Source organism: Bradyrhizobium sp. USDA 3311, assembly GCF_054062495.1.
Genome location: NZ_JBSSFI010000001.1, coordinates 5,590,464 through 6,038,243, shown reverse-complemented (window position 1 = coordinate 6,038,243; position 447,780 = coordinate 5,590,464). Strand labels below are relative to the sequence as shown.

Below are 447,780 nucleotides of genomic sequence, written 5' to 3'. Positions count from 1 at the left end.
GGGAATGCCGACGAGATCGAGCAGCCGTCGCGCTTCGGCTTTCACCGCTTCTCCAGAGAGATCGCGATGCAGCGCCAGGGCCTCGCAGAGCTGCTTGCGGATGGTCAGCACCGGGTTGAGCGCGCTCGCCGGATCCTGGAAGATCATGGCGACCCGCCCGCCCCGGACCCGATCGAGTTCAACCGCGGGCGCGCCCAGGAGCTCGTGCCCGTCGAGCCGCACCGAGCCCAGGACCCGCGCATGCCGCGGCAGCAGGCCCAGCGCGGCAAGCCACGTCACCGACTTGCCGGAGCCGGATTCCCCGACGAGGCCGAGGGCCTCGCCCTTGCGCAGGGTGAGATCGACGCCACGCAGCACCGGCACGCCGTTGAAGGCGACGCTCAGGCCTTCAATGCTGACCAGCGGCGACACCTCAGGCCTCGAAATTGCCGGCGCGGAAATCCATCGCGAAGGCGGGCGATGCCTTCCACTTGATCGATTTCGGCTTGGCCGTGAAGGTCGCATTCTGATGCAGCACCGTGTAGGCGGGGTCCTCGCGCTCGGCGATCTCCAGCATGCGGCGGAACGCCTTCTTGCGCGCGGCGCGGTCGGTCGATGTCTCCAGGAACTCCGAGAGCGTGTTCAGCTCGGCGTTGGTCCATTCGCCGATCTGCTGCTGCTGGCCGTTGGGCCCGTGCTGGGCCACCAGCGACGAGACGGGATCGTTGAAGGCGGCCGAGTTCGACCAGTCGCGCACGGCGCGCGTCGGTGCCCTCTCCATGATCTGCGACCAGTTCTCCTTGGTCTCGATCTGCACGTTGAGGCCGACGGACTTCCACATCTCGACCAGCACCTGCGCGGTCGCGACCTGATTGGTGTAGTAGTTGTTGAGCAGGCGATACGGGATCGGATCGCCCTTGTAATTGGCCTGCTTCAACAGGTCCTGCGCGAGCTTCGGATCATAGGCAGGCACGTTCCAGTCGGCGTTGAACATGTCGCCGTAGAATTCCCACTGCAGGCCCTTCGGCACCCGGGTGCGGCCGGCCCACAGGCTGTCGACGATAGCCTGGCGGTCGATCGCGTGGGTGAAGGCACGGCGCACCAGCGGATTGGCGAGCACGGCGTGGTTCTTGTCGAACACGGTCAGGCGGTGATTGAGGATGGTGCCGCCCTGCACTTCGAACGCCGCATTCTTCTCGATGCCGGCGATCTGGTCCGGCGGGATGTCGCAAGCGAACTGGTACTCGCCCGAGAGCAGCCCGTTGATGCGGCTCGCGACTTCAGGGACTTCGAGGAAGCGGATGCGCTTGAGCGGCGGACGGCCGCCCCAATATTCATCGTGTGCTTCCAGCGTCAGCGAGACGTCGGGCTTGAGCTCGACGACCCGGTAGGGCCCGGTGGTAACAGGCTTGCGCGCCCAGTCGAGATAGCTTGCGGACTCGTCCCAGGCCCGGCGGTTCATGATGTCGGAGCCGTAGCGCGACAGTCGGCCTTCGATGGTGACGTCGGGCGTCGCGTTGTAGAAGCGCACGGTGTATTTGTCGACGGCGTCGACGCGCACGAGGTCCGGCCAGATCCGGCGCGCGACGGCGGGCACATCGGGCGGCAGTTCCTTGCCCGGACGCGGCGTCGGGATCTTCTCGAAGGCCTGGATGGTGGAGCGGCTCTTGGCCTCGGTCTCGCCGAACATGCGTTCGCGGCTGAAGGAGAAGACCACGTCCTCCGCCGTCAGCTCGTCGCCATTGTGGAACTTGACGCCCTGGCGCAGCTTCACCTCGACGGTCTGGTCGTCGATGCGGCGCCACTCGGTCGCAAGGCCCGGCACGGCCTCGAGGCTGCCGCGCCAGTTCTTGGAAATCAGGCCCTCCCAGATCGAGGAGAAGAACACGCGCTCGCCGACATTGGACTGCTCGCGCAGCACGTCCAGCACGTTCGCGTTGGTCACCTTCTGCACGGCGATCGTCACCGACGGACGATTGTCGCCTTGCGCGATAGCAAAGCGCGGCAGCAGCAGCGTGCCCGCAGCCGCGGTGCCGGATTTCAGGATGGTGCGACGGGTGAGTTTGCTCATGACGATAGGCCCTGCCCTTGATGAGGTCGGTTATTCTGCGAGGCCAAGCGCGGCGAGATGGGCTGCGCCGGCGCGGACGTCGTCGTGGTTGCGGAGTTCGAGGATCAGCCGCGGGTTCGAGGTCAGCCGGCCCAGCGCGCGGAACACCGCGACCCACGGGATGTTGCCCTCGCCCGGCGCCCAGTGCCGGTCGGCAAAGCCGTCGGTGTCCTGGAGATGCACATGCGTCAGCATGTCGCCGGCGGCCTCGACATAGTAGTCGACCGGCGGCGCGCCGGTGGAGATGTGCGCGTAATTGGCGTGGCCGGTGTCGAGCGAGACGCGGACCTTGCCGCTCTCCAGCGCCTTGGCGAGGCGCACGCGGTCGCGCGGATCCTTGTCCTCGATGTTCTCGATGACGATCTCGCAGCCGGTCGTCTCGGCACGCGCGATCACTTCGGCGAGGGTCGCCCTGACCCGTTCGACCAGACTGCCGCGATTGTCCGGATCGAGATCGAGATTGTTGTGGTCCCAGGTCGTGAACGGCGAATGGATCACCATCTGCGTCGCACCGAGAAACTCTGCGGCCTCCAACCCCTGGAGCAGACGCTTGGTCACCGCCTGCCGGATCATGGGATCGTGGCTGTCGATCTTGAAGCCCCAGAACGGTCCGTGAATGCCGAGACGGCCCGTATAGCCCGCGAGCATCTGCTTGATGTCGCCGGCGGTCGCACGCCAGTCGCTATCGAGGAGATCGGCGCGGAAGAAATCCTGGATCTCGAGATCGCGCTGCCGTTCCAGAAGCCAGTCGCGATGCGCGGGGATCGATTTGATGGACAGTGCGGCGCCCAACACCGGCTTCGACATGGCTTGCTCCTTTGACCGTCAGCAATGACGGGAGCAGCGCTAGACCAGTTCAATGACAGGCCCGTGAAACCGATGTTCCGCAGCGTCGAGCAGATGTGGACATCCCGCGCGTCGCCAGCATCGATGTTGTGCAGCGGCGCTGGCGTCGATGCAGGCACGTGCAGTCTGCCGCAGAAGCAAGCTGAATCGTGTCCGTAGTGCTCCGGAATGGAATCCTATTCCGATGTCGCGTACATCGCGCGACATCGATCGGCGGCCACTTCCAAGGGCATCACCCTCTGATCGCGCACCACGGGGTTGGGGGACCACATGGGGCGGGGGATCGAAGGCTGGGGCAAGGTGACGAGGTCCGGACTCCTAGGCACTCCGGACCTCGTGCTTTCCTTCAGCGCGAGCCTGCCAGCATATCGCTAGGCCCACATAGACCCACTCCACAGCAGCTCCGGCTGGCGCCCTCGGCTCACATCGCATCCTTCAGCGTCAGCCGCGCCGTGAACGTCACGCTGATCTTGCCGACCAGCGCCATTCCCTCGACTTCCGCGCCACCGGGGAAATAATCGCCGGAAAAGCCGCAGGTGACCTCCCTGCCTCCGAACACGAGAGACCGGCCGACCGCTTCGGTGTGCTGGTTGACGATCATGTCGCCACGCCATTTCCCGTTCCGGAACGTGTAGCTGCCGGTGTAGTAGAAATAGCTGTCACCACCCATGATACGTCCGTCGCAGAGCACGACCACGCCCCGCGCCTGCCCGCGCTTGCCGTCACGCATTTCGATGTCGAAGATGTAAAGGCCGTTGACGACGCTGGCCTCTTCACCCGTTTCTGAGCCTTCCCCGGCCGACATCAGATCGTCTCCCCAGCAATGTCGATCCGCCGCGTCATTCAGTTCGGTACGTTCCGGTCGAGATCCTCGAGCCATGCCGCTGCGCTCGAATCCGACGGTGCACGCCAGTCGCCGCGCGGCGACAGCGAGCCGCCGGCCGAAACCTTCGGGCCGTTCGGCATGGCCGAGCGCTTGAACTGGCTGAAGGCGAAGAAGCGGCGCAGGAACACTTCGAGCCAGCGGCGGATCTCGGGAAGCTCGTAGGCCTTGCGCCGATCGTTCGGGAACGCTGGCGGCCATTCGCCCTTGGCGACATCCTTCCACGCCTGGAGCGCCATGAAAGCGATCTTGGACGGCCGCATGCCGAAGCGGAGCGTATAGAACAGGTTGAAATCCTGGAGCTCGTAGGGGCCGACGGAGGCTTCGGTGCTTTGCGGTTTCTCGCCGGGCTTGACCGGAACCAGCTCGGGCGAGATTTCGGCCGACAGGATCGAGGCAAGCGTCCGGTTGACGTCATCGCTGAACTGCTGCGAGGCGATCACCCAGCGGATCAGATGCTGGATCAGCGTCTTCGGCACGCCGGCATTGACATTGTAGTGCGCCATCTGGTCGCCGACGCCATAGGTGCACCAGCCCAGTGCAAGCTCCGAGAGATCGCCGGTTCCGATGACGATGCCGCCGTGATGGTTGGCCAGGCGGAACAGATAGTCCGTGCGCAGACCCGCCTGCACGTTCTCGAAGGTGACGTCGTAAACCTTCTCGCCCTTGCCGAAGGGATGGCCGATATCCTTCAGCATCTGGGTTGCCGTGGTGCGGATGTCGAGTTCCTGCCAATTCGTCTGCAACGCCTTCATCAGCGCCAGCGCATTGGTCTTGCTCTCGCTGCCGGTGGCAAATCCCGGCATCGTGTAGGCGAGGATGTTCTCGCGCGGAAGGCCGAGCAGGTCGACGGCCTTGGCGGCGACAATCAGCGCGTGGGTGGAATCGAGCCCGCCCGAGACGCCGATGACGACGCGCTTGGTGCCGGTCGCGCGCATGCGCTGCACGAGGCCGGCGACCTGGATATTGTAGGCCTCGTAGCAATCCTGCTCGAGCAGGCTCTCGTCGCTCGGCACGAACGGAAAGCGCTCGACCTTGCGCAGGAAGCCGATGTCGGAGGCCGGCGGCTTCAGCGCGAACGTCACCTTGCGGAAGAACGCCTCACGCTGCCGGCGGTTGTCGTCGAACGTCCCCATCAAGGCGCGTTCCTGCCTGAGCAGGTCGAGATCGACGTCGGCGAACGTGATCTGGCCGCCCTGGCGGAACCGCTCGCCCTCGGCCAGCAGCACGCCGTTCTCGTAGATCGAGGTCTGGCCATCCCAGGCCAGATCAGTGGTCGATTCCCCTGCCCCTGCGGCGGAATAGACGTAGGCCGCGAGGCAGCGCGCCGAGGTCGATTGGCACAGCAGTGCGCGCGAGCGCGCCCGGCCGATCGTGATCGGGCTGCCCGAGAGGTTTATCAGCACGCTGGCGCCTGCGAGCGCGAGCTCCGAGGCCGGGGTCACGGGGATCCACATGTCCTCGCAGATCTCGACGCCGATGGTGAGGCCCGGCACGTCCTCGGCCGCGAACAGCAGATCGACGCCGAACGGTGCATGCAGCCCGCCGAAGGCGATCGTCTCTCCGGCGATGCCGGCGCCGGAGGCGAAATGCCGCCCCTCGTAGAACTCACGGTAGGTCGGCAGGTAACTCTTCGGCACCACGCCGAGGACGTTGCCGCGATGAATGACGACGGCGCAATTGTAGATGCGATGACCAAAGCGCAGCGGCGCGCCGACGATCAGGACGGTCATCAATGCATCGGAGGCCTCGACGATGGCCGCGAGACCGCGCTCGACGGCGTCGAGCAGCGGATCCTGCTTGACCAGGTCTTCGATCGCATAGCCGGACAGGCACAGCTCGGGAAACACGGCAACCGCCGCCGACTGTTCGTGGCAGGCATTGGCGGCCGCCAGGATGGCCTTGGCATTGGCCGAGGGATCGGCGACGTGGGAGGTGGTCACGCAGGCCGCCACGCGCGCAAATCCGTGGGCGTAGATCGAGTGGAAAGTCATCGAGCGCAGTACCTTTAATCTCTTTCCGGCCGGCCGCAGCCGTCAGCTCCAGCCTATGTAGCTCATCGATCCGGCTCCGTGCAGGCCATTCGCCATCATGCATAACGGATTTGCGCCTCGCTCCGGCCGGCGAGCTCAGGCGCTGCGGGCCAGGACGCCGGTCAGATCGTCGCGCAGCCACTGGGCGATCCGGGGCCAGGCATGCGCGTGGGTCCGCGCACCCATGAACAGGCCGAGGTGATTGCTCGGCTCGGAGGCCGCCGCAATGAAGGCTGGCGGCGTGCCGACAAGGCCGGCGGTGGCGAGCGCCTGCGTCACCGGCACCACTTCGTCGTCGAGCCCGGCCAGCAGGAAGATCGGCGCCTTGACGTCCTTCAGATCAATCGCGCGGCCGAGCGCCACGAAGTTGCCGCCGGCAATCTGGTTCTCCCGGAAAATCCGGTTGACGATCTCGAGATAGTAAGTGCCCGGCAGATCGAGCGTCTCCACGTTCCACTGGTCGAAACGCGCGAGCAGTGCCCCGCCTTCCTCGTCGGATAGGCCCACTTGCAAGGCGGCTGCGATATCCTCGCGGCTTGGCGTCCTGGACCAGAAGCGCAACATCTCCTCGCCACTGACATTGCCTCCGCCACGCGCGACGAGTTGGTCGTAGACCATCTCCGGCGCGTTGCGGGCGAGCCTGGATAGCGAGGAATCGATCGACAGGTCGACCGGAGCGCCGACCAGGACCAACCGCCGCACCTTGGCCGGAAAGCGCGCCGCATAGAGCAGCGACAGCCAGCCACCCTGGCACAGGCCGACGAGATCGACCGGGACGCCGATCTCGTCGATGGCGACGTTGAGATCGGCAAGATAGCTGTCGATCGAGAGATAGCGCATGTCAGGGGTGGCTGAGCGCCAGTCGGTGAGATAGACCCGGTCGATGCCGCCGTCTTGCAGCGACTGCACCACGCTGTGGCCGGGTGCGAAGTCGGCGATCAGGGCCCGATGCAGCGCATAGGGTGCACAGACCAGCGCCGGCTGGCCGGATCGCGTCCGCGTGCAATCGCGCAGGCGCATGGTCGCAAGCTCCAGCGCGACTGTGTTGGGCGTCGTCCACGGCAGGCTGCTGTCGGCAGGCTCGTCCGGCCCGCGCTCCATCCATCCGAACCAGGCGTCCATGGCGAGCCGCGCCGCCGCAAACGGCCACAGCAGCGGATCACCAGGGACATGGTCCGGCCCGCCCGGCTGTTTGCCTGTCTTCTCCGCCATGGCTATCTCGCGATTCTCACAGGAATGCCTCGAAGCTGATCACGGAAATGCCGAGCTCGACAAAACTCCGATGGGCTGCAGCCACAGAGCCGTCGAGGTCGATGCCGCGGCAGGCATCCTCGATCACTACGACCTCGCACCCGGCCTTGCGGGCGTCCTCTGCCGAAAAGCGGACGCAGAAGTCGAGCGCGAGCCCCGCGACGAAGACGGTCTTCAACTCGCGCTCGCGCAAATACCCGAGCAGGCCCGTCGGCGTCCTGTGGTCGTTCTCGAACAGCGCAGAATAGGAATCGATGCCGCGCCGAAAACCCTTGCGCACCACCAGGCTCGCCCGGGTGACGTCCAGCTCCCCATGGAATTCGGCGCCCGCCGTGCCCTGCACGCAATGCGTCGGCCAGAGCACCTGGCTGCCGTAGTCCAGCTCGATGGTCTGGAACGGCTGCTTGCCCGCATGATTCACCGCGAAGGAGACGTGGTCGCTCGGATGCCAGTCCTGGGTCAGCACCACATTGGCGAATTTTTGGGCGATACGGTTGATGGCTGGCACGACTTTCTCGCCGCCGGGCACGGCCAGTGCCCCGCCGGTGCAGAAGTCGTTCTGCACGTCGATCACCAGCAGCACGTCGCGGTCGGAAATCTTCATCGCAAGGCCCCATTCCATTTGCCGGCTCCGCCGGCGCCGAACGCTCCCTCCAATGTCGATCTTCCGGTGCGGCTTCGCAACCGCCGATCGCGTGTGGCCATATCGCGCTGGCGGCCGAGGATCGTCTCCAGGATGCAACGGTTTGGCCTCGTCCGTGTTGACTAGGCACAATCAAGCGAGGATTCTCAAACCGTCCGCAAACTGCGGATCGGATCAGGAGCGGAGGCAAAGGTTCCCGAAGGCCGGCAAGGCCGCGGCGACCAAAGGGTCATGAGTATCGGCAAGACAGGAAAAATTCTTCTCGCCGATATCGGCGGCACCAATGCGCGCTTTGCGCTGAGCCAAAGCGAACCGGGCAACAGCGACCAGACCGGATCGATCGACTATGTGAAGGTCGCCGACTTCCCGACCGTCCAGGAAGCCATTGTCGACGTGCTGGCGCGCCGGGCCGGCGGCGAACCGCCCCAACGAGCCGTGCTGGCCGTCGCAGGCCCCGTCACCAACAACCGCTGCGTCATGACCAACAGCCCCTGGGTCATCGACGGCAACGAGCTCCAGCCAACGCTCGGCTTCGACAGCGTCCATGTGCTCAACGATTTCGAGGTGGTCGCCTGGTCCCTGCCCGCCTTGCGGCCCGCCGATCTGATCCCGCTCGGCGGACAAGATGGCCTCCCCGGAGAACCGTTGCTGGTGGTCGGGCCCGGAACCGGCTTTGGCGTCTCCTGTCTGGTTGAGCGCCATGGGGCGCGGCTGGCCGTCGTCACCGAGGCTGGCCACGCGACGTTGCCGGCAGAGAACGAGCGCGAGGAACGCGTGATCGCGTCCTTGCGCCGACGTTTCGGCCATGTCTCCATCGAGCGCGGCGCGCTGTCGGGCTCCGGCTTGCAAAGCCTCTACGAGGCACTCGCGGAGATCGACGGCGTCCAGGTGCCGCACCGCGACGCGGCCGCCATCACCAAGGCCGCCCTGGATGGCAGCTGCCCGGTCAGCCGCGCGACGCTGGAGATGTTCTGCGCCACCCTGGGCTCGGTCGCGGGCAACCTCGCGGTGACCTTCGGTGCCCGCGGCGGCGTCTATATCGCCGGCGGGATCGTGCCGCGCTTCCCGGAGTTCCTTGCGGCCTCCGCGTTCCGCGCGCGCTTCGAAGCCAAGGGGCGCTTCCAGGACTATTTGCGCAACATCCCGACCCGGCTGGTCACGAAGCCCGATGCCAGCTTCGTCGGGCTGAAGATGTTCGCCGACCACAATCCTGATTGAAGTGCGGCCGGCCGAGACCGTCCGGTCCGTTAACTAATTCACAGCTGATTGCATCCAAAGCGGGGTTCCACGCAGGATCGTGCTTGCCCGATTGTTTCCCATGGGAAACAATCCCGCGGAGTGCGCGGCGTAGTTGCGGGGGCGTGACATGCGTAAACCGGATCTGGGCTTCGACTATCACCGTTATCACCGCCTGCTGACCGAGGCGGACGACGAGGACAAACGGCTGGCGCTGATCGAGCTCCTGATCGAGGAAAAGGCGCGAGACCGGCTGGCCGCCCAGCGCGCCTCGGATCGGGCCGCCATGACCGCCCATACGATCGCCACGGTGCTGAGGAACGGTCGCGGCTGAGACCTGCAATCCCGCGCCGGGAGGCGCGAATCCGCGAGCCGATTGCGATTCCGTTAACGATCCCTCGCAATCTCGCGTCAAACTTTTTGCTCTAAGAGTTCCCTCACCTGATGCAATTCAGGGGTCAACACAGGGGGGAATGAACATGAGCATGATTTCGCTCGCCGCGATGCCGGCCGCCGTCGAAACGCGTTTCGCCGATTCTTCGTTCAAGACCATCTTGCTGTTCTGCTGCACGGGCCTCGTCGCCTCGTTCGGCCTGATGGCGCACGGCATCGACCTCACCGCCGGCCTGATCTGAGAACCCGACGAATTCCTTCGTTGCATGGCCGCCCCCGACGGGCGGCCATTTTCGTTGGCGATCCCAGCGCGGCGCCGTCGCTCAGCGCGGTGCCCTCACCGTCGCTCAGTGCGGCGCCTTCGTCGTGGTTTCCGGAAACATCGAATCGATCATCGCCTTGAGCTGGTCGATCGAAATCGGCTTGCGCAGGATGGGCCTGCGGCGGAGCAGCGACGGCAGGAGTTCCGGCCCGTAGCCGGTGGCGAACAGAAACGGCTTGCCGCGGCGCTCGATCAGGTCGGCGACGGGATCGACGTAGAGCCCCATGAGGTTGATGTCGAGGATCGCGAGATCGTATTGCGCGGTCATCGCAAAGGCGCTCGCGTCCCGGACATTGTCCGCTTCCGCGACGACATGGTGGCCGAGCTCCTCCACCATGTCGGCCATCATCATCCGGATCAACGCCTCGTCTTCGACCAGGAAAACGGAGAGTCCGTCCGCCATATCAACCCCGCAGTCAGCTTGCGAAGCTAATCATACCCGAATTGCGGAAAGGATTCACGAATTCGTGGCGAGCGCCGTTAATTCGTACGCCGGCGATCCGATTCAACTTGATCAATCCAGCCCGCGCTCGTGGCTGAGGCGTACCATCTCCTGGATGAAGACCTGCTTCTGCTTGTCGTCGAGGCTCGAATAGAGCGGTTCGGCGGCGTCGGCGACATTGCGCTGGTCGGCCGCCCGGTCGATCAGGAACTGCGCCTCGTTGCGCATCTGCTCGATGATGTCGTCGGGCGGATCCCGCTTGGCGCGCGCAACCCGAAGGTTGAGCCGCTCCGCACCATTATGCCCCAGGTAGTGCATGGCGCTGGAGAACCCGTACCAATGCTTCTCCTGATCAGGAGTGAGATTCAGTTCGGTCTTGATCCGCTCGATGTAGGAATCGCTGTTGGCGACGATCTGTTCGGCCGACTGTTGCGGCGCGCCGCTCTGGGTGAGGACCGTGACATCCTTGTTGTCCTTGGTGTCCTGCGGCGCGTTCTTTGCTTCCTTGCTCGCCTTGGCCCCCTTGCCCGCCTTGGCGCTCTTGGCATCCTTGTCCTTGCCGGCGCCTTGCTGCTGCTTGGCATCCTTGGTCGCGTCCTTGTTAGCGTCCTTGGCGGCCGGCGCCTGGTTGCCATTGTTGCCGACGCCGAGCACGCCGGTGAAAACGCCAACCACGCCGCCGATCGCACCGCCGAGCACGCCACCGACCGGACCGGCCGCCTTGTTCCCGGCTGCCGCCCCCTCCTGAACGCCTTTGACCAATCCTTGAGCGTTCGCGACTGCGGCTGCGCCGAGCAGCAGCGCGAGCACGGACCCCAGCGCGAGCCATCGTCGCAGGTAAAGCCGCGCTGGCGGCGCCGGGTTGATCATTCTCGTCTCCATCGTCGAACTGATTGGCCTATCCGGGTGGAAGCCGCCCGCTGGTTGCAACACTATCGTTTCCGCCGCTTCAAGGTCCAGACGCAGCCAATTGCTGTCCACGCCCGAAAAGTCTTTCGCGCGAAGCGGTTATGCAGGCTTATTCGAAACTGCGGCGTAATTGCGCACGGATCGTTCCAGGCCGGTTCGCGCACCGTGTGCGTCGCAAAAGGAGCAGCCACGGCGCAGGTCCGGCTCACCGCACCGCGGGCGCCGCCGCGCCGTCGGGCACAACGTTAGTTCTAGACGATCGCCGTTCGGCCTTTCTCGACAGACGCGATCAATCATGATCTGATCGCGCTACCAATTTGCCGCGCCTCGCGTGATTGCAATCGGAGCTGACGGCACCAACAAGAAACGTTCAACGAGAATTCCAACAAGAAACGCCAACAAGAAAATCAAGAGCAAAACTCGGAAGAGTTAAGAGGAAACGCCAGAACAATAAAACATCCAAGCGAGGAAACGAGATGTCACGCAAGACACTGACGCGACGTCAATTTGTGGCTGCCACTGCAATGTCCTCCGCGGCGCTGATCACGGCGCCCTATGTCAGAGGCGCTTATGCCGCCGGCAAGCTCTCGATCGGCTTCTGGGACCATTGGGTACCCGGCGCCAACGACGCCTCCACGGCTCTCGTCAATGAATGGGCCGCGAAGGAGAAGGTCGAGGTCTCGATCGACTACATCACCAGCAACAACAAGAAGATCGAGCTGACTGCGGCGGCCGAAGCCCAGGCCAAGTCCGGTCACGACATACTTCAGATGCCGAGCTGGTGGCCGCACGCCTATTCGGAGAATCTCGAGCCGCTCAACGACGTCATGGAGCCGCTCATCAAGCAGAATGGCGAGGTGAACGGCACCGTCAAATATCTGGGCCAGTCGGGCGGCAAATGGCTCGCGATCCCAGCGACACCGGGCAGCCAGATCAAGGGCCCTTGCTCGCGCATCGACCTGATGAAGAAGCATGCGGGCATCGACGTGCAGGAGATGTACCCGGCAGGCAGTCCGCCGAAGGCCGACAACTGGACGATGGAGACGTTCTTGAAGGCTGCGGAAGCTTGCCAGAAGGCCGGCTTCCCGTTCGGCATCGGTCTCGGCGAGACCACCGACAGCGTCGATACAGCCGGCGCGATCTTCCAGTCCTTTGGCGCCGAGCTCGTCAATGCCAAGGGCGATGTCACGGTCAAGACCGACGCGGTGCGGCAGGCGCTCGAATTCTACAAGAAGCTGATCGCCGTGCTGCCGACGGACGCGCCCTCCTGGGATGATGCGTCCAACAACAAATGGCTGATCTCGGGCCGCGGGGCGATGATCCTGAACCCGCCGAGCGCCTGGGCGGTCGCCAAGCGCGACGCACCGCAAGTCGCCGAGCAGTGCTGGACGCACGGCTTCCCGGCGGGTCCGAAAGGACGCTTTGCCCCGTACCTGCCCTATTTCTGGGGCGTCTGGAGCTTCGGCAAGAACAAGGAGGCGGCCAAGAGTCTGCTTACCCACCTGTCCTCGCCCGCGGCGATCGAAAAGTTCGTCGTGGCGAGCGGCGGCTATGACCTGCCGGCCTATGCCAACATGACGACGTTCAAGACCTGGGCCGAGGTCGGACCGCCGAAGGGCACGCTCTATCACTACCCGAACCCGTACAACCACCAGACGCTGTCAATCGCCGCATCGCCGGCGCCGCCGAAGATCGCGCAGCAGATCTACTTCCAGGCCACGCTGACCAAGATGGCGCTGCGCTTTGCGCAAGGAGAGAAGTTGGAAACGGCGCTCGCCTGGGCCGAGGGCGAGTGCGAGGGCTTCATGCGGACCTGAGCCGGGTGTGTGCCGTGGCGGTTCATGCCTTCGGGTGTGAGCCGCCGGGGCGCGCTCTCGCTACCTCCGCAAGCCAATGAAGCCGACCGGTCGCCGGCTTCACCGTTGAATCTTTCGCAAGAAAGCCTGACCAGAAAGTTTGACCCATGGCCGATGTCGTCGTTGAGCAAGGTCGCCTCGCTCGTGCCGGGAGCCCGCGCAAAAAGAACGCGAGCCTGCGCAATGTAATGGGTCGGAAATCGACCGTGGCGTTCTTCCTGACGCTGCCGCTGATCCTTCTGATCGCACTGTTCGTGCTCTACCCCGCCTTCTATTCGCTCTACCTGGCGACGCTGAACAAGGCGATGACGAAATTCGTGGGCCTCAGCAATTTCACCTTCCTGTTCAAACGCGAGACGTTCTGGATGGTGGTGAAGCAGTCCTGCATATTTGCGATCACCGCCGTGATCTTCAAGGCGCTGATCGGCTTCATCGTCGCGCATTTCGTCCACAACATTCCGGGCAAGAAGCAGCGCAAATGGCGCGGCATGCTGCTGGTGCCCTGGGTCATCCCGCCGGCAATGAGCACGCTGGCCTGGCTCTGGCTGTTCGATCCCTCCTACAGCGCCTTCAACTACACACTGTCCTTCTTCGGCGTCGGTCCGATCCCCTGGCTCGGTGACGCCTTCTGGGCGCGCTTCTCCGTCATCCTCGTCAACGTCTGGTACGGCGCGCCGTTCTTCCTGATCATGTACCTCGCCGCGCTGAAATCGGTCCCCGACCAGCTCTATGAGGCTGCGGCCATCGACGGCGCGAACTGGTGGCAGCGCATCTGGTTCATCACGCTGCCGATGATGCGCAACATCATCGCGATCACGACGCTGTTCTCGCTGATCGTCACCTTCGCCAATTTCGACATCGTGCGCATCCTCACCTCCGGCGGCCCGCTCGATCAGACGCATCTGTTCGCCACCTGGGCGTTCCAGGTCGGCATCCAGAGCAGCGACATTCCACTCGGCGCCTGCGTCTCGTTGTTCATGGTGCCGATCCTCGCCGTCGCAGCGGTCTTCATCCTGCGCGATGTCTCCAAACGCGGGAACGAAGCCTGATGAGCACACTGGCAATCGACAAGGCCGGACCAAGCCGCAAGGTCAAACTCGGAAGCATGAGCCGGGACCGCACCTGGGCGCTACGCTGGTCCTACTTCTTCCTGGTGCTGTTTGCGATCTTCTTCCTGACGCCGCCGGTCTACATGCTGATCACCTCCCTCAAGAGCAGCGCGGAGATCTCGGCGGCAACCAATCCCTGGTGGGTCTTTCACCCGACATTGGCGAACTATGTCGAGCTCCTGACCTCGAACCAGTTCCTGCGCTTCTTCTGGAACTCGTCGATCATCTCGATCGTGGTCGTGATCGTCACGATGCTGATCAGCATCCCGGCGGCGTTCGCGCTCGCGCGGATGAAGTTCTGGGGCTCGGCGACACTCGCGACCGGTGTGTTCCTCACCTATCTCATCCCGGACAGCCTTCTGTTCATTCCGCTGTTCAAGATGCTCGCAGTGGTCCAGGATTTCACCGGCATCACCTTGCTCAACCGATGGTACGTGCTGGTGTTCATCTATCCGACGCTGACCGTGCCGTTCTGCACCTGGATCATGATCGGCTATTTCGCCTCGATCCCGAAGGAGCTCGATGAGGCCGCCCTCATCGACGGCGCCTCCTGGCTGCAGACCCTGACGCGGATCTTCATTCCGGTGGCGCTGCCCGGGCTGATCGCCGCCACGATCTTCGCCTTCACGGTGTCCTGGGCGCAGTTTCTCTATCCCCTGGTGTTCACGACGTCGATCGATCAGCTCGTGCTGCCGGTCGGCATCACCACCACGCTGATCAAGGGCGACGTCTTCAACTGGGGGCAGATCATGACCGGCGCGCTGCTCGGTGCAGCGCCGCCGCTGGTCATCTACGCCTTCCTGATGGACTACTACATTGCCGGCCTGACCGCCGGCGCGACAAAGGGTTGATGTCTCATGGCTGACGTTGCATTGCGTAAGGTCGTCAAGCGTTACGATGATGTCGAAGCCGTGCGCGGCATCGACCTCGATATCGCCGACCATGAGTTCATCGTGCTGGTGGGCCCCTCGGGCTGCGGCAAGTCGACGACGCTGCGCATGATCGCAGGTCTCGAGGACATCAGCGACGGCGACATCATGATCGGCGGCGACGTCGTCAACGACGTGCCGCCGAAGGACCGCGACATCGCGATGGTGTTCCAGAACTATGCGCTCTACCCGCACATGACGGTCGCCGAGAACATGTCGTTCGGACTGCGCCTGAAGCACTATCCCAAGGCCGAGATCAAGGCGCGGGTGACGGAAGCCGCACGGCTCCTCGACATCACCGACCTGATCGACCGCAAGCCGAAGCAGCTCTCCGGCGGCCAGCGCCAGCGCGTCGCGATGGGGCGCGCCATCGTGCGCAATCCAAAGGTCTTCCTGTTCGACGAGCCGCTGTCCAACCTCGATGCCAAGCTGCGCGTGCAGATGCGGATCGAGATCAAGAAGGTGCACCAGAAGGTGCGCACCACCACGGTCTACGTCACCCACGACCAGGTCGAGGCGATGACGCTGGCCGATCGCGTGGTGGTGATGAACAAGGGACGCATCGAGCAGATCGGCACGCCGAACGAGCTCTACCACAAGCCGGCGACACGCTTCGTCGCGGGCTTCATCGGCTCGCCGGCGATGAACTTCATCCCGTGCCGGCTGGAGGACGTCGGCGGCACGCTCCAGATCCGCCTCACCGATCGCATCGCCTTTGCGCTGCCGCCGGCCCGCGCCGCGCGCTACAACGCGCTGCCGCGCACCGACAAGCTGCTGCTCGGTCTCCGGCCCGAGCACCTCACCGAGGCGCATGCGCATCTGGGGCCGGGCGTTGAGAGCTTCGACACCGTGCTCGACGTCACCGAGCCGATGGGGATGGAGACCCTGGTCTATTTCGGCCTCGAGGGCACGCCGGTCTGCGGCCGCGTCGATCCCAATGCCGGCGCCAAGGACGGGGCACCCATGCGTTTGGCGATGGACCTCAACAATATGCACCTGCTAAACGAGGACACCGGCGTCGTGTTGTGACGCAGGTCCAAGAAATGCGAGCAGGCGGGGAGCGATGGCGACCAACAAGAAGAAGATTTTCGTTACACAAACTTTGTCGCAAGGGGCCCGCGCCCTCCTCACTCAGCGAGACGATATCGAGCTCGTCGAATTTGCGAACCTGATCTCAGCGAAGGATTTTGAGGCCCTGTTGAAGAGCCATGCCCCGGTCCATGGCGTGGCGCTCGGCGCCACCGCGTTCGGCGAGACCGAGCTTGAGGCCTCGAAGGACATGAAGGTGGTGACACGGATCGGCGTCGGCTACGACGCGGTTGACGTGCCCGCCCTCTCCCGCCGCAAGGTGCCGCTGATGGTCGCCGGCAGCGCGAATTCGCCCTCGGTCGCCGAGCAGGCGCTGTTCATGATGCTGACACTGGCAAAACGCGCGCAGGAGATGCATTCCTGCGTCAAGGACGGCAAATGGGCCGACCGTCTCGGCATGCTGCCGTTCGATCTCTACGGCAAGACCGTCCTGGTGATCGGCTTCGGCCGCATCGGCACCCGCACCGCCAAGCGCTGCCTCGCGATGGAAATGAAGGTCCAGGTCTACGATCCCTACAAGCCCGCCGCCGAGATCAAGGCCGCCGGCTACGAGCCCGTCGCCGATCTCGACGCTGCGTTGCCCCATGCCGACTTCGTCACCATCCATTGTCCGAAGACGCCGGAAACGGTCGGCCTGTTTGACGCGGCCCGGATCGGCCGGATGAAGCCGAAATCCTATCTCATCAATACCGCACGCGGCGGCATCGTGAAGGAAGCGGCGCTGTACGACGCGCTCACGTCCGGAAAGCTCGCCGGCGCCGGCATCGACGTGTTCGAGGTGGAGCCGCCGCCGGTCAGCAACGCGCTGTTCGCGCTGCCCAACGTCATCATGGCCCCGCATGTCGCGGGCGTCACGGTCGAGGCGGTGAGCCGCATGAGCGAACAGACCGCGCGCAACATCCTGAGCGTGCTGGACGGCGATCCTATCCGGCAGAACATCATCAATCAGGACGTGCTGGGCTGACCAAACCGCAAGGCGGGCGGCCCATCCGCCCGCCTTCGGAACGCCAGAATGCGTCCCATTTTGGTGCAGATCGAGCCCCAACTCAGCCTTAATCAAACCCGCGTAATATGCCGAGCCGCGGCGGCAGTGGGACAGACTTGCCGGCCACGTCGAGCTGGAGGATGGACCCTTGGCAGAAATCGACCCGACCGACCACGCGCTGGCGACCATCGCCAGCATCCTGGAGCACCCCGAGCCCGTCCTCGTCGTCCGCGACGCCGAAACGGAAACGGCGGCTGCCGATGAGCATTCGGTCGTCGACGAGCATGCGGTCGTCGACGAGCATCCGGTTGCCGATGAGCATCCGGTGGTCGAGGAGCAGCCGCTGGTGCCGGAGCACACCGATGCCGACGGCTACAGCAAGGTCGGTCCCGGGCCGATGGTTGCGATCCGCCTCAAATGGACGGTCCATCGCGGCGATGACGACCAGTACTACGTCCACGAGACCATCGGCGAGCAGTCCGCGCCGGTCATCAGCGGCCCCATGACGAGCGACGCCGCCGTGCATTTCGTCGACACGCACGAGGACGAGGCGCACAGGCGTTTCGAGCTGCTGCGCAGCGAGATCGCCGGCCGCAGCTCGCTCGCCGAGTTCGAACGCAAGGGCGAAGCCTAAAGCGCGATCTAGCGCTCGCGGGGCCCGAGAAAATCCCGCTTCACGAGCTCGACGCCTGCGTGCCGCAACAGGTCGTAGGCCGTCGTGACGTGAAAGAAAAACTGCGGGACGCTGAACGTCAGCAGCAGCGTCCGTCCAGTGAAGGGCAGCTCGGTTCCGTTCTTCAGCCTGAAGAAGACATTCAGCTCCGCCGCCGCGTCGATCTCGGCCCGCGGCAGGCCCTCGATGAACTCGATTGACGTTGCGATACGCGCCTGAAGCCCGGCCATGTCGTGCTCCAGCGCCGGCAGCGTCACCGGCTCGCGCTGCGCCAGCAAGGCCGGAGCGACCGTTGCATGGCGGCAGGCCTCACCGACCTGCTGCGCCAGGTCGTACATGTTGGGTGCGAGGCGCATGCCGAGCAGGACCGCCGGGTTGAATTTGCGGGTCTCGGCGTAGGCCACGCCCTTGTCGAGCAGCGCGGACAGGTTGCGTAAGTACGGCACAAAGAGGCCGACCGAGGCCTCGTACATCGAGATCGTCACCTCAGGATTCCTTTCAATTCTGCCTCGCCAGCGGCGGGCATCTGGTCTAAATCCACGTCTGAAGAGCTGCACAATGACAGCTTGGGCTTGGGTGGAGAAGAGATGACCGTTCGATTCCTGTCGGCTTTGGCCGTGGCGCTGCTGATGAACCTTTCGGCCCACGCACAGCAGGCGGCGCCGTCGCGCCTCGACGAGATCATGAAGCGCGGCACATTACGTGTCGGGATGACCGGCGACTACAAGCCCTTCACCTATCTGGACAAGGCCACGCAGCAGTTCAGCGGCTTCGACGTCGACATGGCGGAGGCGCTCGGCAAGGCGCTGGGCGTCAAGGTCGAGTTCGTGCCGACGGCCTGGCCGAAGCTGATGAAGGATTTCGAGGCCGACCAGTTCGACATCGCCATGGGCGGCGTCTCGGTGACGCTCGACCGGCAGAGGAAAGGCTTCTTCTCGATGCCGATCATGCGCGAAGGCAAGACGCCGATCGCGCGCTGCGCCGATGTCGGCAAGTACCAGACGCTCCCTGATATCGACAAGAAGGGCACCCGCGTCATCGTCAATCCCGGCGGCACCAACGAGCGTTTCGCCCGCGCCAACATCAAGGACGCCGACATCACCGTCTTCGCCGACAATACCGTGATCTTCGACGAGATCGCCAAGGGCAATGCCGATTTGATGATGACGGACGCTTCCGAGACGCGCTACCAGCAGAAGCAGCATCAAGGCGTGCTGTGCGCGGTGCATCCGGAAAAACCGTTCGACTTCTCCGAGAAGGCCTATTGGCTCCAGCGAGACATGGCGCTGAAGGCCTTCGTCGACCAGTGGCTGCACATTTCCATGGAGGACGGCAGCTACAGGAAGATCTACGCCGCCTGGTTCGACTAGAGCGTCTTCGAGCGAAATGGGTATCGGTTCGCGCGTTCCGATTCCATCGGAACGGGACTGTGGACCGCGTCCTCCTGTCGCTTGCTTCGGCCAAATTGTGGACGGGTTCCGGGCGCATTGAACCCGAACCCGCCGGAGCACGACTCATACGGATGAAAGTGATCTAGATCACTTTTTGCGATCGCGCCGGGGCGTATGCGTCGGTCCGGGGACCATCTGTTCAGGAGATGCGAAATGAGGAAGCTGTTGGCCACGGCCGCATTCCTTTTGGCGAGCACCGCTGCGCAAGCGCAGTACACCTTCGAATATGGCGGGCGCACCATCCGCATCGATCCCGACCGGGGCACGGTGTCGATCCCCGGCGTCTATGACAACACCGGCCAGGGCAAGGCCAAGAAGGCCAAGAAGAACGAGACAAGTCCGGGCCAGCAGGCGCCGCAAGAGGCCAAGGCCGATCCGCAAGCCCCGGCTGCTCCGGCGCCTCCACCGGCCGCTGCCACAGCGCCGCCCGCAGCCGTGCAGGCTCCCGCGCCCGTCGTGGCCGCACCGCCTCCCGCGCCACCTGCTCCGCCGTCGGCGACCGCCAATGCTGCACCGGCTGATACGGCCGTCGTGCCTCCGCCCGCACCGCCTCCGGCCCCTGCTCCCGTCGAGCAGCAGGCGGCTCCCGTGGCGCCGCCCCCGCCGGCTCCGACCGTGGCTGCCGCACCCCCGGCGCCACCTGCGCCGCCCGCGCCGGCGCCTGCCCCCGCACCCGTTCAGTCGGCCGCTGTCGCGCCGCCGGCTCCCGCTGCTGCACCGACGCGCGACCTCAATTCGCCGCTCGGCATCTGGCTCACCGAGGAGAAGGAAGGCAAGGTCCGCATCGAGCAATGCGGCAACAACCTCTGTGGCTATTCGGTCGACAGCAAGTCGAACCAGAACGGCGAGCAGGTCCTGATCAACATGAAGCCCGGCAAGGACCAGAAATGGTCCGGCCGCATCCTCGATCCCAACACCGGCTCGACCTACGATTCGACGATCGCCATGAAGGGTACGGATCGCCTGCGCGTGCAGGGCTGCGCCTTCGGCGGCATGTTCTGCGGCGGCCAGACCTGGACGCGGGTGAACTAAGCTCGGCTTCGACACTTTGACGGAGACAAGGGGCCCGTGATCCGGGCCCCTTTGCTTTTGCCCGCGGTGTCATCGCGAGGTGCGCCACCTCACAGAGCCTGCTGCGCGCGTGACAGCCCTCACATCGCCGGTTGCGCAACCCATGCCACGATCGCCGCATGGTCAACCCCAGGGGCGTGTCATGAACGGTTTTCGCAAAGGTCTCTTCGCCACGATTGTCGCCATCGCCTTCCCGCTCACGCAGGCAGGCGCAACGACAAGCACTTTCGACGGGACATGGAACGTCCGCATCTCGTCATCGAGCGAGACCTGCGGCAACGGCGCGACCGTCGCGATCGGCATCAACAACGGTCAGATCGCCTCGAGCAGCGCCGCGGTGTCCGCATCCGGCCGCGTCGCCGATGCCGGCAGCATCAACGTCACCTTGAGCACCGGCATCAAGCGTGCAGTCGGCTTCGGCCGGCTGAGCGGCACGTCCGGCTCCGGCACATGGCGCGGGGCCCTTTGCACCGGCACGTGGACGGCGGAGCGGATTTAGGCTCTGGATCGCCGACGCATCGCCATGGGGCGATGCGTCTTGTCCGGGGCGCGAGCGCTAACCCAGCGCTGCGCCATACTCCGCGTCGGTGACCGGCTCCAGCCAAGTCGAGTAGACGCCGTCGAGCGCTTCCTGCATGGCGATGTGGCACATGCCGTTGGTCGGCGATGCTCCGTGCCAGTGCAGCTCGCCCGGCGGAATCCAGACGGTGTCGCCGGGGCGGATCTCACGGACCGGTCCGCCCTTGGTCTGAACGCGCCCGACGCCGGAGATGACGTAGAGCGTCTGCCCGAGCGGATGGTGATGCCAGTTGGTGCGCGCGCCGGGCTCGAATGCGACGCGCGAGCAGTTCAGCCGTGCTGGCGCGGGCGCCATGATCACGGGATCCTGCCACACGGTGCCGGTGAAGTTTTCCTTGGGCGCGCGGCGGGTCGGCCGCGTGCCTGCGACAGTGATATCCATGGTGTCCTCGCTTCTGTTACTTCTTGCTGGCGGCGTAACGCGCCTTGGTCTCGGCGTTCATGGGATAGAGCCCCGGCAACACCGCGCCGTTGTTCACCTCGTTGACGATCCAGGCTTCCATCCGCTCCTGCTCGACGCCCTCGTTGAGCACGTGATCGAGCATCGCCTGCGGGATCAGCACGCAGCCGTCCTGGTCGGCGACGACGATGTCGTTCGGGAACACGGCGACGCCGCCGCAGCCGATCGGCTCGCCCCAGCCAACGAAGGTCAGGCCCGCCACCGACGGCGGCGCGGCGTTGCCGTCGCACCAGACCGGAAGATTGGTGCCGAGCACGCCCTCGACGTCACGCACGACGCCGTCGGTGACGAGCGCGGTGACGCCGCGCTTCATCATGCGCGCGCAGAGGATGTCGCCGAAGATGCCGGCATCGGTGATGCCCATGGCATCGACCACGGCGATGCAGCCCTCCGGCATCGCCTCGATCGCGGTGCGGGTCGAGATCGGCGACGACCAGGATTCCGGCGTCGCCAGATCCTCGCGCGCCGGCACGAAGCGCAGCGTGAAGGCAGGTCCCACCAGCCGCGGCAGGCCCGGGCGCAGCGGGCGCGCACCGCGCATCCACACGTTACGCAGGCCCTTCTTCAGCAGGACCGTGGTGATGGTGGCAGTGGTGATGCCGGCGAGGGTCTTGCGGGCTTCGGGGGACAGCGACATGGAAACAGACGAGCTCCGGATGGGCGGGAAAGAACGCGCGCATCTTGCGAGCCGGGCGCTTTCCGTCAAGGGCCAAGAACGCAGGGCCGTAGAGCGGTTATGCGACGCGATAACAAGGCTTTATCGCTTCCCCTTGCATTAATTTATTGGACTTGCGGGCGCATTTACGCGAAGCAGGGATCAGCGGAACTCAAGGCTGAGCCCGCGTTTCCTGAGAAGCCCGATTTCGACAGCGCTTTGACAGTTCAATGGCCGCGACGCTTCCCCCGCCCCGCCTTCTGCCCAGTGGCGACAGCGCCGTCACGGTCGAGTTCAGCCGCACCATCGACGATGCCGCCAACCAGCGCGTGCTGGCACTCGACAAGGCGCTCGCGGCAAGCCCCATCGACGGCATCACCGAGACCGTGCCGACCTATCGCTCGCTGCTGGTGCATTACGATCCCGGCAAGATCGGCTTCGACGCGCTCGGCGAAAAGCTCCTCCCGATCGCGACCCAGCCGCTGCCGCCGGCCACCAGGACGCGCCGCTGGCGCATCCCCGTCGCCTATGGCGGCGAGCATGGCATCGACCTCGAGGATGTCGCCAAGGCGCTGAACACAACGCCTGACGACATCGTCGCCCGGCATGTCGCCGGCGACTACAAGGTTGCCATGATCGGCTTCACGCCGGGCTGGTCCTATCTCAGCGGCCTGGACAAATCCCTGCACATGTCGCGGCGGCAGAACCCGCGGCTGCTGACGCCGGCCGGCACGATCTCGATCGGCGGCATCCAGGCCGGAATCCAGTGCCTGGCCGCCCCGAGCGGCTGGCACCTGCTCGGCCGCACGCCGGTGCGGACCTATCAGCTCCACCGCAATCCGACCTTCCTGACCGAACCCGGTGATCGCGTGACGTTTTTCGCCATCGACCACAAGACGTTCGAGGAACAGGACCGCGCCGCCGAGGCCGGCGAGATCATCGCCGAGCAGGTGGTCGCATGAGCCGGCTCATCGTCGCCAGCATCGGCCCTGCAAGCTCCGTCCAGGATGGCGGACGGCACGGTGCGCAGCGCTACGGCTTGACCGTGAGCGGGGCGATGGACCGTCTGTCGCTCGCGGCCGCGAATACGCTGGTCGGCAACGAGCCGTTCGCGGCCAGTGTCGAGATCGGCCCGTTCGGCGCCACCTTCACCGCCCGTGACGGCGCCGTGCGCGTGGCGATTGCCGGCGCGCCGCGCAATGCCGACGTCGCGGGGCGACCGGTCGCCATGGACACATCGGTGACGCTAAAGGACGGCGAAACCCTGACGCTCGGTTTCGCCCGCGGTGGCGCCTTCACCTATCTGGCGATCGAAGGCGGGATCAAGGGCGAGCCGGTGTTCGGCAGCCTCGCGGTCAATGCCCGCGCCGGCCTCGGCAGCCCCTACCCGCGCCCGCTCCAGGCCGGTGATGAGTTCAGCGTCGATGCCGCGAGCGGCGCGGCGGAGCTGCGCATCGAGCTGCCGAAGCCCGTGAGCGGTCCGATCCGCGTCGTGCTGGGCCCGCAGGACGACGAGTTCGACGACGCCAACAAGGCACTGTTCCTGGACAGCGAGTGGAAGATCTCGGCGACATCAGACCGCATGGGCTACCGGCTCGAAGGCCCCGCGATCAAGCACCTGCACGGCCACAACATCGTCTCCGACGGCACCGTCAACGGCAGCATCCAGGTGCCCGGCAACGGCTCGCCGATCGCGCTGATGATGGACCGCGGCACCTCCGGCGGCTATCCGAAGATCGCAACCGTGATCACGGCCGATGTCGGCCGTCTGGCGCAGACCTCGGCGGGGACCGCGTTCCGCTTCAAGGCTGTCAGCATGGCGGAGGCCCAGGACGAGGCGCGCAAATTCGCGCAAGCCATCCGCAGCCTGCCCGATCGCCTCCGCTCCGCCGACACCGTCGCGCTCAACATCGAGGCGCTCAGCGATGCTAACGTCGCGGGCTATGCGGTCAGCGCGGTGGATGCCGGAACGTGGCAGGTCACGGCGGAGCCGTAACGACAAGACGACCAGAGGCGGAGAGCAACCATGAAGACGATCGATCTCAATTGCGACCTCGGCGAAGGTTTTGGCGCGTGGGAGATGGGCAACGACGCCGCGATGATCGAGCTGGCAAGCTCGGTCAACGTCGCCTGCGGCTTCCATGCCGGCGATCCCGACATCATGCGCAGGACGGTCGAGCTAGCGAAAGCACGCGGCGTTTCGGTCGGCGCGCACCCCGGATATCGCGACCTCCACGGCTTCGGCCGGCATCCGATCGCGGGCCTGAAGGCCTCCGAGATCGAGAACCTCGTCGCCTACCAGATCGGCGCTTTGCAGGCGATCGCGACCGCGGCCGGCCACAAGGTCACGCATGTGAAGGCGCATGGTGCGCTGTCCAACGTCGCCTGCGAGGACGACATGACGGCGAAGGCGATCGCCGCCGGCATCAAGGCGGTCGATCCAAGCCTGATCTTCGTCGTGCTCGCCAATTCGAAGCTGGTGAAGGCCGGCGAAGCGGCCAATCTGCCGATGGTGCACGAGGTGTTCGCCGACCGCGCCTATGAGGACGACGGCAATCTCGTCTCGCGCAAGAAGCCCGGCGCGGTGCTGCACGATGCCAAGGCGATTGCCGATCGCGTGGTGCGCATGGTGCAGGACGGCGCGGTGGTGTCCGTGACGGGCAAGGTGATCAAGATGCGGACGGATACGGTCTGCATCCACGGCGATACGCATGGCGCGGTCGAGATCGCGCGGACCTTGCGTCAGGCGTTGAAGGATGCGGCGATCGAAGTCGCGCCGTTCAAGCGCGGGGCGTGATCAGAACGGGTGCACCGACAGCGTGCCGAACACGATCGCGGCGATGACCGCGAAGGCGCTGTAGAGCCCGACGTGGTGCATGCTCGCCCCGGTCCGACGCGAGAGCGAGCGCGCGTAGAAGTGCAGCCTGGCTTCCGCCGATAGTTCGCGCATGGTCGATCTCCAACGCCCCATTTGCGCGAGTATGAAGGATCAACCCTGGCGGGAGGCAAGATGGCGGCGAAAATAGCGATGGTGGTTCTCTGAAGGCGCCCCGTCGCAGGTGCAAATTCTCTTCACACGCGGGTTCCGAGAATCTTATTCGTTAAGATCCGAGCCAGTTGGAACCGGCCCGGATGACGGCGGGATGACAGCCGGATTTTAGGCCCTGGACCCGGTCCAAACAAAAATGGCGAAAACAACCCCATGCACAGTAGAAACGCGCGCTCGGCGTGACGCCCGGCGCTTGCTCCGCCGGGACGATTCACGCTGATCTTGTCGCGCCTTAGTAGACGTCAGCCTGGAAGCGGCCGGTCTTCTTGAGCTCGGCGACAAAACTGACGGCTTCGTCTGTCGAGCGCGCCCCGAACTGGGCGACGATGTCGACCAGCGCGCGCTCGACATCCTTGGCCATGCGCTTGGCATCGCCGCAGATGTAGAGATGCGCGCCCTCGGCGAGCCAGGTCCACAATTCGCGGCCGACCTCGCGCATGCGGTCCTGCACGTAGAACTTCTTCTCGCCGTCGCGCGACCAGGCCAGCGACATGCGCGTGAGCAGGCCCGAGGTCTTCATCGCGTTGAGCTCTTCCTGGTAGAAGAAGTCGCAATCGCTGCGCTGGTGGCCGAAGAACAGCCAGTTCTTGCCCGGCGCACCGGTCGCCTTGCGGTCGAGCAGGAAGGCGCGGAACGGCGCGATGCCGGTGCCGGGGCCGATCATGATAACCGGCGTCTTCGGGTCCTGCGGCAGGCCGAAACCATGCGCCTTCTGCACATAGACCTTGAGCTTCTCGCCCTCAGCGATGCGCTCGCCGAGGAAGGTCGAGGCAACGCCGATGCGTTTGCGCTTGCCGATCACATAGCGCACGGAATCGACCGTCAGCGACAGTTTTCCCGGCGTCGCATTGTGCGAGGACGAGATCGAATAGAGCCGCGGCTGGAGCGGCTCCAGCGCCTCGACGAAGGCTTCGGGATGCGGCCGTATGCCGGAAAACTTTTGGAGCGCCGCCATCACGTCCAGCGTGGCGGCGTCGCCATCGGGATCCTCGCCCTGCGCCAGCGCCCGCGCCTTCTCGCGCTGCGCACCCCCGGTGATGAAGGAGATCAGTTCGAACAGCGAGTCCGGCGCCGGCGACAGCGAGACGTCGTCGATCAGCACCTCGCGCAGTGTCTTGCCGTTCACCTTGGTGGTGTGGGAAGCGCCGAGCAGTGCGATGATCTGGTCGACGAGGCCGACATCGTTGCGCGCGAACACACCAAAGCTGTCGCCGACGATGTAGTCGAGCTTGCTCGCGGAGAGATCGAACTCGACGTGATAGGTCTCCTTCTCCGACTTCCCCTTGTTGAGGAGGCGCCGCGACAGGAACGTCGCCTCGGTCGGATTGTCGCGCGAGCGGCCGGGCTCTGCGATCGTCACGGTCACGGCCGGCGCTGCCACCGCATCCGCCTTGTCGGCCCCCTTGTCACCCGCCTTGGCCGCCGGCGCCTTGTCCAGTTCCTCGTACAGCGACTTCAGCATCCGCGCGGTTTCCTTGCCGCCGGGAACACACAGGTTGAGCCGCGCTTCGCTGCGGGTGGCGATCGCCTCCGAATAGTCGTGGCAATTATAGCCGCACTGGCCGCAATCCTGCTGCGCCATCGCCGCCATCATCTTGCGGCGAACGGGACGCCCCTCTGCAAGCTTCATCCGGTCGGCGATCGGCATGGTCTGGTCGTGCCATGGCGCTTCGCCATCGTCGCCGTCGCCGGCTTGCATGACGGCGGCGCCCTGCTCCGCCGACAAGGGCGTAGCCACATCAGGCGACAGCAACCCGGCAAAGAATCCGTTCAGCCAGGAGCGCTGCGCGTCGGAGAACGGGGCGCTGGCGGGAATGATATCGAGTTTCGGCGGAGGGGTGATCTGGTTCATGCGGACACCTGTGCATCGGCAAGCTTGCGCAGCGTCTCGCCGTCATGGCGGCGCGCAAAGGAGAGGAAGGTTTCGTCGGGCGAGGCGCGATGGGCGATATAGGCCTTGAGCAGCGCTTCGACCGTCTTCGGAGCGTCCTCGGCCTTGAGGTCGTGATAGACCTCCTGCCCGACGTCGGCATCGGGGCCGAACCCGCCGCCGGTGAAGAGGTGATAGCCCTCGACCGTGTCGTCCTCGTTCACCGGCACCCGCGCTCCGATCAGGCCGATGTCGCTGATGTAGTGCTGCGCGCAGGAATGGTGACAGCCGGTGACGTGGATGTTGACCGGCTTGTCCATCTCGACGCGCGGCTCGCACCAGTCGCCGATCTCGGCGGCGTGGCGTTTGGTGTTGGAGGCGGCGAAGCGGCAGCCGGCATTGCCGGTGCAGGCGATCAGGCCGGCGCGGATATGCGAGGCCTCGACCGCGAGCCCGATCTGCTTGATCGCGGCAATCGCAAGCTCGACGTTCTCGTCGCGCACGCCCGGGATCAGCAGGTTCTGCCAGACCGTCAGGCGGATCTCCCCGTCGCCGAGGTCACGCGCGACCTTGGCAAGGCCCCGCATCTGATCACAGGTGAGCTTGCCGAGCGTCAGCGAAACGCCGATCCAGTTGAGGCCGTCCTGCTTCTGCTTGTGCACGCCGATATGAGCCATGCGGTCAGCCGCAGGCCGCGGCGCAAACGCCTCTTCCGGCACGCGCGTGAATGGCGTCTTCAGCCGTTCCTCGACGAGCTTCAGGAAGCCGTCATGGCCCATCGCGTCGAGCACGTATTTCAGCCGCGCCTTGTTGCGATTGGTGCGGTCGCCGTGGTCGATGAACACGCGCACGATGGCATCGGCGACAGCGGTCGCCTGCTCCGGCTTGACGATGATGCCGGAATACTTTGCAAAATCCTTGTGGCCGGTGATGCCGCCGAGGCCGAGCCGGAACCAGACCCCGGGCTCGACGCCGAACCCGTCCTTCACCTCGAACGCCGTGAAGGCGATGTCGTTGGTCTCTTCCAGCACCGCGATCCTGCCGGCGCCGTCGAAGGCGACGTTGAACTTGCGCGGCAGGCCGTAGAGCGAGCGGTCGTTGAGGATGTGGTAGTGCCACTCGCGCGCAAACGGCCGCGTGTTGATGATTTCCTGCGGATCGATGCCGGCGGTCGGCGTCCCGGTCACGTTGCGGATGTTGTCGGCGCCGGAGCCGCGCGAGCACAGGCCGAGATCCTGGATGCCCTCGATCAGCTTCACGGCGTGCTTCGGCGGGATCTCGCGAAGCTGGAGGTTGGCGCGCGTCGTGACATGGCTGTACGGCCCGCAGAGATCGTCGGCGAGATCGGCAAGGCCCGACAACTGCCAGTGCTTCATGATGCCGTTCGGGATGCGCAGGCGGCACATGTAGGAGTCCTGCGTCGGCGCGACATAGAAGATGCCGTAGTAGCGCCAGCGGAAATTGTCCGCCGGGCTCGGCGGCGCATTGTCGAGCGCCTGCTGGCGCAGCCGCGGATAGGCGTCGAAGGGATGCTCGTCGCGCTTGAACTTCTCCTGGTCGGCGAGCTTCTTGCCCGAGGCGATGACCTTGTCCTGCGCCTTGATGTGCACGGCATCCGGACCGGTCGGCTCGGCATTCGCCTTGCCGGAGCCGCCACCAAGGCCGCGACCGACCCGGCTGATCTGCAGACCGGTCGTGAAGCCTTCGAGATAGCGCTTCTGCTCGTCGGTAAAGTCGACTGAGACTGTTTCGAGTTTCATGGTCAGTAACGAAGCTCCTGCGGCCACCGGGGTGGTATCGACGGAAAATTGCGCGACCCGCGAGGCACTCGGCTGGCTCAAGAGCCTGCTCTGCACCCAACGGTCCGATCAGCTTCGTTGCTGCGGGACTCGGCTCAGCAGGCGTCTGTGACAAGCTGGCCGCAGTGCAACATACAAGTTGCGTGCCAGCTTCATCGAAATGAGAATTGCTGCAATTTCAGATCATTAGGAGTGCCCCCGGGAACTCCCGGGCGGGGAACTCTCACGAAATTCGAGCAGCCAGCCCAAAATTTAGACGAAGAGCCCAGGCGCCTAAAAACGATGCAGGATCGAATCAGGCCTTCCAGCGACCGACTTCGAAGGCCTCGAGATGCCCCCTGATATTGTCGGGATCGAAGACGGGGCCGGCGAACGCCCCGAACGCCGCGGGAGCCTCACTGGGCGCCGCTCGGCTGCCCAGGGCGGCATCATAAAGATCCGGCCTGAACACGGCCATCGCCGTCTTGACGCCATCCGGCGCCAGCGCCGTCTGTCCCCAGCGCACCATCTGGGCGTAGAGCCAGGCGGCCTGGACCGGATCCGGGCGCCCCGCCCCTTCGCGTCCGACCAGGAGGTAACGGCCGCTTTCGCGGAAGGTGCCGTCGGGCGAGATCTTCAGGCGTCCCGTGAGCGTGCGCTGGATCACCTCGGCATCGACGCCGATCCGCTCCGGCTGCGCCAGGATGCGCGCGGCCTCGATGCGGTTCTCCGGATGCTCAATGAACTCGGCGGCCTTCACGGCCGCGCGCACGAGGCTGGCGACCACGTCCGGATTCTTGTCGGCCCAGGTCTGGCGGACCGCCAGCACCTTCTCCGCCGCCCGGACGAGGATGTCGGAGGCGAAATGCAGGATGTGGCCGATGCCGAGATCGACCGCGACCGAATTCCAGGGCGCGCCGACGCAGAACGCATCGACATGGCCGCTCCTGAGGCTGTCCACCATGTAGGGCGGCGGCAGCACCACCAGCCGCACGTCCTCGTCGGGATCGACGCCGGCCGCCGCCATCCAGAACCGCAATTGGTAATTGTGGGTCGAGAAAGGAAAGGTCATGCCGAAGGTCAGCGGATCGGCACCTAGCTTGCGCCGCCTGGCGACCACCCGCGCCAGCGCTTTCGCCGTGACGAGCGGATCGAAGCGGTCGCCGTCGATCTCCTCCATCAGCGCGGCATGGAGCGTCGGCGACACCGTGATCGCGTTGCCGTTGATGCCGAGATTGAACGGCGCGGCGATCGGCACCTTGACGTGGCCGAGCCCGAGCGAGGACGCGATCGCCACGGGCGCCAGCAGATGAGCGGCGTCGAACAGGCCGATATTGAGCTTGTCGCGGACGTTGGACCAGGAGACCTCGCGCACCAGCTCGACGTCGAGGCCTTCGGCGGCAGTAAAGCCCTTGTCGACGGCGACGATCAGCGCGGCGGCATCGACCAGCGGAATGAACCCGATGCGAAGCGGTCCGGTCATTTCAGCATCTCCGACGCGGTGATGATCGACTGGGCGATCTCGCCGATTTTCTTCTTCTCGCGCATCGCAGTCGAGCGCAGCAGCACATAGGCCTCGTCCTCGGTGAGGCCCTTCACCTTCATCAAGATGCCCTTGGCGCGCTCGATGATCTTGCGGTCCTCGAGCTGCGACTTGGTGCGCTCGAGTTCCTCCTGAAGCTTGGCGAAGGCGTTGAAGCGGGACACGCAGAGGTCGAGGATCGGCTTGATGCGCTCCTTCTTCAGCCCGTCGACGATGTAGGCGGATACGCCCGCCTCGACCGAGGCCTGGATCGAGGCTGAATCGCTCTGGTCGACGAACATCGCGATCGGCCGGCGCACGGCGCGGCTGACCTGGAACATCGCCTCCAGCACGTCGCGGCTGGGGTTTTCCAGATCGATCAGGATGATGTCGGGATCCACCGCATAAATACGGGCCAGCAGGCTCTGCATCTCGCGGATATGGGCGACCTGCGTGAATCCGGCCTCCCGCAACCCCTCCTCGAGGATCGCGGCCCGGATCGGGCTTTCGTCGACGATCACGATTTTGGGCGACTGCTCGGCGCTCATGGCTCACTCACGTCAGGTGATTCATCCATAGCACGCCGGAACGCCCTGCAAAGGGTTGTAATTGACCGCATTTAGGACTAGCTCCTGCCGATCAATCAGGCAGATCAAGAGATATGCAAGAGACGGCTGCGCCCAAGGTCAGCTTCGTGTCGCTCGGATGCTCCTGAGACAACGAATGTAAACTTTCAAAGCCGCCCACTCCCGCCCGACGGCAGCTGCCATCTGGTGGGCTTACGCTCTTACGGAATCCTCGCGCCAGCGATCATTTTATCGAGGAGTGGCACGGCGGCCAACACCGCACCTTCGTTCTTGCCGGAGACCGCCAGCCGCACGACATAGGAGTTGCCGTCCTTGTCGACATCAACGTAATGCGCGATCACTTCGACCGGTTGGTCCTTCAGGGACGGATTGTCGTACCGGTTGATGATGACACCGGGGCTGGCCGAGGGAAGCGAGGTGATCTTGGCATTCTTGCCGGACGTCGCCGCCCAATCCTGATCGCTCGTTGCCACCCATTGAACCAGTTCGGTTCGATCCTTGTTGTAGCGGCCTTCGGCATAGATGATTGCTTCGGCGTTACCGAATCCCTTCCCCCTGGGCACGAACATTGAGGCGCCGTATTTGAGGCTTGCGGCCTCGTCCTTCGCCCACCCATCGGGCGCCTTCACGCGCGGCCTGAATTCCGGACACAGGCCTTTTTGTCCGTCGCAAACACGTAAGATCTTGTCGACTTCAGCCCGCGCCGGAAACATCGCACTCCAGGAAATGACGGCGAAAACCATGCCGAGGATGAAATGGCGCATCGCAGTTTAGCTCCGTGGAAATACGCAAGAACAGAATAACAACGGGAACGTGCACGTTGGAGGATTCATCTCGGCCCCTCCAGTCACACAATCGGAACCGGTCCATAGGTTAGTTATTGAATTTCGCCATCGGTTCAATTACTTGGATCGCTAAATCCGGACAATTCAGATCTAGGCTCCAGGCGATACAATGGACAGAGCGCCCCGCATTTCATTCACGTCACTCGGTTGTCCCAAGGCATTGGTGGATTCCGAGCGCATCATCACGCGCCTGCGCGCCGAGGGCTACGAGCTCGCCCGCAAGCATGACGGGGCCGACATCGTCATCGTCAACACCTGCGGCTTCCTCGACAGCGCCAAGCAGGAATCGCTATCGGCGATCGGCGAGGCCATGGCCGAGAACGGCAAGGTGATCGTGACGGGTTGCATGGGCGCCGAGCCCGAGCAGATCGAGCAGGCCTATCCCGGCGTGCTGTCGATCACTGGTCCGCAGCAATATGAGAGCGTGCTGGATGCCGTGCACCGCGCGCTGCCGCCGGCGCACAATCCGCATCTCGACCTGGTGCCGCCGCAGGGCATCAAGCTGACGCCGCGGCACTACGCCTATTTGAAGATCTCCGAAGGCTGCAACAACCGCTGCACCTTCTGCATCATCCCGAAGCTGCGCGGCGATCTGGTCTCGCGCCCGGCCAATGACGTGCTGCGCGAGGCCGAGCGGCTGGTCGGCGCCGGCGTCAAGGAGCTGCTGGTGATCTCGCAGGACACCTCGGCCTATGGCGTCGACCTGAAATACGCCGAGAGCCCGTGGAAGGACCGCCAGGTCCGCGCCAAATTCCTCGACCTCGCGCGCGAGCTCGGCGAGCTCGGGGCCTGGGTCCGGCTGCAATATGTCTACCCCTACCCGCATGTCGACGAGGTCATCGCGCTGATGACGCAAGGTACGGTGCTGCCCTATCTCGACATCCCGTTCCAGCATGCGAGCCCCGAGGTGCTGAAGGCGATGAAGCGCCCGGCGGCGCAGGACAAGACGCTGGCGCGGATCAAGCGCTGGCGCGAGGAATGCCCTGATCTTGCCCTGCGCTCGACCTTCATCGTCGGCTTCCCCGGCGAGACCGACGCGGACTTTGCCTATCTGCTCGACTGGCTCGACGAAGCCGAGATCGACCGCCTCGGCTGCTTCAAATACGAGCCGGTTGCCGGTGCGACGTCGAATGCGATCGCCAATCCCGTGCCGGAAGAGGTCAAGCAGGAGCGCTACAACGCGCTGATGGCGCGCCAGCAGAAGATCTCGGCGCGCAGGCTGAAGCGCAAGGTCGGCACGCGCCAGCAGATCATCATCGACGAGGTCGGCCCGACCGTTGCCCGGGGTCGGTCGAAGGCCGATGCGCCCGAGATCGACGGCGCGGTCTACCTGTCGAGCCGCCGCCCCTTGCGCGTCGGCGAGATCGTCACGGCAAAGATCGAGCGCGCCGACCAATACGACCTGCACGGCAGCGTCGCGGGGTTCTGAGAGCACTCCGTCAACGGGCTCAACCCAGCGTCGCCCGGTAAATCCCGTCCTCGCCGAAGTGATAGAGATGCCTGCCGCGGCCCTGCAAACGGCCGCGCGGTCGCGCTGAGCCGTCGGGCATGAACAGGTATGCCCGCCTCACAAGAATCATGCCCTCTCGATCCGATCGTCCGATGTAGGCCACATTGGGTGGATCGTCGTATTGGCCCGAGAACAGAATCTCCGTCTCGGACATTGCGAACGCGTGGCAGCCTCGAAGCTTCGTTTGCTTCCAGGTCAATTCGAAGTCTGCGCCAATCCGATAGAGCGGGAAATCCGAGTAGAAGAAAATGGCGGCCTCTGGGCCCGCCACATTGAGCGCGTAGCAGTCGTCAATCGTGTGGTCTGCATCTGCTGGAAATTCCCAGACCTTCTCTCCCAAAGTCGAGAAGCAAACCAAGCCGGCCTGCCCGACCGAACTGCCAAAAACACCCTCGTCGAAATACCCAATCCAGATCCGTCCGAGGTCATCGATCTGGAGATCGCTGATGGCATCGCCGAGGCCGACGCGGTCTGCTCGTCCGGTCCGGGGATCAAAGATGACTCCGTTCAGGTCGTGGTCGGTCTCGGCCCGCCAGTTGTGTCTGCGGCTCGCCAGCAAGACCCGCCCGTCGGGAAAGAGGTCGACATGAGAATGGCCGAGCTCAAGCGGAGGCAGATCGATCCATAGCTCCGATCCGGCAGCCGACTTGTGCAGACCGTAACGCTTCAACCTTTCCATCTTCGGATGCGGCAATACGCCAGAAGCGCGCAACGCGGCTGCAGTCGATGCGCTGTCTCCCGAGGACTCGAACAGGAAAAGTAGCGACTGATCGCCCGCAACCCCGCTCGCAACGAGCGAAAATCCGAGACGCGTCGGCTCCGTGCCAATCTTTTCGAACTGTATCGATCTAATCAAACGAGCCCCCGATGCTGCCTGAGGCAGCATCACCAAGCGCGCGCCGGGCGCAAGCGCGAAGTCGCGATCAGGCTTCGGCCAGCCATTTCGGCACCCAGCGCTCCGGACGCGGCGCGCCGGCGAGGTCGGCCTGTGCCTCGGCTAATTTTGCCGGCTCGCCCCCGATCGTCGGGCGCACATCGTGTTCGAAGTTCGTCATGTCGCTTCTCCCGACCCCTGCTGTCCGTCATGCGCGGAAAACACCTCCTTGGCTGCGAACAGCCCGTTCACCGCCGCCGGGAAGCCCGCATAGACGGCCATCTGCATGATGATCTCCACGATCTCGTCGCGAGACAGCCCGACGTTCAGACCCGCCTCGATATGCACTTTGAGCTGAGGCGCGGCATTTCCGAGCGCCGTCAGCGCGGCGATCGTCGCGATCTCTCGATCGCGCAGGCCGAGATCCGGGCGGCTGTAAATGTCGCCGAAGGGAAACTCGATCACGTATCGTGCGAAATCCGGAGCGATGTCGGCGAGTGAGGCGACGACCTCTTCGCCGGCTCTGCCGTCAATGCGTGACAGGGCCCGCTGGCCGCGATCGAAGCGGCTTTCGGCTTGTGTTTGGGCGTGCGTCATTTTCCTTCGTCCTCTGTTCGCCGCCGGCATAGCCGGCGATCTTGGTATCAAGGACGAGCAGGCATTCCCGGAGTTCGGCAATCTCCGTGCGAACCTGTTCCCGGTGGATTTCCAGCATCTGCCGCCGGGCTGGCCCAGTGGCTTCGCCTTCATCACGAAGCGCCGCATAACGCAACATGTCCCGGATCGGCATTCCCGTGGTCTTGAGCCGACCGAGGAATTCGATCCATGTGAGGATCGATGCGTCAAAGTCACGCTGGCCGGAACGATCCCGGTCTGCGTATGGCAGCAGCCCGATGCGCTCATAATAACGCAACGTGTGAGTCGACAAGCCGGTTCGTTTTGCGAGGTCGCCGATCTTCATGTGTGCCCGTTCTCGTACTGACGCACGTACAGATACCCCTTCGAGCGCACTCTAAGTCAAGGGGGATCGAAGGTGCCGTTCCCGCGAGGTCAAGATGGCACGACAGCAGAAGATTTCGGCGCGCCGGCTGGGCGGCAGCATCGCGGGATTCCGAGCTTCAGGATGCCGCCAGCCATTTCGGCACCCAGCGCTCCGGGCGCGGAGCGCGGACGAGATCGGCCTTCGCCTCGGATAGCAGCGCAGGCTCGCCGTCGATGGTCGGGCGCAGATCGTATTCGAAGTTCGGCATGACGCGGCCGTCGGCGTAGAGCCCGAAACTCATCGCGTACCACAACCCGAGCTCGGGCTGTGCGCGGCGCATCTCTTCGCGCAGGTCGCGTAGCAGGGATTCGATCGAAGAAGCTTCCTCGAACGGCTGCGGTCCACGCGTGAGGACGCGCGCCTGATACTGCGCGCCCGATATCGCGACCTCGAAGCTCGTCTTGTCCCAGGGCTTCTTCCCCTTCGGCAGATGCGCCGCCAGCCGCCAGCCGAGCTCGGCCATCAGGCGGTGATTGGCCCAATAATCCTCGCGATCCCGGCTCCATTTTTCCACGAAGCCGCGAAAGTCGGGAAGCTCCGACGATGCGTCGTCCGGCGTCATCGGCTCGCCAGCCGGCCGCCCGGCGAGCCACCGCGCAAGCTCGACCGTCTGACACTCGACCTCGTCATGCGGCAGCAGGTCGCTCCAGGCGTTACCGAATTGCTGCGACGTCAGTTTTGCGAGCAGACCGTCAAGGCTCGGCGCCAGCAGCTCGTAGTCGCCCTCCGACCCCAGACCGACGATCGGCGGATTGTCCCGGTCGAGACCGGCACCGTACCACCCGCCGACGGCCGAGCCGTCCGGAAGTCGCATGAACAACGAAAACCTGTCGCGCAGGGGACTACCGTCGACGATCGGCGCATGATCGGAGAACTGGCCTTGCAGGGAGAAGCAGCCGACGCTGCCCCAGGGGCGCCCGTTCAGCCAATCGGCGAAATCGACAAGCAGGGGTGGCGCTTCGATGCCCGGCGGAAATGCGCCGCGAATGCTGTCGAGGTCGATCGGGTAAGGCGTATCGGACAAGGCTGAATACTGTCTGTTGGTCACGCCAGTGTTGGTCTCAACGGACCAGCGTCCGGTTCGAACCAATTCGCATCCTTCGATCACAAACGCGCCAGAGGCTCAATGGTTTCTGCGCGGCTATCGATGAAATACAATCACGAGGTTGGTATCCGGGCCGGGCTGTGCGCGATTGGCACAGTATTGATCCTGCTTGCACTTCCCGCCGCTGCGCAATCGCCATCACCCGCCCAGGCGCGGCAATGGTGTTTCGGCACCGACAAGGTCGGCGACGACCGGCGCCTCGCCGGCTGCTCGGCGGTGCTGCAAGCCAATCCCTCCAATGCGCTGGCGCTTGCCAACCGCGGTGAGATCTTCCGGCGCAAGGGCGACGCCGAGCGTGCGCTCGCCGATCTCAACCGCGCCATCGATCTCGAGCCGAACGACGCCATCGCCTGGTACAATCGCGGCATTGCCTATGACGATCTCGGCAATCGCGACCACGCCATCGCCGACTATACGCGCGCGATCCGGCTCAAGCCAAATGACGCGCTCTACTACAACAACCGCGGCAATTCCTACATCGGCAAGAACGACTACGCCCATGCGCTCGCCGACTACGATCAGGCCATCAAGCTCGATCGGACATTCGCGCTCGCCTATTTCAACCGCGGCACGGCCTATCGTGAGCACGGCGAGGCCGATCGCGCGCTCGCCGATCTCGACATGGCCATCAAGCTCGATCCCAACTACGGCCCGGCCTACGGCAACCGTGCACGCATCTTCCGCGACAAGGGGGAGCGAGCCCGGGCGCTGGCCGATTTCGGCAAGTCGCTTCAACTCATGCCGAACAACGACCGCGACGCCTATGCGCGCGCGAACATGTATTTCGACGACCACGATTACCCGCGGGCGCTGGAAGACTACGATCGCGCGATCAAGGCCAATGCGAGCTATGCCGGCGTGTTCAATGCCCGCTGCGTGACGCGCGCGATCCTGGGGCAATTGCAGGAGGCGCTGGCCGATTGCGAGCAGTCGCTCCGGATGCGCCCGGGCGATCCCTACACGCTGGACAGCCGCGCCCTCACCTACCTCAAGCTCGGCAATCTCGACGCGGCGATTGCGGACTACGACGCGGCGCTGAGCGCAAAGCCGGAACTCGACAGCGCGCTCTATGGCCGCGGGCTTGCGAAACGGAAAAAGGGCGATGCTGACGGCGCCGAGCGCGACATCGCGGCGGCCAAGGCGGTCAATGCCGGCATCGCCGATCTGTTCGCCCGTTACGGCGTGCAGTAGTTTCCCTGTCGCAACGCCATCGTGCCGCGCACGACCGCACGCCGGAATGTGACACTATAGTGCATTCACGCGGAGGTCACGTACTCGTCCTAACTCTGCCGCGCTTTCAACGCGAGCGAGGATTGATGATGAGCTGCCTCTCGGACATGCTGCGCACGCAGCGCTTCGACGATTACCGCTTCTACCACCAGAGCACCGTCAACCAGACGCTGCACCTCTTCAGCGCCGTGATCTTCCTCGCCTGCTATGCGCTGCTGTTCAAAGATCCGGCGCTCGCGGGACTCGTCGGCTGGCTCGCGATGCTGACACGGCAGACCGGGCATTTCTTCTTCGAGCCGAGCGGCTATGACGCAGTCAACGACGTCAGCAACGCGTACAAGGAAGCGGTCAAGGTCGGTTACAACCAGACCCGCAAGATCATCCTGCTCCTGGTCTGGGGCAGCGCGCCGCTCGCGCTGTACGTGTTCCCCACCCTGTTCGGACTGTTCGATCTACCCGCCACGCGTCTCGACTTCATCCGCCATGTCGGCGCGCTCTGGCTCGCGATCGGCATTGGTGGCGGACTTGCGCGCATGATCCAACTCTTCGTCGCGCGCGATGTCACAACCGGACTGGTATGGGTGTTCAAGGTGCTGACCGATCCCTTGCACAACATCGCACTGTACTGGACATCCCCGCTCAAGCTGATGCGCGGCGAGCTCATCGACAGCGCGATTGCGGCTGCGGATTGGGGGGCGGAGGACGCCGAAGAAGCTGCGCATCCGACCTGACCGATGCACGCTCGGCGGGCATCTCGCGAAACGCCCGCTTGACAAGTCCTGCCCTTCGGCTGTAGGGACGCGGCCCATGATCAATTCTCGGACCAACCGCCGCGCAGCTTTCCGTCGTCGCACCCGCGACGATGATGGGTTGCGCCATGTCCGACGACGCCGCTGAAGCACTGAATTCAGCCAGTTTTCGAGAAGGCCGCACCCGCAAAGTGCGGCCTTCTTGCTTTTTGCGTCCATTTTCCACCCGCCCCTCCAGAGGAGTTCGACATGATCACCGCCACCCATCCGTATGATGCGCTGATGGACATCACCGCACGGCCCAAGGCCGTGTTCGTCCGCGGCGCCGGCTCCTACCTCTGGGACGACAGCCGCAAGCGCTATCTTGATTTCGTACAGGGCTGGGCCGTGAACTGCCTCGGCCACTCGCCATCGGCGATCGCCGACGCGCTTGCCGCGCAGGCCAAGCGGCTGCTGACGCCAAGCCCGGCCTTCTACAACGAGCCGAGCCTCAAGCTCGCGCAGGCGCTGGTCGCAAACAGTGCCTTCGACCAGGTGTTCTTCGCCAACTCCGGCGCGGAGGCCAATGAGGGCGCGATCAAGCTCGCGCGCAAACACGGCAGCCTGCACAAGGGCGGCGCATTCGAGATCATCAGCTTCGAGGGCGGCTTCCACGGCCGGACACTGGCGACGATGTCGGCCTCGGGCAAGAAGGCGTTCGAGCCCTTGTTCGAGCCGAAGGTCGCCGGCTTCAAGAAGGCGAAGCTCAACGACATCGCCTCGGTCGAGAAGCTGATCAACGACAACACCGTCGCGGTCATGCTCGAGCCGATCCAGGGCGAGTCCGGCGTATGGCCCGCGACCGATCAGTTCCTGCAGGAGCTGCGCGCGCTGACAAAGGCGCACGGTCTGCTGCTCATTCTTGACGAGATCCAGACCGGCATGGGCCGGACCGGAAAGCTCTTTCACTACGAGCACGCCGGGATTTCGCCCGACATCATGACGCTCGGCAAGGGCATCGGCGGCGGCGTGCCGCTCGCCGCCCTGCTTGCGACCGAACGGGCGGCCTGCTTCGAGCACGGCGACCAGGGCGGCACCTTCAACGGCAACCCGATCATGTGCGCGGCGGGCCTTGCGGTGCTGGACGAGGTCGGCAAGCCGGACTTCCTGAAGTCGGTCACCGAGACCGGCCTGTTGCTCGAAAGCGAGTTGCAGAAGGTCTCGGCCCGGCATGGCCTCGGCGGCGTGCGCGGCCGCGGCCTGCTGCTCGCGCTCGACCTCAAGCTGCCGATCGCGCCCGGCATCGTCGCGCAGGCGTTCGAAGCCGGCGTGCTGCTGAATGCACCGCAGGTCGACACGCTGCGCTTCATGCCGGCGCTGAACGTGACGCGGGCGGAGATCGCCGAGATGATCGATTGCCTCGACGCGATCTTGACCAAGGCCGGCGCGGCGAGGCGCGTGGCGTAGCGGCGCATACACAAGCTCGTCATTCCGGGGCGATGCGAAGCATCGAACTACGGTGCGCAATTGCGCGCCTGAGAATCTCGAGATTCCGGGTTCGGCTCTTCGAGCCGCCCCGGAACGACGGTTAGCTACGGCTTCAAGATCGACGCGCCCGTGGTCTTGCGGCTTTCGAGATCGATATGCGCCTTGGCGGCATCCTTCAGCGCGTAGGCGTGGTTGATCGGCACGTGCAGCTTGCCGTTGATGACGGCGGAAAACAGCGTGTCGGCGCCTTCCAGCAATTCCTTGCGCGTGCCGACGTAATCGTTGAGCTTCGGCCGGGTCGCGAACAGCGAGCCGTGGTTGTTGAGCTCGGCGATCGAGAACGGCGGCACCGGACCCGAGGCATTGCCGAACGAGACGAACATGCCGCGCGGCTTCAGGCAGGACAGCGAGCCCGGGAAGGTCGCCTTGCCGACGCCGTCATAGACGACATCGCAGCCCTCGTTGCGGCTGATTTGTTTGACGCGCGCGACGAAGTCCTCCTCGTTGTAGAGGATGACGTGGTCGCAGCCATTGGCTTCCGCAAGCTCGGCCTTCTCGCGCGAGCCGACCGTGCCGATGACGTGGGCGCCGAGCGCCCTCGCCCATTGGCAGGCGAGCAGGCCAATGCCGCCGGCGGCGGCGTGGATCAGCACGCGATGGTGCGGCTCGACCTTGAAGGTCTTGTGCAGAAGATACCAGACCGTGAGCCCCTTGAGCATCAGCACGGCGCCCTGCTCGTGGGTGATGTGGTCGGGCAGCTTGACCAGCTTCTCCCAGGGGATATTGCGCTCGCCAGTATAGGCGCCGAGATTGTGGTAGTAGGCGACGCGGTCGCCGGGATGGAAATTCGTGACACCCGGCCCGACCGCGATGACCTCGCCCGAGGCCTCGTTGCCGGCGATGAAAGGCAGCTCCGGCGCCTTGTAGAGGCCGGTGCGATAATAGACGTCGATGAAGTTCAGCCCCACCGCATGCTGGCGGATGCGCACCTCGCCGGGGCCGGGCGCCGGCACGTCGACGCTCTCATAGACCAAGGCTTCGGGGCCTCCGACCTTGTGCACACGGACGGCTTTGGTCATTGACTGACCTCCTCTCGGTCGTCGTGGCGGCAAGCCAAAGACATCACGACCACCTTGTCAACTCGACTTGGAATGGAACGGACCAAACGCGACTATTTGCCGGCTTTCCTGCGGTTGCGCTTGGCCAGCACGTTGAAGAACTCCACCGCCGCCGAGAACGCAATTGCGAAATAGATGTAGCCGCGCGGGATGTGGAATTGGAATCCATCCGCAACCAGCGCGACGCCGATCAGCACCAGGAAGGCCAGCGCCAGCATCTTCGTGGTCGGATGCTCCGCGACGAATCGCGACACCGGCCCCGACGAAAGGTACATGATCAGGCAGGCGATCACGACGGCCGCGATCATGATCTCGATGTCCTGCGCCATGCCGATCGCGGTGATGATCGAGTCCAGCGAGAACACGATGTCGATGACGATGATCTGGACGATCACCCAGAAGAAGGCGTTGCGGCCGGAGGCCCTGTCGCCCTCCCCCTCATCGGCTTCGACCTCGGCGTGGATCTCGTGCGTCGCCTTCGCGATCAGGAACAGGCCGCCGCCGATCAGGATGAGGTCGCGCCAGGAGAAATCGTAACCCGCAAACGAGAACACCGGCGCGGTCAGGCCGATCAGCCAGACCAGAACGCTGAGCAGGATGATGCGGAACACCAGCGCCAGCGCGAGCCCGATCTGGCGGGCGCGGTGCGCCTGCTTCTCCGGGATGCGCGAGACGATCACCGACAGGAAGATCACGTTGTCGATGCCGAGCACGATCTCGAGCGACGTCAAGGTGAGCAGCGCGGCCCAGGCTTCGGGGCTGGCGAGGAGATGCATCATGCGAAGGATCTTGCGAAGCGGATCAATGCGTCGCTGAAGCTGATCCAGAGCGCGATGGCGCACAGCGCGAGCGTCACGCCGGGACCGACGCGAAAATCCATGTCCAGCGTGTAAAGGGAGAGCACCGCCCAGATCCCGATCAGCGACATCGTCAGCCAGCGCAGCCGCACGACGCGGACCGGATGCAACACATGGAACGGCACGAAGGTCAGCACCACGAGGGCCGCGACCAGCAGCGTCGACCACAGCGGCGGCCAGTGCAGCAGGAACAGGTAGAACGCAGCCGCGTTCCACAGCGCCGGGAAGCCGCGGAAATGATTGTCATCGGCCTTCATGCGCAGATCGGCGAAATATAATGCGCTGGTGACGATGATGGCGACGCCGAGCAAGGGAGCCGCGACCGGCAGCAGCAGGCCGCTCGCTACGATCGCGTAGGCCGGCACGAACACATAGGTGACGAAGTCGACCACGAGATCGAGCACGTCGCCCGACCAGTTCGGCTGCACGTTCTTGACGTCAAGCCGGCGCGCGATCGGACCGTCGATCGCGTCGATGATCAGAGCGACGCCCAGCCATTGAAACATCGCCGCCCAGTGCTCGCGCACGGCCTCCAGCATCGCCAGCAGCGCAATGGCCGCGCCGAAGGCGGTGAAGACGTGCACCGAGAAGGCCGCGGCGCGCATCGCCGGTCTCGGCTTCAGGGAATCCTGCTGGGTATCCATGGCTTCTGCTATCAGAACGAGGCCGGTTTGCACATAAGCCATTGCGGCGCCCGGTCGCACAATTCGCCACAAAATCACGGAAAAATAGGTGGGCTTGAATTTGCCGCCGGGCGTGTCAAATGTCGTTCCATGACAGACGCATCGACACTCTTTGACGCAGCCGTGATCGGCGGCGGACCGGCGGGACTTAGCGCGGCCACCGCGCTGGCGCAGGCGGGTGCACGGACCGCGCTGGTGGCGCGCCGCCTGCCCTATGCCGACAACCGCACCACGGCGCTGCTAGGCGCCTCCGTCGAGCTGCTGGAGAGCCTCGACGTCTGGCCGCGCTGCAAGGACAAGGCGGCCGCGCTCGAAATCATGCGCCTCGTCGACGACACCGGCCGGCTGTTCCGGGCGCCGGAGGTCCGCTTCTCCTGTCACGAGATCGGGCTCGACGCCTTCGGCTACAACATCGACAACCGCTCGCTGATGCTGGCGCTGGAAGAGCGCGCGGCCGAACTGCCCGGGATCGTCCGTTTCGACGACGAGGCCGAAAGCGTCGTCATTGAAGCCGACGATGTCGCGATCCGCACGGCCTCCGCGCAATTCCTCGCAGCCCGCCTCGTGGTCGGCGCCGACGGCCGGCATTCGCTGTGCCGGGAGGCTGCCGGCATCGCGGTGACGCGGCGCGACCTGACGCAGACCGCGCTCACCTTCAACGTCGGCCATGCGCGGCCGCATCGCAATGTCTCGACCGAGTTCCACACGCCCCACGGGCCCTGCGTGTTCGTGCCCCTGCCCGGCAACCGCTCCAGCATCGTCTGGGTCGCAGCTCCCGCGGAAGCGGAACGCCTCCGCGGCTTAAGCGACGACGAGCTGTCCGCCGCGATCGAGAAGCAGTCGCATTCCATCCTGGGACGCATGACGGTCGAGCCCGGCCGCAACCTGTTTCCGCTCGCGATCGAACGTCCGAAATCCTTCGGCCGCGACCGCATCGCGCTGGTCGGCGAAGCCGCCCATGTGGTCCCCCCGATCGGCGCCCAGGGGCTCAACCTTGGCCTGCGCGACGCCGCCGACATTGCCAGGCTTGCGGGCGATGCCATCGCCTCGGCCGAGGATCCCGGCGCGCCCGACGTGCTCAAGCGCTACGACCGCGCCCGGCGGCCCGACATCCTGAGCCGGACCTTTGCGATCGACATCGCCAACCGCTCCTTGCTCAACGATTTCCTGCCGCTCCAGCCGGTCCGCGCCGTCGGCATGCACCTGCTCGGCGCCATCGGCCCGCTCCGGCGCTTCGCCATGCGGGAGGGGCTGACGCCGACCTGGCGGCGGTAAGCTCGCTCACGGAAACGCCAGCCGGCCGGTCTGGATCGCCCACATCACGCTGGTCAGCGTGACCACGGACGCAAACGTCCCGAGCAGCACGGCGACGGAGGCGGATTCGATCCAGGCGTCATTCTGCCGGGCGATCACGAACACGTTGAGCGCCGGCGGCAGCGAGGCCATCAGCACGGCGGTCGCGGCCCAAGGCTGCGCGAACGGGCCGAACGCCAGCATCAGGCCGAACGCTGCGAGCGGATGGATCAGCAGCTTCACCGCGACCACGCCCGGCACCTCCCACGGCACCCGATCGAACGGGCGGAGCGCCACGGTCACGCCGAGCACGAACAGCGCGGTCGGGGCTGCAGCGTTCTGGAGGAATGTGATGGTGCGGTCGAGCGCGACCGGCAGCTCGATATGCAGCGCTGCCACCGCCGCGCCAAAACAGGCCGACATGATCAGCGGGTTGAGCACGATCTGCTTCAGCACCACGCCGAAGGCATGGACGATCGAGGGATGATCGCGGTCGGACAGCTCGATCAGGAGCGGCACGATCGTGAACAGGAAGATGCTGTCGCAGCAAAAGATCAGCGCGGTCGGCGCCGAAGCCTTCGCCCCGAGCACGGCGAGCGCCAGCCCCGGCCCCATATAGCCGATGTTGCCGTAGCCGCCGGAGAGCCCTGCGAGCGTCGCCTCGCGCAGGGTCAGGCGGCCGAGAACCTTGCCGACGACGAGCGCCAGCGTGAACGCCGTAACCGTCGACAGCGTGGTTGCGACCAGGAACGGCGGGTTGTTCAGCTCCGCAAACGGCGTCTTCGACATGATCGCGAACAGCAGCGCCGGCAGCGACACGTAGAGCAGGAAGAAGTTCATCCAGGCCAAGCCCGATTCCGGCAGGGATTTGATCTTGCCGCAGGCAAATCCGACGAAGATCAAGCCGAAATACGGTAGCGCCAGATTGAGGATATCGACCATTTCTCAAGTTTCTTCTGAAGACTTGGGAGCTATCTGCCCCTTAAGCGGACGTTAATTCGAAGTTAGGCCACTAGCATCGGCCACAATCCTGGTCTATCGACGGGGAATGATAAAAGCGCGGACCGCGAAATTTCAGATCGGACAGGTCGTTCGCCACCGGATCTTCTCGTTCCGGGGCGTGATCTTCGACATCGATCCGGAATTCAACAACACCGAGGAGTGGTGGCTGTCGATCCCCGAGGAGGTGCGGCCCCACAAGGACCAGCCGTTCTACCATCTGCTCGCGGAGAACGCGGAATCCGAATACGTCGCCTACGTGTCCGAGCAGAACCTGTTGCCCGACGAATCCGGCGAGCCGATCCGCCATTCGCAGGTCGCCGAGATCTTCATCAAGGACAAGGGCGGCGGCTACCGCCCGCGCAATCCGTCGCTGAACTGAGTTAAGCCGCCGGCAAGCGGCCAATAAAAAAGGCGCTCGGAGTGAGCGCCTTTTTCATGTCAGGGATCTGGTCCCGATTATTTCTGGCCGGCCGGAGCCGCGCCGGGCGCAGCACCGCTCTGCTCGAGCTTCTTGCGCTGCTCGTCCGCCTTCTTCTGAAGCTCTTCCTGAAGCTTCTTCTGGGTTTCCTCGAACACCTTCGGATCGGTCGGCGGACCGTCATAGGCCTTCTGGAATTCGCCGGCGAGCGGCAGCGGCAGCGTCAGCGGCGCGCCGTTGGCGTTGATCGCCTGGACAACGAGATTCTGGCCCTTCTTCATGTTGGCGATGAGCTCGGGCGTCGCTTCGTAGTCCGACATGCAGCCGTTCTGGAAGCAGATCACGTACGGGCTCTGCAACGGCGCATTGCTGTCCACGATGATGCGGGTGCCGTGCACGAGCTGCATGCCGAGCGGCAGCGTCACGCGCAGGATCTTCTTCGGCTCGCCTTCCGGCTCGATGATGACGGCGGCGATGACCGGCTGGCCCGACTCGATGCGGCCGTCCTTGCCGGTGAAGCAGACCTGCTTGGCGTTGGCGTCCTGGCCCTTGAGGCAGAACTTGGTCCAGGGGGCGTAGATCAGCTGGATCTGCTGGTCTGCCGGCTGGGCTGCGCCCTGCTGCGCCGGCGCGCCCGCGGCGGGAGGAGCCTGCTGGGCGGGCGCCTGAGCGGCCGGTGCCGGAGCCTTCGGCGCAGCCTTGGGAGCAGCTTTCGGGGCCGCCTTGGGCGCGGCGGGCGCACCAGGGGCCGGCGCCGGGGTCTGGGCCTCGGCGGCAAACGGAACGGCCAACGCCGTCGCCGTCAACAAGGCGAGAAGTCGCCCGCGCGGCCGGACGGACGCGGCCAAGTAACGGAAATTCATTGCAGAAAACCCTTTCTGAACGGGAAGTGCCCGAACCGCTCCGAAGCGCCGAACCAAGCCGCCTTGGGCGCGGCTCTCTCCCCGTCAAATGAGGCGGATAAGTGACGGGCTCGGCGCTCTTGCGCGATTGCCCGCCTTCTTAACGTGGCCGACGAAAAGATCAATGCCGACAAGCGTCTTTGGTCACTCTGGCGCCAGCGCCCCACCAAATTCCCTGTGATAGGATTCAGGTCCGCCGGTCCTCGAATCAACGTGTGCCGATGTTCATGTTCCAACGCCTTCTCGAGGGCCCCGGCATCCGCCATTGCATCATCCTCGCCTCGGCCCTCGTTATGGCCCTCGCCGCCGGGTTGCCGGCCAGCGCACGGGCCGAGGAGGCCCATGCCATCGCCATGCACGGTAAGCCGGCGATGCCCGCCGATTTCACCCACATGCCCTACGCCAATCCCGATGCGCCCAAGGGCGGCCGGCTGACCTGGGGCATGCTCGGCACCTTCGACAGCCTCAATCCGTTCGTCGTGAAGGGATTGGCGGTGCAGCCGATCCGCGGCTACGTGGTCGAAAGCCTGCTTGCGCGTGGCCAAGATGAGTCGTTCACGCTCTACGGCCTGCTCGCCAGATCGGTCGAGACCGATGACGAGCGGAGCTACGTCACGTTCCGCCTCGATCCCCGCGCCCGGTTCTCCGACGGCAAACCGGTGCTCGCGGAGGACGTGCTGTTCTCCTGGCAGCTCTTGCGCGACCACGGCCGACCGAACCTTCGGCAATACTATGCCAAGGTTGCCAGGGCCGAGGCGCCCGATCCTCTCACCGTCCGCTTCGACCTCACCGGCGCCAACGACCGGGAATTGCCGCTGATCCTCGGCCTGATGCCGATCCTGCCCAAGCACGCGGTCGATGTCGCGACCTTCGAGGAGACGACGCTGACCGGGCCGGTCGGCTCCGGCCCGTATCGCGTCACCGCGGTGCGGCCCGGCGCCAGCGTGACGCTCAAGCGCAATCCCGACTATTGGGGCCGCGACCTCGCCATCAATCGCGGCCTCTACAATTTCGACGAGATCAGGCTCGACTTTTTCCGCGAGGCCAACGGCCAGTTCGAGGCCTTCAAGCGCGGCCTCTACGATTTCCGCGTCGAGAACGAGCCGCTGCGCTGGCACGACGGCTATGATTTTCCGGCCGTCAAAAGCGGCGAGGTGATCCGCGACAGCGTCAAGCCCGGCGTGCCGCAGCCCTCGGAATTCCTGGTCTTCAACACCCGCCGTCCGATGTTCGCCGACATCCGCGTGCGAAAGGCGCTGACGCTGCTGTTCGATTTCGAGCTGGTCAACCGCAACTACTTCTTCTCGCTCTACTCGCGCGTCGCCGGCTATTTCGCCGGCTCGGACCTGTCGGCCTATGGCAGGCCTGCGGACGCGCGCGAGCGCGAGCTGCTCAAGCCGTTCGCCGCACAGATTCCGCCCGATGTCATGGACGGCAGCTACCGCCTGCCGGTGACCGACGGCTCCGGCCGCGACCGGGCCACGCTGCGCGCCGCGCTGAAACTGTTGTCGGAGGCCGGCTACGATCTCGACGGCACCGCGCTGCGCAACCGGACGACCAAGGCGCCCTTCACGTTCGAGATCCTGGTCACGACCCGCGACCAGGAGCGCATCGCGCTCGCCTTCCAGCGCGACCTCAGGCGCGCCGGCATCGAGCCGAGCGTACGGTCGGTCGATCCCGTGCAATTCGACCAGCGCCGGCTCGCTTACGAGTTCGACATGATCCAGAACCGCTGGGACCAGTCGCTGTCGCCCGGCAACGAGCAGTATTTCTATTGGGGCAGCGCTGCCGCCGACAATCCAGGCACCCGCAACTACATGGGCGCCAGGGATCCGGCGGTCGACGCCATGATCGCCGCCCTGCTGGAGGCCCGTGAACATACGGCCTTCGTCTCGGCGGTGCGCGCGTTGGACCGCGCCCTGATCGCGGGCTTCTACACAATCCCCCTGTTTAACGTATCCGAGCAATGGATCGCGCGCTGGAATCGGATAGAACGGCCAAAGGCCACTGCGCTGTCCGGCTACCTGCCGGAGACCTGGTGGTCGAAGGGTGAGCCTTAGGGCCAGTCAAGCGAAGTGACGCCGTGAACCAGCAAGCCGTATCGCCGACGCTCGACACGCTGTTCCAGCGCACGCTGATGCGGCAGCCGCACGCGACCGCCCTGCTCGACCCCCTCAACAAGGCGCGCGTGACCGGGCACCAGCCGCGGCGGCTGAGCTATGCCGAGGCCGATACCGCCATCGAGGCGCTGTCGGCCTATTTCGTCGAATCGGGCCTGCCGGCCAATTCCGTCATCGCAATCCAGCTGCCGAACACGGTCGAGTTCGTGCTGACGGTGCTCGCCGCCCATCGCGCCGGTCTCGTCGTCGCCGTGCTGCCGCTGCTCTGGCGCCACGCGGAACTGACCGCTGCGCTCAACCGCACCGCCGCGCGCGCCATCGTCACCATGAGCAGGGTCGACGGCGTCAGCTATTCCGACCTCGCGATGCACGCTGCGGCCGAGGCGTTCTCGATCCGCCATGTCTGCGGCTTCGGCACCGACCTGCCCGAAGGCATGGCCTCGCTCGACGAGGTCCTGGCCCGCCCGCCCGGCACCACGCGCGCCGTGATCCAGGACGGCCGCAAGGCGGCGATGATCTCCTTCGACGTCACGGCGGAAGGCTTTCGCCCGGTGCCGCGGCCGCATTTCAGCCTGATCGCCGGGGGCCTTGCGATGTCGCTGGAGGCCGACATCAAGCAGGGCGCGACCGTGATGGCGGCGTTCACGCCGATGTCGTTCGCCGGCCTCGCCTCCTCGCTCGCAGTGTGGCTGCTCTCGGGCGGCGCGCTGGCGCTGCATCATCCGTTCGAGAACGACGTGCTGGAGCAGCAGATCAACGAGCATGAATGCGAGGTGCTGATCGCGCCCGCGCAGCTCGCGCTGCGGCTCGGCGATTCCGACCTGGCGGCGCGGATGCCTACCTTACGCAACGTTATCGGCCTGTGGCGCGCGCCGGAACAGGTGGCGGCAAGCGATGCCTGGATCGCGCCGCATGCGCCGCTGACCGACGTCTATCTGTTCGGCGAGGCCGGATTGTTTGGCGCCCGCCGCGGCGAGGACGGCATGCCTGTTGCGGTAATGCCGGGGCCGCACGGCGCCCCGCGCGAACAGTCCGGCTCCTCCATCGCCGGCGAGATCCTGCTGACGCCGAAGGGCACGCTCGGCCTCCGCGGGGCGATGGTGCCGATCGCGGCCTATGCCCCGCCGCAGCCGGTCGGCGAGACGCTGATCGCGCAGCCGCCGCGCGACTATGTCGACACCGGCTATGCGGCGCGGCTCGACCGTCCGAGCGGTGCGATCTGCATCACCGCGCCGCCCTCGGGCATCATGGCCGTCGGCGGCTACCGCTTCCTCTCCAACGATCTCCAGGAATGGGCGCGCCGGCTCGGCCAGGGCGCCCTGCTCACCGCGCTGCCCGACCGCCTCTCCGGTCACCGGCTGGCGGGCCGGGCCCAGGACAACGCCCGCGCCCGCGAGGCGCTCAACGAGCTTGGGCTTAACCCCCTGATGGTTGAGGCATTTCGCGACCGCTCCGGGGCGGCCTAGGCGCACTTTTGACCCATTCGTTGACGCTGCATTAAGGCGGCCAAACTAGATTGCGCAGCATCTGTCGCGTGATCAGAGTTTGCGATGTCCCAGGCGGGCCCGATCCTTTTTGTGTCCAATGCCGAGCGCCCCGCCTTCGTTGCGGCGCTGGACGAGGCCCGTCTCTTCCCCGTGGTCGACACCGACTGGGCCAGCGCGGTGCGCGCGGTCGAGCAGGTGCAGCCGGCCGCGGTTCTCGCCGCAATGAACAGCGGATATGAGCCGTATCTGGCGCTGCTCGCCAGGAAGATCGCCGACCAATCGCTTTACCTGCCCTTCGTGGCCCTGGACGCGGCGGGCACGCTGCCTCACAACGCCCTGCCCTTCTCCTCGCGCGGCAATCCCGACCGCCTGAGCGCGCGGCTGCGCGCCGCTCTGCGCGTGCGCACCCTTCATGCCACCGTGCTGCGCCGGCTGCCGGAGGCGAAGGTCGCGCTGCCGGAGAGCGACCCGTCGCGCGATGCCACCGTGCTCCTGATCGGCCGCGGCGCGGCCTATCCCGCACTCTCCGTCGCGCTCGGTGAGCGCGTCGGTGTCATCGGCGCGCTCTCGATCGAGGCCGCAGCCAAGCATCTCAACACTCGCGATATCGATGGCGTCGTGCTCGCGGAAGGTTTTACCGCGCGCGTCATCGACGCCTTCCTCACGGTGCTCGCCGAAGACACCCGCTTCCGCAGCCTGCCCGTGGTCGTCACCGCACACCAGCTCGTGCAGACCTACGACCTGCCTAATCTCGAGCTTATTCCGGGCGAGCCGGCGAAGGTCGCCGCCAACGCGCTGCCGCTGATCCGCCAGCACGCGATGGAAGCGCAACTGAGCCGCACGCTGCGCTCGATCGACGCCGGCGGCTGGCTCGATCCGCGCAGCGGCCTGCTTACGACGGAAGCCTTTGCCCGCGACTTCTCCAGGGCGGTCGAGCAGACGCTCGCCCGCGGCGGCGGCCTGTCGGTGGCGCGCTTCGCCTTCGATCCTTCAAATCCCCGCGCGCAACTGGATGCTGCGCGCATCCTGAGCCGCCTGATGCGGCAGATGGATTTCGGCGCGGCGCAGAAGGACGGCTCGGTCATCGTCGTGTTCGCCGAGACCGACTTCCGCACCGCCCACATGATCGCCCGCCGTCTCTCCGCGGTGATGCGGCACACCTCCAACGGCAAGCACGAGATGCGCAGCGATCCCGTGGTCAGCGTGGACTCGCTGTCGTCGTCGGATACGGCCAGGTCGTTGCTGGCGCGGCTGTCCGCCGACGCCTCGCGCGCGGCGTCGTAGTCATTTGCCAGCGTTCAATAATCCAATACGCGTCTTGATGTCCGCCGTCGGGCCTCGGACGCTCACGTCATCATGAGCTTGATCTGGCCGTCCTCAACGGCTCCCATCGCGAGAGCGTCGCGAGCCATCTTTTCGACGGCCGGCCAATTCGCGAGAAGGTATTTTTGCGCCTGCGCCTTGGTTGGGAGCGTTGTCTGCAGAATACAGGTCTGCCGCGCGTTCCCGTTCGCGATCTGAAAGGACACGGCTTGGGGCCCTTCTTTGAGCTCTTGCTCGGTGGGCTTGGGAAACTTGCGCATGCGGCTCCTTCTCGGGGCTCAGCGAACGGGTGCGGTGACCCCGGACGCTTGATCGGCGCGGACCATCCCGGCCGCGATCTTCCTGGCTTTCGCTGGGCGATTCGACTCGCGGCTGGGCTGCGTGTTGCGGACTGCCTCAGTCAGCATCTCGCGAAGCTCAGCCTTCGTCTTGGGTGGTTGCCGTGGACTCGACTTCTGCCAATTGGTCATACCCCTATATGGGGATGCTCGCGCTAAATGCCACTCTTCGCGTTCGTGTTGGCCGATAGAGCGGGCGTGGCCAGGAGAAAACCGACAGAATCGTGCAGGAGTTCGTAGGCGCGGTCGACGATATCGTCGAGGGATATGGTCTTGGCGAACATGCGTTGCGCCTCAGCCAGCAACTGCTCGCGGGTCGGCATGCTGGACAGGCGCAAGTCGGCACGGTGCTGCAGCAGACTGAGCGCGTCCCGGACCGACAATTCAGTCTCGTGGATCGACGTTCTGATCGCCAGCGCGATGTGCTCGGGATCAAAGCGAGCGGCGAGCTGCTCGGCCGCCTGCTTGACCACGCGTGACCCCAACCGATGCTCGTTGCGCAGAACCTGCCGGGGCGGCAACTTCAGATCCCAGACGATCCCGAGCCAGGACAAGGCGACCAGGGCATAGTAGGTCAGATCAACCTCATACCAGTAGAATCCCTGCCGGGCGCTGGCCTGGTAGGCGTGATGGTTGTTGTGCCACCCCTCGCCCATTGTCAGCAGAGCGAGCAGCCAGTTGTTGCGGGAATCGTCACCGGTCACATACCGCCTGCGTCCGTGAACATGTGCGAGGGAGTTGATGCAGAACGTGGCGTGATACAGAACCACGGTGCTCCACATAAATCCGACCACGAGCCCCGACCACCCGGCAATCAGGAAGCACAGACCCGCGAGCACGACCGCCGGCAACAGCTCCAGCCGGTGCAGCCACATCAACTCGGGATACGACGCCAGATCCGATACCTTCACGAGGTCGGTCGCATCGTGCTGCCGGTAAAAGATCCAGCCGAGATGACTGTACACGAAGCCCTTGTGCCGGGGTGAATGGATATCTTGCGCCGTATCCGAGTGAAGATGATGATGGCGGTGCTTGGCAGCCCACCAAAGCACGCTTTTCTGGGCGCTGCTCTGGGCAAGGAAGGCAAGGATGAACTGGAACGCCCGGCTTGTGGCGTAAGCCCGATGCGAGAAGTACCGGTGATATCCGGCAGTGATGCCGAACATGCGCAGCCAATACAGGGCAACGCAGATTGCAACGGCTTGCCACGAGACGCCCGACCAGATCGCCGCGAGGCATCCCGCGTGGATCAATACAAACGGCAGGACCTGCGGATACATGACGTCGTCGTGTTCCTGATCTGAGTCCTGGCCTGAATCGATATTGATAGACACGCTCGCGACCTCAGCTGTTTCGATGGGCGGGCCGACCCGCAACCGATGCAAAAAAACCCGCGGCCGGTAAACCAGTCGCGGGTCGAGAGAACCAGAAGCTCTGCCAGTACATCCGTGGTCAAAGCAACATAGTACCGATTGCGGCAGCCTAGACGGCGCGCAGATTTTCCGCGGCAGACTTGCCGGTCCGGCGGTCCGCGACGATTTCGAAGGAAACCTTCTGGCCCTCGTTGAGGGTGCTCATGCCGGCGCGTTCAACTGCGCTGATATGAACGAAAACATCCTGGCCGCCCTGGTCCGGCTGAATGAAGCCGAAACCCTTTTGGCCGTTAAACCACTTCACAGTTCCCGTATTCATGGGGTCGTCCTTTAACATAGATAAGTCTTTGGAACCGCGCTCAAGAGCACAGTTAGCGAATTCGAGATCTGGAGGGAGGGTCGTCAGTCAGGCACGCTTATCAGCGGCGAGGCCAAGTCGTTCGGCCGAAACTCGATGGCCTGAGTATGGCTATTGTTCGGGCATTCCGCAAGGGGCCATATGTCGCTGTTTTCGGACCTATATGTCCGGTTGGCGGCCTCCGGGTTCGCTCTATTCACCGCATGATGAACCCGCCGTCGACCGAGATGGACTGGCCGGTCACATAGCTGGCGGCGTCGCTGCACAGCCATAACACCGCGCTCGCAATTTCCTCGGGGCGGCCGACCCGTCCCATGGGCACGCTCTTCTCCAAGGCCTTGAGCGCATCGCCCTGGCCTGCGGCAACCATCTGGTCGGCCATCGGTGTCCAGATCAGCCCGGGGCAGATGGCGTTGATACGGATGCCGCGTGCCGCATATTCGAGCGCCGCGCTCTTGGTGAAGCCAAGGACGCCGTGCTTGGCGGCGTGATAGATGCCGCGCTCGGCGCCTCCCACAAGTCCCCCGAGAGACGAGCAATTGACGATCGCGCCGCTGCCCTGCTTGCGCATCTGTTGCAGCTCGAATTTCATGCAGCTCCATTCACCGCGGAGATTGATCCCCATGACGCGGTCGTAATCCTCGCGGGTGGTGTCGGCGGTCTCCGCGAGAACATTCTGGACGCCGGCGTTGTTGTAGGCGGCATCAAGCCTGCCGAAGACCGCAACGGTCTGCGCCACCATGGCCTCGACCTGCGCGTCATTGGAGACATCGCAGCGGATGGCGACGGCCTTGTGCCCCCGGGTGGCCAGCTCGCCTGCCGCGGCCCGCACCGCGTCCTCGTTCCAGTCCGCCAGTGCAACGGACGCTCCGGATTCAGCGAAAGCCTTTGCCGTGGCGAGGCCCAGCCCGGACGCGGCACCGGTCACCAGCGCAACCTGTCCCTCGAATGAAATGTTCATGGATATCTCTCCTGTCGGGTCGTCGTACGTGCCGTCAGCGCTGCGTACGTGCAGCTTCCGCCTGCGGGTAACGGTCGCCTGTGATGGTGATCTGCGCGACCGCGGCGTCGATGTGCCTGATATCGTCGGGTGTCAGCGCGACCGCGGCCGCAGCGATGTTTTCGTCGAGACGGCCGAGCTTGGTCGTGCCGGGGATCGGGACGATCCACGGCTTCTGCGCCAGCAGCCAGGCCAATGCGATCTGCGCCGGCGTGGCACGTTTCCGGGCGCCGATCTGAGCCAGCAGGTCGACGACCGGCCGGTTCGCCTTGCGGGCCTCGGGCGTAAAGCGCGGCAAGCCGGCGCGGTTGTCATTGCCGCCGAAGCTGGTGGTCTCGTCGATCTTGCCGGTGAGGAAGCCCCTGCCCAGTGGGCTGAAGGGGACGAAGCCGATCCCCAACTCCTCGCAAGCCGGCAACACCTCCGTCTCGGGCTGACGCCACCAGAGGGAATATTCGCTCTGGATCGCCGCGACCGGCTGGACCGCGTGCGCACGGCGGATGGTAGAGGCGCCGGCCTCGCTGAGGCCGAAATGCCTGACCTTGCCCTCGGCGATCAGATCCTTCACCGCGCCGGCGACGTCCTCGATCGGGACGTTGGGATCGACGCGGTGCTGATAGTACAGGTCGATGGTCTCGATCCGCAGCCGCTTCAACGAGCCTTCGGCCGCCTGCCGGATTCGTTCGGGGCGGCTGTCCAGCCCGCCGGAACGCCGCGCGTCGGCGGGACCGAGATCGTGGCCGAACTTGGTCGCGATGACGACGTCTTTCCGGACCGGCTGCAGCGCCTCGCCCACCAACTCCTCGTTGGTGAACGGGCCGTAGACTTCGGCGGTGTCGAAGAAGGTGACACCGCGCTCCACCGCCGCCCGGACCAGCGCGATCATCTCGTGCCGTTCCGGCGCCGGGCCGCGATGATAGTTCAGGCCCATGCAGCCGAGGCCAATGGCCGAGACCGCGAGGCCGCTGTCGCCAAGCTTGCGCATCTGCATGTTCGGTCTCCTGGTCATGTCGCCAACCGAGGGCGCGACATCACTTGCGATACTGTTCGTCGCTGACCTTCTCCATCCAGTCGACATTCTTGCCGTTGAGCGATTCCGTGATGGCGATATGCGTCATCGCGGTTGTCGCGGTGGCGCCGTGCCAGTGTTTCTCGCCGGGCGGAAACCAGACGACGTCGCCGGGGCGGATTTCCTCGATTGGTCCCCCCTCGCTTTGCACCCAGCCCAGGCCGGACGCGACGATCAGGGTTTGGCCGAGCGGATGGGTGTGCCACATGGTTCGGGCACCGGGTTCGAAAGTTACTTGACCGCCGCTCAGACGTATCGGGTCACCCAGCTGAAAGAGCGGATCGACACGGACCGTGCCGGAGAACCATGCTTCGGGGCCCTTGCCGGAGGGGCGTGAGCCGTTGGGTTTGATATCCATAGTTGCTTGCCTTCCCGTTGTCGGGCCAGTCTCGTCCGAGGCCCTCGCAAAGCCCGCGTGCGACGATGCCAGCATGGCCAATCCGGCAGCGCCTGACAGCATGCTCCGTCGCGTCAGCGCGCTCGGGGCGTCCGCAGCGCTGCTCTCGCATTGCCGGAAGGGAATGTCCGATCGATCCATATGCCGAACTCGCCTCACCTCGCGGGACTGCGCCATATCTAATGCGTGCGGCTATGCGGACTAGCCACTATGATCGGCATGGACTTATAAGGAGGATCGATAAATGCAGCGCGGAAATCTCGACGACCTCGCGGCCTTCCTGATCGTCGCCCGCGAAGGCAGCTTTACGAGAGCCGCCGCGAAGCTTGGCATTTCGCAGTCCGCGCTCAGCTACACCATCAAGGAGCTCGAGGCGCGGCTGAAACTGCGCCTGTTGACGCGCACCACGCGCAGCGTGTCGCCGACGGCCGCGGGTGAACGTCTGTTGCGCAACGTGGGGCCACGGATCGCGGAGATCGAGACCGAACTCGTCGCCTTGACCGAGCTCCGGGAAAAGCCCTCCGGTACCATTCGCATTACGGCGACCGAATATGCCACCGACGCCGTCCTTCTGCCGAAGCTTGCGAAGCTGTTACGCGAATATCCCGACATCAAGCTCGAGATCGTCAGCGACTACGGACTGACGGATATCGTCGCGCAGCGTTTCGATGCCGGCGTGCGGGATGGCGAGCAAGTCGCGAGGGACATGATTGCGGTACGAATCGGCCCCGATGCGCGCATAGCCGTCGTCGGCGCTCCGTCCTATTTCCGGAGCCGGTCGGACCCGAAGAAGCCTTCGCAACTGGTCGAGCACAATTGCATCAATCTGCGCTTGCCGACCCATGGCGGATTGTACTCTTGGGAGTTCGAAAAGGGCTCTCGCGAGTTGAAGGTTCGGGTCGACGGCCAATTGGTCTTCAACACCACCACCCAGATGCTCCAGGCGGCGCTTGCGGGCCTGGGGCTGGCTTATCTGCCGGAGGGCCTGGTGCGGTCCCACATCAACAAGGGGCGCCTCAAGAGGGTGCTGGAGGACTGGTGCCCTCCCTATCCCGGCTACCACCTCTACTACCCAAGCCGGCGCCAGCCCTCAGCCGCCTTTGCACTCCTTGTCGAGGCGCTCCGCCACCGGGACTGAGATGTCACCTCGGCCAAGCGCCAATGGCGGTGAGATACGGCTAATGTGGCCGCTTCGCGAACACATCCTTGGCGACGGGCATCGCCGAAAACACGTTGGGCCACCCGACATAGAACGCCAGCTGCGTGATGGCTTCCGAAGCCTCCGTCTGGGTCAGGCCGTTGTCCATCGCCCTGTTGAGATGCGGCGTGAGCTGCGCCATCTGCCCGTTGGCGATCAGCGCGCTGACGGTGACGAGACTGCGGTCCCTGGGCGCGAGGTCCGGACGCAGCCAAAGATCACGAAACAACACGTCGGTGGTGTACTGCACGACGCCCGGAAAGGACGCGCCGAACTGGTCCTGGACGAACGCAGCACGCTGCGCCTCGGCAGCCTCGTCGAGCGGCAACGGCGTCACCGAGACGACCGGAAGCTGCGCGGCGCCGATGTCGCGGGCGGTAAAGACGTCCTTGGCAACGGCGACGGCCGACATCGCATTGGCCCAGCCGGCGTAGAAGGCGAGATGCGTGATGATCTCCGAAATCTCGCGCGGCTTGACACCGTTATCGAGCGCAAGATTGAAATGATATGGCATCTCGATCGTCTGATTTCGCGCGATCAGTGCAGCCAACGTGACGATGCTGCGGTCGCGCGGCGCGAGGCCGGGCCGTTTCCAGACATCGCCGAGGAGACGGTTCTGCGTGTACGCCTCCAGTGCCGGGGCGACTTTCCGAACATCCTCATACGTTAGCACGGGGCTTGATCCGGTCATGGCGGCAGTCTCCTCCGTGCGGGCCGATGGCATGGCCGTCAGCGCAAGCAATGCGACGACCGCGGCTTGCAGTTTCATGATGGATTTCCTGTACACCGCAGTTGCTTCCCGGGCGCACGCGCGCCGGCGGGCGTGATCGCCCTTCGCAAGCTTGTTATAGGCGATGGTCCGCAGTGCGATTAGATGACGCAATTCGCATGGACTTATCGACCAGGCTTATGAATTGGTCCGTGCCCCGCGCCAAACTTGAATGATGGCCGGCCAGGAAAGAACTGGGTCCCGGCTCTGCGCTCCGCTTCGCTGCGCTTGTCCGGGACACGATGACCGCTAGGCCGCCTTCTTGGCCTGCGCGAGTTGTGCGAGCTGCCGCATGATCTCGGTGGTGCCGGCGAGCCGATCTTCCGGCGTTTCCCAGTCTTGCAGGAACACCACCTTCATGTCGGGCCGCACCTTCGCAGCCTGGCCGTGGCTGCGGATGAACGTCACCAGGCGATCGGGATAGGCGAACGAATTGTCGCGGAAGGCGATGACGGCGCCCTTCGGGCCGGCGTCGATCTTCTCGACATTGGCCCTGCGGCAGAACGCCTTGATCGCGGCGACCTTGAAGAGATAGCGCACCTCGTCGGGCAACACGCCAAAGCGGTCGCGCATCTCGGCACCAAAATTCTCGATCTCCTCCTCGGTGTCGAGATCGGCCAGGCGCCGGTAGAGCGACAGACGGACCGAGAGATCGCTGACGTAATCCTCCGGGATGAGCACGGGCATGCCGATCGTGATCGACGGCGACCAGCGGTCGGCGGCGGGCTCGGAGACGCCGGCCTTGAGGTTGACGATCGCCTCCTCCAGCATCGATTGATAGAGCTCGAAGCCGACCTCCTTGATGTGACCGGACTGCTCCTCGCCGAGGAGATTGCCGGCGCCGCGGATGTCGAGGTCGTGCGAGGCGAGCTGGAAGCCCGCGCCCAGCGTCTCCAGCGATTGCAGCACGATGAGCCGGCGTTCGGCCTGCGTCGTGATCTTCTGCTGCGCCGGCAGCGTGAACAGCGCGTAGGCCCGGAGCTTGGAGCGGCCGACGCGGCCGCGGAGCTGATAGAGCTGGGCAAGGCCGAACATGTCGGCGCGGTGCACGATCAGCGTGTTGGCGTTGGGAATGTCGAGGCCGGATTCGACGATCGTGGTCGACAGCAGGATGTCGAACTTGCCGTCGTAGAACGCGGTCATGATGTCCTCGATCACCGCGGGCGGCATCTGCCCGTGCGCGACCGCGACCTTCATCTCCGGCACGTTCTTGTCGAGGAAGTCCTTGACCTCGGCGAGGTCGTCGATGCGCGGCACGACGTAGAACGCCTGGCCGCCGCGATAGCGCTCGCGCAAGAGCGCCTCGCGGATCATCAAGGGATCGTGCGGGGCGACGAAGGTGCGCACCGCAAGGCGGTCGACCGGAGGCGAGGCAATGATCGAGAGTTCGCGGACGCCGGTGAGCGCGAGCTGCAGCGTGCGCGGGATCGGCGTTGCCGACAGCGTCAGCACGTGCACCTCGGAGCGAAGCGCCTTCAGCCGTTCCTTGTGAGTGACGCCAAAATGCTGCTCCTCGTCGACGATGACGAGGCCGAGATCGCGGAACTTGATCGCCTTGCCGAGCAACGCGTGGGTGCCGACGACGATGTCGACGGAGCCGTCCGCAATGCCCTTTTTGACCTGGTTCAGCTCCTTGGTCGGGATCAGGCGCGAGGCCTGGGCCACGTTCACCGGAAAGCCCTTGAAACGCTCGGTGAAGGTTCTTGCGTGCTGGCGCGCCAGCAGCGTGGTCGGCACCACGACAGCGACCTGCTTGCCTTCGAGCGCCACGGCAAAGGCCGCGCGCAAGGCCACCTCGGTCTTGCCAAAGCCGACGTCGCCGCAGATCAACCGGTCCATGGGACGGCCGAGTTCGAGATCCTTCAGGGTCGATTCGATCGCCCCTAGCTGGTCCTCGGTCTCGTCATAGGGGAAGCGCGCACAGAACTCGTCATAGAGGCCCGGCTGCACCGGCAGCTTGGGCGCCTCGTGCAGATGGCGCGCGGCGGCGATCTTGATCAGCTCGCCCGCGATCTCGCGGATGCGGTTCTTGAGTTTCGCCTTGCGGGTCTGCCAGCCGCTGCCGCCAAGACGATCGAGCTCGACCGTGGTCTGGTCGGAGCCGTAGCGCGACAGCAGCTCGATGTTCTCGACGGGGAGGAACAGTTTCGTTTCGGCGGCATAGTGCAGCTCGAGACAATCATGCGGCGCGCCGGCGACGTCCAGCGTTTGCAGGCCGACGAACCGGCCGATGCCGTGATCGACATGGACAACGATGTCGCCCGCGGCAAGGCTCGTCACCTCCGAGATGAAATTGTCGAGCTTGCGGCTCGCCCTGCGCGGCCGCACCAGGCGGTCGCCGAGAATGTCCTGCTCGCTGATGAGCGCAATCTCGTCGGTCTCGAAGCCGCTGTCGAGGCCGAGCACGGCGAGCATGGTCTCGTTGCGCGGGGTCGCCTGCACCGTGCGCCAGCTGTTGACGCTGGTGGTGTGGGCCAGCTTGTGGTCGCGCAGCATCGAGGTCATGCGGTCGCGCGAGCCTTCGCTCCACAGCGTGATCACGACCTTCTTGCGCTGCGCCTGCAAGGCCATCACGTGGCTGACCACGGATTCGAACACGTTGACGGTGGTGTCGTTGCGTTCGGGTGCGAAGTCGCGGCCCTTGCGCGCGCCGGCATCGACGACACCAGTGCCATCCGCCGGCACGGAGAATTGAGTCAGGCGCGCCAGCGGGACGTCGCCGAGGCGCCTGGTCCACTCCTCTTCGGTGAAATACAGCCGGTCCGGCGGCAGCGGCTTGTAGATGGCGCCGCCGCCGGGATGCTCCATGGCCTCGCGGCGGGCCTGGTAATAGTCGAGGATCTGCTTGAAGCGCTCGCGGACGGCGTCCTCGGCCTGCGGCTCGATCGCGATCGCTGCGCCTTGCAGATAGTCGAACAGCGTATCCATCCGGTCCTGGAACAGCGGCAGCCAGTGCTCCATGCCGGGATGGCGGCGGCCTTCGCTGACGGCCTCGTACAGCGCATCGTCGCGCTCGGGCGCGCCGAACTCGGCGACATAGCCCATGCGGAAGCGGCGGATGGTGTCGGTGACGAGCTGGAATTCCGAGACCGGCACGAGGTCGAGCGAGCGCATGTCGAGCAGCGTGCGCTGGGTCTCGGCGTCGAAGGAGCGGATCGATTCCAGGCTGTCGCCGAAGAAGTCGAAGCGCACGGGCTGGTCGAGACCGGCCGGAAACAGGTCCAGAATGCCGCCGCGCACGGCGTATTCGCCGGGCTCGCGCACGGTCGAGGAGCGGTTGTAGCCGTTGTGCTCGAGCCAGGCGATGATGGTGTCCATCGGCACGACATTGCCGGGGGCGACCGACAGCGCCTGCGCCGCGACGAGCTCGCGCGCGGGCACGCGCTGCACGATTGCGTTGACCGTGGTCAGCACGATCAACGGCTTGTCGCTGCCGGTCAGCGGCGCAAGCCGCGCCAGCGTGGTCAGGCGCTGGGCCAAAATGCCACCATGCGGCGAGACGCGGTCATAGGGCTGGCAGTCCCAGGCCGGGAAGGTCAGCACCGGCAGATCGGGCGCGAAGAATTGCAGCGCGCGTTCGAGCTGCTGCATCCGCGCGCCGTCGCGGCAGACCACCGCAAGGCTGACGGCCGGCTTCTTCGGCCGCGCCGCGATGGCGCGCGCCAGATCCGAGATGACGAGGCCTTCGGCACCTTCCGCGACATTGGCAAGCGTCAGGGCGCGGCCGGGCGTGAGCAGCTCGGCCGGCGACTTCATCCCCTGCTTCATAAATCGCCGTCCGTAATCGGGAATGCCTTGATACGGGCAAACAGCGCGCCGGTGACATCGGCCGGCAGCACCTTGTCGCCGGTGATGGCGGCATAGAGGTCGGGATCGTTGACCTCGAGCAGGTGCTCGAGCTCGTCGAGCTCGGCATCGGACAGATTGCCGATCTCGGCGTCCGCGAAGCGGCCGAGGATCAGGTCCATCTCGCGCGTGCCGCGGTGCCAGCAGCGGAACAGCAGCCGCTTGCGGCGGTCGTCCAGCCCGTTGCTCGATCGTGTCGTTCCCGTCATGTCTCAATTCCAGTCAAACGCCGAAAGCCCGGACGTGCCGGGCGGGCGTGATATAGCTACTTGGGGGGCCGGTGTCAGCTCTTTGTTGTGGCACTGCCGTCTGCCAATTCGTCATGGCCGGGCTTTATCCCGGCCATCCCCGCAGAGCCGTGAAAAAAGACGTGGATGCACGGCATAAAGCCGGGCATGACGGGCCGAAACGATCCTAGATTCCCCCGATGCGCCCCAGCCTGCTCAATCCGCTGTTTGCTCCCGTGACCAGCCTGCCCGGCGTCGGTCCGAAGCAGGACAAGCTGCTGCAGTACCTGCTCAGCCGCAACGAGACGCCGCGGCTGGTCGATCTGTTGCTGCACCTGCCGAGCCAGGTCATCGACCGCCGCGCCCGGCCGAAGATTCGCGACGCCGTGCAGGGAACCATGGTGACGCTGGAGGTGACCGTCGACCGCCACCGCCCGCCCCCGCCGCGCAACGCGCGGGCGCCGTATCTGGTCTACGCCAGCGACGAGACCGGCGACGTCGTGCTGACCTTCTTCCGCGCCAAGCCCGGCTATGTCGAAAAGCTGCTGCCTGTGGGCGAGAAGCGCTACGTCTCCGGCACGCTCCAGATGTATGACGGCATCCCCCAGATCGTGCATCCCGACCGCGTGCTGGACGAGGAGGCGATTTCAAAACTCTCAGGGATCGACCCGGTCTATCCGCTGACGGAGGGCCTCGCGCTCGGCTCACTGCGCCGCGCAATCGCGCAAGCGCTTCAGAAATTGCCCGCCTTGCCGGAATGGATCAGCCCGGAGGTGATGCGCCGCTGCCACTTCCCGCCAATCGCGGAAGCCCTCACCCGCGTGCATCAGCCGGTCGAGCTCACGGACATTTTGCCCGATCGGCCGTTCTGGTCGCGCCTCGCCTTCGACGAACTGCTGGCCGGCCAGCTCGCGCTGGCCCTGATCCGCGCGCAATTGCGCCGCCCGGCAGGCATACGCAATGCCGGCGACGGGCATCTGCGCAACAAGATCATCGACGCCCTGCCCTATGCGTTGACGCTGTCCCAGCGCGACGCCGCCGCGGCGATCGCGAGCGATCTGCAACAGCCGGTGCGCATGCTGCGGCTGCTCCAGGGCGACGTCGGCTCCGGCAAGACCGTGGTCGCGCTGCTGGCGGCCGCAGCGGTGGCCGAAGTCGGCAAGCAGGCCGCGCTGATGGCGCCGACGGAAATTTTGGCGCGCCAGCACATCAAGACCATCGCGCCGCTCGCCGAGCGCGCGGGCTTGCGGGTCGCGATCCTCACCGGCCGAGAAAAAGGCAAAGAACGGCGCGAGATCATCGCCCAGCTTGCCGAGGGCGAGATCGACCTGCTCGTCGGCACCCATGCGCTGATCCAGGACGACGTGATCTTCCGGGACCTCGCGCTCGCCGTGGTCGACGAGCAGCACCGCTTTGGCGTGCGCGAACGGCTCGCGCTGACCTCGAAGGGCGAAGCCGTTGACGTGCTGGTGCTGAGCGCAACCCCGATCCCGCGCACGCTGGTGCTGACTTATTTCGGCGACATGGACATCAGCGAGCTCCGCGAAAAACCCGCCGGCCGCCAGCCGATCGAGACCCGCACCATCTCGATGAGCCGCCTCAACGAGGTCACGGATAGCATCGGCCGCGCGCTCCAGGCTGGCAAGCTGGTCTACTGGATCTGCCCGCTGGTCGAGGAATCCGAGGCCGAGGGCACCGAGCACCTCACCAATGCGACCAAACGTTTCGAGAATTTGCAGAAGCGTTTCGGCGACCGGGTCGGCCTCGTCCACGGCCAGATGAAGGGAACCGAGAAAGACCGCGTCATGGGCCAGTTCGCCGCCCACGAGATCGGGCTGCTGGTCGCGACCACCGTGGTCGAGGTCGGCGTCGACGTGCCGGCCGCCACCATCATGGTGATCGAGAACGCCGAACGCTTCGGCCTCGCCCAGCTCCACCAGCTGCGCGGCCGCATCGGACGCGGCTCGGAGGCCTCGACCTGCCTGCTGCTCTACTCCGAGCCACTCGGCGAGATGTCGAAGGCGCGGCTGAAGGTGATCCGCGAGACCACCGACGGTTTTCGTATCGCCGAGGAGGACCTCAAGCTGCGCGGCGAAGGCGACGTGCTGGGCGTGCGTCAGAGCGGCCTCCCCGGCTACCGCATCGCGCGCTCGGAGGTGCACGGCCAGCTCATCACCCAGGCCCGCGACGAGGCGCTACGCATCCTCAAGGACGATCCGAAGCTGAAGGGCGAGCGCGGCGAAGCGCTCAGGTGCCTGCTCTACCTCTATGAGCGCGATGAGGCGATCCCGCTGATCGGGGCGGGCTAGCCTGCTGCTCTTCGGCGCCCCACTTCGTAGGCCGCCACATGCGCGCGGGCGAGATCCAGCAGCGGTGTGTCGATGCCCAGCGCACGGGCACGATTGGCCATATCGCCGAGGATGTGCTCCGCCTCGGTGATCGAGCCGCGCTCGATATCGCGCAGCATCGAGGCCTTGAGCGGCGAGTCCAGGGTCGTGAAGAGTTTTCGGTCAAACTCGATGAACGGGGCGCGCGGCTCGAACCCCGAAGCCGTCGCAACGGTGCAGCATTCCGCGAATAACCGAAAGATAGACTGTTCGCCGTTCGGCACGGCCAGGATGTCTCCGATGCTTGCGCGCATCAGGCAGGTGATGCCGGCCAGCGTGCTGAGCTGGACGAATTTCTCCCACATGTCCTGCATGATCGCTTCGCTGGCGCGCACGTCGATACCGGGGACCTGGAGCAGTGCCTCCAACGCGAGCGCACGCTCGCTCAACGAACCCTTGATCTCACCAAACACAATCGTCTGATTGGCCATGAACTGAACGACACGACCATCCGCATCGAGGCCGGCACTGACGTTCGCGAGCCCGCCGAGGACGCGCGCCGCGCCGAACCGCGCGGTCAGAGCGTCGATATGTTTCAACCCGTTGAGTATCGGCAAAATCATCGTGTTGGCGCCAACTGCCGGCGCAAACTGGGCCATCGCATCGTCGAGCGAGTAGGATTTCACTCCGACGAGCACGACGTCGAACAGCTCCTTGAGATCGCCTGCCAGGATGATCTTCGGCTGCACGGCAAAGTCGCCGTGCGGGCTCACGACCTGCAATCCATCCCGCCGCAACTGCTCGGCCCGCGCGGGCCGCACCAGAAAGGTCACGTCGCCGCCGGCCCGGGCCAGGCAAGCTCCGTAATAACCTCCGAGCGCTCCTGCGCCGATCACCAGCACGCTCATTCGAACTCCCGTTGCAGAAGAACTGCTTCCGCAGAGACAATAACAGATGAGCCTCGCAATGACGACGTGGATAGAGCCGTTTCAGAAGACTTGCCCTTTCGCCGCGGCCGACTTCATGCAACCTTCCCGCCATGCGCTGACGTCCCGGTCGTGCGCCTGAAACGCGACCGGGACGTCCAGGAATTTTTGGATTCCGCGCCAATGGACGGCAAGTCAACGACGTGAGACCGGACGACTAGGCCTTCTTCTGCGCGATGCTCGCGGCGAACGCCTTCATCAGCCCGGCATCCACCGCCTCGCCTTTCGCGTCCTCGGCGAGGTGCTCGAACCAGCGCGCAAAGCCCTCGTAGATCTGGCTGGCCGGATGATCGGCGCCGAGGAAGCCGGAAATCTCCCGCATCTCCGCGACCCAGCGATAGGCCTTCGGGATCATGTCCGGCAGCGCGACTTCGAGCCGGGCCAGGACCGCGGGCTGGCTCAGCGCGAGCTCGTCGCGCAGCGCATCCGCGGCGCCCGCTTTCGTTGCCGCGATCACCATGGCCGAGCCGATGCCGGCCAGGCCCTTGACGATGCCGGCGTAGGACATCTTGAGCGCGGAAGCAGCGCCGACCGGGCCTTCGACGATCCTCACGTCGAGGCCGAGGTCCTTCAGAACAGCCACCTCGCCGGCGTGCTCGCCGGACATGTAGAAGGCCGGGCTCTTGCCGCCGGGCTGCGGCGGGAAGCCGATGATGCCGGCATCGACGAACGGCGCCTGCGCCGAGCCGATGATCTCCTCGATCCTGAGCACGGTGTCGACATTGACGGCGTTGCAATCGACAACGACCGGCTTCTTCGCGCGCCGGACGATCAGCGCGGCGAGGCGCTCGGCGAGTGCAACAGCCTCGCCCGGCGGCACGATCGAGAGGATGATGTCGGCCTCGGCGATCGCCTCGTCGTCCGCGCCGATCATGCCGGCATCCGCCGCACGTTTTTGCGTCGCTTCGCTTCGCCCCTTCAACGACGTCAGCACGCGCGCTCCGTTTTCGCTGAGGCGGCGGGCCACGGCGCTGCCCATGGCACCGGGCGCGAGGATCGCAATGGTTTTTGACGTCGTCTTGGACATCGTGCACTCCAGGTCGAACACCGAGCGATGCGCCCGATTCAACCGGAAGACTAGCAGACGACGCGAGGCCTGGCGTGATCGCGGCCATCCCGCAGGGGAATGGCCCTACTCCACCTTCGCAGGCTGGGGCTGGAGTGCCGACGCATTGGCGATGCGCGCGGCATTCGCCATGCCCGCGAGCGCCGCGGCCTTCTTCGGGTCGGGTGCCGCGCCCGGCTGCACCACGCCGGCCGACATGATCAGGGTCGCGGCATCCTCGGTGCTCATGTCGACCTCGACGATCTTGCTCTTGGGCACGTAGAAGAAGAAGCCCGTGGTCGGGTTCGGCGAGCACGGCAGGAACACCGAGACGTGCTCCTCCTGCCCGGGCAGGCTGCGCGCGACCTCTTCATTCGGCGACTGCGAGATCAGCACGATCGACCACATGCCCGGCGACGGAAACTCGACCAGGCCGACTTTGCGGAAGCTCGAGCCCTTGCCCGAGAACAGCGTCTCGAACACCTGCTTCAGACCGCGGTAGATGGCGCGCACCGCCGGGATGCGGCCGAGGAAGGTCTCGCCGACATCGACCAGCGTCCGGCCGATCAGGTTGGCCGCGAGGAAGCCGACCAGCGTCAGCGTGAAGAATGCGACAATCAGTCCCCAGCCGGGGACGACATACGGCAGATAGGTTTCCGGACGATAGGCCAGCGGCACGAACGGCCGCACCACGCCGTCGACCCAGGTGACGAACCACCAGACCAGATAGAGAGTGATTGCGATCGGCCCCGTCACCACGAGGCCGGTCAGGAAGTAGTTGCGGATGCGGCCCATCAGGCCGGTATGCGGTTCCGGGATGGGATCAAGCGGCGCAGGCGCGTCGTCGCGGGTGGTCATTCGGGTTCCAGGTCAGTCGCTGCACTCAAGCTAGGGTCTTCTAGCAGGTTTTGGAAGAGCGCAGCCTGATCCCTTCTGCCTATTCCACGGTCACCGATTTCGCGAGATTGCGCGGCTGGTCGACGTCGGTGCCCATGATGACGGCCGTATGATAGGCGAGCAGCTGCACCGGGACGGCATAGACCATCGGCGTGAACGCCGCCGCCATGTCGGGCATGACGATGGTGACGAGCGACTCGACGGTCGCCTCCTCCGCGCCCTTCGCGTCGGTCATCAGGATGATCTTGCCGCCGCGGGCGGCGACCTCCTGCATGTTCGACACCGTCTTCTCGAACACCCGGTCGTAGGGCGCGATGACGACGACCGGCATGGTCTCGTCGATCAGCGCGATCGGGCCGTGCTTCAGCTCGCCGGCGGCGTAGCCCTCGGCATGGATGTAGGAGATCTCCTTCAGCTTCAGCGCGCCTTCGAGCGCGAGCGGGAAGCTGGTGCCGCGGCCGAGATAGAGCACGTCGCGCGATTTCGCGATCTCGCGCGCCAGCTTCTCGATCTGAAGCTCCGTGGTGAGCGCATCCGACATCAGGCGCGGGATCTCGACGAGGCCGTGGACGAGCTTGGTCTCGTCCTCGTCGGACAATTCGCCTCTAGCCTTGCCGGCCGCGATCGCAAGGTTCGCGAGCACCATGAGCTGGCAGGTGAAGGCCTTGGTCGAGGCGACCCCGATCTCGGGTCCGGCCAGCGTCGGCAGCACCGTCTCGCTCTCGCGCGCAATCGTGGAGGTCGGCACGTTGACGACGGCCACCGTGTGCACGCCCTCGGCCTTGGCATAGCGCAGTGCGGCCAGCGTATCGGCGGTCTCGCCCGATTGCGAGATGAAGATGGCGAGATCGCCCTTGCGCAAGGGCGCCTCGCGGTAGCGGAATTCGGAGGCGACGTCGACCTCGACCGGCAGGCGCGCGAAGCGCTCGAACCAGTATTTGGCGACGAAGCCGGCATAGCTCGCGGTGCCGCAGGCGGTGATGTTGATGCGCTGGATGTTCTTGAAGTCGAACGGCAGCTTGACCGGCAGCGAGACGCGCTCGGTCGCCATGTCGACGTAGCGCGCCAGCGTATGGCCGACCACTTCCGGCTGCTCGTGGATCTCCTTGGCCATGAAGTGGCGGTAATTGGCCTTGTCCACCAGCGAGGTCGAGGCGGCGTGCTTGATCTTCTCGCGCTGGACCGCGTGGCCGTCCTTGTCGAAAATCGTGGCGCTCTTGCGGGTCAGCACCACCCAGTCGCCGTCCTCGAGATAGCTGATCGTGTCGGTGAACGGGCCGAGCGCGATGGCGTCGGAGCCGAGATACATCTCGCCGTCGCCATAGCCGATCGCGAGCGGCGGGCCGTTGCGGGCGCCGATCATCAGATCGTTGTCGCCGGCGAAGATGAAGCCGAGCGCAAACGCGCCGCGCAGCCGCGCCAGCGCCAGCTTCACCGCCTCGACCGGCTTGTTGCCGCGCGTGAGCAGGTCGTCGACGAGATGCAGCACGATCTCGGTGTCGGTCTCGGTGTGAAACACCGTGCCGTTCTTCTCGAGCTCCTCGCGCAGCTCGCGGAAATTCTCGATGATGCCGTTGTGGACCACGGCGACGCGCTCGGTCGCATGCGGATGGGCGTTGTTGACGGTCGGTTTGCCGTGGGTGGCCCAGCGGGTGTGACCGATGCCGGTCGTGCCCTTCAGCGGCTCGGCTTCCAGCCGCTTCTCCAGATTCTTCAGCTTGCCCTCGGCGCGGCGGCGCTCGAGATGCCTGCCTTCGAGCGTGGCGACGCCCGCGGAATCGTAGCCGCGATATTCAAGACGTTTGAGCGAATCCACCAATTGCTCTGCAACCGGTTCGCGCCCGAGAATGCCGACAATCCCGCACATGCGGATCAATATCCCCCAAATCGTCGAAAAATCGCCAAAACGACGCGCTCAGTTTTTAGCGAAGTTCCTAAGGTACCAGATACTCAATAATTATTGCTGATTGAGACAGCATTCGACGGCGCCATTGCCCGGCCTGCGTCGATGTGGCCGGCCTTTAACCCCGCGCGTTAACTTGTTGTCAACAAGTTTGACCAACGATTCCGGTCAGGAGAACAAGGCCATGAAAGGCTCATCCGACCGCAAAGGTCTGTCGTCGTTGTATCTGCGTGCCAGCGAGACCACGGGCACGCACCTCGCCCATTGGCCGCCGCCCCAGCGCGGCAAGGAAAGCAAGCCCGTCTTCACCAAGCACCCGCAGGGCGAGCCGGCCAAGCGCGCCAAGCCGCGCGGCTGGCGCCTGACCCGCGCGATCTTCTCCGAATTCGCCGACGACGAATAGCGCTCACTTCTCCTGCTTCTTGCCGCGCGTCTTCATCTCGCGATAGCGCGCCGCGCCACCTTCCCTGATGGTCTGCTGGTTGCGCTCGAGCGCCATCGCGTCGTCGGGCACGTCGCGCGTGATCACCGAGCCGGAGCCGATATAGGCGCCGTTGCCGATCTTCACCGGCGCCACCAGCGAGGAGTTGGTGCCGACGAAGGCGCCTTGCCCAATGATGGTCTTGTGCTTCTTGAAGCCGTCGTAGTTGCAGGTGATGGTGCCGGCGCCGATGTTGGAATTGGCGCCGACGGTGGCGTCCCCAATGTATGAGAGATGGTTGACCTTGACGCCGGCCTCCAGCGTCGCCGCCTTGGTCTCCACGAAATTGCCGATCCGCGCACCGTCGCCGAGCGAGGTGCCGGGCCTGAGCCGCGCATAGGGTCCGATCGAGACGTTCCTGCCGAGCGTGGTCTCGACGATGTGCGAGAAGGAGTGGATCACCGTGCCGTCGGCGATCGAGACGCCCGGGCCGATCACCACGAACGGCTCGATGGTGACGTCCTTGCCGAACACGGTGTCGGCGGACAGATAAACGGTCTCGGGCGCAATCAGCGTCACGCCGGCCTCCATCGCCGCCTTGCGCAAGCGCGCCTGCATCACGCTTTCGGCTTCCGCGAGCTGCGCCTTGGTGTTGATGCCGCGCACCTCGTCCTCGCTGGTCTCGATCACCACGGACTCCCATCCCTGTTCGCGGACGATCTCGACCGCATCCGTCAGATAATATTCGCCCTTGGAATTCGCATTGCCGATTTTATCCAGGATCGCGAGCGCGCGGCGCCCGTCGATCGCCATCACGCCGGCGTTGCACAGATCGATCTTGCGCTCGTCCGCGCTGGCATCGGCCTGCTCGCGGATCGCGACCAGGCGGTCGCCCTCGACGATGAAGCGGCCATAGCCGGCGGGGTCCGCGGCGCGGAAGCCGAGCGCGGCGAGCGCGGCGCCGTTCGCCAGCGGCGCGCGCAGACGCGCAAAGGTCGCGGCCGAAATCAGCGGCGTGTCACCGAAGGCGATCAAGAGGTCGTCCACGCCGCGCGCGATCGCCTCGCGCGCTGCCAGCACCGCATGCGCGGTGCCGAGCCGTTCGGCTTGCACGAAAGTGAGCGCATCGGGGCGGATGCGCCTCGCCTCATCGGCAACCGCCTGATGATCCGGGCCGATCACGACGGCGAGCGAGGTGCCGGTTCCATTGGGAGCGGCGGTGAGCACATGGGCGAGCAGCGTCTGGTGAGCGACGGGATGCAGCACTTTCGGCAGGTGTGAGCGCATGCGCGTGCCTTCGCCGGCGGCAAGCACGATCGTGAGGCTGGAGCGGGCGGTCATCGAGATCCTGTCAGATACGGCCGAATCAACTGGCGCGGCAGGCGGCAGGCCGCCCTCATGCTGCCCGCCTTGCTACCCCCGCAAACGCCCGGAATTCAAGTGCGACACGCTTTTCCTGTTAATGTTCCCTGATTGATTCGGGGAAGCTGAACGGGGCTGGGCACTTAACGTTCATGGCAAAGGATTCCGACCCACTGGCGGATGCCTTCGGCACCAAGGAGACTGGCGGGCTGTTCTCCGGACTTCTGGCCGAGGAAAGCGCGTTCGACCGCCGCATGATGTGGCGGCTGGGCTCCTGGGGCGTTGCGGCCGTCGGCGCCGTCGTCATCGCGGTGATGGCCAACCAGGCCCAGCTCGGCTGGCGGCGCGACCAGGTGGCGTCCGCCGATCTCGTGCGCCAGGCCGACCGGCTCCAGCTACTGACCAGGGAAAGCCAGAACGAGGCGCGCCGCCTCGCCGCCGCCGTCGAGACACTGAACGCTGATCGCGACCGGCTCTATTCGCGCGTCACCGTGCTCGAGCAGGGGCTCGATTCCGTCACCGGCGCCATCGCCAGGCAGACCGCGAAGCCGCAGGACACGCCGGCGCCCGACGCGCAGCCTGCGGCGCCCAGCGTCGCGCCGGTCGCCTCGATGCCATCTCCATCCAGCGACAAGCCGCGCGCGGCAGCCGCAAAGGAGCAGGCGAAGGAGCCGACCAAAGACACAGTGAAGGAGACTGCGAAGGAGCCGTCGAGCCAGCCGCCGCAGAGCGCGGCCGCGGCCTCCCTCGTGCAGCAGTCGCCGGCGACGACATCGGCGCTGCCGATGCTTCCGCTGGTGCCCTCCAAGTCGATCATGGCACCGCCTGATCCCGCCGCGTCGAAATTGACTCAGCCCGAGACGACTGAAAAGACAACCGAGAAGACCGCCGAGAAGAAGCCCGAGCCGACACCCGCCCCGACCGAAATCGCAGCCGCATCAGCCAAGCCGCCGGAGGCAACCGAAAGCGAGGCTCCCGCGATCGCGGTTCAGCAAACGCGCTTTGCGATCGATCTCGGCGGCGCCAACTCGATCGATGGCCTGCGCGCGCTCTGGCGCGGCGTGACCAAATCGAATCCGGAAGTTGCCACGCTGCGGCCGATCATCATGATCAAGGAAGGCACCACCGGCCTCGGCATGCAGCTGCGACTGGGCGCCGGCCCGCTGATCAACGCGGCCGCCGCAGCAAAGCTCTGCGCGGGTCTCGCCGAGAACGACCGTCACTGCGAGACCACCGTGTTCGACGGCCAGCGGCTATCGATGCGCGGCGGTTCGGAGAAGGGACAAGAAAAGTCTCAGGACCGGATTCAGGAAAAGAACGCCGAGAAGAATCCGGATGCGGCGCCGCAAGCCGAGACCGCACCTGCGCCCGCCCCCACAGCCAAGCCGGACAAGCGCCGCCGCAGCTATTCCTCAAAGCGCTCGTCGAAGCGCGAGGAGCCCGCGCCTGCACCTGCGGCGCAGCCGGCAGCACCGGCCAAGCCGGAGACGGCCTCGGCGGGATCGACGTTGTCGTCGTTCTTCAGGCGGTAGGGAATGGTCGTGCCGATTGGATCGGCTGGCTAACCAGTAACGGCTTGCGAGCGACGGACAGAAAAGTTGGTCGCCCCTGTTGCCCCCTCCCGTCATCCCGACCATATTGCGCGCATGACAAAAAAGCCCTTCCGCCTCACGCCCTACCAGGTGCAGTTCCTGATCGTTGTCGGCTTCGTAGCCGTCGGTTATGCGATCTATCTGCGCTATCTCGGCATCGAGAACTCGAACGTCGGACTTGCCTGCGACGCCGGCTTGCAGACCCTAATGTGCAAGGCTCGTTCGGTCTCGACCGTACTGTTCAAGAATTCGGTGTTCGGCATCGTCGCGCTGGTGGTGGCGACGCTGAACCTGATGCGGCCGTCGATCGTGCTGCTCACCGTCGGCGTTGTCGCCGCCGGCCTCGGCATCGTGCTCTACAATGTCGTGCTGTCGGGCCTCGCGATCGGCCTGCTCATTCTTGGCTTTGCTCGGCCCGCGCCCGCCACAGCGTGAGCGCGAACAAGAGATACATCGCGCAGGTCCACAGCGACTGCCAGTTGTCGCGGCCTTCGTTGAAGAGCACATAGGCGGCCGACAGCGCGAGCACGCCTGCGAACACCGCTTCCGCGATCGGACGCACGCCGATCTGCGGCCGGTTCAGCATCAGGATCGCGAACGGCACCACCGCCATCGTCAGCGCGGCGTAGGGGAAGTCGTGGTAGCGCGGGTCGAACACGAAGGCGAGCGCGGTCTGTGCCGCGATCACCGCCGTCACCGCCAGCGTGAGGCCGAGCACGGCGGTGAGCTTTGACCATTTCCGCCCCTCGCTCGGGCCGAGCAGATCAAGGAAGGTCGGCAGGCTGCGGCCGATCACCAGCGCCTGCGCGCAGAAGATCGGCGACAGGATGCCGGCGGCGAGCAGCGCACCCCAGTGCAGCCAGCCGCCCCAGCCGTAGCTCTCATAGTACACCTTGTCGGCGCCGACCCCGAGCAGGACGCCTGCCGTGGTCGCCGAGATGGCGACGCCGAGCCAGGTCGAGAAGCGCGGCGTCCAGGGCCGCCGGCGCAGCGTGATGATAGCGACCGCGAACACCAGCGCGCAAAGGCCCATACCCGCGCCCATGTACCATTTCCAGTACGGGAAATTGCTGATCGGCTCGCCCGGCGGATATTTCAGGTTCCGGCGCACGGAGTCATAGAGACCCCAATAGCCGCCCGCGGTACCTTCCAGCTTGCGCTTCCACGGCTGGTCGTAGGACTCGATCAGGTTGACGCGGAACTTCTGCGCCTTCGCAAGGCTCAGGATTTCAGAGACCACGCGCGCCTGGTTGGTGCGCGACGGCAGCGCGCCCTCGCGCATGCGCCCTTCGCTCGGCCAGCCGGTTTCGCCGATCAGGATTTCCTTGCCCGGAAACGCCACCGCCATGCGCTCGCGGATCTGTTCGACATGGGCAGCCGCGAATTTCGCGCGCACCGGAACGTCTTCCCAATAGGGCAGGATGTGGATCGTCACGAAGTCGACGGCCTCGTAGACTTCGCGATTCCTCAGCCAGAACTCCCAGACATCGGCATAGGTGACGGGCACGCGAACCTGCACCTTCACCGCGCGGATGAAGGAGACGAGGTCGGCCGTCGTCATCTCGCCGCGCAGCAGCACCTCGTTGCCAACGATGACCGAGGTGATGATGTCGGGGTATTCCTTCGTGAGGCGAACGGCGAGCGCGACCTGCTCAAAATTCTTGGCGCGGTTGCTGGAGAGCCAGATCCCCTGGAGCACCTTGAGCCCGCCGACCTTGGCGGCGATCGCCGGAACCTGGTCGAGCCCGTTCTCCATCGAATAGGTGCGGACGCAGTCGGTGATCTCCTTGAGCTGGCGCAGGTCCTGCTCGATCTGGTCGGCCTCGATATGGGTCCATGCGTTCAGCGGCGACTGCTCGCCGCGGAACGGCGCGTAGGAGACGCACTGAACCTTGTCGGCGGGGTCGATCGGGGCGCGCGCGAGCGTGATTGGCGTGGCCAGCCACCACCACACGGCAGCAATCGCACCCAGTGAAACGAGCAGAAGCGCCAGTGGCGTACGAAGTGAAATCGGTTCCGTCCTCCGCGAAGCGCCGTCGATTACCTGCTCGCGCGCCATCTGCCAAGGGGGTGGTTCGGAGCGGATCCCTCCCTCCCCCAAGGAATTTACCTGCGGCCGTTCGACAGAGGCCTAGGATCGTGACTTTGCTGGACAAAATTCGAAATACAGGTCATGCAACTGGCCGGGAATTTTCCGCCGCATTGGAGACCCATTTGGACGCCATCACCGACGCGTCCGCGGGATCCTGACGCGGGCGGTCAGCGGAGAAGTTGGGGAATTCATGCGGCAACGGGTGCGTCAGTCACGAAATGCGGTCCTGCGGCAGTTCGCCGCCACCTTGGCCGTCTCCTCTCTTCTGGCCTTGGCTGGTCTCGCTGGCGCCTCCGCCCAGAGCGGCACGCCCGCCCCCGATCAGGGCAAAGCCGCCGCCCAGCCCGCCGACGCCGCCGCCAAGGATGCCGCCCAGAACCAGCGCCGCACCGACGAGTTCGCCGAAGCCGCCCAGGTCATCAACGGCCCGGCCGGCAACCCCGAGTGCGTCTGGCTCGGCCGGCGCGTGGTGCGGCTAATGTGGCGGGATGACCTCGATACCGCGTTCCGCCATCTCGACCTCTACGACCGCTTCGGCTGCCCCGGCGGCCACATCCAGGCCGCCTTCCGCTGCCTGACCCGCTTCGGCGGCCAGATCGATCCCAAGGTCGCCGAGACCCTGGACAGCCGTGTGCACGCCTGCTGGATCAATCCGGCCTCCCAGCCGCAGCAGGCGGCGGCCGCGGCATCCCAGCCGGCAGCGCCGACATCAGGCAACGCGCAGGCCCCGCAGCCCGCCGCGAGCCCCGCGCCTGCGGCAAGCCCGACACCGGCGCCCCAGAAATAGCAGCGGGTCGCTTCAGCCTCCGTTCATGAACGACCGGCCATAGAAACGATTGGCACTGCGACGCGTTCTTCGAAAAAGGACATGCCCTCATAAGGACATGAGGCCATGACAGTTGTGAAACCGCGCGGCAGAGATATGCTCCATTTGCCGCGGACTCGGTCGGATCTCGGGGTCAGATCCGCTTCCCTGCCACCCCAGCCCCTTTTGGTTTAGCCGCGATGCGCGTTGTCGCCGCCGTTCTGTTGCTTGTGTCCGCACTTCACGCTGGGCTGTGGGGAGTCTTGCGCGACAAGGAACCCGCGCCCGACTTCAGGAGTCTGCTCCCCAGCGTCTCCTACGCGCCGTTCGAAGGCTCGGCCCATCCCGACATCGACAACATCCCGACCGTCGAGAAAATCCGCGCCGACCTGAAGACGCTGTCGACGATGACGCGCGCGATCCGCCTCTATTCGTCCACCGGCGGCGTGGAGCTGGTGCCGGCGATCGCGGCCGAGTTCGGTCTCAAGGTCACCGTCGGCGCCTGGATCGACAAGGACAAGGATCGCAACGAGCGCGAGATCAAGGCCGCCATCGAGCTTGCCCGCAAGAACAGCAACGTCGTCGGCGTCGTTGTCGGCAACGAGGTGATCTACCGCGGCGAGCAGAAGGTCGAAGACCTCATCGACATGATCAAGAAGGTCAAGGGCTCGGTCCGCGTGCCGGTCACGACCGGCGAGATCTGGAACATCTGGCGCGACAATCCGGACCTTGCCTCCAACGTCGATTTCATCGCCGCGCACGTGCTGCCCTATTGGGAAAACTTCCGCTCGGACCAGGCGGTCGACCAGGCCGTCGACCGCTACAACCTGTTGCGGAACCTGTTCCCCGGCAAACGCATCGTGATCGCCGAGTTCGGCTGGCCGAGCCAGGGCTACAACTTGCGCAACGCCGACCCCGGTCCGTTCCAGCAGGCGCTGACCTTGCGCAACTTCGTCAGCCGCGCCGAAGCCATCGGCATGGAATACAACATCGTCGAAGCGATCGATCAGCCCTGGAAGTTCTTCGAAGGCGGCGTCGGTCCGTACTGGGGCATCCTCAACGCCAGCCGCGAGCCGAAATTCGCCTGGACCGGCCCGGTGGAGAACCCTGATTACTGGAAGCTGATGACGATCGCGCTGCTGGTCGGCGTCCTCTTGTCGCTTCCGATCCTGCGGCTGCAGCAGCCGACCGCCAGGCAGGCGTTCCTGCTGTCGGCGACCGCCAACGGCGTCGGCGCCTGGGCCGCCACCGTGTTCGCGTTCTGGAACGGGCACTATTTCATCTTCGGCTCGGCCTTCGCGCTGACGCTCGGCATGATCCTGCTTGTTCCGCTGGTGCTGATCGCGATGGCGCGCATCGACGAGATCGCGGCCGTCGCCTTCGGCCGGCCGCCGCAGCGGCTGCTCGCCAAGAGCAAGCCGGTCGAGAACGTTCCCGAAAATTACTACCCGAAGGTCTCGATCCACATCCCGGCCTACTTCGAGCCGGTCGAGATGCTCAAGCAGACGCTCGATGCGCTGTCGCGGCTGAACTACCCGAACTACGAATGCGTGGTCATCATCAACAACACGCCGGATCCCGCCTTCTGGCAGCCGATCCAGGACCACTGCCGCGCGCTCGGCGAACGCTTCAAGTTCATCAACGCCGAGAAGGTGCAGGGCTTCAAGGCCGGCGCGCTGCGCATCGCGATGGACCGCACCGCCGTCGATGCCGAGATCATCGGCATCCTCGATGCCGACTATGTCGTCGATCCCGACTGGCTGAAGGACCTCGTGCCGGCTTTCGCCGACCCGCGCGTCGGCCTGGTGCAGGCTCCGCAGGAACATCGCGACGGCGACCTGTCGATCATGCACTACATCATGAACGGCGAATATGCCGGCTTCTTCGACATCGGCATGGTCCAGCGCAACGAGGCCAACGCCATCATCGTGCACGGCACGATGTGCCTGATCCGCCGCGCCGCGATGGACATGGCCGGCGGCTGGTCGAGCGACACGATCTGCGAGGATAGCGATCTCGGCCTTGCGATCCAGGAGCTCGGTTGGGTCACGCATTACACCAACCACCGCTACGGCCAGGGCCTCTTGCCCGACACCTACGAGGCCTTCAAGAAGCAGCGTCACCGCTGGGCCTATGGCGGCCTCCAGATCGTGAAGAAGCACTGGCGGCACTTCCTGCCCGGCCGGAGCCGGCTGACGCCGGACCAGAAGCGCGAATACGGCCTCGGCTGGCTGAACTGGCTGGGAGCCGAAAGCCTCGGCGTGGTCGTGGCGCTGCTCAACCTCGTCTGGGTGCCGATCGTTGCCTTTGCCGACATCGCCATCCCCGACAAGATCCTGACGCTGCCGATCATCGGCGCCTTCGTCGTCTCGCTGGCGCATTTCCTATCGATGTACCGGGCGCGCGTCGCGATCAAACCCGGCCAGATGCTGGGCGCGATGATCGCCGCGATGAGCGTGCAGTGGACGGTGTCGCGCGCGGTCGCGCAGGGACTGATCACCGAGCACATCGCCTTCGCGCGCACCTCCAAGGGCGGCCTGTCCAGGATGTCGATCGAGTTCCAGGCGTTCTGGGAGGCCGTGATCGGCGCCCTGCTCCTGATCGGCGCCGGCGTGCTGATCGCCTCCAACAGTTTCCGGCAGATCACCGAGATCTACATCTTCGCCGGCGTGCTGGTGCTGCAAAGCCTGCCGTTCCTGGCCGCGGTCGCCATCGCGATCCTCGAGCTCAGCCGCATCAACTCGTTCCAGTTCTGGCGCGACAGCGCGATCCGCACCGCCGAGCTGATTGGCCTGCGCCCGGTCGCGCTGCCGACCCCCGCCGGCACGCCGCAAGCCGTGCCGAACGAGGTCAGGCGCGAGGCGAACTGACGGCCGGATGGCTTCTCGGCGCGGGCGCAACCTCCGCGCCGCCAAGCCACAGGCAGCGTTCGGAGTGGATAGCGGGCCGCCAATCGGGTTGAAAATTCCGGCTTAAGCTGCGGACACCGCGAGCAAATCCCCGCTCCTGCCAAGAGTTGCGGCAGCCACCCGCGCTATTGACCTCAGCAGCCACTCACCCTACACAGCGCGGGCCGAAAGCATGATCCGGAAACAGCCGGTTTTTCCCCGCGACGCGAGCTTCAGCGCAGCGGCAAGACATGCTTCTCGAATGTCCGAAGACGATGGCGATCGATCTTGAAAGCCATCCGCGGCCATGGGAGCGCGTAGCTCAGCCGGTAGAGCACGTGACTTTTAATCACGGGGTCCTGGGTTCGAGCCCCAGCGCGCTCACCAAATAACAGAAGTCTTATCAACGTCTTAGATTATACCCGAAACGTTCGGCGACCCCGACGGTTGACAATTTTTGATAGCGAGTTGGCAAACCCGGTTCGTGGCCTGTTCTCAATGTCGGGACGTCTGTCAAACACGAGCAGACACGTCGCTGGACATCCAATTTCGCGTAATGAACCTTATGCGAAGGACCCTCCGTTTTCATCTCAAGCGGCGTGTGGCTGTCGTACGCGTTTAACTTTGGCACTGGCGCATTTTGATTTTGGCACGGGCTTCCTTTGGCAACATTGCCCCTTTCCGTTTGGGCGGCCCCGAGAGCTGTCCTGGTGGCGTTGGAAGCCGAGACTGAAGTTTGACACTGACGTCAGACCGGCCCGTTACTGAACTCTGGCACCGCGCGAAGCGGGCGGTCATCGCGCAGCCAGTGCTTGGAGCCGAGCCGGTCCGTCGCGTGCGATGCCCACGCCGCGATGGCAATCGTGCGGTATCTCGCGGCGAGCGACCGCGTGGCCCGAGTAGGTGTTGACCCGAACCCTGCTCTTCTATCCCTGTTCGACTTTGAAGCGCCGGCGTTCGCCCCCGGAGAGATCTGGGGAGGCTATGGGAAGCTAAGTCCGCTGGATCGCACGGTCAGTTACCGTGCGATCGGAGCTTCGGATCCTTCACGGCACGGGAGGCGACGAGAACGATCTTCTGCGGCTCGGCGCCATGATCTCGCCTGGCTCCCCTCTCCTCTCGCCCCGCGGTCGCGTTCTGGAGAACGGAATGCCGCGGTTTTTGCGCCGCCTGGCGGAGGGCGTCTTCGACGAGGAGGACGTACGGGATCGTGCGCTCGAGCTCGGCGACTTCATTCAGCAGGCCCGTGAACAGTACGGCATCAGCGCACCTATTGCGGTCGGGTACCGATTTGTCGACGCCGTCGTGATCCGCGGTCTTGACGAACAATGGCGTGACGCAGCTCAGCAGCACGAACTTCGAGACGCGAGCGGAGCCGTGTCGGGCAACGTAGCGGGCGATGTCTCCGCCGCCCATCGACGGCGATGACGCCGAGCTTGACCGCGCGGAAGCGGCATTGCGTGCGGCACAGGACCGTAGCGCCACCTTGAAGGCTGCCCTCACCGAAGTCGATCAGCAGCTGGAGGCCCTTGAGCGTACTAAGGCCGAGATCGCGGACCGCAAGGTGCGTGCTGAGACCGCCGCCGAGATCGAACTGCTCGTTCGCGAGCTGACCCAGGTCGGCGCGGAATTCAATAGCATCGCCGCGCGCCTCTCCGAGCACACGGCTCGTGCGGTCCCGCTGGTGTTCGACGCGCTCGGGCTCGACAAGTTCATGGCGATCTGTCGCGCGGAGGTCCCTGCGGCGTTGGAACTGGTCAGCAAACTGTTGCGTGCGCATGCCGATGCCGTGGTTGCTGGTACGGCATCGGCCGAGCTGCCGCGTCCCGACGACGGATCGGCCCAGGTGCCTGCGCCTGCTCAGCCGCCGAAGGAGCCACACTTCAAATATTCTCCCGTGAAGCAGTCCCTCAAGGGCCTCATCGCGCGATGAGCACGTTGGAGCCCACTCACGAGCGGGAGGTGACCTCATGAAATTTGCGCCCCCCGGCGGCGAGCCGTACAAGATCATGAACCGGCTCGATGGCTGGATTGGCCGCGATCCGTCTCGCATCCCGAACTCGGTGGCGGCGGAGATGGGGGCAGCGCTGCCCCATTGGGCCGCTCTGAGATCGACCGCATTCGGACCCGAGACCGTGCGCCAGCTGGCTTACGAGCGAAAGAAGAAGGTTCGCATTGCGTGGCGGCGGCGGTTCGGGCTGTTGACGCGATGATTGTCATTCTCGGCGAACAAGAGGCAACGTCACAAACGGCGTAAGATCCCGCTGCGAAGCAGCCAGCTCGTCCGGTTCAGCGAGCTGGCCGCAGAACTGGCGGCCATCAGCCTTCAGGCCGAATGTGATCACCCCGATGAAGCAGCCTTGTCATAGTCTGCACCAAGATCGGATGGTGTAATCGGCGATATCAATGATCGGAAGGCCCGGCGGAGGTACCCGTGCCTGACGATCTTGAAAGGCCCCGACGTGCAACATCGTCGGGGCCTTTCTGCTTTGCGGGCTGACTGGGTTCGTAGCGCTGCGCTAGATTTAAAAGCCGCTTTTTGATGAAAGGGTCAGCTTGCTCTGCGAGTTCACGCAATACTTTCGCACGTTGCCTATTGAATTCGTCATCCAACATAGTCGGCCCCATAAATAATATGAGATCGCGGGAAAGCCCGAATATTCTCCTGCGTGACTAAATACGAACGGCCGGGCGTTACAGAAAGACCATCTACAGACGGTCTTTCTGTAGGCGCCGGATAAATGCGCGCGGCTTCTTCCCCGCCGATCAGCCAATTTGCGCGCAGATTATCTACGCAGGTCAGGCTTATCGTGTGAAGCCGAAACCACGGCGCAAATCATGGAACAAGAGAAGAGTTGCTTGCGTGCAACATGCTGGTGCTGCCAACTTGTTTGTTCGCGACCTCACAGCTCCCGTTCCATCGCGGGGTGACTGCGGTTTTTTACCTTTACCCAATGCTTGCTCCGGCCCGCCTATAAGGCCGGTCGCGACGCTTCGATACCAATCCTTCAAGACCCATGTCGCACGCGGCGCGGAATAGGTCAGGTCCAAGCTCGCCACGCTCAAAGGGATTAACGAGAACGCCTTCAGGATGCCGCGCCAGCAGGCGCTCCAAGTTCGTCTTCCGCATCGACAACGGGAGCATGCGGAGATCGTCACCACCTTCAGCAAGAATATCAAAGGCGCAGAACTGCACCTCATGATCGTACTTGCGCGAGTGAAGCGCATTAAAATCTGAGATTCCATCGACGCCGAGCACGACCGCTTCGCCATCGAGCACGAATTGCTTCTGGCGGACCTTGCGAGCGGCCTCGACGATCCAAGGATAGCGAGTGGCCCAGTTGTACCCGCCGCGCGTGATCAGGCGCACGCGGTCGCCATCGCGCTCCAGACGGAGGCGATAGCCGTCGTACTTTACTTCATGAAGCCAATCGGGGCCGTCCGGGACCGAAATGCCCTTGCTCGGCAGGCAAAACTCAAATGAACGCATGCGGGAAAAATAGGCATTCGATGCCTGATTGCGAGATGGAGCTTAGGGCAACCCGCTCAAGCGGCGCCACACATTATTACGGCCTGGGCGGCAGATCAGGAACGATGTCGCTGCCCGCGCTCTCACCGATAGCCTGCTCCACTGCGGATGCGAGCACTGCAAGGTGTTCAGCCAGTTTGGCAAACAGTTCGCGCTTTTTTGGGTCAGTCGCTAAGTCGCGAATAAGGGCGCACTCAGCGGTATCTCGCTGTAGCTTCTCCAGTTGGGCCTGCATGTCTTTCATTTGCGGCCTCGATGTTCCAGTGAGGGAACATTACAAATACCTGTTCCGGCTCACAAGTGAACAGAGCGCGCTATCGCCGACTGGGACTAGCCTCCAATTGCATGGCACCTCATCAGGCGCCAGCCGTCGGACCGCTTGGCCCCGCACTTGTCCCCTCCAGCCCCAAGGGGTCAGGCTGGCCCGATGGAGCTTTGCGCAGCATCAGAGTGAGAGCATCCCATCTCGGACAGACTGGACGCGTAGCCGAACAACCTGTTGTCAGGCTGCTGAGGTTATGAGGCCCGGGCTCCTAGACACACCGGGCCTTGCCTTACCTCAATCGCAACGCCCAAGATGCGGACAGGGAGGCCCGACATGTCCGTTGAAGATTATGCCGACGATCTCAGCGCAACTGTGCACTACGCGCTGGAGACAACCCGTGCCGTCGCCGTCTGCCCCTTCCACTCTGAAGTCACCATCCGCGTCGGCGACGATGCAGCCGAAAGCCACGCCTTCGAGCGCGCCAAGAGGATCGTTAGGAGCGATGGCACGAATTGGGAGACGCAAGACCTCAGACAAGAATTCGCGCGGCAGCTCAGCAAGGCAGCAGATGGGGAGTGCCCACGCTGCGCTCAACATTGAACGGCCCGGGCAGCGCATTTTCGACACTTCCTTCGCCTCAGCCACAGTTCCAGAATTAACTTGCAGCACGAACATCAAGCTTAATTCCAGACCGTGATTGCGGCCGCGCGCTAGAGGACTAGGTTTGCGCACACCGGATATTGCCCTTTCCGGTACACCCCATCGAAGTCGCCGCACCATTATACTCGGTGCAGCGACTTCGAACTGGATAGTCGCGCGAGCGTCACTTGAGAGAGCAGCCGGACTACGAAACGCTTGATCTCGTAGAGATGCGTCGCCAGCTTACGGCGCTCCGTTCAAAATACTCGGACAATCTTTTGATTACTTCGCTGTTGAACCGCTTCTTCGTGAAAGTCGCGTTTCTGGTGAAGCCGACTGACCTGGCGCACGAGCAGTATCTCAAATCGCAATTCGAGCGAACGTTGACAAAGGTCAAAGAGATTGCTGCACGGAGGAAATCTGACTGAAGCCACCTCAACACGTGGCTCTGGACCCCGGTTGACTTCCTGCTCGATCTGAGAGGTGTCCTAATCTGCGGAACCGTTGACTTGGCTCAATGGCGATCTTCAATTCGGCCGAAGCATCGTCCCATGCGCAGGCCCTGCCCCCAAAAGCCGGTCAAGAAGCCCAAGCCGTCCCGGTTAGAGGAAGCGCGGCGGATCGTCGAGGAGTACACAAAGGACCTGCGCGAGGTCATCAAGAAACTAGCTCGGAAGCTGCACTGAGGGTTTCGTCTCTCAGGTAGCTCCCCTGGCGCCATTAAAATGTGCCCCCAGCGGAGCGGGGGGCAAGAAACTGGGCCGTCAGTCCCGACTGCCAAGCCGAGACGGGTTCGCACGTGACAGTGGCTGACCTCACCCGGTTTGCGGCCACCTGAGTAGTCGCCATAGGAACAGAATCCGCCGTAGCGCATTACCGCGCATGCCGAGATACTTCTTTCACATCACGCACGAGCGCACCGAGATCGACCGCGAGGGCGAGGAGCTTCCTGACAAGCATGCAGCGTGGAAGGAGGCCACAGTCACGGCCGGGCAGATGCTCCAAGGCATTGACGGGAAACTGGTGCCGGGCCGAGACTGGCGGATGGAAGTGACCGACGAGTTTCAGAACATGCTTTACGTTCTGCACATTCGAGCAGAGAAGCCAAAGTGATCTGACCGGTGAGACGTTAAACCTTTGCCGACCGAAATTTTAGGTGGATGTGCACGTTCGCGCTCGGCGTGACTTCCCCACCGGCGGTTTAGTCGGGGCTCCGCCCGCGTGTTACACTGCGAAGCGCGGGCGCCGCGACATCAAAGCGCTTTCTTCCGAATTTCGGTCGTTCGAGACAATTCATTAGCATTAGCGTGGCTTGCTGTGAGCGTGCCGATTACCGCTGATTACGGCACACGGAATGGGAATGTCGGCCCCGGCTGTTTCTCCCAACCTGCGGCTGGGGCCGATTTGAACTTGCGCTGCATCGTTCAACCCGGTCCACAACCATGTTTAGAGGCATTGCTATCGCGCTATTTGGGCTGACCATTCTTTCGCAGATCGATCAGGCGCTCTTTTACGGCCGAAATACAGACGCTGCGTTCAGGCTTGTGCGGGAGATTAGTCGCAGTTTCGGGCTGTAGGGCCGCCGCCCTGCTCTCAACGGATCAGCGCCTACGCGCGTCGAGCGACGGCTACTTCCTCAACAGTATTCCCATCGTTCGCGCCATTCGCCTCACCGACCCGGCATGGCGGCCCAGCTCGGTGGCTATCTTCGATACGCCAACGCCCTGCCGGGCGAGCCTGACCAAACGTCGGACTTCCTGCTCGGCCCATTGCTTTGGCTTCGGTGCTTTCATGGCGCGGCGCTCAGAACCTGCCGACCACTTAACCAGCGCGCCCAGTTGCCAACGCTTGGGAAATTTACGGGTGGTGCCTGCCACCACGCGGCTCAACGGTACGGCGGATTTGGCGCTCGCGAGAGGGGCGTATGCGGCGTCCCGATTATTGCGTGAACTCTATTGGGGGGTCGGATCGGCGCACGGACAGTTGGCGTCGCGGGCGTAAGTAGGTCCGCTATGAAGGGTAGATCGGACCTGCCGCATGCTAACGCCCGACCGCCGCTTTTGACCCATAGCGGGCGTCGCCGACCCCGACAGCTTTTCGTCACGCCGACGTGACAATTCCTGCAGGAAATATATTTCCAGACGTCCGGTCCAGGTGCAGAATGGCATCGTGGGGAGTGGGATTAAGGGGGCCGATGCAACAGTTCGTCGCTAAAGCCAACGTAGATCACTACATCGGGCTCCTGACCGGCAGTGATCTGACGTTTAACAGCCAAATGGCCATAACCAGGCTATTGATCGCCGAACTGGATAAGCTCGCGCACGATCAGGAACATCTCGAATTTGCGGAGAAAAGAGCCGCAGATGGACGTGATCGGGTTAAGCGCATGACGGAGATGCGCGATGGTCATCCCTTCGGCACAACGGAGCGCGAACAAGCGGAGCGGCTACTCGTAAACTGCGAAAACTTGCAGACTGTGCTGGAAGATTTCTGTAATCGCTTGCGCGAGAGGGGCAGCCGTTAAGCGTATTCCGACCCCCGTTTTTAATGCAGATCAACATGTAATCATTTCCTGGCGGCTTTCTTGCTGCGCGAGCAAATACCGCCGAGACCCCTATTGGCCCGCATGGGAGCACCACCTCATGAGGTTGAGCAGGTGCTCCAAAGGGGTCAGACATGAGAGAAAAAGGAACCACCCAAGAAGCCTCCTGCCCAAGAGGAGCACGAGTGGGCTGAAGGACCTTCGAGAGATGGTCCGCGAGGACATCGAGGAGCAGCGCGAGTTCATCCGGAAGATTCGGAAGAAGATGCATTGAAGCCGTCTGGAGTCCGTATCTTGCCCGTGTGAGACATGCCAGGGCGATCTGACGATGTCCGCACACCGAGACAGACCGGAAGAGAACGGCACGCGATCAAAGCGACGCGATTGACCCATACCGAAAGGTCGACCGGTCAAGTGCGAAGATACTTGATCAGGGCAGCGATCCCGAGCACCAGAAAAACAAGGAGAAGAACCCAGCCGATTGCCATCCCGCCCATCATTGCGAACGACATATAATCCATCATGTTGTTCATCGTGACACGTGGAAGGCGTGCGGAGACGCAGCTGTCCGCTTAGAGGAATTGGCGCACGATCAAATCGACGCAAATAATCCGAAGCGACGTTCTCTCAACGACCATGCGGAACGACAGTCTTCGGGCCACCGCGATAGGCGTGGGGCTTGTTGGCTTTAACTCTAGGCGCGTAGATATCGACTCCCTGCGCGTAGATATCGCCTCCGCTGCTCATTTGCTGCGTCGGGGGCGGAACAGACGATTTCGGGCCGCCTTGGTATTGCTGTGCCATGGCGGACACAGTCAGGAATGGCGTTATGAGTGCGACGGCAAGGATGTATTTGGTAGCCATGATTTTTCTCCCGCTTTTACTCGAAAGTGCCTCTGGTAGGTTACAGCTCTTGTTGCATTGATCTTCATCAAAGCGGCGTGAGACTGCCGCGTTTTTAGGCTTCAGCGAAATTGCTTTCCCGTTACACAAGGGTAAGCCGCGTCACCCATTTCAAGAAAACTTATTTAAATCAGCTCTTTAGCTGGTCACCTCGGCTGGTGGCACGCGATTTGCGATGCGTGCCGTAGGATTGATCCGATGCTGCCGGGGAAATGGACATGCGAGCGTGCCTGATTGCTGTCGTTGTATCGACGGCACTAAGCGTTACATCGGCTTCCGCGACCGTAATTATCAGCGCCGACATCGGCGGAAAGATGCGGGACTACACGACGCGCTTCCAGCAGGTTCGCGACTCCGGCGAGTCCGTCGTCATTGCCGGCACATGCGTTTCCGCCTGCACGATGGTGCTCGGATTGGTGCCGAGCGACCGAATCTGCGTCACCCCTGACGCGGTGCTTGGTTTCCATGCGGCATGGATGTTCGATAGCTCCGGCAAACGTGTCGTCAGCGCATCCGGGACACAGGACCTGATGCAGACCTATCCAGCTGCTGTGCGCGCCTGGATTGCACGGCACGGCGGGTTGACCCCAAAAATGATGTACCTACGCGGTCGTGATCTCGCCGCCATTGTTGCGCCCTGCAATAGCTCGCGCATGGCATCTGTTTCACGCGCGAAGCGCTTCGGCGAACTTCACCAACTTGATGATACAAATACGCCTCGCGCCAGTTTTGACGGGCACTGAGTAACTATCCATCGCACTGGCTTGCTCATTAGTCCTTGCGTCCTCGGTCAAGGGACGTGAGCGAGAGCCGAGGATATCACGCGGGCATCGGGTTCATGTCCGGTTGTGGCCCGAATGCGAAGTCCGGACCCGCTTTTGTGTTGTCCGGTTATCGGGATAGACCGGACGCGGTTGGCCGGGCGCCCGACCGACGCGAATGACCCGCAACGGACATTGCAGCTGCCTAGCCCGTGGTTTGTCGTGCTTTGATTGGAAAGCGTCTAGCGGTAGTTCTGACGGCGGACGTCGCCGGCTGCAGCCGCATGATGGCAAACCATCCTTTGATCTAGGTCAACGTCAGCGATCCCTTGGCGCTCACGCTATTTTTAGCCGCACCTGATGAGGCGGCTTCCGTCACCTTCAGTGACGCAAGCGCGAAGAGGAGGTCCGCCATGCGGAGGCGTCTTTCGATCAAGTCAGCGACTGTTACCGGGATTGCTGCCAGCGCCTTGTTAGGGCTTGCAGGTCTCACTCTCAATCCAGCCCCAGCCAAGGCGGTCGTGTACTGCCAGTACGTTGAATATCCGAGCGGCTGCGTTGCCCGGGCAGGCGTCGTGCTCAGGCCTCGTCCGGTGGCGCGCGCTGCGGTCCGTCATAACGCCGGTGGCAATTTAAATGGTGGCGTCAATCGCGTAGGGGTGCGGCGGTAAGGCACTTTTTGCGGGGCACGACCTTGGCGCGGCACACGGCAAGCCAGGTTCGTATCCGTTTACGTTTTTATCATCAGCAATTCGCCTGTTCGCAGAGGACGGAAGCCACAAAAGGGACGAGCCGAGCCCGTCTAACGATGCTCGTTGTTCGGGGGAGACGGACGTGGCTGGCGGAAGGTAAAACCGGCCCGATTGACCGGCCGTGCGTAGCAAGAGGTTCGTCGATCAGGTGGTGTGGTCTTGCATCAATGTATCCGGCCTTTGGTTGGAGCATTTTCTCCGGGCCATCATGGATATCAGCGCGCGTGCGTTCTCATTAGCGGACAGGCCTCGATTGGGCCATTTGGGTCACCAGTGTTCGCATGCGCCGGGAAGACCGAACCTCCATCTCGTCTCATCCTCTCGCAGACCTCGGCTGGAACCTGTTGATGGGGTTACGTCATCGCTTGCTCCTCCTACCTCGCAGTTCCTGTGTTCGAGCCAGGGGCCGTTCCTTCGTCCCGGCCCGCAGGACGTGCGTCGCGTCGCGCGCACGGGCGGTCAAGGCCGGCCGTTGCGCTTGGCTTGCGGCTGGCTCCGGCGTTGCCAGGCCGCGCCTTGACCGCGCCGAGCACGGCGCGACGATCAAGCGGGTCGGACGCCTGCATCGTTGGTCCTTGTCAGCTCGAAGGCGCGTCCTTTAGCCAGCACCGCCCAGGCGATGCGGGCAAGCTTGTTGGCGAGTGCGATCGCCAGCACGTTGTGGTGCAATCGCTTCTTGGCGGCTTCGATCCAGGATCTGAGTCCGTAACGTTCCCAGTTCTTGATCCTGACCAGCACCACCCATGCCGCCTGGACGAACAGAACGCGGAGGTAGCGATTGCCGCGCCTTGAGATTTTGCCGAGGATCGTGCGGTCTCCCGTCGAGATCTGCTTGGGCACCAGCCCGAGCCAGGCGCCGAAGTCACGGCCTTTGGAGAAGACGTCTCCAGTGCCGATCGCGGCCACCATGGCGCTCGAAATGATCGGCCCGATGCCAGGCACCGTCATCAGGCGCGAACATGCCTGATCTTGACGGGCCAGTGCTTCGATCTCGCCGGAGAGCCTATCGATGCGCTGATCCAGCCGACGCCAGTCGCCTGCCAACTCCTCGATGACACACAACATGCGTGGCGACAGGGCATCGGTGCGCGTCGCAAGGATGGTGGGCAGTTCTGTGCGCAGGAAGCCGATACCCTGGCGCACCGCGATCCCGCGTTCCAGCATGAAGGCGCGAATCTGGTTGATGATGCCGGTGCGTTGCGACACCAGCCGCTCGCGCACCCGATGCAGCGCCTGCAGATCCAGTTGCTCCGCGGTCTTGGTCGCCACGAACTTCATCGTCGGGCGCTGCACGGCTTCGGCAATCGCTTCGGCGTCATTGAAGTCGTTCTTCGGTCCTTTGCTATAAGGGCGGACATATTTGGCCGGCATCAACCTGGCATCGTGACCTAACGATGCGAGTTTGCGGCTCAAATGATGTGCGCCGACGCAGGCTTCCATGCCGATCAGGCAAGGCGGCATATTGGCGAGCCGCGCCTCGACCTGGCCACGCGACCACTTTTGCCGCAGCACGACGGTGCCGCGCGTATCGTGGCCCACGACGTGGAACGAGTTTTTGCCGATATCGATGCCGATCACGGCGATCGCGGTACTGGGTGTCTGGGACATGGCGTGCTCCTTGTCTTGGCGCCCCTGGCCAGCTTATCGCTGGCGGGGCAGGAGCACGGCCGGACCATCCCATTAGCGGACGTCTCCCGGCCGGGCCGTGCGTTCGAGTGGATCTTGTAACCGAGTCAACATCTGCGAGCTTTGCCGACGATACCGGCTATACCGCGCATTCGGCTTGCGTTCATGAATCGTATTTCAGGCGCTTTGGGACTTGTTGTTTTTCTCCTCGCTGTATCGCCTGAAGCGGTCGTTTCGGCGAGCGATAATAAACAAGTCATGTTGCTGCATTCGTTCGGCACCGAGATGAGGCCTTGGAGCGACTATTATCAAGGCATTCGGGAAGAGCTGAAAAGGCAATCGCCTTGGCTTCTTGATATTACGGACCATTCCCTCATTTCAGCTCGCCACAATAATAGTAATCCGGACATTCCGTTCGTTGACTACCTCACCGCTCTATTTGCCGAAAAACCTCCCGACGTGATTGTAAGCATCGGCGCGCCAGCGGCGAACTTTGTGCAGCAATACCGCGACCGGCTATTCACTTCTACCCCGATGGTGCTTACCACCCTCGAGCAACGTCGCGTCCAATACGTCACACTTACGCAGAACGACGCTGTCGTACCTATTCGGATAAACTACAAGGCCCTTTTGGAGAACATCCTGAGGGTGCTGCCTGACACCAAAAACGTCGCAATCGTGAACGGCACGTCTCCCAACGAGCGCTTCTGGTCGGACGCAATTCGTAAGGAAGCGACGCCCTTAGCTGACCGCGTCGAACTAACATTCTGGGACAATCTGTCATTCGAAGACATACTGAAAGAGGCTGCTCGTCTCGCACCACACTCCGCAATCTTGTGGGAGGGAATGAATGTCGATGCGCAAGGAGTTGTGCACGAAGGCGATGAAGCTTTCAGGAGACTTCATGCGATCTCGAATGCACCCATTTTTGGTTACACTGAACCACTCATCGGACAAGGCGCTGTTGGCGGCCCCTTCAACGCAGTGCATGATACGAGCCTCGCCACAGCCGCCGCTGTGATTCGCATCCTCAGAGGTGACAGGGCTGGCGATATCAGGATCCCTCCCCTGGAGTTTTCGACGCCACGATTTGACTGGCGTGAGATGCAGCGCTGGCGGATTGCTGAAGACCGCTTGCCTCCAGGAAGCGAGATTTACTTTCGTGATCGGACCTCGTGGGAGCGATATCGTGGGCAAATCGCACTCGTCTGCGCGATCATACTGTTTCAGAGCGCAACGATTTGGGCTCTACTGTTGGAGCGCCGCCGCCGTCAGTATTTTCAAATTGAGGCGAGCCGTCGTTCAGCAGAACTTGCTCATCTTAACCGCTATTCGACGGCCGGCGAACTTACTGCGTCGATAGCGCACGGAATTAATCAGCCGCTTGGGGCTATTCTAACCAACGCCGAGACGCTGCAACTGATGCTCAAATCACCAGCGCCAGACCTAAGAGATATCAGCGAAGTCGTCGATGACATACACCGCGATAACAAGCGGGCGTCTGAAGTAATCCTGCGCCTGCGCAACTTGCTCAAGAAGGCGCCGTCCAAAGTCACCAGTGCTGACTTGAACGACATTGTACGCGATACGGTCCAAATGCTTTCTCCATACGCAGCTATGAGGAAATGTGATCTTAATAGCGTGAATTGTTCCGAGCTGTTGCCGTTCAAGGGCGATCAAGTCCAAATTCAGCAGATCCTCGTAAACCTAATCGTAAACGCAGCTGACGCAATGGAAAACGTTCCTCGCGCGGATCGAAAGGTAACAATCTCGACGGCGCGTGACGGCAATTTTGGCGAGGTTTCAGTGTCAGATGTCGGTGCAGGCATCGACCCTGACCAACTCAAGGAGATATTCAACCCGTTTTTTTTCGACAAAGCCTCACGGCATGGGAATGGGTTTGGCCATTGCCCGCACAATTGTTGAAGCTCATAACGGGCGCATCGGGGCGGAGAACAAAATTGACGGCGGTGCGACTTTTCGTTTGAGATTACCTCTCTCGGGACGGTGAACAGCGAATTGCGGATGCTCGGCATCGGCCCCGACCGAATTCTAGCTCGAAACGATGCAACTTCCGCAGGTGGCCCGTCGCTTCCGTTGTCGTGGTGCAGCGGTATGTCTGAAGTTGAGGGTAGATCGGACGTGGCTGGCCAACTGCAAGAATGGCGAGATTGACCCATCTGCGACACGGGCAGGTTCAGCCGACCAGCTGGCAGTGCCCGCTGATGACAGTACCGTCGCGTTTATGCGCCTTAAGCGTGCCGTCGACGCGGTTGATGAAACCTTGCCAGACAGCGGTCGGGTCGAACAGATGTTGCCAAATGTTGCCGAGCGTAAGCGCCGTCTCAAAGAACAAGTGCGTATCCGTGACGTGGACGGCCAAATTGCTTCCGAATGTCCGAGAGTGCATCGTCCCCTCGTCCAGATTAACGGTGACCTGTTCCCCGTTATGTAGACCGAGTTGCGCTCGCTACCCGTAAGGCCCCGCGCCCAGCATTTCAGATCGATCGTCTCGGCATGTGCAGCCGTTGCAGCTAGCAGCGCTGCGACGATGATGGTTGCTTTCGGCTTCACAGTTATCTCGTCGCTTTGTAGCGGCCCTGCCGGGGGTTCGGACACGGCAGGACATTCGATGACTTTGCCGAAATTTCGGTGTCGCCTTCGAAGGATGTGCAGAGGACTCAGTCGTTCAGAGGTGAGCACGCGGCAATAGCCATCCCATGATCTTCTCATGCGGATCGCGACGACTGCGGACGAATGCTTTCTCGTTCTGCTGAGCGGCGGTCCTGGCGAATTCAGAAATCCCCTCCATAGACTGCCGTTTATCCTTCGGAAGCTTCGCCCATTGGCGAATGATCTTCCGGCGGGCTTCGCGTTGCTTTTCCCTTACGTCATGCATCGGTACGCTCCTTGAAGTGGATTGTTCCGGTTCGGCCTACTATGGTTTGGGCTCACTAGAACTTCAACGTCCAATCAAGAACTCTTAGCCCCTCTGGTCGTGCAGCGCTATACACGGGAGCTAGTCTCATATTGGCTTTGCAGGCCGGCCGCCCTAGAATTGCGGCGATCGCAGGACGGGCGAAATGCAGTACGTTTGCGACGCGCCGAAGGGTAAGACCTGGTTCCGTATCGAGACGGAAGGTGAAGCGGCGCATGAGTCGCGCCTGATGAGCCACACAGTCGAGAAATATTTCTGCCGCGAGCGGGAGAAGGCAGTCCAGTCCTGGCGTCCGGAGCGGCCCAACGCGATCGAGCGCGACATCGGCCTCGAGGCCCATGTACAGCGAGAGATGCCGCTTTTCCTCACGTTGCGCGACAGGGACGGCAATGCACTGACTACAGCGATGCTGCCACCGGGTGGCAAGGATCGCGGCGGGTTCCGGATCATCATCGTTGCCGCATCCAATGCCGATCCTTATCCTCAGCAGGAAGCGGCCATCGCTGCGCTGGGAGCGCATTTCGGTCTCACACTCGATCGCAACCGCTGCTTCCCCTACGGCCGCTAAGGAGCCTGACAAGTACCGCCGCTTGATTGGAGCGATGTCGGCTCATGGCCCTTTGCTGCCCACCACCTCAAACGCCGTGATGTCGGCTTTAGGACTGAGAGCGGCCCAAGGTAAGACAGCGCCGCGATGCCCGTTGTTGACCCGAACCGGATGTCAGGAGGAGCGAGGCTTGAGTTGATCCAGATCAACACAGCCAGTGACGTTCTGCGTGATCGAATATTGTTTGCAGTACCGAATTGGCCGAGTGGCTCTTTGTTTTTGCGCCGTTCATTTTGATCACTGGTGCTTACGCTGGTCTCTCCAACCTCTGTCCGGTGCACGTGTGATGAACAGCATCCAACCAGCCTTCAGCGAAGGCTCTGCGAGCGAAACTGCGCGGAGAATCGACTCTGTCGCGTGGGCCGCGTTCTTCATTTGGGTAGGCATCGCCATGCTAATGGGGGTGCCGTGGGACTGGTTTCTTGTGGGCGTCGGCGTCCTCACTCTAGCGGCGCAGTTTTTCCACTGGAGCATGGACAATAAGGTTGACCTGTTCTGGATTGCCTGCGGCGTAGCTTTTCTCGCAGGAGGCGTGTGGATGCTTCTGCAGTTTCCCTGGCCGTTGGCACCGATATTGATCATCCTGCTCGGAATAGTGTTGCTCAGCAAAGCCCTTCGCTGAGCCAGAGCGACGATAGATGATGGCATTTCTGCGAAGTGGCGCGCTACGTCGAAGATGTCCGACGACGGCTTGCGCTTCGTACCACCGCAACGAGGCAGCCGCATATCCGCCTATACCGGCGACTTGAGGAGGAGAAGAATGAGGACAAGCGGGCCCTCATCCGAACGCTCCTAGCCGAAGAAGAAGCCAGAGACGTCCCCGCAACTCCGCGTGGGACACTCACGACAATCCAAAAGCAACAATAACCTTCGCGGCTAGATGGGAGTCACCTTTCCCTGTCCGCACAGAACCTCGCCGCGCGGCCCCTCCGGGCGGAGTTTGCTTCTGAGAGGTTGCTTACGTCGGCCGAGACGTACACCGAGTTTTGCCCCCATGCGGAATACCGAGATTGAGCCAGCCGTGCGGTCGGGGACGGCCCCGGCGCGCAGTTACAACTCGAATTTCGACTCGGCAGAGATGCTGAGCGGCGGCGCGAAACGCCGCCCCATCTTGATTACATGCGTTCGGACTCTACCTCGCTCGCTGTGCTCGCGCGAACACTTCGGAGGGAAGCTCCCCGAACATTTGCCGGAAATCACCGGCGAAATGGCCCAGATTGCCGAAACCGCATTTGAAAGCGATTTGGGAAACGGAAGTTTTCGGATTCCCTTCCAGGAGCATCTGCCTTGCACGTCGCAAGCGCACGGTTTTTGCAAATCTCATCGGCGAGTATGCCCGCGAAATCGAGGTGCATGTAAACATCGGCGCCCAAAGACCGTTCCAGGATCGTTGAAGCCTCCGGGAATAGCGCAACCTCCGAAGCCCCCTCCACGACCAGCACGCCACGGCCAAGGATCGCCTCGGCGAATTGCCGGCGTTCGGTCTTGAAACTCTTCGTCTTGAAGTCCCCCAGGTCGATGGGCGCGCCTTCCAGCACGCCGTTCGGCTGACGGGAAAGGATCACGATGTCCTGGAGCTCAAACTGCTCGATCACATAAGGCGAATGCGAGGCCGATCGTCGCGGCAGCCGCGATGGCGCTCTCTTCGGTCAGCGTGGTGGGCAACGCGCTGCGGCTCCGGACGTTGCCGGTCTGATGCTGATGCGGCGCGAGGGGCTGGTCATGAACCACAAGAAGTTCCGACGTCTCTATCGCGAAGAACGACTGCAAGTCCGCCGGCGTGGCGGACGCAAACGGGCACTCGGCACCAGGGCGCCGCTGGCAATCCCGCAAGGCGCCAACCAGCGCTGGAGCCTCGACTTCCTGTCGGATGCGTTCGCCGACGGTTCCGCATTCTGGCTGTGGTCGACGACTTCACCCGCGAAATGCCTGGCGCTCGTCGCCGATACCTCGCTGCCGGGCCTGCGGGTCGTACGTGAGCTCGATGTCATCATCGCCTGGCGTGGCCGGCCGGCGTTGTGCCTGTCCGACAACGGCACCGAGCTGACCGGCATGGCCGTGCTGCGCTTTCAGCCAGGAAAGGCAGATCGACTGGCACTACATCGCGCCCCGCAAACCGACTCAGAATGCCTTCATCGAGAGTTTCAACGCGCGCCTGCGCGACGAACTTCTCAATGAGACACTGTTCACTTCGCTCGCACAGGCTTGAGCCGTGCTGGCGGCCTGGAAAGATGACTACAACAACGCCAGACCGCACAGCGCCTTGGGCAATCTCACTCCGACTGAATACGCCAAACGCAACGCTCCCCGGCCGCAACGGGGCGGGACGCTGCGCTATGCCGAGGGCTCCGCGCCCCACCCCGTTGCTTCACCGAGCCCCATGGGCTCATATTCAAGCAGGACTCCTCCCATTGCTGGATGAAGCGAGGGGCTCAGACCAACGGGGAGAATGGCAACGTGCTGCCTGACATTTCGTTTCGAAGTCTTTCCTGCTTCGAATTGCCGACGCCGAGGGAGCAAGCCTCCGGCAGTCAGGCGTCCGGACGCCCGATGTGCCCTATACGGCCTCGGTAGAGCACCTGACAAAGATTTATTTGAATAGCGACGCAAAAACGCGTCCAGGAGCTAGAATGGCAAAAATCAAACGGTCCCAGCGGGTGAACGTACTGGGTCCGTTCCGAGGTAAGCGCCCAACTGAAGCTTGGAGCCGAAGATCAGGCGCGCAGATTTTCCGCGCTGCTCTTACCACGCTTCGCATCGACTTTGACTTCATAAGAAATTTTCTGCCCCTCACGCAAGTCTGAGAGCCCGGCGCGCTCGACTGCGCTTATGTGGACAAAAACATCTTGGCCGCCGTCGTCCGGCTGAATGAATCCAAATCCCTTTGTCGCATTGAACCACTTCACAACACCTGTCGCCAAGTTCGTCTCCTCCTATTTAAGCAATAACGTAAGATCAGTGCAACTCAGCGCTACCTGCCTCGCTGATGGATGTCGAAAATGTCTCCGTTATCGACATTGTCTCTTATTTCTTCGAACTCTGCCGAATAACCTCGTCTGTTTCAGTCGTGAAGGATTCCACGGCCGCTCGGCGCCGCGTTGACAGAGATCAAGCTGAACTCGTGGCCAGCCAGCGGTCGGCCTACACTTTCCGCTGCGCGAATTTCTCAGCTAGTGCATCTTCCCGTAGCCTTGGCTGGCTGGTGGCTACTCTGGTCGCCAATGTGTTCCTACAACTGCTAACACAATATGGACCTTGCGCGGGCCAGCCATTTGGTATCGCTACGCCTGGCCTGGTCTCAGCTGCCGCTGCTGCTCTGTTAGCTTTTAGGAGAGGTACTTTTCTCGGCCGGCGCCGTGATGCCCGTACATACTTCAGATTCGTACCCCGGGCACCATGAAACGAACTTCGCCGTCCATCGGCCGCCGGCGCGGATTCAATGTGACATCAGTAGGCAGAATGGCGCTTCGGTAAGGAGACCACGCGTCATACCTCCGAACATCCATTCGCCTAAACGGCTGTGGCCGTACCCTCCAGTTACGATCAGATCCGCCCCCCCATCGCTTGCTAGCCGGATAAGCTGATGTGCGTGAGTCTCCGCCATTTGAACGCGAACCTCGGTTCGGCATTTCACTCCGTGGGCCTGCAAATATTTGGCGACATCGCGAAGTCTCCGGTGGGCCGCATCCTGCTCATCCGACGTGCAGATTTCGATGATCGTTACTTCTGCAGCCTCGGTGAGGAACGGAAGCGCATCCCGAACTGCGATGCGAGCTTCTCGGGTATCCTTCCAGCCAACGACGACGTGGTCGGCCCGCAGCTCCGAGACATGTTCCGGAACAAAGAGTGTCGGACGCCCCATTTGAAGCATCGCCTCGGCGGGATCAACATGATGGTATGGGTCCATCCCGTCTTGGTCACGCTTCACGACCACTAGGTCCGCCGACCTTGCCTCTTCCGCCAGAAACACGGTCGGGTACTGGACTGTCCAGCGCCACTCGACTCTCTCCTGCTGAAGGCCAACGATGCTCCGAAACCACTGTTCCTTGTCAACCAGAATGGACTTCATCCGCTCCAGATCGGCTGCGGTCGTTTGTTGGATGACGACGCCTTCCGCAACAAAGGTCGGCTCAACCTCAAGGGCGGAGACCCCGACGAGGGATGCTCCGAACTTGTTTGCCACGCCACGCGCCACGCGCACCTGGCCCTCTGCTTGCTGGGTGGGATCAACGTAAACCATCACTGTGGCGATGGACATCAACCTTCTCCACTCGATGATGTAACCTCGCACCAGCCTCGCAGAATGCGGTTGACACAGATCAAGTTCGGATCACCGCAGCTGGATATGAAATCCGAGGTGTTTTGCGGGCCCAAAGGAAGGCATCTCCAACGTGCCAGAGAGTTCGCTCGAACTTCCAGCCGGCCTGCAACGCAGCCTCGGACTTCCGTTTCTCGTGCTCTACGGCACCGAACGTCCTGATGGGTCAAACGAGCGGCCGCGCACATACGATTAGTTGTCGAGAGGCCCACCTGCTACCTCATTGCGAAGCCGGTCCAGCTGAACCTAGACTTCAGTGCCGCACCACCAACACCGAGCATTTAGCGTAGCGCACCACATGGCTCGCGTTAGAGCCAAGGAGATAGGTACGCATCGCGGGTCGATGCGACGTCATCGCGATCAGGTCGGCGCGGATGGCTGCGGCTTCCTCAAGAATTTCGTGGTAAATGCCGCCCTGCCGTACAACAATCGAAATCCGCGACGGCTCGATGCCGGATTCACGCGCCACGATAGCGAGGGCTTCTTCGGAAGTCTGGCGCTGCTGGGCGTCGAAATCGGTCGGCACATATTCGGCAAGCGTCGCCGACGTCATCGGCAGCACATAGAGCAGGCGCACCGTGCTCTTCCAGGTATTAACGAGCGTTGCCGCAACAGAAATTGCAGGCTTCGCCAGATGATCTGTGTCGGCGAGATCGATTGGCACCAGGATGGACTTGAACATCGCGCCTCACCGGGGACCATCAAATCCAAATCACGCCATGCGAACTGGCGTGGTGGTCAGGGTTGGATCACGTTTGCTGCGGGTGGGTGCCTTTCCTCGAGCGGCGAACGACAAGCACTCCAGTGTCAGTGGCGCCGCTTCAAGCGTGCATCTTTCCGCGCACACACCTGCTGCTCAAGGTTTGCCGCCCAAGCCTCGTCTACAGATTGTCGAAATTGGAGCGGTACAATTTCCTGCATGAAGATTTCAATCGATGGGACGAGCATCTCGTTACAGCTTGCCCCGATGCTATGGCTCACCGCCGTCGGTCTTTATTCGTCGTCGAAAAGCGTCTGCCGGCTACCCGCACCACGACCGGTCTTACGTCTTGATAGAGGTCCCAAACATGAGCGCCGAAAAGACCGACACTCGCCAAAGCCAGCGAAATCACGATCATCACTGCCTCCTCCTGTTGCTAACCGAATGAGTAGCAGAGGAGGTCGGCTCTCGAAATTTCGGTCATTTGCTTAAGTGGTTTCCCGGAGGAGAGGCCCCTCAAGCCGGCTGCAGAAGCGAAGTCCCGCTCATCTCCACCGGCTTCGGCAAGCCCATCAATTCCAGCAACGTAGGCGCGACATCCGCAAGCCGTCCTTGCGCTAGCGACGTATCGCCAGCGCCGGCCAGCAGGACTGGCACGGGATTTGTCGTGTGGGAGGTGTGGGGACCACCAGTTTCCGGGTCCCTCATCAGCTCGCAATTGCCATGGTCAGCGGTGACAAGCAAAACGCCGCCGGCCTTTCGTATTGCTTCTGCGAGGCGGCCCAATCCCGTATCGACAGTCTCGACAGCCTTGATCGCTGCCGGCAGGTTGCCGGTGTGACCGACCATGTCGGGGTTGGCATAATTCAGCACGATCAGGTCGTACCTGCCGGAGCCAATCGCATCCACTGCCTTGTCAGTTAGTTCGGCAGCAGACATTTCCGGTTGCAGATCATAGGTGTCAACTTTAGGAGACGGAACCATGATACGGTCCTCGCCCGGATACTGGACCTCTCTACCGCCGTTAAAGAAGTAGGTGACGTGTGCATACTTCTCAGTCTCAGCCATACGCAACTGCGTGCGGCCCGCGTCGGCCACCACCTGACCCAAGACGTTTGGAAGGCTCTGGGGCGGAAAGATTGTCTGCATGAACGCATCCAGTTCCTCACTATATTGCGTCATGCCAACTGCGGCGGCGAGCTGCACGGTTTGCCCGCGCGGGAAACTTGAGAACCTGGAATCGAGGAAAGCTGAAAGAATCTCGCGCACGCGGTCGGCGCGAAAGTTGAAGCAAAGCACGCCGTCTCCGTCCCGCATGCCACGATAGTCGCCGACGACCGCAGGCAACACGAACTCATCGCCGGTATCGTTCGCATAAGCAGCGGTGATCACCGCGAGAGGATCGGGAAAGCGTGGCCCTTCCGCTTTCACGATCGCGTCATAGGCTTTGACTACGCGCTCCCAGCGATGGTCGCGATCCATGGCATAGTATCGCCCAGAAACCGTCACGCTCGGGACGGAGGGCGGCAGCGCCGCGCTCAGGTGCGAAATATCCCCAATTGCGGACCGCGGCGGGGTGTCACGGCCGTCGGTAATCAGATGCAAGACTGCAGACACACCGGCCTCGGTGAGTATCTTCGCAAGCGCTACTGCGTGATCCTGATGCGAGTGCACGCCCCCTGCGGAGATCAAGCCCAGGAGGTGACAGGTGCCGCCGGTCTGCCGCAGCCGGTCGATCAGGCCGATGAGCGCGGCCGCATGTTTGATCTCGCCGTCGGCAATCGCCGCGCTGATGCGCGGCAGGTCCTGCATCACGACGCGCCCGGCGCCAATGTTGAGATGCCCGACCTCAGAATTACCCATTTGCCCTTGCGGCAGCCCGACATCCCGGCCCGACGTTCGCAGGAGGGCATGCGGGCAGCTACCCCATAGAAGGTCGAAATTGGGAGTTCGCGCCTGACGAACGGCATTGTCAGCGACCTCGTCTCGCCAACCCCAGCCGTCCAAAACGACCAGCATCACGGATCGGCGCTTGTGCATCTCTTAAGCCCTCTCGCTTACCCGACGTGACCGATCGAAAGGGGATGAGATGCTATCTGTCGGCGTGTCGCGAACTTGCGACACCGTCTCGGTCCCCTGTGAGCATGCCCCGATCTCATTTCATGACCGCGAGAGCGTAAAGGTAGGCAAGGATCGCGTGGACGTCTTCATCGGAAAATTCGATCTGTGGCATTTCCCTGTGCCTGGAAACCATGCCTTCCGAGAGCTCTGCTTGCAACTCACGTGGATTGAACCGAGCGTAGATATCGCGCATCGGCGGAGCTTCCTTGAGCGGGCTTTCGCCAACGGCTTCCATCGCGTGGCAGCGGCCGCATTTCTCTTGAAGGACCATCTTGCCTTGTTTAGCTGCCTTGCCGAGGTCGGCGGCCTCGATGTCCACCGGCAAGCCCAGGAGCAATCCGATGCCGAGGCTGAGAGCCTGAGCCACGAAACGCGCTGCCACTTGTCTATACTTTACCAGGACCGGGTTCGCGGACCGCGCGGACAAGACACCGACTGGGCGATCAAATAGCCGTGGCTTCATCGGCATCCCCTGCGTGCCCATTCCGGTCGCCCAGGCGAACATAGTCGACAGGCCTCCGTAAGACGTCCCGGACCTCATCGTCTTCTAGTGCATCCTGAATCCAGCGCACCGACTTGCACTGATTGATCTCCTTCGGGATAGCCTTCTCAGGTCGCTCGTCCTGAGGTTGCTTGGAAGGTGGCTGGCCGTGCTTCATCGTCTTCCTCGTTCTGGCGGCCGGTTCCAGCGGCGACACGAAATTTGTCACCCGCCTCACCCAGCTTTGCTTAAGTGCAATGTCAACTTCGGTCGCATTGTCGACGATGACCACACCTTCGGCCACAAACGGAGGGATGACCGCAAGTGCCGACAACGGATCCGCCTTGCCGCGAATTTATCCGCCAGCCCGGCCGCGACGCTGACAAGCGGCTTCAAAACGTGGTCGGCATTGACGTATGTCAGCATTATTGCATAGGACATTGTGGCTTCCTTACTGCGGATGACAAGGCGTTGGCGGGCCAAGTTCTTGAGGCTCGGGTGCGCAAAATCGCACTGTCGCGCAGCCGGCAATCGTCGCGCGGGTCCTGGCGATCAATGCTTCATCGCATGACAGAGCCCCTGTGCTGCTCAATAAGCGTATGTCGCTGTTCTTTGGCATCAAACACGGTCACCTGAAGTTTCGGATAACGCTTTTTGATTCCGCGCGCCGCTTTCTCGGCGGCGTCGTACGTTTCGTGTCCGGACTTCAGCTGCCGATCGACTGCAACGTGGAATGGTTCGATAAGGGGTGGTTTGCTGACTGTTCGAACTCGGGCTGTCGTCCCATTGGCAATGGAAGGCCCTGTCTGTCCCGTCCAATTTGAGGGCCTGCTGCTACCCCTCGAGACCCTCCCCTGCTTGCGTATGGCCATTGTTTGGTTTCCTTCGAGGAAGTCATTCTTCGATGAAAATGTGAAGTAGGGCTGGCTTCGGGCCTTTGACCCACCTCAATGTGCCTATGCATTTCTTCATTGGTTGGTAGCAATGGAGCGCATAAACTCGCGCCGACACGTCAACAGGAATTGATCTCGCTCAAAGCACCTTGAAATATCTTAGACATGATCGTTTTGGGGCTATCGGAGGATACATTATTCATCACGCAGGGTCGCTTTGCGCCAGACGCTATCAAGGGAAAGCCGGAGGATCGATCTGAGACGGCGGGTCAATTGTTCGCGAAATCAGGCGGCAAGCTTCTCGCCTACTACATGACCTTCGGCGAATATGAATTCTTGATCGTTTGTGAAGGTCCATATGAGGGCGTGGCGATATCCGTCATTGTCGCCGCCGCCGGCGGTGGCGTAACGGACCTGAAAACGACGCTCGCCATGACGTCTGATGATATGAAGAATGCGTTCGCCAAGGCGGGTTCCGTTGCGGCAAGCTTCAGACCGGCTAGCGCGAAGACGTAGGACGCAACTCATCGATCGCGGACGGCAGAAGTGTCTTTCTGCTCTGCTCTCGGGGTGGCTCGCACAACAGACGATCTCTTATGCGAGCATCCTTTGCGCACACGCCGCGGATGCGAGTACAATCTTCATATAGATACACGAGCATTGCGCTGCACGTGAGTATTACATTTGGTTCAGATAACTGATTGATTCATCTCAACTGACCGCGCAACCTGCTGAATAGAGTGCCTCTCCTACAGCCGAGGACTTTCAACCCTCTCATGGGAGGCCAGAGATGCGGCGTATCATGGTGGCCACGGACGGATCCAGTGGAGCAGATCGCGCGGTTGACGTGGCGGCGGAGATCGCCAAAGCTTTGTCGGCCAACCTGCTAATTGTCACAGTTGCGGATAGCCTGGCATTCGAGCAAGCGCAGCAGATGGTGCGAGCCGAGGGAAGCACGGGCGACGTGCTGGAAGCAATGACAACTCAGATGCTGAAGACGGCCGAGGCGCGCGCGCGCGATCTTGGCGCATCCCAGATCGAACTACAGGTGGGCTGGGGTGACATCACCCGATCATTGATCGATATTGCCAGGGGCGGCTCGGTCGAGATGATAGTGGTAGGCCGGCGCGGTCGCGGCCAATTGGCCGGGCTGTTGCTTGGCAGTGTCTCCCAGAAGCTTGTGAGCCTCGCACCCTGTGCAGTCATCGTCGTTCCCTAAATGCAAGATCGGTGCGTTGCAACCAGCTTCCGGGACAAATTCTAGAATTTGAGTCGCAGGCGCGTCACCTTCCGAGCGAGACCTGAATGCTCCACCACGACCGAGCTCAAATCGGCACCAAGGGGCTTCCTCAGCCGCACCGGATGTCGACGGCGAGCGCATCAGAGACCCCTGTGAGGCGAACCATCGGCGATCTTGCGCCCGCTCCATTGCTTGAGCGCGGTACGGCTCCACGGTGCTGGGCTTGCCCCGCAGATGAATGGCGGACACGCCGTCGCGATGGCCAACAGGCGATAATTCACGAGGCCCCAACTCAGGCCTTGACGTCGTTTTTCGGGGGACGCAATTCGCTTTTGGCCCAAGCTTGAAAGTCTGGGACCTGCATTGGGTCGATGTCGTCACACTTGACGCAGCGAAACTTGCGGCCGCCTGTCTTAACGATCACGAAGTGCATTGGCTTGCCGCATTTCGCGCAGATCGGGCGGGGGGAGTTTTTGGGCATGGGGGCTCACGCTGACTTGAGGCGCGAGTCTTCCGCTCACAGTCATCGGACAAGTTGCCGGGTGGGCCGATGATGCAAATACGCTAATTCACCACTGTGACGGCCGCATCAAAAAAGAACTGGCCTACGTATTGTTGCGGAGCTGCACTTGGGTTCAACAGTTTCCGGTTACCTTCGGTCTTACCCAGTTGGCGACCTCTGTTTAGGGACAGAGGGCACCCGACCCAATGAAAGAGGCCGCCAACTGCGGCGGCCCCTTCGGTCAAGCTGCTAGTAAGGGCCGAGGGCCTCAACAGCCTTCCTAGTCGCGCACTCCAAATCGGGATTGAGACGGTCTCAATCCGCTCCGCAACTGAAGGTATTCGCACATATCTGAGCAACAGCTACTTTGATGTGGGTCAATGTCAAGCGTCAGCAATTTCGGACACGAAAAATCAGCGAGTCTCTGCGAGAAATGATCTCCTCCAGAGCAAGCGACCGCGAACAATTACCGCGCGTCTCTCGCTTGGCGGCAGCGCGTGTCCCACTATGAACGACAGTGCTATTTACGAGATGACGCGATCCCAGCGCGCAATCGGTCGCAGATGTGTTCAAGCTGAGTTTGCGTATTCTCGACGTTCACAAGCGTCCGGTCCGCTTGCTCACGTTCCGGAGCGCCGAAGACACTAACATCGCGGGACTGCTTTGAGCGCGTCAGCCTTTCGCGACCACTTGCAGCTCTGAGCTCGGCAAATTCTAAATCCCCAAGATCGATACTGAGCTTTTCACCCTCGGCCACGAGCAACATCGTGACAACGCTACGATCGTGAGGACTGAGATCATGGTTGTAGAGGACACCGAGATAATGATCTATGTTTGAGCGCGTTTGAAATCGGTGCATGGCGCCAATCCCCGAAAGGCAACAAGATACCAGCAGTTGAACGTTGCGGCGAGGATAAACTCGCGACGAACTTTGCCATCAGAAGATCGTGTCGGGCCAACAACGCCGGTTGCTTCGGCGGTTGGCTTCCGTTCTGCCCCGCGCTTCGAACATGACATGTCGCGGCGCTCACCCCATACATGGGGTCAATTGTGCACCGCACCGCCCGATTGCCAGCTTTGCCGTCTTGCACCCTGTCGCCACTTGTTCCTGATCAGGCACTCAATACTTTCCCTTACGCCTCATTATCACGACCGAGCCAACTGCAAATCGAGTGGCGTGTGCACAACGATACAACGTATTCAATCAAGGATAGGGATAGGCTTGGACGTCTCTACGCAAATTTGCACGACTAGCTAGTACGTGGAGGATATGGCCATGACGATTGATGGCACCCGGTTCGGCGAGATAACCATTGACGGAAGGACATATGACCACGACGTGGTCATTCGGCTTTCAGGTGAAATCGTGAAACGCAAGAAGAAGCTATCGAGGAAGCTTTATGGTACCTCGCACACACTCTCAAAAGACGAAGAAGGGCTGTGAGCAGATCATCATCGGCTCCGGCCAAATGGGCAATGTGCATCTGTCGCCGGAAGCCGAAGCCTATTTCAAGAAGCATAGCTGCAAGGTCCTGCTTGAACCGACAGCCGAGGCAATCGGAGCGTTCAACCGATCGGGTGGAAAGAAGATCGGGCTCTTTCATGTGACCTGCTAAAGGTCTCCTCGCAAGCTTTGCTGCCCGATCGTTCGCGGCCGGAACAGTCAGCTGTCTTTCCCTGGTCCGGTGACCACGAGCTGCGCCTCGGAATCAATCGCAAGCCTTGTCCCAAACCTCTGACATTCCCGATCGAGAGTCTGTGCGATCCATTCGATATCTCGCCGTTCCGGAACAGATAAACGAAATTTCTTGATCTGCAGGGGAATCAGCCTGAGCGCGTGAAAGTCTCCGTTGGCAAGATCGAAGTCCGCGAAATACATTAGGGTCAAATCGTCACGGTAGCGCTCGTAACCGCGGATTCCCTCGTAGTCGTTCAGGAAGTCACCGCAGCCATAGAGGATGAGACGATCACGATAGACCTCGATTGGTCTCGGGTGATGCGACGAATGCCCGTGAACGATCGAAACGTCGGCCTTGTCGATAAGCGTCCGCGCAAACATCTGCTGCTGATCCCGGACATGATATCCCCAATTGGATCCCCAGTGGATCGAAACGACGACCAGATCGCTCGGCTTCCTGAGTGCCGCGATCTGGTCAACGACGCGCTCGGTGCTCGGCTCGGACAGGTCAGGCAGCAGATTGATACCTGGAGCATCGCTCGTCGCTGCCCAATCAACCGGAACGCCGCTCGAAGGCGAGCCAAAAGAGAAGACCAGGAGCCGCGCCTTCGAAAGGTTGAGGACGGCCGGTGCACAGGCCTCCTCAACATTGCGCCCCGCACCGGCTACTTTGATATCGAGTTTTTGCAGAGTCTTTAGTGTCTCGAGCAGACCGGCACGGCCCCAATCGAGCACATGGTTGTTGGCCAATGTGCAGCAGTTGATCCTGGCGGCGTCAAGACATTCAGCATTTTCGGGACTCATGCGGTAGTTGATACCCTTTTGCACGTAATCGTTGCTGCGGGTCACCGCCGTTTCGAGATTGACGATGCGCGCATCCGGCTGCATGCGCTCGAATTCGTCCAGTGCAGCACCCCAGATGTAAGACGGGCCATTGCATCGCGGAATCGGTCCGTTCGCCTGCTCGGCAAGCAGAACGTAATCCTCCGCCGATCGCATATGGTCCTCGTAAATCTCAGGGCTGCAGGGGTGCGCCAGCACCTGGTCGATGCCGCGTCCGCACATAACATCTCCGCACAGGAAGAGTCGCACCATCCCTGATCTATCGGTCATGGCAAGTCACCGTGGTTCGAAGGGAGATGTTGCGGGCGAAGTGGCGTGTCGGCATTCATGATGACGACCCAGGCTTGGCCAAAGCCATGACGATCGGGATGATTGGAAAGTATCGCTCCAAATGGTCTGGTTTCTTGACCTAGGTCAGAGCCTTCGCCAGCCGGCTTTCACCCGTGTTGACCTTAGTCAATGCCATCTAAGTGGCGCGATCTAAGTAGATTCTATGGATGCTGCATCGGGCAATGACGAGCTGCGCCGCAACCTGACCGCGCTGGTGCGCGATCTCGTCCGCGAGCTCCATCCCCAGCGCAGCCGCTTGATCGAGATCGAGCCCTCCAGCCGCATCGAACGCGATCTGGGGATCGACAGCCTCGCCCGCACCGAATTGATCCTGCGCATCGAGCGGGCTTTTCATGTGCACCTTCCCGCACAGGCGATCGGAGAAGCCGAGACAGTCGAGGATCTGGTCCGCTCCCTCGAACAGGCGGGTCCCGCACTCGAGCACGCTGCTTTGGCCGTACCGCCGTCTCCCGTGCTTCCGGCCGTACCGGCAGCGAGCGCGGCGCAGACCCTGATCGAAGTGCTGAACTGGCACGCTGCGCGACACGCCGATCGCTTGCATTTGACGGTGTTGCGGGACGAGGCCACGGTTCTCGGGGCCCTCACGTATGGGGAACTTGCGGCCAGGGCCAAGCGCGTGGCGATGGGTCTGATCGGCCGCGACGTCTCGCAGGGAGACCGGGTCGGCCTCATGCTCCCGACCAGTGTGGAATTTTTTGTGGCGTTCTTCGGCATTCTCTATGCTGGAGCAATCCCGGTGCCGATCTACCCGCCAATGCGGCTTTCGCAGCTCGAAGATCACTTGCGGCGGCAAACCGGGATACTGCGCAATGCCGGTGCCTGCATGCTCATCACAATGCCGGAAGGGCGGCAATTGGCGGGTTTGTTGGGCAATCTGGTGGAGAGCCTGACAACGGTAGCCAGCGTTGCCGATATCGAAGTATCGGCATCGACGGTCACGTTACCTCAGCTCACGGATGCGAGCGCAATAGCATTGATTCAGTATACGTCGGGTAGCACTGGTGACCCGAAAGGCGTTGTGCTGACTCACGCCAATCTGCTTGCCAACATCCGGGCTATGGGGGCAACCATGGACGCAAGTTCAGCTGATGTCTTCGTTAGCTGGCTGCCGCTTTACCACGATATGGGGCTGATCGGCGCCTGGCTCGGATGCCTGCATTATGCGGCAAGACTCTACGTGATGTCGCCGTTGAGCTTTTTGATCCGCCCTCAAAACTGGCTTTGGGCGATGCACAGGTATCGCGCAACGTTTTCGGCATCGCCCAACTTTGGCTTCGAACTTTGCCTTGCCAAGATCACCGACGACGATCTGAAGGGACTCGATCTTTCTTCGCTGCGCATGGTCGCCAACGGCGCCGAGCCTGTCAGCATCCAGACGTTGCGCAAATTTACCGAACGGTTCGGCCGCTACGGTTTCCCCGGGCGGGCAATGGCGCCGGTCTATGGGCTGGCCGAGTCCTCAGTTGGCCTGGCCTTCCCGCCCCTCGGCCGCGGACCGTTGATAGATCGCGTCGACCGCGACCAGCTCAGCATTCACGGCATTGCTGCACCGGTAGGGCCCGACGGTACGGTGGCTCTGGAGGTCCCGGCTTGCGGCCAGCCGCTTCCGGGACATGAAATCCGGGTGGTTGACGAGGCAGGTTACGAGCTTGGCGAGCGGCGAGAGGGACGGGTGGAGTTCCGTGGTCCATCGGCCACGCGCGGCTATTTTCGCAACGAGATCAAGACCCGTGAACTGTTTCGCGGCGACTGGCTCGACACCAGCGACCGCGGCTACATGGCCGGAGGCGATATCTTCGTCACCGGCCGCATCAAGGACATCATCATACGTGCCGGAAGGCATCTCTATCCCCAGGAGATCGAGGAAGCGGTTGCCAATGTGCCCGGCGTTCACAGGGGCGGTGTAGCGGTGTTTGGAGTCGCCGATCGCGGTTCCGGCACAGAAAGAGTCGTTGTGCTGGTCGAGACTCGGGAGACCGATCAGGCGGCCCGCGCTAGCCTGCAAGCCCAGGCGCATGCGGTGGTAACCGATGTTGCAGGCACACCGCCTGACGAAATTGTGCTTGCGCCACCACGCACCGTGCCGAAGACCTCCAGCGGAAAGATCCGCCGCAGTGCAGCCAGGGACCTCTATGAGAGTGGCCATGTCGGCCCAAGCCGGCGTGCGCTGTGGTGGCAGCTGTTGCGTCTTGCTGCAGGAGGCGCAGGTCCACAGCTCAGGCGGCTCGGCCGATTGCTCAGTGAAAGCCTCTATGCAGCGTGGTGGTGGATCGTGCTTGGCTGCGCGTTCGTCGCCGGATGCCTCGCAGTGCTCGTTCTGCCTACGCCTAAAGCGCGCTGGGCGGCGGTTCGGCATATCGGGCGCGTTTCGCTGGCCACTATGGGGATACCTCTTACAATCCGCGGCATTGAAACAATTCCGGCGCGCGGAGCTGTGCTGGCGTTCAACCACTCCAGCTATATGGATGCCCTGGTCCTCGCCGCCACGCTTCCCGGCGAACCGGCTATCGTCGCGAAGCGCGAATTGGCGCAGCAGCGGATTGCCGGACCGATTCTACGCCGACTCGAGATCCCTTTTGTCGAACGTTATGACGTCTCGGCAAGCTGGGCGGACGCCACGACAGTCGCCGCACTTGCCCGCGCGGGGCGTCTCCTTGTCTTCTTTCCTGAAGGGACGTTTACCCGCAGGGCCGGACTGTCCAGCTTTTACCTCGGCGCGTTCAAGATTGCCGCTGAATCCAACCTTCCCATCCTGCCCGGCATCATAAAGGGAACGCGAACAGTCTTGCGTAGTGACCAGTGGTTTCCGCGCCGCAGCGCGATCAGTATCGAGTTCGGCGCCCCGGTCCTGCCTGCAGGCACCGACTTCCAATCAATCGTTCGGCTGCGCGACCAGGTCCGGCAATTGATACTCGCGCGCTGCGGCGAGCCTAATCTGGAGGAACTCATCAAACCTGAGCCGGCGCCTCGTCTGACTTGACAGGGACAGTCATGATGATTCCTCCGAGGCTTCGCAAAGCACAATTCCCACAACCGTCTTTGTGTGGGGAGAGAGCCTTCAGCCGTACTAATTATGTCGCCTTCGCCCCCTCCTCGGTTCGGCTCAAACAGTGCTCCAAAGCAGTGATCAATTCGAACCGGCTGATCGTCCCGATCACCTCGTCGGCACAGACTACTGGTATCTGCGAGACCCGACGCCGGTCCATCTCGGCAACAGCGTCATCGATCGTGGCGTCCTCATCCACGAAAACCGGATTCGGCGTCATGATTGCGGCGACACGAACCGCGCGCATTCTCTCTCGCGCCGGGCCGCCCTCCTCGATCCCCAGCAAGGACTCTAGAACCTATCTCAAAATTGTCGAAACAGGATCAGCAGGCAAGCGAGCTGGACGAAGCCGAGGAAGTTTTGCGGATAGAACTCCCAGCGGACCAGCAGGCGCCGCCGCCACTGTATCCAGGCGAAGAAGCGTTCGACCAGCCAACGCCGAGTATAACGACGGAGCCTGCGGCCGTCCTGGGTGAGCGACCTCACTCGGTTTGAACGATGTGGCGCGATCATCTCGATGCCTTGTGACCGCAGTTCATCGTCGAGCGCATCGCTGTCATAGGCGCGGTCGCCGATCAGGTTCTCTGGCTTGGCCTCGATCATGTAGAAGTCGAAGCAGAGCTGTACCAAGCGCACTTCGTGATGGTTCGCGGCATGCGTGCTCACTGAAAGCGGCAAACCGTGGCGATCCACAATCGCCATGATTTTTAAGCCTTTTCCGCGCCTCGTTGGGCCGATCTCTGCACCGCCGCCTTTGGCCATCGCAAAGGTCGCGTCGATGAAACACTCCTCTTCGTCGAGCAAGCCTTTCTCGCGAAGTTCGTTGGCGATATCGGTCAGAACGCGTCGCAACACTTCATTGCGACACCAGTTCTGAAAGCGACGATGTACGGTCTTATAGTTCGGATAGCACTGCGGCAGCATGTGCCACTGCGCACCCGTGTTCAAAATCCAAAGAGCGGCTTCGAGAACTTGACGCGTCGCAATCGGCTTCCGGCCCGGCCGGCCGTCGGCAAGGTGCTCTTCCGGAAAGTGTTTCCGGATGCGCTCCCATTGCTCGTCCGTCAGCCGAATCATCTTTCCTTTATAGCCGATCGACGCTGATCTTCAATTTTGAGATAGGTTCTAGCCAATTTCCCGCCGGCGGACTGACGCCCAATTCATCGCGATGCAACAAATCCCCCTCTGAAACAATCCCGACCAGATGCCCGCTATCATCCAAAACAGGAAGCCCGCGTTGATTTGTCTCCAGCAAGAGGCGTGCGGCGTCGATGAGTAGCGTGGTCGGCTTGACGGTTGCAAACGAACTACGCATGATTTCGGTCACGAGCATGCTTTTTAGTCCTCCCTTCCTGGTCGCTTGCTTGGGAGCGAGAGCCGCGCACCGAGATTTCCGCTTGAGCTGGAAACTGGTCCATCACTCGGCGAACCTGCTGTTGGGTGATTCCTCGAGGACCTAGATCTGTCGCGATGTGCTCAAGCGCCATATCAGGATTTGGAGATGCAAGATCGACAGCGCCAAGATCGCGGGCATAAGCCTCGCTGTCCTGGCTTGTTTTTCCGAGCCACTGTGCGGCCCAAAGCGCGAGCGACTTGACAGCGCGCTCTCGCGCCTTGAACTTCACCTCCTCGCGATGGGCAAATTCCGCTTCATATGCATTTTCGCGCTCGTCGAACGAGGTCATTCGTTCGTCTCATTCTGTCGGGCTCGCGTGAAAAACAAGGTTAGTCGAGGCGCGCATTCCAGTTGTTGATTCATGTCAACGCTGACGAGCGCAAACCCACTTCTGCTGCTAGCGAAGCGCGTGCACCGGAGACTGAAGCAAACTTGTCAACAGCCTGAGGAACCGCGCTTGGGACTGCCACGAAATGAAAGGCGCCGCAACTTCAATTGGAGATCACGTCGATGGCCCGGTGCCAGCGCACGCCTCTGCGCCCTCGCCGTGCGACTGCCAGACAGCTTTTCAAAAGATCGCCACGGCCTGCGTCCGTCAGATCAGGCGTAGTCGCAGGTCGGCCATTGCCGCAGATCCTGACGCCATCCATACCATGAGGATAGAACTCACACGGCTTCGTGCCGCAGTTCGCTTCTTTTCTCCCATGGTCAAGGACGAGGCGTGGTCGCCAATCCGCAAGGAGCTGCGCTGGTTGAACTCGGCGCTTGGTAATGCACGCGACCACGATGTTACCGCAAATTATACGCGGCGAAAACGCTATCGCAGCTGGGCAAAAGGTTCTCGGCGCGCTGTAGTGCGAGCACAGGACAAAGCTCATCGCAGCCTGACGCGAGAGCTCACCTCGGCTCGATACGACCAATTGATGGCGGCGCTCAATCATTGGCTGGCGAAGGGCTCCTGGCTGGAGCATGATCAGCGGCTCCGGTCCGAGCCCGTCGATGTCTACTGCCAAGCGATCTTGCGTGATTGGAGGACCGAAATTCGGCAAAAAGGCCAACGGCTGCGAACTCTCCGGCGCAAACAACTACATCGGCTGCGAATCCGGTGCAAACGCTACCGCTATATGTTAGCGGCACTGCAGTCTTTGCAAGTAAACATGCCTCAGCAAGATTTGGCATTCGGAGAGATCGCCACACGAGCCCATCGCGCGTTAGGCGACCTCCGAGACCTTAAGCGCCTGCGGAAGACAGCACAGCGTCTGCCTCCCCATTATCGCAAGAGCACACGAAAACTACTCGGACAGACTGAACAAGCGTTTCGACGGCGGCACTGCTAGGCTCTTGAATCGACATCAATACGCGCAACTCTTATTGGCTGCAGGCAAAGATCGGTCACGATCACAAGAGCGATCGTCGAACATTTAAAGTAGGCTCCTTGCCAAGAACTTAGGGGTGCGGATCTCGTTGTCCGGCAATCAGTTCGGTGTTCCCCTGGTAATCCGCATGGCCACGGGCGCCGGCCGTCAGCTTGCGGCCCAGCACTCCCATAGCCTCGAAGGCTGGTACGCGCATATTCCCGGCATCCGGGTGCTTGCACCGGCAACCCTTGAAGACGCCCGCGGCATGCTGTGGACCGCGTTGCAGGAACCCGACCCGGTGCTGATTTTCGAGAATGTCATGCTCTACAACATGTCGGGCAAGCTTGCCGTCGATGCCGGCGCGGTGAACATCGACAAGGCCGCGGTCCGCCGCCAGGGCCGCGACATCACGCTCGTCACCTATGGCGGTTCGCTCTGGAAGACGCTCGAAGCGGCCACGACGCTCGCCACCGAGGGCATCGAGGCCGAGGTTATCGATCTGCGCAGCTTGCGGCCGCTCGATGACGCCACCATCATGGCCTCGGTGACCAAGACACGGCGCGCGGTGATCGTGGATGAAGGCTGGCGTTCTGGAAGCCTGGCAGCGGAAGTCGGCATGCGCATCGTCGAGCAGGCCTTCTGGTCGCTGGATGCGCCGGTCGGCCGCGTCTGCAGCGAGGAGGTACCGATCCCCTACCCCCGCCATCTCGAATACGCCGCACTCCCCGCAAGCACCGAAGATCGTGGCCGCCGCCAAGACGGCGCTCGGCCGGACATGAGGCTGCGTCGTGGTTGAATTCCGCATGCCCTCCCTCGGTGCCGATATGGAAGCGGGCACTCTGGTGGAATGGCTGGTGAAGCCGGGCGACCGGGTCAAGCGCGGCGACATCGTCGCGGTGGTCGAGACCCAGAAGGGCGCGATCGAGATTGAGACCTTTCAAGCCGGCCGGATCGAGAAATTTCTGGTTGAGCTTCATAGCAAGGTCCCGGTCGGAACGCCGCTGGCGCTGATCCGGGCCGAAGGCGTGGCAGCGGCCGTGGCAGCGCCAGCGCCAACCGCGGCGCCCATCGCCCCCATGCCATTGCCACAGCCTGCGCCTCCACCAATGCCGGCCCCCGCGCCGATGCCGCCAGTGGGACGCGCCGCTAAGGCCTGGGCTCCGGCTTCGCCCGCCGCCCGGAGGCTTGCAGAAGAGCACGACATCGACCTCTCAGCGATCGCCGGCACCGGCCCGGGCGGTGCAATCACCTATGCAGACGTCGAGCGCCGTCTCGGCGTGGCCGCGCCGCCGGCCGAAGCGAAACGCGGAACCTGGCTCGACCTCGCCGCGATGCGCGCGGCCATTGCAGCCGCGATGGCTCGGTCGAAGCGGGAAATCCCGCATTACTATCTCGCGCATCAGATCGACGTGACGCCATGCGAACGTTGGCTGGCCAATAAGAACGCGACGCTCCCGCCAGACCATCGCCTCTTGATTGGCGCGCTCGCCCTCAAGGCTGTCGCCAAGGCTCTTCGCCGCTTCCCTGCCTTCAACGGCTTCTATCGCGACAACCGGTTCGAACCGTCAAACGCCATCCACGTGGGGGTCGCAATTGCGATCCGCGGCGGCGGCTTGGCGGCCCCCGCACTCCACGACACGGATCAACTGCCGCTCGACGAGCTCATGAACGGTATGCGCGACCTCGTGCAGAGGACGCGGGCCGGACGCATCCGCAGTTCGGAAATGTCCGATCCCACGATCACGGTCTCTAGCCTCGGCGAGCGAGGCGTCGAAGCCCTTTACGGTATCATCTATCCACCCCAAGTCGCCATCGTCGGGTTCGGCAAGGCCGTCACGCGGCCCTGGGTGGTCGACGGAGCGATCGGACCACGGTCCGTAGTCACCATGACGCTGGCAGGCGACCATCGGGCGACCGACGGGCACGCGGGGGCGTTGTTCCTTGCCGAGATCGGCAAACTCTTGCAGGAGCCTGAGAACCTATGAGCGAGATCGAGATCCACAAAGTCCTGCAGCAGGAGCTCAGCACGATCGTGAAGGAGGAACTCAACAACATCGCCCCAGAAGTCGACCTCGCAACCGTCGATCCTGCAGCCGATCTGCGCGAGGCAATCGATATCGACTCGATGGATTTCCTGAACTTTGTGACCGCACTGCATCACCGGACCGGGATCGATATTCCGGAATCGACTACCCGAAACTTGTGACATTGTCGGGAATGGTGACCTATCTCGAAGCCAAGCTGAAGTCCGGCAAGATCTAATATCGACGTTTTGCCCGCGCTGCGGTCTCCAGCGCACCACGGCACGGCGAAGGCAGCCGAGCGATCCACGGCGATGGACGCGCACATGAAACGAACGCCCAGCTAGCTTCGGAAGCAATCCAAGCACGAGAGACTCTGCACCATTCGTTAAGCGCTCCGACGATTCAAATTCGAACGTGAATGCGGTCGGCGCGACCGGGCGATCGCATCGTAAAGCGCCGGTCGTTCCTCTGTCAGAGGTTCGATGGCTTCGAAGGCGAACCTTGTCACCTTCGATCGCCTTCTGCCGACTGGCATCGGCCTTGATCAAGCTCGCGTCGACGGCAAATCCTTCACCGCCGACCAATCGCTCCTCGACGCAGCGGCGCAAGACGCTCTCGAAATTGAGGTGAACCTCGTCGCAAAGGCGCCGCTCCGATCGGATGCCGAAGGCGCCAGGTCCCGCCTGATCTCTTGAAGGTCGACGAGCCTGTCGATCGACCTGAGCAGGTGGTCGGCGGGAACATGCTTCTCGAGCGAGAACTCATAGTACAACGCAGCCTGGTCGACTTACCGATGCCCCATCATGAACTTCAGTCCTGCCAATCAGACAGACTGAATCACTGATCCCTCTGCGTCGCAACAGCGGCCTTTTTCAACAGAATCGGCCCTAACTCGAAGTTCAGACATCAACCTGCTCTGCTAATGCGGTCGCATCGTCGACCTCGATTCTGAGTTATCGGACTGCACTCTCGATTTTCGTGTGACTCAATAAGAGCTGCACAGCGCGCAAGTTGATATCACAATCACTTGGAGCACGGCGCGTTCTGCCCAACCTCGAGATCGATCTGTTCCCGCGATTTCCGGAAGCGTTTGGCGAAGGCAAGGTCGCCGACAGCCGTTGACGCATATCAAGCGCGACGGCCTGCAGGTAAGCCGCGAACTCGCTTGTTTGATCTTGGTCAAGATGAACTCATGAGGACCCGCTATTCGAGGAACATGGTTAAACGCCACGAGACATGGAGAATGCGCTCTCCCTTCAGCAGGTTTGCCCATGTTGTGGAGCGAACGGGACTTGCCTTGACCGGAGGCGCGTGCGGGCTGTACGTGGCAGCACACATCGCAAGGTCCCACTTCAGTCTGATTGGCTCCGGCATCGCGATCCTCGGCATGATGATTTATGGTGCGAGCGGCTTCTATCTCGGCATCGATCTACCTCCTGCTCCGCAGAAGCTGCAAGAGCTCTCGCTGCGCGGTCTTGGGTCCAGGGCGGATGCCGTGGAGCTACTCAGTGCGGCCGGCACCTTTCTCACCGCAGTTGTGGCGATTACTGCGGTGAGCAGTATCATCCTCGACGATGTTGCGCGCCCTCACGGCGCGATGGCTGTGTTCTTGGGCTGGGCTCTTGGCGCATCTATGCAAATCGCCGCGGGCATCGTCGCACGAACCCGCGCGCATATTTCCTGACGCAGATCGTTCGCCGAACCGCTTAATCCGTAACCGATGGGGGCCTTTTGCAAAGGCACGCCTCAGAAAGACCTTGTCGCCGCCGACAAGGGCATCGCCAGATCCGATCCGGGAGCCGGATCCGCTGGCATTTGTACGCCGAACTGGCGGAAGAACCGATCCAGGAAAGATCCCAGCGGCAACGGTTGCCTCCGCTCGCCTGCGCTGATCATCCGAGGGACGCTCCTTCGCACGGGATATTGTGGGCTCCGGCGCATTCCTGCTGCGCATCGAAGCGGTATCCAGGTTTGGCGAGCACTTCCGGGAGGCTGCGTCTGTCGACCCTATCTTCAGTCTAAAATTCGCGCCGACCCTGGATAGGCGACCGGAGAAGGAAACTCAGAGGGCGCATATGCCAGCAAAGCCGGGAGGGTCATGAGTCGGCGTCGTAAGCGCTACCGGCGCTCACACAACCTTGCCAACAACTGCGCCAATTCCGGCCGTCAGTGCCATCGCACAGGCGCCCCAGAATGCCACTCGTATGGTTGGCTTTAACAGGCCGGCGCCTCCTGCCTTGGCACCGATCGCGCCGAGCAGTGACAGGAAGAGCAACGAACCTGCAGCGACGACCGGGATCAGCACATTGGACGGCGAGATCAGGACAAGCGCAAGCGGCGCTACCGCTCCGACGGAGAAGGTTGCGGCTGATGCCAACGCTGCCTGCACCGGACGGGCGGTGCTTATTTCCGAAATGCCAAGCTCGTCCCGCGCGTGGGCGCTCAAGGCGTCCTTTGCCATCAATTGCTTCGAAACATCGCGAGCGAGGCCGGCCTCGACGCCCCGCGCTACATAAATCTGGGCGAGTTCTTCCCTCTCAAACAGCGGCTCGTCTGCCAGTTCGCGCTTCTCACGCGCGAGGTCTGCATGCTCCGTATCGGACTGCGAACTGACGGAAACATATTCGCCAGCCGCCATGGACATTGCGCCGGCAACCAGCCCAGCGATCCCGGTCAAGAGAACATCGCTTCGGGAGACGGCAGCTGACGCCACTCCCAGGATGAGACTTGCGGTTGATATGATCCCATCATTGGCGCCGAGCACAGCCGCTCTCAACCAGCCGATGCGCGCAACGAGGTGGGTCTCTTTGTGGAGGCGGCTCATCCTTCAATCACTCTCTCAACCGCCCTTTCCTGCCCTGCGGAGGCCGGTTGAAGAGCTTGCTAACGGTAAACAGCTGACGTGATACTTTCTTTCACACTTCGTGATTTTCGATCACGACCACCCCTCAGGTACATCACGATCGATTCCTTGATCTTAATCTCTGGAACCGGGAGCCACCCGTAATGATCTAAATCAACAAGGTACTGCATAACGGCGGTTCTGAGCGAACTAGGCGCTCAAGAGATCACCCGTCGGGTGCGGCATATTTTCTGACAACTGGTCTTCCAGACGAAAGCACGAACGGCAGAAGCCGCTGAGAGCCGTGCTCAGCTGCTAAGACCTGCAATTCCCTGATGGCAGCATTCCGTCTAAGCCTCGATCAGGCCGCGCTCATGACAGGCCTTATCGTAGGGAAACACCACCGCCGGATCCGGCCTGTGGAGGCGACGGTGCTTTCCCGGATAATTCAGCCGCCACAGCACATCGCGAATAACGTTGAGTCGCGCATGTTCCTTGTCATCGGCTCGGACCAAGGTCCAGGGTGAGGTGACGGTGTGCGTCCGGTCCAGCATCTTGTCCCGTGCTTCGGAATAGGCCTTCCAATACTTCTGCGCCTTGGCATCGATGGGGCTCAACTTCCATTGCTTCAGGGGATCCCTTTGGCGGTCAGCGAGCCGTCGCTTCTGTTCCTGTTTCGAAATATCCAGGTAGTACTTGAGCAGGGTGATACCGGAACGCTCGATCATTGCCTCGAACGCCGGCACGATCTCGAGGAATTCCTCGGTTTCCTCCTTGGTGCAAAAGCTCATGACGCGCTCAACTCCCGCCCGGTTGTACCAACTGCGATTGAACAGCACGATCTCTCCTGCCGCGGGCAAGTGCGAAACGTGACGCTGGAAGTACCATGAACACTGTTCCCGATTGCTTGGCGGCCCCAGCGCGACGACGCGGGTATCGCGCGGGCTTAGATGTTCGACCATCGACTTGATGGTGCCATCCTTGCCGGCGGCGTCACGACCTTCGACAATGACAAGTATACGCTGGCCGCGCTCAATCACACTGCGCTGCAACTTGACGAGTTCGATCTGCAGACGGACCAGTAGCGTGTGATATCTATGGCGGCTCAAATGTTTCGGAAGCGGTGGCCGGTTCTTCATGGTCTGTTCCTCCTGGGCGCCTCAGGTTTCAGTCATCTGGAGCGACATTTGCATGGGCTCGTCAACTCGGCCACACTTCCCGAAGGGGACTACCGGATAAGGGCATGGCCAGAGGCTGACCGATCGGAGCTTTCGTTGATTACGCTGAAGGTTCTTCACACGACGACTTATCGATTCAACGAACACGTGCACCTTTTGCCGCACCGCTTGATGCTTCGTCCGCGCGAAAGCCGCGAGCTTCGTTTGATTTCGTGCAACGTCACGGTGACGCCCCCTGCGGCGTTGACCTGGGCGCACGATGTGTTTGGCAATGCGATCGCGACGGCCATGTTTCAGATGACGGCCTCCAACCTGGTGATCGCCAGCGTCACGGAGCTTCAGCTCGACGCGGTTGCATGGCCGGTGTTCGACATCGCTGTTTCGGCCATATCTTACCCATTCCGCTATTCCGATGACGATTGGACCGATCTCGGCGCCCTGGCCGTCCCCCAGTTCTCGGACACGGCGGGGGTCCTACGAAACTGGGCACAAATGTTCGTTCGAGGAAGTCGGACCGACACATTGTCGCTGCTAAAGGACCTCAGCGTTGGCGTTTCCGAAGCTATCCGGTATCAGAGCCGTGAGGATGAGGGCACCCAAACGCCGGTAGAGACCCTGAATCGTGGCTGGGGGTCATGCCGGGATTTCGCGGTGCTGTTCACCGAAGCAGCGCGCATGCTCGGGTTCGGAGCCAGAATCGTCTCCGGCTATCTCTACAATCCGGAACAACGGAGCGTCGGATCGAGCGGTGCAGGTTCAACCCATGCGTGGGCGGAGGTCTTCGTACCGGGCGCCGGCTGGATCACCTTCGACCCGACGAATCGCAGCCTCGGCGGCTTCAATCTGATCCCGGTAGCGGTTGCGCGCGACATCCGGCAGACGATCCCGGTGTCCGGCAGCTTCGTCGGCAGCACCGGCGCTTTCGCCGGGATGTCCGTAGAAGTTCTTGTCACGTCTTAGAGAGTGCCGCATCCCTTCCTCACGCGGCAGATTGGTAGCGAGTTGCGGGTCGGCTATAGCCAATTGATTCCCGCCAGCGGCAACAGCCGTTGAAGGACACCGGTTCAAAGCGTTCGCCGGCTTTCTCGAGGGCTATCCCGCGTACCGCAACCACGTGCGTTTGCTGCAGATCGCCACCGCAACGCGCAGCGACGTTCCTGAATACCGTGCACTACGGCAGAGGCTCGGTGCACTGGCAGGCGACGTGGCCGGTCGCTTCGCGGAACTCGATTGGGCACCGATCCAGTATTTGAACAGGAGCTTTTCCCAGCGCTCGCTCGCGGGCTTCTTTCGGCTCAGCCACGTCGCTCTTGTCACTCCGTTGCGCGACGGAATGAACCTGGTTGCCAAGGAGTACGTCGCTGCACAAAACCCCGATGACCCCGGCGTGCTCGTTCTCTCGCCCTTTGCAGGCGCGGCCTACGAACTCGACGCAGCCGTGATCGCCAACCCGTATGACCCCGACGCCGTCGCCGAAGCATTGCAGACAGCACTGGGGATGCCACTTAAGGAGCGACGCGAGCGTTGGCAGGCCATGATGGTGGTGCTGCGCCGCAATAGCATTACGGCATGGCGTGAGAATTTCCTCGAGGCACTTGGCCGCTAAATGGGGATGCCGTTTGGAACGTGCATCAGTGCAGCAGGTTGCGATAATCTCTTTCGTCAACCAGGTTGCCCCAGTCCTCCGATGGGTGTTCATCGGCTTCGCTTTATTTTATGAACATGATACCCGGCTGTGAGATCTCGAACATGCGCAATCAATACAAGACGCGCACATAGCAATCACTGGAAGCGGGTAGATGATGCCGTCGTATTCCTGACCTCGGTCAACGTCGGCGGACGCTCTTGCGACCGCATTGCTCTGGTCCGCGGACTGTCGCACTCAAGCGCCAGTTGGGCCGCGTTTATAGAGGGGCAGCAAAAACAACCCCGCGGCCGGTGACCGGTCGCGGGGTTTCGAAACCAGAAGCTCTGCCAGTACATCCGTGGTCAAAGCATCAAAGGCATTGATTGCAAGTTTAGGCGGCGCGCAGATTCTCTGCTGCAGACTTGCCGGTCCGGCGGTCAGCAACGATGTCGAAAGAGACCTTCTGTCCCTCATCGAGGCTGCTCATGCCGGCGCGTTCAACCGCGCTGATATGAACGAACACATCTTGGCTTCCTTGGTCTGGTTGAATGACGCCAAAGCCTTTTTGGCCGTTAAACCACTTCACAGTTCCCGTATTCATGGGTGATCGTCCTTTAGGATATAGTGTTTGAAGCCGCGCTCGGCGCAGCATGCGAATTCGAGATCTGGAGGGAGGGTCGTCAGTCAGGCGCGCTCTTTGAGCGGCGAGGCCAATTCGTTCCACTACCTGCCAAAAGGCGCGGTGCCCGCCGGATAAGGCCACCTGGAGTATATTTGATGATTGCCGTTCGTACGACCGGCTCTGCGGAGTTGCCCGCAATCGGCCTCGTCGCAATTCAACCAGCACCCGCCTTGTCTATCCCGTCTATCCCGCGACCGGCTTCCTTGGTTCAGCAGGTTGACAAGCGAGACAAACCCCTTCCAAGTCCAATGTCTGCATCCCGCGATCTAATGCTGGCTGCCGTCCCAAGTCTTCGCGCTTTCGCAATTTCATTGTGCCGAAATGCCGACCGCGCCGATGATTTGGTGCAGGAGACCCTGCTGCGCGCGCTATCTAACATTGACTCGTTTCAGCCAGGCACCAACATGTCGGCGTGGCTGTTCACGATTCTAAGAAACCATTTCAGGTCAGAGTACCGTAAAGGACAGCGCGAGGTGGAAGACGTGGACGGCCGCGCTGCGGAAAAGCTGGAGTCGCAACCCGATCAAATCAGTCATCTGGAATTCCAGGAACTCCGTGAGGCGCTCGCAAAGCTCCCGATTGATCAGCGTGAAGCACTCACTCTGGTTGGTGTATCCGGATTTTCGTATCAAGACGCAGCAAAAGTTTGTCACTGCGCCGTCGGGACGATAAAGAGTCGCGTGAACCGGGCCCGCTCCCGGCTTTCGCAGCTCTTGTTACTCGACAATACTCCACTTCGCACCCGCGAAAGAGCGGAAGAAATAGTCGCGTTCGGTCACGCAAAGTCGTCGCCGAATTATCGCGGCGGCCTTAACTCGCCTGCCAGCCAGCCGACAGCATCTGTTTTCATTGGATCCACCGCGAAAGACACAATTTCCGTACGTTCGCAGGTCGAGCATTCAAATGTACGCTCCTCAAAACCACGCTTGCCGGGAGAGACGCGTGCCAAGGCCATCCGGTGCTTATACACCGGACACATCGGCCGTGTGTTAAGAGAAGCAGGCATCCGTTGACCGCCCATGCCAGATAGTACGCTTTTCGGGGCAGCACTCTCTGCAATAGAATCGGATCGCTTATCGAGCGTGAACCGAACCGTGAAACGCGCGCCTCGCCCGGAAGGATTTGCGCCGAAGATTGTCTCCCCACCGATTTGATTGACCAAGGATGAAACGATCTTCATCCCGAGACCTTTCGACTTCGTTGGATCGAATCCTTTTGGAAAGCCGGGGCCGTCGTCAGAGACCGAGAGTTCGTAGCCTCCCGCACGCCACCTGGAGCAACGATGCGGCTGCACCAATTGCCGAAGCCGTCACGGTAAGGGGCGATCGCAACCGAGGGGTTCGTCGTCAGATAATCGGGCACAATCACATCTGAAGCCCGAGTGAAATGAACGCCAAGCACCATGATCATGGGCGTAGGCTGCGGAACGTCGTAAATCATATCATAGCCGACGCGTATCTTCACCCTCAGAGTCCTCCAAGTTGGTCGGCTTGGCTGCTTCCGTCTGTGATGCTCACGCTATGCTGAAGCGTAAAGTTGCATGCAACACGCGGGCTACGGGCGCTTGCCCCGGTGATGCGTTTGAGTGCCTCTCTCACCTCATCGTCCCGCTTGGCACTCTTGGGGATGCTCGCGCCATCGAGTGTCACCCGCTCTCTCATCCGATCCAGATTCTGCGCGCGAACAGCACGGTATCCATGAAGAGTGCAGCACCGGACAAGCCGACGATGCCGATCATGACCGGTTTCATCCGCAACCCGAATTGCGCCAGGATGATAAAGATGGGAAATGAGAGCAGATTGAAGCGACCCATCGAGACAAATCCTGACGGACCGCCACTGAGGGAGAAATATGGCAGCAACAGAACTCCCAAGGCGAACAGCGTCAGTGAGGTGGGCAATCGAAAAGAGCCCGCAATGATGGCTGTGATGAACAGAAGCGTGAACCAGCTATCCCACCCCCACGGATTCCAATCATCCAGGATCATTCGAGAGAATGGCTCCAACGCCAACGCCGAAATGAATCGCGCACCCATGGTCGTTCCGAGGTGATAGCCGCTCTGAGCAGTGAACAACAGCAGCGGATCGCCAAAGGCATACCAGAGATAGGCCATGAACAGGCAGAGGCCGGAGATGGCAAGCAATGCATAGACGATAGCGGCGCGAAGCCGCAGCGGCTGCCCGCGGTTCGTCCAAATCTCCCACATCAAGACCGCCAACAGGATAGTGCCCGTTGCTCGGGTTGCCGAGGCTAGAGCCGACAACAGGGCCGCCCACACAAAATGCTTGCTCTTCAATGCAAGGAAGAACGAGACGATCAGTAAGAGCGCGAGCGGTTCGGTGTACCCGGCCGAGAATACCACCGAGGTCGGAAAGAAGCTCAACAGCGCAACGGTCGCGTGACCGACCTCGTCGCCAAAATCCTCGCGAACGAACTTGAACAAGACAACGATCGCGCAAAGACCGGCAATGTTGGACATGAGCAGCATGGAGTCGGCAATGTCAATTCCGGACACCGTCGCGATCGCGCGAGAGAGCAGTGGGTAGAGCGGGTAGAAGACCACGGTTTGAGGTACGGTCGGATCGCCATTGTAGCCATATCCTGCTGTCGCGATCCTGAAATACCATTGTGAGTCCCATTGCAGGAGCTGATGATACCAGGATGGCCCCGCCGACCAGACGTCCGGCGCGATCGGCAGATACTTCCCGGAGAAGAGCAACCCCAGCGCGATCACGAGCCGCGAAAGCAGAAAAATCAGGATCGCGCAGCCATAGGAGTAATATAAACCTTTGCGGCCCGAAACGCGGTCGAGATGATCAGCGCAAAGAATCGTTTGTCGATCATAGGTGAGCATTCGAGACCCTGGCCCCGTGGGGCCTTGCCTGTCAGAGGCCGATTGAATTGTCAGCCCTGGGTTTTCGAACGTGTTGACTTGGATCAAGCTCTGAACGGAGCGACCACATCAACGCTGCCGTCAGCCAAGAGCTTCGCGCGATGTCGAAAGCGAGACCTATCCTCTCGTGCCAAGGGAACGTCTGGATCACATTCGCCAGATCCTGAAATTGTACGAGAAAAATAGCTTGCTGTTGAACGCGCCGGCGGTTCACGACGACGTCAGACATCAAGGGCTCGGTACGAGACCCCTGTTATGGGCGCAGTCACGAGCGCAGTTGCTTGGCCTAGCTCGACTAGGCCTGCATGTATTGGCCGACAACATGCTGGCGCGGCACTTCTATCGGACTCACGGTGTCATCGAGCGCGGTGTTGCGGAGGTCCCTTCACATCCGCGACTTCGGCATTCCGGGGGAAGTATTCTTATGAGCCGAGCTGTCTGCGCCGAAGGGGCAGCGAAGCGAAGCTTGATGAAATGTAGAGAGAAATCGGATCCATCCACGTTGGAGTCCCCAGTCAGCACGCACGTCAGTCACTGGCCCGAATGAAAGGTCGTGGCGATGTCCCCGTATTGCAGGCTGGATCGACAGGCTCTTTGAAGGCGCGCCACCTGCTACCGAGAACCGCCAGCGTTTCTGTGACGGCTCGCCGAGACCGTCTCACGGGCGTGATTGCGCCGCCGCTTTTGATCAAAGTCAACGGAGGCGCTCCAATTGGACATATCTTTCGGCGGTATCGAGCTAATACGCGGAGACTGTTTGATGCCCCATAAGCAGGTTCTGTTTCATTCGGCCGCACGCGAGAAGGTCTTGCGCGGCGCCACTTTGCTCGCCGACGCGGTACGGGTGACGTTGGGCCCCAAGTCGAAGTCCGTCCTGATCCAGAAGAGTTGGGGCGCGCCTATCGTCTGCAATGACGGCGTCACCATAGCCAAGGAATTCGATCTCAAGGACGCCGAGGAGAACCTCGGCGCACAGGTATTGAGGCAGGCGGCAGAAAAGACCGGCGATGTGGTCGGCGATGGCACCAGCACGTCGACGATCCTCGCCCATGCCATCCTCGCCGATGGCGTCCGCAACGTCGTCGCCGGCGCGAGCGCCATTGATCTAAAACGCGGTCTGGATCGCGCTGCACGGGTGACGATCGACGCATTGCATGCGATGGCACGCCCGGTCAACACGAAAGCGGAAAAGGCGCAGGTCGCTACCATCTCGGCCCACAACGATCCTACCATCGGCGCACTCGTCGCCGACGCGCTCGAAAAGGTCGGCGGCGAAGGCGTCATTTCAGTCGAGGAATCCAAGACTATCGAGACCACGCTCGACGTCGTGGAAGGCATGAAATTCGACCGCGGCTTCTTGTCGCCCTATTTCGTCACTGATGCGGACCGCATGGAGGCGGTTCTCGAAGATCCCTACATTCTGCTCTGCGACCACAAGATCGGCGCATTGCGGGACTTGGTGCCACTCCTGGAACAGGTCGCCAAGAGCGGCCGGCCCCTCGTGATCATCGCGGAAGACATCGAGGGCGAGGCGCTCGCAACACTGATCGTCAATAGGCTCCAGGGCGTGCTCAAGGCCTGCGCTGTCAAGGCGCCAGGCTTTGGCGATCGACGCAAGGCTATGCTGGAGGACATCGCCATCCTGACCGGCGCCCAGGTCATTTCCGAAGAGCTCGGACTGAAAATGGAGAGGGCGACGCTAGAGCAGCTCGGTCGGGCTGCCCGCGTGGTTGCCGACAAAGAGAATACCACGCTTATCGGCAGCGGCGGCGATCGTGCCAGGATCGACGCGCGGATGGTCCAGATCCGGCACGAAATTGAGAAGACCACGAGCGATTATGACCGTGATAAGCTCGAGGAGCGGCTTGGGAAGCTGTCAGGTGGCGTCGCGGTGATTCGCGTCGGCGCGCCGACCGAAGCCGAGATGAAATCCAAAAAAGAAGCCCTTGACGACGCTATCAGCTCGACCAAGGCGGCGGTGGCCGAAGGCATTGTGCCCGGTGGCGGGCTCGCATTGCTGCGCTGCATCGAAGCGGTGAACAAGGAAGAAGCGACTTGCGAAGGTGACGAGAGGACTGGCGTTCAGATCCTCAAGCGAGCACTTGAGGCCCCTGCCCGCCAAATCGCCGAAAATTCGGCCGCCGACGGCGGCGTCGTTGTGGCACGGATGCTCGGCGGCCAAGGCAATTTCGGCTTTGACGCATCCCGGAAAGTCTATGTCGACCTGGTCGAAGCCGGCATTGTCGATCCTGCAAAGGTCGTGCGAACCGCGCTGGAGAATGCCGTATCCGTGGCAAGCGTGCTGCTTTTGACAGAGGCGACCATGACCGAAATCCCGGAGCCGAAACGGGAGCGGCGACAGGAACCGGATATGACAATGTAGTCCATCGGCTCATGGTCGATGTCCAGCGGACCTCTGCAGCTCTGAAGCAACTCACCCCGACGGAGCTACACATTTCCAATCAGATGCTTCTCGATTTCCGCTACCGGATGCTTGGTCAGGTCTTTATGTAATTCCGCAACGATGCAGCTCCTCACATCCTGATGGAAAGCCTTGCGAAGATCCGCCAACGTTCGAGGTGGCGCGATGACGATGATGGCTCTCGTTTTTTGCTGGCGAACCAATTTCTCGAGAGCTGCCGCCACCATGCGTGCGAACCGGTGTTCTTCCAGATCGTGCCAGTCGACAGCCTCGACTGCGCTTCGCTGGCCAGAATGAGCCGCCTTGCTGATCCGCCCGGGACCTTCGCTACCCTGCAAATGGGTCGGCGGGTTGTCATCCTCGAAGACCCGTTCGGTTTTCAAGTTCGGGAATTCCGCGTCGCCCTCGTTGCGCAAGAACAGCGCCTTTCGGCCGTCGCCGACAAAAACGATCGCGTTGTGCGGGATCATCGCTATACTCATGAGCAGAGGCTCCGTGTCGCCGTTCCACCAGGTATTTACGTCAGAGCCAGTGACGCATGCCAAGGAGACGTGTCAGTTTTTGACGTTTTTGACCGAGGTCAAGCAGTGGTTTCCCAGGTTCGTACTTCATCTCATTGGTCGCAGATGCAGCGATGGTGGTTGATTCATATCAACACAGCTTTGCCCGGCGATTGGTTGGGAGTTCGGGAACATCATGATCAAAGACATTCTTGTTCATATTCCTACTGAGCGACCACCGCAGCCGGTGATCGATGCATCTACTTCACTCGCGGGGGCGCTGCACGCTCATCTCGACGCGATAGCCGCCGGATACATACAGCCTGGCATAGCGTTCGCAGCAGATGGGGTTGTGACTGGCGTGGCTACCGTCTTCGAGATGGAGCAGGAGCGAGCTACGGAGCGTAGCGCTGCCGCGCTTGCCGTCTTCGAGACGGAGGCGCGTAAGGCGGAGATCCCGTACGGATGTCGCTCCATCCAGGATTTGCCGGCCGAGGCGGCCTCCGCCGTCGGGGCTGCCGCAAGGCTTTATGACCTCACCGTCGTATTGCAGCCGGACACGGCGCAGGACAGCTTTGACAATGCGACGTCAACGCAAATTCTACTTCAGGCTGGCGGCCCCGTCCTCGTGATCCCCCACATTTTCAAGGGCGCCTTCAGGCCCCGGCGCATCGGCATTTGCTGGGACGGAAGTCGCTCCGCGGCCCGCGCAGTCAAGGATGCGAAGCCGCTTCTGTCAGGTGCGGAGGCGGTGGTGGTGATTTCGATCAATGAAGTCCAGGTTGCTCCGGCGGAAGCATCCGCGCAGAACTTGATGAAACACATGGGCCGGTCCGAAATCGCGACGACCCTGATCGAGCTGACGGCTGAACGGTCCGAGGTCCAGCCTTCGATCCTATCCTTGGCAGCGGATGAAGGCCTCGACATGCTGGTCATGGGAGCTTACGGCCATTCCCGGATCCGGGAGGGCCTTTTCGGCGGCGTCACCCGCGAGATGCTGAACACGATGACGGTGCCGGCGCTGATGTCGCACTAGCGATAACTCTCCGGTCAGATCAGAGGACGAGAAGGCTGCTTTGGAGATTGCCATGAAAGCGCGAGATGTAATGGCGTCCCCGGTCATCACGGCCGAAGAGAATGCAACCGTGCAGGACGTGGCGAAGACAATGGTTGCCAGGCGCATCAGCGCAGTCCCCATCGTCGACAAAACAGGAAAGCTCGTCGGCATCGTCACCGAGGCCGACTTGATGCATCGCATCGAAACCGAGACGGAGCGTCGCTACTCGTGGTGGCTGCACATGCTGTCCGGAGATGGAGCGATGGCGGCGGACTATGCCAAGTCTCATGCCAGAAAGATTGTGGACGTCATGACACGGGAGGTCAAGATCGCCGAACCCGAAACGCCCCTGGCTGAGATTGCCGAATTGTTCGAAACGAACGGCATCAAGCGAGTGCCCATTGTCGACCAAGCGGGCGACCTGGTCGGCATCGTCAGCCGCGCGAACATTATTCAGGCCGTCGCGAGTGCCCGGCCAAAGCTCGAGATTGCACTGTCGGATGCCACGATCCGTCGGAAACTGATGGAAGAATTGAAGAAGCAGCCCTGGGCGCACTCCCACAAGATCAACGTCATCGTCACGCGCGGAATCGTGGATTTATGGGGGACCGTCGAGTCCGAGCAGGCGAGAAAGGGGATCAACGCCGTGGCCATAAACGTGCCCGGCGTGGACGTGGTCAACGACCACCTCATTCACGAGCCAGTTTTTGTCTACTGAATTGTCGGCCGGGGTCTGAGTGCGGTCGGCAAATCGTTAGCTGTTAGATCTTTCCTTCGCCGAGATGGTGCGTTTGCGAACCACAACGGCAGTGTCGGCAAAACTCGCGACGCAGTGATGGCCGCGAGCGAAATTGCGCAGACGACCAACAGCGGCGTCATTCAGGCCGAATAGCCGTTCATAGTCGCGATGGCCGATCTGGAGAACCGCCCAGCCAGAGTAAATTCTCTGCGCTTCATGTCGGAGCCCTTCTGCTACCGCCTTAGGAGCTTTCGCAATCTGGGTAGCGGCTGCGTGTTGATCACATCGGCTGGCTCTAGCCAGCCGCGACGTGCCTGATCGACGCCAAATCGCATGTTGGAAAAGCCAGCCGTTGCATGCGCGTCTGTCGAGATCGCGAGCTTGACGCCCGCTGACTTCGCCGCATGGGCGTGAATGTCCGTGAGGTCCAGCCGGTCTGGATCCGCATTCAGCTCAAGACAACAGCCGCGATCGGCGGCGGCCACGACGATAGCCTCGATGTCCACCTCATAGGGCTCTCTCTCGCCGATAAGCCTTCCCGTCGGATGGGCAATGATGCACACGTGGCGGTTATCCATCGCACGGACGATGCGCTCCGTCTGGAGCTTGCGGGACAGATCGAACTTGTAGTGCACGGCCGCGACCACGATATCGAGCCGCGACAATATCTTGTCGGGCAGGTCGAGGCGCCCATCAGCGAGGATATCGACCTCCGCCCCTTTGAGCACGGTGAAACCGTTCAGTTTCTCGTTCAACCGGTGGATTTCATCAATCTGGCGGCTCAGCCTGGCTTCATCCAGACCATGTGCCACCGTGACATGCTGGCTGTGGTCGGTGATGGCGATGTAGTCATAACCTTTCGCTTTTGCCGCGGCTGCCATGTCTGCAACCGGGGCCGTCCCATCGCTCCAGCTGGAATGGACATGCAGGTCGCCCCTGATATCTCCAAGCGCAATCAGCCTGGGAAGCTTACCGGCCTTTGCAAGAGCAATCTCGCCGCGATCCTCGCGCATTTCCGGCGGGATCGCGGCCAGATCGAGTTTGCGGTAGATTTCCTCTTCAGTCACCCCGGCGATGCGTCGCTGGCCCTCGAACAGGCCGTATTCGTTGAGCTTCCAGCCGCGGTCATTGGCCAGACCACGCAGCGCGATGTTGTGCGCCTTGGAACCCGTGAAGTACATCAGGGCTGCCCCATAGCTCGCCTTCGGAACGACCCGCAGATCGACTTGAAGGCGGGAGCGGAGGACGACCGTCGTTCTGGTTGGACCGTGTGCCAGCACGTTGGCAACATTCTCGTACTTGCTGAGCTTGTCGCCAACCGCCGCGCCGTTGTGTGCGGCCACGACGATGTCGAGATCGCCCACCGTATCGCGCCTACGGCGATAGCTTCCGGCAACCGCCATCAGATCCCGCTTGGTGTCGCGCAGATAGTTCAGCAACGCCTCCGCTTCGGCCTCAGCTTCGGACAATTTGAAGCGCTTTTCCACCTGTGGCTTGGCCAGCGCCGCCGCAAGCTTCTGCTCGCTCTTGGCCCCGAACCCCTTCAACTCCCGCAATCGTCCCGACCTGATCGCGCGCCGCAAATCCTCAAGCGAGCGGACACCCAGCCTGTCGTAGAGCAGTTTGACCCGTTTTGGCCCCAACCCAGGAAGGGCAGCGATCTCGCCGAGATCACCTGGCAGCTGGCGCTTGAGCCGGTCAAGTACATCGAATTTGTGGGTCGCGACGATTGTCTCGATCTTACCCGCGAGGTCCTTGCCGATGCCAGGTAACTCGGAGAGATCCTCTCCTGCTTTAAGCAGGCTTGTGATGCTCTTTGGCAGGCGCTCGATCAATCGGGCCGCATTACGGTAGGCGCGCGAGCGGAAGGGGTTATCGCCCTTGATCTCCAAGAGCTCAGCAGTCTGGTCGAACATTTCGGCGATTTCGGCATTCTGGACCGGCATGGGCGCCTCCCTGCCCTGGCAAGCTAGGCGCACACCGGGCGATCGCTTTGATGCAGATCAGGAGGAACAAGCAGAGCGACCTACGTCATTCTCAAGTCTACAGCGGCTGCCAGTTGTTGAAGCCGGGCCGCCACGTGGACGGGATAGATCGAGCCAGTCTGGAGGCGTTCAAAACCCCTCGGCAATCGCTCCACCTGTGTCCGGGCGTGGGCACGGATATCCTGGAGCGATGGCTGATGCGCGACCGGACGCCCTTCTTGCAAGACAGGGCCGATCAAGGCTTCCCCTTCTTGAGAATCGTCCTCCGTCGAGAGCACGTCCGACGCCATAAGGCCTTCCGCATCGTAGCGACGCCACACCTGCTTGCGGCCCGGCCAAGTCGCCTTTCCGGCCGAACGCTTACGCCGCGCAACGCCCGCGTATTCCTGGAGCTTATAGGCGCAGTCGAGGGCCGGCGCATCGGACGACGTGGCCAGACTGGTCCCGATCCCGATGCCGTCGATAGGCGCCGCCTCGCGAATGAAGGACGATAATGTCTCTTCCTCGATGCCACCGCTGACAAAGATGGTCACGTCTTTGAGACCACCCTCGTCGAGAATCCGCCGCACGCGTCTCGAGAGCGCCACCAGGTCACCGCTGTCGATCCGCACCCCACGGACGGAAATTCCGAGCGTACGCAGCCGGGGAGCCAAGGCCACGACCTTTCTGGCCGCCATTTCCGTGTCGTAGGTATCAATCAACAGCACTAGGTCCTTCGGCCTTGCGCGCGCGAAGGATTCGAACGCTGCCGTTTCGTCGTCGAACGACTGGATGAACGAATGCGCCATCGTGCCGCAGGCCGGAATCCCGAAGCATTTTTCAGCGAGAACAGTCGCAGTGCCGGCAATACCTCCGATATAGCTGGCGCGGGCGGCAAGAAGACCGGCTTCGGCGCCATGAGCTCTACGCAGTCCGAAATCGACCAGCAGCTTGTCCGGCGCAAGCAGCGCCATGCGTGCTGCTTTGGACGCGATCAGCGATTGGAAATGCAAGACATTGATCAACCTGGTTTCGACCAGCTGAGCTTCGGGAAGGGGCGCCGTGACTCGGAGGATCGGCTCATTGGCGAAGAACACGGCGCCCTCTGGCATCGCGTGAACGTCGCCGCTGAAGCGGAAATCGGAGAGATAGTCGATCAGGCGCGCGCTGAACCTGCCGCCGCGGATGAGCCAGCTCAGTTCATCGTCGGAAAAACGCAAATCTTGAAGGAATTCCAGCGCCTGCTCCAGGCCGGCCGCCACCAGGAAATTGCGCTGGGGCGGGAGCTTTCGGACGAAAAACTCGAATACGGCGGTCTCGGTCTGGCCCGTTTCCAGATAGGCCTGCACCATATTCAATTGGTACAGATCGGTAAGGAGCGCGCTTGGTGACCTGTCCATGGGAACCCTCGGGATTCAGGGGGCCGGCGCCGCCATCTTCCTCGCGGGGAACCGCTCCAAGATTGCGATGACCTCGTCATCGTCAACCTGACGAAAATCACGGTAGTAGTAACCGATCGCGCCAAAATCCCGCGGCGTATCCAGACAGACGATCGCATCAACCTCCGTGTGGAGCCGCTGCAACGTCTCGAGCGGCGCGACCGGTACAGCAAGGATCAATTCCTTCGGCTCCCGCTTTCGCAGCGCCCGGATTGCCGCGAGTGTCGTCGCGCCGGTCGCAATGCCATCATCGACGATGATCGCGACCTGCCCTTTGACGTCAGACCGGGCACGATCGCCGAGGTAACGGACGCGCCGCCGCTCGATCTCGGCAAGCTCCTCCCGGCAGACCACGTCGAACGTCTCCTCACTCACGCCCGCCAATTCGACGACGTCCTGGTTGCGGACGATTAGCGACTGCTCCCCGTCCACCACCGCCCCCATCGCCAGCTCCGGCTGCATGGGCACGCCGATCTTGCGCACCAGAACCAGGTCGAGAGGTGCCTCCAACTGTGCAGCGATCTCCGCCGCCACGGGAACGCCGCCGCGCGGCAGCGCCAGGATCACGGGATGGCGACTCCTGTACTTCACCAAGGCTCTGGCCAGCTGGCGGCCGGCGTCTTCTCTGTCCTGAAACAGCATATCGGCAGATCCGCTTGAGTTTTGGCCAGACTATTGCTCCGGTGCCCCGGATCGTTGATCGGTGTCAAACCGTCTCCCTCTTCGTTTGGCAATAGATTGCCATGCTGGACCGTCAGAACGAACTTGCGATCGACGATGCTGAGAACGACAGCATCTCTGCCCTTGCCCGGAAGGTCGCCTTGCTCAGCCAACCCGAGAGCTACACCCCCGCCCCTGATCGCATTCAGGCACGCGAGACCCATATGTCCTGGGTCTTCATGAACGGCGCGCGGGTCTACAAGCTCAAGAAGCCGGTTCGCTTTTCCTATCTCGACTTCTCGACGCTGGCTCGGCGCAAGACCGCGTGCCTGGCGGAAGCCGGCCTCAACCGCCGGCTTGCGCCCGACGTTTATCTAGGCGTCGTCCCGCTGACGGAAAGCGCTTCAGGGTACGCAATCGGCGGCTCCGGTCCGGTGGCCGACTGGCTCGTCGTGATGCGCAGGCTGAACGAGGACGAAACCCTCGACGCCATGCTGCGCAACGGCAATGCTCGCCGGGCCGACGCCGAACGGCTCGCAACAGTTTTGGCTGGCTTCTATTCGCATGCCGCGCGGTTCCTGATCGCACCAGAGGCCTATCTGGCCTCGCTCTATGAAGCCGCCGTCCTCGATTGGCGCGTACTGTTGAATCGCCGTTTCGACCTGCCGTGTGGCAAGATTTCACATATTTCTGCCGTCCAGCGCGGATTTCTCGAACGCAATGCTCGACTGCTCGTTGACCGGGTTTCTCGGAGACTCATCGTCGATGGTCACGGCGACCTGAGGCCGGAGCACATCTGGCTCAGGCCTCCTTTCCCGATCATCGACTGCCTCGAGTTCAATTCCCGCCTGCGGGCCAACGATGCTTTGGACGAGATCGCCTTCCTGCACCTGGAATGCGAGCGGCTCGATGCTCGCTGGTTCGGCGATGCGATCCGACGGCGGTTGGCACGCACGCTGCATGATGACCCCGCAAGCGGCGTATTTCTGTTTTATCGACTTAGTCGCGCGATGCTACGGGCGCGCTTGTCCATCGCGCATTTGCTCGACGCGCGACCGCGCACGCCGGAGAAATGGCCTCGCCTGGCGCGTGCCTATCTTGCCCTCGCCGAAGCCGATGCCAAGCAACTCGAACGGCAGCTCGCCCAATGAATCGAGCAGAACTCCGTCAAGCCTGGTACATCAACAGATCGGCCAGCGACTCATTCTGATGCAGCCGTTTGATGGCTTCGGCCAGCAGCGGAGCTGCCGGGATCATCTCGAGCTTGGCAAGCACTGGCCCAGGAGGAAGCCGGAATGGGGGAACGGTGTCCGTGGCGATGATGCGGTCGATCGATACGTCCGCAAGTGCCGTTTCAGCCCCTGGCATGAACAGCCCATGAGCAACGCACGCGATGACGTTTCTTGCACCATGAGCGCGCGCCGCTTTTGCCGCACGAACCAAAGTTCCGCCGCTGCTGATGAGATCATCGACGACGACACAGAGCGCGTCGGACACCTCACCGGCGAAGAGGTCGCCGGACACGCGGCCCGAACTCCGATGCTTCTCGACGAACGCCTTGCCGATCGGTCTCTGCAACGCCTTCTCAAGCGCCTCCCGCAGGAGATCGGCACGCTTTCCACCCCCCAAGTCGGGAGAGACGACGCTGATCGGTTGGTCGCCTGCGATCGACTTGATCTTTTCGATCAGCAGCGGCGCTGTGGTGAGTGCGACGGAGGGACAGCGAAACGCGTTCTCAAACGCAGCTTCGTTGTGCACATCCAGTGTGACGATCCTGCTCGTACCGACCGCCTCGAACAGAGACGCCAGGTAGCGGATGGTCACGGGATCGTTCTCCTTCGTTCGGCGATCCTTCCTCGCATAGCAAAGATAAGGCGTGACTGCGGTCACGTTCGCAGCACCTGCGTCTCTTAGGGCTCCTATGAAGAAGAGCAGACGACAAAGCTTGTCGTTCGGGCTCTCGACGGGCCCGCCGTGAAGGCTATGAACGACATAGACGTCGTGACCGGCAACCGTATCGAGCGGACGGATCTTGTGCTCGCCGTCTTCAAAGCTGCGCTCTTCATGAGTTGCAAGCGTGCCGCTCAACGAGGTCGCGATTTGCTCGCCCAGCTCGGTGCTTCCGTTCAGAGCGAACAGGCGGAATCGATCACTCCGCGTCAATGCCGTGCGAGGCATCCAGCTGCTATCCATCATGGCGCGCCATTGAGCCACCTATGTCCGCATGCTGTGTTTGCTCAAGACCTTCACGGTGCTGGCCTGCGGCCCCTTTTCCCCGAGTTCCTCGGCATAGCTGACATGCGCGCCGACAGCGATATTCGCGCGCCCTTCCAGAACACTGTTGCAATTGAAATAGATCTCGTGACCATCAGCGGCCTCGAGGAAGCCGAACTCGCCGCTTGGATCGATTCGCAGCACGGTGCCAACCGGCTCTCCTTCATGGAGTTTGGTCTGTCCGTGCATCACGCGGACCTGGTCTTGCAATTGCCGCCGCGCGCGCTTGAATGCATCATCCAGCGCAAAGGTCAGATCGGCGTACCGTTCATCTTCCTTGGGCGTCCGTCCGACATCGACCTCGCGTCCTTCGGGAAGAGCGAGTCGAATGCTCACCTGGTATTGACCGCCCGTCTTGTGGCGATCACCGGGGCCTCGCACGACGACGCGCCCTGCTGTTGCTCGACCGTAGCGCTTCTCAAGTTCGGAGATGTGCTGATCAATTGCAGCTTGCAGGTCTGGCGACGGCATCAGATTTTCGAATTCGATTCGAGCCGGAGTTTGCATGATCTTGCTCCTCAGATTGGCCAATTAATTTGATCACGCCGCACGCCTACGGCTTTGCGCAAAATCAATCCGACCCGATGCATCCCTCAAGCTGGACTTGATCTCCATCAACAAGCCCCAACAACCCACCACGCGACCTCAGCCGCCGGGGCGCCCCCAACGCCCGGCGGCTTTCCCTTTTGTGCATCCCGCACGGAACTTTGCGGTACGTCAAAACGGGCCGGCCCAAGGCTGAAACTAATGGACAATCTGTCTCTGACCGGGAGCGTCGCTATGAGCACGTCCACAGGTGTGACTGCATTGGACCATTCGGTTCAAGAAACCAATGTTTGGCTCAAGGCGATTGACGAGCAGCTGGCCCTGGAGGACCGTCATCAGGCCTACAGTGCATTGCGGGCGGTCCTGCATGCGCTGCGCGATCGCCTGCCGCCGGAGGTCGCCGTCAAGCTCGGAGCACAGCTACCGATCATGGTGCGCGGCATCTACTATGAAGGCTGGCATATGGCCGCAACGCCGACCAAGGAAAGGCACATCGACGAATTTGCAGCGCATATCGCCAGAGAGCTTCCTCCGCAGTTTCCCATAAATCCGCTCAGGACGGCTCGCGCGGTTTACGAGATCCTCTGGGAAAAACTGGATCCGGGCGAATTCGAAAAGCTCATGGCTCACCTGCCGGCCTCGCTGCGAAATTTGCAGGGTTAGCCAGAGGAGACAATCCGTGCACCCCCATGACGTTCTCATTCCGCCTTTTGGGCTGCCTGGAAGACTGTCTGTTCCAGGTAACCCGCGGGGCCTGATCGCATTTGCGCATGGTAGCGGCTCGAGCCGGTTCAGTCCGCGGAATACCGCAGTTGCAAATGCTTTGAACGAACGCCGTTTTGCGACGCTTCTGTTCGACCTTCTCACGCCTGAAGAGGAGCAGAACCGCTCGAATGTGTTCGATGTCGTGTTACTCGCAGAACGGCTGATGACGGCAGTCAACTGGCTCGAAGGCCAGACCCGGGCCATCGCCAGCCTTCCTGTCGGATTGTTCGGAGCCAGCACCGGGGCAGCCGCCGCGCTTGTTGCTGCAGCACGGCTCCCCGATCGCATTGCGGCCGTGGTCTCGCGCGGCGGACGTCCGGATTTGGCCGGCGAGGCCCTTCCCCTTGTCCGCGCGCCGACCCTGTTGATTGTAGGGGGCGCCGACTTCGGCGTTATCGAACTCAATGAGGACGCGCTGACCCGGCTTCATGCACCCAAGGCGATCGAGATCATTTCCGGCGCGACGCACTTGTTTGCCGAGCCCGGCGCCATGGAAGCCGTCATAGAGCATGCTGGCCAATGGTTTGAACGATATCTGCAGGCGCCGGGATCAGTCCAGGCCGCCAGCAAGGAGGACACATGAAACTCCTCTCAGATGCCTTCGCCGATGGGGCAGCCATCCCGCGACGCTTCACTTGTGACGGGGACAATCTCTCCCCACCCCTCAAATGGTCAGATCCGCCACCGGGAACGCGCAGTTACGTCCTGCTCTGCGATGACCCGGATGCTCCAGGCGGTATCTGGCATCACTGGGCGGTCTACGATATCCCGGCGCCCCAAGCCGGATTTCCCGACAGTGCGGCGCAGAAAACGAAGCTAAAGCAGGCTGTCAACGACTTCCGAAAAGTCGGCTATGGCGGCCCGTGTCCGCCACCCGGGCACGGCACCCATCACTACCATTTTCGTCTGCTTGCACTCTCGGTCGATCATGTACGGGTTCAGCCAACTCCGTCATGCCGAGAGGTTGAACGCGAGGCCCGCAGGTTTACGCTTTCCGAGGCTGTTCTCGTCGGCTGGTATCAGAGGTAGTCCAAACATTCGGTCACGACGGCTGATCCGGAGGCCGTCGTGTCAGAACAGAACGGTTTAGTCCGGGCAATATGATTAACGTGATCCAATCCTTGATCGACCTCGCCAGCAGCCGCTCAACTAGATTGCTCGCCGTGGGCCGGCGCGGACGCGGCCAGTTGGCGTGCTTGTTGCTCGGCAGCGTCTTCCAAAAGCTTGTCAGCCTCGCTCCTTGTGCAGTGGTCGTCGTTCCCTAGCGCTGGATCTACAGCGAAGCCGCACCAGAGTTTCGAGCCCAATCGGAAGGTCGCAATTGAGATGGTTCTTTCGACAACGTGCACTTTCAAAAGTTTACCAGCTGATCGAGCCCGGCCCCGTCGTTCTGCTAACGACCGCCAGCCGCGGATGTCCAAATGTCATGACGATGTCATGGCATATGATGGTGGAATTTGAACCGCCGCTCATCGCCTGTGTCGTCAGCGAAGCCAATTTTAGCTTCGCTGCTCTCCGCTCAACCGGAGAGGCCGTAATCGCAATTCCCTCACGCAGCCTTGCTGACACGGTCGTCAAAGTCGGCAACTGCTCCGGCCGCGACAACGATAAGTTCAAGCGTTTCGGACTGACCCCGCTCCCGGCAAACCAGGTCTGCGCACCCTTAATCGAGGAGTGCTTCTGCAATCTCGAATGCCGCGTGGCGGATACCCCCATGGTATATCGCCATAATCTGTTCATTCTGGAGGTCGTGCGCGCCCCTGCCCAGAAGAACCCCAAGACGCTTCACCACCGTGGCTACGGGTCCTTCACCATCGACGGCGCTACACTAAAGGTGAAGTCAAAGATGAGATAGTCGCGCACGATGACGATTGCCTAACATATCATACTGCAGCAGCGGCGCTCAGCGGTACCAGCAATGGCCGTGCCGACAGACGCGTTGATGAGGATAGATCCAGTGCGGACCCCAGCAGGAACGATACCAGTGATAGCCGGTCTCGCCCAAACGGTAGCAGCCCGCCACCGCGCTCGTGGGCGCAGCTATGATCGCCGCGACGGCGGCGAGCATGACAAATTTTCGCATGTTTATTCGCCTCGAAGGGTCCAGAGGCACACATTTGTGTCCATGAACGATGTCCTGCGCGTTGACGTAAATCAACGCACGGCACGCGGCGTCGGGCCTACTTTCATCGCTTCTTTATACATCACCAGCAGCCGGCGAATTCCGCGGTGAGGGAACTATCCACTCATCGCGCAGCGCCGCCAAGTAAAGGGGCTCTAACAACAGAGGAGACTGATCATGGCGACTGAAACGACACTGCCCGTTACAAAGAAGCCCAGCGTGCCGACGCTCGTTGAGGACACGTGGCGCCCGTTCGGGGCGCTGATACAAAGGTAAAAGGCGCGCGGGTCGTAAAGCTAAGCCGCCTGGGCCGCTACGGCTTCGTAAATATCCTCCTCCTGGGCTGTGTGCATGCGCACCAGTGTTTCGATCGCCTCGATCACCCGCTGGGCGTCTCGGACAAGGTAGCGGTCGACCTTCTCTGACGGCAGATCCTCCACGATCCGAGCAAGAAGGCGAGCAAGGTGCAGTATCTCCCGATGGGCACGGCTCATCGCAGAGAGGCCGTGGCGGTCGCGCAGCACCTCCGCAAGCTTCGGGTAGACGCTGTCCTCATCCTTGCGCTCGTGCATCACCACGCTACTCTGAACGATGCGCTGAGCTGCCCTGATCAACACTGCGGCGGACTCGGGCGTCGCATCGTCCAACGCATCGACGATCTTACGCAAGCGGTCGAGGTCCTTGAACAGGGTCTGATGATCGTGATGCAAGATTAGCCCCTGCTCTGCGGTGATGTGCGGGCCAGCCCTGCCGAGGGCCGGAGTGAGCGCGCGCAGCGCGTTCAGGATGACGGCAACATCGATCACTTCCTGCACGATCGCTGCCGGTACCGGATCAAGCCAACCGAGGGCGGCAGCTACCATTGCCACCAGCGACAAACCCATCCCGACAACTATGCTTTGCAAGGCGATCAGCCGTGCCCGCTGCGCAATAATGATCGCCTCGCCCACCCGGTCGAGACGGTCGGCTAAGATGACCACGTCAGCGGCCTCGGACGAGGCGCTGGCGCCACGCGCCCCAAGCGCGACCCCGATATCGGCCACGGCCAACGCGGGGGCATCGTTGATACCATCCCCGACCATGATGGTCGGATGCATCCGCTGTTCGGTGCGCACCGCCTCGACCTTGTCAGAAGGAACGCGGTCAGCCAGCACCGCATCGAGGTCTAGCGCTGCTCCGATCGACTGGGCCGCTGCGGCGCGATCGCCCGTGACCATCACTATTCGAGCGATGCCCGCATCTCGCAGGAGCCGGATCGCTCGCGGCGTATCCGCCCGCAACTCGTCGGCAAGCAGCAGCGCACCGATCGGACGCCCGTTCACAGCAACAAAGACGATCAGCGCCGAGCGCCACGAAGCGCGTCGGATCGCCCGCAGCTCCCACGACGACAACTCGGCATGTGAGAGAAGCATCTCTCGCGAGCCCGCGGTGACCTTGCGTCCGTCAATTATGCCGCTCAGGCCAGAACCCATGGCCTCTTTGACATGTTTCGGCAGTTTCAGCTTGAGGCCGCGATCGACGGCCGCAGCAACGACTGCCTTCGCAAGGACGTGATGCGAGGCCTGCTCAAGCGATGCCCCAAGCGTGAGGACCTCGTCCGGATCCTCCCCCGGCGCAACCTCAACCGAAAGCAACCGCGCCCCTCCCACCGTCAGGGTGCCGGTCTTGTCGAACAACACCGTGTGCGCGCGAGCCAGCGCCTCCAGCGCCCCTCCGCCTTTGGCCAGGATGCCGCGGCGGGCCGCCTGCGCCACTCCGGCGATAAATGCGACTGGCGCGGCCAGAATCAGGGGACAAGGCGTCGCTGCCACCAGCACAGCGAGGCTACGGGTCAGATCACCGGAGATCCGCCACGCCACGAAGGCGACGACGAGCGTCACCGGCAGGAGGATCAGCGCAAAGCGATCGGCCAGCCGCACGAAGGGAGCCTTCGCCGTTTGCGCCGCCGTCACCATGCGCACGATGCCGGCGTAGGTGCTCTCGCCGGCCGGCGCGGTCACGGTCAGCTCGAAGGTCTCACCCGCATTCAGAGAACCGGAAAGAACTGCGCTGCCGCGTGTCTTCTCGATCGGAATGGGTTCGCCGGTCACCGCGGACTCGTCGATGGTGGCCGAGGCCGAACCAACGATACCATCGACCGGGATGATCTCGCCGGCCCTGACCAGGAGTTCCTCGCCGACCGAGACTGACTCGATCGGAACTTCCTCGATCTGCTCGCCAGTCTTGCGATGGGCCTGCCGCGGCGCCCGATCAACCAGGGATCGCAAGTCGCGTTCCGCCCGGGCGATCGCGATATCCTCCAGGACGTTGCCGCCGGAATACATCAGCGCGACCACGGCGCCGGCCAACGGCTGGCCCAGTGCCAGCGCCGCGCTCATCGACAGCAGCGCAATCGCGTCCACTCCCAGGCGGCCGCTCAAAAAATCCCTGACGATCGAGACCGCCAGTCCTCCGATCACGGGCGCCGTGCCCAGCTCCCATGCGAGATCGGCCAGATCCGGTCGCCCAGCGGCTCGCGCCAAAATGCCCGTAGTCAATCCGGCGATCGCAATCACGACCAGGGTCCATCGCAGGATCCGCTCAAACGGCATGATTTGGTTCCACAGCTAAACGAGCGTCACTGTCCTCCGAAACCAGCTTTGTTGTTTGAGCAAAATCAACGCCGGCATGATGAACACCAAAGGGTTCCTTCACAGCCAGCCATGACCTGGATCAACGCCTCTCGGAGCCTCAGGCAGATACTTGCTCTATCATGCGTGCTCTAGCTCAAGCCCTAGCGGTGATTGTGCTGCTGTCATCTGGCGTGCCATGCTTCGCCAAGGAGATGGGGAAGACCGAACGTTCCTCGTCAGCTCCGACCACGCGGTCGCAGGAGCCTGGCGAGAGTCAGCTAAAGCCGACGAACCAAAGGCTAAAGGATACTCACCGTCTGGACCAAATGTGGACCAGCGAGACTGGGATCACTGCAAAGCAGGCCGCGACTGGCGGATGCGAGGCAACAGCGAGAATCTAGCTCAGTGAAGGACCGCAACGCTCAATTGGCATAGCGCAATGAACGAAACATCGTGTGGTCTCAACGCGATCGTTGCGGTGCAACTCGGTCGCTGGGATAGACAATCACCTCTTCCCCGGGAGGCCGGAAGTGATGGCTGCAAGGCGGCCGGACCGGCGTAGGAGCTCGATCTGGCGCAATTCGGCGCGTCCGTTTTTCGCGACATAAACGTTCCAGGCCTCTCCGCGGCGAAACAGCGCCCCGGACGGGACGATCGTCGCATCGTCGCGCGTGCGAAGACCGTGATCTGCACGTCCACCAGGCGGGCGCTGAAAGGCTTGCTCAACTGCATTTGCGTCGCCGGTACAAGGGCGGGCTTGCTGTCTCTAGTTTCGCCTCGGCATTTGTGTCCAGTACAGCCACTATCGGCGCGATGGGAGCGCGGGCTTGCAGGACGCCGGAGCTGCTCGGAGCAGCTACCGCCGGCGCGACGCTGTCAACCGTCGCAACTATCGTTCAGCTCTCCGCCGTGCTCGAAGCAACGAACCTGTCTACGATGCAAAGTTTGCTAGTTCCGCTACTCTGCGCCGGTGGCGCGGCGACGATCTATAGCGCGACCTTCACGATCAAGGGCATGCGGGAAACGGCGGCAGTCGATCTGCAACTCGGACGGGCTTTAACCTGCCCGCGGCTTTGTTGCTGGCGTTGACGCGCTCCGGAGTTATCGTGCTCTCAGCCAGTTTGCGGGAGGCGTTTGGAGAAATCGGGCTGGTGGTCAGCGCGTCTGCAGCCGGCCTCGCTGATACGCATTCGCCCGCCGTGGCCGCTACCACGCTCGTCGCCTCAGGCAAGATCAACTCTGACGACGCCATCGCTCCGGTGCTTGCGGCGCTGTCGACAAATACTCTCAGCAAGATCATCGTTGGCTGGGTCAGTGGCGGCCCTTCCCTTCGGTCTGCGGCTGATTCCCGACCTTATTCTCGTCATCGCGGCCGCGTGGGCCGGCGCATTCTCGGCCCTGTGATCGTCGAGGGCCAATTTTGACCAGATGGCCACAACTAGGCAGCCGCGTTCGTCAACAGTCGAGAAGCAACGGGCGATCCGCTCGCGCCGTTAGTCCTCGGCGCCTGCTCAGGGCCTTCAGTCCGCTATTGCTGCGGCACCGGGTTCGTTGTCCCACGCATGAACGCCAGCATCTCCTCCGGAGTGAGCTTCCCATCCTTGTTGCTGTCCATTGCCTTGAAGATTCGTTCGTGCGCAACTTGAAACTCCGGCAATGAGACGGTCCCGTCGCCATCAGCATCCATCAGCGCGAAAATCATGCGGAACATGATTGGTGGCCCCATCCCGTCCCCGCCCATCATGCCATGCCCTTTCATGCCGCGCCCCATCATTCCCATCATGTCTCCGCCTCGCATCGTCCTCTGCCGCTCTGCGGATTGTCCTGCGGGAGATTCCGTCTGCGTGGACGACGGAACCTGGTCCGGTCCCGGGTGGTGGGCGTTGTGATCAGTCGGCGATTGAGCGAGCGCTGGATAGCTCAGGGTCGCAAACAGAAGCGCTGCAGCAATGGTTCGGCGTGGCATGGGCCTTCTCCGGTGTTGGTGTCGCGTAACAACCGTGTCGTAATTCACCGAAGTCTTATTGAGCCAAGTCAACACGACGAGAGGGAGAAGCATGAGCACCTTCAGCGTATCGTAGGCGAAGAAGCTCACGGAGCCGCCAAAAGGTCGCGCGCGCGGTATCCCTCCGGAACTCTTTTGCCGTGGGCACATCCGAACGGGAAGATGCGGAAAGACATTTGGTTCACCTCAACTATGTTCACACGGCGTTAAATGATTTCTGCCGTCGCCTTCGTAACAGGATCGGCTTGCGCCCTGCTCGAAAATGAGACGGCAGTTCGCCGCTGGCCTGCATAATAGCAAGCTGCGAAGCATCGAACCAGTAATGGTCGGTTTGGATCCGATCACGCGGCAATGGGTTCGTTCTTTCCGGTGCTCTTGGCGAGCAGCGGCGTAAACTGCTCCGCAGTCACCGTTTCATTTGCGATCAACAGTTCAACCCCGGCATCAAGGTCGGCACGACGCCGCTGCAGAACATCGCGGGCACGACGATCGCCCTCCTCGATCAGGTTTCGCACCGCAACATCGATCTCGCGGCCGGTGGCTTCAGCGGCGGTGACGACCGCATCCTGAGCCGCGAGAAATGCCTGAGGCTTCGGCGCGTAGGTGCGCTGCCCTACCGTCTCGTCCATGCCGTATTTAGTCACCATCTCGATGGCGACTTCGGTCGCACGTTGAAGATCGTCGGCGGCGCCGGTCGAAATGGCCCCGTCAAAAATCAGCCGCTCCGACGCCCGTCCACCCATCAACACGGCAATGCGGTTCTTCAGCTCCTCGATCGTAAGCAGAAACCTGTCCTCGGTCGGGCGCTGAATGGTGTAGCCGAGCGCGCCGATCCCACGCGGTATGATCGAAACCTTCTGCATCGGATCGACGCCGGACAGGCTCGCTGCCACGAGGGCATGCCCCATCTCGTGATAGGCGACCCTGCGCCGCTCGTCTTTGCCGAGCACCCTGCTCTTCTTCTCGACGCCGGCGACGATCCGCTCTATCGCGGTGACGAAATCAGCGAACGAGACCTCGTCTCCGCCCCGGCGGGTTGCGGCAATCGCAGCCTCGTTGACGAGATTGGCGATATCAGCTCCTGTGAAACCGGTCGTGAGGCCTGCCACCTTGTCGAGATCGACCTCCTTGCCCAGCCGGATCTTGCGGACGTGCACCTTGAGAATGGCAGTGCGCCCGGTCTTGTCCGGCCGGTCGACGAGGACCTGCCGGTCGAACCTCCCCGCCCGGAGCAGCGCGGGATCCAGGATTTCGGGGCGATTGGTAGCCGCCAGCAGGATGACGCCGGCGCTCGGGTCGAAGCCGTCAAGCTCCGACAGGAGCTGATTGAGGGTCTGCTCCTTCTCGTCGTGGCTTGATAACGACAGCGGCCCGCGGCTGCGTCCGAGTGCATCGAGCTCGTCGACGAAAATGATGCAGGGAGCGGCCTTGCGGGCCTGCTCGAACAAATCTCGCACGCGCGCAGCGCCAACCCCGACGAACATTTCGACGAATTCGGAGCCCGAAATCGAGAAGAATGGAACACCGGCCTCCCCGGCTACGGCGCGCGCGAGCAAGGTCTTTCCCGTTCCGGGCGGCCCAACCAGCAAAATCCCCTTCGGTACATGGGCGCCCAGGCGTCCGTAGCTCTTGGGGTCCTTCAGAAACGAAACCACCTCCTGGAGTTCGAACTTGGCCTCATCAACGCCAGCGACGTCGGCGAAAGTGACTTTGATGTCTTTCTCGACATAGACTTTGGCACGGGACTTCCCGATCGCCATCAGCCCTCCGAATCCCTGGCGGCCGGTCACGCTGCGCCCGATCCAGAACCAGATGATAAAGAAGACGACAACCGGGAAGATCCAAGACAGCAAGCTTTGAAGCAGGCCGCTTCCCGGAACGCCGGTCACGATCGCGCCTTTGGCCGCAAGCTTTTCGGCCAGGGCCATGTCAACCCGCGCGGTGACAAATGCCGATTTGCCGCTTGGGAGTTGCTCCTTCAACTTTCCTTGAATGGTGTCCTGACCAACGGCGACTTCGGCCACCTTTTCCTGGCTGAGCAACTGCTCGAATTGACTATAGGGAATCGTCTCGACGGTTTCGTAGGTTTTGAAAATGAATTGCAAGACGACGAGCAGCATACCGCCCGCGAAAATGACGGCCATCGTTATCGCCTGATTTCGCGAAACCTGATTGGGCTCCACCTGCGCCTCCTCGTCCACGTCAAGTGATCGAGATGGTAGTTCGGGAGAGTGAGGTGCGCTTGATTCAGGTCAACGCGGCTATCCCAAAGCTGGCCTGATGCTCTTCAAGACAAGCTGTTTTGCTGGGCGATTTGCGCGACTTGAGACGGTTCAAGGACACGGGGCATGGGCGAGCGCCCGGCTATCGGCCCAGGAAAATGAAATGCTTCAGGCGGCGGCAACTGCGTTCGGTACCCCCGCGTTGAGCGCGCTACCAGCCCGGGCTTTCGACGGTTCTGTGGTCGGCAATGCGCCCGTCAACCACCTGGATGATCCGATCGCATTGCCGTGCCAGGTCCAGATTATGGGTGACCAGCAGAAAACTCGTGCCGCTCTCCCGATTGACCCGCCGCATCAGCTCAAAGACGGAATCCGCCGATTTCGTGTCGAGATTTCCGGTCGGCTCGTCGGCCAGCACCAGATCCGGGTTCATGGCAAGAGCCCTGGCAACTGCCACCCGCTGCTGCTGGCCACCAGACATGTTGTTGGCAAGGTTGCCCGCGAACTTCTCCAGACCGACTTGGCGCAAGAGATCGTCGGCCCGATCTTCGATCTCCGCGCTTGCAAAGCCGCGATCCGCCAGCATCGGCATCATGACATTTTCGCGGGCGGTGAAGGCCGAAATCAACAGATGGTACTGAAAGACGAAGCCTATGGTATGACCTCGCAGATGCGTGAGCTCGTCGTCGCCGAGCAGCGCCGTGTCGCGCCCCTTGATCAGAAGACGACCGCGCGTTGGCCGATCCAGCAGGCCGACGATATTGAGCAGCGTGCTCTTGCCTGAGCCGGACGGGCCGATCAAGGCCAGGAACTCGCCACGGTCGAGCTTGAGATCAATGTCGTGCAGGACTTCAACCTCAGTAGGCAGACCAAGGTTGTAGCCCTTGCAAACTCGTTCGAGCTTGAGGATCTCGTCAGCCACGGATCGCCACCACTGGATCAAGCTTTGCGGCGCTCACCGCCGGCGCCATCGCAGCCAGCAGCCCTGTCGCTGTGGCGAGGAGCGCGGTGTAGACGAAGAGGCTCTGTTGCAGAACAAGCGGAAACAGTTCGGTGCCGTCCGCCTGCCGGGCCACGGCGTGCCAATACACCAGCGCGACCGCGCCCAAGGTCGCACCGAACAGCGAGCCGACAAAGCCCAGCAGCCCGCCCTGGAGCAAGAACACGCGCAGGATCTGACCACGCGACGTGCCCATTGCCCGCAGGATCCCTATTTCCTTCGAGCGCTGGATCACAGAAACGATGAGAACAGCGGCGATGCCGAAGGCCACCGACAAACCGACAAAGATACGGATCAGGGTATTCGTATAGATCTGCGCCTGGACCGCGGTGAAGAACTGGGCATTCGTGGCGATCCAGCTGTCCGCCTCCACGGGCGTCGCAGCCTGGATCCGCCGGGCGATGATTTCCGCCGCATAGATGTCCTTGACCGTCATGTCGATGGTCGTAACGCCGCCGATCATGCCGAGAAGCGACTGTCCCGTCCGCAGCGCGACGAAGCTGGCACGCTGATTGACACCCTTGTTGCCGAAATCGATCAGACCGGAAATCGTCAGCACTCGATTGGCGCCGGCCGTGGCTTGCAAGTTCAGCTTGTCGCCGACGGTAGCTCCGAGATTCTTGGCGAGTTCGGTGCCGATGATGACGTCCTCACTGGTCAAACGCGCCTCGCCGGCCGCGATGTAGTCCGGCACCTTGACGATGTCGAAATACGTTTCCGGTTCGATCCCTGTCAGCGTCACCGCCCGGCTGGCGTCGCCACGTATGGCCAGAACAGATCCGGTGATGGTCGGCGAGACCGCGGTGACTTCGGGCATGGCGAGCATCTGGCCGCGGATCTTCGGCCACTGGTCGATCGAGATCACCCGCTGGCTCGGACGCTGCACTGCAGCATCCTCGATCTCCCCGGCGGCATTGCGCAAGGGACGCGCCACCTGATCCGGCGTGAGGAGCTGGATCTGGGGCTGGGAGGTCAGCACGCGCTTGATAAAATTCGCCTCGAGGCCGGCGAGCATCGCAGACATGAAGACGATCACACCGACGCCGATCGAGATGCCGCCGACGATGAAGATGGTTTGCAACCTCCCCTCTCGCAGGAATCGTACGGCGGCAATCCACTCGAATGGGAGCCAGTGGTTCATGGCAGGACGGGGCGCACGCGCTGCCCGGTAAGGACGCCGGAACTCTGCGGGATCGCAATGTCGCCGGGCTGCATCCCCTCGACAATTTCGATCTGGCTGTTGCCGCGCAAGCCGACCTTCACCGGATGCTTTGCGGCCCGGCCGTTCTTTACGGTCATCACCCATGCTTGCCCCGACAGGATCTCACGCACCGAGCGCACAGGAAGGACCTCGGCATTGTCCTTCGCTGCGACCTCAATGTCGACCGAGACCGTCATATCCTGACGTAAATAGTCCGGCGGCTCCTTTACCGTCAGTTTCACCTCCACGGTCGCGCGGGAAATGTCGACGCCGGGATTGATGTAGGTGACGGTCGCAGAAAAGTGCCGATCCGGATAGGCATCGGCAGATGCGAGCGCCGTCTGCCCGAGCGCGAGCCTGCCGAGGTTCCGCTCATCGATCTGGAGCACCAGTTGCAGTTCACCCGAGGGGGCCAGAACCAACAAGGCCTTCCCCGCCTGCACCACGGTGCCGCGTTCCACGCTACGGGTGATGAGAACGCCGTCGCGGGGGGCAACGATCGTGGCATAGCCCAGGCGAGATTCTGCGGTGTCGAGGTTGGCGCGTGCCTGATTGAGCTGTGTCTGCGCCATGACGTGATCGCTGCCGCCGGGGCTCGCGGTATAGACCTGAAATTCCGTCGCGCGCTTTGCGGCACGCGCGACATCGAGCGTCTTCTGCGCGTCGTCGAGGGCGGCTCGCGTCGCATAGCCGTTGCGTTCGAGCTGCGCGGTACGGTCATAAGTCTGCTGGGCGTTCCGAAGCGTCGCCTCGGCCTGGGTCTGCGCTTCCTTCGCCGAAGGAAGCGTGAGCTCCTCGAGCTGCCTGATGCGCGCTTCGGCCTGCGCGACCGCGCCCTGCGCTTGCACCACGCTCGCCTTCGACTCACGCGCCTCAAGGGCAATCAGCGGCTGGCCCTTGGTGACCCTCTCGCCCTCCTGGACCAGCACATCCTCCACGGTCCCGGTAATCTGGCTGCCGATCTCCACCCGGTATGGCGTCTCGACATGCCCGCTCGCCACTACGGTTTCAACCAATCGTCCACGTGCGACCCGATCGACCACGACGGCAGGTCCGAGCAGGACCCGGATGCCCTGCCATGCGCCAAGGCCGAGCAGGACAACAACCGTCAGGAGGAACCATTTATGAGTGATGATGCCCGACCAGGCCGACGCGACGGAAATCGGGTCGATGCGTCTTTGATTTGGTAATGGTAGACTTTGTTCGGCCATGGCTACGCTACACGGATCGCACCGGTTCATCTGGCGATCCCCTCCTCTCAACTATTGGGTTCAGAAATACCGCCGCGATGCCTTTGGCGGATTGCGCTAGGTCAAGTCCCGATCAGCCACTTCTTCACCGGCCGGCTCAATAACCTCCGCCTCTGGTTGACCAAGATCAAACTGAGCCGGACGCAGTCGTACAAAAGTGGCGCGCAGGGTAACGCCAACTACGACACCTTGAGGCATTGAAATGGCACACAAACAAGTCCTGTTCCATTCAGCAGCCCGCGAGAAGATCTTGCGCGGCGCGTCTCTCCTTGCAGACGCGGTGCGCGTGACGCTCGGCCCGAAGTCGAAATCAGTCCTGATCCAGAAGGGATGGGGAGCGCCGATCGTCTGCAACGACGGGGTCACCATTGCCAAGGAATTCGACTTGAAGGATGCCGAAGAGAACCTTGGCGCTCAGGTGTTGCGTCAGGCCGCGGAGAAAACCGGCGACGTCGTCGGCGACGGCACCAGCACGTCTACCATCCTTGCACATGCCATCCTGTCGGACGGGGTTCGCAATGTTGTGGCTGGCGCGAGCGCGATCGACCTCAAACGTGGCCTCGATCGCGGAACGCAGGCCGCCATCGCCGCATTGCGCGCTATGGCAACGCCCGTAAAATCCAGGGCGGAGAAGGTGCAAGTCGCCACGATTTCGGCCCACAACGATGCGTCGATCGGCGAACTCGTAGCCGATGCGATCGAGAAGGTCGGCGGCGACGGCGTGATATCGGTCGAGGAGTCCAAGACGACCGAAACGCTTCTGGACGTCGTCGAGGGAATGAAATTCGACCGGGGTTTTCTTTCACCCTATTTCATCACCGATGCCGACCGGATGGAATCGGTGTTGCAGGATCCCTACGTCCTGCTCTGCGACCACAAGATCGGCGCATTGCGCGATCTGGTTCCCCTTCTCGAGCAGGTCGCCAAGAGCGGTCAGCCGCTTCTGATCATTGCCGAGGACATCGAGGGCGAAGCGCTGGCCACTCTCATCGTCAATCAATTGCGGGGCGTGCTCAAGGCTTGCGCCGTCAAGGCCCCCGGGTTTGGTGACCGGCGCAAGGCCATGCTCGAGGATATCGCGATATTGACCGGCGCTCAGGTGATCTCGGAAGAGATCGGCTTGAACTTGGAGAACGCCACCCTGCAACAACTCGGTCGTGCCGCGCGCGTGGTCGCCGACAAGGAGAATACAACGTTGATCGGCAGCGGTGGCGATCGCACCCGCATCGATGCACGACTGGGCCAGATCCGGGTCGAAATCGAAAAGACGACTAGCGATTACGATCGCGAGAAGCTCGAAGAGCGCCTCGCCAAGCTGTCGGGAGGCGTCGCGGTGATCCGGGTGGGAGCGCCGACCGAGGCCGAAATGAAGGCGAAGAAGGAAGCTTTGGACGATGCAATCAGTTCGACGAAAGCGGCGGTCGCGGAAGGCATTGTGCCCGGTGGCGGGCTGGCTCTGCTCCGTGCAGTCGCGGCCGTGGCCAAGGAGGAAGCGGCCTGTGAGGGCGACGAGCGGACCGGCGTACAGATCCTGAGACGCGCTCTTGAGGCTCCGGCGCGCCAGATTGCCGAGAATTCCGCGGCCGACGGAGGCGTCGTGGTTGCGCGGATGCTCGAAGGTGAAGGCAGCATTGGCTTCGATGCCTCCCGCAAGGTCTATGTCGATCTCGTCGCGGCTGGCATCGTCGATCCGGTCAAGGTCGTACGGACAGCCCTCGAAAACGCGGTCTCGGTCGCGAGCGTGCTCCTTCTGACCGAAGCGACGATGACGGAAATCCCGGAGCCGAAACGCGAGAGACTGCCCGAACCGGACTTGGCGGTGCAGTAGCGGTCCTTATCACGCAGAGAGTTCCCGCATTCGGCCACCGCCGTTCGATTCAATCGAGGACCGCGCTTGGCGGGAGCCAGGAACGATGCCTTATCGATCAAACGATGATCTTCCCGCGAGATTGCGACGTCACCTGCCGCCTCACGCCCTGGACATCTACAGGGAGGCGTTCAACCACTCCTTTGCCTCGCATGTCGGAGACATTCGCCAGGAAGAGATAGCACATCGAACGGCTTGGTCCGCCGTCAAGCGCTCATACATGAAACTCGCGGATCGCTGGGTGCCGAAATCGGCACATAGCGATTGAGCGTTGCGGTTGTTCGTAAATTGAAATACGTCTGCCTCCTTGCCGCATTTTCGCGCGGACACGTGCAGGGCAACGATTTCGCGGCACACCTTTCTTGGAACTCTGACAGCGCGTTTCTGGAGAAATGTCGCAGTCTGTCGATTCAACGAAATTCGCCGGCTCAATTTCCGGCTTGAGCAAAATCAAATTTCAAACCGACGACCGTGGCTAATCTCCTTTCGCGACCGAGATGGTCAAACCTCGGAAGGAGATATCATCATGGCAACCGAAACCAAGCTGCCCGTCACAAAATCCCCCACAGCCCCCGCTGTCGCCGGAGAGACTTGGCGACCCTTTCAGGCATTGAGAAACGAAATCGACCAGATCTTTGACGATTTCGGTAACGGCTTCTGGAACCGACCGTTCCGTTCGCTGGCACGGCTCGAGCGCGACTTCTCGAAGTCGATCTCTGCGCCGGCCGTAGACGTCGCCGAGAGTGACAAAGCGTATGAGATTACGGCCGAGCTTCCGGGTCTCGACGAGAAGAACATCGACATCAAGGTCGCCAACGGCGGTCTTACGATCAAGGGCGAGAAGCGCGAGGAGACCGAGGAAAAGAAGAAGGACTACTACGTCTCCGAGCGCCGCTACGGCACCTTCGAGCGCTATTTCACCCTGCCGGAGAGCGTCAACGCCGACAAGATCGAGGCTACCTTCAAGAACGGCGTGCTGAAGGTCGTGCTTCCGAAAACCGAGGAGGCGCAGAAACCGGCCAAGACGATCAACGTGAAGGCGGCTTGAGCCTGCCAAGGCGGGGCTGCATCGAGCGCAGCCTCGCCCCACATTTGCAACACTATCGATATTGAGGGCACGTCATGCACGCACTTCACGTGATGACCAGAGACGTTGTTGCCGTGACGCCTCATACGACGATCGAAGAAGCCGCCAAGATCATGCTCCGGATGCACATTAGCGGCCTACCTGTCATCGACGATGCCGGCAATCTCGTTGGCATTGTCTCGGAAAGCGACTTCCTCCGTCGCAGCGAAATTGGCACCGGTCGCAAGCACGCGGCCTGGCTCAAATTCTTCATGGGACCTCGACGGGCAGCGGCCGAGTTTGTTCACGAAAGCGGCCGAAAGGTGGAAGATGTCATGACGCGGCAGGTTGTCTCGGCCCGGGAAGAGACATCCCTGGTCGACGTGGTCGACTTGATGGAGAAGCACGACATTAAACGCGTCCCGGTGATGCGCGGCGAGGCGACGATCGGGATCGTTACGAGAAGTAATCTGCTGCAGGCGATGGCAAGCCTCGCACACGAGATTCCGGACCCGACCGCCGATGACGAGCACATTCGCGAGCGTATCACGCGAGCGGTCAACGCCGCCGACTGGCGTCCGATCGGCTCCAGGGTCGATGTCCGCAAGGGCGTCGTCCATCTGCACGGCCTGATTACGACCGACGAAGCGCGGCGGGCGACGATCGTCGCCGCCGAAAACACCAGCGGTGTCAAGGAAGTCCATGACCACCTTTGCTTAGTTGATTCATACACCGGCTACTACGTGGAATCGCCGGAAGACTTGAGGGCCGCGGGCTGAACGCCGGCGAATTGGAAGCCGCTATGCTTGGATGGATCGTCCGGGTTCTCTTTACGATAGCAGCGCCGATCACGGCGCTGTTCGTTTCGCGAGACGCGTTGAACTTCGGCCTCATTCAAACCATTGTAACGATGCTCCTCGTCACGGCTCTTGTCGGCTTGATCGCCGCCTACTCCGGGCGTGACCGAGGCGTCCCCCACTAAGCAGATACGCCCCGAGGGCTGGTGAAGCCGCGCGGATTTCCGGGCGCTCGCGGTTTCGCCATTGATGCGCAGATCCGCGCAGGAGGGACCCTACTGGGCAGCCGCAAAAAGCCTCCTGACCGCGTCTGCTGGCGCTGCAAAAGCAAAGCCACTCTTTCGCGCAACGACGACGCCGATTAGCTTACCCTTCAGATTCACCAGCGCGCCGCCCGAACTGCCCTGGCTGACCAGGACGTCTGATTGGATCAGATCGCTGCTCGCAATGCCTGGGCAGGAACGATGCAAAGCTGACACGATGCCAAACGTCACGCTCTGTCCCCAATCTTGCGGATTTCCAATCGTGATCACCGGCTCCCCCACGTCGGGCGTACCCAGGTTCTCCAGAGTCAACGCCTGAAGGTTGCCGGGTTCGACCCGGAGTAGCGCAACGTCATCTCGCTCGGATCTTACCAGCACAACGGCATCAAGCGCTCGTCCGTCCTGGGGACGTGCCTGTACGACGGTCGCGTTTGCAACCAAGTGATTTGCAGTGACAATCAAGCCTGCCAGGGCGTCGACCACGACGCCCGCTCCCTGCCACTCTCGAGGCGAAGGAGGGTCTGGAAAGCTGGCTTCGGGATCAAATACTCGCGGCTCTGATGCCACGCCCCAGCCTCGTATTCCAACCACAGCAGGCGAGACGCGCTTCACAAGAGCGGTAAAGTCCGTCGTCGGAAACATCTCTCCTGGATCTTTATAGTCCTTGGCCCAACAACCGGCGACACCGAAAACCAGCGCCAGACTGCATACGACGACGGCGATCCAATCTCGGCGCAAGATATTGCGTAGCATGGCCACCTCTCAGGCAATCCAAGTGAAGTTACCTGAACAGCAGCCTAGTGATCTGAGGCAGGCGCGATTTGAGGATTCGCAAACTCTGCCTCGCCCTTCTCGCGAAACCAGGCCTACGGATACCTACTTAGGTGAAGCTCCCGAATTTAGGCCCGTCGCCTGATGCGGTACGAAGGGTTCTCCAGTACAGCGTTCGGCTTGCCAGTGGAGCCCGCAATGAATCACTCGATTTACACCGCGGACAGGGCAACCCACCTGAAGGTGGTGGTCTCTGTGCTACTCGTCGGCATTGCAATCGTGGCGGCAACACTGACCGTGCGGCTAACTCATCCAGCAACAAGTGCGCAGATCACGGCGACGCACACCGTCTACAAGCCCCACCGAAGCCACGCCCTCACCGAAATGGCACAAATTGGGAAGGACTCGATCTAGCTCGATCGGCCGAGGACATCAAATGAGCAACGAACTAGTCAAGGTCTTGATACTATTTGCCCTCTACGCGGCTCTTGAAATCGCGCTCTATTCCTCATCGGTCGGGAGACTGGTCTCCCGCGCTGTCCGCGCGGCGAGACTAACCCTAAGCGAACAGGACGCCCGGACGGCCGAATGAAGCGCATCTGCGCTCAGCTTGACCCTTGCGCCCCCCCGATTTGGCGGCTTTGGAGCACCATCGGTCATCACTGCGTGAGGGCGACTGATACCATAGGGGTAAGATCAGTCCCGACTGCGTGTCGTCATCGAACAGTATGGAGATCTACCAGCGATTATGAAACGAGACCGCGAGCTCGACTGACGCCGCCCGCTCCTCTCGGCGCTACAGCGGTTCGTCATCCAGCGTGGAGGGCTCCATCTGGAGCGAAACGAAATCGCCTCCACCGTAATCGTCCTCCGGGTCCGGACGGGAAGGCTGAACACAGAGGCGGTCATCTACTCGAAGAACGCCAGGAACGTTCTCGCAAGCTACGATGGCAGCGCGGTGTGCGCTCTCGCCCCTGATAACACCACGGAGCGAGACCGCGCCGTCCCTTACCCTGACGTTCAAGCCGATCGGCTGCCACGGTGTCTTGGCCAGCGCGGCGAGAACCGCCCGACGGAGCTGATTGTCGCTCCCGGAATAGCCCGAAGCGCCTGTCAGTGGTCCAGCAACGGCGGACAGGAAGTCGGAACGTGTGATGATTCCGACGATACGATCAGCGCGCATGACCGGAATGTGATTCAGGTGCCGACGCTCCATCACGTCCGCCACCTCATCGAGAGGTGCCTGCTCGTTGGTGGTCACAGGCTGACGGGTCATCACCTGCTCGACCTTGCGACCGTGCTCCTTCACGAACTCGCTGGCGACTCGCTCAGCCCCGAGCAGGAGCGAAAGCAATCGATTGCGCTCATGCTCGGTTCCGATCTCGCTCCGCCTGAGAAAATCGCTCTCGCATATAATGCCGACGAGATTATCGGCCGAATCCACGACAGGCAGCCCGCTGATATGATGCGCAAGCATCACTTTGATTGCGTCCGTGATCGGAGCCTCAGGCCGTATCGACACTACCTGCCGTGACATTATCTGATACGCCCGCACGACCTTCACTCCGGAGACAAAGAGGTATTTGCTGCGTCAACTAACGTCTTGATCGAGATCAACGCCGGGACGGGCGGAGATGGCAACTTGACAACCAATATCGGAAGTCTTCGATCATGCGCCTGAAAACGCTTCTCTCGGTCGCGATTCTTGTAACGCTGTCGGCGCCCAGCGTCGGGACGCCGGCCGACCCGTCTGCAACACTGTCCGATCTCATGACCAGACTTCAGCTTCAGCACGCAAAGCTATGGTTTGCGGGCAAGCTGAGCAATTGGGGCCTGGCCGACTACGAGCTTCAACAAATCGACGCCAATCTTGAAGCCACGGGCAAGTTGCAGGCTGACCCGTCGCAAGCCAATCGTGCCAAGCGACAACTTGATGCAGTACGCCAGGCAATCCATTCGAAGGACTTGCCCGGGTTCATGTCGTCGTATGCCACCATGACAAACGAATGCAACTCCTGTCACCGCGGTAGTGGGTATCCCTCGGTCGCGATCCAGATTCCGCTCACCTTGCCGGTGCCCAACCAATTGTTCGTCGACCAGGTGACTGAGGGGCGATCGCTAGCCCATTCATCTTGCGGGACATGCCATGTCGTTTCCGACGGGGTAAGGGAAGCGCCTGCATTCCGCCCATCGCCACCTGGCTTCCTGGAGATAGTCAACCGGCCGTCGTTCTCCGCTGACGAACTTCGACGATTTTTGGCATCAAGCCATCGTCGTCTTGGACCAGAACAGTTAATGCCAAATCCGAGGCTCTCGGAATACCAGATTGAGGCTATCGTGGCCTACCTCGAGACGTTGAGAGCGGGCCAATCTCGCTGAGACAAGCCTACCGGGCAGGCGGTCACCGTCGCACTTTTGATTTATAAGATCTACGCTGAACCAGGAGCAGTGACAAAGAGCGTCGCTAAGCGTCCATCTTGGGCAAAACGGGCCCTTCGCCGGCTCCACTGCGCGCCTGTTCTAAATGTCCCTATTTTCTCAGGCGCGGCTCGAGCGCCACGAGCATCTCCGTGCGCCCCACTATACCCGCAAGCTTTTTGTCCCGAAGGACTAGCACCTGGGAGATCTGATAAATGTCCATCTGCTTGACGACCTCCTCGATTGTGGCGCTTTCATCGACGCAGACGGGATGTCGGCTCATGACGGCATCCACGCGCAAGCCACTGGTTCTCTCACGAGCGAGCTGCCCCTCGTCTTTACCTAGCGGCCACTCGAGCCAAAACCCTTCAGGATAGTCTACGCCTAATTTGCGCCTGTGAAGAAAATCACCTTCCGAAATGATGCCGACCAGCACCCCTTCACCGTCAACGACCGGGAGGCCGCGCTGATTGGTCTCGAGCAGCAGATGGATGGCATCGAGCAGTGATGCGCTCGGCTTCACCGTTGCAAACCAGGTTCGCATGATATCTGCTGCCTTCATTGCTGCCTCTATCGAACCCGCCCTGCCAGCAATGCGCTCTGCTCTGCGCTAGTGAGACATCAGCACGCACACTTTGGCCTCCTGCAGGAGGCTGCGTGTCATGCCGCCGAAGATCCATTCTCCCAACCGGCTATGTCCATAACCGCCAGTAACAATGAGATCCGCGCCGAGCTCGGACGCCAGCCGAATAAGGTAGCCTCCGTCCGGTTCCGCCGTATGGACACGTACCTCGTGCTGGCACTGCACCCCATGCCGCTGAAGATAGCCGGCCACGTCGCGAAGCCGCTTGCGAGCCGCATCCTGTTCGCTCGACGCGCAGATTTCCGCGATTGTGACCTGCGAGGCTCTGGTCAGAAACGGCATCGCATCGCGAACGGCGAGGCGCGCCTCCCTTGTGTCCTTCCAACCGACCACGATGCGGTCACCAGACAACTCCGTCACGCGCTCCGGCACAGATAGCGTGGGGCGCCCCATCCGCAGCATGGCTCCGGCCGGATCGAGGAAGTGGGAGTGACTGGCCGCCTGCGACCTGCGCTTGACGATTACAAGGTCTGCCGCGCGGGCCTGCTCGACCAGAAAGTCGGTCGGATCATCGAGTGCCCAGCGCCATTCGACCGTCTCGCTTGGCAGGCCGACCACCCGCTTGAACCAAGCCTCTTTCGCCGAAAGCGTTGCTTTTATGCGCTTGATGTCTTCCTCGGTGGTCTGCTCGATGATGACACCTTCGGCGACAAAGGGAGGCTCCACCGCCACCGCAGAAACACCCAGGATGGCCGCTCCGAACGTCCTCGCAATACCCTCCGCAACGGCGACTTGCCCTGCTTCCTGCTGCTCGGAATCGACGTAGACCATGACGCTCGCGACAGACATGACGATGCTCCGAAAAAGTGTGCGATGGCCGTTTATCGTCTTGCGGTCAGCCAGACGCTTGACCGAAATCAAACCTGCCGGCCATGCCTCCCGATGTGACCAGTGACGGGGTCTGGCGGTGCCCCGAAGGCGATCCTCTCCTTAAACCGCGTCCCGCAGATGCTTTTCGATTTCGGCTACGGGGTGCTTGGTGAGGTCCTTGTCGAGTTCGCCGACGATCCGACACCTCACGTCGGCGTGAAAGGCCGAGCGAAGCTCCGCCAGCGTGCGGGGTGGCGCGACGACAATGAGGGAGGTCGCATGCTCGCTGCGAAGGAGACGCTCCGCCGCAGCTGCGACCTGCCTCGCAAAGCGCTTCTCCTCGAACTCATGCCAATCGGTCATTTCCACCGCACTGCGCTGCTCCGAATGCGAGCCTTTGCTGATCCGACCGGGGCGATCGCTACCTTGGGAATGGGCGGGCGGATTCTCTTCCTCGAACACCGCCTCCGTCTTCAGATTGGGGAACTTCTCGTCGCCCTCGTTGCGAAGGAACAGCGCCTTCCTTCCGTCACCGACGAACACGATTGCACGATGTGGTATCCTGATCATTTTCGGCCTCCTCGCTGCATGCGTCAAATTCCTATTCCCCAGCAGGCTGCGCTGCTTGATCCCGATCAAACCAGTCAGCCTACAATCGGGCAGGATTACCTAAACTCGGAAAACGATATGGAGGTTCATCATGCATGCACGAGACGTGATGGTGTCGCCAGTGGTTACGGTCGGACCAAACGCAACCGTCCGCCAGGTCGCGCAGATCCTGCTGGAACGGCGGATCAGCGCCGTGCCGGTCGTCGATGCCGACAACAAGGTGCTCGGCATCGTGAGCGAAGGCGATCTGCTGCACAGGGCCGAGAGCGGGACCGAACGCTCCCCCTCCTGGTGGTTGCGCCTGCTAACCGGCGATGCCCAGCTCGCGACTGACTACGTCAAGTCGCACTCAATCAAGGTGCAGGACGTCATGACGCAGGAGGTCGCGACCGCTGCACCCGAGACGCCCTTGCACGAGATCGCCATGCTTCTCGAAGAGCGCCAGATCAAACGCGTTCCCATCGTCAACAAGGAAGGTCAGCTCGTCGGGATCGTCAGCCGGGCCAACCTGCTCCAGACCATCGCGAGCGCCAGACCAAAGCTCGAGATTTCGCTTCCCGATTCAGTCATCAGGAAGAGGTTCTTCGAGGAGCTCAGGAAGCAGCCCTGGGCTCATACATTCAATGTGAACGCGACTGTGCAGAATGGCGTGGTCGATATCTGGGGTTTCGCGCCGTCCGTGGCCGAACGCACGGCCATTCGCGTAGCCGCCGAGGCAATTCCGGGCGTGGCGACCGTGAATGATCACCTGCTCGAAACACCGGCCTTTGTCTACTGACCCGGGCGGAGATTCCAAATCGCCGTTCCGCTACCGTCGAGACGCTCATGTCCCATTTCATTGTCCGCTTTCTCAAGAATGTGGTTGGCGACCGGGGCCAACCTTGCGAGGCTTGCCAACTCGCGATTGACGTTGAGGCGGACGACGGCGCGGAAGCGGCCCTAATGGCCAAGCAGGAGTTCTGCGAACTCCGCGCAATTCGCGACTGGACACTTCACGCCGACCGCGTCGAGGTGAAGTCGGCCGATTTTCCATCCTGACCGGGGTCGGAGGAGCACTATAACGTTTATTGCCGCCTTGCGGTTCTTGCGGATGCGCAAGCTTAATCCAGCGCCACCAAGGCGATCATCAGCCGAAAGAGCTCATATCCCATGGTGACGAGCAGCGCTCCGACAATCAAGATCTTGCCGTACCACGACACGGTCGGGCTGACGCGGACTTTCCGCGAGACATGCTCTTGTTTTTGCGACCGCTCATATTGAGTCCTGAGTGCACGCTCTGCCCTGCTGCAGGGGTCAATCGCCGCGCGGTCTGACGCTATCCTTTCCATGATCAACATGCCATTGCCGCTCTGGCACGACTCTGATGCTCATCAAGAAATATCTTCAATACGAACGCGGGCACCGGAAGCGACACGCCATACGTTTGCTGCCGTCGACCCTTCCAAGTCTTTCCAGCAGCCTGTCCAGAAAGATCGTCTGGCCCTTGAGAATCTTCGAGCGAGCCTCTGCGATCTCGAACCAGTCAACCCGATCGATTTCGGGGAATCTTTGTTGCCGACCCGACCGCGGAGGCCATTCCATCTCGAATGTATTGCTGCGAAAGTCAGCGAGATCCCAATCGTCCGACGCGGCCCACACGTGGACCACCTTGCCGCTCGGATGGCTTGCTTTGCCAAGCTCGATGACCTCCGCTGTCACCGCGTGGCCAGTTTCCTCTGCGAATTCGCGACGTGCGGCCGAAAGCAGCGTTTCGCCATCGGAAACGAGGCCCTTTGGAATAGTCCAGGCCCCGCGATCCCGGCGCCGCCAAAAGGGACCGCCGGGATGACCGAGCAAGACCTGAAGCGTACCGCCGCCTCTGCGAAACAACAGAATCCCCGCACTCTGCCGCTTGCTGGAACCTGCCGTCGGCATGGAGCGAAAGCGCAAATGTCGGGTGCTCACGTGATCAGTGCAACTCAGCGCCAGCTGCCTCGTTGATGGGCTTGATGCCGACAATGTCTCCATTGTTGACATGGTCTCGGATTGCTTCGAACTCTGCCGAATTGATCTCGAGAAGCCATGTTTTCCATTCCCGGGGACGTCCTTCGGGAGCAACGGGCTCGCCCTCCGACCTGTAGCGATACTTCGCCAGAGCTCCCATCGCCCGTTCCATCGCACTACCGTCCTTCAACTCTACGATGCACCTCATCATAAACCTCATCCGATTAAATTAGCGAAGGATTCCACCGGCACTCGGCGCCGCGTTGACAAAGATCAAGCTGAACTTGTGGCCGGCCAGCGGCTTCATACGCGTCGGTCCAAAATGACGCGCCTAGCTCCGAGGATTTCCCGGGATGCCCGAGCAGACGGGCTTGCGCTAGATCAGGACACACCCCTCGCTTATTGGTGGCAGAAGGGATCATCGATACCAGCAGTAGCCGTGTCGACAAACGCGTTGATGAGGGTAGATCCAGCGAGGTCCCCAGCAGGAGCGATACCAGTGGTAGCCGGTTTCGCCGAGACGATAGCATCCGGCTTCGGCGCTGCTCGGAAATACAGTTGCGATTGAAAGGATCGCCGCGGCAGCAGCGAGCAGGACGATGTTTCGCATGTCGACCTCTCCTCAGTGGTAGAAACAGTTGTGATGCGGCCTGAGTGCTTCTCTCACCTCATCGTCCTCAAGAGCATCCTTGATCGCCCGATCGGCCTTCCTCGTCTCCAGGACGCCTGCGCCCCGGTCCGGTACGGGCACCCCCGGCTCATGCTTCACCAGGCGCGTCTGCTCCCTCTGATCATTCTTGCTCATGTCGCATTCACTCGTCGAACTGCTCCATTGGCCGGAACGACTCCGCTTTCTCTATCGCCCTCCGACTGCTCATAGCGAGATCACACCCCGAACGGATACATGTCGGGAAGCCCGGCGATTTCGGCGGTCTCCAGCGGAGTTACCGCCCTGGTGTCGTCAAACCAGATATATTCGTCGAACTGCTGCGGCAAACTGGCCTGAAAATAGTGGCTCGCAAGTTCGGTTTCAGGCCTGTAGATTACGCCGATGGCCCGCTCGAGCCGTTCCCTGCCGAGACCCTCCGGACCGCAGAGATCGCCGGGACCGCGCAGACCGAGCATGAAGCGCGGAAGGCCCGTTGCGTGACACAGCCGTTCATAGCTGTTGGGAAGCGATGGGCGGACGGTCTTGACCTCCATCGGGCCGCCCCAATCGGACGCCGCGGCAACCGTGCCACTGTGGGTGCCGAAGCCGACCAGATACGCCTGGGCGCCAAAAGCCTTGCGGCAGTGCTGCCCGATATTGTGCTCGCCGCGGGCGACCATCTCGGTCGCCGCGGCGTTGCCGACATGCGAGTTGTGCGCCCACACCACCGCCTTGCTGTCCGGCCCGTGAAATGCCAGCAGGTTCTTGAGGGTGTCGAACATGTGACTGTCGCGCAGGTTCCACGACGCGCGCGAGCCGTAGTACATGATGCGGTAATAGCGCTCGGCGTTGGCCACCAGGCGCGCATTCTGCTCGGCATCAAGGAAGCGCTCGCCATCGTGCTCGGCATACGCCCGGCGCTTCGCCAGGAGATCAGTGAGTGCGTGCGCCACGTCGGATTCGCAGGTCGGATAGGATCCGGTCAGCGCCGCATGGCCGTACGTGGCGGGATCGCGCTGCCACGGCGTCAGGCAACCATAACGCTCGCGGGCTACACGCGCCGAGGCTGGATCGACTTCGTCGAGATAGTTCAGGACCGACCGGATTGAATCGTAGAGGCTGTAGAGATCGAGACCGTGAAACGCGACGCGCGTGGTGTTCTCCACCGTACCGTTGTGTTTGCGCAACCAGCTGACGAAATCGCGTACCTCGGTGTTTCGCCACATCCAGGTCGGAAACCGTGCAAACGCGGTCCACTCCGACGGCGGATACTGGAAATGCCGCACATAGTGATCGACCCGGGCGGCATCCGGCCAGTCCGCCTCGATCGCCACGAAGCGAAATCCCTTCTTGACGATCAGGTCGCGGGTAATGCGTTCGCGCATCCGGTAGAACTCGGAGGTGCCATGGGTCGCCTCGCCGAGCAGCACGACGCGCGCCGACCCGATACGCTCCATCAGCGGGCTGAGATCGGCCGCCTCGATGGATGGAAATGATTCGGCGGCGTCGGCGATATTGCGGACCAGCGTTTCCTCGTCCGGAGCAACAGGCCGCAGCGCCCGGCGCGCGGGCGCGGTCTCGCCTTTTGCGGCCGCCCACCCTTCCTCTCCGATCAATGGAACGAAGCGGACGTCTGCAATGTCTTCGCTGCGAAATTCGTCCTTCGAAAGGCGGACGACCCGCACCAATTCCTGGGTACGCTGATCGGCGCCGACAGGAATTACCAGCCTGCCGCCGATCTTCAGCTGCTCCTTGAGCGCCTCCGGAACCTGCGGACCGCCGGCGGCTACGACGATGGCATCGTAGGGCGCATGTTCGGGCCAGCCTTTGGTGCCGTCACCATGCAGCACGTGGACGTTATCGTAACCGAGCTCGGTAAGTGTGGCCGCCGCCTCTTCCGCAAGCGGACCGAGGCGTTCGACCGTGTACACATCGGCCGCGATCTCCGACAGCACCGCGGCGGCGTAACCGGAGCCGGCTCCGATCTCCAGCACCTTCTCGCCGCCCTTGAGCATCAGCGCCTCCGCCATGAAAGCGACGATGTAGGGCTGAGAAATGGTCTGCTCCCCGGCGATCGGGAGCGGCGAATCTTCGTAGGCAAATTCGCGAAGCTTCGCTGGCAGGAACAGCTCACGCGGCACCTTGCCCATTGCCTCGAGCACGAGTTCGTCACGCACACCGCGCGCGGCGATATGGCGCTTGACCATCTCTGCCCGGAGCGCGGGAAACGACTTAACTTCACCAGGGCGATCTGGATTCAGCGCTACCGATCCCATGATGGCCTCTCCTGCATCTCAGCTAGGTTGAGTCATGCACGATCAATCTCCAAGAAAACTTAGGACCATTGCGCCCCCATCGATTTGATCGACATCAAACCGCGAAATGGCGAGCGCGTCAGGATCCATTGAATGCAAATGGAGACGGCCATGGATCTCAAGGAAGCCATCTATAGTCGGCACGCCGTACGCGAATTCACCTCGCAACCGGTTGACGAGGACGTATTGAGGAAACTCATTGATGCTGCCATCCAGGCGCCCAGCGCCGTCAACCACCAGCCATGGCTGTTTACAGTCGTGCGGGACAAAACGTTGCTCGCGCGCATTTCCCGCGAGGCAAAGGCCCATATGCTCAAAACCTCGGCGGCGGCGCTGGCATCGCATCACTTCCAAAGCATCCTCGAAAATCCGGATTTCGACATATTCTATCACGCTCCGGCATTGGTCGTGATCTCGGCACCCGAGGGCCCATGGGTCGTTGAGGATTGCGCCCTGGCGGCTGAGAACTTGATGCTGGCTGCCTGCGCCGCCGGATTGGGAACATGCTGGATCGGGTTTGCGCAGGGCTGGCTTGGAACCTCGGAGGGGAAATCGTCGCTCAGGCTTTCCGGCACGACCGTGCCAGTCGCACCCATTATCGTAGGGCATCCCAAAACAGCGGCGGCGCCCGTTCCCAGAAAGGCCCCGAAGATTGACTGGATTTCGTAAACCTTCGGGGATCAGGTGAAATGAAAGACCCTTACGAGACCCTTGGCGTAACCCGATCCGCGACCGACAAGGAAATCAAGAGCGCCTTCAAAAAACTCGCGCGCAAATTTCATCCTGACCTCCATCCGGGCGACAAGGAGGCGGAGGCCAAGTTCAAGGCAATCTCGGCTGCCAACGATCTGCTCAAGGACAAGGAGAAGCGGCGGCGGTTTGACGCGGGTGAGATCGACGCCAGCGGCGCAGAGCGACAGCAGGAGCGATTCTATCGCGACTTCGCCGACCGGCCTGCCTACACCTCGCACGCCGCACAGGATGGATTTGACAGCAACGAGGATCTGGAAGAGTTCCTGGCAAAAGCGTTTGCCGGCAAAGGGCGACGATCAGAGAGGGCATTCCGGGCGCGCGGTCAGGATGGGAGCTATGTGCTGCCAGTGGCCTTCGTGGACGCCGCCAGCGGCGCCACCCTCACCATCACACTGCCGGACGGCAAGACCCTGGAGGTGATTGTCCCCGAGGGCGCCGAGGACCGACAGATGCTGCGGCTGAAAGGCCAGGGAATGCCTGGCTATGGCGGCGGGGCGCCAGGCGATGCCTATGTCGAGTTGCACATCCAGCCGCATCCGTTCTTTCACCGCAAGGACGACAACATCCATGTCGAAATACCCGTAACCCTGCGCGAGGCGGTGCTGGGAGGCAAGATCGAGGTGCCGACAATCACTCAACCGGTAACGGTGACAGTCCCGAAGGGTTCGAATTCCGGCACCACACTGCGGCTGCGCGAAAGAGGTATCCGCAACCGAAAAACCGGGCAGCGCGGACATCAATTGATCACGCTGAAGGTGATCCTCCCTACGGCCGAAGAACCCGAACTGGTAGAATTTCTGGAAGCATGGCGGCCGAAAAACCCTCAGGATCCACGCAAGGATATGTTGCCATGATGGACGTCGATGATCTTTTGGCCACCATCTCCGCGCTCCAGCGCAGCGATCTCGAACGTTGGATCAGCGAAGAACTGGTCGCGCCGCAACAGAACGGAGGGTCGCTGATGTTCTCGGACATGGAATGCGCGCGAATCCGTCTCATTTGTACGCTGACCTATGAGCTCGATGTTGATGACAACGCGCTACCGGTGGTGCTGTCGCTGCTTGATCAGCTTTATGACACCCGCCAACGGCTGCTTTCCCTGACCCGGGCCATCAAGACGCAGGACGAAACCGTTCAACTCGCTATCGCAGCCGCGACATCGCAGCAGCAGAGCGGGCTCAAATCCTGACCTCAAGGCGTCGGCTGAGCGTGTCCAGACTTTGCTCCGGAACGTGATCGACGGCTTGTAGGGAGACACGTAAATCCATCGAAAGGTTGACCTGCCTCAAGGCCGGACAGGCCCGGCGTGATCTGTTGCTTGCATGTCTGGATATATCAGATCCTTCCTCGAAATCGGATTGGGCGATGTCGGGCTGGTCGGCGGCAAGACCGCTTCGCTCGGCGAATTGTATTCGGCTCTCGCATCCCAAGGGGTTGCCGTCCCAGATGGCTTCGCCGTCACGGCGGACGCCTATCGCGAAGCGCTATCGCGAGACGGGGTCGCGGACAAGCTGCACCGTCTTCTGGACGGGATCGACAAGAGCAAGATCAGACAGCTCGCCGGCAAGGCCGCCAAGGCCCGCGAGGTCATATACAAGGCGATGGACACGCCGCTGCTGCGCGAGCAGATCGTAGAAGCCTATCGGCATCTTGAACGCGAGGCCGGGATCGGGGTCGCTGTCGCCGTACGAAGCTCCGCGACGGCGGAGGATCTGCCGACGGCGAGCTTTGCCGGCCAGCACGAAAGCTTTCTCAATGTGCGCGGGCCCAAGGATTTGTTCGAAGCTTGCCGGCGCTGCTTTGCTTCCATTTTCACCGATCGCGCGATCTCTTATCGCATCGACAACGGCTTCGATCATTTCAAGGTCGCGCTCTCCGTCGCCGTGATGAAAATGATCCGTTCCGATCTGGCGGCGAGCGGAGTCGTTTTCACGCTCGATACCGAAACGGGTTTTCGTGACGTGGTCTTTGTCACCGGCTGCTACGGTCTCGGCGAAACCATCGTGCAGGGCCAGGTCGATCCAGATGAATTTTACGTCCACAAGCCGACGCTGAGCCAAGGTTTTCGCCGAGTGCTGCGGCGCCGACTCGGAGCCAAGCAGATCCGTATGATTTATGGCAAGCTCGGGAGCAGTCATGCGACGTCCACCCGCAATGTGCCTGACGCCGAACGACAGAAATTCTGCATTTCCGACCCCGAAGTGCTGAGCCTTGCCGAGATCGCGGTCCGGATCGAAGCCCACTACTCCAAACATGCCGGCGTTTCGATGCCGATGGACATCGAATGGGCCAAGGACGGTGTCGACGGGAAGCTATACATCATTCAGGCCCGGCCCGAGACCGTTGCCTCGCAGCGCTCGTCGGACTTCTATGAGACGTATAACCTGAAGGGACACGGCCCGGTCATCGTCAACGGTCGCGCGGTGGGAGAGAAGATCGCTTCAGGGCGCACGCGCCGCATTTCGACCGCGCGCGATCTGGCGGCCTTCAGGCCGGGTGAAATCCTGGTGGCGCCGGCGACCAGCCCGGATTGGGAGCCGGTCATGAAGATCGCGGCCGGCATCATCACCGACAAGGGCGGTCGCACCTGCCATGCCGCGATCGTGGCGCGAGAGCTGGGTATCCCCGCCGTGGTGGGCGCCACACACGCGACCGAGAAGATCAAGAGCGGAACCGACGTCACGATCTGCTGTGCGGAAGGCGATATCGGCAGCGTCTATCAGGGGGCGGTTGCCTTCGACGTTACCAGGACGCCAGTGAGCGAACTGCGGCAGCCGCGCACGGCCATCATGGTCAATGTCGGAACCCCGGAAATGGCGTTCCGCACGGCGATGCAGCCGCAGGCCGGAGTTGGCCTCGCCCGCATGGAGTTCATCATCAGTGAACATATCGGCGTTCACCCGATGGCGCTGCTCAAGCCGGAGAAGGTCACGTCAACCAAGGCGCGGACCGCAATCGCCCGCCTGACGAAGGGCTTCAAGAGCCCGGCCGATTTCTTTATTCAACGACTGGCGGAAGGCGTCGGCACCATCGCCGCGGCATTCTATCCGAAGCCGGTGATCGTACGGCTTTCCGATTTCAAGACCAACGAATATGCCAGCCTGATTGGCGGGGAAGGCTTCGAGCCCAGGGAAGAGAATCCGATGCTGGGATTCCGGGGCGCCTCCCGCTACAGTCATCCCGCCTACACCGAAGGGTTTGCCTTGGAGTGCGCCGCGCTCCGCCTGGTGCGAAAGGAGATGGGTCTCTCCAATCTGCGCGTCATGGTGCCGTTCTGCCGAACCGTCGAGGAGGGCCGCCGCGTGATCGCGACGATGGCTGCCAATGGACTGCGGCGCGGCGAAGACGGTCTCGAGATTTACGTCATGTGCGAGATCCCGAATAACGTCATCCAGATCGACGCGTTTTCTCGGTTGTTCGATGGCTTTTCGATTGGGTCCAACGATCTTACCCAGCTCACGCTGGGGGTCGACCGGGATTCCGATATCGTGGCCTTCGACTTCGACGAACGCGACCCAGGAATTCTGGAGATGTTCCGGCAGGCGGTGGTCGGCGCAAAGCGGAACGGTCGCCATATCGGCATCTGCGGCGAGGCGCCTGCGAACTATCCGGAGATCGCGCGATACTTGACAGGGCTTGGCATCGATTCGATCAGCGTCAATCCTTCAAGCGTGTTTCGCACCATGGCCGTGGTGTCCGACGCCGAAACAAATCAGCCAGAATCCGAGACGCGAGGCCTCCTCTCGCTGTAACGATCAGATCACAGCCGGGACGGCAGCGGCATGAATGCGTTCTGCCGCGGCGTTGACCCTGGTCATCGTCTTCGTAAGCTCGTCATAGACCCGGTCGTCGACGGTCACTGTGCCGAAATTCGAATCTTCGCCGTCAAAGCGCCCCTGCACCGGCTGATCGGCATGCTCGAACCAGTGATAACCGACCACATTCGGCTTGCCGAGGGCCGCCACAACGTAGCCCTGGAAGGCACGGGCGCGCTCGGTCTGAGTGGCCACACGCGGCCCCGCCCCTTTGGAATTTGGCAGGCCCGCGTCGTCGCCGCGGAAGGAGAATTCGGAGATCAGGCATGGCTTGCCGGTAGCGGCATAAGCATCGATGACCGGACCGGGGTCGAACTCGTAGCAATTGAAGGAGATCACATCGAGGTGTCGACCGGCCGCGGCGATCACTCCCCGCGGCGGCTGCCAGCCGAACCGGGATCCGATCACGAGATGATGGGGATCAGCCGTCTTGATGGCCGAGACGCACACTTCAAAATACTTGTCGGCTACGACGGCTACAAAGGCATCGCAATCTGCTGAAAACGCCTCGCGCGCGCGGTCGGCGAGGTTGGCTTTGGTCTCGAGTGCATCGTTCAAGCCTCCGGGCGGCATTCTGACGAACGGCGCCACAACGTGTCCGATCCTGCCAAGCTCCTCCCATGATCGCGCCGGTGTGCGCCATACCGCATTGAACTCGGAGATATCCCGATAATGCGCTTGCAGCCTCGATATGGCAGCAACCCGACCAGGACGATGAGACGGCAGATTCAGGAACAGCGTAAGCAATTCGTCGGGTCCGCGCGCGTCAGTCGACCAGTAGAGCTCGTTATCGATAAAAGTGCCGAGCAAGCCGGGATCATTGCGACGAAGCGTGCAGCGCTCCTTGGCACTTGCGCAGATATGCGCCGCGAATTCGGGATCGAAGACATCGGGAAATATCTGATCGCGTCGGTGCAGGCGAAAGGATGCGCCAAGTTCCCTGATCGGCGTGATCGCCAACAATTGCGATCCCGCACTGGCGACGCCTTCGTCCGACCAGCAGCCGACCGTGTTGAAATTCCAGCTTGCCAGTCGAGTAGACGCAGCGGCACGCCAGCTTTGCAGGCTGCCGTACTTGGCTCGGCAAGTCTCGGCGTATGGCACGCGCTCGGTCCGGCCGATGCGGTCTTGATCGAAGCGGACCGTGTTGACACCCTTCGAGAGAAAGCGGCCACCATCGGGATCGATGAGCCAGAATACGCCATTGCGCTCGGAAACGCGGAAGAAGCCGCTTCCTCTGAGGTCGTCGTCGACGACCCCTCCCCATTTCGTTCTTTGCAAGCGCGGACCCCGGCAACGTTCTAAGGATATCAATTCATTGCACGGCCGGCTCGGGGCCTCTTGACCTATCTCAATACCATTCGGAACCGGCATGACTACCAATGTCGCAGTGAGACAACGTGCCTGAGATCAGCGGCTGACCGCGCAACAGCATGCCGGTCGCCGATGAGCAGGACCAAGCAGGACCAAGCAGGTCGTCCATGCCGACAACGCAACTGCCAAACACCGCCAGCCTGCGCCCCGGTTTCATCTGGGGCGTTTCCACCTCCAGCTTCCAGATCGAAGGGGCAACGAAGGAGGACGGGCGCGGACTCAGCATCTGGGACATCTATTGTCGGTCCGGTGAAATCAAAAATCACGATACCGGCGACGTCGCGTGTGACCATTATCATCGCTACCGCGAAGATGTCGGCCTCATGAAGACGTTGGGCGTACAGGCGTACCGGTTCTCGGTTGCCTGGCCGCGCGTCCTGCCGCAGGGACTCGGATCCGCCAACGAGGCCGGCGTTTCATTCTATGACCGGCTGATCGACGAGCTCGTGGCCGCCGGTATCGAACCGTGGCTGTGCCTGTATCATTGGGACCTGCCGCAGGCCCTGGAGGAGCGCGGCGGCTGGCTGAACCGTGAGTCGGCGGCGTGGTTCGCCGACTATGTGACGTTGATCGCCGCGCGATTTGGCGACCGGGTCAAGCGCTTTGCGACATTCAACGAGCCGTCGATCTTCAGCCTGTTCAGCCGTTCGCTCGGCAAGCGGGAGCATAGCAGCGAGGACAAGTTCCACCGCATGATCCACAACGTCAATCTCGCCCACGGGGCGGCGGTGGATGTGCTTCGCGCCAACGTGATCGGCGCCTCGATCGGCTGTATCCATAATCGACAGCCATGCCGGCCTTCCAGTGCAAGCGAGGCCGATGAAGCGGCTGCGGCACGGCTGGATGTGTACTGGAACGCGGCCTTTCCGGATCCGCAATGCCGCGGCGAATATCCGCCATCGATGCGCGCGGCAATCGAACCGCATATGCAGCCAGGCGACCTGACGCGGATTTGCCGTCCGCTGGATTGGTTCGGGCTGAACCACTATAGCCCGGTCTATGTGAAGGCACGGGCGGATTCGATGCTGGGCTACGACTTCGGCGACAAGCCCGCCAGCGTCCCCTTGACCCCGATCGGATGGCCGATCGATCCCGAGGCCTTCAGCGAGACGTTGCAGGCGGTCCGCACACGGTACGGCCTGCCGATTTACGTGCTCGAGAATGGCTACGGCGATTCCGGCCAGCCCGACCAGACCGGTGCGGTGATCGACCCGGGCCGGATAGAGTTCCTGAAGGCCTATATCAACGCGATGAATAACGCCGCGGCCCACGGCGTCGATGTTCGTGGCTATTTCGTCTGGTCTCTGCTCGACAATTTCGAGTGGGCCTCCGGTTACAGCATCAGGTTCGGCCTGACCTATGTCGATTATGCTTCGCTGCGGCGAATCCCGAAATCGTCTTTCGGCTGGTATGCCGGGCTGATCAGGGCGGTGCAGCCATGATCAAGGCGACGCTGGAAGGACGAGCCGCGTTGCTTGCAGATGTTGGAGGGACCAACGCCCGCTTCGCACTGCTGACTGACGGCGAGCTCGGCGCGATCACACATATGGCGGTCAAGGACTACGCTACCTTTCAGGAGGCCCTCGCTGCCTATCTCGGCGCTTCGGCCAGGGCCGAGAGGCCTGCTCATGCAATCCTTGCCGCCTCTGGCGCGGTTCAGAATGCCCGCTGCGCACTCACGAACAATTCCTGGATCGTCGACGCAGAGGAATTGCGCGGGGCCTATGGGTTTTCGGCCGTCCGTTTGATCAACGACTTTGAAGCGGTCGCATGGGCCCTGCCCCGGCTTGGCCCCGACAGTTTGCTGCAGCTCGGCGGGCGGCAGCAGGTGCCGGGGGCACCCCTTGCCGCGATCGGCCCCGGCACCGGCCTGGGAATGGCGGTGAGCATACCACACCCCGGCGGACAGATCGTTCTCGCCAGCGAGGGAGGCCATGCCACGCTGGCAGGCGGTTCGTTGCGCGAGGATGCGGTGATTGAGCATTTGCGGCAACGCTTCGGACATGTGTCGGCCGAACGCATTCTGTCGGGCGCGGGGCTCGAGAACCTGTATGACGCTCTCGCCTGCATCGACGGCGCGACGCCGCCAAAGCGCCGCGCGTCCGACATTACGCGGGCCGGAATTGAGGGAACGTGTCCGATCAGCCGCTCCGCCGTTGACATGTTCTGCGCGATGCTGGGGTCCGTCGCGGGCAACCTCGCGCTCGCGCTGACCGCGAGAGGCGGGATATTCATCGGCGGCGGCATCTTGCGCCACCTGCCGGACTATCTTGCCGCGTCCCAGTTTCGCCAGCGCTTCGAGGAGAAGGGGCGGCTCCGAAAATTCCTCGAGCCGATACCGGCCTATCTGATCCTGGACGACGACGTCGCATTCGTCGGCCTCCGTAACCTGATGGAGGTCGAAGGCATTGGCTGAGGTACCGCAACGCGACATCGTCACCCTGACCATCAACCCGGCTGTCGATATCTCGACCTCGGTCAGCAAGATGGTGCCCTACACGAAAATGCGCTGCGCCGCGCCTCAGCGCGATCCCGGCGGTGGCGGAATCAATGTGGCCCGTGTCCTGAAACGGCTGGGCTTTGAGGCGACCGCAGTCTATCCAGCCGGCGGCGCAACCGGGCAAACCCTGACGGCGCTGGTTGAACGTGAGGCCGTGCGCAGCATCGTCATCCCGATATCGAACGATACCCGCGAAGACATCACCATCTTCGACGAGACGAGCAAGGAGCAGTTCCGGCTGGTATTTCCGGGCGCCTGCCTCAACGAATTCGAATGGCAGCAGTGTCTCGACGCAATTGCGCGTCTCAGTCCGCAGGCTGCCTTTGTCATCGCAAGCGGCAGCCTGCCGCCGGGAGCCCCGGCCGATTTCTACGGCAGGGTGGTCAGGGCATCGACGGGAGCGGCCAAGGTCGTCGTTGATACGTCCGGCGCCTCGCTCAAAGCCGCGCTGGAAGCGGGCGTCTATCTCATCAAGCCCAACCTTCGGGAGTTTCAGGAGCTGGCTGGGATCAGTGGCGCCGACGAGTCCTCGCTCCTGGAGGCGGGGCGCCGCCTGATCGATCGTTATCGCATCGAGATCATTGCTCTCTCGATGGGCCCCGGCGGGGCCCTGCTCCTGACGCGCGACATCGCCTTGCGTGCGAATGGCCTTCCTTTGGAGCCTGTCAGCGTTTCCGGCGCAGGCGACAGCTTCCTGGGGGCGATGGTGTCGCGCCTCGCCAATGGCGACAAGCTCGATAGCGCCCTGCGTTATGGTGTTGCCGGCGGTTCGGCGGCGCTGCTCAGTCCCGGAACGGGGCTTTGCCTCGGTGCGGACGTTCATCGCCTCGCATCCAACGTGAACGTCACAATCATAGCCGGCTATCATGCTTAGCAACGAGACATACCACTCGCCCGGCGAACGGCAGTTGCTGCTGCGCTTCTGGAAAAGTGCTCGCGGCTTCTGGAAAGGCAAGTCGGCGGGCTGGGCCTGGCTTCTCACCGTGTTGCTCGTCGCGACAGTTCTTCTGCAACTGCTGACCCAGTATTCGCTGAACTTCTGGAATCGCGACTTCTTCAACGCGGTCGAGCGCAAGGACGGGAAAGAGCTCCTCAGCCAGGCGCTGCGATTCATGCCGCTCGCTGCGGCCAGTCTGTCGCTCGCCGTCTTCTCGGTCTGGGGGCGGATGACGCTCCAGCGAAAGTGGAGAGCCTGGCTCAGCGATGAGCTTTACCGCTACTGGCTGGAGCGGGATCGCTTTGTGCGACTGAACTTCGTGGCGGGAGACTATCAGGCCCCTGAATATCGAATCGCCGAGGACTGCAGACTGGCAACGGACCTCCCGGTCGACCTCGTTCTCGGGCTCGTCGCTTCTCTCCTGACAGCGGCCACCTTTATCGGCATCCTCGGGGTGGTCGGAGGCAATCTCACGATCGATGCAGCGGGTCTCACTCTGACCATTCCCGGCTATCTGGTCGTCGCCGTCGTCGTCTATTCGATCGCCGTGGCAGCCGTGACGATGTTGATCGGCCGCCGACTGACGGACGTTCTGGAGGAAAACAAGCGGGCCGAGGCACAGTTGAGGGCCGTTGGAACCCATGTGCGTGAAAGCGGAGAAAGCATGGCGCCCGGTATGAAAGGCGACGATGGAATTCGCGCGATCCACCCTGCCCTCAAGGCGGTGATTGCTTCGTGGCTGAACTATTGCTGGCAACTCGTGCGCCTCACAATCATAACCCACACGAACTCGCTGCTGACGCCCGTGATCGGCGTGCTGCTCTGCATGCCAAAATATGTTGCCGGCACAATGCTCCTCGGCGAGGTCGTACAGGCTGCGGCGGCGTTCGTTGTGGTCCAAAGTGCCTGCAGCTGGTTTACGGACAACTATCCTCGTCTTGCGGAATGGGCCGCTTCGGCCAACCGTGTTGCGTCGCTGCTTTTTGCGTTGGATAAGCTCGATCGTCCCGCCGTGGACAACGAGCCGGGACGGATACACAAGTACGCGGGAACGAACAGGCAAACATAGGCGCGCCGCCTTCAAGTCGAGAGCAGCGCTCACAGTAAATGCGCCCTTGGCGGACGCCGGAACGAAGGTCGCCGCGGCCCTCACTCAGGTAAACACGATCGCGCCGGCAAGTACTTCTGGCCGTGGTCTGCGCCAAGCCTGCCGCGTTTGAGCCCGCCGCATTGTCGCGCGCTGGTTGATTGCTGTTCGGAAGAAAGGACCGTTTGAAAAATCACATGCTCAAACGGTCCGTATTAAATCACTGCAGTGGTGGGCGCACCAGGGCTCGAATGGGACCCGCTGATTAGGAGTCCTCTTCCCTTCCAAGCGAAATCAACAACTTAGCTTCTAAAGATAGGGAAATCCCCAGAAGTAATATCAATGAGTTACGAGGCGATTTCTAAATAAAGCGACGATTACCTGGGTCACAAACGCGGTCAAACTCAGTCGCCTCCGCAGTTGCGGAGGCCTTTGGTGATTCCGCACGAGTAACTGCAGTCTTGCCTTATTGCTCTTGCCTGTTGCTGAATTCGCGAGGCGAACCTGCTTCCGTCGGCGATCCGGTCGCTCGGGGGCAGCACTATCCGGTCGCCCGCCGCTAACCCAGCGATCACCTCGACGGACCTGTTATTCCGGTGGCCTATCTGCACCGAAGTACTCCGAGCGCGGCCGTTCTCGTGGGCAAAAACCGTCCATTGGTCGCCTTTCCTGAACAGGGCGCTTACCGGGACGGTCAGGGCGTCCGGAGCGCTCCAGGTGGTCACGTGAACGATGACCCGGGGCCCCAACCGTCAATCCGAACGGGCGAACCGGACTTGATCTGGACGGCGTCGGTCGAGAGCAGGTCGGCCACGACCTCCAGATCGAGGGGATTCCCGATGTCGACGAGGGGCGTCCCGGGAAGGACGGTCGCCTCGCTGACCTGGACGATCTTCAGCACCCGTCCGCTCGCCGGCGCGAGCACCCGGACGCAGCAGGTCGGCTCCGTCGACGGAGCTGCGTTGGCCGGGTCCATCAACCGGGCTGCCAGACTGGTACGCACCGCGCGACGCATGTCGACTTGGGCCTTCGCGCTCGCTAGAGCGGCTTCGTTGGTGGCCACCTCGAATTTCGCCTTGTCGAAGGCCTGGGCGGAAATGGTCTGCGTCCGCGAGAGCGTCTGCGCCCGCTGGAATTCGGTCCGCGAGAAGTCCAACGCGGCTTCGATCCGTTTCACCTCGGCCTCCTGCTGCTGGATGGCGGCATCCGCCGCAAGAACCTCGGCCTGAAGCTGGTCGCGCGAACGCACGTCGATGAAGCCCGGCAGTGTCGGCTGCATCAAGGCGATGACGGTCTGGTTGGCGACGACCTCGTCGCCGACGTGAAGCGATGGCCCCTGCTCGCCGAACGGATGCGAAATCCTCAGGACCTTGCCTGCGATGGGCGCCGAGACGGTGTAGACGTGGCGGACGCGCGTCTTGCCGTCGTCATCCGCTGTGACTTCGATGGGGCCTTTCGCGACGGTCGCGAGATCGACCAGAACCGGCCGGGGCCATGCAAACCACGCCAGTCCGCCCGCGATCCCGGCCAGGGCCGCAGCACCGATGATACGTTTGGTCCAGTTTGCAGGCGGCTCGGCGTTGACGCTGACTTGAAAGCAGAAGCGCCCGCTTGAGCTGATTCCTGCAAAAGAGCCCGACATTTCTGCCGGGCCTTCGCTATTGTTGAGCTTTGAACGAGTTGGACTAAAAATCCATGCCACCCATACCGCCGCCTTGAGGCATGCCGCCACCGCCGGCGTTCTTCTTTGGCAATTCGGCCACCATGGCTTCGGTAGTGATCAGCAGCGCCGCAACAGAAGCCGCATTCTGAATCGCCACACGAACGACCTTGGTCGGGTCGATGATGCCCTTGGTGACCAGGTTGCCGTACTCGCCGGACTGGGAGTCAAAGCCGTAGCCATACTGATCCTTCTCCAGGATCTTGCCGACGATCACCGAGCCGTCTTCACCGGCGTTGATCGCGATTTGGCGCGCCGGATAGGACAGCGCCTTGCGCACGATCTCGACGCCGGTCTTCTGGTCGTCGTTCTTGGTACGCAGCCCCTTGAGATGCTCGGAAGCACGCAGCAGGGCGACGCCGCCGCCCGGCAGGATGCCTTCTTCCACAGCCGCGCGGGTCGCATGCATCGCGTCATCAACGCGATCCTTGCGCTCCTTCACCTCGACCTCGGTCGCGCCGCCGACGCGGATCACCGCGACGCCGCCAGCGAGCTTGGCGAGACGCTCCTGGAGCTTCTCACGATCGTAGTCCGAGGTGGTTTCCTCGATCTGCGCCTTGATCTGGTGGACGCGTGCCTCGATGTCGGCCTTCTTGCCGGCGCCGCTGACGATGGTGGTGTTCTCCTTGTCGATCATCACCTTCTTGGCGCGACCGAGCATGGCGAGCGTAACGTTCTCCAGCTTAATGCCGAGATCTTCCGAGATCGCCTGGCCGCCGGTCAGGATCGCGATGTCCTGGAGCATGGCCTTGCGGCGATCGCCGAAGCCCGGAGCCTTGACGGCCGCGACCTTCAGACCGCCGCGGAGGCGGTTCACGACCAGGGTCGCGAGCGCTTCGCCCTCGATGTCTTCTGCAATAATCACAAGCGGCTTGCCACTCTGGACGACGGCTTCCAGCAGCGGAAGCAGTTCATTCAGCTGAGATAGCTTCTTTTCGTTGATGAGGACGTAGGCGTCTTCCATTTCGGCGCGCATTTTGTCGGCGTTGGTGACGAAGTACGGCGAGATGTAGCCGCGGTCGAATTGCATCCCTTCGACGACCTCGAGTTCGGTCTCGAGCGACTTGGCTTCTTCAACCGTGATGACGCCCTCGTTGCCGACCTTCTTCATGGCGTCGGAGAGGAACTTGCCGATCTCCGCGTCGCCGTTGGCCGAGATGGTGCCGACCTGGGCGATCTCGTCGTTCGAGGTGACCTTCTTGGAGTTCTTCACGAGATCGGCGACCACGGCTTCGACCGCGAGGTCGATGCCGCGCTTGAGGTCCATCGGGTTCATGCCGGCGGCAACCGCCTTCGCACCTTCACGGACGATCGCAGCCGCGAGCACGGTCGCGGTGGTGGTGCCGTCGCCGGCCGCGTCAGCGGACTTGGAGGCGACTTCGCGCACCATCTGCGCGCCCATGTTCTCGAACTTGTCCTCGAGCTCGATCTCCTTGGCGACGGTGACGCCGTCCTTGGTGATACGGGGAGCGCCGAACGACTTGTCGAGCACGACGTTCCGGCCCTTGGGACCGAGCGTGACCTTGACCGCGTTGTTGAGAATTTCGACACCGCGCAACATCCTGTCGCGGGCATCGACGCCGAATTTGACTTCTTTGGCCGACATAATGATCTCCGTTTTCGACTGGTCAGATCCCAAGGACCGCGCGACTGGGCGGGCTCTTAAGTGGCGAGATTTGAACTTACAGGCCTCATCCTTCAAGATGCCGGCTGCGCCGACTGCTCAGGATAAAGAAAACTGACTGGCGCTTACGCGACCTTCTTCTTGGCGGCGGGCAGCTCAACGAGAACGCCCATAATGTCGCTTTCCTTCATGATCAGAAGTTCCTGACCATCAAGCTTGACCTCGGTGCCTGACCACTTGCCGAACAGAACGCGGTCGCCAACCTTGAGATCGATGGGAATCAGCTTGCCGGCTTCGTCGCGACCACCAGGACCGACCGCCGTGATTTCGCCCTGCGAGGGTTTTTCCTTGGCGCTGTCCGGAATGATGATTCCGCCAGTGGTCTTCTCTTCGGCTTCAATACGCTTGACCACAACGCGGTCGTGAAGCGGACGGAATTTCATGCTGTCCTCCTATTTTCAGATTGTTGTTGTTTTGGACGAAATAGCAGTCGTGGCCAACGAGTGCCAATCAGCACATAAGCGGCCGCAGGAGGACGAACAAGACCGTCCCGAAATGATATTCTGCTCGGAACGTCACGAAATACCTGCCAAGGCAGCGGCGGCTAAGGATCCGGTCAAGACCAGCTGTGTGGCGCTAAGTCGTTGGACGCAGGGTCATCAAATTTAAGAAAGCCACCCAGCGCGCAAGGCTTTTGCGTTGTTCTCGACGTGCGCCAGAATAGGCCGAACATCGGTCGCTTCTTGTGCAGCCATTCAGCGGTGCTTGTCGAGATCGAGTGGCTCGTCACTCGTGAGGCGCGTCGGCATCAATGCGCTGCGCGTCAGCCAAATCAACCGGGCTGATGGAAATCATCTCCATCGTTGAAGTGCGCTGCGGCGCCGCCGGCACCATGATCATAGTGGCAACGCGGCGAAACGACGCAAATACAGATGGCTGCGAAGTCACCAAACACAAGGCAATACACATCCCGGATTAGTTGTTGATGCCGGCGACGAGATGCTTGCTGATGCTAAATGGAAAAATGCGTTGGCGATCGGCGGGCATTGGGAAGCAGAAATGTTATCTCGCAAATCTACCAACCGGGAGGACTGCGGCGGTTGGCAGCAAGGCGCGATTGATCTGCGAGCAAGCGCATCAACAGCTAAAAGAGGAATTCGGTCTCGATCACTTCGAGGGATGATTGACACAGTCTTTATCGTCACGCTCTTGTGATGATGATTGCTACGCCTTCTCGCCGCATTGCCAAAACGGAGCGCAAAAATGAATCGACGGGCCACCACCTCGGCCCAGCCTGCCGGCCGTGCGTCCCGCCATCGTCGCGCTCATTGTTCGGGCATCAGATCCGCGATACCTATACTGCAGAAGACGGGTCAGCGAAAAGCAACGGCGTGGACAATCTGCCAAGGTCGTGTCAGCGCACACGCGAGGCGCCTTTATGATCGTGCAGGAAACGGGCGATCCGCGTCTTCAATACGATGGCGTCGTGCGATTTTCCCGAGGCCGCGCACTCGAAGAGCCTGCGTTGGACGTCAGTAGGCAGATCATTCCATTCGCTGACAAGGGCGGCACCCAGACATTCCAGGACTCTGCGCTCCACATCCCGCAAATCGCTCGCTTTGTAGGGTAAAGGCCACGCCAGCTCCTGCGCTCCGCCTTCCTCGTCCCACCGGTCGAGAGCGGTTGCCATTTCTTCTTCCGGCGCTGTCCTTCGGCCTTTCTTTTTGACCATGCTATATAATCGCACATATCGCAGGTAAGCGCCATTCGGTCGATCGCGGGTCGATCCCCGGCGCCAATCCTTCCAGTACCGAGAATGCCGCGACTGCGAAGATCGGTTTTAGACGGCGCCCAACAGCTGATCGGCAGAGTATCCTGTATTTACTGCGAGAAGATCTATATGTTTTACAGGTAACGCCTTGATCTCGCCGCTCGATATCCATGCGTCGCGCCCGACCTCAAGCGCGAGATTGCCTGATGACGGAACCATCGGTTCGGTGGAAGGACTTGTGGGTCTTCGCGTGGGGAGCGAGGTGAATGTGGGCGCCGGCGGATGTGTCACCGGTCGATCGTTTGCGTTGCCGTGTTCGCAGAGATCTTTTGGCGGCCTCGGCTTGACGCAGCCCTGACAGCGCGGAGAGGACCCGCTTGAACCGTTTGGTCATCGTCTCCAACCGTGTCGCCTTGCCGGGAGAAGCTGCGCAGCGCAGCGGCGGGCTTGTGACCGGCCTCGTCAACGCTCTGAATCAGGCTGGAGGGTTGTGGTTCGGATGGAGTGGCAAGCTTGGAGAAACAACACCAGAGCCGAACGTTTTTGAGACCGAGGGAGTGACGTACGCTACCGTCGATCTTACCCGCGCGGACCATGACGGATACTACAGCGGCTTCTCCAACGCGGCACTGTGGCCCTTATTCCACTATCGTCTTGACCTCATTAACTTTACCCGCCGGGACTTGGCCGCCTATCGACGGGTGAACGCCCTACTCGCCGACGCCCTCGCGCCCCTGCTCAGGCCGAGTGACCTCGTCTGGGTCCATGACTATCATCTGATCCCGACCGGTTAGCGGTTGGCAAACCCCCTATTTTTCGATCCCGTTAGGGCCTTTCAGCTCTCAGAGATTGTCAACCGCGATCGTTGAAATTCCTATAGAAAATGCTTTGAACATCTTTCTTTTAATCACGGGGTCCTGGGTTCGAGCCCCAGCGCGCTCACCAAGCAAATTCAATAGCTTACGGCAGACCATCAACCGATTGAAAAAGCCCCGTGTGGGCACTTGTGTTGGCAAATCGACTGCTGCTCTCACGGTCGGAGATCTCGGCCCTGCAATTGTTTGCCGTAACAAGCAGGCCGGCGCGCTCCTCAGCCGTGGTCGCCTGCCCTGCCAATTCCAGGCAGATGCGCTCCATGCGCGCGAGTTCGTCGATGTCGTGTTGATATTGCCCCATGCGGCTGATCAGACTCCGGCACCCCGCTCAGGTCAAGGACGGGCCGCGTAAGGAGCCTTCGACCGCGACACGCGTTAAGGACCAGAGCAGGAGGACGGAGGCGGGTTATGAGTACCATCCCCCTAGACCTTCAACGAAGGTTCGAACAGCGCTGGGCCGCCCGATTTCCGCCGTCGGGGGGAGCGGTTGCAACTCGATGGGATCGGCCTGAAAAGCATGATCGGCAGCTGGCCACGCCCAGAAAGGGCAAAAGAAAAAATCGCCAAGCGAACCTAGCTCGTTCAAGTTCAGCGCCGACGGCGTGAGCGCGGGACCGAAGCCCCCACGACGCGCAGAAGCTCGCGCGCGTTCCGAGACCCAAGGGATTGATAATTTGACTCTGGCCTGCGCCGCGTTTCGATGGCGGCATGCCCCGCCCTGCCCGCCGCCACACGCCCACGCACGTTGACGGCCGCCCCGTCAAGATCACCTTCGGCGAGATGCGGGAGATGGGCTTGCGCGGCGTCCTCGTCTATTGCCATTGCGGCCATCATATCGCTCTGAGCGCCGATCGCTGGCCTGACGATGTTCGCCTCTCTGGTATCGAGCCGCGCTTCGTCTGTGCCGGTTGCGGCCGCCGCGGAGCTGAGGTCAGGCCAGATTTCGAGAGCGGCATGCCGCCGCAGTTCGCGAGCTCGAACGCACGTGAGACCGCTGCAAAAAGGCCATATTTCGCGTGCGAGTTGATGAAGCGGGAACTTTCGGCAATTGGATACATTGCCGGTCTCGCCGCTTATCGTGTCCCTCGGGCCTGAGGAGCTGTCGTTGAACCGGGAATTAAAGGAATTCCGCAGGCTCGAACGCGCTTGCAGAGAGCACGCAGCCATCGCTTCCCTCGATCTTGAGCGTGAGGGTCTTCTCAAGGTGGCGGAGTATTATCGGAAAGCTATCGAAGCTTGCAACGCCACCCCACAGCGGACAGCCACCCGCAAATTTCCCAAGGAAGGCCCGCCAGCGTGAACCGTGGCGCTGCCTTTCCACGTCCCCACACGCAGCGACCCCGCCTCGCTGATAGCGTGGTAGGGCCGCCTGCCTTTCCTTGCTGGGGCTGGAAGGGGTAAAGCCAGCACGGTCGGCAAGTTCAATTTACGCCGGTGAAGTGCCGAAATGAACTGCCCAAAAGGGGCACTCCGTCGGAGGCGGAAGGTCTGCGAAAACCACACGGACCCGATGAACAGACATTACGTCCCGGAGCTCAATCCCAAGGGCAAGGAACCGCATTGGGGACGACGCAAGCTGAAACGGGATCAATGATCGTCTTCTCTCGGGAGACGCCACACGATTTTCATTTTTAGTCGGAATCAAATTGAGCCGTTGCTTCAATTATAAGGACGTCATTCATGACCAAGGAAAATTGCCTGATCGTCCACGTTGCTGGAAGACAGTTGGATCTGCTGCGAGGAGAAGCCTCGCGCATTGCAAAGGACAGTAAACTTGATTGGTGGATCGATCATGCCGATGTCGGCACGCGCTTCTGCTTTGAAGATGCGAAGGCGAAAGAAACCTTCGCTCTCACCTGCGACAACTTCGGCGTTCCGTGCCGCGACGGCTAGGAACTAAGCCAAACGGGAAAAGCCGCAGGGTGGTTCCAGCCCCCACTGCGGCATTCCCGGACAACTAGAAATTGGCTGGTACTCAAATCTCGCCGGTGTTCTCACAGTAGAACACCCCGTTCCGAAAATGGACTCCGTACAACTACCGGAGTTCGACGTCTCACGGATTGCAGCTTAAGAGCGAGCGTGGCACGGCTTGCATTCCAGCCCCCAAGGCTCCCGGCTGCCGATTCAATTGCGGATCAGAGCGCCGGGAGCGCCGAGGCCCGCCAGCGTAAACCAGCGGGCCAGTTCAGTGCGGGCACAGTCCCAAGCGTTTCGTTCGACCTATCTTCAGCTTTCCGGCGCCGCAACTGCAGCCGGCATGCTCAGCGGCGCTCCTCCAACCGAAACAGGCCCCACCGACTTCGACTGCCGGACCATCCGTTTGCGCATCGCCGCGGACAGTCCATAGCGAGCATTCGCTCTTCGAATGGAGGACGTGACGTCCGACATCATTGCGCCTTGCAGCGAGTCCACCTTCGCGATGAGCGTGGACAGCTGCGAAGATATCTTCCTCATGTCGAACCGTTCGTCCGTGATGCTCTGGCGCAGAGACAGGAGCACCATTGTGTCCTGCTGCAGCAGGGCGGCATTTTGCTGCAATGCTTGGTTGTTCTCCTGCAGCGAAGCCGTGTGCTGCTGCTGGGCCGACTGGATATCCTTCAAGGCGGCGACAACCGGATCCGGTTTCGCTGCGGATGCGTCCCGGCGCGGAAGCAGTTCGGCCAGACTGCCGACACTCAGCGACGAAAAATCGGCCGGCGACGTATAGATGGCCGCCGAGCCGTTGATGGCCAGGGCACACACCGACAGCGCCAGGACCGATTTCCGGCTGGAGCGCTTGATCGGAACTGGAGCTTCCGGGGCGGCGGGTTCGGGCGCTGCGGCTGCGAGCGCGAGCGCTGCGGGGTCGAGTTGTTCGACGAGGCCTTGCGCTTCCAAAGTCGTGGTCATCTGCATTGACCTCATGAGCGAGCAAAAGGAAGCCGACGCCGGAACGTCCTCGCGACGGCTCCTCTACGCAGCACCCACCTACAACTGTCTAAAATTGTAGGTTTTTCGGCTTAATTTCACGTTAGCGGCCGGGCCGCCCGGCAGGCCCGGCCACCCCGGCCGATTGCGGGGTCCAGGCGATGGAATGAGCAATGGGGCAGCCTGCTCCGAAGCGCGACAAAGCCGCGAGACAACGCCCTCAAAAGGTGTAAGATTCAGCAAAACAGGAGGGAGCGGCATGTTTGAAATCAACGGTTTCGACACGGCAGGCGTCGTCAGCCTCAAGCGGCTGTCACTCGAGGCCGCCCTCAAGAAGGCCAGAGAGCTCGTCGCGGACGGGTGCTGGGACGTTCAGATCGTTGATCCAACCGGCCGGATATACACCTCGTTCGAGGAGCAGGCCGCCTAGCCACCCCGCCTTCCCTCTTCTGAAATCACCCAGCCATCGGATCGCGCTTCGCGAATTCCGGGCGTTGCCGTGATCCAAATGAAAACCCCAGCGCCTGGTGGGAAGCGCTGGGGCGTTTTCAAAATATCAATCGGTAAGGCAATGCGGCCTTCATAGCAGCGGCCGCGGAGACCGACCGTGAACCGGTTCACAGCACGTCGCCGATTTTTCCTTGTCTACGACGGTCGCCGGCGCTGGCCTACAACGTAACCGACCCGCTATCCGCCTCGGCCGACATTGGACGAGGCGCTGTTCAGCCATCGCTGCGTTGCTTCATCGCTCCAGCCGGGGACCGCGAAGCGCGCCCGGGGATTCACTTCAGCGCCGGAACGATCGACCGCGGGAGAGCGCGGATGATGCGCGCGGAAGCGTTGCGCCGTCGCCACGTTTGCGGCGGTGCACAGGACGATCAACAGACCCATGGCCAGAACAGAGCGCATCGTATCGGTTCCAATCGAGCAACCTCTCGGGCTGATGTGATGCGCCAACCGTCCCGCCGCAATCTGACGCGGCATCACAGCTAAGCGATAGACACGCGAGCGCAACGCCCTTGCGATGGCACGAACCGGCGCTCAACGCCCGAGCGCCGCGCCGTTGCCAATCAACTCAATTGGGAGCACGCTCTCTCCAGGCGCTCAAGACGCCACACAGGGAGAGACACATGAAGGAATCGGGCCTGGATGGCCGCCATCGGGACAAGGATGGCGGGATCAGCAAGAAGCACGGCAACACGCTGGTTGGCACGTTGCGCAAGATCTACGGAAAGGGTTTTGCGGCCGGCTATCCCGATTCGACCCAGCTCAGCGAGGTCCTGGCTCAGCTGAACGAGACGTCGCTGAGCCAGTTGCGCCGCGATCACGACACCGGGCATTTGGGGCACAAGATCGACCACGCCTCAAAGTGACTGATGTCACCTGTCTGATTGACCCGGCTGGATGAAGACGGCGCCAGACCGGCGCATCCGTCCTCACCCCTCGTCCAGCACCTCGAACAACTCTTCAACCCGCTCGAACGGCGCGTCGCGCATCTGGCTGTGATAGACGACGCGATCGCCGTCGCGCTGCAGTGACTTCCCTCTCGACTTCCGCAACCGTCCGGGCAGGAACGTTGCGGCCACCGCCCCGAGGCCGACGTCGAGCCGGATGATGCCCCTTCGCTTGCATTCGAGCCTGAGCTTCGCGGCGGCAAAGAAGTCGCGCGCGACTTTCGGCAGCGGGCCGAAGCGGCGGGAGGTTTCCTCCTCGAGGTCGACGAGGTCGTCCTCGCTGCTGCATCTTGCGGCGCGCGCATAGAGTTCGAGCCGCACGGGCTCGGAATGCACATAAGTCTCGGGCAGCATGTCCGCGACCGGCAGGTTCAGGTCGGGCACCCACACCGCGGCCCGCTCCTCATCGACCTTCTCCGAGGCCATTTTCAGCAGGTGGCTGTAGAGCACGGGTCCGAACACCTGGACATGGCCGGATTGCTGCTCCGAAAACAGGTCGCCCGCACCTCTGAGATCGAGATCGCGTTCGCTGATGGCAAAGCCGGCGCCCGGCCGGCTGAACTCCTCGAGCACGGCCAGCCGCTTCTCGGACTGGCCGGAATTCGTCTCGGTCAGCAGATGGGCGAACGCGCGGATGCCGCTACGGCCGACCCGTCCGCGCAGCTGATGCAGCTGGGCGAGGCCGAACTTCTCGGGCCAGCAGACCACGATGGTGTTCGCACGCGGAATGTCGAGGCCGCTCTCCACGATGTTGGTCGCGAGCAGGACGTCGGCCCTGCCCTCGACGAAGCTCATCATCCGGTCGTCGATCTCGTCGGCAGCCAATCTGCCGTGCAGGCACACGATGCGAAGATCGCCGGCCACCGCCTGCACCCGCGCCAGCATCGGATCCAGATCCTGGATGCGCGGACAGATCAGAAAACTCTGGCCATGGCGCCGCTGCTCGCGCAGCAACGCCGACGCAATGGCCGCATCCGACAGCGGCGCAATCCTGGTTGCGACCGGAAGCCGGTGAACCGGCGGCGAGGCGATCACGCTGAGGTCGCGGAATCCGGCAAGGCCGGCGGCGAGCGTGCGCGGGATCGGCGTGGCGCTCATCATCAGCACATGGACATTTTTGGCGAGGCTGGAAAGCCTGGCCTTCTCCGCCGCGCCAAAATGCTGCTCCTCGTCGATGATGACGAGGCCGAGATCGTCGAACTTCACGTCCTTGCCGCCGAGCGCCTGCGTTCCGACCACGACCTTGATCCGGCCGCTGCGCAGTCCCTCCCTGGTCGCCCGCAGGTCGGCGCCGGATGTCGCCCGCGACAGGTTCCCCACCTCGATGTCGAACGGGGCGAAGCGCTTCTGGAACGTTGCGACATGCTGCCGTGCCAGCACCGTCGTCGGCACCGCGATCGCCACCTGCTTGCCCGACAGCACCACAGCGGCAGCCGCCCGCAGCGCCACCTCGGTCTTGCCAAATCCCACGTCGCCACAGATCACCCGGTCCATCGGATGGCCGGATGCGAGATCCTCCAGCACGTCGCGGATCGCCTTCGCCTGGTCGACCGTCGTGAAATAAGGAAAGCGCGCGACGAATTTCTCATAGGCCGATCCCGGCGGAACCAGCTTGTCGGCGCGCCGCCTGCGGCGCTGGCTGATGTGCTTGGCCAGCACCTTGCCGGCGATCTGGATTTCGCGCTCGGCCTCGGTGCGGCGGGCCCACCATGAGCTGCCGTCCGCCTTGTCGAGCGCAAGCTTGCCGGGCTCGGTTGCGTAAGGCCACATCAGCGCCAGATCGGGCGGCGGCACGAGAACCGCATTGTCGCCTGCGAACACCAGGCGGATCATCTCGCGCAGTGCGCCGCCGCCCGTGTTCACGGTCTGCAGGCCATCGAGCACGGCAAGGCCGCGCTGGAGATGCACGACCACCGTGCCCTGCTCGGGCACGTCGGCATGGTCGAAGGCCGCGCTCCAGGCCCGCGCCATCGGCTGCGGATGATGCGCCCGGCTGCCGAGCACGTCGGACGCCGTCACGACAACGAGCGACTTTTTCCCCGGCACGACGAAGCCCGCATCGAGATCGGCCAGAAGCGCCGCCTCGCCGCTCCGCCCGCGCACCGCCTCGTCCCAATTCTCGCAGCGCTGCGCCTTGACGCCGCCCATCCGCTCCATCACGCGCAGGTCGTCCTCCTGCGCCGCGACCAGGATCAGCCGCGAGCCGGCCCGGCGCGTCTCCTCGACAAAGGCACGCAGCGCCTTCCTGGAGGAGGTCAGCTTCGAAAACTCCGGGATGGGCTGGAAGGACGCCGTCCGCGGCAATACCTTCATGCCCCTGGAGAGCTGCTTCCAGTCGCGCCGTCCAATGTATTCGCGTTCCCTCTCCGCGCGAGGCGCGGCCTCCTCGATCGTGCTCAGCCAGCCGTCGACGTGCAACGGCACCCCTGCATCGGCGATCCATTTGGCGCGCCCGCAATAGTCGAACAGCGTCGCGCGCTTGCCGCGTTTGCCGGCGAAGGCCAGCCGCTCCGACATGGGATCGACGAGAAGCTCGCTGGTCTCGAAGATGATGTCGTGCTCTTTCGGATCGAACGCCACGATCCGGCTGATGGCGCGGCCTGAATGCTCGATCCGGAACGGCCCCAGCGCGCCCGCGGGAAATATCTCGAACGTCTGCCCGTGAAACAGGGCTCCGCCCGGATAATCCGGCTCGTCCTCGAGATCATATCCCAGCTCTTCGAGGCGCCCGCGCAGGTCCCGCTCGGAAAACGCGCCGCCCACCTTCAGGCTCACGCTCAGGCGCGACAGGCTCGCAGGCGGCGGCAGGCGCTCCATCACGGCTTCCGCCGTCGAGACCAGAAAGAGCGGCTTCCTGGATTTCGCGAGGCGTCGCAGCACCGAGGCTCTGCGCCCTGCCAGTTCGTGCGACGGCTCGAGCTGATCGAACGGCAAAGTGTTCAATCGCGGAAACACCAGGACCTCGCAGGCGGGATCGAGCGCGTGAATGACGCTACCGAGCCGCTCCGCCCTGTTCTCGCTCTCGGCGAGAAAAACGATGCCGCTGCGTCCGGACTGCTTCCATTGTGCAAGCAGATGCAGAGCCATCGAACCGAGGGGCGATGAAGACGAGATCGTGGCGCGCTGCGATCCTTTGCCCTTCTTTGGCGATGTCTTGGTCGCCTTCGCCTTTTTGGAAAGCCTCACTTGAATCCGTCTCTGGTCGTAAACTGTCACCCACCGAACGCGAGCCGCCTCATTGTCGATTCGGCGGTTCGCCGCCATCCATATGGGATTTGCCCTGCCAACGCACGCCTCGTGGCAACGTTCGGAGCGCCATCGCGCTCCCGAAATCTTTGGCTGTGGATCGGAACTCGCCGCTTCCGAAGCATTCAACGCGGCGTGGGACCTGCTTCTCTGGATGCACGGGCTGCTGCGATCGAGGACGCGCTGCTCGCATGTCCAGCACGAAAAACCCCAGCGCTTGGACGCTGGGGCGTTTCGTTCAAAATGAAATGGTCAAGCAATACGCTTTCATAGCAGTGAATGTGTCGCGTGCTTGTGAACTGGTTCACACGCGCTGTTGGTTGTTGGCGCGGATCGATCATGCCGGAACGGGGTACCGCACCTCCGGTTTGAGCCTGCGCGCGCCGCGGGCTAGGATGCCTTCTTTTACGGAGGCTCATTTGAAACCATTCATTTTCATCGCCGCCATTGCACTCCTTGCGGCGTCCCCCGCCCGCTCGCAGCCGCTGGTCGATCCCAACAAGGTTGCTCCCGAATTCCGCGAGGCGGCCGAGAAGCGCCGGGCCGAGCAGTTGCGGCAGCGTGAATGCGCGCTGAAGGCCGATCTCGACAAGGTGCTGCCCAGGGATCGCACCGCGTATCTGAACCATTGCCTCGACACGCTCGCAGCCAGGCAATAGCGGCTGGTCGGGCAGCTCTAACGACCTGAGCCTGTTGACGACCTCTGCCTGCCGCCTGTCGCGGCGGGCCGATGACGCCCGCCGCGTCTTGCGAGCATCGCCGTCGTGCGCACGACATCGGCTGCGACGAGAACTGCGGTGAATTCACCAAAGCCTTCAGGCTTCCTTCAGACATTTGGGATCACCTGACGATCCATTCCCATCGGTCATTGTCGGTCGCGCATGAGTTTCGTCCAGATTCAGTGCACGCGCTGCAAGTCCGTGTTCCGCGATCGCGCCGGGCGGTTGCAGGACGGCTATTCCAGGCAATGTCCGAGTTGCGAGGTGGTGCTGTTCTTCGCCGAGGATTCGCAGCACCCCTTCGTCAAGCGCGCGATGCGCAATGCGCGCAAGGCGCGCAAGGAGCAGCGCGAGGCCGAGGCGGCAAGGCGCGTCGCGCCGGAGCCGCGCGCGGCGCGCTCGAGGTCATTCGCCGGGCGGGACCGTTCGGTGGATCGGGAAGACTAGAGCCGTTGTCCGTTCCGATAGAATCGGAGCGGGGCCCTGGATTCCTATTTTGACGCGTTGTCTTGACGCCAACCGGTATCCACTTTGCGGGAACGCGAACTCAGCCGCGCCGCCGCGGCTTCCTCGGAAACAGGCGGTCGCGGATATAGCGCGAGGTCGGGGTCAGGCGGATGCCGCGCGGCTTCTGCCAGGCGGCGCGATCGATCTCCTTCTTGTCGCCGATCGCGAGCCTGCCCTTGGCGCCCTTGGCGATGAAGATCGCATCGCTCATCTTGCGGCCGGAGCGCTTGTTCCTGGCCTTCACTTCCTTCCAGAGGCTGATCCGGCCGAGCTTCAGCTTGGGCAGTTCCTCCTTGATCTCGCGCCGCAGGCAGTCCTTCTCGGACTCGCGCGCGCGCTTGCGGCCGCCCGGGAACATCCACAGGCCGTCCGACCGGCGTCTGACCAACAATACCTTGCCGCGCTTGGCGGCAACCAGCTTGGAAGACTTCGCCATTGCTGCCGTAATCGAAAATAGAATCGTCCCAATCGTAACTTGTCTAGTCGGATAGACAAGTTCGGGACGCGCCTTGATCACAGGCCGCGGGCCTTCGGGCCAGCTGCGACACGGCGTTCAGATCGCGCCGTTCGAGGACGCAAGATCAGCCTTCGCTCGCCTTCGCGCCCGCCCGGTCCTCCGTCCTGATCCAGGCCATCATCATCTCCCAGGCCACCGACAGGATGATCGGCCCGATGAACAGGCCGACGATGCCATGGGCGAGCGTGCCGCCGATCACGCCGACGAAGATCACGATGGTCGGCGTGGTCAGGCCGCGCCCCATCACGAGCGGCTTCAGCATGGTGTCGATGAAACCGACCAGGACGAGAAACACCGTGAGCAGCAGCGCCGTGGTGACGTCCTTGGCGGTCCAGATCCAGATGATCACCGGCAGCAGCACGAGGAAGGCGCCGATCTGCACGATCGAGAGCAGCAGCACGATGAAGGCGAGAAGGCCGGCGCTCGGAACGGCTGCGAGCTTGAAGCCGATGCCGGCGAGCAGTGCCTGCACGATCGCGACGCCGATCACCCCTTGCGCCACGGCGCGGATGGTCGCGCCGGCGAGCCCCAGGAAATGCTCGCTCTGCTCGGGCACGATGCGAAACAGGAAGCCGCGGCTGGCCGCAACCAACCGCGGCCCATGCGGGAACAGGAAGCCGGCGACGAACACCGAGACCAGAAACTGGAGCGTGCCGACGCCGGCATCGCCCGCGAACGACAGCAGCGGTCCTGCCAGCGGCTGGAGATAGGGCGCCACTTCGCGCAGCACCGCGCGGATGTTGGTGTAGGCCTGGTCCCAGAGGTCGTAGAGCCACGGGCCGACGAGCGGCCACGACTTGAGCTGCTCCGGCGCCGACTGGAGCGCGAGATCGCCGGTGCCGAGCTGGTGCGCCAGCTCGCGCACGCCGTCCACCGCGCTGATACCGAGCCAGGTTGCAGGGCCGATGACGATGCCGAGCGTGATCAAGGTGAGGATCGCCGCGGCGGTCTTGGGCCGACCGCCGAGGATCTTGGCGACCCAGCTGAAGGCCGGATAGAACGCGACCGCGAGCACGCCGCTCCAGGCCAGGATCGGCACGAACGGACGGATGATCAGGAAGGTCCAGATGATCAGCAGGGCGAGCAGGCCGAGCCGGATCACGAGCTGGATGATGTCCTCTCCCGTCAGGAGCTGACGGAGGCTTTTCACGGGCACGACTTTCTTTGCGGCATCGACGCTGGTTCCGGCACATGCACGGGCAAGCCGTTATTGCCAGCCCCGCATCCGGCGTCAAGACGAGGCGGGCTCCCGCTCCGGCTTGACCGGACCGAGGGCTGATCCTGCGGCAACGCCTGCGCGGCTAGAAGTGGTAGTTCACGCCGACCGTTCCGGTCTGGATGTTCAGCTTCACATTGGCCGGCGTGGCCGCCAGGTTGCCTGATGTCACCGGCTGCTCGGTGATCGCGGCGAAGCCCATGTAGTTGTACTCGGCCCTCACCGACCAGTTCGGCATGAACATCCATTCGACGCCGCCGCCGGCGAGCCAGCCGGTGCGGTTGAAGCTGCCCGAGGCAGAACCGGCGAGCGCGCCGGCAAGGCCATTATTGGCATTGTACTTGTCGCGGGTGAAGGCCGCACCGCCCTTGGCGTAGAGCAGCACGCGGTCGAAGGCGACGCCGAACCGGCCGGCGACCGTGGCGATGTAGTCGTTCTTGAGCGACAAGGTGAAGCCGGCGCCGCCGCCGAACGGACCGCCGGCGTTCTGCGCGACGCTGGACCAGGCGCCGGTGCCCTCGAGCCCCACCACGACATTGCCGATCTGGTAGTTGCCGCCGATCTGGCCGCCGACGATGCCGCCGCTGGCGGTGACGGAGGTCCAGACCGCGGTCGGATCGGTCGGGTCGATGCCTGTCCACTTGCTCCAGGCGCCGCCGCCGTGGGCGCCGATATAGAAGCCGGTCCAGGTGAAGATCGCAGCCGGCACCGGCGCCTTCACCGGCGCAGGCGCGATGATATCCGCAGCGAATGCCGGCGTTGCCAGCGACAGCAGCGCGGCCGTCAAAACGAGCTTTGTCCCCATCATCTCACCCCCGCTTGCGCGCCTCCCGACCGAGGCGACTGGGTGAAATCTAGCTGCCGGACCAGGCGCGCGCTTGGACCTGTCGGCGGCGCGATTTGGACTGACCGGCGCTCCGAACACCCGGAACATCCTGCACTGGCTCGGAGCGGAGCCCGGTTTGGCTAACGGCGATTAACCGGATTTCGTTGCCCCAGTTTACGCCGATGCAAAGACCCGCTCCTACCGTGCACCGAGGTCCCAAGAAAACATTCCGTGCAAATGGCCAACAGCATCTGGACGATCGAAGAATTCACCTGCACCGGTTGCAGCATGAACTACACCGCGACCAGGGAAGAGCACAGCGAAGCGCATTCCGGCAGCTTCAAATGCAAAATCTGCAGCGGCGTGGTGCACGCATGGTCCGGCAAGCATCACTTCTTCGGCTGGCAAGCCGTGAAGACGAAGCCGCCGGTATTCGGCCGGCGCTGGGCGGGCGTGGGTTGGTAGACGGACGCTGACGAGCGAGCGGGCCGCGCGGCGGGTTTGGCCGCGATACCGGTCATCGATTGCGTATGGTTGGCGCAGAGAGAAGCATCGTCAGTCGATAGTCGGGCCAGCCCGCAAGAGACAGCGACACCTGCTGATAGCGCAGCAGTCCCATGGTCGGATGATCGAACGCACGTTCGCCCCCTTCGCGTGCCAAAACCCCCTGCGTCTCCCAGCAGCGCTCGAAGTCCGAGCTTCCAATTCTCAGTTCGTCTACGAGCCGGCGAATATCCGGATCGTCGGCGTAGCCCGTCACCGCGGCGCGGAACTCTGCGACGACGCGATGCGCACGGGACGTCCAGTCCAGGATCAGAGTTCGCGCCTCAGGCCGGAGGAAGATGTAGCGCAGAAGGTTTTTTTCGCCGTCAGCATCGAGCCATCCCGCAAACAGTCGGGACGCTTTCGCGTTCCAACGGCGCGCGCTCCATGTGCGATCGAGGATGTAGGCGGGACCATCGATCGCATCGACGCAGGCCAGTACCCCCTCAGGTGGATCATCCCTGTTGCCCGGCCGCTCCGGATCGCGCTTGCCCGCAAGCTCAAACAGATAGCCGCGCTCGGCTCGTGACAGGCGCAATCCGCGTGCGAGGCGCGCAAGTGTCGAAGCAGAGACGGACACATCGCGCCCCTGCTCGATCCATGTGTACCAGGTGGCGCTCAATCCGCAGAGCTGAGCGACCTCCTCGCGCCGGAGGCCGGGCGTGCGCCGTCGTGGTCCGGCGGCGAGACCGAATTCCGCCGGAGACTGGCGCTCCCGGAGCGCCCGCAAGAACGCGCTGAGCGAGAGTGCCGGAGCAATCGGATCCTGTCCTTTCATGGTGGTCTTTATACCAGGATAACGTGTATCCTTAAACCGGTACATTTGACATGTTAGTTTCGGCCTCGGCTTCGTCGCTACGCAAAGGACGGACGGAAATGGGCAAGCAATTCGCAAGGATCGAGCCAGAGCACAGGGCTTTCATCGAGCGGCAGAAGATCTTCTTCGTCGCCAGCGCCCCGCCGAAGGGACGCATCAACGTCTCGCCCAAGGGCCTGTCCTCATTCCGGGTGCTCGGAGAAACTGACGTCGCCTACCTCGATTGCACTGGCAGCGGCAGCGAGACCCGCGCGCATCTGGTCGCCTCGAACGACAAGCGGCTGACCATCATGTTTTGCGCCTTCGATGGCGATCCGATGATCCTGCGGCTCTATGGTCAGGGTCGATCGCTGATGCGCGGCACGCCGGAGTACGCCGATCTCGTTCCGAAGTTCGAGGAAGTTGCAGGCGCCCGCCAAATCGTACGCCTCTCGATTGACCTCGTGCAGACGTCGTGCGGTCTGGGCGTGCCGCTGTTCGACTACAAGCAAGAGCGTGGCAACCTCGTGCGCTACTGGACGGCGCAGGGCGTCAACAATCTGCGAAAATACTGGGGTCTGAAGAACATGAAGAGCATCGACGGCCTGCCGACCGACTTTGCACCCGACAGCATGGCTCCGCCACGCTGACAGACCAAGATTGCGTTCCCCCACACCTCCGTCATTGCGAGCGCAGCGAAGCAATCCAGAATCGTTCCGCGCGTGACAGCCTGGATTGTTTCGCTGCGCTCGCAATGACGAGTCTGTTGAAGCGATGGTTGCGATCTCTGCCACGTCGCCCTGGCGAAGGCCGGACCCGTTAGCCCGGTCAAGGCCGCCTGCTAGTACCGCGGCTTCTGCTAAGCTGCGAGACGGCTTAAACTCCCCTTCCCCGCAACTGAAGCCGACACGCAATGACCGCACCTTTCGTTCCCCAGATCGCCCTCTATCGCAACTGGCTCGCCGAGCAGCGTGGCCTCACCTTCGGCAGCTACGAAGACATGCGGCAATGGTCGGTGCGCGATCTCGACGGCTTCTGGCGCAGCATCTGGGACTATTATGATCTGCAATCGCCGACGCCGTTCGCGGCCGTGATCACCGAGCGCAAGATGCCCGGCGCGGTCTGGTTTCCAGGCGCGCAGGTGAACTACGCGCGTCAGGTATTCCGGCATGTCGAAGCCGCCGACGCCGCCGGCCTGCCCGCGATCGTCAGCGGCGGCGAGGACGGCAAGCTGAGGGAAACGAGCTGGCCGGAGCTGCGGCGCAAGGCGGCCGCGCTCGCGCTGCATCTGAAGGATAACGGTATCAAGCCCGGCGACCGCGTCGCGGCCTATCTGCCCAACATTCCCGAGACCATCATCGCGTTCCTCGCGACCGCCAGCATCGGCGCGGTCTGGAGCGTCTGCGCACCCGACATGGCCGCGCCCGCCGTGATCGACCGCTTCAAGCAGATCGAACCCAAAGTGCTGATCGCCTGCGACGCCGTCACCTATGCCGGCCGGCGGCACGACCGGCGCGACGTCGTCGCCGAACTGCGGCGATCGCTGCCCACGGTCGCGCATGTCATCCTGCACAGCGAGGCCGGTGCGCCTGCCGCGCCGGATGCCCTGCTCTCCGATATTGTCGCCAGGACAAGCGCCGCGATTGACACGTTCGAGCCGGCCTGGCTGCCGTTCGATCATCCGCTCTGGATCGTCTATTCCAGCGGCACCACCGGCCTGCCCAAGCCGATCGTGCACGGCCATGGCGGCATCGTCATCGTGGTGCTGGCGCTGCTCGGCCTGCACAACGACATCGGCTGCTCCTATCACCAAAACTCTTTCGGCGAGCGCTATCACTGGTACTCTTCGACCGGCTGGATCATGTGGAATTCGCAAGTCGGCGGCCTGCTCGGCGGCGCCACCTGCTGCATCTTCGACGGCAGCCCCGGCGGCGCCAAGGACAAGCCGGACTGGACCACGCTGTGGCGCTTCGTGGCGCAATCGAAAGCGACCTTCTTCGGCGCGGGCGCGGCGTTCTTCGCCAACTGCGCCAAGGCCGAAATCGATCTTGCCGCCGCGGGCGATCTGTCGCGGCTGCGCTGCCTCGGCTCGACCGGATCGCCGCTCAGCGCCGACACGCAAGCCTGGTTCAACGACCGCTTCGCCGCACTGTCGAAGACCAATGGCAGCAAGGCGCAGGCCGACATCTGGTGGGCGAACATTTCCGGCGGCACCGATTTCGCCGGCGCCTTCATCGGCGGCAACCGCGAATTGCCACAAACGCCCGGCGCGATGCAGTGTCGCCTGCTCGGCGCCGCCGTCGAAGCCTTCAGCGAACAGGGCCGCGCCGTCACGGACGAGGTCGGCGAGCTCGTCTGCACCGAGCCGATGCCGTCGATGCCGCTCTACTTCTGGAACGACAAGGACGGCGTGCGTTACCGCTCCAGCTATTTCGAGACCTATCCGGACAATTTCGACGGCAGCGGCCGCGGCCCCGTGTGGCGGCACGGCGACTGGCTCAAGGTCAATCCGGACGGCTCCTGCATCATCTACGGCCGCAGCGATGCCACCATCAACCGGCACGGCCTGCGCATGGGCACGAGCGAACTCTATTCCGCGATCGAAGCCTTGCCGGAGGTGCTGGACTCCCTCGTCGTCGACCTCGAATATCTCGGCCGCGACAGCTACATGCCGCTGTTCGTGGTGCTGCGCGAAGGCGTCGCGCTCGACGCCGCGATGCAGGCGAAGATCAACAAGGCGATCGAGGCCGGTCTCTCCCGGCGCTTCCTGCCGAACGAAATCTTCGCCGTCGCCGAGATCCCGCGCACGCTGTCGGGCAAGAAGCAGGAGCTGCCGATCAAGAAGCTGCTGCTCGGCCAGCCCGTCGAGAAGGTCATCAACAAGGAGGCGATGGCTAATCCCGGCTGCCTCGACTGGTATCTCGCCTTCGCGCGCGACTACCTGGCGCGAAGCGCTGCGTAGCTGCGATCAGCCTCCGCCGAAATTGGAGGGATCGAGATTCCTGTTCTCCGACGGCGGGATCGGCGGCCACCCGGGAAATTTGTACCAGCCGGGCGGCACCGGCGCGTCCTCGGCCGGACGGACGACAACGGGGTGGTGCGGGCGGGCGTGGCGCGCCGGCGCGGCGGCGACAGCCGAACATGCCGACATCAAGAGGATCACAACCGCGATAAACCGCATCGCACGGGCTCCAAACGTCCACCCGGGCTGACATGTGGTGCGGGAACCATGCTGTGCCCACGCATACGCGACGTCACGACCGGTCACAACGGCGGCACCGCGACATGCGGACGATCGGCCCAATTGCGCCGATGCCGTTTGCACTCCGTTCACCGATCGCCGCTAGATCAGGACGAATCCACAGCGACGAACCGCGGAAATGGCCGACCTCAACGCCGTCCTCACCAGGCTCAACGATCGTCTGCTCCGCCTCGAGGGCGAGCTGTTCGTGCTGCGCTCGCTGGCGCGCGCAACCCTGACGGCCGGCGACGACCATGCGGCGCGGATGCGCAAACTGGTCGAGGCGGCCAAGGTCGCGCTCGACGACGAGGCGAAGCGAGAGCTCGACAAGCCGACGCGAAAATATGTCGATGCGGCCACCGCACTCGTGGAGGAATTGCTGGTGGAGCCGACCCCGGCGCGGCCATTGTTCACCGTCATCGACGGCGGCCGGCGCGACTGAGCGCGTCAGATCAAACGTGTCGTATCGGCATCGTTGGAGCCAGCCTTCAGCCGGCTGAGACCTGCCTCGATGATCGCGATCTCCTCGTCGATCTGACCGATCGGCAGGCTGAAATCATAGCCCGACCTGCTCTTCAGGTCGACCGCGAGGCGCTGCCTGTGCATCATCAGCTCGTCGAGGCCGCGCCTGTTCTTCAGTCGGACATAGATGTCGACGATCTGCTCAATCGCGCTCGGCATGAAATCGGTCCCGGCGAAAAAGCCCGCGCGGCGCACCCACGCCGGCGGGACATTTTCGGTGTCGCGGTACGCATTACAAATCCGCGACGGATTCGTCGATACGCCAGGCAGGTTGAGAACGCGTTACCGTCAGATGATTTTGCGACGCGCGGCATGAAAAGGCCGCTGGCGATCAGGCCAGCGGCCAAAGCCGGGTTCGAAAATGGATCCGGATCAAATGTCGCCAGCCCCGGTATCGCCATTCTAACGGCGGGATGGATTCCTTCTGTTCGAAATGAAACACAGGAACCGTCACATCATCATTTGCCGCTCGACCGTGGCCGTGCGGCAACGCTAGTCGGCGACGCAGAAGTACGTCCGCGGCAGTCGGCGATAGGCGCTGTAGCGATAATGCGGCCGGTAGGCGTAGCCGCGATAGAGCGCCGGCGGCTCCTCGCCGTAATAGGCGCCATCATAGAAATTATAGACCGGTCCCCCCGCGCAACGATAAGCGTCCCAGGTCGGCCCGATGAACGGCGCGACGCCGATCTCGGGCGGGACCGCCGGGTACGGCCCGCCGGCATGGCCCGGGGTGGCCGCAATCAGTGTCGCAAGAAGGATGAACCAGGCGCTGCGCATGCGCTCGCTCCGAACCGGTGCAATGCGCGCATGCAAGCACCGGAACGGTCGGCCGCGCAATCGCGGAATTCACCGTCTCCTGCGCCCGGCGCATTGTTGATAACCGGCAGAAACGGCCCGCAGATGGTGACACGGCGCCCGGACGTGTTATCGGGGGTATGACGCAGTTGCGAGACGGATCGGACACACATGCGCATTACCCTCGTCGGCTCCCGCCATTTCGGCGTGACCACCCTGAACATGCTCCGGGAGCACAGCGTGTCGATCGCGCGGGTCGTGGTGGCCGATGCCGAGGACCGCCTTGCTGCGACCGCCAGGGCGGCCGGCATCGAGGTGGTGGTGCAGGCCAATCCGAAGCTGGTGGTCGCCTCCGAGATCGCGCCCGACACCGATTTGATCATCACCGCGCACAGCCATGCCCGGATCGGAAAGGACGCGCTCGCCGCGGCCCGGTTCGGCGGGATCGGCTATCACCCCTCGCTGCTGCCGCGCCACCGTGGCAAGGCCGCCGTGGAATGGACCATCAAGGAAGGCGATCCGATCGCCGGTGGCACGATCTATCATCTCGCCGATCGCATGGATGCCGGCGCCATCGCCGCGCAGGACTGGTGCTTCGTCAAGAAGGGCGAGACCGCCCGCGAACTCTGGGAGCGCGCGCTCGCCCCGCTCGGGCTCAAATTGCTGGCCGACGTGATCGATTACGTCAAAGTCCACAAGGCACTGCCGGCCAAGGTTCAGGACGAGCAGTTCGCGACTTCCGCGCCGAGTCTGTCCTGACGTTTACCCTTAACGTGAAGCCGCATTGATTCTGCTTGAAAAATCGGAGCCAAAAACACAAATAAACCATTGTTTCCACAGGAACAATTTTCGATTTGGCATTGCAACAAATTTCCGTCACATTTCGTCCGAATAAGCGTCAGGATATCAGACAAATTCAAGGACGGAATTCATGCGTTTTGGTCGCATCGCGGCGTTCTGTGCCGCTTCAGTTTTCGCCGGCACCCTCGCCGCCACCGCCTTCGCCCAGACCCCCTATGACGGCAACTGGCAGGTCACCATCGTGACCAAGTCCGGTTCCTGCGAGCCGACCGCAAGCTCCATGCTGACAGTCGCCGACGGCAGGATCACCGCGCCCGGCGCTAACGTTTCCGGCACCATCGGCAGCGGGGGACTTGTGAAAGTTTCGATCAATGGTGCATATGCCAACGGTCAACTCAGCGGCAACGCCGGATCGGGGAAGTGGAATGGAGCATCTGCAGGCATACCGTGCAGCGGGCGGTGGGAAGCATCGCGCCAATAAACCAATCGAGACTCGCGCCGGAGGCCGGCGGCTGCTGATCGCGGCCGCCGTTTTGCTTGCGGCAGCGTTCGCGAACACTGAAAGCAAGGCCCAGTCCGGCCCGTTTGCCCCGCTCGCGGGCAGCTGGAGCGGCGGCGGGATCGTCACCCTGGATGACGGCTCCACCGAACGCATCCGTTGCCGGGCCAAATATGCTCCGATCGGGCCCACCATGGAGATGTCGCTGACCTGTGCCAGCGACGCCTACAAGTTCAACCTCGCCGCCAACGTCCGGTCCGAAGGCAGCGCCATTACCGGCGGTTGGAGCGAGGCCAGCCGTAACATCAGCGGCTCGCTCCAGGGCCGCGGTGGCGGTGGAAGTTTCGAGGTGGTCGCCAGCGCCGCTGGTTTCAACGCAAACATCTCGCTGCGGACCTCCGGCAACAAGCAGACGGTCACGATGCGCGCGGACAGCCAGTTCCGCGGCGCCAACATCTCGATGTCGCGCTAAGCCAGTACGACGACACGACAATCGATCCGGCGCGCGCGCCGGATCGATTTTTTTATGCACTGGGAACGAACGCCGTCACCTCGATCTCGACCTTGGCCCGGTCGTCGACGAGGCCTCCGATGTAGAGCAGCGTCGAAGGCGGGAAATTGCGGCCCAGCGTCTCCTTCCAGGCCGCGCCGATGCCGGCGCCTGCGGCCTCATATTCGCTGCGGCTGGTCAGGTACCAGGTTAGGCGGACGATGTGCTCGGGGCCGGCGCCGGCCTCGCCCAGCAGCTTGATGATCCGCTTCAGCGCGGTTGCGACCTGGCCCGCCATGTCAGGGGCGTATTCGCCCGCCTCGTCGCCGCCGGTCTGCCCGGCAAGCACCACCCAGCGGCCCGGCCCCTCGGCCACGACGCCATGGGAAAAGCCGCGCGGTTTTTTCCATTCGTCCGGCTGCAGGATACGCATGAGCTGTTTCTCCGATTTCGCTCGTTGGCCCTCCCTTAGCACGCACCCGTGCATCGCTGCATCCGCAGTTTTGGCCGTTGCAAACCGTATTGATGTCGCGGATACCAGCCTGCCCTCCAACGCCCTTTCCTTCCGCATCGCGCGCCAATGACCACTCCTCCGTCCAAAACGATGGCTGCATTGTGGATGGCCGGGTGGCTGTCGCTGACCCTGGTGATGGCGGTCGCGGGACGCGAGGCCGTGCGCGAGATGAACGTCTTCCAGGTGATGGAGGTTCGCTCGCTGCTCGGCCTCTGCATGCTGTATCCGATGATCCGGCGCGCCGGCGGATTCGGGACGCTCAGGACGAGGCGCCTGCCGCAGCACATCGCGCGCAATCTGATCCACTACGTCTCACAGCTCGGCTGGTTCTTCGCGCTGACGCTGATTCCGATCGGCCAGGTGGTGGCAATCGAGTTCACGATGCCGATCTGGACGGCGATCCTCGCCGCGAGCTTTCTGTCGGAGCGCATGACCTCGTGGAAGATCGCTGCGATCGTGCTCGGCCTCGTCGGCGTGATCGTCATCGTGCGGCCCGCGACCGGCGAGATCAATCAGGGCCAGTTGATCGCGCTCGGCGCCGCGGTCGGGTTCGGCGTGTCCATGGCGTTGGTGAAATCGCTCACCCGGACCGAGAGCGCGCTGGCGGTCCTGTTCTGGATGCTGGTCGTGCAGTCGGTCGCAGGCTTCCTGCCGACGCTCTATGTCTGGGCCTGGCCGCCCACTTATGTCTGGGGTTGGGTGGCGGTGATCTCGGTCTGCGGCACGTTCGCGCATTATTGCCTCGCCAGCGCCATGCGCTACGCGGACGCGACGGTGGTGGTTCCGATGGACTTCCTGCGGGTTCCTCTCACCGCGACGGCCGGCTGGCTGCTGTATTCAGAACGGCTCGACGGCTGGACCGTGCTCGGGGCGGCGCTGATCCTGTTCGGCAACCTCCTGAATCTGAAGCCGGCGGCCCCGATTCCGGCCCGCGCGCAGTGAACCGGCGCGCGGCCTCGCGCGACAAAAACAAAGTGGTCGAACGTGATCTGGATCACGTTAGAAGGGGCATTCCATCGTGCACATTCGGCCGCGAAGCAGTGGGTTGGGCGAACCGTCGTTTCGCTAGCGCGAAGCCGGGCATTTTCGTGTAGGTTCGTCGCCAATTTGTTGCTGCCTGCAATTCGATTCTGGGGATTTCAGATGCGCTATCTCACCCTCATCGCCTCGCTGATGTGCATGGCACTGTCGGTCAGTGCCGCGAAGGCGGACCGCCGTGTTGCTTTCGTCGTCGGCAACGGTTCCTACAAGAACGTCGCGCAATTGCCGAACCCGCCGATCGACGCCAAGGCGATGGCGGCGACGCTGCGCAATGTCGGCTTCGACGTGATCGAAGGGTCCAATCTCAGCCGCGACCAGATGACGGAAAAGCTGCTCGACTTCGGCCGCAAGGCGCAGGGCTCCGACATCGCATTGTTCTACTATGCCGGTCACGGCATCGCCGTCGGCGGCACCAACTACCTGCTGCCGGTTGACGCCGACATCAAGTCGGAGATGGACGTCAAGCTGGGCGCTGCGATCAACATCGACCTGACACTCGAGCAGACCATGGGCGATGCCAAGGTCAAGCTCGTCTTCCTCGATGCCTGCCGCGACAATCCGTTCGCCGCCAAGATCAAGTCGAACTCCGCGACCCGCAGCGTCAACGTGCAGAGCGGCCTTGCCGAGATGAAGTCCGGCGAAGGCACGCTGATCGCGTTCGCAACCGGCCCCGGCCAGACCGCGCTCGACGGCCAGGAGGGCAACAACAGCCCGTTCACCCGCGCGCTGATCGACAACATCACCAAGCCCGGCATCGAGATCCAGCAGGCGATGACGTCGGTGCGCGCCCAGGTCAACGAAGAGACCCACAAGGGCCAGCTTCCCTGGGGCCACACCAACCTGATCGGCGCCGTCTATCTCAACCAGGCCCCGACCACCCAGGTTGCCAACGCGGCGCCGACGGCGGCTGGCAGCGTGCCGGCGGCGACTGGCGGCTCGGACGGCGTCGAACTCGAATACTGGCGCTCGGTGAAGGAGTCCAACAAGCCGGAAGAGCTCAACGCCTACCTCTCGGCCTATCCGAACGGCCAGTTCAAGGCCCTGGCGTTGGCGCGGCTTGCCGCGATCAAGAGTGGCCCCTCGACCGCGACGCGCACCCTCAACGCCGGCGTCGATCCTGCGACCTTCACCGATGAGGCCACTCAGATTACCGAGGACCAGATCGGCCTCGACAAGAACCAGCGCCGCGACGTGCAGCGTCGCCTCACCGGCCTCGGCTTCGACACCAAGCAGACTGGCGTGTTCAGCGACGAGACCCGGACCGTGCTCAAACGCTGGCAGGCCGCGCGCGGCTATCCTTCGTCAGGTTACCTCAACAAGCTCCAGCACAAGGCGCTGCTCTCGGAGGTCGTGGCCGCTCCGCCGACTGCGAGCGACAACAGCCAGAAGGCGGCCCGGCGCGCCAGCGCCCCCGCGGCCAGCAGCGCACCGGCGCCGGCTCCCCAACGCAGCAACCCCGGCGATGCGGCCGGCGCGGCCTTCGTCGGCGGCGTCGTCGGCGGCATGATGGGCGGCATGTTCCGCCGCTGAGGCCAGATCAAACCCCAAATACAAAAGCCCGGCTCGCGCCGGGCTTTTTCGTTGGGCGACCTGGAAAGACCGGGCGCTACTTCCCCGCCGCCTTCCGCAGCGCCTCGTTGATGCGATCTTGCCAGCCGGGACCGCCCTCCTGGAAGAACTCCAACACGTCCTGGTCGATGCGCAGCGTAACCTGCTCCTTGATCCCAGGCGCCGTGTTCTGCTTCGGCGGCGCCGCGGCGACCTTGGCCGTCACCTTCTTGAACGCCGCCTCGGCCTCGGTCCTGGCATCGCCAAGCGTGCGCGGCCGCCTCGGTAGATCCGCCATGTCCTAGATTCCCTCAAACAGAGCCGTCGAAAGATACCGCTCGGAGAAGGACGGTACCACCGCCAGGATGGTTTTTCCCGCAGCTTCCGGCCGCTTGCCGATCTGGAGCGCCGCGGCAATCGCAGCACCCGAGGAGATACCGCCCGGAATGCCCTCGTGCCGCGCCAATGCGCGCGAGGTCTCGATCGCCGTGGTCGAGTTGATTTTGACGATCTCGTCGATCACGGAGCGATCGAGGATATCAGGGACGAAGCCCGCGCCGATGCCCTGGATCTTGTGCGGCGTATGCTGTCCCCCTGATAGCACCGGGCTCTCCTCCGGCTCGACCGCCACCACCCGCAACGAGGCCTTGCGCGGCTTGAGCACCTGGCCGACGCCGGTGATCGTGCCGCCGGTGCCGACGCCTGCTACGAAGAAATCGATGTTGCCGTCGGTGTCGTTCCAGATCTCCTCCGCGGTGGTGCGGCGGTGCACCTCGGGATTGGCGAGGTTCTTGAACTGCTGCGGCATCACCGAGTTCGGCGTCGTCTTCACCAGCTCCTCGGCGGCGGCGATCGCGCCCTTCATGCCTTGTGCGGCCGGCGTCAGCACCAGCTCCGCGCCGAGAAAGGCCAGCATCTTGCGCCGTTCGATCGACATCGATTCCGGCATCACGAGCTTGAGCCGGTAGCCGCGCGAGGCGGCGACGAAGGCGAGTGCGATGCCGGTATTGCCGGAGGTCGGTTCGATCAGCACGGTATCCGGCTTGACGATACCGGCCTTCTCCATGGCGATGATCATGGCCGCGCCGATGCGGTCCTTCACGCTCGCGGCCGGATTGAAATATTCAAGTTTTGCCAAAATCGTCGCGTTCACACCGTGCATGCCCGGCAGCCGTCGCAATCGCACGATCGGCGTGTCGCCAAAAGCTTCGACAATCGAGTCATAGATCCGGCCGCGGCCGGGTTGATGCGCTGCACGCGTGGCGGACGATGCGTCCATGATGAACTCCCTGTAGCGACAATTTGCGCTTCTGCCGTGGCTCTTGCGCAGTTACAGACAGCTTGCGGCGACACGCAAGCGACAATGCGGCACATGTTAAATACGCTGCATCGCAAAATCACGTGAGCTACAAATATCAGAAAACCAACGCTTTTGTGTTGCGACCTCGTCAAGTGATTCTGCTTATGTTAGACTTACGTCTCAAAGCAGGGAGGTCACCACGATGTCAGCAGTTGCTGAAGTGTTGTCGACCGTCGCGCTGAACCGCGATCCGCGTTGTAGCGAGTTGCCCACCTGTCCGGTCTGCGCCGACTCCATGGTCGCCGCCGAAGCATCCGCCTACGTCTCGGACCACATGATCAGCTATCTCTGGACCTGCGACAATTGCGGTTACGGCTTCGTGACCAAGCATGCCGTCAGGCAGCGGATCGTGTGCAACTGACCCTCAGTCGCCCTGGCGCGGGGCGATATCGCCCCTCGCCCAGTCCTCGCGTGTACGCTGGTAGAACTCGTCGAACGTTCCGTGTGCGATCGCGTCCCTGATGCCCTGCATCAGGGACTGATAGTATGCGACATTGATCTCGGACAGCAGCATTGCCCCCAGCGTCTCGCCCGCCTTGACGAGATGATGCAGGTAGGCGCGCGCGTAGCTGCGCGTCGACGGCCATGTGCTTTCTTCGTCGAGCGGACGCGGATCGTCCGCATGACGCGCGTTGCGCAGATTCACCTGACCGAAGCGGGTGAACGCGACGCCGTGGCGGCCATTGCGTGTCGGCATCACGCAATCGAACATGTCGATGCCGCGCTTCACGGCTTCGAGGATGTCGTCGGGCGTGCCGACACCCATCAGATAGCGCGGCCGCTCTTTCGGCAGCATCGGTGCGGTCTCGTCGATCATCGCCAGCATCACCGCCTGCGGTTCGCCGACCGCGAGGCCGCCGATCGCATAGCCGTGGAAGCCGATCGCGACGAGCCCTTCCGCGCTCGCATGACGAAGCTGGGGCACATCGCCGCCCTGCACGATGCCGAACAGCATGTAACCGTCCGGCGCGCTCTCGAAGGCGCGCTTGCTGCGCTCGGCCCAGCGCAGCGACAATTGCATCGCGCGCTCGATATCGGCGTGCTCGGCGGGCAGCCGCACGCATTCGTCCATCTGCATGGCGATGTCGGAGCCGAGGAAACGCTGCACCTCGATCGAGCGCTCCGGCGACAGCTCGACCTTGGCGCCGTCGATATGCGAACGGAAGGTGACGGCGTGCTCGCTGACCTTGCGCAGGTCAGCAAGCGACATCACCTGGAAGCCGCCGGAATCCGTCAGCATCGGCCCATTCCAGCCGGTGAACCGCTGCAAGCCGCCGAGCGCCGCAATCCGCTCGGCGCCGGGGCGCAGCATCAGATGATAGGTGTTGCCGAGCACGATGTCGGCGCCGGCATCGCGCACCTCGCGCCAGTGCATGCCCTTCATGGCCCCGGCGGTTCCGACCGGCATGAAGGCCGGCGTCCGCACCACGCCATGCGGGGTGGTCAGGCGCCCGGTGCGCGCGGCGCCATCGGTGGCGAGCAGTTCGAAATGATTGGGGAGAGCTGCGTCAGGACGATTCATGGCGGTGCTTATTGCGTGTCGGAGAAGGCCGATCAACCCGCGGGACCGCACTTCGGCCGGCCTGTGCCTCAGGCTGGGACACAAGTGGCCCCCGGATAGGGTCTCCGCCACCCTTGTTAAACAAAACGATACCGTGTAGTTTTATCGTGGGGGCCGGACGAGATGCCGCGGCGAGTTTGCCGGCGGCGGTAGATGCGTGATCGCCAGCCACCGACGATGCCCTTCCCTTCATATTCGACTGACGTGTCCGTCCCTTCATATGGCCGGGGCAGGCAGACAGGCGCCCGCCTGATCGGGTTCCTGGTCCTGGCGTGCAGCCTGGCGCTTGGCGCCTGCACCTCGCTGCCCCGCGCGCCCTACACCGCCGCCGAGGCCAGCACGTCGCGCGTGCTCGATATCGATGGCCTCCGGCGCTACGCCGACGACCCCGTCACGAAGTTCAGCTTCGAGAAGGACAACAGCAACGCGTCAAAGTCCTATCTGGCGCTCTCCGGGGGCGGTGCGGACGGTGCCTATGGCGTCGGCGTGCTCAACGGCTGGACCGCGGCCAGAACCCGCCCCACCTTCTCGGTCGTCTCCGGCGTGAGCACCGGCGGACTGATCGCGCCCTTTGCGTTTCTCGGCCCGCAATACGACGACACGTTGAAGGAGGTCTACACCAGCGGCATCGCGGAAAGCCTCCTGAACGACCCCAGCATCATCCGCGTGCTGTTCGGATCCGGCCTGTTCGGCAACACAAGGCTGCGCGAACTGGTCGCCCGCTATGTCGGGCCCGAGATCATGGCGCAAGTCGCGCGCGAGAATGCCAAGGGCCGAAGGCTATTGGTGGTGACGACCGATCTCGACACCCAGCGCACCGCGATCTGGAACATGGGCAAGATCGCCGAGATCGGCACGCCCGAGGCGCTCAAACTGTTTCGCGACGTGATGGCGGCCTCCGCCAGCATTCCCCTGGTGTTTCCACCGATCATGATCGACGCCGAAGGCCAGGGCCGCAGGTTTCAGGAGATGCACGTCGACGGCGGCGTGACGGCCCCGGTGCTGACGCTGCCGGAAGCCTTGCTCTTCCAGGGCAGCCGCCTGCCGGGCAGTGCGAAGATGGACATCTACATCCTCGTCAACAAGAAGATCGAACGCAACTTCGAGCTCGTGTCCAACAGCACCGTCGATGTCGCCTCACGCAGCCTGTCGTCGATCACCCAGTCGCAGACGCGCTCGATCATCTTCTCGACCTACGATTTCGCCAGGCGCAACCATTTGGGCTTCCATCTCTCCTACATCGCGCGCGACTACCCCGCAGCGCCTTCGGAAGGATTCGACACCGCCTATATGCGGGCGCTGTATCAGTACGGATATGAGAAGGCGGCCGCGGGCCAGGCCTGGACGTCGGCGCTGCCATGAGACCCCGGTGCCGGAACGAGGTCGTATCGAGACCGTTGACGATAAGGCCAATTCGGCCAGATTCGCGATGACGCCCCGGTTGCTGCGCGTTATAGAGGCAGTGACGACCGCGCAGGAATCATTGGGCATGGGATTGACTGCGACAAAGACAAGACCGGCAGCAGCACGGCGCGAGGTGCCGAAATCACGCGGCGGCCGGCCGACCAAGACCGCCGCGATCGAGCGCGATCAGCGGCTGATCGAGGTCGCCACCCGCCTGTTCCTGGATCGCGGCTTCGACGCCACCTCGCTCGATGCGGTTGCGGAAGCGGCACGGGTGAGCAAGCCGACCGTCTATTCCCGTTACGGCGACAAGCGTGGCCTGTTCGCCGCCGTGCTGAGGCGCGAGATCGCGCGCTGGCTTGCGCCGCTGTCGGCGGCCGCCGAGACGCAGCTCAGCAGCGCCTCGGACATCCCCGTCGAGCAGCGGCTGGTCGAGATCGGGCGCGAGATGCTGAGCTTCACCTGCGGGCCCGATGCCGTCGCCTTCAGCCGCATGATGACGTCACAGGCCATCAACTTCCCCGATGTCGCCAAGCTCGGCATGGAGGAAGGCTGGCTCAAGGCTGTCGCCACGACGGCACGCTTCTTCGACCATCTGGTGGCGCAAGGCGCGCTCGACCTCGACGACACCACCATCGCAGCGGAAGTGTTTCTCGACGTCGTCGTCGGTCATACCCACCGCATGGCGACATTCGGAACGGCACTGGAGTTGAAGTCCGCGGAAAAGCGGATGCGTACCGCGATCAAGCTGTTCCTGGCCGGCGCGCTGGGTCCGGCCGACCGCGTCCAGGAAACTTCAAGAGACGCCACCAAGGGCACGCCGCGGCGACGCCCATCCCGCTGACAATTCCGTGAGGTTGCGATCTATCCCCTGGGGGAACACGCCCTCGCCATTGACCAAAATAAAACGATACGGTATGGTTTAGTTAAGTCGGTACGGGCCGCTTTTTTCACCAGCCCCAAAAGAGGTCGGTACCGCTTCGATCGCCGCGGCGGGTACAGCCCGCCGCGGCGCTCCGCGGCCGGCCGATGCCCAAGGCCGGCCGCGAATTCTTTACGATCATCCGGCACACTCGCTGGCCGAGGGTTTCGAGCATGACGACAGCCAAACGATGGACCTCACGACTGCTTGCGATCGCCCTGCCCGCGCTGCTCCTCGCAGCGCCCGCGCGGGCAATCGTGACCGCAGGCACACCGACCGCGCTTCACAGCGACACAGATGGTGACGCTGAGGCGGACCGCCAAGCGGTCAGCCGCGAGATCGAGCGCTTCCGCGGTTCGTCGATCTCGATCAGCCAGGCCATGGCTCTCGCAGAGTCCCGCCACGCCGGCGCCACCACGGCGGACGTGAGTTTCGACGGCGCCTCCGGCGTGCCGGCGGTCTACCGGGTGAAGACGCTGCACAACGACCGGATCTGGCGCCACACCATCAATGCCGCGACCGGCGAGTTCGTCGGCGGAGAGGCCGCCCTGCCCCTTGCCGAGCTCGACCGCGACGATCGCAGCAACCTCGCAGCACTCGGCGCGATCCGGCACCGCCTTGCGGATGCCGTGCGCGTCGCCGAGCAGGCAGCGTCGGGCAAGGCGATCAGCGGCGGCCTCGTGCGCGAACGTGGCCGGCTCAATTTCGCGATCGTCGTGATCAGCGGCGACGACCTCAAGGAGGTCATCCTCGAGCCGCCGGGCGCCCGAACGAAGTAGAGACGGCTCCCGGCCGGCGGCCACAATCCCGCCGAAAAGCCATTGACGGACGCAAGACTCTCCCCCATAAGTCGCCGCCATGTTCACGACCACCAAACGCACGACCAAAACCACCACGGCCTTCGGGGCCCGGGGAGGCGTGCGCGCGTAGTCGTCGACTGAAACGCATCAGCTCTACCGAAGCCCCGCCCTCGATGGTCCGGGGCTTTTTTGTTGTCTAAAGCTCACAGCATGATCCGGAAAAGTGGAATCCGGTTTTCCGACGAGATCATGCTCAACTTGAATGGAGGAGAATGTGAGTAACGATCCCGTCGTCGCGATTGTCGGCGTCACCGGTGCGGTGGGCGCCGAATTCATCGCCACCATGGACAAGCGTGGTTTCCGCGTCGGCAAGCTCAAGGCGCTGGCCAGCGCCCGCTCCGCCGGCAAGACGGTGTCGTTCCGCGGGCAAAACGTGGTCATCGAGGAACTGACCGAGCGCGCCTTCGAGGGTGTCGATATCGCCCTGTTCTCCGCCGGCGGCAGCATCTCGAAGAAGTATGCGCCGCTCGCGGTCAAGGCCGGCGCGGTCGTGGTCGACAACTCCTCCGCCTTCCGGATGGATCCGAACGTGCCGCTGGTGATCCCCGAGATCAACGCGAACCGCATCCGCGACCACAAGGGCATCATCGCCAACCCGAACTGCGCCGCGATCACCGCGCTGGTGCCGCTCTGGCCGATCCACCAGAAGAACCGCATCAAGCGCGTGATCATCTCGACCTACCAGGCGGCCTCCGGCGCCGGCGCCGCCGCGATGGAGGAGCTCGTCGAGTCCACCCGCGCCAATCTCAACGGGCAGGTCTATACGCCCAAGGTGATGCCGCACCCCTACGCCTTCAATCTCTTCAACCACAACACCGCGGTTGACCCTGAGACCGGGTACAACGACGAAGAGACCAAGGTCATCAAGGAAACCCGCAAGATCTTCGAGGATGAGACCATCGCCGTCGGCGTCACCTGCGTCCGCGTGCCGGTGCTGCGCGCCCATTGCGAGGCCATCACGTTCGAATGCGAGAAGCCGATCAGCGAGGATCAGGTCCGCGCCATCATGGCGCAGGCGCCCGGCGTGAAGATCGTCGACGACCGCGTGAAGAACCACTTCCCGATGCCGATCGACGCCTCGGGCCAGGATGACGTCCTGGTCGGCCGCATCCGCAAGGATCTCAGCGATCCCACGGGGCATTCGATCTCGATGTTCGTCGCGGCGGATCAGCTGCTCAAGGGTGCCGCGCTGAACGCGGTGCAGATCGCGGAGCTTTTGCCGCAGCGCGTGATGGCGTAAGCCGACCAGCGGGACAGGCGGCGTCAAGCGTCCGCCTGTCTCGCGTCTCCTACGCCAGCCCCTTCAACGCCTGTTTCATCGTAAGCCTGACAGGAACATCGACGAAGACGGTGGCCGCGTACGCCACCGCTGCAACAACCGGTATCGCGACAAGCCCGACAAGGGCGGATTGAACCTCAATATGTCGCGCGCAGGCCTCCACGGCGTGGAACGTCACGACCTGGAGAACATAGATCCCGTAGGAAAGCAGTCCGAGGGTCTGCATCGTGTTTGCCAATGCGCCCCGCGGCGGATCGAAACGCGCGCAGATCGTGATGGCCAGCGGAAATACGACGATGACGGAGAACAGGCTCAGCGCGAGATCGAGACTGCTCGGAAAATCCATCGCAAGGATGGCGGTGACGAGAGCAAACGCGCTGATCGCGAATCCGGGGCGCGCCGCCGGCAATCGGGCCGTTTCGTAGAAGCGGTAGACCAGGACGCCCGCAAAGAACGAGAACCCGACCCGGATCACGCCGGCGCCGAAAGTTTCCCAAGTCGGTCCGCCCCCCAGGACACCTCGCTTGTCGGCTTCGATGCCGAACCCAAGCCACCCCATCGTGGCGCAGACCACGAGCGCGAGCGCGAAGCCGCCGACGAGCCAGATCACGGATTTCGTATCGAGCCGCTTTCCGAGAGCCGCAAATAGCAGATTTGCCGCAACTTCAAAGAACAGCGACCAGGCGGCGAAGTTGAACGGGTACAGATCGGCATCGAGATGGGCGGGATTAGGGGTCGGCAGCATCAGCGCGCTGCAAAGGAGGCCGAGGATCGTTTGCGCCCGGTCCGGCGCTCCAGCTGCAAGCTGCCCGAGGAGAAACGGCAATGAGAGGATGAATGCCAGGGCGTACAACGGGTATAGCCGCTGGAGTCTCGCGAGCATGAAGGAGCGAACCGACAATCCCTGGCGGAAGCGTCTTCGATAGGCGTGCTCCAGCACGAAGCCCGACAGAACGAAGAACAGGTCGACAGCCAGGTAGCTATTCCCCATCCACCCGGTCGACGCAGCCGGGCCTTCCCAGAGGAAAGGAGCATGTCGCAGCGCAACCATGATCGCCGCGACACCGCGCAATCCGTCAAGCGCAACGAACGTTCGTTCCGTGAACAGTGCCGTATCGGTGCGCGCTGCCGGGGTCGGCAAGTTTACGGTTCCTCAACTGATCGACGCCGTCGATTGGCGGGCCCTCCCCGCGCAGCAAAACGCCCGCATCAGCCGGGCAGGCGTCTCCACCGCTCATCAAACGGCATGACGGTAGGCTCAATTGCTTGCGAAACAGCAAAGATGGATCGAGATTCCCGGGGGGAAACGGTGTGCAATCGCCGTGCCGACCAATGGGCCCGCCTCGCTTTGTCCGCGCTACAGCGACGACGGGTTGCGGACTTCGGTCTCCCCTGCGCGAAACAGCAGGCAGGCGTCGCCGTATGAATAGAACCGATAGCCCTGCGCAATCGCGTGCGCATAGGCCCGCCGCATCGTCTCCAGCCCTGAGAATGCCGACACCAGCATGAACAGCGTCGACTTCGGCAAGTGGAAATTGGTCAGCAGGATATCGACGGCGCGGAAGCGATAGCCGGGCGTGATGAAGATCGACGTCTCGGCCGCAAACGGCTGGATGGTGCCGTCCTCGCTCGCGGCGCTTTCAAGCAGCCGCAGCGACGTGGTGCCGACCGCGATGATGCGCCCGCCGTTGTGCCGCGCAATGTTCAGCCGCTCCGCCGTCTCGGCCGAGATCGTGCCCCACTCGGCATGCATCTTGTGGCCTGCGGTGTCCTCCACCTTCACCGGCAGGAACGTCCCTGCTCCGACATGCAGCGTGACGCGGTTGAGGCCGATGCCGCGCTCGCGCAGCGCCTGCTCCAGCGCGGGCGTGAAATGCAGCCCTGCGGTGGGCGCTGCGACCGCGCCCTCGTTGGCCGCGAACATCGTCTGGTAGTCGGCGAGGTCCTGATCGTCAGGCGTGCGCTTGGAGGCGATGTAGGGCGGCAGCGGCGGGCTGCCGAGATCGGCGATCGCCTGGTCCAGCGCCGGGCCGTGGAACGAGAACGACAGCGTCACCTCGCCTTCGCTGCCCTTGGCCTCGACCTCGGCGTCGAGATGACCGAGCAGGCAGACCTTGCCCTCGTTGCCGAAACGGATGCGATCGCCGGCAATGAGCTTCTTGGCGGGCTTCACCAGCGCCTGCCAGCGTGAGCCGTCGAGCCGCTTGATCAGCGTCGCCTCGATCTTCGGCTCGGTCTCGCGGCCGATGCGGCGACCCTTGAGCTGCGCCGCGATCACCTTGGTGTCGTTGACGACGAGTTGGTCGCCGCGCTTCAGCCATTGCGGCAGCTCGGAGATGGTCCGGTCGCGCAGCGCGCCGCCCTCCACGACCAGCATCTTGGCGGAGTCGCGCGGGGTCGCCGGGCGCAACGCGATGCGCTCGGCGGGCAGGTCGAAATCGAAGAGGTCGGTGCGCATGAGCGCCGTTGCGCCTTAGTTCGTGTCATTCCGGGGCGATGCGCAGCATCGAACCCGGAATCTCGAGATTCCGGGTTCGCGCTAACGCGCGCCCCGGAATGACCGCTACGCGGTCATTCCGCGTCCGCCGCCATCCGCGCCTTGACGATCTTGTCGGGGTTCTGCACCGGCTCGCCGCGCTTGATCTTGTCGACGTTCTCCATGCCCTCGGTGACCTTGCCCCACACCGTGTACTGGTTGTCGAGGAAGCGGGCGTCGTCGAAGCAGATGAAGAACTGGCTGTCGCCAGAATCGGGGCTCGCTGCGCGCGCCATCGAGGTGGTGCCGCGCACATGCGGCTCCTTGTTGAACTCGGCCTTCAGCTTCTTGCCGGAGCCGCCGGTGCCGGTGCCATGCGGGCAGCCGGTCTGGGCCATGAAGCCCTCGATCACGCGGTGGAACACGATGCCGTCGTAAAAGCCTTCGCGGACCAGCTCCTTGATCCGCGCGACATGGCCGGGTGCGAGGTCGGGCCGCATCTCGATGGTGACGGGCCCCTGCGTGGTTTCGAGGATCAATGTGTTTTCGGTGACGCTCATGCTCGTCTCTCTTGCGTTGGAGGTGAAGTCTTCCGGCTGCGGAACTGGATCGCGAATGGACGCCCCGCGGCGGCGCCGGCCATTGCATCGGTAAATGGCATCGGCGTGCAGCGTTGCAACGCCTCCATCACCGCGATCCGGTATTGCAGCCGGTCATCGTCGGAGGCATCCGCGGATTCATAGGTAATCCTCGGATGGCCCAAAATGTTTCCGGACCGGTTAAAGCTCACGACGACGGTGATGTCGATAGGGCGAGCCTTGGCGGCCGGAGGTGGTTTCCAGCAGGTGCGCAGATGCCGGAAGACGTCCTGGATGGTGTTGACCTGCGCGTCCTCGGCGGCCGCGCCGGAGATGCCGACAAGCAGCACTGCGGCAGCCAGCAGAAGCCTGTTGCCGCAGCGCGCCATCGCCTTCTCCCATTATTTGATGTCGGAGGCGACCTGCACCTTCACCATCTTGTCGGGATCGGTGACGGTGCCGCTCGGCGAACCGGCCGGTGCCTTCTTCAGCTTGTCGACCACGTCCATGCCCTGCACGACCTCGCCGATCACGGTGTAATTGTTGTCGAGGCTGCCACCGTCGGCGAACATGATGAAGAACTGCGAGTTGGCGGTATCGACGCTGTCGCCGCGCCGGGCCATGCCGACGATGCCGCGTGCGAAGTGCACCTTGGAGAATTCCTGCTTCAGGTTCGGATATTTCGAGCCGCCCGTGCCGTTGAAGTTCTGGCCGTCGCCGGTCTGCGCCATGAAGCCGTCCATGACGCGGTGGAACGGCACGTTGTTGTAGAAGCCCTCGCGCGCGAGCTGCTTGATGCGCTCGGCGTGCTGGGGCGCAAGATCGGTCCGCAGCTTGATGACGATGCGGCCCTTCGTGGTGTCGATGACGACCGCGTTGGCCTTGTCGAGGCCGGCCGGCAGGGTCTGTGCGCCCGCCGGGACCGCGCCAACGAGCGCGGCAAAGATCGTGGCAAGAATTGCGAGACGACGGATCATGAAAACTCCGGATCAGGTGAGATGAAGAAGCGCGCCGTTATCCGGCGAATTTGGCCTTGAGCAGACTGGCTACGAGCGGCGGCACGAAGGTCGAAACATCTCCGCCCATGCCCGCGATCTGGCGCACCAAAGTGGCGGTGATCGGGCGGACCATGGGAGAGGCCGGCAGAAACACCGTATGGACCTCCGGCGCCATGGCCTCGTTCATCCCGGCAAGCTGCATTTCGTAGTCGAGGTCGGTGCCGTCGCGCAGACCGCGAATCATGATGGTCGCGCCGTGCTTGCGCGCGGCGGTCACCGACAGATCGTCAAACGTCACGGCTTCGAGCACACAGCCGGCCTGGGTTGCCACCGGCCCGCAGACGTCCTCGAGCATCCTCAGACGCTCCTCAGTGGAGAACAGCGGCTTCTTGCCGGGATGGACGCCGATCGCGACCACCAGCCGGTCGCACAGCGGAACGGCATGCCGGACCACGTCCAGATGGCCGTTGGTGATGGGGTCGAAGGAACCTGGGTAGAAGGCAATGCGCGGCATGGCCCCGTCCTACCGCGCCCGGCCCGGCCCGGCAAGCCGGGCTGGTTCCCCGCTGTTTCCCGGAAAATGTCCCCCTTTCGTGTCGGCGACGGCCGCTTTGTTTCGTCCTCGGGACGGCCACGAAACAAAACGGAGCGCGAACGAAACCATTTCCCGCCTCCGCGAAGACGTCCGGAAACTGGCCATGGTTACTAATCAGCCAACGAATGACGGGCCGCACACTGGGCGTAGGCGGCCGCATCACAGGGGACAGTCAATGATCAAGGCTCTTTCAGCGATCGCTATCTCTGCGTGTGTTGCCGCGGCCCTCACCCTCCTGCCCGGCTTTGCCCCGACCGTCGAAGCCAGCGTGCCGCAGCCGCTGGCCAAGAGCGACCGCCTCGATATCCGCAGCATCGGCCGCGACTGCTCGCAGCAGGCCTGGCCGAACTTTGAGGCGTCGTGCCTGCGCCGTGCCGGCACCAAGGCCGACGTCCGCGTCGCTCGCCTCGTGACGGCCGACCGCACCCCGTAGCCCGGTCTGTCAGCTTCGCGTCAGGTAAGCCTCCAACATCGACGACAACATAAACCCCAAAGATAAACCCCATGGATATTTGCGACGTCTCGTCGCAGACTGCGTGATGCTCGCGCCCGTCGGAATGCCCCGCCGGGCGCGAACCCATCGAGGGGTCGCCATTGTCCAGTACGCCCGCAGTCGCTTCCGGCCATCATCCTGATCCACTGCCGCTTGCAATGACCATGGGCGCCCTCGGGGTGGTCTATGGCGATATCGGCACCAGCCCGCTCTACGCCCTGAAGGAAGCCGCCAAGGCGGCCGCTCACGGCGCGACAGTGACCCCCGACGCTGTCCTGGGGGTTGCCTCGCTGATCCTCTGGGCGCTGCTGCTGATCATCTCGCTGAAATATGCGCTCTTGATCCTGCGCGCGGACAACCGCGGCGAAGGCGGCATCGTCGCCCTGTTGGCCCTGCTCCACGCCCGCAACGCCCAGCCCGGCACCTGGCGCTCGCATCTGCTGGTGGTCGGCCTCGTCGGCGCCGCCCTGCTCTACGGTGACGGCGCGATCACGCCGGCGATCTCCGTGCTGAGCGCCATCGAAGGCCTCAAGGTCGACGCGCCCTCGCTCGCGCCAGCCGTCGTGCCAGTCACCGTCGTCATCCTGGTCGGCCTGTTCATGATGCAGAAACAGGGCACCGGCTTCATCGGCCGCATCTTCGGACCGGTGATGCTGGCCTGGTTCGCCGTGCTCGCCGCGCTCGGCATCCACGGCATCGTCAAGGCGCCGGCCGTGCTGGCGGCGCTCAGCCCGCTCTACGCCGTCGAATTCCTGATCCACCAGGATTTTCACGTCTCCTTCGCGATCCTCGGCGCAGCCTTCCTCGCGGTCACCGGCGGCGAAGCCATGTATGCCGACATGGGCCATTTCGGCCGCCTGCCGATCCGGCTCGCCTGGTTCGCCATCTGCCTGCCCGCGCTGGTGCTGAACTATTTCGGCCAGGCCGCGCTGCTGATCACCGATCCCGCGATGATCGAGAACCCGTTCTTTCAGCTCTGCCCCGACGCCCTGCACTATCCGCTGGTCGCCTTCTCGGCGGTCGCGACCGTGATCGCCTCCCAGGCGATCATCTCCGGCGTGTTCTCGCTGACCCAGCAGTCGATCCAGCTCGGCTTTTTGCCGCGCATGCAGATCCGCCACACCACCAGCGACGCGATCGGCCAGATCTATGTGCCGCTGGTGAACTGGCTGCTCGCCGCCGCAACGCTCGGGGCGGTCCTGAGCTTCGGCAGCTCGGATGCACTCGCCGGCGCCTACGGCATCGCGGTCTCGCTGCTGATGGCGATCACGACGCTGCTGGCTGCGCTGGTTGCGATCCAGTGGGGTTATTCGCCCTGGCTCGTGGTCGCCGTGAACGGCGCCTTCTTCGTCATCGACGTGATCTTCTTCTCGGCCAATTCGATCAAGCTGTTCGAGGGCGGCTGGTTTCCGCTGCTGCTCGCGGCCCTCGTCGCCTTCATGATGCTGACGTGGCGCAGCGGCGTGAAGCTGGTCGAGGCGGCGCGCGCGAAGCTGCGCCAGCCCGAGGAGGACCTGATCGAGACCGCCGTCAACAAGTGCAGCGCCAGACTGCCCGGGACCGCCGTGTTCCTGGCGTCCGCTCCGCGCGGAGTGCCGCTCGCGCTGACCCAGTTCGTCAAGCACAACCGCGTGCTGCACGAACGCGTGCTGCTGGTCACCGTGCTGATCGAGGAATCCCCGCACATTCCCGACGAGGAACGCGCGGAGGTGATCGAGATCATTCCCGGCATCACCCGCGTGATCCTGCATTACGGCTTCATGCAGAACCCGACGATCTTTGACGGGCTGACGCTGACCTGCCGGCAGGGCAAGCTGCCCGGCATCGACCTCTCCGACATCACCTATTACGTCGGCCGCGAGACCATCATCCCGCGCGAGGACGTCCCGGGCATGTGGGTCTGGCGCGAAGGCCTGTTCGCCTTCCTCCAGCGCAACGCCGAACGCTCCGCCGCATTCTTCGGCGTGCCGACCAAGCAGGTGGTGGAGTTCGGGACGGAGCTGGAGATCTAGGGAAGTTCGTAGCCCGGATGGAGCGCAAGCGTAATCCGGGATTCTTGCCAGGCGCACAGAGGTCCCGGATTGCGCCGTCGGTCGGCGCTTCGCACCGACCTCCTGCGCCATCCGGGCTACGCGTCACTCCCCGTTCGCGCCATTCCCGCTCTCGGCCTCTTCCGTGATGTGCTCGACCGAGACGACGTGCTCGTCCTCGGCGGTGTCGAACACGATCACGCCCTGCGTCGAGCGGCCGGCGATGCGGATGCCTTCGACCGGACAGCGGATCAGCTGGCCCTTGTCGGTGACCAGCATGATTTGATCCGCGTCTTCCACCGGGAAGGACGCAACCAGATTGCCGTTGCGGTTGTTGACGCTCATGGCGACGATGCCTTTGCCGCCGCGCCCCGTGGTGCGGTACTCGTAGGACGAGGTCCGCTTGCCATAGCCGTTGACGGAGACGGTGAGCACGACCTGCTCGGCCGCCGACATCTCGACATAGCGTTCCTGGGCGAGCTGGAAGCTGCCGGAAGTCTCCTCGGCTTCGGCGTCCACTGCCGGCTCCTCGGTCGTGGCTTCGCCGGCCACGGCGCGGCGCATCTTCAAATAGGCCGAGCGTTCGTCGGACGTGGTCTCGACGTGGCGCAGGATCGCGAGCGAGATCACCTTGTCGCCCTCACCAAGCGCAATGCCGCGCACGCCCATCGAAGTACGCCCGGTGAACACGCGCACATCGGTGACGGGGAAGCGGATGCACTGGCCGCCGGCGCCGGTCAGCAGCACGTCGTCGCGCTCGGTGCAGATCTGCACGTCGACGATCGCTTCATTCTCGTCGAGCTTCATGGCGATGATGCCGGAGCGGCGGACATCGACGAAGTCGGACAGCTTGTTGCGCCGGACGTTGCCGCCTGTGGTCGCGAACATCACGTCGAGGTTGCCCCAGGTCGATTCATCCTCGGGCAGCGGCATGATGGTGGTGATGCGCTCGCCCTGCTCCAGCGGCAGGATGTTGATCAGCGCCTTGCCGCGCGCGTTCGGCGCGGCCATGGGCAGGCGCCAGACCTTCTCCTTGTAGACCTGGCCGCGTGACGAGAAGAACAGCACCGGCGTGTGCGTGGAGGCGACGAACAGGCGCGAGACAAAATCCTCGTCGCGGGTCTGCATGCCGGCGCGGCCCTTGCCGCCGCGGCGCTGCGCCCGGTAGGCCGACAGCGGCACCCGCTTGACATAGCCGGCGTGCGAGACGGTGACGACCATGTCCTCGCGCTGAATCAGGTCCTCGTCCTCGACCTCGCCCTCCTGCTCCATGATCACGGTGCGGCGCGGGGTAGCGAACTCGGCCTTCACCTCGGCGAGCTCGGTCTTGATGATGCCCAGCACGCGCTCGCGCGAGCGCAGGATGTCGAGATAATCGGCAATCTCGCCGGCGAGCTTGTCGAGCTCGTCGCGGATTTCGTCGCGGCCGAGCGCGGTGAGGCGTTGCAGGCGCAGGTCGAGAATCGCCCTCGCCTGTTCCATCGACAGCCGGATCGTGCCGTCCGGGCTGATGCGGTGACGCGGATCGTCGATCAGCGTCAGCATGTCCTCGACGTCCCGGGCCGGCCAGTCGCGCGACATCAGGGTGTCGCGGGCGGTGGTCGGGTCGGGCGAGGTCCGGATGACGCGGATCATCTCGTCGATGTTGGCGACCGCGATCGCGAGACCAACCAGGATATGCGCGCGATCGCGTGCCTTGGCGAGCAGGAACTTGGTGCGCCGCGTGACGACCCGCTCACGGAAGTCGACGAAGATGGCCAGCAGGTCCTTCAGATGCATGATCCGCGGACGGCCGCTGTCGAGCGCCACCATGTTGACGCCGAAGCTCGTCTGCAGCGGCGTGAATCTGTAGAGCTGATTCAGCACCACGTCCGCCACGGCGTCGCGCTTCAATTCGATGACGACGCGGTAGCCGTCGCGGTCGGATTCATCGCGCAGGTCGCCGATGCCCTCGATCTTCTTTTCCTTGACCAGCTCGGCGATGCGCTCGACCATCGTCGCCTTGTTCACCTGGTAGGGGATCTCGGTGATGATGAGCGCCTCGCGCTCCTTGCGGATGGTCTCGATCGCGACCTTGCCGCGCATGACGATCGAGCCGCGGCCGAGATGATAGGCGGCGCGGATGCCCGCGCGTCCGAGAATGACGCCGCCGGTCGGGAAATCAGGTCCCGGCACGATGTTGATGAGTTCGTCGATGGTGAGCGCAGGGTTGTCGATCAGCGCGACGCAGGCGTCGATGACCTCGCCGAGATTGTGCGGCGGGATGTTGGTCGCCATGCCGACCGCGATGCCGCCGGCGCCGTTGACGAGAAGGTTCGGGAACTTGGCCGGCAGGACCGACGGTTCGGTCTCGTTGTTGTCGTAGTTCGGCTGGAAGTCGACGGTGTCCTTGTCGATGTCGGCCAGCAGAGCCAGCGCCGCCTTCGTCAGGCGCGCTTCGGTGTAACGATAGGCGGCCGGGGGATCGCCGTCGACCGAGCCGAAATTGCCCTGGCCGTCGATCAGCGGCACGCGCATCGAGAAGTCCTGCGCCATGCGGACCATGGCGTCGTAGATCGACTGGTCGCCGTGCGGATGATACTTACCGATGACGTCACCGACCACGCGGGCGGACTTGACGTATTTCTTGTCGGGTGTGTGCCCCTGCTCGTTCATCGAGTACAGGATGCGGCGATGCACCGGCTTCAGACCGTCGCGCGCATCGGGCAGCGCCCGCGCCACGATCACGCTCATGGCGTAGTCAAGATAGGACTTCTTCATCTCCTCGAAGATGGAGACGGGGCGAATATCCGAGGGTTGCGCCGGCTGGTCGCCGGGCTTGTCGTCGTCGTCAGCCAAGGGGAAATCCGGTGAGGTTTATCTGGGAATCATATAGCGCATCGAGCCCCTGATAACCACCCTTGCCGGGGTAAAGGAAGCGCTTTTTCCGACTGTTTTTCCAGAGACTTACGCCCTCCTCGGCACCGCCCTGGGCGGGGCCCGGACGAGCCGCCCGAAACCGCCCCTTAGGCCCCGAAAACCACGCGGTGCATGATGCGCCCGGGCAGCAGCGTGAACAGGCCCGCCACCACCAGCGCGCCGGCGAAGATGAAGATCATCATCAGCCGGTGATCGGCGACGCGATGGGCGTGCGCCCGCCATACCGCGAGCGGCAGCACCACCAGCGTGAAGATCGACAGGACATGGATCGGGCTGAACGGCCCGATCAGGCGGCTCTGGTGGATCCAGAACGAGGAGGCGGCCACGACCGCCATCAGCACCACCCAGATCCAGCCGATCGTCCGGTGTGGCAGCGTGCCTTTGGGAGCGGCAAACTGGACCAGCCCGAGCACGAAGGCGGCCATGGCGGCAAAGGCATGCAGCGGGATCGCCGGAGCAGCCGTAAGCAGCGGCGCGAGGCTCATGCGGGGCTTCCTCCGATCGGCGGGTGATCCATGTGAATAGGATTAACATCAAGTTAATACCATTCACATGATGCCCCGTCAAAGGCTTGAAGCAGCACATGAGGCAAGCTCGGAAAAACCGAGCCCTGCCCGCCAATTGGTAAGAATTCCTGCGGCTCTACGCGAGCACGACAACATTCGGGGCGAAGCGCCCGCCCGCCTCAGAACGGGATGTCGTCATCCATATCGCTGTTGCGGCCACCGCCACCGGCGGCGACGGCGCGGCGCGGCGCGCTGCTGACGGGACCGGAGGAGCCGAAATCGCCGCCCGGCTCCTCGCCGAAGCTGCCGCCTCCCCCGCCGCCACGGCCGTCGAGCATCGTGAGCGTCGAGTTGAAGCCCTGGAGCACGACTTCGGTGGAGTACTTCTCAACGCCGCTCTGGTCGGTCCATTTGCGGGTCTGGAGCGCGCCCTCGATATAAACCTTGGCGCCCTTCTTCAGGTACTGCTCGGCGACCTTGCAGAGGCCTTCATTGAAGATCACCACGCGATGCCACTCGGTCTTTTCCTTGCGCTCGCCGCTGTTCTTGTCGCGCCAGGTCTCCGAGGTCGCGATGCTCAAATTCGCGATCGGCCGCCCGTCCTGGGTACGGCGGATTTCAGGATCCTTGCCGAGATTTCCAACCAGAATGACCTTGTTGACGCTTCCCGCCATCGCCGCTCTCCACTCCGAATGCCACTGAATTGATAAGGCCCGACCGCGCCCCGCGGTCTTCTGCAACCTATTGAGGCGACCCTATACGCTTGCGCGGACCGATCAGCCCACCAGCCCTCGGGTTATCCCCATATATAGCATCGGCCGTCGGCTCGTTCCAGATTTGTTCCCGTTCGAGCGAGTACGAAATGTATGGCCCGGGCGGTGCCCGCGTACTGCTCAAATGGCCAGCGCCGGATGGAACCTTTTCAGGTTCCGGTGAACGACGAAAAGCACTTAACATTCATTAAGTTACATACGCCGCACTTATCGCGCGACTGTTGTATTTCGGCGACGGACTCTGCTCACCCGTTAGGCTACGTTTGCCTCGGAATTAATTTCATATGGGCGTCGCGCCTGCTTGGCCGCTTCGGGGATTTCAAGAAGCGGCGGAATTGGGGAGACTGCAATGAATAAGATTTTGATTGGTGCAATCGGTGCAGTGGCGTTGAGCCTGTCGGCTCCTGCAAGCGCGGCGGATCTGGCGGCGCGTCCCTACACGAAGGCTCCGCCGCCAATGGTCGCGGCCATCTACGACTGGAGCGGCTTCTACATCGGCATCAACGGCGGCGGCGGCTCGGCCCACAAATGCTGGGATTTTGTAACTCCCGTCACCGGCGTTCTGATTGGCGAAGGTTGTCACAACGCGACCGGTGGCACGGTCGGCGGCCAGGTCGGCTATCGCTGGCAGTCGGCCAATTGGGTGTTCGGGCTCGAAGGCCAGGGCAACTGGGCCGACTTCTCCGGAGACAACGTCAGCACGACGTTCATCGGCACGGGTCTTCGCGACCGCTCCAAGATCAACGCGTTCGGTTTGTTCACAGGCCAAGTCGGCTATGCCTGGAATAACGTGCTGTTCTACGTGAAGGGCGGCGGCGCCGTCGTCAGCGATCGCTACCGCGGCTACGATGTCATCACCGGCCTCGAATTCGATCGGGCCAACGAGACCCGCTGGGGCGGCACCGTGGGTGCCGGCCTCGAGTTCGGATTCGCGCCAAACTGGACGGTCGGCGTCGAGTACGATCACATCTTCATGGGCAATCGCACCATCGGCTTCGCCGGCTCCGGCAACTTCATTGTGGCTCCGGCCGGCGCTTTCACACGCTCGGAACGCATCGGTCAGGACGTCGATATCGGCCTGGTCCGCGTGAACTATCGCTGGGGTGGCCCGGTCATCGCGAAGTACTGATATCTCTTTGATATCACTTGAAGATTGAAGGCCGGCCCCGTGCCGGCCTTTTTTTGTGCGACATGCCGGCGGCTATAAGTCAGCAACCATTACGTTTTGTGACTGTTGTGGCTTTTGAGAGACACAACTTGCGGCTTTGCTGGTGTAAGCACGACGTCAGTTGGACCACAGCGTCCGATGCCCTTCCCGATCGTGGAAGGCACAACAGAAACTGGGACTGGGATTTAGGTTGAAAATGAAGAAGGTTTTGTTGGCTTCGGCCTGTTTGTTCGCTTTTGCGGCCCCCGCGTCGGCTGCTGATCTCGCGGCTCGCCCGTACACGAAGGCTCCGGTGGCCGTGGCCTCGGTCTACAACTGGACCGGCTTCTACCTCGGTATCGTCGGTGGCGGCGCCTGGGAAAACGGCTCGGGCGACCCGAAGATGAAGGGTGGCTTCGTCGGCGGCACCGCCGGCTACAACTGGCAGACCGGCAACGTCGTGTTCGGTGTCGAAGCCGATGGCACCTGGGCTGACGTCAGCGCCTCGGCGACCGGCGCGACCGTTGTCCCCGGCTTCGGCGTTGCGACCGCGACCGTGAGCTCGAAGACCGACGCGATGGGCACCGTGCGCGGCCGCATCGGCTACGCCGTCAACAACGTCCTGTTCTACGGCACGGGCGGCTACGCCTGGATCGACAACAAGATCACCCTCTCCGCACTCGGCGTGTCCGTCTCGGACAGCAAGTTCCACTCCGGCTGGACCGTCGGCGCGGGCGTCGAAGCGTTCTTCGCGCCGCAGTGGTCGGTCAAGGGCGAGTACCTCTATCGCAGCCTCGGCGGCGAGACCTACTTCTCGGGCGTCCTGCCCACCGGCACGCTCAACTTCCACACCGTGCAGGTCGGCGTGAACTATCACTTCGGCGGCCCGATCGTCGCGAAGTACTGATCTTCGCCACCGACGCACATCGTCACGAAAGGCCGGCCTCGCGCCGGCCTTTTTGTTTTTCGCGCCCAAGTATCCAATCCAGCCGCTCGCTAGCGTTTTCGGAGAGGTGTGGCACATCGGTGACACAACCTTTGGCTTTAATAATGTATAGCAATGGCATCAGTTGGGTCGTTGGGTCCGCTGCTTTTCGCCGACGAAGAGAAACGAAACTGGGGAATTTGAAAATGAAGAGGATTGTGCTGGCTTCGGCCAGTCTGCTCGTGCTCAGCGCGTTGGCTCCTGCCTCGGCGGCTGACCTGGCGGCCCGCCCTTACACCAAGGCGCCCGTGGCCGTGGCCTCGATCTACAACTGGAGCGGGTTCTACATCGGCGGCAACGCCGGTGGCGGCTCGAGCCATAATTGCTGGGATCTCACCGCCGTCGGAGTCGCCGCAATTCCGGTCACGGCTGAAGGCTGTCACAATGCGACCGGCGCTCTCGTCGGCGGCCAGATCGGCTATCGCTGGCAGTCCAGCAGCTGGGTGTTCGGCCTTGAAGCCCAGGGCGATTGGGCTGACCTGAAGGGCTCGAACGTCAGCGCTCCCGCCGCTCTCTTCCCGCTGGTGAACAATACCAAGATCGACGCCATCGGCCTCTTCACCGGCCAAGTCGGCTATGCCTGGAACAACGTGCTCTGGTACGTGAAGGGCGGCGCGGCTGTCACCCACAACAAGTTCAGCGGCACTCTGGCTGGCATTACGCTCGACACCGCGAACGAAACGCGCTGGGGCGGGACCGTCGGCACCGGCATCGAATTCGGCTTCGCTCCGAACTGGTCGGTGGCGGTCGAATACAACCACTTGTTCATGGGCAAGCACACCGACACTTTCACCTTCCTCGGCGTGGCCACCCGCAGCGACAGCATCAAGCAGGACGTCGACATGGGCACCGTCCGCCTCAACTACACCTTCGGCGGCCCCGTCGTCGCGAAGTACTGAGCTTCGCCTCCATCGCGATCGCGTTACGAAAGGCCGGCCTTGTGCCGGCCTTTTTGTTTTCGCGGACAGCCGAGCCGTCAGGGAATCGTGGGGCGAGAGGCCGTTCCGGTGCTCCGCTGCTGCCAGATGCCGCCAGCACGCCAACAATCCGTTGACGATTCGCAAGTCCCACTGGAAATCCGCCGCTGTTCTTCCTACGTTCGCTGACAACCCCATCGGCGCCGATCCCGGTTCCGGGCAAAGCGCGCCTTCACCATTGGCGCGGCCGCGCGTCTTTGGGATTCCCTGAGGACACCGGGATGGATGAAGTGATCAAGGCGAAGCGCCAACAACAGAACGCGGGCTCGAGCCTGCGCGCAATTACGATCCGTGGCGCGCGCGAGCATAACCTCAAGAACATCGACGTCGAGATTCCCCGCGACAAGCTCGTGGTGTTCACCGGCCTCTCCGGCTCCGGCAAATCCTCGCTCGCCTTCGACACCATCTATGCCGAGGGCCAGCGCCGCTACGTCGAATCGCTGTCGGCCTATGCGCGCCAGTTCCTGGAGATGATGCAGAAGCCTGACGTGGACCAGATCGACGGCCTGTCGCCGGCGATCTCGATCGAGCAGAAGACGACCTCGAAGAACCCTCGCTCCACCGTCGGCACCGTCACCGAGATCTACGACTACATGCGCCTGCTCTGGGCGCGCGTTGGCGTGCCCTATTCGCCCGCCACCGGCCTGCCGATCGAGAGCCAGACCGTCTCGCAGATGGTGGACCGCGTGCTGGCGCTGCCCGAGGGCACCCGCCTCTATCTGCTCGCGCCGGTCGTGCGCGGCCGCAAGGGCGAGTACCGCAAGGAGCTCGCCGAATGGCTCAAGAAGGGCTTTCAGCGCGTCAAGATCGACGGCACCTTCCATGAGCTCGCGGAAGCGCCGACGCTGGACAAGAAGTTTCCGCACGACATCGACGTCGTCGTCGACCGCATCGTGGTGCGCGCCGACATCGGCCAGCGTCTCGCCGAAAGCTTCGAGACCGCGCTGAAGCTCGCCGAGGGCCTTGCCGTTGTCGAATTCGCCGATGCGCCCGCGGCCGCGCCGGCCGAGGAAAAGAAGAAGACCGCGAAGATCCACGACAAGAGCGGACCCGAGCGCATCCTGTTCTCGGAAAAGTTCGCCTGCCCCGTCTCCGGCTTCACGATTCCCGAGATCGAGCCGCGCCTGTTCTCGTTCAACAACCCCTACGGCGCCTGCCCCGCTTGCGGCGGCCTCGGCGTCGAGCAGCATGTCGACGAGGACCTCGTCATCCCCGACAAGGAGCTCGCCATCGGCAAGGGCGCGATCGCGCCCTGGGCGAAATCGTCATCACCCTATTACGTGCAGACGCTGACGGCGCTCGGCAAGCACTACAAGTTCACGCTGACCACCAAGTGGAAGGATCTGCCCAAGAAGACGAGAGACGCGATCCTCCATGGCTCCGGCGAGGACGAGATCAAGTTCTCCTATGAGGACGGGGTGCGCTCCTACGACACCAAGAAACCGTTCGAGGGCGTCATCACCAACATCAACCGCCGCTACCGGGAGACCGAGAGCGAGTGGGCGCGCGAGGAGCTGGCGAAGTATTTCCACGACGTGCCCTGCGGCGCCTGCAACGGTTTTCGGCTCAAGCCCGAGGCGCTCTGCGTCAAGGTCGGCACCAAGCACATCGGCGAGATCTCGGAGCTGTCGGTCAAGAAGGCCGGCGAGTGGTTCGAGACCGTGCCGGAGGCGCTGAACCAGCAGCAGAACGAGATCGCCGGCCGCATCCTCAAGGAGATCCGCGAGCGCCTCACCTTCCTGCTCGACGTCGGCCTCAACTATCTCACCCTCTCCCGCTCCTCCGGCACGCTGTCCGGCGGCGAGAGCCAGCGCATCCGCCTGGCCTCGCAGATCGGCTCGGGACTGACCGGCGTGCTCTACGTGCTGGACGAGCCCTCGATCGGCCTGCACCAGCGCGACAACGCGCGCCTGCTCGACACGCTCAAGCGCCTGCGCGACCTCGGCAACACCGTGGTCGTGGTCGAGCATGACGAGGACGCCATTCGTCTCGCCGACTACGTGCTCGACATCGGCCCCGGCGCCGGCATGCATGGCGGCCACATCGTCGCCGAAGGCACGCCCGCCGAGATCATGCGCAATCCGAAATCGCTGACCGGCAAATATCTCACCGGCGAGCTCGAGGTCGAGGTGCCCGAGCGGCGTCCGCCGAACCATCGCCGCACCATCAAGGTGGTCAACGCGCGCGGCAATAACCTCAAGAACGTCACCGCCGAGATTCCGCTCGGCCTGTTCACCTGCGTCACCGGCGTTTCCGGCGGCGGCAAGTCGACGCTGCTGATCGACACGCTCTACCGCGCCATCGCCCGCAAGCTGAACAATGCCAGCGAAGGCGCCGCCCCGCACGACCGCATCGAGGGCCTCGAGCACATCGACAAGATCATCGACATCGACCAGTCGCCGATCGGCCGTACCCCGCGCTCGAATCCCGCGACCTATACCGGCGCCTTCACGCCGATCCGCGAATGGTTCGCCGGCCTGCCCGAAGCCAAGGCGCGCGGCTACGAGCCCGGCCGCTTCTCCTTCAACGTCAAGGGCGGCCGCTGCGAGGCCTGCCAGGGCGACGGCGTCATCAAGATCGAAATGCACTTCCTGCCCGACGTCTACGTCACCTGCGACGTCTGCAAGGGCAAGCGCTACAACCGCGAGACGCTCGAAGTCCTGTTCAAGGGCAAGAGCATCGCCGATGTGCTCGACATGACCGTCGAGGAAGCCGCCGACTTCTTCAAGGCGGTCCCGCGCGTGCGCGAGACCTTCCAGACCCTGCACCGCGTCGGCCTCGATTACATCCATGTCGGCCAGCAAGCGACGACCCTGTCTGGCGGTGAGGCGCAGCGCGTCAAGCTCGCCAAGGAACTGTCCAAGCGCGCCACCGGCCGCACGCTCTACATCCTGGACGAGCCCACCACCGGCCTGCACTTCCACGACGTCAAGAAGCTCCTGGAGGTGCTGCACGAGCTGGTCGCGCAGGGCAACACGGTCGTCGTCATCGAGCACAATCTCGAAGTCATCAAGACCGCCGACTGGGTCATCGACCTCGGCCCCGAAGGCGGCGACGGCGGCGGCGAGATCGTCGCCTGGGGCCCGCCGGAGGACATCGCGAAAGCGCCGCGGAGCTATACGGGCAAGTTCCTGGAGCCGGTGCTGAAGAAGGCGCGGAAGCCGAAGCGGCGGAGCACGAGCGAGGCGGCGGAGTAGCGCAGCCTCGCCGCTACTGTGGTTCGGTCCCGCTTGCCATGACTAACCACCGACGAACTCGATGACGGCCTCGCCCCGCGCGACGGCTTCGACAATTTGCGGCATGGCGCTCAGAAACTGTCGCACCAGCGCGCGATTGTCGATGTTGCCGCCATTCCGAACTCGACCACATGAGCCGCATCGTATCCAGCACGACGTAAGGCTTCCGCGAGTGCAGGGGGAAGCTGAGCGTCGATCAGGTAAAGCAAGCTATTTGGCCGCTATGATCGGGTGGTCAACCTGACGCGCGGCATAGGCGAGCGCTGCGTCGATATCCGCCTCTTCCAGATACGGATAGTCCTCGAGAATGCTGTCACGCGACTGTCCGGCGGATAGCAGTCCCAAGACGTCGGCGACCGTGATGCGCAGATCGCGAATACATGGGCGTCCATGCATACGCTGCGGATCGACCGTAATCCTTGCCAGTAGGTCCGACATCTGTCACCTCTGGGCCCTAATCTAGCATCTCCGATGGCATCTGTCAGCGCGTCGCCAGCGGACCGGATGCGCAGGTCCGCCCGACACTTCCACTCCCCCATGCCCTACGCCCTCGCCATCTTCGACCTCGACGGCACCCTCGCCGACAGCTTCCCCTGGTTCCTGCGCACCATCAACGACGTCGCCGACCGCTTCGGCTTTCGCCGTGTGGCCGATGAGGACGTCGAGGAGCTGCGGCATGCCTCGTCGCGCGAGATCCTCAGCCGGCTCGAGGTGCCGCTGTGGAAGCTGCCGGCGATCGCGCGGCATGCGCGGCGGCTGAAGGCCGAGGCAGCTGGCGAGATTTCACTGTTTGCGGGCGTCGAGACGATGCTGCGGACGCTGGCCGGGAACGGCGTGCAGCTCGCGCTGGTGACCTCCGACAGCGAAGCCAATGCGCGCGAGAAGCTCGGCGAGGCGGCGGCGCTGTTCGCGCATTTCGATTGCTCTGCGTCGATATTCGGCAAGCCCGCGAAATTCCGCCGCGTCATCCGGCGCGCCAGCGTGGAGCTCGACCGTGTCATCGCGATCGGCGACGAGGTGCGCGACATCGAGGCGGCGCGCGCGGTCGGCATCGCCTGCGGCGCGGTCAGCTGGGGCTATGCAGCCCCAGCGGCGTTGCGGGCGCTTGCGCCGGATCACATGTTCGCGCAGATGGAGGACATTGCCGAAGTGGTCTGCCGGATTCCGCAGAGAGCCTGATCCGCAATCGCCACGCACGGCCCAGGGAGACGGCAATGACACTCACGGACGCAGTGCGCCTCAAGCTCCTGGAACCGCCGGTCGGCCGGTTGCGTGTCGTGCTCGACACCGACACCTATAACGAGATCGACGACCAATTCGCGCTCGTGCAGATGCTGCTGTCACCGGAGCGCTTCGAGGTCGAGGCGATCTACGCCGCGCCGTTCTTCAATGCGCGCGCGGACAGTCCCGGCCACGGCATGGAGCTGAGCTACCAGGAAATCCTTCGCCTGCTGGAGCGCCTGAATGTCGCGCCGGATGGCCTGGTTCATCGCGGCGTCACCGACTATGTCGGCCCAGGCAAGACGGCGCGGACGGCACCCGCCGTGGACGACGTCATCGCCCGGGCACGCGCGGGCACGCAGGACAATCCGCTCTACGTCATCGCCATCGGCGCTATCAGCAACGTCGCCTCCGCCCTTCTGAAGGCACCCGACATCATCGACCGTATCGTCGTGGTCTGGCTCGGCGGCCATGCGCTGGAATGGCCCGACACCATCGAATTCAACCTCAAGCAGGATGTCGGCGGTGCGCAGGTGCTGCTCGAGAGCGGCGTGCCGCTCGTGCTGGTGCCGTGCAAGGGCGTCACCTCGCGCCTCCACAGCACGGTGCCGGAGATCGAGCGCTACGTCGAACCGCATGGCAGCATCGGCGCATTCCTCGCGATGCGGTTCAAGGAGTATTCGTCCGACCACATGGGCTGGGCCAAGGAGATCTGGGACATGGCGCCGGTCGGCTGGCTGCTGAACCCCATGTGGGCGCCGAGCGTGATCATCCCCGCTCCGGTCCTCACGGACCAGATGACGTGGAGCATCGACCGCAGGCGGCATCCGATCCGCTACGTGACCTACGTGGATCGCAACCCAATCCTGAAGGACTTCTTCCTGAAGCTGCGGGATTTCACCGCGTCGAAAGTGCCGTAGGGTTGGCAAAGCGACTTGTCCGCCGTAGCTCGAAGAGCGAAGGCGGAAGCGCGCCCACCATAGCGTGCCGAGACGGCGGAGAGATGGTGGGCACGGCGCGCTGCGCCTTTGCCCACCCTACCCGCCCTACTCCGTCCTCCGCAAAAACGCCCCGAACGCGCGCGGGCCGTCGCCGGTCTTGACCTCGCCGATCACCTTCAGCTCCGCGGCGTCGATGATATCAAGCGTGTTGCTCTCCCAGCAGGCGACGATGATGCGCTTGCCGTCGGCGGTTGCATTGATGCCTTCGGGGTAGTCGCCGACATTGATGCGCTTCACCGGCTTCAGCGTCGCCAGATCGAACACGCTGACGGTGCCGCCATACTGGTCCGTGACGAAGCCGCGCCCCTGCGCCAGCGCCACCGCATAGGGCCGCATCCCGACCGGCACGCGGCCGATCTCCGCCCCCGCGGCGATGTCGATCACGGAGACGTCGTTGGAGCCGACATTGGCGGTGTAGGCGCGTTTTCCATCGGTATCGATGGTGACGCCGAACGGGCGCGTGCCGACCTTGATGACCGCCTTGCGCGCGCGCGTCGCCGTGTCCACCACCGAGACGCTGTCGTCGTCGCGGTCCGCCGAGAGCAGCAGCTTGCCGTCAGGCGTTACCGCAAGGCCCGACGGCGAGGCGCCGACCGCGATGCTGGCAGTGACGCTGCGGCTCGCCGCGTCGATCACCCGCACCGCCGCGGCGTACCAGTCGGCGACATAGACGGTGCGGCCGTCGGGCGCCAGGGCAATGCCGAGCGGGCCGCCGCCGACCTCGATCCGCCCCGTCACCTGCCGCGTTGCCGCGTCCACCACCGTCACCGCCTTGGCATCCGGGCTGGTGACATAGGCAAAGCGGCCGTCGCCGCTGACGGCGACGCCCGCCGGCTTGCCGCCGATCGGGATGGTTGCCACCGCACGTGCGGTGGCAAGGTCCACGACCATCAGATCGTCGCTGAGCTGGTTGGTGACGAAGGCCTCCTCGGCGGACGCGCTGCCGAGGCAGGCAAGGCTGGCGGCGAGCGCCGCCAGGACCAGCACGCGCACGGTCAGCTTCCGCTCTCGATCTTCTTCTTCAGTGCCTCGAGGCCGGCCTTGTAGAGCCCGCTCACCGCAGTCTTGGCGGCCTCGTCGCTCAGCTCCGGCGGCGGATCGTTGTTGGGAAAGCCGCGGTAGAACGCGCCGGCCCACTCCAGCGTCGCGCCCTTGCCGTCGGCGCTCGGCGTCACCGTCAGCGTCGAGGAATAGTTGGTGACCGGCAGCACCTTCACGTCCACGGCGGTGATCCGGTAGGAATAGGTCATGGCGGCCGCGTCGAACTTGTAGAGCTCCTCGTCCACGGTCGCCCCGCCGGTCAGGGTCAGCCGCCGCGTCGCGCCGATCTCGTTGCCCTTCTCGCCCTCGGTCTTGGTGACGGGCGGGAGCCAGCTCATGTCCTGGAAATTGCCGATCACCGCCCACACCTTGGCCGGGGCTGCGTTAATCTCGATGGATTCGCGCACCTTCTGCCGGGTCGGCCCGTGTGCCCAAACCGGCTCAAATGCGGCCGTCAGAGCCATCCCCGCCACCGCCAGCGCCGCCACCCCGGCGACCGCCGTTCCGCTTCTCATCCTCATACCGTTTCCTCACTCCTGGAGCTGCGCGACTTGAGGCGCGCTGCGATCATCGTAGCGCATTTTCGGGCCGTGGGGAGACCGGTTCGTGGCACGGCTGTGGCGGGGATCGCTCCCGCATCCACGCCATCCCTTGCGTTGCCCGACGGGCAAAACACACAAGGCCGGGGTCAATCCGTTCCGATCAAAACAATTCGCTTTACGCGAATTCGGAAATGTCGCATGTTTCGGCCATCCCAGCCCGGTCCGAGGGGCGTATCGCGATCGTCACGACACGCGGGATGGGACGTGGTGGACGCAGGCGGCGTCGGCGCGAAGGTGGTTTGCAGGGCGGCTCGCGCCGTGAGCAACGACCCGCGCGCACACGACCGGTGCAGCCTGCGTACGGCAAAATCGTGTGGTCCTGGCATCCGGGGTCTGTGTGCCAAGTCTTGCGGTGACGCGTGCTGCCCGACCGGGCGGGCGCGTCAGCCATCCGCAAGGCGACGGGGGCAATAGTGCATCGCTCCCCGGGGAGATCACGACATAAGCCGTAAAACCACTGCGCAGGGAAGGCCGGATGTTCGGCTTCACCTGTATGCCGCTGTGCATCTGCTTCCAGCGCATTTCGCGCACAGCGGACCGCGGGTGCCAGCCGGCACCCGGCCTTCCCTGCGCCCTCGGCACTTTCGAGGGCGGTGACGACAGCAAGGCTCGGGCAGTTCATGCCGCGGGGCCGCGAAGGTGTGTTCGCGATTCAGATGCGAGTGGAAAAACAATGCGCGTGCCTCATTGAAGCGGCAGACGTCCCCCAATCATTCCGCCAGCGTCGCCTCCACGAAGCCCCGCGGGTCGTCACAAAACTCCCGCATCAGCCGGTAATGGTCGGTCTCCTCCACCGTCACCGGCACCAGCCCGTATTTCCCGAGCCGCAGCAGCTTCGCATTGGGATAGGCCATCAGCATCGGCGAATGGGTCGCCATGATGACCTGGCAGATGCGGGAGTCGTCCATGCGTCGCAAGAGCTTCAGGAATTCGATCTGACGCGTCGGCGACAGCGCCGATTCCGGCTCGTCGAAGATGAAGATGCCCTGGCGCTGGCAGCGCTCTTCGAAGAAGCGCAGAAAACCTTCGCCATGGGAATGCGACAGAAAATCGGGTCCGACCTGGCCGGCATCACGTGCGGCCTTGTCGAGATATCGCGCCACCGAGAAAAAACTCTCGGCGCGGAAAAACCAGCCGTTGGTGATCTTCGGCAGCCAGCTTGCGCGCAACGCCTTGGAAAGCTGGCCACCCATCTTCTCCCGCGCGTCGGAACGATCGACCGGCATGTAGCCCTTGCCGCCACCAGCATCGTCGTAGCCGGCAAGCGCCGCGATACCCTCGAGGATCGTCGACTTCCCGGTGCCATTCTCTCCGACGATGATCGTGATGGCGGCGTCGAAGCTAAGCTCGAAATCATCCGGGAAGATGGGCAGGCAAAACGGATAAGCCTCGCGATCGTGAACCTGCGACGGATCGAGCCAGATCCGCTTCAGATACGGCGCCGGCAGGTTGATCGTGCGATTGCTTCTTCGGCTCATGTCCGGCTTCCAACCCACTCCGGTCGATATTTCGGCCGGAACATATCAGGAACACAATCTTCGCGAAAGCTGCATCTGAGAAACATACAGCAACAAAACTCGGCACGCGTCACTTGGACGCAAACTAAAACTTAAGATTGTACTCTAGAATCGCCTTAAGAAGACGTTGCTGTGAGACAATCTGTTGGCATGAGGCCAGCCCCCACCTCGCGACCCGGCAATGATTGACGGACGTCCAGGACCGTAAGAAGCCGCGAGGAATGCGCGATGGTATCAACGTATTTCAGCTACAACTACATTTCGCACCATCTCAAGCAATCCCTGACGCGGGTCGAACAGCAGACCGACGTCGCGCGAGAGGCCGCCTATTACAAGGCCAACATCGGCAAGGTGAAGACCGTCGATGATCTCATGAAGGATTATCGCCTGTATCATTACGCACTGAAGGCGTATGGCCTGGAAGACATGGCCTACGCCAAGGCTTTCATGAGAAAGGTGCTGGAGAGCGACCTCTCCGACGCAAAGAGCTTTGTCAACAAGCTGGTCGACAAGCGTTACCGGGAGTTTGCCGCGGCATTTTCCTTCAACGGCACTGCGACGCCGGTTGCGCAATCGGAGAACCAGACCGACGAGACGATCGGTCTGTACACGGCAACCAAGAAGAGCCAGGTCGACGCACTTGCGGACGATACGAAATACTACAGCGCCCAGATCGGCAGCATCAGCAGTGCTGATCAGCTGCTGAACAACGATCGTCTCCGCAACTATGTCTATTCGGCATTCGGGATCGATCAAAGCAAGTGGCCGCCCGACACGATAAGCCAGGTCCTGCGCAGCGACCCATCCGATCCGAACAGCTACGTCAACACCGCCTTCGCGTCTCAGTTGACCGGCCTCAACGCCCAGCTCGCTCAAGCCAAATCGGACGTGAGCGCCACCAATACGAAGATCGCCGACTACACGGCCCAACTCTCGCAACCGGGCGCCGACGTGGCTCAGTTGAACGTCCAGATCCTGGTCGAAAAATATCACCTGGAGTCGTACACGAAGAGCATTTCCAGCCTCAACGACCAGATCGCGACGATAGGTGGCTTTGTAGACCTGGCCGGCGCGTTCGAGTTTTCGGCTGACGGGTCGCTGCCGTCGGGTGTGCCCGCGCAGACTGCTGCAAACGTCACGCTCACGACAAAGCGGTTCGACGACAGCAAGTCCGACGTCTATGCGGCGGCAAGTCCCCTGAATGAGGCCTTCGCAACCGTTCAATTCAGAAACGCGATCGGCAAGATCGATTCAGTCCAGGCGTTCGTATCGACTGCAGCCGTGTATGATTTTGCGCTGGGCGCCGTCGGCCTCGATCCTGCAGAGGTCTCGCAGGCCACCGTCAAGGCGGCCCTCGAAAGCGATCTCAGCGATCCCAAGAGCTTCGTCTATACGCTCAAGGACAACCGATACGTCGAGCTCGCGCGCGCCTTCAACTTCGACGCAAAAGGCAATCTGACGACCCCCTTGGTGGCTCAGGACTCGGCAAAAATCCTCCAGACCGCGAAGGACTACGTCATTGCAGTGCTGAAACAGGCAAGCCCTGAGCAGCAGAAAGCGGTTCGGGAACAGGCCCAGAAAGACGCGACGTCCTATCAGGAGGCCATCGCAGGCATCGACAGCGTTTCTGAGCTGCTTGCGAACCGGAAGATGGTCGATTTCATTCTCGTCGCCAAGGGCCTGGACCCCAAGAAGGTCGGCACCGAATATCTAAAGAAGATATTCGCGTCAGATCTGAACAATCCAAAGAGCTTCGCGAACACCGAGAGCGATCATCGCTTTGCCGAGATCGCGGCGTCGTTCAATTTCGACAGCAAGGGCAATGTCGCGCGCCTTGCGATGGTTGGTCCTCAGAAGCAAGTCCAGCTGCGGGAAACACAGGCGAACTATCTCCAGCAAAGCCTCGAGCAGCAGCAGGGGGATACGAATCCCGGCGTGCGCCTGGCGCTCTATTTCCAGCGAAAGGCGGGGGAGATCACGTCCGCATACGACATCCTTGCCGACAAGGCTCTTTCGGAGGTGTTCAGGACCACCTTCAATTTGCCCGACTCGATGGCGGCGATGCCAATCGACCAGCAGGCCAAGTTCGTGGACAAATTCATGAAGATCAAAGATCTTTCCGATCCCGCGAAGGTCGAAAAGCTGCTGGGCCGTTTCTCCGCCATGTATGACGTCAAAAACGGCCAGAGCATCGGTCAGGGACAATCCCCCTTGCTCAATCTCTTTCAGGGATCCGGCTCGGGGCTAAGTGACTCTACGTACTTGGCCATTGCCAAGCTACGTTCTCACTGACGATCGCTCGCCGAGATTAGCTCAACACCTCGAGCACCAATTCCATGGTCATCAGCACGGGATTGTCGCCACGGATCAGACGCCCCTCCGCGATGCCGCCGGTGTAGTCGATCAGCGCGACATCGAGCGCCGCTTCGAGTGCACCCGAAGGGCCCGGTGCGATCGCCCCCGCAGTCACCGCAAGCTCCGTCGCAAACGGCTCGGTCACGCCGCCATGGGTGAAGCGGGCGCCGATGGTCGAGCCGACGCCGCCATGAATCTTCGCGCGCGCAATGCCGTGCTCGCGGCAAAAGCCTTCGAGGCAGAAAGCGAAGTCCTGGTTGGGGCGCAGCCGCAGCGCGAAGGCGCGGCTGGTCGTGCGCGCACCAGTGCTCGCAGCCGCAACCGGTCCGAACAGCTTGAAATTGGTCTCGGGATCGGGCTCGGCCGTGAACATCGCGCCGTCGAGGCCGAAGGCCTCGACCTCGAACGGCTCAGTCACGATCGTCTCGTCCGGCAGCATGTGGCCACCGCTTGCCTTGCCGTCTGCCTCGGTCCACAACCCATGGCAATGAAAGAACGGCGCGCCGTCCCGCGTGCCGAGCGTCATGCGGCCGAGCTTCGTGCGCGTCACGCCCTCGGGCCGGAACGTCTCGCTGTAGAACGCGGCGTTCTCGCCGGTCTTCGACAGCGCCGGCATCACATAGGCAAACGGCCCGAGCGTGCCGCGGCCGAAGTTCAGCACGCCGCCGGCAAAACCTTCCGCCGCAAAGCCGCGGCGTGCGGCTTCCAGCAGCGGCACGCCTGCCTCAAGCATGAACGTGAAAGCGCGTCCCCTCGCCTCCACCCATTGGATGCGTTCTGCGCCAGGTGCGCCCAGCTGCTTGATGCTGCGCATGACCCTCGCTCAGCCTGTTTTCGTCTTGTCGAGGTCGAGCAATCCGCGCGCCTCGAGCTCGTCACGCACCATGCGCTTCGGCACCTTGCCATAGCCGGACTTCGGCAGCGCCTCCCAGAAGAAGAACCGCTTCGGCATCTTGTAGCGCGGCACTTTTGGCGACAGGAACGCCGCCATCTCCGCTTCAGTCACGGCCGTCGCACCCTCGCGCGCAACACAGACGGCCACGCCGACCTCGCCCCAGGTCGCATCGGGCACGCCGAGCACGGCAACCTCGCCGACCGCGGGATGCGTCAATATCTTCTCCTCGATCTCGCGCGGATAGATGTTGGAGCCGCCGGAGATGTACATGTCGGAAGCACGGCCGGTGATGTAGACGAACCCCTCCTCGTCCATGTGGCCGAGATCGCCGGTGCGGAACCAGCCGTTGCGGAACGCCTTCGCATTGGCCTCGGGGTTGTCGTAATAGCCGGCGAGCACCGCAGGACCGATCACGCAGATCTCGCCGCTCTGGTTCGACCCGAGCTCGCGGCCCTCGTCGTCCTGGATCGACACCTGCATACCGGTGCGCTCGAAGCCGCAAGTGCCGATCTTCGCATGCGGGCCGTCCTCGGGGTCGTGCAGCGCCGCCGGCAGCACGGTGATGTTGCCGGTGACCTCGCCCAATCCAAAATACTGCACGATGACCTTGCCGAGCTTCTTCAGCGCGGCCTTCTGGTCCTCGCGATACATCGGCGCGCCGGCGTAGATCACGTGGCGCAGAGAGGAGTGATCGTATTTGTCGGCGGCGGGATGCTCGACCATCATCTTCAGAATGGTTGGCACGGTGAAGAGATTGCTGACCCGATGCTTTTCGATCAGGCGGAACGCCTCGTCGATGTCGAATTTCTCGGTCGGCAGCAGCACGGTGCGTACACCTCGCGCGGTCTGCACCAGCTGATGCACGCCGGCGCCATGCGAGAGCGGCGCCACCACCAGCGAGGCGTCGTCCTCGGTGACGCCAGGCGTCAGGTCGGCGAGATGGTTGGTGACGACAAAGCCCATCTGGCCGTGGGTCAGCACCGCGGCCTTGGAGCGGCCCGTGGTGCCGGAGGTAAAGAAGAACCAGCAGGGATCGTCGTGCTCGACAGCGACGTTCTCGACCGCGTGCCCCGCATGCGATGCGATGGCATCTGCAACCGACGCCTCGCCGAACGCGCCCTTGCCGTCAATGCTCCAGGTGAACGCGAGCGCACCGCCGCTCACGGCCGCCGCGTGCTCGGGAAAATCGACGTGGCACAGAAACGCCTTCGCGCCGGAGGCCTGGGCGAGGTAGGAGACCTCGTCCGGCATCAGGCGGAAATTGGTGGGCACCCAGACCGCACCGAGCCTGAACGCCGCGAACATCGAGAAGAACATCTCGTCGCCATTCTTGGAATGGACGAGGATGCGGTCGCCCTTCGCGATGCCGCGCGCGGCGAGCGCCGCCGCCAGTGCCGAGACCTGGGCGTCGATCTCGCGCCAGGTCCAGGACCTGTCCCCCCAGACGAAACCGGGACGCGATCCATGCCGCCGCGCATTCTGGGTCAGCATGTGAGCGAGATTCATGACGCGGCGGGACATGCGCAGGGGCTGCATGGGGCTTCCTCTTCGACTGCGGACGGCGCGCAAGCCGCCCGCTCCTTGCTGCCCATTTATCGCCAACGCCCGCACCCCCGCAAGGCCGCCGGCCGCGCACCTGCTCTACGGCTGCTTGAACGCGAACGGCGTCGCCGTGATCGTCTTCTCCTTGACGCAGGCCTGCGCGCCAAAACCGCCGCAATAGCTGCCATGCAGATCGAACCGGATGGTGCACGCGGCGCCGCGCTTCACCGGCGACGTCACGATCTTGTAGCTGCGGACATAGCCGTCGAACACGGGGCGCACGCTGCCATCCGGCAGCGTCACCAGGATGTTCATGACGCAGCCGCCGGTTCCGCAATAAGTGGTCTCGCGCTCCCCGCATTTTGTGTCGCGGAAATCGACTATGTAGTCGTCGCGGCCGTCACCGGTCAGGTCGATCCGGCGCACCGTGTCCGGCGCAAAGGTTACCGCGCCACCGTCCTGGCTGTCGCACTCCTCGTTGGCGTAGCGCAGCGCCTTCTGCACACCGGCTGGATAGTCGGCCGGGTTGAATGGTCTTGCGTCGTCGGCGCGCGCAGCGGTGACGAGCAGAGCGAGCAGGAGGATGAAACAGCGCATGCGCATTGGTCGTCGGCGATGCCGCAGTCGTTCAGGGATTTTTAAACATGATCGGCGCAACCTCAGCCAGTTCTCGCGTACAGAGTGCCGCATCATGGTCAAAGCGCCCGCCTTCCTCCTGTTGTCGCTGGCGCTTGCCGGATGTGCCGTCGCGCCGCAGGCGCATCTCGCTTCCGATCCGGCCTTCAGGCCTGCCCGCTTTGCCTGGGACGGTGCGGGCGAAGATCCCAATCAGCAGCGCCCCGCCTCGGGGCCATCGCGAACAACGCGATCCGCCGCGGTATCCGAGCGCAACAGTTCGCAAGCCGGACTTCAGCCCTATTCGAAGGAATGGTGGCAGGCGCAGGACGGTATCGAGGCCGAGCAGGACGCCAGGGTCAACCGCGCCCTCGTCATCTGCCAGGGCTGCGTCCGCCAACAGCCGAGCGAAGATACGCGCGTGGCCAAGGCCGCGGACTGACAGACATCGGTTTGAAGCCGCCGGGAAGCCGCCGCACCGGGGCCAGTGCGCAGCGGGCTGGTCACGCGTACCGGCGCCGGTCGGCGCGATCATGCGCGAAGATCAACCGCCATTGATGAACGGCGAAGCGCTGCACCCTGCGCGATGTCTCGTTTTCAAACAACTATCGCCAAAAAACGCGGAAAAACGCGACATTTGCCTCGCAGGACGGCGGTCGCGCTCCGGTTGCATGTGCCGCGCGCAGGCTTGTTCCGGCGCAAGCTTCACGCTAGTTAATCGCTGCTTAATGCATTTGTTTGGCTGGCCCGGCGGCTGGCTCCCGGGTGGATATGCGCCGTTTCGGCGTGGAATGTGGTGAGTATGGGAAGAGTTGTTTTCATTGATTCCCGCGTTTCCGACATCGATGCCTTGCTGGACGGGCTGGCCCCGGACGAACAGGCCTTTGTCCTCAACGGCGCCAGCGACGGCTTCGCCCAGATCGCAACCATCCTCAAGAACAACGGCCTGACCGGGCTCGCGTCGATCTCGATCGTCGGTCACGGCGCTCCGGGCGAGATTGAGATCGGCTCATCCGTCATCCACGACGCGGACCTCGCGAACGATGCCGCCGCACTCTCCGCGATCGGCGCCTCGCTCGCATCCGACGGAGCTCTCGCCCTCTATGCCTGCGACACGGCCGCGGGCGCGACCGGAAGCCAGTTCATCTCCGACCTCTCCGCCTATGCCGGCGGCGTCACCGTCGACGCGGCGACGCATGTGATCGGCAATGCCGATCCCGCAAGCTGGACGCTCGACGTCTCGACCACCCCGGCAGCGGCTGCCGTTAGCGCGCCCTTCGCGGAGCAGGCGCTTGCAAATTTCAGCACGACGCTCGGCATCATCGGCCTGACCCCCGGCACGTCAGCGACGTTCCACGGCGGTGGCGCCGCCGTGTCCATCGCACCGAACCTGATCGTAACGGACAGCGCCTCCTCAACACTCTCATCGGCCGTGGTGAGTCTCGTCGGCTTCGTCGCAGGCGACACGCTGAACTTCACGGACCAGAACAACATTCACGGCAGCTACGACGCCGCGCACGGCATCCTCACCCTGAGCGGGAGCGATACGGTCGCCGACTATCAGGATGCGCTGCGCTCGATCACCTACAGTTTTTCGGGGAACGGCGATCCGACCGACGGCGGCACGCACCAGGTTCGCGATATTACCTGGCAGGTGTCGGACGGGACGAACACGAACATCACGGCATCCCCGATCGACAACGATCAGCCCTCACTCGGGCTGACCCAGCTGATCCCGCTTCAAGGCACCTATCCCTCGCATGGAGACGGCACGTCCGATCCCGGCACCATCGATCTCGGGTCCATCAGGACCTTCGCCGGAAGCCTTGCTCCCAGCCACACGGCGCTTGCCAGCGGGCAGCTGCTGTCGATCGCCCAGAACACCGCCCTGTTCTCGCTGTTCGGCACGACCTATGGCGGCAACGGACAGACGACCTTCGAGCTACCCAACCTCCAGGCCAAGCTCACGGTCGGCTCCGAGAACAGCGCGAATTTTTCGCTCGGAGCCAACTACGGCACGGACACGGTCACGCTGGGGACCCAGAATTTGCCCTCGGGCTTCGGCGCGGGGCAGGCTTTCACCAACGACCAGCCTTCGCTGACCATCAACTATCTCATCAACACCGGCGGACCGGGCGCGAGCTCAGCCTCGAACTGGCTCGACGTAGCCGGCGAAATTGTCCCGTTTCTCAGCAATTTTGCGCCGACAGGATATCTGCTGGCGGCTGGCCAGGTGCTGAACATCGCCGACTATCCGAACCTCTATAACGCCATCGGCACGACGTATGGCGGCGATGGTGTCACGACGTTCGCGCTGCCGGACCTCACCGGCCGCACCATCATCGGGGTCGGAACGAACTCGATCGGCGATTTCCAACTTGGCACGGTCATCGGCCAGGACACGACCACGCTCTCGACGTCGAACCTGCCCCATCCAGTCGGGGCTTCAGCCGACTTCAGCAACTACCAGCCTTCCATCGCTCTGCACTATCTGATCTCTCTCGAAGGAATATTTCCCTCCCAGAGCGGCTCGTACTCGGACTCCGCTCCATGGGTCGGCGAGATCATTTCCTACGCCGGAAACGGCACGGACCTCGACTATATGCTGGCGCACGGCTGGGCCGAGTGCCAGGGCCAGCTACTGTCGATCTCACAGAACCAGGTCCTGTTTGCGCTCATCGGAACGACCTATGGCGGCGACGGCCAGTCCACCTTCGCCCTCCCGGACCTGACCGGTCGCGCCGTCGCGAGCGTGGGCACGAACTCCCAGGGCAATCAGGTCGAGCTCGGCGAGCAATACGGCACCGCCTCCACAACGCTCATCTCGAGCGAGGTGCCTCTGACGGCGAGCGTGCTCGGCATCGTCCATACCGCGCCGACCGTCACCGCAGGTGCCAGCCTGAACTATCCGGTCGGCAGTGCGGCAGCCCTGCTCGACAGCACGTTGATCGTCGCCGACCCCGACAGTGGCGGCAATCTGACCGGCGCGACCATCAAGATTGCCAGCGGCTTCGTCAGCGGCGATGCGTTGAGCTTCATCAGCCAGAACAACATCACCGGCAGTTACAACGCCGCTACCGGCCTGCTCACGCTGAGCGGCACCGACACGCTCGATCATTACCAGACCGTGCTGGAATCGATCGCGTTCAGCGCCCCCGGATCGACCGCGCCCGGCTCCCGGACCATCGAATGGACCGTGACCGACGGCTCCTCCAGCAACGGGACCAGCAACACCGCGACCAGCACGGTCAATCTGCTCCACGTTCCGCTCGTCAGCTCGGTCACGGCGGCGACTACGGGCAATGCGACCGATCTCAATGCCGGCAAGGTCGTCACCATTACGGTGGCCTTCACCGACCCGGTGAATGTCACCGGCGCGCCAGAGCTCCAGCTCAGCGACAATGTGATCGCGACCTATCAAGGCGGCAGCGGCGGCACCGCGCTGACGTTCAGCTACACGGTGCAGGCCGGCGACAGCAGCAGTGATCTGCAGGTGCAGAACCTTCTCCTGAACGGCGGCACCATCAAGGACGGCTCGGGCAACGATGCCGTGCTGGCCGGCACAGCCACCGACCTGCACCTGACGATCGACACCGCCGCACCTGTGGTCTCGTCGATCAATACCGCCGGCAGCAATCCGAGCAACGCGACCAGCGATACCTTCACCGTCACCTTCTCCGAAATCGTGAGCGCGGTCGACGCGAGTGACTTCACTATCGTCACCGGCGGTTCCGTCTCATATGGCGGGATGGTCGTGCTGCCCTTCAGCGGCAGCGTCTATACGGTGACGGTCACCGGCGTCACGGGCGATGGCACGCTCGGCCTCAAGCTCAACGCGTCCGGCACCGGCATCGCCGATCGCGCCGGCAATGCCATATTTGCCGGCTTCACCGGACAGACCTACACGATCGATCACACCGCTCCGGCCGTGACGTCGATTGCCGCGTCGGGCGCCAGCCCGAACAACGCCGGCACCGAACAGTTCACGGTGACCTTCTCGGAGAGCGTCAGCGGCCTGACCGCCACCGATTTCACCCTGACCACGACCAACACACCGGGTGGTATCGCCCTCTCCACCACCGGCATCAGCCAGATCACCTCCGCCGACGGGAAGACCTACACGGTGACTGTCGGCGGCGTCACCGGCGACGGCACCGTGCGCCTCGATTTCAAGAGCGGCTCGAGCGGCGTCACCGACACTGCCGGCAATGGCGCCAGCGCGGGCTTCTCGAGCGGCGACGTCTACACCATTCGACATACCGCTCCGAGCGTTTCGTCGATCGTCGCGAACGGCTCGAACCCGAACAATGCCGGAAGCGATCAGTTCACGGTGACGTTCTCGGAAGACGTCACCGGCGTCGATGCGAGCGACTTCACGGCGACCCGCACCGGCAGTGTCACCGACACCGGCATCGTCGTGACGCCCGTCAGCGGCAACGTCTATACCGTGACCGTCAACGGCGTGACCGGCGACGGCACGCTGCGCCTCGACCTGAACGCTTCAGGCACCGGCATTGCCGATGCCGCCGGCAACGCCGTGGCGAACGGATTCACCGGCGGCGACGTCTACACCGTTCAGCATACGGCCCCGGCCGTGACGTCGGTGAGCGTGCCCGCGAACGGTACCTACGTCGCCGGTCAGAATCTCGACTTCACGGTCAATTTCAGCGAGGCGGTGTCGGTGACGGGCACCCCGGAAGTCGCGATCATGCTCGACACCGGTGGCCTCGTCGAAGCCCAATATGTCGGCCAAGGCAGCGCCTCCTCGCTGACCTTCCGCTACACAGTGGCTGCCGGCGAGAGCGATGCCAATGGCGTCGCGCTCGGCAGTGCGATCGTTCTCAATGGCGGCACGATCAAGGACGCGGTCGGCAACGCCGCCGTGCTCACGGTGAACAATGTCGGCTCGACCGCCGGCGTTCGGGTGGATTCGATCGCGCCGACGGTGATGTCGATCGCGACCTCGGGCGCGGGCATCGTCGCAGGCAGCGGCGATCTCAACGCCGGCCATAGCGTCATCCTGACGCTCAATCTCAGCGAAGCGGTCAACGTCGATCTGACCGGCGGCACGCCGACCATGCAGCTCAACGATGGCGGCGTCGCGACCTATGCGGGCGGCAGCGGCAGCAGCGCGCTGACCTTCAGCTATCTCGTGGCTGCGGGTGAGAACACGAGCGATCTTTCGGTCAACCAGATCCTGCTCAATGCAGGGACCATCCGCGACCTCGCCGGAAACGATCTCACCTTGCCGGGCGGCACCGTCAACCCCGCCGGGATCTTGCAGATCGACACGCACGCGCCGGATATCGTCGCCGTCAGCGCATCGCCCGCGAGCGGCGCGGTCGGAGCCGGCCAGTCTGTCACGATCACGGTCGCCCTCGCCGAAGCCGTGACCTTGTCGGGCGGTGCGCCCACCCTCTCGCTCAACGATAACGGCATCGCCACCTTCGATGCGGCTGCGACCGCGGCCTTGCATGATTCCAGCAAGCTCGTGTTCAACTACACGGTGGGAGCCGGCGACACGCTCACATCTGCGCTGGCGGTCACGGGCATAGATCTGCACGGCGGAGCGATCGGCGACTTCGCCGGCAACGCCGCCAATCTCGGCAATATCGCCACGACATTCACCGGACTTGCCGTGATCGATTCACTCGTCACGGCGCACGCAGACAGCAACCGTGTCGTCGCCGGCCAGACCGTCACCGCCGATGCCGCGCACGGCCTGCTCGCCAACGACACCGACACCAACCCCGCCGATCACGTCGTGGTCAACGCCGTCAACGGGCTCGCCGGCGCCGTCGATCACAGCATCGCAGGCGCCTATGGCAGCCTCACGGTGCATGCCGACGGCAGCTATTCCTACGCTGCCAGCGGCGGCGTCACCGGCGTCGCCTACGACAACTTCACCTACACCGCGAGCAACGGCCATGCGGCGCCCTCGACATCGACGCTGACCGTCCAGGTGATCGGCGGCAACCAGAACTTCGTGTTCGTTCCCGCCGGCGGATCCGCCACCACCGGTTATGGCAATACCGTCCTCGACGGCAGCGCCGGCGGCGCCACCATCACGGCCGCCTCGACCTTCAACGCCCACGAGATCCTGATCGGCGGCCCCGGCGACACGCTGATTGCCGGCAATTACGGCCGGGATACGTTCGTGTTCGCCGGCGATTTCGGTCACAACACCATCAACAACTTCCATACGGCCCTGGACGACATTCAGCTGCAGGCATCGCAGTTCGGAAGTCTCGCCAACGTCTTCGCGGACCTGCATCAGGTTGGGGCGGACACTGTGCTCACGCTCGACGCTACTCACGTGGTCACCATCACCAACACCGCGTTGGCAAGCCTGACCTCGGCCAATTTCCATCTGGTTTGAGTGCGATCCAGCCCGAAGGCGCTCCGATCCCGACCCGAAGTTGCCAATTGGTCACAGCGTTCAGCCGCCATGTAGCGTAAAACCACGTCGGAATCGGGGAATTGGGCCAATGAAAAATTTCGAGAAACTTGTGCTTGCGGGCATCGTGGCTGTCGGGGCGGCTTGGGGGACGGCACATGCCGCGGATCTTGCCCCGACCTATAAAATGCCGGTGAAGGCGATCGCCCCGGTTCAGACCTGGAATGGCTTCTATGTCGGCGGCAATGTCGGCTACGATTGGAGCACGGGCTCCACGGGTATTTCCGTCCTGTCGACCGATCCGGCACTGGCGGCCCCGCTCGCCGCGCTGGTTGCGGCCGGTTCATTTCCGACCGCGCTGTCGCCGTCGGCGAAAGGCGTGATCGGCGGCGTCCAGGCCGGCTACAATTGGCAGGTCGCCCCGCAATGGCTGGTCGGCGTCGAGGCCGACTTCCAGGGCGCGGACGTCAAGGGCACGACCACCCAGGCGCTCGCACCGGTCGGCTTCGATGCCACCTCGACGACGGTCAGCAAGGGCATCGACTGGTTCGGCACCGTGCGTGGCCGGGTCGGCGTGCTGGTAGCGCCGCAATGGCTGCTCTACGGCACCGGCGGCTTCGCCTATGGCCGCACCAAATCCTCGTTCAGCACCACCGACGTGACCGGCGGATGCATCGTGGGCGCGACCATCTGCGCCAGCGGCGCCTCCTCGGGGACGAGCACCGGCTGGACCGCCGGCGCCGGCACCGAAGTGATGTTCGCGCCGAACTGGAGCTTCAAGGCCGAGTACCTCTACGTCGACCTTGGCCGGCGGACGCTGAACGTCGCCTCCTCCACCGTTCCGGCCATCGTGTTCACGACATCGACCCCGTTCCGCGAGCAGATCGCCCGGGTCGGCGTCAACTATCATTTCTCGGCCGGCCCCGTCGTCGCCAAATACTGATCAAGACGCCCCGGGGTCCGCCGACCCCGTGCACGCATGGCCGAGGCCGATCAGAGCCACTCTGATCGGCCTTCGCGTTTGAACCTGCCGGGCGCAATCAAGCTCTGCTGACGTGCGCACCCCAACCAGGACACTCCATGCTCACCCGTCGCAGCCTCATCGCTACTGTCCTCCTCGCCGGCGTCGGCCCCGCCCTCGCCCAGGCTCCCGCAACCAGTGAACCGCTCGCTATTCTGACTGCGATCTACACCCGCGCCGCCAAGGGCAAGGGCGATGGCGGCGGTGCCTTCGTCATCGAGAACAAGGCGGCCAAGGCCAAATATCTCTCCAAGGCCCTGGTCGCGCTGTGGGCCAAGGCCGATGCGCATACGCGCAAGGGCGACGTCGGACCGGTCGATTTCGATCCCGTCACCAACTCGCAGGAACCTGACGTGAAGTCGTTCAAGGTTGACGCCGAGAAGATGGAGGCCGACAAGGCGATACTTGCGGTGACCATCACCGGACACCGCAACGACCGCAAACCCGCCGACCTGATCGTGCGTTACGACTTCGTGCGCGAGGTTGGGAGCTGGCGGATCGACGACATCAAGGGCTCCTCCGACGGCGAAGCCTGGTCGATCCGCAAGATGCTGACAGACTCGCTGAAGAGCTGACCGGAGACGACATGAGCGACGTCATCGACAACAAGGCCCATCACCGTTTCGAGCTGGAGGTGGAGGGATATCTTGCGACCGAACATTACAAGCTCGACGGCAACGTCATCACGTTCGAGCACACGGACGTACCGAAGGAGCTGGGCGGCAAGGGCGTCGGCTCGAAACTAGTGCAAGGCGCGCTCGATCAGGTCCGCGCCGCCGGCTTGAAGCTGATCCCGCAATGCCCGTTCGTGAAGGCGTGGATCGAGAAGCACCCGGACTATGCGGATCTGGTGAAGAGATGAGCGAGCGCAGGCCCACCGATCGCGCGGCGGGCCTGCCGAAATCCGCAGCCTATTGCCCATGCTTCAGCAAATCCTGGTCACTCATGTCCCAGTCCTGCCACAACTGGAGTACGCCGAGGATCACCGCCACTGCGCCCAGACTGGTGTGGTAGATCCGGAGAAAACCTTCGCCGGAATAGCCAAGCACCAGGGGCGAGACAATGAGCCACAGCCCGACCAGGATGGTCGCCACCTCCTGCCAGCGCTGCAAGGCGACATATTCGAGCTGGCTGAGGCCAAATACGACGAGGCCGACTGCGACCGTGTTCAGGACCATCGTGTCGTGTCCGGCAATCCCCGAGCTATCCTGGATTGGGAACCACGGCGACGCAGCGATCAGCGCACCGAGCAGCATCCCGCACCAGTCTTCCCATGTTCGATGAGTATTCAAGAAACCAAAGTCCGACATCGTAACCTCCTGCAAAAGAGGCATACGTCTGCGGCTGGCGATCACGACACTCCGAATGTCTAGCGACCGTGCCGGCCGCATTCGGGCGTATGTCCTCTCAAGGACGTGGGAACCGCGGTGGAACTTGCAAGAGCGACACTGAGGATTTTTTGCGGTCGCCACGTGACGTCCAACGGGTCAAGAATTCACACCGGCTACAGCGCCCCAAGCTTTCGCAGTGCATCATGCGCGACGGGCAGTCCGGGCCGCAACTCCAGCGCCTTCCGGAAATCTGCAATCGCGCCCTGCTTGTCGCCGAGCCGCAAGCGGGCCTGCCCGCGGTTGTTCCATGAGAACACGTCGGACGGATCGTATTGCAGCGCCTTGTCGTAGTCGGCGAGGCCGCCCTTGTTGTCGCCCTGGAAGAGACGGATCATGCCGCGATTGCGCCAGCCGCGCGCATCTGTCGGAGCGATGCGGATCGCCTCGCCATAGTCGGCGGCGGCGCGGTCGAGCTGCTCGTTGTCGCGATACACGTTGCCGCGGTCGATATAGGCGAGCAGATCGGGCGCAAGCTTGATCCGCATGGTGTAGTCGGCGAGCGCATGCGCCGTGTCGTGCTTGCGGGCGTAGACGAAGCCCCGATTGGCGTAGGCGGTGGCATAGTTGGGATCGCGCTTGATCGCCGCGTCAAAATCCGCAATGGCACCGTCGAGGTCGCCCTTGTTGAAGCGCGACTCGCCGCGATTGCTGTAGGCGAGCGCCCGCGACGGATCGAGCTTGATAGCCTCGTCGTAATCGGCGATGGCGCGATCATAGTCGCGCTTGAAGCTGTAGACGCGGCCGCGGTTGTTGTAGGCGCAGGCGTAGGCCGGATCGAGCCTGACCGCCTCGTCGAGATCGGACAGCGCGGCATCGAGCTCGCGTTTCTCGGTGAGGCCATGGCCGCGGTTGCAATAGGCGCCGGCGAGCCTGCGGCCGGTCTCGCTCTTCGTGTCAATGACGCTCGAGCAGGCCGCGACCCGTTCGTCCGGCGTGCTCGTCAATCCGACGCAGGCGTCCCAGGCCGGACCGCCTTCGGCCGACGCCGGCGCTGGCGCCGTCGAGGCGAGCGCAGCGAGCAACGCCATGATGCTGAGCGGGACGCGCATTTTCCGGGTATCTCCCCTGCGGCAACCTCCCTTGGTCGCACCTTGGCAAGGGCGGGTTCAGGCGCCTAGATCAGAGCGCAGACATCGCTTCGGAAGGATTACGCATGGCGGCATCGGTACGCGACAACAAAGACAGGAGCCGCTTCGAGCTCGATGTCGGCAGTGACATCGCCTTCGCCAATTACCGGCTGACGCCGTCGGCGGTGATCATCACCCATACCGAGACGCCGCGCGCGCTGCGCGGCCGCGGCATCGCCTCCGAGCTGGTCAAGGGCGCGCTGGATCTGATCCGCCGCGACGGCAGCAAGGTGATCGCCGGCTGCGGCTTCGTCGTCGACTATCTCGACAAGCATCCGGAGGACGCGGACCTCGTTGCCTGAACGCAAATGGGCCCGCGATCTCGCGGGCCCTTGGCTGCGTCCGAGCGATCGGTCAGTGCTTGATCTCAGGCGGCAGCTTGCCGCCATTGGCAGCGAGCTTGGACATCACCTGCTTGTGCAGCCAGACGTTCATGCTCGCGGAATCGTTGGTGTCGCCGCTGTAGCCGAGCTCCCGGGCGAGATCCTTGCGCGCGGCGAGGCTCGAGTCGATGTCGAGCGCCTTCATGAGATCGACGATCGAGGTGCGCCATTCCAGCTTCTCGCCCTTGTGCGCGGCGACCGCCTTGTCGACGATGGCGGCGACGTCGACGGACGCCATGGGCGCGGCTGCCGGCGCCGATGCGCCCGGCGCGGCCCCTGCGGGGGCACCGGCCGGCGCTGCGCCACCGGCAGGCGCGGCGGAAGCCGGTTGGCTACCGAAGATCGCGCTCATGATTTTCCCGAAAATGCTCATGTCTTCTCCCCGAAAAGGATCCGTTGGAAGGGCCTTGAGTGGCACTTATAGACGAAGTTTCTGCGTTGCGCCCGCGGATCATGCGAACCGACAACCAGCATCAGCTTATCTGCGGCGAAATGACGGCCGATGACATCGTCGAGGTTGCGGTGCGGCATCGAATCTCACCCAAGCGTGAGGGACAGGACTCGGAATTGGGAGTACGGTTTCTGTTCAGCTCGCGATGCCTTCCGGAATTCGCGCTTGGTTGGGATCGCGATCATCCAAGAAAAGCGGCCGCTTGCGCCGTTTGCCGGCGCCGGATGCGGCCGCATGGCAAGGGAGCTAGCGACCATGGCCACACTTTACCAGGGCAATGTCCCCACAATGGCCCCGCCCGCTGATGCGGCGGGACCAATCATCCGGACGATCCAACTGTCCGACCTGCATGACGCGCTGAGGCGCGGCTGGGAGGATTTCAAGGCGGTTCCGAGCCACGCCATTATTCTCTGCGTGATCTACCCGGTGCTGGGCCTCGTGCTCGCCCGCGTGGTGATGGGCTATTCGGTGCTGCCGCTGTTGTTTCCGCTGGCTGCGGGCTTCGCGTTGATCGGGCCGTTCGCTGCCTTGGGTCTCTACGAGCTCTCGAGCCGGCGCGAACGCCATGAAGAGGCCAGCGCCTGGGATGCCATGGAGGTGCTGCGCTCGCCTTCGTTCGGGGCCATGCTCGGTCTTGGCACATTGCTGCTCGCCCTGTTCGTGACCTGGGTTGCAACCGCACAGGCGATTTATGTCGCAGCCTTCGGCTATGAGGGCGTGACCGGGATCTCGGACTTCATTACGCGCGTGCTGACGACCCGGCAGGGCTGGTGGCTGATCGTGGTCGGCTGCGGCACCGGATTCGTGTTCGCGCTCGCGGCGCTCTGCATCAGCGCCGTGTCGTTCCCCCTGATGCTCGACCGCCATGCCGGCGCGTTCGATGCCATGGTCACCTCGCTGCGCGTTGTCGCAAAAAACCCGGTGCCGATGGCGGCCTGGGGCCTGATCGTGGCGGTGTTGTTGGCGCTCGGCACGATCCCGGCGTTCCTGGGGCTCGCCGTGGTGATCCCCCTGCTGGGCCATGCCACCTGGCATCTCTACCGCAAGGTGATCGTGTCCGATCCTGGTGCCCGGCCTGTGCCGCCTCCGCCGCATCGTCCGCGCAAGCCCGCCGCCGACTTCCCCGCCAACCTCTTCCCGTGGCGGAATCGGACAGACGCCTAACGATCTCGTGACATCCGGTCCTGCCCGGCTCCGGGCGGGACCGGCCCCCGTCATGCGCCTTGCTTTGGCCGCGGTTCCGACCGAGATTGCACCTCGCCGGTCAGATCACTTCACGGAATCCATTTCATCTGATGACCCCGACGATTTCTCGTCTCGCTCTCGCAGCCTTAGCCCTCACCACGTCAATCCTCTCCGCCCAGCCAGCGCTCGCCGCCGTTGCCTGCGGCTCGGGCAATTTCGACGCATGGCTTGCTGACTTCAAGACCGACGCCGCGGCCAAAGGCATCTCACAGCAGGCCATTGCCGCCGGGCTCGCCGGCGTGACGCTCGATCAGAGCGTGCTCAACCGCGACCGCTCGCAAAAGGTCTTCACCCAGACCTTCGAGGAGTTTTCCGGCCGCATGGTGCCGCCGCGCATGACGCGCGGTTCCAACATGATGAAGCAGTACGGCTCGGTGCTGTCCCGCATCGAGCAGACCTACGGCGTGCCAGGAGAGGTGCTGGTCGCGATCTGGGGTCTGGAGACCGATTTCGGCGTCAACACCGGCAAGTTCGCAACCATCCGCTCGCTGGCGACGCTGGCCTATGACTGCCGGCGCGCCGAGCAGTTCCGCGGCGAGCTGATGGATGCGCTGCGCATCGTCCAGCGCGGCGATCTTGCACCCGCCGACATGAAGGGCGCCTGGGCGGGCGAACTCGGCCAGACCCAGTTCATGCCCTCGTCCTGGATGAAATACGCCGTCGATTTCGACGGCAACGGCAAGCGCGATCTCCTGCACAACGCGCCCGACGTGCTCGCCTCCACCGCCAATTACCTCGCCGGTTATGGCTGGCAGCGTGGCAAGGATTGGCAGCCGGGAAGCCCGAATTTCGCGGTACTACAGCAGTGGAACAAGAGCGAGGTCTATTCCAAGACCGTCGCCTATTTCGCCACCCAGCTCGCGCGCGCCCCTTAAGATCCCCTGCATAAAAGCGTAGGGCCGATCGCCCGGCGACCGGCCCTCTCTTGAAGCGTTTACTTGCCCATGGTGGCGTGCATCGCCTTGTTCAGATGCGCGCCGCACGCACCCATTTTGCCGTTGAGCAGTGAGTCCTGCGCCGCCGCGATCTCCTTCTGCGCGACGAACTTGCTGTCGCCGTCGGCCATGTTCTCGATCGCGGTCTCCGTCTTCTCCAGATTGGATCCGCTGCAGCCGCCCATGGCGTGCTTGGCGGCCTGGGCCGGCGCGACGGCGAACGCGACGGCGGCAATGGCGATAACCCCGAGTAACTTCGTCATGATGTTACTTTCCTTCTCTTCTTCTTGGGACAGACCCAGCGACATTGCCGGAATCTGCGACACGACTTTGCTGCCGACGCGGCAACTTGCCGCAATAAATTCCCCGCGAGAATTGCGTGATGTTGCGCGCCGCGCAGAGCCGCATGCGGAAATTCTGATTTTCATTACAACCTTGTAATCAAGCGCACACACCCTTGGCGTGTATACACCGCATCAACGACGAACGCGCTCGGCTCCCGGGCGACCGGCGCTCGATATCCGGCTTCGCCGCAAGCCGTTCGGCGGCTCCAGTGGGGCAGGATCTAGCGAATCGCCGCTCCCATCCCCCGGCGTCGGCGGACTCCGTCAGGCCGGCGTAATTCACAAATGATATGAATATTTATTCATTTCTACATCATCTCGCTTCATGCGATTCGCGCATGCGGACTTGGGCTTACAAGCTGCCGCATCGCCTTGCTGGTCACCGGAATGAAACATATTTCGATCATCACGGGAACCGCAGGGGTCGGCATAAACCCGTGATCTCACGGAGATTTATTGCAATCTACAACGGCTGGCGCCCAGCTCTTGGGCGGGACTGCCAAGAGGTTAATCGCCCCTTACCGATGCCATGCGTCCATCGCTTAGCTGCATCGCAACATCGGAACTTTCGCAGTGCACCACTCTCACCTATATTCATTTCAACGATGACGCCCGGGCAAGGGCTGAATCGAACTACAGGAGACTACCAATGCTGCTCTCGCTCATCCGCATGATCCAGGCCTTCCGGGACTATCAGCGCAATGTTGCCGAGCTGTCCCAGCTCAGCGATCGCGAGCTGGCCGACATCGGCCTCGATCGCTCGGACATCCCGCGCGTTGCCGCCGGTCAGTATCAGGGCTGATATCCTTCAGCCCTTCACCGGACGAACCGATAGCGCCCGCCTCGTGCGGGCGTTGTCGTTTCTGATGGCAGAAAACTCGATCTCGGCGATTCCACTGACCGCCGAAAAGCGCTACCTGTCCGCCCCATGACAGGACCCCATTCCAATATTGTGCATGTGATCGGCGCGGGCCTTGCCGGCTCGGAGGCAGCCTGGCAGGTCGCCAAAGCCGGCGTGCCCGTGATGCTGCACGAGATGCGGCCGGACCGCATGACCGAGGCGCACCGCACCGACGGGCTCGCCGAGCTCGTCTGCTCCAATTCATTCCGCTCGGACGACGCCGCCAACAACGCCGTCGGCCTGCTCCATGCGGAGATGCGCCGCCTCGGTTCGCTGATCATGCGCGCGGCCGATGCAAACCAGGTTCCCGCCGGCGGTGCGCTGGCGGTCGATCGCGACGGTTTTTCGGCGGCCGTCACCAAGGCGCTGAACGACCACCCCCTGATCGAGATCGCCCGTGGCGAGATCGCAGGCCTTCCGCCGGCCGACTGGGGCAACGTCATCGTTGCGACCGGGCCCCTCACCTCCGCACCGCTGGCCGATGCCATCCGCGAACTGACCGACGAGAACGCGCTCGCCTTCTTCGACGCGATCGCGCCGATCGTGCACCGCGAATCCATCGACATGTCGGTGGCCTGGTTCCAGTCTCGCTATGACAAGGTCGGCCCCGGCGGCAACGGCGCCGACTACATCAACTGCCCGATGACCAAGGAGCAGTATGAGGGCTTCGTCGCCGCGCTGATCGCCGGCGAGAAGACCGAGTTCAAGGAGTGGGAGACCAACACGCCCTATTTCGACGGCTGCCTGCCGATCGAGGTGATGGCGGAGCGCGGCCCCGAGACGCTGCGCCATGGTCCGATGAAGCCGGTCGGCCTCACCAATCCGCACGATCCGACAACGAAGGCCTACGCGATCGTGCAGCTGCGCCAGGACAACAAGCTCGGCACGCTCTACAACATCGTCGGCTTCCAGACGAAGCTGAAATACGGCGAACAGCAGCGCATCTTCCGCACCATTCCCGGGCTGGAGAAGGCCGAGTTCGCTCGCCTCGGCGGCCTGCATCGCAACACCTTCCTCAACTCGCCAAAGCTGCTCGACGGCCAGCTGCGGCTGCGTGCGCAACCGCGGCTGCGCTTTGCCGGACAGATGACGGGCTGCGAGGGCTATGTGGAGTCGGCCAGCGTCGGCCTGATCGCCGGCCTTTACGCAGCAGCCGATGCCCGCGGCGAGACGCTGGCGAGCCCGCCTGCCACGACGGCGCTGGGATCGCTGCTCGGACACATCACCGGCGGCCATATCGAGACCATCGAGCCCGGCACGCGCTCGTTCCAGCCGATGAACATCAATTTCGGCCTGTTCCCGCCGCTTGCAAGCGCTCCGACGAAAAAGCCCGACGGCACGCGCCTGCGCGGCAACGAGAAGACGGTGGCCAAGAAGCAGGCGATGAGTGCACTGGCGCTTGCCGATCTCGATCGCTGGATCGCCGATCATTTGCGCATCGCCGCAGCAGCGTGAGTTGTCGATGAGCCTCCCCAAAGACGACGCCGCGACGCTCTCGGCGCGCTGGACCGAGGGCGTCCTGCTCAAGCGCGACGTGTTCTCGACCGTCGAGCGCGGCCGCTTTCGTGCCGACACCGGCGAGGTCGATGCCGTGCTGCGCCGGCTCGACGAGGTGCCGTGGTGGTCGTTCCTGCTGGCCCGCCATCTGTTCGCGCGCGAGAAGCATGCGCTCGCCCTCGCCAAGGGCCTGAACGTCGGTCCCGAGCTGCTGTGGGCCGGACGCCGGGCGCTGGTGCGCGGCTTCGTCGACGGCGTCGCGCTGCATCTGGCAAAACCGCATGGCGACCTCGCCTATTTCCGCTCGGCCAAGGCGGCGCTGCGCCGGCTGCGCCGCGCCGGCATCTGCCACAACGATCTTGCCAAGGAGCAGAACTGGCTGGTCGGCCGCGACGGCCGCGCCTATGTGACCGACTTCCAGCTCGCCGCCTGCTTTGCGCGCCGCGGCCGGCTGTATCGCATCCTCGCTTATGAAGACCTCCGGCACCTGCTCAAGCACAAGCGCTCCTACGCGCCCGAGGCGCTGACGCCGCGCGAGCGCAAGATCCTGGCGAAGAAATCATTTGCCGCGAGCCTGTGGCTCGCCACCGGCAAGAAGGTCTACCGGGCGATCACGCGCGGCCTGTTCAATTTCACCGATCGCGAGGGCGGTGGGCGCCGCCTCGTCAACGACGCGCCGGTGCTGGCGGAGCTGATCCGCAAGAATCCCGCCGTGCGCGACACCGCCATCGTCGCCTTTGCCGACCGCCGTTCCGGCGTCGGGCTCTATGCCTTCGTCGAAGCCGATCAGGCCACGCTCGAAGGCCAGCTCCGCAGCGAGCTCACGGCCGCCAAGGGTCCGAAACCGCCGGAACACATCCAGGTGGTGCATGCACTGCCGCGCGACACCAGTGGCAAGCCGCGCACCGAGATCCTGCAACTGGTCGCCATGAACCAGCTCGACCTGATCGAGCCGATGATGAAGAACGACCAGGACCGCGCTTTCCTCAAGGACATTCTGGAGCAGCGCAAGAACCTGCGCGACCGCTTCAATTTCGAGGCGGACCTGCCCGCGGGCTGACGGAAGCAATGCGCCTTGAAGCGTCCACATTGGCGATAGAGAAGCAGTCGGATAACGCAGGCGTGGCGGGGTCATGAGCACTCGGGGGACGATGAGGCATCGCGTGGTCGGCGGCATGATCGCCGGCCTTCTGCTGTTGGCAGCGACGCCCGCAATGGCCGAAACCCCGGCCGAGCTGATCTCCAGCTTCCGCCTCAAGCACGGTGAAGTTCGCGTCGTCCGCGATTCAACCCTCGACCGCATCGCCATGGACCAGGCGCGCGCGATGGCGGCGAAGGACGACCTCAGCCACGACGCTCTCGGACCGTTCAACCGCCGCGTCGCACCGGCCGGCGCGGGGCGCGCCGCCGAGAACATCGCCTATGGCTACGACAATTTCGAGAAGACGCTCGGACAGTGGATCGACTCGTCCGGACACCGCAAGAACCTGTTGCTGCACAACGCCTCCCGCGTCGGCATCGCCAGCGCCAAGAATGCCAGCGGCAAGCGAACCTATTGGGCCATGGTGATCGCAGGCGACTACGAGCCGAAGGGCAAGGGCAAAGGCAAGAAGGACGGGGAGCCGCTGGTTGCCGTGAAGCGCGAGGCCGCGCCCGCGAAGAAGCCAAAATCCAGCGAGTGCCACATCAAGCTGCTCAGCCTCTGCATCTGAGACGACACGCTGCGCGGCAACCACTGTTGCGTGCGCTCCTCCGGCCGGCCAATATGCCATGCCGCTGTCTTGGACCAATTCGAGGCGATCAATGGCCAAAAAATACACCGCTCAATGCGCCTGTGGCGCCATCAAGTTCGAATTCGACACCGATCCGTCCTTCATCGCCAATTGTCATTGCAACGACTGCAAGCGCGCCTCGGGCGGCGAGATGGCAACTTTCTTTGCCGTGCCGGAGGATGACTTCACGCTGCTCAGCGGCAAGCCGAAGGCCTTTCACTACGTCGCGAACTCCGGCAAAGGCCTCGACCGCAACTTCTGCCCCGAATGCGGCTCGCGGGTGTTCACCTCCAACCTCGACAGCTTCCCCAAAACGGTCTTCGTTCAGTTGGGAAGCCTCGACCGGCCCGACCTGGTCGCACCGAAGCTCGAGATGTTCACCAAACGTCGCCTGCCGTGGAATACGCCGCTCCACCTGCCGCAGTTCGAACAGATGCCGCATTGACGCGGCCAAAGCGCGAGAGCCCCGTTTGATCGACATCGACCAAATACGCATCGACACACCGGCCGCTGAGCGGATCGCCTATCTGCACAACGCAGGCGCGGCGCTCATGCCGGCGCCCGTCGTCGCGGCGATGAAGGAGCATATCGACCTCGAGAGCGAGATCGGGGGCTATGCCGCCGCCGACCGCGAGGCGCGCCGGCTTGATTCAGTCTACAGCTCGGTAGGCCGGCTGCTGAATGCCGCGCCCAACGAGATCGCGCTTCTGGAGAACGCGACAGTTGCCTGGCAGATGGCATTCTATGCGCTTTCGTTTCGCAAGGGCGATCGAATCCTGACCGCCGAGGCGGAATACGCCGCCAACTATGTTGCGTTTCTTCAGGTCGCAAAGCGCACGGGCGCGATCATCGAGGTCGTGCCGAGCAATGCCAGCGGCGAGCTCGACATCCACGCCCTCGAACGCATGATCGACGAGCGCGTGAAGTTGATCGCCATCACCTGGGTTCCGACCAACGGCGGGCTGGTCAATCCCGCGGCGGCCGTCGGCAAGATCGCGCGGGCGCACGGCATCCCCTATCTGCTCGACGCCTGCCAGGCGGTTGGCCAGATGGCCGTCGACGTCGAAGCCATCGGCTGTGACATGCTGTCGGCAACGGGGCGCAAATTCCTGCGTGGCCCGCGCGGCACCGGCTTTCTCTATGTCCGCCGCGGGCTGCTGCAGCGGCTCGAGCCGCCGATGATCGACCACTTCGCGGCGCCCTGGGTCTCGCGCGATCAATATCGGCTCCGTGACGATGCGCGCCGTTTCGAGACCTGGGAGAACAATTACGCAGCGCGGCTCGGGCTCGGCGCTGCCGTCGACTACGCGCTCGAAATCGGCATGGGCCCGATCGAGCAGCGCTGCCGCCTGCTGGCGGACCGCCTTCGGGGCGGCCTCGCTTCCGTTCGCAGCATCACCATTCGCGACCTCGGACGCACACCAGGCGCCATCGTCAGCTTCACGATGGACGGGTATGAGGCGGACGCGATTGTCAGTGGTGCCGCTGCCGCCGGCATCACCATCGGTGCTTCACATCCGTCGAGCACCCGCATCGACGCCGAGATCCGGGCGCTGCCGCCGCTCGTGCGCGCCTCCCCGCATTATTACAACACCGAAGCCGAGATCGACCGGCTGATCGGCCACCTCGCGGGCCTGACGCCGCGATAGCGGACGGCCGCGCCGCTCAGGTGCAGCGCGCGCTCAAGCCGGAAGCACTGAGCCTCGCCATGACCTCGTCGAGATGGGCGCTGTCGCGGGTCTCGATCACGAGTTGCAGTAGCGTCGCCTTGGCCGGCAGGTCGGAGAAGGTCCGCTGATGCGAGACCTCGATGATGTTGGCGCCAGCCTCGGCCAGCAGCGCAGCCACCGCCGCCAGCTGCCCGGGCCGGTCAGGAATGTCGAGGGACAACTGGGTCAACCGTCCCTCGCGCGCCAGTTCGCGGGTCAGGACGGAGGCGATCAGCCGCGTGTCGATATTGCCGCCGCTCAGCACCAGGCCGACCTTCTGGCCGGCAAAGCGGGACGGGTCGGACATCAGCGCGGCAAGGCCGGCGGCGCCGGCGCCCTCGACGACCGTCTTCTCGATCGAGATCAGGGTCGCGACCGCGCGCTCGAGCTCGGCCTCGTTGACCAGCGCGATGTCGTCGACGAGGCGCCGGACGATTTCAGTCGTGATCTTGCCGGGCGACTTCACCGCGATGCCCTCGGCGAGCGTATCGCCGCGCGCCGGCAGATTGCCGTCATGGATGGCGTTGTACATCGAGGGATAGAGCCAGGCCTCGACGCCTAATATCCGCAGCGATGGCTTGATCGATTTCGCGGCAATACCGATCCCGCTGATCAGGCCGCCGCCGCCGATCGGGACAACCAGCGTGTCGAGCTCCGGCACCGCCTTCAACATCTCCAGCCCGACGGTGCCCTGCCCCGCGATCACAAGCGGATCGTCGTAAGGGTGGACGAAGATCATGCCGTGAGCTTCACCGTGGCTGCGCGCAAACGCGGCCGCCTCCTCCAGCGTCGCGCCCGTCACCACCACCTCCGCGCCGTGGTGCTTCGTGTTCTCGATCTTCACCATGGGCGTGCCGACCGGCATCACGATGGTGGCGGGAATGCCGAGCCGCCTGGCGTGATAGGCGACGCCCTGCGCGTGGTTGCCCGCCGACATGGCGATGACGCCGCGCATACGCTCCTCCGGCGTCAGCGCGGTGAGGCGGTTGAGCGCGCCGCGCTCCTTGAACGAGGAGGTGAACTGGAGGTTCTCGAATTTGAGCCAGATGTCACAGCCGCAGATGTTGCTCAGCGTGCGGCTGTAGCTGCAGGGCGTCTCGACGACGGCACCGCGGATGGTCTCGGCGGCTGCCTGAATGTCACCAGGCGCGACCGGAAGGCCGCTGAGATCGGAGGACGTGGTTTGGGACAAGTCAGCCATGGGACAGCATAGAGCATTTGCCCGGCTCGGGCGACAAGCCAACCGCTATTTGGTAAATTCCCGGGAACGTGAAGCCCGCCAGAGCGTCCACAGCGTGCGCAGCCGCGACGAAGGCTGCGGCGCAAACGGATTGCGTCCCGGACGCGCCAGGCGCTTGAGGTCGGCCTGCGCCTGGCTCAGCGGCAGGAACGCCGGCCGCACCGACGACGGCACCTGCGCCAGCAGCGACGAGGCTGTCGTCGCATGCTGCCGGGCCTCACCCGCAAGCTGCTCGAGCACCGCATGGAGGTTGGGCGTCTGCCTGCTGGCGAACACATCCTCCATGTTGCAATTGTGGCTCGCCAGCACCTGCTGCGGCAGGAACAATTGCCGGTGCGCGGCATCGCGCGGCAGGTTGACGATGACCTGCACGATGCCCTGCGCTAGCCCGGCATGACGGGCAAGGTGCTCGACCGCCTCCGACGGCGGCCCCATGATCCGTCCCGCGAGCATGAACAGCGCCGATGAGGTCGCGGCCAGATAGCCTTCCAGCGCCGCCATGGTCGGCATCGGATCGTTGTAGAGATCGAACTGATGCTCGTCGGCGAGCAGCGACAACGGCTCGACCGGCAGGTCGAAATCGCGGATCGCGCGCAGCAGCTCGGCCGCCACCGGATTGCCCTCGGCGCTGCCATGGACATGGCCGGCAAGCATGTCGGTCCACCATTGCATGCGGATCTCGCCGGGCAAGGGCTGGCTCACCTGGTCGCGGACCCGGACGATCTCGACATTGAAGGCATAGAGCGCGAGCAGCGCACGGCGCTCGGCGGCGGGCGCGAACAGGGTCGCGACATAGCGCGGAAAATCGTGGCTGCGCACGAGATCGGCGCAGAAGGCGACGGAATCGGGCGAAGGTGCAGCGCTGCTCATGGCACGGCGATCAGCGCGGCCGCAACGCGGCGCCGTTCGCCGATCATGATGTTGTAGGTGCGCACGGCCGGGCCGGTCTGCATCGTGTCCAGCACCACCCTCACCGCCTTCAGGGCCTGCCGCAGCGCCGGCGGCGGCAGCCAGACCCCGGTTCCGGTACCAATCAGGAGCGTATCGATGCTGTTGGCGGCCGCGAAGACCCGATCCAGCGAATAGCGGTCGATCTTCGCGGGGTCCGTCACATCCCAGGCCCAGATCGCGTCAGGCAGGCAGAGCAGCGATCCCCGATGCGACATGCCGGCAAAGGCGAAGCCGCCCTTGCCATAGGCCTCGATCGGCGCCGAGCGCGGGAAATGCGGTGCGTTGGGATCGCCGGCCATGAGGTTCGTCCGAATGGGCTTACTGCCCTCGCAAACGCGTGCGAGGGCGTGCGGTTCGGATCATGCCTTGTTTTTCTTCGCCGGCGTAGCCGTATCCGGCGCATCTTCGCGATGCTCGCCGACGCCGAGATAGATCAGGATCGGCGCCGCGATGAAGATCGAGGTGTAGGTGCCGACCAGCACCACGCCGAACATCATCACCGCGGTGAAGCTGTGGATGGCGTGACCGCCGAACAGCAGCAGCGCGAGCAGCGCCAGCGTCACCGTGACGTGGGTGATGATCGAGCGCGACAGCGTCGAGTTGATGGACTCGTTGAGCAGCTGCGGCATCGGCATCTTCTTGTAGCGCCGCAGCATTTCACGGATACGGTCGTAGATGACGACCGTGTCGTTGAGCGAATAGCCCAGAATGGTCAGAAGCGCGGCGATGCTGGTCAGGTCGAAATCGACCTGACTGATCGACATGAAGCCGATCGTCAGCACGATGTCGTGCACGTTGGCGATCATGGCGCCCAGCGCGAACTGCCATTCGAAGCGGAACCAGAGATAGATCAGGATCGCGACGATCGCGAGCATCAGGCCGAGCATGCCGTAGGCCAAGAGCTCACCGGCGACGCGCGGACCGAGCACCTCGACGCGGCGGTACTCGATGGAATCGCCGAGCGCGGTACGGACCTTCTGCACGGCCTCCTGCTGGGCGGTATCGCCGCCCGGCTGCTCCGCGACGCGGATCAGGACGTTCTCGGGCCCGCCGAACTGCTGGAGCTGGACCTCGCCCAGACGCAAGCCATCCAGCGTCGTGCGCATCGCCGCGATGTCGGCGGCGCCGGACTTGGCCCGCACCTCCAGCAACGTGCCGCCCTTGAAGTCGATACCGAGGTTCAGGCCGTGGGTGAAGAACAGCGTGATGGCGACGATCGACAGCGCCGCCGAGATCGGGAAGCTGATGCGGCGGAATCGCGTGAAGTCGAAATGCGTGTTGTCCGGGACGATGCGCAACGACGGCAGCAAGCCAAGGGCCGCGACCACGGTGAGAATAGTGATGAGGACGCCGAGCCCGATGAGAACGGTGTGATTCACAATCAGGCTCCTAGATCGGCACGCTCTGCGGCCGCTTCCACCGCACCCACCCGGCGACGATCAGCCGGGTCAGGGTGAAGGCGGTGAACACCGTGGTGATGATGCCGATACCGAGCGTCACGGCGAAGCCGCGCACCGGGCCGGTGCCGATGTAGAACAGCACCGCGGCGGCAATGAAGGTGGTGATGTTGGAATCGAGGATGGTCGCGAGCGCCCGCTTGAAGCCGGCGTCGATCGCCGAGATCGCGTTACGGCCGCCGCGCAGCTCCTCGCGGATGCGCTCGTAGATCAGCACGTTGGAGTCCACGGCGATGCCGACGGTGAGCACGATGCCGGCGATGCCGGGCAGCGTCAGCGTGGCGTTGAGCAGCGACAGCAGGCCGAAGATCATGGCGACGTTGATGGCCACCGCGATGTTGGCGAACACCCCGAACAGCCGATAGGTCACGAGCATGAAGATGATGACCAGGATCGAGCCGACGTAAGCCGCAAGCTCGCCCTTCTCGATCGAGTCCTGGCCAAGGCCCGGACCGACGGTGCGCTCCTCGACCACGGTGAGCGGCGCCGGCAGCGCGCCGGCGCGCAGGAGGATCGCGAGATCGTTGGCCGATTGCACGGTGAAATTGCCGGAGATCTGGCCCTGACCGCCGGTGATCGGCTCGCGGATGACGGGCGCCGAGATCACCTTGTTGTCGAGGACGATCGCAAACGGCAGCCCCACGTTTTCCTGCGTGGCCTGCGAGAACTTGCGCGCGCCCGACGTGTTGAACTTGAAGCTGACGACCGGCTCACCCGTGCGCTGGTCGAAGCTCGCCTGGGCATCGGTCAGGTCGCCGCCGGCGACCAGCACCTGCTTCTTGACCACGTAAGGTGTGGGCGGTGGCGAGGCGCTCATCAGCAGATCGGATTCCGGCGGCAACCTGCCCTGCTGCGCCTGATCCGGCGGCACGGAGGTGTCGACCATGCGGAATTCCATCTTCGCGGTCTTGCCCAGCAGTTCCTTCAGGCGGGTCGGGTCCTGAAGACCGGGGACCTGCACCAGGATGCGGTCGTTGCCCTGGCGCTGGATGACGGGCTCGACGGTGCCGAGCTCGTTGACGCGGCGCTCGACGATCTGGATCGATTGCTCGATGGTCTTGCGCATGCGATCGAGCATCGCGGCCTGCGGGATGCTCAGGCGGATCACGCCGCCACCGGCATCGGTCACTTCAAGGTCGCGTTGACCGCTGGAGCCCATCAGACCGCCGAGCGGCTGGGCCAATTCGCGCAGCTTGGCGAGCGCCGGCTGCACATCGGTTTCCTTGGTGATGCGAACCTCGGCCGCGTCGTTGCGCACGGTGACGCCGCCGGTGAAGCCGATCTTGGCATCGCGCAGCGTCCGGCGAACGTCGTCGCGGACCTGGTCCAGCCTCTCCTTCTTCACATAGTTGGAATCGACCTCAAGCAGCAGATAGGAGCCGCCCTGGAGGTCGAGGCCGAGCACGAGCCGGCGCTGCGCCCAGGCGGGCCAGGTCTTGACCTGTGCCTCGGGGAAGAAGTTCGGGACCGCGCAGAGGCACACGATCAGCGCCGTCAGGATAATCCCCAGCGCCCTCCACCGCGTGAAATACAACATCGACTGGACCTGTCAGATCAGGAGACTTGAGATGCTCGCGGAAGCGTTCACTTCGACGCGGCGTCGTCCTTGGCGGTTTCCTTCGCGCTATCCTTGGATTCCTTCGCCGGCTCGCCCTTGGCGCGCACGCCCGAGATCATCTGGCGCATCTGCCGGACGCGGACGCCGTCGGAAATCTCGAACTCGATCTGGTCGTCGTCGACGACCTTGGTGACCTTGCCGACGAGGCCGCCCGAGGTCACGACGGTGTCGCCGCGACGGATGTTCTTCACGAGGTCGGCGTGGTCACGGACCTTCTTCTGCTGCGGACGCAGAATCAGGAAGTACATGATCACGAAGATCAGGGCGAACGGCAGCAGCGACATCAACATGCTGTTGGTGTCGCCGGCGCCCGCGGCCTGGGCATACGCAGGGGTAATCAGCATTCGGACGATCCTCGTGACAACGGGGGAAAGCCGGTCAGGCCCTCAAAGGCGACCGGCTCGGTCAAATTCGCGCGGACTATAGCGGCCACCGCCCCAATTGCAACGCTGCCAGCCCACCCTTTTGGTCACCTTGCGGCGCGCCGTCAGGCCCGATAAGGCTGCATTCTCAGGAACTTCGGACATGCCCAAAAAACCAAGCAAAAGCCCGGCCGGCAAAGGCCCCCGTACCCCTGCCAGGAAGCCTGCCCGCGTCGCGGCAAAACGCCCCACGGCAGCCTCCAAGGCAGTCTCCAAGGCGATCTCCAAGGCAGCCCCTGACCTCAACCAGGAGCGGATCGTCCTCGCCCTCGAGACCATTGCGGCGCACCTCTCCGCCCAGGGCAAGCCGGCGGCCGAACCCGAGTCGCTCGACCGGGCGGATGCCTATGTCTGGCATCCGGATGGCCGCCTCTCGGCGGTGCCGCGGGTCAGCCGCGTCGAACTGTTCCTCCTCAAGGGCGTCGACCGGATGCGCGACATCCTGATGGAGAACACCGAGCGCTTCGCAGGCGGCCTGCCCGCCAACAACGCCCTGCTCTGGGGCGCGCGCGGCATGGGCAAGTCGTCGCTGGTCAAGGCCGCGCATGCCAGCATCAATGCGGACCGCAAGCCGGCCGACAAGCTGAAGCTGATCGAGATCCACCGCGAGGACATCGAGACTTTGCCCGCGCTGATGGAGCAGCTGCGCGCCTCGTCCTTCCGCTTCATCGTGTTCTGCGACGACCTCTCCTTCGACGGCAATGACGCCTCGTACAAGTCGCTCAAGGCCGTGCTCGAGGGCGGCATCGAGGGCCGGCCCGAGAACGTCATCCTCTATGCCACCTCCAACCGCCGCCACCTGCTCGCACGCGAGATGATCGAGAACGAGCGCTCGACCGCGATCAATCCCGGCGAAGCGGTCGAGGAAAAGGTGTCGCTGTCGGATCGCTTCGGCCTCTGGCTCGGCTTCCACCGTTGCAGCCAGGACGAATATCTCGCCATGGTGCGCGGCTATTGCAGCCATTTCGGCATCAAGGTCGATGGTGAGGCGCTGGAGCGCGAGGCGCTGGAATGGTCGACCACGCGCGGCTCGCGCTCGGGCCGTGTCGCCTGGCAGTTCGTGCAGGAGCTTGCGGGACGACTGGGCGTGAAGCTCACGGCGCAGTAGCGGTCGGATCGCAACCCACTTACGGCTGTCTTTCCCCGAAGGCGGGGAATCAAGGGCGCGTGCGCATAAAAACCGGTTATGGCGGCGTGTAGGGATCTGGGGTGCCAAGTTTGATCGGAGGGTACTTCTTGAAGCTCGCTTCCAGTTCTCCGATGATTTTCACTGCGGGATCGGCGACCCAGGAGTTTTGCGCGGCAACATCACGCTCCTCCTTCCGGTCGGTCAGTAGATTGATGACTCTCGGCAAGGGCAATTTCTGCGGCGTGGCGTACATAGTTTCCTGCCAGATCAAATGGACTTTCCAGTTTCGCCATTTGACGGCTGACAGCCGGTCGGCCACATAGGCGGGGAAGCCTTCGCGGTTAGAGGTCTCCTGCTTGCCCAAAAAGAAATCTAGCTGATCCACGCCGTCAATCGCGCGATCCGTAGGGACCTCTGCGCCCCCGACCCGCGCAAGTGTCGTGAAGAGGTCGACGATGTGAACGATTTCGTTGCTGACGCGGCCCGCCGGCACCTTGCCGGCCCAGCGAATGATGAACGGTGCCCGCAGTGAACCTTCCATCGCCGTGAAGTAAGTTCCGCGCCAAGGTCCGTTGTCACCCTCCCAGGGGTTGGTTGCCTCCGGGCCATTGTCGCTGGCGAATATCACAAGCGTGTCGTTTTCGATTCCTGCTTGCTTGATGGCATCGAGGATTTGCCCGGTGCGGTAGTCCATTTCGGCCAGGCAATCGGCCCAATCGCCGTTGCCGGTTCTACCCGCGAACTCAAGATTTGGAAGCGTCGGCATGTGAACGTGCGCGAACGGGACGTAGGCATAGAACGGCTTGCCTGAGCTCGCGTTGCGCTTGATGAACTCCACCGCACGGCTGGTGATTTCCGCGTCCATGGTGCGGCGGTGATCCACATCCAGCACGGCGACCTGTCGAGGTTTATCGCCCTTGCGTGCTTCATAGATATGTTGAGGGTGAACGACTTTCGCATTCCAACCCTGCCTGTTTCCGACCGACGGCCACATGCTTCGTGTCTCGTCCAGGGACGGCCACATCGCCTCGTCATACGTGCGCGGGATGCCATACCACTCGTCGAAGCCCTGATTGGTAGGCATCCGGTCTTCGGCGCTGCCGAGATGCCATTTGCCCCACATCCCGGTCGCGTAGCCCTGCCCCGACAACAGCTCCGCGGTCGTGATCTCCCACTGTGTTAATCCGTCGGGGATGCCGCCGATCGGAACTTCGTACGTTCCGGAGCGGATGGCAAAGCGTCCTGTAAGCAGGGCCGATCGGGACGGCGTACACTGCGCTTCAACATTGAAGTTGAGGAGGCGGGTGCCCTCACCGGCGAGCGCGTCAATACGTGGCGTGGGCGCGCCGCGGAGGATACCGCCGCCATATACGCCCAACTCGCCGTAGCCCAGATTATCCGCGAGGATGACGACAATATTGGGATTCTTAGGTTGCTGCGCTGCGGCAGGCGCGCTCGCAATCGCTATGGCGGCCACTGATGCCAACGAACCGAGCCAGATGGTTTTGCTCTTCGGCATTTTTTGCCCTCAGATCAATAGGCCACCTTCCGACCAAGCTCGGCACCAATTCCCTACGTGCCGCTAGAGCCGGTTGCCGGTTTGTGCCTTTCTCCAGTTGATCCCCTACTTCGTCACCCTGTGCCGGGTCGGCGCAACGGTGCTTTCAGGTGCGGCGGGCGAAATCGCAAAGGTCAGCCAGGTATTCCAGCCCGACGGCCGGTTCGCCGCCTCGAATTCGCCATATCCCTTTATGTTCAGATATCCCTGCATGCCGCCGATCGGAAAAAGATAGCCGAACTGCGGACCGATGCCGAAAACTCGCGACCTGAATCCGCCAAGGGCCGGCAGTCCGCCGGTATCGTTGGAGACCTGCTGATAGGAATAGCCGACCAGACCTACGAAGGCCTGCTTTGAGAGAAATTTCGACGCGCCCCAATCGAAGTGGAAATCGACGCCGCTCTGAACCAGCGTGTCCGGGTTCTTGAAGTTGTATGTGAAGCCGCCGACGCCGGAGAATTCATATCCCGTCATCGGGTTGAGGTAAGTGTAACCCCCGCCTGCGTCGATGGCGCCATGACCGATACCGATGTTGGAGAGGCGGCTGGGTTCATAGGCGCCGACTGGAATGTCGCCGGTCACATAGGTCATGTAGTTGTGGACGCCGTCGTGCCACTTCATCGAGACCATGGGATAGAGGTCGCCGAACCCGGTGAGCGAGTCCGATATGCTTCCCGTGCGGGTCGCCGAAATCGGACCGAACCCGGTCGTCAGCGTGCCATCAAGGGTCGTGCTGTTTCGGCCGTAAACGCCCATGACACCGACGGACAATTGCCCGCCGAGGACCGGCGTCGCGAACGTATACGTCGGAGCCAGAAACAGCAGGTCTGGCGGCGCTTTGAGATTTACGTTCAAGTTGACATTGACGTTCGGAGAGAAGCGGCCAATCTGAACTTCTCGGGCCGCTGCGGCAGCACCGGAGGCGGACACACTGGTGTGGTAATAGATCGTCCCGAGGGACCAGCCTGGGGCGGTGGGTGCCGCTGCCAGACTGCCGAACAGCCCCGGGACCCAGAACGAGATGCCGCTCTCGTCGGCGCTCGCGATTTGCGGCGAAAACGTGAGAGCTGCAACCACAACCGCGCTGAGCAGGGTCGGTTGAGAGGCACCCGCAAATTCCAACGTGGGCTTCATCTGCAATCTCCTAGCGGTTCGACGGATGCATCGAGATTTGGCGGTCGCGAACCCACCTTCCGTTTTAAGACCTGGTCCCGTCATCAGGCCTAAGCCTATCTCGAGACCGAAGGAATCGGAGCTTCGTCTACGGGCTGTAAGTAAGGCATGCTCCAGACCCGATGTCCGTTGTGAATTGGCCACATCTAAAAATATAGTCGGGTGCTATGCCAACGGCGTGCATTGAGCTTAATGGCTGGCTGCGCACTGCATTCGCGCAGCCGTGGGTCTTACGATTTCACCTCTAATCAAACGAAAAGATACTCTTCCAGTCGTTCTTCATGTCCACAACGGTCCACCTGTTCAGCGCTGCAGCATCGAGAGCGACATCGAGCTTGCCGAAATGTGATTGGCGATCGTAGGCATATTCGCGTTCCGCATCGGTATGGTGGACGATCAGGCCGAACCGCGCGCCACTGGTACCGAGCGTCGCCCATTGCAGCATTTCGAGGTCGCCATCGGAGTTGCCGAAGGCGGCGATCGGACGCCGGCCGATGTGGCTATTGATCCCGATCGGTTTGCCGGCCTTGTCGTCGATGAAATCGATATCCGGCAAGCGAAATAGAACCGGCGTGCTGTCGCGCATCTCATACCGGGTCTTGATTGACGATCCGACGACCTGCTCGGGAGGCACGCCATAAATCGCCTCGGTCCATGGTCGCATGAATTCGACGCCGCCACCTGACACGATGAAGGTCTTGAAGCCGTTGGTGCGGAGGTAAGCGAGCAGTTCGAGCATAGGCTGATAGACAAGTTCGGTATACGGACGCTTGAAACGGCCATCACGCGCGGTCGCAAGCCAGTCTGTGACGATCTTCTCAAACTCCGCCGTCGTCATGCCGGCGTGAGTTACCGCCAGCAGCTCGGCCACGCCCTTCTCCCCGAAAGCTGCGAGCGCCTTCAAGTCGCCATTCAGCACTGCCGCGAAGGGCTGCTTGTCCTTCCATTCCGGATGCATAGGCGCAAGGACCTTCACGCGATCCAGCGCAAACGCCAGTTGCACATACATCGGCTGTTCGATCCAAAGCGTGCCGTCGTTGTCGAAGGTTGCGATGCGTTGATCGGGGGGCACGAAATAGGGTCCACCGTTCTCCGTGACCCGTGCGACGAAGTCGACGATCGAGGCTTTCGTCGGGCCCTCTTTCCAGGACGGCAGAGGACCGGCTTGCGTCTGGGCCATGGCGGACGTGGAACGCAGAGCGGCAGATAGAAACGGAAGCATCGCCAGAGACGAGAGCAGTGCGCGCCGGTCAAGGCGTGATCGCGTGATCTGTTTCATTGTCGATCCGTTTCGATCGTGCGGTCCCTACTGGCCATCATTGAAGCGGCCACAAGCGAACTTCCGCTCAGCAGCAGATCGCGGCGTTTCATTCCGCCGTCCGATTACGGCGGAACGTCGTGGGATTCTTCTGGCGGACGCTTGTTACTCATGACGTGCCCCTCCTGTTGTTATGCAATTGGCTCTGTTCGCTTGATGCATCGGAAGCGGACGTGGCTTGTGGAGGTGCCGACCGGTCCGGCGCGGCCTCCTTGATCACTTTGCTCGCGATTCCGTTGGCGGGCGCCCTATGTCGGGCGCCCGCATCAAGCATCCGAGCTACTGGCTCGGGTGCCCCTGACCCTTCTTGAGCTGTTCCATGACCTGATCCAGGTTGTAGCTCGCGGGATCCTGAAGGGGTGGGAACTCCTTGTAGGATTCCAGCTCCTTCAGCCACAGCACCTGCCCGATGGGCAGCAGGTTCCAGTCGTATATGTAAGCCGTGACCGGCCCGGCGAGCGCGCCGCTGAACCAGAAACTCGCCTTTTTCTCATCGCCCCACGACGTCTCGAATGGATCGCGCTTGAGGTTAACCATGCCGGCTGCGAACTGGGTCTGGACTCCCGGCGAGAGGAAGCCCGTCGCGGTTTCGGGCGCGATCGCGAAATACATCTTCCAATTCTTGTAGCGCACCGCCGACGGGTGGCTGCTGGAATAGTAGAAGAAGGTATCGCGCGCCGACTTCTCCGAACGTCCCGAGAGGTACTCGGTCTGGTCGAAGCCATCGAGCCTGGTCTTGACGATGCCCGGATAGGCGCCGGCCATGATCCGCTTGTTCAGCGCATCGCCCTTGGCTCCGCCGGCGATATTGACAAGCGTGGGCAGCCAGTCGAGCGACGCGAAGATGTCGTTCTTGACCGTTCCAGGTTTGATGACACCCGGCCAGCGAATGACACACGGAGCGCGCATGCCGCCTTCCCAGGTGTTCATCTTCGAGCCCTTGAACGGGGTCGTGCCGCCGTCCGGGTAGGTGAACGTCTCGGCGCCGTTGTCGGTGGTGAACACGACGATCGTATTGTCGAGTTGGCCCATGTCCTGGAGCTTCTTCAGCACGTAGCCAATGTTGTCATCCATCTGCTTCATGCCGGCTTCGTTGACGCCCCAGTCCTTGCCACCCGGTTCGCCGACCATTGCCATGTACTTGTCGTTAAGCACGGTCGTCACATGCATGCGCGCCGGGTTGTACCAGACGAAGAAAGGCTTGCCCGTCGTCTTCGGGTCGTTGCGATCGATGAAGTCGATGACCTTGGCCGAGATTTCCTCGTCGACACCCTTCGATCGCTCGAGCGTCAGCGGGCCCTGGTCGATGCACTGCTGAGTCCTGGATGTACCATCCGACTTGCACGACAGGACGTTGCGCGGAGGCGTCAGGCAAACCGTCGTTAGCGGATCGACCGCGCCCGGTACTTCCGGGATACCGGGGATCGGCGTATTCTTGCATGGCGGGGCAACCGTCTGCTGGGTCGGGGACTTGTTGATGTCCGGGAAGCTCACGCCCTGCATCGCATCGAGGTGATATAGGTAGCCCCAGTATTCCTGGAAGCCATGCGCGGTCGGCAGCGCGTCGGTGTGGTCGCCGAGATGGTTCTTGCCGAACTCGCCGGTGTTGTAGCCGAGATCGAGCAGGAATTTCGCGAGGGACGGGGTGCCGGGCCGCAGATAGGACGGGCTGCCGGGCAGTTGCGGAGGTATCATCCCGGTGCGCAGCGGATTCATGCCGGTGAAAAAGGCATTGCGGCCGGCCGTGCAGCTCTGCTCGGCGTAATAGTGCATGAAGATCGCGCCTTCGTTGCCGATGCGATCGATGTTGGGCGTTTCCCCGACCATCAGGCCGCGGTGGTAGATGCTCGGCTGCATCCAGCCGATGTCGTCGCCCATGATGAAGAGGATATTGGGTTTCTGTGCCGGCTGTGCGGTTGCCGGCGTGCTGGTCGGCCCGGACAGCGACATCAACATCGTCGCGCCAAGCAGCGATGCGCAGGACCGCTTGTGCCAACCAGGTGTCTTGCGTGACTTGTCGGGCAATATAGTACTCAACATGGTTACGCTCTCCTGTTTAATATGCGTCAGCGGCTCCTCGCCTGACGCACCGAAAGCCGAGATGACTCGTGGAAGTATCGATCGGCTCCGCATGCCGCGCAGCCGGCCGGTAGCGTCGGCAGTAATTCGGCGCGCACAAATGCGAGCCGCCTTTGATGACCTTTCGTGGAATCTTGACGTTGGTCGTTCTGGGGTCGTAGCTATCGGCCTCGCGGCCGCCGCGCGGGTTCTCTGGAATGCAACAGGCTTTTGCAGCATCGGCTTCATGCCGAGGCGAATACCAGTCTGACGTCCATTCCCAGACGTTGCCGATCATATCGTGCAGCCCGTGTCCGTTCGGCGGGAATGCGGTGACCGGCGAAGTCCGTTCGTATCCATCGTCCCTGGTGTTTTGGCGCGGAAATTCGCCCTGCCAGGTGTTGGCCATGTGGCGGCCGTCCGGCGCAAAAACATCTCCCCACGCGAACTCGGCGCCATCCAGCCCGCCGCGCGCCGCAAATTCCCATTCCGCTTCGGTCGGCAAATCCTTGCCAGCCCATCTTGCGTAGGCGAGCGCATCGCTGAAGGCCACATGCACCACGGGATGATCGTCCAGCCCACGGATGTCGCTGCCCGGCCCGTAGGGATGTCGCCAGTCCGCGCCCTTGGCGAAGGTCCACCACTGGCTGAAGTCCCGGAGACTGACCGGGTGCGCGGGCGGAGAGAACACCAGCGAGCCCGCGTAGATCATATGCGGGAGCATTCCGGGATAGTCCTTTGGATCGGGCGTGATCTCGGCAACGGTGACGTGGCCGGTAGCCTTGGCGAACGCCTTGAATTGCCGGTTCGTCACTGGATGGCAATCCATCCAGAACGCATCCACGGTGACGCGGTGGACCGGCGCTTCCTCCGGATAGTGCCGATCCGAACCCATGCGAAACGTGCCGCCCGGCATGTACAGCATGCCCTCACCTGCTGGATGCTGGAACGATTGTCCGTAATCACGCGACGATTTCGTATCAGCCAGCTTCATGCCGGTCTCCGGACCCGTGCGTCATTGGCCTGCGCTGCTACGGAGGGGGAACGCCCGACTTCCAGGTTGATCTAGATCAAAGGGGCCCGGTCGGGTCATTCACGACGGCGCTGGATCGCCAGCAAGCCCTGCCATGTCCGCTGCGCCATCAAAACCGAAGCAGATTCAGAACATTAGGACATCGCACCGGCAGCCATCGGCTACTTTGCATGGGGTTGTTCTTCGATAATTTGATCGTCCGGTCACAAAAGCCTCAGGCCGAACCTGATCTCATTCTCTTTAGCGGCCTCGCGACCAACGCGTTCCAGGCTCCGACACCGGACCCTCGAATCATACGCGACGAACTCAGCGATTTTGAATGGTTCGGGATTCAGAGAGCTTGCCGGAAAAGAAGGAGCAAGCACAAACATTCCGCCGGAGCGAAATCGCATGAACGCGATCTGCTTCCGGCATTCGCCAAACTTTTATTAATCCGAATTTTGCTGCGTGCTGATCTACGCCACAGTTCACGGCAGCGTCTCGGCCTAGCGACTGCTGTCTATGCAATACTGGATCGCCCGCTTTCGCGGGCGATGGCAGTTTCCTTGTGGCGATGGCCTGCCCTACTCCTCAGGCCCTACGCCTCACGCCCCGTTCAGGAATTGAAGCGGGTCAACCGGACTCGATCCCTTGCGGATCTCGAAGTGGAGCTGCGGCGACGCCACCTCTCCGGATTGACCCGACTTGGCAATGACCTGACCGCGCTTGATGGTATCGCCGCGCTTCACCAACAGCTCACTCGCATGGGCATATGCGGTGACGTAGCCGTTGGAGTGCCGAACCAGGACCAGATTGCCGTAACCTTTCAGCTCGTTGCCGGAATAGGCGACGACGCCGTCTTCAGCCGCCTTGACCGGCGTCCCCTCGGGCACAGCGAGATTGATGCCGTCGTTGGACTTGCCGTTGGTCTTGGCGCCGTAGGTCGTGACCACCTTGCCGCGCACCGGCCAGCGGAAAGTCGGCAGCGCGCTGGTGGTCTCCGCAGCTTTCGCAGGTGCCTCGACAGCCTTCTCTTCGACATTGGCGGTGGCCTGGGCCAGGCGCGCGCTCTGCACCGGCGCGGCGACAGCAGCCATCTTGGTGGCAGGCGCCGGAGCGGCCGCAACCGGCTGGAGTGTACCGGCGACGGGGGCTGCCCCGACTGGAGCCGCAGCAACAGGTGCAGCGACGGCGGCGGTCTTCGCGCCGGGAACGGTCAGCTTGGTGCCGAGCTTGAGCTTCGCCGACGGATCGAGGCCGTTGGCGCGGGCCAGTTCAGCCGCCGAGATGTGATTCTTGCGGGCGATGCTGGCGAGCGTGTCGCCGCGGTTGACGAAGTGCATGCTCGGCGGCGCGGCGAGGGCCGCAACCGGCTTCGCCGCCGGCACCATCGCTGGAGCCGCGGCGACGGGAGCCATCGCCGGCGCGGGTGCAGCCGCGGTCGCGCCCGGATGCGGGATGATCAGCTGCTGGCCGGGCGAGAGCGCACGCGGCCCCTTGTAGCCATTGGCGGCGACGATCGCCTGCGGCGTGACGTGATAACGCTTGGCCAGCACGTCGAGCGTGTCGCTGGTGCCAACGATGATCTTGGTCCCGCCGGCCGGCTGGGCGGCCGCGACCGAGCGCGACGGCACGGTGGCCGTGGTCTCCAGATGCGGCTGCGCCGGGGGCGCGTAGGAGCCGACGCCCCGCCCGCCACCAGACATCCCGCCGCCTGCCGCAACCGGATAGGATTGCGGCGCGGACACCGCCGGCGGCGGCAAGGGCTGCGACTGGTAGTAACCGGGCTGCGTCTGCGGCCGCGAATATTGCGGCAACTCACGCTGCGGCGGCGGTACCTGCTGCACCGAACCGGTCTGATCGGAGGCAAAAGGATTGGAGAAGTTCGACTGGGACAGCCGCGACGACATGTCGGCGCTGCACCCAGCGAAGCTGAAGGAGATCAGCGCCAGCACCGCGACCTGCGGTACGCGGCGCGAGTAAAGCAACTCGGCGACGACAGACATGGTTACTCACTCGTACGCAACAGAACTGGTCTTTTAAGTAAACACGCGCCGAGTAAATAACGGCTTAACCCTTTTCCCATTCGGGCGATATCCTAAGCGATTGCGATCGCTTAACTTTCCGTTAAGAATTTGAGAACATGAAGAGAACGTGAGACATCCGAAAATGTCTCACGTGAGACATTTTGCAAAATCAACGGCCGCTGCGGTCATCGCGTGACGGGGAAGCCGCCGCCGGAAGAGCTGGTCGGTGACACGTCGTCAACCGCGGCCCGCGATCGAGCGCGGCATCGAGCGCGCTTCGGATCAGCGGCATGTTGTCGGTGATGTATTTTTTGGGAACACGGATCGAGAGCACGACGTGAGTGTCGTCCTCCGCAATCATCCGCGCGTCAGTGAAGAGCAGTGCGTTACGCTGAAGAGACATTGTTGACCCCGGCTGAAACAAAAAAATTCCGGGGACGATCAAAGCGCTCAAAAGTTGGGCAGCTCAACCTGTTTGAGAAACTAAATAGTTAGATGTGGATTGCAGGGATTGAAACCTACGGCTGACATGCTGCGCAAGCGCACGCATGCTGTTCCCAAAAAGGAACTCAGGCGATTGGAGAAATTGTTCGCACGACGTCGACCGCCCATTGGAACGCCAGCATGCGCGCGATGCGCCAATTGTGCACGTGCGCATCGTGCTGCTCGGCCGGCGACCACTCGCAGCAAGGCCAACCATTGAAGGCAGAGCGGAACTCTGCGGAGTACTGTTCTCGCAACACTTCGAAGCTCGGCTCGAAACCCGGAAGCGGCAGCCACGGAAAGCGCCGTCGCAGAGCGAGCCGCCGCTGTCGCTCAAGCTGTTCAGCGAAGAGGCTCATACCGCCAATCCCTCCCTTTCCATCCAGTCGACCAGCTTGCGCACGGCTTCGTCTGCGAGCTCGGCATCGAGCGCCAGATAGTGCTTCAAGATCCTGTAGATCGAAGCGAGCGAGTGGCCGGTGATGGATGCGATCTGCGGCACCGTCGAGCCGGCGCGCGCGTACCAGGTGACGGCGGTGTCGCGCAGATCCGGGAAGGTGAAGCCGTCGAGGCTCTTGCACGGCGCGAGCTTGTAGACGGTCGGCGGCTCGGTGTTGCGCTGCTCGGCTGCATGCAGCTCGCGCGCGATGCACGTCGCCTCTTCATCGACGATGCCGGCGATCGCCACGGCGCGCACCTGGGCGAAATGGTCGGCGAAGGTGCCGCCGTTGTAGGCGAGGCCGGTGCTCTCGTTGACGACGACGTTGCTGAGCACCACGCGATAGCCAGCCTGTGCCCGCCGCGCCTTGCCCGCAGCGACGCGCTGCACCAGGCGCGGCGCCATCGGGATCGAGACGCGCGCGCCGGTCTTGCTCTGCACCAGCTCCATACGCGCGGCTGTCTGCGCGCCAGGCGCGAATTCGAGGATGTCCTTCTTGCGCTGGCCGGTGAACAGCCCAGTCAGGACAGCATCGCCGATCGCGCTCATCTTGACGCCGTCGATCTCGACCAGGTCGCTGGCCCCGACCAGCGCGCGGATCTCGACATCCGTGCCAACGCGAAGCCGCGGCTCCGGGCTTTCCAGATCGAGGTTGCTCGCGGGGTTGGCGATCGGCTGGCCGTTGCGGTCGCGCGGCAGCCAGTTGTGCAGACGGCCCCAGGCCATCATGGCGGCGATGATGGCGAGCACGCCGTTCGCCATCGAGAGGCCGCGCTCGGCCTTGATCTTTTCGTGCAGCGCTTTGAGCACCACGGGATCGATGCTGCCGACCGGCGCTTGCCAGACCGGCTCGGCCTGCAACGGCTTCACCCATTTGCCGTAGGTCTTCTGTGAGGAGCCGGCGAGCGATCTGTGCTTGTCGCTCTTGATGTAGGCGTTCCAGAGATCCTTGACGGCGCGCCCGACCGGCGCCGGCGGCGCCTTCAGCTTCTTTCCGGTTTTACGAAGTTCGCGGATCTCGTCACGGCGCGCCATTGCGAAGCCGTGGGCCTCGTCGAGCGAGAACCAGCGCCCGTCATCGTGCTTGAGATCCTTGCCCTTGTAGCCCATCGCGCGCTCGCGTGAGCCGGGGACAAACCTCGGGCGCCCATCGCGCCACGCCACATAGGGCAGTTCGATTTTTGCCATCGGCCCCTCAACCGTTAGCGGAAGGAAAAGCCCGGCACCAAGGCCGGGCTGTTGTCAAGTCCTGAGCTACTGCGCCGGCGCATAATGCCTGTGGAGAAAATCGCTCCACTCGGCGTCGTTGTTCGGCATCGGCGGCGGCGCGGGATCGTTGGCCGGCGTCGGTGCGCGCTGTGGGTGGTGACGCGTGAGCCATGCTTCCATGCTCGCACGATCGAACTTGTGGCGGCCGCTCTCACTGAGCGGCCGGGGCATCTTGTCGACGAGGTGATAGCGCTGGCGGTTGAGATAGAACGTCTCGACGGTGATGCCGAGACGTTCCGCAACGTCGCGCGAGGTCATTGGCCGCGTGATCATTTCGGACCTCTCAGATGCGGCACCAGCATTTCGATCGCCTCGTCGATGCCGCGGTCGCGGCCACGCTCGAAGCCGAGCTTGCAGGCCATGACGACGGCGATCGGTGAAGCGACAAGAACAGCGATCAGAAGCCACGTGCACATCAATCGCCTCCCTTGCAGCCGGCGCATTTGTGAAACCAGATGCCGCCGCGATTGAAGGCGATGAAGCCTTCCGCTTTGGCCTCGCTGAGCGCGGCATGGAAGTCGCGCTCGTTGGTGGTGACAGCTTCCGGGCAGCTGTCGCACTGGAAGGACCAGACGCCGCCGTTCTTCTCAGCGCTCACGAGCCCACTCCTCGCGCTGCTTGCGAAGGCTCGCGACCTGGCGGCGAAGTTTCCAGATTTCTCCGGCAGCCCAGTAGGTGCCCTTCTGTTTGATCTCCTCGCGCACCTCGGCCTCTTCGGCGAGCTCGCGATCGACGACGTTTTTGAGCGCCTGGATGATCAGGCTGTCGAGCGGGTGGCTCATGCCGTCGCTCCCAGCTCGGTGGCGAAGGCTTCGAGGATCCAGAACGCGCTGATCCAATAGGTCGCGCCCGAGAGATCGTTGCGAACGCGGATGCGGTCGCCGTAGCTGTGCGTGATGACAGTGCCGTTGCGCAGGTGACCATTGTAGACCCAGCGCACCTTGCCGCCGATCGGGTATTCCTCGCGGAGAACCTTGTGCAGGTTCTGCTCCGCCTTCCGCCGCATAGCTGCGGCAACAACGAGCTTTGATGACAAAATGTGACCTCCCTTCACAAATCAGGGAGGGCACCGTTTCACATGAAACAGATAAATGCAACTATCACGTTTGATTAATGCTACAGTCGGATTTGGTTTCAGCTTAACCGGCGCCGCGCCAGCCTGTCGGTGACGACGCCGCGAACGATGACGTTGCGGTCATCCACAACAATCGGCATCCAGCTCCGGGCCTCGAAGGTCGCCGCGACCAGATACGGCTTTTCGTAGAGACGAAACACGGTGCGGCGGGCGCCCTGCTCGTGGATCTCGGCGCAGACGATATCGCCGGCACGGGCAATTTCCTCGAGATCGACCAAAAGCACATCACCAGGCAGAACGCCGGCGGCTTGCAGCGCGTTGCTGTGGACCGTCCAGGGCTCGACGTGCTTGCGGCCGTCTGCCAGAGCCGCCAGCGCCCGCTGCATGGGCTCCGGCATTGCGGTGGACGGCAACGGGCTCGCTTCGATGTCGGGCAATGCGGTGCCTCCCGACGCGGTGCGCGGCGCCGATCGGCCGAAGAATCGCTCCAGCTTGGAGATCACCGGCGTAGACGGCGTGAAAGTATAATTTTCGTCGTTCAAAAACTTGGTCAGCGTGGTGGTCGCCACGTTGATCTCTTTCGCCGCGCGCGTGGGCGTAATCCCCCTCTCGCTCAAATTCGCGCGTAACCAGGCGCGCAACGCGTCCCTATCCTCGTCAACTGCATCCGCCAAACGCTTCCCCTCCGTAGCGAGAACACTACGGCTAGTGTGCGTTTGCATATTTCGGGGTGCATCTAGCATTTGAGCACTTGACGGCCTTTCGCAAATCAGTCTTAGGAGTTTCATTAATGAAACACAATGGATTGTTTCGCTTATGGAACCCGCCCTCCCCCGATTTGAACACTTGGTGGTCCGAGCCAAGGCCATCGGATTGACCCCTAGCGAGTGGGCTTCCGCCGCTGGAGTGGCTCGCTCAACCGTCTTTCATCTGACGCGCGGGACCGGTCCGCGCGGTCCGCACATCGGAACGCTCGGCACGCTCGCGGATGCGCTGCAGCGGCGCGAGATGGAGCTGCTGCGCCACCTGATCGACCTGCACGGCGTGCCTGAGGAGCAGGCCGCGTGATGAGCGCAGAGGACCGCGTCCGGACTTACCGAATAGTAGCGTTGTGTCTTGCGTTGAGTACCGCGTTCGCCGCCGCCAGTGTTCTCAAGGGGCTGGCGGCGGCGCTTTAGGCATCACAACGAGGGGCAACATGACTTCCTGCGAATTGCCGCGGAAGGCCGAGCTGGCCGACACGCCGCACACTCTGATCGACGACGACACCCGGAAGCAGCGCGAGCAAATCATCACGCTGGATCTCGCGGGCTGCAACGTGACCTACATCAACGTCGCGCTGCAGAAGCACGAGAAGGCCGGCGGCCAGCGCTTCGAGCAATGGCCCGACGCAGTGAGGCGCATCATGGAGAAGGAAGTCGCCCTCTTCATCGAGCGCAATGCCGGCGCGACGGTGAAGGCCGTGACAACGGGCGTCAACGAGCGCGTCTGCGTACTTGCGATCCACTGGAGGCCGAAGCAATGAGGGCCGACGTCGCAACTGTGCTGCAACGCCTGCTGATGGCCGGTGAAGCGGTCCTGACGCTCCGCGATCCTGGGTACGACTGCAAAGCACTCCACGAAGAGGTGATGGACTGGGGCGACAGGGCCGCCGACCGAGAACGCGTCGTTCACAGCTACACGGTGATGTGCTCGCAGGCGGTCTGGCGCGCTAGCGAAACGCGCCACGACCGCAAGGGCGACATCTATCGGCGCCTAGTCGGCGTGCTGCTGCCGGAGATCCGCAGCGACTTCGGCAAGGCGATCGAGCAGCGCAATAGGCCAACGCCATGACGGTGGTCACGCTCAAACCAAAGCGGCAGCACGATGGGCGCTTCGCGGCCGAGCTGCCTCCCGCCATCTGCAGCTTTCACGAGGCGTGGGTGTCGTACCACTCCTACCTCGCCGCCGTGTGCACGCATCAGGGCCTCAGCCTTCGCGACGTCGGCAAGCAGCTCGCTCGTGAAGGGCGGATCAATGTCGACCCCGAATGGCGCCGCGCAGTCTATGCGCGGCAGCTCGCGCTCTACCTGACAAATACCACCCTGAACGTGCCGCAGGCCTGGCTGGGCGACATCGCCGGCATCACGCGCGCGGGCGTCTGTCTCGCGCTGAAGGCGATCGAGGATCTCCGCGACAATGGCGACTTCGACGTCAGGATCGACCTGATCGCCGCGGAGCTGGCGGCGCACACGATGGTGCACGAGCGCAGCGCCGAGCTCGGCCAGCGCGCGCGCAATGTGCAGTCGGCATTGGAGGCCGGACGATGACGAAACCCCGCTTTCGGTGTCCGGCCCGCAACGAATGGGACCGCGTGGTCGCGACCTTCCGGCAGTCCGCGCAGAAGCCCGGCCGCGAAGGTGCTATCTCGCGACTGATGCTCGACATGATGCCGCCGATGCTGGATGCGATCGAGCGCGAGCGCGACAACAAGACGCCCCCCGGCGAGTTCTTCGACGCGGTCGCGGCCGTGGCCGGCGCGCTGATCGAGGAAGCGATCGAGCAGCGCACGGTCGGTCAGACGGTCGGACGTGAGCGCTATCTCGACCAGATGCTGCACGTCATCAACCGCATCGTGCGGCCGCGCATCGTGGCGCAGAAGCAATCCCGTCTCATCGTGCCGGAGTATTGAGCGATGGCAAAGGGCGAAGTCTTTAGGGCTCTGCGATCGCCGCAAGTGGCGCGATCGACCGGCAGCAACATCGCCGTCATCACGCTGAACGGCGAGGAAGATGAATTCGTCGTGCTGCAGATGGCCGGCACCGAGGCGGATGAACTGAGCCGCAAGCTGCAGGCTGCCGGCTATGGACGAGAGGGAGGCGACCACTGATGCGCGACGCTCTACTCTACCTCGCATGCCTGCTCGCTACGGCGATCACCATTCGCGCCGAAGCGCATTGGCTTGGCAACCATCTCGACCAGGCCGGCCGCGCTGCCGGCGTCATCGTGCTGGCGGTGCTGGAATGAGAGCAAACGGTCAGGTCAATCCGCACTGGCGCTGCTTCTTTTGCGATGAAGTCTTCACCACGCGTGGCATGGCGGCAGAGCATTTCGGCACAGAAGTCGGCTGCGACTATCCGACAGCGGCCTGCCAGATCAAGGCGCACGAAGGGCACTTGGTCACCTACATCCGTAAACTCGAAGAAGAGCTGGGTGTCTGGAACCGCGAAAGCCATCAGATCCAGCAGGCGATCGTGACGCTCGAAGGCACAATCGGCGAAGAAGTCCGTAGCGCCGAAGAAAAGGGATATGCGCGCGGCGTCGCCGATATGAAGGCACAAGGCTTTTGCGTCGAGCCTGCGAAACACGAGCCCGGCGTATGACAAAAATCGACGCGCGCGAGATCCGGGGCCTGCTGCAGCGTGATCTAACGAAGCTGCTCGGTGCGCTGTTCCGCGGCTACACGATCACCTATCCTGTGTTCGCCCCGCTCAACCCGACGCGCGACGACAAGACGCCGGGCTCGTTCGTGATCTGGACGGCAGGAGCTGCCGCCGGCGGCTTCAACGAGTATTCGCCGAAGGGGCCGGCGGCACATGGCGACATCATCGACCTGATCGCCTATGTGCATCGCCAGCCCGGCAATCGCGCCTTTGCATTCGCCTGGGCGCGCAACTTCCTCAACATCAAGACTGCGACACCGGAGCAACTGAAGGCGCTCAAGTCGTCGGCGCGGGCACATGTGACGCAGGCGACGCAGGCGCAGAGCGATGCGCTCGCCGATCGGCGCAAGAAGGCGCTGAACCTGTGGCAGCGCAGCCTGCCGATCGCGGGCAGCGTCGCGGAGACCTACCTCGCCTCCCGGCGCATTCCCTACATCCTCATCAAGAACCGCGAGGAGGATCTCCGCTTCATCCCGCGACTGGAGCACTGGAAGTCCACCAAATGGGACAGGAGCACCACGCCGTGGACGAAGATCCACAGCGGCGGCGAATTCCCCTGCATGGTTGCGGCGATGCGCAACCTGGCCGGCGACATCACGGCCGTGCATTGCACATTCCTCCGTTCGGACGGATCAGGCAAAGCTGACGTCTCCGAGGCGAAGCTGATCCGCGGCGACGCCAAAGGATCGGCGATCCGCCTGACAAAGGGTGAAAGCGGCCTCAGCCTCGAGGAAGCGCGCGCGGAATATGAGAGCCACGGCCTGGTGCATTCCTTCATGCCCTTCGAGGGCATCGAGAACGCCCTCACCTATGCGATGGAAGTGCCGGAGCCGCGCATCTGGGCCTGCGGCTCCTTCGATCTCATGCTCGCGCTGCGCATCGAAGACGAGCCGAGCTTTGATCCCGTCATCTACGGGACTGACAATGACGGCACGGCGCAGGCCGAGGAAAAGATCATCGACCGCATCGACGAAGTGCGCGCCTCCGGGCGCGACTGCAGCCGCGCGCAGCCGCCGGCTGGCGTGAAGGATTTCAACGATCTGATCCGGGGGGATTGAGATGGGGTTTTATCGCAAGAAGCCGGTTGTCGTTGAGGCCTTCGAATACAGGGACGTGAGCAACACGGACCCTAGCGTTCCCGGCTGGTTTGTCGATGCGGTGCTCGCGGGCAAGGTGATCGCGTCGCCAAACTCGATCGCGATCACGACCAGCAATGGCATGCGGCGAGCCTATGACGGCGACTGGATCGTTCGTGGCGAGGATGGCGAGCTGTATCCGTACAAGCCGATGGTTTTTGCCGAGGCCTTTGAGCCGGCCGACAACGCCACCTCGATCGCGCGCAACCAGATCAGCGTCACGCCCCCGCCGCTCAAGCGCGAGGACAGCGTGCTCGAGACCTTCGCCGGCGCCGGCGACATGGCCGAGAACATGGGGCCGCCGGTCGTGATGGCACCCTACAAGCCGCCGAAGGACAAGCGCGTGCAGGGGCTGTTGAAGGATGCCGCTGCCGCGCGGGCGGCCGAGGCGGAAGCCAAGCCGCGCGAGATCTTCCGCGATCCGCGGCTCGATCCGAGCTACGGCAAAAAGAAAAAGTAAGCGTTGCGTCAGCGTTCAACATCAACCCAACAGAGAGACCAAGCATGAACGATGGAAAACTCGTCGGCGCCGGAATGAACAACCCCGCCGCAGTCGCGATTATCAGCCCCACGGTCGGTCGCAACGTGCACTATCGCGTGGCATCCGAGGCCAATGCCAACGGCATGACCATCTACAATACCGCACAGCCAATGGTTGCGCTCGTCACCTATGTTCATTCCGACTCGTGCGTGAACCTGGTGGTGTTCGATCATTGCGGCAATGCGCATCCGCGCACGTCCGTGCCGATCAATAACGTCTGGGAAGGCGCGTCGGCCTGGGCCGAATGGATGCCCTACCAGAAGGGGCAGGCCGCCAAGACCGAGGCCGCAGAGTCCGCACTGAAGGCGGGCTCGCCAGCCTGACGACGCCAGCGGCGCCGCCTCGCGCGGCGCCGCTGATCTGCTTCATCCCCTTCATTGAACGAGGACCCACCATGCAGACAGGAAACGGCCAGACCTTTCCGAAATACCGCGCCACCGCCGACGTCTACGCGCTCAAGCTTCATAGCGTGACCGTGAACCCCGACAACGGGAAGACGACGTTTATATTCGCCGACAGCTACTATCACCCGCTCGAGCTGCCGCTCGGCGAGATCGATGGTCACGTTAGCGCAGCCGCCGGCGGCCTCACCGCCGAGAGCTATCTCGTTGTGGAAGGCGATCGCAAATTGATCATGCCTGCCGCTCGCTTCGAGGCTCACTTCAAGCGCGTCGACTAACGCCCCGGGCCGCGACGGGCGGCCTTTAGGACATCATGGCTCGTAAGGCATCACGGAGCATCCGCGCGACCTTCGCGGATGCACGGCAAGCTATTGCCGCTCAACAAGAGGTCAATGATCCCGCACCGCGCGAGGCGCGCGACGGGATCGAGGCCGGTCTATGGGAGGGCGCGCCCTTCGATAGGTTGCCGCCGGGCTGCCCCGTCGTGCCACTCGGCGTGCAGGGCAAGCTGTCGTTCTTTATCGACGCGCTGGGGCAGTTCATGTCGTTCGACAGCATGAAGCCAGCCGATCTCATCACACTGTTCCGCTCCACGCCGAATTTCACCTCTTGGGCCTGGCCGCGCAAAAAGCTGATTTCCACCGATCACGACACCGGTCAGCAAAAATTCCTCATCAACGGTATCGAGGAAAAGAAGGCGATCATGTGCCTTCAGAAGGCGGCGGCTGGCCGCGGGCCGTTCGATCCCGCCAACCGTCTGCGCGGCCGCGGCGCCTGGCGCGACGAATTCGGCCGTCTGATCTGGCATTCCGGCGACAGCCTGTGGCTGGTCGAGAATGGCAAGCTGCTGCAGAGTGCGGCCGGCGAAGTCGCCGGCGTGTTCTACTTCCGGGCGCCGACGATCATGCAGCCTTGGCCCGAACCCGTGCCGGCATCGGAAAGCCCGGCGCGCGAGATCTTCAAGCTCCTGAAAACGTGGAACTGGGGCCGGCCGCAGCTCGATCCCGTCATCGTGCTCGGCTCGATCGGCGTGATGTTTCTGTCCGGTGCGCTGAAAGAGCGGCCGCACACGGCGATCATGGGCGACTTCGGCACGGGCAAGACCGCGCTGACCAACCTGATCCAATCGACCATTGGCGACGTGCTGCTGCGCGCGGAGAACCCGACTGAGGCCGGTGTGCGCCAGCGCATGGGGCTCGACGCGCTGCCGGTGGCGATCGACGAATTCGAGGCGAGCGAGGACAATGCGCGCGTCTCCAAGATCATCGAGCTCTCGCGCATCGCCTATTCCGGCGGCACGCTGTTGCGCGGCGGCTCAGATCACAAGGGCGTCGAGTTCACCTCGCGCAACGCGTTCTTCTGCGGCGGCATCAACCTGCCGCCGATGAAGCCGCAGGATCTCTCGCGCTTTGCCATTCTCGACACGCGCAAGTTGAAGGTGAAGGGCACGGCCGAACCGAAGGCCGAGAAGGATTGGGGGCGCCAGGTGCTGCGCGCGCTGATGGACGCATGGCCGCGCTTCTCTGCGCTGCTTGCCGACTGGCGCGGGCTGCTCGCTGAGGCGGGCCTCACCGGCCGCGGCACGGACACCTACGGCACGCTGTTCGCCATGGCGCAGCTGATGCTTGGCGAAGAGGACATGGAAGCGCTGGGGCTCGACATCACTGAGCCGGCGCGCATCGGCGCGCTGATCGCGGAAGCCACAGCAGAAGAGCGCGCGCTGCAGGGCGAGAACTGGAGCGAATGCCTCGCGCATCTCCTCGGCGCGCCGATCGAGGCGATCAAGGGCGGCTCGCGACCGACTATCGGCAGCGTCACGGAAGAGCTGGAAAAGCCCTACGCCCATGCGCCGGAGTTCGATCTCAATGCGGCGAGAGAGAAGATCGCCATGGCCGGCTGCGGGCTCGTGCATGAAGCAGATAGCACGTTGCCGGCGGGCCGCGTGAGATGGCTGCTCGCCGTGCCGCCGAAGGGTCCGCTGCTCGCGAAGTTATTTCAGGGCACGAAGTGGCAACAGCAGGTGTGGTTTCGCGCGCTTAAACAGGGACCACCTGAGGTGGTGCGCAGCGGCCCGCGCGGCAAGGTGGTGAAGATCAACCGCGCGAGCGAGCGGTGTTTGCTGATCGATTTGGCGGCTTATGACAAGCACACGGAGGTGACTGAGAATGGCTAACGACACTTCTTCATCGCGCTGTTCTGCCGGGAGCGAACGACTGTATACCGAGCAACAGGTTCGCGAGGCCGTCGAAAAGGTCATCAGCGACATGCTAGAGCGTGGCGAGATCATGCGCCCCAGCGGTCAACCGCAGCAATCTACCGGCAATGAGCAACTGATCGAGCACCTTCTATGCTACGAGAACGGAGACCATCTCGTGCATCTGAGGGCGGAGCAGATCGATAGCATCATTGCTGCGCTTACCGCTGCTGAACCGCAGACAGCGCCAGAGCCGATGTCGAGCGAAGAAAAGGACTTGTTCGCTGCTGTTACCAAGCACGATCTTGGCGGAGCAGTCAGCCATTTGCGGAGCTTCTTCTCCGTCCCCCAGCTCCACCATCGAAAACAATACGCAGACCTGTTAGAGGCGCAGGCGAAGCTGATCGCCCACTTTGTCAACCGCAGCCGACAGCAAAGAGGGCAAGAGTGATGCCGCGAAACGTCTATATCGCGATCATGAAGGCCGCGCGCTCAGGCGTTGGGCTCCGGCTGACGGCGGCCGAGTGTCACGAGCTATCGTGCGACGACGCGATAGAGACGCACGCAGGCAATTGTCTTGAAAAAAACGAGCTCGTGGATGGCTTCGATTGGGCTAAGTGCGACCCGTCGAAGCCTCGTCTCGCAGAAAACCAATGCATCGGAGACGGGGCAAATCACCCGGTCCCCACTTCCCCCGTGTCGCGCCCGCAGCAGGGCAGGTGCGAGTAATGATTATCAAACGCATCGCGGGCGCCACGCGCGTCATAGGTCAATCGCAAGGCTTCCTCGGCCTGCCGCTTCGTGACGAGCTCCGTGAGGTCACGATCGGTGGCCAGGTGGTGACATGCCGCGCCATGATGACGGCTTGGGAGCCAAGGCCGGATCAGATTGTGCGCGTCAACCAAGGTGCGCTGATCTACCTCTGCGTGCTCGGTGTGGCTCATCCGCCCGTCATGCTCGACGTTGGGGAAATACCCGAATGATCGAGTGGTACGGGCTGATGTTCATCGCACTGGTCGGAAACGCGGCGCTTGTTGCGCTGCTGATTGTGAGCTTTCGGAATGGCTAGAGAGCGCCGCCGGCAGCCGCAGACGATCGAGGAATTGCTCGCGCCCGATCGCGTATGGGTGACGCCTGGCGGCTGCTGGCTGTGGCTGGGCGGTGATGACGGCTCCGGCGAGTGGCATGGCCTCGGTGCGTATGGGCGCATCCTGCGGCCTGGCACCAGGCGCGTGATGCCGGTGCACCGCTACGTCTATGAGACATTCGTCGGGCCGATCCCGTTCGGCTACGATGTCGACCACATTTGCGCGAAGTGGGCGCCCGACCCGCGCCCCTGTCGCAAATGCGTCAATCCCGATCATCTGCAGGCGATCCCGCCGAAGTTGAACCAGCAACTGAAGCTGTTGCGCCGGCGCGGCTACGGCATGGAAGACATGGACTTCGGCCGCGAGCTGCCGGCGTGGCACGAGCCGCCGCCGGCGCCGATGCTCGCGCCTGGTGAGTGTGAGGAGGATCTGCCGTACCTATGAGCGGATATCGCGTCCTCATCGTCATCAAGGATCAGTGGTGGTCCGACCAGGTCGAGCTGCGGAGCTTTGCGGCTGCTCAGCGGCATCGCAATGACGTCGCCGCGCTCTGGAATGACTGCGACACAGCGATCGCTGCGCCGGACGGCCGCGTGCTGGCCTATGAGGATAGCCTGATCGAGCAGCGCGCCTTCGCTGCGGTGCTGGCCGAGCAGGCGCGCGAGCGCGAAGCGCTCGAACAAGCGCCTGCATCAACGTCGCGCGCCTCGCGCGCGTCCGCATTCCCTTCCCCTTCCGTTCCGACGAAAAATCGAGGCTGAACCATGAACGTGCGCCACGCGCTAGCCCTCCGCCCCCTCGCGCCCCGGCCCCGGCCCTGCCCCGCCCCGCAACCCATTCAGGGATCAATTAACTCCGCGTTCGGGGTGAGAGAATGCATGGGATCGAAGCGCGGGGCCCGGGCTGGTTACAGCCGGTTACAACCGGTTACAGCGATTGTAGCCGCGATCTTTCAGCAAAATCAGCGACTTAAGCAATCCGGTTACAAGTTACAGCGCCAAGAGGGTCTCTCTCACGCGCGCGCGCGCGCGCATACGCGCGAGACTGTAACCGTGTAACCTTGTAACCATGAGGTATAAATGATTGATATTATTGGGGAATGTGCGGTTACAGCGCGGTTACAAACCGGATTGGTCTGTAACCGGTCCTATTTGCCTGCGCTCGATCGGTGCCGAATTGACCAATTAAATATCGGGGTTGGCCAATGAGCAGCTCCGATCAGGGCCACAAGGCGGCGGATGAGGGCACACACGCCGGCCGCGCGCGCGACCAGGCGGCGCTGCCGGCGCCAATCGAGGCCAATGACAAGCGGCTCGATGATTTGCTGCCGCTCGGCGTTTCGCCTCTGGCGCCGCGGGGGCGAGGGCGGCCGCAAGGTGCCAAGAACAGGCGGACAGATCTCGTTGCGCAGTATCTGGTTGATCGCTTCGGAGATCCGCTGACGGCGTCCATGGCGATTGCTGGCCGGCCGCTGCGCGAGCTGATCACAGAGCTGCGCACGATCGCCAGCGATTGCGGGCTCAAGCTGGGCGCCACGGTGATGGACGTCGCGCGCTGGCAGCAGCAGTGCCGCGTCGACGCCCTGCCCTACATCCACGCCAAGCGGGCGCCCGAGACATCCAAGGGCGATCCGGTGGTGCCAATCATCGGCATCGGCAGGGCCGACAACGTCGTGATCGCGGGCGGACGGAGCCTCGAAGACGCTGTAACGAAAGTCCAGCAACATCAATCAGTTACGACAATCGGCGCCGAAGTGTCTCACGGCGAAATGTCTCACGATGAGGAAAGCGATGAGCAATCAGATGCTTAGCGGCAATGCGTGGTTATGTGGGGATTACCTCAGCGTAGGCGCCATCGGCCTGGTGCGGCGAGGTTCGGCCGCGTCGCTGGCGCCATCGGCGCCGGCCCCCCGGGGGGCCTCCGCGCGGGCGGCGGCGGCCGGCCGGCCTTGGAAACGCGCGCGCCACCTCCCCTCCCGGGGGGTGGTCCCTCACACTCACGGGGCGACCAGTAGGAAAAAAAATCGGACCAAGAATTCCCCTGCGCGGGGTGCGCAGGGGCGCCGCCACGCATCGGGTTTCAGGGCGGCCGCCGGAATGACCGGCGAGGAAATCAATGGCTCCGTCCGAAACATCAAAGGCTTAGCGGCTGAAATGCCCGCGAAGGAAATCAACCCGTGCGGGGTGCAGTGATGGATTGGCGCATTCCCCACGAATTCGATCTGCCGATCGGCGCTACGCTGCCGCAGCTCGCCGGCGCCGAGATCAATCCGATGCAGCTCGACCCGCCAGGGCCGATCGGCGAGGCCTACATGTTCGGACAGGAGGCGATCGAATTCATTCTCGGCCCGGTGGGCTCGGCGAAAACGACGTGCTCGATCTTCCGCATCCTCGTCAACTCGCTACGCATGCCGGTCTGCAAAGACGGGATCATTCGCTCGCGCGGCTGCGTCGTGCACGCCAACCTGCGCGCGCTGTATCGCACGGCGGTGCCGAGCCTGCAGCAGTTCTTCAAGCCGGGAACGCCGGGCGTCGATTACGCCGGCGGCCAGGACCGGCCGCTGCAGATCACGCTGCGGTTTCAGACGCCGAACGGAAAGAGGCTGCAGATCATCATCGACGGTTTCGGCATCACCAAAGACACGATGGAAGAGCTGCTACGTGGCTATCAATGCAATTTCGGTTGGTGCATTGAGGCGGATCAGCTCGACAGCGAGGTGCCGCCGTTCATCTACAGCCGCGTGGCGCAAGGCCGCTACCCCGGCAAGGGCATGCTCGAAGATCCCGAGGCCGATGTGCCCGGCACGGTGTGGGGCGATCTCAACGCACCGCTGATCACCAACTACATCTACACCGACTTCGTCGAGGCGCCGCGGCCCGGCTACAAGCTGCACCGCCAGCCGAGCGGCCTCAGCGACAAGGCGGAGAACCGTAAATTCGTTTCGCTTGAGAGCTATCAGAAGCTGGCCGCGACGCTGCCGCCTGACAAGAAGCGGCGCATGGTCGATGCCGAGTTCGGTACGGTTGGCGACGGCGCTCTGGTCTACCCGGAGTATCGCTTCGACATCCACTGCGCCAAGCAGCCGCTCAAGCCGCTCGACCTGCCGCTCATCCTTGGTGCCGACGCCGGCGGATCTCCGGCGCTGGTGCTCATGCAGTACACGGCCAAGGGGCAGATGCGCTGGATCGACGAGCTCGTGTCAAAGCCCGGCACCGGCCCGGGCCGGTTCGCTGAGGCGCTGGTCGATCTGCTGCAATCGAAATATCGCGGCCTGCCGATCGGGCATGCCTTCGGCGACCCCAGCGCCTTCCACGGCGCCGATCGCATCGCCGGCGAGTTGTCCTTCATGGAGATCCTGGGTAGGGCAATCAGTGTCAACTTCGTCCCGACCGTGACCAACGATCCGAGCGCGCGGCAGGAGAGCGTGTCGTGGTTTCTGCGGCGTGGCGTCGACGAAGACGGCTTCCCCTACTTCCAGCATTGCCCGCTGATGAAGACGACGCTGGGCGGCTTCCAGGGTGGCTTCATGGTGGTCAAGAACATCCACGACACCAGCGACCGCGTCGCCTTCGTCAAAAATAAATTTAGCCATGTGCACGAAGGCGGGCAGTACGGCTGCTACGGAATTCGCGGCCACGCCGGCGTCATCAACGATGCTGCTCGAGCTGGCCGCCCGGGCAACGTCACGCCGATCTCGAGCGGTCGGCGGATCGAGCGGGATTTCAACCTATGACCATCCATTGGGGCGCAACCACCTTCCCGGGCTGCCTGCGCTTTCGCCACGGCACGATCCAGGCGAAGGGGACCAAAGATCAGGATTGCTACTTCGAGCACCCGATCGAATCTTGGTACGGCGTGAGCTTCTTCGGCCGGCTGTTCGTCGGGCTGATCAAGACCGGTGGCGCGCGGAGCGTGCGGTCATGACCCTCCGCGCCGTCTCCCCGGCAGAGGCTGCCGACGTGATGAACCTCTACGCGTTCGTGGCGCCGGCGAAGCCGCTGTTCGTCAGGGCAGCCATCGTGCAGTTCGCCCGGTCGGAAAGCATCGCCTTCCGCGACGACGGCGGCACGCTCGCCGCCGCCCTGCTGTACCCGCTCGACCCGGAGCGGCCCGGCGAGCGCCTGGCCGAGCTGGCCTTCATCTGCCTCCCGGATCTGTCCCGGCACATGCTGGCGTTCATCCGGCTCGCTCACTTAACACGGGACCGCCTCGCCAATGATGGCCTCCTCCGCGTTCGGGCCCATGTCCGGACCGGCCATCGTCCCGGGCGCCGGATGGCGCTGATGCTGGGCATGCGGCTGGTCGGGACCGTCGGCGACTTCGAGCGCTATGAATTCGAGGGCTCGCCGCATGAGTGCATTCGTCCAGGGCGTCAAGACGCTGTTCACGGGGCCGGACACATCCGCCCAGGACGCCCAGATCAAGCAGCAGAAAGAGCAGGAACAGATCTCGCTCGATCGCCAACGGCAGACTGAGCAGCAACAGGCCGCGCTTACCGATCAGCAATCCGGTCTCGCCTCGCGCGCGCCACGCGGCCGCCGGCTCCTGATCGCCTCGACCGGCGACGCCGGCGTGTCATCCACGCTCGGCCCGAACGGCTAAGCCGGCATGAAAAGCCCGCTTGCCAAGAAGGCCGATGCCCCCGCGTTCGACCTCAAGGCGCACCGGAAGCGCGTCGACAAGGCGTGGTCCGATCGCGCGCTGTGGCAAAAGTTCTACGACGACGCCTATGAGTTCGCGATCCCGTTCCGCCGGCCTGCCTCGCGCGAGGGCAAGGCCGTCAACAAGATCGAGCGCCTGTTCGACGCCACCGCGATCGAGAGCTCGTTCCGTGCCGCTGGCCAGCTTCATGCCGATCTCTTCCCGCCCGACTTCTTCAAGCTTGCGCCTGGCGCGATCTCCAAGCTGGCGATGTCGCCGGATGATCTCACAGCGCTGAAGAAGCAGCTGCAGGCAATTTCCGAGATCGTCAATGCCTTCTTCCAGACCGGCGAGTTCGACACCTCGTCGTCGGAAATGTGCATTGACCTGCTCGTTGGCACGGGCGCGCTGTTCCCGGTTGAGGGCGATGATGTCACGCCGGTGCGCTTCGTGTGCGTGCCGTTCGATGAGCTGGCGATCGTCGTGGACGCCTACGGCAAGGTTGTCGGCATCTTTTGGCGCAGTCAGCTTTCGTATCGCGCGATCAGGGATGCGTTCCCAAAGGGGGAATATCCCAAGTCGTTCACCGACAAGCTTGAGAGCGACCCCGAAGCCGAGATCAAAATCGATCAGGATTTCGTCTACAACCCTGCGACCAGGCGCTGGGACTTCGTCGTCTACCTCGACGACAGCAAGACCCCGATCACCACGGCCGAGTACAAGACGCAGCCGATGGCCGTGCCGCGCTATCATCGCGTGCCCGGCGAGGCCTATGGCCGCGGCCCGATCCTGTTGGCGCTGCCGACCATCAAGACGCTGAATAAGGCCGTCGAGCTGACGCTCAAGGCCGCGGCGATCCAGATGCTCGGCATCTATGGCTACCGGCCGGGCGGCTCGTTCAATCCCGACACGGCGCGGCTGGCGCCGGGCGAGTTCTGGCCGATGCAGGCGACCGGCGGCGTGCTCGGTCCCGACGTCGTGCGCATGGACGCCGGCGCCGGCAAGGTCGATCTCGGCAACCTCGTCACGCACGAGCTGCGGCTGCAGGTGCAGTCGATGCTTGGCGATGATCGCTTGCCGGATAAGGGCGCAACGCCGGTTTCCGCGACCGAGATCATGGCGCGCATGAAGCGCATCTCGCAGAACTACATGGGCGCGTGGGCGCGCATCGTCAACGAGGTGCATCCGGTCATCGTGCGGCGGGTGATCGAGATCCTCGCGCGCAAGCAGGTCAAGGGCGTTCCCAACCTCGACATCGACGCGCTGCTGATCAAGCTCGACGTGCTGTCGCCAATCACTCAGGCGATCAAGGCCGCCGCGCATTCGCGCATCGTCGATTTCATCCAGCTTTGCGTTGCCGTGAAGGGTACGCCGATGGCGGCCGATCTCATCGTCAAGGTCGACGACGCGCTGCAGGCGATCGCGGAGGATCAGATCCCTGCCAACCTCATCGTCTCGCTGAAAGAGCGCAAGGCGCTGAAGCAGCAGATGGCAGATGCCGCAGCGCAGATTGCGGCTGCCCAGCAGCAACAGAAGGCCGCCTGATGGTCGCGATCAACCAGAACCGCTTCGGCACCCGCGACGCGCAGCCGCTCGGCAGCTTCCTCGGCGATGCCAAGGATGTGCTCGAAGGGTTGTTCGGCACTTCCGACAAGAAGGATCTTCCGGCGCTCGCGCAGGCGCAGATCGAGGCGACCCAGCGCGTGCGCGCGATCGCCGCACGCCTGTTCGGCACGCCGGAGGGCGAAGAGCTACTGGAGGCGCTGTGCGATGCGACGCTGCGCCGGCCGTTCACGCTGCCGCCGGTCGCGGCGGGCGCCGAACAGCGCCTCGCCTACGCCGACCAGCGCGAGGGCCAGGCGCAGACCATTTACATGCTGCTCGCCTGGATCGCCGAGGGGCGAAGCGAGCAGCAACCGCAGAGAGAGGGAAGTCATGCAAAATCGATCCGAGCGAAGCGTGAGCGCAAGCCAAATGCCAAGCCTGTTCGTAAGCGCCGCAAGTAACTCCGCGCTCCACATCTCGTCGCTGCAGCCGCGCTGGGGCGGCCCGCGTTTTTTGTTGGACAACAACAATGCCGGCGGCGCGGCCGGTGGCGGCGGAACTGGCGATGGCGGCAACGGCGGGGGCGCGAACGGCGGCGGCGCGGGTGACGGTGGCGCTGGCGGCGGTGGCGCCGGCGGCGGTGGTGCTGGCGGCGGTGGCGCTGGCGGCGGTGGATCGAACAACGGCGGCGGCGCAGGGAGTGGCGGCGGCGCCGGTGGCGGGCAGTCTGGCGGCGGCGGTGGGGCTCCCTCGCCCTATCGCCCCGACGGGCTGCCCGATCATTTCGCTGGCACTTCCGACAAGGATACGATCGACAAGCTGTTCACGGCTGTGAACGGCTTTCGCTCCAAGCAGGGCGAGGCCGGCGCCGTGCCGGAGAAGGCCGAGGGCTACGTGCTGCAGGCGAGCGACAAGCTCAAGCCGTACGTCACCAACTTCGACAAAGATCCGGTCTATGCCAAGACGCGCGAAATCGCGCACAAGGCCGGCATGACCGACAAGACGTTCAACGCGTTCCTCGGTCCGCTGCTCGAGAACCTCGTTGAGGGCGGCCTGGTCGCGGCGCCGATCGATCCCAAGGCTGTGCTAAAGGGCATGGCGCCGGCCGAGATGGCGAATGCGAGCGATGACGAAAAGATCGCGGCTGGCTCCAAGCGCGTCACGGACAACATCGCCTGGGCCGATGGCGCGAAGGCCAGCAAGGCGTTGCCGGAAGATATCGCAACGTTCCTTGCGACGTCAGCCGCCGACAACGCAGCGGCCAACAAGCTGATCGAGTGGCTGCGCGGCTCGAACAATGAGACGCGGCCGGCACTGCCTTCTGGCGGCGGCAGCTCGGGCATGAGCGACGATCAGCTCAAGGCCCGCATCAACGATCCCCGCAACAATCCGTCCTCTGCACAATACGACAAGGCGTTCGCGGCCGAGACCGACACGTTGAGCCGGAAGCACTGGGGCTAACAGGAGACCAACGCCATGGGCATCTATTCCAGTTCTGAGGACGCAGAGCGCGCCATGGCGCCGGCGCGATCGCTGCAGCTCGTCGCCAAGAGCGACGGCGATCAGGCCACACAATTCCGCGGACTGCGCGTCGCAGTGCAGAACGCGGATGCGCCGGCTACCCTCAAGGTGACGGCGATCGACGACACCGGCGGCGCGGGCGACGTCACGCTCAATTTCCCCGCCGCCGGCGTCTATTGGGAGCCGATCCAAGTCAAGCGTGTTTATACCACGGGCTCGACGGCAAACGCCGTCGTTCACGGCATCCCGGTGTAAGCGATGTCGCTGCGGCTTGGACCATCGATTGCGGTGTCTGCGTTTTCTTCCAACGCCAGCATCCCTACGTACACGCCGTCGCTGACCTTCAGCGATGCACGCAACTCTCAATATACTTCAGTCGTAGGATTTTAAGGGATGACGATCCAAGTCAAAGACGCCACCGGCGCGACGCAAACTGTCAAGACCATCGACGATCTTGCCGCTGACGGCGGCCAAGCCACGATTGGCGCGGTTGCGGACGCTGCCGTTGCGGCAGGTGCGACAGGTAGCCTATCTGCCAAGCTCCGCGCGATCTCTCGCGACCTGATCGCAAATGTCGTGCTCGCGGCCGGCGCGAACATTATCGGCAAGGTTGGCATCGACCAGACGACGCCCGCTACGACCAACGGCGTAGTTGGAAATGCGACATCGGCTTCCGGCGGCATCTCGACCACTAATCGACTGCTTAGTGCAGCCGCAACGACAAATGCCACGAACGCGAAGGGAAGCGCCGGACGCCTTTACTCGATACAGGGTTACAACGCCGCGACCGCGGTGCGGTATCTTAAACTCTATAACAAGGCTACGGCGCCTACAGTTGGAACGGACACGCCGGTCAAGACGCTAGTCCTTCCTCCTGGCGGATTCGCTTTCGACTGGCCCATTGGCTATTCGTTCGGAACTGGCATCGGCTATGGTCTCACCACCGGCAGCGCTGACAACGACACAGGCGCATTGACGGCAGGTGACGTGCTCGGCCTCAACTTGGATTACGTCTGATGAGCGGATTTTCGGGGATCGCCTATCAGGCAGGATTGTGGACGCCTGTATTGCAGGGGGCGACCACGCCAGGCACGTTCACCTACAGCGTTCAATCTGGCAGTTACGAGCGGATCGGCCGCAGGGTAGCTGCAAGGTTCAACATCCAGATATCTGCGGTGGCGGTAGCGCCCGTCGGGCTGATGACAATTAGCGGACTTCCCTTGGTATCCGCCAACGTGGCAAATGATCTCGGGATTGCGAACATCAGCATCCTCAAGGGCGTCGCTATGGACGCTGGCTACACTTGGCTCGGTGGATACATCGTTCCGAACGACACAAATATTGCTCTTTTCGAGAATGCGAGCAACAGCACGACGAACGCGCCGGCTCAAATCGTAGGCGGGAACGTCACCGGATCGACCATCACGGTCGTCGGGATGGTGGACTATCGCATCTGATTACCAGTCTTCCCCTCACTTAACGCCGCGCCCCCCTGCTCCATCCTGTCCGTGACCGCGAGGGATGGACCTGCGGGCAGCCTCTGCAATCGTCGCGTCGCGACAATCCCCTAAAGGGATTGCGCTGGAGCGAAGGACCGGAAGGCGCCGTGGCAATCGGCCGATAGCGGGTAACGCAAAACCCTTATCAGGACGATTGAACCCATGAGCATTGAAGCTCCCAACTGGTACACGATCCAGTACGACACCCGCGTCTCGCACCTGTTGCAGAACGAAGGCTTTCTGCTCCGCGGCACCACCGATGACCCGGTCGAGGTCAAGGGCAACACCCTCGAATTCTTCTTCATCGGCAAGGGCGAAGCCCAGCCGTTCGGCGCGACGCCGGAACGCGGCAAGGCAGCGAACCTCGGGAAGACCATCAAGACCGTCGACATGACGGATTGGCAGTTCTACGAAGAGGTGCGCCACGGTGAACCCGACAAGATCTCGCCGGAGTACCGCAGCAAGATCCAGCAGGCCGGCGCGATGGCGCTCGGCCGCAAGTTCGACCGCATCATCATGGAGGCGATGGACGGCGAGGCCGGCAACATCACCACCATCGGCGACGGCTCGGCCGCCATCTCACCGCTCCAGCTCTCGACTGGCAAGGCCCAGATCAATGCGGTCGGCATGATGAGCATGAACCAGTTCTTCATGCCGGTGCCGTCGATGAGCTGGGAAGCGTTGAAGCTCTATAAGATCTTCAACAACCGCGACTACACGGCCGAGCAGCTCCTCTTCAAGGGCAAGACAGAAGCAGTGATGTGGAACGGCATCTGGGTTTTCCAGGCGCCCGACGACATGTTCACCGCCTACGACGCCCACAGCGTCGATACCTACCTGTGGAACAAGGCCACGGTCGGCTTCGGCTCCAACTACGCGATGAAGTCGGTCATCACCTACGAGAACCTGATCACGTCGTGGGTCTACAACACCGTGATGTCCGGTGCCGCGAAGGTGTTGCAGACGCCAGGCGTCAAACGCGTTCGCATCAAGATCGACGCCGCGCTGGCGATCAACTAACCGCGCGCGCCGGGCAACCGGCGCCGCTCCATGCTGACCGAAGTTCTGCGTTTCACAATTTCCATCAACGGGAAATCTAACCATGGCTTACGACAAGAATAGCCTCAAGCGTGTGGACGCTGTCCCCTACGCTGCGGGCTCGTCCAAGACGCTGTTCCTCTATGCGACCGCCGACACTCTGGCGACCATCCTTGCCGCCGGCTACTTCAATGCCGACTACAAGCGCTTCGATCAGGGTGACAGCATCGAAGTGATCGCCACTCTGGGCGGCACTCCGACCCGCGCCAGCCTCGTCATCACCTCGGCCAAGGGCGCTTCGCCCGTGACCGTGGCCGCCGGCGAGCTGGCGGGCCTCGTCGACAACACCGGCGGGACCACCGGCCAGGCGCTGTCCGCGAACGTCGCCAAGTCGACCCTGCAGTTCGGCCTGCAGAACACTGACATCGCGGCCGGAACGATCAAGCAGCAGGTCAACTTCAACGGCCGCCTCCAAGCCGTCCGCTGGCGCACGTGCAAGCCGGTCACCACCGCCGCGAAGGCGGCGACGGCACAGCTCGGCGTCAACGGCGTGGCCTGCACCGGCGGCGCGGTCGCGCTGGCGTCGGCCACCATGACCCCGATGGGTGCGGCGATCGCCGGTTCTGCCATCACGGCAGGCGCGGCGTTCACTGCCGGCCAGACCATCGAGATCACCTTCTCCGCGGTGACCGCGTTCGTCGAAGGCGATGGTTGGTTCGAGGTCGATGTCATCGACGACGACCTCAACAACGCGATCGCCTCGCTCAACGCGGCGTAAGCGTTCCTCCCTGTGACTGCCGCGGGACTACGGCCCCGCGGCCTTTTCCTTCGAGGCTGGCATGACCGACATCTACGATCATCTCAAAGTGATCAACAACGCGCTCGGCTCGATCGGCGCCGGCAAGATCATGGCGGAGGATGAGGACACCGAGCTCGCCGGCCAGGTGGTGCCGATCTACTATTCCCGCGTCAGGGCCGTGCTCGCAATGCACGAATGGTCATTCGCCGGCAAGACCTACAAGTTGGATGCGATCGCCAAGACGGCGGACAACGACTACGACACCACGGCGCAGATCTTCAACAACGGCTGGCGGAATGCCTTCGCGCTGCCTGGCACCCGCCTTGGCCTGCCGCGCAAGGTGCTCACGGACCCGCGCAACCCGCGCGATCCCTTGCGCGAATTCCTGATCGAGGCTGGCTGGCTCTACGCCGATCGCGACCAGGTGTGGGCCGTCGTCACCGTGATGCCAGCCCCTGACGTGTGGGACCCGCAGTTTGCGCTGGCGATCGAGCGCATCTCGGCCGCCGACTTCTGCGTGCCCGTGACGCAGGATGACAAGCTTGCCAGCTCGATCCGCGCCGTGGCCGAAGGAAGTCCGACAGAGCAAGGCCGCGGCGGCCTGATCGGCCGCGCCATGTCGAGCGATGCGGCGAAGGCGCGCACGGCCACGCCGCAGTGGCGCGATCCATTGTCCGATGCGCGGCTGATGTAATGGTCGCGCGTCCCGGAACATATCAGGCCTCAAATAACGCCGGCGAGCTGGCGCCGGAGGAGTACGGCCGGACCGATCTCAAGCAGTTCTATGCCGGCCTTGCGACCGCGCTTAACATCGAGCCGGTGCCGCAGGGTGGCTCCAAGCTCTCGATGCGCACGCGGCACCTCGGCCGCGTGCGTCATCCCCTGCAGATCGTTGCCCTGACATCATCGACGCTGCCGGTAGGCTCCTACAATACGGCTGCCGTGCTAGCGACCGCGACATTCGCGAGCGCGGATATTTCCGTGGTCAACCTGACGAACTGGAGCGCGTCTCAGGCGCTCGGGGCAATCCTGCAAATCGAATATGCCTCGGGTGCGTCGTGGGTCCCCTTTGGCGCGGCCTTCACGCTCGGCACGGATAGCGGCACCATCACCATGGCGCTGCCACCCGGCCAGAAGGCAACCACAACGCAGATCCGCGTTCGCATGGTCTCCGCGCCACCGTCCGCAACGACCTTCGCGGCGACCGGCATCGTGGTGCGCAATGAGACTGCGAATAAACCGGTTGGGCGCATTCGCCCGTTCACCTTCTCGCTCGACCAGACCTATGTAGCTGTGCTGCAAGACAGCCACGTCGATTTGTATCGCGATGGTGTCTACGTCGGCGCGTCGATGACGAATTTCACAGCAGGTCAGCTCGCAACGCTCGACACGCCGCAGCGTCTCGACACCATGCTGCTCTTCCATCACGAGCAGGCATCGCAGAAGATCCTGCGCGACGGCGCCGACACCAAATGGGTACTGTCAGGCGTCCCGTTCGAGAACATCCCGAATGTCGACCTGGGCGGAACCTACACCAACCAGGTCGCCGATCGGTGGTCGATGTATGTCCGCTTTCCCGGCGGCACCAGCGACTATTCCGGCGGCAAGAACCTGTCCGTCAACATGACGGTCAATGGCGAGACCACGAACACGATCGTGACCGCGGACCCGCCGGATTGGGGCGCGTTCGCGGCATCCGTCAAGAGCGCGATCGAGGGCACATCGTCGGTCGATCCCGGCATCACCGTGACCTATGCCTCATCGGGCGCAAACGCCATGCAGTTCGACATCACTTTCGTCGGCGGCAACAATCTCGGTCGGGTCAACACACTGGCGGCCCAGGTGGTCAATACCGCAGAGGCCGCGGCGACGACGGCGCACACGCAGACCGGAGATCCGGGCGGCGAACCTCTGATCTCGGCCGGCCGCGGCTATGCCGCCGCCGCGACGTTCTATCAGGACAGGCTCGTCACCGGCGGCTTCAACGCCAAGCGCAGCGCATGGCTCGGCAGCGTCACCGGCGAATATTTTGATCTCAACGTCAAGCTGACCGGTGCCTCCGGCGCGGTGCTCGCCAATCTCGACACGGATGGCGCCGAGCAGATCCACCGTATCGTCCGCGACATCTATCTGCTGTTCTTCACCTCAGATGCCGAATACTTCATTTCCGACCGCGCGATAGATCGCACCAAGCCACCGAACATCGTCAACTCCTCGCGCCGCGGCTCGGCTGCAGATCTGCCGGTGGTCGTTGCTGATCAGGTCATCTGGGCATCGCGGGACAAGAATGTGCTCTATGCCGCGAGCTACGACGCGGTCAACACGAAGTACGTAGAGACGCCGATCTCCCTGCTCGCGCCTCACATCGTCAACGGCATGGTCGACATGGCTTTCCAGAAGCCGGCCGACAAGGCCAATGCCGGACGGCTCTGGATGCCGCGCGTCGACGGCAGCATGACGGTCGGCGTCTTTCTGCTCAATCAGGACATCACCGCGTTCGTGCGCTGGCAGACTGGCGGCAACGTGACCTCAGCCTGCGTCGACGGCAAGAACGTCCCGCACATCCTCGTTGAGCGTGAGGTCAGTGGGGTGACCGAGCTGCACCTCGAGCGGCTGGAAGACGGGCTGATCTTTGACGATGTGGTCGAGCAGGATTTTTCACCGGCGCAACAGGTCATCACCGGGCTCGGCGTGCATGAGGGCGCGGAGGTGTGGGCCGAGGCGGACGGGTACGTGGTCGGGCCGTTCACGGTCGAGAGCGCAGCAATCGATCTCGGCTTCGCCGCGTCGAACGTGCTTGTCGGGCGATGGACCATGCCGGTTGCCAAATCGCTGCCGTTGCCTTCCGAGGTGGCTGAGCGCGTGGTGCTGAAGCGTCCGAAACGGGTGCATACCGTCCGCGTCGACGCCGTCGACACGACGTCGATTGCGATCGGCGCCAACGACCGGCCGGCACGCAATGTCGCGCTTGAGCAGGCCGGCGAGGCGATCGGCCCGCAACCGCTCGTCAACAGCGAAATCGTCGTGACCGGTCTCTCCGGCTTCACGCAGACCGGTCAGATCGTCATCACCCAAACCCGCCCGGGACGGCTCGCCTGGCGCGGCTTCACCATTGAAGCCAAGACCTGAAAGGCTAACAGATGGAATTCGCAGCCGCAGCCATGAGCACGATCGCGGAGACTATGGGGACCGCCAGCGCGGCGAGCGGCGCGACGGCGGCCGCGTCGACTGCCGCAACCGCCGGATCAACCCTCTTCTCGGCATCGAGCGCGTTCAGCGTCCTCTCCGGCGCATCGACCGTCCTATCCATGCTCAATGCCAACCGGGCCGGCGAAGCCAAGGCGCAAGCCCTCAACGCGCAAGCCGACGATGCCGACCTGCAGACGCAGGTCGAGCAGACGCAGGGCATCGCGCGGCAGACTTCGCTCAAGAAGGCGCTCGTTGCCCAGCTCGGTGAGCGCGACGTCGCGACCGCGGCCGGCGGCACGGATCTCTCGTTCGGCACGGCGGCGGTCGCGCGCCGGCAGGATGTGACCGATAGCGAGCGAGCGCTCTCGGTCGACCAGGACACCACGGATCTCCGCGTTGCCAGACTGCGCGAGCGTGCCGCAAATTATCGCATCCAGGGACAGCAGGCGTCAGCCGGCGGGCTGGGCAGTGCGGCGGCGCTGGGGCTCGAAGGCGCGGCAAAGCTTTTCAAGCGAGGCTGACATGCCGAACAAGTTTGGCCGCGCTGTCGCGGCGCCGCAGGGATTTAATCCGCAGGGGCTCCTGCCGGAGGGCCTGATCCCGGTCTCCCGGCCTGACGGCTCGTTCGAAACCGAGATGGCGGGCGCGACCAACAAGCTGGCCAGCACCTTCGGCGCCATGGCTGATGATGCGGCCAAGGCCGAAGGTGAAGACGCAGGCAAGGTCGCGGGCCTCGACCCGCACTACCGGCCTGACGGTTCACTGACGATCCGTGGCAAGGCCTTCAACGACGCCGCGACCAAGACCTATCAGAACAATCTCGATGCGCAGATGCGCAACGACATGCAGGCGACATTCGAGGCCAACCGCAACAGCCCGGGCGACCTCAAGAAGGCTTTCGATCAGCTCGGTCGCACCTACAACGACCAGCACGTTTTCGATGGCATCCGCGGCGAGTTCAACGCGCAGTTCGCGCGGATGCGCCTGCCCTATGAAAACAAGGCGCTCTCCAACTTCGAGAGCGATACGCACGATCAGGAGCGCGCGTCTCTCTCCGAGAACCTGACGGCGACGCAGACCAACGCGGCGCGGATGGCGGCGGCCGATCCCAACAATCCGATGACGGCCAAGAACATCGCGATTGAGCTCGACCGCGCCGACAAGCTGATCGACCGGCAGGTTGAGAGCGAGGCGATTACGGCGGAGGCGGCAGCCAAGCTCAAGATTAAGACGCGCAATGACGTGCTGGAGAGCGCAGCGCTCGCCCAGGCCGGGACGCTGAAAACCCCAGAGGCGATCGCGGCCTATCGCGAGAACGCCCGGAAGAAATTCGCGGCCGGCGACTTCAAGGGCCTGACGGCGGACGGCTATGCCTCGCTCGATGCCAGCCTGCAGGCGCTGGAGAAATCGGCGCGCACACAAGGCAGCGCCGAAGTCACGCAGCTCTCAAAGAACCTCGACGACTATGTTGAGCGCAGAGCGAACGGTCTGCCGACACCGCCGGACGAATGGACGCGCTATGCGACCAGCCCCGCGGCGCAGACGCCGAAGGGCGCACAGGTGCTTCAGATCGCCGAGAACAAGGCGAAGATTGCGACCGCGATGAGCACCATGCCCGTTGACGACGCCGGGCGCCTGGTGGCGGGCCTGCGCGCCGAGGCGAGCAAGGGCGGCGCGACAGCGCCGGATGGCGAGATCATCAAGTTTGCGGAGGACCAACTCGACAAGCAGCGCAAGGCGATCAACACGGATCAGCTCGGTTATGCCGCGCAAAAGCGCCTGATCGGCGGCGTCGCGCCCGTCGACTTCGAGGGCTTTGCGGCATCGGGCGATGCAACGGCGCTCGCCGCGCAATTCCGTGACCGCACGGCGCAAGCGCGTGCAGTGGCCTCGAACTTGTCGCGCGCGCCGCAGTTCCTACGGCCGGAGGAACGCGACCGGCTGAAAGAGATCGTTGACAAGGGCGGCCCCCAGGCAATGGCGCTCGCCGGCGCGATCGTCAAGGGCGCCGACAGCGACGCTCCGGCGATCCTGCGCGAGATCTCGACCGATGCGCCGCTGCTTGCCCAGGCTGGCAACATCATCGCCAATGGCGGCTCGATCTCGGCCGCACGCGACGCCTTCAATGCCGCGAAGATCAAGCTCGAGACCGGTAAGGATCTGCCGGCGGTGACGCCCTCGATCGCCGGCAAGGCCGTGCGCGACACATTCGGCTCCGCCTTCGCGCTGCAGGGCGATGACGGCGGCCGCATCCGCGCCACGGCCGATGCGATCGCCAAGACGCGGATATTCTCCGGCAGCGTCGATCCCAAGAGCAGCGAGGCCGAAACCATCTACCGCCGCGCGCTGCAGGAAGCCGCCGGCGCAAGCTTCGTCGGCGGCGTGCAGTACGGCGGCGTGACCGACTATAAGCCGGGCTATTGGACGGCTTACAAGGTCCCGGTGCCGGCCGGTCTGCGCGCCGATCGTTTCCGCGATGTGGTGCGATCCTTACGCGATGATGACCTCGCTGCCCTGCCCGTTCCGCCACAGACGGCGGACGGCAAGAGCTACAAGGCGACCGACATCGCCGGCGCCGTCCCGATCGCGGTGCGCGGCGGCTACCGCTTCGCCATGGGAGATCCGTCCTCGACCGATCCGCAGTACATCCGCGGCGCCGACGGTGCGCCCTTCGTGCTGCCCTTCTCTGCGCTGAACGCTATCGCGCCGCGCGTCTCCGGCAGCCTGCTCGGGTCAAACTGATGTTCCTGTCAGATCCGCGCGACAGCGAGATCACCTTCGGCACGCCCGGCGGCAGCGTCCCATTCACCTTCGCGCTGCGCGATGCCACGACCGGCAACGCGCTGTCGATCGACGCCACCGGCGACGTCGTCGATACCGACACCATCGCCAAGCGCGCCGAGGCCCTGCGCACGAGCATCGTTGCCGCCGAGCGGCAAACCCGGCTCGTCGACACCATCAACGCGCGGGAGAATGCACTGTCGGAGGCGGCCGAGCATCGCATCCGGATCGTGCGGGAGCAGACCGGCATCCAGCTCGAAAACCCGTTCCGCGGCGGCTACGAGCTGGATGCCCGCGAACGTCTCGGCGTGGCGCTCACCGGCGCCGATCCGATCTCGCTCAGTCACGTCCCCCGCGCCCAGGTCGACATCTTCAACGAGCGGGTTGACGAGGCGGCGACGCGCTTTCCCGACAAGGCCGGCGCGCTGACCTTTGGTCAATCGCTCGAACAGCAGGCCCAGGCGATTGCCTCATCAGCGGCTTATGATGGCGAGCATGCTCCATCGACCGGCGTAGACGGCTTCATGGCCTCCGTGATCGGTGGCATGTGGGGCTCGCGCCGCGATCCGCTGTTCCTCGGCACGCTGTTCGCTGGCCCTGGCGTCGAGACGGCGGGATCGACCGTGGCGAAGATCGGCTGGGGCGCGATCAAGCAGGGCCTGTTCAATGCCGGCGTGCAGGCGGCGGCGCAGCCGACAGTGCAGGATTGGCGCGCGACGATTGGCGAGCGCAGCGGCATTGCGCCGGCGCTGGAGAATGTCGGCATGGCATTCCTGTTCGGCGCCATCCCCGGCGCCGGCATCGAAGGCGTGCGCGCGCTCACGGCTGGGGAGAAAGCCTCGATCGCGCGCATCGCCGGCGGCGCCGCGACGCCTGAGGACGTGCACACGGCCGCGGCCGGCCTCGGCATCAAGCTGGATGCCGCGACCGAAGCCGAGATCCGCACGGCCGCGGCCGATCGTACCAACCAGGCGCACGCGATTGGCGAGCCGCCGGCCGCGATCCGTGCGGCCCAGCATGACGAGATCGCGGCGCAGGCGGTGCGCTATGCCGACGATCCCGAACGCAACCCGCCGCCGGAGATCCCGCTGACGGCGCCGGCGCGCGCCGCCGATCGCGTGCGCGTGCTCGACGAAAGCCTGCCGGGCAAGAGCCAGACGATCGACGGCAAGCCCGTGACCTTCGAGCGCTTCAATCCAAACGACCTCGGGACCGATGCGGCCGCCTTCCAGTACAAGGGCGGTGGCGATGCTGCCGGCGTGACCGATCGGCTGCGCAACGTGTCGCAGTTCGATCCGCTCGCCTCCGGCAAAACGCTGGTGTTTGAACGTAACGACGGCACGCGCGTGATCGCGGACGGGCATCAGCGCCTCGGCCTGTCCAAGAGGCTGATCCAGAACGATCCCAGCATCCGCCTCGACGGCTATCTGTTCCGCGAGGCGGACGGCTGGACCGCTGAGGACGTGCGTGCCATCGCCGCCAAGAAGAACATGCAGGAAGGCTCCGGCGATGCGCTCGACGCCGCGCGCGTGCTGCGCGATCGGCCGGATCTCCTCGACGGCTCCCTGCCCGTCACCTCGCCGATGTTGAAGAACGCGGTCTATCTGGCGCGGCTGTCGGATGAGGCCTTCGGCATGGCGGTCAACGGCGTGGTGCCGCCGAACTATGCCGCCGCCGTGGGTGCCATGGTCCACAACAAGCTGCAGCACGCAAGCGTGATCTCCGACCTGGTGCGCTTTGCACCGGAGACTGAGCGCGAAGCCCGGATGCTGATCGGCGAGATCCAGTCGGCCGGCTTCCGCGCCGAGGAACAGATCGACCTGTTTGGCGCCGCGACCGCCGCCCGCTCGCTGATGGCCGAGCGCGTCAAGGTGCTCGATGCCGCTATGGCCGGCCTGTCCCGCGACAAGAAGCTGTTCGGGACGCTGGCGGAGAAAGCCGACGCGATCGAGGCCGCCGGCAATCAGCTCGCCCGCGGCACCAACGACGCCCGCGCCCGCGATGCTGCCGCCCTGCAGGATATGCTCGCCCGGCTCGCCCGCCGGACCGGCCCGGTGTCGGACGCCCTCAATCGGGCGGCCGCCCAGATGGCCGAGGGTGCCAAGCCCGGCAAGGCAGCCGAGGGCTTCCTCGAGGAGGTCCGCAACCTGCTCGATCGGGACGGTCTCAATGGCCTGCTCGCCTCGCCAGAGCTCAAACCCGCCGCGGCCGTCGAGCCGGGCACGCCGGAGGCGCTGGCGACCGCCGAGTCCGCCTTCGCGTCGCGGACCGAGAACGCCTCTCCTGAGCCTCCGCAGAGCCAGGAAACGGCATCCCAAGGGGGTCTCTTCGACAGCCTAGCTGTTTCGACCCGGGACGATGGCCGCGACGTCCGGTTCATAAGCCGGGAAGACGCCCTTGCCGAGGCCGAGAAACCTGCCGAGTATGCCGACCTGGTCGCAAGCTGTAAGGCCTAAGCCATGCCCTCCTTCCGAGACTGCCTCAACTCCGCCGTCGACCAGGGCGCCATCACCAAGGATGAGGCGGCGGATCTCGCGCGCCGCTTTCAGACCGAGTTCGCCCAGGCGCGTATGTCGCTGGGCGACGATGCCGCTGCCGCCGCCGCCAAGGCCAAGCTGGAGACAGATCTCCGCGCCGAGGCGATCGAGACGCGCCGGCGCGTGCTGCTGCAGGATGCCGCGCAAGACCGCCTGGCCGAGTACGTCTCAGGCTACCGCGGGCTCGACAGCAAGCCCGACGTCTTCGAGGCGGTGCTCAACACCATCGAGAACCATGGCTTTGCCGGCACGTCGTCGATGGCCGGCCGGCAGAAGGCGATCGTTTCGCTGGTGCATGGGCAAATCGCCGACGTGCTCTCCGCCTTCCGCAAGTCGACCCTGACGGGACGGCATTTCAATCGGCCGCTGCTCGACGATGTGGTGCGCGAAGCGCTGGGCGATGTGACGGGCAAGCCGGAAGCTAAGGCGATGGCCGGCGCGATCCAGGACGTCTTTGAGACTTTGCGCCAGCGCTTCAACGCCGCCGGCGGGGCGATCGGCAAGATCGAGGGCGGCTACCTGCCGCAGTTTCACGACGCGCGTGCCCTGCTCAATGCTGGCAAAGAGGCCTGGAAGGATTTCATCCGGCCGTTGCTCGACGTCGAGCGGATGCGAGATCCGCTGACGGACGAGAAGCTGACGCCGGCGCGGCTCGAGCAATCGCTCGATGCCGCCTTCGACACCGTCACGACGGACGGCTGGGCGGACCGTACGGCCCAACGCACGCCGCAGGGCCGCGCCGGCATGCTCGCGGCGCAGCGTGCCGATCATCGCTTCCTGCACTTTAGGGATGCCGATGGCTGGTTGAAGTACAACGAGCAGTTCGGCAAGGGCGATCCGCTGAAGGCCATCTTCGAGCACATCAACGGCATGGCGCGCGATATCGCCGCGATGGAGCAATTCGGGCCGAACCCGAATGCGACGATGGAATGGCTCAAACAGATCGTGCAGGTGGAAGCGGCGAAGTCGATCGCCGGCGAGCCATCGCTCTATCGCCGCGGCAGCAAGGGCGCCGACACGGTGCGGGACAAGCTCGATTATATCCCGTACCGGATCGACAGCGTCTACCAGTACATTCGCGGCCGTAGTGTGGTGTCGGGCAACATGGCAACGGGCTTCGGCACGGTGCGCAACGTGCTGACCTCGGCGCTGCTCGGCGCCGCCTCGATCACGGCCGCCGCGACCGATCCGTTCGTTGACGCCGCCGCGCGCTACCTGTCCGGCCTGCCGGTGACAAAGGCGCTGTGGGGCATCACGAAAACCTTTTCGGAAGGCACCAAGGAACAGGCGGTGCGCTCCGGCATCGTCATGGATGACTTCCTCCACATCCTCGGTGACGAAGCGCGCATGGCCGGCCAGATCGGCGGCAGCGAGTGGTCGAAGTGGCTGGCCGAGCGCACGCTCTCACTCTCCGGCCTCGAGCCGATGACGCAGGCGCGCAAGCACGTCTTCGCGCTCGACTTTCAGGGGGCCGTTGCCGACCAGGTCGAAAAGTCGTGGGATGAGATGGCCCCTTATCTCCGCCGCAGCTTAGAGGGCTACGGCATCGACCGCACCGCATGGGACGTGATGCGATCGACGCCGCTGCATCAGCCGGAGGGCAGCGCCGGCTTCCTGCGCCCGATCGACGTGGCGGCGCTGGCCGAAGGCCCTGCTCTGCCGAAGGTGCAGAAGCTGCTCGGCATCGACACGGAGGATGCGCAAGTCGCGGCCGAGCAGACGGCCGCCGGCGTGCGCCGCATTGCCGAGCAGTATCTTGAAACCATCCTGCAGCAGACAGAGCGCGCGGTGCCGACGTCGACGGCGCGCTCCCGGTCGTTCTTCGTCGGCACCCAGCCGAAGGGCTCGTTCTGGGGCGAGGTGGTCGAGAGCGGCCTGCTTTTCAAATCCTTCGTGCTATCCTTCACAACGCTGCAGTTGCAGGCGATCCAGCAAGAACTTCATCAGGGGGCGGCGCGCGGCGCAGGCTACGCGGGCGCGCTTGCGATCGGCCTGACGGTGGGCGGCGCACTCTCGCTGCAGATCAAGAACGTCATCATTGGCAAAGATCCTCAGTCGATGGCCGATCCACGTTTTTGGCTTGCTGCGTTGCAGACTGGCGGCGGCGTCGGTCTGCTCGGCGATTATCTATTCGCCGACGTCAATCGTCAGGGACAATCACTCGCGCAGCAGGTCGCGGGTCCGACCGTTGGTCTAGTCGGAGATCTCTTGAAGCTCACGGTCGGAAATCTGCAGCAGCTTGTGCAGGGCAAGTCCACGAATGTCGGCCGTGAGACCGTCAATACCCTCGGCCGCTACACGCCCGTGCTGTCCTCGCTCTGGTATCTGCGCGCCGCCTATCGCCGCGTGGTACTCGATCAGTTGCAGTATTTGACCGATCCGGAGGCGCACAAGAATTTCCGCGAGCAGGAACAGAGGTTGCAGAACGAGACCAAGCAGGGCATGTGGTGGGCACCTGGCGAGATCCTGCCGCGGCGGGCGCCGGCGGCGCCGCATTGATGCTCACTTAACGCGGGCGGCCGGCAGCCATGCTGGACGCCATGAGCACATCTTATCCGATCCCGAGACAAACTCGCCAAGCCACACTGACTTCAAGTGCCGGGCAGGCGGTTTTTGGCCCATTCGATTTCCTGCTATTCGATCAGCTCGATGTCGAAATCCTCGTGAAAGGCGACGCAAGCACCAGTTTCACGCAACTCGAGGAGGACCAATTTACGGTCACACCGGCCACGCCCGCGACCAAATTCCCAGCCTTCTTCACCGTCGCCTTGTCGACGCCTCGGGCGGCCGGCGACCTTGTGCTGGTCCGCGGCTCGCGTCTCGGCTCCCGCACAACGGACGTTACGCAGGGCGGCCGCCTGCAGAGCGGCGCACTAGAAACCGAATTGGACCGCGTGGTTGCAACCGAACAGGAGTTGCGCCGAGATATCGATACGGCGCTCGGTACTCTACCGGCCAACGCAGATGCAATTCTGGCTGATGCCGAGGCCGCGCGCGATGCTGCGCAGGGATACGCAGCGGAGGCAATTGCCGCCGCAGCGGCGCTTGGCAGCCAGGTGCATCAATACGATACGCGCGCGCAGGCGATCGCAGCCTCAACTCCAGTCAGTGTCGCATCGATCACAATCTATCGCCACACAGCGGGATATCCGCTTGCCCCAGCTCTATACGTCCAAGGGGCGGGACCGCTTCAATTCACTGATGCCGGCGGCACGACATGGCATTTGGATACGTCAAGCGGAAGAGCGTCTGTGCAGTGGTTCGGCGCCGTTGGCAACAACATTGCTGATGACACGGCGGCCATTCAGGCGGCGCTAACAGCGCTTCAAGGAACTGGCGCGACGGTCTTTTTCCCGCGCGGTACCTACAAGATATCTGGCGCGCTCGTCATCACGGGAACGATCCGTCTCGTCGGTGAAACGCGCTTTGGAACATCGATCACCTGGACGAGCACGACACTATTCGCCCTCAACATCAACACCGCCCAACAGGTTTTCATCGAGCGCATGACCTTCTCAGGTCCTGCCGCGGCAACGACTGGCAACATCATAACGTTGGACGGCCCTGGTCCGGTTGGAAATTCATTCTCCTATATCCGGGACTGCCAGTTCGTGCAGGGCTATAACCACATCGTCACGTCGAGCGCGGCGGACTGGACGATAGAAAACTGCATTTTTTCTGAATACGTCGGATACGGAACGTATGTGTCGGACGTGGTGCTCAACGACGCGGGCGACAGCTTCATTGGATTTTGCACCTATTCTTCCTCTCAGGCTACGGCCACTGCCATTGAACAGGTTTCAAGCGGCGGCCTGAAAATAGAGAACAACAAAATCCTCGGCGGTCTGTATGGCTACAAGCTCGACTTGACATCGACCGGGCCGAGCACCGTTGACCTTTTGATGGTCGGCAATTCGATCGAAAACCAGATCAGTGCCGCTATCAGCCTGAACCGACCGGCAGGCGCTCTTCAGTTTGGCTCTGTCGTCATTGACGGCAATCAGATCGGCGGGGCCGGATCGCCGGTTTCAACCTCGTGGGTTGGCATTGCCACCGATAACAATGCCGGCTGGCTCAGTCGCCTCATCATCAGCGACAACATCATATTTCTTCCGGTCGGGACGGGCAGCCCGAATTTTGCGGGGATTTCTATTGGCTCTCCGTCGTCATTCATCGTCAGCGGTAACCAGATCATTGCGTGCCCGAACGCCGGGGGCGTGAACCTTGGCATCACGATCGGAGCAGGTGCCACGGCCGGCTTGATCGGTGTTAATAAGTTCGATGTTTACGGCGGCGGGACATTCACCCAAAAAATCAGCAACGGCGCTCCGGCCTCGGTTCTCGTTGTGCAGTCGGTTCCGCAGTCGGGAAACGCTGGGGTGACGTGCTCGACGGCTTACGGTTCGCTCTACGTAGGGACGGCCGCTGTCGTTTTCCCAACTCCATTCGATATCGCGCCGACGGTCAAGTGCGCCCCGAATAGCTTGGTGAGCGGTGTGAGCGCATGGGCTACCGCCATTTCGAAAACTGGGTTCACCCTCAATGCGGTTTCGGCGTCGAATGGCGGCGCTGGCACTGTCAGTTGGGAAGCACTCGGGGTGCTTTAGTTCTCCTCCTGTTCATGGCGACCGTCCCAAATGGCACATTGCCTTAGGCGACCCGTTCAACTACAAGCTCGCCGCTTTGTTTCTAACAATGTTTGCGGGAAGGCTGAGACAGATGTTTGCCAAGGAGTTTGCCGGAATTTCGGCGTCCACGATTGTCGATGAGATCGGCAGAAAGGGCTATTTCAAGCACACGGCCGCGCTTGACCAGGCGGCGGTTGATGCGATGGTTGGTGAGTTCGGACCCAATCGTGTGGCGGTTAATCACCACGGGATTTCGACTGTGTGCTTCGGGCGCACCTGGTACCTGAATCAGGTCTTAGCTCAGTCGAAGTTAGCGTTCGATCTGATCACAAGCGACAAGGTGCTTGACATCGGAGAGGGCGTTCTCGGCAAGGAGTTTCGGCTAACGACCAAGCGCTACTACACCACCCGTGAGGGCGCTAGAATGGCATGGCACCGGGACAACAAGGATGACCCGGAGCGCACCGCGCCGCTCAACGGCCTGATCTTCATCTTCTACCTGACCGACGTTACAGAGGGCCAGTTCCAGTTTATTGAAGGATCGCACGTATTCGATGCGGGCACCGACAAGGCAAACTTCAGCGACGACTACATTGCCGAGAAGTTCAGCGACAAGATCATCACATACACTGCGCCGCGAGGCGCTTTCATCGTCTACGACATACGGACGATCCACCGCGCCAAGCCGTTCTCGGGGATCGACTATGAGCGCTCATCGCTGTTTTTCGGCATGATGTCTGAACCGACGCTGAGTGAGCCGGTGCTGATCAACACAAGCTTCTTCGACGGCTTGGATGATCGCCGCAAATACTATCTTGGCTTTGGCAAGCGCGAGATCGCGCCAGCCTTTCCAACCACCGGCGTGCGCACGATGGACGATCAGGCTACCGGCAAGGTTCTTCGGGAGATTGCTGACTACGGGCAATCAATTGGTATCGATCTGAGCAGTGCGAAAGGCGGGTTTCGGATTGAGGACAACGAGTTCGTGGCCGAGTCTGATGCGGCTTTGATCGCAGGGCCGCGACCTCTACAGAAAAATAGCGGCGGCCGGATCAGTTCCCTGTTCCGCCGAAAGCACTCCTGACACACACTGAGCCGCCCTTTCGGGCGGCTTATTCTTCGCCACTGATCGAAGCTCACTTAGCGCCGCGCCTTCGCGCGCATTGTGTGGGCCATGGTCCAGATCCTTCCACCTGCCTTCCTGCCCTCGCGATCCGGTCGCTTTCGGCAGACGGCCGCGGCAAGCGAAGCGCTTGACCAGCATCTGCAGGAAGCGATCACCGAACTGCAGCCGGCGGAGACAACGCAATCACCGCAGCCGCCCAACCCCGGAAAGCCCGCCATGAGCACGCCCGCCGACGCCGGCCTCAATGTCAAACAGTTAATGGAAGATCACGTCCGCACGATGGGCGAAATCCACAAAGCCCAGCTCGAGCTTTTGCGCGCGAGCCTGCAGCGCCAGCGGGACACGGTCGCAACGGCAGTCGGCAGTGTCGCACAGAAGATCGACGGCCAAACCGATGACTTCCTGGCGATCATGGGCCGGTTCACGAACGATCTCGGGATCGGCTGAACAGCTCACTTAACGCCGCGTCCGCGCGCGCATGGTGCCCCCAGCCACAACCAGGGGGTTGACCAATGCCGCGCTGGCCTCACGATGATCCCGCCTCTCTTGCCGCGTACTACGGAGATCCGGAGACCGGCGCCCCGGGCAAGCAGCTCGTGCCGGTCGCGCCGCCGTTCACGATGTACTACGCCGGCAAGGCCGTTCCCCACATCATGTTCCATCGCAAGGCGGCGCCGGCGCTGACGGCCGCGCTCGACGACATCTGGCGGGCGTGCGGCCGCAACCAGGCCACGGTCGATCGCTTGCGGATCTCTGCTTTCTCGGGCGCCTACAATCCCCGCTACGTCCGCGGCTATGAGCCGGGCAATCCGGAGGGGCGTACGCCGCGCTGGTCGAACCACGCCTATGGCGCCGCGATCGACTTCGATGCCGACCACAACGGTTTCAACACGGGCCACGGCACCATGCCGCAGCTCGTGATCGACGCGTTCAAGCGCCAGGGCGCGTTGTGGGGCGGCGACTACCAGGGCCGCACCGACCCCATGCATTTCGAGTTTTGCTCGCGAGAAGCAGCGAGCAAACCGGCGACGCTGATGGACGTGCCGCAAACCGATGGCGACACGGACGGGGATGCAGCGCCGCCGGCCGTCGAGACGCCGCCGGCGAGCCCTTCCGCCGGCGGCTTCTTCGGCCGCCTCCGCAATTGGATCGTGACCAGCGCATCCGGCGTTGGCCTGACCGGCCTCGGCGCGCTGACTAACGGCGAAGTTGTGGCCATGCTGCTCGGCTTCGTGCTGCTCATCATCGTCGGCAGCTTCCTGGTCGCGCTCTGGCTCTGGGGTAAGCAGAACGTGGCGGACTGGATCGCCCGGCACATCGCGTGAGGACCAAATGGTGATCGCCGTGCTCATCAACTTCGTTCGCCCCTACCTGGTCCAAGCTGCGATTGCGATCGGCATCCTGCTCGCGATCGCCGGCGCGATCGAGATCTTCAAAGTCCACTACACCAATCAAGGCTATCAGCAGGCGCTCGATGACATCGCCGCTGACAACAAGGAGGCGATCGATGCGGCTGACAAGGCTCGTTCTCGTGTGCGTAACTGCCGGGATGCTGGCGGCGTGTGGGACGCCGCGCGTGGCGTCTGTGACGGGCGGCGAGAGTAACGCCCTGAAGGGGCCTGAATTCGTTGTGAAGGGCGCAACCGATTTCGATCAGCGCTGGATCGACGAGACCACGGAAGCCGGCATTGCCGCTTTGGGCTGGAAGCGTCCGGAGCCGCGGCCGCCGGAATGGGACAAGCCGCTGTCGCGCGACGTCGCCCAGGCGGCGCCCAGGCCGGCGTCGGTGGCCAAGCAGCCGCAGAAGAAGCGGCTCCGCGATCGTGTCCGGAGGTTGCTTCACCGCGGGCCCGCGCCCGTGGAAGGTGGCTGACGTGGTGCATGAGGTGCAAGTGATCCCGCCTGCCCCGCAGGTACCCTCCGCCCTGACCGAAGAGGACATCCGCCGCATCGTGCGCGCGGTCCTCGACGTCGAGAACGCCCAGCACCTCAGCAACCTGGACGACGTCGTGCTCAAGGCCGTCGCCACGATCCTGACGTCGTTCGGGATCGAGGAAGACGATCGCAAGGAACTCAAAGCCGACTTCGTACACCTCCGCAAATGGCGCAAGAGCTACGAGCAGGTGGAGCGCGTTACGTGGACGGCGGCGATCGGCATCGTTGTGACAGGCTTCGCTGCGGCCGTGTGGGCGGGCATCAAAGTGCTCGCCGGAAAGCCGTGAGACAAACCGCGGAAAACACCCTGAAACGGGGGGGCGTGAGACACGTAAGCCTTTGATTTATCTGGGGCTATGGTGAATAACGGCTTAACCCTCCCAATAAGATGTTGGCCGCACAGCCAATCCGGAAATCTACAGCTCCCGCGCCACGCCGGGCAGTGCCGGCACGAAACGGACCTCGACGAGTTCCTTGCGGTCGATCCCGGTCGCGCTGCGGGTCAGACGGATCAGCGTCTGCACCCCCTGATGCGGGCCGACGGGCGCGATCAGGATGCCGCCCACCTCGAGCCGATCGACTAGGTTCTCCGGAATCTGCTCCATGGCGGCAGTGACGATGATGCGGTCGAACGGGCCGATATTGGCAGGCAGGTTGAGACCGTCGCACAGCATCACCTCGACATTGTGATAGTCGAGCTTCTCAAGCCTGGCGCGTGCTGCGTCCGCGAGTTTGCGGTAGCGCTCGACCGTCAGCACCTGGCCTGCGAGCCGCGACAGCACGGCGGCCTGATAGCCGGAGCCCGTGCCGATCTCGAGCACGCGGTGCTGCTTCTGGAGCTGGAGCTGCTCGGTCATGTAGGCGACGACGAAGGGCTGGCTGATGGTCTGCCCGCACGCGATCGGCAGCGCGCTATCGCGATAGGCCACGTCGCGATCGGCCTCGTCGACGAACAGCTCGCGCGGCACCTCCTCCATGGTTCGCAGCACCGCCTGATCGCTGATACCCCGACGCCTCAGCGTGAGCTGAAACATCATCTTTTCCGGCGGGTGCTGATGGGAGGTCATTGCTGCCAGTGTTGTCTCGTCAGGGTCCGGATCATCGCTTGCGGAGCTCAAGGGCTGGGGCAAGAATCCTGTTCCGGCTCAGGAACTCATGATAGCCTTTCGCCGAGGCATTTGACCACAAATTGGCTTGCAGCGGACTGGCTACGAAGGCCATTTTCAGGTGTCCGTTGGCCGAAACGCGCATTGCGTCGATTCGCGTTATCTGCGAACGTTTTCTTGATTGGGCAAGGACTCACCGACAATGACCGCGACAGGGCTTTCCGGCCGCTCTGTATTTCTCGTCGAAGACGAGGTGATGATCAGGATGATGGTCGCGGACATGCTGGAAGAGCTCGGCTACAAGGTCGCAGCTGAAGCCGGCGATATCCCCGAAGCAATGCGGCTCGCCGAAGCTACCCAGTTCGACATCGCCATCCTCGACGTCAACGTCAACGGCAAGGTGATCTCCCCGGTCGCCGACCTGATCAAGGCGAAGGGCTGCCCGTTCATCTTCGCCACCGGCTACGGCTCCTCCGGCCTGCCCGAGCAGTATCGCGACCGGCCCGCGCTCCAGAAGCCGTTCCAGCTCGATGCGCTCGGCAGGACCATCGAGGCCGCCCTTCGCGGCGACTAGCCGCTACTTCAGGGCCGCCCCCAGTGCTTCGGAAAACGCCTCGTTGGTGCGGTCGAGCCTGAGCGGCGTGACCGAGACATAGCGCTCGCGCAGCGCCGCCAGATCAGTGCCCTCGGCGGGCGTATCCATCATCGCCGCGCGCTCGAAGCCGATCCAGAAATAGGGATTGTTGCGGCCGTCCCTGCGCTCGTCGATCCTGAGGAAGCCGAGATTGCGCTTGCCCTGGCGGGTGACGCGAATGCCGAGCACATCCTCAGGCGCGCAGGACGGGAAGTTGACGTTGATGACGGTCTCCTTCGGGATGCCGGCGGCCATCACCTTGCGAAGGATGTCGGGGCCGAACGTGCGCGCGGTGTCCCACGGCGGCCGCTCGCGGGTCTCGACGCTGAACTCCTGCGACAGCGCGAACGACGGCAGCCCCAGGATGGTGCCCTCCAGCGCGCCGGCGATGGTGCCGGAATAGACCACGTCCTCGGCGACGTTGCGGCCCTTGTTGACACCCGACAGCACGAGATCGGGCGGCTTGGTGCCCAGGATATGGCGCGCGCCCATGATGACGCAGTCGGTCGGGGTGCCGCGCACGGCGAAGTGCCGCGGCCCGACCTCGCGCAGGCGCAAGGGATCGTTCAGCGACAGCGAATGCGACACGCCGGACTGGTCGAGTTCGGGCGCCACCACCCAGACGTCGTCGGACAATGCCCGCGCGATCTCCTCCACGACCTTGAGGCCGGGAGCGTGAATGCCGTCGTCATTGGTGCAGAGGATGCGCATGCGAAAGGTCGATTCCTGAAGGGGTCTGAGCCGTCTTATCCGGCTGGGACCGATCAGGCAAACCGGCCACCGCGCAGATCTCATCTGTGATCCCGCTTATTGCCGCAGCGCAGCACGCGGCCGGCTTCGGTTCCCGACGCTTGCTTCCGGATGCCGCCCACCTGTTCGAGCCCGGTGCCCGTACTAGGCTAGCGGCGGATGCGCCATTGCGGCAGGAAGCGTGCGAGCCTGCCTTCGGCATACAACTTCATCGCCGGTACGACCGGACTGACAACCGGAGTCTCGATCACGCCGAGCGCCTCCAGCTCTGCAACGATCGGATCCGACGCCGGCGTCTGCGGAAAACGCTCGCGTGCCACTGTCAGCGCCTTGTCGAAATCCGCGGCATTGACGCCGGGCTTGGCTCGCCGGCTCTGCACGAGATCCTCGTCCCAGAGCCGCGCGATCTCGATGTCGAGCACACCGCGCAGGCGCTGATCGACGGCCTGGATGCCGCAACCCGTCACCGCCCATTGTCTGCCAACCCAGAAGATGTCGCGGTGCAAGGCCATGAACGGTGGGTTCGCATTGACGGGTGGCCGTCAGGATAACCGCCCGCCTGATCTTCGCAACCAAACGTTTCTGCATTTCAGCGAGCAATACGCCTCAGTCGCGCGAGATCACCTTCAATCCACCCATGTACGGCTGGAGCACGCTGGGGACCGCAATCGAGCCGTCCTCCTGCTGATAAGTCTCCATCACGGCGATCAGCGCGCGGCCGACCGCAGTGCCGGAGCCGTTCAGCGTATGCACGAAACGCGGCTTGCCGTCCGGCCCGCGCGAGCGCGCGTCCATGCGGCGCGCCTGGAAGTCGCCGCAGACCGAGCAGCTCGAGATCTCGCGGAACATGCCGCCGTCGCCCTGCCCGGGCATCCAGACCTCGATGTCATAGGTTTTTTGCGACGAAAAGCCCATGTCTCCTGCGCAGAGCGTCATCACGCGATAATGCAGGTCGAGCTTCTGCAACACCTGCTCGGCGCAGGACAGCATCCGCTCCAGCTCGTCCTTGCTCGTTTCCGGCGTCGTGATCGAGACCAGCTCGACCTTGGTGAACTGATGCTGGCGGATCATGCCGCGGGTGTCGCGCCCGGCAGCGCCCGCCTCGGCACGGAAGCACGGCGTCAGCGCGGTGAGCCGCATCGGCAATTGCTTCTCGTCGAGGATGGATTCGCGCGCGAGGTTGGTCAGCGAGACTTCCGCCGTCGGGATGAGACCGAGGCGCTCTGTCTTCAGCCGCTCGTGGTCGGGTGAGGCGAGCAGTTCGCCCTTGATCGCCCAGAACTGATCGTCCTCGAACTTCGGCAGCTGTCCGGTGCCGAACATCACCTCGTTGCGCACCAGCAGCGGCGGGTTGATCTCGGTGTAGCCGTGCTCGGTCGTGTGCAGGTCGAGCATGAACTGGCCGATCGCGCGCTCGAGGCGCGCCAGTCCCTTCTTCAGCACGACGAAGCGCGCGCCGGAGAGTTTTGCCGCCGCCTCGAAATCCATGTAGCCGAGCGCGTTGCCGAGATCGTCATGCAGCTTCGGCGCGAAGCCGTAGTTGCGCTTGTTGCCGAACACGTGGTGCTGCACGTTGCCGTGCTCGTCGACACCGTCAGGCACTTCATCGAACGGAATGTTCGGGATCGCGGACAGCTCTTTCGTCAATTCTTCGTCGGCGGCCTTCGCGGCCGCCTCGAGCTGCGGCATCGTGGTCTTGAGCTCGGCGACTTCGGCCATCAGCGTGGCCGCACGCGCCTCGTCCTTGGCCTTCTTGGCGTCGCCGATTTCCTTGGAGGCCGCATTGCGCCGTGCCTGCGCCTGCTCGGAGGCCAGGATCGCTGCGCGCCGCCTCTCGTCGATCGCGAGCAGCGAGGCCGACAACGGCTTCAGGCCACGCCGGGCGAGACCGGCGTCGAAGGCTTGCGGATTGTCGCGGATCGATTTGATGTCGTGCATGGCCGTGGTCCTGGATCAGCGCGTAAACCTACAACGGCAAACGTTGCAAGTTTGCATTGGCGCGCTTCCCCCTAGCACAGCTGTCATCGCCCGCGAAAGCGGGCGATCCAGTATTCCAGAGCCGACCGTGATTCCTCGACAGGCCGCGGCGTACTGGATTCCCCGCTCCAGTGCGCAATTGCGCACAAGGCGGGGAATGACACCGCGTCCCTACTCTGCCGGATTGGCCGGCGTCGACACGTCGGTGCTGGTCGCGGCCTGCGCGGCCGCCGCCTTCTTCTCCACCATCGCCACCGCGATGATCGAGCCCTCGTAGAGCGCCAGCAAGGGGATCGCGAGCGAGCACTGGCTCAGCACGTCCGGCGGGGTCAGCACGGCCGCGATCACGAAGGCGATCACGATGAAATAGCGGCGCTTCTCGCGCAGCATCTTCGAGGTGACGATGCCGATGCGACCGAGCAGCGTCAGGATCACCGGAAGCTGGAAGGCGATGCCGAAGGCGAAGATCAGCGACATCATCAGCGACAGGTATTCGCCGACCTTGGGCAGCAGCTGGATCTGGGCGGTCTCGTCGCTGCCGGCCTGCTGCATGCCAAGCGAGAAGCGGACCAGCATCGGCAGCACGACGAAATAAACCAGCGCCGCACCCAGCACGAAGAAGAACGGGGTCGCGACCAGATAGGGCAAGAAGGCCTGCTTCTCGTGCTTGTAGAGCCCGGGCGCGACGAACTTGTAGATCTGCGTTGCCACGATCGGGAACGAGATGAAGCCGGCGCCGAACAGCGCGAGCTTGAGCTGCGTGATGAAATATTCCAACAGCGCCGTGTAGATGAATTTCGAGTTCTCGGGACCGGCGACCCACACGAAGGGCCAGACCAGCACGTTGTAGATCTGCTTGGCGAAGAAGAAGCAGAAGATGAAGGCCACGCCAAAGCCGAGCAGCGCCTTGATCAGCCGCGAGCGCAGCTCGATCAAATGGTCCATCAGCGGGGCTTTGCTGGCCTCGATATCGGCGTCGCTCATGACGCTTTGGCGTCCTTGATCGCTTCGGATGGCGCGGTGTCTTGCGCAACGACCGGCGCCTGCTCGACCTCACGGGTGACGGCGAGCGGCTCGTTCACCGCGCCATGGGCTTCCGCTTCCACGAAGGTTTCCGGCGTTGGGGCTTCCGGGGTTGTTGGAGTCGTGAGCGCCTCACTTGAGGTCGCCGGCGCTTCGATGGCAGTCGTTGAGGACGTCTCGGCTGGCTTGTCGAGCGCATCGACGCGGAGCGCGTCGCTGACGTCCTTCTGGAGCGAGGTCATCAGATTGTTGCCGGCAAAGCCGGAGGCGGCTTCCTTGACCTCGTCGAAGCTCTTCTTGAGGTCGGCCATCTCGGCCTCGCGCATCGCCTCCTGGAATTGGCCCTGGAATTCGGCGGCCATCTTGCGGGCCTTGCCCATCCACTGCCCGACCATGCGCAGAACGCCCGGCAGCTCTTTCGGGCCGATGGCGATCAAGGCCACGACCCCGATCAGGACCAGTTCACTCCACCCGATGTCGAACATGAGGTCTTCCGTTCACGCCAGCAGCAAGCCGGCCCAATCCCTCGCGCGCAGGATCGGGGCCGCTACCCGCGTCTCGCGTGCTCTCTGGCTCAGACGGCCTTGCTGCCGACGTCGGAGCGTGCCGCGGTCGGCGCGGCATTGTGCTCGATGGACTTGGCCGGCTCAGGCTTGTCAGCGGGCTTGTCGTCGTCCTGCATGCCCTTCTTGAACGCCTTGATGCCCTGCGCCACGTCGCCCATCAGATCCGAAATCTTCCCGCGGCCGAACAGCAGCAGGACCACTGCGATCACCAAGATCCAGTGCCAAATGCTGAGTGAACCCATCCTGCAACCCTCCAAACGCGCATGGCCGGGGACCCGGCCGATCTTCACCGGAACGTAGGCTCCGCAGGCCTCAAAAACAAGGACCAGCCGGCGCCAATTCGCTGTTGGCGCTACGTAATCTTGCTAGTGTTAACCGGTCGCAGGGGGCCCGTAATTGGCCGGGAGGTTAGTCCTCGCTGCCGCCCTCGCCGCCCTCATTGCCACCTTCCGGCGGGCTCTCGGGCTCGACCGCAGGTGCCAGCGCCAAATCGAGGTCCTCGCCCGGTTCCAGCGGATCCTCGTCCTCGCGCAATTGCGGGTCATCGGACGGCGTCGGCACGCTGAATCCGGTCGGCAGGCGCGAATCCAGCAGGCCCGTGCCCTTCAGCTCTTCCAGGCCCGGCAGATCGCCCAGCTGTTCCAGGGTGAACTGCGACAGGAAGTCCTCGGTGGTTCCGAAGGTCAAGGGACGGCCCGGCGTCTTGCGCCGGCCGCGCGGCTTGATCCAGCCGGTCTCCAGCAGCACGTCGAGCGTGCCCTTCGAGGTGACGACGCCGCGGATCTCCTCGATCTCGGCGCGCGTCACAGGCTGGTGATAGGCGATGATCGCCAGCACCTCGATCGCCGCACGCGACAGGCGGCGGGTCTCGGTGCTCTCCCGCGTCATCAGCCAGGCGAGATCGCCGGCGGTGCGGAAGGTCCATTTGTTGGCGACGCGCACGAGGTTCACGCCACGCGAGGCATAATCAGCCTGCAACTGCTCGAGCGCGGCCTTGACGTCCACGCCATCGGGCATGCGCTTGGCCAGCGTCGCGGTATCCAGCGGCTCGCTCGACGCAAACAGCAGCGCTTCCAGCAGCCGCAATTCTTCAGGACGTGCCTGGGATTCGTTCTCCATCGGCTCGGCCTCGTCTACCCGCACTTCAGCCAGGCTTGCCATGGCAGATTCTCCTTCTTGCACTTAAGCGACCGGCGCATCGGGCGCGGGAGCTGCGTCAGGGACCGGTTTGGGACGCCCCTTCCGGAAATAGATCGGCGCAAACGCCTCTTTCTGGTTCAGCTCGAGCTGACCTTCGCGCACCAGCTCCAGCGCGGCGGCGAAGCTCGAGGCGAACACCGTGGCACGCTGCGTCGGATCGGCGACGTGCCGGATCAGGAAGTCGTCGAGCACGCCCCAGTCATCCTGTTCGCTGATGCTGCCGACCAGCCGCTCCAGCGTGGCGCGCGCCTCGGCGAGCGACCACACCGTACGCTTGGCCAGATGCACGCTCGCCAGCACACGCGACTGGCGCTGCGAAGCGTAGGCGGTGAGCAGGTCGTACAGCGTCGCGGTGTATTTCGGATGCTTGATCTCGGCGATCTGTTCGGGCTCGCCGCGCGGGAAGATATCGCGCTGCAATTGCGGCCGGTTCATCAGCCGGTTGGCGGCTTCGCGAATGGCTTCCAGCCGGCGCAGGCGGTTGGCAAGCGCGGTCGCCATCTCTTCGGCGCTCGGCCCTTCCGCGCTCGGCGGCTCCGGCAGCAGCAGGCGCGACTTCAGGAAGGCGAGCCACGCGGCCATCACGAGGTAGTCGGCGGCGAGCTCGAGCCGGATCTTTCGCGCGGCTTCGATGAAGTGGAGATACTGGTCGGCCAGCGCCAGGATCGAGATCTTGGCGAGATCGACCTTCTGCTGCCGCGCCAACGCGAGCAGGAGGTCGAGCGGGCCTTCATAGCCCTCGACGTCCACCACCAACGCCGGCTCACCCTCGGCGAGCTCTGCAGGCCGCCCGGTTTCAAACGATAGGATTTCTGCGGTCATGCGGATGCCGTGTTTGCCCGTACGATCAATGCGTCCAGTTCGGCGCGTGCGGCCGCCCGGTCGAATGGCTGCGGCGCCTTGCGCGCCGCGAGCGCGGCTGTCGCCCGCTCCAGCGCCTTGCCGGACAGTTCAGGCGTCTGGCCGGCGACCTCGCGCATCTCCTCGATGTTGCCGTTGCAATGCAGAGCCATGTCGCAGCCGGCCGCGAAGATGGCGCGGGTCCGATCGGCGATGCTTCCCTCCAGCGCGTTCATCGACACGTCATCACTCATTAACAAACCCTGGAACCCGATTGCGCCGCGAATCACCTGAGCAATCATTGTCGCAGATGTCGTCGCCGGATGGGCGGGGTCGACCGCGCTAAACACAACATGTGCAGTCATGGCCATCGGCAGGTCCGCCAGCGGCTTGAACGCCGCGAAGTCGGTCCGCTCCAGCTCGTCCCTGGGCGTGTCGACGGTCGGCAGCTTGAAATGGGTATCGGCGGTGGCGCGGCCGTGGCCGGGAATGTGCTTGAGGACTGGCAGCACGCCACCCTGCTCCAGGCCCTCGGTCACCGCGCGCGCGATCGCAGCGACCTTGCGAGGTTCGGTGCCGTAGGCCCGGTTCCCGATGACGGCATCCGCGCCCTGAACCGGCACGTCAGCCAGCGGCAAGCAATCCACGGTAATGCCGAGATCGGCGAGGTCGGCCGCGATCAGCCGCGCGCTGAGGCGTGCCGCGGTGAGCCCAAGCGCCGAATCACTGTCGTACAGATTCGCGAATACGGCGCCCGGCGGATAGACGGGCCAGTGCGGCGGACCCAGCCGCTGCACCCGTCCACCCTCCTGATCGATCAGGACCGGGGCGTCGGGCGCGTTCGCAACCGCGCGCAATTCTGCAACCAAAGCAGCAACTTGAGCCGGCGTGGCGATATTGCGCTTGAAGAGGATGAAGCCCCATGGGCGCTCCGCACGGATAAACTCCCGCTCGGCGGCGGTCAGTTCCGTTCCGGATACGCCGGTAATGAAGGCCCGCGTGCTCATAAGGGCCGATTAACCCTGCCCCGCGAGGGGGTCAAGGAAACGGCCGTTAATTCCTCTGGACGAAGCAGGCGGACAGGCCTGCGGACTTCAGGCTGTTGCAGGCCTGCGTCGCCTCCTCGGCCGAGCCATAGGGACCGGCGAAGGCGCGATAGACGATGCCCTTGCCCTTGTCGGTGAGATCGACCCGCTTGATCACCGGCGAGCGCGATCCGAGCACGCTGCCGTACTTGCTCTGAAGCACCCGGTACGACGCGGCGGCGCTGTCCTCGCTCTGCTGCGAGGAGACCTGCACAATGTAGCCACCGCCGCCACTGCTGGCGGGCGCGATCTGCGTCGGATTGGTCGCAGCCATCCGCTGCGGCGGCTCGGCTGCGGGCGTCGATTGCGGTGCCAGCGAGAGCGGCTGGTTGGCGCTGGCATTGGCCGAGGTCGGCGGCGTGCGCGGCCCGGGCGGCGCAGCGACCGGCTTCGGCGGAGTTGCCGGCTTGGCGGCAGCGGCCGATTGCGGCGTGGCGCTATCGGTCTGATCGCCCCTCACGGCCACGGTCCGGATCGTGCGCGGCGAATTGTTCGGCAGCGTACCGTTGCTCGGAATCGGACCCGCGCTCGGCGGCGGGATCGTGGACGGCGACACGCTCGCCACCGGCGGCGGGTTCGCATTCGGGTTCAGTGGCGGGAACACCACGCGGGGACCGCCCGCCTTGGCGTTGACGTCAACAGGCGCTTCCTCGCGCGGCACAATCTTCTCGGTGCCATCGCCGCTGACCATGCGATCGGGCACCTTGGCCGAGGAATCCGTCGGCGCAGGCACGATCTTGGTCGGCGTGTTGTCGGCCTTGATGATCGGCGGCTCGCCGCTGCGGGGCGAGCCGACATAGGTCTTGTAGGCGAAGGCCGCGCCAGTGCCGACCACGGCAAGCGCCAGGATCGCCGCGACCGTCATCATCCCGCCGCGCTGCTTCTTCGGCTCGTCGAGATCGGCCTCGGGATAGTCGCTCTGGAATGCGTAGGGATCGTCCGGATAGGCCGGATCGCGCTGATAGTCCTGCTCACCCGCCTCCAGCTTGCCGTAGAGCGCATCGTCATAGCGCGACGGATCGGGCTGTGCGTATGGCTCCTGGTAGGCCTGCTCCTGCTGATAGGCTTGATCCTGCTGATGAGCCGGAGCCTGATAAGGCTGATCTTGATAAGCGTGGTCCTGATAGGCCTGCGGCTGATGGAAATCAGGCTCGGGCGCGGTCGGCTGGGCTGAATAGCGATGCAACGGATGAACCGGGTTCACGGAGACGGGGTAGTCAGGCTCCGGCGCGGGTGCCGGCTGCGGCTGCACGTTGGCGCGCCGCATCCATGAGGGCGGCCCGGGCGGAGCCGACGGCGCCTGCGCGGCATAGTCCTGCTGGTCATCGTCCTGACGATAGTCGTCTTCCTGATAGCTCTGGGCGGGCGCCGGTGCGGCCGGCGGGCGCGCGGTGGGCCGCCCCTGCGCTGCAAATGGATCGGTCTGTCCGATCAGACGGGCGAGCTCGGCCAAGGGATCATTTTCCGCCTTCCCATGCTGATCGCCGCCGCGACCATAGTCATCGGAAGGAAACGGTCTGTCCTGATATCGTTCGGCCATCGTGATGATGCGTCCCTTCGGGAAAGCCGCGCGCCCCCTCGACCAAGGCACGGCTTTCGACCCACAAGGCTTTCAACCAAGTCTAAGCGGTCCGGCTTCTGCCGGTTACCCCCGAATTCCCCTTAAGTAGTTCGCCCCAAACTACCGCATCTCGTCCGGGGCATGGACGCCGAGGATGGCGAGGCCCGATGCCAGGACCGAGACGACGCCCTGGACCATGGCCAGTCGCGCCTTTGTAAGATCTGCATCATTATTGATAATGAAGCGTAAATAGGGCAAATCGCGCCCCTTCGTCCAAAGTGCGTGAAATTCGCTCGCTAAGTCATAGAGATAAAAGGCAATCCGGTGCGGCTCATGGGCCGCGGCGGCGGCTTCCAGCATCCGCGGATAAATTGCGAGACGCTTGAGAAGGTCGAGCTCCACCGGGTCCGACAGCCGCTCCACCGCCGACTCACTGAGCCAGGCGATGCGCTTGGCGGTATCATCCGGCAGGTCCGGGAACACCTCAGCCCGTGCGTTGCGGAAGATCGAGTGACCGCGGGCGTGGCCGTACTGGACGTAGAATACCGGGTTGTCGCGCGACTGTTCCATGACCTTGGCGAGGTCGAAGTCGAGCACCGCGTCGTTCTTGCGATAGAGCATCATGAAGCGGACGGCATCCTGGCCGACTTCATCCACCACCTCACGCAAGGTGACGAAGTCCCCGCTCCGCTTCGACATTTTCACCGGCTCGCCGTTGCGCAGCAGCTTCACGAGCTGGACGATCTTGACGTCGAGCGCGCCCTTGCCGGAGGTCGTCGCCTTCACTGCCGCCTGCATGCGCTTGATGTAGCCACCATGGTCGGCGCCCCAGACGTCGATCATCTCCGCAAAACCACGGTCGAACTTGTTCTTGTGGTAGGCGATGTCGGAGGCGAAGTAGGTATAGGAATTGTCCGACTTGATCAGCGGACGATCGACGTCGTCGCCATAGGCGGTCGCCTTGAACAGCAGCTGCTCGCGGTCTTCCCAATCCTCGACCGGCGCGCCCTTCGGCGGCGGCAGGCGCCCCTCGTAGATGTCGCCCTTGGCCTTCAGGAAATCGATGGTCTCGGCAACCTTGTTGTTGCCGCTCTCGATCAGCGAGCGCTCCGAGAAGAACACGTCGTGGCGGATGTTGAGGGCGGCGAGATCGTCCTTGATCTCGTCCATCATCATCGCGATCGCCTTGGCGCGCACGGTCGGAAGCCATTCGGCTTCCGTCATCGCGCGCAACTTGTCGCCATGCTCCTTCGCCAGCGCCCGCCCCACGGGCTTCAGATAGTCGCCCGGATAGAGGCCCTCCGGAATCGCGCCGATGTCCTCGCCGAGCGCCTCGCGATACCTCAGGAACGCGGAGCGCGCGAGCACGTCGACCTGCGCGCCGGCATCGTTGATATAATATTCGCGCGTGACGTCGTGGCCGCCAAACTGGAGCAGGCTTGCCAGCGCGTCGCCGAACACGGCGCCGCGGCAATGGCCGACATGCATCGGTCCGGTCGGATTGGCCGAGACATATTCGACATTGACCTTCGAGCCGCCCCGAACGCGGCCGTATTCGGCGCCCTCGCGCAGCACCGTCCGCAGCGCTTCCGCCCAGGCGGCCGGCTTCAGCGTCAGATTGATGAAGCCGGGACCGGCGACATCGACCTTGGCGATCAGCGCGTCGGCACGCAGCCGCTCGGCGATCTGCTCGGCGAGGTCGCGGGGCTTCGCCTTTGCCTCTTTCGCAAGCACCATGGCGGCGTTGGTTGCCATGTCGCCATGGGAAGCATCGCGCGGCGGCTCGACCACCACGCGCGAGAAATCGATGCCCTCGGGCCAGCTGGCATCCGCCGCGAGCGCGCGGCAGGCGGCGTGCACGCGTGCGAGCACGTCAGCGAACAGGTGCAGGGATGAGGATGTGTCGGGCATGGCCGCCGCCTAACGCAAATCCGGGGTCGAGTCAAAGAGCCGCTGGTGCTCGGTCAGGGCGAAACGGTCGGTCATTCCGGCAATGAAATTGCCGATCCGCCGGGCCCGGTCGCCCTCATTGTCCGCCTCCGCCCCCGTGAGCCATTCCGGCGGCAGCTCGGCCGGCGATTTCAGGTATTTCGCGAACAGGTCGAACAGGATCTGTTCGGCCTCCCCCATCACCCGCATCACCCGCTTGTGACGGTACATGTGCTGGTAAAGGAAGCGCTTGATGGCGGCCTCCTCCTCGGCGACGTCAGCGGGGAACGCGATCAGCGCCCGGCTCTGCTGGCGCACGTCCTGGGCCGATTGCGGCTTGGTGGCGGCAAGGTTCTTCTGCGCCTCCGCAAACACCGCACCGATCAGATGCGAGATCAGCTCGCGCACCAGCTCGGCGCCGCGCCTGACATCTTCGAGATCGGGATAATGCGCTGAGGTTTCGGCGATGATCGCAGCTGTGAGCGGCATCGCCTTGAGATCGTCGAGGTCGAACAGGCCGGCACGCAGGCCGTCGTCGATGTCGTGGGCGTCATAGGCGATGTCGTCGGCGATCGCGGCGACCTGCGCCTCCAGCGAGGCGAAGCTCCACAATTCGAGATCGTAGACCTTGATGTAGTCGGCGATGCCGACGGGAATGCCATGCTCGCGATAGTGTCCGACCGGCGCACCGCTGCGATCGGTCAGAGGGCCGTTGTGCTTGACGATGCCCTCCAGCGACTCCCAGGTCAGGTTCAGCCCGTCGAATTCGGGGTAGCGGTGCTCCAGCGCCGCGACGACGCGCAAGGCCTGGGCATTATGGTCGAAGCCGCCAAATTCCTTCAGGCACGCATCCAGCGCCCGCTCCCCGGCGTGCCCGAACGGCGGATGGCCGAGATCGTGTGCGAGCGCCAGGGTTTCGGTGAGGTCTTCGTCGAGCCCGAGCTGCCGGGCCAGGGCGCGAGCGATCTGCGCCACCTCCAGCGAATGGGTCAGCCGGGTGCGGTAGTGGTCGCCCTCGTGGAACACGAACACCTGGGTCTTGTACTTCAGGCGGCGGAACGCAGTTGAGTGGATCACCCGGTCGCAATCCCGGCGGAACGGGCTGCGGGTCCGGCTCGGCGGCTCGGCGACCAGCCGGCCGCGGCTGCGATCGGGGTCGCAGGCATAGGGCGCGTGGGAGGCTGCCATTCCGACGGACACGGCGAATTTAGTCCCTATCCATTTGATTCTGCGTATGGTGGCACTTAACTATGCCGGACGCGGGATACCAAATGAATTGGGCAAGTAACCTTGGTATGACGCCACCGACGATCGGAGACCTGAGATGACGACTGCCGTGACCATCAGTGACCGGGCCGCACGCCGGATTGGGGAGATCCTCAAGGGCGAAGGGTCAGGCGCGATGCTGCGCATCTCGGTCGAGGGCGGCGGCTGTTCCGGCTTTCAGTACAAGTTCGACATCGACCGCGACCGCACCGACGACGATCTCGTGATCGAGCAGGACAATGCGGTGGTGCTGGTCGATTCCGCCTCCCAGCCTTTCCTGGCGGGATCGCAGGTCGATTTCGTGGACGACCTGATCGGCGCCTCGTTCCGCGTCAACAATCCCAACGCGACGGCGTCCTGCGGCTGCGGGACCAGCTTCTCGATCTGAGCGCTTACGCGCCGGTGATCTGCCTTTCTTCCTCTGTCCACTCGACCTCGACCGGCATCAGCTCCGGCTGAAGCGGCGCGTCGTCCGATGCCACGTGGTTCAGCGCCCGCAGCAACGCCGCGACCAGCGCGGGCTTGCGCAGCGGCTTTGCCAAGAAGTCCGACATGCCCGCCTCGCGGCAGATCTTGACGTCTTCGGGGAAGGCGTTGGCGGTGAGCGCGATGATCGGCAGGGCCTCGAAACGGCCGCCTTGCGCGCGGATCGCCCGGGTTGCGGCAAGGCCGTCCATGTCGGGCATGCGCACGTCCATCAGAACGACATCGTAGTCCCCCTCCGAGGCCGCCGCGACGGCCTCGACGCCGTCGGTGACGACGCGCAGCTCGACATCGAAGGCACCGAGCATCTTGCTCACGACCAGGCGGTTGACGGCATCGTCCTCGGCGACCAGCACCTTCAGTGGCCGGTCGAGCTCGGCGATATGCGCCTTGAGCTCGTCGGCCTCGTCGCGGCCGGCCGCCTGGTCGGATGCCGGCGCCTGGCTCCAGGGCAGCACCAGCGTGAAGCGGAAGGTCGAGCCCTCGCCCGGCGTCGAGGTGACGCCGATCGTGCCGCCCATCTGCTCGATGATGCGCCGGGAGATCGCGAGCCCCAACCCGGTGCCGCCGAAGCGGCGGCTGATCGAGGCGTCGGCCTGGGCGAAATCGCTGAAGAGCAGGCCGAGTTTTTCGGGCGCGATGCCGATGCCGCTGTCCTTGACGGTCCATTCGACGGTCGCCAGCAGGTCGCGCCGCGCCTGGCAGGTGGCCGAGATCGTCACCTCGCCGTCGTCGGTGAACTTCACCGCGTTGGACGCAAGGTTGAACAGCACCTGCCGGATGCGCGCGACGTCGCCGCGCAGCGTCGGCGGCAGGTTCGGATCGAGCTCGACCTTGACCGTGAGCCCCTTGCTCTTTGCGCTCGCGCGCACGACGGTCGCGACCGTCTCGACCAGCGCCTGCGGTGCGAAGTCGATCGCCTCGAATGCGAAGCGGCCGGCCTCGAGCTTGGACAGATCGAGGATGTCGTTGAGGATGCGCTGCAGGTTGTCGCCGGACTCGCGGATCGTGGCGACGGCCTCGCGCTGCTCCGGATCGAGCCTAGTCTCGAGCAGCATGCTGGCGAGCCCGAGCACGCCGTTCATAGGCGTACGGATCTCATGGCTCATCACGGCGAGGAAGTCGGACTTGGCGCGGCTCTCGGCCTCGGCCTTTTCCGCGCGCCAGCGCTCGGTCACGTCGCGGCCGAAGCCACGATAGCCGAGGAACTGGCCGTCGCGGTCGTAGGCCGGCTTCGCCGTCAGCGACCACAGCCGCGCCTCGCCGCCGGCAACGACCTTGAGGTTCATTTCGTGCAGCGGCTCGGCATGTTCCATCAGGCCGACGATGTTGTAGGCCGCGCTCTTGTCCTCGGGGCAAAGCATGTCGAGCACATCGCCGAAATGCGAGCCCTTCAGCAATGGAAGCGGCAGCTGCGACACATCGGCGAAGCGCTCGGGCACGTCGACCAGGTGTCCCTCGGCGTCGGTCTGCCACAGCCAGTCGCTGGCGTTCTCCTGGAAATCCTTCAGCAGCAGCGAGATGATCTCGGTCTGACGCTCGAGCTCGAGCTGGGCCTTGAGATTGCCGAGGAACAGGTTGCCTTGCGAGACGATGTTGCGCGCCATGAAGAACGCGAACAGCAGCAGGAACACCGAGGTCACCAGATACGGCCCGGCGCCGCACAATAGGGGCGCGCCGACACAGCCGACCGTCATGGTGGCGAGATAGACGAGGCCGGCGCGCGGGAAGGTCGAGAGCGTGAAGGCGCCGCCGGACATCATGCCGACCATCAGGCAGGCCAGGATCAGCTGGCTGGTCGGCTCGATGTGGCTGAACAGCGCGAGTGGCAGCGTGCCCCATATCGCGGCGAGGAAGAAGGCCTGCCGCAGCATGTGCCGTGCGGCGCGGGGCGAAGCCTCCTGCGGCGGGTTCCGATACGACCGCCGCCACGAACGTACCGCGAGCGAGGCGGTGGCGGCGAGCGTCAGGCCCCAGATCGCGAGGAAGTCGTTCCAGCCCCTGCCCCAGAACAGGATCAGCACGATGGCGACGTTGAGCATGGTGACGGCCATTGTCACCGGGATCAGCCGCGTCACCGCGTCGATCTGCTTGGCGCGGATCCGGCCCAGCTCGCGCTCGCTGAGATCGGCGGTCAGGCCGTCCTCGATCTCGAAGCCGCCGAGCCAATACAGGAACGCGCCGACCAGTCCGTCGCGCGGCTCAGCCTGTTGTGAAGTTTCGACCCGCCATCCCATCCGTGGAACCTTTTCCGTATCAATGGCCTGCGGTCCGCTTAAGCCGGGTTAATTTTGTGGGAGATTTTGCGGCGTCCTTGACGGGGGCGTTTGCATTTTGTTCTAACGGGTGCCCCTGCCCGGAGCCGTCGAAATGCCCATCAGAGTAGCCACCTGGAACGTCAACTCGGTCCGGCAGCGGATCGACCTGCTCCTGACCTGGCTGAAGGAGTGCCAGCCGGACATCGTCTGCCTCCAGGAGATCAAATGCGTCGATGAGGCCTTCCCGCGCCTGGAGATCGAGGCGCTCGGCTACAACGTGGTCACGCACGGGCAGAAGACGTTCAACGGCGTCGCCCTGCTCTCGAAGCTCCGCTTCGACGAGACCAAGTCGGGGCTGGCCGGCGACGACGAGGACAGCCATGCCCGCTTCCTCGAGGGCGTGGTGACGCTCAAGCACGGGGTGCTGCGCATCGCCTGCCTCTATCTGCCCAACGGCAACCCGGTCGGGACCGAGAAATATCCCTATAAGCTCAAATGGATGTCGCGACTTCTTGAATATTCGAAGGAGCGCCTCAAGACCGAGGAGCCGCTCATCCTCGCGGGCGACTTCAACGTCATCCCGCATGCCCGCGACGTCCACAATCCGGCGGCATGGACCGAGGACGCCCTGTTCAAGACGGAGACGCGGGAGAGCTTTCAGTCCCTGCTCGGCCTCGGCCTGACCGATGCCTTGCGGGCCGTCACCGACGAGCCGGGCCTCTACACCTTCTGGGACTACCAGGCCGGCGCCTGGCAGAAGAACCATGGCCTGCGCATCGACCACCTGCTGCTGTCGCCGCAGGCCAGCGACCGGCTCGCCAATGTCGGCATCGACAGCTATGTGCGGGCTTGGGAGAAGCCGTCGGACCACGTGCCGGTATGGGCGGATCTGGATCTCGAGGCGGCGTAAGCCATCAGCGTCGTCATTCCGGGGCGGCTCAAAGAGCCGAAGCTCAGGTGCGCAATTGCGCACCCGGGAATCTCGAGATTCCGGGTTCGATGCTTCGCATCGCCCCGGAATGACTGCGTACAGTGATTACTCCCGGCGGCCCTGCACCCACTGTTCCAGCATTTGCAGGCACATGGCGCGGTCGTCGTCCGAGGCCTTCGCGAAGGCGCGATTGTAGCTTTCCTTGATCCAGGTCTCTTCGCTGCCGGCGCTGTCGCGCGCCAGCGTCAGCCACATCAGGCCGCGGGCGGCCTGCCGCGGCAGGCGGTCGCCGTTGAACAGCATCTGGCCGAGCAACGCCTGTGCCTCGTGCTGGCCCTTCTGCGCGGCGAGCCCGAGCCAGCGCGCGCCATAGCGGAAATCCTCGCGCGAGGCGTCCGGCGTCTTCAGATACAGTCGGGCGAGATCGTACTGCGCGTCCGCATTGCCGAAATAGGAGGCCGCATAGGAGAACATCTCCCGCGCCCGGTCCTGGTCCGGCTTGATCTTCGAATTCGGGATGCCGCTGAGATAGTAGCGGCCGAGCGCGACGAAGGCATTGGCCACGATCTGCGCCTGAGGCGCCGAGGGGCTGTCCTCCGCATGCGCGTTGGCGATCCGGCTGAAATATTCGAATGCGCGCACGTCGTCCTGGGCCACGCCGTCGCCATTGGCGTACATGCGGCCGAGCTTCCACTGCGCGATCGGATGGCCGCCCTCGGCGGCATATTGCAGGGCGCTGAGCGAGGTTTCCTGGGTCGCCGGCGGCACCTTGCTGCGCACCGCACCCGCGGCCCCCGGCAAGGTGGTCACGACAGGGATGGTCGCGTCCTTCTGGTTGACCGGCGCGCCGTCGAAGGCGAGCGCCGGCACGGCCAGCGCACTGACCCCCAACACAAACGCAACAATGGCACGCCTAGATGTCCGCATAGCACTGTTTCTCGTGCGCACCGCCCGGATGGGTGACCGCCCCCCCGACCGCTGGTCCAACCTGCTGAGCATATTTCCAGAGCGCGCCCGTCGTGTGGTTAGTCGCGCGAGCGCTCCATTTGGTCTTGCGCTGGGCAAGCTCCTGGTCGCTCAATTTTACGTTAAGGGTGCCGGCGACCGCGTCGATCTCGATGATGTCGCCATCCTCGAGCAGCCCGATCGGGCCGCCGATGGCGGCTTCCGGCCCGACATGGCCGATGCAGAAGCCGCGGGTGGCGCCGGAGAAGCGGCCGTCAGTGATGAGCGCGATCTTGCCGCCCATGCCCTGCCCGGTCAGCGCCGCGGTGGTCTGGAGCATTTCCCGCATACCGGGGCCGCCCTTTGGGCCCTCGTAGCGGATCACGATGACTTCGCCTTCGCGGTATGTGCGGTTCTGGACGGCCTCGAAGGCGTCCTCTTCCCGGTCGAAGCAGCGTGCCGGACCGGTAAACCTCAGGTTGGACATTCCCGCGACTTTCACGATCGCACCTTCTGGCGCCAAATTGCCCTTCAGACCCACCACACCACCGGTGACGGTGATCGGCTTGTCTGCCGGGTGCACCACATCCTGGTGCGGATTCCACTTCACGCTCTTGAGGTTTTCGGCGATCGTTCGACCGGTGACCGTAATGCAGTCGCCGTGGAGAAATCCGTTGTCGAGCAGCGTCTTCATCAGAAGCGGGATGCCACCTACTTCAAACATGTCTTTGGCGACATAACGGCCGCCCGGCTTCAAATCCGCGACATAAGGTGTCTTTTTGAAGATTTCGGCGACGTCAAACAGATCGAACTTGATGCCGCACTCGTGCGCGATCGCCGGCAGGTGCAGCGCAGCATTGGTCGAGCCGCCGGAAGCCGCGACAACGGCTGCGGCATTCTCCAGCGCCTTGCGGGTGACGATGTCGCGCGGCCGGATGTTCTGGGCGATCAGCTCCATCACCTTCTCGCCCGCGGTCATGCAGAAGGCGTCGCGGATTTCATACGGTGCCGGAGCACCGGCCGAGTAAGGCAGCGCAAGGCCGATGGCTTCCGAGACGGTCGCCATGGTGTTGGCCGTGAACTGCGCGCCGCAGGCACCCGCCGAGGGGCACGCCACGCGCTCGATCTCGTCGAGATCCTCGTCCGACATGGCGCCGACCGAGTGCTTGCCGACGGCCTCGAACATGTCCTGCACGGTGACCTGCTGCCCGCGGAAGTTGCCGGGCAGGATCGAGCCGCCATAGATGAAGATCGAGGGCACGTTGAGGCGAACCATCGCCATCATCATGCCCGGCAGCGACTTGTCGCAGCCGGCAAGGCCGACGAGGGCGTCATAGGCATGGCCGCGGACGGTCAGCTCGACGGAATCGGCGATGCATTCGCGCGACGGCAGCGAGGAGCGCATGCCGTCATGGCCCATGGCGATGCCGTCGGTCACGGTGATGGTGCAGAATTCGCGGGGTGTGCCGCCGGCATGCGCGACCCCCTTCTTCACCGCCTGCGCCTGGCGCATCAAAGCGATGTTGCAGGGCGCGGCCTCGTTCCAGCAGGAGGCGACGCCGACGAAGGGCTGGTGGATCTGCTCCGTCGTCAGACCCATGGCGTAGAAGTAGGAGCGATGGGGCGCGCGCGCAGGACCTTCCGTCACGTGACGGCTCGGCAGCCTCTGCTTGATGTTGGTCTTTGCGTTCATCGCAAACCAGTTTCCTCGGCCAACCCTTTCAGACCCGAAAAATCAGACCCAAGATTTGAATCGACCTTGGGATTTCCCGTTCGCCTCGAGGACCGCCGCTGCCCCTAAAACATTCGAGCAATTTTATTCATGTTCGGGTGTGGCTAAAAAGCGGCGGTGATGCGAACGGCTGACGATGAGGGCTTAATCCGGAAGGAGTGTTGCGTGGATGGCACATTCGTTACCGGGAAGACACGGATCGGCCTACTGGGATACCCCCGCGAAGATGACAATCCACAACCTGAGATTTCCAGGCGGGTACGACGCGCCCGATCACGCACCACACCTTGGAGTGAGTCGCTGTCGACATCACCAAGCCCGCCATCCCCGGCAGTGGACACGCACTCTCCATATGGTCGTGGCGAGCGCAGCGAAGCAGTCCAGAGTCTTTCCGCTGACGGATTCTGGATTGCCTCGCTGCGCTCGCAATGACGGAGCGAGATGCATCGGCGTCATCCTCCAACTCGCATCGTAAATCGCAGACACGCCTTCGCATCCTCGCGGCGCATTTCGCCCGAGCTTTGCTTGATCGCTCCACCCTCTCAATCAAGAGGCCGCAGGGAAGGCCGGGTGCCCGACGGCACCCGCGGTCTGCTGCGCGAAAGCACACGCAGAGAAACCGCACAGCAGCATACAGGTGTAGCCAATCACTCGGCCTTCCCTGCGCAGTGGTTGGACGGCTTATGCCGTGCTCTCCCGGGAGCCGAGTTCGTTCTGGCCTCCCTCACTCTCGCGAAAGTCGCCGACATCGCGCCGGTTGACGCGACTGCCGCATCCGCAAGAGCTTGACCGTAGCAACGACGGCCAGGACCACACGGTTTTGCCGTACGCACGGCCCGCCATTTCGCCGCAGTTTTCCCAGCCCTGTCGACGGAGCCGGAAACTTACAGGCGAGACGAACCTGACAGCGTCGCTCATCCAGCACGAAGTCCTGGGCTCACGGAGAGCAATCCGCCCTGCCCTTAACTCTCGCGCCCGACGCTGCCGCGTCCACCGCAAGCCCGGCTCGCGACACGTGACGACACAAGATCGCCCCTCAAGGTTGAGCCGGGATGGGCGACACATACGACAAATCCGAATTTCGGCAAAGTGGAATATTTTTGCGCAAGCGGATTGACCGACCGCGGGGGTGTTTTGCCCGTCGGGCAACGCAAGATCTCGTAGCCCGGATTTCACTGCGCTCCCATCCGGGGCTTTCAGAGGGCCGCTCAGGCCGACATCGCGCCCTTGCGCCCGAACGGATCGACCAGGCGGACGATCTCGCAGGCGGCGACGAGGCCGGCGAGCCAGACGGCGCCGGTCAGTCCAATCCGCGCCACGATGGCCGCGGTGAAGGCGCCCTCTCCGCCGAGGACCGGCGTCGCAGCGAGCAGCACGAGCTCATAGGCCGCGTAGGCGAGGACGAATGTGATCGCCAGCATCAGGGGCGTGCGGCCATGCGCCAGCGCACGGAGCGCGGCGGACGAGGCCGCGGTCGCGACGAGTGCAGCAGCGCCAATGACAAAGCCCCAGGCGATCGTGCTGCCGGCAACGGGATAGTGCAGCACGCCGAAGCCGATGCTCTGGTTCACGAGCCACGCGCCGCTGACGACGAGCAGTGCCGGCCGCAGCGGCAACATCGCGGCCGCGACGACCGCGAAGGCCGCAAAGGGCGTTGCGCAGGCGAGCGCAAGACTTGCGAGCGCGCATGACACCGCCAGCAGCGCAAAGCAGAACATCGATGCAAGGCGCGGCGCGACCGGATGGAGCCGGAAACGGTCGGCGTGAGGCGGCAGGGTGCTGAGAGCCATGAGTAATCTCCTTCTTTTCGAATTCTAGTCCATTCGGGGGCCTATGACAGCCCCCCGTCGCGGTCGGAGCCTTGATCAGAAACTGGCGCCGGCCTTGAGCAGATAGGTGCGGCCGGGCAGCGGATAGGCACTGAAGCGGCCGTCCGTGAAGGTGCTTGCGATCGCATAGTCGTAGTAGAGCGCGTTCAGCACGTTGTTGATGCTCAAAGACCAGAAGTAGCGCTCGTACTGACCGCTGAGCTTGAGGTCGATCGTGCCATTGGCTGGGATCGGCCGCTGTGCTCCCGCCTGGTCATTGTCCATGCGCCGCTCGCTCCAGAAGCGCGCGGTGGCGTCGAGCACGACGTAGTTCTGCCAGATGTTCCAAGTGACGCCTGCGCTCGCGGTGTAGCGCGACACCAGCGGCACGTCGTTGCCGGCCCAGACGCCCTCGCGAAACACGGCCCTTGTATAGGCCATGCCGGAGCGCAGGAGCAGAGAGTCGTTGACGCGATAGGACAGGCTGGTCTCCGAGCCGTAACGGCGGGTCGGATCGAGATTGGTGTTGTAGAACAGGACCGGGTTGAAATGGATCTCATTGGCGAGGTCCATCAGATAGAGGCTGCTCTGCAATTGCAGCCCGCCTCCCTTGATGCGCAGCCCGCCCTCGACATCCTGCGAGGTCTGGGTCTTGAGCCGGAAGGTCTGCGGCAGCGGATTGAAGAAGGGGTCGAATGAAGGGCCCGATGACACTCGCTCGTCGACGTCAGGCGTGCGGAACGCGCGCGCAGCGCGGCCGAACAGCGAGACCATGTCGTTGAGGCGATGCTCGGCACCGAGATGCAGAGCGTACTGGGTCTCGTCGCTCCTGAGCGGGAGCGCGCCGATGTCGGTGTTGAACGGAGCTGCGGCGTCAAAATGATCGCGCGCCGAGAGACTGACGTTCTGCACCCGCGCGCCATAGGAGACGTCCGTCGCCGGCGCCACACCCAATGCGTGCTGAAAATAGCCCGCAACCGTCTGCTGCCTGAGATCGTAATTGTGCCAGGGCGCAAGCCCCCGGCCGGCGCCGCGGTTCTGCTGAAAGCTCGCATCGTAATAATCGAGGCCGGTCAGCAGTTGCGACGGCATCCCCAGCAGCAAGCCCTTCACGCTGAGCCGCGGCGTGATCGACCATGTCGTCAGATCGGCATCGACATAGGTGGACGTGAACAACGCGGGAACCGGCGCCGGGCCGGAGAAGAACGCGCCCTGCTGCTTCTTGTCGCGCACGCCGCCGTCCACGATCAGATCGATGCCGTTGGCCAGGGTCTTCGTGAAGCCGGCTGTCGCGCTGAAGCCCTGCTGGTTGGCGTAGTTGAAGGGTGTGCTGGTGCCCCGTCGGTTGGTCGCGAGCTCGTCGACGCCGATGGACGGATCGACGGTGCGGCCGCCCGGCAATCGCAGCTCCTGATTGTCGCCGGTAACGGTGACGAAAGCAGTCAGGCCTGATGTCGTATAGTTCAGGTTGCCGACGCCATTCTCCTGGAGAAGGCGATTGTTGTCGCGGTAGCCGTCTGTCTTGACGGCATTGCCGTAGAACGAGGTCGACCACGGACCGGAATTGAGCGACGTCGAGACATTGCCAAGCCTGGTGTCGAACGAGCCGAAGCCGGCCTCGATGCGCGCGGCAACGGGCGGCCCGCCGACGCCGTTCTTGGTGACGATGTTGATCACGCCGCCGACCGCATTGTCCCCATAGAGCACCGCGCCGGCATTGCCGCGCGTGATCTCGATACGCTCAATGGAATTGAGCGGGACAGTGGAGAGGTCCACCTGCGCGATGTCGATGTCGTTCAGCCGCCGTCCGTTGATCAGCACCAGCGAATTGGCAGTGGCAGACGCGCCGAAGCCGCGCAGGTCGACGCTGGTCTTCGCGCCGATCTGGCCGCCATAGAGCGTCGTGATCTGGGCACCCGGGACTTGCGTCGCGATGATCTCGGCAAGCGTCTGCGAGGGCGCATGTGCGATATCCGCGGCCGTGATGACGGTCGTGGCGGCTCCGACGATGCCTCCGTTGCTGGCGACCGCCTCGCCGCCGGAGCCGGACGAGCCGGCGCCATTGCCTGCCGGCGCGCCACTCGGGGCTCGCCGCCTCGTCGTGTCGCCGTCGCCGATCGCCCTGGCGCGTGTGCGGTTCTGATCGTCGGGCCTGGTCACTTCGACCGGCGGCAGCTGCTCGGTGGCGGCCTGCTGCGCGAAAGCTGTGGGGAGATCGATCGCATAGAGGAAAACGGCAGCAACGATACCGGCGCGAAGGCGCCTGGCGGCAGAGACAATACGGGACACAGTTGTAACCTCGGCATGACGTCAGTGGCACGTCACAGCGAACGAGGCTTTACGGCGGAGCAATCGATTGCTCCGGTGAAGCTAATGCCTGTACTCCCCGACCGACATCTTCGCGTGTGACCACGGCTGACGGCAGGTCTCCTGGCTCGCGGGTCGTTACCTTACGTCGCCTTCCCAGGACCGAGATTCCCAGTGGCATATGACGAAAGATTCACCGCTTACAGTTGCGGGGGCAGCCGTGGCGTTGGGACAATCCCGGCGTTGGGACAATCCCGGCGTTGGGACAATCCCGGCGTTGGGACAATCCCGGCGTTGGGACAATCTCGCACCACGTTCCCTTTTGATCTCCGTGCGGAGAACCGTCACCGATCAATCTACGAGGCGGCCGTACGGAGAGTCAATCGACCGGTTGAACGATGAGCTGCAAACGCGAGGCAAACACAATCAGTCAGGCTTCCGCACCGCGCGCGTCGTGACCACCGCCCGCTCTCCGGCATCGACAAGCTGGCCGATGCCGGTTCGGCCCGCGAGCGCGCAGCGGACGATGTTCTCGGCGACCGACCTGCGGAACCCATGATCCTCGCCCCTGGGCCGATTGCGGCAAATCCGATCCAGCGCCAGCTTCATGTTGATCCGTGTACGGGTGTCGAAATGCGCGCTGATCATTCGCCCGGCCTCGATACGTGATGTTGGGGCGGAAACGTCCGACGATCGCCCGGGTTCCGACACGGGATCGCGCAATAGAGCGGCCGCCTACGCCCGCCCTCTCTGGCGCTGTGCCTGAGCCCAGGCCACCGTGACGTCGCGCGGCGGGATGTCGATGCGCCGGATCGGCGTCAATTCGCCCGAGGCGGAGATGATCGCGGTCTCCTCGCGGCGACAGCGCGGACACACGAAGCGGACCTCGCTCGGGGACGTCGACCAGCTCGAGCGTTTGACGTTGGCCGCCATCGGCCACGCGTCGCACTGCGAGCACGACACCAGAAACCGGCCGGGATCGAGCATACCCATTCCATGCGACTCCGCGTCCTGCCTGCTCCTACCAATGATTATGTCAGGTGAATCGTTCCGGTGCCCCGACACCGTCAACCCCTCAATGCCCAAGGGGCCGGCGATCCCGGCCCTCAGGCTTCTGCAAACCGCTGGCCGCTCAGTGCGCGCCCTTGAGCGTGCAGGACGTGGTGCAGGTGACCGTGTTGCCATGGTCGCACGCCTTGCAGGCGGCCACGCACTGGTTCATGTCGCGGGGGTTGTAGGAGCTGTAGTTCCGCACCGGGCAGGCTGCGGTCGAGCCGGTGATGTCCTGCTCCTGGTTGCAGGCCGCCGCCATGAGCGCGAGAATGAGGACCGCAAGCAGACGCATGGGATTGCCCCGAAAAAGCACCGGCAAAGCAACATCAGCGAGACACGCTGCATTGCAGCGAGTCCCGGCATTCCCACTGCGAGCCATCGCGAATCGCGACGCTCGCTCCCATCAAAGGATGCGTGCCAAATGTTAAGAACGGATTGCAGCCGCCTTCAGGCCGCAGCGCTGGTCGCGACCGCAGCCCGCGTCTCGCGCGCAAGCTGATAATAGTGCTCGGCGAGCTTGAGATAGAATTCGCGCTTGGTGCTGTCGGTGGCGAGCTTGGCGATCAGCTCGCATTCGGCCGTGAGCGTCTCGAACCGTTCCAGCCTGTCCTCAAGTTCTGTCATCGGCGTGTCCCCATCAAACGCCTCAAGGACGATCAACCTAAGCCTGGGAAATAGGTCACGGCGAACATCGTTATCGAGTAGAAACAATTTTTCCCGCGGCGGCTTACTTCTGCTCCAGCCGCCAGGCACCGTCCCACCTCTCGTCCGGCGGATTGGCCTCGAACTGCGCGATGCGGGCGAGCAGCGCGCGCGAGGGACCGTCGCCGGGGACGGCTTCGAGCGCCGCGTTGAAGGCGGCGCGGGCCTCGTCGAAGCGGCGGGCGCGATAGGCGGCAAGACCTTCGGCATAGTGCGTGCGCAAGCTGTCCTGCGCGGCGGTGAGCACGCCGGCCCTCGCCATCACCTCGAAGATCGCCTGGGGCGCGCTCTGGCCGGCGACCGCGAGACGATCGATCTCGCGCAATTCGAGGCGCTCACCGACCGCATCCGCCGTCGCCTGCGAGATCAGGATGCGGGTGCCGTAGACCTTGTTGACGGCCTCGAGCCGCGAAGCGAGGTTCACGGCATCGCCCATCACGGTGAAGCTCATCATCAGCTCGGAGCCGATGCTGCCGGTGAGGACCTCGCCGGTGGCGATGCCGATGCGCAGGTCGCAGGGCACGGGCATGGCGCGGATGCCGAGCAGATCGGGCAATTGCTTCTGCAGCGCGGGCACCTGGTCGGCCATGTCGATGGCGGCACAGCCGGCAAGGAGTGCCGGCTCATCCTCCTCGATGAAGGGCGGGCCCCAATAGGCCATGATGGCATCGCCGATATATTTGTCGATGACGCCGCGATTGCTCCTGATCGGGGCCGACATCACCGTAAAATAGTGGTTCATCACCTTTACGAGGCCGCGCGGGGTCATGCCCTCACTCATCGAGGTGAAGCCGCTCATGTCGCAGAACATGATGGTCATCACCCGGCGCTGGCCGTCGATGGCGACCTCGGGCCGTTCGATCAGGCCCTGCACCACCTTGGGATCGATGTAGCGGCCAAACGTCTCGCGGATGCGCTCGTTGTGGCGCAACTGCTCGATCATGCGGTTGAAGGCGGCCGCGAGCTCGCCGATCTCGTCCTGGGTCGAGACGGCGATGGTCTTGTCGAACCGGCCCGCCTCGACCTCGCGGGTGCCGGCCAGCAACAGCCGCACCGGCCGCGTGATGCCGCCGGACACCAGCAGAGCGAAGGCAAATCCGACGATCGCGGCGAGCAGGGTCACGATGCCCGACACGATGATGGCCTGGCGCTGGTGGCTCATCACCTGCGATGTCGAAGCGAAGACCTGTGTCAGCATGTCGGCGCGGATCGCATCGAACTTCCGATTGAACTGGTCGCGGATGGCGTCGATATGCTCCAGCGTACTGCGGGCCTCTGCCATCTGCTTGGCGTCGACCTGCTTGAGCAGCTTTGCGTGGTCCTCGTTCAGGTCGCGGCGCAGCTCGGTGACGGCAGTCTCGATGCGGATCTCGATCCGCGCCAGCGCGGCATTGTCGGACGGCGTCCTCGGGTCGTCGATGATCGCGTTGATGAGCTTGCGTGCGCCCTCGGCCTCCTCCTCGATCTTGCGGTCCGCTTCCTCGAACTCGCGCAGGCGCGCCGCATAGGCCTCCTCGTCCGAGGACGCCTGCATCTTCATCATGACCATGCGCCGCAGCGCCACCGACCGCTCCAGCGAGCGGATATTGGCGCGCGCCAGATCGCCATAGGCCGGGATGTAGCGGTTGGTCAGCTCGTCCAGGAGGACGCCGACCTGGCTCGACATCACCATCGACAGGATCGAGGTGACCAGCATCAGGACGATCAATCCGAGGGCGATGCCGACGATCTTGCGTCGGATCGACTGATTGAAAATCGGCATAGGTGCGGGGCAAAGGCTGAAAGGACGGGTCAGGGAACTCAATACACCGGATTTCAGCCCGGGAATACGCGCAATCTGGCCCTTCACGGCGCCCTCGACCGTGCGCAACCGTCGCCGGAGCCTTATTCGTTAACAAAGGTTAAAGGGCCTATTCTATTCCCCGTTGCAAGAGTTCCCGCCTTCCATCCGTATTTTGCCGCATTGTTGCGACAGCGTGACAAATGCGAAACGATGCCGTGGCATCGTTTTCGGCGTCACTTTGATTCTCGAGCCGCATGTCGTCGCGGACTTTGGTTTGTACTGGTTTCGCAGGGGGGACCACGGAATGAACCAGTGCCTACGCTCGCTCGCGTGTTTCGTTGCCGTGGCCGCCTTGGCTCTCCTTCCGACGGAGCTGGCGGCGAAAAGCAGTCACAAACCGTCCGCGTCGAAGAAGACGCATGAGGCGAAAGCCGGCAAGCAGCGCCACGCCGCGGCGAAATCGCGCCATGGCAAGCACGCCGAGGCGAAGCGCAAGCCGAAGAAGCAGGACGACGAGCCGTCAGACAAGCCGGCAGCGCCGCCGCTGACCGGCGACCTCGCCGCGCTGAAGGACGCGATCGATCTCGCGCGCAAGGGCAAGACCGATGACGCGAGCGCGGCGCGCGACCGCATCGCTGATCCCGCCGGGCAGAAGCTCGCCGACTGGTTCATGCTGCGCCATTCCGAGAGTACCGCGAATTTCAAGCGCTATGCCGCCTTCCTCGCCGCCAATCCTGACTGGCCGAGCAGCGCGCTTTTGCGCCGGCGCGCCGAGGCGCGGCTGTGGCAGGAGAAGACCGACGCGGCCACCGTGCACAAATTCACCATGGACCGCCCGAGCAGCGCCAAGGGCAAGTTCGCGCTCGCCCGCGTGCTGCTCACTGAAGGCGACAGCGACAGGGCCGCGCGGCTCGTCCGCGAGGCCTGGCGCACGGACGAATTGTCGGAGCGCAGCGAGGAAGATTCCTACGAGGCGTTCCGCGATCTCCTCACCGCGGACGACCACCGCGCCCGCATGGACAAGCGGCTCGGCGCCAAGGACTATGCCGGCGCAAGGCGCGCGGCAAAACGGCTCGGCGAGGATGCGCTCGCGATCGTCAAGGCCTGCGCCGCCGTCACCGGCAAGGCCAACAAGGCCAAGGACTATCTCGATGACGTTTCGACCGAGGCGCGCCGCGATCTCGGCTATGTGCTGTGCCGCGCGCAATGGCATCTCCAGAAGGACCGCATCGACGATGCGGCCGAGGTGATTTTGGCCGCCGCACCCGACGCCATGGCGGCGCAGGACACCGACGCCTGGTGGCGCGAGCGCCGTTTGCTCGCGCGAAAACTGCTCGACCAGGGCAAGTTCAAGACCGCTTACGACGTGGTGCGAGCGGCGGCCGTGCCGGCGATGGAGGTCTACCGCGTCGACTACCACTTCATGTGCGGCTGGATCGCGCTGCGCTATCTCGACGATCCCAGGACGGCGATGATGCACTTCGCCGCGATCGACGAAGGCTCGGCCAACCCACTCGCGCTGTCGCGCGCCCATTACTGGCGCGGCCGTGCCGCGGAAGCGATGGGGGCGCCGGCCGATGCGCGCCAGAGCTATCAAGCGGCGGCGCGCTACCCGACCGCCTATTACGGTCAGCTCGCCCGCGCCAAGCTCGGCCTCGACCGCATCGAGCTGCGCCCACCCTCGCCCGTGCTGGCCGCAGCCGACCCGCAAGCCCTGGACGAGCGCGTGCGCGCGGCCGACATGCTCTATGGCATCGGCGAGCGCGACACGGTGTTCTACTACGCCGAGGATCTTGCCAAGGAGAGCACCGACGTCGCCGCGCTCGAAGGCCTCGGCGAGCTGGCCGGACAGCGCAACGATGCCCGCGTGATGCTGGAGGTGGGCAAGTCGGCGCTGGCGCGCGGGCTCGCGCTCGACCACTACGCCTTCCCGACCATCGGCATCCCCGAGCACAAGCAGGTCGCACCCGCGATCGAGACCAGCGTGATCTATTCGGTGGCGCGCACCGAAAGCTCGTTCGACCAGCGCGACAGGTCGGCTGCCAACGCGGTCGGGCTGATGCAGGTGACGCCGGAAGCGGGCCGCGACACCGCAAAGCGCTTCGGCCTGACCTATGACTGGGACAGGATGGTCTCCGATCCCGTCTACAACACGCAGATGGGGGCGGCCGAGCTCAGCGCGCTGCTGTCGGAATATCGCGGCAACCAGATCATGACGTTCGCCGGCTACAATGCCGGCCGCGGCCGCGTGCGCGAATGGGTGCAGGCGCGCGGCGACCCCAGGGATCCCAAGGTCGACCCGGTCGACTGGGTCGAGCGCATCCCGCTGTCGGAGACGCGCAATTACGTCCAGCGTGTGATCGAGAACGTGCTGGTCTACCGCGCGCGGTTCGAGAGCAGCGGCATGGTCGCCGCGAAATCCGAGCAGCGCGTCACGACGCAGGAAGTGAGCGCGGCACCAACGGTATCGGCCGCAGCCCCCTCGCCCTAGCCTCGCGACCGCCGGGGCTGGACGCGGCGCGGGGCTTGACGCGGTGACTGCGGCCGACGACTCTGCGCGGCCTGCGTCGTTCAGCTAGCCGTCACCTCCTTCCGTGGTCAGAAGGTCGTGGGCGCGCAGATATGCCTCGGTCAGCGAGCGCGAGAGCGCGCCCATCTGCATCATCCAGCTCCAGCTCGAGATCGCCGCCAGCACCGCGATCACTTCGAGCGAGCTGCGGTAGGGCCACAGCAGTTCCATGGCGGTCTGCTGATCTCGACGGTAGCAATCCTGGTCGCAATAACGCTCTTGCTTGGACACGTGCCGGACGTAGCTCGGACCCAGCGGCCGGGCGCACGCGCTGCAGACGGCGCCGTGGCAGGGACGTTCCTGATTGACGAGCATGAATCGCAATGCCGTGTCCTCTCCTGCCGGCAGGCGTACCCGCCGATGCGTCTCGTTCGCCTGTCTGCTCAAGACGCCGCGCGCGTACGTTCCTCGATCAACGGTGCCCTTTCATGCTGAAGCGCGTAGCATTCGTAGCCGCAGTAGGGCAGCAGCGTCCTGACATCGCGCAAGTAGCTGCCGCTGATCTCCTCGCAGCACCATAGGCAGAACGTCTTGCGGAAAGGGGTTCGGCCGTTCACCAGTATGAACCTCACGTGGCACCTCCGAGCGCGAAGCAGTAGACCGTGTCGACCAGCGACGCGGACGGCGGCGGGGCGCAAAGATGGTTGCGGCCGTCGGGATTATCCCTGTTTCGTTCCACCTTCTGGGACGGAATGAGGATGTACTTCCCGTCTTCCCGGCGCCGTGCGTAGATCCTGCCTTCGACGTACCGTACCTCTGTCGGATAGCAATCCGCGCTGTTGCAGCAACTCAGCACCGGATTGTCGGGCATGTGCCAGTTCGAATAGAACTTCTCGTGCAGGAGCTGATCCTGGGGCGGATGATGACGATGCGCACCACCCTGTCCAAACTCCTCGGCCTCCACGCCGGTCATCGACGGAAGCGACAGCGCGATCGTCAAGAGGAGCTTGCAAGCACGGTTCAGCACACAGCCTCCCGTTCAGAATTGCGGAATTCACGCCGCCTGAAATCGAAACAACCATCGGCGGTCGCGCTCGCGGCGCGCCCTGAAGCGATCGAGACACTTTCTGGAGCACAGCGGCGTTCGCCAGGAATAATATCGGATCAGGCCAAACTTGCCGTTGCAGACAGCGCAGCCCTTTACATCATGACCGCGCTCGGAGTGTTCAGGCCTATCGCACATCATGCTCTCCTCCTGTCTCTCATGATCGTGGCTGCGCTCGTACGCTGGTGCACGGCCATCCACGCTCGTTTTTTGAAAATGCGGCCTCTCAATCACGACCCGCCAATCATGCGGCAACTCGGGGCAACGGACGCAGAGCTTGGTTCTATGAGCAGCACATCGCGCAAATCGCTGGCTTGTGCCTTGCACATCGCGTCCCCTCGATTGGTCGTGAGACTAGTCCGCACGCAACGGACCGCTCAATTGTACGGAGGTAAATGTGCGCTATGATTAGGAATGCGCGAGCTATACGTAGGTTTGTCCCGTAGTTTTCCGGCCCTTCCCCTTCAATTAGACGAGGCAAAGCCAGCTGGCTGCACGGCAACCGCGAGTTTCGGTGGGCGGATTCCACTTTAGTCGGAAGGAATTGCTCCCCTTGTTGCAAAGTGCTCTACTTGCCTTGGCCTCAGCGAGCCGGGACGCCTGCGATGATGCCTGGCCAGATCGCGAAATTTGGGAATTCGGCAGCACAACTCCTGCTCGGCGGCCTTGCCGCGCTTCGATCGTTCGGCAACGGCGAGAAGGACGCGTCCGCGGTCGCAGATGACTCGCAGCAAGACACCGCCGATCTACGCGACGCCGTGAAGCAGTGGCGTGAGGTATTCGAGCACAATCCGGTCATGTATTTCATGGTCGATCCGGCCGGAACAGTGCTCAACGTCAATACGTTCGGCGCCGCACAACTGGGCTACACGCCGGCCGAGCTGATTGGCCAGTCCGTGCTCAACGTCTTCTTCGAGGAGGACCACGACGCCGTCCGTCGATGCGTAGCGTTGTGCCTGGAAACCCTGGACCAGTCGCATACCTGGGAGATTCGCAAGTTCCGGAAGGACGGCTCAGTCCTTTGGGTCCGTGAGAACGCCAAGGCGATGCTGCGCGGCGACGGAACGCCGATCGTGCTGGTCGCCTGCGAAAATATCACCCAGCGCAAGGAAGCGGAGGATGCGCTGCGGCAGAGCGAAGCCTACCTCGCAGAGGCGCAGGAATTGAGCCGCACCGGCAGCTTCGGCCTGGACGTCGCGACAGGCGCGATCGTCTGGTCAAGGCAAACCTTTCGCATCTTCCAGTGCGACCCGGCGGTGAAGCCGACCTTGGATTTCGTCTTCCAGCGCATCCATCCGGAAGATCGCGATGCGGTCAGCAGGACGCTCGATCGGGCCGCCCGACGAGCAGAGGATTTCGACCATGAGTATCGCCTGCTGATGCCGGATGGATCAATCAAATATCTCCATTCCGTGGCGCGCGCGCTGAGACACGGATCCGGGTGCATCGAGCTTGTCGGGGGCGTCACTGATGTCACGGTTGCAAAGGAGGCCGAACAGCGGCTGCGTCGCAGCGAGGCCTATCTGGCCGAGGCCCAGCGGCTCAGCCATACAAGCAGCTGGGCCTGGGATGTGCGCCGTCAGGAGTTTGCATACCGTTCGGCTGAACTCTACCGCCTGTTCGGATTTGAGCCGAACCAGATCGATGTACCGGCACGGGCTTTCCAGGAACGCATCCTCCCCGAGGATTTCCAGCGGATCATCGAGGTGGAACGTCAGGCCCTCCGGCGAAGGAAGCCCTTCGAAATTGACTTTCGCATTGCGCGCCCGGACGGCTCGATACGACGAGTTCATACCGAGGGACATCCCGTCGTCGGCAGCGACGGCGAAGTGACGGAAATTATCGGTACCCACGTGGACGTCACCGAGCAGGTCGCCGCAAAAGAAGCACTTCAAAGGGCATTTGACGAGCTCAAGGCATCCGAGCAGCGATTCCGCGACTATGCTGAAACCGCATCGGACTGGTTTTGGGAGACCGGGCCGGATCACCGTATCACGAAGATATCGGAACACTCCGATCCGGCCAGTGCTGCGCCGACGGCCTTGATCGGCCTGACGCGGTGGGACATTCCGCCCGATGCCGAGCTCGAGCCCGGAAAGTGGGAGCAGCATCGCGCGACGCTCGACGCCCACCTCCCGTTCCGCGATCTGGTTTACCGCGGCAGGGATCGCAACGGCTCTCCAATTTACGTGCGCACCAGCGGCAAGCCCTTGCATGACGCGGACGGTCATTTTCTCGGCTATCGAGGCGTCAGCAGCGATGTAACGGCGGCGATCCGCGCGGAGCAGGCTGAAGATGCGCTGCGCAAGGCTCAAGCCGAGCTCGCCCATGTCACGCGCGTCACGACGCTTGGCGAACTTACCGCCTCGATTGCCCACGAAATCACCCAGCCTCTTGCCGCCGTGATCTCCAATGCGGACGCCTGCATCGCTTGGCTCGATCGCGAACCCGCCGACTTGAAGGCCGCGCGCCGTTCCGCAGAATGGATTGTCGAGGACGCCAATCGGGCCAGCGAGGTGATCCGCCGGATCAGGGCGCTCGCGAAGAAAACCGAGATCGAAGTGGTTTCACTCGACATCAACCAAGTCGTCCGGGAGGCGGTGGCGCTCGTTCGGCGCGAGCTCGCGACCCATGGGGTGTCGGTGCGGATGGAGTTGGCGTCCGACCTGCCGAGGATTTGCGGCGACCGGATCCAGCTCCAGCAGGTGCTGATCAACCTGGTGATGAACGGCATCGAAGCCATGCAAGCCAATGTCGACCACCCGCGCGAACTGGCGATCCGCTCGAGCCTGACGAACGACGACGACGATGACGACCGCCTGCTCCTCACCGTGACGGATCGCGGTGTCGGCCTCGGCAAAGACGTAAAGGAGCGCATCTTCACCCCCTTCTTCACGACGAAGTCGGGCGGTCTGGGGATGGGACTCTCGATCTGCCGATCGATCATCGAGGCTCACGCGGGCCGGCTTTCGGCCTTTCAAAATGAGGGGAGCGGTGCAACATTCCAGATCGCCCTGCCCTTGCCGCACAAGGACACGTCGTGACCGACAATGCCAAGCAGGCCCAGGCGAGCGCAGGTGACCCGATCGTCCGGATCGTCGATGATGATCCGTCGATGCGCCGCGCGCTGACCAATCTCTTTCAATCGGTCGGCCTTAAGGTCGAGGCCTTCAGTTCGGCGGCGGAGATCATGGAAGCCCAACCGCCTGCGGTCCCCAGTTGCCTCGTGCTCGACATCCGTCTGCCAGGATCGAGCGGCCTCGACCTCCAGGCGGACCTCGCCAAGGCCAATATTCACACGCCCATTATCTTCATCACCGGTCATGGCGATATTCCCATGACCGTGAGAGCCATGAAGAGCGGTGCCGTCGATTTTCTGACCAAGCCGGTGCGCGACCAGGACATGCTGGATGCGGTGCAGGCAGCGATCGAACGGGATCGCAGGCGGCGCGATGCCGAGAAGTCGATCTCGGGCGTGCGATCCCGTTTCGAGGGGCTGACAGCGCGCGAGCGCGACGTGCTCGCCCTGGTTGCATCCGGCCTGATGAACAAACAGGTCGCCGCCGAACTTGGATTGGCCGAGATCACCGTGAAGATCTATCGCGGGCAGATCATGCGGAAAATGGGGGCGAAGTCATTGGCCGATCTCGTCAGAATGACCGACGCGCTCGGAATCCCGCGCAACAGGGGTCACCTGCAAACCTAAGTATGCTTTCCAATCCCGCTCCGGGGGCCCACTTTCCGTAAGCGGCTGAACCGTGCCCGGCGGCTCCCCGTTCAGGAGCGATCATATTGTCAGTGCCCTCGATCATTTCCGTCATTGATGATGATCCCTCCGTTCGCCTTGCGACGAACAACCTCCTGACGTCGCGCGGATACACGGTCCACACCTTTGGTTCCGCTCACGAATTTCTTCAATCCGCCGAACTGGACACGACCTCCTGCGTAATCGCCGACGTGCAGATGTTGGCCATGAGCGGTGTCGAGCTGTTGACGCATATGCGCAGCCTCGGGCGCATCACGCCCTTCATCTTCATGACGGCTTTTCCCGACGAGGCCGTGCGCGACCGCGCGCTGAAGGCCGGCGCGACCTGCTTTCTCGCGAAGCCGTTTTCCACGCCGAAGCTGCTTCAATGTCTGGAGGCGGCCCTGACGGGGGCGGATGAAGCCAAGTTGTAACGCGGCCGCGCCTGCCCCTCAGGCCGCGGCTACTCGTCGTCGTGGCGACATACGAAGCGGCAAGGTGCTCTAATCCACCTTGATATTCGCCGCCTTGATGATTGGCCACCATTTTGCGATCTCCGCCTTCTGGCGGGTGCCGAGGGCTTCAGGGGTGAGCTGATCCTGCGGCGTCATCTCCAGGCCCTGGCTTTCGAGCTGCTTCTTCACGGCGGGATCGTTCAGGGCCTCCACGGCGGCGGCGTTGAGCTTGGTCACGATCTCCTTCGGCGTGCCCTTCGGCACCCACATCCCCGACCACAGCGTCATGTGGAAGCCTTTCAGGCCCGCCTCCTCCGCGGTCGGGATGTCCGGCGCCGAGGACAGGCGCTTGTCGTCGGTGACGGCGTAGGCACGGATGGTGCCGGCGCGGACCTGGTTGATGGAGTTGGAGGTCTGGTCGACGATGACGTCGATCTGGCCCGCGATGAGATCGTTCAGCGCGGGCGCTGTGCCGCGATACGGCACGTATTGCAGCTTGATGCCGCTGACACTCTCGAAATAGACCCCGGCGATGTGGCTGCCGGAGCCCGCACCGGCCGTGCCGGCGGTTGCCGCCGACGGCCGCGACTTGAGCCAGTCCAAAAGCTCTTTCAGCGACGTCGCCGGGACCGCGTTCTTGCTGACGACGATCATGGGGTTACTCGGCAACAACACCACCGGTTCGAGATCGGCGACGAGATCGTAGTTGAGCTTGTAGACGGCGCCGTTGGCCACATGGGTGCCGAGATGGCCAAACGAGATGGTGTAGCCGTCTGCCGGCGAATGCACGGCGCGACCGACGCCGATCGAACCGCCGGCGCCGGTGACGTTCTCGATCACCAGGGGCTGGCCGAGCGTCGTCCGCATCCGTTCGGCGAGCACGCGCGCCATCGCATCCGACGGGCCGCCGGCCGCGAAGGGAACGATGATGGTGATAGGATGCGAGGGATAGTCGTCGGCGCGCGCAGCGCCGGTAAGAGCGAGAATACCGATCAGCCCGGCCCAGACGGCCTTCGTCATTGTGTTCTCCCCAGCAATGTCATTGTTGTTTTTCTTTACCTCGCCCCGCTTGCGGGGAGAGGTCGAATTGCGAAGCAATTGGGTCAGCGGGAGCCTCCGCGAGCCCATCTGCCACCGTGTTCGCGCGGAAGCAGGCCTCTCACCCCAACCCTCCCAGCGCGAGCGAAGCTCGTCGCGCCCCCGTAAGAACGGGGAGAGGGAGAGATTTCTAGAACTGCGAGAAATCGATCGGCTTGTGACGATCGAGCGTGCGGGTGACCGGCGGCAGCGGGTATTTCAGGCCGGTCGCGCAGTTGAACAACATCACGCGGTCGGTCTTGCTGACGCGGCCGTCGGCAAGGCTTTCCTTGTAAGCGGCGTAGGTCGCGGCGCCCTCGGGGCACAACAAAAGCCCCTCCTCGCGCGCGACCTCGTTCAGCGCCGCCGAGATCTTGTCGTCGTCGACCGCGATGGCAAAGCCCTTGCTCTCGCGCACCGCGCGCAGGATCAGGAAATCGCCGATCGCCTGCGGCACGCGGATGCCGGACGCGATGGTGTGGGCGTCCTCCCAGCGCGTCGCATGCTCGGTGCCGGCATCGAAGGCGCGCACCATCGGCGCGCACCCGGAGGCTTGCACCGCGACCATGCGCGGGCGCTTCGAACCGATGAAGCCGATCTTCTCGAGCTCGTCAAAGGCCTTCCACATGCCGATCAGGCCAGTGCCGCCGCCAGTCGGATAGAAGATCACGTCGGGCACGTCCCAGCCGAGCTGCTCGGCGAGTTCGAGGCCCATCGTCTTCTTGCCTTCGATGCGGTACGGCTCCTTCAGCGTGGAGGTGTCGAACCAGCCGACCTTCGCCTTGCCCTCGCCGACGATCTTGCCGCAATCGTCGATATAGCCGTTGACGCGGTAGACGGTCGCACCCTGGAGCTCGATCTCGCTGACGTTCACTTCCGGCGTATCGGCCGGGCAGAAGATCGTGGTCTTGATGCCGCAGGAGGTCGCGTAAGCCGCAAGCGCCGCACCGGCATTGCCGTTGGTCGGCATCGCCATGTGCTTGATGCCGAGCGCCTTGCCCATCGACACCGCCATCACCAGACCGCGCGCCTTGAACGAGCCGGTCGGCAGGCGTCCCTCATCCTTCACGATGATCTCACCGCCGCCCAGCTTTTTTCCGAGCTTCGGCAGCCGGATCAGCGGCGTCGTCACCTCGCCGAGCGAGACGATGTCCTTGCATTTGCGCACCGGCAGCAGCTCGCGATAGCGCCACATGTCAGCGGGGCGTTCCTTGAGCGCATCCTTGGTCAGCGCCTTCTTCACGCCCGCGAGGTCGTAGCGCACCAGCAGCGGCTTGCCGGCTTTCGAGAGGTTGTGGACCTGGTCGGCCGCGTAGTGATCGCCTTCCATCGCGCATTCGAGATGGGTGACGAAGGTCGGGCGTTCGATGGTGAGGTTGTCGTTGTCGTGCATGGGTTGGCCCTCTTCTTGTTCTGTTCCGTTCATTACGTGATCCGTCACCTTGAGGCGCGAGCCATGCGGCGCATCGCGCCGTATGGTGAGCCTCGAAGGGCGACGAGACCGGCTGCATCTCGGCCGCTCATCCTTCGAGGCTCGGCCAACGGTGCTCCGCACCGCCGGCCTCACACCTCAGGATGACGGGACTGCTCAGAGCGCCCTCGACGCCGCAGTCCCCCTTCCCTCAAATATTCAACACTCGCCCATAAGCATCCAGCACGGCTTCCTTCATCATCTCCGACAGCGTCGGATGCGGGAACACGGTGTGCATCAGCTCTTCTTCCGTCGTCTCCAGATTCATGGCGACGACATAGCCCTGGATCAGCTCGGTGACCTCCGCGCCGACCATGTGGGCGCCGAGGAGCTGACCGGTCTTCTTGTCGAAGATCACCTTGACCAGGCCCTGGTCCTCGCCCAGCGCAATCGCCTTGCCGTTGCCGACGAAGGGGAAGCGGCCGACGCGGATCTCGCGGCCGTTCTCCTTGGCCTTGGCTTCGGTGAGGCCGACCGAGGCGACCTGCGGCTGGCAATAGGTGCAGCCCGGGATCAGGTTCTTGTCCATGGGATGCGGATGCAGGCCCTTGATCGCCTCGACGCAGATCACGCCTTCATGCTCGGCCTTGTGCGCCAGCATCGGGGGGCCCGCGACGTCGCCAATGGCGTAGATGCCGGGGACGTTGGTCTTGCCGTAACCGTCGATCACGATGCAGCCGCGATCGGTTTTGACACCGAGCTTTTCGAGGCCGAGGCTCTCGATGTTGCCAACGACGCCGACCGCCGAGATCACGCGCTCGAACTCGGTGGTCACAGGCTTGCCCTTGCCGTCGTCGATGGTGGCGACGACGCTGTCGGCCTTCTTCTCGAGCTTCGTCACCTTGGTCGAGGACAGGATCTTGATGCCCTGCTTTTCGAAACGCTTGCGCGCAAGGCCAGCGATCTCGGCGTCCTCGACCGGCAGGATCTGCGGCAGCACCTCGACCACGGTGACGTCAGAGCCCATGGTGTGGAAGAACGAGGCGAATTCGATGCCGATCGCGCCGGAGCCGACGACCAGCAGCGACTTCGGCATCCGCTCCGGCACCATCGCCTCGAAATAGGTCCAGATCAGCTTCTTGTCGGGCTCGAGCCCCGGCAGCACGCGCGGCCGCGCGCCGGTCGCGACGATGATGTGCTTGGCCTGGTAGGTCCCCTCGCCCAGCGCGCCCTTCGGCGCTTCGACGTCGGACTTCTTCACGGTGACCTTGCCGGGCGCGTCGATCGAGGCAGCGCCCCAGATTACGCTCACCTTGTTCTTCTTCATCAGGAAGCCGACGCCGTCATTCAGACGCTTCGAGACGCCACGCGAACGCTGCACCACAGCCTTCGGGTCGAACGAGACCTTCTCGGCCGACAGGCCGTAATCCTTGGCGTGCTGCATGTAGTGATAGATCTCGGCGGAGCGCAGCAGCGCCTTGGTCGGGATGCAGCCCCAGTTCAGGCAGATGCCGCCGAGGTAGGACTTTTCGACGATCGCGACCTTGAAGCCGAGCTGGGCGGCGCGGATCGCGGTGACATAGCCGCCGGGACCGGAGCCGATGATGATGATGTCGAAGGATGTATCGGCCATGGCGGCTCCCGTTCAACTCAAGCGGTCGTTGCGCCGCGGGCGCGGCGATTGAGGATGTAAGTTCTGATCAGCCATTCCGCGAGGATGACCGCCGCCATGACGGCGATGATCACCAGCGCAATGGGTCTCCAGATGTCGCGCGACAGTCTCTCTCCGGCAAAGAAGGCAGATTCAATGATGTCGCGGCCGATCGGGCTGAGCGTCAACACCAGCGAGATCACCATTGAGATCCAGGGCCAGCGCGTCCGCATGCGCCATCTCAGACCATCATCATGACCGGATTTTCGATGAGCTGCTTGAACGCGCCGATCAGCTCGGCGCCGAGCGCGCCGTCGATGGCGCGGTGATCGCACGACAAGGTCACGCTCATCATGTGCGCGATCTCGATCTTGCCATTCCGCACCACGGGCCGCTCTTCGCTGGTGCCGACCGCGAGGATGGTGGCATGCGGCGGGTTGATCACGGCGGTGAAGTGGCTGATGCCGTACATGCCGAGGTTGGACACGGCGGTGGTGCCGCCCTGGTATTCCTCGGGCTTGAGCTTGCGCGAGCGGGCGCGCGCGGCAAAGTCCTTCATCTCGTTGGAGATGGTGGAGAGCGTCTTGGTCTCCGCTTTCCGGATGATCGGCGTGATCAGGCCGCCGGGCATCGCCACGGCAACGCCGACGTCGGAATGGTGATGCTTGACCATGCCGCTTTCGGTCCAGCTCACATTGCAGTTCGGGATCTTCTGGAGCGCGACCGCCATCGCCTTGATGACGAAGTCGTTGACCGAGATCTTGTAGAGCGGCTTCTTCTCCTTGTCCTTGGGAGCGGCCGCATTGATCTCCTCGCGCGCGGCGAGCAACTTGCCGATGTCGCAGTCGATGGTGAGGTAGAAATGCGGGACGTTCTGGATCGACGCAGTCAGGCGCTGCGCGATCGTGCGGCGCATGCCGTCGTGCGGGACGATGTCGTAGGAGCCGGGCTCGAACAGCGACAGGATCTGCTTGTCCGACATGGTCGGCGCGATCGAGGGCGCGGATGACGGCGCCGCGGCGGGCGCCTTGAGGCCCTTGCCGGACTTGGCCTGCTCGACGTCGCGGGCGACGACGCGGCCGTGCGGGCCGGTGCCTGTCACCATCGACACGTCGATGCCGGCGTCCTTGGCCAGACGTCGCGCCAGCGGCGATGAGAACACGCGGCCGCCATGGCCGTTGCTCTGAGCAGCCGGTGCGGCAGCCTGCGGCGCGGGTGCGGCGGCCGGCGGCGGTGCAGCCTTGGGCGCAGCAGGTGCTGTCGCGGGAGCTGGCGCAGCAGCGGGAGCATCCGTGGCTTTCGGCGGCGCGGCGGAGGCGCTGGGCTTGGCGGCACCAGCGGCCTTCACATCCTCGCCCTCACCGGCCAGCACGGCGATGACGTCGTTGACCGGGACGTCCTGCGTGCCTTCGGGCACCAGGATCTTGGCGATCGTGCCCTCGTCGATGGCCTCGACCTCCATGGTCGCCTTGTCGGTCTCGATCTCGGCGATGACATCGCCGGATTTGACCTTGTCGCCTTCCTTCTTCAGCCACTTGGCGAGGTTGCCCTTCTCCATCGTCGGCGAGAGAGCGGGCATCAGGATGTTGATGGGCATGCTGACCTCAAGAAGAACTTTGCAAAACGTCGTCTCCGACAGCGAAGACGAACAGACCAGGTTTAGTTGCCGATGTCGCCCTGCCAGAGGCGCTCATTGGCAGGGATGGAACGCCAATTCTTCATCATGGTGATGGAGCGGTCGTCGGCAAGGTCGATCCAGGGGATGCCGAACTTGTCGAGGATGTCCTTGGAGCCCGGAAAGGTGACGGATTCCCCGATCACCACCAGCTTCACCTTGAACAGAGCGAGCGCGCCGGCACACATCGAGCATGGCGACAGCGTGGTGTACATGACGGTGTCGTGGAATGTGATCGCGCCGGCCTCGCGCAGGCAGCTCATCTCGCCGTGCAGGATCACGTTGTTCTCCTGCACGCGGTTGTTGTGACCGCGGGCGATGATCTGGTTGTCGCGCGTCAGCACGGCGCCGATCGGCAGGCCGCCCTGCGCGATCGAGGCCTCCGCCTCGCGGATCGCCTCCAGCATGAAATCGAAGTGATAGGATTCGATCGCCACTGTCAGTGCCCCTTCCCGCGCGGCGTCGTGGTGCCGGTGTCCGTGGGACGCTCGATCTCGGCCTGGAACATCTCGAGGATCCGGCTCAACGCGTCCTCCTCGGTATATTCGCTCTCGCGCGCATAGGCGCGCGCGGCGTGACGGGCAAGATCGACGAGCAAGAGGCCCCACATGTCGGGTTCCTCGAAGGCGCGCTGGAACGCCATCGACAGCCCGCCGTCCAGCACGAACACGCGCAGGATCTCGACCGCGTCCTCGCGGGTCATGACGTCGGGTGGCAGTGGCTGCTCCTTCGGGCCCGCCATGGTCTACCTGTAGCAGACGGCTTTGGCGGCCTCGACGACTTCCGCCGCCGACGGCAGCGCGAGCTTCTCCAGATTCGCGGCATAGGGCATCGGCACGTCCTTGCCGGAGACGCGCGCAACAGGCGCGTCCAGATAGTCGAAGGCGTTCTCCATGATCCGTGCGGCGATCTCGGCGCCGACGCCGCTCTGGGCCCAGCCCTCTTCCACCGTGACGGCGCGCCCCGTCTTCTTGACCGAGTTGACGATGGTCTCGGTGTCCATCGGGCGCAGCGTGCGCAGGTCGATCACCTCGGCCTCGATGCCGTCCTTGGCGAGCTCGTCGGCGGCCTTGAGCGCATAGGTCATGCCGTTCGACCAGGAGATGATTGTGACGTGGCTGCCGGAGCGCACGATGCGCGCCTTACCGATCGGGATCACGAAGTCGTCGAGCTTCGGCACTTCGCCGGTGTGGCCGTAGAGCACCTCGTTCTCGAGGAAGATCACCGGATTGGGATCGCGGATCGCGGCCTTGAGCAGGCCCTTGTAATCCGCGGCCGAGAACGGCGCGACGACCTTGAGACCCGGAACGTTCGAATACCAGGATGAATAGTCCTGGCTGTGCTGCGCGGCGACGCGCGCGGCGGCGCCGTTCGGGCCGCGGAACACGATCGAGCACCCCATCTGGCCGCCGGACATATAGAGCGTCTTGGCGGCGGAGTTGATGATCTGGTCGATCGCCTGCATCGCGAAGTTGAAGGTCATGAACTCGACGACCGGCTTCAGCCCGGTCATCGCGGCGCCGACGCCGATGCCGGCAAAGCCGTGCTCGGTGATCGGTGTGTCGATCACGCGCTTGGCGCCGAATTCCTGGAGCAGGCCCTGGGTGACCTTGTAGGCGCCCTGATACTCGGCAACCTCTTCGCCCATCACGAAGACGTCGGCGTCGCGGCGCATCTCTTCGGCCATGGCATCGCGCAGCGCTTCGCGGATGGTCTGCGTCACCATCTCGGTGCCGGCGGGCACTTCCGGATCGGGCTCGGCGACAGCTTGCGGTGCGGACGGCGCAGCCCTGGGCGCGGGTGCCTCGGCCTTTGCGGCGGCAGGGGCTGCGGATTCGGCGGCCTTCGGCTGCGGGGCCGGCGCGGGCGCCTTTGCAAGATCAGCGGCGCTCTCACCGTCGGCAAGAATCGTCGCGATCGGCGTGTTGACGGCGACGTCGGCGGTGCCTTCGGGGATCAGGATCTTGCCGAGCGTGCCCTCGTCGGTCGCCTCGACCTCCATGGTCGCCTTGTCGGTCTCGATCTCGGCGATGACATCGCCGGACTTGATGGCCTCACCCTCTTTTTTCAGCCATTTGGCGAGGTTGCCCTTTTCCATCGTGGGCGACAACGCGGGCATCAGCACTTGAATTGGCATATCGGCTCCAAAAGAAAGCTTGCGCGCGTTCAGCGGTAAACGTCGGTCCAGAGCTCAGCGGCATCCGGCTCGGGATCATGCTGGGCAAAGTCGGCAGACGCGTTGACGATATCGCGCACCTCGGCGTCGATCGCCTTGAGGTCGGCCTCGCTGACCTTGGCGGCCAGCAGGCGGTTGCGCACCTGCTCGATCGGGTCCTGATCGTGGCGGACCTTCTCGACCTCCTCGCGCGTGCGGTATTTTGCAGGGTCGGACATCGAGTGGCCGCGATAGCGGTAGGTCTGCATTTCCAGGATCATCGGCCCCTTGCCGGCGCGGCACCAGGCGGCGGCCTCGTCGCCCGCAGCCTTCACCGCACGGACGTCCATGCCGTCGACTTGCAGGCCGGGGATGTTGAAGGACGCGCCGCGCTTGGAGAAGTCCTGCTGCGCGGAAGCGCGCGAGACCGCGGTGCCCATGGCGTAGCGGTTGTTCTCGATGACATAGATCACCGGCAGCTTCCAGAGCTCCGCCATGTTGAAGCTCTCATAGACCTGGCCCTGGTTGGCCGCGCCGTCGCCGAAATAGGTGACGCTGACATTGCCGTTGCCGCGATAGTTGTTGGCGAAGGCCAGACCCGTGCCGAGCGAGACCTGGGCACCGACGATGCCGTGGCCGCCGTAAAAGTGCTTCTCCTTGCTGAACATGTGCATGGAGCCGCCCTTGCCCTTGGAATAGCCGCCGCGGCGTCCCGTGAGCTCGGCCATGACGCCGTTGGCGTCCATGCCGGTCGCGAGCATGTGACCGTGGTCGCGATAGCCGGTGATGACCTGATCGCCCTCCTTGAGGGCCATCTGCATGCCGACCACCACGGCCTCCTGGCCGATATAGAGGTGGCAGAAGCCGCCGATCGCGCCCATGCCGTAGAGCTGGCCGGCCTTTTCCTCGAACCTGCGGATCAGGAGCATGTCGCGGAGCGCCTTGAGCTCCTGCTCCCTGGTGAATTCCGGGGGCGAACCGCCGTTGGTCTTGTCCTGTGGAGCGCTTGCGGCGGCTTTCTTGGGTGCGGCCATGGGAATTCCGGGTCAGAGAAAACTTTCGTCCTCTCTAACCCAAGTCAAACACCCTTGGAAAGCACCGCGGCGGCATGACACGACATTCATTATGCCGCACTGCAACGTGATCGAAATATTGGAAAATCTTTGGCGCAGATCAGGCAACAAATCTAACGCCGTGCGGGCCAAGTCCCGTTTACCGGAACGAGCGGCGCCAAAACGGCGCCGCCCGCTCCTGTTCCGATCAGAAGAAGCCGAGCTTCTTCGGGCTGTAGCTGACCAGGAGATTCTTGGTCTGCTGGTAGTGATCGAGCATCATCTTGTGGGTCTCGCGACCGACGCCCGACTGCTTGTAGCCGCCGAACGCCGCATGCGCGGGATAGGCATGGTAGCAATTGGTCCAGACCCGGCCGGCCTGGATCGCCCGGCCGAAGCGGTAGCAGCGGTTGGCATCGCGGCTCCAGACACCGGCGCCGAGACCGTAGAGCGTGTCGTTGGCGATCGCGAGCGCCTCCTCGTCGGTCTTGAAGGTCGTGACCGAGACGACGGGACCAAAGATCTCCTCCTGGAAGATTCGCATCTTGTTGTGGCCCTCGAACACGGTCGGCTGGACGTAGAAGCCGCCGGAAAGATCGCCGCCGAGCTCGGCACGACCGCCGCCGGCCAGCACCTTGGCGCCCTCCTGCTTGCCGATGTCGATATAGGAGAGGATCTTGGCGAGCTGCTCACCCGAGGCCTGTGCACCGATCATGGTGTCGGCCGCACGCGGGTCGCCCTGCTTGATCGCGGCGACGCGCTTCAGCGCCCGCTCCATGAAGCGGTCATAGATGTCGGCGTGCACCAGCGCCCGGCTCGGACAGGTGCAGACCTCGCCCTGGTTCAGCGCGAACATGACGAAGCCTTCGATCGCCTTGTCGAAGAAGTCATCGTCCTCGGCGGTGACGTCCTTGAAGAAGATGTTCGGCGACTTGCCGCCGAGCTCCAGCGTGACCGGGATCAGGTTCTGGCTGGCATATTGCATGATCAGCCGGCCCGTCGAGGTCTCGCCGGTGAAGGCGATCTTGGCAATGCGCGGGCTCGAGGCCAGCGGCTTGCCGGCTTCGAGGCCAAAGCCGTTGACGATGTTGAGGACGCCGGGCGGCAGCAGGTCGCCGATGATCTCGGCCCAGACCATGATCGAGGCCGGGGTCTGCTCGGCGGGCTTGAGCACGACGCAATTGCCGGCGGCGAGCGCAGGCGCGAGCTTCCAGCAGGCCATCAGCAGCGGGAAGTTCCAGGGGATGATCTGGCCGACCACACCGAGCGGCTCGTGGAAATGATAGGCGATGGTATCGTGATCGATCTCGCCGATCGAGCCTTCCTGGGCGCGGACGACGCCGGCGAAATAGCGGAAGTGGTCGATGGCGAGCGGGATGTCGGCGGCGCGAGTCTCGCGGATCGGCTTGCCGTTGTCCCAGGTCTCGGCGATCGCGAGGCGCTCGAGATTCTCTTCCATGCGGTCGGCGATCTTGTTCAGGATCGCGGCGCGCTCGGCGACGCTGGTGCTCCCCCAGCCGGCCTTGGCGGCATGCGCCGCGTCGAGCGCAGCTTCGACGTCCTGCGCGTCGGAGCGTGCGATCTTGCAGACGATCTGTCCGTTCACCGGCGAGGCATTGTCGAAATATTTGCCCGAGATCGGCGCGACGAACTTGCCGCCGATGAAGTTGTCGTAGCGTTCGGCGAAGGGAACTTTGGTGACGCTGAGGAATTCCACCTTGTTCATTGATCACTCCCGATGTTTGCTGTTTGCGCAATTCGTCGCTGATCGCGACTTGCGCCGACGATGATGCGGGAGGCGATTTCTGTCAGCCCTGATAGGAGCGATGGCGGAGCGGACCTGTCGCAGTTCTGCGACAGGTCCGGGGTGAGGCAGGTGCAAGATCGAGGGCTCGCGGCTTCCACCCCATCATTGCGAGCGCAGCGAAGCAATCCAGAGTCCCTCCGCGGAAAGATTCTGGATTGCTTCGCTGCGCTGGCAATGACGGCTGAAAGGACAGTGGCCCTCAGTGGTTCAGCTCGAACCGCTTGAGCTTCCTGTGCAGGGTTGCGCGGCTGACGCCGAGGGCTTTGGCGGCCGCCGAAACATTGCCGCCCGCGCGGAGCAGCGCCCGCTGCACCACCGCGCGCTGACCGCCGGCGAGGTGGTCGCGCGCCGTATCGCCGCCGAGAAGATCGGCCGCGGGCACTGGCCGCAACGCCCGGCCTGGCGCGAGCCCAAGTCCCACCCGGGCGGAGCGTGTCGCGCCGATCACGAGATCGTCCGCATCGACCGCAACGAGGCCCCCGCACTGTCCGTCCGCAGCCGGCGTCAGCACGATGCGGGCATGGGCGAAAGCCCGGCGGAACAAGTCGGCCTCGATGCGCTTTGCCGCCTCGCCTGCCGCGAGCGCGATCAGATTGGAAAACGCATCGGTCCGGTCGGCGCGGCAGGAGGAGACGTCGAGCACGCCGGCAAACGCCGCCTCGTGGTCGTAGATCGGTACGGCGGTGCAGCTCAACAGCGTGTTGCGCGTGAAGAAGTGCTGGTCGCGGTCGATCGTCAGCGGCCGCTGCTCGACGACGCAGGTGCCGATGCCATTGGTGCCCTCGCGCTCCTCGCTCCAGAGCGCGCCGGTCCACAAACCCCAGGATTGGAAGGTGGTGTCGTCCGCCGGCGTGCCGCGACGATCCACCGGCACCCCCTCGCCGTCGGCCAGCAGCACGCAGCAGCCGGCCGCGCCAACCGCCTGGTAGAGCCGGTCCATCGCGCCTCGTGCAGCGGCGAGCAGCGGTGCGATCCGCTCGCGCGCCTCGCGGAGTTCCGCGTCGGTCAGCCGCTGGGGCAGGCCGCGGCCGGAGGGGTCGAGATGATGCAGTCGGGACGAACGGCGCCAGGAGGCCACGAGCGCGGAGCGAGCCGCCTGGCCTGATGCAATAGCGGCTTCGACACGAGCCGCGTGATGCTGGGGCATTGACCCATTCATCACCGTTTCCTCCGGGTGGCAATCTACGGCGTGCCGGCGCGGCCTGATTGATCTCTGTCAATCCTGGGGAGCGGTTGCGCCGCATAAGCCATGCCCCCGCCCGCGCTGCTCCGTCAAGGCGGCAAGACGACTGCGGTCTTGCGACCTTTGCAGGAGGCGGTCGGACCCGGCGCCGGCTTTCGATACCGGTTTCGAAACCTGCGCAAGCGCTAGTTCGGCGGGATCATCCGAACGAGATCGCGCGGATTGACATAGTCGAGCTGGAAGCGTGCCCGCTCGTCCAGCATGTCGGGATCGATCCTCGCGGAACGCAGCAGCGAGACGCGCTGCTCGCTCCTGGCGCGCTCGCGCTTGAGCTGGGCCAGCTCGCTCGTCAGCGCGATGATCTCCTGGTCGAGTTCCTGGCGGGCGTTGAGGCCGTATTTGCCGGTATAGGCGTTGACGCCGAAATAGCCAACGATGGCAGCCGCCATCGCATAGAGGGCAAGACCGGTCAGGATCGATTTGAGGCGCGCGCGGGAGACCATCTTGGGAAGATGGGGCAGCTTGGTTAAGGGAGCGCTAATCTTGGCAAACTGTCATTCCGGGGCGATGCGCAGCATCGAACCCGGAATCTCGAGATTCCGGGTTCGGCTCTTCGAGCCGCCCCCGGAATGACAAGGTTGTTCAGCCTCAGCCGTGATGCTTGGCCACGTGGGCGGCGAAGGCGTCGATATAGGCCTGGAGCACGGTCTTGAGCGCGTCCTTGGCGAGGTTACCCTCGGCATCGAAGGCGTCGCCAACCGCGTTCAGGTAGGTCTCGGGCTGCTGCATGATCGGGCCGGCAATGCCCGGCAGGATGTTCTGGAGCGTCTTGGCCGCGCTGACGCCGCCGAGCGGGCCCGGCGAGTTCGAGATGATGCCGACCGGCTTGCCGTTGAACGAGCTCTTGCCATAGGGGCGCGAGGCGACGTCGATGGCATTCTTGAGGACGCCCGGGATGGCGCGATTGTATTCCGGGGTGACGAACAGGACACCGTCCGACTTCTGGAGCTTTTCGCGGAAGGCCAGCCAGTCCGCGGGCGGCGCGCCCTCGAGGTCCTGGTTGAAGAAGGAGATGCCCGCCGGCGTGATGACCTCGAGCTTGAGAGAGGCCGGCGCGAGCTTCGCGAGCGCATTGGCGATCTTCAGCGAAAAACTGTCCTTGCGCAGGCTGCCGGCGATCACGACGATATTGTAGGCCATGGAGTGTCCTCAGAACTTGAGCGGGAGTGCCGGGCGGCACTTAAGCGATCCGGACCAATGGATGCAAGTGCATGAACCGGTCCGATTTGGAAACATTGAGTTTCTGAAACCGTCGTCCAAAACAATCAGGCCGCCAAGCGGCGGCCCGATCTTTCGCACAAACGTCCAGCCCGATCAGATCGTCGGATTCCAGGCCGACGGGATCAGGCGATATTTGGCGCCGTCCTTCTCGACATGGCCGACCGAGGGGAAGGTGAAGTGGAAGCCGATCACGGTCGCCTTCTCGGCCGCCGCCATGTCGTAGAATTTGTGGCGCGTCTGCTGCGCCAACGCGGCATCGGTGTCGAACACCACGTGCCAGTCCGGATTGCGCAGGAAGAACTCCGGAATGTTGGTGACATCGGACTGGATCAGCACCTTGGCATCGCCGGATGCAACCGCAAACGAGGTGTGGCCGGGCGTATGGCCGGGCGTCGCGATCGATGTGATGCCGGGCGCGACCTCCTTGCCCCACTCGTACTTGGTGACCTTGGATTCGAGGCCGGCGAAGGTCTTCTTCACGTTGGCGAAGTAGTTCTTCATCATCGCGTTGGACTCGGCCTTGGCGGCGTTGTCCTCGCTGGTCCAGAACTCCCAGTCCTTGCCCGGCACCATGATCTCCGCATTCGGGAACGCGAGCGCGCCGTCGGCGAGCCGAATGCCGTTGGTGTGGTCGGGATGCAGATGCGAGAGCAGCACGACGTCGATGCTCTTGGGATCGACGCCGGCGGCCGCGAGGTTCTGCAGGGTGCGGCCGACCGCGCCCTTGCTGGGCTCGAGATTGGCGACGCCGTTGCCCGTATCGATCAGAACGAGCTTGGAGCCGGTGTTGATGAGCTGCGGGTTGAACGGCACCGTGACCATGCCCTTGGGCATGTAGGCCGCCTCGCCCGCGGCGAGCGCCTCGTCCTTGGGCGCGTTGACGACGAACTTGTCCGGCATCGGGAAGGTGCGCGCGCCGTCATTGATCGAGGTGCACTCGAAGCTGCCGACCTTGTAGCGGTAGAAGCCCGGCGCCTGCGCCCCGGCTTGCGGCACTGAGGCACGAGCAGTGATCGGTCCGAGCCCGGTAACGGCAGCCGCGCCCACAGCGGCCGCGCCCGCCAGCAAGTGGCGGCGATTCAGATCGGTCATGGAAGTGTCCCCTTCTTTGCTTGCGGTTGTCCCGCTTTCAATAGCGGCGGAATAATCCCCCGCTTCGCTCAGAAGGCAAGACCTTCCTTCGGTGAGGTGCCGTCGCAGATCACGATAATTTATTTGGGGCGTTGGGGAATTTTTCGCCCGCGGCCTGTCCGCGCCAGTATCGCTTCGGTGCGTGGCCGTAGACTCGCTTGAAGGCATGTCCGAAGGCGCTCTCCGACGAGTATCCAAGCTGCGCGGCCGTTGCCGAAACGGTCGCTCCACGTCGTAGCTGATCGCGTGCAAGTCGCATTCGCCATCGAAGCAGGTAGTCGAGCGGCGCCAACCCCACAAGCGACTTAAACCGCTTCGAAAACGCGGATCGCGACATGGCGATCGCGTCGGCCAATGCGTCCAAGGTCCAGGGGTGAGCGGCGTTCTCGTGCATCAGCCTGATGGCCTTGCCGATCCTGGCATCGACCAGCGCGTTGATCCATCCAAAACCCTCGCCGGCACTCTGATCCAGCGCCGCGCGGAGCACCTGGACGAGCAGGACGTCGGCAAGCCTGTCGGTGAGTACGGCCGCTCCGATTCCCGTCCCCCTGATTTCAAGGTCGAGAATCCCGAGCGTGGAATGAATGATGGGGGCCGACGGGCTGCGCGACGGTATGAGCAGAAAGCGAGGAAGCGCATCGAGCAGCAATCCGGCGTCCGACGCTTCGAAACCGAAACTGCCGGCAAGCAGAACGGTATCGCTGCCCGCGTGACGCGCGACATCCGACTGCGTCCAATCGAACGCCGCTATGCCGTCTTCGGGAGCAAGGCGTTGGTCGTTGGCCAGAACATAGGCTGGTGCATTGGCCAGAAGAAAGCAGTCGCCGGTGACAAGCCGATGATGGGCTTCGTCACCGAAATCGATCCAGCAATCACCTCGGATGACCGCGCCGAACTTCAGGGCGGGTTTGGCCGGGAACCGATACGACCAATTGCCGCCCGCCTCGAACCTCGTGCAACGCGCAGCGCGAACGTTCAGGAGCGAGAAGACCTGAGACAGCGGGTCCGAGGTGTTACCCGAGGTCTCGTGCCTATCCGGGGGTGTGTCCAAGGCTTGATCCGATCTCGACGATTTTCGAGCACTTCGAGCATAGATCATCCTCGCTTTCGATGCGAAGTTCATCGCAACGAATTGCATGGAACATCTATGACGGGCATCGCAGGCAAAGTCATCGCCATCACGGGCGCCAGCAGCGGAATAGGCGCAGCCGCCGCCCGGCATCTCGCGGAACGTGGCGCCATCGTGGTCCTCGGCGCACGGCGCGCCGACCGGCTGGAGATGCTGGCCGCGAGCATCGCGTCAAAGGGCGGAAAGGCGTCGTACCTCGTCACCGACGTCAGGCAACGCGAGGATGTCGCCGGGCTCGTCGGACTGGCAACGGATCGATACGGGAAGCTGGACGTCCTGATCAACAATGCGGGGATTGCCCCGATTTCGCTCCTGGACGATCTGAGGGTCGACGACTGGGACGACATGATCGACGTGAACGTGAAGGGCGTGCTCTACGGGATCGCCGCGGCCCTGCCCGTGTTCCGTCGTCAGGGCTTCGGCCATTTCGTCAACACCCTGTCGACCGCCGGCCTCAAGATCGTTCCGACAATGGCCGTCTATGCGGGGTCCAAGAATGCCGTCAGGGCGATTTCCGAAGGACTTCGTCAGGAGGTCGGCCCGTCCCTTCGCGTGACGACCATCTCACCCGGTTATGTCGACACCGAACTGCCGTCCTCCATGACGGATTCCGCGTTGCGGGAGCAAGGGCAGGCAAGCATGAAGGCGATGGCCATTCCGGCGAGCGCAATCGCGGAGGCGATGGCCTTCGCGATAGCGCAGCCGGATAGCGTGGACGTCGGCGAGATCGTTATTCGCCCCACGGCTCAGGCATAAATTCGATCAGGCCTGGACGCCATCGCTCGTCACGACTTATTCGGGTTGATGAGGAATTTTTCGCCGGTGGCCCGTTTGGCGTAGACCGCAATGTTGGCGGGATCGAGCGCCTCGGGAAGCGAGACCACCTTGGTGTAGTGGCTGGCGAAGGTGGTCTTCAATTCGTTCACGACGCGCTGGCGCAGCCGTCCGATGTCGGCCGGACCGATCTTCTGAAGGAACGGGGTCAGCAGCCAACCGCCGACGCCCCAGGCCATGCCGAAGCCGCGCGGCAGTTCGATCGGGCGGATATCGAGCGCGCCGTAGACATAGACCTGCTTGTGCACGCTGGAGCCGTAGCGGCTGTATTCCTTGGCGGTCTTGTTGATCGCGATTTCCATGCAGTTGAGGATGTCGCCGGCAAGCTTGCCACCGCCGATGGCGTCGAAGGCAATAGTGGCGCCGGTCTCGACCAGCACGGCCGTGAGATCGTCGAGGAAGCTCGGCACGCTGGAATCGACGACGTATTTGGCACCGATCTTGTTCAGGATCTCCGCCTGCTCCTTGCTGCGCACGATGTTGACGAGCGGAATGCCGTCCTTGATGCAGATCTTGTTCAGCATCTGCCCGAGATTGGAGGCGGCAGCGGTATGCACCAGCGCCTTGTGGCCTTCGCGCCGCATCGTCTCGGTCATGCCGAGCGCGGTGAGCGGATTGACGAACCAGGACGCGCCCTCCGCCGCCGTCGTGCCGTCAGGCAATGGCTGGCAGTCCCTCGCCTTCAGGGTCCGGTATTGCGAGTACATGGCGCCGCCGATCATCGCGACCGTCTTGCCCATCAGCGCCTTTGCGGCATCCGACGAGCCGGTCTTGATGACGACGCCGGCACCTTCGTTGCCGACCGGCAGGGATTGGTCGAGCCGCGCGCCCATCGCGCGCATCGCACCGTCAGGCACTTTCGCGGTGATGACGGGCGCCTGCTTTGTGCCGGAGAGCTTCGCCGTGCTCATGTCGGCCGCGCCGACGAGCAGACCGAGATCGGACGGGTTGATCGGCGCCGCCTCGACGCGGACGACCACCTCGTCCTCGGCGGGCTCGGGGGTCGGCACGTCGAGAAGCGAGATTTCCAGCTCGCCGCTCTTCTTGATCAGCGAACGCAGTTGCAGTCCGGTTTCGCCATCGCTCATGTCGATCCTCCCTTGATGCAGGAGCGTCAGCGAGGCCTTGGGCCCTCGACCAACTCATGGCCTCAGGCCCAGGCATTGCAGCGCGACGCGCCCGGATAGGCGGCCTCCTTACCAAGTTCCGGCTCGCAGCGCAGCAACTGATTGAACAGGAAGCCTAGCCGACGGGAACGGCGGATTCGCGCTGCAGGATGTGCGGCTGGCTGCGCGGATGCAGATGCTGAAGTCCGATCGGCATGTCCTGCCCCAGCGGACGGGGGCCGCCGAGATCGACATCCGTCGAATACGCAAATGCATTGGTCGGCGACAGCCCCGATACCTTGAAGCATAGCCGCGCCTCCGGCAGACCGCCGCCGTAATCCTTGGGCGGTGCATATTCAACCGAAAGCCACACGATGTTGAAGCAGGCCGGACTGAGGAGCCCGATCATCCATTCGCCGGTGAAGGCCTCTGGCGTCACGTAGGTCCAGGCGTGCGGGTTGCTGCCAAGGCTCCAAAGTCCGAAGCCGGGCAAAACCGTAGCTCCGTCGGGCCCGCCAGTGACCCTGAGGTAGAGCTGAATCCATTCGGCTCCCAGCGAGAACGTGAAGACATAGGTCTTCCCGGTCATCACGGCATTGCTGCTCATGTCGCTGATGTACAGTGGCTGGTAGATGCCGGCCTGGTAAGTGTAGCCGTAGGTCGTCGGGACCATTCCCTGGGCGCCGAACGCGGTGCCGTTTCCGGACCAGTATTGCTTGCCCGGCTTCCACGGCGGCGGAGGTTCGTTGGGCGGCCCGTAGGCAAGCGCTCCGGCCGTCACCTTCAGTCCGTTCACCGCGCCGCTGCTGATGTACGATGCGTTGTTGTCGAGGTTGAGGCCGACAGTAAGCCTGCCTTTGGTCTGCAAGGTCGGATCCGAGAGTGCGGGCATGAAAATATCCTCTGATGAAACAGCCTGGGTGAAAATCAGTTTGCGAAATTTGAGCAGTGTGAGCGTCCCTCCGGACGCGCGGGCCGTGACCTAGGCCGAGCCCATCGAGACGCGCCTTGCAGTCAGCGTCGTCCCTTGCTCCGAATCGATGATCTCCTTGCCGTGGACGATCTTGGCGATTCCGGCGCTGACGTCGCTGACGATATCCACGACGCCGAGGAAGATACGGGCATCAAGCGGATCAAGCGTGTGCTTGGCCGGCTTTGCGATCGCCGACAATGACCCGGCGGCGCCGGCAACCCATTCCGACACCCGCGCCGTGCCCGCACTTTCCTTCTCGAAGAGCATCCATGCATTCATCGCCAAGGACAGGATGCCGCCGGCACTCAGTGCGCAAGATCCCGGGAACGAGCCGCGCGGACCATCCTTGAACTTACGGGCGATGCCCCACAAGAACTTGAACGCGATATTGCCGAACCCGGACAGCCAGGCCGCCGAGGTGGCCTTGTTGACCGGCGTGTCGAACGCGAGCCGTGCGAACGGGCCTCCGGGCCAGGCGAGAAACTGGATCAAGGTCGGGCCGAGAATCACGACGGCCAGCGCTTGCCAGGCAGGCGGGTTGTCGAACAATCCGACATCGAGCCCGACGTCGGCGACGCACCAGACCGTCGCCTGAACGAGGCCGGACAGGATCAGCAGAACGCCGATCTCCTTCTTGCTCGACGCAACGCCCTGCTCGGCTTGTTCGAGCGAGAACGGAGAATCCTCGAAGATGATGCGATAGAGCGTGGTCGCAACGAAAGCGCAGAGCAACGAGCCGAGGCCGACGACGGTCAGCCCCTCCGAAGACCCCGGGTTGATCAGATCGTAGAGCGCCTGAATGACGAAGTTATTGATGGAGGCGCCGAACACTGCGGTGTTGAGCGCGACGAGATCCTTGGCGAAGAAGTTCAAAACGGATTGAACCAGTCCATCGAGGACGCGCAGAACGGCCAGGATCAGGTCTTTCACCTCGCCGAGGATCGTGGCGAGCAGCACCTTGCCGAACTCCGACGTGCTGGTTGCCAGCGCCCGCAAGCGTTTCATGCTTGCCTGGATGAGCTTCGCGATCTCGGTGGCGAATGTCGACTGGACCCGCGAGATGAGAGCCATCGCATCCTGCACCATCGCCGACGGGATATTGATGCCAAGGCTGATGAGGCTGCCGAACGAAACCTTGTCCATCAGCCAGTTGGCGACGCTTGCGCTGTCCTCGATGATTTCGAGAAACGTGCTCACGCCGGACGGCGCATCCATCCCGTCATCCGCATCGATCTTGCCGAGATCCTTCTCGATCCCCGCAAAGGCCTGCTTGACGGTACCTTCCATGGTCTCAAAGAAGCTGTGACTGACCTTGCCGCCGTCGGCGGCAAAGCCTGCGAGCGAAACCAGACCCTGGCTGAAGATCCGCTCGAACTTCCGCTTGGTGGCCCAGATGTCCTTGCGCGCATCGCTCAACAGCCAGGCAAGGAAATTGTAGAGCCTGACGAAGAACGTCCTGACCGCGTTGAAGACGGTTTCCACGAAGCGGAACGCGCTTTCCACGGTGTCGACGATGCCGTTCCAGGCGATCTTGAGCTTGTCCGCCACCCAGTTGATGGCGAGTTCGAAACCGGTGGCGATCGGCTTAATGACGTAGTCGTACACCGCATCGACCGCGGTCTCGAACGCATTGCCGATCGCCTCGATCGCGTCCTCGAAAAAGTCGAGGAGTCCAAAATCCGGACTGGTGCGCAACGCCGCGATCTCGGCGATGGCGGCGTCCGCCTCCGCATCGGTGAGAGTCTTGAAGACGGCCCGCCCGCCGGCAACGGTGAAGCGGAAGGGCTGCCGGGGCTGCGCGCGCATCGGCAGCGGCAGCCGAAGGTCGTCCCTGGCACTGATGCGCGCCCGCACCAACGCGACCGGCCCGTCATGGATGTTCGCCATCGCTTCCGTGACGGCCAGCCGGATTTGATCGGCATCGCCGGCGAACTCGCTCGGCACGAGCTGCTTGACCTGGGCTGTCGTGATGTTGCGCAGCCGTTCCTGCACATCATGATTGGGCGTCACCGCGAAATCGCCGCCGTCCATCATCAGGTCCGGCAGCCTGGCGCTGAGCCCCGCGGCATTCAGCGACCGCGTCTCCGTCGTGACCCGCAGGCGGCCGGACGCATCGGTCGTGAACGTCAGGGCCCGCGCCGGACCAAGGGTCACGACTTGCCCGGCGATCGAGGCGCTCACGATCTCGGTCGATTTCAGCGCGACCTTGGCGTTGGAAAGGGTCACGCCCTTCGCGTCATAGAAAGTCAGCGTCGTCGAATAGGTCTTCTGCTCGACGAGCTTGCGGGTCAGCGGTGGATACTGAATCGGCTCCTGACTCCAGCCGCCCTTGCTGCCGTCCGGCGAAGTCGGATCGTCCGGCGGACTCTGCCATATCCGTATGAGGCCCTTTGTGGGCACATAGCCAACCAGCTCCGCATCGCCCTCCGTCCCCCGCGCAGTCAGGATGTTCCTCAGGCGAAGGAAGAAGTCGAATTTGGTGTCCGACGGCGGCGTCGCGATCAATTGCAGCGAGCCGCTGTCATCGAGCGCAAACAGCGCCAATGGATTGGCGCCGGCGCTCGCAACCGCCAGCGCGGTCGCCTTGATCGTGGAATCCACGACCACGAAGCCGGCGTCCGGATTGCCACCGTCGAGATACTGGATCTGCGGCCGATCGGTCATGTCACCGGGATCGGCAATGAACACCGCCGAATTGTTGTCCGCCTGCGAACCAACGGCCAGCGAGCGGAATACGATGTTTGCCGCCAGTAATGTTGCCGTTGCCGTGAAGGGAGCCGCCACGGTGAACAGATCCAGCGCGACGGGCGTCGCCTCGGCGGTGTTCGCGAACAAGAGACAATCGATGTCCGCGACGGTGCAGCTCTCGATGATGGTCTGGTCGGTATCGGCGATGTACTGCCAGCTCGGAGCGGCAGCATCCCAGCCGATACGCCACAGGCTGGACTGGCCGTTGGACCCCGGCGAGGGGCTGAGCAACGCGAACAGTTCGAGCTTGCCCGCGATTGCAAAGGCCGCAAGCTTGCTGGCCTGCATGAATACAGGCACCGAGCCGTCCGGTGCGATCGGCTGCGGCGCGCTCCAGCTTCCCCCGCTCTGGCGCGTCATGACATAAACATCGGGCGCCGCCGCATTCGAGCCGATGGCAAAGACCGTGAACCTGCCGCTGGCATCGATGCCGCCGACAACCTGGCTCGGCTGAAGGGTGGCATCGACCACCTCCTCGCTCCAGCCCGTATCGCTGTCAGGGTCCCGGCGCAGCGACATGATGTTGCCGGTCGCTCCGAGGTAAAGCAGGCTGTAACTGCCGTCGGCCTGTTGTATCGCCGTCAGATCCGTCTCGCCGGTCAGATCGGTGGCGTAGACGTAGTCGTCCATCAATTGACCGCTGGCCTGAACGGTAACGGTTCCATCCGTGCTGACGGCTCGGGTTGCTCGCAATCTGGTCATTTGGCGCTCCGCGTTGGGCGAGGCAAAGCACCGGCGCTTCCGCGCCTGACGCGCGCGGAACGTCAAATTGCTAGAAAATGAAATAAAGAAAGAGCCTCACCTTTAAGGTGTATGAGCACATCACGACAACCATCCGGCGTCAACGCGCATGCGACTGAGCGTCGATCAAGCTAACGTGACGCCGGAGAATTGGCTTGGCGAGGCGCGTTACGCCAGCGCCTTCAGTGCCGCCTTGCCGCCATAGAGCGCCTGCTTGCCGAGCTGCTGCTCGATGCGCAGGAGCTGGTTGTACTTGGCGGTGCGATCGGAACGCGCAAGGGAGCCGGTCTTGATCTGACCGCAATTGGTGGCGACGGCGAGGTCGGCGATGGTGGAATCCTCGGTCTCGCCGGAGCGGTGCGACATCACAGAGGTGTAGCCCGCCTTGTGCGCCATTTCGACGGCGGCGAGCGTCTCGGTCAGCGTGCCGATCTGGTTGACCTTGATCAGGATCGAGTTGGCCCGGCCCGCCTTGATGCCTTCGGCGAGGCGCTTGACGTTGGTGACGAACAGATCGTCGCCGACGAGCTGGCACTTCTTGCCGATGAGGTCGGTGAGCTCCTTCCAGCCGTCCATGTCGTCTTCCGACATGCCGTCCTCGATGGTCACGATCGGATAGCGCGCAACGAGATCGGCAAGGTACTTGGCCTGCTCGGAGATCGAACGGGTCTTGCCCTCGCCTTCATAGACGTACTTGCCGTCCTTGAAGAACTCGGTCGAGGCGCAGTCGAGGCCGATCACGATGTCGCTGCCCGCCTTGAAGCCGGCCTTGCCGATCGCGTTCATGACGAATTCGAGCGCGGCGTCCGCCGACGGCAGGTTCGGGGCAAAGCCGCCCTCGTCGCCGACATTGGTATTGTGGCCGGCCTTCTTCAGTTCCGACTTCAGCGTGTGGAAAACCTCCGCGCCGTAACGCAGGCCCTCGGCAAAGCTCGACGCGCCGACGGGCAGGATCATGAACTCCTGGAAGTCGATCGGGTTGTCGGCATGCACGCCGCCGTTGATGATGTTCATCATCGGCACCGGCAACAGCCGCGCCGAGGTGCCGCCGACGTAACGGTAGAGCGGCATGTCGAGCGAGTTCGCAGCCGCCTTGGCGCAGGCGAGCGACACGCCGAGGATGGCATTGGCACCAAGGCGGCTCTTGTTCGGGGTGCCGTCGAGGTCGATCATGATCTGGTCGATCTGGGCCTGCTGCTCGACATCGAGGCCGCTCAGGGCCTCGAAGATCTCGCCGTTGACGGCGCCGACCGCCTTGGTGACGCCCTTGCCGAGATAACGGGCCTTGTCGCCGTCGCGCAGTTCCACCGCCTCATGGGCGCCGGTGGAGGCGCCTGATGGCACCGCGGCGCGGCCGAGCGCGCCATCTTCCAGCACGACGTCGACCTCGACGGTGGGATTGCCACGGCTATCGAGAATTTCGCGGCCGATGATGTCGATGATGGCGGTCATGATGTTGCACTTCCGTTCGTTAGGTTTGATCGGTTCGCCGCGGGTCTTACACGGAGCGCAAGCAAATGTGAACGCTTGGACGGCGAGCTTCGACTGACGCGTGAATTCCCCAAGACTAAGCTTGAGAACACTGGGTCTGCGCGTCCATCCTCAATCCTAGACAGTCGGGGTAACGCCATGAATCGCCGCCAGTTTCTTGCTTCCAGCGCCGCCCTCCTCGCCGTTCGCCCATCTTTTGCTCAGGAGGGCCCGTTCCGGACAAAATATTTCCCCATCAGTGCCGGGATCGGGCTGCACGACCTCGCGCCAGCCCCCGACGGCACGGTCTGGTTCACCGCGCAGGGCAAGGGCATGCTCGGCAGGCTCGATCCGAAGGATGGCACCTTCAAGACCGTCAGCCTCGGCCAGGGCGCCGCGCCGCACGGCGTGACGATCGGTCCCGATGGCGCGCCCTGGATCACCGAGGGCGGCCAGAACGCGATCGCGCGGGTCGATCCCGGCGATCTCAAGGTCACGCTGTTCCGCCTGCCGGAGAAATTCGCCTCCGCCAATCTCAATACCGGCGTGTTCGACAAGGACGGCACCTACTGGTTCACCGGACAGTCCGGCTATTACGGCCGGCTCAAGCCGAAGTCTGGCGAGATGGACGTGTTCCGGGCGCCCAAGGGCGTCGGCCCCTACGGCATCACCGTGACGCCCAAGGGCGACGTCTGGTACGCCTCGCTCGCCGGCAGCTATATCGCGAAGCTCGATCTTGCGACCGGCAACGCCAATGTGGTCGAGCCGCCAACGCCGAACCAGGGATCGCGGCGCGTCTGGTCGGATTCGAAGAGCCGGATCTGGGTCAGCGAATGGAACAGCGGCCATGTCTCGGTGCACGATCCCGCTGACGGTTCCTGGAAGACCTGGAAGCTGCCGGGAGATCGTCCCCGCACCTACGCCGTCTATGTCGACGACAAGGACAAGGTCTGGCTGACCGATTTTTCCGCCAATGCCATCGTCCGCTTCGATCCCATGACCGAAAAATTCAACGTCTTCGCCAGCGACAAGCCGAATGCCAATGTCCGCCAGCTCGACGGCAGGCCGGGCGAGCTCTGGGGCTGCGAGTCCGGCAACGACCGGATCGTCATGATCCAGACAATCGCGACCGGTTGACGGCAGCTTCAATTGCGTCCATCCCGGCATCCGCAAAAGGATGTGACGACGATGGCGAAAAAATCCCTCCAGCTCGGCCGCGCGGTCGAATGGCCGCACACACCGGAAGAAGCCCAGCTCGACCGCGTGCCCAATCCGCAAAAGGACACCGACTATCTGGTGCGCTTCACCGTGCCGGAATTCACCTCGCTGTGCCCGGTCACAGGACAACCGGATTTCGCGCATCTGATGATCGACTACGCACCCGGCCCATGGCTGCTGGAGTCGAAATCGCTGAAACTCTACATCGCGAGCTTCCGCAATCACGGCGCCTTCCACGAGGATTGCACCGTGATGATCGGCAAGCGCATCGCCTCGGAGATCAAACCGAAATGGCTCCGCATCGGCGGCTACTGGTATCCGCGCGGCGGCATCCCGATCGACGTGTTCTGGCAGACCGGCCGCGTGCCGAAGGGCCTGTGGGTGCCGGAGCAAGGCGTCGCGCCCTATCGCGGGCGGGGCTAGCTGGAGACCAACGACGATGAAATCGACATCTGACAAATTTCGCGGCCTTGTCCTGAACCTTTCCTTGGGCCTTCTGGGCGTCCTGTGGCTGACCGACGCGTCCGACGCGGCCGAGGTCCGGGTGATGATTTCCGGCGGTCTGACAGCGGCCTATCAGGCGCTCGTGCCGGAGTTCGAGAAAGCCACCGGCAACAAGGTGCTGACCGCGTTCGGGCCTTCGATGGGCACCACCACCAATGCGATCCCGGTCCGGCTGGAGCGGGGCGAGCCGGCCGATGTCCTGATCATGGTGGGCTATGCCCTCAACGACCTCGCCAGCAAAGGCAAGGTCGTTGCCGGCAGCCAGGTCGATCTGACCAGATCGCCGATCGGGATTGCCGTCAAGTCGGGCGCGCCGAAGCCGGACATCAGCTCGGTGGAAGCCGTCAAGCGTGCGCTGCTGGCGGCGAAGACGATCGCCTATTCGGACAGCGCCAGCGGCGTCTACGTCTCGACCGAGATGTTCGACAAGCTTGGCATTGCCGATGTCATGAAGGACAAGGCGCGCAAGATTCCGGCCACGCCGGTCGGCGAGATCGTCGCGCATGGCGAGGCCGAACTGGGCTTTCAGCAGATCAGCGAACTGAAGCCGGTGAAGGGCATCGATATCGTCGGACCGCTGCCGAGCGAGTTGCAGAAGATCACGATCTTCTCAGCCGGCATCGCGACCGTTTCGAAGGAGCCCGAGGCTGGCCGGGCCTTGATCAAGTTCCTCGCCTCCCCCGCCGCCCGCGACACGATCATCGCGAGCGGCATGGAGCCGATCGCTGCCGGTGGAGCGAATTAGGCCCGGCCTCCTAATACGCGCTCAGAAGGTCGACCTTGGCATTGGCCGCCACCAGCCGCCGCGCCAGGATTGCGGCGAGGTTGCGCATGATCTTCAGCGCGGTCTCCGGGTGCAACCGGCGGTAATCGGCAAAGCTGTCGAGCGGCAGTTCGAGGCAGGCAACGGGCGTATCGGCAAACACGTCGGCGCTGCGGGTTCGCTCCAGGATCGCCATCTCACCGAACTCCATGCCGGGACCGAGCGAGGCCAGTCGAACGCCGCTCCGCAGCTTCACGCTGACCATGCCGCTCTGGAGGAAGAACAGCGAATTGGCGGGCGCGCCGGCGGCGATGACGCGCTGGCCGGCCGTGTAGTGCCGTGTGGTCGAGAGTTTGACGATGGCGGCGATCTCGTCGGTGTCGAGCTCGGCCAGCAAGGCCTGCTCGCCGAGATGCGCGCTCTCCTTCACGTCGGTGAAGCCGCCGAAGCGATAGATCACCTGGTCCTCGGCCCATTCGATGGCATCGTCGAGCAGCGCGAAGCGGCGCAGCCGGCGTGGATCCCCCGTGCGCGCGGCGATCGCGGCCCAGACCGCGGAGGCCTCCTCGAGGCCGGACAGAATCGTGGTGACGTTGGCATTGCCGAGCGCCGTCAGCGTCTCGCCCAGAAGCTCCGCACCGGCCGCGGTGATGTCGGGCACGCGGCGGAAATCGATGATCAACAGCGGCGCGTTCGGCGGCTCACTGGTCAGTCTTCGCGTGACGTAATCGATGGTGCCGAAATTCAGCGCGCCGACGAGCTCGAGGATGCGGATGTCGCTGTGACGCTCGTCAAGAATCTGCTGCTCGTGCGGCGGGCGGCTGCGGCGCGAGGAGATGCCGTAGACGTCGTAATCCGCCATGACGCTGGTGCGGACGTCGGCATTGCGGTTGAGCATGTGCAGGTCGAACCGCGCCGACAGTGCCTCGCAGACCTTCAGGCCGCGCACGCTGTTGAAGTGATTGTCGAGCAGCGGCGAGAAGGTGCCCAGTCCCAGTTGCGAGGGCAGCGCCGCGACGATGCCGCCGCCGACGCCGCTCTTGGCGGGGATGCCGACGCGATAGGTCCACTCGCCGGCATAGTCGTACATGCCCGAGCTCGTCATCACCGACAGCGTGCGGGCGACGATGTGCGGCGTGATCACCTGCGCGCCCGTCACCGGATTGATGCCGCGATTGGCGAGAGTTGCCGCCATCACCGCCAGATCGCGCGCCGTCACCAGGATCGCGCATTGGCGGAAATAGACGTCGAGCACCGCGTCGACGTCATCCGGCAGCACCGCGTAATTGCGGAGCAGCCACGCGATCGCGCGGTTGCGGTTGCCGGTCGCGGTCTCCGAGGCATGCACGGCCTCGTCGACGCCGAGCTCGCGCCCGGCGAACTCGCTGAGTTTTGAGCGGACACGCTCGAAAGCACCCTTGCCGTCCACCTCGTAGATCAGGCCCGAGCAGGCAATCGCACCGGCATTGACCATCGGGTTGAAGGGACGGTTGTCGTTGGTGAGCCGGATCGAATTGAAGGCTTCGCCGCTCGGCTCGACGCCGATGGTGGCCGAGACGCGCTCCTCGCCCACCGTCTCCAGCGCCAGCGCGAACACGAAGGCCTTCGAGACCGACTGGATCGTGAACGGCACCGCGCTGTCGCCGACCTCGTAGACATGGCCGTCGATGGTGACGAGCGCGATGCCGAAATGATCGGGGTTGGCGCGCTTCAGCTCGGGAATGTAATCGGCAAGCTCGCCCGAACCGTCGCCCCTGAACTCCTCGTGGCAATCGGTCAGGAAACGCCGCAGTGGCGGCCTGGTGGGATATCCGGCCGACCGGGTCGCGCCGGCTACGCTGGGCAAACGGATGGGCTGGGCGTCCACGGTCTCACACCTCGGTTTGCCCAGAATAAAAGCAATTCGTGTGCCATGTATACGGAGCCGACGGTGTCGTGGTGGGGCGATCCCCCCTTAAGGACCGAATAAAATCTCAGCGCGCGTCGGCTGGTGCACGCGGCTTGAGCAGCCGGGCGCAAACGATGCCGAGGACCACCATGATCGCGGCGCTCACGAACAGCGTCGGCATCTTGCCGCCGTGTTGCAGGCCGAAGCCGTAGGCGAGCGGCCCGACCGTCTGTCCCATGAAGAAGAAGAACGAATGCAGCGACAGCGCGGTGGCGCGCGCCTCGACCGAGAGCTCGCTGGCGAACACCTGGAGACAGCCATGGGCGATGTAGAAGCCCCAGCCCATGACGATGAGATTCAGCGCCTGCACCTCCCAGCGCGGACCGAAGGCCACGGCGACGAGCTGCGAGGCCACCAGCGTCATGCCCGCGATCATCATTCCCTTCATGCCGAGCCACGGCAGCAGGCGCGACACCGTCAGCGTGTAGAACAGGCCGCCGACCGCGAAGCCCGCGATGACGATGCCGGCGATCGAGAGCGAGGTCTGGCCGAGCTCGAACAGGAACGAGGCGATATAGGGAAACAGGCCGAGCACGCAGCAGCCTTCGACGAACACGGCCGAGTAGCACACATAGGCGTTGGGGTTGGTGAAGATGGTGCGATAGCCGGCCTTCAGCGCCGACAGGCTCGTCTTCGGCGGATGCTTGACCTTGGCGCCGCGAAAGCCGGCGGCAACCGCGATCGATGCAACGATCACGAGCACGCCGAGCACCGCCAGCACGCCGCGCCAGCCGAGGAAATCGCCGATCAGGCCGGAGGCCGAGGCACCGAGCAGATTGCCGGTCATGGCGCCGGCGAGCGTGCGGCTGATCGCGACCTGCCGCTTCTCCGGACCGACCAGATCGCTGGTCAGGCTGAGCGCCACCGGAAACACGCCGCCCGAGCCGATGCCGGCAAGGATGCGGGTCGCAAACAGAACCGAGAACGAGGTCGAGAGCGCACCGAGAATATTGGCAAGCCCGAGCAGCGCGAGGCAGCCGATCATCAGCCGCGTCTTGCCGAACAGATCGGCGGCTGCGCCGACGATCGGCTGGATGATCGAGAAGGTGAAAGCGAACACCGCGGCAAAGCCCGCGGCGGTCGCGATGCTGACGCCAAAATCCTCGGCGACGTGCGGCAGCACCGGGTCGAGCGCACGCGCCGACAACGCCGCGGCGAAGCTGGCGCCGGAGATGACGTAGAGCGCGGCCGGCAGACCGTGATCGTGCGGCCGCGCCTCGCCTTGCTGCATCAGCGCGGGTTCTTTGCGAGCGCGTCGAACGCCATCAGCCTGCGGATCAGACCCTCGAACTCGCGCAGCGGCACCATGTTGGGGCCGTCGGAAGGCGCGCTATCGGGATCGGGATGGGTCTCGATGAAGACGCCGGCGACACCGACCGCGACCGCCGCCCGCGCCAGCACCGGCACGAATTCGCGCTCGCCGCCGGAGGACGTCCCCTTCCCGCCCGGCTGCTGCACCGAATGGGTGGCGTCGAAGATCACGGGCGCACCGGTGGTGCGCGCCAGGATCGGCAGCGCGCGCATGTCGGAAACCAGCGTGTTGTAGCCGAAGGAGGCGCCGCGCTCGGTGACGAGCACATTCGGATTGTTCGCGCTCGTGATCTTGGTGACGACGTTCGCCATGTCCCAGGGCGCCAGGAACTGGCCCTTCTTGACGTTGACGACCTTGCCGGTCGCGGCCGCCGCCAGCAGCAGATCGGTCTGCCGGCACAGGAAGGCCGGGATCTGCAGGATGTCCACGGCCTGCGCCACCTCGGCGCATTGCGTGGCTTCGTGCACGTCGGTCAGCACCGGCAGGCCGAGCGAGGAGCGGATCTCGGCGAAGATCGGCAGCGACTGCGCGAGCCCGAGTCCGCGCGCCGCCGACGCGCTGGTGCGGTTGGCCTTGTCGAACGAGGTCTTGTAGACGAGACCGATGTTCAGCCGCGCGGCGATCTCCTTCAGCGCGGAGGCCACCTCCAGCGCATGCTGGCGGCTTTCGAGCTGGCAAGGCCCGGCAATGATCGAAATCGGCAGATCATTGCCGAATTTGACCCTGCCAATGGTGACGACCGGCGCCGCTGACGTCGAAGAGCTCAAGGCAAATCCCTCGTTTCGGCGCGACCATAGCCGCCATCGGGGTCGGATCAACCCCAATCGGCCCAGGCCGTCCGAATATCAGGGTTGCGCCGAAGTTCCGCGGGCGCCGCCGGCGCTATTTCACCGCCGAAAAGGCGGTCGGCGTCAGGAGCTGGCTGACGATATTGCCGACGATCTGGCCGTCCGCCTCCGACTTCGACCGCGCCTCGAGCCAGTCCGGATCGGTCACGAACGCGCCCCACTTCTTCTCGCGCTCGGCGAGCGACTCCCAGGCGAGGAAATAGGTCAGCTCCTGGCTGGATTCACCGATCAGCGTGGTGAAGAATCCAGCCTGGCGGATGCCGTGCTTCTCCCACAGCTTCAGCGTCGCCGTCTCGAACCGCTTCAAGAGCGCCGGCAAGCGGCCGGGCACGCAGCGGTAGACGCGCATTTCGTAGATCATTCTTGCTTCCTCCCAGAACAGGTCCGCCGCTTATAACGGCCGGCCATAACCGTGTCTTGAGCCCTGCGCGGCCGCCCCTGTGGCGTTTCGCGCATGGCTCGGCGGTCTTCGGTAACGCATCAAGTCCGGCTCCCGCAATGCTGCCGCAATGATCGGGCCGCTAGAATGGCTTTAGTTGAAGCCTAGGTGCCGGATCATGCGGATTTTGCTCGTCGAGGATGAGGCGGAGATGGCGGGCGCGCTGGCGTCGGCGCTAAAGCGCTACGACATGGTGGTAGACCATGCCCCTACCCTTGCCGACGCTGAAGAGGCCATTTCCGCCGACGTCCATGTCGCGGTCCTGCTCGACCGCCAGCTCCCCGACGGCGACGGCCTTGCACTGATTCCGAAGCTCCGGGCGCGCGCCGACGGCGTGCCGATCATCGTCCTGACCGCGCGCGGCGAGCTCGCCGACCGGATCGCCGGGCTCGACAGCGGCGCCGACGATTATCTGGCCAAGCCGTTCGCGGTCGAGGAGCTGCTGGCGCGCCTGCGCGCCGTGATGCGGCGCCCCGCGGGACTTACGCCGGATGTCATCCGCGCGGGCCGCCTCGCCTTCGATGTCGGCCATCGCGAGGCGAGCATCGACGGCCAGCCGTTCGAGCTGCCGCGTCGCGAGCTGTTGGTGCTCGAGGCGTTGATCCGCCGCATCGGCCGCACCGTGATACGCTCGGCGCTGGAAGAGGCCGTCTACAATTTCGACGACGAGATCCAGTCGAACGCGCTGGACACGCATATCTCGCGGCTACGCCGCAAGCTCGCCGAGGCGGATGCCGGCATCGAGATCCACGGCATTCGCGGCGTCGGCTATCTCCTGAAGAAGCTGCCATGAGCAGGCACGACGATCCCTACTGCCTGCGCTCGCGCCTGAGCTGGCGCCTGCTCTCGCTCCAGGCCGCGCTGCTCCTGGCCCTGGTTGCCGTCGTCGTCGGAGCGCTGTGCGCGTCAGGACTTGTGCTCGCCCAGCGCGACGAGGATCGCGTGATCGACGTCGTGCAGCACGCACTGACGCGCGACGCACAGGGCGGCCTGACCGTGCGGCCGACGCCCGAGCTCGAACAATTGCGTAGCGAGACACCAGACCTCTGGTTCCTGGTCCGCGACCGGCAGGGACATTCGCTCGCCGAAGGTGCCGTGCCGGCTGAATTCGCCGCGATCGGCGGCGGCCTCGACCAGATCAGCCAGGCGCGGCTTGGCTGGCAGCTGTTCGAGGACGATCCGCTCAAGCCGGCGGCGCGGCTGAAGCGGGTCGATACCGAGGCCGGCAATGTGCAGGTCATCACGGCGACACAGGGCCGGTTGACCGGCGCCAAGGCGCTGGTCATGACATCGCTTGCGTTCCTCGGCATCGCCCTGCCAGGCCTCCTTCTGATGGGAACCGCGACCTTCATCGCGACACCGATGATCGTGCGGCGCGCCTTCAGAGGGCTTGATACGACCGCGGACCAGGCGCGTCGTATCGACATCCATCAGCGCGGCGCGCGTCTGTCGGTGGAGAGAATTCCGCTGGAGGTCGTACCGCTCGTGACTGCGGTCAATGACGCGCTGGCGCGGCTCGACCAAGGCTATGCCCGCCACAAGCGTTTCGTCGCCGACGCCGCGCACGAGCTGCGCACGCCGATCGCGATCCTCAACACGCGTCTGGAGTCGCTTGCCCCCGGGCCGGACAAGACCCGGCTGCTGGAAGATGCCGCGCGGCTGGCGACGCTTGCCGAGCAGTTGCTGGACATTCAGCGGCTCGACCGCTGCGGCCATCCGTTCGCGCGCGTCGACCTTGTCCGGGTCGCGCAAGGCGCGGCTGCCGACCTCGCGCCGCTGGCGATTGCCGGCGGCTACGAGCTGGCGCTCGATGCACCCACGACGCCGATCGAGACGATCGGTGACGCGGCCGCGTTGGAACGCGCGCTGACCAACCTCGTGCAAAATGCGATTCAGCACGGCCCTCGCCGCGGCACCATCGGCATTCGCGTCAGCAGACCCACGAGCATCGAAGTCACGGACGAAGGTGCCGGCATTCCCGTCGGACAACGCGAGCAGATCTTCGAGCCGTTCTACCGGCTGACGCCGCTCGATCGCGGTGCCGGCCTCGGCCTCAACATGGTGCGCGAGATCGTGCAGCTGCATGGCGGCCACGTCTCGGTCACGGACGGGCCGGACGGCGGCGCCTGTTTCAGAATAACGCTGCGCCCAATCCCGCAGGATTGATTCAATCCGCGTGCGCCCCTCACAGCGCAATGCTGTCGCAATGCACGGCCGTGACACTGCATCCGCTTCACCTCCGATCTTTCGAGGTGCAACCAAGATGCCGGAGTGCGCATGCCCAACGATTTCCTCTCCTTCTTCCTGTCCTGGATGTCGGCCCCGGGCCGGGTCGGCGCGATCGCGCCATCAGGCGCGGCGCTCGCCGATCTGATCACGCGCGAGATCACGGCATCGACCGGTCCGATCCTCGAGCTCGGCCCCGGCACCGGGGCATTCACCTACAACCTCCTGAAACGCGGCGTCCGCCAGCAGGACCTCACGCTGATCGAATACGGCTCCGACTTCATGAAGCTCCTGCAAGTGCGCTTTCCCAACGCGCGCGTCTTGTGGATGGATGCGGGGCGGCTGACGACGGAGCGCCTCTATGACGGCGCGCCCGTCGGCGCGGTCGTGAGCGGGCTGCCGCTGCTCAACATGTCGACGCGCAAGGTCGTCTCGATCGTCAGCGGCGCGTTCAGCTATGTCCGCCCCGGCGGCGCATTCTACCAGTTCACCTACGGCATGAGCTGCCCGGTGCCGCGGCCGATTCTCGATCGGCTGGGCTTACGCGCCACGCTGGTCGATCGCGCCCTGCTGAACATGCCGCCCGCCGCCGTCTACAGGCTGACACGGCGGCCGCAGATGAAGCTCGTCACGGGATCGCTTGCGCCGGCCCCCTCGACGCGAGTCGCCTTGGAGCCGATACATCACGCGCGCGACCACTCCGCCGCGCGCTGAGCCATCAGACCAGCCGGCTCTGCACCATCGCCGCCTGAATGAAGGAGGCGAAGAGAGGATGCGGCTCAAAAGGCCGCGACTTCAGTTCGGGATGGAACTGCACGCCAATGAACCAGGGATGATCCTCGTATTCGACGATCTCCGGCAGGACGCCGTCGGGCGACAGCCCTGAGAATTTCAGGCCGTGCTGCTCGAGGCGGTCCTTGTAGGCGGTGTTCACCTCGTAGCGGTGGCGGTGGCGCTCGGAAATCTCGGTGGCGCCGCCATAGACCTGCGAGACGCGGCTGCCGCGGTTGAGCGCCGCGGGATACGCGCCGAGCCGCATCGTGCCGCCGAGATCGCCGGCCTGCGAGCGCTTCTCGAGCTCGTTGCCGCGCAGCCATTCCGTCATCAGGCCGACCAGGGGCTCCTTGGTCGGGCCGAATTCGGTGGAGTTGGCGTCCTCGATGCCGACGAGATTGCGCGCGGCCTCGATCACCGCCATCTGCATGCCGAAGCAGATGCCGAAATACGGCACGTCGCGCTCGCGCGCGAACTGCGCCGCGCGGATCTTGCCTTCCGCGCCGCGCTGACCGAATCCGCCCGGCACCAGGATGCCGTTGACGTGCTCGAGGAACGGCGCGGGATCTTCCTTCTCGAAGATCTCGCTCTCGATCCAGTCGAGATTGACCTTCACCTTGTTGGCGATGCCGCCATGCGACAGCGCCTCGATCAGCGACTTATACGCATCCTTCATGCCGGTGTATTTGCCGACGATGGCGATGGTGACGTTGCCTTCGGGATTGCGGACGCGCTCGTTGATCTGCTGCCAGCTCCGCAGCTCCGGCGGAATCCGCGAGGCGATGCCGAAGGCGGCGAGCACCTCGTCGTCGAGGCCCGCATTGTGGTAGGCCTCGGGGACAGCATAGATGTTGTCGACGTCGCGCGCTTCGATCACCGCGCTTTCGCGGACGTTGCAGAATAGCCCGAGCTTGCGCCGCTCCTCCTTCGGGATCTCGCGGTCGGTGCGGCAGAGCAGGATGTCCGGCTGGATGCCGATCGAACGCAGCTCCTTCACCGAGTGCTGCGTCGGCTTCGTCTTCAATTCGCCTGCGCTCGGAATGTAGGGCAGCAGCGTGAGATGTATGTAGACGGCATGATCGCGCGGCAGATCGTTCTTGAGCTGGCGGATCGCCTCGAAGAACGGCAGGCCCTCGATGTCGCCGACGGTGCCGCCGATCTCGACCAGCACGAAGTCGTAGTCGTCATTGCCGTCGAGGACGAATTCCTTGATGGCGTTGGTGACGTGCGGAACCACCTGGATGGTCGCGCCGAGATAATCGCCGCGGCGCTCCTTGGTGATGATGTCCTGGTAGATGCGCCCCGTCGTGATGTTGTCGGCCTTGGTCGCCGGCCGCCCGGTGAAGCGCTCGTAGTGACCGAGATCGAGATCGGTCTCCGCGCCGTCATCGGTCACGAACACTTCGCCGTGCTGATACGGCGACATCGTTCCGGGATCGAGGTTGAGATAGGGGTCGAGCTTACGGAGGCGGACCTTGTAGCCCCGGGCCTGCAACAGCGCACCGAGTGCCGCTGAAGCCAAACCCTTGCCGAGCGAAGAAACCACGCCGCCGGTGATGAATATGTACCGCGCCATGGGACTTAACCTCTAATCCCTCGAATTCGATTCGCCAAAGCGATTCGTATTCCGCCCCAAAGATTTTGCGGGCCTGTGGGTGAGCCAGAACTAAGAATGGTAACAGAGCCTTGATGGGGATTGTTGACGCAGGACGGTAGAAGCCGTCCTGCATGGCCCCCCTGCTTTATTGCGAGCGAGGCACCTGCGGGCCGCTCGGCGCTGCGGGGGCCTGCTGCTGCTCGTCGGCCTTCTTCAGCGAATCCAGGATGCCGCCCGAGGTCGGCGGCGCAATCGGCGATCCGCCGGCCGGCTGGCCCTGCGATGCCGGCTGGCCAATGATCGACGAAGGCGCGCGGTTGTAGCCGGCGTACCAGGACAGGAACAGGCTGGTCACGAAGAAGCCGGCGGCGAGGATCGCGGTCGTCCGCGACAGAAGATTCGCGGTGCCGCGGCTCGACATGAAGCCCGCGCCTCCGCCCATGCCGAGGCCGCCGCCTTCCGACTTCTGGAGCAGGACGGCGCCGATCATGACGGCGACGATCATGAGATGGATGACGATGACAACAGTCTGCATAGTGCCCTTCCGTCACAAGCCGACAGCGCCGAGACGGCGGCCGATCGCGCTTCGCGGGTTTTCCTGAAGTTGCGCGGTGTTACACGATCGGAAACGGCATTGCCACCCCCGATCGGGTCCGGACCAACGGTTTGGGTTAGCTAGGGGCAGCCCTTGGCGATCGCAAGGAAATCGGCCGCCTTGAGGCTGGCGCCGCCGACCAGAGCTCCGTTGACGTTCTTCACGGCCATCAGTTCGGCCGCGTTCGAGGGCCTGACCGAACCGCCGTAGAGGATCCGCATCTTCGCCCCGTCCACGCTAAACCGGGAGGTCAGGAACTCCCGGATAAACCCATGAATCTGCTCGACATCCTGGGCCGTGGGGGTCAGGCCGGTGCCGATTGCCCAGACTGGCTCATAGGCCACGACCAGGTTGACCGCGGTAGAGCCGTCCGGCAGCGAGCCGTCGAGCTGGCCGCGCAGGATGTCCAGGGTCTGGCCGGCATCGCGCTGGGCTTGCGTTTCGCCGATGCAGACGATCGCCGTCACCCCGGCCCGCCAGGCGGCTTCCGCCTTCTGCCGCACCAAAGCATCGCCCTCGCCGTGGTCGGCGCGACGCTCGGAATGGCCGACGATGATGGCGGTCGCGCCCGCATCCGCCAGCATTTCGGCGGCGATATCGCCGGTGTGGGCGCCGGAGGCCTTGGGGTGGCAATCCTGGGCCCCAACCGCGACCTTCTTGCCGCGCGCCTTGTCGGCAAAGGCCGCGATCAGGGTCGCCGGCGGGCAGACCAGCAGATCGGCCTTGGCGGCCACGTCTGCCGCGCCATTGAGCATGGCGTCGAATTCGGCAGCGGAGGCCTTCAGGCCGTTCATTTTCCAGTTGCCGGCGATCAGCGGTCGGATGGCGTCGGTCATGTCAATTTCCAGCAAAATGAGGTTTGTGCATGCGCTAGCAGAGGTGCTGCGGCAGTTCCAGAGACCTAAGGGCTTTTAACCGCAGCTTCGCGCGGCCGCGTGACCTGAGGTTGCGGGGGGAAAGCCGCCACTTTATGATGATCTATCAATTTGGTGACGCGCTTTTGCGGAATCTGCATTAAGACGCGCTCCCGTTCCCCTCCTGCCAAACAAGTTGGACCAAATGCTTCGAGGAATGCGCAAGGCCTCATCAAACTGGCTCGGCAAGACCATTATGGCCGTGGTGATGGGCGTGTTGATCATCAGTTTCGGCATTTGGGGCATCGCCGACATCTTCCGCGGCTTCGGACAGTCCACGGTGGCCAAGATCGGCCGCACCGAGATTTCGCTGAACGAGTTCCGCCAGATCTATACCGACCGCCTGCAACAGATCAGCCGCCAGTTCGGCCGTCCGCTGACGCCTGATCAGGCCCGCGCCTTCGGCCTCGACCGTCAGGTGCTCCAGCAGACGATCGCGGAAGCCGCCCTCGACGAAGAGGCGCGCCGGCTCGGGCTCGGCCAGTCTGACGACCAGATCCGCCAGGTCATCATGAACGACCCCAACTTCAAGGGCGTCGGCGGCAGCTTCGATGCGAACCGCTTCCAGGCCGTGATCCGCAACTTCGGCTATACCGAGCAGCGCTACGTGTCCGAGCAGCGCAAGGTGTCGCTGCGGCGGCAGCTCACCGGCACGATCGGCGCGGGTCTCGAGCCGCCGAAGGCGATGATCGACGTGCTGACGCGCTTCCAGAACGAGCAGCGCGCCATTGAGTTCGCAAGGCTCGACGCCGCGCAGGCAGGCACCATCGATGCGCCCTCGCCCGAGGCGCTCGCCGCCTATTTCGAGGATCACAAGGTCCAGTTCCGCGCGCCCGAATATCGCAAGATCGCCTTCGTCGTGATCTCGCCGGAAGAGATCGGCAAGTGGAGCGAAGTCTCCGACGAGGACGCGAAGAAACTGTTCGACCAGCGCAAGGACCGGCTCGGCACGCCCGAGAAGCGCCAGATCCACCAGATCGTGTTTCCCAACGCGGCCGAGGCGCAGACCGCGCGCGAGCGCCTCGCCGGCGGAATGTCGTTCGAGGATCTCGGCAAGGAGCGCGGACTGAGCGCATCCGACGTCGATCTCGGGCTCGTGACCAAATCGTCGCTCGACCCGGCGGTTGGCGATGCCGCCTTCGCGCTCCCCGCAGGTGAAATCAGCCAGCCGATCCAAGGCCGTCTCGGCACCGCGATCGTCAAGGTCGACAAGATCGAGCCGGGCGTCGAGGCGAACTACGCCAGCCTCGTCGGCGACATCAAGCGCGAGATCGCCACCGAGCGCGCGCGCGTCAAGGTCGCCGATCTCCGCGACAAGATGGAAGACGAGCGCGGTGGCGGCGCCAGCGTGATCGACGCGGCGCAGAAGCTCGGCCTCACCGCCGTCACCATCGACGCCGTCGACCGCTCCGGCCGCGCCCCGAACGGCCAGCCGGTCGCCAACATCCCGCAGGGCCTCGACGTGGTATCGCAGGCCTTCAATACCGACGTCGGCGTCGACAATGACGCGATCTCGTTCAAGGGCGGCTACGTCTGGTACGACGTGCTCGCTATCACGCCCTCGCGCGATCGCAACCTCGACGAGGTCCGCGACCAGGTCGAGGCGCGCTGGCGCCAGGACCAGATCGCGACCAAGCTGAAGGCCAAGGCGACCGAGATGGTGCAGAAGCTCGAAGCGGGCGGCAAGCTTGCCGATGAAGCCGCCGCGGTCGGCGCCAAGGTCGAGACCGCGACCGGCTTCAAGCGCGACGACTCGCCCGCCGGCGTGCCCGCGACCGTCGTTGCGGCCGCCTTCCGCACCGCCAAGGACGGCGTCGGACAGACGCCCGTGAGCGGCGGCAGCGAGGTGATCGTCTTCCGCGTCACCGACATCGTCGATCCCACGGTCGACGCCGCCTCCGACGCGGTGAAGAAGCTGAAGGAGAGCCTCGACCGGGCGCAGACCGAGGAGCAGGTCGCTTCCTACGTCAACAAGCTTGAAACCGACATCGGGACCACCATTAATCAGGCCGCCTTCGCGCAGGTGACCGGCGCGAACCAGTGAGTTGAAAGCACGCGATGGACGACCTGAAATCGATCATTGGAAAAGTGGCGACCGGCGCCAGCCTGTCGCGTGACGAAGCGGCTTCCGCCTTCGACGCCATGATGTCGGGCGAAGCCACGCCCTCGCAGATGGGTGGCCTCTTGATGGCGCTGCGGGTGCGCGGCGAGACCGTGGACGAGATCACCGGCGCGGTCGCGGCGATGCGCTCCAAGATGCTGACCGTGACCGCACCGCCGGACGCCGTCGACATCGTCGGCACCGGCGGCGACGGCTCCGGCTCGGTTAACGTCTCGACCTGCGCCTCATTCATCGTCTCGGGCGCCGGAGTGCCGGTGGCCAAGCACGGCAACCGCGCGCTGTCGTCGCGCTCGGGCGCCGCCGACGTGCTGGCTTCGCTCGGGGTGAGGATCGACCTCAGGCCGGAGCAGGTCGGGCGCTGCGTGCGCGAATGCGGCATCGGGTTCATGTTCGCCCCTGCCCATCATCCCGCGATGAAGAATGTCGGCCCGACCCGGGTCGAGCTCGCCACCCGCACGATCTTCAACCTGCTCGGACCGTTGTCCAATCCGGCCGGTGTGAAGCGCCAGATGGTCGGCGTGTTCTCGCGGCAATGGGTGCAGCCGCTGGCGCAGGTGCTCAAGAACCTCGGCTCTGAATCCGCCTGGGTGGTGCACGGCTCCGACGGCCTCGACGAAATCACCCTCACCGGCCCGACTTTCGTATCCTCGCTCCACAATGGCGAGATCAGGAATTTCGAGGTGACGCCGGAGGAAGCGGGGCTGCCGCGCTGTGAGCCCGGTGCGCTCAAGGGCGGTGACGCCGACGCCAATGCGATTGCGCTGCAAAGCGTGCTCAACGGCAAGCCGAGCGCCTACCGCGACGTGGCGCTGATGAACGCGGCCGCCGCGCTGGTCGTGGCCGGGCGTGCCAAGGACCTCAAGGAGGGCGTCGCGATCGGCGCAAAATCGCTCGACAGCGGCGCAGCGAACGCGCGGCTGAAGCATCTGATCGCGGTCTCCAACGGCTGAGCCTGACATGTCGGACATCCTGACCAAGATCGAGACGTACAAGCGCGAAGAGATCGCCGCCGCCAAGCGCGCGCAGCCGCTCTCCGTCGTCGAAGAGGCGGCCAAGGCGCAGGCCGCACCGCGCGGCTTCCTACACGCCATCAAGGCTAAGCATTCCGGCGGCGACTTCGCGCTGATCGCCGAGGTCAAGAAGGCCTCGCCGTCGAAGGGGCTGATCCGCGCCGATTTCGATCCGCCACAGCTCGCCAAGGCCTATGAGGCGGGCGGCGCCGCCTGCCTTTCGGTGCTGACGGACACGCCGTCGTTCCAGGGCCATCTCGACTTCATGGTGGCCGCGCGTGCGGCGACGTCACTGCCGGTGCTGCGCAAGGACTTCATGTTCGACGCCTATCAGGTGGTCGAAGCCCGCGCGCATGGCGCCGACTGCATCCTGATCATCATGGCCGCGCTCGACGACGCCACCGCCAAGGACCTGGAAGACACAGCTATCGCCTATGGCATGGATGTGCTGATCGAGATCCATGACCGCGCCGAGCTCGACCGCGCGCTCAAGCTGCGCTCGCCGATGATCGGCGTCAACAACCGCAACCTGCGCACCTTCGAGACCACGCTCGCGACCAGCGAAGCGTTGGCGCCGCTGATCCCCGGGGACCGGCTGATGGTCGGCGAGAGCGGCATCTTCACGCCCGCAGACCTCGCCCGGCTCGAGCGCGTCGGCATGTCGACCTTCCTGGTCGGCGAGAGCCTGATGCGGCAGGCTGACGTGACCGCCGCCACGCGTACGCTGCTCGCGCGCGAGACAGCCCGCGCGACCGGTACGCGCTGACATGGCGCGCAAGCCGTCCAAGACAAAGCCGTCGAAAACGAAGTCCGGCCCTGCCCTCACCCATATCGGCGCCTCCGGCGAGGCGCGGATGGTGGACGTCTCGGACAAGCCCGCGACCGAACGGCTTGCGGTCGCGGAAGGCCGCGTCCTCATGACCAGTGCGACGCTGGACCTGATCGTCTCGGGCAATGCCAAGAAGGGCGACGTGCTCGGCACCGCGCGCATCGCCGGCATCATGGCCGCCAAGCGCACCTCGGAGCTGATCCCGCTCTGCCATCCGCTCGCGCTGTCGAAGGTCACGGTCGATATCGAGCCCGACGCGAAGCTGCCGGGCTGCCTCGTCCGTGCCAGCGTGAAGGTGACGGGCCCGACCGGCGTCGAGATGGAGGCGCTCACGGCCGTGTCCGTCGCCTGCCTCACCATCTACGACATGATCAAGGCGGTCGAGCGCGGCGTGCGCATCGAGGGCATCCATCTCGTCGAGAAGCTCGGCGGCAAGTCCGGCCACTACCGCGCCTGAGCGCGCGGTTCTCACTTCAGCGAAGTGCTGATCGATCCGAATTTCGTGTTGAGCTTGCTGCCCATGCCGTTCACGACGGTGATGACCGCAAGCGCGATGCCGGCTGCAATGAGCCCGTATTCGATCGCGGTCGCGCCACGCTCGTCGGCGAGGAAGTTCTTCAAGGTGTTTTTCATCGTCGCGCCCTCTCTGTGTCGTTGGCATGCGTGTTCGCAAATCACGTGCCAACGCCGGCTTGAGGATCGTCAGCATGTTAGATGGTTAAGCCTTGGTTGATCATCGTGCGGCCGGCAGGAATTGACCGGCGTTGCAGGATCCTTGCGGCAATTCCTGCACGTCCTGCATCCCGCGTATCGATTGCTTTTGCCTGTGGGCATTCATGTCGCATTAACCGCGCTTCCTAACTTCGCCTCCACACCGTTCCCGTAAACCAACGGATGTTTTGAGGATCAAGAATTGATCCTGGCGTGTGCGCGGCAACGATCCACATGATGACGAAATACGGCAGTCGCCTCTTTGACCAGGTCTTCGTGCGCAGCGGGCCGATCCGCTGGCTGGTCGTTGGCGGCACGCTGCTGATCGCCGCGATCGCCGTCGGCGCGGTCCTGATGGCGCAGAACTTCCGCGAGCGCGCGCTGCGCAACTCCGGCCGCGAGCTCGAAAACACCGTGCTGATGCTTGCCCATCATTTCGATCAGCAATTGCAGGATTTCGCGGTCATCCAGAAGGATTTTGTCGACCACGTTCGCACGATCGGCATTGCCAGCGCGGAAGACTATCGCAAGCGCCTTTCCGGCCAGGACATCCACCGCCTGCTGCGCTCGAAGATCGAGGCGCTTCCCTACATGGGCGGCGTCAACGTCATCGACGCCGAAGGCAATCTGATCAACTCGTCGACGGCGTGGCCGGCTCCGAAGGTCAACGTCGCCGACCGCGCCTATTTCCGCACCTTCCGATATGCCCCCGATGCGCCCGACGTCCTGATCGAGCCGGTGCACAGCCGCATCTCGGGTGCCTGGACCATCCTGATCGTCCGCAAGATCGTCGACCCGAACGGCGAGTTCATGGGCGTGGTCGGACGCGGCATCGAGCCGGCCAATTTCGAGAAATTCTTCGAGTCCGTCGTGCTCGGCGAAGGCGCGACCATCTCGATGCTGCATCGTGACGGCACGCTGCTCGCCCGCTACCCGCATTCGGGCGAATTGATGGGACGGAACTTCAGGAACGGCCCGTTCTCGCAGCAGCGAGTCTTCGGCCTCGACCATTTTGCCGGACGCTTCGTCAGCCCCGTCGACGGCGAGGACCGCCTGATCGCCTCGCACGCCCTGCCCCACTTCCCGATCCTGATGATGGCCACCACGACGCGCGCGGCGGCCCTGACGGACTGGCGCGAGCAGATCGGCATCCTGATCTCGGTCGCCGCCTCTTCCGCGCTCGCCATCGCCGGCGTGCTGATCGCGATCGTGCGCAAGCTTCTGGAGCAGCACCGCCTCTCGCGGGAACGGCTGACGCTGGAAAAGCAGCGTCTCGACCGCGCCGTCAACAACATGACCCAGGGCCTGCTGCTGTTCGACGCCGAGCAGCGGCTCGTGGTGTGCAACCAACGCTATATCGAGATGTACGGCCTGTCGCCCGAGGTGGTGAAGCCCGGCTCCAGCTTCCATGACATCATCGCCCACCGCAGCGCGACCGGCTCGTTCACCGGCGACGTCGACGGCTATGTCGCGCGCGTGCTGGGCGACATCCACGCGCGCAACTCCATGGTGGTCGACACCGCCGACGGGCGCTCGATCCACATCCTCAACGAGCCGCTCGCGGACGGCGGCTGGGTGGCGACGCACGAGGACATCACCGAGCGCCGGCGCATCGAGGAGCGCATCACCCACCTCGCCCATTATGACGCGCTGACCGACCTGCCCAACCGCGCCATGTTCCACGAGCATCTGCGCCAGGAGCTGGCCGCCATCACCGACGGCGACGAGATCGCGGTGCATTACATCGACATCGACGAGTTCAAGGGCGTCAACGACGCGCTCGGCCACCTCGTCGGCGACGAGCTCCTGAAATCGGTCGCAACGAGCCTCAGCCGCTGCGCGGGCCCGGCGGATTTCGTGGCGCGGCTTGGCGGCGACGAATTTGCCATCGTGCAGGGCGCGGTGACGTCGCCGGACCAGGTCAACGATCTCGTCGCCCGGGTCTTCCAGGCCATCCGCGCTCCCTTCGACTGCATGGGCCATCATCTCACCACCGACGCCAGCATCGGCATCGCGCTGGCGCCGGGACACGGCACGGTGCTGGATCAGATCCTGAAGAACGCGGACATGGCGATGTACGCCGCCAAATCCGCCGGACGCCGCACCTATCGCTTCTTCGAGCCGGAGATGGACGCCAAGGTCCGCGAGCGGCGGCAGCTCGAGATCGACCTGCGCCACGCCATCGCCCAAGGGGGGCTCGAAGGCGGCCTCGAGGTCTACTACCAGCCCTGCCTCGGCCTGAAGGACGACCGCATCACCGGCTGCGAGGCACTGGTGCGCTGGCGCCATCCTGAGCGCGGCATGGTCTCGCCGGCCGAGTTCATCCCGATCGCGGAGGATACCGGCCTGATCAACGAGATCGGCGAATGGGTGCTGGCCACCGCCTGCCGCGACGCCGCAAGCTGGCCCGACGACATCCGCCTCGCCGTCAACGTCTCGCCGGTGCAGTTCAAGAGCGGCACGCTGGCGCTGAAGATCATGGCGGCGCTCGCCGCCTCCAATTTTCCGGCCAGCCGGCTCGAGCTCGAGATCACCGAGGCGGTGCTGATCCGCGACGACGACAGCGCGCTGGCGATCCTGCACCAGCTCCGCGCCATCGGCGTGCGCATCGCGCTCGACGATTTCGGCACCGGCTACTCCTCGCTGAGCTACCTGCACCGCTTCCCGTTCGACAAGATCAAGATCGACCGCTGCTTCGTCAACGACATCGCCGGCCCCGACGGCTCCGCCAGCATCGTCCAGGCCGTCGTCAATCTGGCGGCTGCCCGCCGCATGACCACCACCGCCGAGGGCGTCGAGACCGAGGAGCAGCAGCGCCTGCTCCGCACGCTCGGCTGCTCCGAAATGCAGGGCTATCTGTTCAGCGCCGCAAAGCCGGCGGACAAGGTGCTGGAGCTGTTCGCACTGCATCGCAGCCGGCTCGCCCAGCGCGGCGGCAACGAGAGTCGCCGCCGCGAGGCAGGCTAGGTCGGACCTCGGTTATCAGCGCAGCGGCATTCCCAGAAGCTTTCCTCCAAACACACAACGCAGGTCTGCTCCAGACGCACCTTCAGGGCGTGCCGGGCGCGATGAAGGCGGACGGTCAGGTTGTTGACGGTCACGCCCAGATCGGCCGCAACCAGCTCCCGCGGCTCACCGGCGAGATCCACCCTTCTGATGACTTCGGCATGCTCCGGCTTCAGCAGGGACAGGTGGGTATGAAGACACTCGCAGACCGCGGCATTCGCAGCGGAATCCTGATCGGCTGCAAGACGGTCGTTGAGCTCATGCGGAAAAGGCATCTCGCGAGTCCTGCTCCTTGATGCCTGGCGGTGAAAGTCTGCGATGGACGTGGCCAGGACCCTGCTCAGCCAGCCTCGAACCGAGTCCGCATCACGAATGTCGCCGGATCGCTCCAGTGCACGCAACATGAACGCCTGGAGCACCTCCTCCGCTTCCGCCTTCCCGCCAAAGCGCCGCTGCAAATAATTGCGAAGGCGATCGTAGCTGCCGACGAGGGCAGCACGAACGACTGCCTCCTGCACTTCCAGGGAGGCGGCTGTCAGCATCGGCAGATTCTCGTTCGGCGATTTCATGACCCATCGTCCTTGCATGACATTCGGTAGATCGCTTCGTTGGAGCGGGAACGCGACGGCGCGGCTGCCATCAGCCGGTGCGGCAGCCTCCCGAACAGGGGGCGCGAGCGATCGCTGCGACAGCGGCGCTCACGTGGCGACCTCTGTTTCCGCAAACCGGCGATCGCTCTTTCGGCGTTCTTCCTCTCAGCACGCAGCGTGCGGGAACAGCACCGAGGCCGGCGCCGTCACTCCGCCGCGTGTGAGGTCCTGGCGCGCATCGTCGTCATCCGCATGGCAACGTGCCTCTCGCAGACGAGTCGATCCGCGCTCGCACCTGGAGCGACGCAGTCCGTTTTTCAGGAGCTATCTCAGGCGATGGGGGGCCGGTAGTGGCGACGGAACGTGCCTTCGTCGCCGATCACGTCAGGCTGCGCTTCGCAGCGCGAGCGCGGCACGACGAACTCCGCAACGGCCGGAGCTTGCGGCCACACGGCGCTGAAGCAAAGCACCGAGCCGCAGCAAGTCGCATGCCGCTCGCCGGGCCGGTCATGGTCGTCGTCGTCGCAATCCCCGGCCATCGCAACGTCATGCGAATGTACTGCCGATCCGCCAGCGTGATCGTGCTCATGCGCATCTCCAGGCTGATCGCTCGGATGGTCGCACTGCATCGCTACGTCGAGGGAGATCGAGATCGCGAGGGACGGCGTCATCGACGCGAGCAGGTAAGCGATGGCGACAAGCCATCCCCACCATCTTCGCCTTGGCTTTCGCAAGCCAATCATCCCTGCACCTGCTGTCCGACCGGAAACATATAGCTCTGGTTGCAGTGACGGCCAACAGAAAACGACGCTCGCGGCTTCGACATTGCAAGAACGGCGATGAGAGTCGTGCGCCGTGCCAGATGCGGCGCGGAAATCAGCTCCCGATTTCTTTCGTCGAGCCCTGTAATATATTGCACCCCTCTCCGTCGCGTGACCGAATCCGTCAATGGTGCTTCATCCAGCCGGTGCCCTTGATGTCGTTGAACGAGTCGGTTCTGTGACACAGAAAGCATTGATCGACCGATGCGTGCTCCTGTCCCGTGATCATCCGATCCATCATGACGAAGTGGCCCATGTAGTGGCTCGGCGGCGCCTGATGGCATTGGGCGCAGTCCCTCGAAGTCGGCGAGGGGTGCAGGAAACCGGCGATTTTCCAGGACGCGAGCCCATGGCAATCCGCGCAGTCCCGTCCGAGCAATTCGCGATGCGGCTCCCGGTTGCTGTGGCAGCTGGCACAGTCGAGCGCAGCCTTTTCCCGCCGTTCTGGCTTTGGCAGGCCGAGAAACTCCTTCAGGTCCGCAGTCAGTTGATCGGCCGTGGCCCGGTCGAACAACTTCGTGCCGGAGCCGGCCGCCGCGACTTGCAGCAGTGCCGCGTGGTCCATCCTGATCGGCCGCAACTCGCCCATGTGCTCGAGATGGCAGCCGGAACATTGAGTGCCCGCCGCGGCATGAAACGCCGTCGACTGCTTGGCGAGATCCGCGGCGGAAGGCGCGTGACAGGAGATACAGGCCGCTGCGTCGACGCCCCTGACCGGCGTGTGGCAGCTCTCGCATCTGTCGGACAGAAAAGCATGCTTCCCGGACAGCGGCCCGGGCATCACAAATCTCGTCCAGCCCGGGACCAGCTCGGAGCTGCCCCGATAGAGAGCGATCGATACGACGGCCGCGCTTGCGACGGCCAGTGTCGCGACCACGGCGTAGAGCACGCCCCTGATCGTCACGCCAGCCACCGCAGCCCGTAATAGACCTCGGCCGCCACATGCACCGCCAGCAGCGCATACATGACGATCGCCGCCATGACATGCAGCCCGATCCACTTCAGGAAGATCTTCTTGATTGCTTCGCTGGATCCGATCGCCGATTCGAGATCGGAAATGCCATCGACGAGTTGCAGCACGGGCACATTCGGCAACGTCGATGCAGGTACGGCGTCCCCCTCACGGACCACACGATCGGGCGACGACATCGCCGACGCAATGTGCTCATAGGCCGACCTCAAGGTCGCCAGATGCGATTGCTGCTGGCGCAGCTCCATCGCGGTTTGCGGCAGGTAGTACCGCCCGACAAATCCGGTGACGACAACGATCAGCATGCTGGTCACCAGGGCAATCCCAAGCGGACTTTGAAACTTATGACCGGTATGCAGAAGCGCGAAGAATGCTGCGACGATTCCGGCATAGGCGTGAAACGCCAGGAGCGTCGGCATCGACACGCCTCGCGTGACCAGGACCTTCAAACCCACGCTGTATTTCGTCATCGGATAGACGAGAAGGAGAACCATCAGCACGGCCGCACCGGCCCCGAGGACAAAGCCCGCCAGGCTTCCTGCGAACCGGCTGTCGGAGTGCAGCAGGAAAGCCGGCACCAGCAGCAACAGGGCCGCCAGAACGACGTCGGCGATCAGGCGCTCTCTCCCGTCCATCATGTCAGGCCTCGACGACCAGATCTCCGACCGATTTCGCCTGGCAGGCCAGGATGAGACCGTTCGCCTTATCGTCTGCGGTCAAGGCGTCCTGGACCTCCATCGTGACGTTTCCTTGCAACAGATGCGTCTTGCAGACGCCGCAGACCCCGACCCGACAGGAATAATCGATCGAAACGCCCGCGCTCTCGGCCACTTCCAGGACGCTCTTGTCCGGAGGCAGCGCCACAACCTTATCGGATGTCGCAAAGCGAATGGTGGCCGTTGCAGGACCGACTGTCGCAGCCCCTCGATTGCTCGCCTCGGCGGCCGGCATTTGCTCTTCGGCCGCGACCTTGCCGGGAGGTGGAACGGCGCCGCGGGCCGGCCCAAAGGCCTCCGTCTTGATCTGCTCGCGCGGCACGCCGAGCCCGATCAACGTCTTTCTGAGCGCGTCCATCATTCCGGGCGGACCGCACAGGTGAACGCGTCGTCTGGCGAGATCGGGCACAGCCTGCGTCAGGAACTCGGCCGTGATCTGCCCCTCGCTTCCCATCCACGACGTGCCCGCGGCCCGCACCATCGTGGCCGCGACGTGCAGATTGCTCATCCTGCGCTGAAGATATTCCAGCTCGTCCCGGAAAATGAATTGCTCGGTCGTCTGCGCGCCATAGACGAGGTAGATCTGGCCGGGCCATGCAATATCCGAGGGATACCGGATCGCCGCCATCAGCGGCGTGATACCGACCCCGCCACCGATCAGGACGACGCTGTCGGCTTCCACGCCCGTGAATGTAAAGGCGCCTGAGGGGCCCGCCACTTCAACGAGGTCTCCCTCCTTCAGGTGGCCATGCATGTAGTCGGACAGAAGCCCGCCGTCTTCGCGCTTGATCGTGGTCTCGACATAGGCGGTCTGGGCGGCGGACGATGCGATCGTGTAGGAACGCCTGACGGCCTGTCCGTCGATCTCGATGGCATAGGTCAGGAACTGTCCCGGCAGGAATGCAAACGGAATCGCGCCGCCGTCTGGTGCTTGCAGACGAAAGGTCTTCACGTTCGGTGTCTCCTGATAGATCGCGCAGATCCTCAGCTTGCCCTTCCAGGAGCGGCTCGCCTCAACCCGCCGCGGATGGCGATCTGTCTCCTGGGAGGATGTCGCCTCGGGCTTGTCGTTCGGCACGCCGGCGGCCGGCGGGGACACGAGGGGCGCGGCAGCAGCCGGAGCGACCGCAGCGCGTGTCAGCCGATCGACCAGCGCGTTCGCCCGGCGCATGCGCGCGAGGTAGACGGCAAGCATCGCGAGCGAGAACAGCACCAGCAGCGCCATGGTCGTGACGTGAAACCAGGAGACCCCTGGCGTGCCGTCATCCGCGTCCATGGCGCCTTGCCGAGGCAGGAGGTTCATCTGCGATCTGAACCAGGCCTGTGCGATTTGCTGCGGCGGCTTGCCCTCGTGCAGCGAGCGCAGCGCGACCACGCCACTCTGGACGGCGTTCAGGGATTCGCGAAGCCGACGCGCCGCCTGATCCGCGGCAACGATGTCGCTCCCGGCAATGGCGTGCCGCAGATCCATCTCAGCACCTGCCAAGCGATCGGTCTCCGCGCTGATCCGCTCGCGCGCCTGGATCTCCAGATTGCTCCGCTGTTCGGCGGACAGCGACGGCATATCCATCAATGCCGGATAAAACTCCTTGCGCGGCCGGCCCATCATGCCGTCCATTCCACCCATCATCCCCGGCGTGGCGCCGCCGGGCGGCGCGCCGGCCGCACCGCCTGAGGAGCCGGACGCTGCGGGATGATGTGCGGCGTGGTCGTCCTCTGCCTGCGCCAGCTCCCAACCCTGAGCGACCCGCCCTGTCGGATGCGCGCGGCCGAGGCCGAAGTCCGATGCGAGCGCGGCATTCGCCACAAGCTGGCTCGTGAGGACAACGAGCGCAGACAGGCCGGCTCGACATCGAAGGGGCAGACCGAACATGATCTCGCTCTCGATTCCAGCGCTCAGAACGACGCAATCAGAGGCAGCAGGATCGTGTCTGCGGTCTGCTTCTGGCTCTCGTTCAACGACGCGTAGAGCCGCGTGAAGGCCACGCGAGCCGCCTTGAGCGCCTCCAGGCGCTCGGACAGGTGCCGCTCGTAATGCTCCAGACGGTCGGCGCTTCCCAGCCTGTCATCCATCGCGAGCATCTTGCGCGCATCCAGCAGGTGCTGCCGGCTCGACCGCAAGGCATCCGCCACATTATTCCAATCGGCAACCTGCTTGTCGCTGATCTGCAATTCCGCCTTCAGAAATGCGATCCGCCCTTCGAGCCGCTCGGTCACGTCCGCCGGGCCACTCATCGCGCCGTTGCTGCCAGACGAACTCATCTGGCCGCGCATCATCTTCTCCATCATTTGCATCATCTGCATCATGCCGGAATTGTCCTGGCAGCCGGCGCCCTGGCAGTCCCGCATCTGGCCTTGCGGCGGCATCTTCATCTTATCGTCGTTCATCTGGCCGCCGCTCATGTTCTGCGGCTGACCCGATGGCTGTCCCGTATTCATCTTGCCGCTGGAATCCGACGGTGCAGGCATCTTCGACATCTTGTCGTCGTCCATCATCGCGACGCGAGTCAGATCGGTTGCAGCGACTGCGGACGACAGTCCACCCGGACCCAGCACGAGGACGGCAAGGGCGGCTGCGCTCACGACAAATTTCTTCGGACGATTCATGGTCATTCTCCAGGGTTTGATTCGGATGGTCGTCTGCTCATCGAGATCGACGATGAGGGCAGCGAAGAGCGGGTCAGGCCATATAGACGCGACGCGCCGGAAACTCTTACGCACGGAGACGTCAAAGGCCGCCGCGTGCTGCATCGCTCACCTCCCTGTCATGCCTTCGCCACGGCCATCGCCCCTCGATTTCAATCTGGAGCGAGAAGCTCAGGAAAGTGCGGATCACGATGATCAAGGCCAGGATGCCGAGCCGGTCGAACGACGGCACGATCGCGACCATTCCGATGATGTCGGCGGCAATCAGGAATTCGAGGCCAAGCAGGATGCCGCGACCGAGGTTCGCGCGATAGGAACGAAATGCGTCTGCAGGCGCACCGCGCCACATCTCGTTCAACGACCAGACCGTTGCGGCAACCACGCCGCACACGATCACCACCACGCCAAGCAGCTCGATCGTCGATGCGGTCCAGTGCAGGCCATGCAGGATGACGCCCTGCACGTCCTCGGTGAAAATCAACTCGGAAGTTATCATTCGCCCGCCTCCCCGCCCTGCCCGGACGAGCGGCTTCTGTCCACGCCCTTCGACCAGGTCCGGTAGTAGGCAACGCCCGTCATGATCCAGAGGCCCGCGGCTCCAACGATGAGCTGAGCCGGGATTCCCTCCGATCCAAAATCAAGCAGGAAATGCGCGATGAACGAAAGGAAGAGACCGACGCAGAACACGGGCAAGGATTGCTGGCCACATCGAATCAACGGCTGCAGGAAAGGCGACTTCAGTCCCGGCCAATCGATCGGAACGAGCGAGACGACGATGAGCACCAGGCTCGCCAGATGAATGACCCGATACGGGCTGAGATTGGTCTTGTCGTTCGGTACGAAGACGGCGACGAGTCCCTCGGGGAGGTAGTCCCTGAGCCCGGGAATTCGCTCGGCCAGTGTCATCACAAGCGCGAAGAGCAGAAAGCCGCCGCTCATGACAAGGAGCGTGCGGGACGACAGCAGCCAGCGACTTGCGGTCGCCCCTCCCAATGCCAGCCAGGCCCCGAATACGAAGAGCAGTTGCCAGGTAAACGGATTGAAATACCAGACCCCGGCCGGATAGGCGGGCAAGTTCCAGCCGTAATGGCGGGCGGCCAGATAGAGACCGAACGAGCTGATCATCACCGCGTTCCGCCATCGCAACATGAACCAGAGCACGACGGGAAACGCAGCCATCAGCACGATGTAGAGCGGCAGGACGTCGAGATTGAGCGGTTTGAACTTGAGGACCAGGCCTTGCGAGAGCGTCTCGACGGGAAAGTCCATCAGTGGCGCGACGTTGAACTGATCCATCAGGTGAAGGTCGTCGAACCTGTGCGCGAGGTAATGCACGGCGGTGAGATAGACGAAAAACAGCAGAAGGTGGGCGACATAGAGCTGCCATACCCGCCGCAGCAGCCGGGTTGCCCCGATGACGAAGCCACGCTCCATCATCATGGTGCCGAACACGAACGTCGCGGTGTAGCCGGAGATCAACACGAACAGATCGGCGCCGTCGCTGAAGCCGTAATTGCGCGTCGTGAACCAGACCAGCACCGAATTCGGAATGTGTCCGAGGAAGATCAGCCAGTTCGCCAGACCGCGAAACAAATCCAGCCGGACATCGCGCCGGGGCTTGGCCAGCACCGATCTGATCATGATCGTCTCCCAGAGCCGGCGGCGCAGCAGAAATGCAACTTGCAGCGGCCGACCGGCCACCTGGATCGTCTCGTCAATCAAGAGCGTGCTTCCCATTCTCGCGCGATGTTTGCGGATCGCAACCGCGCCGCGATGCTCTATCCACTCGCGAGCCGGCACGCTAGGTGGCGTCGTTGATGCCCTTTTGACGGACATCAAACTCGAGCGATGCACCGGCCAAATCTTTTTTTTCGCGCGGTCTTGTAATGAGTTGAGACGCCTCTCGTCCTCGAGTCATTCGATCGACATCGCCATCTTTCCAGCAACGCCTCTTGCCGGCACTGCAAGTGATCGAGGGCACGACATGAAGTCATCGAATTCGCGAGATCGATGCAAATTTTTTTCTGTAAGAAGATCGATACTTCCCGTCGCCTGCTGCAACTCGACGATCCACGCATCGGCGCACGCAAGTGCCCGCGTCGACATTTGATTTTGCTCAACCTAGACAATCGCGCTCCGGGTTTGGTTGCCTCTCAGTCAAGCCACCGGGACTTGATTGACACCAACTCGACAAGTTCAAACAGGAGAAACCAGAATGAGTCACCGCAAGCTGATCGTCGCTGCCGCGATCATGTCGCTCGTCGCGTTGCCCGCCTTGGCGCAGACGAGCACGACCAACACCACCGACGAGAAGAACGGCCACCACTATTCGGGCGGGCCCAAGACCGAGGTCCCGCACCACATGGGCAAGAAAGAGAGCGACGGCGGATCGACCAGCGGATCGGGCGGCAGCCACCATTACGGCGGCGGACCGAAGACGGAAGTCCCGCATCACATGGGCCCGAAGAAGGAGCAATGACGATCGCGCTGTGATCTCGCGGCTTGCGAGCCGCGGGATCACCGCAGAGCCCTATGTCCTAAGCTCGCAATTGATCAGACCCGTCGACTGAGATTTGAGCTGATTGTAAGACGAGGTCCGTTCAACTCGTTCCAAGAAAGAGCGCAAGATGGCTCAGATTTCCGGATATGTCGTGGTCACAGTTACCGGCTTGTCATCGGCCGGCACCGTCGCTGCGCCGGGCCTCAAGGTTGGAGATCGTGTCATCCAGGCCTCGTCACCCTCCCTCAATGGCAACGTGAACATCTTCGAAGCCGTCGTCACGGTCGATGATCAATTGCAACAATTCACCGCTTTCGGTGCTTCGACAGCGGTCACATTCGAAATCCTGGCGCTCCGCCTTTGACACGCCAGCCTCAAAACGAATTCGCCCGGGAGCGGTCATCCGCTCCCGGGCGATTATCTGGACGTCGTAGGATTTAGTTCGGCACCGCAGCCTTCGGCGCGGGCTTGGCCGCGACCGCATTCGCGGTGACGCCATGCAGGAAGTCGTAGGCCGCGTGCAGGGCCTTGTCGTCCTCCTCTTTCGGCGGGACGTAGGACTGCGATCCGGTCTGCTCGGTGCCGTCGGCAGCCTGCAGGTGGCCGCGCATCTGGGACTCCGCCATGGTATCCATCCGGCCCTTCAGCTCGGGCGGCACGTCCTGGAGGATCTCGATGTCGGGCGCAATGCCCTGGGCCTGGATCGAGCGGCCGGACGGCGTGTAGTAGCGCGCCGTGGTCAGCGCCAGCGCGCCATTGCCGGCGCCGAGCGGAATGATGGTCTGCACCGAGCCCTTGCCGAACGAGCGCGTGCCGATGATCGTGGCACGCTTGTGGTCATGCAGCGCGCCGGCGACGATCTCCGAGGCCGAAGCCGAGCCGCCATTGACCAGAACCACCAGCGGCTTGCCCTTGGTGAGGTCGCCGCCATGCGCGGTGAAGCGCTGGGTTTCCTCCGGATTGCGGCCGCGGGTCGAGACCACCTCGCCGCGCTGAAGGAACGCGCTCGACACCGACACGGCCTGGTCGAGCAAGCCGCCCGGATTGTTGCGCAGGTCCATCACATAGCCCGCGAGCTTCTCCTGCGGGATCTCCCTGGAGATCGCCGCGATCGCCTTCTTCAGGCCGTCGGTGGTCTGCTCGTTGAACGAGGTGACGCGGATATAGCCGATGTCGCCATTCTCGACGTGGAAGCGGACCGGCCGCACATGGATGATCTCGCGGGTGATCGCGATGTCGAGCGGGGCGTCGGCGCCCTTGCGCACGATGGTGAGCTTGGTCTTGGTGTCGACCGGGCCCTTCATCTTGTTGACGGCCTGCTCGAGCGTCATGCCCTGCACGGCATCGCCATCGATCTTGCTGATGAGATCGCCGGACATGATGCCGGCCTTGGACGCCGGCGTGTCGTCGATCGGCGAGACGACCTTGACCAGGCCCTCCTCCATCGTGACCTCGATGCCGAGCCCGCCGAACTCGCCGGAGGTGGTCTCCTGCATCTCGGTCCAGGCCTTGTCGTTCATGTAGCGCGAATGCGGATCGAGCGAGGTCACCATGCCGGTGATCGCGCCTTCGATCAGCTTGGCGTTGTCGGGCTTCTCGACATAGCTCGCCTTCACGCGCTCGAAGACTTCGCCGAACAAGTTGAGCTGTGAATAGGCATCATCCGCGCCCGCTGCCGCCCGTGCCGCCCATACTCCGCCGTGCGGACTAGCTACCAGAAGGGTCAAACACGCTCCGGTGAGCGCGCCCAGGGGGAACAGCAGGGTTTTCCGCATGGATAGGCTGGCCTTTTTGCTTGGCGGTTCTCTTGGGCTTGGGAGGCGCCATGCAAATGGCGATCCAGCCCGCTTCTCACAATACCATTCTGGTTTCTTCAAGGCCGGGACGCCGCGCCGGCGGGTACACCGTAAAAATCCCTTCGCCCGGACCTAAACTTTTGGCAACGTTCCGAAACCGTTTCATGCAAAGCAGGAATCGGTCGATCGCCCGCGCCTCGCAGCTATGCGATTTTAGGATGGTTTTGGAGAGCCGGACGGGTTAGGCGATGAAACAAGGCTTCAAATTCTCGGGAGGATAATAATGAACGAAAAACCCCGCATCCAGCCGGAAAGGAACGTCGAACTCGGCGCCAGCAGCGAGCCGTTCCAGAATCTGCACGAATTCATCCGCAAAGCACGCGCCAACCTCAACCAGAATGCCTGGGACTATATCGTCGGCGCCGCCGAGACCGAGACCACGATGCGCCGCAACCGGATGGCGCTGGACGAGCTCGCTTTTCGCCCGCGCGTGCTGCGCGACGTGCGCAAGGTGGATGGCTCCGTCGAGCAGTTCGGCCGCAGGATGCGCCTGCCGGTGGTGCTCGCCCCTGTCGGCGCGCTCGAGATCTTCGATCCGGATGGCGCCGCGAGCGTCGCGCGCGCCGCCGGCACCTTTGGGGCGGCGCACATGCTGAGCTCAGTGTCCGAGCCTGGCCTGGAGAAGACCGCCGCAGCCGCCCCCGACGCGCTGCGTCTCTACCAGCTCTATGTGCGCGGCGACGATGCCTTCGTCGCCGATGTCGTCAGCCGGGCCGAAAAGCACGCCTACGCCGCCTTCTGCCTGACCGTCGACACCGCCCATTACAGCCGTCGCGAACGCGACATCGCCAAGCGCTACGTTCGCGAGAGCCGCCTGCGCGCCACCGGCGGCGATTTCCAGAAAGGCCTGGAATGGCGGACCGTGAAGATGATCAAGGACAAGTTCAAGATTCCGCTGATCCTGAAAGGTATCGCCACCGCCGAGGACGCCCTGATCGCGCTCGATCACGGCGTCGAATGGATCTACGTCTCCAACCATGGCGGCCGCCAGCTCGATCACGGCCGCGGCGCCATGCATGTGCTGCCTGAGATCGTCGAGGCCGTGAAGGGCCGCGCCAAGATCATGGTCGATGGCGGCTTCGGCCGCGGCACCGACATCGTCAAGGCGATCGCGGCGGGCGCCGACCTCGTCGGCATCGGCCGGTTGCAATGCTGGGCGCTGGCGGCGGCCGGCGAAGCCGGCGTGACGCGGATGCTGGAGCTTCTGGAGGACGAGGTGCTGCGCTGCCTCGGCCTGTTGGGCGCCACCTCGTTCGCCGAGGTCAACAAGTCCTGCCTGCATCCGGCCACCGCGACGAACACGCCGAGCGTGTTCAGCGCGTTCCCGCTGTTCGACCACGAACCTTACCGGTACTGATCCGAAAGGACGCAATGACCTCGCTCTCTCCCGGCAGCGCGGATGCGCTTCTGTTCGACCTCGGGCGCGTCGTGCTCGACATCGATTTCTCCAAGGCGATCGCCTGCTGGGCGGGACACGCCGGCTGCAAGCCGGAGGCAATCGTTGCGCGCTATGTGCGCGACAGCGAGGCGTATCGGCTGCACGAGGTCGGCAAGATCAGCGACGAGGAGTATTTCGCCTCGCTACGGGCCTCGCTCGGGATCGGCATCTCGGATGCGCAATTCCTCGAGGGCTGGAACGCGATCTTCGCGGGTGAAATGCCCGATGTCGCGGAGCTGTTGCCGCGTGCGGCGAAGCAGATGCCGCTCTACGCCTTCTCCAACACCAACCAGCCGCATGTCGACCATTTCTCGAAGGAATACGCCGACCTGCTCGGCCATTTCCGCGAGCTGTACCTGTCGTCCAGCATCGGCCTGCGCAAGCCGGACGCGGCGGCGTTCGACCATGTCGTGGCGGCCATCGGTGTGCCCGCCAGGCGCATCGTGTTCTTCGATGACCTCGCCGAAAACGTCGAGGGAGCGCGAGCGCGCGGATTGACCGCGGTGCATGTGACCTCGCCCCGCGATGTCGGCGACGCGCTCGAGGCGCTGGGAATCTGATCGAGACGCATCGGCCGGCGGGTGAAACCGGGGAGCTCCCGGAACCGATCTAGCCGAGATGAGGAACCAAATCGCTTTGTACATTTTTATACAGAGTTCCGGGAACGGAATGCCCGCTTCCGGACTCTTGAGTCCGTTGGGACTTCTACAGACGGACGTATCATCGTGTTGGGCAAAACCTACCTCACCAAACAAGCCTCTCTTCTGCTCGAATTCGCCAGAACGACTTCGGATTCTGACCTCTCCGCCAAGCTGATCAGCAAGGCCGCCGACCTGAAATCCCAGGCCGATCCGCTGCCCGACAAGGATCAAGGCCCCAAGCCCCCTGACGTGGCTCCCGACGTGGCGCCGGACCTCCGTCCGGACCGCCAGACCGGTCGATGACCGATGCTGGCCGTGGCTCCCGTCATTGTCGTCCTTGCCATGGCCACGCTCGTTCCCGTCTTTCTCGTCCGTCAGATCATGCCGCGGCAGAGCTGACGGTCCCTCATGACTGGACGGATCAAGCAGGATAAATCCTGATCCGGTCCCATTTTGCTTCATCGCCCGCGCTCGGCTAGAACTCTTGCCGCCCATTCGTCCAGACTTTCCGAGCAGGAGTTTCGCCGTGGCCTTGATGCCGGTTTCTGACGCGCTCGCCGCGGTGCTGGCCGGTGCGGAGCCGCTGCCTGAAGAGATGATTCCCCTCGACGAGGCCTACCACCGCGTGCTCGCGCGCGACGTCGCGGCGCGGCGTACCCAGCCGCCCGAGGCGATGTCGGCCATGGACGGCTACGCCGTGCGCGCAGCCGATGCGGCCAGGGTCGACGCGCAGCTCACCATGATCGGCGAGGTCGCGGCGGGCCGGCCGTTCGCGGGAGCGGTCGGCGCCGGCGAAGCGGTGCGAATCTTCACCGGCGGCGTCGTTCCCGCCGGCGCGGACGCGGTCGTGATCCAGGAGGATACGGTCGCCGAGGGCAAGCGCATCACGATCAAGGAAGCCGCTATCGCCGGTCGGCACATCCGGCCCGCCGGCGTCGACTTCCGCGAGGGCGACGTGCTCCTGCGCAAGGGAACCCGGCTCACCGAGCGCGACCTCGCGCTCGCCGCCGGGATGAACCACCCAGACCTCCCCATCCGCCGCCGTCCGAAGGTCGCGATCCTCGCCACCGGCGACGAGCTGGTGATGCCGGGCACCACGCCGGGCCCCGGCCAGATCGTCTATTCCAACGGCTATGCCCTGCACGCCCTCGCCCGCCGGGAGGGCGCAGATACCATCGACCTCGGCGTTGCCGCCGATACGCTGGAGGCCACCACAGCCGGCATCCGCCGTGCCCGAGAGAGCGGCGCCGACATCCTGATCACGATCGGCGGCGCCTCGGTCGGCGACCACGATCTGGTCCAGCAGGCGCTGAAGACCGAAGGCATTGCGATGGCGTTCTGGAAGATCGCGATGCGGCCGGGCAAGCCGATGATGCAAGGCCGGCTAGGGGCGATGGGTGTGATCGGCCTGCCCGGCAATCCCGTGTCGTCCTATGTGTGCGGCTTCCTGTTCATGGTGCCGTTGATTCGCGCCCTGTCGGGCCGCGCCGTGATTCACCATCGTCGCGAGCGCGCCGTGCTCGGCCGCGATGTCGGTGCCAATGACCAGCGCGAGGACTATCTTCGTGCGCGCCTGGAGCGGCGCGACGACGGCATGCTTGTCGCCCTTCCCGTCAATCATCAGGATTCCTCGCTGCTTGCGAATCTCGCTGCGGCGCAGGCACTTCTCGTGCGCGCGCCGTTCGCGCCGAAGGCCGAGGCAGGCGCGCCTTGCGAGGTGCTGCGACTGCCCGCCTGAACGCACTGGTCCTGCGCGTTCCGCGAACTTTGTCGCGTTCACGGTAAATTAAGCAGTTGCGGAACACATATCGAACATATAGTGTCCGTTCATGATTTGTTTCGAGCATCTGGCGGCTCGCCGCTGAATTCACCGTCTCGGAATCGAACGACATCAACCGGGGGATTTGGTCGAGATGTTAACGCGCAAACAATACGAGCTTCTGCGATTCATCAGCGAGCGTTTGAAGGAAAGCGGTGTGCCGCCCTCCTTCGACGAGATGAAGGACGCGCTCGACCTGCGCTCGAAGTCAGGCATCCATCGCCTGATCACCGCACTGGAGGAGCGCGGCTTCATCCGGCGCCTGCCCAACCGGGCCCGCGCGATCGAGGTGATCAAGTTGCCCGAGCTGCAGGCCGCCGCTGGCAACCGCCGTGGCTTCACGCCGAGCGTCATCGAGGGCAATCTCGGCAAGGTGCGAGCGAGCTCCAGCGCGGACGAGGGCGAACGCCCCGTTGCGGTGCCGGTGATGGGCCGTATCGCGGCCGGCACGCCGATCGAAGCGTTGCAGACCCGCAGCCACACCATCAGCGTACCGCCCGACATGCTCGGCTCGGGCGAGCACTACGCGCTCGAAGTGCGCGGCGACTCGATGGTCGAAGCCGGCATCCTCGACGGCGACATGGCGCTGATCCAGCGCAATGAGAGCGCCGACACCGGCGACATCGTGGTGGCGCTGATCGACGACGAGGAAGCGACGCTGAAGCGCTTCCGCCGCCGCGGCGCCTCGATCGCGCTCGAGCCCGCCAATGCGGCCTATGAGGTCCGCATCCTGCCGCCCAACCGGGTGAAGATTCAGGGCAAGCTGATCGGCCTGTACCGGAAGTACTGAGCGTGATCCGGACTGGAGGGCCGCGTTAGCACAAAGTGCGCAGCGGTTTTCCCTCGCGACAAGCGCAGGACGCGCTTGCGCGGAGATCATGCTCAAACAATCACCTAAAGCGCGGCCCGCCGGTTGGCGACCCGCGCGTTGACGATTGTCCGCTCCGGCTGGATAGTCTTTCTGGTTTTGCTCAGATTATCCGGCCCCTCTCTAGCGCTACATCCTCGCGACGCCGCACGAAGCCCTCATCGCTTCGTGGCCCTGGAGATCGAGGAGGCAATCAATGCGCAAGATCGTTTTGAGCACCGTCACGGTGGCGCTGATCGCAGCATCCGCGTCGGCATCGCAAGCCTTCGCCGCGCAGTCGCACCATGCCCGCAAGGCAACGCCGACGACGGCGAGCGAGCAATTGCGCAACGCCGTCGCGCAGCCGTCGCAACCCGCCTGGCAATATTCGGGCTGGTCGGCACCTGCTGGTCGCTGACGAAGATGCACGCCAAATGCACGGAAGCGGTTTTTGTTCCTGACGCATTTGAAAAAGATATTGTGATGGCAGCCTGCGAAGCCAAGCCGCAGATTTGCCTACAACCGAGAAGACGCTAACATGCTTCCACTCTGATAGAGGCCAGTGCCTCCGAAGGAGGCGCGGGTCGCTATCCCTGAATGAGGAGCACCCGATGTGTGACTACAGCCTGCATGCCGTCGCGACGCGTCCCGCACAAGTCGGCGAGACGATCGTCACGACCACCTTCCGCGGCACCTCGACGCGCGGCTTCGCCTCCGAGGCCGACATGTCCGTCGCGGTCTGCCTGCTGCCGGGAACGGAGCTCGCCTTCGCCGACAACGTCCGCTACGACAATCGCTGGATCTGGACGCGCACCATCAACTCCCGCGTCGGCAAGTTCGGCAAGATCGATCCGCACATTCCCGATCGCCATCATGACGCGATCGAATTCCCCGACGGCAAATACGTACTCGTGACGCAACTCGTCGAAGGCCAGCGCGCGACCGTGCTGCAATTGCCGGTGACCCAGCCGGCCGGCGAGCGTGAACACAAGCCGGAGATCATCGCTGACAGGCCGACGATCACACGCCTGCCGATCGGCTGATGTACCTCCCCCCGGCGCAGAGGTCGGGGCCGGGATTGAAATTGCCATCGCCGGCCGTGGCCGGCGAGATGGTATGATTTGCGTCTTCCGGAATCTTCCGCCGAGATCAGGCTCGCACCTGCCCATCGCACGAAGTTTGCGCGGCCCTGCCTGAATTTTGAACGTCCGTTCCGCGGCCAGATCGCCGATGCTGTCAAAGGCTTGAGGCGGCGGACACGTTCGATGAAAACCTTCATTCGCGTCGTTGAACTCTGGGTGCCGGACCGGACGCGCATGCGGCTGGAATTCGGCGGCGGCCTCTACGGCGAAGGGCTGTCTGCGTTCAAGGCCGTGAGCGAGCACTTGCGCTTCGGATACGACGAGGGCCTTCCCGGCAAGGCCTGGGCCAGCGGCCATCCCGTGATCCTCACTAAATTCGCCAACTCCTATTTCAAGCGGACCGACCAGGCGCTCGCGGCCGGCCTCACCTGTGGCGTGGCGGTGCCGGTGTTTTCAGGCGAATTCTTGCAGGCCGTCATGGTGCTGTTCTGCGGCGACGACGAGGCGCATGTCGGCGCAATCGAGCTCTGGCACAACGATCCCGATAGCTCCCACGAGATGGGGCTCGTCGACGGCTACTATGGCACCGCCGACATGTTCGAATTCAACTCCCGCCACACCAGGTTTCCCCGCGGCTTCGGCCTGCCCGGACGCACCTGGAAAGCGGGCCTGCCGCTGATCATCAAGGACCTGCACAACGCCAGGAGTTTTCTGCGCTGGGAAGACGCCGCCGAGGTCGGGATCAATCTCGGCGTCGGCGTGCCCTATCGGACCGGCACCGACCAGACCTGGGTGCTGACTTTCCTGTCCGCACAGGCGACGCCGATTGCGCGACGCTTCGAGATCTGGGTGCCGAACGAGGCCCGTTCGGCACTGGTCTTTCGCGCCGGCGATTGCAGCGCGCAGACAGACCTTGCCGCGCTCTATGCGGACAGATCCATCGGCAGGGGCGACGGCAGCATCGGCGGAGCCTGGGCCACCGGCATGCCCGCGCTCAACGACGATCTCGGGCACGACGGCTCGGCCGCAGCCGCGGAGGCCCGCGCAATCGGACTGAGCCAGATGGTGGCCCTGCCGGTGATCGGGAGTGCTGGGCTCGAAGCCGTGCTGGCCTGGTACCTGTAGCCCGTCCGCTCAATCCTCGGCCTGCAGGTCGGCCTCGGACGGCGTCGCGTCCCGGTTACGGGGGGCTGCCGCCTGCGGCGCAAGGCTCGCGCTGAAATCGCCCTCGCCGGCGGTCGCCGGCGACCACGGACGATCGGTGCCTCTCGCTTTCACCGCCTGAACCGCAAAGCCGTCGCCGCGCCGTGTCAGAGCGAGCGCGCCTTGCGCCGCGAGTCGCTGCCGGTCGACCACCATCGCCACACAATCCGCTGGCGCCGGTCGCGCCGTCACCACCAGCGCAGCGCGGCTGCAATCATCCGCCAGAGCGTCGATGCGCAAGGCCAGCGCGACCAGGCGCCCGTCGGCGAGCGGCGTCACGCAGCCGGCCTCGTCGCACGACACGCCGGCGGCGAGCGAGGGACTACCGGCATCGCGCGGATCGGCGTCGGCAGCCAACCACTCCTTCAGGAGAAAGCCGTCCTTGTTCGCCCGGATCATTTGCAGGTGCCCGTCCCTGCCCCGCACCGCGACACTCTGGCCGTCCCCGGCGATCAGGATATCCGGCTGCCGGCCTGCCAGCCCCCAGAGGATCGCGACCAACAGCACCAGCGCGCCTGACCAGCGTAAGGGCGTGCGCAGCAGGCCCATCACGATGATCCCGAGGCTCGCCGCGATCAGCGGCGCAATGCCGAACGCCGGGATGCGGCCGACCGCGCCCGGCAGCGCGGCCACCCAGCGCGAGACCGCGACCATCCAGTCGATGCCGATCCCCATCAGCCACCAGAACACGCCGTCGAGCCCGAACGGCGCCGCGAGCAATCCGAGCAGTCCCGCCGGCATCACCAGCGCCGACACCACCGGCATCGCCCCGAGGTTGGCAAGCACGCCGAACGGGGTGACGCGGTGGAAGTGGAAGGCGGCATAGGGCGTGGTCGCAAGCCCCGCGATCAGCGAGGCCAGGAACAGCATCGCGATCTCGCGGCCGCCCCACATCGCGATGCGCGCGGTCGCCGAATGATCGGGCGAAGCGAACAGGTTCGGCATGCCGATCTGCACCAGCGCAACCAGCCCCAGCGTTGCCGCAAACGACATCTGGAAGCTCGGATGCACCAGCGCTTCGGGCGCGACCGCGAGCACGATCAACGCGGCCACGGCAAGCGTGCGGAAGGTGATGGCGCGTCGGTCGACCATGACGGCGATCAGCACCACGGCGGTCATGAAGAACGAGCGTTGCGTCGCGACCTCCGCGCCCGAGAGCAGCAGATAGAATGCGGCGGCCACCAGCGCCGCAGCCGCCGACCATTTCTTGATGGGGAAGCCGACCGCCAGTCCCGGAATCAGAGCGAGCAGCGCGCGGACCGCGAAGAACACGACGCCGGCGACCACCGCCATGTGGTAACCGGAGATCGAGAGCACATGGCCCAGCCCTGAAATGAACATGGCATCGTTGACGGGCGTGGTGATCGCGTCGCGCCGCCCCGTCAGCAGCGCCGTCGCGATCGCGCGATTGTCGCCTTCGAGCATTGCCCGGATGCGCGCGTCGATCGCATCGCGCAGGCCCTGCATGAAGGCGGCATAGCGCAGCCGCAAGCCACCGGCATCGGGCGGCACCGCAGCCGCGATCGCCCCCATCACGAAGCCGGAGGCGCCGATGCCCTGGAAAAACATGTCGCGCGAGAAATCGTAGCTGCCGGGGCGCACCGGCGAAATCGGCGGCATCAGCCGCGCCTTCAACTGCACGAAGCTGCCGACCTCCGGCGCAGTCCCCTTGCGCACCGAGAGGCGCACGCGCTCCAGCTTCACCTCGCTCCGCTGCGCCTCCATCGCGGTGACACGCAGCACGAAACGGTCGGTGCGCTCGCGGATGTCGCGCGTCTCGACGAAGCCCGACAACGACACCGAATAGAGCGGTTTTGCGAGAACGGTGTGAGCAATGCGCGCCGTCTTCCAGGTCGCCACGGCAAAACCGGCCGCAATCGCCGCGATCATGATCGCGGGGGCGAACAGCCGGCTCCGCCGCAACAGGACGGCGCCAAGCATGAGCGCGGCCGCTATCGCGGCAACGACCCACAGCACCGGCTCGTGATCGGCGGTAAAGTAGAGTGCGATGCCGCTGCCGAAGGCGACCGGCACCCACGGCAACAGCCGCCCGGCGCCGGCCTCCGCGCGCATCCATCCGCGCATCGCCTCGACGAGTGCGGGCCAGGCGCCAAAGCCCGCCGGCGCAAACCCGCCGGCCGGAGCAGCCCGGCCAACGGGCCAGGTCCCCGCAATCCCTTGGGACCGTGCTGGCCGGCCCGGCTCTGCCATTCCCTGCACCTTGCGATACGCGACGGAGGCCGAGGCTACCGGAACGTGCAGGGCGGCGAATAGCGGTACAGATCAGGAACGAACTCGATCGAGCCCTACTTTTCCTCTTCCATCGTCACGGCGACATCCGCCTTGGCCGACAGCCGGACCTTGTTGCCCTCGACGCCGGCGACGAGGCCCTTGTCGATGAAGTGATGATGGCCCCTGTGGCTGCCCTCGCCGCTGTCCTTCTTGGTCAGTTTGATCCGATGGCCCTCGACCTTGTCGACGGTGCCGATGTGGACGCCGTCGGCACCGATGACTTCCATATGCTCTGCAATGTTCTGCATGGCGGGCTCCTCGTTGGGGACCCACACAACGCCCGAGAGGTCCTTTCCGTTCATTCGTGACACGACCGCCCGGCGCGATGGGCGACCGTTCTGTCTCTGGACGGGGGCAGCCTGGGTTCGGGTCGATTGAGCCGAAAGTCTCATAAGGGGCCGGCCTTGGCAGGATTAAACTGCTCTCCACGCCTCCCCCGCACAGACGGGCCAGGTCGTGACAGCTCGCGGTACCGAAGGCCGCCGAAGCTCTTCTCAGGTGGTTCAAGGTTCCTCTGAGACCAGGCGTTGCGGACGCAACTCGCAATTCTCGCCTGTAGCGTCGCACACCAAACGCACTCCGCGAGCGAACTGGCGCTGAAATGCGCGAGGAGTGGGTTTGAATTTGATAGGAGCAGCACATGGCAGTTCAAGTACCGCACGATTTCCGCCGCGTGATCGTTGCTGCATCGGTGGGAAACGTCATCGAATGGTATGATTTCTATATCTTTGGCAGCCTGGCCGCCGTTCTGTCGGTCAAGTTCTTCGAGCAATCCCACCCGGTTGCAGCCCTCCTCAGCACGATCGCTCTGTTCACTGCGGGCTTCCTGATCCGCCCCCTGGGAGCCTTCCTCTTTGGATGGATGGGTGACAGGGTCGGACGAAAATATACATTCCTCATCACGCTGAGCGGAATGGGACTGGGTACGGGGGCAATCGGGTTGATCCCGACCTACCAGTCCATCGGTCTAACGGCGGCGTTCGTTCTGTTCGGCCTGCGCATGATCCAGGGTCTGTGCTTGGGCGGCGAATATGGCGGCGCCATCACCTATGTCGCGGAGCATGTGCCGGACGACAAGCGCGGCTACTACACCGGCTGGCTACAGACCTCTCCGACTCTCGGCATCGTGGTGTCGCTGGCCGTGATCGTCCTGACCCGGACCTGGTTCGGCAATCAGGTCTTCGACGAATGGGCCTGGCGCGTTCCGTTCCTGGTGTCTTTCCTGCTGGTGGCCATCGCGATCTACATTCGGCTCCAGCTCCAGGAGACGCCGATCTTCCAGGAGATCAGGGCCCGCGGCCAAATGACGACGAATCCGTGGAAGGAGGCCTTCCTCAGCTCCAACATCAAATACATCGGGATCGCGATCGTGGTCCTGATCGGACAGGGCGTGGTCTGGTACAGCGGCCAGTTCTGGGCGCTGTACTTCCTGCAGCAGGTCTCCAAGGTGGATGCGCTGACCTCGGCCTACATCGTGGGAGCTGCGCTGCTGATCGCAACGCCGAGCCTGATCTTCTTCGGCTGGCTGTCGGATCAGATCGGCCGCAAGCCGGTGATCCTGGGCGGCATGCTGCTCGCTGCGATCACGTACTATCCGCTCTATCTGTGGCTGGGAACGGTCACGCAGCCCGGCAACATCAACTATCCGACCGCGATCTTCATCATCTTCATCCTGGTTTGCTACGTCGGGATGGTGTACGGGCCGGTCGGCGCGTTTCTGGCGGAATTCTTCCCCGCCAGGATCAGGTACACGTCGGTCTCCGTGCCGTACCACATCGGCAACGGTTGGGGTGGCGGATTGGTGCCGTTCATCACCTCGGCGGCATTCGCCGCGACCGGCAGCATCGGCTACGCGCTGATCTACCCGATTGCGGTGCCTGCGGTGTGCTTCGTGCTTGCGGTCTTCCTGATGCCGGAGACTCGCAAGATCAGCATCTGGCAACCGATCGAGCCCAGAGCCGCATTGTAACGTAGCCACCTCTCCTCCGGCCGCCAGCCGATGGCGGTCGGAGAGAAGCCGGCAACCTCTCGTCTCAGCCGGCGCGGTGAGGCCAGTGATCGTGCCACCAGGTGCTGAAGTCGCGATCGGTCATCAATTCCCAAGCAGCGAGCAAGATCACCAATAGGCCCGACAATACGCTGCTGACCGTGGCCGATACGGGCTCATAGCCAATGGACCAAGGCGCCAGCACCAGAGCCAAGCCCAGCAGCATTTCGCCCCACTCTTCCAGGTAGGACGGGACGACAAAGGCCTCCACGGCAAACAGCATGACGCCGAGCCCGAGTGCGATGGTGATCCAGACAGCAGCCCCGGATATGCCGAGGACGAAGGACGACAGGACCAGCCACACGCCCACCAACAGGCTACCAGCGTCTTGCCAATGTTGGATGCGCATGATGCTCACCTCCCTTCTCGTATTTATGTGGGGGCGCACCGATGAAGAATCATCCCTCCGACCTGCGCTGTGTTGCCGCGACCAGGAGCCGGCGCCCCATCCGGCCGCCCATGCCCCGGAAAGGGCCCTTGCAAGTGCGGCGCACCAGGATGCAGACTATCGGCGCTTGACAGGTGTCAATGTCTGCCGTTCTCGGCCCACCCGGTTCGCGCCCAGAACAAGAGGGAGATGACGCCATGCGAGAAATGGAAATCCACGATTATGCGCGGCAGTTGCTGGAAGCCCATGGCCCGAAGGCCATTGCGGAGGCCGCTCAAAACGCCATCGACCTCGAGCAGAAGGGCGAGCTCGAATTGGCAAAAACCTGGCGGCACATCGAAGACGCGATGAAGCTGATGCGCGGGCCGCATCAAAGCTGACTGCCGTCGCGCGAAGCTTGCCTGACTGCGGCGACAACGCCGAACGTGGACCACAGTCCGTCGCGAGCCGCTAGGTTGCGGCCGAACGGCTACGCGATCTCGGGACGCTGACCTGGGAGCGAAGCCATGGTTGCGAAATGTACGACAGCCGAAGACCTCGTGAAGGCGATCACGGACGAGAAAGTCCAGATGATCGATTTGCGGTTCACCGACCTGCCGGGGGTGTCGCAACATTTTTCCGTCCCCCCGAGCGCGGTGAATGCCGATGCACTCAATGAGGGCATTGGATTCGATGGCTCATCGATCCGAGGCTTCCAGGAGATCCAGGAAAGCGACATGCTGGTCGTCGCCGATCCGACGACGGCATTCGTCGACCCCTATAGTCCGGCCAAAACGCTGGTTCTCATCTGCAACATCCGCGACCCCGTGACCGGCCAGTCCTATAGCCGGGATGCCCGCTACATCGCCCAGAAAGCCGAAATCCACCTTAAGGGCACCGGGCGCGCCGATACGAGCTATTTCGGCCCGGAAGCGGAGTTCTTCGTCTTCGACGAGGTGCGCTACGCACAGGGTATCAACTACGCCATGCACGCAGTCGACTCCAGCGAAGGCAGCTGGAACACCGGCTCTGAGGAAGGGCCGAACCTCGGCCACAAACCGCGCCCGAAGGAGGGATACTTTCCCGTTCCCCCGACCGACAGCATGCAGGCGCTACGCACCGAAATGGTGCTGACAATGGAATCTCTGGGGATCCAGATCGAGGCCCATCACCATGAAGTCGCAACCGGCGGCCAGAACGAGATCGACATGCGCTTCACCACCCTCACCCGGATGGCCGACAACCTGATGATCTACAAATACGTGGTGAAGAACACAGCGCATCAGCACGGCAAGACCGCGACATTCATGCCGAAGCCGCTGTTCGAGGACAACGCTTCGGGCATGCACGTTCACCAATCGCTCTGGAAGGGTGAGACCAATCTGTTCTACGACAAAGGTGACTACGCCGAGTTGAGCCAGCTCGGCCGCTACTATATCGGCGGGCTATTGAGCCACGCCTGGGCGTTGTGCGGGCTTTGCGCCCCCACGACGAATTCCTATCGGCGTCTGGTGCCGGGCTATGAAGCTCCGATCAACCTCGTCTACTCCCAGCGCAATCGCTCCGCCTGCTGCCGGATTCCAATGTATTCGCCGAATCCGCGCGCCAAGCGCGTCGAGTTTCGTTCGCCGGATCCGTCCTGCAATCCCTACCTGGCCTTCGCAGCAATGCTGATGGCTGGCCTCGACGGTATCGACAAGCAGATCGACCCCGGCAGCCCGATCGACAAGAATCTCTACGACCTCCCGCCTACTGAGGCGAAGGAGGTGAAGTCCACGCCAGGATCGCTGGACCAGGCGCTCGACGCGCTCGAGCGCGATCACGCATTCCTGCTACGCGGCGACGTCTTCACCGCCGACGTGATCGAAACCTGGCTCGACTACAAGCGCAAGAAGGAGGTCGACCCGATCCGCCTGCGACCTCATCCCTACGAGTTCCATCTCTACTACGACATCTAGCGGGCGGCGACCGCACCTGGCGGAGCCCTCCGCTGCTAGATCATCGGGACCCTCGACGAGGCATGGTGATTGACGATCTTCCAGTCGGCGTCCTCGCGCGTGATGACCCAGCTCATCTTGACGACGAGTTCCGGGCGTTCGCCCGCGAAATCGAACGACACGATCGCGGCCATGTTGATGATATCAGGACCGGCCTGCGCGGCCTGCACCTCGGAAAACGCAGCACTCGGCTTGCGCCATCGCGGCAGGCCATTGAAGTAATCGGCAACGCCGTCCCTGCCCCGATAGAGCTTCGGGTTAGAGCCGAAGAAGAACGCTCTCTTGGCATAGAGCGACGACAGCGCGGCCGCATCTAGCGTCGCGAAGCCGGAGCACCATTTCGCGATGATGGCGGAAACGATGGCGTCGGCCTCACTGCTCATGAGTGCCTCAACCTTTCGCGACTTCCTTCGCGAACGTGTCGCGCAGGCCGATGGTGCGTGAAAACACCGGCTTGCCGGGCGTCGAGTCCTTGTCGCGCACGAAATAGCCCTGGCGCTCGAACTGCATCGGCTCGGTGGAATTGCTCTCCGCGACCGATGCCTCGACTCGGGCATTGCTGAGAATCTCCAGCGACTGCGGATTGAGATCGGCGGCAAAGTTCGAGGCGTCCGGGCTCGGGTTCGCGAACAGCTGGTTGTAGATGCGGATCTCCGCCGGCTTCGACGCTGCCGCCGACAGCCAGTGCATGGTCGCCTTGACCTTGCGGCCGTCGGGCGCATTGCCGCCCCTGGTCGCGGGATCGTAGGTGCAGCGCAGCTCCACCACCTCGCCGCTCTCGTTCTTGATCACGCCGGTGCATTTGACGAAATAGGCGTAGCGCAGCCGGACCTCGTTGCCGGGCGACAGGCGGAAGAACTTCTTGGGAGGGTTCTCCATGAAGTCGTCCTGCTCGATATAGAGCTCGCGGCCGAACGTGATCTTCCGCGTGCCGGCGGAGGGATCGTCCGGATGGTTGATCGCCTCGAGCTCCTCGGTCTGCCCTTCCGGATAGTTCTCGATCACGACCTTGAGCGGCTTCAGCACCGCCATGCGACGCTGCGCGGTGCGGTTCAGCTCCTCGCGGATGCAGAATTCGAGCATGCCGACATCGACCACGCTGTTGGCCTTGGCGACGCCGATGCGCTTGACGAATTCACGCAGCGCCGCCGGCGGCACACCGCGACGGCGCATGCCCGCCATGGTCGGCATGCGCGGATCGTCCCAACCCGCGACATGGCCCTCGCGCACGAGCTGGGTCAGCACGCGCTTCGAGAGCAGCGTGTAGGTCAGGTTCAGCCGCGCGAACTCGTACTGGTGCGGCTTCGACGGCACCGGCAGCTTCTCGATGAACCAGTCGTAGAGCGGCCGGTGGTCCTCGAACTCCAGCGTGCAGATCGAGTGCGTGATGCCCTCGATCGCGTCCGACTGGCCGTGGGCATAGTCGTAGCTCGGATAGATGCACCATGCGTTGCCGGTGCGCGGATGATGCGCATGCAGGATGCGGTACAGCACGGGATCGCGCAGATTGATGTTGCCCGCGGCCATGTCGATCTTGGCCCGCAGCACGCGCGCGCCGTTGGGGAATTCGCCCGCCTTCATGCGGCGGAACAGGTCGAGATTCTCCTCGACCGTGCGGTCGCGGAACGGCGAGTTCTTGCCGGGCTCGGTCAGCGTGCCGCGGGAGGTGCGGATCTCCTCCTGGGTCTGGTCGTCGACATAGGCGAGCCCGTCGCGGATCAGCGTCTCCGCCCATTCGTACAGGCGGTCGAAATAATCCGAGGCAAAGAACAGGTTCTTGCCCCAATCGAAGCCGAGCCAGTGCACGTCGGCCTGGATGGAATCGATATATTCCTGCTCTTCCTTGACCGGATTGGTGTCGTCGAAACGCAGATGGCAGCGACCCGGAAACTCCTGGGCGATGCCGAAATTGAGCGCGATCGACTTGGCGTGGCCGATATGCAGGTAGCCGTTCGGCTCCGGCGGGAACCGGGTCACGATCTCCCTGTATTTGGCCTGATCGAGGTCGGCCTGAATGATGTCACGAATGAAATCGCGCCCAACCTCAGCTGCCACCGGTTCTGTCATTACGAAAATCCTGTAGGGGAATCAGCGGTCCTTCTGCCAAATTCGCGAGGCTGAGCCAAGAGCATAAGCAAGGCCTGGCAGGTCCGCCGTGGGCTTTAGTTATGCTCCGGTCCTGCTATACACCACCGCTTCCAATGCATAGGCCCTGCCAAGAATGACCGATTCCGTCGTCACCCGCTTTGCTCCCTCGCCGACCGGCTTCCTCCATATCGGGGGTGCCCGCACGGCGCTGTTCAACTGGCTCTATGCGAAGAAGCATGGCGGCAAGATGCTGCTCCGGATCGAGGACACCGACCGGGAGCGCTCCACGGAGGCGGCGATCGGCGCCATCCTCGACGGGTTGAAATGGCTCGAGCTCGGCTGGGACGGCGACGTCATCTACCAGTTCAGCCGCGCCGCCCGCCACCGCGAGGTCGCCGAGCAGCTGCTTGCCGACGGCAAGGCCTATCGCTGCTACGCCACCGCCGAGGAGCTCACCGCCATGCGTGAGAAGGCGCGCGCGGAGGGCCGCACCCGCCTCTATGACGGCATGTGGCGGGACCGCGACCCGGCCACGGCACCGAGCGACGTCAAGCCCACCATTCGCCTGCGCGCGCCGCAGACCGGCGAGACCGTGATCGAGGACCAGGTCCAGGGCCGCGTGGTCTGGCAGAACGAGAACCTCGACGACCTCGTCCTTTTGCGCGGCGATGGCAACCCGACCTACATGCTCGCGGTGGTCGTGGACGACCACGACATGGGCGTCACCCACGTCATCCGCGGCGACGACCATCTGATCAACGCCGCCCGCCAGAAGCAGATCTATGATGCGATGGGCTGGGCGCTGCCGAGCATGTCCCACATCCCCCTGATCCACGGCCCGGACGGCTCGAAGCTGTCGAAGCGCCACGGCGCGCTCGGCGTCGACGCCTACCGCGCCATGGGGTACCTGCCGGCCGCACTCCGCAACTACCTCGTGCGGCTCGGCTGGAGCCATGGCGACCAGGAGATCTTCTCGACCGAGGAGATGATCGCGGCGTTCGACCTCGCCAGCGTCGGCCGCGCCGCCGCTCGCTTCGATTTCGCCAAGCTCGAAAACCTCAACGGCCACTACATCCGCCACGCCGACGATCAATCACTCGTGAAGATGTTCGAGGATGTGCTGGACCACGTCGTGCCCAGCCGCGACGAGCTTAAGGCCAAGTTAAACGACACCACGCGCGCGCAGCTTCTCAAGGCCATGCCGGCCCTGAAGGAGCGCGCCAAGACGCTGATCGAGCTGATCGACAGCGCCTATTTCATCTTCGCCGACCGGCCCCTGGAGCTCGATCCCAAGGCGCATGCGCTGCTGACGCCCGAGAACCGCAAGCTGATCGGCCAGCTTCATTCCGCGCTGGAGAATGTCGAGACATGGAGCGGCGCCACGACGGAAGCCGCGCTGCGCGCCTTTGCCGAGGAAAATAGTCTCAAGCTTGGCGCGGTCGCCCAGCCGCTGCGGGCGGCGCTGACCGGACGGACCACGTCGCCTGGTATATTTGAGGTTTTGGACGTGCTGGGACGCCAGGAAAGTTTGGGTCGGCTTAAGGATCAGGCCAGGGACTAGGCAAGGACCAGGCTAGACGTAAGTCGAGCATGCGCGGCGCCATCTTGCAGCGCACACAGCAATAATATACCCATCTCCCCCGTACCTTCTGGAACATCCGGCCTGCCCCACCATGTTATTGGGGCCTTCCGGGTCCGGCCCGTTTCACCATACATCGGGGACCTACGATGGACGCAAAAGCAAGCAATAAGACCGCCACGCTGACGGTCGGAAACAAGAACTACGATCTCCCGATCCACAGCGGCAGCGTCGGGCCTGATGTCATCGATATCGGCAAGCTCTACGGCCAGTCGGGCCTGTTCACCTATGACCCGGGCTTCACCTCGACCGCGAGCTGCCAGTCCAAGATCACCTATATCGACGGCGACGCGGGCGTGCTGGAATACCGCGGCTATCCGATCGAGCAGCTCGCCGAGAACGGCGACTTCCTGGAGACCTGCTACCTCCTGCTCTACGGGAACCTGCCGACCGCCGCGCAGAAGAAGGATTTCGACGACCGCGTGATCCATCACACGATGGTGCACGAGCAGATGGCCCGCTTCTTCCAGGGCTTCCGCCGCGACGCCCATCCGATGGCCGTGATGGTGGCCTCCGTCGGCGCGCTCGCCGCGTTCTACCACGACTCCACCGACATCAACGACCCGAAGCAGCGCATGATCGCTTCCATGCGCATGATCGCGAAGATCCCGACGCTGGCGGCGATGGCCTACAAGTACACGATCGGCCAGCCCTTCGTGTATCCGAAGAACTCGCTGAAGTTCGCCGAGAACTTCCTGCACATGTGCTTCGCCGTGCCGTGCGAGGAGTACAAGATCAATCCGGTGCTGGCTGACGCGCTGGACAAGATCTTCATCCTGCACGCCGACCACGAGCAGAACGCCTCGACCTCGACGGTGCGCATCGCCGGCTCCTCCGGCGCCAACCCGTTCGCCTGCATCGCCGCCGGCATCGCCTGCCTCTGGGGCCCGGCCCATGGCGGCGCCAACGAAGCCGCGCTCGCGATGCTCGCCGAGATCGGTTCGGTCGACAAGATTCCGGAATTCATCGCCAAGGTGAAGGACAAGAACAGCGAAGTCCGCCTGATGGGCTTCGGTCATCGCGTCTACAAGAACTACGATCCGCGCGCCAAGATCATGCAGAAGATGTGTCACGCCGTGCTCAAGGAGACCGGCCATGGCGACGATCCGATGCTGAAGGTGGCGATGGAGCTCGAGAAGATCGCGCTCAGCGACCAGTACTTCATCGACCGCAAGCTGTACCCGAACGTCGACTTCTACTCGGGCATCACGCTGAAGGCGATGGGCTTCCCGGTCTCGATGTTCACCGTGCTGTTCGCGGTCGCCCGCACCGTCGGCTGGATCAGCCAGTGGAGCGAGATGATCGAGGATCCGCAGCAGAAGATTGGCCGTCCGCGCCAGCTCTACACCGGCGTCACCCGCCGCGACTACGTGGCGATCAAGGATCGCAAGTAAGTCTTCAGCCAGCACGGCTTTCGAAACGGCGCCATCTCACGATGGCGCCGTTTTTGTTTGGCAGGATACCGGGAACAGCGAGCAAAGCGCAGGGCGAGCCGATGCGGATCACGAACCCGGTGGAGGGATGGCTGCAGGTCGCGGCCTGTTCGCCGTTCCCCGATGCGGCCGGCGAGATGGTGCTTTATCCCCGGTGCGACATTGACGGGGTCGTCACCGCGGAGCGCATCGCGGCGACCGCCGTGCGGTACAGCGCTTACGACGTTCCCAAGCCGAAATGGCCGCGCCCCGGGACGGTGCTTCCGGTCACCCTGGACCTCGCTGATCCCACACGGTTCAGGATCGAATGGGATTTGGTGCCGACCGAGCGAGACGCGTCCGAACGGCTCGCGGAGCATTTGCGCGGCGAGCAGCAGGCCGACACGCCAAGCCGCCGGCCGTTTCCCGGCATCTGGCGCGAGGTGGAGCACTCGGCATCGTCGCCCGGTCTGGTCAATGGCCTGACGCCTCAGCAGATGGAGATTGCGCTCGCCGGCGGCGCTGGAGCCCTGGGTTTAGTCCCGACCACGGCGAAGGTGTTAACCGCGCACGAGGTGCAACCGAGCAGCGCGCCGGGCGGGACGTGGGACATTACGGTCTCGGTGAGCGACCCGAGCGGCGGGCCGGGTTGGGAAGCAGTCACGCGCATGTCATTCAGCAGTTCAAGCCGCCGCGAAAGCCGCACCGCCGTCGGGGGCGAGTTGCCAGTCCTGGTCGACCCGGACAATCGCAACCGGATCATCGTCGACGTCGCCCGTTTCTCCTGAGTGGTGTCGCTGCTCTGCGAATGCAGGTTGCGCTCATCAATCTTGTTGCCGCGCACAACAACAAGTCGGTGCCTCTCCCCCGCAAACGCTTGACAGTTGAAACGCTCCGCGCGCAAATTCTTACACTAAGTAAGAATGACGACAGGGATGGAAATGCCGGAGCAGCCGAGAAGTCGGCGGCAGACGCGGGCTGCCATTTTGACTCATCTGCTTCAGTCGGGCGGTTCGTTTCGCCCGCCTCTGGCCAAGGCCGTGCGCCTGTCGGAAGCGAGCCTGTCGCGCATCCTGTTTGATCTGAAAGCCGAAGGCCTGATCGAGGAGGTGCGGCGCCCTGCCCCTTACGTCGGCGGCCCGACGGGCCTGGTGTCGCTCGATGGTTCGGTGGCGCTTGCGGCCGTCGAGCTGACCGGCCAGTGGCTCAGCGTCGGCGTTGGGACCTTGTCGGGCGAGTTGCACTATACGGAGCGTGTGGCGCTACCGGCAAAGCCCACGGCCGAGTCCGTCGGCAGGGTGTTTCGCGAGGCGCTGACATTGCTGCGTGACTGGACGCGGCGCCGCCGCATCACGCTTGCGCAGATCGGCGTCTCCATTCCGGGCCTCGGCCGACTGAGCATATCGACCAATCCGATCATCCCCTGCGACATCGCGCGCATCGGCGCCATGCTCGCCCAGATGTTTGCCGGCGTGCCGGTCGAGTTCACCAACTCGGTCGTCGCGCACGCCACCTTTCACCGCTGCCGCAGGGAGAATTATCCGTTCAGCGGCGCGCATCTCTTCATCTTCGTCGGCCAGGGCGTCGCAGGCACCTGGGTGGACGATCCGACCGAGGCCGATGCACTCCAGCCGGTCGAACTCGGCCACATGGTGTTCGGCACCGACGGACCGCGTTGCCGCTGCGGCCATCACGGTTGCGTCGAAGCCTATACGTCGCTTCCCGCCCTGGCCGAGCTCCTTGGTGTTTCCGAGGCCGAACTGCTTCAGCTAGGCAGCGATTGGGTGACCGCGGTCCCGCTCTCGGCGCGCGCTCGCCAGGAACTGCGGCGGCGGCTGTTCCGGCTCGGGCTCGCGATCGGCAACACGCTGAACGTCAAGCCATGCCGCGGCGTTGCAATCAGTGGCTGGCCGTCGCTCCTTGCGGAGGACGATCGAAAGGCGCTGGTCGACGGCGTCGACGCCAGCCTGCTCGGCGGCCCTGAGCATGCGCAGGTGTCGCTCGCTTTCGTGCCGCCCTCGAATGGCAATGATCCCAGGGCCGCGCTGGCGTTCGCTGCGTTCTGCCTTGCTTGCCGCGGCGGTATGCCGGCCGCATCGACGGAGGCCGCCTGAGATGCCCTGAAGCTGCGCGGCTGTCGCGCAAGAGAGTTCACACCGGGAGGAACTTGCCATGCCGATCACAACAACAAGGCGCCGTCTGCTCGCTGGGTCCGTTGCCGCGCTCGCACTGCCGGCCTTTGCCCGCGCGCAGGGCGCGGTCAAGCCGCGTTTGACCGCGATCTCGCAATGGTCCGCAGGCAGCGACGGCGCGGCGATCACCGCGCTCGGCAAGAAATTCGAGGAGAAAGGCGGGGTCTGGCAGCACTCGCCCGTCCCCGGGTTCACCACCGAGATGATGAACAAGCTGCGCGCTCAGATCATTGCCGGCGATCCGCCGGCATGCTCGCAGCTCAAGGGCCCCGAGATCGCGGCCTGGTCGAAGATCGCCCCGACCGTCGATCTCGACGCTGTCGTCGCTGCTGCAGGTTACGAGAAGGTCGTTGCGCCAGACCTCGCGAAATTGCACAAGCCGGGCGGCAAATGGATCGCGCTGCCGTTGCAGATCTACAGCACCAACATGCTGTTCCTCTCCAGGCGCGCGATGGACAAGGCCAAGGCCGACAAGATCCCGGTCACCTGGGCCGACTTCAATGATCTCGCCGAAAAGATGAAATCAGGCGGCGTCGCATATCCCGTCGCCAATGGCGGCACCCGCCCCGACGATGGGCAGAAATTCGAGGCCGCTCTGGCGGGCATCAGTCCCATCGCATACCGCGCGGCCATCATGAATCTCGAGAAGAAGACCCTGGAGGGTCCCGAGATCAAGGCCGCGTTCGCACAGGTGCGCAAGATCGCCGACTGGATGGACCCCAACGTCGGCGCCCAACACTTTTCGACCAACCTGAAGCGCTTCATCGACGGCGACATGGGCATGATGATCATGGGCGGCTGGGCGCAGGGCGTATTGCGCAATGCCGGTTTCAAGTTCGAGGACTTCATCATCGCGCCAGGCCCCAGCGACAATAGCAAGCCGGTCTTCCTGTTGAACGCCGATGCCTTCATATTCTGGCAGCGCAAGGAGCCCGACCTGCAAGCCGGCCAGACGCTGATGGCCCAACTCGTCATGGATCCCGCGATCCAGACGATGTATTCGCAGATCACGGGATCGATCCCCGTGCGCACCGATGTCGATCTGTCCGGCGAAGGCTGGTCGGACGGTCAGCGGCGGACCGCAGCTGCTCTGAAAGATGCCATCGCCAGCAATCAGGCGGTCCTCAGCCTCGCGCACAATATGGCGCAGGAAAACGGGATGACCGCGGCGATGATCGATGTGATCACGGAGTACGTGAAGAACAAGACGATCAAGCCGGAGCAGGCGGCCACTCGCCTCGCCGAGGCCGTCGAGGGCGCACGTTGACCGACGTCGTCTCGACAGGACTGGGCCGGCCGGCGGCCTCTGACGTGGTGCGCCGGCTGCCCGAAGTTCTGACGATCTGGGTGCCGCTGCTGTTGTCGGCTGCGCACCTCATTGCGTTTTCGCTGTGGACGATCTGGATATCGTTCACGCCATCCACTCTGGTCCCGGTCTCGGGCTGGGTGGGTTTGCGCAACTATTCCGCGGTTGCGGCATCGCGAAACTGGCAGATCGCCCTCGACAATCTGCTGCTCTTTGGCAGCGCCTTCGTGTTGCTGAGTCTGGCGACCGGCCTCATGCTTGCGATCCTGCTCGATCAGCGCATTCGCGGCGAGAACCTGCTGCGATCCATCTTCCTGTACCCCCTGGCGGTGTCGTTCGTGGTCACGGGCACGGTCTGGAGCTGGCTGCTCAACCCCGGCCTTGGAATCCAGAAGCTGGTCCACGACCTCGGCTGGACTTCCTTCCGGTTCGACTGGCTGATCGACCGCGACATGGCCATCTGGACCATTGTCATCGCTGCGATCTGGCAATCCTCGGGCTTTGCCATGGCGCTCTTCCTCGCCGGCCTCCGCTCCGTCGATGCCGACCTGATCAAGGCCGCGCAGATCGACGGCGCCGGACCGATCCGGATGTACCGCCGCGTCATCCTGCCGACGCTGTGGCCGATCACCATCACCGTCATCGTCATCCAGCTGCAGTTCGCGATTTCGACCTTCGACCTCGTCCGCGCGCTCACCAATGGCGGGCCTGGAATCGCGACGCAGCTTCCGGCGCTTGTCGTCTATGACCTGATGTTCCAGCGCAGCCTGCTCGGACGAGGAGCGGCGGCGGCAGTGCTCATGCTGCTCATTCTTCTCGCGGTGCTGCTGCCCTATGCAGCGTGGCGATATGTCCAGCGGCGGCGGGCGAACCATGCGTGACCGAACCTTCGCACCAAGCCGGATTTTGATCTATCTCGTCGTTTTCTTGATCGCGGTAGCATGGCTCGCGCCACTGGCTGTTGTCGTGCTGAATTCGCTCCGCAGCAACGAGGAGATCGCGCAGGGGTCGATGATCGGCTGGCCGCAACATCTGGCCTGGAGCAATTACGCCACCGCCTGGAGCGGTTTCTGCGTCGCCGAGACGTGCGCCGGCATCCGGCCATACGTGCTGAACTCCGCGCTCGTGACCATTCCCGCGACGATCTTCTCCACCCTGCTTGGTGCGATCGCCGGTTACGCGGTTTCGCTCTGGCGCTTTCGCGGCGATAGCTGGATTTACGGTATCGTCACGCTCGGCATCTTCCTTCCGCAGCAGATGCGTTTGCTGCCCTGGACCATCGTGCTGCGCGATACGGGCCTGATGAACACGCTGACGGGCCTGGTCGTGATCCACACGATCCAGGGGCTTTCCTTCACCACCTTGTTTTGCCGCAACTACTACACTGCCATCCCGCAGGAGTTGATAAGAGCTGCGCGAATCGATGGCGCCGGGTTCTTTCGTATTTTCTGGCGCATCATCCTGCCGCTCTCGCCGCCTATCCTGGTCGTCACCGTGATCTGGCAGTTCACGCATATCTGGAACGAGTTTCTCTATGGCGTGACATTCACGACCGGTCAGCAGCAGCCGGTCACCGCCGCGCTGATCGCGCTGTCCGCCGCGGTCGCCGATATCCCGCAGCATGGCGTGCAAAGCGCCGCGGTGATGATCGCCGCTCTGCCGACCCTGCTGATCTATCTGATCGGCGGCAAGTACTTCGTACGCGGCTTGACCGCCGGAGCCGTGAAATGATGGAGCCGTCATGGCAGCGCTGAGCATCCGTACCTTGTCCAAGCGCTACGCCAATCTGGAGGTGCTGAAGGGCATCGATCTCGATATCGAGAGCGGCGAGTTCACCGTGCTGGTGGGGCCGTCCGGCTGCGGCAAGTCCACGCTGCTCAACATCGTGGCCGGGCTCGATCGTCCGAGCGCGGGGACGATCGAGATCGGCGGACGCGTCGTCAACGACGTCCCGCCCAAGGACCGCGACATCGCCATGGTGTTCCAGTCCTACGCGCTCTATCCGTCCATGACGGTGCGCCAGAACATCACCTTCGGCATGGAATGCCGTCACGTGCCGAAGGCCGAGCAGGATAAAGCGCTGGCGAATGTGGCTCGCCTGCTCCAGATCGAACCCCTGCTCGGCCGCAAGCCGTCGCAGCTCTCCGGCGGCCAGCGTCAGCGCGTGGCGATGGGCCGGGCGCTGGTGCGCGATCCCCTGCTCTTCCTGTTCGACGAGCCGCTCTCTAATCTCGACGCAAAACTGCGCGTGGAGATGCGGATGGAGATCAAGCGCCTGCACCAGCGCATCGGCGCCACCATCGTCTATGTCACCCACGACCAGATCGAGGCGATGACGATGGCGACCCGGATCGCGGTGATGCATCAGGGCAGCGTGCAGCAGTTTGCCGACCCCGATACCGTGTATCGTTATCCCGCCAATCTGTTCGTCGCCCGCTTCATGGGCTCGCCGCCCATGAACACGATGCCCGCACGGCTCGATGCCGACGCCGACGGGCCGGTGGTCGTGATCGGCGCGGGACGCCCGGACGAGGTTCGGCTCCGCCTCCAGGGTTACGATGCCGCGGCGTCCTATGTCGGCCGCGAGGTGGTGCTCGGGATCAGGCCGGAATGCATCGCCGAGGGGGACCGCGTGTTCTCCGGTAGCACCGGCACACCCGTCGTCGTCACCGCGCCGGTCGAGATGGTCGAGCCCACCGGGGCCGAGACCATCGTTCTGCTGCGGCTTGGCGGCGAGCCCGCGCAGGCGCGCATCTCGCCCGACATCCGCCCCACACCGGGCGCCGTGGCGCCGTTCGCGCTCGACACCCGCCGCATCTGCCTGTTCGACCCCGAGACGGAGCGACTGATCGCATGACCCAGACGAGCTATGCCGGCCTCGCGGACCGCGCGGTGCTGATCACCGGTGGCGCCAGCGGCATCGGTGCCGCCTTCGTGCGCGCCTTCGCGGCCCAGGGGGCCCGCGTCGCGTTCCTCGACATCGACGAAGCGGCCGGCGGATCGCTGATCGAGGAGGTGGCGGCCGCGTCCGGCGCGGCACCACTGTTCGTGCCCTGCGACCTCCTGGACATCGACGCCTTGCGCGCCGCGATCGCGCAGGTCCACGGATCGCTCGGCGATGCCGCGGTCCTCGTCAACAACGCCGCCAACGACCAGCGCCAGGTGCTGGCCGAGGTGACGCCATCCGAGTTCGACTGGATGATCGGCGTCAACCTCAAGCACGTCTTCTTCGCCGCACAAGCCGTCGTGCCGCAGATGCAGGCGCGCGGCGGCGGCTCGATCATCAACATGTCGTCGATCGCCTGGATGCGCGGCGGGCCGGCGCTGCCGGTCTACGCCGCGGCAAAGGCGGCGATCGTCGGCTTCACCAACTCACTGGCGCGGCTGGTCGGTCCCGACCGCATCCGCGTCAACGCCATTGCGCCCGGCATGGTGATCACCGAACGCCAGCGCCGGCTGTGGTATCCCGACGAGCAGACCATCGCCGAGATTCGCACGCGTCAGGCCATTCCCGATGCAGTGACGCCCGACGACATCGCCAGCATGGCGCTGTATCTCGCCTCCGATGAGAGCCAGCGCATCACGCGTCAGTGTTTTCAGGTCGACGGCGGCCTCGGCTAGCTCGCCCGCCGCCCCTTCCGCATCGTCGCGAGCACGACGTCGGCGGCGAGCACGCTCGGCGATTTGTTGCCAGTGGACATGATGGTGTCGAGCCGGGCGAAGGCTTCGACCTGCCGCTGACGCTGCGGCGTCTCGGTGACCAACGCAGAGAGCGCCGGCGCGAGCTTCTCCGGCGTGCAGTCTTCCTGCAAAAACTCCGGAATGACATCCTCACCGATCACGAGATTGGCGAGGATCACCGAGGAGACGCGGATCGCGCGGCGCAGGATGAAGGCCTCGATGGCGCCGACGCGATAGGCCGTCACCATCGGAATGCCCGATAGCGCCAGTTCCAGCGTCACCGTGCCGGATTTCGCCAGCGCGGCGTGCGCGATCCGGAAGGCGGCGCGCTTCTCGGCCTCGCCGATCACGATCTGCGGCTTGACCGGCCAACTGGCGATGCCTTCGCGGACGGTGGCTTCGAGATGCGGCATGGTCGGCAGCATCAGTTCGAACGCGCGCCCCTCCGCCTGCAACCGGCCGAGCGCCGCGCCAAACACCTCGATATGATGCCGGATCTCGCTGCGCCGGCTGCCGGGCAGCACCAGCAGCACCGGCGGCTCACTGTTGCGGTGCTTCTGCTCCTCCGCATTCGGCCGCAGCGACCCCAATTGCTCGATCAGGGGATGGCCGACATAGCTGCATGGCGGCCCGCCGAGCTTGCGGTATTCCTCCGGCTCGAACGGCAACAGGCCGAGGACGTGATCGACATAGCCGAGCATGGTCCGCGCCCGTCCCGGCCGCCAGGCCCAGAGCTGCGGCGAGACGTAGTCGACGATCGGGATCGCAGGATTGCGCGCCCGCACGCGGCGCGCGACGCGATGGGTGAAATCGGGGCTGTCGATGATGACGAGCGCGTCGGGCACGACCTCCAGCACGGCGTCCGCGGTCTCGCGGATCAAGCGCAGGATCTTCGGCAATTGCTGCACCACCGCGGCGAAACCGACGATCGACAGCTCCTCGATCGGGAACAGCGTCTCGAGCCCCTCGCGCGCCATGGTGCGGCCGCCGACGCCTTCGAACTGCACGCCGTCGCCGAGGCGCTGGCGCAGCACCTTCATCAAGGCGCTGCCGAGCCGGTCGCCGGATTCCTCCGTGGCGATCAGGAAGATCTTTCGCTTGGGATCGCGCCCCTGCATCATGCCGGCAGGCCGATGATGAAGAGGTACTTTGCGTCAGCGAGCGCGATCATCGCCTGCGGCTCGGCGGCAATGGTGTTGCCGGCGATCACGGCGATGCCGGCAAGGCCGGCTCTCGCGACGCCCTCGATGGTGCGCGGGCCGATCGTCGGCAGGTCGAAACGCAGGTCCTGGCTGCTCTTCGGCGCCTTCACCAGCACGCCGCGGCCCGTCGCCGCGCGAATGCGGCCCTCCTCGCGCAGCCGCGCGACGCGCGCGAGCAGCGCGTCGGTGCCCTCGATATCCTCGACCGCCACCACATGACCGTCGATCACCACGACAGCCTGGCCGATGTCGAACGGCCCGAGCGCGGTCAGGACCGCGCGGCCGCGCTCGATGTCGGTCTTGCTGGTGTCGCTCGGCCAGGCGCGGCTGATGCAGCCCTCGGGCATCAAGAGGTCGGGCGCGACGTCCTTGATCCCGACCATGCGAAAGCCGCCTTGTTCGAGAATGCGCCCGACGCCGGACAGCAGATGATCGTCCCCGCCGCGAAAGGCACGGATGACATTGCCGAGCAACCGCAACGTCGTGAAGTCGAACCGGATCTCCGAGAGCGAAGGCCGCACCAAGGTGCCGATGAAGATCAGGTCACGGCAGCCCTCCTCGCGGAACAGCCGCATCGCGCGCCCGAGCTGGCCGACCGAGATCCAGCGGTGGCGGAACTTTTCCACCTGCACCGGATCGCAGGCGCCGCGCAGCGGAAACAGCACCGGCGTGATGCCGCGCGTGGCGAGCGAGTCGGCAACCGCAAACGGCATGGCGCCGCCGCCGGCGACCACGCCGACGGGCGATGAAATCCCTGCCGCCGCCGATGTCATGTCCGCGGCCATCGCAGGTTCACTTCTCGATGGCGGGAAGACAGAGCGGACGCTTGCCCTTGCCGATGAAGCCGAGGATCTCGGCGATCGCCGGATCTTCGCCGGCCAGCGGCCTGGACGCTTCGAGCCGCTCGGCGAAGGTGCCTGGGCCGTGGAAGAGCTTCTGGTAGAACGCGCGCACGGTCGCAAGCCGCTGCTTGGTGAACTTGCGCCGCTTCATGCCGATCAGGTTGAGGCTCTCCAGCACCGCATATTGACCGTTGACCAGCCCATAAGGGATGACGTCGTCGCGTACGCCGCAGACCCCGCCGACCATGACATACGGGCCGATGCGCGTGAACTGATGCACGGCAGACAGGCCGCCGATATAGACGGCATCGCCGATCTCGCAATGGCCGCCGAGCGTCGCCGACGTCGCGAAGATCACGCTGTCGCCGACCATGCAGTCATGGCCGACATGGCTGTTGTTCATGAAGTAGCCGCCGCTGCCGACGCGCGTCAGCCCGCCGCCCTTGATGGTGCCGACGTTCATCGTCGCGCCTTCGCGGATGGTGCAGCCCGAGCCGATCTCGAGCCGGGTCGGCTCGCCCTTGTAGCTCAGATCCTGGGGCGCGCCGCCGAGCACCGCGAACGGCGAGATCACGCAGTTGTCGCCGACCGAGGTGTGGCCGATGACGGTGACCTGTCCGATCAGCTTGCAGTTCGCGCCGATCACGGCATTCGGGCCGATGATGCAATAGGGGCCGATCTCGGTACCCTCGCCGATCACGGCGCCGTCCTCGACCCGTGCGGTGGGATCAATCTTGCTCATCAAGCAATCTAACTCGTCAAGAAGGTCTGGTTATGTGTTGAAGTCGTTCGGTTTTCCGCTGGTTAGCCCGACTATGCCCGATCTGTCCAGTGACGTATGATCTCGACGTGTTTCACGTGCCGGATGAGGCGGCCTTCCCGGCCCATCAACACGTTCATGCGGAGCTTCAGCTATCGTGGTCAGGGCCCTGGCAATACTGCTCGCACAGCTCGCGGCCGCACCGGTCGTCTCCGAGACGGTCGAGACCGGCGGACACCGGCCCGTCGACCTCGCGACATTCGAATGCCGCGACATCACCCGCAGCACGGTGCTTCAGCGCGTCTGCTACGACCGCGCGCAGCAGGACCTGATCGTCGCGATCAACGGCGCGTATGACCGCTACTGCGGCGTTGATCCCGAAACGGTCGACAGCCTCCTGGGCGCGCCGTCCATGGGCCAGTTCTTCAACCGGAAGATCAGACGCGAGGCAGCGGGCAGCCGCTACGATTGCGGCGTATGAGCCCGTCCGCGGGGTCGTAAGCCACTCAGTCGGTCAGCATGGCGCCGACGTCGGCCTCGGCGACGACTTGGCCGTTGACCTTGGCATCGCCGTGAAACCACCACATGGTCTTGCGGCGGCCGAGCGAGCGCATGTGATACTCGATGGTATCGCCAGGGAGCACGGGCTTGCGGAACTTGCACTTGTCGATGGTGAGGAAATAGACCGCGCGCGGTTTCTCGGTGCCCTCGACCGACTTGATGCCGATCACGCCCGCCGTCTGCGCCATCGCCTCGATCATCATGACGCCGGGATAGACCGGGCGCTCGGGGAAATGCCCCTGGAAGGCCGGCTCGTTGAAGGTGACGTTCTTGATGCCGATGCCGCTGTAATCGGCGCGGATGTTGATCACGCGGTCGATCAGCAGCATCGGAAAGCGGTGCGGCAGCGTCTGGAGGATCGCGTTGATGTCCACCAGCTCGAACTTAATAGGAGATCCCTCCGTCATTCCCGTCCCTCGTCCTTCGGATCGGCCCTGCTGTCGCGTACCAGGCGCTCCACCGCGATAATTTCCTTGAACCACTGCTTGGTCGGCTTGGCGAAAAAACCACCCCAGCGTCCGTTCGGCGGGATGTCGTCCTTGACGCCGCTCATCGCAGTGACCTGGGCTCCGTCGCCGATCTTGAGGTGATTGTTGATGCCAACCTTTGCTCCCAGCGCCACATTGTCGCCGATGGTCAAACTGCCGGCCAGCCCGATCTGGGCCGCCAGCAGGCAATTCCGGCCGATCGTCACATTGTGGCCGATCTGGACCTGGTTGTCGATTTTGGTGCCCTCGCCGATCACGGTGTCGCGCAGGGACCCACGATCGATGGTGGTGCCAGCGCCGACCTCCACATTGTTCTGGATCAGCACGCGCCCGGTCTGCGGCACCTTCAGGTGCCCCTCAGGGCCGAAGAAGATGAAGCCGTAACCGTCCTGGCCGATCGAGCAGCCCGGATGGATCAGCACATCGTTGCCGATCAGCGCGCACTGGATGGCGGTGCGGGCGCCGACATTGCAGTCCCGGCCGATCTTGACGCCGGGGCCGATCACGGCGCCGACGCCGACCACCGTGCCGCTGCCGATCTCGACATCCGCACCGATGACCGCCAGGGGGTCGACGATCACGCCGTCCTCGAGCCGGGCCGTGGGATCGATGATGGCCGACGGCGCGATGCCGTCATTGCCGACCCAGGATTGCGGCCTCAGCGCGTCGCCATGCCATTCCCGCGCGATCCTGACGAAGGCGCGAAATGGCTGCGCCGCCCGCAGCACGGCGACGTGTGCGGGCACCTGGGCCTCGAAGCGCGGGCTGACCAGGCAGGCACCCGCTCTGGTCGCCTTGAGCTGATCGGCATATTTGAGGTTGTCGAAGAACGCCAGATGCATCGGGCCGGCTTCGTCGAGCGAGGCCAGGCCCGTGATGACGTGATCGCCCCTGGTGGGGTCGACCAGCAGCGCCTTTGTCAGCGTGGCAATATCGGCCAGCGCCGTCGCAGGCGGCTTTGTGAAGAAGGTCGGCTGCGCCATTCCACCCCGTCGCGGTCCGGCTTCGACATGAAGCGGCCAAACCGCATCATGCCTTTTCTCCCGGATTGAGCACGATCTTATTGGAGACCGGCCCCAAGGAAAACCCAAGGGAAACCCAAGGGGGCCGGATCATGCCCTGCTGATCGAATTAGAACGAGGTGCCGCCGCCGAACCGGAACTCCTGCGTGCGGTCATACTTGCCCTTGCTGAGCGGCACGGCATAGTCGAAGCGCAGCGGTCCGAACGGCGACTGCCAGATCAGGCCGACACCGACCGACGAGCGGATCACCTTGCTGTCGTCGTACACGAGGCCGGTACAGGTGCCCGCCGTCGCCGGATTGATGGTGGACGGGATGCAGTTTGAGTTCCTTGTGGTGGTCGTCTCACCGGTCGCCGACCAAGTCGTCGGTCCCTGATAGTCGTACAGACCGCCGGCGTCAGCATAGACCGCGCCCTTCAGACCGACTTCCTTCGGCAGGAACCAGAACGGCATCTGCAATTCCATCGAAGCGCCCCAGTACTTGGTGCCGCCGAGCGCATCCTGCGTGCCAAAGGGGTTCAGGTCGCGCGGGCCGATGCCGTTCGGAGCAAAGCCGCGGACGAGGTTCGGGCCCATCTGGAAGTGGTCGAGCATCCGCAGATCGCTGCCCATCTTGGTCAGGATGCCGCTCTGAAGGCGCGCGACGGCGACGATGTCAGACACCAGCGGGGTGTAGTACTTCGCGTCGATAACGCTCTTCAGGTAGGTGACGTCGCCGCCGACGCCGGCGAAGTCCTGCCGGAAGTCGACGAGCAGACCGTCGGTGGGGTTCTTGTTGTTGTCCAGCGTGTTGTAGCTCAGAGAGTAGCCGAGCGCCGAGGTCAGGGTCTTGCCGTTGGCAAGCTCCTTGCGCACCGGCAGCGAGGCTTCGCCGTCGCTGTAGCAGCCGAGGCCGTTGGTCGAGCTCAAATCGATCGGCGGAACCTGCGACGCAGCGAAGGCCGGGCTCGGGTTGAACGCCGGGCCGGCGATGTTGTTACAGTTCGCCAGGTAGAACGGCAGCGTGATTTCCTGCCGATAGATCGAGTAGCGCAGCTGCAGCGCCAGATCTTCACGCAAGGAGAAGCCGAGGCGCGGCGAGAAGCCGAGCGTCTTGGTGCCGTAGGAGATGTAGCTGTTGGACTTCTGCTCACGCTGATAGAGGTCGAGGCCCAGCGCGACGCGGTAGTCGAGCAGATACGGCTCGACGAACGACAGCGAATAGCCGCGTGCGTACTGGCCATAGGTCACCGACGCCTTGGCGAACAGGCCGCGACCGAGCAGGTTGCGCTCGGAGACCGAGACTTCGGCAAGCGCGCCGTCGGTCGTGGAGTAACCGCCGGAGATCGAGAAGTCGCCGGTCGATTTTTCTTCCATGTCGACGATCAGGATGACGCGGTCGCTGGACGAGCCGGGCTCCGTCGTGATCTTCACGCTCTTGAAATAATCGAGGTTCTTCAGGCGCCGCTCGGCACGATCGACCAGTGCGCGGTTGTAGGCATCGCCCTCGGAGATGTCGAACTCGCGGCGGATGACGTAGTCGCGCGTGCGGGTGTTGCCGCGCAGGTTGATGCGCTCGATATAGGTGCGCGGGCCCTCGTCGATGTTGAACACGACGGAGACGGTGTGCGCCTCGAAGTTGCGGTCGCCGCCGGGACGGACCACGGCGAAGGCATAGCCACGGCGCGAGGCCTCGATCTGCATCTCCTCGACCGACTTCTCGACCGATTCGACGTTGTAGAGCGAGCCGACATTGACGCGCGAATAGGCGCGCATCGAGTTCGGATCGAAGTTCGGGATGCTGGAACGGAAGTCGAGCGCGCCGACGCGGTATTGGGCGCCTTCCTCGATCTTGAAGGTGACGTTGAAGCCCTTCTTCTCCGGATCGTATTCGGTGAGCGCGGCCACGACCTGGACGTCGGCGAAGCCGTTCTTGAGGTAGAAGCGGCGGATCAGGTCGCGGTCGGCCTCGACGCGGTCGGGATCGTAGATGTCGCCGCTGGCAAGGAAGCTCAGCAGGTTCGATTCGCGCGTCTTGATGACGTCCCGCAGGCGGTAGGACGAGAACGCGACATTGCCGACGAACTCGATCGACTTGACGCCGGTCTTGGCGCCCTCCTCGATCGTGAAGATGAGATCGACGCGGTTGTTCGGCTGCTCGATGACCTCGGGCGTGACGCGGACGTCGTAGCGGCCGGAGCGGCGATAGATTTCGGCGATTCGCAGCGTGTCGGACTGCACCATGGCGCGGGAGAAGGTGCCGCGCGCCTTGGACTGGACTTCAGTGCCGAGCTGCTCGTCCTTGATCTTCTTGTTGCCCTCGAAGGCGATGCGACCGATCACCGGGTTTTCCACCACGGAGACGACGATCTGGCCACCGGCGCCGCGGTTGATCTTCACGTCCTGGAACAGGCCGGTCTCGATCAGCGCCTTGAGGCCGTCGTCGATGGCGCCCTGATCCAGGCGACCGCCCGGACCCGGCTTGAAATAGGAGCGGATCGTCTCCACCTCGACCCGGCGATTTCCTTCGACGGAAATCGACTGGACGGTCTGCGCAAGCGCAGACGAAGACACAAGAGCAGCCCCAATCGGGGCAACCACCGGCGCGCCGAACATGATCAGGGTGGCAAGCAAGCCCCCCCGGAGTCGCAGTCCAAACTTCATTGCGCAACGCGCCCTTATCATTCCGTGCCAGACCCAACCCCAACGCCGGTCCGGAGATTCCCCAAGTTCAGGCCGCTTGTAGCCAATTTCACCGACGCCGCAAACGGCCGAGCGCGCCGCAATTTCAATTTCATTCCAAGACGTTGCCTAACAGCAACGCCACAAGAAAGCCCCTATCAGGAAGCTGCCATCCGCAGGATGTCGTTGTAGGTCGCAAACACCATCAACATCAGCACCAAACCCAGCCCGATTCGGAACCCCATTTCCTGAGTCCGCTCGGACAGGGGCCGGCCGCGAACCACCTCCGCCGCATAGAACATAAGGTGACCGCCATCCAGCAGCGGGATCGGGAACAGGTTCAGCAGGCCGATCGACACCGACAGCACCGCGCAGAGGTTGATCACGAACTGGAACCCGGCGCTGGCCGCCTGCCCCGACATCTTCGCGATTCCAAGGACGCCGCTGACCTCGTTGGGATTGCCGTTTCCGACAAACAGCGAGCCCAGGAACTTGAAGGTACTGGTGATGATGAACCAGACCTGCTCGACCCCGATCTTGAGCGCCTCGCCGACCCCGACCGGTGCGGTCGAGGCCTCACCAGCCTGTGACTTGTGCTCGACGCCCAGCACGCCGAGGCGGTGGCTGTTGCCGAACGGATCCTTGCGCTCGAGCAGCGCCGGCGTCGCGCTCAGCGACACGATGGCGCCGTCGCGCTTCACCTGGAAGGCAAGCGCCGAACCGGCATTCATCGCCACGATCCGCTGCATGTCGGCAAAGCTCTCGATCGGCTTGCCGTCGATCTGGACGACGATGTCCCCGATCTTGAAGCCGGCCGCAGCCGCCGCGCCATCGGCGACGACGCCGTCGACGCGCGCGATCGTGCTCGGCTTGCCGTAGTAGAGGGCCATACCGGCGAAGATCAGCGCGCCCAGAATGAAATTGGCGATCGGTCCGGCCGCGACGATGGCGGCGCGCGGGCCGACCTTCTTATGGTGGAAGCTGCCGGCGCGCTCCTCGGCCGTCATGGCCGCGAGCGTCTCGGCCGACGGCGTCGAAGCCTCGCTCTCGTCGCCGAAGAACTTGACGTAACCGCCGAGCGGGATCGCCGAGATCTTCCAGCGGGTGCCATGGCGGTCGTTGAAACCGACCAGCTCAGGCCCGAAGCCGAGCGAGAAGGTTAACACCCGAACGCCCGCCCAGCGCGCGACCAGAAAATGGCCGAGTTCATGGAAGAACACGACGATGGTCAGGACGAACAGGAAGGGAACTGCGTAGCCGAGGAGCCCATGGCTCAACGTATTGAAACTATGGACAAAAAAGTCGATCATCGAATTCCCTCATCCAGCGCCGCAAGGCCCTGGCCCCGAACCATCTAGGATGCCTTTAAGGCAATTTGAGGCAATAGGGCGGCAGCTCTATTTCGAGCAACATGGTCAACAGAGATTGCATCGTCGGCGGACGTCAGAGGCGTCTGGTTCCCGCCGCGGATCCAGTCCTCCAACGTCGCCTCCACCAGCCGGGCAATCGCGCCGAACCGGATCTTGCCGGCGATGAAGGCGGCGACCGCGACCTCGTTGGCGGCATTGTACACTGTGGTCGCCCCCTTCCCGGTCCGGAGCGAATCGTAAGCCAGCCGTAGTCCGGGGAACCGCTCGAAATCGGGCGCCTCGAAGGTCAGCTGGCCGATCTTGGCCAGATCGAGCTTGGCCGCCGGTCCCTTGATGCGGTCGGGCCAGCCGAGGCAGTGGGCGATCGGGGTGCGCATGTCGGGAGAGCCGAGCTGGGCCACGACCGAACGGTCGGAGAACTCGACCATGCCGTGGATGATCGACTGCGGATGAACAAGAACGTCGATCTCGTCGGGCGAGAGCGCGAACAGATAGGAGGCCTCGATCACCTCGAGCCCCTTGTTCATCATCGAGGCGGAATCGATCGTGATCTTCTGGCCCATGCTCCAGTTCGGATGCTTCAGCGCCTGGGCGAGCGTCGCCTGCTCGATGTCGGCAGGCTTCCAGGTCCGGAACGGACCGCCGGATGCCGTGATGATGACACGGACCAGCTCGTCGCGATTACCGGAGCCGAGCGCCTGGAACAGCGCATTATGCTCGGAATCGGCTGGCAGGATGCAGGCGCCGGCCTTCGCCGCGCGCTGCATGAAGAAATCGCCGGCGCAGACGAGGCATTCCTTGTTGGCAAGCGCGACATGCGCGCCGCGATCGACCGCGGCGAGCGCCGGCTTCAGTCCGGCGGCGCCGCTCACGGCAGCCATCACCCAATCGGCCGGACGCGCGCCGGCTTCGATCACCGCGCTTTCGCCGGCGCCGCATTCGGTGCTCGTGCCCGCAAGTGCAGCCTTGAGCTCGGCGAACTTGGAGGTGTCGGCGATCGCCACGAAGCGCGCCGAAAACTCCTTCGCGAGCTTCGCCAGCGCTTCGACATTGCCGTTCGCCGTCAGCGCCTCGACACGGTAGCGTTCGGGAGAGGCGCGCAGCAGATCCATCGTGCTGTCGCCGATCGAGCCGGTGGCACCGAGAACCGTGACGCTGCGGACGGCAGACGCCGCAGCCTTATTGTTACGCAATGGGACCGCGCTCATATCCTCACCAAACCACAAGACCGCTTCCGGCGCTATGCACACCATGGCGGAGAAAGCCGATAATCCATGCCGCCAGGATGGCGGCGACAAAACCGTCCAGACGGTCCAGTAGACCGCCATGGCCGGGAATTAAGTGACTGGAATCCTTGACACCGAAGCGCCGCTTCACCGCGGATTCGAAGAGATCGCCGAGCTGCGAGACCACCGACAGGACGGCGCTGACGAGCAGCAGTGGAACCGCCTTCCCGAGCCCGCAAGCCGCAAAGCCGGCGGCGACCGCAAGGCTCGCGGCAAAGCCGCCGAGCGCGCCGGCCCAGGTCTTCTTCGGGCTCACGCGCGGCCACAGCTTCGGTCCGCCAATGCCGCGGCCGGCGAAATAGCCGCCAATGTCGGTCACCCACACCACGAGCAGTACGAACATCAGCGCGGCAAAGCCGTTCACGAGATCCTGCCGTACCAGGATCGAGGCCAGCAGCGCCGCCGATGCATAGGCGAATCCGGCGGCCGCCCAGACGAACTTGCCTCGCGCGATCAGCGTCACGATGGCCCCGCCAACGAGGCCGGTGACGATTGCGGTCTTGAGCGCGCCGAAGGCGACGCAAAAGCCCATGATGGCGAGGACGATCGTTCCGCACGCGGTCAGCGCAACGGACCCCGCGCCCACCACCATCAGCCATTCCGCGAACAGCCCGATCGACACCAGCGTGACGAGGAGCGCCCACAGCCAGCCGCCGGCATAAGCGAGCGCAATGGCAAGCGGCGCCAGCACCAGCGCTGCGAGGACCCGCATCACGAGATTGCTCGGGGCAGGCTTCGAGCCAGCCGGTACGGTCTCGGGTTCGCTCACGAGGCGGTTTTCGCGACCAGGCCGCCGAAACGGCGCTCGCGCCTGGCGAATTCGGCGATCGCGCCTTCCAGCGCCGCCTTGTCGAAATCGGGCCAGTGGATCGGCACGAACACGAGCTCGCTATAGGCCGCCTGCCACATCAGGAAGTTGGACAGGCGCTGCTCGCCGCTGGTGCGGATGATGAGATCGGGATCGGGAATGTCGGGCGCATCGAGATGCGCGCCAAGCGTCTCGGCGTCGATCGTGGCAGGATCCCGCCTGCCCTCCGCGACCTCGCGCGCGAGCTTCTGTGCCGCTTTCGCGATCTCCTGCCGCGAGCCGTAGTTGAAGGCGACGACGAGCGTCAGCCGCGTGTTGTCGCGCGTCAGCTCCTCGGCCTCGTTGAGCAGCGCGCAGATGTCGCTCTCGAGCCCGTCGCGCTCGCCGATGATGCGGACCTTGACGCCGTCGCGATGCAGGCTCGCGAGATCGTTGCGGATGAACCGCCTGAGCAGGCCGAACAGATCGCCGATCTCGCTCGCCGGACGCGACCAGTTCTCCGACGAGAACGAGAAGATGGTGAGATAGCGGATGCCGAGCTCGTGCGAGGCGCGCACCACGCGGCGCAAGGCCTCCACGCCGCGGCGATGACCTTCGGCCCGCGGCAAACCGCGCGCGGCGGCCCAACGCCCGTTGCCATCCATGATGATGGCGACATGCGCAGGCGCGTCGGACCGGTCGGGTCCTTCCGTTGCGGGCGCGGCGGCGTTGGACATGACGGCAGCCTCAGACGGTGAGGATTTCTTTTTCCTTGGCGGCCAGCAGCTGGTCGATCTCGGCGATCGTGCCGTCGGTCACCTTCTGGACCTCGTCGGCATGACGCTTCTGATCGTCCTCCGACATCTCGTGATTCTTCTCGAGCTTCTTCAGAACGTCGAGGCCGTCGCGGCGGACGTGACGCGCGGCGACCTTGGCGGCCTCCGCGTATTTGTGCGCGACCTTGACGAGCTCCTTGCGCCGCTCCTCGTTGAGCTCGGGGATGCGCAGGCGCAGCACCTGGCCCTCGGTCGCAGGCGACAGGCCGAGATTGGAATCGACGATCGCCTTCTCCACCGCCTTGACCATCGACTTGTCCCAGACCTGCACCGAGATCAGGCGCGGCTCGGGCACGCTGACGGTGGCGAGCTGGTTCAGCGGCATGTGGCTGCCATAGGCCTCGACCTGCACCGGATCGAGCATCGAGGCAGAGGCGCGGCCGGTGCGCAAGCCGCCAAGCTCGTGCTTGAGGGACTGGACGGCGCCTTGCATGCGGCGCTTTACTTCGTTGAGGTCGAAATTTCCCGTGGGCATCACGTTTCTCCTTCAAAATCCCGGCGACCTCACCGCGCCCCTCCCTTCAGGGCGCGCCAGATGAGCCGTCAGCCGGCGACGATGGTACCGTGGCCGATGCCACGCAGAATCGCACCGATCGACCCCGGCTCCGCGATCGAGAACACGATGATAGGCAGCGACGTCTCGCGGGCAAGCGCGAAGGCGGTCGCATCCATCACCTTGTAGCCGCCCTCGATCGCCTGCGAATGCGTCAGCCGGTCGAACCGCGTGGCGGTCGGATCCTTCTTCGGGTCGGCCGAGTAGACCCCGTCGACATTGGTCGCCTTCAGGACCGCCTGTGCGCCGATCTCGGCGGCGCGCAGCACCGCGGTCGTATCGGTGGTGAAGAACGGATTGCCGGTTCCGCCGCCGAGCAGCACGATCCGGCCCTCGGCGAGGTATTTGTGCGCCGCAGTCCGGGTGAACAGCTCGGAAATCTCGGGCATGACGAAGGCCGACAGCGTGCGCGCCGGCGTGCCCTTGCGCTCGATCGCCGCTTCCAGCGCGAGGCAGTTCATCATGGTGGCGAGCATGCCCATGGTGTCGCCGGTCGGGCGCGAGACGCCGCGCGAGGACACCTCGACGCCGCGCACGATATTGCCGCCGCCGATCACGACCGCAACCTCGGTGCCGAGATGGCGGGCGGCGATCAGATCGTCCGCAACCCGATCGACGGTCGGCTGATCGATGCCAAACCCCTGCTGTCCCGCGAGATATTCGCCGGACAGCTTGATCACGACGCGACGATAGACCGGATCAGTCATGAGCACTTTTCCTTGTCCGGCCGCCGCTTCCGGCGGCACGCCGGAAGGAACGTTCCGGCGCTTACTTCTTGCCGCTGGCCGCAGCGACCTCGGCTGCGAAGTCGCTTTCCTGCTTCTCGATTCCCTCACCGAGAGCATAGCGCACAAAGCCCGCAATCTTCACAGCGCCACCGACCTTGCCTTCGGCTTCCTTCACCGCCTGCGCCACCGACTTGCCGGTGTCGTGGATGAAGGCCTGCTCGAGCAGACAGACTTCCTTGTAGTAGGTCTTGAGGCCGGACTCGACGATCTTCTCGATCACGTTCTCCGGCTTGCCCTGCTGGCGATATTTGTCGGCGAGCACGTCCTTCTCGCGCTTGACGACCGCCGGATCGAGGCCGGACGGATCGAGCGCCAGCGGGTTGGCGGCGGCGACATGCATCGCGATCTGGCGGCCGAGCGCGGCAAGCTCGTCGGCCTTACCCGGCGATTCCAGCGCCACGATCACGCCCATCTTGCCGGCACCGTCGATGACCGCACCGTGGACGTAGTGCGACACCACGCCCTGGCTCACTTCGAGCGAAGCTGCGCGGCGCAGCGTCATGTTCTCGCCGATGGTCGCGATCGCGTCATTGATCGCGGTTTCGATCGTGACGTCGCCGACCTTGGCGGCCTTGATCTTCTCGACATCGGCGCCGACGTCGAACGCAACCTGGGCGATCATCTTGACCAGGCCCTGGAACTGGCCGTTGCGCGCAACGAAGTCGGTCTCGGAGTTGACCTCGACCACGACGCCCTTGGTGCCCTTGGTGAGCGCGCCGATGAGGCCCTCGGCCGCGACGCGGCCCGACTTCTTGGCGGCCTTCGACAGGCCCTTCTTGCGCAGCCAATCCTGCGCCGCTTCCATGTTGCCGTCGTTTTCGGTCAGTGCGGCCTTGCAGTCCATCATGCCCGCGCCGGTCGACTCGCGCAGGTCCTTGACCATCGCAGCTGTGATCGTTGCCATCGTTGAATATCCTTTGTGCCTGCCGGTTTGCCGCGGCGTGGCATCAAATTGCCCCGCCGCGGTCCATCTCAGGAATTCGCGTCAACTGAAATGGTGGCCGGAGTCTATCCGGCCAACCCATCGCTCTTTTTGACTATTCCGCTTCCGCGGTCAGCGCCTTGGCCTTGGCCACCCAGGCATCCGCACGGCTCGGCAGACCGACTTCTTCGCCGATCGTGTGCGCGGTGTCGTGATCGAGCTCGGCGAGCTGCCAGAAGTGGAAGATTCCGAGGTCGTTGAACTTCTTCTCGATCGCGCCCGACACGCCCGGGAGCTTCTTGAGGTCGTCGGCGGTGCCGCGGGGACCTGCAAGGCCCTGGAAGCCGCTCGAGGAGGCCGCCGGCAGCTCTTCGGCGAGCGGACGGGCCGAAGCACCGATGTCGATGCCCGAATCGCCCTGGGCGCGCGAGATGCCGTCGATCGCCGCACGCGCGATCAGGTCGCAATAGAGCGAGATCGCGCGGCCGGCGTCGTCATTGCCCGGCACCACGTAGGTGATGCCCTTGGGGTCCGAATTGGTATCGACGATCGCGGCGACCGGGATGTTGAGGCGCTGGGCCTCCTGGATCGCGATGTCTTCCTTGTTGGTGTCGATCACGAAGATCAGGTCGGGCAGACCGCCCATGTCCTTGATGCCGCCGAGCGAGCGGTCGAGCTTGTCGCGCTCGCGCTGAAGCGTCAGGCGCTCCTTCTTCGTGTACGAATTGGCTTCGCCGCCCGAGAGCACGTCGTCGAGGTGACGCAGGCGCTTGATCGAAGCCGAGATCGTCTTCCAGTTGGTCAGCGTGCCGCCGAGCCAGCGCGAGTTGACGAAATACTGCGCGCAGCGCTTGGCCGCGTCCGCAACGCCGTCCTGTGCCTGGCGCTTGGTGCCGACGAACAGGATGCGGCCGCCCTTGGCAACCGTGTCGCTGACGGCCTGGAGGGCGTGGTGCAGCATCGGCACGGTCTGGGCGAGGTCGACGATGTGGATGTTGTTACGGGTGCCGAAAATGAACGGTGCCATTTTCGGATTCCAGCGGTGAGACTGGTGACCAAAGTGCACGCCAGCTTCCAAAAGCTGACGCATGGTGAAGTCGGGTAGCGCCATCGTTATAATTCTCCGGTTGGTTCCTCCGGAAGCGTGTGAGCAAAACGGAGCGTTGCGCCCCGGCTGCCACCGGACGGCCTTGTGAGCCATGCTTCCGTGTGAGATGGCGCGCTATATAGCGCGATTTCGGCCAGAAGCAAGGAAATAAGGGCCATTCGCGGGCGGTTTCGCCCGCGAATGGCCCCCCTTCCGTAAAGACCGCGCCACGCCCTGGCGCTGGACTAGCGCTTGCCTAGCACTTGGGCTGGTTCGGCGGGCACTTCTTGGCCGCCGGCGGCGGGGCCGCTGGGCGGGGCGGAGGTGCCGCCGGACGCGGCGGAGGTGCAACGGCCACCCGAGGCGGCGGCGGGGGCGCCGGCCGGGCTACTGGCGGGGGCGGCGCGGGCCGAGCCATTGGCGGGGGCGCCGGACGCGCCACTGCCACCGGCGGAGCGGGGCGTGGCGGCGGAGGTGCAGCCATCCGTGGCGGCGGCGCCGACACGCGCGGCGGAGGTGGCGGCGTGGGCCGCGCCACGGCCTGGGGCCGCGGGGGCGGTGCTGCTGGCCTGGCCGCCTGCGGCGGGGCCGCCGGGTGAGCCTGCGGCCTGATCGGCTCGTGCACGGCTGACGGAGGCGGCACGACCGGTTTTCCCGCGGCAGCAGGCGGCGGGCCGGCCGGCTCTCGGGTTGCGGACTTGGCACGGTCGGCAGGCCCGGCCCCGGGCGGGGTCTGCGCGACCGGGGGCCTGGGCGGTTGGCCGGGCACAACGGCCGGATTTGTCGTGGTGGGCGCACCGGTGGTCGGAGCGGCGGCCGTTGGCGCACCAAGATGGGCCGGCGTTGTGCCGGGCGCAGCCGTGGTCGGCGCCCCCGGATGCGTCGGCAGGGTCGTGCCGGGTGCAGTTGCCGTCGACGGCAAGGGCTTTCCGCCCGGCAGAGTCCCTGCCCCTGTCGGCGGCGCCGGCGGCCCACCATGGGAGCCCGGAACCGGCAGCGTGTTGGCGGCAGGCAACCTGGTCTGCGGCGCGACGTTCGGCGCCGTACCTGGGGCGTTCGGCGCGGTACCTGGCAAGGCACCCGGCAGCACGCTTGGTCGCGCATTTGGCGCGACATTGGCCGGCGTCCCGGGAGGTATCCCGGGCCTCGCCGTCGGCTGGACCGTCGCGCTCAGCGGCATCGGCGCCTTGCCCTGCTGGATCAGAGCCGCGCGCTGCGTAGCGGCTTGCGGCAACATCGGTGCTACCGGGTTGGCGCGGCCGGCAATCGCCGGCGTCAGATTGCCAGGCCCGGTCCCTCCTCCTCCCGCACCCGCCGGCGGCGGGGCGGGAGGCCGGTTGATCACGGTGTTGATGACCGTGGTGTTATGGATGTTGTTGAAGATGATGTTGTTCGGCGGCGGCGCGACATAGATCGGCGGCCTGACGAACACCGGGATCGGCACGAACATCGGCTGCGGCAACACGAACAGGCCGACCACGGGCAGCGGCGGCTCGAGCACGACGAAATCCGGCGGCGGCGGCGGCAGATAATAGACCGGCGGCGGTGGTGGCGGCGCGAAGCCAAAATCGGGATCGCTGAAGTACAGCACGGGGCGGTCGACATAGACCACCTCCTCCGGCGGCGGCGGCGGCACGTCATAATCGATCATCGCGAAGCTCGGCGGCGGCTCGGCCGGCGCGGTGAGGATCGCGAGGCGACGGCGCGCATCGCCTGCATGCGGCCCGCGCGGATAGCGGCGCAGATACGACCAATAGGCTTCCGGCGTGTCGGTGCGATAAGTCCGCCGCCAGGTGATCGCCTCGCGGCGCGCCGCAACGATCGCCATCACGCGCTTGGACATCGGATCGTTCGGATAGGCCGCGAGAAATTCCTCATAGGCCGGCAGCGTGTCGCGCTCCAGCGCGGCGGCGTAGGCGTCTTGCACACCGAGATCGCGGATCGGCTTGTTGCGGATCGCGGCGACCTGGGCGGCCGAGGCCTCCGGCGGCGGCGCGTCGGGCCCGCGATCGAAGAATGAGAATGGCGCCGATATCTTCTGCTCGTTCCAGGGCACCTGCGCGCCCTTGGAGGCCTCGTTGACGCGCAGGCGGACGCGATCGAACACGTCAGGCAGCGGCAGGCCGCCGGTGCGGATCATCTCCGCCAGCGACTGCGCATAGATGCCGTAGGGCCCCGGCTCCTCCGGCGCCACCGTGCCGGGCGCGGCGTTGAAGGCGATCAGCATGTTCTGATCGGGCTCGACCAGCGCCAGCCCGCTCGCGATCGGCTGGCCGCCCTCGATGAAGGGCTGCGCCCGCGCCGCGTCGAGCACCACGATGTTGGCCTTGAGCGGAATCGCCGCAAGCTGGCGCGCATAGTCGCTGATGCGCAGGGCCTCGGTCGGGATGTCGGTGTCGCGGGTGATGTTGGAATCGACCGGGATGAAATAGTTCTCGCCGGCAAGCTGCACGCCGTAGCCGGCGAGATAGACCATCGCGACGGTGCCGGGGCCGGAGGCCTGCGCCTTCTGGATGAAATCGCGAAAGCTCTTGCGCAGCGTGTCGCCGTCGAGATCGCGCGCGCCGACGACGTCGAAGCCCGCCGCCTGCAGCGTCTGCGCGATCAGGCCGGCATCGTTCGCGGTCGTCGCCAGCGGCGACTTGGCATAGGCGCCGTTGCCGACCACGAGCGCGATTCGCTTTTCCTGCTGCTGCGCGCGCGCCGGCTCCAGCGCCCCCGCGGCAAGGAACAAGATCGGCAAGAGGAAACAGAGGAAGGCCTTGTGGGTCCCACGCATGGCTTGCTTGCCCGCTTTGTTGTTGAGCTGCCAACACGCATCAGACGCGCGGCTGGCTGAATGGCACTTGAACGAAAGGCCCGGATTGAGGCGGCGGCATGACGCAGGCCGCCGCCGAAAGGCGCCTGTCGTCCAGGCGCCTGTCGTCAGGCCCACGTCAGCTTCTCGACCGCCCGGCAACCGCGTTGCGGCAGTCTTGCTCAGCCTTGCGCGATCGGTCCTGCTTGCTCAGCCTAGCGCGATCAGCCTTGTGCGATCAGATCGACCGTTCCCGTCGTGAGCCGATAGATGCCACCCATCACCTTCAGCTTGCCCTGCTCCACGGCCGCATTGAGGATCGGTGCGGCCGACTTCAGCTTGGCGACGTTGTCGATCACGTTCTGCCGGGTCGCCTTGTCGAGCACGTCCCCGCCCTGCTGCATCGCAGCCTTGGCGGCGGGCGCGATCGCATCGATCAGCGAGGGGATGTGGCCGGGCGGCGAGGTGTTGTCCTTGATCGCCTTCAGCGTCGCATCGACCGCGCCGCAGCTGTCATGGCCGAGCACGAGGATCAGCGGCGCGCCGAGCACGGCAACGGCATATTCCATGCTGGCGATGGTCTCGGTGCCGGCAAAATTTCCGGCGACGCGGCAGACGAACAGATCGCCGCGGCCGGTGTCGAAGGCGTATTCAGGCGCGATGCGCGAGTCGGCGCAGCTCAGCACGGCCGCGAACGGGTTCTGGCCGCCGGCCAGCGCCTCGCGCTCATGCTTGAAATCGTGCCGCCGCGACACGCCTTCGACATAACGCGCATTGCCCTCCATCAGCCGCTTCAACGCCGCATCCGGCGCCAGCACGTTTTGCGGCTTGGGCGGCGCCTTGGCCTCCTTGGCGAAGGCTGTGCCGGCGAAGGCCAGGCCGATCGCGGAGACAGTGAAGTGGATGAGCGATCTCCGCGAAGGGCGGATGTGGACGCCGCGAACACTGCCGCAATTCTCGCACATGCCGTGCTCCTGCCCATCGAGCCGCCGTCGTTGATGCAGCGGCAATCGTGCCGCGCATCTTACTCGACGGCCTGCAATTCAGCGAGCTTCGTTCGCGCGGTCGCCTCATCCAGCGCAACGAGCTCGGCGGGCCCGGGATTGGCCTCGCCAGCCGTCGCGACGGAAACCACCGCAAGCCCGGCCAGCCCGCCAAGCACCGCCCCGCCCGTGGCGGCATCGTGCCTGGCACTGCTCTTGATGAGGTAGAAGTGCGTTCGGCCGGATTCCATCACGATCTCGCGCTTGGTGTCGCCGGGAAACATCAGCTCGGTCACCAGCACGTCGTGACGGCCGGCCGGACGATCGGCGTAGGCATATTTGCCGGCGAGCACCTTACCCATCGGCGCACCGTCGAGCTTCACCTCGCAGGCGCAAAACGCCATGCTGAGGCCGTTGCGCTTGTCCTGCAGGAACACCACGCGCGACTGCCCCGCGCGCGGAGGTCCGATCTTCTTTGACACGGATGCGAAGTCCGTTCCGACCTGATCGCTCACGCACCCCGCCAACATGACGCCAGCGGTCACCACCAACGCGCCCCATCGCAGCATCGCACACCCCAGTCCATTCCCCGGGTGTATGCTAGCCAAAATCAGCGCAGGGTTGCAACAACATCCGACGACCGTGCGTGGATCGCGCGGACAAGCCGCCGGAAAGACGCGCCACCAACCTCAGCCCTGGGCCAGCAATTCGACGGTCCCTGTGCTCAGCCGATAGATGCCGCCGACCACCTTGAGCTTGCCCTGCTCGACTGCCGCATTGAGGATCGGCGCAGCCGATTTCAGCTTGGCCACGTTGTCGATGACGTTCTGACGGATGGCATTGTCGAGCGCATTCCCGCTCTGCTGAGCAGCGGTCTTCACCGCCGGTGCGATCGCGGAGACCAGCGAGGGGATATGTCCCGGCAGCGGCTTGTCGTCCTTGAGCGACTTGATCGTCGCGTCGACGGCGCCGCAATTGTCGTGGCCGAGCACCAGGATCAGGGGCGTGCCGAGCACGGCGACGGTGTACTCCATGCTCGCAACGGTCTCATCGCCGGCAAAATTTCCGGCGACGCGGCACACGAACAGGTCTCCGCGTCCGCTGTCGAAGGCATATTCAGGCGCGATCCGCGAATCGGCGCAGCTCAGAACGGCAGCGTAGGGATTCTGACCGCCGACCAATGCCTCGCGCTCGTGCGCGAAGTCGTGACGGCGCGACACACCCGATACGTAGCGCGAATTGCCGTCCATCAGCCGTTTGAGCGCCGCATCGGGCGACAGCACGTTCTGAGGTTTCGGCGGCGCTTTCGCCTCCTTGGCCACCGCGGGCCCGCCAAACGCTGCCACCCCGAGCGCGGAGGCGGCGAAAAGCATCATCGAGCGTCGGGAGGGAGCAACCGATTGATGCAGATTTTCGGAGCATTTGTCACACATGATTCTTCTTCCTTGGTCTCGCGCCGGGAAACAACTGATAGCTGCGCGCGGCAGACTTCGAAACCAGGTGTGAACTTGATAGTTAAGCTTTGGTTTGCGGCGGCGCGTGCAACGTCAGAGCTGCTGCACGTCCACCACGCCCGCGACCGCCTTGATCGCGCCGGCGATCTGCGGCGAGACCTTGAAGCGGCCGGGCAGCTTCATCTCCACCTCGGTCTCAAGGTCGAGCATCATCACCAGCGAGACCTCGCCGTCGCCGTTGGAGCGCGGCGCAATCCCCGGGCTGCCGACCTTTGGCGCGGCGCCGTTCGAGGACGCCATCTCGGGGCCGGCGAGACGCTTGGCGATCGATTCCAGCGCCTTGGTGTCACGCAGGAAGATGCGCAGGCCCTTCTGCGTCTTGGCCGCGGCATCGTCGAGCGGCTCGGCATGCAGCACGCGGGCGCGCACGTCCTCGCCCTGGAGCTCGGCGCCAAGCTGGAGCAGCACGGCCGCCCCCGGCTCGAGCACGTCGCGATATTGCGCAAGGCCTTCCGAGAACAGGACCGCCTCGAAGTGGCCCGTGGGATCGGAGAGCCCCATGATGCCCATCTTGTTGCCGGTCTTGGTGCGCCGCTCCATGCGCGAGACCACGGTGGCCGCGACCTTGCCGGCGGTGGCGCCGGTCTTCACCGCGCGCGAGAATTCCGCCCAGCTCTGCACCCGCAGGCGCTTCAGCACGGTGGCGTAATCGTCGAGCGGATGGCCGGACAGGAAGAAGCCGATCGCGTCGTATTCGCGGCGCAGCCGCTCGGCCGGCAGCCACGCCTCGATCTGCGGCAGCATGATGGTCGGCGCGTCCGCCGACATGCCGAACATGTCGTTCTGGCCGATGGTCGCGGCCTCATGCGCGCGCTGGCAGGCGGCGAGGATCGCGTCCGCGCCGGCGAAGACGCGCGCGCGGTTCGGCTCCAGCGTGTCGAAGGCGCCGGCGGCGG

At 63.7% G+C, this 447,780-nt stretch carries 443 protein-coding genes, 1 tRNA gene, 11 pseudogenes and 1 riboswitch (2 of these 456 running past the window's edge); of the genes and pseudogenes, 217 read left to right on the top strand and 238 right to left on the bottom strand.

Features of this window, described 5'->3' with window-relative positions; genetic code table 11:
* The 7 genes from ACVWW6_RS28995 to pncA all read right to left on the bottom strand — a co-directional run.
* Positions 1–411, bottom strand: partial view of an ABC transporter ATP-binding protein gene (locus ACVWW6_RS28995; RefSeq protein ID WP_011087314.1) — the 5' portion only. 573 nt of this gene lie to the left of the window's left edge; 411 of the gene's 984 nt are visible here — the first part of the coding sequence; it begins with the start codon at positions 409–411; its stop codon lies off the left edge, out of view.
* Between the two features lies 1 nt (position 412).
* A complete protein-coding gene (locus ACVWW6_RS28990; RefSeq protein ID WP_304553460.1) occupies positions 413–2,050 on the bottom strand; it encodes an ABC transporter substrate-binding protein in 1,638 nt (545 codons plus the stop codon).
* 30 nt (positions 2,051–2,080) lie between these two features.
* A complete protein-coding gene (locus ACVWW6_RS28985) occupies positions 2,081–2,896 on the bottom strand; it encodes a sugar phosphate isomerase/epimerase family protein (protein WP_456681789.1) in 816 nt (271 codons plus the stop codon).
* Between the two features lie 460 nt (positions 2,897–3,356).
* Positions 3,357–3,740: a GrlR family regulatory protein gene (locus ACVWW6_RS28980; protein ID WP_038967432.1), complete on the bottom strand. Its 384-nt coding sequence runs from the start codon at positions 3,738–3,740 to the stop codon at positions 3,357–3,359.
* Between the two features lie 38 nt (positions 3,741–3,778).
* A complete protein-coding gene (locus tag ACVWW6_RS28975; protein WP_211433389.1) occupies positions 3,779–5,812 on the bottom strand; it encodes an NAD(+) synthase in 2,034 nt (677 codons plus the stop codon).
* A gap of 135 nt (positions 5,813–5,947) precedes the next feature.
* Entirely contained in the window at positions 5,948–7,063 is a 1,116-nt protein-coding gene (locus ACVWW6_RS28970; protein ID WP_060912221.1) for an alpha/beta fold hydrolase, read from the bottom strand.
* A gap of 16 nt (positions 7,064–7,079) precedes the next feature.
* The gene (pncA, locus tag ACVWW6_RS28965; RefSeq protein WP_161534917.1) at positions 7,080–7,724 is read right to left on the bottom strand and encodes a bifunctional nicotinamidase/pyrazinamidase; all 645 of its coding nucleotides are present in this window, start codon (positions 7,722–7,724) and stop codon (positions 7,080–7,082) included.
* A 252-nt stretch (positions 7,725–7,976) separates the two neighbouring features.
* Between pncA and glk (ACVWW6_RS28960) the strand changes: the two genes are divergently transcribed.
* The 3 genes from glk (ACVWW6_RS28960) (at position 7,977) to ACVWW6_RS28950 (ending at position 9,616) form a co-directional block, all read left to right on the top strand.
* Positions 7,977–8,963, top strand: a complete 987-nt coding sequence (gene glk, locus ACVWW6_RS28960; protein ID WP_456681788.1) for a glucokinase — start codon at positions 7,977–7,979, stop codon at positions 8,961–8,963.
* Between the two features lie 148 nt (positions 8,964–9,111).
* Positions 9,112–9,315 carry a hypothetical protein gene (locus tag ACVWW6_RS28955; protein WP_038967431.1) on the top strand — a complete coding sequence of 68 codons (204 nt, stop codon included), beginning with the start codon at positions 9,112–9,114 and terminating at the stop codon, positions 9,313–9,315.
* Positions 9,316–9,460: 145 nt separating this feature from the next.
* A complete protein-coding gene (locus ACVWW6_RS28950) occupies positions 9,461–9,616 on the top strand; it encodes a hypothetical protein (protein WP_165448160.1) in 156 nt (51 codons plus the stop codon).
* A gap of 105 nt (positions 9,617–9,721) precedes the next feature.
* Here the strand turns inward: ACVWW6_RS28950 and ACVWW6_RS28945 are convergent, their stop codons facing one another.
* The gene (locus tag ACVWW6_RS28945; protein WP_161534915.1) at positions 9,722–10,099 is read right to left on the bottom strand and encodes a response regulator; all 378 of its coding nucleotides are present in this window, start codon (positions 10,097–10,099) and stop codon (positions 9,722–9,724) included.
* 111 nt (positions 10,100–10,210) lie between these two features.
* Positions 10,211–11,008, bottom strand: coding sequence for a Spy/CpxP family protein refolding chaperone (locus ACVWW6_RS28940; protein WP_161534914.1), 798 nt, complete (start codon positions 11,006–11,008; stop codon positions 10,211–10,213).
* Between the two features lie 515 nt (positions 11,009–11,523).
* Here ACVWW6_RS28940 and ACVWW6_RS28935 point away from each other — a divergent pair.
* The 6 genes from ACVWW6_RS28935 to ACVWW6_RS28910 all read left to right on the top strand — a co-directional run bounded on the left by ACVWW6_RS28935 (position 11,524) and on the right by ACVWW6_RS28910 (position 17,649).
* A complete protein-coding gene (locus tag ACVWW6_RS28935) occupies positions 11,524–12,864 on the top strand; it encodes an ABC transporter substrate-binding protein (protein WP_011087324.1) in 1,341 nt (446 codons plus the stop codon).
* A 146-nt stretch (positions 12,865–13,010) separates the two neighbouring features.
* The gene (locus tag ACVWW6_RS28930; RefSeq protein WP_028174000.1) at positions 13,011–13,952 is read left to right on the top strand and encodes a carbohydrate ABC transporter permease; all 942 of its coding nucleotides are present in this window, start codon (positions 13,011–13,013) and stop codon (positions 13,950–13,952) included.
* Positions 13,952–14,863, top strand: coding sequence for a carbohydrate ABC transporter permease (locus ACVWW6_RS28925; protein WP_060912216.1), 912 nt, complete (start codon positions 13,952–13,954; stop codon positions 14,861–14,863). The genes ACVWW6_RS28930 and ACVWW6_RS28925 overlap by 1 nt, the downstream gene beginning before the upstream one ends.
* Before the next feature lie 6 nt (positions 14,864–14,869).
* A complete protein-coding gene (locus ACVWW6_RS28920) occupies positions 14,870–15,970 on the top strand; it encodes an ABC transporter ATP-binding protein (RefSeq protein WP_011087328.1) in 1,101 nt (366 codons plus the stop codon).
* A 34-nt stretch (positions 15,971–16,004) separates the two neighbouring features.
* A complete protein-coding gene (locus ACVWW6_RS28915) occupies positions 16,005–16,994 on the top strand; it encodes a hydroxyacid dehydrogenase (RefSeq protein ID WP_060912215.1) in 990 nt (329 codons plus the stop codon).
* 169 nt (positions 16,995–17,163) lie between these two features.
* Positions 17,164–17,649, top strand: coding sequence for a hypothetical protein (locus ACVWW6_RS28910; protein ID WP_028173998.1), 486 nt, complete (start codon positions 17,164–17,166; stop codon positions 17,647–17,649).
* 8 nt (positions 17,650–17,657) lie between these two features.
* On the opposite strand, the gene ACVWW6_RS28905 is transcribed toward ACVWW6_RS28910, so the two are convergent.
* The gene (locus ACVWW6_RS28905) at positions 17,658–18,161 is read right to left on the bottom strand and encodes a DUF1993 domain-containing protein (protein WP_038967429.1); all 504 of its coding nucleotides are present in this window, start codon (positions 18,159–18,161) and stop codon (positions 17,658–17,660) included.
* 114 nt (positions 18,162–18,275) lie between these two features.
* On the opposite strand from ACVWW6_RS28905, the gene ACVWW6_RS28900 reads away from it, so the two are divergent.
* The 3 genes from ACVWW6_RS28900 to ACVWW6_RS28890 all read left to right on the top strand — a co-directional run bounded on the left by ACVWW6_RS28900 (position 18,276) and on the right by ACVWW6_RS28890 (position 20,709).
* Positions 18,276–19,058 (top strand): transporter substrate-binding domain-containing protein, encoded by a 783-nt coding sequence (locus tag ACVWW6_RS28900; RefSeq protein ID WP_011087332.1) that lies wholly within the window; start codon positions 18,276–18,278, stop codon positions 19,056–19,058.
* A 234-nt stretch (positions 19,059–19,292) separates the two neighbouring features.
* Complete coding sequence (locus ACVWW6_RS28895) at positions 19,293–20,171, top strand: DUF2147 domain-containing protein (protein WP_456681787.1); 879 nt, start codon at positions 19,293–19,295, stop codon at positions 20,169–20,171.
* Positions 20,172–20,352: 181 nt separating this feature from the next.
* Positions 20,353–20,709 carry a hypothetical protein gene (locus ACVWW6_RS28890; protein ID WP_028173994.1) on the top strand — a complete coding sequence of 119 codons (357 nt, stop codon included), beginning with the start codon at positions 20,353–20,355 and terminating at the stop codon, positions 20,707–20,709.
* Positions 20,710–20,766: 57 nt separating this feature from the next.
* On the opposite strand, the gene ACVWW6_RS28885 is transcribed toward ACVWW6_RS28890, so the two are convergent.
* Together ACVWW6_RS28885 and ACVWW6_RS28880 are read right to left on the bottom strand one after the other, a co-directional pair.
* The gene (locus ACVWW6_RS28885) at positions 20,767–21,171 is read right to left on the bottom strand and encodes a (R)-mandelonitrile lyase (protein WP_038967426.1); all 405 of its coding nucleotides are present in this window, start codon (positions 21,169–21,171) and stop codon (positions 20,767–20,769) included.
* A 16-nt stretch (positions 21,172–21,187) separates the two neighbouring features.
* Positions 21,188–21,886 (bottom strand): ribonuclease activity regulator RraA, encoded by a 699-nt coding sequence (locus ACVWW6_RS28880; protein WP_456681786.1) that lies wholly within the window; start codon positions 21,884–21,886, stop codon positions 21,188–21,190.
* Between the two features lie 248 nt (positions 21,887–22,134).
* Here ACVWW6_RS28880 and pxpB point away from each other — a divergent pair, with 248 nt between their 5' ends.
* Genes pxpB through ACVWW6_RS28865 form a run of 3 tightly spaced genes read left to right on the top strand, consistent with a single transcriptional unit; the run spans position 22,135 to position 24,701 of the window.
* Complete coding sequence (gene pxpB / locus ACVWW6_RS28875) at positions 22,135–22,866, top strand: 5-oxoprolinase subunit PxpB (protein WP_028173992.1); 732 nt, start codon at positions 22,135–22,137, stop codon at positions 22,864–22,866.
* Entirely contained in the window at positions 22,863–23,900 is a 1,038-nt protein-coding gene (locus tag ACVWW6_RS28870) for a 5-oxoprolinase subunit C family protein (protein ID WP_304565058.1), read from the top strand. Before pxpB ends, ACVWW6_RS28870 begins: the two co-directional genes overlap by 4 nt.
* Before the next feature lie 30 nt (positions 23,901–23,930).
* Positions 23,931–24,701, top strand: coding sequence for a LamB/YcsF family protein (locus tag ACVWW6_RS28865; protein ID WP_456681785.1), 771 nt, complete (start codon positions 23,931–23,933; stop codon positions 24,699–24,701).
* On the opposite strand, the gene ACVWW6_RS28860 is transcribed toward ACVWW6_RS28865, so the two are convergent.
* The 6 genes from ACVWW6_RS28860 to ACVWW6_RS28835 all read right to left on the bottom strand — a co-directional run bounded on the left by ACVWW6_RS28860 (position 24,702) and on the right by ACVWW6_RS28835 (position 31,474).
* Positions 24,702–24,854, bottom strand: a complete 153-nt coding sequence (locus ACVWW6_RS28860) for a hypothetical protein (RefSeq protein WP_014495196.1) — start codon at positions 24,852–24,854, stop codon at positions 24,702–24,704. It abuts the gene before it with no gap.
* A 331-nt stretch (positions 24,855–25,185) separates the two neighbouring features.
* The gene (locus tag ACVWW6_RS28855) at positions 25,186–26,805 is read right to left on the bottom strand and encodes a sulfite reductase subunit alpha (protein ID WP_375762707.1); all 1,620 of its coding nucleotides are present in this window, start codon (positions 26,803–26,805) and stop codon (positions 25,186–25,188) included.
* Entirely contained in the window at positions 26,802–28,583 is a 1,782-nt protein-coding gene (locus tag ACVWW6_RS28850) for a NirA family protein (RefSeq protein WP_456681784.1), read from the bottom strand. Before ACVWW6_RS28850 ends, ACVWW6_RS28855 begins: the two co-directional genes overlap by 4 nt.
* 334 nt (positions 28,584–28,917) lie before the next feature.
* Positions 28,918–30,084, bottom strand: a complete 1,167-nt coding sequence (locus ACVWW6_RS28845) for a CmpA/NrtA family ABC transporter substrate-binding protein (RefSeq protein ID WP_456681783.1) — start codon at positions 30,082–30,084, stop codon at positions 28,918–28,920.
* A complete protein-coding gene (locus ACVWW6_RS28840) occupies positions 30,081–30,671 on the bottom strand; it encodes an ANTAR domain-containing response regulator (protein ID WP_011087344.1) in 591 nt (196 codons plus the stop codon). The genes ACVWW6_RS28845 and ACVWW6_RS28840 overlap by 4 nt, the downstream gene beginning before the upstream one ends.
* A gap of 239 nt (positions 30,672–30,910) precedes the next feature.
* On the bottom strand, positions 30,911–31,474 hold the full coding sequence (locus ACVWW6_RS28835; RefSeq protein ID WP_028173987.1) for a hypothetical protein: 564 nt from the start codon (positions 31,472–31,474) through the stop codon (positions 30,911–30,913).
* Between the two features lie 190 nt (positions 31,475–31,664).
* Between ACVWW6_RS28835 and rimO the strand changes: the two genes are divergently transcribed.
* On the top strand, positions 31,665–32,984 hold the full coding sequence (gene rimO / locus ACVWW6_RS28830) for a 30S ribosomal protein S12 methylthiotransferase RimO (protein WP_011087346.1): 1,320 nt from the start codon (positions 31,665–31,667) through the stop codon (positions 32,982–32,984).
* A gap of 19 nt (positions 32,985–33,003) precedes the next feature.
* Here the strand turns inward: rimO and ACVWW6_RS28825 are convergent, their stop codons facing one another.
* From ACVWW6_RS28825 to ACVWW6_RS28805, 5 genes and pseudogenes are all read right to left on the bottom strand, one after another.
* Positions 33,004–33,951, bottom strand: coding sequence for a hypothetical protein (locus tag ACVWW6_RS28825; protein WP_456683191.1), 948 nt, complete (start codon positions 33,949–33,951; stop codon positions 33,004–33,006).
* Positions 33,952–33,988: 37 nt separating this feature from the next.
* A pseudogene (locus tag ACVWW6_RS28820) lies at positions 33,989–34,120 on the bottom strand (hypothetical protein); the annotation flags it as partial.
* Complete coding sequence (locus ACVWW6_RS28815) at positions 34,117–34,536, bottom strand: carboxymuconolactone decarboxylase family protein (RefSeq protein WP_456683190.1); 420 nt, start codon at positions 34,534–34,536, stop codon at positions 34,117–34,119. The gene ACVWW6_RS28815 and the pseudogene ACVWW6_RS28820, both read right to left, overlap by 4 nt.
* A complete protein-coding gene (locus ACVWW6_RS28810) occupies positions 34,469–34,900 on the bottom strand; it encodes a MerR family transcriptional regulator (protein WP_456681782.1) in 432 nt (143 codons plus the stop codon). Before ACVWW6_RS28810 ends, ACVWW6_RS28815 begins: the two co-directional genes overlap by 68 nt.
* Positions 34,901–35,057: 157 nt before the next feature.
* Entirely contained in the window at positions 35,058–36,005 is a 948-nt protein-coding gene (locus ACVWW6_RS28805; RefSeq protein WP_456683189.1) for a hypothetical protein, read from the bottom strand.
* A gap of 123 nt (positions 36,006–36,128) precedes the next feature.
* Between ACVWW6_RS28805 and ACVWW6_RS28800 the strand changes: the two genes are divergently transcribed.
* The 3 genes from ACVWW6_RS28800 to ACVWW6_RS28790 all read left to right on the top strand — a co-directional run bounded on the left by ACVWW6_RS28800 (position 36,129) and on the right by ACVWW6_RS28790 (position 39,511).
* Complete coding sequence (locus ACVWW6_RS28800) at positions 36,129–37,277, top strand: tetratricopeptide repeat protein (protein ID WP_456681781.1); 1,149 nt, start codon at positions 36,129–36,131, stop codon at positions 37,275–37,277.
* Between the two features lie 128 nt (positions 37,278–37,405).
* Entirely contained in the window at positions 37,406–38,047 is a 642-nt protein-coding gene (locus ACVWW6_RS28795; protein WP_456681780.1) for a hypothetical protein, read from the top strand.
* A 267-nt stretch (positions 38,048–38,314) separates the two neighbouring features.
* On the top strand, positions 38,315–39,511 hold the full coding sequence (locus ACVWW6_RS28790; protein WP_375762715.1) for an acetylornithine transaminase: 1,197 nt from the start codon (positions 38,315–38,317) through the stop codon (positions 39,509–39,511).
* Positions 39,512–39,636: 125 nt separating this feature from the next.
* Here ACVWW6_RS28790 and ACVWW6_RS28785 read toward each other — a convergent pair whose 3' ends face one another.
* The 3 genes from ACVWW6_RS28785 to pcsA form a co-directional block, all read right to left on the bottom strand.
* Positions 39,637–40,611, bottom strand: coding sequence for a quinone oxidoreductase family protein (locus ACVWW6_RS28785; protein ID WP_028173980.1), 975 nt, complete (start codon positions 40,609–40,611; stop codon positions 39,637–39,639).
* A gap of 92 nt (positions 40,612–40,703) precedes the next feature.
* Positions 40,704–41,429 carry a TerC family protein gene (locus ACVWW6_RS28780; protein ID WP_028173979.1) on the bottom strand — a complete coding sequence of 242 codons (726 nt, stop codon included), beginning with the start codon at positions 41,427–41,429 and terminating at the stop codon, positions 40,704–40,706.
* Positions 41,426–42,193 carry a phosphatidylcholine synthase gene (gene pcsA / locus ACVWW6_RS28775; RefSeq protein WP_028173978.1) on the bottom strand — a complete coding sequence of 256 codons (768 nt, stop codon included), beginning with the start codon at positions 42,191–42,193 and terminating at the stop codon, positions 41,426–41,428. The genes ACVWW6_RS28780 and pcsA overlap by 4 nt, the downstream gene beginning before the upstream one ends.
* A gap of 87 nt (positions 42,194–42,280) precedes the next feature.
* Between pcsA and ACVWW6_RS28770 the strand changes: the two genes are divergently transcribed.
* On the top strand, positions 42,281–43,465 hold the full coding sequence (locus ACVWW6_RS28770; protein WP_456681779.1) for a UbiH/UbiF family hydroxylase: 1,185 nt from the start codon (positions 42,281–42,283) through the stop codon (positions 43,463–43,465).
* Positions 43,466–43,471: 6 nt separating this feature from the next.
* On the opposite strand, the gene ACVWW6_RS28765 is transcribed toward ACVWW6_RS28770, so the two are convergent.
* Positions 43,472–44,425 (bottom strand): AEC family transporter, encoded by a 954-nt coding sequence (locus ACVWW6_RS28765; protein ID WP_161534902.1) that lies wholly within the window; start codon positions 44,423–44,425, stop codon positions 43,472–43,474.
* Positions 44,426–44,531: 106 nt separating this feature from the next.
* Between ACVWW6_RS28765 and hspQ the strand changes: the two genes are divergently transcribed.
* A complete protein-coding gene (gene hspQ, locus ACVWW6_RS28760) occupies positions 44,532–44,864 on the top strand; it encodes a heat shock protein HspQ (RefSeq protein WP_011087359.1) in 333 nt (110 codons plus the stop codon).
* A 77-nt stretch (positions 44,865–44,941) separates the two neighbouring features.
* Here hspQ and ACVWW6_RS28755 read toward each other — a convergent pair whose 3' ends face one another.
* Entirely contained in the window at positions 44,942–45,766 is an 825-nt protein-coding gene (locus tag ACVWW6_RS28755) for an invasion associated locus B family protein (protein ID WP_060912200.1), read from the bottom strand.
* A gap of 260 nt (positions 45,767–46,026) precedes the next feature.
* Here ACVWW6_RS28755 and ACVWW6_RS28750 point away from each other — a divergent pair, with 260 nt between their 5' ends.
* The 3 genes from ACVWW6_RS28750 (at position 46,027) to ACVWW6_RS28740 (ending at position 50,696) form a co-directional block, all read left to right on the top strand.
* Complete coding sequence (locus ACVWW6_RS28750) at positions 46,027–47,865, top strand: extracellular solute-binding protein (protein WP_456681778.1); 1,839 nt, start codon at positions 46,027–46,029, stop codon at positions 47,863–47,865.
* Positions 47,866–47,888: 23 nt separating this feature from the next.
* The gene (locus ACVWW6_RS28745; protein ID WP_011087362.1) at positions 47,889–49,391 is read left to right on the top strand and encodes a class I adenylate-forming enzyme family protein; all 1,503 of its coding nucleotides are present in this window, start codon (positions 47,889–47,891) and stop codon (positions 49,389–49,391) included.
* An 84-nt stretch (positions 49,392–49,475) separates the two neighbouring features.
* Complete coding sequence (locus tag ACVWW6_RS28740; RefSeq protein ID WP_271557735.1) at positions 49,476–50,696, top strand: GGDEF domain-containing protein; 1,221 nt, start codon at positions 49,476–49,478, stop codon at positions 50,694–50,696.
* A 62-nt stretch (positions 50,697–50,758) separates the two neighbouring features.
* On the opposite strand, the gene ACVWW6_RS28735 is transcribed toward ACVWW6_RS28740, so the two are convergent.
* The 6 genes from ACVWW6_RS28735 to ACVWW6_RS28710 form a co-directional block, all read right to left on the bottom strand.
* A complete protein-coding gene (locus ACVWW6_RS28735; protein ID WP_011087364.1) occupies positions 50,759–50,995 on the bottom strand; it encodes a hypothetical protein in 237 nt (78 codons plus the stop codon).
* 233 nt (positions 50,996–51,228) lie between these two features.
* Positions 51,229–52,353: an acyl-CoA desaturase gene (locus ACVWW6_RS28730; protein ID WP_456683188.1), complete on the bottom strand. Its 1,125-nt coding sequence runs from the start codon at positions 52,351–52,353 to the stop codon at positions 51,229–51,231.
* Between the two features lie 202 nt (positions 52,354–52,555).
* On the bottom strand, positions 52,556–52,765 hold the full coding sequence (locus tag ACVWW6_RS28725; protein WP_028173969.1) for a cold-shock protein: 210 nt from the start codon (positions 52,763–52,765) through the stop codon (positions 52,556–52,558).
* A 235-nt stretch (positions 52,766–53,000) separates the two neighbouring features.
* Positions 53,001–53,765 carry an SDR family NAD(P)-dependent oxidoreductase gene (locus tag ACVWW6_RS28720; protein ID WP_456681777.1) on the bottom strand — a complete coding sequence of 255 codons (765 nt, stop codon included), beginning with the start codon at positions 53,763–53,765 and terminating at the stop codon, positions 53,001–53,003.
* A gap of 34 nt (positions 53,766–53,799) precedes the next feature.
* The gene (locus ACVWW6_RS28715; protein ID WP_456681776.1) at positions 53,800–54,795 is read right to left on the bottom strand and encodes an aldo/keto reductase; all 996 of its coding nucleotides are present in this window, start codon (positions 54,793–54,795) and stop codon (positions 53,800–53,802) included.
* Positions 54,796–54,835: 40 nt separating this feature from the next.
* Positions 54,836–55,231: a (R)-mandelonitrile lyase gene (locus ACVWW6_RS28710; protein ID WP_456681775.1), complete on the bottom strand. Its 396-nt coding sequence runs from the start codon at positions 55,229–55,231 to the stop codon at positions 54,836–54,838.
* Between the two features lie 283 nt (positions 55,232–55,514).
* On the opposite strand from ACVWW6_RS28710, the gene ACVWW6_RS28705 reads away from it, so the two are divergent.
* A complete protein-coding gene (locus ACVWW6_RS28705) occupies positions 55,515–56,408 on the top strand; it encodes a LysR family transcriptional regulator (RefSeq protein WP_456681774.1) in 894 nt (297 codons plus the stop codon).
* Between the two features lie 40 nt (positions 56,409–56,448).
* On the opposite strand, the gene ACVWW6_RS28700 is transcribed toward ACVWW6_RS28705, so the two are convergent.
* From ACVWW6_RS28700 to ACVWW6_RS28690, 3 genes are all read right to left on the bottom strand, one after another.
* Complete coding sequence (locus ACVWW6_RS28700) at positions 56,449–57,237, bottom strand: carboxymuconolactone decarboxylase family protein (RefSeq protein WP_456681773.1); 789 nt, start codon at positions 57,235–57,237, stop codon at positions 56,449–56,451.
* A gap of 249 nt (positions 57,238–57,486) precedes the next feature.
* Positions 57,487–61,005, bottom strand: coding sequence for a transcription-repair coupling factor (mfd, locus tag ACVWW6_RS28695; protein WP_304563565.1), 3,519 nt, complete (start codon positions 61,003–61,005; stop codon positions 57,487–57,489).
* Entirely contained in the window at positions 61,002–61,292 is a 291-nt protein-coding gene (locus ACVWW6_RS28690; RefSeq protein ID WP_011087373.1) for an FAD assembly factor SdhE, read from the bottom strand. Before ACVWW6_RS28690 ends, mfd begins: the two co-directional genes overlap by 4 nt.
* A gap of 218 nt (positions 61,293–61,510) precedes the next feature.
* Here ACVWW6_RS28690 and recG point away from each other — a divergent pair, with 218 nt between their 5' ends.
* Complete coding sequence (recG, locus tag ACVWW6_RS28685) at positions 61,511–63,619, top strand: ATP-dependent DNA helicase RecG (protein WP_011087374.1); 2,109 nt, start codon at positions 61,511–61,513, stop codon at positions 63,617–63,619.
* Here recG and panE read toward each other — a convergent pair.
* The 4 genes from panE to glmS all read right to left on the bottom strand — a co-directional run bounded on the left by panE (position 63,616) and on the right by glmS (position 68,432).
* A complete protein-coding gene (panE, locus tag ACVWW6_RS28680; protein WP_456681772.1) occupies positions 63,616–64,545 on the bottom strand; it encodes a 2-dehydropantoate 2-reductase in 930 nt (309 codons plus the stop codon). The two genes, recG and panE, sit on opposite strands and share 4 nt — an antisense overlap.
* A gap of 235 nt (positions 64,546–64,780) precedes the next feature.
* Positions 64,781–65,650, bottom strand: a complete 870-nt coding sequence (locus tag ACVWW6_RS28675) for an NAD(P)-dependent oxidoreductase (RefSeq protein ID WP_060913094.1) — start codon at positions 65,648–65,650, stop codon at positions 64,781–64,783.
* A gap of 105 nt (positions 65,651–65,755) precedes the next feature.
* The gene (locus ACVWW6_RS28670; protein WP_011087377.1) at positions 65,756–66,526 is read right to left on the bottom strand and encodes a DUF502 domain-containing protein; all 771 of its coding nucleotides are present in this window, start codon (positions 66,524–66,526) and stop codon (positions 65,756–65,758) included.
* Positions 66,527–66,605: 79 nt separating this feature from the next.
* Entirely contained in the window at positions 66,606–68,432 is a 1,827-nt protein-coding gene (gene glmS, locus ACVWW6_RS28665; RefSeq protein WP_456681771.1) for a glutamine--fructose-6-phosphate transaminase (isomerizing), read from the bottom strand.
* Between the two features lie 220 nt (positions 68,433–68,652).
* On the opposite strand from glmS, the gene ACVWW6_RS28660 reads away from it, so the two are divergent.
* Entirely contained in the window at positions 68,653–68,871 is a 219-nt protein-coding gene (locus tag ACVWW6_RS28660; protein ID WP_028173960.1) for a hypothetical protein, read from the top strand.
* Between the two features lie 3 nt (positions 68,872–68,874).
* Here ACVWW6_RS28660 and glmU read toward each other — a convergent pair whose 3' ends face one another.
* A complete protein-coding gene (glmU, locus tag ACVWW6_RS28655; RefSeq protein WP_456681770.1) occupies positions 68,875–70,230 on the bottom strand; it encodes a bifunctional UDP-N-acetylglucosamine diphosphorylase/glucosamine-1-phosphate N-acetyltransferase GlmU in 1,356 nt (451 codons plus the stop codon).
* Between the two features lie 173 nt (positions 70,231–70,403).
* On the opposite strand from glmU, the gene ACVWW6_RS28650 reads away from it, so the two are divergent.
* Both ACVWW6_RS28650 and ACVWW6_RS28645 read left to right on the top strand, forming a co-directional pair.
* Positions 70,404–71,783, top strand: coding sequence for a hypothetical protein (locus ACVWW6_RS28650; protein ID WP_304553527.1), 1,380 nt, complete (start codon positions 70,404–70,406; stop codon positions 71,781–71,783).
* A 114-nt stretch (positions 71,784–71,897) separates the two neighbouring features.
* A complete protein-coding gene (locus ACVWW6_RS28645) occupies positions 71,898–72,278 on the top strand; it encodes a hypothetical protein (RefSeq protein WP_011087382.1) in 381 nt (126 codons plus the stop codon).
* Here ACVWW6_RS28645 and ACVWW6_RS28640 read toward each other — a convergent pair.
* Entirely contained in the window at positions 72,238–73,902 is a 1,665-nt protein-coding gene (locus ACVWW6_RS28640) for a glycoside hydrolase family 17 protein (RefSeq protein ID WP_011087383.1), read from the bottom strand. The genes ACVWW6_RS28645 and ACVWW6_RS28640 overlap by 41 nt on opposite strands.
* 223 nt (positions 73,903–74,125) lie before the next feature.
* Between ACVWW6_RS28640 and ACVWW6_RS28635 the strand changes: the two genes are divergently transcribed.
* The 6 genes and pseudogenes from ACVWW6_RS28635 to ACVWW6_RS28610 all read left to right on the top strand — a co-directional run bounded on the left by ACVWW6_RS28635 (position 74,126) and on the right by ACVWW6_RS28610 (position 79,841).
* Positions 74,126–74,722: a hypothetical protein gene (locus tag ACVWW6_RS28635; protein WP_011087384.1), complete on the top strand. Its 597-nt coding sequence runs from the start codon at positions 74,126–74,128 to the stop codon at positions 74,720–74,722.
* 218 nt (positions 74,723–74,940) lie between these two features.
* Complete coding sequence (locus ACVWW6_RS28630) at positions 74,941–77,610, top strand: glycosyltransferase (RefSeq protein ID WP_161534886.1); 2,670 nt, start codon at positions 74,941–74,943, stop codon at positions 77,608–77,610.
* Positions 77,611–77,939: 329 nt separating this feature from the next.
* Positions 77,940–78,015: transfer RNA gene (locus ACVWW6_RS28625), tRNA-Lys, on the top strand.
* Between the two features lie 618 nt (positions 78,016–78,633).
* Positions 78,634–78,915, top strand: a pseudogene (locus tag ACVWW6_RS28620) (alpha/beta hydrolase); the annotation flags it as partial.
* Positions 78,916–79,114: 199 nt separating this feature from the next.
* Positions 79,115–79,561: a hypothetical protein gene (locus tag ACVWW6_RS28615; RefSeq protein WP_456681769.1), complete on the top strand. Its 447-nt coding sequence runs from the start codon at positions 79,115–79,117 to the stop codon at positions 79,559–79,561.
* Positions 79,562–79,598: 37 nt separating this feature from the next.
* The gene (locus ACVWW6_RS28610; protein ID WP_456681768.1) at positions 79,599–79,841 is read left to right on the top strand and encodes a hypothetical protein; all 243 of its coding nucleotides are present in this window, start codon (positions 79,599–79,601) and stop codon (positions 79,839–79,841) included.
* A 734-nt stretch (positions 79,842–80,575) separates the two neighbouring features.
* Here ACVWW6_RS28610 and ACVWW6_RS28605 read toward each other — a convergent pair.
* Together ACVWW6_RS28605 and ACVWW6_RS28600 are read right to left on the bottom strand one after the other, a co-directional pair.
* Positions 80,576–81,118, bottom strand: coding sequence for an ATP-dependent DNA ligase (locus ACVWW6_RS28605; protein ID WP_456681767.1), 543 nt, complete (start codon positions 81,116–81,118; stop codon positions 80,576–80,578).
* Positions 81,119–81,194: 76 nt separating this feature from the next.
* On the bottom strand, positions 81,195–81,401 hold the full coding sequence (locus ACVWW6_RS28600) for a hypothetical protein (protein WP_456681766.1): 207 nt from the start codon (positions 81,399–81,401) through the stop codon (positions 81,195–81,197).
* A gap of 354 nt (positions 81,402–81,755) precedes the next feature.
* On the opposite strand from ACVWW6_RS28600, the gene ACVWW6_RS28595 reads away from it, so the two are divergent.
* From ACVWW6_RS28595 to ACVWW6_RS28585, 3 genes are all read left to right on the top strand, one after another.
* Complete coding sequence (locus ACVWW6_RS28595; protein WP_038967406.1) at positions 81,756–82,022, top strand: hypothetical protein; 267 nt, start codon at positions 81,756–81,758, stop codon at positions 82,020–82,022.
* Positions 82,023–82,249: 227 nt separating this feature from the next.
* Positions 82,250–82,489 (top strand): hypothetical protein, encoded by a 240-nt coding sequence (locus ACVWW6_RS28590; RefSeq protein ID WP_304553540.1) that lies wholly within the window; start codon positions 82,250–82,252, stop codon positions 82,487–82,489.
* 454 nt (positions 82,490–82,943) lie between these two features.
* A complete protein-coding gene (locus ACVWW6_RS28585; RefSeq protein ID WP_304553541.1) occupies positions 82,944–83,174 on the top strand; it encodes a DUF6894 family protein in 231 nt (76 codons plus the stop codon).
* A 515-nt stretch (positions 83,175–83,689) separates the two neighbouring features.
* Here the strand turns inward: ACVWW6_RS28585 and ACVWW6_RS28580 are convergent.
* Complete coding sequence (locus ACVWW6_RS28580; protein ID WP_304553542.1) at positions 83,690–83,938, bottom strand: hypothetical protein; 249 nt, start codon at positions 83,936–83,938, stop codon at positions 83,690–83,692.
* A gap of 317 nt (positions 83,939–84,255) precedes the next feature.
* Here ACVWW6_RS28580 and ACVWW6_RS28575 point away from each other — a divergent pair, with 317 nt between their 5' ends.
* Entirely contained in the window at positions 84,256–84,585 is a 330-nt protein-coding gene (locus ACVWW6_RS28575) for a hypothetical protein (RefSeq protein WP_038967404.1), read from the top strand.
* A 645-nt stretch (positions 84,586–85,230) separates the two neighbouring features.
* On the opposite strand, the gene ACVWW6_RS28570 is transcribed toward ACVWW6_RS28575, so the two are convergent.
* Positions 85,231–85,467, bottom strand: a complete 237-nt coding sequence (locus tag ACVWW6_RS28570; RefSeq protein WP_456681765.1) for a hypothetical protein — start codon at positions 85,465–85,467, stop codon at positions 85,231–85,233.
* 257 nt (positions 85,468–85,724) lie between these two features.
* On the opposite strand from ACVWW6_RS28570, the gene ACVWW6_RS28565 reads away from it, so the two are divergent.
* Together ACVWW6_RS28565 and ACVWW6_RS28560 are read left to right on the top strand one after the other, a co-directional pair.
* Complete coding sequence (locus ACVWW6_RS28565; protein WP_162494101.1) at positions 85,725–86,249, top strand: hypothetical protein; 525 nt, start codon at positions 85,725–85,727, stop codon at positions 86,247–86,249.
* A gap of 431 nt (positions 86,250–86,680) precedes the next feature.
* Positions 86,681–86,938: a hypothetical protein gene (locus tag ACVWW6_RS28560; RefSeq protein WP_082901090.1), complete on the top strand. Its 258-nt coding sequence runs from the start codon at positions 86,681–86,683 to the stop codon at positions 86,936–86,938.
* 624 nt (positions 86,939–87,562) lie between these two features.
* Here the strand turns inward: ACVWW6_RS28560 and ACVWW6_RS28555 are convergent.
* On the bottom strand, positions 87,563–88,627 hold the full coding sequence (locus ACVWW6_RS28555) for an IS110-like element ISBj4 family transposase (protein ID WP_011087397.1): 1,065 nt from the start codon (positions 88,625–88,627) through the stop codon (positions 87,563–87,565).
* A 183-nt stretch (positions 88,628–88,810) separates the two neighbouring features.
* Here ACVWW6_RS28555 and ACVWW6_RS28550 point away from each other — a divergent pair, with 183 nt between their 5' ends.
* Both ACVWW6_RS28550 and ACVWW6_RS28545 read left to right on the top strand, forming a co-directional pair.
* Positions 88,811–90,571 carry a sensor histidine kinase gene (locus ACVWW6_RS28550; protein WP_304553543.1) on the top strand — a complete coding sequence of 587 codons (1,761 nt, stop codon included), beginning with the start codon at positions 88,811–88,813 and terminating at the stop codon, positions 90,569–90,571.
* Complete coding sequence (locus ACVWW6_RS28545) at positions 90,534–90,656, top strand: ATP-binding protein (protein ID WP_342714476.1); 123 nt, start codon at positions 90,534–90,536, stop codon at positions 90,654–90,656. Before ACVWW6_RS28550 ends, ACVWW6_RS28545 begins: the two co-directional genes overlap by 38 nt.
* Before the next feature lie 186 nt (positions 90,657–90,842).
* Here ACVWW6_RS28545 and ACVWW6_RS28540 read toward each other — a convergent pair whose 3' ends face one another.
* Both ACVWW6_RS28540 and ACVWW6_RS28535 read right to left on the bottom strand, forming a co-directional pair.
* Positions 90,843–91,001, bottom strand: coding sequence for a hypothetical protein (locus ACVWW6_RS28540; protein ID WP_157839484.1), 159 nt, complete (start codon positions 90,999–91,001; stop codon positions 90,843–90,845).
* Between the two features lie 333 nt (positions 91,002–91,334).
* A complete protein-coding gene (locus ACVWW6_RS28535) occupies positions 91,335–91,544 on the bottom strand; it encodes a hypothetical protein (RefSeq protein ID WP_011087399.1) in 210 nt (69 codons plus the stop codon).
* Positions 91,545–91,728: 184 nt separating this feature from the next.
* Between ACVWW6_RS28535 and ACVWW6_RS28530 the strand changes: the two genes are divergently transcribed.
* Together ACVWW6_RS28530 and ACVWW6_RS28525 are read left to right on the top strand one after the other, a co-directional pair.
* Complete coding sequence (locus tag ACVWW6_RS28530; protein ID WP_304553545.1) at positions 91,729–92,151, top strand: hypothetical protein; 423 nt, start codon at positions 91,729–91,731, stop codon at positions 92,149–92,151.
* Between the two features lie 325 nt (positions 92,152–92,476).
* Positions 92,477–92,812 (top strand): hypothetical protein, encoded by a 336-nt coding sequence (locus ACVWW6_RS28525; protein ID WP_028175781.1) that lies wholly within the window; start codon positions 92,477–92,479, stop codon positions 92,810–92,812.
* A gap of 510 nt (positions 92,813–93,322) precedes the next feature.
* Here the strand turns inward: ACVWW6_RS28525 and ACVWW6_RS28520 are convergent.
* Positions 93,323–93,472: a helix-turn-helix domain-containing protein gene (locus ACVWW6_RS28520; RefSeq protein WP_236842252.1), complete on the bottom strand. Its 150-nt coding sequence runs from the start codon at positions 93,470–93,472 to the stop codon at positions 93,323–93,325.
* A gap of 413 nt (positions 93,473–93,885) precedes the next feature.
* Here ACVWW6_RS28520 and ACVWW6_RS28515 point away from each other — a divergent pair.
* Positions 93,886–94,612, top strand: a pseudogene (locus ACVWW6_RS28515) (IS3 family transposase); the annotation flags it as partial.
* A 292-nt stretch (positions 94,613–94,904) separates the two neighbouring features.
* Here the strand turns inward: ACVWW6_RS28515 and ACVWW6_RS28510 are convergent.
* From ACVWW6_RS28510 to ACVWW6_RS28485, 6 genes are all read right to left on the bottom strand, one after another.
* A complete protein-coding gene (locus tag ACVWW6_RS28510) occupies positions 94,905–95,111 on the bottom strand; it encodes a cold-shock protein (RefSeq protein WP_304553547.1) in 207 nt (68 codons plus the stop codon).
* A gap of 515 nt (positions 95,112–95,626) precedes the next feature.
* Positions 95,627–96,448 (bottom strand): universal stress protein, encoded by an 822-nt coding sequence (locus tag ACVWW6_RS28505; RefSeq protein ID WP_456681764.1) that lies wholly within the window; start codon positions 96,446–96,448, stop codon positions 95,627–95,629.
* A 313-nt stretch (positions 96,449–96,761) separates the two neighbouring features.
* A complete protein-coding gene (locus ACVWW6_RS28500; protein ID WP_456681763.1) occupies positions 96,762–97,190 on the bottom strand; it encodes a universal stress protein in 429 nt (142 codons plus the stop codon).
* Between the two features lie 534 nt (positions 97,191–97,724).
* Positions 97,725–99,248: a 2,3-bisphosphoglycerate-independent phosphoglycerate mutase gene (gpmI, locus tag ACVWW6_RS28495; protein ID WP_304553548.1), complete on the bottom strand. Its 1,524-nt coding sequence runs from the start codon at positions 99,246–99,248 to the stop codon at positions 97,725–97,727.
* A gap of 115 nt (positions 99,249–99,363) precedes the next feature.
* Positions 99,364–99,696, bottom strand: a complete 333-nt coding sequence (locus ACVWW6_RS28490) for a c-type cytochrome (RefSeq protein WP_456681762.1) — start codon at positions 99,694–99,696, stop codon at positions 99,364–99,366.
* Between the two features lie 76 nt (positions 99,697–99,772).
* Positions 99,773–100,144 (bottom strand): hypothetical protein, encoded by a 372-nt coding sequence (locus tag ACVWW6_RS28485; RefSeq protein ID WP_304553550.1) that lies wholly within the window; start codon positions 100,142–100,144, stop codon positions 99,773–99,775.
* A 724-nt stretch (positions 100,145–100,868) separates the two neighbouring features.
* On the opposite strand from ACVWW6_RS28485, the gene ACVWW6_RS28480 reads away from it, so the two are divergent.
* A complete protein-coding gene (locus ACVWW6_RS28480; RefSeq protein WP_456681761.1) occupies positions 100,869–101,219 on the top strand; it encodes a GYD domain-containing protein in 351 nt (116 codons plus the stop codon).
* A gap of 274 nt (positions 101,220–101,493) precedes the next feature.
* Positions 101,494–101,922, top strand: a complete 429-nt coding sequence (locus tag ACVWW6_RS28475; RefSeq protein WP_456681760.1) for a universal stress protein — start codon at positions 101,494–101,496, stop codon at positions 101,920–101,922.
* A gap of 1,043 nt (positions 101,923–102,965) precedes the next feature.
* Here ACVWW6_RS28475 and ACVWW6_RS28470 read toward each other — a convergent pair.
* Positions 102,966–103,304 carry a hypothetical protein gene (locus ACVWW6_RS28470; protein WP_304553554.1) on the bottom strand — a complete coding sequence of 113 codons (339 nt, stop codon included), beginning with the start codon at positions 103,302–103,304 and terminating at the stop codon, positions 102,966–102,968.
* A gap of 417 nt (positions 103,305–103,721) precedes the next feature.
* Here ACVWW6_RS28470 and ACVWW6_RS28465 point away from each other — a divergent pair, with 417 nt between their 5' ends.
* Positions 103,722–103,889: a hypothetical protein gene (locus ACVWW6_RS28465; RefSeq protein ID WP_456681759.1), complete on the top strand. Its 168-nt coding sequence runs from the start codon at positions 103,722–103,724 to the stop codon at positions 103,887–103,889.
* A gap of 219 nt (positions 103,890–104,108) precedes the next feature.
* On the opposite strand, the gene ACVWW6_RS28460 is transcribed toward ACVWW6_RS28465, so the two are convergent.
* Positions 104,109–105,236 carry a CapA family protein gene (locus tag ACVWW6_RS28460; protein WP_304553556.1) on the bottom strand — a complete coding sequence of 376 codons (1,128 nt, stop codon included), beginning with the start codon at positions 105,234–105,236 and terminating at the stop codon, positions 104,109–104,111.
* Positions 105,237–105,459: 223 nt separating this feature from the next.
* On the opposite strand from ACVWW6_RS28460, the gene ACVWW6_RS28455 reads away from it, so the two are divergent.
* Positions 105,460–108,297: an AMP-binding protein gene (locus ACVWW6_RS28455; RefSeq protein WP_456681758.1), complete on the top strand. Its 2,838-nt coding sequence runs from the start codon at positions 105,460–105,462 to the stop codon at positions 108,295–108,297.
* A 91-nt stretch (positions 108,298–108,388) separates the two neighbouring features.
* On the opposite strand, the gene ACVWW6_RS28450 is transcribed toward ACVWW6_RS28455, so the two are convergent.
* From ACVWW6_RS28450 to ACVWW6_RS28435, 4 genes are read right to left on the bottom strand one after another with little or no spacing between them, the layout of a single operon-like run.
* Complete coding sequence (locus tag ACVWW6_RS28450; RefSeq protein ID WP_456681757.1) at positions 108,389–108,610, bottom strand: CBS domain-containing protein; 222 nt, start codon at positions 108,608–108,610, stop codon at positions 108,389–108,391.
* Between the two features lie 56 nt (positions 108,611–108,666).
* Positions 108,667–109,440: an IS5 family transposase gene (locus ACVWW6_RS28445; protein WP_161533254.1), complete on the bottom strand. Its 774-nt coding sequence runs from the start codon at positions 109,438–109,440 to the stop codon at positions 108,667–108,669.
* Between the two features lie 7 nt (positions 109,441–109,447).
* The gene (locus ACVWW6_RS28440) at positions 109,448–109,696 is read right to left on the bottom strand and encodes a CBS domain-containing protein (protein WP_456681756.1); all 249 of its coding nucleotides are present in this window, start codon (positions 109,694–109,696) and stop codon (positions 109,448–109,450) included.
* Positions 109,671–110,048 (bottom strand): DUF1476 domain-containing protein, encoded by a 378-nt coding sequence (locus ACVWW6_RS28435; RefSeq protein ID WP_304553559.1) that lies wholly within the window; start codon positions 110,046–110,048, stop codon positions 109,671–109,673. The genes ACVWW6_RS28440 and ACVWW6_RS28435 overlap by 26 nt, the downstream gene beginning before the upstream one ends.
* Positions 110,049–110,232: 184 nt before the next feature.
* Here ACVWW6_RS28435 and ACVWW6_RS28430 point away from each other — a divergent pair, with 184 nt between their 5' ends.
* The 4 genes from ACVWW6_RS28430 to ACVWW6_RS28415 all read left to right on the top strand — a co-directional run bounded on the left by ACVWW6_RS28430 (position 110,233) and on the right by ACVWW6_RS28415 (position 113,323).
* Positions 110,233–111,096, top strand: coding sequence for a CHAD domain-containing protein (locus ACVWW6_RS28430; protein ID WP_369525334.1), 864 nt, complete (start codon positions 110,233–110,235; stop codon positions 111,094–111,096).
* A 115-nt stretch (positions 111,097–111,211) separates the two neighbouring features.
* Entirely contained in the window at positions 111,212–111,913 is a 702-nt protein-coding gene (locus ACVWW6_RS28425; RefSeq protein WP_456681755.1) for an alpha-ketoacid dehydrogenase subunit beta, read from the top strand.
* Positions 111,906–113,102 (top strand): dihydrolipoamide acetyltransferase family protein, encoded by a 1,197-nt coding sequence (locus tag ACVWW6_RS28420; RefSeq protein WP_456681754.1) that lies wholly within the window; start codon positions 111,906–111,908, stop codon positions 113,100–113,102. Before ACVWW6_RS28425 ends, ACVWW6_RS28420 begins: the two co-directional genes overlap by 8 nt.
* Entirely contained in the window at positions 113,099–113,323 is a 225-nt protein-coding gene (locus ACVWW6_RS28415) for an acyl carrier protein (protein ID WP_404522300.1), read from the top strand. The genes ACVWW6_RS28420 and ACVWW6_RS28415 overlap by 4 nt, the downstream gene beginning before the upstream one ends.
* Before the next feature lie 324 nt (positions 113,324–113,647).
* On the opposite strand, the pseudogene ACVWW6_RS28410 reads toward ACVWW6_RS28415, so the two are convergent.
* Positions 113,648–113,913, bottom strand: a pseudogene (locus ACVWW6_RS28410) (IS5/IS1182 family transposase); the annotation flags it as partial.
* A 160-nt stretch (positions 113,914–114,073) separates the two neighbouring features.
* On the opposite strand from ACVWW6_RS28410, the gene ACVWW6_RS28405 reads away from it, so the two are divergent.
* Together ACVWW6_RS28405 and ACVWW6_RS28400 are read left to right on the top strand one after the other, a co-directional pair.
* Positions 114,074–114,133 carry a hypothetical protein gene (locus tag ACVWW6_RS28405; RefSeq protein WP_404525876.1) on the top strand — a complete coding sequence of 20 codons (60 nt, stop codon included), beginning with the start codon at positions 114,074–114,076 and terminating at the stop codon, positions 114,131–114,133.
* A gap of 200 nt (positions 114,134–114,333) precedes the next feature.
* Positions 114,334–114,825, top strand: a complete 492-nt coding sequence (locus ACVWW6_RS28400) for a hypothetical protein (protein WP_456681753.1) — start codon at positions 114,334–114,336, stop codon at positions 114,823–114,825.
* A gap of 444 nt (positions 114,826–115,269) precedes the next feature.
* Here ACVWW6_RS28400 and ACVWW6_RS28395 read toward each other — a convergent pair whose 3' ends face one another.
* Both ACVWW6_RS28395 and ppk2 read right to left on the bottom strand, forming a co-directional pair.
* On the bottom strand, positions 115,270–115,965 hold the full coding sequence (locus ACVWW6_RS28395) for a VIT1/CCC1 transporter family protein (RefSeq protein ID WP_456681752.1): 696 nt from the start codon (positions 115,963–115,965) through the stop codon (positions 115,270–115,272).
* 368 nt (positions 115,966–116,333) lie between these two features.
* Positions 116,334–117,122, bottom strand: coding sequence for a polyphosphate kinase 2 (gene ppk2, locus ACVWW6_RS28390; protein ID WP_456681751.1), 789 nt, complete (start codon positions 117,120–117,122; stop codon positions 116,334–116,336).
* 135 nt (positions 117,123–117,257) lie between these two features.
* Between ppk2 and ACVWW6_RS28385 the strand changes: the two genes are divergently transcribed.
* Positions 117,258–118,121, top strand: a complete 864-nt coding sequence (locus ACVWW6_RS28385; RefSeq protein ID WP_304553567.1) for a transglutaminase family protein — start codon at positions 117,258–117,260, stop codon at positions 118,119–118,121.
* A gap of 109 nt (positions 118,122–118,230) precedes the next feature.
* Positions 118,231–118,767: pseudogene (locus ACVWW6_RS28380) on the top strand (trehalose-6-phosphate synthase); the annotation flags it as partial.
* A 412-nt stretch (positions 118,768–119,179) separates the two neighbouring features.
* Here the strand turns inward: ACVWW6_RS28380 and ACVWW6_RS28375 are convergent.
* The gene (locus ACVWW6_RS28375; RefSeq protein ID WP_456681750.1) at positions 119,180–119,389 is read right to left on the bottom strand and encodes a cold-shock protein; all 210 of its coding nucleotides are present in this window, start codon (positions 119,387–119,389) and stop codon (positions 119,180–119,182) included.
* 329 nt (positions 119,390–119,718) lie between these two features.
* Between ACVWW6_RS28375 and ACVWW6_RS28370 the strand changes: the two are divergent.
* A pseudogene (locus ACVWW6_RS28370) lies at positions 119,719–120,195 on the top strand (sigma-70 family RNA polymerase sigma factor); the annotation flags it as partial.
* A 71-nt stretch (positions 120,196–120,266) separates the two neighbouring features.
* Here ACVWW6_RS28370 and ACVWW6_RS28365 read toward each other — a convergent pair.
* The 3 genes and pseudogenes from ACVWW6_RS28365 to ACVWW6_RS28355 form a co-directional block, all read right to left on the bottom strand.
* Positions 120,267–120,764, bottom strand: coding sequence for an ATP-binding protein (locus tag ACVWW6_RS28365; RefSeq protein WP_369525348.1), 498 nt, complete (start codon positions 120,762–120,764; stop codon positions 120,267–120,269).
* Positions 120,737–120,934: pseudogene (locus ACVWW6_RS28360) on the bottom strand (transglutaminase family protein); the annotation flags it as partial. The pseudogene ACVWW6_RS28360 and the gene ACVWW6_RS28365, both read right to left, overlap by 28 nt.
* Positions 120,935–121,127: 193 nt before the next feature.
* The gene (locus tag ACVWW6_RS28355) at positions 121,128–122,324 is read right to left on the bottom strand and encodes a mannosyltransferase family protein (protein WP_304553569.1); all 1,197 of its coding nucleotides are present in this window, start codon (positions 122,322–122,324) and stop codon (positions 121,128–121,130) included.
* Positions 122,325–122,490: 166 nt separating this feature from the next.
* Between ACVWW6_RS28355 and ACVWW6_RS28350 the strand changes: the two genes are divergently transcribed.
* On the top strand, positions 122,491–122,910 hold the full coding sequence (locus tag ACVWW6_RS28350) for a GNAT family N-acetyltransferase (RefSeq protein ID WP_369525336.1): 420 nt from the start codon (positions 122,491–122,493) through the stop codon (positions 122,908–122,910).
* A gap of 213 nt (positions 122,911–123,123) precedes the next feature.
* Positions 123,124–124,746: a chaperonin GroEL gene (gene groL, locus ACVWW6_RS28345; RefSeq protein WP_304553570.1), complete on the top strand. Its 1,623-nt coding sequence runs from the start codon at positions 123,124–123,126 to the stop codon at positions 124,744–124,746.
* A gap of 65 nt (positions 124,747–124,811) precedes the next feature.
* Here groL (ACVWW6_RS28345) and ACVWW6_RS28340 read toward each other — a convergent pair whose 3' ends face one another.
* Positions 124,812–125,261, bottom strand: a complete 450-nt coding sequence (locus tag ACVWW6_RS28340) for a baeRF12 domain-containing protein (protein ID WP_456683187.1) — start codon at positions 125,259–125,261, stop codon at positions 124,812–124,814.
* Between the two features lie 220 nt (positions 125,262–125,481).
* On the opposite strand from ACVWW6_RS28340, the gene ACVWW6_RS28335 reads away from it, so the two are divergent.
* Entirely contained in the window at positions 125,482–126,321 is an 840-nt protein-coding gene (locus ACVWW6_RS28335) for a universal stress protein (protein WP_060912178.1), read from the top strand.
* Positions 126,322–126,373: 52 nt separating this feature from the next.
* On the top strand, positions 126,374–127,060 hold the full coding sequence (locus tag ACVWW6_RS28330) for a CBS domain-containing protein (protein WP_456681749.1): 687 nt from the start codon (positions 126,374–126,376) through the stop codon (positions 127,058–127,060).
* Between the two features lie 254 nt (positions 127,061–127,314).
* Here ACVWW6_RS28330 and polX read toward each other — a convergent pair whose 3' ends face one another.
* The 3 genes from polX to ACVWW6_RS28315 form a co-directional block, all read right to left on the bottom strand.
* Entirely contained in the window at positions 127,315–129,027 is a 1,713-nt protein-coding gene (polX, locus tag ACVWW6_RS28325) for a DNA polymerase/3'-5' exonuclease PolX (RefSeq protein WP_304553571.1), read from the bottom strand.
* A gap of 80 nt (positions 129,028–129,107) precedes the next feature.
* Positions 129,108–130,445, bottom strand: coding sequence for a nicotinate phosphoribosyltransferase (locus ACVWW6_RS28320; RefSeq protein WP_304553572.1), 1,338 nt, complete (start codon positions 130,443–130,445; stop codon positions 129,108–129,110).
* A gap of 15 nt (positions 130,446–130,460) precedes the next feature.
* The gene (locus tag ACVWW6_RS28315; RefSeq protein ID WP_060912175.1) at positions 130,461–131,126 is read right to left on the bottom strand and encodes a phosphoribosyltransferase; all 666 of its coding nucleotides are present in this window, start codon (positions 131,124–131,126) and stop codon (positions 130,461–130,463) included.
* Between the two features lie 101 nt (positions 131,127–131,227).
* Between ACVWW6_RS28315 and ACVWW6_RS28310 the strand changes: the two genes are divergently transcribed.
* A complete protein-coding gene (locus ACVWW6_RS28310) occupies positions 131,228–132,295 on the top strand; it encodes a hypothetical protein (RefSeq protein ID WP_304553574.1) in 1,068 nt (355 codons plus the stop codon).
* A 16-nt stretch (positions 132,296–132,311) separates the two neighbouring features.
* On the opposite strand, the gene ACVWW6_RS28305 is transcribed toward ACVWW6_RS28310, so the two are convergent.
* Both ACVWW6_RS28305 and ACVWW6_RS28300 read right to left on the bottom strand, forming a co-directional pair.
* Positions 132,312–133,322 carry a ribose-phosphate diphosphokinase gene (locus ACVWW6_RS28305; RefSeq protein ID WP_456681748.1) on the bottom strand — a complete coding sequence of 337 codons (1,011 nt, stop codon included), beginning with the start codon at positions 133,320–133,322 and terminating at the stop codon, positions 132,312–132,314.
* Between the two features lie 36 nt (positions 133,323–133,358).
* A complete protein-coding gene (locus ACVWW6_RS28300; RefSeq protein ID WP_304553576.1) occupies positions 133,359–133,925 on the bottom strand; it encodes an HPF/RaiA family ribosome-associated protein in 567 nt (188 codons plus the stop codon).
* Positions 133,926–134,198: 273 nt separating this feature from the next.
* On the opposite strand from ACVWW6_RS28300, the gene ACVWW6_RS28295 reads away from it, so the two are divergent.
* From ACVWW6_RS28295 to ACVWW6_RS28275, 5 genes are all read left to right on the top strand, one after another.
* Positions 134,199–134,627: a DUF2267 domain-containing protein gene (locus ACVWW6_RS28295; protein WP_304553577.1), complete on the top strand. Its 429-nt coding sequence runs from the start codon at positions 134,199–134,201 to the stop codon at positions 134,625–134,627.
* Positions 134,628–134,787: 160 nt separating this feature from the next.
* Positions 134,788–135,312 (top strand): dienelactone hydrolase family protein, encoded by a 525-nt coding sequence (locus ACVWW6_RS28290; protein ID WP_456681747.1) that lies wholly within the window; start codon positions 134,788–134,790, stop codon positions 135,310–135,312.
* Positions 135,309–135,758: a YbhB/YbcL family Raf kinase inhibitor-like protein gene (locus ACVWW6_RS28285; protein ID WP_082756924.1), complete on the top strand. Its 450-nt coding sequence runs from the start codon at positions 135,309–135,311 to the stop codon at positions 135,756–135,758. Before ACVWW6_RS28290 ends, ACVWW6_RS28285 begins: the two co-directional genes overlap by 4 nt.
* A 71-nt stretch (positions 135,759–135,829) precedes the next feature.
* Positions 135,830–135,994 carry a universal stress protein gene (locus tag ACVWW6_RS28280; RefSeq protein ID WP_456681746.1) on the top strand — a complete coding sequence of 55 codons (165 nt, stop codon included), beginning with the start codon at positions 135,830–135,832 and terminating at the stop codon, positions 135,992–135,994.
* A gap of 56 nt (positions 135,995–136,050) precedes the next feature.
* Complete coding sequence (locus ACVWW6_RS28275) at positions 136,051–136,584, top strand: flavin reductase family protein (RefSeq protein WP_456681745.1); 534 nt, start codon at positions 136,051–136,053, stop codon at positions 136,582–136,584.
* A 48-nt stretch (positions 136,585–136,632) separates the two neighbouring features.
* Here the strand turns inward: ACVWW6_RS28275 and ACVWW6_RS28270 are convergent, their stop codons facing one another.
* On the bottom strand, positions 136,633–136,812 hold the full coding sequence (locus ACVWW6_RS28270; RefSeq protein WP_129557611.1) for a hypothetical protein: 180 nt from the start codon (positions 136,810–136,812) through the stop codon (positions 136,633–136,635).
* Between the two features lie 335 nt (positions 136,813–137,147).
* Positions 137,148–139,442 carry a heavy metal translocating P-type ATPase gene (locus tag ACVWW6_RS28265; protein ID WP_456681744.1) on the bottom strand — a complete coding sequence of 765 codons (2,295 nt, stop codon included), beginning with the start codon at positions 139,440–139,442 and terminating at the stop codon, positions 137,148–137,150.
* 807 nt (positions 139,443–140,249) lie between these two features.
* Between ACVWW6_RS28265 and ACVWW6_RS28260 the strand changes: the two are divergent.
* Positions 140,250–140,887, top strand: a pseudogene (locus tag ACVWW6_RS28260) (DUF4010 domain-containing protein).
* A gap of 104 nt (positions 140,888–140,991) precedes the next feature.
* On the opposite strand, the gene ACVWW6_RS28255 reads toward ACVWW6_RS28260, so the two are convergent.
* The 5 genes from ACVWW6_RS28255 to ACVWW6_RS28235 all read right to left on the bottom strand — a co-directional run bounded on the left by ACVWW6_RS28255 (position 140,992) and on the right by ACVWW6_RS28235 (position 147,102).
* Positions 140,992–141,246 carry an EF-hand domain-containing protein gene (locus ACVWW6_RS28255; protein ID WP_373565434.1) on the bottom strand — a complete coding sequence of 85 codons (255 nt, stop codon included), beginning with the start codon at positions 141,244–141,246 and terminating at the stop codon, positions 140,992–140,994.
* 563 nt (positions 141,247–141,809) lie between these two features.
* Positions 141,810–143,612, bottom strand: coding sequence for an ATP-dependent zinc metalloprotease FtsH (gene ftsH / locus ACVWW6_RS28250; RefSeq protein WP_456683186.1), 1,803 nt, complete (start codon positions 143,610–143,612; stop codon positions 141,810–141,812).
* A gap of 289 nt (positions 143,613–143,901) precedes the next feature.
* Entirely contained in the window at positions 143,902–144,612 is a 711-nt protein-coding gene (locus ACVWW6_RS28245) for an ABC transporter ATP-binding protein (RefSeq protein ID WP_060912167.1), read from the bottom strand.
* Positions 144,605–145,831 (bottom strand): ABC transporter permease, encoded by a 1,227-nt coding sequence (locus ACVWW6_RS28240; protein ID WP_304553582.1) that lies wholly within the window; start codon positions 145,829–145,831, stop codon positions 144,605–144,607. Before ACVWW6_RS28240 ends, ACVWW6_RS28245 begins: the two co-directional genes overlap by 8 nt.
* Entirely contained in the window at positions 145,828–147,102 is a 1,275-nt protein-coding gene (locus tag ACVWW6_RS28235; protein ID WP_162494103.1) for an efflux RND transporter periplasmic adaptor subunit, read from the bottom strand. Before ACVWW6_RS28235 ends, ACVWW6_RS28240 begins: the two co-directional genes overlap by 4 nt.
* Before the next feature lie 241 nt (positions 147,103–147,343).
* Between ACVWW6_RS28235 and groL (ACVWW6_RS28230) the strand changes: the two genes are divergently transcribed.
* From groL (ACVWW6_RS28230) to ACVWW6_RS28215, 4 genes are all read left to right on the top strand, one after another.
* Positions 147,344–148,969 (top strand): chaperonin GroEL, encoded by a 1,626-nt coding sequence (gene groL, locus ACVWW6_RS28230; protein WP_304553584.1) that lies wholly within the window; start codon positions 147,344–147,346, stop codon positions 148,967–148,969.
* An 85-nt stretch (positions 148,970–149,054) separates the two neighbouring features.
* Entirely contained in the window at positions 149,055–149,276 is a 222-nt protein-coding gene (locus ACVWW6_RS28225) for a ChaB family protein (RefSeq protein WP_011087407.1), read from the top strand.
* 258 nt (positions 149,277–149,534) lie between these two features.
* The gene (locus tag ACVWW6_RS28220) at positions 149,535–150,056 is read left to right on the top strand and encodes an Hsp20/alpha crystallin family protein (RefSeq protein ID WP_060912164.1); all 522 of its coding nucleotides are present in this window, start codon (positions 149,535–149,537) and stop codon (positions 150,054–150,056) included.
* A gap of 74 nt (positions 150,057–150,130) precedes the next feature.
* A complete protein-coding gene (locus ACVWW6_RS28215) occupies positions 150,131–150,853 on the top strand; it encodes a CBS domain-containing protein (RefSeq protein ID WP_304553585.1) in 723 nt (240 codons plus the stop codon).
* Between the two features lie 293 nt (positions 150,854–151,146).
* Here the strand turns inward: ACVWW6_RS28215 and ACVWW6_RS28210 are convergent, their stop codons facing one another.
* Complete coding sequence (locus ACVWW6_RS28210) at positions 151,147–151,887, bottom strand: S1C family serine protease (protein WP_051000372.1); 741 nt, start codon at positions 151,885–151,887, stop codon at positions 151,147–151,149.
* 216 nt (positions 151,888–152,103) lie between these two features.
* Here ACVWW6_RS28210 and ACVWW6_RS28205 point away from each other — a divergent pair, with 216 nt between their 5' ends.
* On the top strand, positions 152,104–152,319 hold the full coding sequence (locus ACVWW6_RS28205) for a hypothetical protein (protein ID WP_133415020.1): 216 nt from the start codon (positions 152,104–152,106) through the stop codon (positions 152,317–152,319).
* A 382-nt stretch (positions 152,320–152,701) separates the two neighbouring features.
* Here the strand turns inward: ACVWW6_RS28205 and ACVWW6_RS28200 are convergent, their stop codons facing one another.
* Positions 152,702–153,442 carry a CBS domain-containing protein gene (locus tag ACVWW6_RS28200; protein ID WP_304553587.1) on the bottom strand — a complete coding sequence of 247 codons (741 nt, stop codon included), beginning with the start codon at positions 153,440–153,442 and terminating at the stop codon, positions 152,702–152,704.
* A 134-nt stretch (positions 153,443–153,576) separates the two neighbouring features.
* On the opposite strand from ACVWW6_RS28200, the gene ACVWW6_RS28195 reads away from it, so the two are divergent.
* A complete protein-coding gene (locus tag ACVWW6_RS28195; RefSeq protein WP_011087412.1) occupies positions 153,577–154,284 on the top strand; it encodes a c-type cytochrome in 708 nt (235 codons plus the stop codon).
* A 151-nt stretch (positions 154,285–154,435) separates the two neighbouring features.
* On the opposite strand, the gene ACVWW6_RS28190 is transcribed toward ACVWW6_RS28195, so the two are convergent.
* The 3 genes from ACVWW6_RS28190 to ACVWW6_RS28180 all read right to left on the bottom strand — a co-directional run bounded on the left by ACVWW6_RS28190 (position 154,436) and on the right by ACVWW6_RS28180 (position 156,346).
* Positions 154,436–154,885 carry a CBS domain-containing protein gene (locus ACVWW6_RS28190; protein WP_404522287.1) on the bottom strand — a complete coding sequence of 150 codons (450 nt, stop codon included), beginning with the start codon at positions 154,883–154,885 and terminating at the stop codon, positions 154,436–154,438.
* A gap of 48 nt (positions 154,886–154,933) precedes the next feature.
* The gene (locus ACVWW6_RS28185) at positions 154,934–155,755 is read right to left on the bottom strand and encodes a universal stress protein (RefSeq protein ID WP_011087414.1); all 822 of its coding nucleotides are present in this window, start codon (positions 155,753–155,755) and stop codon (positions 154,934–154,936) included.
* 141 nt (positions 155,756–155,896) lie between these two features.
* Entirely contained in the window at positions 155,897–156,346 is a 450-nt protein-coding gene (locus ACVWW6_RS28180; RefSeq protein ID WP_011087415.1) for a baeRF12 domain-containing protein, read from the bottom strand.
* 130 nt (positions 156,347–156,476) lie between these two features.
* Between ACVWW6_RS28180 and ACVWW6_RS28175 the strand changes: the two genes are divergently transcribed.
* Positions 156,477–157,163, top strand: coding sequence for a CBS domain-containing protein (locus tag ACVWW6_RS28175; RefSeq protein ID WP_011087416.1), 687 nt, complete (start codon positions 156,477–156,479; stop codon positions 157,161–157,163).
* Between the two features lie 47 nt (positions 157,164–157,210).
* Positions 157,211–157,423 carry a hypothetical protein gene (locus tag ACVWW6_RS28170; protein ID WP_038967483.1) on the top strand — a complete coding sequence of 71 codons (213 nt, stop codon included), beginning with the start codon at positions 157,211–157,213 and terminating at the stop codon, positions 157,421–157,423.
* A gap of 62 nt (positions 157,424–157,485) precedes the next feature.
* Here ACVWW6_RS28170 and ACVWW6_RS28165 read toward each other — a convergent pair whose 3' ends face one another.
* From ACVWW6_RS28165 to ACVWW6_RS28150, 4 genes are all read right to left on the bottom strand, one after another.
* Positions 157,486–157,722, bottom strand: coding sequence for a hypothetical protein (locus ACVWW6_RS28165; protein WP_456681743.1), 237 nt, complete (start codon positions 157,720–157,722; stop codon positions 157,486–157,488).
* A gap of 46 nt (positions 157,723–157,768) precedes the next feature.
* Complete coding sequence (locus ACVWW6_RS28160; RefSeq protein ID WP_456681742.1) at positions 157,769–158,299, bottom strand: NUDIX domain-containing protein; 531 nt, start codon at positions 158,297–158,299, stop codon at positions 157,769–157,771.
* A gap of 34 nt (positions 158,300–158,333) precedes the next feature.
* On the bottom strand, positions 158,334–158,540 hold the full coding sequence (locus ACVWW6_RS28155) for a hypothetical protein (RefSeq protein ID WP_236842254.1): 207 nt from the start codon (positions 158,538–158,540) through the stop codon (positions 158,334–158,336).
* A gap of 713 nt (positions 158,541–159,253) precedes the next feature.
* The gene (locus ACVWW6_RS28150; RefSeq protein ID WP_011087420.1) at positions 159,254–161,293 is read right to left on the bottom strand and encodes a protein-L-isoaspartate(D-aspartate) O-methyltransferase; all 2,040 of its coding nucleotides are present in this window, start codon (positions 161,291–161,293) and stop codon (positions 159,254–159,256) included.
* A gap of 150 nt (positions 161,294–161,443) precedes the next feature.
* Here ACVWW6_RS28150 and ACVWW6_RS28145 point away from each other — a divergent pair, with 150 nt between their 5' ends.
* From ACVWW6_RS28145 to ppsA, 4 genes are all read left to right on the top strand, one after another.
* Complete coding sequence (locus tag ACVWW6_RS28145; protein WP_038967488.1) at positions 161,444–162,001, top strand: nitroreductase; 558 nt, start codon at positions 161,444–161,446, stop codon at positions 161,999–162,001.
* 20 nt (positions 162,002–162,021) lie between these two features.
* Positions 162,022–162,939 carry a DnaJ C-terminal domain-containing protein gene (locus ACVWW6_RS28140; protein ID WP_011087422.1) on the top strand — a complete coding sequence of 306 codons (918 nt, stop codon included), beginning with the start codon at positions 162,022–162,024 and terminating at the stop codon, positions 162,937–162,939.
* Positions 162,936–163,274 carry a chaperone modulator CbpM gene (locus ACVWW6_RS28135; RefSeq protein ID WP_011087423.1) on the top strand — a complete coding sequence of 113 codons (339 nt, stop codon included), beginning with the start codon at positions 162,936–162,938 and terminating at the stop codon, positions 163,272–163,274. The genes ACVWW6_RS28140 and ACVWW6_RS28135 overlap by 4 nt, the downstream gene beginning before the upstream one ends.
* Before the next feature lie 133 nt (positions 163,275–163,407).
* Positions 163,408–165,837, top strand: a complete 2,430-nt coding sequence (gene ppsA, locus ACVWW6_RS28130; RefSeq protein WP_110116093.1) for a phosphoenolpyruvate synthase — start codon at positions 163,408–163,410, stop codon at positions 165,835–165,837.
* 3 nt (positions 165,838–165,840) lie between these two features.
* On the opposite strand, the gene ACVWW6_RS28125 is transcribed toward ppsA, so the two are convergent.
* Entirely contained in the window at positions 165,841–167,181 is a 1,341-nt protein-coding gene (locus ACVWW6_RS28125) for a glycoside hydrolase 5 family protein (RefSeq protein ID WP_038967480.1), read from the bottom strand.
* Between the two features lie 200 nt (positions 167,182–167,381).
* On the opposite strand from ACVWW6_RS28125, the gene ACVWW6_RS28120 reads away from it, so the two are divergent.
* From ACVWW6_RS28120 to ACVWW6_RS28105, 4 genes are read left to right on the top strand one after another with little or no spacing between them, the layout of a single operon-like run.
* The gene (locus tag ACVWW6_RS28120) at positions 167,382–168,716 is read left to right on the top strand and encodes a GH1 family beta-glucosidase (protein WP_456681741.1); all 1,335 of its coding nucleotides are present in this window, start codon (positions 167,382–167,384) and stop codon (positions 168,714–168,716) included.
* Complete coding sequence (glk, locus tag ACVWW6_RS28115; RefSeq protein ID WP_011087427.1) at positions 168,713–169,690, top strand: glucokinase; 978 nt, start codon at positions 168,713–168,715, stop codon at positions 169,688–169,690. The genes ACVWW6_RS28120 and glk (ACVWW6_RS28115) overlap by 4 nt, the downstream gene beginning before the upstream one ends.
* Complete coding sequence (locus tag ACVWW6_RS28110; protein ID WP_038967479.1) at positions 169,683–170,648, top strand: 1-phosphofructokinase family hexose kinase; 966 nt, start codon at positions 169,683–169,685, stop codon at positions 170,646–170,648. Before glk (ACVWW6_RS28115) ends, ACVWW6_RS28110 begins: the two co-directional genes overlap by 8 nt.
* Positions 170,641–171,780 carry an SbmA/BacA-like family transporter gene (locus tag ACVWW6_RS28105; RefSeq protein WP_011087429.1) on the top strand — a complete coding sequence of 380 codons (1,140 nt, stop codon included), beginning with the start codon at positions 170,641–170,643 and terminating at the stop codon, positions 171,778–171,780. Before ACVWW6_RS28110 ends, ACVWW6_RS28105 begins: the two co-directional genes overlap by 8 nt.
* Before the next feature lie 509 nt (positions 171,781–172,289).
* Here ACVWW6_RS28105 and ACVWW6_RS28100 read toward each other — a convergent pair.
* The 3 genes and pseudogenes from ACVWW6_RS28100 to ACVWW6_RS28090 all read right to left on the bottom strand — a co-directional run.
* A pseudogene (locus ACVWW6_RS28100) lies at positions 172,290–173,419 on the bottom strand (efflux RND transporter periplasmic adaptor subunit); the annotation flags it as partial.
* A 64-nt stretch (positions 173,420–173,483) separates the two neighbouring features.
* A complete protein-coding gene (gene groL, locus ACVWW6_RS28095) occupies positions 173,484–175,124 on the bottom strand; it encodes a chaperonin GroEL (protein WP_304553598.1) in 1,641 nt (546 codons plus the stop codon).
* A gap of 143 nt (positions 175,125–175,267) precedes the next feature.
* The gene (locus ACVWW6_RS28090; RefSeq protein WP_092181937.1) at positions 175,268–175,585 is read right to left on the bottom strand and encodes a co-chaperone GroES; all 318 of its coding nucleotides are present in this window, start codon (positions 175,583–175,585) and stop codon (positions 175,268–175,270) included.
* Between ACVWW6_RS28090 and ACVWW6_RS28085 the strand changes: the two genes are divergently transcribed.
* Both ACVWW6_RS28085 and ACVWW6_RS28080 read left to right on the top strand, forming a co-directional pair.
* Positions 175,584–175,811, top strand: coding sequence for a hypothetical protein (locus ACVWW6_RS28085; RefSeq protein ID WP_304553601.1), 228 nt, complete (start codon positions 175,584–175,586; stop codon positions 175,809–175,811). The two genes, ACVWW6_RS28090 and ACVWW6_RS28085, sit on opposite strands and share 2 nt — an antisense overlap.
* Positions 175,812–176,190: 379 nt before the next feature.
* Positions 176,191–176,534 (top strand): annotated as a pseudogene (locus tag ACVWW6_RS28080) (IS701 family transposase); the annotation flags it as partial.
* A gap of 22 nt (positions 176,535–176,556) precedes the next feature.
* Here the strand turns inward: ACVWW6_RS28080 and ACVWW6_RS28075 are convergent.
* On the bottom strand, positions 176,557–176,874 hold the full coding sequence (locus ACVWW6_RS28075; protein WP_304553956.1) for a hypothetical protein: 318 nt from the start codon (positions 176,872–176,874) through the stop codon (positions 176,557–176,559).
* A 416-nt stretch (positions 176,875–177,290) separates the two neighbouring features.
* Here ACVWW6_RS28075 and ACVWW6_RS28070 point away from each other — a divergent pair, with 416 nt between their 5' ends.
* Positions 177,291–177,707 (top strand): trehalose-6-phosphate synthase, encoded by a 417-nt coding sequence (locus ACVWW6_RS28070; protein ID WP_304553602.1) that lies wholly within the window; start codon positions 177,291–177,293, stop codon positions 177,705–177,707.
* Positions 177,708–177,873: 166 nt separating this feature from the next.
* Here ACVWW6_RS28070 and ACVWW6_RS28065 read toward each other — a convergent pair whose 3' ends face one another.
* A complete protein-coding gene (locus ACVWW6_RS28065; RefSeq protein WP_304553603.1) occupies positions 177,874–178,089 on the bottom strand; it encodes a hypothetical protein in 216 nt (71 codons plus the stop codon).
* A 407-nt stretch (positions 178,090–178,496) separates the two neighbouring features.
* Between ACVWW6_RS28065 and ACVWW6_RS28060 the strand changes: the two are divergent.
* Both ACVWW6_RS28060 and ACVWW6_RS28055 read left to right on the top strand, forming a co-directional pair.
* Positions 178,497–178,742: pseudogene (locus tag ACVWW6_RS28060) on the top strand (hypothetical protein); the annotation flags it as partial.
* Positions 178,743–179,468: 726 nt separating this feature from the next.
* Positions 179,469–179,681, top strand: coding sequence for a hypothetical protein (locus ACVWW6_RS28055; protein WP_060912148.1), 213 nt, complete (start codon positions 179,469–179,471; stop codon positions 179,679–179,681).
* A 333-nt stretch (positions 179,682–180,014) separates the two neighbouring features.
* Here the strand turns inward: ACVWW6_RS28055 and ACVWW6_RS28050 are convergent, their stop codons facing one another.
* Positions 180,015–180,683: a hypothetical protein gene (locus ACVWW6_RS28050; RefSeq protein ID WP_304553604.1), complete on the bottom strand. Its 669-nt coding sequence runs from the start codon at positions 180,681–180,683 to the stop codon at positions 180,015–180,017.
* Positions 180,684–180,954: 271 nt separating this feature from the next.
* On the opposite strand from ACVWW6_RS28050, the gene ACVWW6_RS28045 reads away from it, so the two are divergent.
* Entirely contained in the window at positions 180,955–181,125 is a 171-nt protein-coding gene (locus tag ACVWW6_RS28045) for a hypothetical protein (RefSeq protein ID WP_165448161.1), read from the top strand.
* A gap of 700 nt (positions 181,126–181,825) precedes the next feature.
* Positions 181,826–182,068 carry a hypothetical protein gene (locus tag ACVWW6_RS28040; protein ID WP_456681740.1) on the top strand — a complete coding sequence of 81 codons (243 nt, stop codon included), beginning with the start codon at positions 181,826–181,828 and terminating at the stop codon, positions 182,066–182,068.
* 63 nt (positions 182,069–182,131) lie between these two features.
* Here ACVWW6_RS28040 and ACVWW6_RS28035 read toward each other — a convergent pair whose 3' ends face one another.
* On the bottom strand, positions 182,132–185,236 hold the full coding sequence (locus ACVWW6_RS28035; protein ID WP_456683185.1) for a DEAD/DEAH box helicase: 3,105 nt from the start codon (positions 185,234–185,236) through the stop codon (positions 182,132–182,134).
* 578 nt (positions 185,237–185,814) lie between these two features.
* Here ACVWW6_RS28035 and ACVWW6_RS28030 point away from each other — a divergent pair.
* Together ACVWW6_RS28030 and ACVWW6_RS28025 are read left to right on the top strand one after the other, a co-directional pair.
* Positions 185,815–186,054, top strand: coding sequence for a hypothetical protein (locus ACVWW6_RS28030; RefSeq protein ID WP_038967477.1), 240 nt, complete (start codon positions 185,815–185,817; stop codon positions 186,052–186,054).
* 222 nt (positions 186,055–186,276) lie between these two features.
* The gene (locus tag ACVWW6_RS28025) at positions 186,277–186,561 is read left to right on the top strand and encodes a hypothetical protein (RefSeq protein ID WP_028173950.1); all 285 of its coding nucleotides are present in this window, start codon (positions 186,277–186,279) and stop codon (positions 186,559–186,561) included.
* 100 nt (positions 186,562–186,661) lie between these two features.
* On the opposite strand, the gene ACVWW6_RS28020 is transcribed toward ACVWW6_RS28025, so the two are convergent.
* The 3 genes from ACVWW6_RS28020 to ACVWW6_RS28010 all read right to left on the bottom strand — a co-directional run bounded on the left by ACVWW6_RS28020 (position 186,662) and on the right by ACVWW6_RS28010 (position 189,162).
* The gene (locus tag ACVWW6_RS28020; protein ID WP_028173949.1) at positions 186,662–187,057 is read right to left on the bottom strand and encodes an NUDIX hydrolase; all 396 of its coding nucleotides are present in this window, start codon (positions 187,055–187,057) and stop codon (positions 186,662–186,664) included.
* Positions 187,058–187,202: 145 nt separating this feature from the next.
* Entirely contained in the window at positions 187,203–188,294 is a 1,092-nt protein-coding gene (locus ACVWW6_RS28015) for an AI-2E family transporter (RefSeq protein WP_060912142.1), read from the bottom strand.
* Positions 188,295–188,439: 145 nt separating this feature from the next.
* Positions 188,440–189,162, bottom strand: coding sequence for an outer membrane protein (locus tag ACVWW6_RS28010; RefSeq protein ID WP_304565026.1), 723 nt, complete (start codon positions 189,160–189,162; stop codon positions 188,440–188,442).
* Positions 189,163–189,417: 255 nt separating this feature from the next.
* On the opposite strand from ACVWW6_RS28010, the gene ACVWW6_RS28005 reads away from it, so the two are divergent.
* A complete protein-coding gene (locus tag ACVWW6_RS28005; RefSeq protein WP_038967475.1) occupies positions 189,418–189,645 on the top strand; it encodes a hypothetical protein in 228 nt (75 codons plus the stop codon).
* Positions 189,646–189,697: 52 nt separating this feature from the next.
* Here the strand turns inward: ACVWW6_RS28005 and ACVWW6_RS28000 are convergent, their stop codons facing one another.
* Entirely contained in the window at positions 189,698–190,501 is an 804-nt protein-coding gene (locus tag ACVWW6_RS28000) for a helix-turn-helix transcriptional regulator (protein ID WP_038967474.1), read from the bottom strand.
* Between the two features lie 98 nt (positions 190,502–190,599).
* Between ACVWW6_RS28000 and ACVWW6_RS27995 the strand changes: the two genes are divergently transcribed.
* Together ACVWW6_RS27995 and ACVWW6_RS27990 are read left to right on the top strand one after the other, a co-directional pair.
* Positions 190,600–191,169, top strand: coding sequence for a pyridoxamine 5'-phosphate oxidase family protein (locus ACVWW6_RS27995; protein ID WP_028173945.1), 570 nt, complete (start codon positions 190,600–190,602; stop codon positions 191,167–191,169).
* Between the two features lie 263 nt (positions 191,170–191,432).
* Positions 191,433–193,481, top strand: coding sequence for an acetoacetate--CoA ligase (locus ACVWW6_RS27990; RefSeq protein ID WP_456681739.1), 2,049 nt, complete (start codon positions 191,433–191,435; stop codon positions 193,479–193,481).
* Between the two features lie 6 nt (positions 193,482–193,487).
* Here ACVWW6_RS27990 and ACVWW6_RS27985 read toward each other — a convergent pair whose 3' ends face one another.
* On the bottom strand, positions 193,488–193,700 hold the full coding sequence (locus tag ACVWW6_RS27985) for a hypothetical protein (RefSeq protein WP_375762749.1): 213 nt from the start codon (positions 193,698–193,700) through the stop codon (positions 193,488–193,490).
* Between the two features lie 199 nt (positions 193,701–193,899).
* Between ACVWW6_RS27985 and ACVWW6_RS27980 the strand changes: the two genes are divergently transcribed.
* Positions 193,900–194,202: a hypothetical protein gene (locus tag ACVWW6_RS27980; protein ID WP_011087444.1), complete on the top strand. Its 303-nt coding sequence runs from the start codon at positions 193,900–193,902 to the stop codon at positions 194,200–194,202.
* A gap of 5 nt (positions 194,203–194,207) precedes the next feature.
* Here the strand turns inward: ACVWW6_RS27980 and ACVWW6_RS27975 are convergent, their stop codons facing one another.
* Together ACVWW6_RS27975 and ACVWW6_RS27970 are read right to left on the bottom strand one after the other, a co-directional pair.
* Positions 194,208–194,441, bottom strand: coding sequence for a hypothetical protein (locus tag ACVWW6_RS27975; RefSeq protein ID WP_028173941.1), 234 nt, complete (start codon positions 194,439–194,441; stop codon positions 194,208–194,210).
* 333 nt (positions 194,442–194,774) lie between these two features.
* Entirely contained in the window at positions 194,775–195,059 is a 285-nt protein-coding gene (locus ACVWW6_RS27970) for a hypothetical protein (protein WP_304553609.1), read from the bottom strand.
* A gap of 189 nt (positions 195,060–195,248) precedes the next feature.
* On the opposite strand from ACVWW6_RS27970, the gene ACVWW6_RS27965 reads away from it, so the two are divergent.
* The 3 genes from ACVWW6_RS27965 (at position 195,249) to ACVWW6_RS27955 (ending at position 196,849) form a co-directional block, all read left to right on the top strand.
* Positions 195,249–195,836 (top strand): formyltransferase family protein, encoded by a 588-nt coding sequence (locus ACVWW6_RS27965; protein ID WP_011087445.1) that lies wholly within the window; start codon positions 195,249–195,251, stop codon positions 195,834–195,836.
* Positions 195,837–196,008: 172 nt separating this feature from the next.
* A complete protein-coding gene (locus ACVWW6_RS27960; protein WP_456681738.1) occupies positions 196,009–196,359 on the top strand; it encodes a hypothetical protein in 351 nt (116 codons plus the stop codon).
* Positions 196,304–196,849: a hypothetical protein gene (locus ACVWW6_RS27955; protein ID WP_028173939.1), complete on the top strand. Its 546-nt coding sequence runs from the start codon at positions 196,304–196,306 to the stop codon at positions 196,847–196,849. The genes ACVWW6_RS27960 and ACVWW6_RS27955 overlap by 56 nt, the downstream gene beginning before the upstream one ends.
* Before the next feature lie 52 nt (positions 196,850–196,901).
* On the opposite strand, the gene ACVWW6_RS27950 is transcribed toward ACVWW6_RS27955, so the two are convergent.
* Positions 196,902–197,300, bottom strand: coding sequence for a RidA family protein (locus tag ACVWW6_RS27950; RefSeq protein WP_456681737.1), 399 nt, complete (start codon positions 197,298–197,300; stop codon positions 196,902–196,904).
* 147 nt (positions 197,301–197,447) lie between these two features.
* Between ACVWW6_RS27950 and ACVWW6_RS27945 the strand changes: the two genes are divergently transcribed.
* Both ACVWW6_RS27945 and ACVWW6_RS27940 read left to right on the top strand, forming a co-directional pair.
* On the top strand, positions 197,448–198,323 hold the full coding sequence (locus ACVWW6_RS27945; protein WP_161534878.1) for a DMT family transporter: 876 nt from the start codon (positions 197,448–197,450) through the stop codon (positions 198,321–198,323).
* 201 nt (positions 198,324–198,524) lie between these two features.
* Positions 198,525–199,952, top strand: coding sequence for a caspase family protein (locus ACVWW6_RS27940; RefSeq protein ID WP_028173937.1), 1,428 nt, complete (start codon positions 198,525–198,527; stop codon positions 199,950–199,952).
* 76 nt (positions 199,953–200,028) lie between these two features.
* Here ACVWW6_RS27940 and ACVWW6_RS27935 read toward each other — a convergent pair whose 3' ends face one another.
* On the bottom strand, positions 200,029–200,268 hold the full coding sequence (locus ACVWW6_RS27935; RefSeq protein ID WP_456681736.1) for a BrnA antitoxin family protein: 240 nt from the start codon (positions 200,266–200,268) through the stop codon (positions 200,029–200,031).
* Between the two features lie 3 nt (positions 200,269–200,271).
* Positions 200,272–201,249, bottom strand: a complete 978-nt coding sequence (gene cysK / locus ACVWW6_RS27930; protein WP_304553611.1) for a cysteine synthase A — start codon at positions 201,247–201,249, stop codon at positions 200,272–200,274.
* 223 nt (positions 201,250–201,472) lie between these two features.
* Between cysK and ACVWW6_RS27925 the strand changes: the two genes are divergently transcribed.
* Entirely contained in the window at positions 201,473–201,691 is a 219-nt protein-coding gene (locus ACVWW6_RS27925; RefSeq protein ID WP_028171894.1) for a hypothetical protein, read from the top strand.
* Positions 201,692–201,694: 3 nt separating this feature from the next.
* On the opposite strand, the gene tgt is transcribed toward ACVWW6_RS27925, so the two are convergent.
* Positions 201,695–202,852 carry a tRNA guanosine(34) transglycosylase Tgt gene (gene tgt, locus ACVWW6_RS27920; protein WP_456681735.1) on the bottom strand — a complete coding sequence of 386 codons (1,158 nt, stop codon included), beginning with the start codon at positions 202,850–202,852 and terminating at the stop codon, positions 201,695–201,697.
* Positions 202,853–203,044: 192 nt separating this feature from the next.
* Here tgt and ACVWW6_RS27915 point away from each other — a divergent pair, with 192 nt between their 5' ends.
* The 4 genes from ACVWW6_RS27915 (at position 203,045) to ACVWW6_RS27900 (ending at position 207,317) form a co-directional block, all read left to right on the top strand.
* Entirely contained in the window at positions 203,045–204,253 is a 1,209-nt protein-coding gene (locus ACVWW6_RS27915) for a patatin-like phospholipase family protein (RefSeq protein ID WP_456681734.1), read from the top strand.
* A 127-nt stretch (positions 204,254–204,380) separates the two neighbouring features.
* Complete coding sequence (locus ACVWW6_RS27910) at positions 204,381–205,139, top strand: TetR/AcrR family transcriptional regulator (protein WP_404522274.1); 759 nt, start codon at positions 204,381–204,383, stop codon at positions 205,137–205,139.
* Between the two features lie 251 nt (positions 205,140–205,390).
* Positions 205,391–205,996, top strand: coding sequence for a PepSY domain-containing protein (locus tag ACVWW6_RS27905; protein WP_456681733.1), 606 nt, complete (start codon positions 205,391–205,393; stop codon positions 205,994–205,996).
* A 283-nt stretch (positions 205,997–206,279) separates the two neighbouring features.
* The gene (locus ACVWW6_RS27900) at positions 206,280–207,317 is read left to right on the top strand and encodes an aspartate-semialdehyde dehydrogenase (RefSeq protein ID WP_028171889.1); all 1,038 of its coding nucleotides are present in this window, start codon (positions 206,280–206,282) and stop codon (positions 207,315–207,317) included.
* Between the two features lie 49 nt (positions 207,318–207,366).
* Here ACVWW6_RS27900 and ACVWW6_RS27895 read toward each other — a convergent pair whose 3' ends face one another.
* From ACVWW6_RS27895 to coaD, 6 genes are all read right to left on the bottom strand, one after another.
* Positions 207,367–208,497 carry an acyltransferase family protein gene (locus ACVWW6_RS27895; RefSeq protein WP_456681732.1) on the bottom strand — a complete coding sequence of 377 codons (1,131 nt, stop codon included), beginning with the start codon at positions 208,495–208,497 and terminating at the stop codon, positions 207,367–207,369.
* A gap of 216 nt (positions 208,498–208,713) precedes the next feature.
* A complete protein-coding gene (gene queA, locus ACVWW6_RS27890; RefSeq protein WP_456681731.1) occupies positions 208,714–209,814 on the bottom strand; it encodes a tRNA preQ1(34) S-adenosylmethionine ribosyltransferase-isomerase QueA in 1,101 nt (366 codons plus the stop codon).
* Positions 209,815–209,927: 113 nt separating this feature from the next.
* Positions 209,928–210,392, bottom strand: coding sequence for a peptidylprolyl isomerase (locus tag ACVWW6_RS27885; protein ID WP_028171886.1), 465 nt, complete (start codon positions 210,390–210,392; stop codon positions 209,928–209,930).
* Positions 210,389–210,799 carry a hypothetical protein gene (locus tag ACVWW6_RS27880; protein WP_304565010.1) on the bottom strand — a complete coding sequence of 137 codons (411 nt, stop codon included), beginning with the start codon at positions 210,797–210,799 and terminating at the stop codon, positions 210,389–210,391. Before ACVWW6_RS27880 ends, ACVWW6_RS27885 begins: the two co-directional genes overlap by 4 nt.
* A gap of 12 nt (positions 210,800–210,811) precedes the next feature.
* A complete protein-coding gene (locus tag ACVWW6_RS27875) occupies positions 210,812–211,387 on the bottom strand; it encodes a peptidylprolyl isomerase (protein ID WP_028171884.1) in 576 nt (191 codons plus the stop codon).
* 37 nt (positions 211,388–211,424) lie between these two features.
* Positions 211,425–211,922 carry a pantetheine-phosphate adenylyltransferase gene (gene coaD, locus ACVWW6_RS27870; RefSeq protein WP_011087462.1) on the bottom strand — a complete coding sequence of 166 codons (498 nt, stop codon included), beginning with the start codon at positions 211,920–211,922 and terminating at the stop codon, positions 211,425–211,427.
* Between the two features lie 256 nt (positions 211,923–212,178).
* Between coaD and ACVWW6_RS27865 the strand changes: the two genes are divergently transcribed.
* Both ACVWW6_RS27865 and ACVWW6_RS27860 read left to right on the top strand, forming a co-directional pair.
* A complete protein-coding gene (locus ACVWW6_RS27865; protein WP_008131028.1) occupies positions 212,179–212,436 on the top strand; it encodes a hypothetical protein in 258 nt (85 codons plus the stop codon).
* Between the two features lie 218 nt (positions 212,437–212,654).
* On the top strand, positions 212,655–214,508 hold the full coding sequence (locus ACVWW6_RS27860) for a potassium transporter Kup (protein ID WP_011087463.1): 1,854 nt from the start codon (positions 212,655–212,657) through the stop codon (positions 214,506–214,508).
* Positions 214,509–214,631: 123 nt separating this feature from the next.
* On the opposite strand, the gene gyrA is transcribed toward ACVWW6_RS27860, so the two are convergent.
* From gyrA to ACVWW6_RS27845, 3 genes are all read right to left on the bottom strand, one after another.
* Complete coding sequence (gene gyrA / locus ACVWW6_RS27855) at positions 214,632–217,364, bottom strand: DNA gyrase subunit A (RefSeq protein WP_456681730.1); 2,733 nt, start codon at positions 217,362–217,364, stop codon at positions 214,632–214,634.
* Between the two features lie 167 nt (positions 217,365–217,531).
* Complete coding sequence (locus ACVWW6_RS27850; protein ID WP_110116094.1) at positions 217,532–217,930, bottom strand: DUF2306 domain-containing protein; 399 nt, start codon at positions 217,928–217,930, stop codon at positions 217,532–217,534.
* Positions 217,931–218,130: 200 nt separating this feature from the next.
* Entirely contained in the window at positions 218,131–218,625 is a 495-nt protein-coding gene (locus tag ACVWW6_RS27845) for a single-stranded DNA-binding protein (RefSeq protein ID WP_011087466.1), read from the bottom strand.
* 448 nt (positions 218,626–219,073) lie between these two features.
* Between ACVWW6_RS27845 and ACVWW6_RS27840 the strand changes: the two genes are divergently transcribed.
* The 4 genes from ACVWW6_RS27840 to uvrA all read left to right on the top strand — a co-directional run bounded on the left by ACVWW6_RS27840 (position 219,074) and on the right by uvrA (position 225,030).
* On the top strand, positions 219,074–219,853 hold the full coding sequence (locus ACVWW6_RS27840; protein WP_028171880.1) for an outer membrane protein: 780 nt from the start codon (positions 219,074–219,076) through the stop codon (positions 219,851–219,853).
* A gap of 235 nt (positions 219,854–220,088) precedes the next feature.
* On the top strand, positions 220,089–220,778 hold the full coding sequence (locus ACVWW6_RS27835; RefSeq protein ID WP_271557869.1) for an outer membrane protein: 690 nt from the start codon (positions 220,089–220,091) through the stop codon (positions 220,776–220,778).
* A gap of 224 nt (positions 220,779–221,002) precedes the next feature.
* Complete coding sequence (locus ACVWW6_RS27830; RefSeq protein ID WP_011087469.1) at positions 221,003–221,755, top strand: outer membrane protein; 753 nt, start codon at positions 221,003–221,005, stop codon at positions 221,753–221,755.
* Between the two features lie 299 nt (positions 221,756–222,054).
* Positions 222,055–225,030 carry an excinuclease ABC subunit UvrA gene (gene uvrA / locus ACVWW6_RS27825; RefSeq protein WP_456681729.1) on the top strand — a complete coding sequence of 992 codons (2,976 nt, stop codon included), beginning with the start codon at positions 222,055–222,057 and terminating at the stop codon, positions 225,028–225,030.
* A gap of 110 nt (positions 225,031–225,140) precedes the next feature.
* Here uvrA and ACVWW6_RS27820 read toward each other — a convergent pair whose 3' ends face one another.
* A complete protein-coding gene (locus ACVWW6_RS27820) occupies positions 225,141–225,278 on the bottom strand; it encodes a DUF5615 family PIN-like protein (protein ID WP_157839442.1) in 138 nt (45 codons plus the stop codon).
* Between the two features lies 1 nt (position 225,279).
* On the bottom strand, positions 225,280–225,507 hold the full coding sequence (locus ACVWW6_RS27815) for a DUF433 domain-containing protein (protein WP_110116096.1): 228 nt from the start codon (positions 225,505–225,507) through the stop codon (positions 225,280–225,282).
* Between the two features lie 99 nt (positions 225,508–225,606).
* Here ACVWW6_RS27815 and ACVWW6_RS27810 point away from each other — a divergent pair, with 99 nt between their 5' ends.
* Complete coding sequence (locus ACVWW6_RS27810; protein WP_456681728.1) at positions 225,607–226,248, top strand: HAD-IA family hydrolase; 642 nt, start codon at positions 225,607–225,609, stop codon at positions 226,246–226,248.
* Between the two features lie 35 nt (positions 226,249–226,283).
* A complete protein-coding gene (locus tag ACVWW6_RS27805) occupies positions 226,284–227,210 on the top strand; it encodes a nucleoside hydrolase (protein WP_456681727.1) in 927 nt (308 codons plus the stop codon).
* A 126-nt stretch (positions 227,211–227,336) separates the two neighbouring features.
* Here the strand turns inward: ACVWW6_RS27805 and ACVWW6_RS27800 are convergent, their stop codons facing one another.
* The 3 genes from ACVWW6_RS27800 to ACVWW6_RS27790 all read right to left on the bottom strand — a co-directional run bounded on the left by ACVWW6_RS27800 (position 227,337) and on the right by ACVWW6_RS27790 (position 230,412).
* Positions 227,337–228,284 (bottom strand): YVTN family beta-propeller repeat protein, encoded by a 948-nt coding sequence (locus ACVWW6_RS27800; protein WP_456681726.1) that lies wholly within the window; start codon positions 228,282–228,284, stop codon positions 227,337–227,339.
* A gap of 2 nt (positions 228,285–228,286) precedes the next feature.
* On the bottom strand, positions 228,287–228,853 hold the full coding sequence (locus ACVWW6_RS27795) for an SRPBCC family protein (RefSeq protein WP_011087475.1): 567 nt from the start codon (positions 228,851–228,853) through the stop codon (positions 228,287–228,289).
* A gap of 791 nt (positions 228,854–229,644) precedes the next feature.
* Positions 229,645–230,412 (bottom strand): AAA family ATPase, encoded by a 768-nt coding sequence (locus ACVWW6_RS27790; RefSeq protein WP_456681725.1) that lies wholly within the window; start codon positions 230,410–230,412, stop codon positions 229,645–229,647.
* A 267-nt stretch (positions 230,413–230,679) separates the two neighbouring features.
* Between ACVWW6_RS27790 and ACVWW6_RS27785 the strand changes: the two genes are divergently transcribed.
* On the top strand, positions 230,680–232,743 hold the full coding sequence (locus tag ACVWW6_RS27785) for a DUF1217 domain-containing protein (protein WP_456681724.1): 2,064 nt from the start codon (positions 230,680–230,682) through the stop codon (positions 232,741–232,743).
* 16 nt (positions 232,744–232,759) lie between these two features.
* On the opposite strand, the gene ACVWW6_RS27780 is transcribed toward ACVWW6_RS27785, so the two are convergent.
* From ACVWW6_RS27780 to ACVWW6_RS27770, 3 genes are all read right to left on the bottom strand, one after another.
* A complete protein-coding gene (locus tag ACVWW6_RS27780) occupies positions 232,760–233,620 on the bottom strand; it encodes a PCC domain-containing protein (protein WP_456681723.1) in 861 nt (286 codons plus the stop codon).
* Between the two features lie 9 nt (positions 233,621–233,629).
* Positions 233,630–235,237 (bottom strand): acyl-CoA synthetase, encoded by a 1,608-nt coding sequence (locus ACVWW6_RS27775; protein ID WP_456681722.1) that lies wholly within the window; start codon positions 235,235–235,237, stop codon positions 233,630–233,632.
* 105 nt (positions 235,238–235,342) lie between these two features.
* Positions 235,343–235,840, bottom strand: a complete 498-nt coding sequence (locus tag ACVWW6_RS27770) for a hypothetical protein (RefSeq protein ID WP_456681721.1) — start codon at positions 235,838–235,840, stop codon at positions 235,343–235,345.
* Here ACVWW6_RS27770 and ACVWW6_RS27765 point away from each other — a divergent pair.
* The 5 genes from ACVWW6_RS27765 to ACVWW6_RS27745 all read left to right on the top strand — a co-directional run bounded on the left by ACVWW6_RS27765 (position 235,827) and on the right by ACVWW6_RS27745 (position 244,138).
* Positions 235,827–236,300: a hypothetical protein gene (locus ACVWW6_RS27765; protein WP_246740254.1), complete on the top strand. Its 474-nt coding sequence runs from the start codon at positions 235,827–235,829 to the stop codon at positions 236,298–236,300. The genes ACVWW6_RS27770 and ACVWW6_RS27765 overlap by 14 nt on opposite strands.
* A gap of 360 nt (positions 236,301–236,660) precedes the next feature.
* Positions 236,661–242,237 carry a tail fiber protein gene (locus ACVWW6_RS27760; protein WP_456681720.1) on the top strand — a complete coding sequence of 1,859 codons (5,577 nt, stop codon included), beginning with the start codon at positions 236,661–236,663 and terminating at the stop codon, positions 242,235–242,237.
* Positions 242,238–242,346: 109 nt separating this feature from the next.
* On the top strand, positions 242,347–243,198 hold the full coding sequence (locus ACVWW6_RS27755) for an outer membrane protein (RefSeq protein WP_456681719.1): 852 nt from the start codon (positions 242,347–242,349) through the stop codon (positions 243,196–243,198).
* Positions 243,199–243,335: 137 nt separating this feature from the next.
* Positions 243,336–243,851 (top strand): DUF3828 domain-containing protein, encoded by a 516-nt coding sequence (locus ACVWW6_RS27750; RefSeq protein ID WP_456681718.1) that lies wholly within the window; start codon positions 243,336–243,338, stop codon positions 243,849–243,851.
* Positions 243,852–243,862: 11 nt separating this feature from the next.
* Positions 243,863–244,138, top strand: coding sequence for a GNAT family N-acetyltransferase (locus ACVWW6_RS27745; protein ID WP_028171864.1), 276 nt, complete (start codon positions 243,863–243,865; stop codon positions 244,136–244,138).
* 49 nt (positions 244,139–244,187) lie between these two features.
* On the opposite strand, the gene ACVWW6_RS27740 is transcribed toward ACVWW6_RS27745, so the two are convergent.
* The gene (locus tag ACVWW6_RS27740; RefSeq protein WP_038967269.1) at positions 244,188–244,586 is read right to left on the bottom strand and encodes an SPW repeat protein; all 399 of its coding nucleotides are present in this window, start codon (positions 244,584–244,586) and stop codon (positions 244,188–244,190) included.
* A gap of 194 nt (positions 244,587–244,780) precedes the next feature.
* The gene (locus ACVWW6_RS27735) at positions 244,781–245,716 is read right to left on the bottom strand and encodes a tetratricopeptide repeat protein (RefSeq protein WP_456681717.1); all 936 of its coding nucleotides are present in this window, start codon (positions 245,714–245,716) and stop codon (positions 244,781–244,783) included.
* Between the two features lie 104 nt (positions 245,717–245,820).
* Between ACVWW6_RS27735 and ACVWW6_RS27730 the strand changes: the two genes are divergently transcribed.
* Entirely contained in the window at positions 245,821–246,096 is a 276-nt protein-coding gene (locus ACVWW6_RS27730) for a GNAT family N-acetyltransferase (protein WP_456681716.1), read from the top strand.
* 52 nt (positions 246,097–246,148) lie between these two features.
* Here the strand turns inward: ACVWW6_RS27730 and ACVWW6_RS27725 are convergent, their stop codons facing one another.
* A complete protein-coding gene (locus tag ACVWW6_RS27725; RefSeq protein WP_028171860.1) occupies positions 246,149–246,550 on the bottom strand; it encodes a DUF3597 domain-containing protein in 402 nt (133 codons plus the stop codon).
* A gap of 333 nt (positions 246,551–246,883) precedes the next feature.
* On the opposite strand from ACVWW6_RS27725, the gene ACVWW6_RS27720 reads away from it, so the two are divergent.
* Positions 246,884–247,792, top strand: coding sequence for a DUF2189 domain-containing protein (locus tag ACVWW6_RS27720; RefSeq protein WP_456681715.1), 909 nt, complete (start codon positions 246,884–246,886; stop codon positions 247,790–247,792).
* 131 nt (positions 247,793–247,923) lie between these two features.
* Positions 247,924–248,748 carry a lytic murein transglycosylase gene (locus ACVWW6_RS27715; RefSeq protein WP_011087492.1) on the top strand — a complete coding sequence of 275 codons (825 nt, stop codon included), beginning with the start codon at positions 247,924–247,926 and terminating at the stop codon, positions 248,746–248,748.
* A 59-nt stretch (positions 248,749–248,807) separates the two neighbouring features.
* Here the strand turns inward: ACVWW6_RS27715 and ACVWW6_RS27710 are convergent, their stop codons facing one another.
* Entirely contained in the window at positions 248,808–249,134 is a 327-nt protein-coding gene (locus ACVWW6_RS27710; RefSeq protein WP_028171858.1) for a hypothetical protein, read from the bottom strand.
* 667 nt (positions 249,135–249,801) lie between these two features.
* Here ACVWW6_RS27710 and ACVWW6_RS27705 point away from each other — a divergent pair.
* From ACVWW6_RS27705 to ACVWW6_RS27680, 6 genes are all read left to right on the top strand, one after another.
* Positions 249,802–249,954, top strand: coding sequence for a DUF1127 domain-containing protein (locus ACVWW6_RS27705; RefSeq protein WP_007590701.1), 153 nt, complete (start codon positions 249,802–249,804; stop codon positions 249,952–249,954).
* A gap of 126 nt (positions 249,955–250,080) precedes the next feature.
* Positions 250,081–251,508 carry a methylenetetrahydrofolate--tRNA-(uracil(54)-C(5))-methyltransferase (FADH(2)-oxidizing) TrmFO gene (gene trmFO, locus ACVWW6_RS27700; protein ID WP_011087495.1) on the top strand — a complete coding sequence of 476 codons (1,428 nt, stop codon included), beginning with the start codon at positions 250,081–250,083 and terminating at the stop codon, positions 251,506–251,508.
* A gap of 7 nt (positions 251,509–251,515) precedes the next feature.
* Positions 251,516–252,610, top strand: coding sequence for a serine/threonine protein kinase (locus tag ACVWW6_RS27695; protein ID WP_028171856.1), 1,095 nt, complete (start codon positions 251,516–251,518; stop codon positions 252,608–252,610).
* A gap of 73 nt (positions 252,611–252,683) precedes the next feature.
* On the top strand, positions 252,684–253,262 hold the full coding sequence (locus ACVWW6_RS27690; protein ID WP_011087497.1) for a CAP domain-containing protein: 579 nt from the start codon (positions 252,684–252,686) through the stop codon (positions 253,260–253,262).
* A 91-nt stretch (positions 253,263–253,353) separates the two neighbouring features.
* The gene (locus tag ACVWW6_RS27685) at positions 253,354–253,767 is read left to right on the top strand and encodes a GFA family protein (protein WP_304568439.1); all 414 of its coding nucleotides are present in this window, start codon (positions 253,354–253,356) and stop codon (positions 253,765–253,767) included.
* Positions 253,768–253,792: 25 nt separating this feature from the next.
* Entirely contained in the window at positions 253,793–254,971 is a 1,179-nt protein-coding gene (locus ACVWW6_RS27680; protein ID WP_375761871.1) for an aminotransferase class V-fold PLP-dependent enzyme, read from the top strand.
* Between the two features lie 16 nt (positions 254,972–254,987).
* Here the strand turns inward: ACVWW6_RS27680 and ACVWW6_RS27675 are convergent, their stop codons facing one another.
* From ACVWW6_RS27675 to yajC, 6 genes are read right to left on the bottom strand one after another with little or no spacing between them, the layout of a single operon-like run.
* Entirely contained in the window at positions 254,988–256,232 is a 1,245-nt protein-coding gene (locus ACVWW6_RS27675) for a threonine ammonia-lyase (protein WP_011087499.1), read from the bottom strand.
* A 45-nt stretch (positions 256,233–256,277) separates the two neighbouring features.
* The gene (locus ACVWW6_RS27670) at positions 256,278–257,141 is read right to left on the bottom strand and encodes a phytoene/squalene synthase family protein (RefSeq protein ID WP_456681714.1); all 864 of its coding nucleotides are present in this window, start codon (positions 257,139–257,141) and stop codon (positions 256,278–256,280) included.
* Positions 257,138–257,521: an Mth938-like domain-containing protein gene (locus ACVWW6_RS27665; protein ID WP_011087501.1), complete on the bottom strand. Its 384-nt coding sequence runs from the start codon at positions 257,519–257,521 to the stop codon at positions 257,138–257,140. The genes ACVWW6_RS27670 and ACVWW6_RS27665 overlap by 4 nt, the downstream gene beginning before the upstream one ends.
* A 60-nt stretch (positions 257,522–257,581) precedes the next feature.
* The gene (gene secF / locus ACVWW6_RS27660; protein WP_011087502.1) at positions 257,582–258,601 is read right to left on the bottom strand and encodes a protein translocase subunit SecF; all 1,020 of its coding nucleotides are present in this window, start codon (positions 258,599–258,601) and stop codon (positions 257,582–257,584) included.
* A 10-nt stretch (positions 258,602–258,611) separates the two neighbouring features.
* On the bottom strand, positions 258,612–260,216 hold the full coding sequence (secD, locus tag ACVWW6_RS27655) for a protein translocase subunit SecD (protein WP_011087503.1): 1,605 nt from the start codon (positions 260,214–260,216) through the stop codon (positions 258,612–258,614).
* A 47-nt stretch (positions 260,217–260,263) separates the two neighbouring features.
* The gene (gene yajC, locus ACVWW6_RS27650; RefSeq protein ID WP_028171851.1) at positions 260,264–260,641 is read right to left on the bottom strand and encodes a preprotein translocase subunit YajC; all 378 of its coding nucleotides are present in this window, start codon (positions 260,639–260,641) and stop codon (positions 260,264–260,266) included.
* A 181-nt stretch (positions 260,642–260,822) separates the two neighbouring features.
* Here yajC and ACVWW6_RS27645 point away from each other — a divergent pair, with 181 nt between their 5' ends.
* Entirely contained in the window at positions 260,823–261,827 is a 1,005-nt protein-coding gene (locus ACVWW6_RS27645) for an ATP-binding protein (RefSeq protein WP_456681713.1), read from the top strand.
* Between the two features lie 76 nt (positions 261,828–261,903).
* Here the strand turns inward: ACVWW6_RS27645 and ACVWW6_RS27640 are convergent, their stop codons facing one another.
* The 15 genes from ACVWW6_RS27640 to ACVWW6_RS27570 form a co-directional block, all read right to left on the bottom strand.
* On the bottom strand, positions 261,904–263,367 hold the full coding sequence (locus ACVWW6_RS27640; protein WP_456681712.1) for an arylsulfatase: 1,464 nt from the start codon (positions 263,365–263,367) through the stop codon (positions 261,904–261,906).
* 105 nt (positions 263,368–263,472) lie between these two features.
* The gene (locus ACVWW6_RS27635; protein WP_456681711.1) at positions 263,473–264,540 is read right to left on the bottom strand and encodes a SphA family protein; all 1,068 of its coding nucleotides are present in this window, start codon (positions 264,538–264,540) and stop codon (positions 263,473–263,475) included.
* Positions 264,541–264,823: 283 nt separating this feature from the next.
* Entirely contained in the window at positions 264,824–265,801 is a 978-nt protein-coding gene (locus ACVWW6_RS27630) for an HAD family hydrolase (protein WP_456683184.1), read from the bottom strand.
* 375 nt (positions 265,802–266,176) lie between these two features.
* Positions 266,177–267,853: an arylsulfatase gene (locus ACVWW6_RS27625; RefSeq protein ID WP_060913105.1), complete on the bottom strand. Its 1,677-nt coding sequence runs from the start codon at positions 267,851–267,853 to the stop codon at positions 266,177–266,179.
* A 100-nt stretch (positions 267,854–267,953) separates the two neighbouring features.
* Positions 267,954–268,949: a formylglycine-generating enzyme family protein gene (locus ACVWW6_RS27620; protein ID WP_456681710.1), complete on the bottom strand. Its 996-nt coding sequence runs from the start codon at positions 268,947–268,949 to the stop codon at positions 267,954–267,956.
* A 623-nt stretch (positions 268,950–269,572) separates the two neighbouring features.
* The gene (locus ACVWW6_RS27615; protein WP_456681709.1) at positions 269,573–270,973 is read right to left on the bottom strand and encodes a peptidoglycan DD-metalloendopeptidase family protein; all 1,401 of its coding nucleotides are present in this window, start codon (positions 270,971–270,973) and stop codon (positions 269,573–269,575) included.
* A 190-nt stretch (positions 270,974–271,163) separates the two neighbouring features.
* Positions 271,164–271,397 carry a hypothetical protein gene (locus ACVWW6_RS27610; RefSeq protein WP_456681708.1) on the bottom strand — a complete coding sequence of 78 codons (234 nt, stop codon included), beginning with the start codon at positions 271,395–271,397 and terminating at the stop codon, positions 271,164–271,166.
* Positions 271,398–271,563: 166 nt separating this feature from the next.
* Complete coding sequence (locus ACVWW6_RS27605) at positions 271,564–271,836, bottom strand: hypothetical protein (protein WP_456681707.1); 273 nt, start codon at positions 271,834–271,836, stop codon at positions 271,564–271,566.
* Complete coding sequence (locus ACVWW6_RS27600; protein WP_456681706.1) at positions 271,833–273,104, bottom strand: hypothetical protein; 1,272 nt, start codon at positions 273,102–273,104, stop codon at positions 271,833–271,835. Before ACVWW6_RS27600 ends, ACVWW6_RS27605 begins: the two co-directional genes overlap by 4 nt.
* Positions 273,105–273,170: 66 nt before the next feature.
* Positions 273,171–273,458: a hypothetical protein gene (locus ACVWW6_RS27595; protein ID WP_456681705.1), complete on the bottom strand. Its 288-nt coding sequence runs from the start codon at positions 273,456–273,458 to the stop codon at positions 273,171–273,173.
* Positions 273,455–273,601: a hypothetical protein gene (locus ACVWW6_RS27590; RefSeq protein ID WP_456681704.1), complete on the bottom strand. Its 147-nt coding sequence runs from the start codon at positions 273,599–273,601 to the stop codon at positions 273,455–273,457. The genes ACVWW6_RS27595 and ACVWW6_RS27590 overlap by 4 nt, the downstream gene beginning before the upstream one ends.
* Positions 273,601–273,783: a hypothetical protein gene (locus tag ACVWW6_RS27585; RefSeq protein ID WP_456681703.1), complete on the bottom strand. Its 183-nt coding sequence runs from the start codon at positions 273,781–273,783 to the stop codon at positions 273,601–273,603. Before ACVWW6_RS27585 ends, ACVWW6_RS27590 begins: the two co-directional genes overlap by 1 nt.
* Positions 273,773–273,967 (bottom strand): hypothetical protein, encoded by a 195-nt coding sequence (locus ACVWW6_RS27580; RefSeq protein ID WP_456681702.1) that lies wholly within the window; start codon positions 273,965–273,967, stop codon positions 273,773–273,775. Before ACVWW6_RS27580 ends, ACVWW6_RS27585 begins: the two co-directional genes overlap by 11 nt.
* A complete protein-coding gene (locus tag ACVWW6_RS27575; protein ID WP_456681701.1) occupies positions 273,964–274,221 on the bottom strand; it encodes a hypothetical protein in 258 nt (85 codons plus the stop codon). Before ACVWW6_RS27575 ends, ACVWW6_RS27580 begins: the two co-directional genes overlap by 4 nt.
* Positions 274,222–274,319: 98 nt before the next feature.
* Positions 274,320–274,829, bottom strand: coding sequence for a LexA family protein (locus ACVWW6_RS27570; RefSeq protein ID WP_456681700.1), 510 nt, complete (start codon positions 274,827–274,829; stop codon positions 274,320–274,322).
* A gap of 337 nt (positions 274,830–275,166) precedes the next feature.
* Between ACVWW6_RS27570 and ACVWW6_RS27565 the strand changes: the two genes are divergently transcribed.
* From ACVWW6_RS27565 to ACVWW6_RS27360, 42 genes are all read left to right on the top strand, one after another.
* Entirely contained in the window at positions 275,167–275,328 is a 162-nt protein-coding gene (locus ACVWW6_RS27565; protein WP_456681699.1) for a hypothetical protein, read from the top strand.
* A gap of 130 nt (positions 275,329–275,458) precedes the next feature.
* Positions 275,459–275,785, top strand: coding sequence for a hypothetical protein (locus tag ACVWW6_RS27560; RefSeq protein ID WP_456681698.1), 327 nt, complete (start codon positions 275,459–275,461; stop codon positions 275,783–275,785).
* The gene (locus tag ACVWW6_RS27555) at positions 275,782–276,093 is read left to right on the top strand and encodes a hypothetical protein (protein WP_456681697.1); all 312 of its coding nucleotides are present in this window, start codon (positions 275,782–275,784) and stop codon (positions 276,091–276,093) included. Before ACVWW6_RS27560 ends, ACVWW6_RS27555 begins: the two co-directional genes overlap by 4 nt.
* The gene (locus ACVWW6_RS27550; protein WP_456681696.1) at positions 276,090–276,569 is read left to right on the top strand and encodes a hypothetical protein; all 480 of its coding nucleotides are present in this window, start codon (positions 276,090–276,092) and stop codon (positions 276,567–276,569) included. Before ACVWW6_RS27555 ends, ACVWW6_RS27550 begins: the two co-directional genes overlap by 4 nt.
* Entirely contained in the window at positions 276,566–276,931 is a 366-nt protein-coding gene (locus ACVWW6_RS27545) for a hypothetical protein (RefSeq protein WP_456681695.1), read from the top strand. Before ACVWW6_RS27550 ends, ACVWW6_RS27545 begins: the two co-directional genes overlap by 4 nt.
* A gap of 3 nt (positions 276,932–276,934) precedes the next feature.
* The gene (locus ACVWW6_RS27540; protein ID WP_456681694.1) at positions 276,935–277,129 is read left to right on the top strand and encodes a hypothetical protein; all 195 of its coding nucleotides are present in this window, start codon (positions 276,935–276,937) and stop codon (positions 277,127–277,129) included.
* Complete coding sequence (locus ACVWW6_RS27535) at positions 277,129–277,266, top strand: hypothetical protein (RefSeq protein WP_456681693.1); 138 nt, start codon at positions 277,129–277,131, stop codon at positions 277,264–277,266. Before ACVWW6_RS27540 ends, ACVWW6_RS27535 begins: the two co-directional genes overlap by 1 nt.
* The gene (locus ACVWW6_RS27530; protein WP_456681692.1) at positions 277,263–277,622 is read left to right on the top strand and encodes a hypothetical protein; all 360 of its coding nucleotides are present in this window, start codon (positions 277,263–277,265) and stop codon (positions 277,620–277,622) included. Before ACVWW6_RS27535 ends, ACVWW6_RS27530 begins: the two co-directional genes overlap by 4 nt.
* A complete protein-coding gene (locus ACVWW6_RS27525; RefSeq protein WP_456681691.1) occupies positions 277,619–278,740 on the top strand; it encodes a DUF7146 domain-containing protein in 1,122 nt (373 codons plus the stop codon). The genes ACVWW6_RS27530 and ACVWW6_RS27525 overlap by 4 nt, the downstream gene beginning before the upstream one ends.
* Position 278,741: 1 nt before the next feature.
* On the top strand, positions 278,742–279,278 hold the full coding sequence (locus ACVWW6_RS27520; RefSeq protein WP_456681690.1) for a hypothetical protein: 537 nt from the start codon (positions 278,742–278,744) through the stop codon (positions 279,276–279,278).
* A gap of 44 nt (positions 279,279–279,322) precedes the next feature.
* On the top strand, positions 279,323–279,682 hold the full coding sequence (locus ACVWW6_RS27515; RefSeq protein WP_456681689.1) for a hypothetical protein: 360 nt from the start codon (positions 279,323–279,325) through the stop codon (positions 279,680–279,682).
* Between the two features lie 71 nt (positions 279,683–279,753).
* Positions 279,754–280,038 carry a hypothetical protein gene (locus tag ACVWW6_RS27510; RefSeq protein WP_456681688.1) on the top strand — a complete coding sequence of 95 codons (285 nt, stop codon included), beginning with the start codon at positions 279,754–279,756 and terminating at the stop codon, positions 280,036–280,038.
* A gap of 35 nt (positions 280,039–280,073) precedes the next feature.
* On the top strand, positions 280,074–281,933 hold the full coding sequence (locus tag ACVWW6_RS27505) for a hypothetical protein (RefSeq protein ID WP_456681687.1): 1,860 nt from the start codon (positions 280,074–280,076) through the stop codon (positions 281,931–281,933).
* On the top strand, positions 281,926–282,405 hold the full coding sequence (locus ACVWW6_RS27500; RefSeq protein WP_456681686.1) for a hypothetical protein: 480 nt from the start codon (positions 281,926–281,928) through the stop codon (positions 282,403–282,405). The genes ACVWW6_RS27505 and ACVWW6_RS27500 overlap by 8 nt, the downstream gene beginning before the upstream one ends.
* Positions 282,406–282,682: 277 nt before the next feature.
* Positions 282,683–282,937 carry a hypothetical protein gene (locus tag ACVWW6_RS27495; protein ID WP_456681685.1) on the top strand — a complete coding sequence of 85 codons (255 nt, stop codon included), beginning with the start codon at positions 282,683–282,685 and terminating at the stop codon, positions 282,935–282,937.
* A 78-nt stretch (positions 282,938–283,015) separates the two neighbouring features.
* Positions 283,016–283,486 (top strand): HNH endonuclease, encoded by a 471-nt coding sequence (locus ACVWW6_RS27490; protein WP_456681684.1) that lies wholly within the window; start codon positions 283,016–283,018, stop codon positions 283,484–283,486.
* The gene (locus ACVWW6_RS27485; RefSeq protein ID WP_456681683.1) at positions 283,483–283,803 is read left to right on the top strand and encodes a hypothetical protein; all 321 of its coding nucleotides are present in this window, start codon (positions 283,483–283,485) and stop codon (positions 283,801–283,803) included. The genes ACVWW6_RS27490 and ACVWW6_RS27485 overlap by 4 nt, the downstream gene beginning before the upstream one ends.
* Before the next feature lie 443 nt (positions 283,804–284,246).
* Positions 284,247–284,852, top strand: coding sequence for a hypothetical protein (locus ACVWW6_RS27480; RefSeq protein ID WP_456681682.1), 606 nt, complete (start codon positions 284,247–284,249; stop codon positions 284,850–284,852).
* A gap of 366 nt (positions 284,853–285,218) precedes the next feature.
* Positions 285,219–286,775 carry a hypothetical protein gene (locus tag ACVWW6_RS27475; protein WP_456681681.1) on the top strand — a complete coding sequence of 519 codons (1,557 nt, stop codon included), beginning with the start codon at positions 285,219–285,221 and terminating at the stop codon, positions 286,773–286,775.
* Complete coding sequence (locus ACVWW6_RS27470) at positions 286,772–286,966, top strand: hypothetical protein (protein WP_456681680.1); 195 nt, start codon at positions 286,772–286,774, stop codon at positions 286,964–286,966. The genes ACVWW6_RS27475 and ACVWW6_RS27470 overlap by 4 nt, the downstream gene beginning before the upstream one ends.
* On the top strand, positions 286,963–287,517 hold the full coding sequence (locus ACVWW6_RS27465) for a hypothetical protein (RefSeq protein WP_456681679.1): 555 nt from the start codon (positions 286,963–286,965) through the stop codon (positions 287,515–287,517). The genes ACVWW6_RS27470 and ACVWW6_RS27465 overlap by 4 nt, the downstream gene beginning before the upstream one ends.
* Positions 287,518–287,650: 133 nt before the next feature.
* On the top strand, positions 287,651–289,228 hold the full coding sequence (locus ACVWW6_RS27460; protein ID WP_456681678.1) for a portal protein: 1,578 nt from the start codon (positions 287,651–287,653) through the stop codon (positions 289,226–289,228).
* Positions 289,228–289,689 carry a hypothetical protein gene (locus ACVWW6_RS27455; RefSeq protein WP_456681677.1) on the top strand — a complete coding sequence of 154 codons (462 nt, stop codon included), beginning with the start codon at positions 289,228–289,230 and terminating at the stop codon, positions 289,687–289,689. Before ACVWW6_RS27460 ends, ACVWW6_RS27455 begins: the two co-directional genes overlap by 1 nt.
* The gene (locus ACVWW6_RS27450) at positions 289,658–290,689 is read left to right on the top strand and encodes a hypothetical protein (RefSeq protein WP_456681676.1); all 1,032 of its coding nucleotides are present in this window, start codon (positions 289,658–289,660) and stop codon (positions 290,687–290,689) included. The genes ACVWW6_RS27455 and ACVWW6_RS27450 overlap by 32 nt, the downstream gene beginning before the upstream one ends.
* Positions 290,690–290,704: 15 nt before the next feature.
* Positions 290,705–291,004 carry a hypothetical protein gene (locus ACVWW6_RS27445; RefSeq protein ID WP_456681675.1) on the top strand — a complete coding sequence of 100 codons (300 nt, stop codon included), beginning with the start codon at positions 290,705–290,707 and terminating at the stop codon, positions 291,002–291,004.
* A 138-nt stretch (positions 291,005–291,142) separates the two neighbouring features.
* Positions 291,143–291,766 (top strand): hypothetical protein, encoded by a 624-nt coding sequence (locus tag ACVWW6_RS27440; RefSeq protein WP_456681674.1) that lies wholly within the window; start codon positions 291,143–291,145, stop codon positions 291,764–291,766.
* On the top strand, positions 291,766–292,206 hold the full coding sequence (locus ACVWW6_RS27435; RefSeq protein WP_456681673.1) for a hypothetical protein: 441 nt from the start codon (positions 291,766–291,768) through the stop codon (positions 292,204–292,206). Before ACVWW6_RS27440 ends, ACVWW6_RS27435 begins: the two co-directional genes overlap by 1 nt.
* A 204-nt stretch (positions 292,207–292,410) precedes the next feature.
* The gene (locus ACVWW6_RS27430) at positions 292,411–293,268 is read left to right on the top strand and encodes a phage capsid protein (RefSeq protein WP_456681672.1); all 858 of its coding nucleotides are present in this window, start codon (positions 292,411–292,413) and stop codon (positions 293,266–293,268) included.
* Between the two features lie 82 nt (positions 293,269–293,350).
* Entirely contained in the window at positions 293,351–294,064 is a 714-nt protein-coding gene (locus ACVWW6_RS27425; RefSeq protein WP_456681671.1) for a hypothetical protein, read from the top strand.
* 61 nt (positions 294,065–294,125) lie between these two features.
* Positions 294,126–294,779 (top strand): hypothetical protein, encoded by a 654-nt coding sequence (locus ACVWW6_RS27420; protein ID WP_456681670.1) that lies wholly within the window; start codon positions 294,126–294,128, stop codon positions 294,777–294,779.
* Positions 294,779–297,214, top strand: a complete 2,436-nt coding sequence (locus ACVWW6_RS27415; RefSeq protein ID WP_456681669.1) for a hypothetical protein — start codon at positions 294,779–294,781, stop codon at positions 297,212–297,214. Before ACVWW6_RS27420 ends, ACVWW6_RS27415 begins: the two co-directional genes overlap by 1 nt.
* 32 nt (positions 297,215–297,246) lie before the next feature.
* A complete protein-coding gene (locus tag ACVWW6_RS27410; protein ID WP_456681668.1) occupies positions 297,247–297,795 on the top strand; it encodes a hypothetical protein in 549 nt (182 codons plus the stop codon).
* A 1-nt stretch (position 297,796) separates the two neighbouring features.
* Positions 297,797–300,016, top strand: coding sequence for a hypothetical protein (locus ACVWW6_RS27405; protein WP_456681667.1), 2,220 nt, complete (start codon positions 297,797–297,799; stop codon positions 300,014–300,016).
* Positions 300,016–302,511, top strand: a complete 2,496-nt coding sequence (locus ACVWW6_RS27400; RefSeq protein WP_456681666.1) for a hypothetical protein — start codon at positions 300,016–300,018, stop codon at positions 302,509–302,511. The genes ACVWW6_RS27405 and ACVWW6_RS27400 overlap by 1 nt, the downstream gene beginning before the upstream one ends.
* Positions 302,512–302,514: 3 nt before the next feature.
* Entirely contained in the window at positions 302,515–305,091 is a 2,577-nt protein-coding gene (locus ACVWW6_RS27395) for a hypothetical protein (protein ID WP_456681665.1), read from the top strand.
* 29 nt (positions 305,092–305,120) lie between these two features.
* Complete coding sequence (locus ACVWW6_RS27390) at positions 305,121–307,199, top strand: glycosyl hydrolase family 28-related protein (RefSeq protein WP_456681664.1); 2,079 nt, start codon at positions 305,121–305,123, stop codon at positions 307,197–307,199.
* Between the two features lie 112 nt (positions 307,200–307,311).
* The gene (locus tag ACVWW6_RS27385; RefSeq protein WP_456681663.1) at positions 307,312–308,304 is read left to right on the top strand and encodes a phytanoyl-CoA dioxygenase family protein; all 993 of its coding nucleotides are present in this window, start codon (positions 307,312–307,314) and stop codon (positions 308,302–308,304) included.
* A gap of 90 nt (positions 308,305–308,394) precedes the next feature.
* Positions 308,395–308,793 (top strand): hypothetical protein, encoded by a 399-nt coding sequence (locus ACVWW6_RS27380; protein WP_456681662.1) that lies wholly within the window; start codon positions 308,395–308,397, stop codon positions 308,791–308,793.
* A 65-nt stretch (positions 308,794–308,858) separates the two neighbouring features.
* Positions 308,859–309,671, top strand: coding sequence for a M15 family metallopeptidase (locus tag ACVWW6_RS27375; protein WP_456681661.1), 813 nt, complete (start codon positions 308,859–308,861; stop codon positions 309,669–309,671).
* Positions 309,672–309,678: 7 nt separating this feature from the next.
* On the top strand, positions 309,679–309,951 hold the full coding sequence (locus ACVWW6_RS27370) for a hypothetical protein (protein WP_456681660.1): 273 nt from the start codon (positions 309,679–309,681) through the stop codon (positions 309,949–309,951).
* Positions 309,923–310,219: a hypothetical protein gene (locus tag ACVWW6_RS27365; protein WP_456681659.1), complete on the top strand. Its 297-nt coding sequence runs from the start codon at positions 309,923–309,925 to the stop codon at positions 310,217–310,219. The genes ACVWW6_RS27370 and ACVWW6_RS27365 overlap by 29 nt, the downstream gene beginning before the upstream one ends.
* Position 310,220: 1 nt before the next feature.
* Positions 310,221–310,568 carry a hypothetical protein gene (locus ACVWW6_RS27360; protein WP_456681658.1) on the top strand — a complete coding sequence of 116 codons (348 nt, stop codon included), beginning with the start codon at positions 310,221–310,223 and terminating at the stop codon, positions 310,566–310,568.
* Between the two features lie 129 nt (positions 310,569–310,697).
* Here ACVWW6_RS27360 and ACVWW6_RS27355 read toward each other — a convergent pair whose 3' ends face one another.
* Entirely contained in the window at positions 310,698–311,348 is a 651-nt protein-coding gene (locus ACVWW6_RS27355) for a protein-L-isoaspartate(D-aspartate) O-methyltransferase (protein WP_304553649.1), read from the bottom strand.
* Between the two features lie 241 nt (positions 311,349–311,589).
* Here ACVWW6_RS27355 and ACVWW6_RS27350 point away from each other — a divergent pair, with 241 nt between their 5' ends.
* A complete protein-coding gene (locus ACVWW6_RS27350) occupies positions 311,590–311,961 on the top strand; it encodes a response regulator (protein WP_011087513.1) in 372 nt (123 codons plus the stop codon).
* A gap of 3 nt (positions 311,962–311,964) precedes the next feature.
* Here ACVWW6_RS27350 and surE read toward each other — a convergent pair whose 3' ends face one another.
* The 12 genes from surE to ACVWW6_RS27290 all read right to left on the bottom strand — a co-directional run bounded on the left by surE (position 311,965) and on the right by ACVWW6_RS27290 (position 324,152).
* The gene (gene surE, locus ACVWW6_RS27345; protein ID WP_028171844.1) at positions 311,965–312,732 is read right to left on the bottom strand and encodes a 5'/3'-nucleotidase SurE; all 768 of its coding nucleotides are present in this window, start codon (positions 312,730–312,732) and stop codon (positions 311,965–311,967) included.
* Positions 312,733–312,920: 188 nt separating this feature from the next.
* A complete protein-coding gene (locus tag ACVWW6_RS27340) occupies positions 312,921–313,283 on the bottom strand; it encodes a hypothetical protein (protein ID WP_028171843.1) in 363 nt (120 codons plus the stop codon).
* Positions 313,284–313,377: 94 nt separating this feature from the next.
* A complete protein-coding gene (gene serS / locus ACVWW6_RS27335) occupies positions 313,378–314,709 on the bottom strand; it encodes a serine--tRNA ligase (RefSeq protein ID WP_028171842.1) in 1,332 nt (443 codons plus the stop codon).
* Positions 314,710–314,919: 210 nt separating this feature from the next.
* Positions 314,920–315,732, bottom strand: a complete 813-nt coding sequence (tatC, locus tag ACVWW6_RS27330) for a twin-arginine translocase subunit TatC (RefSeq protein ID WP_060912318.1) — start codon at positions 315,730–315,732, stop codon at positions 314,920–314,922.
* Positions 315,729–316,256, bottom strand: a complete 528-nt coding sequence (gene tatB / locus ACVWW6_RS27325; protein WP_060912319.1) for a Sec-independent protein translocase protein TatB — start codon at positions 316,254–316,256, stop codon at positions 315,729–315,731. Before tatB ends, tatC begins: the two co-directional genes overlap by 4 nt.
* An 89-nt stretch (positions 316,257–316,345) precedes the next feature.
* Positions 316,346–316,579: a twin-arginine translocase TatA/TatE family subunit gene (locus tag ACVWW6_RS27320; RefSeq protein ID WP_011087519.1), complete on the bottom strand. Its 234-nt coding sequence runs from the start codon at positions 316,577–316,579 to the stop codon at positions 316,346–316,348.
* Positions 316,580–316,745: 166 nt separating this feature from the next.
* Positions 316,746–317,498: an SMC-Scp complex subunit ScpB gene (gene scpB / locus ACVWW6_RS27315; RefSeq protein ID WP_028171841.1), complete on the bottom strand. Its 753-nt coding sequence runs from the start codon at positions 317,496–317,498 to the stop codon at positions 316,746–316,748.
* 21 nt (positions 317,499–317,519) lie between these two features.
* On the bottom strand, positions 317,520–318,359 hold the full coding sequence (locus ACVWW6_RS27310) for a segregation and condensation protein A (protein WP_011087521.1): 840 nt from the start codon (positions 318,357–318,359) through the stop codon (positions 317,520–317,522).
* Entirely contained in the window at positions 318,356–319,384 is a 1,029-nt protein-coding gene (gene nagZ / locus ACVWW6_RS27305) for a beta-N-acetylhexosaminidase (RefSeq protein ID WP_456681657.1), read from the bottom strand. The genes ACVWW6_RS27310 and nagZ overlap by 4 nt, the downstream gene beginning before the upstream one ends.
* A 46-nt stretch (positions 319,385–319,430) precedes the next feature.
* Entirely contained in the window at positions 319,431–321,002 is a 1,572-nt protein-coding gene (locus tag ACVWW6_RS27300; RefSeq protein ID WP_456681656.1) for an SPOR domain-containing protein, read from the bottom strand.
* 141 nt (positions 321,003–321,143) lie between these two features.
* A complete protein-coding gene (argS, locus tag ACVWW6_RS27295) occupies positions 321,144–322,934 on the bottom strand; it encodes an arginine--tRNA ligase (RefSeq protein ID WP_456681655.1) in 1,791 nt (596 codons plus the stop codon).
* A gap of 9 nt (positions 322,935–322,943) precedes the next feature.
* Positions 322,944–324,152 carry a deoxyguanosinetriphosphate triphosphohydrolase gene (locus tag ACVWW6_RS27290; protein WP_082757006.1) on the bottom strand — a complete coding sequence of 403 codons (1,209 nt, stop codon included), beginning with the start codon at positions 324,150–324,152 and terminating at the stop codon, positions 322,944–322,946.
* 124 nt (positions 324,153–324,276) lie between these two features.
* Between ACVWW6_RS27290 and erpA the strand changes: the two genes are divergently transcribed.
* Entirely contained in the window at positions 324,277–324,606 is a 330-nt protein-coding gene (erpA, locus tag ACVWW6_RS27285; protein WP_011087527.1) for an iron-sulfur cluster insertion protein ErpA, read from the top strand.
* Between the two features lie 4 nt (positions 324,607–324,610).
* Here the strand turns inward: erpA and ACVWW6_RS27280 are convergent, their stop codons facing one another.
* A complete protein-coding gene (locus tag ACVWW6_RS27280; protein WP_456681654.1) occupies positions 324,611–326,938 on the bottom strand; it encodes an ATP-binding protein in 2,328 nt (775 codons plus the stop codon).
* Positions 326,939–327,071: 133 nt separating this feature from the next.
* Here ACVWW6_RS27280 and xth point away from each other — a divergent pair, with 133 nt between their 5' ends.
* Positions 327,072–327,869, top strand: a complete 798-nt coding sequence (gene xth / locus ACVWW6_RS27275; RefSeq protein WP_039185184.1) for an exodeoxyribonuclease III — start codon at positions 327,072–327,074, stop codon at positions 327,867–327,869.
* 126 nt (positions 327,870–327,995) lie between these two features.
* Here the strand turns inward: xth and ACVWW6_RS27270 are convergent, their stop codons facing one another.
* From ACVWW6_RS27270 to ACVWW6_RS27230, 9 genes are all read right to left on the bottom strand, one after another.
* On the bottom strand, positions 327,996–328,817 hold the full coding sequence (locus ACVWW6_RS27270) for a tetratricopeptide repeat protein (RefSeq protein ID WP_162603528.1): 822 nt from the start codon (positions 328,815–328,817) through the stop codon (positions 327,996–327,998).
* Positions 328,804–330,528 carry a dihydroxy-acid dehydratase gene (ilvD, locus tag ACVWW6_RS27265; RefSeq protein WP_028171833.1) on the bottom strand — a complete coding sequence of 575 codons (1,725 nt, stop codon included), beginning with the start codon at positions 330,526–330,528 and terminating at the stop codon, positions 328,804–328,806. The genes ACVWW6_RS27270 and ilvD overlap by 14 nt, the downstream gene beginning before the upstream one ends.
* A 1,247-nt stretch (positions 330,529–331,775) precedes the next feature.
* The gene (locus ACVWW6_RS27260; protein ID WP_304546648.1) at positions 331,776–332,357 is read right to left on the bottom strand and encodes a hypothetical protein; all 582 of its coding nucleotides are present in this window, start codon (positions 332,355–332,357) and stop codon (positions 331,776–331,778) included.
* 75 nt (positions 332,358–332,432) lie between these two features.
* On the bottom strand, positions 332,433–334,664 hold the full coding sequence (locus tag ACVWW6_RS27255; protein ID WP_456681653.1) for a TonB-dependent receptor: 2,232 nt from the start codon (positions 334,662–334,664) through the stop codon (positions 332,433–332,435).
* A 114-nt stretch (positions 334,665–334,778) separates the two neighbouring features.
* Positions 334,779–335,043: riboswitch (cobalamin riboswitch) on the bottom strand.
* 65 nt (positions 335,044–335,108) lie between these two features.
* Positions 335,109–335,330: a hypothetical protein gene (locus ACVWW6_RS27250; protein WP_011087535.1), complete on the bottom strand. Its 222-nt coding sequence runs from the start codon at positions 335,328–335,330 to the stop codon at positions 335,109–335,111.
* Between the two features lie 87 nt (positions 335,331–335,417).
* Positions 335,418–335,675 (bottom strand): hypothetical protein, encoded by a 258-nt coding sequence (locus ACVWW6_RS27245; RefSeq protein WP_028171829.1) that lies wholly within the window; start codon positions 335,673–335,675, stop codon positions 335,418–335,420.
* A gap of 139 nt (positions 335,676–335,814) precedes the next feature.
* Positions 335,815–336,027 (bottom strand): hypothetical protein, encoded by a 213-nt coding sequence (locus ACVWW6_RS27240; protein WP_028171828.1) that lies wholly within the window; start codon positions 336,025–336,027, stop codon positions 335,815–335,817.
* Positions 336,028–336,182: 155 nt separating this feature from the next.
* Positions 336,183–336,359: a hypothetical protein gene (locus ACVWW6_RS27235; RefSeq protein ID WP_166466009.1), complete on the bottom strand. Its 177-nt coding sequence runs from the start codon at positions 336,357–336,359 to the stop codon at positions 336,183–336,185.
* 103 nt (positions 336,360–336,462) lie between these two features.
* Positions 336,463–338,199, bottom strand: a complete 1,737-nt coding sequence (locus ACVWW6_RS27230) for an adenylate/guanylate cyclase domain-containing protein (protein WP_456681652.1) — start codon at positions 338,197–338,199, stop codon at positions 336,463–336,465.
* A 325-nt stretch (positions 338,200–338,524) separates the two neighbouring features.
* On the opposite strand from ACVWW6_RS27230, the gene ACVWW6_RS27225 reads away from it, so the two are divergent.
* On the top strand, positions 338,525–340,711 hold the full coding sequence (locus tag ACVWW6_RS27225; protein WP_456681651.1) for a transglycosylase SLT domain-containing protein: 2,187 nt from the start codon (positions 338,525–338,527) through the stop codon (positions 340,709–340,711).
* 84 nt (positions 340,712–340,795) lie between these two features.
* Here ACVWW6_RS27225 and ACVWW6_RS27220 read toward each other — a convergent pair whose 3' ends face one another.
* Positions 340,796–340,960, bottom strand: a complete 165-nt coding sequence (locus ACVWW6_RS27220; protein ID WP_231166487.1) for a hypothetical protein — start codon at positions 340,958–340,960, stop codon at positions 340,796–340,798.
* A gap of 397 nt (positions 340,961–341,357) precedes the next feature.
* A complete protein-coding gene (locus ACVWW6_RS27215; protein WP_456681650.1) occupies positions 341,358–341,729 on the bottom strand; it encodes a hypothetical protein in 372 nt (123 codons plus the stop codon).
* A gap of 710 nt (positions 341,730–342,439) precedes the next feature.
* Here ACVWW6_RS27215 and ACVWW6_RS27210 point away from each other — a divergent pair.
* The 3 genes from ACVWW6_RS27210 (at position 342,440) to ACVWW6_RS27200 (ending at position 346,013) form a co-directional block, all read left to right on the top strand.
* Positions 342,440–344,878, top strand: a complete 2,439-nt coding sequence (locus ACVWW6_RS27210; protein WP_060912349.1) for a PAS domain S-box protein — start codon at positions 342,440–342,442, stop codon at positions 344,876–344,878.
* Positions 344,875–345,540, top strand: coding sequence for a response regulator transcription factor (locus tag ACVWW6_RS27205; RefSeq protein WP_011087542.1), 666 nt, complete (start codon positions 344,875–344,877; stop codon positions 345,538–345,540). Before ACVWW6_RS27210 ends, ACVWW6_RS27205 begins: the two co-directional genes overlap by 4 nt.
* A gap of 86 nt (positions 345,541–345,626) precedes the next feature.
* The gene (locus tag ACVWW6_RS27200) at positions 345,627–346,013 is read left to right on the top strand and encodes a response regulator transcription factor (RefSeq protein ID WP_028171823.1); all 387 of its coding nucleotides are present in this window, start codon (positions 345,627–345,629) and stop codon (positions 346,011–346,013) included.
* A 69-nt stretch (positions 346,014–346,082) separates the two neighbouring features.
* On the opposite strand, the gene ACVWW6_RS27195 is transcribed toward ACVWW6_RS27200, so the two are convergent.
* The 15 genes from ACVWW6_RS27195 to ACVWW6_RS27125 form a co-directional block, all read right to left on the bottom strand.
* A complete protein-coding gene (locus tag ACVWW6_RS27195; RefSeq protein ID WP_038967237.1) occupies positions 346,083–347,054 on the bottom strand; it encodes a tripartite tricarboxylate transporter substrate binding protein BugD in 972 nt (323 codons plus the stop codon).
* A gap of 208 nt (positions 347,055–347,262) precedes the next feature.
* Positions 347,263–348,504: a threonine synthase gene (locus tag ACVWW6_RS27190; protein WP_028171821.1), complete on the bottom strand. Its 1,242-nt coding sequence runs from the start codon at positions 348,502–348,504 to the stop codon at positions 347,263–347,265.
* Positions 348,505–348,733: 229 nt separating this feature from the next.
* On the bottom strand, positions 348,734–350,155 hold the full coding sequence (gene lpdA, locus ACVWW6_RS27185) for a dihydrolipoyl dehydrogenase (RefSeq protein ID WP_060912350.1): 1,422 nt from the start codon (positions 350,153–350,155) through the stop codon (positions 348,734–348,736).
* 17 nt (positions 350,156–350,172) lie between these two features.
* On the bottom strand, positions 350,173–350,406 hold the full coding sequence (locus ACVWW6_RS27180) for a hypothetical protein (RefSeq protein WP_028171820.1): 234 nt from the start codon (positions 350,404–350,406) through the stop codon (positions 350,173–350,175).
* An 8-nt stretch (positions 350,407–350,414) separates the two neighbouring features.
* A complete protein-coding gene (locus tag ACVWW6_RS27175; protein ID WP_011087547.1) occupies positions 350,415–351,770 on the bottom strand; it encodes a pyruvate dehydrogenase complex dihydrolipoamide acetyltransferase in 1,356 nt (451 codons plus the stop codon).
* Between the two features lie 62 nt (positions 351,771–351,832).
* Entirely contained in the window at positions 351,833–352,285 is a 453-nt protein-coding gene (locus ACVWW6_RS27170) for a nucleoside deaminase (RefSeq protein ID WP_027548267.1), read from the bottom strand.
* A gap of 2 nt (positions 352,286–352,287) precedes the next feature.
* A complete protein-coding gene (locus ACVWW6_RS27165; RefSeq protein ID WP_008142223.1) occupies positions 352,288–352,590 on the bottom strand; it encodes a DUF5076 domain-containing protein in 303 nt (100 codons plus the stop codon).
* Positions 352,591–352,593: 3 nt separating this feature from the next.
* Entirely contained in the window at positions 352,594–353,985 is a 1,392-nt protein-coding gene (locus ACVWW6_RS27160) for a pyruvate dehydrogenase complex E1 component subunit beta (RefSeq protein WP_028171819.1), read from the bottom strand.
* A 29-nt stretch (positions 353,986–354,014) separates the two neighbouring features.
* Positions 354,015–355,037 carry a pyruvate dehydrogenase (acetyl-transferring) E1 component subunit alpha gene (gene pdhA / locus ACVWW6_RS27155; RefSeq protein ID WP_028171818.1) on the bottom strand — a complete coding sequence of 341 codons (1,023 nt, stop codon included), beginning with the start codon at positions 355,035–355,037 and terminating at the stop codon, positions 354,015–354,017.
* 226 nt (positions 355,038–355,263) lie between these two features.
* Positions 355,264–356,781, bottom strand: coding sequence for an aldehyde dehydrogenase (gene adh / locus ACVWW6_RS27150; protein WP_110116126.1), 1,518 nt, complete (start codon positions 356,779–356,781; stop codon positions 355,264–355,266).
* Between the two features lie 280 nt (positions 356,782–357,061).
* The gene (locus ACVWW6_RS27145; protein ID WP_038967230.1) at positions 357,062–358,021 is read right to left on the bottom strand and encodes a helix-turn-helix domain-containing protein; all 960 of its coding nucleotides are present in this window, start codon (positions 358,019–358,021) and stop codon (positions 357,062–357,064) included.
* 209 nt (positions 358,022–358,230) lie between these two features.
* Complete coding sequence (locus ACVWW6_RS27140) at positions 358,231–358,548, bottom strand: FtsB family cell division protein (protein WP_011087554.1); 318 nt, start codon at positions 358,546–358,548, stop codon at positions 358,231–358,233.
* Positions 358,549–358,693: 145 nt separating this feature from the next.
* Positions 358,694–359,245, bottom strand: coding sequence for an NADPH-dependent FMN reductase (locus tag ACVWW6_RS27135; protein WP_271554112.1), 552 nt, complete (start codon positions 359,243–359,245; stop codon positions 358,694–358,696).
* Between the two features lie 174 nt (positions 359,246–359,419).
* Entirely contained in the window at positions 359,420–360,418 is a 999-nt protein-coding gene (locus tag ACVWW6_RS27130) for an MBL fold metallo-hydrolase (RefSeq protein ID WP_456681649.1), read from the bottom strand.
* Positions 360,419–360,527: 109 nt separating this feature from the next.
* Entirely contained in the window at positions 360,528–361,508 is a 981-nt protein-coding gene (locus ACVWW6_RS27125) for an AraC family transcriptional regulator (RefSeq protein ID WP_375761891.1), read from the bottom strand.
* Positions 361,509–361,604: 96 nt separating this feature from the next.
* Here ACVWW6_RS27125 and ACVWW6_RS27120 point away from each other — a divergent pair, with 96 nt between their 5' ends.
* Positions 361,605–362,342 (top strand): SDR family oxidoreductase, encoded by a 738-nt coding sequence (locus ACVWW6_RS27120; protein WP_011087558.1) that lies wholly within the window; start codon positions 361,605–361,607, stop codon positions 362,340–362,342.
* 29 nt (positions 362,343–362,371) lie between these two features.
* Here the strand turns inward: ACVWW6_RS27120 and ACVWW6_RS27115 are convergent, their stop codons facing one another.
* The 4 genes from ACVWW6_RS27115 to eno all read right to left on the bottom strand — a co-directional run bounded on the left by ACVWW6_RS27115 (position 362,372) and on the right by eno (position 369,440).
* Entirely contained in the window at positions 362,372–363,508 is a 1,137-nt protein-coding gene (locus ACVWW6_RS27115) for a zinc-binding dehydrogenase (protein ID WP_375761892.1), read from the bottom strand.
* A 154-nt stretch (positions 363,509–363,662) separates the two neighbouring features.
* Entirely contained in the window at positions 363,663–364,418 is a 756-nt protein-coding gene (locus ACVWW6_RS27110) for a hypothetical protein (protein WP_011087560.1), read from the bottom strand.
* A 90-nt stretch (positions 364,419–364,508) separates the two neighbouring features.
* Complete coding sequence (locus ACVWW6_RS27105) at positions 364,509–367,949, bottom strand: hypothetical protein (protein ID WP_456681648.1); 3,441 nt, start codon at positions 367,947–367,949, stop codon at positions 364,509–364,511.
* A 207-nt stretch (positions 367,950–368,156) separates the two neighbouring features.
* Positions 368,157–369,440, bottom strand: coding sequence for a phosphopyruvate hydratase (eno, locus tag ACVWW6_RS27100; protein ID WP_011087562.1), 1,284 nt, complete (start codon positions 369,438–369,440; stop codon positions 368,157–368,159).
* 177 nt (positions 369,441–369,617) lie between these two features.
* On the opposite strand from eno, the gene ACVWW6_RS27095 reads away from it, so the two are divergent.
* The 3 genes from ACVWW6_RS27095 to ACVWW6_RS27085 are packed head-to-tail and all read left to right on the top strand — an operon-like array spanning position 369,618 to position 371,925.
* Entirely contained in the window at positions 369,618–370,595 is a 978-nt protein-coding gene (locus ACVWW6_RS27095) for a Vgb family protein (protein WP_456681647.1), read from the top strand.
* Positions 370,596–370,646: 51 nt separating this feature from the next.
* A complete protein-coding gene (gene queF / locus ACVWW6_RS27090) occupies positions 370,647–371,099 on the top strand; it encodes a preQ(1) synthase (RefSeq protein ID WP_162603533.1) in 453 nt (150 codons plus the stop codon).
* A gap of 16 nt (positions 371,100–371,115) precedes the next feature.
* The gene (locus ACVWW6_RS27085) at positions 371,116–371,925 is read left to right on the top strand and encodes a substrate-binding domain-containing protein (protein ID WP_456681646.1); all 810 of its coding nucleotides are present in this window, start codon (positions 371,116–371,118) and stop codon (positions 371,923–371,925) included.
* A gap of 10 nt (positions 371,926–371,935) precedes the next feature.
* Here ACVWW6_RS27085 and glsA read toward each other — a convergent pair whose 3' ends face one another.
* The 4 genes from glsA to ACVWW6_RS27065 all read right to left on the bottom strand — a co-directional run bounded on the left by glsA (position 371,936) and on the right by ACVWW6_RS27065 (position 376,412).
* Positions 371,936–373,810: a glutaminase A gene (glsA, locus tag ACVWW6_RS27080; RefSeq protein ID WP_456681645.1), complete on the bottom strand. Its 1,875-nt coding sequence runs from the start codon at positions 373,808–373,810 to the stop codon at positions 371,936–371,938.
* A 106-nt stretch (positions 373,811–373,916) separates the two neighbouring features.
* Positions 373,917–375,122 (bottom strand): MFS transporter, encoded by a 1,206-nt coding sequence (locus tag ACVWW6_RS27075; protein WP_161534823.1) that lies wholly within the window; start codon positions 375,120–375,122, stop codon positions 373,917–373,919.
* Positions 375,122–375,970: a 3-deoxy-8-phosphooctulonate synthase gene (kdsA, locus tag ACVWW6_RS27070; RefSeq protein WP_011087568.1), complete on the bottom strand. Its 849-nt coding sequence runs from the start codon at positions 375,968–375,970 to the stop codon at positions 375,122–375,124. The genes ACVWW6_RS27075 and kdsA overlap by 1 nt, the downstream gene beginning before the upstream one ends.
* 115 nt (positions 375,971–376,085) lie before the next feature.
* Entirely contained in the window at positions 376,086–376,412 is a 327-nt protein-coding gene (locus ACVWW6_RS27065) for an NIPSNAP family protein (protein ID WP_011087569.1), read from the bottom strand.
* A gap of 196 nt (positions 376,413–376,608) precedes the next feature.
* Here ACVWW6_RS27065 and ACVWW6_RS27060 point away from each other — a divergent pair, with 196 nt between their 5' ends.
* The 3 genes from ACVWW6_RS27060 (at position 376,609) to ACVWW6_RS27050 (ending at position 379,430) form a co-directional block, all read left to right on the top strand.
* Positions 376,609–377,283, top strand: coding sequence for a response regulator (locus ACVWW6_RS27060; protein ID WP_011087570.1), 675 nt, complete (start codon positions 376,609–376,611; stop codon positions 377,281–377,283).
* Positions 377,280–378,656, top strand: coding sequence for a sensor histidine kinase (locus tag ACVWW6_RS27055; RefSeq protein WP_456681644.1), 1,377 nt, complete (start codon positions 377,280–377,282; stop codon positions 378,654–378,656). The genes ACVWW6_RS27060 and ACVWW6_RS27055 overlap by 4 nt, the downstream gene beginning before the upstream one ends.
* A 111-nt stretch (positions 378,657–378,767) precedes the next feature.
* Positions 378,768–379,430, top strand: coding sequence for a class I SAM-dependent methyltransferase (locus tag ACVWW6_RS27050; RefSeq protein WP_456681643.1), 663 nt, complete (start codon positions 378,768–378,770; stop codon positions 379,428–379,430).
* 4 nt (positions 379,431–379,434) lie between these two features.
* On the opposite strand, the gene ACVWW6_RS27045 is transcribed toward ACVWW6_RS27050, so the two are convergent.
* From ACVWW6_RS27045 to tpiA, 3 genes are all read right to left on the bottom strand, one after another.
* Positions 379,435–381,066, bottom strand: a complete 1,632-nt coding sequence (locus ACVWW6_RS27045; protein WP_011087573.1) for a CTP synthase — start codon at positions 381,064–381,066, stop codon at positions 379,435–379,437.
* Between the two features lie 166 nt (positions 381,067–381,232).
* Entirely contained in the window at positions 381,233–381,622 is a 390-nt protein-coding gene (gene secG, locus ACVWW6_RS27040; protein WP_011087574.1) for a preprotein translocase subunit SecG, read from the bottom strand.
* Between the two features lie 140 nt (positions 381,623–381,762).
* Positions 381,763–382,518 carry a triose-phosphate isomerase gene (tpiA, locus tag ACVWW6_RS27035; protein WP_456681642.1) on the bottom strand — a complete coding sequence of 252 codons (756 nt, stop codon included), beginning with the start codon at positions 382,516–382,518 and terminating at the stop codon, positions 381,763–381,765.
* Between the two features lie 223 nt (positions 382,519–382,741).
* Between tpiA and ACVWW6_RS27030 the strand changes: the two genes are divergently transcribed.
* From ACVWW6_RS27030 to moaC, 4 genes are read left to right on the top strand one after another with little or no spacing between them, the layout of a single operon-like run.
* The gene (locus tag ACVWW6_RS27030) at positions 382,742–384,640 is read left to right on the top strand and encodes a SurA N-terminal domain-containing protein (RefSeq protein WP_028171800.1); all 1,899 of its coding nucleotides are present in this window, start codon (positions 382,742–382,744) and stop codon (positions 384,638–384,640) included.
* Between the two features lie 14 nt (positions 384,641–384,654).
* Complete coding sequence (gene trpD / locus ACVWW6_RS27025) at positions 384,655–385,668, top strand: anthranilate phosphoribosyltransferase (RefSeq protein ID WP_028171799.1); 1,014 nt, start codon at positions 384,655–384,657, stop codon at positions 385,666–385,668.
* A 7-nt stretch (positions 385,669–385,675) separates the two neighbouring features.
* A complete protein-coding gene (gene trpC / locus ACVWW6_RS27020; protein ID WP_456681641.1) occupies positions 385,676–386,494 on the top strand; it encodes an indole-3-glycerol phosphate synthase TrpC in 819 nt (272 codons plus the stop codon).
* A gap of 1 nt (position 386,495) precedes the next feature.
* Positions 386,496–387,014: a cyclic pyranopterin monophosphate synthase MoaC gene (gene moaC, locus ACVWW6_RS27015; protein WP_456681640.1), complete on the top strand. Its 519-nt coding sequence runs from the start codon at positions 386,496–386,498 to the stop codon at positions 387,012–387,014.
* An 11-nt stretch (positions 387,015–387,025) separates the two neighbouring features.
* On the opposite strand, the gene ACVWW6_RS27010 is transcribed toward moaC, so the two are convergent.
* Positions 387,026–387,190, bottom strand: a complete 165-nt coding sequence (locus ACVWW6_RS27010; RefSeq protein WP_028171796.1) for a Flp family type IVb pilin — start codon at positions 387,188–387,190, stop codon at positions 387,026–387,028.
* A 312-nt stretch (positions 387,191–387,502) separates the two neighbouring features.
* On the opposite strand from ACVWW6_RS27010, the gene ACVWW6_RS27005 reads away from it, so the two are divergent.
* Positions 387,503–390,235: a bifunctional diguanylate cyclase/phosphodiesterase gene (locus ACVWW6_RS27005; RefSeq protein ID WP_456681639.1), complete on the top strand. Its 2,733-nt coding sequence runs from the start codon at positions 387,503–387,505 to the stop codon at positions 390,233–390,235.
* On the opposite strand, the gene ACVWW6_RS27000 is transcribed toward ACVWW6_RS27005, so the two are convergent.
* The 8 genes from ACVWW6_RS27000 to ACVWW6_RS26965 form a co-directional block, all read right to left on the bottom strand.
* The gene (locus ACVWW6_RS27000) at positions 390,232–390,843 is read right to left on the bottom strand and encodes an RNA polymerase sigma factor (protein WP_456681638.1); all 612 of its coding nucleotides are present in this window, start codon (positions 390,841–390,843) and stop codon (positions 390,232–390,234) included. The genes ACVWW6_RS27005 and ACVWW6_RS27000 overlap by 4 nt on opposite strands.
* A gap of 350 nt (positions 390,844–391,193) precedes the next feature.
* Complete coding sequence (locus tag ACVWW6_RS26995; RefSeq protein ID WP_456681637.1) at positions 391,194–391,403, bottom strand: hypothetical protein; 210 nt, start codon at positions 391,401–391,403, stop codon at positions 391,194–391,196.
* Positions 391,404–391,809: 406 nt separating this feature from the next.
* Complete coding sequence (locus ACVWW6_RS26990) at positions 391,810–392,574, bottom strand: class III cytochrome C family protein (RefSeq protein ID WP_456681636.1); 765 nt, start codon at positions 392,572–392,574, stop codon at positions 391,810–391,812.
* Positions 392,575–392,585: 11 nt separating this feature from the next.
* A complete protein-coding gene (locus ACVWW6_RS26985) occupies positions 392,586–393,293 on the bottom strand; it encodes an iron reductase (RefSeq protein ID WP_110116144.1) in 708 nt (235 codons plus the stop codon).
* Between the two features lies 1 nt (position 393,294).
* The gene (locus ACVWW6_RS26980) at positions 393,295–395,244 is read right to left on the bottom strand and encodes an FAD-binding oxidoreductase (RefSeq protein WP_456681635.1); all 1,950 of its coding nucleotides are present in this window, start codon (positions 395,242–395,244) and stop codon (positions 393,295–393,297) included.
* Positions 395,245–395,267: 23 nt separating this feature from the next.
* On the bottom strand, positions 395,268–395,978 hold the full coding sequence (locus ACVWW6_RS26975) for a Spy/CpxP family protein refolding chaperone (RefSeq protein ID WP_161537067.1): 711 nt from the start codon (positions 395,976–395,978) through the stop codon (positions 395,268–395,270).
* Between the two features lie 121 nt (positions 395,979–396,099).
* Positions 396,100–396,513 carry a DUF1622 domain-containing protein gene (locus ACVWW6_RS26970; RefSeq protein ID WP_304568378.1) on the bottom strand — a complete coding sequence of 138 codons (414 nt, stop codon included), beginning with the start codon at positions 396,511–396,513 and terminating at the stop codon, positions 396,100–396,102.
* Entirely contained in the window at positions 396,510–397,739 is a 1,230-nt protein-coding gene (locus ACVWW6_RS26965) for an OpgC domain-containing protein (protein WP_456681634.1), read from the bottom strand. Before ACVWW6_RS26965 ends, ACVWW6_RS26970 begins: the two co-directional genes overlap by 4 nt.
* A 493-nt stretch (positions 397,740–398,232) precedes the next feature.
* On the opposite strand from ACVWW6_RS26965, the gene ACVWW6_RS26960 reads away from it, so the two are divergent.
* Positions 398,233–398,496, top strand: a complete 264-nt coding sequence (locus ACVWW6_RS26960) for a hypothetical protein (RefSeq protein WP_060912373.1) — start codon at positions 398,233–398,235, stop codon at positions 398,494–398,496.
* Between the two features lie 148 nt (positions 398,497–398,644).
* Positions 398,645–398,881, top strand: coding sequence for a hypothetical protein (locus ACVWW6_RS26955; RefSeq protein ID WP_080668037.1), 237 nt, complete (start codon positions 398,645–398,647; stop codon positions 398,879–398,881).
* A 73-nt stretch (positions 398,882–398,954) separates the two neighbouring features.
* Here ACVWW6_RS26955 and ACVWW6_RS26950 read toward each other — a convergent pair whose 3' ends face one another.
* Positions 398,955–400,292, bottom strand: a complete 1,338-nt coding sequence (locus tag ACVWW6_RS26950; protein WP_011087590.1) for a S41 family peptidase — start codon at positions 400,290–400,292, stop codon at positions 398,955–398,957.
* Between the two features lie 304 nt (positions 400,293–400,596).
* On the opposite strand from ACVWW6_RS26950, the gene ACVWW6_RS26945 reads away from it, so the two are divergent.
* The 8 genes from ACVWW6_RS26945 to ACVWW6_RS26910 all read left to right on the top strand — a co-directional run bounded on the left by ACVWW6_RS26945 (position 400,597) and on the right by ACVWW6_RS26910 (position 407,325).
* A complete protein-coding gene (locus tag ACVWW6_RS26945; protein ID WP_304546744.1) occupies positions 400,597–401,730 on the top strand; it encodes an alpha-hydroxy acid oxidase in 1,134 nt (377 codons plus the stop codon).
* A 14-nt stretch (positions 401,731–401,744) separates the two neighbouring features.
* On the top strand, positions 401,745–402,371 hold the full coding sequence (locus tag ACVWW6_RS26940) for an HAD family hydrolase (RefSeq protein ID WP_060912376.1): 627 nt from the start codon (positions 401,745–401,747) through the stop codon (positions 402,369–402,371).
* A gap of 165 nt (positions 402,372–402,536) precedes the next feature.
* On the top strand, positions 402,537–402,755 hold the full coding sequence (locus tag ACVWW6_RS26935) for a hypothetical protein (protein WP_038967214.1): 219 nt from the start codon (positions 402,537–402,539) through the stop codon (positions 402,753–402,755).
* A 223-nt stretch (positions 402,756–402,978) separates the two neighbouring features.
* Positions 402,979–404,190 carry a molybdopterin molybdotransferase MoeA gene (locus ACVWW6_RS26930; protein ID WP_456681633.1) on the top strand — a complete coding sequence of 404 codons (1,212 nt, stop codon included), beginning with the start codon at positions 402,979–402,981 and terminating at the stop codon, positions 404,188–404,190.
* Positions 404,191–404,365: 175 nt separating this feature from the next.
* The gene (gene lexA, locus ACVWW6_RS26925) at positions 404,366–405,061 is read left to right on the top strand and encodes a transcriptional repressor LexA (RefSeq protein WP_011087594.1); all 696 of its coding nucleotides are present in this window, start codon (positions 404,366–404,368) and stop codon (positions 405,059–405,061) included.
* A 274-nt stretch (positions 405,062–405,335) separates the two neighbouring features.
* Positions 405,336–405,536: a hypothetical protein gene (locus ACVWW6_RS26920; RefSeq protein WP_375761905.1), complete on the top strand. Its 201-nt coding sequence runs from the start codon at positions 405,336–405,338 to the stop codon at positions 405,534–405,536.
* A 193-nt stretch (positions 405,537–405,729) separates the two neighbouring features.
* Positions 405,730–406,161 (top strand): hypothetical protein, encoded by a 432-nt coding sequence (locus ACVWW6_RS26915; protein ID WP_028171781.1) that lies wholly within the window; start codon positions 405,730–405,732, stop codon positions 406,159–406,161.
* A 222-nt stretch (positions 406,162–406,383) separates the two neighbouring features.
* Positions 406,384–407,325 carry a GAF domain-containing protein gene (locus ACVWW6_RS26910; protein ID WP_456681632.1) on the top strand — a complete coding sequence of 314 codons (942 nt, stop codon included), beginning with the start codon at positions 406,384–406,386 and terminating at the stop codon, positions 407,323–407,325.
* A gap of 9 nt (positions 407,326–407,334) precedes the next feature.
* Here the strand turns inward: ACVWW6_RS26910 and ACVWW6_RS26905 are convergent, their stop codons facing one another.
* Complete coding sequence (locus ACVWW6_RS26905; protein ID WP_456681631.1) at positions 407,335–409,614, bottom strand: ComEC/Rec2 family competence protein; 2,280 nt, start codon at positions 409,612–409,614, stop codon at positions 407,335–407,337.
* Positions 409,615–409,709: 95 nt separating this feature from the next.
* Entirely contained in the window at positions 409,710–409,943 is a 234-nt protein-coding gene (locus ACVWW6_RS26900) for a DUF2171 domain-containing protein (RefSeq protein WP_038967854.1), read from the bottom strand.
* Between the two features lie 392 nt (positions 409,944–410,335).
* Here ACVWW6_RS26900 and ACVWW6_RS26895 point away from each other — a divergent pair, with 392 nt between their 5' ends.
* Positions 410,336–411,664 (top strand): MFS transporter, encoded by a 1,329-nt coding sequence (locus tag ACVWW6_RS26895; RefSeq protein WP_011087600.1) that lies wholly within the window; start codon positions 410,336–410,338, stop codon positions 411,662–411,664.
* 64 nt (positions 411,665–411,728) lie between these two features.
* Here ACVWW6_RS26895 and ACVWW6_RS26890 read toward each other — a convergent pair whose 3' ends face one another.
* On the bottom strand, positions 411,729–412,091 hold the full coding sequence (locus ACVWW6_RS26890; protein ID WP_161537065.1) for an SPW repeat protein: 363 nt from the start codon (positions 412,089–412,091) through the stop codon (positions 411,729–411,731).
* Positions 412,092–412,327: 236 nt separating this feature from the next.
* Here ACVWW6_RS26890 and ACVWW6_RS26885 point away from each other — a divergent pair, with 236 nt between their 5' ends.
* Positions 412,328–412,510, top strand: a complete 183-nt coding sequence (locus ACVWW6_RS26885; RefSeq protein ID WP_028171775.1) for a hypothetical protein — start codon at positions 412,328–412,330, stop codon at positions 412,508–412,510.
* A 126-nt stretch (positions 412,511–412,636) separates the two neighbouring features.
* Positions 412,637–414,067, top strand: coding sequence for a type I glutamate--ammonia ligase (gene glnA, locus ACVWW6_RS26880; protein WP_456681630.1), 1,431 nt, complete (start codon positions 412,637–412,639; stop codon positions 414,065–414,067).
* A gap of 35 nt (positions 414,068–414,102) precedes the next feature.
* Here the strand turns inward: glnA and ACVWW6_RS26875 are convergent, their stop codons facing one another.
* The gene (locus ACVWW6_RS26875) at positions 414,103–414,489 is read right to left on the bottom strand and encodes a nuclear transport factor 2 family protein (protein WP_028171774.1); all 387 of its coding nucleotides are present in this window, start codon (positions 414,487–414,489) and stop codon (positions 414,103–414,105) included.
* 7 nt (positions 414,490–414,496) lie between these two features.
* Positions 414,497–416,173 carry a glutamine--tRNA ligase/YqeY domain fusion protein gene (locus ACVWW6_RS26870; protein WP_456681629.1) on the bottom strand — a complete coding sequence of 559 codons (1,677 nt, stop codon included), beginning with the start codon at positions 416,171–416,173 and terminating at the stop codon, positions 414,497–414,499.
* A 154-nt stretch (positions 416,174–416,327) separates the two neighbouring features.
* On the opposite strand from ACVWW6_RS26870, the gene gltX reads away from it, so the two are divergent.
* The 9 genes from gltX to ACVWW6_RS26825 all read left to right on the top strand — a co-directional run bounded on the left by gltX (position 416,328) and on the right by ACVWW6_RS26825 (position 426,364).
* On the top strand, positions 416,328–417,755 hold the full coding sequence (gene gltX / locus ACVWW6_RS26865; protein WP_304546794.1) for a glutamate--tRNA ligase: 1,428 nt from the start codon (positions 416,328–416,330) through the stop codon (positions 417,753–417,755).
* 167 nt (positions 417,756–417,922) lie between these two features.
* On the top strand, positions 417,923–419,227 hold the full coding sequence (gltA, locus tag ACVWW6_RS26860; RefSeq protein ID WP_011087607.1) for a citrate synthase: 1,305 nt from the start codon (positions 417,923–417,925) through the stop codon (positions 419,225–419,227).
* A gap of 41 nt (positions 419,228–419,268) precedes the next feature.
* Entirely contained in the window at positions 419,269–420,033 is a 765-nt protein-coding gene (locus tag ACVWW6_RS26855) for a hypothetical protein (protein WP_028171771.1), read from the top strand.
* 147 nt (positions 420,034–420,180) lie between these two features.
* Positions 420,181–421,359, top strand: coding sequence for an ROK family transcriptional regulator (locus ACVWW6_RS26850; protein ID WP_456683183.1), 1,179 nt, complete (start codon positions 420,181–420,183; stop codon positions 421,357–421,359).
* Positions 421,360–421,417: 58 nt separating this feature from the next.
* Entirely contained in the window at positions 421,418–422,704 is a 1,287-nt protein-coding gene (locus ACVWW6_RS26845) for an ABC transporter substrate-binding protein (RefSeq protein WP_456681628.1), read from the top strand.
* Positions 422,701–423,624 (top strand): carbohydrate ABC transporter permease, encoded by a 924-nt coding sequence (locus ACVWW6_RS26840; RefSeq protein ID WP_456681627.1) that lies wholly within the window; start codon positions 422,701–422,703, stop codon positions 423,622–423,624. Before ACVWW6_RS26845 ends, ACVWW6_RS26840 begins: the two co-directional genes overlap by 4 nt.
* On the top strand, positions 423,617–424,474 hold the full coding sequence (locus ACVWW6_RS26835; RefSeq protein ID WP_060912388.1) for a carbohydrate ABC transporter permease: 858 nt from the start codon (positions 423,617–423,619) through the stop codon (positions 424,472–424,474). Before ACVWW6_RS26840 ends, ACVWW6_RS26835 begins: the two co-directional genes overlap by 8 nt.
* A 10-nt stretch (positions 424,475–424,484) precedes the next feature.
* Positions 424,485–425,600 carry an ABC transporter ATP-binding protein gene (locus ACVWW6_RS26830; protein WP_456681626.1) on the top strand — a complete coding sequence of 372 codons (1,116 nt, stop codon included), beginning with the start codon at positions 424,485–424,487 and terminating at the stop codon, positions 425,598–425,600.
* Entirely contained in the window at positions 425,597–426,364 is a 768-nt protein-coding gene (locus ACVWW6_RS26825) for an SDR family NAD(P)-dependent oxidoreductase (protein WP_182871797.1), read from the top strand. Before ACVWW6_RS26830 ends, ACVWW6_RS26825 begins: the two co-directional genes overlap by 4 nt.
* On the opposite strand, the gene lpxB is transcribed toward ACVWW6_RS26825, so the two are convergent.
* Genes lpxB through lpxA form a run of 3 tightly spaced genes read right to left on the bottom strand, consistent with a single transcriptional unit; the run spans position 426,361 to position 429,210 of the window.
* The gene (lpxB, locus tag ACVWW6_RS26820) at positions 426,361–427,545 is read right to left on the bottom strand and encodes a lipid-A-disaccharide synthase (RefSeq protein ID WP_456681625.1); all 1,185 of its coding nucleotides are present in this window, start codon (positions 427,543–427,545) and stop codon (positions 426,361–426,363) included. The genes ACVWW6_RS26825 and lpxB overlap by 4 nt on opposite strands.
* Complete coding sequence (locus ACVWW6_RS26815) at positions 427,542–428,399, bottom strand: LpxI family protein (RefSeq protein ID WP_456683182.1); 858 nt, start codon at positions 428,397–428,399, stop codon at positions 427,542–427,544. The genes lpxB and ACVWW6_RS26815 overlap by 4 nt, the downstream gene beginning before the upstream one ends.
* Before the next feature lie 19 nt (positions 428,400–428,418).
* Entirely contained in the window at positions 428,419–429,210 is a 792-nt protein-coding gene (lpxA, locus tag ACVWW6_RS26810; RefSeq protein ID WP_011087617.1) for an acyl-ACP--UDP-N-acetylglucosamine O-acyltransferase, read from the bottom strand.
* Between the two features lie 175 nt (positions 429,211–429,385).
* Here lpxA and ACVWW6_RS26805 point away from each other — a divergent pair, with 175 nt between their 5' ends.
* On the top strand, positions 429,386–429,709 hold the full coding sequence (locus ACVWW6_RS26805; protein WP_011087618.1) for a KTSC domain-containing protein: 324 nt from the start codon (positions 429,386–429,388) through the stop codon (positions 429,707–429,709).
* Between the two features lie 25 nt (positions 429,710–429,734).
* On the opposite strand, the gene fabZ is transcribed toward ACVWW6_RS26805, so the two are convergent.
* From fabZ to dnaE, 16 genes are all read right to left on the bottom strand, one after another.
* Complete coding sequence (fabZ, locus tag ACVWW6_RS26800) at positions 429,735–430,196, bottom strand: 3-hydroxyacyl-ACP dehydratase FabZ (RefSeq protein ID WP_011087619.1); 462 nt, start codon at positions 430,194–430,196, stop codon at positions 429,735–429,737.
* On the bottom strand, positions 430,193–431,260 hold the full coding sequence (gene lpxD / locus ACVWW6_RS26795) for a UDP-3-O-(3-hydroxymyristoyl)glucosamine N-acyltransferase (protein ID WP_011087620.1): 1,068 nt from the start codon (positions 431,258–431,260) through the stop codon (positions 430,193–430,195). Before lpxD ends, fabZ begins: the two co-directional genes overlap by 4 nt.
* Positions 431,261–431,408: 148 nt before the next feature.
* On the bottom strand, positions 431,409–433,943 hold the full coding sequence (bamA, locus tag ACVWW6_RS26790) for an outer membrane protein assembly factor BamA (protein WP_011087621.1): 2,535 nt from the start codon (positions 433,941–433,943) through the stop codon (positions 431,409–431,411).
* 176 nt (positions 433,944–434,119) lie between these two features.
* The gene (gene rseP / locus ACVWW6_RS26785) at positions 434,120–435,271 is read right to left on the bottom strand and encodes an RIP metalloprotease RseP (RefSeq protein WP_028171753.1); all 1,152 of its coding nucleotides are present in this window, start codon (positions 435,269–435,271) and stop codon (positions 434,120–434,122) included.
* 44 nt (positions 435,272–435,315) lie between these two features.
* Positions 435,316–436,539, bottom strand: a complete 1,224-nt coding sequence (dxr, locus tag ACVWW6_RS26780) for a 1-deoxy-D-xylulose-5-phosphate reductoisomerase (RefSeq protein WP_011087623.1) — start codon at positions 436,537–436,539, stop codon at positions 435,316–435,318.
* Positions 436,540–436,543: 4 nt separating this feature from the next.
* Positions 436,544–437,386: a phosphatidate cytidylyltransferase gene (locus tag ACVWW6_RS26775; protein ID WP_011087624.1), complete on the bottom strand. Its 843-nt coding sequence runs from the start codon at positions 437,384–437,386 to the stop codon at positions 436,544–436,546.
* Positions 437,383–438,141 (bottom strand): isoprenyl transferase, encoded by a 759-nt coding sequence (locus ACVWW6_RS26770; RefSeq protein ID WP_456681624.1) that lies wholly within the window; start codon positions 438,139–438,141, stop codon positions 437,383–437,385. The genes ACVWW6_RS26775 and ACVWW6_RS26770 overlap by 4 nt, the downstream gene beginning before the upstream one ends.
* 10 nt (positions 438,142–438,151) lie before the next feature.
* Positions 438,152–438,715, bottom strand: a complete 564-nt coding sequence (gene frr / locus ACVWW6_RS26765) for a ribosome recycling factor (protein WP_028171750.1) — start codon at positions 438,713–438,715, stop codon at positions 438,152–438,154.
* 68 nt (positions 438,716–438,783) lie between these two features.
* Complete coding sequence (gene pyrH / locus ACVWW6_RS26760; RefSeq protein ID WP_027545778.1) at positions 438,784–439,500, bottom strand: UMP kinase; 717 nt, start codon at positions 439,498–439,500, stop codon at positions 438,784–438,786.
* 61 nt (positions 439,501–439,561) lie between these two features.
* On the bottom strand, positions 439,562–440,485 hold the full coding sequence (tsf, locus tag ACVWW6_RS26755; RefSeq protein ID WP_011087628.1) for a translation elongation factor Ts: 924 nt from the start codon (positions 440,483–440,485) through the stop codon (positions 439,562–439,564).
* A 133-nt stretch (positions 440,486–440,618) separates the two neighbouring features.
* Positions 440,619–441,614 (bottom strand): 30S ribosomal protein S2, encoded by a 996-nt coding sequence (locus ACVWW6_RS26750; protein ID WP_028171749.1) that lies wholly within the window; start codon positions 441,612–441,614, stop codon positions 440,619–440,621.
* A gap of 232 nt (positions 441,615–441,846) precedes the next feature.
* On the bottom strand, positions 441,847–444,369 hold the full coding sequence (locus ACVWW6_RS26745) for a caspase family protein (RefSeq protein WP_456681623.1): 2,523 nt from the start codon (positions 444,367–444,369) through the stop codon (positions 441,847–441,849).
* 242 nt (positions 444,370–444,611) lie between these two features.
* Positions 444,612–445,352, bottom strand: a complete 741-nt coding sequence (locus ACVWW6_RS26740; protein ID WP_110116166.1) for a carbonic anhydrase — start codon at positions 445,350–445,352, stop codon at positions 444,612–444,614.
* Between the two features lie 59 nt (positions 445,353–445,411).
* Positions 445,412–445,852, bottom strand: coding sequence for a DUF2846 domain-containing protein (locus ACVWW6_RS26735; protein WP_231166491.1), 441 nt, complete (start codon positions 445,850–445,852; stop codon positions 445,412–445,414).
* Positions 445,853–446,059: 207 nt separating this feature from the next.
* Positions 446,060–446,803 carry a carbonic anhydrase gene (locus ACVWW6_RS26730; protein ID WP_011087633.1) on the bottom strand — a complete coding sequence of 248 codons (744 nt, stop codon included), beginning with the start codon at positions 446,801–446,803 and terminating at the stop codon, positions 446,060–446,062.
* A gap of 114 nt (positions 446,804–446,917) precedes the next feature.
* Positions 446,918–447,780, bottom strand: the end of a protein-coding gene (gene dnaE, locus ACVWW6_RS26725; RefSeq protein ID WP_161534792.1) for a DNA polymerase III subunit alpha. Its footprint extends 2,641 nt past the window's final position; the window shows 863 of its 3,504 coding nt (coding positions 2,642–3,504); the start codon falls outside the window, past its right edge; it ends in the stop codon at positions 446,918–446,920.

Coding starts and splice junctions, on each gene's coding strand:
- ACVWW6_RS28720 (WP_456681777.1), bottom strand. CDS start 53,765: ATGAACATTTCATTCGAGGGACAGGTTGCGCTGGTGACCGGTGCCGCG.
- secD (WP_011087503.1), bottom strand. CDS start 260,216: ATGTTGTATTTCACGCGGTGGAGGGCGCTGGGGATTATCCTGACGGCG.
- ACVWW6_RS26750 (WP_028171749.1), bottom strand. CDS start 441,614: ATGGCGCTACCCGACTTCACCATGCGTCAGCTTTTGGAAGCTGGCGTG.
- ACVWW6_RS28310 (WP_304553574.1), top strand. CDS start 131,228: ATGCTGGACCGTCAGAACGAACTTGCGATCGACGATGCTGAGAACGAC.
- ACVWW6_RS28190 (WP_404522287.1), bottom strand. CDS start 154,885: ATGAAGGCAGCAGATATCATGCGAACCTGGTTTGCAACGGTGAAGCCG.
- ACVWW6_RS26940 (WP_060912376.1), top strand. CDS start 401,745: ATGACCTCGCTCTCTCCCGGCAGCGCGGATGCGCTTCTGTTCGACCTC.
- surE (WP_028171844.1), bottom strand. CDS start 312,732: ATGCGCATCCTCTGCACCAATGACGACGGCATTCACGCTCCCGGCCTC.
- ACVWW6_RS27515 (WP_456681689.1), top strand. CDS start 279,323: ATGAACGATGGAAAACTCGTCGGCGCCGGAATGAACAACCCCGCCGCA.
- ACVWW6_RS28140 (WP_011087422.1), top strand. CDS start 162,022: ATGAAAGACCCTTACGAGACCCTTGGCGTAACCCGATCCGCGACCGAC.
- ACVWW6_RS27725 (WP_028171860.1), bottom strand. CDS start 246,550: ATGAGCATTTTCGGGAAAATCATGAGCGCGATCTTCGGTAGCCAACCG.
- trpD (WP_028171799.1), top strand. CDS start 384,655: ATGGACGACCTGAAATCGATCATTGGAAAAGTGGCGACCGGCGCCAGC.
- ACVWW6_RS28985 (WP_456681789.1), bottom strand. CDS start 2,896: ATGTCGAAGCCGGTGTTGGGCGCCGCACTGTCCATCAAATCGATCCCC.
- ACVWW6_RS28885 (WP_038967426.1), bottom strand. CDS start 21,171: ATGGATATCACTGTCGCAGGCACGCGGCCGACCCGCCGCGCGCCCAAG.
- ACVWW6_RS27560 (WP_456681698.1), top strand. CDS start 275,459: ATGACTTCCTGCGAATTGCCGCGGAAGGCCGAGCTGGCCGACACGCCG.
- ACVWW6_RS26995 (WP_456681637.1), bottom strand. CDS start 391,403: ATGGCCGGGGATTGCGACGACGACGACCATGACCGGCCCGGCGAGCGG.
- ACVWW6_RS27270 (WP_162603528.1), bottom strand. CDS start 328,817: ATGCGGACATCTAGGCGTGCCATTGTTGCGTTTGTGTTGGGGGTCAGT.
- ACVWW6_RS27225 (WP_456681651.1), top strand. CDS start 338,525: ATGAACCAGTGCCTACGCTCGCTCGCGTGTTTCGTTGCCGTGGCCGCC.
- ACVWW6_RS27240 (WP_028171828.1), bottom strand. CDS start 336,027: ATGCGTCTGCTTGCGGTCCTCATTCTCGCGCTCATGGCGGCGGCCTGC.
- ACVWW6_RS26855 (WP_028171771.1), top strand. CDS start 419,269: ATGGCGCCGTTTTTGTTTGGCAGGATACCGGGAACAGCGAGCAAAGCG.
- glk (WP_456681788.1), top strand. CDS start 7,977: ATGAGTATCGGCAAGACAGGAAAAATTCTTCTCGCCGATATCGGCGGC.
- ACVWW6_RS27460 (WP_456681678.1), top strand. CDS start 287,651: ATGAAAAGCCCGCTTGCCAAGAAGGCCGATGCCCCCGCGTTCGACCTC.
- ACVWW6_RS28750 (WP_456681778.1), top strand. CDS start 46,027: ATGTTCATGTTCCAACGCCTTCTCGAGGGCCCCGGCATCCGCCATTGC.
- ACVWW6_RS26890 (WP_161537065.1), bottom strand. CDS start 412,091: ATGCGCATCCAACATTGGCAAGACGCTGGTAGCCTGTTGGTGGGCGTG.
- ACVWW6_RS28790 (WP_375762715.1), top strand. CDS start 38,315: ATGATCACCGCCACCCATCCGTATGATGCGCTGATGGACATCACCGCA.
- ACVWW6_RS28055 (WP_060912148.1), top strand. CDS start 179,469: ATGACCAAGGAAAATTGCCTGATCGTCCACGTTGCTGGAAGACAGTTG.
- ACVWW6_RS28870 (WP_304565058.1), top strand. CDS start 22,863: ATGAGCCGGCTCATCGTCGCCAGCATCGGCCCTGCAAGCTCCGTCCAG.
- ACVWW6_RS28010 (WP_304565026.1), bottom strand. CDS start 189,162: ATGATGGGGACAAAGCTCGTTTTGACGGCCGCGCTGCTGTCGCTGGCA.
- ACVWW6_RS28855 (WP_375762707.1), bottom strand. CDS start 26,805: ATGAACCAGATCACCCCTCCGCCGAAACTCGATATCATTCCCGCCAGC.
- ACVWW6_RS28890 (WP_028173994.1), top strand. CDS start 20,353: ATGAACGGTTTTCGCAAAGGTCTCTTCGCCACGATTGTCGCCATCGCC.
- ACVWW6_RS27975 (WP_028173941.1), bottom strand. CDS start 194,441: ATGCCGAGCGCGATTGAGCAGATCGTCGACATCTATGTCCGACTGAAG.
- ACVWW6_RS28020 (WP_028173949.1), bottom strand. CDS start 187,057: ATGGCGAAGTCTTCCAAGCTGGTTGCCGCCAAGCGCGGCAAGGTATTG.
- ACVWW6_RS27110 (WP_011087560.1), bottom strand. CDS start 364,418: ATGCCCGCACTCTCGGATCCGACCTTGCAGACCAAAGGCAGGCTTACT.
- ACVWW6_RS27145 (WP_038967230.1), bottom strand. CDS start 358,021: ATGAATGGGTCAATGCCCCAGCATCACGCGGCTCGTGTCGAAGCCGCT.
- ACVWW6_RS28280 (WP_456681746.1), top strand. CDS start 135,830: ATGATTAACGTGATCCAATCCTTGATCGACCTCGCCAGCAGCCGCTCA.
- ACVWW6_RS27910 (WP_404522274.1), top strand. CDS start 204,381: ATGGGATTGACTGCGACAAAGACAAGACCGGCAGCAGCACGGCGCGAG.
- tpiA (WP_456681642.1), bottom strand. CDS start 382,518: ATGACCGACGCCATCCGACCGCTGATCGCCGGCAACTGGAAAATGAAC.
- ACVWW6_RS28675 (WP_060913094.1), bottom strand. CDS start 65,650: ATGTCCAAGACGACGTCAAAAACCATTGCGATCCTCGCGCCCGGTGCC.
- ACVWW6_RS27760 (WP_456681720.1), top strand. CDS start 236,661: ATGGGAAGAGTTGTTTTCATTGATTCCCGCGTTTCCGACATCGATGCC.
- ACVWW6_RS28240 (WP_304553582.1), bottom strand. CDS start 145,831: ATGAACCACTGGCTCCCATTCGAGTGGATTGCCGCCGTACGATTCCTG.
- ACVWW6_RS28740 (WP_271557735.1), top strand. CDS start 49,476: ATGTCCCAGGCGGGCCCGATCCTTTTTGTGTCCAATGCCGAGCGCCCC.
- ACVWW6_RS27490 (WP_456681684.1), top strand. CDS start 283,016: ATGGCTAGAGAGCGCCGCCGGCAGCCGCAGACGATCGAGGAATTGCTC.
- ACVWW6_RS28285 (WP_082756924.1), top strand. CDS start 135,309: ATGAAACTCCTCTCAGATGCCTTCGCCGATGGGGCAGCCATCCCGCGA.
- ACVWW6_RS27180 (WP_028171820.1), bottom strand. CDS start 350,406: ATGCGGACGCGCTGGCCCTGGATCTCAATGGTGATCTCGCTGGTGTTG.
- ACVWW6_RS28710 (WP_456681775.1), bottom strand. CDS start 55,231: ATGGATATCAAACCCAACGGCTCACGCCCCTCCGGCAAGGGCCCCGAA.
- ACVWW6_RS28900 (WP_011087332.1), top strand. CDS start 18,276: ATGACCGTTCGATTCCTGTCGGCTTTGGCCGTGGCGCTGCTGATGAAC.
- ACVWW6_RS28815 (WP_456683190.1), bottom strand. CDS start 34,536: ATGACGCACGCCCAAACACAAGCCGAAAGCCGCTTCGATCGCGGCCAG.
- ACVWW6_RS27340 (WP_028171843.1), bottom strand. CDS start 313,283: ATGGCCTTGCACCGCGACATCTTCTGGGTTGGCAGACAATGGGCGGTG.
- ACVWW6_RS26770 (WP_456681624.1), bottom strand. CDS start 438,141: ATGTCCAACGCCGCCGCGCCCGCAACGGAAGGACCCGACCGGTCCGAC.
- ACVWW6_RS27085 (WP_456681646.1), top strand. CDS start 371,116: ATGAAATCGACATCTGACAAATTTCGCGGCCTTGTCCTGAACCTTTCC.
- ACVWW6_RS28585 (WP_304553541.1), top strand. CDS start 82,944: ATGCCGAGATACTTCTTTCACATCACGCACGAGCGCACCGAGATCGAC.
- ACVWW6_RS27875 (WP_028171884.1), bottom strand. CDS start 211,387: ATGATCCGTCGTCTCGCAATTCTTGCCACGATCTTTGCCGCGCTCGTT.
- ACVWW6_RS28105 (WP_011087429.1), top strand. CDS start 170,641: ATGCTTAGCAACGAGACATACCACTCGCCCGGCGAACGGCAGTTGCTG.
- ACVWW6_RS28810 (WP_456681782.1), bottom strand. CDS start 34,900: ATGAAGATCGGCGACCTCGCAAAACGAACCGGCTTGTCGACTCACACG.
- ACVWW6_RS28220 (WP_060912164.1), top strand. CDS start 149,535: ATGGCAACCGAAACCAAGCTGCCCGTCACAAAATCCCCCACAGCCCCC.
- ACVWW6_RS26980 (WP_456681635.1), bottom strand. CDS start 395,244: ATGTTCGGTCTGCCCCTTCGATGTCGAGCCGGCCTGTCTGCGCTCGTT.
- ACVWW6_RS27805 (WP_456681727.1), top strand. CDS start 226,284: ATGACACTCACGGACGCAGTGCGCCTCAAGCTCCTGGAACCGCCGGTC.
- glnA (WP_456681630.1), top strand. CDS start 412,637: ATGGTTGCGAAATGTACGACAGCCGAAGACCTCGTGAAGGCGATCACG.
- ACVWW6_RS27590 (WP_456681704.1), bottom strand. CDS start 273,601: ATGTGCACGTGGCTTCTGATCGCTGTTCTTGTCGCTTCACCGATCGCC.
- ACVWW6_RS28940 (WP_161534914.1), bottom strand. CDS start 11,008: ATGATCAACCCGGCGCCGCCAGCGCGGCTTTACCTGCGACGATGGCTC.
- ACVWW6_RS27525 (WP_456681691.1), top strand. CDS start 277,619: ATGACAAAAATCGACGCGCGCGAGATCCGGGGCCTGCTGCAGCGTGAT.
- pxpB (WP_028173992.1), top strand. CDS start 22,135: ATGGCCGCGACGCTTCCCCCGCCCCGCCTTCTGCCCAGTGGCGACAGC.
- ACVWW6_RS28300 (WP_304553576.1), bottom strand. CDS start 133,925: ATGCAAACTCCGGCTCGAATCGAATTCGAAAATCTGATGCCGTCGCCA.
- ACVWW6_RS28050 (WP_304553604.1), bottom strand. CDS start 180,683: ATGCAGATGACCACGACTTTGGAAGCGCAAGGCCTCGTCGAACAACTC.
- ACVWW6_RS28550 (WP_304553543.1), top strand. CDS start 88,811: ATGAATCGTATTTCAGGCGCTTTGGGACTTGTTGTTTTTCTCCTCGCT.
- ACVWW6_RS28090 (WP_092181937.1), bottom strand. CDS start 175,585: ATGAAATTCCGTCCGCTTCACGACCGCGTTGTGGTCAAGCGTATTGAA.
- ACVWW6_RS27250 (WP_011087535.1), bottom strand. CDS start 335,330: ATGATCAGCGCGCATTTCGACACCCGTACACGGATCAACATGAAGCTG.
- ACVWW6_RS27310 (WP_011087521.1), bottom strand. CDS start 318,359: ATGACCGCAGAAATCCTATCGTTTGAAACCGGGCGGCCTGCAGAGCTC.
- ACVWW6_RS27175 (WP_011087547.1), bottom strand. CDS start 351,770: ATGCCCATCAACATCCTGATGCCCGCTCTCTCGCCGACGATGGAGAAG.
- ACVWW6_RS26730 (WP_011087633.1), bottom strand. CDS start 446,803: ATGTGTGACAAATGCTCCGAAAATCTGCATCAATCGGTTGCTCCCTCC.
- queF (WP_162603533.1), top strand. CDS start 370,647: ATGGCGAAAAAATCCCTCCAGCTCGGCCGCGCGGTCGAATGGCCGCAC.
- ACVWW6_RS28295 (WP_304553577.1), top strand. CDS start 134,199: ATGAGCACGTCCACAGGTGTGACTGCATTGGACCATTCGGTTCAAGAA.
- ACVWW6_RS28315 (WP_060912175.1), bottom strand. CDS start 131,126: ATGCTGTTTCAGGACAGAGAAGACGCCGGCCGCCAGCTGGCCAGAGCC.
- ACVWW6_RS27500 (WP_456681686.1), top strand. CDS start 281,926: ATGGCTAACGACACTTCTTCATCGCGCTGTTCTGCCGGGAGCGAACGA.
- ACVWW6_RS27160 (WP_028171819.1), bottom strand. CDS start 353,985: ATGCCAATTCAAGTGCTGATGCCCGCGTTGTCGCCCACGATGGAAAAG.
- ACVWW6_RS27990 (WP_456681739.1), top strand. CDS start 191,433: ATGACCGCACCTTTCGTTCCCCAGATCGCCCTCTATCGCAACTGGCTC.
- ACVWW6_RS27675 (WP_011087499.1), bottom strand. CDS start 256,232: ATGGCTGACTTGTCCCAAACCACGTCCTCCGATCTCAGCGGCCTTCCG.
- ACVWW6_RS26875 (WP_028171774.1), bottom strand. CDS start 414,489: ATGAGCAGTGAGGCCGACGCCATCGTTTCCGCCATCATCGCGAAATGG.
- ACVWW6_RS27395 (WP_456681665.1), top strand. CDS start 302,515: ATGCCCTCCTTCCGAGACTGCCTCAACTCCGCCGTCGACCAGGGCGCC.
- ACVWW6_RS27410 (WP_456681668.1), top strand. CDS start 297,247: ATGAGCACGATCGCGGAGACTATGGGGACCGCCAGCGCGGCGAGCGGC.
- ACVWW6_RS28045 (WP_165448161.1), top strand. CDS start 180,955: ATGTTTGAAATCAACGGTTTCGACACGGCAGGCGTCGTCAGCCTCAAG.
- ACVWW6_RS28635 (WP_011087384.1), top strand. CDS start 74,126: ATGCGGCAACGGGTGCGTCAGTCACGAAATGCGGTCCTGCGGCAGTTC.
- ACVWW6_RS27980 (WP_011087444.1), top strand. CDS start 193,900: ATGGCCGACCTCAACGCCGTCCTCACCAGGCTCAACGATCGTCTGCTC.
- ACVWW6_RS28990 (WP_304553460.1), bottom strand. CDS start 2,050: ATGAGCAAACTCACCCGTCGCACCATCCTGAAATCCGGCACCGCGGCT.
- ACVWW6_RS27140 (WP_011087554.1), bottom strand. CDS start 358,548: ATGGTCTCCCGCGCGCGCCTCAAATCGATCCTGACCGGTCTTGCCCTC.
- ACVWW6_RS28025 (WP_028173950.1), top strand. CDS start 186,277: ATGAGTTTCGTCCAGATTCAGTGCACGCGCTGCAAGTCCGTGTTCCGC.
- ACVWW6_RS28920 (WP_011087328.1), top strand. CDS start 14,870: ATGGCTGACGTTGCATTGCGTAAGGTCGTCAAGCGTTACGATGATGTC.
- ACVWW6_RS28730 (WP_456683188.1), bottom strand. CDS start 52,353: ATGTATCCGCAGGTCCTGCCGTTTGTATTGATCCACGCGGGATGCCTC.
- ACVWW6_RS27995 (WP_028173945.1), top strand. CDS start 190,600: ATGGGCAAGCAATTCGCAAGGATCGAGCCAGAGCACAGGGCTTTCATC.
- ACVWW6_RS28475 (WP_456681760.1), top strand. CDS start 101,494: ATGCGGCGTATCATGGTGGCCACGGACGGATCCAGTGGAGCAGATCGC.
- ACVWW6_RS28480 (WP_456681761.1), top strand. CDS start 100,869: ATGATCGTTTTGGGGCTATCGGAGGATACATTATTCATCACGCAGGGT.
- ACVWW6_RS27555 (WP_456681697.1), top strand. CDS start 275,782: ATGAGGGCCGACGTCGCAACTGTGCTGCAACGCCTGCTGATGGCCGGT.
- ACVWW6_RS28970 (WP_060912221.1), bottom strand. CDS start 7,063: ATGGCGGAGAAGACAGGCAAACAGCCGGGCGGGCCGGACCATGTCCCT.
- ACVWW6_RS28165 (WP_456681743.1), bottom strand. CDS start 157,722: ATGTTGATCATGGAAAGGATAGCGTCAGACCGCGCGGCGATTGACCCC.
- ACVWW6_RS27965 (WP_011087445.1), top strand. CDS start 195,249: ATGCGCATTACCCTCGTCGGCTCCCGCCATTTCGGCGTGACCACCCTG.
- ACVWW6_RS26825 (WP_182871797.1), top strand. CDS start 425,597: ATGACCCAGACGAGCTATGCCGGCCTCGCGGACCGCGCGGTGCTGATC.
- ACVWW6_RS27115 (WP_375761892.1), bottom strand. CDS start 363,508: ATGAGCGATGGCGAAACCGGACTGCAACTGCGTTCGCTGATCAAGAAG.
- ACVWW6_RS26955 (WP_080668037.1), top strand. CDS start 398,645: ATGGCTCAGATTTCCGGATATGTCGTGGTCACAGTTACCGGCTTGTCA.
- ACVWW6_RS28065 (WP_304553603.1), bottom strand. CDS start 178,089: ATGGGGCAATATCAACACGACATCGACGAACTCGCGCGCATGGAGCGC.
- ACVWW6_RS28210 (WP_051000372.1), bottom strand. CDS start 151,887: ATGCTACGCAATATCTTGCGCCGAGATTGGATCGCCGTCGTCGTATGC.
- ACVWW6_RS28645 (WP_011087382.1), top strand. CDS start 71,898: ATGACAAAAAAGCCCTTCCGCCTCACGCCCTACCAGGTGCAGTTCCTG.
- tsf (WP_011087628.1), bottom strand. CDS start 440,485: ATGGCAACGATCACAGCTGCGATGGTCAAGGACCTGCGCGAGTCGACC.
- ACVWW6_RS27055 (WP_456681644.1), top strand. CDS start 377,280: ATGAGCAGGCACGACGATCCCTACTGCCTGCGCTCGCGCCTGAGCTGG.
- ACVWW6_RS28135 (WP_011087423.1), top strand. CDS start 162,936: ATGATGGACGTCGATGATCTTTTGGCCACCATCTCCGCGCTCCAGCGC.
- ACVWW6_RS27430 (WP_456681672.1), top strand. CDS start 292,411: ATGAGCATTGAAGCTCCCAACTGGTACACGATCCAGTACGACACCCGC.
- ACVWW6_RS27195 (WP_038967237.1), bottom strand. CDS start 347,054: ATGACGAAGGCCGTCTGGGCCGGGCTGATCGGTATTCTCGCTCTTACC.
- ACVWW6_RS27830 (WP_011087469.1), top strand. CDS start 221,003: ATGAAGAGGATTGTGCTGGCTTCGGCCAGTCTGCTCGTGCTCAGCGCG.
- pdhA (WP_028171818.1), bottom strand. CDS start 355,037: ATGGCCGCACCCAAGAAAGCCGCCGCAAGCGCTCCACAGGACAAGACC.
- ACVWW6_RS27030 (WP_028171800.1), top strand. CDS start 382,742: ATGCTTCGAGGAATGCGCAAGGCCTCATCAAACTGGCTCGGCAAGACC.
- ACVWW6_RS28180 (WP_011087415.1), bottom strand. CDS start 156,346: ATGATCAGGATACCACATCGTGCAATCGTGTTCGTCGGTGACGGAAGG.
- lpxD (WP_011087620.1), bottom strand. CDS start 431,260: ATGGCGCAGCCGACCTTCTTCACAAAGCCGCCTGCGACGGCGCTGGCC.
- ACVWW6_RS28215 (WP_304553585.1), top strand. CDS start 150,131: ATGCACGCACTTCACGTGATGACCAGAGACGTTGTTGCCGTGACGCCT.
- pncA (WP_161534917.1), bottom strand. CDS start 7,724: ATGGAATGGGGCCTTGCGATGAAGATTTCCGACCGCGACGTGCTGCTG.
- ACVWW6_RS28155 (WP_236842254.1), bottom strand. CDS start 158,540: ATGGAACGGGCGATGGGAGCTCTGGCGAAGTATCGCTACAGGTCGGAG.
- ACVWW6_RS27450 (WP_456681676.1), top strand. CDS start 289,658: ATGCCAAGCCTGTTCGTAAGCGCCGCAAGTAACTCCGCGCTCCACATC.
- ACVWW6_RS28600 (WP_456681766.1), bottom strand. CDS start 81,401: ATGAAAGACATGCAGGCCCAACTGGAGAAGCTACAGCGAGATACCGCT.
- ACVWW6_RS28955 (WP_038967431.1), top strand. CDS start 9,112: ATGCGTAAACCGGATCTGGGCTTCGACTATCACCGTTATCACCGCCTG.
- ACVWW6_RS28725 (WP_028173969.1), bottom strand. CDS start 52,765: ATGAATACGGGAACTGTGAAGTGGTTTAACGGCCAAAAGGGTTTCGGC.
- pcsA (WP_028173978.1), bottom strand. CDS start 42,193: ATGGCTTATGTGCAAACCGGCCTCGTTCTGATAGCAGAAGCCATGGAT.
- ACVWW6_RS27485 (WP_456681683.1), top strand. CDS start 283,483: ATGAGCGGATATCGCGTCCTCATCGTCATCAAGGATCAGTGGTGGTCC.
- ACVWW6_RS26960 (WP_060912373.1), top strand. CDS start 398,233: ATGAGTCACCGCAAGCTGATCGTCGCTGCCGCGATCATGTCGCTCGTC.
- ACVWW6_RS28270 (WP_129557611.1), bottom strand. CDS start 136,812: ATGCGAAAATTTGTCATGCTCGCCGCCGTCGCGGCGATCATAGCTGCG.
- ACVWW6_RS27960 (WP_456681738.1), top strand. CDS start 196,009: ATGCGTTTTGGTCGCATCGCGGCGTTCTGTGCCGCTTCAGTTTTCGCC.
- ACVWW6_RS27735 (WP_456681717.1), bottom strand. CDS start 245,716: ATGCGCGTCCCGCTCAGCATCATGGCGTTGCTCGCTGCGCTCGCCTCG.
- gpmI (WP_304553548.1), bottom strand. CDS start 99,248: ATGCACAAGCGCCGATCCGTGATGCTGGTCGTTTTGGACGGCTGGGGT.
- ACVWW6_RS28085 (WP_304553601.1), top strand. CDS start 175,584: ATGCTGTCCTCCTATTTTCAGATTGTTGTTGTTTTGGACGAAATAGCA.
- ACVWW6_RS26870 (WP_456681629.1), bottom strand. CDS start 416,173: ATGACAGAACCGGTGGCAGCTGAGGTTGGGCGCGATTTCATTCGTGAC.
- ACVWW6_RS28930 (WP_028174000.1), top strand. CDS start 13,011: ATGGCCGATGTCGTCGTTGAGCAAGGTCGCCTCGCTCGTGCCGGGAGC.
- ACVWW6_RS27230 (WP_456681652.1), bottom strand. CDS start 338,199: ATGCCGATTTTCAATCAGTCGATCCGACGCAAGATCGTCGGCATCGCC.
- ACVWW6_RS28185 (WP_011087414.1), bottom strand. CDS start 155,755: ATGTCTGTCGCGAGCGTCATGGTCTACGTCGATTCCGAGCAGCAGGAA.
- panE (WP_456681772.1), bottom strand. CDS start 64,545: ATGAGCGTGCTGGTGATCGGCGCAGGAGCGCTCGGAGGTTATTACGGA.
- ACVWW6_RS27630 (WP_456683184.1), bottom strand. CDS start 265,801: ATGCTTCCGTTTCTATCTGCCGCTCTGCGTTCCACGTCCGCCATGGCC.
- ACVWW6_RS28505 (WP_456681764.1), bottom strand. CDS start 96,448: ATGTCCATCGCCACAGTGATGGTTTACGTTGATCCCACCCAGCAAGCA.
- scpB (WP_028171841.1), bottom strand. CDS start 317,498: ATGGCAAGCCTGGCTGAAGTGCGGGTAGACGAGGCCGAGCCGATGGAG.
- ACVWW6_RS27060 (WP_011087570.1), top strand. CDS start 376,609: ATGCGGATTTTGCTCGTCGAGGATGAGGCGGAGATGGCGGGCGCGCTG.
- ACVWW6_RS27540 (WP_456681694.1), top strand. CDS start 276,935: ATGGCAAAGGGCGAAGTCTTTAGGGCTCTGCGATCGCCGCAAGTGGCG.
- queA (WP_456681731.1), bottom strand. CDS start 209,814: ATGCGCACCGACCTCTTCGATTTCGACCTGCCCGCCGAGCGCATCGCG.
- ACVWW6_RS28500 (WP_456681763.1), bottom strand. CDS start 97,190: ATGTTCAAGTCCATCCTGGTGCCAATCGATCTCGCCGACACAGATCAT.
- ACVWW6_RS27065 (WP_011087569.1), bottom strand. CDS start 376,412: ATGATCTACGAAATGCGCGTCTACCGCTGCGTGCCCGGCCGCTTGCCG.
- mfd (WP_304563565.1), bottom strand. CDS start 61,005: ATGAAGCAGGGGATGAAGTCGCCGGCCGAGCTGCTCACGCCCGGCCGC.
- eno (WP_011087562.1), bottom strand. CDS start 369,440: ATGACCGCCATCATCGACATCATCGGCCGCGAAATTCTCGATAGCCGT.
- ACVWW6_RS27465 (WP_456681679.1), top strand. CDS start 286,963: ATGACCCTCCGCGCCGTCTCCCCGGCAGAGGCTGCCGACGTGATGAAC.
- groL (WP_304553570.1), top strand. CDS start 123,124: ATGCCCCATAAGCAGGTTCTGTTTCATTCGGCCGCACGCGAGAAGGTC.
- ACVWW6_RS27940 (WP_028173937.1), top strand. CDS start 198,525: ATGCGCTATCTCACCCTCATCGCCTCGCTGATGTGCATGGCACTGTCG.
- ACVWW6_RS28440 (WP_456681756.1), bottom strand. CDS start 109,696: ATGCTCGTGACCGAAATCATGCGTAGTTCGTTTGCAACCGTCAAGCCG.
- ACVWW6_RS27355 (WP_304553649.1), bottom strand. CDS start 311,348: ATGACCTCCCATCAGCACCCGCCGGAAAAGATGATGTTTCAGCTCACG.
- ACVWW6_RS27905 (WP_456681733.1), top strand. CDS start 205,391: ATGACGACAGCCAAACGATGGACCTCACGACTGCTTGCGATCGCCCTG.
- ACVWW6_RS27900 (WP_028171889.1), top strand. CDS start 206,280: ATGGAGGAGAATGTGAGTAACGATCCCGTCGTCGCGATTGTCGGCGTC.
- ACVWW6_RS28035 (WP_456683185.1), bottom strand. CDS start 185,236: ATGGCTCTGCATCTGCTTGCACAATGGAAGCAGTCCGGACGCAGCGGC.
- ACVWW6_RS28195 (WP_011087412.1), top strand. CDS start 153,577: ATGCGCCTGAAAACGCTTCTCTCGGTCGCGATTCTTGTAACGCTGTCG.
- ACVWW6_RS28460 (WP_304553556.1), bottom strand. CDS start 105,236: ATGACCGATAGATCAGGGATGGTGCGACTCTTCCTGTGCGGAGATGTT.
- ACVWW6_RS28865 (WP_456681785.1), top strand. CDS start 23,931: ATGAAGACGATCGATCTCAATTGCGACCTCGGCGAAGGTTTTGGCGCG.
- ACVWW6_RS27385 (WP_456681663.1), top strand. CDS start 307,312: ATGTTTGCCAAGGAGTTTGCCGGAATTTCGGCGTCCACGATTGTCGAT.
- ACVWW6_RS27190 (WP_028171821.1), bottom strand. CDS start 348,504: ATGCACGACAACGACAACCTCACCATCGAACGCCCGACCTTCGTCACC.
- ACVWW6_RS27955 (WP_028173939.1), top strand. CDS start 196,304: ATGGAGCATCTGCAGGCATACCGTGCAGCGGGCGGTGGGAAGCATCGC.
- ACVWW6_RS27405 (WP_456681667.1), top strand. CDS start 297,797: ATGCCGAACAAGTTTGGCCGCGCTGTCGCGGCGCCGCAGGGATTTAAT.
- ACVWW6_RS28660 (WP_028173960.1), top strand. CDS start 68,653: ATGAAAGGCTCATCCGACCGCAAAGGTCTGTCGTCGTTGTATCTGCGT.
- ACVWW6_RS26740 (WP_110116166.1), bottom strand. CDS start 445,352: ATGTGCGAGAATTGCGGCAGTGTTCGCGGCGTCCACATCCGCCCTTCG.
- ACVWW6_RS27790 (WP_456681725.1), bottom strand. CDS start 230,412: ATGAGCCGAAGAAGCAATCGCACGATCAACCTGCCGGCGCCGTATCTG.
- ACVWW6_RS27915 (WP_456681734.1), top strand. CDS start 203,045: ATGCGTGATCGCCAGCCACCGACGATGCCCTTCCCTTCATATTCGACT.
- ACVWW6_RS28455 (WP_456681758.1), top strand. CDS start 105,460: ATGGATGCTGCATCGGGCAATGACGAGCTGCGCCGCAACCTGACCGCG.
- ACVWW6_RS28800 (WP_456681781.1), top strand. CDS start 36,129: ATGAAATACAATCACGAGGTTGGTATCCGGGCCGGGCTGTGCGCGATT.
- ACVWW6_RS27075 (WP_161534823.1), bottom strand. CDS start 375,122: ATGCAGCAAGGCGAGGCGCGGCCGCACGATCACGGTCTGCCGGCCGCG.
- ACVWW6_RS28430 (WP_369525334.1), top strand. CDS start 110,233: ATGAAAGGCGCCGCAACTTCAATTGGAGATCACGTCGATGGCCCGGTG.
- ACVWW6_RS27320 (WP_011087519.1), bottom strand. CDS start 316,579: ATGGGTTCACTCAGCATTTGGCACTGGATCTTGGTGATCGCAGTGGTC.
- ACVWW6_RS28450 (WP_456681757.1), bottom strand. CDS start 108,610: ATGCGCGCGGTTCGTGTCGCCGCAATCATGACGCCGAATCCGGTTTTC.
- ACVWW6_RS28605 (WP_456681767.1), bottom strand. CDS start 81,118: ATGCGTTCATTTGAGTTTTGCCTGCCGAGCAAGGGCATTTCGGTCCCG.
- ACVWW6_RS27695 (WP_028171856.1), top strand. CDS start 251,516: ATGAGCCTCCCCAAAGACGACGCCGCGACGCTCTCGGCGCGCTGGACC.
- ACVWW6_RS27495 (WP_456681685.1), top strand. CDS start 282,683: ATGATTATCAAACGCATCGCGGGCGCCACGCGCGTCATAGGTCAATCG.
- ACVWW6_RS27445 (WP_456681675.1), top strand. CDS start 290,705: ATGGGCATCTATTCCAGTTCTGAGGACGCAGAGCGCGCCATGGCGCCG.
- ACVWW6_RS28525 (WP_028175781.1), top strand. CDS start 92,477: ATGAACAGCATCCAACCAGCCTTCAGCGAAGGCTCTGCGAGCGAAACT.
- groL (WP_304553584.1), top strand. CDS start 147,344: ATGGCACACAAACAAGTCCTGTTCCATTCAGCAGCCCGCGAGAAGATC.
- ACVWW6_RS27645 (WP_456681713.1), top strand. CDS start 260,823: ATGCCCAAAAAACCAAGCAAAAGCCCGGCCGGCAAAGGCCCCCGTACC.
- ACVWW6_RS27235 (WP_166466009.1), bottom strand. CDS start 336,359: ATGACAGAACTTGAGGACAGGCTGGAACGGTTCGAGACGCTCACGGCC.
- nagZ (WP_456681657.1), bottom strand. CDS start 319,384: ATGAGCACGCGGGCCTTCATTACCGGCGTATCCGGAACGGAACTGACC.
- ACVWW6_RS28785 (WP_028173980.1), bottom strand. CDS start 40,611: ATGACCAAAGCCGTCCGTGTGCACAAGGTCGGAGGCCCCGAAGCCTTG.
- ACVWW6_RS26910 (WP_456681632.1), top strand. CDS start 406,384: ATGAAAACCTTCATTCGCGTCGTTGAACTCTGGGTGCCGGACCGGACG.
- ACVWW6_RS28650 (WP_304553527.1), top strand. CDS start 70,404: ATGGCAAAGGATTCCGACCCACTGGCGGATGCCTTCGGCACCAAGGAG.
- ACVWW6_RS28770 (WP_456681779.1), top strand. CDS start 42,281: ATGACAGACGCATCGACACTCTTTGACGCAGCCGTGATCGGCGGCGGA.
- trpC (WP_456681641.1), top strand. CDS start 385,676: ATGTCGGACATCCTGACCAAGATCGAGACGTACAAGCGCGAAGAGATC.
- fabZ (WP_011087619.1), bottom strand. CDS start 430,196: ATGACGGAGGGATCTCCTATTAAGTTCGAGCTGGTGGACATCAACGCG.
- ACVWW6_RS27925 (WP_028171894.1), top strand. CDS start 201,473: ATGTCAGCAGTTGCTGAAGTGTTGTCGACCGTCGCGCTGAACCGCGAT.
- ACVWW6_RS27755 (WP_456681719.1), top strand. CDS start 242,347: ATGAAAAATTTCGAGAAACTTGTGCTTGCGGGCATCGTGGCTGTCGGG.
- ACVWW6_RS28415 (WP_404522300.1), top strand. CDS start 113,099: ATGAGCGAGATCGAGATCCACAAAGTCCTGCAGCAGGAGCTCAGCACG.
- recG (WP_011087374.1), top strand. CDS start 61,511: ATGCGCCCCAGCCTGCTCAATCCGCTGTTTGCTCCCGTGACCAGCCTG.
- ACVWW6_RS27730 (WP_456681716.1), top strand. CDS start 245,821: ATGGCGGCATCGGTACGCGACAACAAAGACAGGAGCCGCTTCGAGCTC.
- moaC (WP_456681640.1), top strand. CDS start 386,496: ATGGCGCGCAAGCCGTCCAAGACAAAGCCGTCGAAAACGAAGTCCGGC.
- ACVWW6_RS28715 (WP_456681776.1), bottom strand. CDS start 54,795: ATGCAGATGCGCAAGCTTGGCGACAGCGGCCTCGCGGTCTCGGCCATT.
- ACVWW6_RS28470 (WP_304553554.1), bottom strand. CDS start 103,304: ATGCACCGATTTCAAACGCGCTCAAACATAGATCATTATCTCGGTGTC.
- ACVWW6_RS27130 (WP_456681649.1), bottom strand. CDS start 360,418: ATGACCGATCTGAATCGCCGCCACTTGCTGGCGGGCGCGGCCGCTGTG.
- lpxA (WP_011087617.1), bottom strand. CDS start 429,210: ATGAGCAAGATTGATCCCACCGCACGGGTCGAGGACGGCGCCGTGATC.
- ACVWW6_RS26920 (WP_375761905.1), top strand. CDS start 405,336: ATGCGCAAGATCGTTTTGAGCACCGTCACGGTGGCGCTGATCGCAGCA.
- ACVWW6_RS28265 (WP_456681744.1), bottom strand. CDS start 139,442: ATGCCGTTTGAGCGGATCCTGCGATGGACCCTGGTCGTGATTGCGATC.
- pyrH (WP_027545778.1), bottom strand. CDS start 439,500: ATGACTGATCCGGTCTATCGTCGCGTCGTGATCAAGCTGTCCGGCGAA.
- ACVWW6_RS27985 (WP_375762749.1), bottom strand. CDS start 193,700: ATGCGGTTTATCGCGGTTGTGATCCTCTTGATGTCGGCATGTTCGGCT.
- ACVWW6_RS27705 (WP_007590701.1), top strand. CDS start 249,802: ATGCTGCTCTCGCTCATCCGCATGATCCAGGCCTTCCGGGACTATCAG.
- ACVWW6_RS27780 (WP_456681723.1), bottom strand. CDS start 233,620: ATGCGCAGCATCAAGCAGCTGGGCGCACCTGGCGCAGAACGCATCCAA.
- ACVWW6_RS27720 (WP_456681715.1), top strand. CDS start 246,884: ATGGCCACACTTTACCAGGGCAATGTCCCCACAATGGCCCCGCCCGCT.
- ACVWW6_RS27815 (WP_110116096.1), bottom strand. CDS start 225,507: ATGTCGGACCTACTGGCAAGGATTACGGTCGATCCGCAGCGTATGCAT.
- ACVWW6_RS27095 (WP_456681647.1), top strand. CDS start 369,618: ATGAATCGCCGCCAGTTTCTTGCTTCCAGCGCCGCCCTCCTCGCCGTT.
- ACVWW6_RS28880 (WP_456681786.1), bottom strand. CDS start 21,886: ATGTCGCTGTCCCCCGAAGCCCGCAAGACCCTCGCCGGCATCACCACT.
- groL (WP_304553598.1), bottom strand. CDS start 175,124: ATGTCGGCCAAAGAAGTCAAATTCGGCGTCGATGCCCGCGACAGGATG.
- ACVWW6_RS27280 (WP_456681654.1), bottom strand. CDS start 326,938: ATGGGATGGCGGGTCGAAACTTCACAACAGGCTGAGCCGCGCGACGGA.
- frr (WP_028171750.1), bottom strand. CDS start 438,715: ATGCCCACGGGAAATTTCGACCTCAACGAAGTAAAGCGCCGCATGCAA.
- glmS (WP_456681771.1), bottom strand. CDS start 68,432: ATGTGCGGGATTGTCGGCATTCTCGGGCGCGAACCGGTTGCAGAGCAA.
- ACVWW6_RS27245 (WP_028171829.1), bottom strand. CDS start 335,675: ATGGGTATGCTCGATCCCGGCCGGTTTCTGGTGTCGTGCTCGCAGTGC.
- ACVWW6_RS28150 (WP_011087420.1), bottom strand. CDS start 161,293: ATGGGATCGGTAGCGCTGAATCCAGATCGCCCTGGTGAAGTTAAGTCG.
- ACVWW6_RS27740 (WP_038967269.1), bottom strand. CDS start 244,586: ATGTCGGACTTTGGTTTCTTGAATACTCATCGAACATGGGAAGACTGG.
- ACVWW6_RS28395 (WP_456681752.1), bottom strand. CDS start 115,965: ATGAGCCGCCTCCACAAAGAGACCCACCTCGTTGCGCGCATCGGCTGG.
- ACVWW6_RS27520 (WP_456681690.1), top strand. CDS start 278,742: ATGGGGTTTTATCGCAAGAAGCCGGTTGTCGTTGAGGCCTTCGAATAC.
- ACVWW6_RS26985 (WP_110116144.1), bottom strand. CDS start 393,293: ATGATGGACGGGAGAGAGCGCCTGATCGCCGACGTCGTTCTGGCGGCC.
- ACVWW6_RS27880 (WP_304565010.1), bottom strand. CDS start 210,799: ATGGCGCGCTGCGGCAACAGGCTTCTGCTGGCTGCCGCAGTGCTGCTT.
- ACVWW6_RS26915 (WP_028171781.1), top strand. CDS start 405,730: ATGTGTGACTACAGCCTGCATGCCGTCGCGACGCGTCCCGCACAAGTC.
- ACVWW6_RS27970 (WP_304553609.1), bottom strand. CDS start 195,059: ATGCGCAGCGCCTGGTTCATCCTTCTTGCGACACTGATTGCGGCCACC.
- dxr (WP_011087623.1), bottom strand. CDS start 436,539: ATGAGCGCGGTCCCATTGCGTAACAATAAGGCTGCGGCGTCTGCCGTC.
- ACVWW6_RS28320 (WP_304553572.1), bottom strand. CDS start 130,445: ATGGACAGGTCACCAAGCGCGCTCCTTACCGATCTGTACCAATTGAAT.
- ACVWW6_RS28445 (WP_161533254.1), bottom strand. CDS start 109,440: ATGATTCGGCTGACGGACGAGCAATGGGAGCGCATCCGGAAACACTTT.
- ACVWW6_RS28175 (WP_011087416.1), top strand. CDS start 156,477: ATGCATGCACGAGACGTGATGGTGTCGCCAGTGGTTACGGTCGGACCA.
- ACVWW6_RS28780 (WP_028173979.1), bottom strand. CDS start 41,429: ATGATGCATCTCCTCGCCAGCCCCGAAGCCTGGGCCGCGCTGCTCACC.
- serS (WP_028171842.1), bottom strand. CDS start 314,709: ATGCACGACATCAAATCGATCCGCGACAATCCGCAAGCCTTCGACGCC.
- glmU (WP_456681770.1), bottom strand. CDS start 70,230: ATGACCGCCCGCTCCAGCCTCACGATCGTGCTTGCCGCCGGCGAAGGC.
- ACVWW6_RS27010 (WP_028171796.1), bottom strand. CDS start 387,190: ATGAAAAACACCTTGAAGAACTTCCTCGCCGACGAGCGTGGCGCGACC.
- ACVWW6_RS27935 (WP_456681736.1), bottom strand. CDS start 200,268: ATGGCGGATCTACCGAGGCGGCCGCGCACGCTTGGCGATGCCAGGACC.
- ACVWW6_RS28570 (WP_456681765.1), bottom strand. CDS start 85,467: ATGGCTACCAAATACATCCTTGCCGTCGCACTCATAACGCCATTCCTG.
- ACVWW6_RS27835 (WP_271557869.1), top strand. CDS start 220,089: ATGAAGAAGGTTTTGTTGGCTTCGGCCTGTTTGTTCGCTTTTGCGGCC.
- ACVWW6_RS28825 (WP_456683191.1), bottom strand. CDS start 33,951: ATGCTGCCTCAGGCAGCATCGGGGGCTCGTTTGATTAGATCGATACAG.
- ACVWW6_RS28840 (WP_011087344.1), bottom strand. CDS start 30,671: ATGAGCGCCGAGCAGTCGCCCAAAATCGTGATCGTCGACGAAAGCCCG.
- ACVWW6_RS27610 (WP_456681708.1), bottom strand. CDS start 271,397: ATGTCTCTTCAGCGTAACGCACTGCTCTTCACTGACGCGCGGATGATT.
- ACVWW6_RS27950 (WP_456681737.1), bottom strand. CDS start 197,300: ATGCGTATCCTGCAGCCGGACGAATGGAAAAAACCGCGCGGCTTTTCC.
- ACVWW6_RS27785 (WP_456681724.1), top strand. CDS start 230,680: ATGGTATCAACGTATTTCAGCTACAACTACATTTCGCACCATCTCAAG.
- ACVWW6_RS26895 (WP_011087600.1), top strand. CDS start 410,336: ATGGCAGTTCAAGTACCGCACGATTTCCGCCGCGTGATCGTTGCTGCA.
- ACVWW6_RS28975 (WP_211433389.1), bottom strand. CDS start 5,812: ATGACTTTCCACTCGATCTACGCCCACGGATTTGCGCGCGTGGCGGCC.
- ACVWW6_RS27050 (WP_456681643.1), top strand. CDS start 378,768: ATGCCCAACGATTTCCTCTCCTTCTTCCTGTCCTGGATGTCGGCCCCG.
- ACVWW6_RS26975 (WP_161537067.1), bottom strand. CDS start 395,978: ATGAATCGTCCGAAGAAATTTGTCGTGAGCGCAGCCGCCCTTGCCGTC.
- ACVWW6_RS27435 (WP_456681673.1), top strand. CDS start 291,766: ATGAGCGGATTTTCGGGGATCGCCTATCAGGCAGGATTGTGGACGCCT.
- ACVWW6_RS27685 (WP_304568439.1), top strand. CDS start 253,354: ATGGCCAAAAAATACACCGCTCAATGCGCCTGTGGCGCCATCAAGTTC.
- yajC (WP_028171851.1), bottom strand. CDS start 260,641: ATGCTGATTACCCCTGCGTATGCCCAGGCCGCGGGCGCCGGCGACACC.
- bamA (WP_011087621.1), bottom strand. CDS start 433,943: ATGAAGTTTGGACTGCGACTCCGGGGGGGCTTGCTTGCCACCCTGATC.
- ACVWW6_RS27210 (WP_060912349.1), top strand. CDS start 342,440: ATGATGCCTGGCCAGATCGCGAAATTTGGGAATTCGGCAGCACAACTC.
- ACVWW6_RS28335 (WP_060912178.1), top strand. CDS start 125,482: ATGATCAAAGACATTCTTGTTCATATTCCTACTGAGCGACCACCGCAG.
- ACVWW6_RS27505 (WP_456681687.1), top strand. CDS start 280,074: ATGGCTCGTAAGGCATCACGGAGCATCCGCGCGACCTTCGCGGATGCA.
- ACVWW6_RS28935 (WP_011087324.1), top strand. CDS start 11,524: ATGTCACGCAAGACACTGACGCGACGTCAATTTGTGGCTGCCACTGCA.
- ACVWW6_RS28565 (WP_162494101.1), top strand. CDS start 85,725: ATGCGAGCGTGCCTGATTGCTGTCGTTGTATCGACGGCACTAAGCGTT.
- ACVWW6_RS27640 (WP_456681712.1), bottom strand. CDS start 263,367: ATGCCGAAGAGCAAAACCATCTGGCTCGGTTCGTTGGCATCAGTGGCC.
- glk (WP_011087427.1), top strand. CDS start 168,713: ATGATCAAGGCGACGCTGGAAGGACGAGCCGCGTTGCTTGCAGATGTT.
- trmFO (WP_011087495.1), top strand. CDS start 250,081: ATGACAGGACCCCATTCCAATATTGTGCATGTGATCGGCGCGGGCCTT.
- ACVWW6_RS28200 (WP_304553587.1), bottom strand. CDS start 153,442: ATGTCACGGCAGGTAGTGTCGATACGGCCTGAGGCTCCGATCACGGAC.
- ACVWW6_RS27715 (WP_011087492.1), top strand. CDS start 247,924: ATGACCCCGACGATTTCTCGTCTCGCTCTCGCAGCCTTAGCCCTCACC.
- ACVWW6_RS27470 (WP_456681680.1), top strand. CDS start 286,772: ATGACCATCCATTGGGGCGCAACCACCTTCCCGGGCTGCCTGCGCTTT.
- ACVWW6_RS27605 (WP_456681707.1), bottom strand. CDS start 271,836: ATGAGCCTCTTCGCTGAACAGCTTGAGCGACAGCGGCGGCTCGCTCTG.
- ACVWW6_RS26905 (WP_456681631.1), bottom strand. CDS start 409,614: ATGGCAGAGCCGGGCCGGCCAGCACGGTCCCAAGGGATTGCGGGGACC.
- ACVWW6_RS28535 (WP_011087399.1), bottom strand. CDS start 91,544: ATGCATGACGTAAGGGAAAAGCAACGCGAAGCCCGCCGGAAGATCATT.
- ACVWW6_RS27480 (WP_456681682.1), top strand. CDS start 284,247: ATGAGCAGCTCCGATCAGGGCCACAAGGCGGCGGATGAGGGCACACAC.
- rseP (WP_028171753.1), bottom strand. CDS start 435,271: ATGATCGACTTTTTTGTCCATAGTTTCAATACGTTGAGCCATGGGCTC.
- ACVWW6_RS27420 (WP_456681670.1), top strand. CDS start 294,126: ATGACCGACATCTACGATCATCTCAAAGTGATCAACAACGCGCTCGGC.
- ACVWW6_RS28435 (WP_304553559.1), bottom strand. CDS start 110,048: ATGACCTCGTTCGACGAGCGCGAAAATGCATATGAAGCGGAATTTGCC.
- uvrA (WP_456681729.1), top strand. CDS start 222,055: ATGGATGAAGTGATCAAGGCGAAGCGCCAACAACAGAACGCGGGCTCG.
- ACVWW6_RS26850 (WP_456683183.1), top strand. CDS start 420,181: ATGGAAATGCCGGAGCAGCCGAGAAGTCGGCGGCAGACGCGGGCTGCC.
- ACVWW6_RS27865 (WP_008131028.1), top strand. CDS start 212,179: ATGATCAAGGCTCTTTCAGCGATCGCTATCTCTGCGTGTGTTGCCGCG.
- ACVWW6_RS26970 (WP_304568378.1), bottom strand. CDS start 396,513: ATGATAACTTCCGAGTTGATTTTCACCGAGGACGTGCAGGGCGTCATC.
- ACVWW6_RS26830 (WP_456681626.1), top strand. CDS start 424,485: ATGGCAGCGCTGAGCATCCGTACCTTGTCCAAGCGCTACGCCAATCTG.
- ACVWW6_RS27850 (WP_110116094.1), bottom strand. CDS start 217,930: ATGAGCCTCGCGCCGCTGCTTACGGCTGCTCCGGCGATCCCGCTGCAT.
- ACVWW6_RS28040 (WP_456681740.1), top strand. CDS start 181,826: ATGAAGGAATCGGGCCTGGATGGCCGCCATCGGGACAAGGATGGCGGG.
- ACVWW6_RS28530 (WP_304553545.1), top strand. CDS start 91,729: ATGCAGTACGTTTGCGACGCGCCGAAGGGTAAGACCTGGTTCCGTATC.
- ACVWW6_RS27000 (WP_456681638.1), bottom strand. CDS start 390,843: ATGAAATCGCCGAACGAGAATCTGCCGATGCTGACAGCCGCCTCCCTG.
- ACVWW6_RS28915 (WP_060912215.1), top strand. CDS start 16,005: ATGGCGACCAACAAGAAGAAGATTTTCGTTACACAAACTTTGTCGCAA.
- ACVWW6_RS28005 (WP_038967475.1), top strand. CDS start 189,418: ATGGCCAACAGCATCTGGACGATCGAAGAATTCACCTGCACCGGTTGC.
- lpxB (WP_456681625.1), bottom strand. CDS start 427,545: ATGATGCAGGGGCGCGATCCCAAGCGAAAGATCTTCCTGATCGCCACG.
- ACVWW6_RS28835 (WP_028173987.1), bottom strand. CDS start 31,474: ATGCGCCATTTCATCCTCGGCATGGTTTTCGCCGTCATTTCCTGGAGT.
- ACVWW6_RS26835 (WP_060912388.1), top strand. CDS start 423,617: ATGCGTGACCGAACCTTCGCACCAAGCCGGATTTTGATCTATCTCGTC.
- ACVWW6_RS27440 (WP_456681674.1), top strand. CDS start 291,143: ATGACGATCCAAGTCAAAGACGCCACCGGCGCGACGCAAACTGTCAAG.
- ACVWW6_RS26745 (WP_456681623.1), bottom strand. CDS start 444,369: ATGCGTGGGACCCACAAGGCCTTCCTCTGTTTCCTCTTGCCGATCTTG.
- gltA (WP_011087607.1), top strand. CDS start 417,923: ATGGACGCAAAAGCAAGCAATAAGACCGCCACGCTGACGGTCGGAAAC.
- ACVWW6_RS28465 (WP_456681759.1), top strand. CDS start 103,722: ATGACGATTGATGGCACCCGGTTCGGCGAGATAACCATTGACGGAAGG.
- ACVWW6_RS28520 (WP_236842252.1), bottom strand. CDS start 93,472: ATGCTCCTGGAAGGGAATCCGAAAACTTCCGTTTCCCAAATCGCTTTC.
- ACVWW6_RS28205 (WP_133415020.1), top strand. CDS start 152,104: ATGAATCACTCGATTTACACCGCGGACAGGGCAACCCACCTGAAGGTG.
- ACVWW6_RS28700 (WP_456681773.1), bottom strand. CDS start 57,237: ATGAAACTGCAAGCCGCGGTCGTCGCATTGCTTGCGCTGACGGCCATG.
- ACVWW6_RS27670 (WP_456681714.1), bottom strand. CDS start 257,141: ATGAGCAGCGCTGCACCTTCGCCCGATTCCGTCGCCTTCTGCGCCGAT.
- ACVWW6_RS28120 (WP_456681741.1), top strand. CDS start 167,382: ATGCCGACAACGCAACTGCCAAACACCGCCAGCCTGCGCCCCGGTTTC.
- ACVWW6_RS27860 (WP_011087463.1), top strand. CDS start 212,655: ATGACCATGGGCGCCCTCGGGGTGGTCTATGGCGATATCGGCACCAGC.
- ACVWW6_RS28355 (WP_304553569.1), bottom strand. CDS start 122,324: ATGCTCACCTATGATCGACAAACGATTCTTTGCGCTGATCATCTCGAC.
- ACVWW6_RS27045 (WP_011087573.1), bottom strand. CDS start 381,066: ATGGCGCGGTACATATTCATCACCGGCGGCGTGGTTTCTTCGCTCGGC.
- rimO (WP_011087346.1), top strand. CDS start 31,665: ATGGACAGAGCGCCCCGCATTTCATTCACGTCACTCGGTTGTCCCAAG.
- ACVWW6_RS28610 (WP_456681768.1), top strand. CDS start 79,599: ATGAAATTTGCGCCCCCCGGCGGCGAGCCGTACAAGATCATGAACCGG.
- ACVWW6_RS28630 (WP_161534886.1), top strand. CDS start 74,941: ATGCGCGTTGTCGCCGCCGTTCTGTTGCTTGTGTCCGCACTTCACGCT.
- ACVWW6_RS28850 (WP_456681784.1), bottom strand. CDS start 28,583: ATGAAACTCGAAACAGTCTCAGTCGACTTTACCGACGAGCAGAAGCGC.
- ACVWW6_RS27415 (WP_456681669.1), top strand. CDS start 294,779: ATGGTCGCGCGTCCCGGAACATATCAGGCCTCAAATAACGCCGGCGAG.
- secG (WP_011087574.1), bottom strand. CDS start 381,622: ATGCAGACTGTTGTCATCGTCATCCATCTCATGATCGTCGCCGTCATG.
- ACVWW6_RS27390 (WP_456681664.1), top strand. CDS start 305,121: ATGCTGGACGCCATGAGCACATCTTATCCGATCCCGAGACAAACTCGC.
- ACVWW6_RS28895 (WP_456681787.1), top strand. CDS start 19,293: ATGAGGAAGCTGTTGGCCACGGCCGCATTCCTTTTGGCGAGCACCGCT.
- argS (WP_456681655.1), bottom strand. CDS start 322,934: ATGCCCGACACATCCTCATCCCTGCACCTGTTCGCTGACGTGCTCGCA.
- ACVWW6_RS26815 (WP_456683182.1), bottom strand. CDS start 428,399: ATGACATCGGCGGCGGCAGGGATTTCATCGCCCGTCGGCGTGGTCGCC.
- ACVWW6_RS28905 (WP_038967429.1), bottom strand. CDS start 18,161: ATGTACGAGGCCTCGGTCGGCCTCTTTGTGCCGTACTTACGCAACCTG.
- ACVWW6_RS27105 (WP_456681648.1), bottom strand. CDS start 367,949: ATGACCAGATTGCGAGCAACCCGAGCCGTCAGCACGGATGGAACCGTT.
- ACVWW6_RS26885 (WP_028171775.1), top strand. CDS start 412,328: ATGCGAGAAATGGAAATCCACGATTATGCGCGGCAGTTGCTGGAAGCC.
- ilvD (WP_028171833.1), bottom strand. CDS start 330,528: ATGAACGCAAAGACCAACATCAAGCAGAGGCTGCCGAGCCGTCACGTG.
- ACVWW6_RS28795 (WP_456681780.1), top strand. CDS start 37,406: ATGAGCTGCCTCTCGGACATGCTGCGCACGCAGCGCTTCGACGATTAC.
- ACVWW6_RS27260 (WP_304546648.1), bottom strand. CDS start 332,357: ATGGCTCTCAGCACCCTGCCGCCTCACGCCGACCGTTTCCGGCTCCAT.
- ftsH (WP_456683186.1), bottom strand. CDS start 143,612: ATGGCCGTCATTTTCGCGGGCGGTATGCTGCTCGTCGTCTTGCAATTC.
- ACVWW6_RS26845 (WP_456681628.1), top strand. CDS start 421,418: ATGCCGATCACAACAACAAGGCGCCGTCTGCTCGCTGGGTCCGTTGCC.
- ACVWW6_RS27425 (WP_456681671.1), top strand. CDS start 293,351: ATGGCTTACGACAAGAATAGCCTCAAGCGTGTGGACGCTGTCCCCTAC.
- ACVWW6_RS27220 (WP_231166487.1), bottom strand. CDS start 340,960: ATGGAACTGCTGTGGCCCTACCGCAGCTCGCTCGAAGTGATCGCGGTG.
- ACVWW6_RS27370 (WP_456681660.1), top strand. CDS start 309,679: ATGGTGATCGCCGTGCTCATCAACTTCGTTCGCCCCTACCTGGTCCAA.
- ACVWW6_RS27510 (WP_456681688.1), top strand. CDS start 279,754: ATGCAGACAGGAAACGGCCAGACCTTTCCGAAATACCGCGCCACCGCC.
- ACVWW6_RS27595 (WP_456681705.1), bottom strand. CDS start 273,458: ATGATCACGCGGCCAATGACCTCGCGCGACGTTGCGGAACGTCTCGGC.
- ACVWW6_RS26950 (WP_011087590.1), bottom strand. CDS start 400,292: ATGCGGAAAACCCTGCTGTTCCCCCTGGGCGCGCTCACCGGAGCGTGT.
- ACVWW6_RS28225 (WP_011087407.1), top strand. CDS start 149,055: ATGCCTTATCGATCAAACGATGATCTTCCCGCGAGATTGCGACGTCAC.
- ACVWW6_RS28330 (WP_456681749.1), top strand. CDS start 126,374: ATGAAAGCGCGAGATGTAATGGCGTCCCCGGTCATCACGGCCGAAGAG.
- ACVWW6_RS27810 (WP_456681728.1), top strand. CDS start 225,607: ATGCCCTACGCCCTCGCCATCTTCGACCTCGACGGCACCCTCGCCGAC.
- coaD (WP_011087462.1), bottom strand. CDS start 211,922: ATGCCGCGCATTGCCTTCTACCCAGGTTCCTTCGACCCCATCACCAAC.
- ACVWW6_RS28400 (WP_456681753.1), top strand. CDS start 114,334: ATGAGGACCCGCTATTCGAGGAACATGGTTAAACGCCACGAGACATGG.
- ACVWW6_RS27775 (WP_456681722.1), bottom strand. CDS start 235,237: ATGCAGCCCCTGCGCATGTCCCGCCGCGTCATGAATCTCGCTCACATG.
- ACVWW6_RS28945 (WP_161534915.1), bottom strand. CDS start 10,099: ATGGCGGACGGACTCTCCGTTTTCCTGGTCGAAGACGAGGCGTTGATC.
- ACVWW6_RS28640 (WP_011087383.1), bottom strand. CDS start 73,902: ATGGCGCGCGAGCAGGTAATCGACGGCGCTTCGCGGAGGACGGAACCG.
- ACVWW6_RS27535 (WP_456681693.1), top strand. CDS start 277,129: ATGCGCGACGCTCTACTCTACCTCGCATGCCTGCTCGCTACGGCGATC.
- ppsA (WP_110116093.1), top strand. CDS start 163,408: ATGTCTGGATATATCAGATCCTTCCTCGAAATCGGATTGGGCGATGTC.
- ACVWW6_RS27580 (WP_456681702.1), bottom strand. CDS start 273,967: ATGAGCCACCCGCTCGACAGCCTGATCATCCAGGCGCTCAAAAACGTC.
- ACVWW6_RS27845 (WP_011087466.1), bottom strand. CDS start 218,625: ATGGCGGGAAGCGTCAACAAGGTCATTCTGGTTGGAAATCTCGGCAAG.
- ACVWW6_RS27375 (WP_456681661.1), top strand. CDS start 308,859: ATGCCGCGCTGGCCTCACGATGATCCCGCCTCTCTTGCCGCGTACTAC.
- ACVWW6_RS27350 (WP_011087513.1), top strand. CDS start 311,590: ATGACCGCGACAGGGCTTTCCGGCCGCTCTGTATTTCTCGTCGAAGAC.
- ACVWW6_RS28860 (WP_014495196.1), bottom strand. CDS start 24,854: ATGCGCGAACTATCGGCGGAAGCCAGGCTGCACTTCTACGCGCGCTCG.
- ACVWW6_RS28575 (WP_038967404.1), top strand. CDS start 84,256: ATGCAACAGTTCGTCGCTAAAGCCAACGTAGATCACTACATCGGGCTC.
- ACVWW6_RS28595 (WP_038967406.1), top strand. CDS start 81,756: ATGTCCGTTGAAGATTATGCCGACGATCTCAGCGCAACTGTGCACTAC.
- tgt (WP_456681735.1), bottom strand. CDS start 202,852: ATGAATCGTCCTGACGCAGCTCTCCCCAATCATTTCGAACTGCTCGCC.
- ACVWW6_RS28980 (WP_038967432.1), bottom strand. CDS start 3,740: ATGTCGGCCGGGGAAGGCTCAGAAACGGGTGAAGAGGCCAGCGTCGTC.
- ACVWW6_RS27635 (WP_456681711.1), bottom strand. CDS start 264,540: ATGAAGCCCACGTTGGAATTTGCGGGTGCCTCTCAACCGACCCTGCTC.
- ACVWW6_RS27665 (WP_011087501.1), bottom strand. CDS start 257,521: ATGGCCGGCGATCCCAACGCACCGCATTTCCCGCGCTCGGCGCCGATC.
- ACVWW6_RS28560 (WP_082901090.1), top strand. CDS start 86,681: ATGCGGAGGCGTCTTTCGATCAAGTCAGCGACTGTTACCGGGATTGCT.
- ACVWW6_RS28950 (WP_165448160.1), top strand. CDS start 9,461: ATGAGCATGATTTCGCTCGCCGCGATGCCGGCCGCCGTCGAAACGCGT.
- ACVWW6_RS28170 (WP_038967483.1), top strand. CDS start 157,211: ATGTCCCATTTCATTGTCCGCTTTCTCAAGAATGTGGTTGGCGACCGG.
- ACVWW6_RS27745 (WP_028171864.1), top strand. CDS start 243,863: ATGAGCGACGTCATCGACAACAAGGCCCATCACCGTTTCGAGCTGGAG.
- ACVWW6_RS27885 (WP_028171886.1), bottom strand. CDS start 210,392: ATGAGCGTCACCGAAAACACATTGATCCTCGAAACCACGCAGGGGCCC.
- ACVWW6_RS27120 (WP_011087558.1), top strand. CDS start 361,605: ATGACGGGCATCGCAGGCAAAGTCATCGCCATCACGGGCGCCAGCAGC.
- ACVWW6_RS27620 (WP_456681710.1), bottom strand. CDS start 268,949: ATGAAGCTGGCTGATACGAAATCGTCGCGTGATTACGGACAATCGTTC.
- ACVWW6_RS27795 (WP_011087475.1), bottom strand. CDS start 228,853: ATGAGGATGAGAAGCGGAACGGCGGTCGCCGGGGTGGCGGCGCTGGCG.
- erpA (WP_011087527.1), top strand. CDS start 324,277: ATGACGACTGCCGTGACCATCAGTGACCGGGCCGCACGCCGGATTGGG.
- ACVWW6_RS27625 (WP_060913105.1), bottom strand. CDS start 267,853: ATGTTGATGTCGCTGTCCGGGCCGACCAGCACGCCGGCAACCGCACAG.
- ACVWW6_RS27765 (WP_246740254.1), top strand. CDS start 235,827: ATGAAACAGCGCATGCGCATTGGTCGTCGGCGATGCCGCAGTCGTTCA.
- ACVWW6_RS27300 (WP_456681656.1), bottom strand. CDS start 321,002: ATGGCCGAACGATATCAGGACAGACCGTTTCCTTCCGATGACTATGGT.
- ACVWW6_RS28255 (WP_373565434.1), bottom strand. CDS start 141,246: ATGATGGGAATGATGGGGCGCGGCATGAAAGGGCATGGCATGATGGGC.
- hspQ (WP_011087359.1), top strand. CDS start 44,532: ATGATAAAAGCGCGGACCGCGAAATTTCAGATCGGACAGGTCGTTCGC.
- gltX (WP_304546794.1), top strand. CDS start 416,328: ATGACCGATTCCGTCGTCACCCGCTTTGCTCCCTCGCCGACCGGCTTC.
- cysK (WP_304553611.1), bottom strand. CDS start 201,249: ATGGACGCATCGTCCGCCACGCGTGCAGCGCATCAACCCGGCCGCGGC.
- ACVWW6_RS27770 (WP_456681721.1), bottom strand. CDS start 235,840: ATGCGCTGTTTCATCCTCCTGCTCGCTCTGCTCGTCACCGCTGCGCGC.
- ACVWW6_RS27945 (WP_161534878.1), top strand. CDS start 197,448: ATGACCACTCCTCCGTCCAAAACGATGGCTGCATTGTGGATGGCCGGG.
- ACVWW6_RS27550 (WP_456681696.1), top strand. CDS start 276,090: ATGACGGTGGTCACGCTCAAACCAAAGCGGCAGCACGATGGGCGCTTC.
- ACVWW6_RS27135 (WP_271554112.1), bottom strand. CDS start 359,245: ATGGCCTACAATATCGTCGTGATCGCCGGCAGCCTGCGCAAGGACAGT.
- ACVWW6_RS28705 (WP_456681774.1), top strand. CDS start 55,515: ATGCAGCGCGGAAATCTCGACGACCTCGCGGCCTTCCTGATCGTCGCC.
- ACVWW6_RS28235 (WP_162494103.1), bottom strand. CDS start 147,102: ATGGCCGAACAAAGTCTACCATTACCAAATCAAAGACGCATCGACCCG.
- ACVWW6_RS28925 (WP_060912216.1), top strand. CDS start 13,952: ATGAGCACACTGGCAATCGACAAGGCCGGACCAAGCCGCAAGGTCAAA.
- ACVWW6_RS28000 (WP_038967474.1), bottom strand. CDS start 190,501: ATGAAAGGACAGGATCCGATTGCTCCGGCACTCTCGCTCAGCGCGTTC.
- ACVWW6_RS27840 (WP_028171880.1), top strand. CDS start 219,074: ATGAATAAGATTTTGATTGGTGCAATCGGTGCAGTGGCGTTGAGCCTG.
- ACVWW6_RS27615 (WP_456681709.1), bottom strand. CDS start 270,973: ATGTCTGTCGTCGCCGAGTTGCTTTACTCGCGCCGCGTACCGCAGGTC.
- ACVWW6_RS28690 (WP_011087373.1), bottom strand. CDS start 61,292: ATGACGGGAACGACACGATCGAGCAACGGGCTGGACGACCGCCGCAAG.
- ACVWW6_RS27165 (WP_008142223.1), bottom strand. CDS start 352,590: ATGGCGGGCCCGAAGGAGCAGCCACTGCCACCCGACGTCATGACCCGC.
- polX (WP_304553571.1), bottom strand. CDS start 129,027: ATGCCGGTCCAGAATGCCGAAATCGCCGAAATGTTCGACCAGACTGCT.
- ACVWW6_RS27530 (WP_456681692.1), top strand. CDS start 277,263: ATGAGAGCAAACGGTCAGGTCAATCCGCACTGGCGCTGCTTCTTTTGC.
- lexA (WP_011087594.1), top strand. CDS start 404,366: ATGTTAACGCGCAAACAATACGAGCTTCTGCGATTCATCAGCGAGCGT.
- ACVWW6_RS28765 (WP_161534902.1), bottom strand. CDS start 44,425: ATGGTCGATATCCTCAATCTGGCGCTACCGTATTTCGGCTTGATCTTC.
- ACVWW6_RS27380 (WP_456681662.1), top strand. CDS start 308,395: ATGGTCCAGATCCTTCCACCTGCCTTCCTGCCCTCGCGATCCGGTCGC.
- xth (WP_039185184.1), top strand. CDS start 327,072: ATGCCCATCAGAGTAGCCACCTGGAACGTCAACTCGGTCCGGCAGCGG.
- ACVWW6_RS28845 (WP_456681783.1), bottom strand. CDS start 30,084: ATGACCGGACCGCTTCGCATCGGGTTCATTCCGCTGGTCGATGCCGCC.
- ACVWW6_RS28545 (WP_342714476.1), top strand. CDS start 90,534: ATGGGAATGGGTTTGGCCATTGCCCGCACAATTGTTGAAGCTCATAAC.
- ACVWW6_RS28735 (WP_011087364.1), bottom strand. CDS start 50,995: ATGCGCAAGTTTCCCAAGCCCACCGAGCAAGAGCTCAAAGAAGGGCCC.
- ACVWW6_RS28670 (WP_011087377.1), bottom strand. CDS start 66,526: ATGACCACCCGCGACGACGCGCCTGCGCCGCTTGATCCCATCCCGGAA.
- ACVWW6_RS27455 (WP_456681677.1), top strand. CDS start 289,228: ATGGTCGCGATCAACCAGAACCGCTTCGGCACCCGCGACGCGCAGCCG.
- ACVWW6_RS28375 (WP_456681750.1), bottom strand. CDS start 119,389: ATGAATACGGGAACTGTGAAGTGGTTTAACGGCCAAAAAGGCTTTGGC.
- ACVWW6_RS27750 (WP_456681718.1), top strand. CDS start 243,336: ATGCTCACCCGTCGCAGCCTCATCGCTACTGTCCTCCTCGCCGGCGTC.
- ACVWW6_RS28555 (WP_011087397.1), bottom strand. CDS start 88,627: ATGTCCCAGACACCCAGTACCGCGATCGCCGTGATCGGCATCGATATC.
- tatC (WP_060912318.1), bottom strand. CDS start 315,732: ATGAGCGACGCCGATATCGAGGCCAGCAAAGCCCCGCTGATGGACCAT.
- ACVWW6_RS28755 (WP_060912200.1), bottom strand. CDS start 45,766: ATGAATTTCCGTTACTTGGCCGCGTCCGTCCGGCCGCGCGGGCGACTT.
- adh (WP_110116126.1), bottom strand. CDS start 356,781: ATGAACAAGGTGGAATTCCTCAGCGTCACCAAAGTTCCCTTCGCCGAA.
- ACVWW6_RS27400 (WP_456681666.1), top strand. CDS start 300,016: ATGTTCCTGTCAGATCCGCGCGACAGCGAGATCACCTTCGGCACGCCC.
- ACVWW6_RS28145 (WP_038967488.1), top strand. CDS start 161,444: ATGGATCTCAAGGAAGCCATCTATAGTCGGCACGCCGTACGCGAATTC.
- ACVWW6_RS27005 (WP_456681639.1), top strand. CDS start 387,503: ATGATGACGAAATACGGCAGTCGCCTCTTTGACCAGGTCTTCGTGCGC.
- ACVWW6_RS26900 (WP_038967854.1), bottom strand. CDS start 409,943: ATGCAGAACATTGCAGAGCATATGGAAGTCATCGGTGCCGACGGCGTC.
- tatB (WP_060912319.1), bottom strand. CDS start 316,256: ATGTTCGACATCGGGTGGAGTGAACTGGTCCTGATCGGGGTCGTGGCC.
- ppk2 (WP_456681751.1), bottom strand. CDS start 117,122: ATGAAGAACCGGCCACCGCTTCCGAAACATTTGAGCCGCCATAGATAT.
- ACVWW6_RS28305 (WP_456681748.1), bottom strand. CDS start 133,322: ATGCCTCGCACGGCATTGACGCGGAGTGATCGATTCCGCCTGTTCGCT.
- ACVWW6_RS26945 (WP_304546744.1), top strand. CDS start 400,597: ATGAACGAAAAACCCCGCATCCAGCCGGAAAGGAACGTCGAACTCGGC.
- ACVWW6_RS27600 (WP_456681706.1), bottom strand. CDS start 273,104: ATGGCAAAAATCGAACTGCCCTATGTGGCGTGGCGCGATGGGCGCCCG.
- ACVWW6_RS28160 (WP_456681742.1), bottom strand. CDS start 158,299: ATGCCGACGGCAGGTTCCAGCAAGCGGCAGAGTGCGGGGATTCTGTTG.
- ACVWW6_RS27690 (WP_011087497.1), top strand. CDS start 252,684: ATGAGCACTCGGGGGACGATGAGGCATCGCGTGGTCGGCGGCATGATC.
- ACVWW6_RS28075 (WP_304553956.1), bottom strand. CDS start 176,874: ATGGTCAAAAAGAAAGGCCGAAGGACAGCGCCGGAAGAAGAAATGGCA.
- lpdA (WP_060912350.1), bottom strand. CDS start 350,155: ATGGCCGATACATCCTTCGACATCATCATCATCGGCTCCGGTCCCGGC.
- ACVWW6_RS27545 (WP_456681695.1), top strand. CDS start 276,566: ATGACGAAACCCCGCTTTCGGTGTCCGGCCCGCAACGAATGGGACCGC.